At 66.9% G+C, this 328,690-nt stretch carries 340 protein-coding genes, 10 tRNA genes and 2 pseudogenes (1 of these 352 only partly in view); 161 read left to right on the plus strand and 191 right to left on the minus strand.

From position 1 onward, the window contains the following. The 6 genes from BLU18_RS08260 to BLU18_RS08285 all read right to left on the minus strand — a co-directional run. A protein-coding gene (locus BLU18_RS08260) for an ArnT family glycosyltransferase (protein ID WP_092633896.1) crosses the window boundary here: on the minus strand, window positions 1–1,333 show its 5' portion. Its footprint begins 743 nt before the window's first position; the window shows 1,333 of its 2,076 coding nt (coding positions 1–1,333); the start codon lies at window positions 1,331–1,333; its stop codon lies off the left edge, out of view. Then, a complete protein-coding gene (locus tag BLU18_RS08265; RefSeq protein ID WP_092633898.1) occupies window positions 1,330–2,460 on the minus strand; it encodes an ABC transporter ATP-binding protein in 1,131 nt (376 codons plus the stop codon). Before BLU18_RS08265 ends, BLU18_RS08260 begins: the two co-directional genes overlap by 4 nt. Further along, on the minus strand, window positions 2,453–4,087 hold the full coding sequence (locus BLU18_RS08270; protein ID WP_092633900.1) for an ABC transporter permease: 1,635 nt from the start codon (window positions 4,085–4,087) through the stop codon (window positions 2,453–2,455). The genes BLU18_RS08265 and BLU18_RS08270 overlap by 8 nt, the downstream gene beginning before the upstream one ends. A 5-nt stretch (window positions 4,088–4,092) precedes the next feature. Continuing rightward, entirely contained in the window at window positions 4,093–5,256 is a 1,164-nt protein-coding gene (locus BLU18_RS08275; protein ID WP_092633902.1) for an extracellular solute-binding protein, read from the minus strand. Window positions 5,257–5,409: 153 nt separating this feature from the next. Further along, on the minus strand, window positions 5,410–6,561 hold the full coding sequence (locus tag BLU18_RS08280) for an alpha-1 4-glucan-protein synthase (protein ID WP_092633904.1): 1,152 nt from the start codon (window positions 6,559–6,561) through the stop codon (window positions 5,410–5,412). 58 nt (window positions 6,562–6,619) lie between these two features. Next, window positions 6,620–8,923, minus strand: a complete 2,304-nt coding sequence (locus BLU18_RS08285) for a DEAD/DEAH box helicase (protein ID WP_092633906.1) — start codon at window positions 8,921–8,923, stop codon at window positions 6,620–6,622. A 77-nt stretch (window positions 8,924–9,000) separates the two neighbouring features. Here BLU18_RS08285 and BLU18_RS08290 point away from each other — a divergent pair, with 77 nt between their 5' ends. Then, on the plus strand, window positions 9,001–9,426 hold the full coding sequence (locus BLU18_RS08290) for a GIY-YIG nuclease family protein (RefSeq protein ID WP_092633908.1): 426 nt from the start codon (window positions 9,001–9,003) through the stop codon (window positions 9,424–9,426). Window positions 9,427–9,650: 224 nt separating this feature from the next. Further along, window positions 9,651–10,409: a helix-turn-helix transcriptional regulator gene (locus BLU18_RS08295; RefSeq protein WP_092633910.1), complete on the plus strand. Its 759-nt coding sequence runs from the start codon at window positions 9,651–9,653 to the stop codon at window positions 10,407–10,409. Here BLU18_RS08295 and BLU18_RS08300 read toward each other — a convergent pair. Further along, the gene (locus BLU18_RS08300; RefSeq protein WP_092633912.1) at window positions 10,406–13,420 is read right to left on the minus strand and encodes an FAD-binding and (Fe-S)-binding domain-containing protein; all 3,015 of its coding nucleotides are present in this window, start codon (window positions 13,418–13,420) and stop codon (window positions 10,406–10,408) included. The genes BLU18_RS08295 and BLU18_RS08300 overlap by 4 nt on opposite strands. A gap of 53 nt (window positions 13,421–13,473) precedes the next feature. Beyond that, window positions 13,474–15,183 carry an L-lactate permease gene (locus tag BLU18_RS08305; RefSeq protein WP_092633914.1) on the minus strand — a complete coding sequence of 570 codons (1,710 nt, stop codon included), beginning with the start codon at window positions 15,181–15,183 and terminating at the stop codon, window positions 13,474–13,476. 321 nt (window positions 15,184–15,504) lie between these two features. Between BLU18_RS08305 and BLU18_RS08310 the strand changes: the two genes are divergently transcribed. From BLU18_RS08310 to BLU18_RS08325, 4 genes are all read left to right on the plus strand, one after another. Further along, window positions 15,505–16,068, plus strand: a complete 564-nt coding sequence (locus tag BLU18_RS08310; RefSeq protein WP_092633916.1) for a helix-turn-helix transcriptional regulator — start codon at window positions 15,505–15,507, stop codon at window positions 16,066–16,068. Between the two features lie 98 nt (window positions 16,069–16,166). Continuing rightward, complete coding sequence (locus BLU18_RS08315; protein WP_176791211.1) at window positions 16,167–17,897, plus strand: Nramp family divalent metal transporter; 1,731 nt, start codon at window positions 16,167–16,169, stop codon at window positions 17,895–17,897. Between the two features lie 116 nt (window positions 17,898–18,013). Next, window positions 18,014–18,526, plus strand: coding sequence for an LUD domain-containing protein (locus BLU18_RS08320; protein WP_092633919.1), 513 nt, complete (start codon window positions 18,014–18,016; stop codon window positions 18,524–18,526). After that, on the plus strand, window positions 18,519–20,711 hold the full coding sequence (locus tag BLU18_RS08325; RefSeq protein WP_245697930.1) for an LUD domain-containing protein: 2,193 nt from the start codon (window positions 18,519–18,521) through the stop codon (window positions 20,709–20,711). Before BLU18_RS08320 ends, BLU18_RS08325 begins: the two co-directional genes overlap by 8 nt. 159 nt (window positions 20,712–20,870) lie before the next feature. Here the strand turns inward: BLU18_RS08325 and BLU18_RS08330 are convergent, their stop codons facing one another. Next, window positions 20,871–21,656, minus strand: coding sequence for a helix-turn-helix transcriptional regulator (locus BLU18_RS08330; protein WP_092633921.1), 786 nt, complete (start codon window positions 21,654–21,656; stop codon window positions 20,871–20,873). 110 nt (window positions 21,657–21,766) lie between these two features. Between BLU18_RS08330 and BLU18_RS08335 the strand changes: the two genes are divergently transcribed. Beyond that, on the plus strand, window positions 21,767–22,057 hold the full coding sequence (locus tag BLU18_RS08335; RefSeq protein ID WP_092633923.1) for a PRC-barrel domain-containing protein: 291 nt from the start codon (window positions 21,767–21,769) through the stop codon (window positions 22,055–22,057). Here BLU18_RS08335 and BLU18_RS08340 read toward each other — a convergent pair. Then, window positions 22,054–23,514, minus strand: coding sequence for a DHH family phosphoesterase (locus BLU18_RS08340; RefSeq protein ID WP_092633925.1), 1,461 nt, complete (start codon window positions 23,512–23,514; stop codon window positions 22,054–22,056). The two genes, BLU18_RS08335 and BLU18_RS08340, sit on opposite strands and share 4 nt — an antisense overlap. 100 nt (window positions 23,515–23,614) lie before the next feature. Between BLU18_RS08340 and BLU18_RS08345 the strand changes: the two genes are divergently transcribed. Next, window positions 23,615–23,688 (plus strand) — tRNA-Lys (locus BLU18_RS08345). Window positions 23,689–23,894: 206 nt separating this feature from the next. Beyond that, a complete protein-coding gene (locus BLU18_RS08350; protein WP_092633927.1) occupies window positions 23,895–24,677 on the plus strand; it encodes a DUF7537 family lipoprotein in 783 nt (260 codons plus the stop codon). A gap of 3 nt (window positions 24,678–24,680) precedes the next feature. On the opposite strand, the gene BLU18_RS08355 is transcribed toward BLU18_RS08350, so the two are convergent. Then, complete coding sequence (locus BLU18_RS08355) at window positions 24,681–25,697, minus strand: zinc-dependent alcohol dehydrogenase family protein (protein ID WP_092633929.1); 1,017 nt, start codon at window positions 25,695–25,697, stop codon at window positions 24,681–24,683. Window positions 25,698–25,915: 218 nt separating this feature from the next. On the opposite strand from BLU18_RS08355, the gene BLU18_RS08360 reads away from it, so the two are divergent. From BLU18_RS08360 to BLU18_RS14855, 4 genes are read left to right on the plus strand one after another with little or no spacing between them, the layout of a single operon-like run. Continuing rightward, a complete protein-coding gene (locus tag BLU18_RS08360; RefSeq protein ID WP_092633931.1) occupies window positions 25,916–26,488 on the plus strand; it encodes a hypothetical protein in 573 nt (190 codons plus the stop codon). 3 nt (window positions 26,489–26,491) lie between these two features. After that, window positions 26,492–27,139, plus strand: a complete 648-nt coding sequence (locus tag BLU18_RS08365; protein WP_092633933.1) for a QcrA and Rieske domain-containing protein — start codon at window positions 26,492–26,494, stop codon at window positions 27,137–27,139. Between the two features lies 1 nt (window position 27,140). After that, entirely contained in the window at window positions 27,141–28,514 is a 1,374-nt protein-coding gene (locus BLU18_RS08370; RefSeq protein WP_092633935.1) for a cytochrome b, read from the plus strand. Window positions 28,515–28,521: 7 nt separating this feature from the next. Next, window positions 28,522–28,692: a DUF8120 family protein gene (locus tag BLU18_RS14855; protein ID WP_176791212.1), complete on the plus strand. Its 171-nt coding sequence runs from the start codon at window positions 28,522–28,524 to the stop codon at window positions 28,690–28,692. Here BLU18_RS14855 and BLU18_RS08375 read toward each other — a convergent pair. Next, window positions 28,689–28,931 (minus strand): hypothetical protein, encoded by a 243-nt coding sequence (locus BLU18_RS08375; RefSeq protein WP_092633938.1) that lies wholly within the window; start codon window positions 28,929–28,931, stop codon window positions 28,689–28,691. The two genes, BLU18_RS14855 and BLU18_RS08375, sit on opposite strands and share 4 nt — an antisense overlap. 104 nt (window positions 28,932–29,035) lie before the next feature. Here BLU18_RS08375 and BLU18_RS08380 point away from each other — a divergent pair, with 104 nt between their 5' ends. The 5 genes from BLU18_RS08380 to BLU18_RS08400 all read left to right on the plus strand — a co-directional run bounded on the left by BLU18_RS08380 (window position 29,036) and on the right by BLU18_RS08400 (window position 33,069). Beyond that, the gene (locus tag BLU18_RS08380; RefSeq protein ID WP_092633940.1) at window positions 29,036–29,326 is read left to right on the plus strand and encodes a glutaredoxin family protein; all 291 of its coding nucleotides are present in this window, start codon (window positions 29,036–29,038) and stop codon (window positions 29,324–29,326) included. Between the two features lie 59 nt (window positions 29,327–29,385). Continuing rightward, a complete protein-coding gene (locus BLU18_RS08385) occupies window positions 29,386–30,078 on the plus strand; it encodes a plastocyanin/azurin family copper-binding protein (protein ID WP_092633942.1) in 693 nt (230 codons plus the stop codon). A 133-nt stretch (window positions 30,079–30,211) separates the two neighbouring features. Next, window positions 30,212–30,937, plus strand: a complete 726-nt coding sequence (locus BLU18_RS08390; RefSeq protein WP_092633944.1) for a response regulator — start codon at window positions 30,212–30,214, stop codon at window positions 30,935–30,937. 57 nt (window positions 30,938–30,994) lie between these two features. After that, window positions 30,995–32,746 (plus strand): sensor histidine kinase, encoded by a 1,752-nt coding sequence (locus BLU18_RS08395; RefSeq protein ID WP_092633947.1) that lies wholly within the window; start codon window positions 30,995–30,997, stop codon window positions 32,744–32,746. Between the two features lie 128 nt (window positions 32,747–32,874). Next, on the plus strand, window positions 32,875–33,069 hold the full coding sequence (locus BLU18_RS08400) for a hypothetical protein (RefSeq protein WP_092633949.1): 195 nt from the start codon (window positions 32,875–32,877) through the stop codon (window positions 33,067–33,069). On the opposite strand, the gene thrS is transcribed toward BLU18_RS08400, so the two are convergent. Continuing rightward, on the minus strand, window positions 33,066–34,988 hold the full coding sequence (thrS, locus tag BLU18_RS08405; protein WP_092633951.1) for a threonine--tRNA ligase: 1,923 nt from the start codon (window positions 34,986–34,988) through the stop codon (window positions 33,066–33,068). The two genes, BLU18_RS08400 and thrS, sit on opposite strands and share 4 nt — an antisense overlap. 108 nt (window positions 34,989–35,096) lie before the next feature. Here thrS and BLU18_RS08410 point away from each other — a divergent pair, with 108 nt between their 5' ends. Together BLU18_RS08410 and BLU18_RS08415 are read left to right on the plus strand one after the other, a co-directional pair. Further along, on the plus strand, window positions 35,097–36,521 hold the full coding sequence (locus BLU18_RS08410) for an APC family permease (protein ID WP_176791213.1): 1,425 nt from the start codon (window positions 35,097–35,099) through the stop codon (window positions 36,519–36,521). A 38-nt stretch (window positions 36,522–36,559) separates the two neighbouring features. Next, window positions 36,560–37,471 carry a DNA-3-methyladenine glycosylase family protein gene (locus BLU18_RS08415; protein ID WP_092633956.1) on the plus strand — a complete coding sequence of 304 codons (912 nt, stop codon included), beginning with the start codon at window positions 36,560–36,562 and terminating at the stop codon, window positions 37,469–37,471. Window positions 37,472–37,474: 3 nt separating this feature from the next. Here BLU18_RS08415 and BLU18_RS08420 read toward each other — a convergent pair whose 3' ends face one another. Genes BLU18_RS08420 through BLU18_RS08430 form a run of 3 tightly spaced genes read right to left on the minus strand, consistent with a single transcriptional unit; the run spans window position 37,475 to window position 39,421 of the window. Further along, window positions 37,475–37,891, minus strand: a complete 417-nt coding sequence (locus tag BLU18_RS08420; protein WP_092633959.1) for an arsenate-mycothiol transferase ArsC — start codon at window positions 37,889–37,891, stop codon at window positions 37,475–37,477. A 2-nt stretch (window positions 37,892–37,893) separates the two neighbouring features. Further along, a complete protein-coding gene (gene arsB / locus BLU18_RS08425; protein ID WP_092633962.1) occupies window positions 37,894–39,033 on the minus strand; it encodes an ACR3 family arsenite efflux transporter in 1,140 nt (379 codons plus the stop codon). Beyond that, on the minus strand, window positions 39,026–39,421 hold the full coding sequence (locus BLU18_RS08430) for an ArsR/SmtB family transcription factor (RefSeq protein WP_092633964.1): 396 nt from the start codon (window positions 39,419–39,421) through the stop codon (window positions 39,026–39,028). The genes arsB and BLU18_RS08430 overlap by 8 nt, the downstream gene beginning before the upstream one ends. A 184-nt stretch (window positions 39,422–39,605) precedes the next feature. Between BLU18_RS08430 and BLU18_RS08435 the strand changes: the two genes are divergently transcribed. Continuing rightward, window positions 39,606–40,055 (plus strand): DUF555 domain-containing protein, encoded by a 450-nt coding sequence (locus BLU18_RS08435; RefSeq protein ID WP_092633966.1) that lies wholly within the window; start codon window positions 39,606–39,608, stop codon window positions 40,053–40,055. 57 nt (window positions 40,056–40,112) lie between these two features. Here BLU18_RS08435 and BLU18_RS08440 read toward each other — a convergent pair whose 3' ends face one another. Beyond that, the gene (locus tag BLU18_RS08440) at window positions 40,113–40,346 is read right to left on the minus strand and encodes a UPF0058 family protein (protein WP_092634553.1); all 234 of its coding nucleotides are present in this window, start codon (window positions 40,344–40,346) and stop codon (window positions 40,113–40,115) included. Between the two features lie 193 nt (window positions 40,347–40,539). Here BLU18_RS08440 and BLU18_RS08445 point away from each other — a divergent pair, with 193 nt between their 5' ends. Beyond that, window positions 40,540–40,947 (plus strand): translation initiation factor IF-2 subunit beta, encoded by a 408-nt coding sequence (locus BLU18_RS08445; protein ID WP_092633969.1) that lies wholly within the window; start codon window positions 40,540–40,542, stop codon window positions 40,945–40,947. Here BLU18_RS08445 and BLU18_RS08450 read toward each other — a convergent pair whose 3' ends face one another. After that, window positions 40,948–41,130, minus strand: a complete 183-nt coding sequence (locus BLU18_RS08450) for a DUF7836 family putative zinc-binding protein (RefSeq protein ID WP_092633971.1) — start codon at window positions 41,128–41,130, stop codon at window positions 40,948–40,950. Window positions 41,131–41,215: 85 nt separating this feature from the next. Here BLU18_RS08450 and BLU18_RS08455 point away from each other — a divergent pair, with 85 nt between their 5' ends. Both BLU18_RS08455 and BLU18_RS08460 read left to right on the plus strand, forming a co-directional pair. Further along, a complete protein-coding gene (locus BLU18_RS08455) occupies window positions 41,216–43,084 on the plus strand; it encodes an ABC transporter ATP-binding protein (protein WP_245697931.1) in 1,869 nt (622 codons plus the stop codon). Window positions 43,085–43,129: 45 nt separating this feature from the next. After that, a tRNA-Met gene (locus BLU18_RS08460) sits at window positions 43,130–43,204 on the plus strand. 176 nt (window positions 43,205–43,380) lie between these two features. Here the strand turns inward: BLU18_RS08460 and BLU18_RS15180 are convergent. The 4 genes and pseudogenes from BLU18_RS15180 to BLU18_RS15255 all read right to left on the minus strand — a co-directional run. After that, window positions 43,381–43,512, minus strand: coding sequence for a hypothetical protein (locus BLU18_RS15180; protein WP_281241035.1), 132 nt, complete (start codon window positions 43,510–43,512; stop codon window positions 43,381–43,383). A 46-nt stretch (window positions 43,513–43,558) separates the two neighbouring features. Next, entirely contained in the window at window positions 43,559–44,311 is a 753-nt protein-coding gene (locus BLU18_RS08465) for a hypothetical protein (protein ID WP_092633975.1), read from the minus strand. A 212-nt stretch (window positions 44,312–44,523) separates the two neighbouring features. Beyond that, a complete protein-coding gene (locus tag BLU18_RS15025; RefSeq protein ID WP_245697932.1) occupies window positions 44,524–44,838 on the minus strand; it encodes an amino acid kinase family protein in 315 nt (104 codons plus the stop codon). A gap of 106 nt (window positions 44,839–44,944) precedes the next feature. Next, window positions 44,945–45,451 (minus strand): annotated as a pseudogene (locus BLU18_RS15255) (carbamate kinase); the annotation flags it as partial. A gap of 87 nt (window positions 45,452–45,538) precedes the next feature. Here BLU18_RS15255 and BLU18_RS08475 point away from each other — a divergent pair. Continuing rightward, a complete protein-coding gene (locus BLU18_RS08475) occupies window positions 45,539–46,876 on the plus strand; it encodes a cyclic 2,3-diphosphoglycerate synthase (RefSeq protein ID WP_245697934.1) in 1,338 nt (445 codons plus the stop codon). A 4-nt stretch (window positions 46,877–46,880) separates the two neighbouring features. Here BLU18_RS08475 and BLU18_RS14860 read toward each other — a convergent pair whose 3' ends face one another. From BLU18_RS14860 to BLU18_RS08485, 3 genes are all read right to left on the minus strand, one after another. Next, window positions 46,881–47,057 carry a hypothetical protein gene (locus tag BLU18_RS14860; RefSeq protein WP_176791214.1) on the minus strand — a complete coding sequence of 59 codons (177 nt, stop codon included), beginning with the start codon at window positions 47,055–47,057 and terminating at the stop codon, window positions 46,881–46,883. Window positions 47,058–47,208: 151 nt separating this feature from the next. Further along, window positions 47,209–47,282 (minus strand) — tRNA-Ile (locus tag BLU18_RS08480). 82 nt (window positions 47,283–47,364) lie between these two features. Beyond that, window positions 47,365–47,850 (minus strand): FxsA family protein, encoded by a 486-nt coding sequence (locus BLU18_RS08485; RefSeq protein ID WP_092633977.1) that lies wholly within the window; start codon window positions 47,848–47,850, stop codon window positions 47,365–47,367. 81 nt (window positions 47,851–47,931) lie between these two features. Here BLU18_RS08485 and BLU18_RS08490 point away from each other — a divergent pair, with 81 nt between their 5' ends. Together BLU18_RS08490 and BLU18_RS08495 are read left to right on the plus strand one after the other, a co-directional pair. Continuing rightward, complete coding sequence (locus BLU18_RS08490) at window positions 47,932–49,518, plus strand: DUF255 domain-containing protein (protein ID WP_092633979.1); 1,587 nt, start codon at window positions 47,932–47,934, stop codon at window positions 49,516–49,518. A gap of 41 nt (window positions 49,519–49,559) precedes the next feature. Then, complete coding sequence (locus BLU18_RS08495) at window positions 49,560–50,378, plus strand: TrmB family transcriptional regulator (RefSeq protein WP_092633981.1); 819 nt, start codon at window positions 49,560–49,562, stop codon at window positions 50,376–50,378. On the opposite strand, the gene mptA is transcribed toward BLU18_RS08495, so the two are convergent. The 4 genes from mptA to BLU18_RS08515 form a co-directional block, all read right to left on the minus strand. Next, complete coding sequence (mptA, locus tag BLU18_RS08500) at window positions 50,379–51,305, minus strand: GTP cyclohydrolase MptA (protein ID WP_092633983.1); 927 nt, start codon at window positions 51,303–51,305, stop codon at window positions 50,379–50,381. 42 nt (window positions 51,306–51,347) lie between these two features. Next, window positions 51,348–51,758: a DUF7124 domain-containing protein gene (locus BLU18_RS08505; RefSeq protein WP_092633985.1), complete on the minus strand. Its 411-nt coding sequence runs from the start codon at window positions 51,756–51,758 to the stop codon at window positions 51,348–51,350. 42 nt (window positions 51,759–51,800) lie between these two features. Further along, entirely contained in the window at window positions 51,801–52,013 is a 213-nt protein-coding gene (locus BLU18_RS08510; RefSeq protein ID WP_092633987.1) for a DUF7979 domain-containing protein, read from the minus strand. An 86-nt stretch (window positions 52,014–52,099) separates the two neighbouring features. Beyond that, entirely contained in the window at window positions 52,100–53,338 is a 1,239-nt protein-coding gene (locus BLU18_RS08515; protein ID WP_092633989.1) for an NAD(P)/FAD-dependent oxidoreductase, read from the minus strand. 152 nt (window positions 53,339–53,490) lie between these two features. Here BLU18_RS08515 and BLU18_RS08520 point away from each other — a divergent pair, with 152 nt between their 5' ends. Next, window positions 53,491–54,066, plus strand: coding sequence for a DUF6149 family protein (locus tag BLU18_RS08520; protein WP_092633991.1), 576 nt, complete (start codon window positions 53,491–53,493; stop codon window positions 54,064–54,066). Here the strand turns inward: BLU18_RS08520 and BLU18_RS08525 are convergent. Both BLU18_RS08525 and gatD read right to left on the minus strand, forming a co-directional pair. Next, window positions 54,063–55,370 (minus strand): NAD(P)/FAD-dependent oxidoreductase, encoded by a 1,308-nt coding sequence (locus BLU18_RS08525; RefSeq protein ID WP_092633993.1) that lies wholly within the window; start codon window positions 55,368–55,370, stop codon window positions 54,063–54,065. The two genes, BLU18_RS08520 and BLU18_RS08525, sit on opposite strands and share 4 nt — an antisense overlap. A gap of 46 nt (window positions 55,371–55,416) precedes the next feature. Next, window positions 55,417–56,664 (minus strand): Glu-tRNA(Gln) amidotransferase subunit GatD, encoded by a 1,248-nt coding sequence (gene gatD, locus BLU18_RS08530; protein WP_092633995.1) that lies wholly within the window; start codon window positions 56,662–56,664, stop codon window positions 55,417–55,419. A gap of 82 nt (window positions 56,665–56,746) precedes the next feature. Here gatD and BLU18_RS08535 point away from each other — a divergent pair, with 82 nt between their 5' ends. Continuing rightward, window positions 56,747–57,175, plus strand: coding sequence for a hypothetical protein (locus BLU18_RS08535; RefSeq protein ID WP_092633997.1), 429 nt, complete (start codon window positions 56,747–56,749; stop codon window positions 57,173–57,175). Here the strand turns inward: BLU18_RS08535 and BLU18_RS08540 are convergent, their stop codons facing one another. Beyond that, window positions 57,176–57,829, minus strand: coding sequence for an ArsR/SmtB family transcription factor (locus BLU18_RS08540; protein ID WP_092633999.1), 654 nt, complete (start codon window positions 57,827–57,829; stop codon window positions 57,176–57,178). It lies immediately after the preceding gene. 105 nt (window positions 57,830–57,934) lie between these two features. Between BLU18_RS08540 and BLU18_RS08545 the strand changes: the two genes are divergently transcribed. Both BLU18_RS08545 and BLU18_RS08550 read left to right on the plus strand, forming a co-directional pair. After that, on the plus strand, window positions 57,935–58,351 hold the full coding sequence (locus BLU18_RS08545) for a universal stress protein (RefSeq protein ID WP_092634001.1): 417 nt from the start codon (window positions 57,935–57,937) through the stop codon (window positions 58,349–58,351). A 74-nt stretch (window positions 58,352–58,425) separates the two neighbouring features. After that, a complete protein-coding gene (locus tag BLU18_RS08550; protein WP_092634003.1) occupies window positions 58,426–59,067 on the plus strand; it encodes a nitroreductase family protein in 642 nt (213 codons plus the stop codon). Here the strand turns inward: BLU18_RS08550 and BLU18_RS08555 are convergent. Next, the gene (locus tag BLU18_RS08555) at window positions 59,064–60,239 is read right to left on the minus strand and encodes a KaiC domain-containing protein (RefSeq protein WP_092634005.1); all 1,176 of its coding nucleotides are present in this window, start codon (window positions 60,237–60,239) and stop codon (window positions 59,064–59,066) included. The two genes, BLU18_RS08550 and BLU18_RS08555, sit on opposite strands and share 4 nt — an antisense overlap. Window positions 60,240–60,366: 127 nt before the next feature. Here BLU18_RS08555 and BLU18_RS08560 point away from each other — a divergent pair, with 127 nt between their 5' ends. After that, the gene (locus tag BLU18_RS08560) at window positions 60,367–61,188 is read left to right on the plus strand and encodes an NAD(+)/NADH kinase (RefSeq protein ID WP_092634007.1); all 822 of its coding nucleotides are present in this window, start codon (window positions 60,367–60,369) and stop codon (window positions 61,186–61,188) included. A 24-nt stretch (window positions 61,189–61,212) separates the two neighbouring features. Here the strand turns inward: BLU18_RS08560 and carB are convergent, their stop codons facing one another. The 12 genes from carB to BLU18_RS08620 form a co-directional block, all read right to left on the minus strand. Beyond that, complete coding sequence (carB, locus tag BLU18_RS08565; RefSeq protein WP_092634009.1) at window positions 61,213–64,449, minus strand: carbamoyl-phosphate synthase large subunit; 3,237 nt, start codon at window positions 64,447–64,449, stop codon at window positions 61,213–61,215. A 122-nt stretch (window positions 64,450–64,571) separates the two neighbouring features. Next, window positions 64,572–64,784, minus strand: coding sequence for a hypothetical protein (locus BLU18_RS08570; protein ID WP_092634011.1), 213 nt, complete (start codon window positions 64,782–64,784; stop codon window positions 64,572–64,574). A 123-nt stretch (window positions 64,785–64,907) separates the two neighbouring features. Continuing rightward, window positions 64,908–65,444, minus strand: a complete 537-nt coding sequence (locus tag BLU18_RS08575; RefSeq protein ID WP_092634013.1) for a DUF5815 family protein — start codon at window positions 65,442–65,444, stop codon at window positions 64,908–64,910. Between the two features lie 43 nt (window positions 65,445–65,487). Beyond that, complete coding sequence (locus BLU18_RS08580) at window positions 65,488–65,739, minus strand: DUF8006 family protein (protein WP_092634015.1); 252 nt, start codon at window positions 65,737–65,739, stop codon at window positions 65,488–65,490. 57 nt (window positions 65,740–65,796) lie between these two features. After that, on the minus strand, window positions 65,797–66,015 hold the full coding sequence (locus BLU18_RS08585; RefSeq protein WP_092634017.1) for a DUF7996 family protein: 219 nt from the start codon (window positions 66,013–66,015) through the stop codon (window positions 65,797–65,799). 62 nt (window positions 66,016–66,077) lie between these two features. Further along, window positions 66,078–66,539: a type IV pilin domain-containing protein gene (locus BLU18_RS08590; RefSeq protein ID WP_092634019.1), complete on the minus strand. Its 462-nt coding sequence runs from the start codon at window positions 66,537–66,539 to the stop codon at window positions 66,078–66,080. 186 nt (window positions 66,540–66,725) lie between these two features. After that, window positions 66,726–67,187 (minus strand): type IV pilin domain-containing protein, encoded by a 462-nt coding sequence (locus tag BLU18_RS08595; protein ID WP_092634021.1) that lies wholly within the window; start codon window positions 67,185–67,187, stop codon window positions 66,726–66,728. Window positions 67,188–67,377: 190 nt separating this feature from the next. After that, the gene (locus BLU18_RS08600; RefSeq protein ID WP_092634024.1) at window positions 67,378–69,201 is read right to left on the minus strand and encodes an FAD-binding protein; all 1,824 of its coding nucleotides are present in this window, start codon (window positions 69,199–69,201) and stop codon (window positions 67,378–67,380) included. Window positions 69,202–69,203: 2 nt separating this feature from the next. After that, the gene (locus BLU18_RS08605) at window positions 69,204–70,073 is read right to left on the minus strand and encodes a succinate dehydrogenase/fumarate reductase iron-sulfur subunit (protein ID WP_092634026.1); all 870 of its coding nucleotides are present in this window, start codon (window positions 70,071–70,073) and stop codon (window positions 69,204–69,206) included. Continuing rightward, the gene (locus tag BLU18_RS08610; protein ID WP_092634028.1) at window positions 70,070–70,450 is read right to left on the minus strand and encodes a succinate dehydrogenase/fumarate reductase transmembrane subunit; all 381 of its coding nucleotides are present in this window, start codon (window positions 70,448–70,450) and stop codon (window positions 70,070–70,072) included. Before BLU18_RS08610 ends, BLU18_RS08605 begins: the two co-directional genes overlap by 4 nt. Beyond that, entirely contained in the window at window positions 70,450–70,878 is a 429-nt protein-coding gene (sdhC, locus tag BLU18_RS08615; RefSeq protein WP_092634030.1) for a succinate dehydrogenase, cytochrome b556 subunit, read from the minus strand. Before sdhC ends, BLU18_RS08610 begins: the two co-directional genes overlap by 1 nt. Before the next feature lie 58 nt (window positions 70,879–70,936). Further along, window positions 70,937–71,938 (minus strand): succinylglutamate desuccinylase/aspartoacylase family protein, encoded by a 1,002-nt coding sequence (locus tag BLU18_RS08620; protein ID WP_092634033.1) that lies wholly within the window; start codon window positions 71,936–71,938, stop codon window positions 70,937–70,939. Between the two features lie 85 nt (window positions 71,939–72,023). On the opposite strand from BLU18_RS08620, the gene BLU18_RS08625 reads away from it, so the two are divergent. Together BLU18_RS08625 and BLU18_RS08630 are read left to right on the plus strand one after the other, a co-directional pair. After that, entirely contained in the window at window positions 72,024–72,689 is a 666-nt protein-coding gene (locus BLU18_RS08625; RefSeq protein ID WP_092634035.1) for a DUF1405 domain-containing protein, read from the plus strand. Further along, complete coding sequence (locus BLU18_RS08630) at window positions 72,686–73,267, plus strand: DNA-3-methyladenine glycosylase family protein (protein ID WP_092634038.1); 582 nt, start codon at window positions 72,686–72,688, stop codon at window positions 73,265–73,267. The genes BLU18_RS08625 and BLU18_RS08630 overlap by 4 nt, the downstream gene beginning before the upstream one ends. 2 nt (window positions 73,268–73,269) lie before the next feature. Here BLU18_RS08630 and BLU18_RS08635 read toward each other — a convergent pair whose 3' ends face one another. Together BLU18_RS08635 and BLU18_RS08640 are read right to left on the minus strand one after the other, a co-directional pair. Then, on the minus strand, window positions 73,270–74,334 hold the full coding sequence (locus BLU18_RS08635; RefSeq protein WP_092634040.1) for a CNNM domain-containing protein: 1,065 nt from the start codon (window positions 74,332–74,334) through the stop codon (window positions 73,270–73,272). A gap of 42 nt (window positions 74,335–74,376) precedes the next feature. Next, complete coding sequence (locus BLU18_RS08640; RefSeq protein ID WP_176791215.1) at window positions 74,377–75,729, minus strand: putative ATP-dependent zinc protease; 1,353 nt, start codon at window positions 75,727–75,729, stop codon at window positions 74,377–74,379. A gap of 96 nt (window positions 75,730–75,825) precedes the next feature. Here BLU18_RS08640 and gpmI point away from each other — a divergent pair, with 96 nt between their 5' ends. Continuing rightward, window positions 75,826–77,382, plus strand: a complete 1,557-nt coding sequence (gene gpmI, locus BLU18_RS08645) for a 2,3-bisphosphoglycerate-independent phosphoglycerate mutase (protein ID WP_092634043.1) — start codon at window positions 75,826–75,828, stop codon at window positions 77,380–77,382. Window positions 77,383–77,384: 2 nt separating this feature from the next. Here the strand turns inward: gpmI and BLU18_RS08650 are convergent, their stop codons facing one another. Continuing rightward, on the minus strand, window positions 77,385–78,014 hold the full coding sequence (locus BLU18_RS08650) for a VTT domain-containing protein (RefSeq protein WP_092634045.1): 630 nt from the start codon (window positions 78,012–78,014) through the stop codon (window positions 77,385–77,387). Window positions 78,015–78,100: 86 nt separating this feature from the next. Here BLU18_RS08650 and BLU18_RS08655 point away from each other — a divergent pair, with 86 nt between their 5' ends. After that, window positions 78,101–78,457, plus strand: a complete 357-nt coding sequence (locus BLU18_RS08655) for a DUF5830 family protein (protein ID WP_092634047.1) — start codon at window positions 78,101–78,103, stop codon at window positions 78,455–78,457. On the opposite strand, the gene BLU18_RS08660 is transcribed toward BLU18_RS08655, so the two are convergent. Beyond that, window positions 78,454–79,404 carry a DUF7115 domain-containing protein gene (locus tag BLU18_RS08660; protein WP_092634049.1) on the minus strand — a complete coding sequence of 317 codons (951 nt, stop codon included), beginning with the start codon at window positions 79,402–79,404 and terminating at the stop codon, window positions 78,454–78,456. The genes BLU18_RS08655 and BLU18_RS08660 overlap by 4 nt on opposite strands. Before the next feature lie 89 nt (window positions 79,405–79,493). Here BLU18_RS08660 and BLU18_RS08665 point away from each other — a divergent pair. Both BLU18_RS08665 and BLU18_RS08670 read left to right on the plus strand, forming a co-directional pair. Beyond that, window positions 79,494–79,652 (plus strand) — tRNA-Met (locus BLU18_RS08665). 89 nt (window positions 79,653–79,741) lie between these two features. Continuing rightward, window positions 79,742–80,887 (plus strand): cobalamin-independent methionine synthase II family protein, encoded by a 1,146-nt coding sequence (locus BLU18_RS08670; RefSeq protein ID WP_092634051.1) that lies wholly within the window; start codon window positions 79,742–79,744, stop codon window positions 80,885–80,887. Window positions 80,888–80,899: 12 nt separating this feature from the next. On the opposite strand, the gene BLU18_RS08675 is transcribed toward BLU18_RS08670, so the two are convergent. Next, window positions 80,900–81,775 carry a DUF4352 domain-containing protein gene (locus tag BLU18_RS08675; RefSeq protein ID WP_092634053.1) on the minus strand — a complete coding sequence of 292 codons (876 nt, stop codon included), beginning with the start codon at window positions 81,773–81,775 and terminating at the stop codon, window positions 80,900–80,902. Window positions 81,776–81,875: 100 nt separating this feature from the next. Between BLU18_RS08675 and BLU18_RS08680 the strand changes: the two genes are divergently transcribed. Both BLU18_RS08680 and BLU18_RS08685 read left to right on the plus strand, forming a co-directional pair. After that, a complete protein-coding gene (locus BLU18_RS08680) occupies window positions 81,876–83,333 on the plus strand; it encodes a replication factor C large subunit (protein WP_092634055.1) in 1,458 nt (485 codons plus the stop codon). 31 nt (window positions 83,334–83,364) lie between these two features. Further along, window positions 83,365–84,426 carry a zinc-dependent alcohol dehydrogenase family protein gene (locus tag BLU18_RS08685; RefSeq protein WP_092634057.1) on the plus strand — a complete coding sequence of 354 codons (1,062 nt, stop codon included), beginning with the start codon at window positions 83,365–83,367 and terminating at the stop codon, window positions 84,424–84,426. On the opposite strand, the gene BLU18_RS08690 is transcribed toward BLU18_RS08685, so the two are convergent. Beyond that, window positions 84,413–85,264 carry a COX15/CtaA family protein gene (locus tag BLU18_RS08690; protein WP_092634059.1) on the minus strand — a complete coding sequence of 284 codons (852 nt, stop codon included), beginning with the start codon at window positions 85,262–85,264 and terminating at the stop codon, window positions 84,413–84,415. The genes BLU18_RS08685 and BLU18_RS08690 overlap by 14 nt on opposite strands. 181 nt (window positions 85,265–85,445) lie before the next feature. On the opposite strand from BLU18_RS08690, the gene BLU18_RS08695 reads away from it, so the two are divergent. Continuing rightward, window positions 85,446–87,704: an NADP-dependent malic enzyme gene (locus BLU18_RS08695; protein ID WP_092634061.1), complete on the plus strand. Its 2,259-nt coding sequence runs from the start codon at window positions 85,446–85,448 to the stop codon at window positions 87,702–87,704. Here BLU18_RS08695 and BLU18_RS08700 read toward each other — a convergent pair. Next, window positions 87,701–88,354, minus strand: coding sequence for a ribonuclease H family protein (locus BLU18_RS08700; RefSeq protein WP_092634063.1), 654 nt, complete (start codon window positions 88,352–88,354; stop codon window positions 87,701–87,703). The two genes, BLU18_RS08695 and BLU18_RS08700, sit on opposite strands and share 4 nt — an antisense overlap. 82 nt (window positions 88,355–88,436) lie before the next feature. Here BLU18_RS08700 and BLU18_RS08705 point away from each other — a divergent pair, with 82 nt between their 5' ends. Together BLU18_RS08705 and BLU18_RS08710 are read left to right on the plus strand one after the other, a co-directional pair. Further along, window positions 88,437–88,985 (plus strand): CBS domain-containing protein, encoded by a 549-nt coding sequence (locus tag BLU18_RS08705; RefSeq protein ID WP_092634065.1) that lies wholly within the window; start codon window positions 88,437–88,439, stop codon window positions 88,983–88,985. Window positions 88,986–89,010: 25 nt separating this feature from the next. Then, window positions 89,011–89,940: a DMT family transporter gene (locus tag BLU18_RS08710; protein WP_092634067.1), complete on the plus strand. Its 930-nt coding sequence runs from the start codon at window positions 89,011–89,013 to the stop codon at window positions 89,938–89,940. A 4-nt stretch (window positions 89,941–89,944) separates the two neighbouring features. On the opposite strand, the gene cmk is transcribed toward BLU18_RS08710, so the two are convergent. Beyond that, on the minus strand, window positions 89,945–90,631 hold the full coding sequence (gene cmk, locus BLU18_RS08715; protein WP_092634069.1) for a (d)CMP kinase: 687 nt from the start codon (window positions 90,629–90,631) through the stop codon (window positions 89,945–89,947). Between the two features lie 266 nt (window positions 90,632–90,897). Here cmk and BLU18_RS08720 point away from each other — a divergent pair, with 266 nt between their 5' ends. Next, window positions 90,898–91,158, plus strand: a complete 261-nt coding sequence (locus BLU18_RS08720; RefSeq protein ID WP_092634559.1) for a DUF8028 family protein — start codon at window positions 90,898–90,900, stop codon at window positions 91,156–91,158. A 62-nt stretch (window positions 91,159–91,220) separates the two neighbouring features. Then, window positions 91,221–91,406 (plus strand): DUF8178 family membrane protein, encoded by a 186-nt coding sequence (locus tag BLU18_RS08725; protein ID WP_092634071.1) that lies wholly within the window; start codon window positions 91,221–91,223, stop codon window positions 91,404–91,406. Window positions 91,407–91,416: 10 nt separating this feature from the next. Here the strand turns inward: BLU18_RS08725 and BLU18_RS08730 are convergent, their stop codons facing one another. From BLU18_RS08730 to BLU18_RS08740, 3 genes are read right to left on the minus strand one after another with little or no spacing between them, the layout of a single operon-like run. Continuing rightward, window positions 91,417–92,829 carry a DASH family cryptochrome gene (locus BLU18_RS08730; RefSeq protein ID WP_092634073.1) on the minus strand — a complete coding sequence of 471 codons (1,413 nt, stop codon included), beginning with the start codon at window positions 92,827–92,829 and terminating at the stop codon, window positions 91,417–91,419. 38 nt (window positions 92,830–92,867) lie between these two features. After that, the gene (locus BLU18_RS08735; protein WP_092634075.1) at window positions 92,868–93,485 is read right to left on the minus strand and encodes a metal-dependent hydrolase; all 618 of its coding nucleotides are present in this window, start codon (window positions 93,483–93,485) and stop codon (window positions 92,868–92,870) included. Window positions 93,486–93,501: 16 nt separating this feature from the next. Next, window positions 93,502–94,311 carry a 2-keto-4-pentenoate hydratase gene (locus tag BLU18_RS08740; RefSeq protein WP_218124082.1) on the minus strand — a complete coding sequence of 270 codons (810 nt, stop codon included), beginning with the start codon at window positions 94,309–94,311 and terminating at the stop codon, window positions 93,502–93,504. A 119-nt stretch (window positions 94,312–94,430) separates the two neighbouring features. Here BLU18_RS08740 and BLU18_RS08745 point away from each other — a divergent pair, with 119 nt between their 5' ends. After that, window positions 94,431–95,138, plus strand: coding sequence for a helix-turn-helix domain-containing protein (locus tag BLU18_RS08745; protein ID WP_092634077.1), 708 nt, complete (start codon window positions 94,431–94,433; stop codon window positions 95,136–95,138). On the opposite strand, the gene hmgB is transcribed toward BLU18_RS08745, so the two are convergent. From hmgB to BLU18_RS08780, 7 genes are all read right to left on the minus strand, one after another. Next, complete coding sequence (hmgB, locus tag BLU18_RS08750) at window positions 95,135–96,472, minus strand: hydroxymethylglutaryl-CoA synthase (protein ID WP_092634079.1); 1,338 nt, start codon at window positions 96,470–96,472, stop codon at window positions 95,135–95,137. The two genes, BLU18_RS08745 and hmgB, sit on opposite strands and share 4 nt — an antisense overlap. A gap of 288 nt (window positions 96,473–96,760) precedes the next feature. Beyond that, window positions 96,761–97,030: a hypothetical protein gene (locus BLU18_RS08755; RefSeq protein WP_092634081.1), complete on the minus strand. Its 270-nt coding sequence runs from the start codon at window positions 97,028–97,030 to the stop codon at window positions 96,761–96,763. 40 nt (window positions 97,031–97,070) lie between these two features. After that, the gene (locus BLU18_RS08760) at window positions 97,071–97,514 is read right to left on the minus strand and encodes a type IV pilin N-terminal domain-containing protein (RefSeq protein ID WP_092634084.1); all 444 of its coding nucleotides are present in this window, start codon (window positions 97,512–97,514) and stop codon (window positions 97,071–97,073) included. Continuing rightward, window positions 97,486–99,357 carry a hypothetical protein gene (locus BLU18_RS08765; protein ID WP_092634086.1) on the minus strand — a complete coding sequence of 624 codons (1,872 nt, stop codon included), beginning with the start codon at window positions 99,355–99,357 and terminating at the stop codon, window positions 97,486–97,488. The genes BLU18_RS08760 and BLU18_RS08765 overlap by 29 nt, the downstream gene beginning before the upstream one ends. A gap of 45 nt (window positions 99,358–99,402) precedes the next feature. Beyond that, window positions 99,403–99,984 carry a DUF2150 family protein gene (locus BLU18_RS08770; RefSeq protein WP_092634088.1) on the minus strand — a complete coding sequence of 194 codons (582 nt, stop codon included), beginning with the start codon at window positions 99,982–99,984 and terminating at the stop codon, window positions 99,403–99,405. A gap of 60 nt (window positions 99,985–100,044) precedes the next feature. Then, window positions 100,045–100,899, minus strand: coding sequence for a TatD family hydrolase (locus BLU18_RS08775; RefSeq protein WP_092634090.1), 855 nt, complete (start codon window positions 100,897–100,899; stop codon window positions 100,045–100,047). Between the two features lie 36 nt (window positions 100,900–100,935). After that, a complete protein-coding gene (locus BLU18_RS08780; RefSeq protein WP_092634092.1) occupies window positions 100,936–101,391 on the minus strand; it encodes an NYN domain-containing protein in 456 nt (151 codons plus the stop codon). A 127-nt stretch (window positions 101,392–101,518) separates the two neighbouring features. Between BLU18_RS08780 and BLU18_RS08785 the strand changes: the two genes are divergently transcribed. Both BLU18_RS08785 and BLU18_RS08790 read left to right on the plus strand, forming a co-directional pair. After that, window positions 101,519–102,493: a hypothetical protein gene (locus BLU18_RS08785; protein ID WP_092634094.1), complete on the plus strand. Its 975-nt coding sequence runs from the start codon at window positions 101,519–101,521 to the stop codon at window positions 102,491–102,493. Further along, the gene (locus BLU18_RS08790) at window positions 102,481–103,281 is read left to right on the plus strand and encodes a mechanosensitive ion channel family protein (protein ID WP_092634096.1); all 801 of its coding nucleotides are present in this window, start codon (window positions 102,481–102,483) and stop codon (window positions 103,279–103,281) included. Before BLU18_RS08785 ends, BLU18_RS08790 begins: the two co-directional genes overlap by 13 nt. 3 nt (window positions 103,282–103,284) lie before the next feature. Here the strand turns inward: BLU18_RS08790 and BLU18_RS08795 are convergent, their stop codons facing one another. Then, the gene (locus BLU18_RS08795) at window positions 103,285–104,079 is read right to left on the minus strand and encodes a VOC family protein (protein ID WP_092634098.1); all 795 of its coding nucleotides are present in this window, start codon (window positions 104,077–104,079) and stop codon (window positions 103,285–103,287) included. A 192-nt stretch (window positions 104,080–104,271) separates the two neighbouring features. Between BLU18_RS08795 and BLU18_RS08800 the strand changes: the two genes are divergently transcribed. The 3 genes from BLU18_RS08800 (at window position 104,272) to gcvH (ending at window position 106,094) form a co-directional block, all read left to right on the plus strand. Continuing rightward, window positions 104,272–104,466: a hypothetical protein gene (locus BLU18_RS08800; RefSeq protein ID WP_092634100.1), complete on the plus strand. Its 195-nt coding sequence runs from the start codon at window positions 104,272–104,274 to the stop codon at window positions 104,464–104,466. 159 nt (window positions 104,467–104,625) lie between these two features. Next, on the plus strand, window positions 104,626–105,717 hold the full coding sequence (gcvT, locus tag BLU18_RS08805) for a glycine cleavage system aminomethyltransferase GcvT (RefSeq protein WP_092634102.1): 1,092 nt from the start codon (window positions 104,626–104,628) through the stop codon (window positions 105,715–105,717). Continuing rightward, window positions 105,714–106,094, plus strand: a complete 381-nt coding sequence (gcvH, locus tag BLU18_RS08810; RefSeq protein ID WP_092634104.1) for a glycine cleavage system protein GcvH — start codon at window positions 105,714–105,716, stop codon at window positions 106,092–106,094. Before gcvT ends, gcvH begins: the two co-directional genes overlap by 4 nt. Window positions 106,095–106,098: 4 nt before the next feature. Here gcvH and BLU18_RS14865 read toward each other — a convergent pair whose 3' ends face one another. Continuing rightward, window positions 106,099–106,269 (minus strand): DUF7838 family putative zinc beta-ribbon protein, encoded by a 171-nt coding sequence (locus BLU18_RS14865; protein ID WP_176791216.1) that lies wholly within the window; start codon window positions 106,267–106,269, stop codon window positions 106,099–106,101. A gap of 176 nt (window positions 106,270–106,445) precedes the next feature. Here BLU18_RS14865 and BLU18_RS08815 point away from each other — a divergent pair, with 176 nt between their 5' ends. From BLU18_RS08815 to BLU18_RS08835, 5 genes are all read left to right on the plus strand, one after another. Further along, window positions 106,446–106,685, plus strand: a complete 240-nt coding sequence (locus BLU18_RS08815; protein WP_092634106.1) for a glutaredoxin family protein — start codon at window positions 106,446–106,448, stop codon at window positions 106,683–106,685. Further along, on the plus strand, window positions 106,682–107,215 hold the full coding sequence (locus tag BLU18_RS08820; protein WP_092634108.1) for a cob(I)yrinic acid a,c-diamide adenosyltransferase: 534 nt from the start codon (window positions 106,682–106,684) through the stop codon (window positions 107,213–107,215). Before BLU18_RS08815 ends, BLU18_RS08820 begins: the two co-directional genes overlap by 4 nt. A 5-nt stretch (window positions 107,216–107,220) precedes the next feature. Next, entirely contained in the window at window positions 107,221–108,096 is an 876-nt protein-coding gene (locus tag BLU18_RS08825; RefSeq protein ID WP_092634110.1) for a DUF7282 domain-containing protein, read from the plus strand. A 40-nt stretch (window positions 108,097–108,136) separates the two neighbouring features. Further along, window positions 108,137–108,403, plus strand: coding sequence for a DUF7553 family protein (locus tag BLU18_RS08830; protein WP_092634112.1), 267 nt, complete (start codon window positions 108,137–108,139; stop codon window positions 108,401–108,403). Between the two features lie 41 nt (window positions 108,404–108,444). After that, window positions 108,445–108,519 (plus strand) — tRNA-Val (locus BLU18_RS08835). Between the two features lie 254 nt (window positions 108,520–108,773). On the opposite strand, the gene BLU18_RS08840 is transcribed toward BLU18_RS08835, so the two are convergent. Both BLU18_RS08840 and BLU18_RS08845 read right to left on the minus strand, forming a co-directional pair. Next, entirely contained in the window at window positions 108,774–111,737 is a 2,964-nt protein-coding gene (locus tag BLU18_RS08840; RefSeq protein WP_092634114.1) for a type I restriction endonuclease subunit R, read from the minus strand. 11 nt (window positions 111,738–111,748) lie between these two features. Further along, entirely contained in the window at window positions 111,749–114,460 is a 2,712-nt protein-coding gene (locus BLU18_RS08845) for an N-6 DNA methylase (RefSeq protein WP_092634116.1), read from the minus strand. Between the two features lie 384 nt (window positions 114,461–114,844). Between BLU18_RS08845 and BLU18_RS08850 the strand changes: the two genes are divergently transcribed. The 5 genes from BLU18_RS08850 (at window position 114,845) to BLU18_RS08870 (ending at window position 117,801) form a co-directional block, all read left to right on the plus strand. Beyond that, window positions 114,845–115,387, plus strand: coding sequence for a TATA-box-binding protein (locus BLU18_RS08850; RefSeq protein ID WP_092634118.1), 543 nt, complete (start codon window positions 114,845–114,847; stop codon window positions 115,385–115,387). A gap of 250 nt (window positions 115,388–115,637) precedes the next feature. Continuing rightward, window positions 115,638–116,654, plus strand: a complete 1,017-nt coding sequence (locus tag BLU18_RS08855) for a DUF7961 domain-containing protein (protein ID WP_092634120.1) — start codon at window positions 115,638–115,640, stop codon at window positions 116,652–116,654. A gap of 92 nt (window positions 116,655–116,746) precedes the next feature. Further along, on the plus strand, window positions 116,747–117,040 hold the full coding sequence (locus BLU18_RS08860; protein ID WP_092634122.1) for a hypothetical protein: 294 nt from the start codon (window positions 116,747–116,749) through the stop codon (window positions 117,038–117,040). 39 nt (window positions 117,041–117,079) lie between these two features. Further along, window positions 117,080–117,445 carry a hypothetical protein gene (locus BLU18_RS08865; RefSeq protein ID WP_092634124.1) on the plus strand — a complete coding sequence of 122 codons (366 nt, stop codon included), beginning with the start codon at window positions 117,080–117,082 and terminating at the stop codon, window positions 117,443–117,445. Window positions 117,446–117,495: 50 nt separating this feature from the next. Then, window positions 117,496–117,801, plus strand: coding sequence for a putative quinol monooxygenase (locus BLU18_RS08870; RefSeq protein WP_092634126.1), 306 nt, complete (start codon window positions 117,496–117,498; stop codon window positions 117,799–117,801). A gap of 16 nt (window positions 117,802–117,817) precedes the next feature. Here the strand turns inward: BLU18_RS08870 and BLU18_RS08875 are convergent, their stop codons facing one another. From BLU18_RS08875 to BLU18_RS08890, 4 genes are all read right to left on the minus strand, one after another. After that, window positions 117,818–118,975, minus strand: coding sequence for a GAF domain-containing sensor histidine kinase (locus BLU18_RS08875; protein WP_092634128.1), 1,158 nt, complete (start codon window positions 118,973–118,975; stop codon window positions 117,818–117,820). A 100-nt stretch (window positions 118,976–119,075) separates the two neighbouring features. After that, entirely contained in the window at window positions 119,076–119,351 is a 276-nt protein-coding gene (locus BLU18_RS08880; protein ID WP_092634130.1) for a MoaD-like domain-containing protein, read from the minus strand. Between the two features lie 164 nt (window positions 119,352–119,515). Then, entirely contained in the window at window positions 119,516–120,157 is a 642-nt protein-coding gene (locus BLU18_RS08885; RefSeq protein WP_092634132.1) for a hypothetical protein, read from the minus strand. Beyond that, window positions 120,154–121,392 carry an outer membrane protein assembly factor BamB family protein gene (locus BLU18_RS08890; protein ID WP_092634134.1) on the minus strand — a complete coding sequence of 413 codons (1,239 nt, stop codon included), beginning with the start codon at window positions 121,390–121,392 and terminating at the stop codon, window positions 120,154–120,156. Before BLU18_RS08890 ends, BLU18_RS08885 begins: the two co-directional genes overlap by 4 nt. Window positions 121,393–121,484: 92 nt before the next feature. Here BLU18_RS08890 and BLU18_RS08895 point away from each other — a divergent pair, with 92 nt between their 5' ends. From BLU18_RS08895 to BLU18_RS08905, 3 genes are read left to right on the plus strand one after another with little or no spacing between them, the layout of a single operon-like run. Beyond that, window positions 121,485–121,886, plus strand: a complete 402-nt coding sequence (locus BLU18_RS08895; RefSeq protein WP_092634137.1) for a CBS domain-containing protein — start codon at window positions 121,485–121,487, stop codon at window positions 121,884–121,886. A 40-nt stretch (window positions 121,887–121,926) separates the two neighbouring features. Further along, window positions 121,927–122,733 carry a DUF4013 domain-containing protein gene (locus BLU18_RS08900; protein WP_092634139.1) on the plus strand — a complete coding sequence of 269 codons (807 nt, stop codon included), beginning with the start codon at window positions 121,927–121,929 and terminating at the stop codon, window positions 122,731–122,733. 49 nt (window positions 122,734–122,782) lie between these two features. Next, on the plus strand, window positions 122,783–123,910 hold the full coding sequence (locus tag BLU18_RS08905; RefSeq protein WP_092634140.1) for a DUF63 family protein: 1,128 nt from the start codon (window positions 122,783–122,785) through the stop codon (window positions 123,908–123,910). Here the strand turns inward: BLU18_RS08905 and BLU18_RS08910 are convergent. Continuing rightward, on the minus strand, window positions 123,907–125,592 hold the full coding sequence (locus tag BLU18_RS08910; RefSeq protein ID WP_092634142.1) for a YcaO-like family protein: 1,686 nt from the start codon (window positions 125,590–125,592) through the stop codon (window positions 123,907–123,909). The two genes, BLU18_RS08905 and BLU18_RS08910, sit on opposite strands and share 4 nt — an antisense overlap. A gap of 124 nt (window positions 125,593–125,716) precedes the next feature. Beyond that, entirely contained in the window at window positions 125,717–126,532 is an 816-nt protein-coding gene (gene tbsP, locus BLU18_RS08915; RefSeq protein WP_092634144.1) for a transcriptional regulator TbsP, read from the minus strand. Between the two features lie 145 nt (window positions 126,533–126,677). Here tbsP and glyA point away from each other — a divergent pair, with 145 nt between their 5' ends. Continuing rightward, window positions 126,678–127,925 carry a serine hydroxymethyltransferase gene (gene glyA / locus BLU18_RS08920; protein WP_092634146.1) on the plus strand — a complete coding sequence of 416 codons (1,248 nt, stop codon included), beginning with the start codon at window positions 126,678–126,680 and terminating at the stop codon, window positions 127,923–127,925. Between the two features lie 80 nt (window positions 127,926–128,005). Here glyA and BLU18_RS08925 read toward each other — a convergent pair whose 3' ends face one another. After that, complete coding sequence (locus BLU18_RS08925; protein WP_092634148.1) at window positions 128,006–128,452, minus strand: universal stress protein; 447 nt, start codon at window positions 128,450–128,452, stop codon at window positions 128,006–128,008. A gap of 91 nt (window positions 128,453–128,543) precedes the next feature. On the opposite strand from BLU18_RS08925, the gene BLU18_RS08930 reads away from it, so the two are divergent. After that, window positions 128,544–129,431 (plus strand): tetrahydrofolate dehydrogenase/cyclohydrolase catalytic domain-containing protein, encoded by an 888-nt coding sequence (locus BLU18_RS08930; RefSeq protein WP_092634150.1) that lies wholly within the window; start codon window positions 128,544–128,546, stop codon window positions 129,429–129,431. Here BLU18_RS08930 and BLU18_RS08935 read toward each other — a convergent pair. From BLU18_RS08935 to BLU18_RS08950, 4 genes are all read right to left on the minus strand, one after another. After that, window positions 129,423–130,133, minus strand: a complete 711-nt coding sequence (locus BLU18_RS08935; RefSeq protein WP_092634152.1) for a DUF7117 family protein — start codon at window positions 130,131–130,133, stop codon at window positions 129,423–129,425. The two genes, BLU18_RS08930 and BLU18_RS08935, sit on opposite strands and share 9 nt — an antisense overlap. Before the next feature lie 258 nt (window positions 130,134–130,391). After that, window positions 130,392–131,522 carry an AI-2E family transporter gene (locus tag BLU18_RS08940; RefSeq protein ID WP_092634154.1) on the minus strand — a complete coding sequence of 377 codons (1,131 nt, stop codon included), beginning with the start codon at window positions 131,520–131,522 and terminating at the stop codon, window positions 130,392–130,394. 42 nt (window positions 131,523–131,564) lie between these two features. Then, on the minus strand, window positions 131,565–132,545 hold the full coding sequence (fen, locus tag BLU18_RS08945; protein ID WP_092634156.1) for a flap endonuclease-1: 981 nt from the start codon (window positions 132,543–132,545) through the stop codon (window positions 131,565–131,567). Window positions 132,546–132,572: 27 nt separating this feature from the next. Continuing rightward, window positions 132,573–133,142 carry a GNAT family N-acetyltransferase gene (locus tag BLU18_RS08950; RefSeq protein WP_092634158.1) on the minus strand — a complete coding sequence of 190 codons (570 nt, stop codon included), beginning with the start codon at window positions 133,140–133,142 and terminating at the stop codon, window positions 132,573–132,575. A gap of 99 nt (window positions 133,143–133,241) precedes the next feature. Here BLU18_RS08950 and BLU18_RS08955 point away from each other — a divergent pair, with 99 nt between their 5' ends. Beyond that, a complete protein-coding gene (locus BLU18_RS08955; RefSeq protein WP_092634160.1) occupies window positions 133,242–133,661 on the plus strand; it encodes a DUF3054 domain-containing protein in 420 nt (139 codons plus the stop codon). On the opposite strand, the gene BLU18_RS08960 is transcribed toward BLU18_RS08955, so the two are convergent. Next, complete coding sequence (locus BLU18_RS08960) at window positions 133,658–134,977, minus strand: MFS transporter (RefSeq protein WP_092634162.1); 1,320 nt, start codon at window positions 134,975–134,977, stop codon at window positions 133,658–133,660. The two genes, BLU18_RS08955 and BLU18_RS08960, sit on opposite strands and share 4 nt — an antisense overlap. Window positions 134,978–135,163: 186 nt before the next feature. On the opposite strand from BLU18_RS08960, the gene BLU18_RS08965 reads away from it, so the two are divergent. Then, the gene (locus tag BLU18_RS08965) at window positions 135,164–135,619 is read left to right on the plus strand and encodes a hypothetical protein (protein WP_245697936.1); all 456 of its coding nucleotides are present in this window, start codon (window positions 135,164–135,166) and stop codon (window positions 135,617–135,619) included. Window positions 135,620–135,660: 41 nt separating this feature from the next. Then, entirely contained in the window at window positions 135,661–136,662 is a 1,002-nt protein-coding gene (locus tag BLU18_RS08970; RefSeq protein ID WP_092634164.1) for an ornithine cyclodeaminase family protein, read from the plus strand. Here BLU18_RS08970 and BLU18_RS14870 read toward each other — a convergent pair whose 3' ends face one another. From BLU18_RS14870 to rqcH, 3 genes are read right to left on the minus strand one after another with little or no spacing between them, the layout of a single operon-like run. Continuing rightward, window positions 136,663–136,833, minus strand: coding sequence for a hypothetical protein (locus BLU18_RS14870; RefSeq protein WP_176791217.1), 171 nt, complete (start codon window positions 136,831–136,833; stop codon window positions 136,663–136,665). A gap of 1 nt (window position 136,834) precedes the next feature. After that, the gene (locus BLU18_RS08975; RefSeq protein WP_092634166.1) at window positions 136,835–137,902 is read right to left on the minus strand and encodes an mRNA surveillance protein pelota; all 1,068 of its coding nucleotides are present in this window, start codon (window positions 137,900–137,902) and stop codon (window positions 136,835–136,837) included. 58 nt (window positions 137,903–137,960) lie between these two features. Beyond that, entirely contained in the window at window positions 137,961–140,060 is a 2,100-nt protein-coding gene (rqcH, locus tag BLU18_RS08980; RefSeq protein WP_092634168.1) for a ribosome rescue protein RqcH, read from the minus strand. Window positions 140,061–140,145: 85 nt separating this feature from the next. Here rqcH and BLU18_RS08985 point away from each other — a divergent pair, with 85 nt between their 5' ends. From BLU18_RS08985 to BLU18_RS08995, 3 genes are read left to right on the plus strand one after another with little or no spacing between them, the layout of a single operon-like run. Then, entirely contained in the window at window positions 140,146–141,861 is a 1,716-nt protein-coding gene (locus tag BLU18_RS08985) for a P-loop NTPase family protein (RefSeq protein ID WP_092634170.1), read from the plus strand. Between the two features lie 45 nt (window positions 141,862–141,906). Further along, window positions 141,907–143,256 (plus strand): CRTAC1 family protein, encoded by a 1,350-nt coding sequence (locus BLU18_RS08990; protein WP_092634172.1) that lies wholly within the window; start codon window positions 141,907–141,909, stop codon window positions 143,254–143,256. 60 nt (window positions 143,257–143,316) lie between these two features. Then, the gene (locus BLU18_RS08995; RefSeq protein ID WP_092634174.1) at window positions 143,317–143,514 is read left to right on the plus strand and encodes a DUF7576 family protein; all 198 of its coding nucleotides are present in this window, start codon (window positions 143,317–143,319) and stop codon (window positions 143,512–143,514) included. A gap of 15 nt (window positions 143,515–143,529) precedes the next feature. On the opposite strand, the gene BLU18_RS09000 is transcribed toward BLU18_RS08995, so the two are convergent. The 3 genes from BLU18_RS09000 to BLU18_RS09010 form a co-directional block, all read right to left on the minus strand. Beyond that, window positions 143,530–145,863, minus strand: coding sequence for an ATP-dependent DNA helicase (locus tag BLU18_RS09000; protein WP_092634176.1), 2,334 nt, complete (start codon window positions 145,861–145,863; stop codon window positions 143,530–143,532). Between the two features lie 43 nt (window positions 145,864–145,906). Continuing rightward, window positions 145,907–146,287: a DUF5658 family protein gene (locus BLU18_RS09005; RefSeq protein WP_092634178.1), complete on the minus strand. Its 381-nt coding sequence runs from the start codon at window positions 146,285–146,287 to the stop codon at window positions 145,907–145,909. Between the two features lie 125 nt (window positions 146,288–146,412). Continuing rightward, entirely contained in the window at window positions 146,413–146,772 is a 360-nt protein-coding gene (locus BLU18_RS09010) for an ArsR/SmtB family transcription factor (protein WP_092634180.1), read from the minus strand. A 129-nt stretch (window positions 146,773–146,901) separates the two neighbouring features. Between BLU18_RS09010 and BLU18_RS09015 the strand changes: the two genes are divergently transcribed. After that, complete coding sequence (locus tag BLU18_RS09015; RefSeq protein WP_092634182.1) at window positions 146,902–148,335, plus strand: NAD(P)H-hydrate dehydratase; 1,434 nt, start codon at window positions 146,902–146,904, stop codon at window positions 148,333–148,335. After that, entirely contained in the window at window positions 148,328–148,813 is a 486-nt protein-coding gene (gene moaC / locus BLU18_RS09020; RefSeq protein ID WP_218124083.1) for a cyclic pyranopterin monophosphate synthase MoaC, read from the plus strand. The genes BLU18_RS09015 and moaC overlap by 8 nt, the downstream gene beginning before the upstream one ends. Before the next feature lie 62 nt (window positions 148,814–148,875). On the opposite strand, the gene hflX is transcribed toward moaC, so the two are convergent. Beyond that, window positions 148,876–150,171 carry a GTPase HflX gene (gene hflX / locus BLU18_RS09025; protein WP_092634186.1) on the minus strand — a complete coding sequence of 432 codons (1,296 nt, stop codon included), beginning with the start codon at window positions 150,169–150,171 and terminating at the stop codon, window positions 148,876–148,878. A gap of 141 nt (window positions 150,172–150,312) precedes the next feature. Between hflX and BLU18_RS09030 the strand changes: the two genes are divergently transcribed. Then, window positions 150,313–150,651, plus strand: coding sequence for an FUN14 domain-containing protein (locus BLU18_RS09030; RefSeq protein WP_092634188.1), 339 nt, complete (start codon window positions 150,313–150,315; stop codon window positions 150,649–150,651). Here BLU18_RS09030 and BLU18_RS09035 read toward each other — a convergent pair whose 3' ends face one another. The 3 genes from BLU18_RS09035 to BLU18_RS09045 form a co-directional block, all read right to left on the minus strand. Beyond that, window positions 150,652–151,377 carry a ribosome assembly factor SBDS gene (locus BLU18_RS09035; protein WP_092634190.1) on the minus strand — a complete coding sequence of 242 codons (726 nt, stop codon included), beginning with the start codon at window positions 151,375–151,377 and terminating at the stop codon, window positions 150,652–150,654. A 101-nt stretch (window positions 151,378–151,478) separates the two neighbouring features. Beyond that, a complete protein-coding gene (gene trxA / locus BLU18_RS09040; RefSeq protein WP_092634192.1) occupies window positions 151,479–151,817 on the minus strand; it encodes a thioredoxin in 339 nt (112 codons plus the stop codon). A 64-nt stretch (window positions 151,818–151,881) separates the two neighbouring features. Continuing rightward, entirely contained in the window at window positions 151,882–152,544 is a 663-nt protein-coding gene (locus BLU18_RS09045) for a 2,5-diamino-6-(ribosylamino)-4(3H)-pyrimidinone 5'-phosphate reductase (RefSeq protein WP_092634194.1), read from the minus strand. Between the two features lie 111 nt (window positions 152,545–152,655). Between BLU18_RS09045 and BLU18_RS09050 the strand changes: the two genes are divergently transcribed. Genes BLU18_RS09050 through BLU18_RS09060 form a run of 3 tightly spaced genes read left to right on the plus strand, consistent with a single transcriptional unit; the run spans window position 152,656 to window position 156,340 of the window. Continuing rightward, window positions 152,656–153,930, plus strand: a complete 1,275-nt coding sequence (locus BLU18_RS09050; protein ID WP_092634196.1) for a Single-stranded DNA binding protein — start codon at window positions 152,656–152,658, stop codon at window positions 153,928–153,930. Further along, window positions 153,927–155,567, plus strand: coding sequence for an RPA family protein (locus BLU18_RS09055; RefSeq protein WP_092634198.1), 1,641 nt, complete (start codon window positions 153,927–153,929; stop codon window positions 155,565–155,567). The genes BLU18_RS09050 and BLU18_RS09055 overlap by 4 nt, the downstream gene beginning before the upstream one ends. Continuing rightward, window positions 155,564–156,340 (plus strand): metallophosphoesterase, encoded by a 777-nt coding sequence (locus BLU18_RS09060; protein WP_092634563.1) that lies wholly within the window; start codon window positions 155,564–155,566, stop codon window positions 156,338–156,340. Before BLU18_RS09055 ends, BLU18_RS09060 begins: the two co-directional genes overlap by 4 nt. Window positions 156,341–156,343: 3 nt before the next feature. Here the strand turns inward: BLU18_RS09060 and BLU18_RS09065 are convergent, their stop codons facing one another. Continuing rightward, a complete protein-coding gene (locus tag BLU18_RS09065; RefSeq protein ID WP_092634200.1) occupies window positions 156,344–156,697 on the minus strand; it encodes a hypothetical protein in 354 nt (117 codons plus the stop codon). Between the two features lie 92 nt (window positions 156,698–156,789). Between BLU18_RS09065 and BLU18_RS09070 the strand changes: the two genes are divergently transcribed. Next, entirely contained in the window at window positions 156,790–159,627 is a 2,838-nt protein-coding gene (locus BLU18_RS09070) for a DEAD/DEAH box helicase (RefSeq protein WP_092634202.1), read from the plus strand. Here the strand turns inward: BLU18_RS09070 and BLU18_RS09075 are convergent. The 10 genes from BLU18_RS09075 to BLU18_RS09120 all read right to left on the minus strand — a co-directional run bounded on the left by BLU18_RS09075 (window position 159,624) and on the right by BLU18_RS09120 (window position 168,855). Beyond that, a complete protein-coding gene (locus BLU18_RS09075; RefSeq protein WP_218124084.1) occupies window positions 159,624–159,818 on the minus strand; it encodes a DUF7835 family putative zinc beta-ribbon protein in 195 nt (64 codons plus the stop codon). The genes BLU18_RS09070 and BLU18_RS09075 overlap by 4 nt on opposite strands. A gap of 157 nt (window positions 159,819–159,975) precedes the next feature. After that, the gene (locus BLU18_RS09080; protein WP_092634206.1) at window positions 159,976–160,671 is read right to left on the minus strand and encodes a YqjF family protein; all 696 of its coding nucleotides are present in this window, start codon (window positions 160,669–160,671) and stop codon (window positions 159,976–159,978) included. Between the two features lie 38 nt (window positions 160,672–160,709). Then, complete coding sequence (locus BLU18_RS09085) at window positions 160,710–162,875, minus strand: AAA family ATPase (RefSeq protein ID WP_092634208.1); 2,166 nt, start codon at window positions 162,873–162,875, stop codon at window positions 160,710–160,712. Between the two features lie 364 nt (window positions 162,876–163,239). Continuing rightward, window positions 163,240–164,061 carry a fumarylacetoacetate hydrolase family protein gene (locus BLU18_RS09090; RefSeq protein ID WP_092634210.1) on the minus strand — a complete coding sequence of 274 codons (822 nt, stop codon included), beginning with the start codon at window positions 164,059–164,061 and terminating at the stop codon, window positions 163,240–163,242. 87 nt (window positions 164,062–164,148) lie between these two features. Beyond that, window positions 164,149–164,556 carry a DUF8036 family membrane protein gene (locus tag BLU18_RS09095; protein ID WP_245697937.1) on the minus strand — a complete coding sequence of 136 codons (408 nt, stop codon included), beginning with the start codon at window positions 164,554–164,556 and terminating at the stop codon, window positions 164,149–164,151. Continuing rightward, window positions 164,546–164,839, minus strand: coding sequence for an ArsR/SmtB family transcription factor (locus BLU18_RS09100; protein ID WP_092634212.1), 294 nt, complete (start codon window positions 164,837–164,839; stop codon window positions 164,546–164,548). Before BLU18_RS09100 ends, BLU18_RS09095 begins: the two co-directional genes overlap by 11 nt. 106 nt (window positions 164,840–164,945) lie before the next feature. After that, window positions 164,946–166,058, minus strand: a complete 1,113-nt coding sequence (locus BLU18_RS09105; protein WP_092634568.1) for an ABC transporter permease — start codon at window positions 166,056–166,058, stop codon at window positions 164,946–164,948. Between the two features lie 29 nt (window positions 166,059–166,087). Next, entirely contained in the window at window positions 166,088–166,753 is a 666-nt protein-coding gene (locus BLU18_RS09110; RefSeq protein WP_092634214.1) for an ABC transporter ATP-binding protein, read from the minus strand. Then, window positions 166,750–168,261 (minus strand): COG1361 family protein, encoded by a 1,512-nt coding sequence (locus BLU18_RS15110; RefSeq protein WP_245697938.1) that lies wholly within the window; start codon window positions 168,259–168,261, stop codon window positions 166,750–166,752. Before BLU18_RS15110 ends, BLU18_RS09110 begins: the two co-directional genes overlap by 4 nt. 192 nt (window positions 168,262–168,453) lie before the next feature. After that, window positions 168,454–168,855 carry a DoxX family membrane protein gene (locus BLU18_RS09120; RefSeq protein WP_092634216.1) on the minus strand — a complete coding sequence of 134 codons (402 nt, stop codon included), beginning with the start codon at window positions 168,853–168,855 and terminating at the stop codon, window positions 168,454–168,456. A gap of 188 nt (window positions 168,856–169,043) precedes the next feature. On the opposite strand from BLU18_RS09120, the gene BLU18_RS09125 reads away from it, so the two are divergent. Then, complete coding sequence (locus tag BLU18_RS09125) at window positions 169,044–169,727, plus strand: metallophosphoesterase family protein (RefSeq protein ID WP_092634218.1); 684 nt, start codon at window positions 169,044–169,046, stop codon at window positions 169,725–169,727. 45 nt (window positions 169,728–169,772) lie between these two features. Here BLU18_RS09125 and ppk1 read toward each other — a convergent pair whose 3' ends face one another. Together ppk1 and epsC are read right to left on the minus strand one after the other, a co-directional pair. Continuing rightward, window positions 169,773–172,115, minus strand: a complete 2,343-nt coding sequence (gene ppk1 / locus BLU18_RS09130; RefSeq protein WP_092634221.1) for a polyphosphate kinase 1 — start codon at window positions 172,113–172,115, stop codon at window positions 169,773–169,775. Between the two features lie 224 nt (window positions 172,116–172,339). Continuing rightward, a complete protein-coding gene (epsC, locus tag BLU18_RS09135) occupies window positions 172,340–173,212 on the minus strand; it encodes a serine O-acetyltransferase EpsC (RefSeq protein WP_092634223.1) in 873 nt (290 codons plus the stop codon). Between the two features lie 169 nt (window positions 173,213–173,381). Between epsC and BLU18_RS09140 the strand changes: the two genes are divergently transcribed. Then, window positions 173,382–173,693: a hypothetical protein gene (locus BLU18_RS09140; RefSeq protein WP_092634225.1), complete on the plus strand. Its 312-nt coding sequence runs from the start codon at window positions 173,382–173,384 to the stop codon at window positions 173,691–173,693. Window positions 173,694–174,033: 340 nt separating this feature from the next. On the opposite strand, the gene BLU18_RS09145 is transcribed toward BLU18_RS09140, so the two are convergent. After that, window positions 174,034–174,684, minus strand: coding sequence for a hypothetical protein (locus BLU18_RS09145; RefSeq protein ID WP_092634227.1), 651 nt, complete (start codon window positions 174,682–174,684; stop codon window positions 174,034–174,036). Next, window positions 174,681–175,106: a DUF6884 domain-containing protein gene (locus BLU18_RS09150; RefSeq protein WP_092634229.1), complete on the minus strand. Its 426-nt coding sequence runs from the start codon at window positions 175,104–175,106 to the stop codon at window positions 174,681–174,683. The genes BLU18_RS09145 and BLU18_RS09150 overlap by 4 nt, the downstream gene beginning before the upstream one ends. 237 nt (window positions 175,107–175,343) lie before the next feature. Between BLU18_RS09150 and BLU18_RS09155 the strand changes: the two genes are divergently transcribed. Next, the gene (locus BLU18_RS09155; protein ID WP_092634231.1) at window positions 175,344–175,898 is read left to right on the plus strand and encodes a hypothetical protein; all 555 of its coding nucleotides are present in this window, start codon (window positions 175,344–175,346) and stop codon (window positions 175,896–175,898) included. 281 nt (window positions 175,899–176,179) lie between these two features. On the opposite strand, the gene BLU18_RS09160 is transcribed toward BLU18_RS09155, so the two are convergent. Beyond that, window positions 176,180–176,254: transfer RNA gene (locus BLU18_RS09160), tRNA-Glu, on the minus strand. Window positions 176,255–176,407: 153 nt separating this feature from the next. On the opposite strand from BLU18_RS09160, the gene BLU18_RS09165 reads away from it, so the two are divergent. Further along, window positions 176,408–177,139 (plus strand): SDR family oxidoreductase, encoded by a 732-nt coding sequence (locus BLU18_RS09165; protein WP_092634233.1) that lies wholly within the window; start codon window positions 176,408–176,410, stop codon window positions 177,137–177,139. A gap of 1 nt (window position 177,140) precedes the next feature. Here BLU18_RS09165 and BLU18_RS14875 read toward each other — a convergent pair whose 3' ends face one another. Together BLU18_RS14875 and BLU18_RS14880 are read right to left on the minus strand one after the other, a co-directional pair. Continuing rightward, window positions 177,141–177,332, minus strand: a complete 192-nt coding sequence (locus BLU18_RS14875; protein WP_176791218.1) for a YegP family protein — start codon at window positions 177,330–177,332, stop codon at window positions 177,141–177,143. 2 nt (window positions 177,333–177,334) lie between these two features. Next, complete coding sequence (locus BLU18_RS14880) at window positions 177,335–177,598, minus strand: hypothetical protein (protein ID WP_176791219.1); 264 nt, start codon at window positions 177,596–177,598, stop codon at window positions 177,335–177,337. A gap of 85 nt (window positions 177,599–177,683) precedes the next feature. Between BLU18_RS14880 and BLU18_RS09175 the strand changes: the two genes are divergently transcribed. Continuing rightward, window positions 177,684–178,343, plus strand: coding sequence for a hypothetical protein (locus BLU18_RS09175; protein ID WP_092634237.1), 660 nt, complete (start codon window positions 177,684–177,686; stop codon window positions 178,341–178,343). Beyond that, window positions 178,343–178,996 carry a DUF2238 domain-containing protein gene (locus tag BLU18_RS09180; protein ID WP_092634239.1) on the plus strand — a complete coding sequence of 218 codons (654 nt, stop codon included), beginning with the start codon at window positions 178,343–178,345 and terminating at the stop codon, window positions 178,994–178,996. The genes BLU18_RS09175 and BLU18_RS09180 overlap by 1 nt, the downstream gene beginning before the upstream one ends. On the opposite strand, the gene BLU18_RS09185 is transcribed toward BLU18_RS09180, so the two are convergent. Beyond that, the gene (locus BLU18_RS09185; protein ID WP_092634241.1) at window positions 178,997–179,527 is read right to left on the minus strand and encodes a DUF7344 domain-containing protein; all 531 of its coding nucleotides are present in this window, start codon (window positions 179,525–179,527) and stop codon (window positions 178,997–178,999) included. 253 nt (window positions 179,528–179,780) lie between these two features. On the opposite strand from BLU18_RS09185, the gene BLU18_RS09190 reads away from it, so the two are divergent. Beyond that, window positions 179,781–179,981, plus strand: coding sequence for a dodecin (locus BLU18_RS09190; RefSeq protein ID WP_092634243.1), 201 nt, complete (start codon window positions 179,781–179,783; stop codon window positions 179,979–179,981). 56 nt (window positions 179,982–180,037) lie between these two features. Beyond that, window positions 180,038–180,445 carry a universal stress protein gene (locus BLU18_RS09195; RefSeq protein ID WP_092634245.1) on the plus strand — a complete coding sequence of 136 codons (408 nt, stop codon included), beginning with the start codon at window positions 180,038–180,040 and terminating at the stop codon, window positions 180,443–180,445. Window positions 180,446–180,460: 15 nt separating this feature from the next. Here BLU18_RS09195 and BLU18_RS09200 read toward each other — a convergent pair whose 3' ends face one another. After that, window positions 180,461–181,483: a mechanosensitive ion channel family protein gene (locus BLU18_RS09200; RefSeq protein WP_092634247.1), complete on the minus strand. Its 1,023-nt coding sequence runs from the start codon at window positions 181,481–181,483 to the stop codon at window positions 180,461–180,463. A gap of 96 nt (window positions 181,484–181,579) precedes the next feature. On the opposite strand from BLU18_RS09200, the gene priS reads away from it, so the two are divergent. The 3 genes from priS to BLU18_RS09215 are packed head-to-tail and all read left to right on the plus strand — an operon-like array spanning window position 181,580 to window position 185,274. Further along, entirely contained in the window at window positions 181,580–182,740 is a 1,161-nt protein-coding gene (gene priS, locus BLU18_RS09205; protein WP_092634249.1) for a DNA primase small subunit PriS, read from the plus strand. Next, window positions 182,737–183,675: a hypothetical protein gene (locus BLU18_RS09210; RefSeq protein ID WP_092634251.1), complete on the plus strand. Its 939-nt coding sequence runs from the start codon at window positions 182,737–182,739 to the stop codon at window positions 183,673–183,675. Before priS ends, BLU18_RS09210 begins: the two co-directional genes overlap by 4 nt. 39 nt (window positions 183,676–183,714) lie before the next feature. Then, window positions 183,715–185,274 (plus strand): M61 metallopeptidase family protein, encoded by a 1,560-nt coding sequence (locus BLU18_RS09215; protein ID WP_092634253.1) that lies wholly within the window; start codon window positions 183,715–183,717, stop codon window positions 185,272–185,274. A 4-nt stretch (window positions 185,275–185,278) separates the two neighbouring features. Here BLU18_RS09215 and BLU18_RS09220 read toward each other — a convergent pair whose 3' ends face one another. Genes BLU18_RS09220 through BLU18_RS09230 form a run of 3 tightly spaced genes read right to left on the minus strand, consistent with a single transcriptional unit; the run spans window position 185,279 to window position 187,373 of the window. Further along, on the minus strand, window positions 185,279–186,697 hold the full coding sequence (locus BLU18_RS09220) for a class II fumarate hydratase (protein ID WP_092634255.1): 1,419 nt from the start codon (window positions 186,695–186,697) through the stop codon (window positions 185,279–185,281). A 38-nt stretch (window positions 186,698–186,735) separates the two neighbouring features. Next, complete coding sequence (locus tag BLU18_RS09225) at window positions 186,736–187,005, minus strand: BolA family protein (protein ID WP_092634257.1); 270 nt, start codon at window positions 187,003–187,005, stop codon at window positions 186,736–186,738. A 44-nt stretch (window positions 187,006–187,049) separates the two neighbouring features. Continuing rightward, window positions 187,050–187,373 carry a ribbon-helix-helix protein gene (locus BLU18_RS09230; protein WP_092634259.1) on the minus strand — a complete coding sequence of 108 codons (324 nt, stop codon included), beginning with the start codon at window positions 187,371–187,373 and terminating at the stop codon, window positions 187,050–187,052. An 89-nt stretch (window positions 187,374–187,462) separates the two neighbouring features. On the opposite strand from BLU18_RS09230, the gene BLU18_RS09235 reads away from it, so the two are divergent. Further along, on the plus strand, window positions 187,463–188,380 hold the full coding sequence (locus BLU18_RS09235; protein ID WP_092634261.1) for an HhH-GPD family protein: 918 nt from the start codon (window positions 187,463–187,465) through the stop codon (window positions 188,378–188,380). A gap of 1 nt (window position 188,381) precedes the next feature. Here BLU18_RS09235 and cobT read toward each other — a convergent pair whose 3' ends face one another. The 5 genes from cobT to BLU18_RS09260 are packed head-to-tail and all read right to left on the minus strand — an operon-like array spanning window position 188,382 to window position 191,751. Continuing rightward, entirely contained in the window at window positions 188,382–189,419 is a 1,038-nt protein-coding gene (gene cobT / locus BLU18_RS09240) for a nicotinate mononucleotide-dependent phosphoribosyltransferase CobT (RefSeq protein WP_092634263.1), read from the minus strand. Between the two features lie 2 nt (window positions 189,420–189,421). Beyond that, window positions 189,422–190,123, minus strand: a complete 702-nt coding sequence (locus BLU18_RS09245; RefSeq protein ID WP_092634265.1) for an energy-coupling factor ABC transporter ATP-binding protein — start codon at window positions 190,121–190,123, stop codon at window positions 189,422–189,424. After that, the gene (cbiQ, locus tag BLU18_RS09250) at window positions 190,120–190,845 is read right to left on the minus strand and encodes a cobalt ECF transporter T component CbiQ (protein WP_092634267.1); all 726 of its coding nucleotides are present in this window, start codon (window positions 190,843–190,845) and stop codon (window positions 190,120–190,122) included. Before cbiQ ends, BLU18_RS09245 begins: the two co-directional genes overlap by 4 nt. Continuing rightward, window positions 190,829–191,092 (minus strand): energy-coupling factor ABC transporter substrate-binding protein, encoded by a 264-nt coding sequence (locus BLU18_RS09255; protein ID WP_092634269.1) that lies wholly within the window; start codon window positions 191,090–191,092, stop codon window positions 190,829–190,831. Before BLU18_RS09255 ends, cbiQ begins: the two co-directional genes overlap by 17 nt. Further along, a complete protein-coding gene (locus BLU18_RS09260; RefSeq protein WP_092634271.1) occupies window positions 191,089–191,751 on the minus strand; it encodes an energy-coupling factor ABC transporter permease in 663 nt (220 codons plus the stop codon). The genes BLU18_RS09255 and BLU18_RS09260 overlap by 4 nt, the downstream gene beginning before the upstream one ends. A 150-nt stretch (window positions 191,752–191,901) precedes the next feature. Here BLU18_RS09260 and cobA point away from each other — a divergent pair, with 150 nt between their 5' ends. The 12 genes from cobA to BLU18_RS09320 all read left to right on the plus strand — a co-directional run bounded on the left by cobA (window position 191,902) and on the right by BLU18_RS09320 (window position 201,501). Continuing rightward, a complete protein-coding gene (gene cobA, locus BLU18_RS09265; protein WP_092634273.1) occupies window positions 191,902–192,816 on the plus strand; it encodes a uroporphyrinogen-III C-methyltransferase in 915 nt (304 codons plus the stop codon). Window positions 192,817–192,927: 111 nt separating this feature from the next. Beyond that, complete coding sequence (gene cbiT, locus BLU18_RS09270; protein WP_092634275.1) at window positions 192,928–193,476, plus strand: precorrin-6Y C5,15-methyltransferase (decarboxylating) subunit CbiT; 549 nt, start codon at window positions 192,928–192,930, stop codon at window positions 193,474–193,476. Continuing rightward, a complete protein-coding gene (locus BLU18_RS09275) occupies window positions 193,473–194,177 on the plus strand; it encodes a cobalt-factor II C(20)-methyltransferase (protein WP_092634277.1) in 705 nt (234 codons plus the stop codon). Before cbiT ends, BLU18_RS09275 begins: the two co-directional genes overlap by 4 nt. Then, a complete protein-coding gene (locus BLU18_RS09280) occupies window positions 194,174–194,986 on the plus strand; it encodes a cobalt-precorrin-4/precorrin-4 C(11)-methyltransferase (protein WP_092634279.1) in 813 nt (270 codons plus the stop codon). Before BLU18_RS09275 ends, BLU18_RS09280 begins: the two co-directional genes overlap by 4 nt. After that, window positions 194,979–195,935: a cobalt-precorrin 5A hydrolase gene (gene cbiG / locus BLU18_RS09285; protein WP_092634281.1), complete on the plus strand. Its 957-nt coding sequence runs from the start codon at window positions 194,979–194,981 to the stop codon at window positions 195,933–195,935. The genes BLU18_RS09280 and cbiG overlap by 8 nt, the downstream gene beginning before the upstream one ends. Continuing rightward, window positions 195,932–196,747, plus strand: a complete 816-nt coding sequence (locus BLU18_RS09290; protein ID WP_092634283.1) for a precorrin-3B C(17)-methyltransferase — start codon at window positions 195,932–195,934, stop codon at window positions 196,745–196,747. The genes cbiG and BLU18_RS09290 overlap by 4 nt, the downstream gene beginning before the upstream one ends. A gap of 2 nt (window positions 196,748–196,749) precedes the next feature. After that, window positions 196,750–197,766 (plus strand): precorrin-3B C(17)-methyltransferase, encoded by a 1,017-nt coding sequence (gene cobJ, locus BLU18_RS09295; protein ID WP_092634285.1) that lies wholly within the window; start codon window positions 196,750–196,752, stop codon window positions 197,764–197,766. After that, window positions 197,756–198,013, plus strand: coding sequence for a ferredoxin (locus tag BLU18_RS09300; RefSeq protein WP_092634287.1), 258 nt, complete (start codon window positions 197,756–197,758; stop codon window positions 198,011–198,013). The genes cobJ and BLU18_RS09300 overlap by 11 nt, the downstream gene beginning before the upstream one ends. After that, window positions 198,010–198,672, plus strand: a complete 663-nt coding sequence (locus tag BLU18_RS09305) for an LAGLIDADG family homing endonuclease (RefSeq protein WP_092634289.1) — start codon at window positions 198,010–198,012, stop codon at window positions 198,670–198,672. The genes BLU18_RS09300 and BLU18_RS09305 overlap by 4 nt, the downstream gene beginning before the upstream one ends. Then, window positions 198,669–199,880, plus strand: a complete 1,212-nt coding sequence (locus tag BLU18_RS09310; protein WP_092634291.1) for a CbiX/SirB N-terminal domain-containing protein — start codon at window positions 198,669–198,671, stop codon at window positions 199,878–199,880. The genes BLU18_RS09305 and BLU18_RS09310 overlap by 4 nt, the downstream gene beginning before the upstream one ends. A 2-nt stretch (window positions 199,881–199,882) precedes the next feature. Beyond that, complete coding sequence (locus BLU18_RS09315) at window positions 199,883–200,260, plus strand: DUF3209 family protein (RefSeq protein ID WP_092634293.1); 378 nt, start codon at window positions 199,883–199,885, stop codon at window positions 200,258–200,260. After that, window positions 200,260–201,501: a PQQ-binding-like beta-propeller repeat protein gene (locus BLU18_RS09320; RefSeq protein ID WP_092634295.1), complete on the plus strand. Its 1,242-nt coding sequence runs from the start codon at window positions 200,260–200,262 to the stop codon at window positions 201,499–201,501. Before BLU18_RS09315 ends, BLU18_RS09320 begins: the two co-directional genes overlap by 1 nt. 16 nt (window positions 201,502–201,517) lie before the next feature. On the opposite strand, the gene BLU18_RS09325 is transcribed toward BLU18_RS09320, so the two are convergent. Further along, entirely contained in the window at window positions 201,518–203,641 is a 2,124-nt protein-coding gene (locus BLU18_RS09325; RefSeq protein WP_092634297.1) for an ATP-binding protein, read from the minus strand. A 4-nt stretch (window positions 203,642–203,645) separates the two neighbouring features. On the opposite strand from BLU18_RS09325, the gene cobN reads away from it, so the two are divergent. The 15 genes from cobN to BLU18_RS09395 all read left to right on the plus strand — a co-directional run bounded on the left by cobN (window position 203,646) and on the right by BLU18_RS09395 (window position 222,795). Beyond that, window positions 203,646–207,497, plus strand: coding sequence for a cobaltochelatase subunit CobN (gene cobN, locus BLU18_RS09330; protein ID WP_092634572.1), 3,852 nt, complete (start codon window positions 203,646–203,648; stop codon window positions 207,495–207,497). Next, window positions 207,490–208,155: a precorrin-8X methylmutase gene (locus BLU18_RS09335; protein WP_092634299.1), complete on the plus strand. Its 666-nt coding sequence runs from the start codon at window positions 207,490–207,492 to the stop codon at window positions 208,153–208,155. The genes cobN and BLU18_RS09335 overlap by 8 nt, the downstream gene beginning before the upstream one ends. Continuing rightward, window positions 208,152–208,919 (plus strand): cobalt-precorrin-7 (C(5))-methyltransferase, encoded by a 768-nt coding sequence (locus tag BLU18_RS09340; protein WP_092634301.1) that lies wholly within the window; start codon window positions 208,152–208,154, stop codon window positions 208,917–208,919. Before BLU18_RS09335 ends, BLU18_RS09340 begins: the two co-directional genes overlap by 4 nt. Further along, complete coding sequence (locus BLU18_RS09345) at window positions 208,916–210,223, plus strand: cobyrinic acid a,c-diamide synthase (protein WP_092634303.1); 1,308 nt, start codon at window positions 208,916–208,918, stop codon at window positions 210,221–210,223. Before BLU18_RS09340 ends, BLU18_RS09345 begins: the two co-directional genes overlap by 4 nt. An 18-nt stretch (window positions 210,224–210,241) precedes the next feature. Continuing rightward, on the plus strand, window positions 210,242–210,928 hold the full coding sequence (locus tag BLU18_RS09350; protein ID WP_092634305.1) for a cob(I)yrinic acid a,c-diamide adenosyltransferase: 687 nt from the start codon (window positions 210,242–210,244) through the stop codon (window positions 210,926–210,928). After that, window positions 210,928–212,415: a cobyric acid synthase gene (locus BLU18_RS09355; protein ID WP_092634307.1), complete on the plus strand. Its 1,488-nt coding sequence runs from the start codon at window positions 210,928–210,930 to the stop codon at window positions 212,413–212,415. The genes BLU18_RS09350 and BLU18_RS09355 overlap by 1 nt, the downstream gene beginning before the upstream one ends. Window positions 212,416–212,475: 60 nt before the next feature. Further along, window positions 212,476–213,261, plus strand: a complete 786-nt coding sequence (gene fabG, locus BLU18_RS09360) for a 3-oxoacyl-[acyl-carrier-protein] reductase (RefSeq protein ID WP_092634308.1) — start codon at window positions 212,476–212,478, stop codon at window positions 213,259–213,261. 25 nt (window positions 213,262–213,286) lie between these two features. Then, window positions 213,287–213,823, plus strand: coding sequence for an NADPH-dependent FMN reductase (locus tag BLU18_RS09365; protein WP_092634310.1), 537 nt, complete (start codon window positions 213,287–213,289; stop codon window positions 213,821–213,823). 40 nt (window positions 213,824–213,863) lie between these two features. Next, window positions 213,864–214,457, plus strand: coding sequence for a YIP1 family protein (locus BLU18_RS09370; RefSeq protein WP_092634312.1), 594 nt, complete (start codon window positions 213,864–213,866; stop codon window positions 214,455–214,457). 73 nt (window positions 214,458–214,530) lie between these two features. Continuing rightward, window positions 214,531–216,618, plus strand: coding sequence for a DHH family phosphoesterase (locus BLU18_RS09375; protein ID WP_092634314.1), 2,088 nt, complete (start codon window positions 214,531–214,533; stop codon window positions 216,616–216,618). Window positions 216,619–216,689: 71 nt separating this feature from the next. Continuing rightward, window positions 216,690–218,348 carry a tRNA uridine(34) 5-carboxymethylaminomethyl modification radical SAM/GNAT enzyme Elp3 gene (locus BLU18_RS09380; protein ID WP_092634316.1) on the plus strand — a complete coding sequence of 553 codons (1,659 nt, stop codon included), beginning with the start codon at window positions 216,690–216,692 and terminating at the stop codon, window positions 218,346–218,348. Further along, a complete protein-coding gene (locus tag BLU18_RS14885; RefSeq protein WP_176791220.1) occupies window positions 218,348–218,512 on the plus strand; it encodes a hypothetical protein in 165 nt (54 codons plus the stop codon). Before BLU18_RS09380 ends, BLU18_RS14885 begins: the two co-directional genes overlap by 1 nt. A gap of 68 nt (window positions 218,513–218,580) precedes the next feature. After that, window positions 218,581–219,174 carry a choice-of-anchor X domain-containing protein gene (locus BLU18_RS09385; RefSeq protein ID WP_092634318.1) on the plus strand — a complete coding sequence of 198 codons (594 nt, stop codon included), beginning with the start codon at window positions 218,581–218,583 and terminating at the stop codon, window positions 219,172–219,174. Continuing rightward, the gene (locus BLU18_RS09390; protein WP_143025255.1) at window positions 219,093–222,251 is read left to right on the plus strand and encodes a PGF-CTERM sorting domain-containing protein; all 3,159 of its coding nucleotides are present in this window, start codon (window positions 219,093–219,095) and stop codon (window positions 222,249–222,251) included. The genes BLU18_RS09385 and BLU18_RS09390 overlap by 82 nt, the downstream gene beginning before the upstream one ends. Before the next feature lie 22 nt (window positions 222,252–222,273). Continuing rightward, complete coding sequence (locus BLU18_RS09395; protein WP_092634574.1) at window positions 222,274–222,795, plus strand: acyltransferase; 522 nt, start codon at window positions 222,274–222,276, stop codon at window positions 222,793–222,795. Window positions 222,796–222,866: 71 nt separating this feature from the next. Here the strand turns inward: BLU18_RS09395 and BLU18_RS09400 are convergent, their stop codons facing one another. The 4 genes from BLU18_RS09400 to aglJ form a co-directional block, all read right to left on the minus strand. After that, a complete protein-coding gene (locus BLU18_RS09400) occupies window positions 222,867–223,649 on the minus strand; it encodes a mechanosensitive ion channel family protein (RefSeq protein ID WP_092634322.1) in 783 nt (260 codons plus the stop codon). 1 nt (window position 223,650) lies between these two features. Next, window positions 223,651–224,466 carry a diadenylate cyclase DacZ gene (gene dacZ, locus BLU18_RS09405; protein WP_092634324.1) on the minus strand — a complete coding sequence of 272 codons (816 nt, stop codon included), beginning with the start codon at window positions 224,464–224,466 and terminating at the stop codon, window positions 223,651–223,653. 79 nt (window positions 224,467–224,545) lie between these two features. Then, window positions 224,546–225,850 carry a phosphoribosylamine--glycine ligase gene (gene purD / locus BLU18_RS09410; RefSeq protein ID WP_092634326.1) on the minus strand — a complete coding sequence of 435 codons (1,305 nt, stop codon included), beginning with the start codon at window positions 225,848–225,850 and terminating at the stop codon, window positions 224,546–224,548. Window positions 225,851–225,973: 123 nt separating this feature from the next. Further along, window positions 225,974–226,879, minus strand: a complete 906-nt coding sequence (aglJ, locus tag BLU18_RS09415; RefSeq protein WP_092634328.1) for an S-layer glycoprotein N-glycosyltransferase AglJ — start codon at window positions 226,877–226,879, stop codon at window positions 225,974–225,976. Window positions 226,880–227,105: 226 nt separating this feature from the next. On the opposite strand from aglJ, the gene BLU18_RS09420 reads away from it, so the two are divergent. Continuing rightward, window positions 227,106–230,300 carry an oligosaccharyl transferase, archaeosortase A system-associated gene (locus BLU18_RS09420; protein WP_092634330.1) on the plus strand — a complete coding sequence of 1,065 codons (3,195 nt, stop codon included), beginning with the start codon at window positions 227,106–227,108 and terminating at the stop codon, window positions 230,298–230,300. Continuing rightward, complete coding sequence (locus tag BLU18_RS09425) at window positions 230,300–231,244, plus strand: DUF368 domain-containing protein (RefSeq protein ID WP_245697942.1); 945 nt, start codon at window positions 230,300–230,302, stop codon at window positions 231,242–231,244. Before BLU18_RS09420 ends, BLU18_RS09425 begins: the two co-directional genes overlap by 1 nt. A 5-nt stretch (window positions 231,245–231,249) precedes the next feature. Here BLU18_RS09425 and BLU18_RS09430 read toward each other — a convergent pair whose 3' ends face one another. Continuing rightward, a complete protein-coding gene (locus BLU18_RS09430) occupies window positions 231,250–231,807 on the minus strand; it encodes a class I SAM-dependent methyltransferase (RefSeq protein WP_092634334.1) in 558 nt (185 codons plus the stop codon). A gap of 79 nt (window positions 231,808–231,886) precedes the next feature. Between BLU18_RS09430 and BLU18_RS09435 the strand changes: the two genes are divergently transcribed. Both BLU18_RS09435 and cutA read left to right on the plus strand, forming a co-directional pair. Beyond that, the gene (locus BLU18_RS09435) at window positions 231,887–232,093 is read left to right on the plus strand and encodes an HEWD family protein (protein WP_092634336.1); all 207 of its coding nucleotides are present in this window, start codon (window positions 231,887–231,889) and stop codon (window positions 232,091–232,093) included. 2 nt (window positions 232,094–232,095) lie between these two features. Next, window positions 232,096–232,413 carry a divalent-cation tolerance protein CutA gene (gene cutA / locus BLU18_RS09440; RefSeq protein WP_092634338.1) on the plus strand — a complete coding sequence of 106 codons (318 nt, stop codon included), beginning with the start codon at window positions 232,096–232,098 and terminating at the stop codon, window positions 232,411–232,413. Here cutA and BLU18_RS09445 read toward each other — a convergent pair whose 3' ends face one another. Then, complete coding sequence (locus BLU18_RS09445; protein ID WP_176791221.1) at window positions 232,414–232,932, minus strand: HPP family protein; 519 nt, start codon at window positions 232,930–232,932, stop codon at window positions 232,414–232,416. Continuing rightward, a complete protein-coding gene (locus tag BLU18_RS09450) occupies window positions 232,929–233,594 on the minus strand; it encodes an HAD-IIB family hydrolase (protein WP_092634340.1) in 666 nt (221 codons plus the stop codon). Before BLU18_RS09450 ends, BLU18_RS09445 begins: the two co-directional genes overlap by 4 nt. 86 nt (window positions 233,595–233,680) lie before the next feature. Between BLU18_RS09450 and BLU18_RS09455 the strand changes: the two genes are divergently transcribed. Both BLU18_RS09455 and aglM read left to right on the plus strand, forming a co-directional pair. Continuing rightward, the gene (locus BLU18_RS09455) at window positions 233,681–234,874 is read left to right on the plus strand and encodes an FAD-dependent oxidoreductase (RefSeq protein ID WP_092634342.1); all 1,194 of its coding nucleotides are present in this window, start codon (window positions 233,681–233,683) and stop codon (window positions 234,872–234,874) included. A 70-nt stretch (window positions 234,875–234,944) separates the two neighbouring features. Then, a complete protein-coding gene (aglM, locus tag BLU18_RS09460; RefSeq protein ID WP_092634344.1) occupies window positions 234,945–236,246 on the plus strand; it encodes a UDP-glucose 6-dehydrogenase AglM in 1,302 nt (433 codons plus the stop codon). Window positions 236,247–236,339: 93 nt separating this feature from the next. Here the strand turns inward: aglM and ileS are convergent, their stop codons facing one another. Continuing rightward, entirely contained in the window at window positions 236,340–239,501 is a 3,162-nt protein-coding gene (ileS, locus tag BLU18_RS09465) for an isoleucine--tRNA ligase (protein WP_092634346.1), read from the minus strand. A 378-nt stretch (window positions 239,502–239,879) separates the two neighbouring features. Next, a complete protein-coding gene (locus tag BLU18_RS09470) occupies window positions 239,880–240,638 on the minus strand; it encodes an SDR family NAD(P)-dependent oxidoreductase (RefSeq protein ID WP_092634349.1) in 759 nt (252 codons plus the stop codon). 107 nt (window positions 240,639–240,745) lie between these two features. On the opposite strand from BLU18_RS09470, the gene BLU18_RS09475 reads away from it, so the two are divergent. After that, entirely contained in the window at window positions 240,746–241,204 is a 459-nt protein-coding gene (locus BLU18_RS09475) for a DUF7992 family protein (RefSeq protein WP_092634351.1), read from the plus strand. 103 nt (window positions 241,205–241,307) lie between these two features. On the opposite strand, the gene BLU18_RS09480 is transcribed toward BLU18_RS09475, so the two are convergent. Then, window positions 241,308–242,792, minus strand: coding sequence for a PAS domain-containing protein (locus BLU18_RS09480; protein ID WP_092634353.1), 1,485 nt, complete (start codon window positions 242,790–242,792; stop codon window positions 241,308–241,310). Window positions 242,793–242,922: 130 nt separating this feature from the next. Here BLU18_RS09480 and BLU18_RS09485 point away from each other — a divergent pair, with 130 nt between their 5' ends. Further along, complete coding sequence (locus BLU18_RS09485) at window positions 242,923–244,380, plus strand: ATPase domain-containing protein (RefSeq protein WP_092634355.1); 1,458 nt, start codon at window positions 242,923–242,925, stop codon at window positions 244,378–244,380. Window positions 244,381–244,383: 3 nt separating this feature from the next. Here the strand turns inward: BLU18_RS09485 and BLU18_RS09490 are convergent, their stop codons facing one another. The 3 genes from BLU18_RS09490 to BLU18_RS09500 all read right to left on the minus strand — a co-directional run bounded on the left by BLU18_RS09490 (window position 244,384) and on the right by BLU18_RS09500 (window position 246,144). Beyond that, window positions 244,384–244,881 (minus strand): acyl-CoA thioesterase, encoded by a 498-nt coding sequence (locus tag BLU18_RS09490; protein ID WP_092634357.1) that lies wholly within the window; start codon window positions 244,879–244,881, stop codon window positions 244,384–244,386. A gap of 42 nt (window positions 244,882–244,923) precedes the next feature. After that, window positions 244,924–245,388 carry a bifunctional nuclease family protein gene (locus BLU18_RS09495; RefSeq protein ID WP_092634359.1) on the minus strand — a complete coding sequence of 155 codons (465 nt, stop codon included), beginning with the start codon at window positions 245,386–245,388 and terminating at the stop codon, window positions 244,924–244,926. A 129-nt stretch (window positions 245,389–245,517) separates the two neighbouring features. Then, a complete protein-coding gene (locus tag BLU18_RS09500; protein WP_092634361.1) occupies window positions 245,518–246,144 on the minus strand; it encodes an ArsR/SmtB family transcription factor in 627 nt (208 codons plus the stop codon). Window positions 246,145–246,316: 172 nt separating this feature from the next. Here BLU18_RS09500 and dpsA point away from each other — a divergent pair, with 172 nt between their 5' ends. Next, complete coding sequence (gene dpsA, locus BLU18_RS09505; RefSeq protein ID WP_092634363.1) at window positions 246,317–246,865, plus strand: DNA starvation/stationary phase protection protein DpsA; 549 nt, start codon at window positions 246,317–246,319, stop codon at window positions 246,863–246,865. 61 nt (window positions 246,866–246,926) lie between these two features. Here the strand turns inward: dpsA and BLU18_RS09510 are convergent, their stop codons facing one another. Beyond that, window positions 246,927–248,240, minus strand: coding sequence for a glycerate kinase type-2 family protein (locus BLU18_RS09510; protein ID WP_394327337.1), 1,314 nt, complete (start codon window positions 248,238–248,240; stop codon window positions 246,927–246,929). Window positions 248,241–248,301: 61 nt separating this feature from the next. Here BLU18_RS09510 and BLU18_RS09515 point away from each other — a divergent pair, with 61 nt between their 5' ends. Both BLU18_RS09515 and BLU18_RS09520 read left to right on the plus strand, forming a co-directional pair. Continuing rightward, window positions 248,302–249,990: a TraB/GumN family protein gene (locus BLU18_RS09515; protein WP_092634367.1), complete on the plus strand. Its 1,689-nt coding sequence runs from the start codon at window positions 248,302–248,304 to the stop codon at window positions 249,988–249,990. Next, window positions 249,987–250,616, plus strand: coding sequence for a zinc metalloprotease (locus BLU18_RS09520; protein ID WP_092634369.1), 630 nt, complete (start codon window positions 249,987–249,989; stop codon window positions 250,614–250,616). Before BLU18_RS09515 ends, BLU18_RS09520 begins: the two co-directional genes overlap by 4 nt. A gap of 24 nt (window positions 250,617–250,640) precedes the next feature. Here the strand turns inward: BLU18_RS09520 and BLU18_RS09525 are convergent, their stop codons facing one another. After that, window positions 250,641–251,807: an MFS transporter gene (locus BLU18_RS09525; RefSeq protein WP_092634371.1), complete on the minus strand. Its 1,167-nt coding sequence runs from the start codon at window positions 251,805–251,807 to the stop codon at window positions 250,641–250,643. Between the two features lie 176 nt (window positions 251,808–251,983). On the opposite strand from BLU18_RS09525, the gene BLU18_RS09530 reads away from it, so the two are divergent. The 3 genes from BLU18_RS09530 to BLU18_RS09540 are packed head-to-tail and all read left to right on the plus strand — an operon-like array spanning window position 251,984 to window position 254,760. Then, on the plus strand, window positions 251,984–252,571 hold the full coding sequence (locus BLU18_RS09530) for a TetR/AcrR family transcriptional regulator (protein WP_092634373.1): 588 nt from the start codon (window positions 251,984–251,986) through the stop codon (window positions 252,569–252,571). Beyond that, window positions 252,568–253,977, plus strand: a complete 1,410-nt coding sequence (locus tag BLU18_RS09535; protein ID WP_092634375.1) for an MATE family efflux transporter — start codon at window positions 252,568–252,570, stop codon at window positions 253,975–253,977. Before BLU18_RS09530 ends, BLU18_RS09535 begins: the two co-directional genes overlap by 4 nt. Window positions 253,978–254,019: 42 nt before the next feature. Next, window positions 254,020–254,760, plus strand: a complete 741-nt coding sequence (locus BLU18_RS09540; protein ID WP_092634378.1) for a proteasome assembly chaperone family protein — start codon at window positions 254,020–254,022, stop codon at window positions 254,758–254,760. 1 nt (window position 254,761) lies between these two features. Here BLU18_RS09540 and corA read toward each other — a convergent pair whose 3' ends face one another. Both corA and BLU18_RS14890 read right to left on the minus strand, forming a co-directional pair. Continuing rightward, window positions 254,762–255,757 carry a magnesium/cobalt transporter CorA gene (corA, locus tag BLU18_RS09545; RefSeq protein WP_394327335.1) on the minus strand — a complete coding sequence of 332 codons (996 nt, stop codon included), beginning with the start codon at window positions 255,755–255,757 and terminating at the stop codon, window positions 254,762–254,764. Beyond that, on the minus strand, window positions 255,754–255,918 hold the full coding sequence (locus BLU18_RS14890; RefSeq protein WP_176791222.1) for a hypothetical protein: 165 nt from the start codon (window positions 255,916–255,918) through the stop codon (window positions 255,754–255,756). Before BLU18_RS14890 ends, corA begins: the two co-directional genes overlap by 4 nt. A 95-nt stretch (window positions 255,919–256,013) precedes the next feature. Here BLU18_RS14890 and purM point away from each other — a divergent pair, with 95 nt between their 5' ends. Further along, window positions 256,014–256,997: a phosphoribosylformylglycinamidine cyclo-ligase gene (gene purM, locus BLU18_RS09550; RefSeq protein ID WP_092634381.1), complete on the plus strand. Its 984-nt coding sequence runs from the start codon at window positions 256,014–256,016 to the stop codon at window positions 256,995–256,997. Between the two features lie 111 nt (window positions 256,998–257,108). On the opposite strand, the gene BLU18_RS09555 is transcribed toward purM, so the two are convergent. Then, window positions 257,109–257,648 carry a CBS domain-containing protein gene (locus tag BLU18_RS09555; RefSeq protein WP_092634383.1) on the minus strand — a complete coding sequence of 180 codons (540 nt, stop codon included), beginning with the start codon at window positions 257,646–257,648 and terminating at the stop codon, window positions 257,109–257,111. A gap of 92 nt (window positions 257,649–257,740) precedes the next feature. On the opposite strand from BLU18_RS09555, the gene BLU18_RS15325 reads away from it, so the two are divergent. Continuing rightward, window positions 257,741–257,899, plus strand: coding sequence for a DUF7563 family protein (locus tag BLU18_RS15325; protein WP_449272128.1), 159 nt, complete (start codon window positions 257,741–257,743; stop codon window positions 257,897–257,899). A 17-nt stretch (window positions 257,900–257,916) separates the two neighbouring features. On the opposite strand, the gene BLU18_RS09560 is transcribed toward BLU18_RS15325, so the two are convergent. Further along, window positions 257,917–258,024: transfer RNA gene (locus tag BLU18_RS09560), tRNA-OTHER, on the minus strand. A 178-nt stretch (window positions 258,025–258,202) separates the two neighbouring features. Then, window positions 258,203–260,434 (minus strand): CDC48 family AAA ATPase, encoded by a 2,232-nt coding sequence (locus tag BLU18_RS09565; RefSeq protein ID WP_092634385.1) that lies wholly within the window; start codon window positions 260,432–260,434, stop codon window positions 258,203–258,205. Between the two features lie 185 nt (window positions 260,435–260,619). Between BLU18_RS09565 and larC the strand changes: the two genes are divergently transcribed. Next, window positions 260,620–261,945: a nickel pincer cofactor biosynthesis protein LarC gene (larC, locus tag BLU18_RS09570; RefSeq protein ID WP_092634387.1), complete on the plus strand. Its 1,326-nt coding sequence runs from the start codon at window positions 260,620–260,622 to the stop codon at window positions 261,943–261,945. Here larC and BLU18_RS09575 read toward each other — a convergent pair. Continuing rightward, complete coding sequence (locus tag BLU18_RS09575) at window positions 261,942–262,670, minus strand: hypothetical protein (protein WP_092634389.1); 729 nt, start codon at window positions 262,668–262,670, stop codon at window positions 261,942–261,944. The two genes, larC and BLU18_RS09575, sit on opposite strands and share 4 nt — an antisense overlap. Before the next feature lie 86 nt (window positions 262,671–262,756). Here BLU18_RS09575 and radB point away from each other — a divergent pair, with 86 nt between their 5' ends. Beyond that, entirely contained in the window at window positions 262,757–263,449 is a 693-nt protein-coding gene (gene radB / locus BLU18_RS09580) for a DNA repair and recombination protein RadB (RefSeq protein WP_092634392.1), read from the plus strand. Here radB and BLU18_RS09585 read toward each other — a convergent pair. Next, window positions 263,444–264,586, minus strand: a complete 1,143-nt coding sequence (locus tag BLU18_RS09585; RefSeq protein ID WP_092634394.1) for a CBS domain-containing protein — start codon at window positions 264,584–264,586, stop codon at window positions 263,444–263,446. The genes radB and BLU18_RS09585 overlap by 6 nt on opposite strands. 129 nt (window positions 264,587–264,715) lie before the next feature. Between BLU18_RS09585 and BLU18_RS09590 the strand changes: the two genes are divergently transcribed. From BLU18_RS09590 to BLU18_RS09600, 3 genes are all read left to right on the plus strand, one after another. After that, on the plus strand, window positions 264,716–265,465 hold the full coding sequence (locus BLU18_RS09590) for a potassium channel family protein (RefSeq protein ID WP_092634396.1): 750 nt from the start codon (window positions 264,716–264,718) through the stop codon (window positions 265,463–265,465). 186 nt (window positions 265,466–265,651) lie between these two features. Continuing rightward, window positions 265,652–267,799: a PAS domain S-box protein gene (locus BLU18_RS09595; RefSeq protein ID WP_092634398.1), complete on the plus strand. Its 2,148-nt coding sequence runs from the start codon at window positions 265,652–265,654 to the stop codon at window positions 267,797–267,799. Between the two features lie 81 nt (window positions 267,800–267,880). Next, on the plus strand, window positions 267,881–268,243 hold the full coding sequence (locus tag BLU18_RS09600) for a DUF7522 family protein (RefSeq protein WP_092634400.1): 363 nt from the start codon (window positions 267,881–267,883) through the stop codon (window positions 268,241–268,243). Window positions 268,244–268,290: 47 nt separating this feature from the next. On the opposite strand, the gene BLU18_RS09605 is transcribed toward BLU18_RS09600, so the two are convergent. Further along, a tRNA-Val gene (locus tag BLU18_RS09605) sits at window positions 268,291–268,365 on the minus strand. 212 nt (window positions 268,366–268,577) lie between these two features. Here BLU18_RS09605 and trpD point away from each other — a divergent pair. From trpD to trpG, 4 genes are read left to right on the plus strand one after another with little or no spacing between them, the layout of a single operon-like run. Then, entirely contained in the window at window positions 268,578–269,573 is a 996-nt protein-coding gene (gene trpD / locus BLU18_RS09610) for an anthranilate phosphoribosyltransferase (protein ID WP_092634402.1), read from the plus strand. Further along, window positions 269,573–270,214: a phosphoribosylanthranilate isomerase gene (locus tag BLU18_RS09615; protein ID WP_092634404.1), complete on the plus strand. Its 642-nt coding sequence runs from the start codon at window positions 269,573–269,575 to the stop codon at window positions 270,212–270,214. The genes trpD and BLU18_RS09615 overlap by 1 nt, the downstream gene beginning before the upstream one ends. Next, window positions 270,211–271,842: an anthranilate synthase component I gene (gene trpE / locus BLU18_RS09620; RefSeq protein WP_092634406.1), complete on the plus strand. Its 1,632-nt coding sequence runs from the start codon at window positions 270,211–270,213 to the stop codon at window positions 271,840–271,842. Before BLU18_RS09615 ends, trpE begins: the two co-directional genes overlap by 4 nt. Further along, window positions 271,839–272,471: an anthranilate synthase component II gene (gene trpG, locus BLU18_RS09625; protein ID WP_092634408.1), complete on the plus strand. Its 633-nt coding sequence runs from the start codon at window positions 271,839–271,841 to the stop codon at window positions 272,469–272,471. Before trpE ends, trpG begins: the two co-directional genes overlap by 4 nt. A gap of 1 nt (window position 272,472) precedes the next feature. On the opposite strand, the gene BLU18_RS09630 is transcribed toward trpG, so the two are convergent. Further along, window positions 272,473–272,670, minus strand: coding sequence for a DUF8029 family protein (locus BLU18_RS09630; RefSeq protein ID WP_092634410.1), 198 nt, complete (start codon window positions 272,668–272,670; stop codon window positions 272,473–272,475). A 446-nt stretch (window positions 272,671–273,116) separates the two neighbouring features. On the opposite strand from BLU18_RS09630, the gene BLU18_RS09635 reads away from it, so the two are divergent. The 3 genes from BLU18_RS09635 (at window position 273,117) to BLU18_RS09640 (ending at window position 277,566) form a co-directional block, all read left to right on the plus strand. Then, a complete protein-coding gene (locus BLU18_RS09635; RefSeq protein ID WP_092634412.1) occupies window positions 273,117–276,209 on the plus strand; it encodes an adenosylcobalamin-dependent ribonucleoside-diphosphate reductase in 3,093 nt (1,030 codons plus the stop codon). Between the two features lie 171 nt (window positions 276,210–276,380). Beyond that, a complete protein-coding gene (locus tag BLU18_RS15225; protein ID WP_342702047.1) occupies window positions 276,381–276,500 on the plus strand; it encodes an HVO_2523 family zinc finger protein in 120 nt (39 codons plus the stop codon). 73 nt (window positions 276,501–276,573) lie between these two features. Beyond that, window positions 276,574–277,566, plus strand: coding sequence for a phytoene/squalene synthase family protein (locus BLU18_RS09640; RefSeq protein ID WP_394327336.1), 993 nt, complete (start codon window positions 276,574–276,576; stop codon window positions 277,564–277,566). Here the strand turns inward: BLU18_RS09640 and cruF are convergent. From cruF to BLU18_RS15185, 6 genes are read right to left on the minus strand one after another with little or no spacing between them, the layout of a single operon-like run. Then, entirely contained in the window at window positions 277,559–278,371 is an 813-nt protein-coding gene (gene cruF / locus BLU18_RS09645; RefSeq protein WP_092634416.1) for a bisanhydrobacterioruberin hydratase, read from the minus strand. The genes BLU18_RS09640 and cruF overlap by 8 nt on opposite strands. Continuing rightward, entirely contained in the window at window positions 278,364–279,194 is an 831-nt protein-coding gene (locus BLU18_RS09650) for a prenyltransferase (protein ID WP_092634418.1), read from the minus strand. Before BLU18_RS09650 ends, cruF begins: the two co-directional genes overlap by 8 nt. Continuing rightward, window positions 279,191–280,696 (minus strand): phytoene desaturase family protein, encoded by a 1,506-nt coding sequence (locus BLU18_RS09655; protein WP_092634421.1) that lies wholly within the window; start codon window positions 280,694–280,696, stop codon window positions 279,191–279,193. Before BLU18_RS09655 ends, BLU18_RS09650 begins: the two co-directional genes overlap by 4 nt. 48 nt (window positions 280,697–280,744) lie before the next feature. After that, window positions 280,745–282,160: an FAD-dependent oxidoreductase gene (locus tag BLU18_RS09660; protein ID WP_092634424.1), complete on the minus strand. Its 1,416-nt coding sequence runs from the start codon at window positions 282,158–282,160 to the stop codon at window positions 280,745–280,747. 40 nt (window positions 282,161–282,200) lie between these two features. Then, window positions 282,201–282,650 (minus strand): hypothetical protein, encoded by a 450-nt coding sequence (locus BLU18_RS09665; protein WP_092634426.1) that lies wholly within the window; start codon window positions 282,648–282,650, stop codon window positions 282,201–282,203. Window positions 282,651–282,699: 49 nt separating this feature from the next. Then, window positions 282,700–282,831: a hypothetical protein gene (locus BLU18_RS15185; RefSeq protein ID WP_281241036.1), complete on the minus strand. Its 132-nt coding sequence runs from the start codon at window positions 282,829–282,831 to the stop codon at window positions 282,700–282,702. A gap of 154 nt (window positions 282,832–282,985) precedes the next feature. Between BLU18_RS15185 and BLU18_RS09670 the strand changes: the two genes are divergently transcribed. Then, window positions 282,986–283,807, plus strand: coding sequence for a ZIP family metal transporter (locus tag BLU18_RS09670; protein ID WP_092634428.1), 822 nt, complete (start codon window positions 282,986–282,988; stop codon window positions 283,805–283,807). Here the strand turns inward: BLU18_RS09670 and BLU18_RS09675 are convergent. The 5 genes from BLU18_RS09675 to BLU18_RS09695 form a co-directional block, all read right to left on the minus strand. After that, a complete protein-coding gene (locus BLU18_RS09675; RefSeq protein ID WP_092634430.1) occupies window positions 283,804–284,088 on the minus strand; it encodes a DUF8060 family membrane protein in 285 nt (94 codons plus the stop codon). The genes BLU18_RS09670 and BLU18_RS09675 overlap by 4 nt on opposite strands. Next, complete coding sequence (locus BLU18_RS09680) at window positions 284,081–285,091, minus strand: DUF7490 domain-containing protein (RefSeq protein ID WP_092634432.1); 1,011 nt, start codon at window positions 285,089–285,091, stop codon at window positions 284,081–284,083. The genes BLU18_RS09675 and BLU18_RS09680 overlap by 8 nt, the downstream gene beginning before the upstream one ends. A 73-nt stretch (window positions 285,092–285,164) precedes the next feature. Continuing rightward, entirely contained in the window at window positions 285,165–286,094 is a 930-nt protein-coding gene (locus tag BLU18_RS09685; RefSeq protein WP_092634434.1) for an alpha/beta hydrolase, read from the minus strand. Window positions 286,095–286,101: 7 nt separating this feature from the next. Beyond that, window positions 286,102–286,443 carry a DUF8159 domain-containing protein gene (locus tag BLU18_RS09690; RefSeq protein WP_092634436.1) on the minus strand — a complete coding sequence of 114 codons (342 nt, stop codon included), beginning with the start codon at window positions 286,441–286,443 and terminating at the stop codon, window positions 286,102–286,104. Between the two features lie 87 nt (window positions 286,444–286,530). Further along, entirely contained in the window at window positions 286,531–286,734 is a 204-nt protein-coding gene (locus tag BLU18_RS09695; protein ID WP_092634438.1) for a hypothetical protein, read from the minus strand. 252 nt (window positions 286,735–286,986) lie between these two features. On the opposite strand from BLU18_RS09695, the gene BLU18_RS09700 reads away from it, so the two are divergent. Then, window positions 286,987–288,885, plus strand: a complete 1,899-nt coding sequence (locus tag BLU18_RS09700; protein ID WP_394327338.1) for an SLC13 family permease — start codon at window positions 286,987–286,989, stop codon at window positions 288,883–288,885. Here BLU18_RS09700 and BLU18_RS09705 read toward each other — a convergent pair whose 3' ends face one another. The 28 genes from BLU18_RS09705 to BLU18_RS09840 form a co-directional block, all read right to left on the minus strand. Then, window positions 288,886–289,698 (minus strand): BtpA family protein, encoded by an 813-nt coding sequence (locus BLU18_RS09705; protein ID WP_092634440.1) that lies wholly within the window; start codon window positions 289,696–289,698, stop codon window positions 288,886–288,888. Between the two features lie 29 nt (window positions 289,699–289,727). Next, window positions 289,728–290,462, minus strand: a complete 735-nt coding sequence (locus tag BLU18_RS09710; RefSeq protein ID WP_092634442.1) for an N-acyl homoserine lactonase family protein — start codon at window positions 290,460–290,462, stop codon at window positions 289,728–289,730. 61 nt (window positions 290,463–290,523) lie between these two features. Continuing rightward, complete coding sequence (locus BLU18_RS09715) at window positions 290,524–291,342, minus strand: hypothetical protein (protein ID WP_092634444.1); 819 nt, start codon at window positions 291,340–291,342, stop codon at window positions 290,524–290,526. Window positions 291,343–291,477: 135 nt separating this feature from the next. Further along, complete coding sequence (gene secY, locus BLU18_RS09720) at window positions 291,478–292,947, minus strand: preprotein translocase subunit SecY (protein ID WP_092634446.1); 1,470 nt, start codon at window positions 292,945–292,947, stop codon at window positions 291,478–291,480. A gap of 4 nt (window positions 292,948–292,951) precedes the next feature. Continuing rightward, window positions 292,952–293,440, minus strand: coding sequence for an uL15m family ribosomal protein (locus BLU18_RS09725; protein ID WP_092634448.1), 489 nt, complete (start codon window positions 293,438–293,440; stop codon window positions 292,952–292,954). Further along, window positions 293,437–293,901 carry a 50S ribosomal protein L30 gene (rpmD, locus tag BLU18_RS09730; protein WP_092634450.1) on the minus strand — a complete coding sequence of 155 codons (465 nt, stop codon included), beginning with the start codon at window positions 293,899–293,901 and terminating at the stop codon, window positions 293,437–293,439. Before rpmD ends, BLU18_RS09725 begins: the two co-directional genes overlap by 4 nt. Beyond that, the gene (locus tag BLU18_RS09735; RefSeq protein WP_092634452.1) at window positions 293,901–294,557 is read right to left on the minus strand and encodes a 30S ribosomal protein S5; all 657 of its coding nucleotides are present in this window, start codon (window positions 294,555–294,557) and stop codon (window positions 293,901–293,903) included. Before BLU18_RS09735 ends, rpmD begins: the two co-directional genes overlap by 1 nt. Then, window positions 294,547–295,107 (minus strand): 50S ribosomal protein L18, encoded by a 561-nt coding sequence (locus tag BLU18_RS09740; RefSeq protein WP_092634454.1) that lies wholly within the window; start codon window positions 295,105–295,107, stop codon window positions 294,547–294,549. Before BLU18_RS09740 ends, BLU18_RS09735 begins: the two co-directional genes overlap by 11 nt. Continuing rightward, a complete protein-coding gene (locus BLU18_RS09745; protein WP_092634456.1) occupies window positions 295,107–295,565 on the minus strand; it encodes a 50S ribosomal protein L19e in 459 nt (152 codons plus the stop codon). Before BLU18_RS09745 ends, BLU18_RS09740 begins: the two co-directional genes overlap by 1 nt. Next, the gene (locus BLU18_RS09750) at window positions 295,562–296,272 is read right to left on the minus strand and encodes a 50S ribosomal protein L32e (protein WP_092634458.1); all 711 of its coding nucleotides are present in this window, start codon (window positions 296,270–296,272) and stop codon (window positions 295,562–295,564) included. The genes BLU18_RS09745 and BLU18_RS09750 overlap by 4 nt, the downstream gene beginning before the upstream one ends. After that, window positions 296,273–296,809 (minus strand): 50S ribosomal protein L6, encoded by a 537-nt coding sequence (locus tag BLU18_RS09755; RefSeq protein WP_092634460.1) that lies wholly within the window; start codon window positions 296,807–296,809, stop codon window positions 296,273–296,275. A 2-nt stretch (window positions 296,810–296,811) separates the two neighbouring features. Beyond that, window positions 296,812–297,204, minus strand: coding sequence for a 30S ribosomal protein S8 (locus BLU18_RS09760; protein ID WP_092634462.1), 393 nt, complete (start codon window positions 297,202–297,204; stop codon window positions 296,812–296,814). A gap of 2 nt (window positions 297,205–297,206) precedes the next feature. Next, on the minus strand, window positions 297,207–297,398 hold the full coding sequence (locus BLU18_RS09765) for a 30S ribosomal protein S14 (RefSeq protein WP_092634464.1): 192 nt from the start codon (window positions 297,396–297,398) through the stop codon (window positions 297,207–297,209). Further along, window positions 297,395–297,916 (minus strand): 50S ribosomal protein L5, encoded by a 522-nt coding sequence (locus BLU18_RS09770; protein ID WP_092634466.1) that lies wholly within the window; start codon window positions 297,914–297,916, stop codon window positions 297,395–297,397. Before BLU18_RS09770 ends, BLU18_RS09765 begins: the two co-directional genes overlap by 4 nt. Then, window positions 297,913–298,620 (minus strand): 30S ribosomal protein S4e, encoded by a 708-nt coding sequence (locus tag BLU18_RS09775; RefSeq protein ID WP_092634468.1) that lies wholly within the window; start codon window positions 298,618–298,620, stop codon window positions 297,913–297,915. The genes BLU18_RS09770 and BLU18_RS09775 overlap by 4 nt, the downstream gene beginning before the upstream one ends. Beyond that, complete coding sequence (rplX, locus tag BLU18_RS09780) at window positions 298,617–298,973, minus strand: 50S ribosomal protein L24 (protein WP_092634470.1); 357 nt, start codon at window positions 298,971–298,973, stop codon at window positions 298,617–298,619. The genes BLU18_RS09775 and rplX overlap by 4 nt, the downstream gene beginning before the upstream one ends. After that, window positions 298,970–299,368, minus strand: a complete 399-nt coding sequence (locus BLU18_RS09785; RefSeq protein ID WP_092634472.1) for a 50S ribosomal protein L14 — start codon at window positions 299,366–299,368, stop codon at window positions 298,970–298,972. Before BLU18_RS09785 ends, rplX begins: the two co-directional genes overlap by 4 nt. Beyond that, window positions 299,368–299,694 (minus strand): 30S ribosomal protein S17, encoded by a 327-nt coding sequence (locus BLU18_RS09790; RefSeq protein WP_092634474.1) that lies wholly within the window; start codon window positions 299,692–299,694, stop codon window positions 299,368–299,370. The genes BLU18_RS09785 and BLU18_RS09790 overlap by 1 nt, the downstream gene beginning before the upstream one ends. Beyond that, window positions 299,685–300,071 (minus strand): ribonuclease P protein component 1, encoded by a 387-nt coding sequence (locus BLU18_RS09795; protein WP_092634476.1) that lies wholly within the window; start codon window positions 300,069–300,071, stop codon window positions 299,685–299,687. Before BLU18_RS09795 ends, BLU18_RS09790 begins: the two co-directional genes overlap by 10 nt. Beyond that, window positions 300,071–300,274 carry a 50S ribosomal protein L29 gene (gene rpmC, locus BLU18_RS09800; RefSeq protein ID WP_092634478.1) on the minus strand — a complete coding sequence of 68 codons (204 nt, stop codon included), beginning with the start codon at window positions 300,272–300,274 and terminating at the stop codon, window positions 300,071–300,073. Before rpmC ends, BLU18_RS09795 begins: the two co-directional genes overlap by 1 nt. Continuing rightward, window positions 300,275–301,228: a 30S ribosomal protein S3 gene (locus BLU18_RS09805; protein WP_092634480.1), complete on the minus strand. Its 954-nt coding sequence runs from the start codon at window positions 301,226–301,228 to the stop codon at window positions 300,275–300,277. It abuts the gene before it with no gap. Beyond that, window positions 301,228–301,689, minus strand: coding sequence for a 50S ribosomal protein L22 (locus BLU18_RS09810; protein WP_092634483.1), 462 nt, complete (start codon window positions 301,687–301,689; stop codon window positions 301,228–301,230). The genes BLU18_RS09805 and BLU18_RS09810 overlap by 1 nt, the downstream gene beginning before the upstream one ends. 3 nt (window positions 301,690–301,692) lie before the next feature. Continuing rightward, window positions 301,693–302,115: a 30S ribosomal protein S19 gene (locus tag BLU18_RS09815; protein ID WP_092634485.1), complete on the minus strand. Its 423-nt coding sequence runs from the start codon at window positions 302,113–302,115 to the stop codon at window positions 301,693–301,695. Beyond that, complete coding sequence (locus BLU18_RS09820; protein ID WP_092634487.1) at window positions 302,115–302,837, minus strand: 50S ribosomal protein L2; 723 nt, start codon at window positions 302,835–302,837, stop codon at window positions 302,115–302,117. The genes BLU18_RS09815 and BLU18_RS09820 overlap by 1 nt, the downstream gene beginning before the upstream one ends. 1 nt (window position 302,838) lies before the next feature. Beyond that, window positions 302,839–303,093, minus strand: a complete 255-nt coding sequence (locus BLU18_RS09825; RefSeq protein ID WP_092634489.1) for a 50S ribosomal protein L23 — start codon at window positions 303,091–303,093, stop codon at window positions 302,839–302,841. Continuing rightward, window positions 303,090–303,836: a 50S ribosomal protein L4 gene (gene rpl4p, locus BLU18_RS09830; RefSeq protein WP_092634491.1), complete on the minus strand. Its 747-nt coding sequence runs from the start codon at window positions 303,834–303,836 to the stop codon at window positions 303,090–303,092. The genes BLU18_RS09825 and rpl4p overlap by 4 nt, the downstream gene beginning before the upstream one ends. 3 nt (window positions 303,837–303,839) lie before the next feature. Further along, window positions 303,840–304,856 (minus strand): 50S ribosomal protein L3, encoded by a 1,017-nt coding sequence (locus tag BLU18_RS09835; RefSeq protein ID WP_092634493.1) that lies wholly within the window; start codon window positions 304,854–304,856, stop codon window positions 303,840–303,842. Between the two features lie 4 nt (window positions 304,857–304,860). Next, window positions 304,861–305,706 (minus strand): putative RNA uridine N3 methyltransferase, encoded by an 846-nt coding sequence (locus BLU18_RS09840; protein WP_092634496.1) that lies wholly within the window; start codon window positions 305,704–305,706, stop codon window positions 304,861–304,863. A gap of 219 nt (window positions 305,707–305,925) precedes the next feature. Here BLU18_RS09840 and BLU18_RS09845 point away from each other — a divergent pair. The 5 genes from BLU18_RS09845 (at window position 305,926) to BLU18_RS09865 (ending at window position 309,284) form a co-directional block, all read left to right on the plus strand. Then, a tRNA-Gly gene (locus BLU18_RS09845) sits at window positions 305,926–305,996 on the plus strand. 220 nt (window positions 305,997–306,216) lie between these two features. After that, a complete protein-coding gene (locus BLU18_RS14895; protein ID WP_092634499.1) occupies window positions 306,217–306,756 on the plus strand; it encodes a hypothetical protein in 540 nt (179 codons plus the stop codon). 66 nt (window positions 306,757–306,822) lie between these two features. Continuing rightward, on the plus strand, window positions 306,823–308,346 hold the full coding sequence (locus BLU18_RS09855) for a GAF domain-containing sensor histidine kinase (protein WP_092634501.1): 1,524 nt from the start codon (window positions 306,823–306,825) through the stop codon (window positions 308,344–308,346). A gap of 70 nt (window positions 308,347–308,416) precedes the next feature. Beyond that, window positions 308,417–308,491, plus strand: a tRNA-Glu gene (locus BLU18_RS09860). A gap of 232 nt (window positions 308,492–308,723) precedes the next feature. Next, on the plus strand, window positions 308,724–309,284 hold the full coding sequence (locus tag BLU18_RS09865; protein WP_092634503.1) for a DUF7344 domain-containing protein: 561 nt from the start codon (window positions 308,724–308,726) through the stop codon (window positions 309,282–309,284). 3 nt (window positions 309,285–309,287) lie between these two features. Here the strand turns inward: BLU18_RS09865 and BLU18_RS09870 are convergent, their stop codons facing one another. The 4 genes from BLU18_RS09870 to BLU18_RS09885 are packed head-to-tail and all read right to left on the minus strand — an operon-like array spanning window position 309,288 to window position 316,913. Continuing rightward, complete coding sequence (locus BLU18_RS09870) at window positions 309,288–311,294, minus strand: SpoVR family protein (RefSeq protein WP_092634505.1); 2,007 nt, start codon at window positions 311,292–311,294, stop codon at window positions 309,288–309,290. Further along, window positions 311,291–312,604: a YeaH/YhbH family protein gene (locus BLU18_RS09875; RefSeq protein WP_092634507.1), complete on the minus strand. Its 1,314-nt coding sequence runs from the start codon at window positions 312,602–312,604 to the stop codon at window positions 311,291–311,293. The genes BLU18_RS09870 and BLU18_RS09875 overlap by 4 nt, the downstream gene beginning before the upstream one ends. Next, the gene (locus tag BLU18_RS09880; RefSeq protein WP_092634509.1) at window positions 312,595–314,850 is read right to left on the minus strand and encodes a PrkA family serine protein kinase; all 2,256 of its coding nucleotides are present in this window, start codon (window positions 314,848–314,850) and stop codon (window positions 312,595–312,597) included. Before BLU18_RS09880 ends, BLU18_RS09875 begins: the two co-directional genes overlap by 10 nt. After that, window positions 314,847–316,913 carry a PrkA family serine protein kinase gene (locus BLU18_RS09885; protein WP_092634511.1) on the minus strand — a complete coding sequence of 689 codons (2,067 nt, stop codon included), beginning with the start codon at window positions 316,911–316,913 and terminating at the stop codon, window positions 314,847–314,849. Before BLU18_RS09885 ends, BLU18_RS09880 begins: the two co-directional genes overlap by 4 nt. A gap of 365 nt (window positions 316,914–317,278) precedes the next feature. On the opposite strand from BLU18_RS09885, the gene BLU18_RS09890 reads away from it, so the two are divergent. Together BLU18_RS09890 and BLU18_RS09895 are read left to right on the plus strand one after the other, a co-directional pair. Then, window positions 317,279–317,659 carry a DUF5820 family protein gene (locus tag BLU18_RS09890; RefSeq protein WP_092634513.1) on the plus strand — a complete coding sequence of 127 codons (381 nt, stop codon included), beginning with the start codon at window positions 317,279–317,281 and terminating at the stop codon, window positions 317,657–317,659. Between the two features lie 25 nt (window positions 317,660–317,684). Continuing rightward, complete coding sequence (locus tag BLU18_RS09895; RefSeq protein ID WP_092634515.1) at window positions 317,685–318,134, plus strand: UPF0179 family protein; 450 nt, start codon at window positions 317,685–317,687, stop codon at window positions 318,132–318,134. Here the strand turns inward: BLU18_RS09895 and BLU18_RS09900 are convergent. Both BLU18_RS09900 and BLU18_RS09905 read right to left on the minus strand, forming a co-directional pair. Further along, a complete protein-coding gene (locus BLU18_RS09900) occupies window positions 318,077–318,934 on the minus strand; it encodes a M14 family metallopeptidase (RefSeq protein ID WP_092634517.1) in 858 nt (285 codons plus the stop codon). The genes BLU18_RS09895 and BLU18_RS09900 overlap by 58 nt on opposite strands. After that, a complete protein-coding gene (locus tag BLU18_RS09905) occupies window positions 318,931–319,389 on the minus strand; it encodes a hypothetical protein (protein WP_092634519.1) in 459 nt (152 codons plus the stop codon). Before BLU18_RS09905 ends, BLU18_RS09900 begins: the two co-directional genes overlap by 4 nt. Window positions 319,390–319,484: 95 nt before the next feature. Between BLU18_RS09905 and BLU18_RS09910 the strand changes: the two genes are divergently transcribed. Beyond that, a complete protein-coding gene (locus BLU18_RS09910) occupies window positions 319,485–319,979 on the plus strand; it encodes a DUF309 domain-containing protein (protein ID WP_092634521.1) in 495 nt (164 codons plus the stop codon). 193 nt (window positions 319,980–320,172) lie between these two features. Here BLU18_RS09910 and BLU18_RS09920 read toward each other — a convergent pair whose 3' ends face one another. Beyond that, window positions 320,173–320,370: a heavy-metal-associated domain-containing protein gene (locus BLU18_RS09920; RefSeq protein ID WP_092634523.1), complete on the minus strand. Its 198-nt coding sequence runs from the start codon at window positions 320,368–320,370 to the stop codon at window positions 320,173–320,175. 129 nt (window positions 320,371–320,499) lie between these two features. Here BLU18_RS09920 and BLU18_RS09925 point away from each other — a divergent pair, with 129 nt between their 5' ends. From BLU18_RS09925 to BLU18_RS09935, 3 genes are all read left to right on the plus strand, one after another. Beyond that, window positions 320,500–321,078, plus strand: coding sequence for an AsnC family transcriptional regulator (locus BLU18_RS09925; RefSeq protein ID WP_092634525.1), 579 nt, complete (start codon window positions 320,500–320,502; stop codon window positions 321,076–321,078). A gap of 88 nt (window positions 321,079–321,166) precedes the next feature. Continuing rightward, window positions 321,167–323,761 carry a heavy metal translocating P-type ATPase gene (locus tag BLU18_RS09930; RefSeq protein ID WP_092634527.1) on the plus strand — a complete coding sequence of 865 codons (2,595 nt, stop codon included), beginning with the start codon at window positions 321,167–321,169 and terminating at the stop codon, window positions 323,759–323,761. A gap of 41 nt (window positions 323,762–323,802) precedes the next feature. Beyond that, a complete protein-coding gene (locus BLU18_RS09935) occupies window positions 323,803–324,315 on the plus strand; it encodes a gamma carbonic anhydrase family protein (RefSeq protein WP_092634529.1) in 513 nt (170 codons plus the stop codon). On the opposite strand, the gene BLU18_RS09940 is transcribed toward BLU18_RS09935, so the two are convergent. From BLU18_RS09940 to BLU18_RS15190, 3 genes are all read right to left on the minus strand, one after another. Then, window positions 324,312–325,922 (minus strand): long-chain-fatty-acid--CoA ligase, encoded by a 1,611-nt coding sequence (locus BLU18_RS09940; RefSeq protein WP_092634531.1) that lies wholly within the window; start codon window positions 325,920–325,922, stop codon window positions 324,312–324,314. The genes BLU18_RS09935 and BLU18_RS09940 overlap by 4 nt on opposite strands. Window positions 325,923–326,058: 136 nt before the next feature. Continuing rightward, on the minus strand, window positions 326,059–326,376 hold the full coding sequence (locus tag BLU18_RS09945; RefSeq protein ID WP_092634533.1) for a cupin domain-containing protein: 318 nt from the start codon (window positions 326,374–326,376) through the stop codon (window positions 326,059–326,061). 120 nt (window positions 326,377–326,496) lie between these two features. After that, window positions 326,497–326,619: a hypothetical protein gene (locus BLU18_RS15190; protein WP_281241037.1), complete on the minus strand. Its 123-nt coding sequence runs from the start codon at window positions 326,617–326,619 to the stop codon at window positions 326,497–326,499. Window positions 326,620–326,771: 152 nt separating this feature from the next. Between BLU18_RS15190 and BLU18_RS09950 the strand changes: the two genes are divergently transcribed. Then, on the plus strand, window positions 326,772–327,560 hold the full coding sequence (locus BLU18_RS09950; RefSeq protein WP_176791223.1) for an SIMPL domain-containing protein: 789 nt from the start codon (window positions 326,772–326,774) through the stop codon (window positions 327,558–327,560). Between the two features lie 300 nt (window positions 327,561–327,860). Further along, window positions 327,861–328,690, plus strand: a pseudogene (locus BLU18_RS09955) (hypothetical protein); the annotation flags it as partial.

Consider the following 328,690-nt stretch of genomic DNA (forward strand, 5'->3'; position numbering starts at 1 on the left):
TGCCGGTCACGTCGGCGTTGCGCTGGACGGGGTCCGTGAGGACGACGCCCGCCGGCGCGGCGACGACGAGGACGCCCACCACCGCGAGGGCGACGCCGACCCGCCGCCGTCGCTCGGTGTCTGGCACTCGCGTCGCCAGCCCTCGGCGCACTCGCTCGCTCACGAGGACGACGCCGTGCGCCGCGAACGCCGCCGTCGGGACGAGCAGGTCGAAGTGGTAGTACGGGCCGAGAAACGCCACCAGGCCGTCGCCCGCCTCGCCCAGTTCGCCGAGGACGTTCAGGTTCCCCCAGAAGTAGACGTTGCCGACGGCGACGGTGACGAACAGGCCGGCGAGCGCGAGTTGGCGCCAGTCGCCGGTTCGCTCTCGATACGCGCGCCGACACACGGCGCCGACGCCGACGGCGGCCAAGAGCGTCCCGACGGGGCCGGCGACGACCCACTCCCCGAACAGGAGCGCGAGGACGTGCGCGTTCGCCCGCACCGCCAGTTCGGGCGTGTACTGCTCCTCGTGGGCGAGAATCTGCCGGTGGCCGAAGCCGAGGCCGTCCTGCGGCGCGAACGCCTCGTAGGGGAAGACGACCGGCGACCCGGTCACGACGGCGTTGTAGCCGAGTGCGACGCCGACGCCGGCGAGGCCGAGTGCCGCGGTGGTCGCCTGACAGCCCACCGTCTCGCGGTCCAGTCCGCGAAGCGTCCAGAGGGCGTGTGCGACAAAGGGCGCCGCGAACAGGACGGCCGTGTAGGGCCGCGAGAAGAAGGCGAGGCCGACGGCGGCGCCCGCGACGGCCGCCAGTCGCACGCTTCCCGTCTGCCGACTCTTCACGTACGCCACGGCGAACGTGAGGTTCAGGAGCGTCGTCGGGGCGTAGGGGAGAAACGCCGCCGAGTTGATGAGAAAGAGCGGGGACGCCGACAGCAACACGGCCGCGAGGATGCCGCGTCGTCGGTCGAACACCTCGGCGACGAGTGTGTACGTGAGCGCGACGTTGCCAGCGGCGATGCCGGCGAGGGCGAGTCGCGGGACGCCGAGGAGCTCTCCCACGGCGAACATCGCCGCCGCCACGGGGGCGTATTTCGGGTAGAGCGCGCCGCCGGCCGTCTCGACGAAAAACCACGGCCGGAACGCCTCGGGGACCGGCGGGTGCACGAACAGTTGTCCCTCGAGGAGCATCGCCGCTTGCTGGAGGTAGACGCCCTCGTCGTGGTTGAGGCTGTGGTGCGGAAAGAGGCGGGTGGCGACGAGGAAGACGGCGACGCCGGCGCCGAGTGCGAGAGCGAGGGCGGCCAGTCGGTACGCGCGTTCGGTGTGTCGACCGGGCCGACCGCTCATTCCGCCGGATACCACGCGAGCTTGTGGTCGGCGACCAGGTCGACGGTCACCCGCTCCCCGAGTTCGTGATTCGTCGCGTGGTTGTGTTCGCAGTGGACGACTTCGCCGCTGTCGAGTTCGACGCCGTAGACGAAGGAGGGGCCGGTGTACTGGCGTCCGACCAGCGTGCCGTTGCCGGTCTGCATCTCCTCGTCACACGGCGTCGCCCGCAGGTCGTCGGGGCGGACGAGGACGTCGAGTCGAGCCCCGTCGTACTCGTCCGACAGTCCCTGAAGCATATCGGCGGAGAGCGTCCCGATGCCCGTCTCGATTTTGTTGCGTGCCAGCCGGCCGCCGAGGAAACTCGCTTGGCCGAGGAAGTCGGCGACGAAGCGAGATTTCGGGTGTTCGAAGACGGTTTCGGGACGACCCACCTGTTCGATGTGCCCGTTGCTCATGACCGCGACGCGGTCGGAGATGGAGAGCGCTTCCTCTTGGTCGTGGGTGACGGAGACGGCGGTCACGTCCGTCTCCTTGATGATGCGGCGGACCTCCTCGCGCATCCGCTCCCGGAGGCGGACGTCGAGGTTGGCGAACGGTTCGTCGAGGAGGAGGACGTCGGGTTCGGGCGCCAGCGAGCGCGCGAGGGCGACGCGCTGGCGCTGGCCGCCGGAGAGATTGTCGGGAGAGCGGTCCGCGAAGTCGCCGAGGCCGACGAGTTCAAGCAGGTCGGTCACTCGCTGTTCGCGTTCGTCGGCGTCCCAGTCGTCGATGCCGAAACCGACGTTCTCGGCGACGGTCAGGTGGGGGAAGAGCGCGAACTCCTGAAACACCATGCCCACGTCTCGTTCCTCGGGGGCGACGCCGTCGCCGTCGGCGGCGACCACGTCGTCGTCGACGCTAACGCGGCCGTTGGTGGGCATCTCCAGCCCCGCAATCATGCGGAGGGTCGTGGTCTTGCCGCATCCGGACGGCCCCAAGAGCGTGAGGAATTCGCCGTCACGCACCGTCAGGTCGATGTCTTCAACCGCCGTCTCTGGGCCGTAGCGTTTCGTCACGCCGTCGAGTTGCAGCATCGTCGCCGTGTCAGATGCTGGTTCTTCCACCTCGTACTCGCGGCGAACTGCGGCTACTGAGTCGTTATGCATTGGTTCCCTCCTGTCGCAAGAGCAGAATCATCGAGAGCGCAGAGACGACGACTAAGACGAGCGCGGGGAGTGCAGCGCGTCCGTAGTACCCTGCTTCTTGCACACGCCAGATGTACGTCACGAGAGTTGTAAAGCCCGTCGGATGCAGGATGAGCGTCGCCGGCAGTTCTTTCATCGTCGTCAGGAAGACGAGCGCGGCCCCGGCGACGAGGCCTGGCGCGATGAGCGGCAGCGTCACGCGCCGGAACGCGCCGCTCGGAGACTCGCCGAGCGTCCGGGCAGCGCCGAGCAAGTCGGCGTCCACCTGCAACACCGACGACCGTGTCGCGCCCACCGCCTGCGGCAGGAAGCGGACGACGTACGCGAACACCAAGAGCGGGAGCGTCTGGTAGAGCCAGGGGAGGTAGTTGGCGCCGAGAAACACCAGCGAGAGCGCGAGGACGATACCCGGCACCGCGTAGCCGACGTACGTCGAACGCTCCAGCAGGCGGGCGACTCGCGACCCGGAGCGAGCGGAGACGTAGGCGATGGGAAGTGCGGCCAGCCCCGTCACCACCGCGGCGATGGCGGCGACGTAGACGGAGTTCATCGCGAAGGCCCACTCGAACGCGAACCCGCCGCCGACGTAGCCCGGGCCGCTCCGCAGGAGCCACATGCCGAAGATGGCGACGGGTACCACGAGCGTCAGCGTCGCGACGAGCGCACAGAACGCCAGCGCCGGCACCGTCAGCCACCCGAGCGACGCGACGGGCGTATCGGAGCCAGCCACGCCGCCGCCGTAGCCTGCGCCGTCGCCGCCGAGTCGCGATTCGAGGAGCAACACCAGCGCCGTCACGCCGAGCAGTTGAATCGAGAGCAGCGACGCCGTCCCGCGTCCGAAGTTGTTGTACTGGACGTAGATGACACGCGTGAAGGTGTCGAAGTGCATGATGGCCGGCGTCCCGAAGTCCGAAAGGGCGTAGAAGGCGACGAGCAGCGCCCCCGCAGTCATCCCCGGCGCAATCTGGGGGAGGACGACCCGCCGGAACGCCGACCGGAAGCCGTGGTTGAGCGTCTGCGCCGCTTCGAGCTGTCGGGCGTCGAACGACACCAGCGACGCCCGGGTCGTCAGGAAGACGTAGGGGTAGACGAAAAGCGCGAGGACGAGCGTCGCCCCCTCGAACCCGTAGATGGTCGGAATCGTGATGCCGAGCGGCGACAGCAGCTCCGCGAGCGTCCCGTGTGGACCGAACGCCGAGACGAACGCGAACGCGCCGAGATAGCTCGGCACCACGAGCGGAAGCGACAGCACGATGGTCCAGAACCGCCGAAAGGGCAGGTCTGTCAACACGGTCAACACGGCGAGTGGCACCCCGAGGACGACGGAGACGAGCGTCACCGACGCCACGAGCGCGAGGCTGTTCACGAACACCTCTATCGTCGACGGCGCGACGAGAATCGACCACGCCTCGGCTAGCCCAACGTCGGCGGCGCGGAGGAAAATCCACAGCAGTGGCGAGACGACGGCGACTGCGACGAGCACCGCTGCGGCCACGACGACCGGATGGGAGTCGTCGCCGGTCGGTGAATCGAGCGCCTCCCGCAGGCCGTCGATCAGCCGCCACACGCCGGAATCGCCACGTTCCATGCCGATTAGAGGACGCCCACGTCCCGCATGAGGTCAAGCGTCGGCTGGACGTTCGACAGCTCCTGCAGGTCGAGCGACGGCGGGTTCAGTTCGTCGATGCTCGGAAGCCCGCCGACCGGCGGTACGCCCGGAATCATCGGGTAGGCGAACGTCCGGGTGGCGAAGAACTCCTGGGCTTCGACCGTGAGCAGGTGGTGGATGAAGTTCTCGGCGAGTTCCTGCTGGTCGGTCCCCTGCACCACTGCCGCGCCGGCGACGTTGATCAGGGCGCCCGCGTCGCCGCTGGTGAAGGCCAGGTCAAGCGGGGCGTTCGAACGGGCCGAACGCACGCGGAGCGCGTAGTAGTGATTCGCGAAGCCGGCGCTGATTTCGCCGTTGGCGACGGCGTTGGAGGTGAGGAACTCGTCGGGGTATTCGCTCACGCCCGAATCGAGCATGCCCTGCAACCACTCACGGGTCGCGGACTCGCCCTCGATGAGTCGCATCGCCGTGACGAACGACTGGAAGGCGCCGTAGGTCGGCCCCCAACCCATCGCGCCTTCGAGCGCGGGCGTGTCCGGGAAGTCCATGACCGTATCCGGAATCTGGTCGGCGCTCAGCGCGTTCGTGTTGTACGGAACGCTGCGCGCTCGGCCCGCGGTGCCGACCCACTGGTCCGTGGGGTGGAACTCGTCGGGGACGTCCTCGACGACGGAGGAGGAGAGCGTCGCGGCCATGTCGGCCTCGGCGACGGAGCCGAGCGACCCGGCGTCGACGGCCCAGAACACGTCGGCCGGGCTGTTGTCGCCCTCCTCGACGATGGTGTTCGCCAACTGTGCTGTGCCGCCCTCGCGCGGACGAACGTCGAAGTCGGGGTAGATGTCCGAGAACAGCGTCAGCAGGTCGCGGTACAGCCCGCCTTCCCCACCGCCGAGGTACACCGTCAGCGACCCCGAGAGGTCGGGCAGGTCCGAGATGCTCGTCCCGCTCAGCGACGGCCGGCCCTCGACGAGCGGTCCGGAACCGCGGAAGGAACTCATCGTCACGGCGCTGGACCCCTCGCCGCTCTCGCCGCCGCCACCGCTCCCGCCGGGAAGCCCGTTACAGCCCGCGAAACCGCCGAGCGCTGCGGCGGCACCAGTCGCGAGAAACCGTCGCCGTCGAAGAAGTGACGAACTATCGTCGTCCATAGGTTGTTTAGGCACGCCTAAATCACTTATACTTGCCGATTCGATGTCTCGTGGACGTTCGTGAGGAACTGCGAGTGCTGGTGAAAACAGTTGTCGCGATTGCGTATCAGCGTGGTGCCGAACGGCGCGGCGACACGCCGGTCTTCCGGCGATTCAGTCGTCGGCGGGAACGGCTCGCTCGACCGACTGGAGTTCGTCGAGGCAGTCCAGCCAGTCGTGCATGTGTTCGCCGACGTAGGCGAGGAACTCGCCGTTGCGGTAGTCGGCGTCGGCCGCACAGAGCGCGTCGGCCATCGCCGCGAACACGTCCGCGTAGGTATCGGCGTCCTCGCCCGCGTCGTCGACGATAGTCCAGAGGTGTTCGTTGAGTTCTAGCCCCGCAACCTCGTTGTGCAGGTCGTCGAACGTCGAGCGCGGCGCCTTGTCGTGACGACAGAGGGGGTCGCCGGTCACGACGTCCTTGCCGAGGACGTCCGCCGCACGCTTGAGGAACACGCCGCTCCAGATGTCGTCGAACCGGCCGACCGACCACTCGTTGTCGTCCATCGGGCACTGGTAGAAGGCGGGCACGACCTCTCGGCGGAAGCCGAGGTTCATGGAACAGACGGTGAGATACTGGCCGGGTTCCGCGACGAAGTCGGGGCCGAAGTCGTCGGCGGTCAGCCGCGTCTCGGCCTGTCCCTGCAGGTCGCCGTCCATCAGAATCCGGACCGCGTCGAGGTCCGGGACGTTCGTCCACAGGCCCTGAGACGCCACCACGTCGTCGACCTGTCGCTCGTCCGTCTCCACCGTCTCGTCCATCGCCGAATACGGGTAGCCGCGGGGGTAGAGGCCGTGTTCCTCTGCCTCGTGGTAGAGCACGTTCACCCAGTTCTCGTCGGAGCGGACGGACTCGACCGTCTGCGTCTCCGTCAGGTTCCGCAGGTGCGTCCCGAAGAAGTCCACGTCCTCGTGGGGGCGGGTGTCGTCGTCGATGAAGACGGCGTACGGGTGGTCGTGGGCCCACAGATAGAGCAGACCGAAGCTCGTCTGGGCGTGGCTCCGCGCCGGAATCAGGTGGTTGTACTCCCCGACGCCGTGGTCGGCCATCCACGACTCGCGTCGCTCGCCGTCGAACACTTCGCCGGCGACGCCCAGTTCGTCGAGCATCGCTTCCATGTCGTCGGTCGGACAGTGGTCTTCGGTGACCAGTACGAACTCCAGTCGGTCGGTGTCGAACCCGTGGCGCTCCGCGTTCGCGACGTACGAGCGTACGCACTCGTACTCTCTGATCGTCGGCACGATGACGCAGACATCCGTCTTCATGCCAGCCCCTCTTTAGGCGTACCTAAAGTACCTGTCGCTCTTCGTCGGCGAGAGCGTGTCAGTCGCCCGTCAGCGACTCCAAGAGGTGGACTGCGGGGTCGGGGTCGAGGGGGTCGTTCGCATTCCCGCAGTGGGGCGACTGGACGCAGGCCGGACAGCCCTCGGCGCAGTCACAGGCGGCTATCATCCGCCCCGTCCGCGCCAGCAGGGGTTCGATGCGCTCGTAGCCGCCGCGGGCGAGGCCGACGCCACCCGGGTAGCCGTCGTAGACGAAGACGGTGCTCGCGCCGGTGTGTTCGTGGTACGGCGTCGACAGGCCGCCAACGTCCGCCCGGTCACAGAGGAGTTCGAGCGGGAACAGCGAGATGAGGCCGTGTTCGGCCGCGTGGATACCGCCGTCGAAGTCGCCGATGCCGCGCATCTCTTGCTCTACCTCCACCGGGACGGTGAAATACAGCCCCGTCGTCGTCAGCGACGTTTCGGGGAGACTCACCGCCTCCTCTCCCAGCACCTCCCCCCGCGTCGCGTCGCGACGCTCGAACCCCGTCACCCGTTCCGTGACGGTCAGGTCCGCGAGGCGAACTTCGGTGTCGGGCCGCGCCGAGAGCGGCGTCGCATCCCGGTCGCGCTTGACCGTTATCGACTTCTCGGTCAGGACGCGCGTGTAGTAGTCCGCCCACGTCGACTGGAGCGTGGCCACGTCCCGGTCCAAATCGAGGTCGGTCACCTCGTAGGACTGGCCCTGGTGGTGGTAGATGGCACCGGGATGAGCGTCTCGGAGGGCGTCGCCAAATTCCAGCGTCGCGATGACCTCGCCGTCGGCCAAGAGGTCGACCGCTCGGTCGTCGGCGGTTCGAAGACTTGTCTCCTGTTGGGGGCTGCGTTCGCCCGCGTACGTCCACCGTGGCCCGTCGTCGGTGTCGCGGCGTTCGAGTCGCCCCTCGGACTCCAGTCGCGTGACGATGTCCGCGAAGCCGTCGCCGAAGTGGGCGTCGTCGTCGGGCGACAGCCAGTTCTCCCGCGCCGCCGCCGCGACGTGTGCCGGGCGCAGGTGGTCGTTCTCCGGGTCGACGGTCGCTCGCTCCGGGTCGCCCTCGAACAGGTCGTCGGGAGCGCTCATGAGATACTGGTCGAGCTGGTCCTCGCCGGCGACGAGGGCGACGAGCGCGGGGTCGGTGCCCCGGCCCGCCCGGCCCGCCCGCTGGAACGTCGACATCCGGGTGCCGGGGTAGCCGTCGAGCAAGACGGCATCGAGGCCGCCCACGTCGACGCCGAGTTCGAGCGCGCTCGTGCTCCAGACGCCCCGCACGTCGCCGTCGTGGAGTCCGGCTTCGATTTCGCGCCGTCGGTCGTCGCGTAGCGAGGCCTGATACGCCTCTATCTGACTCGCCATCCCTCGCTCGCCTCGGTCCCGGAGTCCGTCGGCGCTCTGGGTCGCGTACCGCTCCGCAGTCTGGCGAGCGCGGGTGAACACCAGCGTCTGATACCCTTGCGTCACGAGGTCGGTGAACAGCTGCTTCGTCTCGACGTGACTCGACCGCCGGCGCCCCGACCCCTCGTTCCCGTCGTGTTCCGGTGGATTCCACAGGAACCAGTGGCGCGGCCCGCGACCGCTGGCGTCCGCATCGACGAGCGTAAACCCCGATTCGGGGCGCCCGGTCAGGCGGGCGGCGTGTTCGACCGGGTTGCCGATGGTGGCCGAACAGCAGACGAACTGCGGGTCGCTCCCGAACCGCTCACAGAGGCGGGCGAGTCGCCGCAACACCAGCGCGACGTGACTGCCGAAGACGCCCCGGTAGTCGTGTACCTCGTCGACGACGACCAACTCCAGCGACGAGAACAGCCACTCCCACAGGCGGTGGCCGTGGGGCAGGAGGCCGTAGTGGAGCATGTCGGGATTCGACAGCAGGACCGTCGGCCGCCGGTCGCGCACCTCGCGTTTCTCCGTCTGCGAGCGCCGGCCGGTGTAGGTGTCGACCGAGACGCGACTGCCGAAGCCGAGGTCACGCGCGAGCGACGACAGGCTCTCGGCCTGGTCAGCGATGAGGGCGTTCTGCGGGCCGAGATACAGCGTCCGACCGCCGTGGTCCATCGCTCGCTCGAACGCGGGGACGGTGTACGCCAGACTCTTTCCGCTCGCCGTCGGCGTCGCGAGCACCACGTCGTCGCCGTCGCGGACGGCCTCGATGGCCGTCGCTTGGTGGTCGTAGAGGCGGTTGACCCCTCGCTCCGCGAGCGCACCCTCTAGCCGCGATTCGAGGTCCACGTCGGCGTAGGTCGGGTCGCGGCCGGGCACGAGTCGGTAGTCGGCGAGGCGTCCGTCCTCCCCCTTCGCCCGGAGTCTGTCGACGGCGTCGTCCACGCCCTCGCTCCGCCCGCCGCCGACAAACCGATTGCGGTCGCGACACCGTTTTGCGCTCCGGCCCCCGACGCCGACGCATGGCCGATTCGACCGGCGGGACGTACACGCTCGTCCTCGCGCTGGACCGTCCGGTGACCATCGAGGTGGGCGCGCTCGGCGACCGTGCGTTTCCGGCGGGCGCGTACGCCTACACCGGCAGCGCACTCGGACAGGGTGGCTTCGCGCGCGTCGACCGCCACCGCCGAGTGGCGGCGGGCGAACACGACGTGCGTCACTGGCACGTCGATTACCTGACCGGCCATCCGGCCGTGGAACTGGTCGACGTAGTCAGAGCGCCCGGGGCCGACGTCGAGTGCGCCGTCGCGGCGCGCCTCCCCCAAGGGCCCGTCGCGGGCTTTGGCGCGTCGGACTGCGACTGTCGCTCGCATCTCGCGGCCGACGAGGACGTCGACCGACTCCGCGAGCGCGTCACGTCGGCACACCGGGCGGTCACGGAGGACTGATGGTCTCGAAAACCGGGGTCGTTCGCGGGCGCGAATCCGGGCAAATCCACGCCGTCGAACACCGGATCGGGCGGCAGGCCGGGCACCCCGCCGCGACCCCGTTTTGTCAGAGGCACCCCGGCGCAAAAATAGACAGCCCCCGATACCTTCATGTTTCCCGCTGCTGGATTGCTCACAGTATGAGAACTACAATATATGTATTGGGGTAACGGTGGAAAAGGGGGATGACTGGCGAGCGACCGACAGCCGTCGTCGAGCGCCGCGGCGACACGCTCCGAGCGCTCGCGTCGGGGCCGGCTTCGACGACTGACGTCGCGACGCGCATCGACGCCTCTCGGTCGACGGCGGACCGCGCGCTCCGCGAACTCTCGACGGCTGGCTTCGTGACGCGCTCCGACGAGGGGTATCGACTGACGACGGCGGGACAGGCCGCACTCGACGCCCACCACCGACAGGCTCGGCGAATCGACGGAGCCGCCGAGGCCGCCGCCCTGTTCGACGGGGTGGACCTCGGCTTCGACGTCGACCCGGCCGTATTCGAGGGTGCACGCGTGGTCCAAGCCCGGCCACACGCCCCGAACCGGCCGGTCGAGTGTGTCAACGCCCTCGTCGCCGACGCCACGCACGTCTCGGTGTACACGGGGCGCGTCCTCTCTCGGTACACGCGCATCTACCACGACCGGCTTCGTGACGGGATGTCGGGCACGTTCGTCGCCCCCGAACGCGTCTTCGAACGACAGAGCGCCCTCCGGGCCGACGATTGGGACCCGTCGGCCGTCCGTGGCCGCATCGCCCGGCGCTACACCGACCGCGACGCGCCCGTGACGCTGGTGCTCGCGGAGACGCCCGACGGCCCGGCGATGGGTCTGGTCGTCTTTCGCGACGAGGCTCCGCGGGGTTTTCTCGGCACCGACGCCCCGGCGGCGACGCGGTGGGCGCGCGCCCTCCACGAACGCGTGTGGGCCGACGCGGACCCGGACTAATCCAGCGCGGCCGCGAGTGCTTCGACCGGCGTCGGCGGCTTCTCGTCGTACTCGTCGCCGAGCTGGGTGCGACAGGAGGCGCCCGGGGCGACGACCCGGTCGCCGTCGCTCTCCTCGACTTGGTCGAAGAGCACGTCGCCGATGGCCTGACTCATCGAGTAGTGTTCGGCCTCGTAGCCGAAGGAGCCGGCCATGCCACAGCAGCCGGAATCGAGGGGGTCGACCGCGTAGCCGGCGCGGCGCAACACGCCGACGGCGTGGTGGTCTTTCCGCGTCGACTTCTGGTGGCAGTGGCCGTGGTAGGTCAGCGTCTCGGCCGGCGTCTCGGTTGAGAGGGCTTCGTCAAGCTGGAAGGAGTCGAGATACTCCATGACGCCGTAGGTGTTGGCGGCCACCGCGTCCACGTCGTCGCCGGTGAGCAGGTCCCGGTAATCGGATTGCAGCATAACCGCGTCGGACGGTTCGACGACGACAACGTCCCAGCCGTCGCGGACGCGGGGCGCGAGGGCGTCGACGTTCGTCCGCGCTTGGTCGCGCGCCTGGTCGAGAAAGCCCTTCGAGAACGGGGGGCGACCGCTGCCGGTCACGTCGTCCGGAATCTGGACGTGGACGTTCGCGGCTTCGAGGACGCGGACCGCGGCCTTCCCCGCGTCCGGCGCGTTGTACGTCGTGTACGTGTCGGGGAAGAGGAGGACGCGACGGTCCGCCGTTGCGGCGCTCACCTGCGCACCGCCTCGACTCTCGAACCAGTCGACGAGCGACTCGCGGTGGAACTCGGGGAGCGACCGGTCGCTCGCGATACCGACTGTCTTCTCCATGAGCGTGCGGGCGCCGGGCACCTTCGCCAGCCAGTTCGAGAGGGGAGCGAGCGCGGAGCCCACGGCGTTCAGCGCGTCGATGTTCGCGAACAGGCGGTCACGGAGGCTGGAGCCGTGGCGCTGGTGGTGTTCGTGGGTCACTTCGGCTTTCAGTTTCGCGAGGTCGACTTCGCTCGGGCAGTCCTTCGAACAACCCTTGCAGCCGATACAGAGGTCGAGCACCTCGTGCATGAACTCCACGTCCGTCGCTTCGTGGTCGAGGTCGCCGCTCATCGCCTGCCGGAGCAGGTTCGCTCGACCGCGGGTGGCGGTAATCTCCTCCTGACTCGCGCGGTAGGTCGGGCACATGACGCCGCCGGTGGTCTCCTGCGGGCCGCGACAGCCCCCACAGCCGTGACAGAGTTCGACCATGCCCTGCATGCCGTTCTCGTTGTCCCAGTCGAGTTCGGACTCGAAGCCGGCGTCGAAGTCGTAGTCGGCATCGAACCGCAGGTTCTCGGTCATGTCCACGTCGCCACAGATGTTGCCCGGATTCAGGAGCCAGTCGGGGTCGACCGCGCTCTTCAGGTCGCGGAACGACTGCCAGAGGCGCTCGCCGTACAGTTTCCGGTTCCACTGGGTGCGCGCCCGACCGTCGCCGTGTTCGCCCGAGACGGAGCCGTTGTATTTCACCACGAGGTCCGTTGCGGCGTCGGCGATGGACTCCATCTGCTCGATGCCCTCCACCGTCTTGGTGTTGACCAGCGGGCGGATGTGGAGGACGCCCGGCCCGGCGTGGGCGTAGTAACTCGCGAAGGTGTCGTGGTCGTCGAGAATCGCCTGGAAGTCGGCGACGTAGTCGGGGAGGTTCTCCGGCGGGATGGCGGTGTCCTCGATGAACGCGATGTGTTTCGCGTCGCTCGTGCGGCCGAGCAGGATGGGGAGGCCCGCCTTCCGCATCTTCCAGAACTTCTCCCTCGTCTCGGCGTCGTGGGCCTCCATCGCCGCCCGGGCGCGCGGCGGGGCATCGGTCACGTCGGCGGCGCCCTCGCTCGGGTCGGCCGCGGCAGTACCGTCCGGCACTCGGTCGGCGATGAGGTCAGCGACCTTCTGGCGGCCGTCCTCGTCGCTCTCGGCGTAGAACTCCACGAGGAGGACCGAATCCGTGTTCTCGGGGAGCATCCCCACTACGTCCGCGAACTCTGCCGTGTCCCGCGCTAGGTCGAGCAACACGTCGTCCATCACCTCGACTGCGGCGGGGTCGTGTTCGAGGATGGGCGCTACGTCCGCCATCGCGTCGAGTAGGTCGTCGTAGGTCAGGAGGCCGATGGCCTTCGTCTCGGGGACGGGTTCGAGCGAGACGGTCGCCTCGGTGATGACCGCGAGCGTTCCCTCGCTCCCCGCGAGGAGGCGCGCGAGGTTGACCGACCCCGTCTCCGCCTCGTCGACGAGGCGGTCCAGATTGTACCCCGAGACGTTGCGCTTCAGGTCGGGATACTGCTCGCGAACCTCGTCGGCGTCTTCCTCGACGATGCGGTTCACTTCGGCGTAGAAGCGTTCTTCCAGGTCGCCGTCCGGGTCGGCCTCGGCGCGGAGTTCGTCGAGACTCACCTCGCCGAACGTCGTCACCGTCCCGTCCGCGAGGACGACTTCGACCTCTTCGACGTAGGCGTCGGTCTTGCCGTACTTCAGGGAGTGTGACCCGGTCGAGTTGTTGCCGATGGCACCGCCGAGGACGCTCTTGTCGCCCCACGCGGGGTCGGGTGCGAATTTCAGCCCGTGCGGGGCGAGTTCGGCGTTGAGGTCCTCGAGTTTCACGCCGGGTTGGGCGCGGGCGCGCCGAGACTCGGGGTCGGTCTCCACCACGTCGGTCATCTCCTTCGAGAAGTCGAGGACGACCGCCTCGTTGACGGTCTGGCCGGCGAGACTCGTCCCGCCGCCGCGTGGGAGGACGGGTATCTCGCGCTCGGCGCAGTACTCGACGACGGCGGCCACGTCGGCCGTCGACGCGGGGATGACGACGCCGATGGGCGTCATCTCGTAGGCACTCGCGTCGGTCGCGTACAGTTGGCGAGAATAGTCGTCGAACCGCACGTCACCGTCGATCAGGCGGTCGAGGTCGTCGACCATTCCGGGTCGGTCGACGTCGTCACTTCGGTAGTCGTAATCGCCCGCCTGCGACGGATCGTCCGCGGGGTCGCCTCTCGTTGCCATTGGCGGCCACTTAGCGCATGGCCGCATAAAATGCGTGGACTAGACCCGCAGGTCTAGAACACGCCGGGGAAGAGGACGTACCCGAACAGGAGCGTCAGGATACCCGTCATCGTCGCGTAGTACGCGAGCGGGATGAGTTCGTAGCGGATAACCCGACCCTCCTCGCCGACGAGACCGACGACGGCGAGCGCTGCGACGACGTTGTGAACGGCGATGAGGTTCCCGATGGCACCACCGACGGCCTGCGCGCCGAGCAGGATGGTGTGCGGGAAGCCAATCGTGTCAGCAACGCCGTACTGGAACGTCCCGAACAGGATGTCGGAGACGGTGTTCGACCCGGCGAGGAACGCCCCGAGCGCGCCGACGAGCGACGCGAAGAAGGGGTAGGCCCCGCCAGCGAGGTTCGCCATGGCGTCCGAGAGGATGATGAGCATCCCGTCGGTGTTCGTGGCGGTCCCCGACTGAAGCATAATCTGGACCGTCGCGACTGCGAACAGCAGGGCGATGACGGCGGGCGTCACCTTCTCGATGGTTTCGGTCCACGAGCCCTTGATTTCCTCAGTGGACATCCCGTGGAGCGGGATGGTGAGGAGGTGGACGGCGACGAACACCGCACCGGGCAGGTACAGCACCGCGAGCGACCCGGACAGCGACGTGCCGAGGATGGACTGCCACTGCAGGACGAGCGTCGACTGCAGGAACGAGGTCACCGGACCGACGACGCGAGTAACGACCAGGAGAATCGCCACGAGGGCGTAGGGCGCCCACGCTCGCGGCAGGGACATCGTCTGGACCGTCCCGCCGTCGGCGGCGACCTGCGTGTCTCGGTCCGAGGATTCACCGGGTTCGATGTCGCCGACCCAGTGTTCGGGCCACTGCGACTGCGGGCCGAAGTCCCACTCGTCGTCCGGGTGGAAGAAGCCGGCCTTGAGTGCACTGACCGTGATGAACAGCCCGACCATGGCGCCGATGAGCCCCGGGAACTCCGGCCCGAGGAAGTACGCCGTCGCCCAGTAGGGCGCGGCGAAGGACGCCCACGCGAACAGGCACAGCGGCAGCACTTCGAGGGCGGGCTTGATGGAGCGCTCCTCACCGAAGAAGCGCGTCATCATCGCCACGCCGATGAACGGGAGGATGGCACCGACGACGACGTGGAAGGAGGCGGCCCACACCGCGATTTCGCCGACCCACGCTTCCACGGTCAGTCCCTGGGCCGCGACGGCCGAGGAGATGACTTCGACGTCCTCGAAGATGTCGATCATCCCGATAATGAGCGGTGTCCCGACGGCGCCGAACGTAATCGCCATCAGGTTACCGGTAAGCGCGACCACGACGGCGGCCAGCGGCGGGAAGCCGAGGCCGACGAGCAGCGGACCGACGATGGCTGCCGGCGTCCCGAACCCGGCGGCCCCCTCGATGAACGACCCCATCAGGAAGACGAGCAGGACGACCTGCACGCGTCGGTCGTCGCTGATCGACGCGAAGCCCTGACTGATGGCGTCGAACGCGCCAGTGCGCTTGAGCGTATAGAGCAACAGGATCGCCCCGAAGACGATCCACAGGATGCTCGCAGCCGTGATGAAGCCGTTAATAGTTGCTGCAGCAATCCATTGGAAGGACATTCCCCAGCCGACATAGCCGGCCGCGATGGCGACGACCCACGCGATGGGCATCGCTCGCGTCGCGGGCCAGAACCGCCCGACCATCAGATACGCGATGGCCACGAGCGGCAACACCGCGACGAGGATGTCTATAGCTGCCATACTGCCCTCCGGCGCGACTCGGCGGTCGCGCCCATTCCACGATCATTCTTGATTCGATCGAACATCGGTCCATGCCACCAACTCCCTTGGTTTATATTTAACGTTCCTCGCTTTTCGTTATAGTTCTCGGTCGATAATCATCGACTCGTGGAGAAATTCTAACACGTATAGAAGACACATCTCCGGTTTCAGCGGCTTTGAATGGGTTTTCTGACGGTTTCGGTTCACGGGAACATACGTCTGTAGAGGCGAGTGCAGTCGTATGAATGGCCATTCTCTCGTGTGCAAAGGCTTATACTGTCGTGTGTAATGGCGCATGGTATGGGTGAACAGGGCGAACGACCGCGGAATACCGACGGACAGTACGCCGACCGCATCCCACCCGAGGCCGTACTCGACGTGTTCGACGACCGAGAGGACATGGCTCGCCCACTCACCGCGGGCGACGTGATGGACGCGCTGGACTGTTCGCGGCGGACCGCCCACAACAAACTCTCGACGCTGGTCGACCGCGGGACGTTGGAGACCCGGAAGGTCGGCGCGCGGAGTCGCGTCTGGTGGGTCCCGATGCCGCGCGGCCCGGAGTCTCGGACCGACGAGCGTCCGCTTCCGGTCACGAACGCCATTCAGGATGCGAGCCTCCCGGGGAGTGGACCAACGCTCGAGGCGCGGCGTGAGGCGCTATCGGCCGCCTACGACTACCTCGCGGCTAACCCCGAGGCGAAGAAGGCCGATTTCCTGCGCGACGTCTATCACGACCATCCGGCGGGGTACGAGTCCCCCGAAGCGTGGTGGAACGCGCTGCATCCGGCGCTGAAGGACCTCCCCGGCGTCGACCCGCCAGCCGAGCGCGGCCACCTCTGGCACTTCCTCGGGGGTGATTGATCGGGTGGTTTTTTCAGCTGTACTCCGAGTAGTTTGCCAGCACATGTCCGTGCGGTCGAGACAGCGCGACTACCGACCTCTCCCCGACGGTTCCAACCGTGGCTGAGGACGCGACCGACGCCCCGCCCGACGACGGCGACGACGGCCCCGTGTACGCGTCCGAAGTCGAGGGGCGCCAGTACCGCGGGACGTGGTACTGCCCGCTCCCGTACGACGACCTCGACCGCGCGCCAGAGACCGACGACTACCCCGACCGAGGCTCTGGTGGTGCCTTCCGGCTGGCAGAACTCCCCCGCGTCCCCCGCCTCAGGGACGTTGTCGGCCCGAGCGCCATCATGCTCGGTGCCTCGCTCGGGAGCGGCGAGACGCTGTTCTGGCCCGGACTCATCGCGCGTCACGGCTGGGGCCTCTACTGGGCGTTCGTCGTCGGCATCCTCACCCAGTTCGTCGTCAACACCGAACTCCAGCGGTGGACGCTCGCCACCGGCGAGAGCGTCTTCCGCTCCTACGTTCGAGTTCATCGCGCGTGGCCGTGGGCGTTCCTCCTCGCCGGCCTCCTGAGTCTCGGGTGGCCCGGCTGGGCCGCCGGCGCCGCACAGGTCGTCGCCACCGCGGCCGGCCTCGCGGGGTCGACGCTCCTCGGTCTTCCCGCGTGGAAGCCCCTCGCTGTCGGCCTCCTCCTCGTCGTCTGGCTCTCGTACCAGGTATCGTCAGTCGCGTACAACGCGGTTGAGGCGGTGCAGGTCGGCCTCCTCCTCGTTGCCCTCGTGACTGCCCTCTCCCTCGCCGTCGTCAGCGGTGCTATCCTCGAACTCGACTCCATCCCAACGGCCGTCGCCGGTATCGGGACGCTCCCGGCGCAGATGGACGTAGCCGTCTTCCTTGGCGGCCTCGCGTTCGCTGGCGCCGGTGGGTATCTGAATCTTTCGCAGAGTCTCTGGGTGCGCGAGAAGGGGTACGGCATGGGCAACTATCAGGGCCGCGTCCGCAACCCGCTGAGCGGGGACGACCCCGAACCCATCCGCCCTGATGGCTTCACCTTCCGCCCGACGCGACTGAACCTGAAACGGTGGCGTGGCTGGTGGCGCGTCACCCGGGCCGAGCACTTCCTCACCTTCGTCGTCGGCCTCCTCGGCGTCGCGACGGTGCTCATGGCCGTCGCCCACCGCCACGCACCGGGCACGTCGACGAACGCCCTCGAAATGTGGCTCGGTGAAATCGCTCCTGCGCTCGGCGGCTTGGGTGGCGTCCTCGTGTTCGTCCTCCTCTTCGTCGCGCTGTTCACCACCGAGTATGCCATCGTCGAGTCTTTCGTCCGGAACTCCGCCGACGCCATCTACGAGACGTTCGCCCGCGACGCCGGCTGGGACCTCTCCCGACTGTTCTGGTGGCTGCTCACCGCCTTCACGCTCTGGGGCGTCGTCATCATCGTCCTGTTCACCACGCCACTCGGCACCCAAGGCCCCTTCTTCTTGCTCGTCGTCGGTGCCGCCCTCTCCGGGATGATGATGTGGCCCTACACCATCCTGACGCTCTTGGTCAACACCGAACGCCTGCCCGAACACCTCCAGCCAAGTTGGGGTCGCGTCGTCGCCATGTGGTGGGCAGCGGGTTTCTACGGGTTCTTCAGCGTCCTCTTACTCGGCGAGACAGCCACGATGGTCGGTCTCGATGCCCTCGACACGGCGGTCACCGTCGCCGGGAGCGCGCCCGGGGGGTACGTCATCTGGATCGGCTACGCGCTCGTCCAAGGCTACGCCGTCGTCCGCTCCGTCCGCGCCAAGCGGACCGCATCGGGCACCGTCGACGCCCTGAGTGCGCTCGATTAACAGATTGGGTGTTTTACCCTTTGTCGGTGGTCAGGACCGGGGCCACGTCGTGCGATGCCTGACACGTGCGAGCGCGGACCGAAGCTACAAAGCCGCCTCAACACGTCGATTAGGGTATGGCAACGACGACCACGAACCCGACGCTCTCGGCGTTCGAGGAGTCCCTCGCGGCCCTCGATGTCGAACTCACCCGGACGACGGTCGACGATTTCGCCGCGACGCTCGACGATATCGTCCGCGACCCCGCCGTCGGCGTCCCCCTCCCCTTCGACGTCGACTACCCCGACAGCGTGACCGTGGACCCAACGCCCGCGGCCGTCGAACGGGCGACGACGGGTGTGACGCCCGCCTCCTACGGCATCGCCAACTACGGCAGCGTCGTCCTGCCCTCTACTGACTCGGGCGCCGAACTCGTCAGCCTCTATCCCGAACTCCACGTCCCCGTCGTCCACGCGGACGATATCCTGCCCGACCTGCCGTCCGCGCTCGACCGATTCGGGGACGCCGCTCGCGACGACGACCTGAGCGCCATCGTCGCCACCGGGCCGAGCGCCACCGCCGACATGGGTGACCTCGTCCTCGGAGCGCACGGCCCGAAGGCGGTCCACGTGGTGATGCTCGATGAGTAAGGGTGACCGCGCCGCCGAGATTCGGCGACTCATGGCGACCGAAGGCCCCGCCATCGAGGAGAACACCAAGGGGTTCAACCGGAAGCGACAGGAGGCCGTCGCCGACCTGGAGAACTACGAGGAACTTCGCACGCGCGCCCGCGAGATCAAAGAGGACGCCATCGACCGCCTCCCCGAACTCGTCGACGAGTTGCGCGAGAGCGTCGAGGACAACGGCGGCACTCTCTACATCGCCGACGACGCCGAGGATGCGAACCGCTACATCCGCGACCTGGCGGCCGACAAAGACGCCGACAGCGTCGTCAAGAGCAAGTCGATGACCACCGAGGAACTGGAGGTCAACGACGCCCTCGAAGCCGACGGCGTCGACGTGGTCGAGACCGACCTCGGCGAGTGGGTCGTCCAGCTCGCCGACGAATCCCCGTCACATCTCATCGCACCCGCCATCCACCGGTCCCGCGAGAGCATCGCCGAACTGTTCCAAGAGGTGTTCGACCCCGAGGACCCGCCGAAGACGGCGAGCGAACTCACCATGTTCGCCCGCGAGAAACTGGGCGCGCGCATCCGCGACGCCGACATCGGCATGACCGGCGCCAACTTCATCACCGCCGACAGCGGGACGATGGCACTCGTCACCAGCGAGGGCAACGCCCGGAAGTGTGCGGTCACGCCCGACACCCACGTCGCAGTCGCCGGCGTCGAGAAGATTATCCCCTCGACCGACGACCTCTCGCCGTTCCTCGAACTCCTCGCACGCTCTGGGACGGGGCAGGACCTCACCGCCTACGTCTCCATGCTCACCCCGCCCGTCGACTCTCCCTCCATCGACTTCGACGACGACGAGACGCCCCTCTCGGAGCTCGACTCGGACCGCGAGTTCCACCTTGTCCTCGTCGACAACGGTCGGATGGCGATGCGCGAGGACGACCAACTCCGCGAGACGCTCTACTGCATCCGGTGTGGTCAGTGTTCGAACTCCTGTGCCAACTTCCAGCACATCGGCGGCCACGGCTTCGGCGGCGAGACCTACTCTGGCGGCATCGGCACCGGATGGGAAGCGGGCATCGAGGGCCTCGACACCGCCGCCGAGTTCAACGACTTCTGTACCGGCTGTTCGCGCTGTGTGAACGGCTGCCCGACCAAAATCGACATCCCGTGGATAAACACGGTCGTCCGCGACCGAATCAACCGCGGCGAGGAACCCGACGGCGTCGACCACCTCGTCGAGGGACTGACGCCCGACGAGGAACCCGGTGGTCTCGACCTCGGCAAGCGCCTGTTCGGTAACTTCGAGACGCTCGCGAAACTCGGGAGTGCGACCGCGCCGGTCTCCAACTGGCTCGCCGACGCCGCACCCGCCCGGTGGGCGCTCGAACGCGTCGCGGGCGTCGACGCGCGCCGCGACCTCCCCGAGTTCCAGCGCGAGACGCTCGTCGAGTGGTTCGAGAACCGCGTCGCCACCGTCTCCGACCCGACCCGAGAGGTCGTGCTCTACCCCGACGTGTACACCAACCACGTGCAGGTCGAACGCGGGAAAGCCGCCGTCCGGGTGCTCGAAGCTCTCGGCGTCTCGGTCCGGATTCCGTCGGTCCGGTCGAGCGGTCGCGCGCCCCTCTCACAGGGGATGATCGCCACTGCCGAAGACCACGCCCACGACGTCTACGGCAGCCTCGCCGAACACCTCGACGCCGGGCGCGACGTGGTCGTCATCGAACCCTCCGACATCGCCATGTTCGAGAACGAGTACGAGCGGTTCCTCTCCGAGAGGTCCGCCGAGCGCCTGCGCGACAATTCCTACGAGATCATGGAGTACGTCTACGGCCTGTTGGAGAACGGCGCCGACGCCGGCGCGCTCCGCGGTGGCTCGGGCGAGGAAGTCGCGTACCACGCCCATTGCCAGCAGCGCACGCTCGGCCTCGAAGCCCACACCGTCGCGGTGCTCGAAGACCTCGACTACGACGTCATCACCTCCGACGTGGAGTGCTGTGGCATGGCCGGGTCGTTCGGTTACAAGGACACCTACTACGAACTGAGCATGGACGTGGGCGACGACCTCGCCGAGCAGTTCTCGACGCCGGAAGCCCGTGACCGGACGGTCGTCGCCAGCGGTACCTCCTGTCTGGAGCAACTCGACGCCCTGCTCTCGCGGCCCACGACGCACCCGGTGGAACTCGTCGCGCCGTAAGCGGTCGCATCCGTCGTGCCGTCAGACTCCGATTTCCCCCTGCGTGCGGCAACCTCGCCTCCCCCACGACGAGTCTCGCCGCACGCCACGATTCGGCCGAGGGTACAAATTGTCAGTCCGTAACGCGACGACAACCCCTGTCGTCTCCGCTCGGTCGCTTCAGACCGTCGTCTTGTGCGTCGACTCGTCGCGATACCGCTCGAATATCGACTCGGCGGCCGTCCGTAGCTCCGGGTCCGTCGACACCGCGAGCGCGTGCGGTTGGCCGTCCTTCGAGGCGCCGAACGCCGCGGTGTCGTCCATGACGCCCACGAAAAACGAGATTGGCTTCGGATGGACGTAGATATCGACCGAATCCGACTCGATGGTGGTCTCGTGGCCCTCGCGGTAGTCGATCCGTTCACTCGCCCGTTCGCTCGCTCGTTCGGAGATGACCGTCTCCACGTCGAACTCCTCACCGCGCCGAATCCGAGAGGCCAGTTGGTCGATGCTCTCCTGTTGGACCGCCGGGGCCACCTCCCGGATGTACGTCGACTCCGCCCGGAGCGAGAGCACGCGGTCGAGGATGCTGAATGGGTCCGCACTCGATGCGACGAGGAGCTCGGCGCCAGACAGCGCGTCGATGGGCAGGTCACGGAAGACGGGCGGGCCGTTCCGAAGGAGCGTCTCGAACTCGACTGCCGCCGCCGTCCGGTCGAGCGCGTCATCGAACCGCGTCGCGATACCTGCGCCGAAGGGCGTGAGTCGGAGTTCGCGGTCGGCCTGTCGGAGGTAGCCCCGCTCTTCGAGGGAGTTGACGACGCGGACGACCGTCCGGTGTGACGCGTCGAGTCGTGACTCCAGCGCCGAGCGGTCGACGGGTTCGTCGTCTGCGACGATACCGAGCGCCTCGGCTCGGTTGTCGGACTGTGTGAGATATCGGAGTTCCGCGACGGCGTCTTCCATACGCGCTACTCGTCCGTCGCTAACTTAAACAGATACGAACGGCCGGGCCGGGTGTGTCGCGTCGCCCCCTTCCGCGAACTATTAAGACCCGCGGCGAACAGGTGGTTCGTATGGACGGTACGCCACAGGAGATTACGACGCTCGTCGGGCGCGAGGTGTATTCGAACAACGGGGTCTTCGTCGGCGAAGTCGAGGACGTTCGTCTCGACCTGAGTCAGCAGACGGTCACCGGGCTCGCGCTCGGCGAACTGAGTCAGGAACTGTTCGCCGGGCGCATCGAGTCCGGCAAGGGCGTGATGATTCCGTACCGGTGGGTTCGTGCCGTCGGCGACGTGATTCTCATCAACGACGTGGTCGAACGACTCGAAGACGACGGCGAGGACGAGGAAGTCATCGCTTAACTGCCGTTTCCGGACTCTGACGCGCTCTCGACACCCATCGCGTCGAACAGTTTCTTCCGCACCGCTTCCTCGGCCAGCGAGAGGAGCGTATCGCGGTTGTCCTCGCTCGCCTCGATGCCCGTGAAGAGACCGAGCGGAATCTCGACGCTCCCCTGCGTCGAGTGCCCACCCGTCTCCCCGATACCGCCGTAGGCGTCTTCGAGGACGTTCCCGATATTGATGCGGATGTCCTTCGAACGCGCCGCGAGGTAGATGGTGTCGTCGGCGATGCCGAACACGGCGGTGGTCGTGATGCCCTCTAGGTTGAGGAGGTGTTGGGCGGCCTGGGCGAGGGCGTCCCGGTCACGGATGAAGCCCGCGTTCGAGACGAGGTGACTCCCCTGCACCTGCCGGTTCTGGATGGCCTCGGCGAGGACGTCGAGCGTCTCCGGCGACATCGACGGCGACTCCACCTGCTCCAGCGTGTCGTGGTTGGCGAAGGGGTAGAGATACGCCGCGGCCGTCAGGTCCGCGGGCGTCGTGTCGCGCTTGAAATCCAGTGTCTCGGCGCGAATGCCGTACAGGAGCGCCGTCGCGACGGCTTCGTCCGGCGAGAGGTTGAACTCCTGGATGTACTTCGTGAGAATCGTCGACGTCGAGGAGACGTTGGGGCGGACGTCCATGAAGTCGGCGTCGTAGTCCGACTCCGGTTCGTAGTGGTCGATGAAGACGTCGACGCCGGTTTCGAGGCCGATGTCCCCCGACTTCATGTGGTCGACGAGGGCGACGAGTCCGTAGTCGTCGAGCGACGCCACCTCCGTCAGCGGTAGGAGTTCGATGCCGAGAAGGTTCACGAACGCGCGGTTCTCCTGATGGCCGATATCGCCGTGATAGAGGATGTCCGCGTCGACGTCGTGGGCCTCGGCGATGGCCTGTAGCGCCACCGCGCTGGCGATGGAGTCGGGGTCCGGGTTGTCGTGTGTGAGGATGGCGAGTCCGCCCTCGCCGCCGGTGCGGAGTAGGTCGGCGAGTTGCTGGGCCTTGTATTCGAGTTCGCCCGTCTCCAGGGCTCGAAGCGCCGACTCCGCGATGACCTGCGACGGGTTGATGACGACGTCCGCGCCCGCTTCGGTGAGTTCGTCCTCCGAGACGGGGTCGGACGCACGTACGATGATGAACTGGTCGCCGCCACGCTCTCGAATCGTCGATACCGCCGCCTTGTTCGCCTCCACGTCGGACGCGAGGATGAGAAGCACCTCGCGGTCGGCGACCAGGTCCGCCACCTCGTCGTCGCGGATGTCGGTCTGGCGCGCGTTGAGGTCCTGATCGCGCAGCGCCTCGACCCGGCTCTCGTCTCGGTCGAGGATGAGCACGTTCTTGCCCTCGTCCGCGAGCTCCTCGGCGACAGCGTGCCCGACGCTCCCGCACCCGAGAATCGCGTACGACGACATTGTCGAGACCGTAGCCGCCTTACTCATATGTCCTGAATATTCCTGCCGTCACACTTAACGGCGTCCCTTCGACCCCTCCGCCCCGAAGGGAAACGCCTTTTAGTAGCCCTCCGGTAGCGAAAGGCGAGGGCCGGTAGCTCAGTCAGGTAGAGCGACGGACTCTTAATCCGTCGGTCGGGGGTTCAACTCCCTCCCGGCCCGTAAGAAATCCGCGAGCGACAGCGAGCGGTTTCGAACGACCCGTGGTGGGCGTTGAACGAGAGAACGCCGAGTGGTAACGAGGCGTTCGCGTGGTTCAACTCCCTCCCGGCCCGCTTCTGCGAGGAACGACGGTGACGAGCGGAGCGACGACTCCTTCGACCCAAAACCCACGACGCTGATATGGGATACCCTCGTTAGCGACATACATGGACCGCGGACACCTGACGACTGGACTCGTGTTGCTACTCGTCGTCTTGGCGGGCTGTTCCGGCCCCGGCGGGAACGGTGGCGAGACGGCCACGGCGGCACCCACCGCGACGCCGGCGTCGACACCCGCCTCGACACCGACCGCCACGCAGTCGGCCGAGTCGTACCCCGACGGGTGGTCGGCGTCGGGCGTCGAGGACGCGCAGGCGGCCCGCGACTCGCATTATCGGGCGGTGCTCGCGGGTCCGTCGACGACCGTTGAGTACCAGTCGCGGGTCCTCGAATCGGCGAACGACACGGGCCACGACACCACGCTGGAGATGGCACTCGACACGCAGAACCGGCGGCTCTACGCCGACATCGAGGGCGCCGACGCCCATCGACAGGTGTTTTTCGCCGACGGTCGGCTCTCGCGGTGGGATGTCGCCAACGAGACGGTCGTCTCCGAGTCTGAGACGCAGTTCCACCTCGTCGCGCAGTCGGTCGACCGAGGCGTCCTCGTCTCGCATCTCCTGCTCTACGAACTCGAAGAGAACGGGACGGTTCGTCGAAGCGGCGTCACGGCCCGTCGCTACGAGGTGACCGGCGTCCATCGGAACACGCTCTCGAACGCTTACGGGTCGGCCACGGCCGCCGACGGCCACCTCGTCGTCGGACCGAGCGGCCGACTCATCGAACTCGAGACGACGGTGACGTTCTCCCGGGCGCGGGTCCGCTACCACTACCAGCACTCGAACTTCGGCCAGACGACGGTGCAGACCCCCGACTGGCGGGCGGCGTAAGCGTCAGTCGATGCTGACGACGACTTTTCCTTGGTGCTCGCCGGCGTCGACGTAGCGGTAGGCCTCGCGGGCGTCCTCGAAGTCGAAGACGCGGTCGATGACCGGTTCCAGCTCTGCGACGGCCATCGCGTCGAGCATCCGGTCGAACATCGCGCGACTGCCGACGCCGATGACGCCCTCCACGTCGAGGCCCTTGTGGAGAATCGCGCTGGGGTCGACCTGTCCCGCCTGCCCGGCGAGGACGCCGATGAGGTGGACGTGGCCGCCGAAGCCCGCCGCCGTCAGCGAGCGTTCGAGCGTCCCCGGACCGCCGACTTCGACGACGTGGTCGACGCCGCCCGTTCGCTCCAAGACTGCGTCGCCCCAGTCGGGTGTCTCCTCGTAGTTGAGTGTCTGTGCGGCGCCGAGCTCGCGCGCCCGATCGAGTTTCTCGTCGCTGGAGGAGGTCACGATAGTCTCCGCGCCGTGGAGGGTGGCGAACTGGAGCGCGAAGGTGGAGACGCCGCCGGTGCCGAGTGCGAGCACCGTCTCGCCGGCCCCGAGGTCGCCGTCTTCCGCGAGGGCGCGCCACGCCGTGAGGCCCGCACACGACAGCGTCGCCCCGGCCTCGTAGGAGAGGTAGTCGGGGAGGACGGGCAGACTCTCGGCGGGGAAGGTGGCGTACTCCGCGAGCGCACCGTCGACGTTGCCGCCGGTCGTGCGCTGGATTTTCTCGGTCGTCGCGGGGCCGTCGATCCAGTCGGGGGCGAAGGGGGTCGCGACGCGGTCGCCCGCAGCGAGGCGGTCTACGTCCGCACCGACCTCGACGACTTCGCCGGCACCGTCCGAGAGCGGGACGACGGGGAGCGACATGCCGGGGTAGGCCAGGTCAGCGTTCGCGATGGCGAGGTCGCGGTAGTTGAGCGACGCGGCTCGAAGCCGAATCAGCGCCTCGTCGTCGGCCGGCGTCGGCCGGTCACGCTCGACTTCGACGACGCCCTCGTAGTCACTGTCGGTCTCCTGAACTTCGTAGGCTCGCATTGGCCCATCACGGTGACGGTCGCATTTGAGTGCTGGGGAGGGGTCGGTTCGTGCCGGTTCGCGGACGCGTTCGACGGAGTATTTGCGTGTGTCGTGGTCACGCTTGCCAATTCCGCGCGAATAGAAACTTGCTTTTGCATGGGTTTCTGACGCCAACATACACACACAGATGAGCTATCCGTCTACTCTCCCCGAATGGGTTCCGAGGTGATCAGTGCGTGCGAATCGAACGCGAAGCGGTCCTGATCGTCGTCCTCATCGGCCTCGTCCTCACCCCGATGTGGTATTTCGCGATAGCGAGTGGCGAGCCGACGCCCGGCGTTCAGTTGCAGAGCGACAGCGACACGGAAATCGTGCCCACCGAGACGTTCCTTCCGACGCCGAACGAAGTCAACACCAACGTCTCCGGTGTGGTGACGTGGCTCGCCCTGTTCGTCCTCGTGGCGATGATCGTCTACACGAGGCGATTCACCGAGCGGGTCGGGCGGGCGACCGACGCCCTCAGGCTTGACGGCACCGTCCTGCCGTCGTGGCTGACCTCCGAGCACCGGTCGGTGCTCGCCTACTGGCCGGCCCGCACGCCCTCGGCAGGGTTGGTAACGCTCGCCCTTCTCACGTGGGCCGTCGTCTCCTTCGCCGGCCTGCTCGCGTGGGAGGGTCTCAACTACGCCCGCACGCAGTTCATCGGCGTCTACATGGGATTGATGCTGCTCACGATGGGCGTCTGGATGGCTGTCTACATGACGTGGTTCATGCCGAGTATCACGGTCGCAGAACAACGAGAGCACTAACCAATGACTGACGACGACATTCCAGACGACGCGGTATCGCTCGACGAAACTGACCACGAGATATCGGTGACGACGCGCCGTAACGTCGCCAAGGTCCTCGGCGTGATGGGCGGAGCCGCCGCCATCGGGGCCTTCTCCGTCAACTTCATCACCGGACTGGCCGACGCCGGCCTCGCGAGCGGTGAGGCCGACCTCACCTACGAGAACATCTACGTCGAGGGCACGCACCTCGTCGACCAAGACGGTGAGCGCATCTCCGCCGACCAGATAGAACAGGGCAGCGGCGACACCATCACCGCTCTCCCGGAGAAAGAGGGCGGTGGCGCTCTCGAAAACAAGAAGGCGACGACGCTACTCGCACGCTTCGGCCCCGACGACTTCGAGGAGCCGACCGAACTCGATTGGACGGCCGACGGCTACGTCGCCTACTCCATGGTCTGCACCCACGAGGAGTGTCTGGTGTCGGGCCGCGACGGAGACGACCTCTTCTGCCCGTGTCACGGCACCTCGTACGACCCGCTGCGCGGCGCCGAGGTAGTCGGTGGTCCCGCCCCCGACCCGCTCCCGCAGCTTCCCATCGGCGTCAGTGACGAGGGCAATCTCCTGCTCGCGACCGGTCCCTTCGAGGGCCCAATCGGAGCCTCGCACTAACATGACCGACGAACTCTCTGACGACACGACGGACGTCGAGACGCGCCCCGACGGCGGCGTCGAGCGATACGAGCACAGTCGGCTCTATCGCTGGCTTGACGACCGACTCGACCTCGACGACGACTCGTTCGGGAAGGCGTTCCCCGACGACCGATACGGCTCGTTCCTGCTCGGCGAGGTGGCGCTGTTCTCCTTCGTCATCCTCGCGGCCACGGGGACGTTCCTCGGACTGATGTACACGCCCCACGCCTCCGAAGTCGTCTATCAGGGGCAGGTTGCCCAGTACGCCGGCGAGTCGGTCCCCGGCGCGTTCGCGAGCGTCCTGCGCATTTCCTACGACGTTCGCTTCGGGATGTTCATTCGGATGGCCCACCACTGGGCGGCGTACCTCTTCCTCGCCGCCATCGGCCTGCACATGTTCCGCGTCTTCTTCACCGGCTCGTACCGCAACCCGCGCGAGCCGAACTGGGTCGTCGGAAGCGTCCTCCTCTTGCTGGCGCTCGGCGAGGGGTACTTCGGCTACGCGCTCCCCTACGACGACTTCAGTGAGACGGCAACGACCATCGGATTCCAGATGACGTCTTCGATTCCGGTCGTCGGGACGACGCTGAAGAACCTCATCTTCGGCGGGAACTTCCCCGCGGACGCGACGTACATCCTGCCGAGATTCTTCTTCTATCACGTCTTCCTGCTCCCGGCGATCATGGCGGGCCTCATCGGCCTGCACATGTTCATCCTGCTCCGCCAGAAGCACACGGAGCACGCGGAGAGTTCGCGTGACGCGGACTCGCCCGTCGGCCCCGACCCCGACGACGAGAGCGTCGTCGTCGGCGTGCCGATGTGGCCGAATCAGGCGGCGATGTCCGTCGTCATCTTCCTCTTCACCGCCTCCATCGTGTCGTTCCTCGCGGCACTCTTCCCGGTGCAACGGGTCGCCATCATCGGCCCCGCGTCGCCGCTCACCCAACCGTCGGGCGTCCGCCCCGACTGGTTCTTCATGTGGGTGTTCGGCGCGCTGAACATGACGCCGAATATCTTCGCCGGCTACGGGCGATTCATCGGCGGCGTGCTCTTCCCCGGCATCGTCACCGGCGTGATGGCGATGTGGGCGTTCATCGACCGCCACGACGAGCCGGTTCACTTCACCGCGAACCCGCTCGACCGGCCGATGCCCACCGCCGTCGGCGTCGCTGCCATCTCGATGATTATCGTCCTCTCCATCGCCGGCATGAACACGTTCATCGCCGAGACGCTGGGGGTGAGCGGAGGCGCCATCTACCCCTACCTGCTCGCGATGACGATTCTCGTCCCGCCGTTGCAGGGACTCATCGTCTACGTCGCGCTCAAGCGACGGCAGTCGCGCTTGGAGGACTGAGACCCAGATGCAGCTCTCCCCCCGAGTGTATTTCGCGGTCGACCGACTGACGAAACTCGTGGGTCTGCTCGCGCTGGCTGGCGGTATCGGCGGCGCGTTCGGCTCACTCTCCCCCGTCGTCGCCATCGCCGGCGCTATCGTCGGCGTTGCGACGGTGTTCGTCGAGTCGTCGGGCTAGCCGAGCATCTGTTTCGCTCGCACGCCGAGCAACCAGAGCCCACAGAGGCCGAGGACGACCATCCCGCCGAGGCCGGTGAGTCCCGAGAGGAAAAAGAGGGTTCCACTCGTCGTCGGCGCGGTCCCGCGGAGGCCCAACCCGACTGCGGCCACGAGGAAGGAGCCAGCCCACAGGGCCGCGCCGGCCGTCGCCACGCGGGCGAGACGCGGATGGACGAAGCGGTCGAAAAACGACGCCATACCCGTCTATTCTCGCCACCTCTCAACACCGTTGCGATTCGGGTCGACAGGATTTACCGACGGACAGCGACAGTATTAGGAATCAGCGACAGCTACCTCGGCCTGTGTCTTCCGACGAGTCGTCCCCGGAATCGACTGCCGACGCGACGCCCGTGACCGTCACCGTCTACACGCGCGAGGAGTGTCACCTCTGTCACGAGGCCATCGAGACCATCGAGCGCGTCGCCGACTCGGTGGCGCGCCCGGTGTCGATAGAGACGGTCGACGTCGACACCGACCCCGACCTCCAAGACGAGTACGGCGAGCGCGTACCGTACGTCCTCGTCGCCGACCGCCCCGCGTTCAAGTACCGCGTCGACGCCGACGAGTTTCGCGCGACGCTCGCCGAGCGATAGGACTGCGCTGATGTCGATTCCGAAATGGATTCAAAGGTACTACACGGAGATACGGGTACATGGTTCAGAACGGCACGAAGCGGTCGACCGGCGCACGCAGTCGTCGGGGCTTTCTGCGGACTGTCGGCGGCGTGACTGTGGGTGCCCTCGCCGCCACGCCCGCCACGGCCCAGAGCGGCGGCGGGACGACGCATACGATTTCGATGCTGACCGAGGGTGGCTCTTACTACTTCGACCCTATCGGCCTGCACGTCGAACCCGGCGACACCGTCGAGTGGGTCAACGAGAGCGGCCAGCACTCGGCCACGTCCTACACGTCGGACAACCCCCGCTACGACGGTGACCGTCGCATCCCGTCCGGAGCGGAATCGTGGAATAGCGGCGTCTTCGAGGAGTCGGGGGCGACCTTCTCCTACACGTTCGAGGAGACGGGCACGTACGACTACTACTGCATTCCCCACCGGACGCTCGGCATGGTCGGCCGCATCGTCTGTGGCTCTCCCGGCGGGCCTGCCGCGGAGAACGAGTTCCCCGAATCGGACTCGCCGCAAGGCACTATGCCGTCCTCGGAGACCATCGTCGAGGAGGGCAGCCTCGAGTGGCCGTACGTTCCGACGACCGACCACGGCGGCCCGCCGCTCCTGTTCTGGGGTGGCGTCGGCGCCCTCGGCGCCACGAGCGCCTACCTGTTCACGGTGTACGACCGCGCGTCCGGTCGCTACTCCACGCCCGACCTGCCCGGCAACGAGTAATCCTGTCGGCTACGTCGATACGGACAGTCGGCATCTCGAACGCCGACCTGCTCGACTCGGCCACACCGACAGCACGAGCCGCTGACACACCCGAACTCGGTACGTTCTTGTAACTGTATGCACAATTGTGGTCGTGGCTTCCGACGCTCCGCTGTCGATACTGCACGTCGACGACGACGGCTCTTTCGGTGAGTTGGTACAGATATATCTCGAACGGGCGACCGAATTCGACTGTACGGTTCGGTCGGTCACTTCGCCGGACGACGCCCTTGACGTGATTCGGAGCGACGGCGACGACATCGACTGTGTCGTCAGCGACTACCGCATGCCCGGCACCAACGGCATCGAACTCCTGCGTGCCGTCCGTGAGACACACCCCGAACTCCCCTTCCTGCTCTTTTCGGGCGAGGAGACGGACGACGTAGCTGCCGAAATCGTCCGCGCGGGCGTGACAGACTACCTCCAGAAGGGATACGGGACCGACCAGTACACGACCCTCGTGCGACGTGTAGAACACGCCGTCGGGTCGGAAGGCTGCTTCGACGCGGACGGGTCGCTAGAACTCGACGCCGTGGGTATCGTCGGCCCGGACGACCGGTTCGACCACGTCGACGCCGGCTACGCCAGCCTCTACGATTACGACGCCGAGGAGGTAGAGGGCAAACACTGGTCTGCCCTCCACCCCGACGACGAGGTGGCGCACATCCGCACGCACGTGTTGCCCGTGGTGCGGACGGGCGGCAAGTGGACCGGACAGAGCACGGGTCTGCGCGCCGACGGGAGCACCTTCACCGAGTCGAAACTGGTGACGACCCTCGACGACGACCGCCTCCTCATCGCGGTGTCGGCGATATCCTAACTCTGAAAGCGACCCACCCCGATTATTTATAATTCTGCGCCCGAACCCCGAGACGACGTGACTCGCGTACTGCTCGCTCACCCGTCGCCCGAGACGGCGACACGCCTCGCGACCGCACTCGGTGACGCCAACCCGACTACGTCGGTCGTCGTCGCGACGGCCGTCGACGAGGCGGTCGACCAGTCGTCGGACGCCGACTGCGTCGTCGTCGCGTTCGACCCCGTCGACCAGTCCGGCGTCGACCTGCTTCGGGCGCTCCGCACGACCGCCCCCGACGTACCACAGGTCCTCGCCCCCGGCGCCGACGCCGCCGACGCCGACTCACTCGCCGACCGCATCGCGGCGTCGACGGCCGTTCCGGCGAGTGACCTCCTCGACGGCGTGCCGGGCATCGGCTGTGTCGTCACGCCAGACGGTGACCCCGTTCGAGCGAACGCCCGGTGTCGCGAGGTGCTGGGCGACCCGCCCCACGACGTGACCGACCTCGTTCCGGCCGTGGAGCGCGACCATCTACTCGCCGCGGTGGACGGCGCGGTCGAGGAGGGACAGGTCACGGCACAGATGCCGGCCGCGGCCGACGAGCGACCGCCACACGAGTGGACGCTGACTCGTCTCGACCAAGTCGTCAGCGTCGTCGGCCTCGACGTGTCCGCGCGCGAGGACTTCGCCGCCGAACTCCGGGACACCGAAGCGGCGCTCGCGGCGCTCTACGATACGCTTTCGAACCGCGACCTCTCCTTCGAGGCGCGCTTGGAGCGGATTCTCGAACTCGGCTGTGAGCGCCTCGGCGTCGATTACGGCTTCCTCACGCGAATCAACGGCGACACGCAGCGAATCGTCGCCTCGCGGGGCACGCACCCACTGCTGCAACCGGGCGAAGAGTGCCCGCTCTCGGAAGCCTACTGCCGCAAGGCGATACAGAGCGACGGCCTCCTCGGCATTCACGACGCCATCGCCGCGGGGTGGGAGTCCGACCCCGCGTACAACACCTTCGGCCTCGGCTGTTATCTCGGCGGCAAAATCGTCGCCGACGACCACCTCTACGGCACGCTCTGTTTCGCGGACGACGACCCGCGCGGCATGACGTTCACCGACTCCGAGCGGACGTTCGTCGAACTGCTGACGCGGTGGGTGAGCTACGAACTCGAAGAGCGGATGGCCCGGGAGGACTTGGAGCGCCAGAACGACCGCCTCGCGGAGTTCGCGAGCATCGTTTCCCACGACATCCGCAATCCGCTGAACGTCGCGAAAGGGAAGTTACAGGTCGCCCAAGAGACGGACGACCCGACGCATCTCGACGAGGTGGCGGACGCCCTCGACCGGATGGAGCAGCTGGTCACCGGGTTGCTCGACCTCGCCAAACAGGGGTCGGTCATCGAATCCGTCGAGGAGGTACGGTTGAGCGACGTGGTTGAGGACGCGTGGGCGAACGTGGCGACTGACGGCGCGACCCTGACCGTCGACGACGACGGCCTCGTCGAGGCTGACCCCGGGCGATTCCTGCAGTTGCTGGAGAATCTCATTCGTAATAGTATCGAACACTGCGCCACGCCCGACACCCTTACCGTCCACGTCGGCGTCCTTACCAACGGCTTCTACGTCGCCGACACCGGTCCCGGCATCGACCCGGAGGAACGCGAAGCCATCTTCGAACGCGGCCACACCACCGGCGGTGGCTCCGGCCTCGGGTTGACTATCGTCCGCGCCGTCGCCGACGCGCACGGCTGGACCATCGACGTGACCAACGCCGCCGACGGCGGCGCCCGCTTCGAGTTCTCTGGCGTCGAACGCCCTGCCGACCCCGAGTAGAACAGGAACGTTTATGATAGATGGGCCGTTCGTATCTGGTAATGCGCTCTCACGTCGTACCTGTACGCGACTAATCCTTCTCCACTGACAGGTATCGACGTTCAACCGATTTCGCCGCCATCTCGCGCATGAGTACGCCTCACCCGACACACACCCAGACCGACCGCACCGCTACCGAACCGACGCTCACCGACGGCCGCTGGCGCGCCGACCCGCCAGCTGCTCCCGACTCTGCCGTCCACGACGCGCCGCGACAGTTCTCACTCTCGACGCAACGCCTCTACAACCTCATCGACGACGAAAATCGCGCGATGCTCGACTAGTCCAGGAAGTCCGGTTCGATTCGCTTCTCGTCGCGTTCCGCCTGGACGTGGGCGACGAACGACTCCATGTCGACGTCTTTCTGCTCGCGTTCTTTCCGGTCACGCACCGAGACGGTGCCGCTCTCCTCCTCGTCGTCGCCGACGATGAGCATGTACGGCACGCGGTCGCTGTGTGCCTGCTGAATCTTTCGCCCGACGGTCCACGAGCGGTCTTCGACTTCGACGCGGAAGCCGTCGAGTTCGTTCTTGAGGCGGTGGGCGTAGCCCAAGTTGTCGTCGCTGACGGGGAGGATGCGCACCTGTTCGGGTGCCAGCCAGAGCGGGAACTTCCCGTTGAAGTGCTCGATGAGCACCATCAGGAATCGCTCGTAGCTTCCGTAGAGCGCGCGGTGGAGCATGACTGGGCGGTGGTCCTCGTTGTCCTCGCCGGTGTAGGTGAGGTCGAACCGCTCGGGCATGTTGAAGTCGAGTTGGACGGTCGGGCCGTCCCACTTTCGCCCGAGGGCGTCCTCGAACGCGAAGTCGATTTTCGGGCCGTAGAAGGCGCCGTCACCCGACTCAACGTCGTAGTCGATGCTCTGGGAGTCGAGGACCGAACGCAGCTGCGATTCGGCGCGCTCCCAGATTTCGTCGCTCCCGACCGATTTCTCCGGCCGAGTCGCGAGCGCGACTTCCGCGTCGAGGTCGAACGTCTCGAAGACGCGGAAGATGTTGTCGATGACGAGGGTCACCTCCGACTCGATTTGGTCCGGGCGGACGAACACGTGGCCGTCGTCGATGGTGAACGACCAGACCCGGGAGAGCCCCGAGAGTTCGCCACGCTGTTCCTTGCGGTACACCTTGCCGTCTTCGAAGTAACGGACGGGAAGGTCGCGGTAACTCCACGAGGACTGGTCGAAGATGGTCGCGTGGCCCGGGCAGTTCATCGGCTTCAGGCCGTACTCCTCGTCGTTGACGTCGAGGAGGAACATGTCGTCGACGTAGTTCTCGTAGTGGCCCGACTTCTTCCACAGTTCCGTCCGGAAGAGGTGTGGCGTCTCGACGGGGTCGTAGCCCGCGTCGAGGTTCATCTGCCGCGCGAAGTCCGAGAGTTCGTCGAGGACGCGCTTCCCGTTGGGGTGATAGAGCGGCAGGCCCGGGCCAGTCGTCTCGTCGATGGAGAACAGGTCGAGCTCCCGGCCGAGCTTTCGGTGGTCGCGCTCTTGGGCCTCGCGGCGGCGTTCGAGATAGTCCTCCATGTCCGACTCGTCGGCGAAGGCCGTGCCGTAGACTCGCGTCAGCGTGTCGTTGTCCTCGTCGCCCCGCCAGTACGCCGACGAGATGTTGAGGAGGGTGAAGGCGCCGATTTCGCCCGTGGAGTCGACGTGCGGTCCCTGACAGAGGTCCTCGAAGTCGCCCTGCTGGTAGAGGGAGACGGGGTCTTCGCCCGCCGCCTCCGTCTCGAGGATGTCCCGTTTGTACGGGTTGTCGTCGTACTGCGCTTTCACCTCGTCGCGCGAGCGTTCGACGCGTTCGATGTCGAGGTCGGACGCGATGATGTCCTCGGCCTCGGCCTCGATATCCTCGAGGTCCTCGCTGTCGAGGTCGACGTTCGCCACGTCGTAGTAGAAGCCGTCGTCGGTCGGCGGGCCGATGGCGAGGTTGGCGTCGGGGTACAGTCGCTGGAGCGCCTGTGCGAAGACGTGGGCCGCCGAGTGGCGCAACACGCGCAGGTACTCGTCGCTGTCTTCGGTGACGATGACGAGTTCCACGTCGTCGTGAAGCGGCGTGACCTTGGCCACGAGGTCGCCGTCGACGACGCCCGCCACCGTGTCGCGACCGAGACCGGGACCGATCTCGAAGGCGACGTCCTCGACCGTCGACCCCTCCTCGACGGTGAGTTCAGAGCCGTCAGGAAGCGTCACTACGATTTCGCTCATATCGGTCGAAGTCGGACGAACGGAATAATACTGTCGAACAGGAGGCGTGTGTCGGGTTCGTACCGCCCCCTGCGTAAGGTATGTCTCCCTCCCGCCCCCACGGACGCCGTGTCGCGCGCTCGCCCCCTCGGCCGTCGCCACGTCGTCGCCGTCGCTCTCGGTCTACCGCTGGGAGCGGGCGTGTTCGCCCTGCCACGCGGCGTCGAGAACCTCGGCGGCCCGGCCACACCTATCGCCTACCTCGTCGGGACGCTCGCCCTCTCGGCCGTCGCGACGGCCTACGCCGTCTACCTCTCCTCGCCGCTCGCGACCCGTGACGGACTCCTCTATCTCGCCGTCTCTCGGACGTGGGGGTCGCGACGCCTCGGCTTCCTCGTCGCGTGGCCGGCCGTGGGCGCGTACGCCGCTATCCTCGCCGCCCTCGTCGCGGCGCTCGGGCGGTCGTTCGCCGGCGTGTCGCCGCTCTCGCCGACCGTCGCCGCCCTCACCGTCCTCGTCGCTGTCGTCGTCGTTCACGCCCTCGGCCCCGCCGTCGCGGCGCGCTGTCAGCTCTTGGTGACCGGCCCGCTCCTCCTCGCACTCCTCGTGATGGCCGCCGTCGGACTGACCGCCGTCGCCCCCGACAACTTCGCCCCACTGTTCCCGACGCCGACGCTCCGCACGAACCCGCTCGGCGCCATCCGAACGACCACCGTCGCGACCCTCTTCGGCTTCGTTGGCTTCGAGGCCGGGGCCGCGCTCTCGCCGGCCGTCCGCGACCCGCGGCGGACCACACCCCGCGCCCTCCTCGTCGGCGCGGTGGTCGCCGGCCTCGTCGCCGCCGTCGCCGCCACCGTCGCCCTCGGCGTCATCCCGTGGACGCGATTGGTGTTCGCGACGGCGCCGTTCGCCGACGCGGCCGCGAGTGGACTCGGCGTCCAGACGGCGACGCTCCTCGGCCCGGGCACCCTCGTCGCCACCTTCGGGGCCGCGCTGGCGACGGCGTGGCTCCCGACGCGGACGCTCCGTGGCCTCGCCGAGACGGTTCCGGGGCTCGACCGCGAGACGCCGCCGGGCGTTCCCGACCCCGCGCTCGCCGTGACGGGCGCCCTCGCGGGCGCCGTCGTCGCTCTCGACGCCGTTGGACCGGCGCTCTATCTCGCGCTTCCGGGCGTCTTCATCGGGTACGCGGCGCTCTCCCTGTCGGTCGCCGTCCTCCCCTCTCTCCGCCCGGCGCTGTCCAGTCGATGTCGACTCTCCCTTCCGCCCGCGGCCCTCGCGGGCGTCGGCCTCCTCGGTGCGCTCGTCGCCGGCAGCGTCCTCGCGGCGACGCTCACCCGCGACCCGGCCACGTCGCTCGGATACACGCGTTTCGCTCCCGCGCTGGCCGTCGTCGACGGCGCGGTCCTCGTGCGTGACCCCCTGTCGTCGGTGGTGCCCGCCCTCCTCCTGTGGGAACTCGCCGGTGTCGTCGTCCTCGCCGTTGCCGCCGACTACCGCGCCGACCGCGGGGTCGAACGCCCGCCCCTCGATACGGCTTACGAGGACGAGTAAAGCGAAACCGGGAAGCCCCGCGCCGCCAACGCCGTGGCATGGAACGCGGCGCCATCCCCCTCGCCGATATCGGCCCGTTCGACCTGCAGGCGACCGTCGAGAGCGGGCAGAGCTACCTCTGGGACCGGGCGGACGGAGGGATGTACGACCAGACCGACGCCCACGGCGGCGACGCGTGGTACGAGACGGTCGTGCCACCCATCGAGGGCGTGGGCAACGACCGCGCCGTCGTCCGCGTGCGCCAGACCGACGACCGACTGGAGTGGGAGTCGACCACCGACGCCGTTCCGCTCTTGACCCACCTCCTGCGCTTGGATGACGACTTGGACGCCATCCTCGCGGCGACGCCCGACGACCCGCTCTTGGACCGCGCGTACGACGCCTACCGCGGCATGCGACTGGTCCGGGACCCACCTTTCCCCTGTCTCGTCTCCTTCATCTGCTCGGCTCAGATGCGCGTCTCGCGCATCCACCGGATGCAACGTGCACTCGCGCGGACGTACGGCGACGAACTCGTCGTCGACGGGGAGACGTACCACGCCTTCCCGACGCCGAGCCAACTCGCGGCGCCCAGCGAGGGCGCCCTCCGCGACCTGAAACTCGGGTATCGCGCGCCCTACGTCCAGCGCACGGCGTCGATGGTCGCCGGGGGCGAGGCCACGCCGGAGGACGCTCGCGGCCGCGACTACGAGGACGCGCGGACGTATCTCACGCAGTTCGTGGGCGTGGGGGAGAAGGTGGCCGACTGCGTCCTCTTGTTCTCGCTCGACTATCTCGAAGCGGTGCCGCTCGATACGTGGATTCGCTCGGCTATCGCCGACCACTACCCCGACTGCGACCGGGGGTCGTACGCCGACACCTCGCGAGCGATTCGCGAACGCCTCGGCGGCGCGTACGCCGGCTACGCCCAGACGTATCTGTTCTACTACCTCCGCGCTGGCGGGGAGTGACGCTTACGCCGATTCGATGTCGTCGAAGAGGGCGACGACGCGTCGCTCCACCTCGTCTCGAATCTCGCGGACGCGCTCCGGGTCCGAGCCGTCCGGGTCGTCGAGCGCCCAGTCGCGGACGACGGTATCGACATCGCCGAGGTCGAGGGTGGAACACCCCATCGTGGCGACGTGGTCACAGGACCGGAGTTCGTCGTCGGTGATTTCGCGCGGCGTCCGCCCCGAGATGTCGACCCCTATCTCGCGCATCGCGTCGACGACCACGTCGTGGACGTGGTCGGCGGGGTGGGTGCCGCCGGTCAGGATTTCGACGTCGAGGCCGCGACGCTCGCGTTCGCGTTCGGCGAAGGCAGTCGCCATCTGCGAGCGGCCGGCGTTCTGTACGCAGACGAATCCGAGTCGGGTGGGTGACTCTGTCATGGTCAGTCGGAGGTGGTGGTCGGTTGGTCGTCGGTTCGGCCACGCCAGTCGAATCGGCGCTGGAAGTAGAGCGCGACGTTGACCAGCGCGAGTAGGACGGGCACCTCGATAAGCGGGCCGACGACGGTGGTGAACGCGACGCCGGAGCCGACGCCGAACACCGCGACGGCGACGGCGATGGCGAGCTCGAAGTTGTTCGAGGCGGCCGTGAAGCCGATGGCGGTGGTCGTCGAGTAGTCCGCGCCGATGCTTCGCCCCATGCCGAAGCTCACGAGGAACATCACGACGAAGTAAATCGTGAGCGGAACGGCGATGAGGAGCACGTCACCGGGTGACGCGACGATGGCGCCACCCTGCGTCGCGAACATGACGATGACGGTAAAGAGGAGGGCGACGAGCGTCAGCGGGTCGATTCGGGGGACGAACTCCTCGTCGTACCACGTCTCCCCCTTCACTCGCGTGCCGACGTAGCGCGTGAGAATCCCGGCCGCGAAGGGGATTCCGAGGAAGATGGCGATGGCGCGGAACACCTGCATCGGCGTCACGTCGAAGGTGGTGACGCCGGCGACCAGTGATTCGAGACCGAGTAGCGGCGGGATGACGAGGCCGAACAGCCAGACGTAGACGCCGTAGGTGACGATTTGAAAGATGCTGTTGAACGCCACCAGCCCGGTGACGTACTCCGTCGACCCCTCGGCGAGTTCGTTCCAGACGAGCACCATCGCGATACACCGGGCCATGCCGATGAACACGAGGCCGAGGAAGTATTCGGGCCGCGCGGGCAGGCCGGGGACGACGCCGCCGAAGAAGACGACGGCGAGGCCGAACATGAGCGTCGGGCCGATGAGCCAATTCTGGACGAGGCTCAGGCTGAGGACGCGCCAGTTCCGAAAGACCGTCCACAGTCGCGAGTAATCTGCCTTCGCCAGCGGCGGGTACATCATCACGATGAGGCCGAGTTCGACGAGATGGAGGTTCCCGATTGGCTCCGTCACCGACGGCACGGCGTACCCCACGCCGACGCCGACGGCCATCGCGCCGAGAATCCAGACGGTGAGGTACTTGTCCAGGACGTCCATCCCCCGCGGGTCGCCACAGCTCGCACAGTCGCAGTTCGGGCCGTGCTCGTGGGCGTTACTCATCGACGCTTCCCTCCAGCACCGTCACGAGCGCGACGGCGCGGTTCGTCGCGCGGTACTTCTTCCAGCGGCCGTCCTTCCGGCTCTCGACCAGTCCCGCCTCGACGAGCGTCGAGAGCGCGTGACTCAGGCCGCTCTCGCTCACGTCGACTACGGCGTGTAACTCACAGACACAGAGCTCCTCGCCGGCGGCGACGAGCGCTCGCGCGAGCGTGTAGCGCGTTTCGCTCGCGAGCGCCGAGAGCACGTCGAGTTCGGCCCGCGCCTGTGCCGTCCCCAGCGTCGCTTCGAGCGTACCGAGTTCGTCGAGTCGCTGCTCGACGTCTTCGGCCCGACACTCGCCGAGTTCGTCGTCGAGATACCGCCGGAGTCGTTCCGTCCCTTGACTCATGGAAATCAGTTCAGTATCTGTTCAAGTAAGTATTCCGATTAGGTGCCGAAAATCGGCTATAGTACGGTATATAGCGATATATCGAAAATCAGTTGTTCGGACGTTCAAGTGTGGTACTCCGAGGGTTTCCCACAGCCTGTCGGGGCGAAATTTCATGACGGTGGATATACAAGTGTAGTGTGGTATGGACTGTCGAGTCGTCGTCGAGGCCGCAGTTCCGGTGTACGACGTAGCGACCCCCGACGAGGCGATCCGGATTGCCATCGCCAAGACCGGCGAGATGTTGAACCCGGACCTCAACTACGTCGAAATCGAGATGGGGTCTCGGACGTCGCCGTCGGGCGAAGAGCTGCCGCCCGCGTTCATCGCCGCCGACGAGGCACTCGTCGCACTCGAACTCGAGATGAAGGTGTTCAACGTCGAGCAAGAGGAACACGCCTCGCGCATCGCGCGCAAGGAAATCGGGCAGCGACTCGACAACGTGCCGCTCTCCGTGCTCGACGTGGATACTATCGAGTCAGACGACGACGAGGCGGAGTCCGACGCAGCGGAGGAGACAGAGTCCGACGCGGCCGAAGAAACCGACGACGAGGACGACCTGATTCCGGAGTTCGAAGAACTCGTCGACGAGTGACGGCGTCGTGACTCAGTGGGGGTGGTGTCGGGTAGGCACTACACTGTGCCGTCGAACTCAGTCTGCGTGAGGAGCGACGCGCTCCTCGGTCGTATCCAAGGAAGAAGTGATGCCTTTTGCCAGTTTGAAAACAGCCGCCTTGTGGTCCGTCTTCGATTTGTGAATCGATGTGGGTCGTACCCCCATCTCCTCATAGGCGGTCAGGTCAATTTCGTCGTCATGCCACGCTGCGCACTGTTTCTCTACCTCCGCGAGGAGGCCGTGCAGGTGAATGAGCTCCTGCTTCTTCATAACAACCATCCATAGCAAGTCGAAGGTTATATTATTATCTTGAGTGGAGTTACCATGCGTCTATCGAGACAGTGTGTCATTCGACGGGTCGTGACACACCCCACAATACCCCAATCGGTCGGTTCACGGGAAGATTCGTCCAACCCCGACCGCTTCTGAAACGTTTTAGTCGCGCCCGCTGTCACGTCTATCCATGGATTACGAAGATAGTCTCGAACGCGCGCTCACCGAGACGCCCGAAGTCGGCGACGCGGCCGACCGATTTCAGGTCCCCGACCCCGACGTTCGACCCGAGGGCAACGTAACCATCTACGAGAACTTTCAGGCCACCTACGACCGACTGAACCGAGACGAGGAGCACCTCCTCAAGTTCTTCCAGTCGGAACTCGGCACCAGCGCAAGCATCGACGACCGAGGGCGAGCGCGCTTCACCGGCGACTTCAAGCAGTCGCGCGTGGCGGACGCTCTCGACGAGTACGTCGAATCGTTCGTGACGTGTTCCGAGTGTGAGTCGCCCGACACGCGGCTGGTCGAAGAGCAGGGCGCCACGGTACTGAAATGCGACGCCTGCGGGGCGCTGTCCGCAATCCCCGACCTCTAACTACTCCTCGAACTGCTTGACGAGTTCCAGGTCCCGTTCGGTCCGCATGAACTCCGCGAGCCGTCGGGTCGCGTGGCAGTCTGGGCAACTGAAGTTCTTCCGGTGACTGGGCAGGTCTGTCGGCGCCTCCTCCCAGTCCTTGTCACATTCGGGACACACCAGTCTGACAAACGCTTCGACCATACCCCGTCTGCACCCGCGAGTTCCTTCAAAGGTTCGCCGAATCGCAGTACGTGGTGTTTTGGTCGCCCGTCCCGTTCGTGTGGTCGTGTCCGGGGACGCCGTACCGGCGGGCGACCACGACGCACCGCTCAGTCGCGTGCTGACGACGCACGGCCGCGCCCATCTCCCCGAATTCGTCCTCGGCGGCGTCGCCAGCGTGTTCTCCATCGCGCTCGAACTCGTCCCCTCCTACCTGCTCGGCGTGGCCATCGACGTGTTCTTCACGAACGAGCGTCCCTTCTCGCTCCCGCTGATTCCGGACGCGTGGCTCCCCACCGCCACGCGCGAGCAGTTCGTCTTGCTCGTCGGCCTCGCGTTCGGTCTGTATCTCACCGCCGCGGCGCTCGCGTGGGTCAACAGTCTGGCGTGGAACCACTTCGCCCAACACCTCCAACACGAGGTGCGGACCGCGGCCTATCGGTCGGTCCAGGGGTTCGAACTCGCCTTCTTCGAGGGGACCCAGACCGGCGAGGTGATGAGCGTCCTCAACAACGACATCAACCAACTCGAGGAGTTCCTGACGACGGGGCTCCACAACGCGATGCGTATCGTCACGCGCGTCGTCGTCATCGCGGCCATCATGTTCTGGCTGAACTGGCAGCTCGCGTTCGTTGCCCTGCTGATGGTCCCGCTTCTCGTCGCCGTCTCCGTGGGGTTCGTGCGCCGCATCCAGCCCAAATACGGCGCCGTCCGCGAGCGAGTGGGGACGCTCAACGCCCGCTTGGAGAACAACCTCGGCGGCATCGAGACGGTGAAAGCCTACACGAACGAGGACTTCGAGAGCGGACGCGTCACCGACGCGTCGCGCGCGTATCTCGACGACCAGTGGGACGCCATCCGCGTCCGCGTCGCCTTCTTCCCCGTCCTTCGGGTGCTCACCGCCACCGGCTACGCGCTCACCTTCCTGCTCGGCGGGTGGTGGGTGCTCTTTGGCCCGCCGCTGGTCTTCACCGAACCCCTCTCGCCGGGCGTCCTCGTCACCTTCCTCCTCTACAGCCGCCGGTTTCGCTACCCGATGCGACGCGTCGGCGAGGTGCTCGACGACTACCAGTACGCCCGCGCCGCCGCCGCGCGCATCCTCGGCATCGACGAGCGCCGCCCCCGACTCCCCGAGTCCGACGACGCCGTCAACCTCGTCGACCCAGACGGCCGCGTCGCCTACGAGGGCGTCACCTTCCGCTACCCCGGCACCGAGGAAGTCGTCCTCGATGACGTGACGTTCACCGTCGACCCCGGCCAGTTCGTCGGCGTCGTCGGCCCCACGGGCGCGGGCAAGACGACGCTCCTGAAGCTCCTCCTCCGATTCTACGACGCAGACTCCGGGTCGGTTCGCATCGACGGCCACGACGTGCGCGACCTGACGCGCGCCAGTCTCCGCGAGGCCGTCGGCTACGTGAGTCAGGAGCCGTACCTGTTCCACGGCACCGTCGCGGAGAACGTCCGGTACGGGCGGGCCGACGCCGACCGTGCGGCGGTAATCGAGGCGTCGAAACGCGCCGGCGCCCACGAGTTCGTCGCCGAGTTGCCCGACGGCTACGACACCACCGTGGGTGAACGCGGCGTGAAGCTCTCGGGCGGCCAGCGCCAACGCCTCGCTATCGCGCGGGCGCTCCTGACCGACCCCGACCTGTTCGTCCTCGACGAGGCGACGAGCCACGTCGACAACGAGACGGAGTCGGTGATTCGCCGCCAACTCGCCGACCTGACCGCCGACCGGACCACCTTCGCCATCGCGCACCGCCTCTCGACGGTGCGCGACGCGGACCAGATTCTCGTCCTCGACGACGGCCGACTGGTCGAGCAGGGCACCCACGAGGAACTCCTCGCGCGCGACGGTCTGTACGCCGACCTCTGGGCCGTCCAGGTGGGCTCGGTCGAGGAGTTGCCCGAGCGCTTCGCCGACGGTGCGGGCTAGCTGGATTTCAAAACCCTTAACGCCGTCTCGCGAATAGAACCCAGTAGCGGGATGGGATAGCCAGGAGATTCCGCCGGGCTCATAACCCGGAGATCGGTAGTTCAAATCTACCTCCCGCTATTTTCGAGCGGACATCGTGAACGAGGAGCGGAGCGACGAGTGAACCGTCCGCTCGAAACGGCCCAGTAGATTTGAAGCAGGGAGTGACGTGAGCGAAGCGAGCGGAACGACCGTGGTTCAAATCTACCTCCCGCTACGTTCTGGCAGATGAGAAGTCGAACGACGACAGCGACGGTCTACTCTTCCTGTTTCGTCCGCCCGAGATAGGCATAGCAGTTCGGACACTGAATCGGGCGGGCGCCGTGTCGGTCCGGGTCACCGACGAAGCGCGTGTGTGAGTACCCTCGGCCACACTCTTCGCAGGTCACGATAACGACCACACTGGCCGAAGTCGCTCCGCGCACTTGGCGGTGTCTATCCCTCGGTCGATGCCTCGTCCTCGCCGCTCGGTCGGACGAGATTGGCGAGGGTCACGAGAACGCCGAGCGCCCACCCGACCGGTACCGCGATGCCGCCCCACAGCCCCACGTGCGCGAATCCCACGAGTTCGAACCGCTGTCGGAGGAGGGTGTTCAGGCCGCGGTAGGCAAAGAGCGAGTCGAGCAGCCACACTGCGAGCGTCTCGCTCCGGGGGAAGACGGCGCTCGCGAGCGTCGGCGAGTAGAGCGCGGCGACCACCGGCGGGAGGAAGACGGCGACGACGGCGAAAGGATAGGCGACGAGGACGGTGGTCACGCGCCCGCCCACGCGCCGGAACAGGAGGGCGAGTATCGTCGCGACGACGGCGACGCTCCCCGCGGCGGCGACGGCGAGAAAGCCGGTCGTCGAGAAGCGCAGACGGGCGAGCGCGGTCAGCGCGCCCCAGACGAGGGCAGCCAGGAGGACGGTCCCGACGGCGCCCAATCGCGTCGCCGTGCGGTCGAATCGGCGGACGTGAAACCGGGCCAGCAGGCCGACCACGGCGAACGGATACCCCACGACCAGGCCGACGACGCCGAGGAGCGACCAAGCGGTGTAGCACGCTCGTTCGCCCGTCGTCGTCGGTTCCCACCCAGTCACGACCGGATGTGTCTCTCGCAGCTGTGGAAAGGCGATTCGCATCCAGAGGCCGTGGAGGCGCCGAAGGTCGTAGGACACGTCGGCGACTAGGCTCAGTACGACACCCATCGACCGTCGATTCGGTCAGACTGGGTGTTAACGGTTCGGGTGCGCGAAAACGGACGGGGACGAAAGGCGGCTAGTCACGAGGCTCGTGCGGCATGTCACGGGTGGTGAGTTCTCTCGATAGACTGTCCGATCACCTCTCTAAACTATGGTATGGCACGTCATACCAAGAAACTTGTGGCCGATCAGTCGCTATGGATGCTTCGTCTCGCCGATTACGGAACCACGCGCGTCCCCGTCTCGTCGGCCAGCGCGGCGGGTAGGTTCTCCGGCGTGGTGATGACCGCTCGCTCCCCCCCCCCGGCCTCGACGAATCGGAGGCATGCCTCGACTTTCGGGCGCATCGTCCCCGCGGCGAACTCGTCGGCGTCGAGGTGCGCGCGGAGGTCCGACGCGGCGATTTCGCCCAGTGCCCGTTGCTCCGGGTCGCCGTAGTTCACGTACGCGTGTTCGATGTCGGTCAACACGACGAGCGTGTCGGCACCGAGCGCCGTCGCCAGCGACGCGCTCGTTAGGTCCTTGTCGACCACGGCCTCGACGCCACGGAGGCCGTCGTCGCGGACGACTGGGACGCCACCCCCCACCCCCGCATATCACCGGCCCGCCGCGTTCGAGAAGGCGGGCGATTTCCTCCGCCTCGACGACTTCGACCGGGTCCGGGGAGGGGACGACGCGACGGTACGGGCGCTTCCCGTCGGAGACGCGGGCCGTCTCGAACGGCTTCGTCTCGGCCTCCGTCTCGGTGTAGAACGGGCCGACGGGTTTCGTCGGGTCGTCGAAGGCAGGGTCGTCGGCGTCGACTACCACCTGCGTCACGAGCGTCATCGCCATCGCTCCTCCCTGGCTGTCGAGCGCCTGCTGCAGCAGATAGCCGATTTGGGCCTGCGTCTCCGCGACCAACACGTCGAGCGGGTGTTGTGGCGTCTCGCTCGCCGCCGCCTGCTGGACGAGCAGGTTCCCCACCTGCGGGCCGTTGCCGTGCGTGAGCACGAGTCCGTCCGTCGCTACCGCGTCGGTGAGTGTCGCCACCGACGCTTCGACCGCCTCGCGCTGTTCGGCCGCCGTCCACGGCCCGTGCTCGCCGAGTAGCGTGTTTCCGCCGAGTGCGACGACCACTGGTGCGTTCGTGCCCGGAGTCGCCATACCCGCCCGACACGCGCCGGCCAGTTAGTGGTGCGCCCTCACCTGTGTGGCCGGGGAACTATCCGGCCGCGCGAGACGAGAGTCGGTATGCCGACCCGAATCGTCATCATGGGCGCCGCGGGGCGTGATTTCCACGACTTCAACACCGTCTTTCGCGGCGACCCCTCCTACGAGGTGGTCGCGTTCACCCGAACCGACGCGCAGAACCTCGGCGAACTCGACGAGCCACCGAGCCGTCGCTACCCCCCGGAACTCGCCAGCGACGGCTACCCCGAGGGCATCCCGATTCGCCCCGAATCGGACCTCGAAACGGTCGTCGCGGAGGAAGACGTCGACACCGTCGTCTTCTCCTACTCCGACGTGTCCCACGAGTACGTGATGCACCAAGCGTCGCGGGCCCTCGCCGCGGGCGCGGACTTCCGTCTTCTCGGCCCCGACCGGATGACCCTCGACGCCGACGTGCCCGTCGTCGCCGTCGACGCGGTCCGAACCGGGTGTGGTAAGTCCCAGACCGCCCGGAAGTTCGCCAGTCTGCTCGACGACCGCGGCGCGACGGTCGTCGTCGTCAGAGAGCCGATGCCCTACGGCGACCTCGCCGCCCAACGCGTCCAGCGATTCGCCAGCCTCGACGACCTGGACGCCCACGACGCCACCATCGAGGAACGCGAGGAGTACGAGAGTCACATCGAACGCGGCCACGTCGTCTACGCGGGCGTCGACTACGCCGCCATCCTCGACCGTGCACAGGCCGAGGCGGATGTCATCGTCTGGGACGGCGGCAACAACGAACTCCCCTTCTACGCCCCCGACGTGCACGTCGTCCTCGCCGACCCACACCGCGCCGGCGACGAACGGCGCTACCACCCCGGCGAGGCGAACCTCCGACTCGCGGACTACGTCCTAATCAACAAGGAAAACACCGCCGACGCCGCAGACATTCGGACCGTCGAGGAGAACGTCCGCGAGGCCAATCCCGACGCCGAGATTCTCCACGCCGACTCCGTCGTCACCGCCGACGAATCCGCCATCAGGGGCAAGCGCGCCCTCGTCGTCGAAGACGGGCCGACGCTCACCCACGGCGGCGCGTCCCACGGCGCCGGCTTGCTCGCGGCCCGGAAGTACGGCGCGAGCGATATCGTCGACCCCGAACCCGCCGCCGTCGGGTCGCTCGAACGGGTCTTCGAGCAGTACGACCACCTCGACACCGTCCTCCCCGCGATGGGCTACTCGGAGGGGCAGGTCGACGATTTGGAGGCGACGATTCGCAACGCCGACCCCGACGTGGTGGTGTCGGGGACGCCCCACGACCTCGCCCGACTGATCGACGTCGACGTGCCCGTCGTCCGCGTCCGCTACGAACTCGCCGAGAAGACGCGCACGCTGGACGAGATTCTGGACCGGCATGCCGAGACGCTGGGGCTCTGAAGCGTCACTCGCGTAGCCAGTCGCTCCGATACAGAGCGACGGTGATGGCGGTGGTGCCGAGCATCGTCGCGACGAACGCCACGACGCCCGTCGGGTCGGGGACGAACAGGATACCGAGTGGGACGCCGGCGAAGAGGCCGACGACGAGACAGAGAGCGAGGCGGGTGGAGGGCGACGCCATGGGCGGGCGTTCGACCGGAAGCCAATAAAGAGTGTTCTCGGTGGCGCGTTCGGGACTGTCTCTTAGAGACACCGCTCGCGATGAAGTGAAACCGAAATGAGTTGGCTGGGGAGTTGCGGCCCCAGTCCCGGGGAAACCCCGGAAAGTTGGATGGGCCAACGCGGATTTGAACCGCGGACCTCCCGGTTATCAGCCGAGCGCTCAACCTAACTGAGCTATTGGCCCAAGTGAGCGCATCAATTGCTTGCGCCGTCGTTTGTTTAAGAGTTTCTTTTCGTTTCCCGTCGGTCGACCAACAGGCGGGGAGTCACTCGTCGTTGACCCGGTACGAACTCCCGTCCACGTCGTACACGTCGTCGTCGCCGCTCTCGTTCGGGAAGCCGCCGATGTAGACGTTGCCGCTGACGAATCCGCCGCTCTTCTTGTCGAGGTAGGGGCGGACCACGAGGCGTTCGAGGCCGGCCCGAATCGGCGCGCGAGTGAGGGGCACGCCGATGAGGAAGCCGATGGCGTCCGTGACGAGGCCGGGCGTGAGCAGGAAGGCCCCGGCGGCGATGAGGAGGCCACCGTCCATGAGCTCCTTCGTGGGAACCTCGCCCGTCGCGAGTCGTTGCTGGAGGCGCTGAACCGTGTGTCGGCCCTCGGCCCGGACCAGCAGCATACCGATGAGGCCGGTGAGGACGACCAGCGCGACGGTCATCGGCGCGCCGATGGCGTCGGCGACGACGACGAGAAACAGGGCGTCGGCCAGTGGGATGAGCAACAGCAGCGCGATCACCCAGCGCAGGCGCATACCCCCACTATCGGCCCCCCGCCCATAGCCCTTTTGACGCCGGGACGAAGCCCTTAGGCCCGCCCGTCACTCAGGGGTCGTATGACCGACGGGACGCGTGTCGAGTGGCGCGAGTGGGGGACGGCGGCGTTCGACGAGGCACGTCGGCGCGGCGCGCCCGTCCTCCTCGTGCTGACGGCGACGTGGTGTGGCGAGTGTCACGAGATGGACGCCCGAACCTACGGCGAGCCACGAATCGCGGCCAACCTGAACGACGGGTTCGTCCCCGTCCGCGTTGACGTCGACCGACACCCGCGGGTACGCGAACGCTACAACGTCGGCGGCTTCCCCTCCACCGTCTTCTGTACCCCCGATGGGAAACGCATCGCTGGCGCCGGCTTCCTCGGCCCGGACGGCATGCGACAGGTGATCGACCGCGTGCGCGAGCGATGGGACGCCAGCGGCATGGACGCCGGCCGCGTTCCCCGGTCGCTCGGGGGCGACCCGCCGCCCGCGGGCGAGGTGACCGACCGCATCGAGGCACACCTCGCTGGCCAGCTCGACGCCCAGTTCGACGCAGAGTTCGGCGGGTGGGGCGACTCTCCGAAGTTCCCGCTCCCGAACACTATCGAGTTCGCCCTCAAGCGCGACCGGGCGAAGGCCCGCCAGACCCTCGACGCCGTCACCCGCGGCCTGTTCGACGAGTCTGAGGGCGGCTTCTACCGCTACGCGCGGACCCGCGACTGGGGCGACCCCGACCGGGCGAAACTGCTCGCCGACAACGCGGCGCTGGTCCGCGCGTTCGCCCACGCCTACTGTTACACCGGCGAGGAGGCCTATCGCCGCCCCGCCGACCGGACCGTCGAGTTCCTGACCGACGACCTCTGGAACGGGTCGGCCTTCGGCGGGAGCCAAGGCCCCGAGACGGAATCGGGCACCCGAACCGACCTGACCGCCTTCGCCGATTCGAACGCCCTCGCCGTCGACGCCCTCCTCACGCTCACCGCCTACACCGACGCCGACGAGCCACGGACCTACGCCCGGCGGGCGCTCTCGACGCTCCAGTCCGAGTTCGTCGACGACGACGGCACTGTCCGCCACTGGGCCGACGACGCGGCACCGACCTGCTGTCTCGACGACCAGGCGCACACGGTCGCTGCCGGCGTCCGCGCCGCACAGGTACTCGGCGACGACGACGCCCTCGAGATGGCGCGCCGCGTCGCCGACCGGACCATCGACGCACTCTTCGACGGCGACGCGTTCCGCGACGGTCCCGCGACGGGGCCGGGGCTGTTGGACCGACCGCTCTATCCCCTCGACGGCGCCGTCACCCTCGCCGACGCGTTCCTCGACCTCGCCGTCCTGACCGGTGACGACCGCTATCGGACCGTCGCCCGCGACGCCGTCGGTGCGTTCGCGGGGGCGTGGGACCGCTTTGGCGTACAGGTCGCCGGCTACGGCGCTGTCTGTGCGCGACTCTGTGGCGACTCGCTGGTCGTCTCGGTGGGCGAAGGCGCCGGCTCGGACCTCCACCGCGCCGCGCTCCGAATCGCAGACCACGAGAAGGTCGTCGTCCCGGACGCCTCGGAGCCAGAGTCGGGTACGGCCGTCGTCGCCGTCGGCGATCGCTCGCGGACCGTCTCGTCGCCGTCCGACCTCGCGGACGCCGTCGCGTCGCTCGCCGAGTAAACAGCCGATTCGTTTTTGAGTCCGGGTCTCTTCCCGCTCGTATGGCATCACTTCGCGACCTCGGGCTGTCGGAATACGAATCCCGGACGTATCAAGCACTTCTCGACGAGGCTCCGGCAACCGCCAAGGAGTTGTCGACGTCGAGCGAGGTGCCGATGGGCCGTATCTACGACGTGCTCAACGGACTGGAGGGCAACGGCCTCGTGCGGAGTCAGGCCGCGAGTCGCCCCAAGAAGTACATCGCGGTCGAACCCGATACGGCACTCGACCGCCTCGTAGAGGCACGAAAGCGGGAGCTCGACCAGCAGGCCGAGCGCTACGAGGCGGTCGCCGCGGACCTGGTCGACGACCTCGACGCCGCCAACCCCGTCGACGGCCAGTTCTGGACCGCGGCGGTCGGGCCGGAGGAGACGATCGACCTGTTGCTGGAACGCCTCTCGGCCGCCGACGAGGAGATTCATCACGCCGCCGGCATCCCCTCGCCACAGGTCGATCTCAGCGACGTTGGCCTGCGCGTCCTCGAAGCCTTCGAGGCGGCGCTGGACCGCGGCGTGACCGTGTCGGCGCTTGTCGACGACGAACTCGTTGACACCGTCTCCGACGACCTGCGGATGGCCTACGCCACGCGACTCGGTGACCACGAGAACTACGCGAGTCGACGCTCCGCTGCCATCGACGGGACGTTCATCCTCATCGACGGGGAAGAGGTGTGTATCGAGGTACCGAATCCGCTCGACTCCGGCGAGGCCTTCGCGATGATCGACTTCAAGGACGCCGCGTTCGCCGACGACGTGCACACCGTCTTCGAGGAACAGTGGGAAGACTCGGAGCCGCTGGATTTCCGGGCCGCGCCCCGGTAGTTACTGGCCGACTTCTTCGCGGAGAGCGTCGAGCGTGAGTTCGCGTTCGGCGTGGGCGTTGTGCTGGTGGATGGACTCGTCGTTCGACTGCTTCATGTGAATCACCGCGTCTCCGGGCAGGTGGTCGAACTCCTCCACGGCGGACTCGGCGAGCGAGCGCACGCAGTCCTCGACGAACTTGGCGTTCGCGTGGGCGTGGTAGGTCATGTGGTCCTCGTCGGGCCGCTTCGCGAGGTTGTAGATGCGGGCACTCATCGCGTCGCGAGCGACGTCGATAATGTCCCGGAGGTCAACGTCGGGCGACCCATCGCTCGTGATGGTGAGGGTGGCGTGGCCGCGCTGAGAGTGGCCGGGTTGGGGCACTTCGTCTAGGAACGCCTCGGTCGTCTCCTCGTCGACGCCGAGACTGCTGAGCGTTTCGCGGGCGCGCGCCTCGGACATGCCCTGCGAACAGGGGCAGACGGTCATGCCGGTGACCTGGGCACCGATTTCCTCGCGAGTGCCGTCCTCGGTGGCGACGGCGCCGGCGATGATGGTCGCCGTGTTCTGCGTGTCGAGGTCGGATGCGGGCGTCTTCTCGCGAGTGACGTAGTCGGCTTCCATCCGAACCTCCGCGGTGGAGGTGTAGTCGTGTTTCTCGAGGAGGCGCTCGGCAACGTCGCCGCACACCTCCTCCACCCGGTAGGACGGTTCGGAGACGGCGCGTTCGAGCGTCTCGTCGATAACCTGCATGTTGCGACTCATGTCGATGCCCTTCCGACCGCTCGGCAGGTCGACGAACACTTCGAACTCCGCCATCAGAACGATTGGGCGTTTCCCGTTTCGGTCGATTTTGACGAGTTTCTCGACGCCGGTCACCCCGACTTGGCTGAGTCCGACCGTCACGTCGGGCTGGCTTGCCTGCACGTCGGGCAGCTGGTGGCTCATCGACTATCGGCAAGGACCCGTCGCGATTAGGACTTTCGGTCGCTACGGCCAGTCGTCGCGCGTCTCTGCCTCGAAGGGGTCTTCGGCGTCCTCCGTTTCGCCGAGGTCCCACTCCGCGAACTCCGCGGCCTCCTCGATGGAGAGGTACTCCCAGTCGTGTGCCTCCGCAGTCGCCCGGTCTTCCTCCGTCGTCCCGATGAAGACGTGGCGGTCCGTTTCGAACTGCTCGGCGACGCCGTCGAGGCTCTCCTCGACGCCCCGCGGGCCGGAGAAGAAGTCCTGTCGCAGGCGTCGCTTCCGGGTGAAGTTCGTGACGACGTAGGTCGGCTCGTCGCTCAAGACGCCCACGTACTCCGTCCACTTCCGGGCGTCGTCGAACACCGCGTTCGGGTCGGCGAGTTCCTTCAGCGCCTCGAACTCGAACGCGAGGGTCATCGTCCCGCTGCTGTCCATAGCGGGTCTATCGCGAGGCCAGACAAAACGGCTTCGGTCCGCCTACTCGATGCGGTAGTACTCCGTGAATACGACGACATCGCCCTCCGACAACCCCGGAAGCGTCGTCGGGTCACGCGGCGATGCACCCTCCGTGACGTTGACGAGGTACTCCTGCGTGCGCTCGTCGAGTTCGTCGAAGTGCCGTACTCGACCGCTCCTCGGCACGACTACGGACTGGTTCACGTCGAAGTCGGTGTCGACGGCTCGGGCCATGTCATAAACATTGTGATTAATCGTGATAAATATTTTGCCGGGGTGCGAACTATCGGCGAATCGTCGAAAAACGGAGACGACGGGCGTTACTGCTCTTGGGACTGCGCGAGGTCGTCGAGGTCGACGGACTGCTGAAGGAGCGCTTCCTTCTGGTCGGCGACGACGCGCCCTTCGCGCATCAACTGCTTGTACGCGCTCTGGGGCGAGAGGTCGCCGATGAGCACGCCGCCGACGATTTTGCCGTCCTTGAACGCCAGTCGGCGCCACTCGGTGTCGGAGTACTTGCGTTCGCACTCGTCGTCGCCGATGGTCGGGTGGCCGAAGGAGAGGAAGGGGAAGTCGAAGTGAGTGATGGAGTACGAGGAGACGAAGCGGAACTCCTCGGATTCGGGTTCGAGCATGTTCTTCGCGGCGATAGTGCCCTGCGCCTTGGCGCTGTCCCACGAACCGTTCTGGGCGCGTTCGCCGAGGATGGTGTCGTGATACCGGGTGATGTCGCCCGCGGCGAAGATGTCGTCGGCGCTCGTCCGCATGTACTCGTCGACGAAGATACCGCCGTCGCGTTCGATGCCCGTCCCCTGCAGAATCTCCGTGTTGAAGTTGAGGCCGATGGCGATGCCGACGAAGTCGCCGTCGTAGCGGTCGCCGTTGGGGTCGATGGCCGCCGTGACGTGGCCGTCGTCGTCCGTCTCGAAGTGGTCGACGCCGCTCTGGAAGACGGGTTCGACGCCGCGTTCGCGCATCGCGTCGTGGAGAATCTCCGCGCCCTCCGTCGAGAGCGCGTAGCGCCACCAGGAATCACCGCGCATCAGGTAGTGAGCCTCTACGTCCTGCGCACCGCAGATGGCCGCGAGGTCGATACCCAGCAGGCCCGCACCGACGATGATGCCCGTGTCCGCGTCCTCGGCGTGATTTCGGATGGAGCGGGCGTCCTGGAACGTCCAGAAGTGGTGGATGCCCTCGGCGTCGCTGTTCTCGACCGGCAGCTGCGTGGGCGTCCCGCCCGTCGCGACGAGGAGCTTGTCGTACTCGATGATTTCGTCCTCGTGGGTCTTGATTCGGTGCCCGTCAGGGTCGATGTTCGTGACCAGCGTGTTGAGCTGCAGGTCGATGTCGCGCTCCTCGTACCACTCCGGCTCGTGGATGGAGATGGGCATCTCCGGGAGCTTGCCCTTCGCGAACTCCTTGATGAGAATGCGGTTGTAGAGTGCCTCGCCTTCGTCCGTGATGACTGTGATGTCGGCGTCCGGCGCCTCCTCGCGGAGCGTCTCTGCGGCGGAACTCCCCGCGATGCCGTCGCCGATGATAACATACGACTGAGTCATATATGCCGAAGTTTCGGGGGACAGGTTAATGTCGATTGTTATCTGCGAAATTCGCCGCAATCGTCGATACCGGGGTTCGACTACCGTTGATTCCGTGGGAGAGTGTGTGATGGAACGGTGGCTTGAAGGCCGAACGAGTCGAACAACCGACAATGAAACTTCGTCAGAACGTTCGCCACTTCGCCGCCAAACAGGCGCTCACGATGCCAGTCGTCGGCGAGATGGTCCGTGACCGCCTCGTCGACCTGCACGTCGACGTCTTCGGGTCGAAAGCCGCCGAGGGCCACCGCGAGGAACGCGAACCCCGACTGGAGGCCTTCTTCGACCGGACGTTCGACACCTACGTCGACGCCCTCGACGCCGGCTTCACCGAGGCCAAAGCCCGCGAAATCACGCACATCCAGGCGAATTTCGATTTCTACAACCACGGCTGGACCGAGATGATGGAGTTCCCTGCCGACGAACTCGACGCCCACTACGACCGCTACCGCGAGTTCTTCGAGCGCCACGGCATCACCATCGCCGACCCCCTCGGCGAGTACGGCGGTGACGTCCCCGACGCCCCCTCGACGCCCGAACGACTCGACGACCCGGTCCACCCCCACGCCGAGGGCGGCTTCGCCGACGACGTCTACGTCGAAGACGACGACGGGAACCTCGTCGTCGGCGGGACGGACGAACCCGACGACGTGGACGTGACGGCCGCACCCGGCGTCGACGAGGACTAGTCCGCGAGCAGGTCCGCACACTCGAAGCCCGCGACGACGCCGCCGTTGAGGCTCCGTTCCGGGTACTGCGCCCGACTCGCCATCCCCGCGTAGTAGACGCCCTCACCGACTTCTTCGCGCAGGTCGTACGGAATCACCATGTCGAGATAGCCGCGTTCGTACACCGGTGCCGCCCGCGGGTTGCGCGCCACGCGGAACTCCCGGACGCTCGCCCGGTCGAACGACGGGAACATCTCCTCGATGTGCCCAAGCCACGTCGTCTCCAACTCCGCGTCGTCCATCTGCCACACCGCCTCCGACTCGTCTTGGACGTAGCTCGCGATGTAGAGCAGGTGGTCGCCGCCGTAGCGGGCGGGCGAGACGAAGTTCGTGTGTTCGATGAGCGCCCCGAAGGGGGCGTCGTGGGCCACGTTGAGCCAGTACGTCTCCGTCAGGGGTTCGTCCATCGTCACCGTGGCACAGACCGCGCCTTGGAAGTCGATGTCGCAGGTGTACCCCGTCAGCGATTCGAGGACGTTCGGCATCGTCGCGACGACGACACCCTCGGTCGGGTGGGTTTCCGTCCCCGCTTCGGTCTGGACAGTGAGCGAGTCGACGCCGTCCGGCCCGACCGTCAGGTCCGTCGCGCGCGCACCGGTCACGATGTTCTCCCGGCCCACCGCGTCCACGAGGGCGTCGATGAGGACGGCAAAGCCGCCCTCGAAGTAGCCCAGAATTTCGCCGCGGCGGAGGTCACGCTCCCCGCGGAACTTGATTCGTCCGAGGAGCCACGCGGCGCTCACGTCGTCCTTTCGGTCCCCGAACTTCGCGTCGAGCAGGGGTTCGAAGAAGTTCTCGTAGACGCCGCGGGTGGTGTGTTCGAGGAGGAACTGCTTGATGGGAACGTCCTCGAAATCGGTCAGGTCGTCGTAGGTGTCGAACTTCGGCCACCCGCCGCGCACGTCGATTTCGAGGGTCAACAGCCCCAGTCGGAACGTGTCGTAGAGGCTCAGACCCGGGTAGGCGGCTATCTGTGGCAGGGTGTCGAGGGGGTGGACCACGCCGTCGACGTAGTAGGCGTTCTTGCCGACCAGCCACTCGACGCGGTCACCGAGTCCGAGGTCCTCGGCCAACTCGACGATGGTCTCCTCGGATTTCGAGAGGTGGTGGTAGAACTTCTCGATGTCGTCGCCGGCAGTCTCGTACGTCGCGGCTAAGCCGCCGAGGTCGTCGCTCGCCTCCACCACCGTCACCTCGTGGCCGTGTGATTGGAGGCGGTACGCGGCCGCCAGTCCGGCGATGCCGCCGCCGACGACGTGAATCATACTCTCTCTCGTCCCAGCGGGGGTAAGTGGATTGTGGATTGCGGACTCAGAGCCACGGGGTCGACCGCGTCTGCAACTCGCCGGCGACCGACTCCTCCATCGCCGCCGCGGGGTCGTCGCGGTTCGCCAGCACCCACATCAGCTTCGCCGTCGCCGTCTCGGGCAGGGTGTCGCCCGCCTCGACGACGCCGGCGTCCAGCAGGTCCCGGCCCGTGTCGTACACGCGGTCACAGACGCGGCCTTCGAGACACTGACTCGTCATGGCGACGACGGTGCCCGCGTCGGTCAGCGACTCGATGCGGTCGATCCAGTCCGTCGCGACGTGGCCCAGTCCCGTCCCCTCGATGACGACGCCCGCCGCGTCGTCGAGGTGGTCCAGAGCTGCGGGGTTCATCCCCGGCGTGAACTTCACGAGTTCGACGCTCGTCTCCAGGTCCGGCGCGAGCGACAGGTCGGTGTCGCCGCGCTCGGGGCCGTCGCGTCGGAACGACACCGTCTCGGAGTCGTAGTCGACGCGACCGATTGGCTCCGCGCCGACCGTCTCGAAGGCGTCGCGACGCGAGGTGTGGTTCTTCCGGACGCGGGTGCCGCGGTGGAGCGCGCAGGCGTCGTCGCTCGGCGACTCGTGCATGCACACCAGCACCTCGGCGCGGTCGCTCTTCGCCGCCTCGACGGCACAGACCGCGTTCATCACGTTGTCGCTGGAGGGGCGGTCCGCCGACCGCTGACTCCCCGTGAAGACGATGGGCACCGGCGTATCGAGCATGAACGCGAGCGCCGACGCCGTGTACTGCATCGTGTCCGTCCCGTGCATGACGACGACGCCGTCCGCGCCGGCCTCGATTTCCTCGTGGACCGCCTTGGCGAGGTCCTGCCACACGTCGGGCGTCATGTTCTCGGAGAGGATATTGGCGACGACGCGCCCGCGGTAGTTGGCCCGGCCCGCGAGGTCCGGCACCGCGCGGAGGACGTCCTCCGCGTCGAACTGCGCGGTCACCGCGCCGGTCCGGTAGTCGACCGTCGAGGCGATGGTGCCGCCGGTCGAGATGAGCGAGATAGTCGGCAGGTCGTCATCGAATTCGATGGTCGACTCGTCGCCGTCGCCGGCCCCCGCGCTCTCGACGTCGTACACGTCGCGTTCGAGCACTTCGACCGCGGCGTCGTCGCGGGCGATGCCCACGTTGTAGCCACCGGGCAACTTCACGACGAGGTTGTCCGCTGTCGTCGACGGCATGAGGACGCCCTCGTTCTCGACGTCCCCGCGTTCGACGCGGACGCGATCCCCTGGGTTCATACGCCGAGGTATCGTCCGGGCGGACTTGAATCCACTCGTTGCGCGCCGCAAGCCACTTCTCGCTCCGTCCCCGAGGCGAGGTATGCGCCTTGCAGGCGACGACGACGCCGACGGTGCCTCGACCAGTCGATTCGCACTCGGCCCTCGCCTGCGACGGCTCTTTTCCCCTCGCGTGTTCTTCCTCGCCCTCTGTCTCTCGGTCGTCGGCGTCGTCGCCGGCGGCGCCATTCCGATTGTGGGCATCCTCGGACGCTTCCTCGGCATCGCCCTCGCGGGCTTCGTCCTCGCCTTCCTCGCTTCGGGTCGGCGGTACGCCGAAGCGGCCGCTGGCGGCGCCGTCGCTGCCGGGTTCGGGTTCGTCCTCGGGTCGCTCGGCGCGGTGACGCTCCCCGTCGTCGCCGACTACGGGGTCCAGATTGCGGGGGTCGGCATCACGACCGGCCTCGTCGCGGCGCTCGTCGGGCATTACCTCGGCCGTGACTTGCGGGACGGCCTGACGCGCGACCTCTGATCAGGCGAGCTGCCACTCGTCGCCGCGCTGGCCGACCAGTCCGCGGTCGGCGAGGGTGTTGAGCGCGCCCCGAACCGCGTCCGTGGGCGCGTCGACGGCCTCCACGATATCCGCCGTCGTCTTCGACCCCGTGGCCACCGCCGCCAACACCTCCGCGTGGAAGCGACTGTCCGCGTCGACGCCCAGATGGTCGTTCAACCGGTCGAGCACCTCGGTAACCCGACCGTACACCCACCGCTGGGCGAGCGAGAGTTCGTCTTCGAGCGCCTGTAACTGGTCGAACGCCTGCGCGAGTTCTTCCACGTCGTCGTCCGCCTCGCCCGGCGCGTCGAGCGAGACGTGCCGACACTGGCCGTTCATATCGAGCGTCGAACTCGCGGGATACGCGCTCTTGGCGCCGAAACCGTACGGCGAGACGCTCACTTCGAGTCGGAGATTGCGCGAGATGTGGAAGTACTTCCGGCGCTGGTCGTCCGTGTGACTCTCGACGAGTCCCGCCTCTTCGAGTTTCCGGAGGTGGTCGATAACCGCCTTCGGACTCACGCCGAGATACTCGCTAATCTCGGTGACGTAACAGGGTTTGCGCGCTAAGAGCCGCAGAATCCGCCGGCGGTTCTCGTTGCCGAGTAAATCGAGTAGTACCGCCGAGTCCATGACGTAAGGTAAGCGTCGCGAAGTGATAAGGGCTACGCGTGCGGCCGGGTGACACGTGGCGGGTTCGGTCCTACGTTTTTGTGCTCGTCCCGTGTACGGTGTGGTATGACATCACACGTCCTCGTTCCGTTCGACGGCAGCACGCAGTCCGAGGCCGCCCTGCAGTTCGCCGTCGACGAGTGGCCGGGCGCCGACCACACGCTGTTGTACGTCGTCGACCCGATTACCGCCGGGTTCGGCGAGCGAACACTCCCCGGGAGCTCCGAAGCGTGGTTCGAACGCGCCCGCGAGACGGCCCAGGCGCAGTTCGACGAGGCGACGGAACTCACCGGGCGGCCCTTCGACACCCGAATCGAGGTCGGGAGCCCCGCCCGCGTCATCGTCGACGTCGCCGCCGAGGACCCATTCGACCACGTCGCCCTCGGGAGTCACGGGCGCGAGGGCGTGTCGCGCGTCCTCCTCGGGAGCGTCGCCGAAACCGTCGTCCGGCGGTCGCCCGTCCCCGTCACCGTCGTTCGGTAATCGGTACCGGGTGCCACCCGGCGAGTTCGGCCGACTTCCGCCGATTCTTGTCCGTGCAGACCCTTGTACCGATAATGGAGTTCGACGACGTCATTCAGACCCGGCGCTCCGTCCACCAGTATTCGGACGCCGACATCGACGACGAAACGCTGTACGACATCTTCGAGGACGTCCGCCAGACGCCCTCCTCGTTCAACCTGCAACCGTGGGAGTTCCTCGTCGTCCGCGGGGACGACCTCGCCGACCTCCAGTCGGTCGCCTACGGACAGGAACACGTCACCGACGCCGCGGCGGCGGTGGTCGTCCTCGGCACCCTCGACCCGAGCGACCACGCCGACCGCGTCACCTCGGACCTCCTCGAGAAGGGCTACCTCCCCTCGGAGGACGCCGCCGACGCCCGCCTCGACACCGTCGACGGCCTCGCGGACGCCGACAGTGAGACGCGGCGCCTCTGGACCTCCCAGAGCAGCAGTCTCGCCGCCATGACACTCATGCACGCCGCGTGGGACCGCGGCATCGCCTCCTGTCCCATGGGTGGCTTCGATGCCGATGCCCTCCACGAGACGTTCGACATCGGCGACGACTACGAAGCGGTGATGCTCGTCACCCTCGGCTACCCCGAGGACGAGGCCGCCGACATCGAACGCCCCCGGAAGTTCCGGCGGTCCACCGACGAAATCGTCCACCTCGACGAGTTCGACCCGGCCGCTCGCTAGAAGATGTTCGCCTGCCGGTAGACGCTCAGCCCCGTGTCCGTGATTTCGTAGGGCTTCGTCTCCCGGGAGTGGTTCGCGTCCCGAATTTTCTGGATTTCCACGGCCAGTCGCGTCTCCTGAAAGTCGGAGGCGCGCACGTACTGCAGGATGAACACCGCGTCGGCCAGATACTCGATGATGCCGTACCGGGAGTTGTACGGGTTGTCGCTGTCGGCCTCGCTGGTGACGAGTGTCGTCACGCCCGCGTCCTTGAGCGCCTTCGAGAACTCGTACACCTCACTCCGGCGGTCCGACGAGCGGTCATACATCATTTCCAAGAGCGACACCGAGTCGAGGACGAGGCGGTCGGCGTCGAACTCCTCGATGAGGTCCGGGAGTTCGCTCCGGATGCTCGAGAGGCTATTCGCCATCTCGATGGGGTCGAGGTGGACGACGGCGAGGCGGCCCTCGTCGGCGTACTCCCTGAACGGCCAGCCCTTCTCGGCCGCCGTGTCGTAGATGCGCTCCGTCGTCTCTTCGAGCGTGAGGTAGATGCCGCGGTTCCCGTTCGACAGCGCCTCGTTCAGGAACTGGAGGCCGAACGTGGTCTTCCCCGTCCCCGCCGACCCGATGATGGAGATGAGCGACCGCGCCGGCACGCCGCCGAGAATCATGTTGTCGAGGCCCTCGATGCCGAGATCGAGGCGGTCTATCGCGGAGTCGAAATCGGCGTCGTCGTCCGCGAACGGTTCGTTACTGCCGATGTCGGGCGGCCCCCCACCGGGCGGTCCGCCACCCGGCGGTCCCGCCTGCCCGCCGCCGCCGAAGGGGTTCCCACCCGTCTCCCCCCCGATGTCGGGGGCGTTCTCGAACGCGCTGGCGAAGTCTTGGTCGAACGGGGAGTCGTCACCGGCGTCACCCGGCGACGGCCCGCCCGAGTCGGACCCGAGGTCGGCGAACCCACCGAGGTCCTCGACGTCCGGCGCGTCCGGTTCTTCCACCGCTTCGTCGTCTCCGGGCTCGATGTCTTCCGTCTCGCTTTCCGCCGTTTCGTCGCTCTCAGTTTCGCCATCCTCGCTCTCCATCTCGTCGTCTCCCGACTCGGACACGTCTGGTTCCGTCGTCTCCGCCGTCTCCTCGTCGTCGCTCTCGCGGAGCGCTCGTTCGAACCAGTCCTCGTCGTCTTCACTCATCCTATCTCTCCGTCTCGCGACGGACGTGCGCCGACACGCCCTCGCGATGCCATTTGGCACTCACGCGCGAGTGGCATGAATGTTGTCCGTCCGGTGGGCTTTTTTTCTCCCGCGGCGAGGCCGGAGTATGCACGTCGGTCTCGTCGCGCAGCGAGGGAACAGTCGGGCCACGTTTCTCGCGTCCGAGTTGCGACGACGGCTCCGAGCCGAAGACGTCTCCGTCTCCATCGATACCACCACCGCCGAGGCGCTTGGCCTGGAAGGCACGCCCGTCGAATCCTTCGACGCCTGCGACCTCATCGTCAGCATCGGCGGCGACGGCACCTTCCTGTACGCCGCCCGCGACGCCGCCGGCACGCCCATCCTCGGCGTCAACCTCGGCGAAGTCGGCTTCCTCAACGCCGTCGGCCCCGAGAAGGCGGTCGACGTCGTCCTGCAAGAGGTAGACGCCTTTCGCGCCGACGAGATGCCCGTCCGCGAGACGCCACGCTTGGCCGCCTCGGGTGACGGCTGGACCGCGCCACCGACCACCAACGAAGTCGTCGTGCAGGGGCCGATTCGAGGGCCGAGCGGCGGTGTCGACATCGAGGTCCGCGTCGACGACTCGACGTACTCGGCCAGTCGCGCCGACGGTGTCCTCGTTGCCACCCCGACCGGCAGCACAGCCTACAACCTCAGCGAATCGGGGCCGCTCGTCCACCCGGGCGTCGACGCCCTCGTCATCAACGAGATGTGCGCCGACGGCGGGATGCCGCCCCTCGTCGTCGGCCCGGACAGCGACATCACGGTCCATCTCTCCGGCACCGACCAGGCCATCGTCGTCGGCGACGGTCGGGTCCTCCGCGAACTCGACCCGCCGACGGCGGTGCAGGTCGGCCGCGCCGACTCGCCGATGCGGGTCGCTGGCCCCACGTCCGACTTCTTCGAAGCGCTCGGAAAACTAGAGTAGCGGCGTGAACGCCGCCTCAGTCGCTTACTCGCCGCCCCACTGCTTCTGAATCTTCGGCCGGTCCGAAGTTGCCTGCACGTCGATGGGGTCGTCGTAGTGACGCAGGCCCTCGAGCACCGCTTGGGCCGACGCCTCCGTCGAGAAGTACGTCACGTCTTCCTCGACGGCGACTTCCAGCGCGTCGCGGTTCCGCGAGACGATGATGTCGACTTCCCCTGCGCGAATCGCGGCGGCCAGGTCGTCGAACTCGCGCACGTCGAAGAACTCGCCGAAGTCGTCGACGAGTGCCTGTCCCGCCTCGCTGTCGGGGTCGGGGAACTCCGCCGCCGAGAGGTCGACGACGGCCGTCCCCTCGTTCGGGATGGCCTTACCCGTCGCGGACTGGGCCTTCTCGTAGGCCTTGCCGAAGTGTTCGGCGGTGCCCATCACTTCGCCCGTCGACTTCATCTCCGGGCCGAGGCGCGGGTCGCTACCGGGCAGGCGGTCGAAGGGCAGGACGACTTCCTTGACGCTCACCTTCTCCGGAATCTGCTCCTGCGCATCGAGTTCGTCGAGCGAGTGCCCCGCCATCACCTTCGCCGCGAGTTTGGCGATGGGGACGCCCGTCGCCTTCGAGACGAAGGGAACCGTCCGCGAGGAGCGTGGGTTGGCTTCGAGGACGTACACCGTGCCGTCCTGAACCGCCAACTGGACGTTCATGAGGCCCACAGTGTCGAGTTCGCGCGCGATTTCCAGCGTCACTTCGCGCACGCGGTCCATCACGTCGAGCACTTCGTCGGCCTGCGGCGGAATCATACACGCCGAGTCGCCGGAGTGGACGCCGGCGCTCTCGACGTGTTCCATCACGCCGCCGATGAGGACGTCCTCGCCGTCGGCGACGGCGTCCACGTCGAGTTCCACCGCGTCCTCAAGGAAGTCGTCGATGAGGATGGGCTTGTCCGGCGAGACGCGAACCGCCTCCTCGATGTACTCTTTCAGCTCCGCGTCGTCGTAGACCACGTCCATCGCGCGGCCACCGAGGACGTACGAGGGACGGACGAGGACGGGGTAGCCGATGTCGTTGGCGAGTTCGAGCGCCTCGGACTCGCTCGTCGCCGACCCGCCTTCCGGCTGAGCGATGCCGCGGTCGTCCATCAGGCGGTTGAAGCGGTCGCGGTCCTCCGCGAGGTCCATCGCGTCGACGCTCGTGCCGAGAATCTCACAGTCGAGGCCGCGACGCTCCAGTTCCGCCTCCAGCGGGTGACCGATGTTGACCGAGGTCTGGCCACCGAACTGTACCATCACGCCGTCGGCGTCGGACGCTTCGACCACGTCCGCCACCTCCTCGGCGGTGATGGGTTCGAAGAACAGGCCGTCGGAGGTGTCGTAGTCCGTCGACACCGTCTCGGGGTTGTTGTTGACGACGTGCGCGTCGATGCCCTCCTCGCGGAGCGCCTGAATCGCGTGGACCGAGCAGTAGTCGAACTCGACGCCCTGCCCGATGCGGATGGGCCCGCCGCCGACGACGACGACGCTCTCCACGTCGCGGTCGACGCGGAGTTCGCCCGCCGCCGCTTCGCCCTCGAACGGGCCGGTGACGTACTCGGGCTTGCGCGAGGAGTAGTAATACGGCGTCTGGGCCGCGAACTCGCCCGCGCAGGTGTCGACCTGCTTGTACGTGCGGCCGGGGACTGCCGACTCGACGGTTCCCACGTCGGCACCGGCCGTCGACGCGATTTCCGTATTGGTGACGCCCTTGACCGCGGCTTCGGTGAAGTCGCCGTTCGCGGCGTCGGCAACCGCCTCGGAGACACGCGAGAAGCGTTCGACATACCACTCCTTGATGCCGGTCAGGTCGACCACGTCGTCGACGGTGTAGCCGCGGTCGAACGCCTCGAAGATTGCGTAGGGACGGTCAGGTGTCGGCCGTGCCAGATACTCTGCTTCGAGCGTCTCGTCGTCGACGGTCGACATGTCGACTGCGGGGTCGTACTCCGTCGAGCGGAGCGCCTTCAACAGCGACTCCTCGAAGGTGCGGCCGATGGACATCGCCTCGCCCGTCGATTTCATCGCCGTCCCGAGCGTGAAGTCCACGTCACCGAACTTGTCTATCGGCCACCGCGGAATCTTCGTGACGACGTAGTCGATTGCCGGCTCGAACGCCGCCGTCGTCTCGCCCGTGATTTCGTTCTCGATTTCGTGGAGGCGCTTGCCGAGCGCCACCTTCGCCGTGACGCGGGCGATGGGGTAGCCCGTCGCCTTCGACGCCAGCGCCGAGGAACGGGAGACGCGGGGGTTCACCTCGACGACGCGGTACTCGCCGCCGGGGGTGCCGTCGTCGTGCCACGCGAACTGGATGTTACAGCCACCCTGAATGCCGAGTTCGCGAATCACTTCGAGCGCGGCGTCGCGCATCTCCTGGTGGCCGTCGTCGGGAATCACCTGCGACGGCGTGACGACCATCGACTCGCCCGTGTGGATGCCCATCGGGTCGAGGTTCTCCATGTTGCAGATGATGATGGTCGAGTCGTCGGCGTCGCGCATCACTTCGTACTCCAGTTCGACCCAGCCGGCGATGGACTCGGTGATGAGCACCTCGCTGTTGCGCGAGAGACGGAGGCCCTTCCGGACGCGTTCGATGAGCTCGTCCATCTCGTCGACGACGCCCGACCCGGAGCCACCGAGCGTGTACGTCGTCCGGGCGATGACGGGCAGGCCGCCGACTTCGTCGACGGCGGCTTCGACGCGTTCGCGAAGCGCCGCCTCGTCGAGTTCGCTCACCTCTTCGCCCTCGTCAAGCGAGATAGTGACCGAACCGGGGACTGGCTGACCGATCTTCTCCATGCGCTGACGGAAGAGGTCGCGGTCCTCCGTCGCGTAGATAGTGTCCAGCGGCGTCCCCATGATTTCCACGTCGTGTTCCTCAAGGACGCCTTCTTCGGCGAGTTCGGCGGTGACGTTCAGTCCCGTCTGACCGCCGAGTCCGGCGATGACGCCGTCTGGCTGTTCCTGCCGGATGATCTCCGCAATGGCCTCGGTCGTGATGGGTTCGATGTACACCCGGTCGGCCATGTCCGGGTCGGTCATGATGGTCGCGGGGTTCGAGTTGACGAGGACGACTCGCGCCCCCTCCTCCTGCAGGGCTCGGCAGGCCTGCGCGCCGGAGTAGTCGAACTCGGCGGCCTGCCCGATCTGAATCGGGCCGCTCCCGATCAACAGTATCGTCCGATCCTCGGAGTCGGTGGCGGAACCTCCGTCCGCCACGGTGGCCTCGTCAGTCATCGTCGAATCGGAGTTCGCACATCGTAATAAGCCCCACGAAAGGGTACGAGATGCGAAGCGAAATTACGGATTTCGAAGCGACAATCGGTGCCACGGGGCCCTGTCACACGGTGTAGGCAGCATCAGTTGTTCAGTCGATAGCGGTAGGGACTGCCCTGTAACACTTCCACGTCACCCTCGTCGGCCCAGCGGCCGAGAATCGTCGCGACCCGGTGGGCGCTCTCGAACTCCGCGCGCTCTTCGACGAGCGTCAGAATCTCCTTCGCTGTCAACGGCTCATCGGCCTCGGAGAGCACGCCCCGGAGTTGCTCGTATTCCCTCGATTGGGGGCGCATACGTCACACAACGGCCGGGAACGCCTTAGTGTTCAGTGAGACGACCGTCCGACGACTGTCAGACGGTTGGCGGCGTTCGACGACGACCTTTCATACAATCGCACGACGCCGCCCGAACAGCCGTTACGCGTTGCCGTACACGTCGTCGGCCTCGAGGTCTCGCTCCGCGCGGTACTGGTCGACGAACGACGAGACGTCGAACTCGACCATCTGCTGTTCGAACTCCTGAATCGTCGCGTCGTCCTCTGCGTGGCTGACGGCGTGTTCCATCAGTTCGATGACGAGCTCGACGACGACTTCGTGGAGGCGGCGCGAATCGAACGTCGTCACCCACAGGAGCGCGTAGCCAACGTCGCCCTCGTCGCTCAGGTCTTCGACGGCAACGTGCTCCGGGAACTCCTCCAAGACGACGCCCAGCAAGTGTGGCGTGTCGAACTCCGGCATCTCTTCGCTGCTCGTCTCGACGGTCTCTCGCAGGAGGTCGACCAGAAATTCGGGGAGGAACCGCTCCGGCGGGTGGACGTCCATCACGACGGCGTGGGCGTCGCCACAGGTACACTCGAACTCCCGCATCCCCAAGTCGAGGTCGGTGGCACGGACGGTCTCTCCGCAGGGGAGGTCGACCGTCACCGTCTCGCCGGGGACGTCCGGTTTCGTCATATCGCTGGTTGTACCCTCGGTCGGTTAAACGTCGCGCTCCGCGTCAGCGTCCGGCCGTCACCCACAGCACCGGCCCCACGACCAGGAAGACGATGCCGAGGAACAGGTAGTGTATCGGCGCGAGCGACTGCGGCGTCATGATGAACACCAGTCCGAACAGCGTCACGTTGGCGGCGATGATCCGCCGAGATTTCAACGGGAGCGCCCCGACCGTCGCGAGGACGAACACCAGCAACAGCGCCTGCCCGACGTTGTAGTTGAGCAGGAAACTGTCGATAACCTGTAGCGGGAGCATTCCTAGACACAAGTCGCCCGGAATCGGGCATTAAAGTTCCGCTTACCGACCGCCCCCTCAGCGCCCACTCGGCCCGGTGATGTCGAGCGGTCGAATCCAGCCGTACCACAGCAGTATCACCATCGTCCCGTACCCCACGACGAAGATTGCCGACCCGAGGGCACCGTATCCGCGTTCGGCGAGCAGTCCGCGGGCCAGTCCCGACCCGCCGATACCCACGACGAGGAGCAACAGGATGAGGGCCGTATCCCGGGTCAGAAACGCATCGGCGTCCATACCCGGCCTACGGACTCACCGCTACTCAATGGCTCGGTTCGCGAAAAACCTCGACAGCGCGGTTACTGCGGCGCCGTCGAGCGAGCGATGGTGTTGGTGCTGCCGCCGCTGGGGTTCGTCCAGATGACGCGGATGGTCTCGCCGGAGTTGACGCCTGCCCACTCCGAGGAGCCACCAGATTGGATGGTATCTGACGGCCAGTTCCCGTTCGCGACGCCGTTTGTCGTTCCGACACTACCGCTCGTGTTACTGCCCTCGACATCGATAGTGCTCGCTTCGAGCGTTTCACCGCCTTCGTGGGTCACGGTGACGTTGTCGCCAGACTCACCGTTGAACGTACTCCCGTTCGCGGAGAAATCGAAACTGAAGCTCGCCTGCGGTGCGTTCTCGCTCACTTGGTCGCCCAGTCCGAGGACGAAGGTGCCGATTACAGCGGCGAGAATGACGGTGATAGCCACCATCAGAATCACGCCGATGACCGGGCTTACTGCGCGGTCTTCTGTCAGTAGTTCTTTGAAATTCATGGTGTCTTGAGACGACGGAGCCAGGCGAGGAACTCCCGCTCGGACACGCGTCGACTTACTAATCCGATAGAGACGGGTGTCACTAATAAATTCGGCTAGCTACGTATCACGAGCGATAGACAGGCTCGCATGGCAGTCGCTCGCGGGTTTAGCGTTCGAAAAAATATCCGAAAGTCGCCGGCGCGATTACTGCGGTGCGGTCGCGCGGGCGATGGTGTTGGTGCTGCCGCCAGCTGGGTTCGTCCAGATGACGCGGATGGTCTCGCCGGCGTTGACGCCTTCGTAGTCAGTCGAGTCACCGGAGGAGATGGTGGTAGGCCACGAGCCACCTTGCAGGCCGCTATCGCCACCGACACCTACCGATGAATTACTGCCTTCGACGTTGATAGTGCTGGATTCGAGCGTCTCACCGCCCTCGTGAGTCACGGTGACGTTGTCACCGGCCTCACCGTTGAATCCGTTACCTCCTGATGATGAGAAGTCGAAGCTAAAGCTCGCCTGCGGTGCACTTTCGCTCACCTGATCGCCCAGACCGAGGACGAAGGTGCCGATCACGGCCGCGAGAATGACGGTGATAGCCACCATCAGAATCACGCCGATGACCGGGCTTACTGCGCGGTCTTCTGTGAGTAGTTCTTTGAAATCCATGGTTGTATGGACACGCCGTGTCGGAGCCGGGGGGAACGATGCTCCCGCGCGGACACGCGTCGGCGTGCTTGCATATTGAAATGAGGCACTGACTGATAAATCAACTGGATAAATATCAAGTAGGAGAATCTGCCTGCCGGAGCGAGCGGCACTCACCGCCGACGCGGTGAGACCGGCCGCGCTCGCCCCGTCAGTAACTCCGCTCTTTCGGCTCGTACGTCTTCTTCTCGCCTTCGAGCACCACGGGTTTGTACCACAGGTCGGGCGACCCGTCGTTCCACGACACCATCGTGTGTTTGAGCCACTCGTCGTCCTTGCGCTCTTGGTGTTCCTTCCGCCAGTGGGCGCCGCGGAACTCCTCGCGTGCGAGCGCGCCGAGAGTAATCATCTCCGCGATGTCGAGCAGGTTCCGCGTCTCGATGGTCTGGATCAGGTCCGTGTTGTACGTGCTCGACGGGTCCTCGACGGCCACCTCGCGGTAGCGCTCGCGAGCGGCGCTGATGTCGGCTAATGCGTCCTGCAGCGCCGATTCCTCGCGGAAGACGTTGACGTTCTCGGTCATCGTGTGCTGGACGGCCGACCGAATCTCCGAGTGGTGGAGCCCATCGTCGCGTTCGAGCAGGCGGTCGACGCGTTCGCGTTCGCGTTCGAGCGTTCGCTCCACGACGGCCGTCGCCGTCGTCGCGCCGCCGTCCGCGACGGCCTCGTCGGTCCACGGTTCGCCCAGTTCGACCGGCGAATCCACATCGCCCGGCTCCGCGTCGTCCGTCCGACCCACCGAAATTTCAGGCTCGTCGGTGTCGCCGCCGGCGGCGCGCGTGCCAGTTCGCTTCCCGAACACCGTGAGCTCGGGGAGAGCGTTGCCCCCGAGGCGGTTCGCACCGTGGACGCTCGCACACGCACACTCGCCGACGGCGTAGAGGCCGTCGACGCAGGTCTGGCCGTACTCGTCGGTTTCGATGCCGCCCATCGCGTAGTGTTGGCCGGGCTTGACCGGCATCGGCTCTTCGAGGCCGTCGACGCCCTCGAAGTCCTCGGCGAGGTGGAGGATGTTCTCCAACCGGTCGACGATGCGCTCCTCGCCCAGATGCCGCATATCGAGGTGGACGTACTCGTCCTCGATGCCACGGCCCGCGTTGATTTCGGTCAATTCGGCGCGCGAGACCACGTCACGCGAGGCGAGTTCGCCCGCGTTGTTCGCGTACCCGCGTTCGAACATGAAGCGCTCACCCTCGTCGTTGTAGAGGATGCCACCCTCGCCGCGGACCCCCTCGGAGATGAGGACGCCCGTCGACGGGAGTGTGGTCGGGTGGAACTGAATCATCTCCATGTCCTCGACGGGGACGCCCGCGCGGTAGGCCATCGCGATGCCGTCGCCCGTGTTCGCGACGGCGTTGGTCGTGTGGTCGTACACCTGCCCCAACCCGCCCGTGGCGAGGATGACCCCGTCGCGCGCGGTGAACGCTTCTATGTTCCCCGTCGCCGTCTCGTAGGCGACGACGCCGTGGCAGGTCCGGTCCGACGGGTCGTCCTCGTCCGAGACGGCGAGGTTCAGCACGTACCACTCGTCGAACACCTCGATGCCTCGTTTGACGACCTGTTCGTAGAGCGTGTGCAGGAGGTGATGGCCTGTCTCCGCGCCCGCGAACGTCGTCCGCGGGAAGGAGAGGCCACCGAAGGGTCGCTGTGAGACGCGGCCGTCGTCCTCGCGGGAGAACGCCATCCCCCAGTGTTCGAGTTGGATGGCCTCTTCCGGGCTCTCCTGACACAGCGCTTCCGCGGCGGGGGCGTCCGCGAGGTAGTCCGACCCCTTCATCGTGTCGTAGGCGTGGAGTTCCCAGTCGTCGCCCTCGCGGAGGGCAGCGTTGATGCCGCCTTCCGCGGCGCCCGTGTGGCTCCTGACGGGATGGAGCTTCGTGACCATCGCCACGTCTGCCCCCGCTTCCTGTGCCGCGATGGCCGCGCGCAGGCCCGCCCCGCCCGCGCCGACCACGATGACGTCGTATTCGTGCATAGTTACCAAAATTTCAGGTTGCTCTTGACTGCCTCACGCTTCAGCTCCTGGATGTGCTCGGTCAACGGGATGTCCTTCGGACACACCTCGGTACAGGAGAACTGCGTCTGACACCGCCAGACGCCGTGTTCCTGTTCGATGATTTCGAGGCGCTGCTGTTTCATGTCCTCGCCCTCGCGTTCGTCCATCGCGAACCGGTAGGCCTTGTTGATGGCCGCCGGGCCGAGATACTCGTTGTCGCCTGCCGCGATGTTGCACGAGGACATGCACGCGCCACACCAGATACACCGCGTCGATTTCTTGATTTTCTCGCGGTTCTCGCGGCTCTGTCGTTGCTCCTCTAACTCGCCCTCCGGTCGCTCCGACGTCTGGAAGTACGGCTCGACAGCTTCCATCTGGTCGTAGAAGTGCTCCATGTCGACGACGAGGTCCTTCACCACGTCGGCGTGGGGGAGTGGTTCGACCCGAACCGGTTGGTCGAGGTCCGAGAGTTGGGTCTGACACCCGAGCCGCTGTGACCCGTTGATGAAGAGGGCGTCCGAGCCACAGATGGCCTGCCGACACGAGTGTCGGAAGGTGAGGCTGGCGTCGAACTCGTCGCGCGCGTAGATGAGTGCGTCGAGGACGGTCATCCCCGTCTCGTAGGGAACGTGGAAGCTGTCGAAGCGTGGCTCCTGTTTGCCCTCGACTTCGGGGTCGTAGCGGAACACCTTCAGGTGGTAACGCTCCGCCTCGGCGGCGGCCCGTTCCTCGGCTTCGACGCGCTTTCGCTCTCGCCGCTCGGCGCTCTGGCGCGCCTCGTCGCGTTGCTCCTCCGACGTGGTTTCCGCGCTCTCCGTCTCGGTCTCTGGCTGTTGGCGTTGCGTGCTCATAGGATGGGAAGGAGGTCGATGCCGGCCCACGCGTTCGCGGTGCGGAACCCTTGCACGAGCAAGAGGAGGCTGGCGACGATGAGGGCGCCCTTGACGATTCGGCGCTTCGTCCCGGTCAGCCCGACGTTGATGAGCGCGTTGTAGACGCCGTTGACGCCGTGGAACGTCGCGGTCACCAGAAAGAGAATCATCAGCGAGTAGTAACTCCACGTCTCCATCCGCCCGGCGCTCATGGCGAAGGTCACTTCGTCGGCGTGGTGGACGAAGTGGAGGAGGAAGAAGTGGAAGGCGAGGACGACGACGAGGAAGGCGGCGGTGATGCGCTGCCAGAGCCACAGCCGACCGCCCGCCTCGAACGAGGAGTAGCGCTCCGCCATCAGAGCGACACCCCCGCGAGGAAGGTGGGGATGCTCGCGACGACGATGGCACCCGTCAGAATCAGGGAGGCGTAGAAGCTCTTGTCCTGCGCTTCGAGGCCGATTCCGAGGTCGACCAAGAGGAGTCGCGTCCCGTTCAGCATGTGGAAGACTGCCACCGCCAGCAGTCCGACTTCGAGGATTCGGACCACGAACAGACCCTCCAGCGTCCGGATGGTCTGCGTGTAGAGGTCCTGATTCGCCGCGACCGTCGCGGGGTCGGCGCTGGCCGACGTGAGCGCCGTACTCAGGACGGCGATGTGGGTGAAGAGATACCCGATCAGCACCCAGCCGGTGAACTTGTGGAAGATCCAGGCCCACATTCCGGCCGAGAACTCCCGCCATCGACCGAAGTCCTCGATGAGGCCCCGATCATAGGACTGACTCATGCTCGTCCGGGAGTCCGGACGCTGATAGTATAGAAGTTACGTACGTTTCGACCGACGATCATCGACCTGCCTGTCGGCGTGCGACGATGGCTGCCGTCTCGGCGTCGAGCTCCGCCACGTGACAGATGGGGTTGCCCGGATAGACCACGGGGTTTTCGAGGACGCCGATGAGGACGCCGGTAAAGGGCGCGTGGACCGGCGTCCCCTCCGCCTTGAACGGGTCGGTGATGGTGCAGACACGGTCGCCCTCGCGGACGAGGGCACCGCGGTCGTAATGCATGTCGACCATCCCGCCGGCATCGGCCCGGAGCCACGTCTTCTCTGTCACGACCGTCCGCCACCCCGGCCAGCGGACGCGGTCAGCGTCGCGCAGGCCGTACTCCGCGAACACGCTCTCGACGCCGTCGAGGGCGTCGTCGATGAGTCCGCGTTCGAACCGGTGGGCCTGCCCCATCTCGACGGTCACCGTCGGCACGCCCGCCCGCGTCGCCTCGCCGCGGAGCGTCCCGTCGCTCCCCGCGCCGTCGATGACGACGCTCGCGCCGAAGGCGTGGGCCAGCCGAGAGACTGCGTTGTCGTCCGTGTCCGCCCGGACGTGGAGCATGTTCGTCCGCCCGCGCGTCGACGTGTGGAAGTCGAGGCCGAAGTCGCAGGGCTCGATGAAGTTCCTGAAGATGGCGTCGGCCATCCGCTTCGCACTCGTCGAGTCGGGGTCCCCCGGAAACGACCGGTTGAGGTCGCGGTCGTAGATGGGGAGGTAGCGCTGCTGGGTGAGAAAGCCCGGCACGTTCAACACCGGCAGGCAGACGATGGTCCCCGCGAGGTCGTCGAGGTCCCACTCGAAGGCCACCTCGCGGACCACTTCGATGCCGTTGAGTTCGTCGCCGTGGGCCGCCGCCGACAGGAACACCGTCGGCCCCGGTCGCTCGCCGTTGACGATAGTCACCGGAATCCGCACCGGGTCGCCGAGATACGTCTCGCTGACCGCGTAGCGCAGGTTCTGTCGCTCGCCGGGGGCGACCTTCCCGCCGTTGTATGTGAAGGCCGCGTCCGCGTCCATGCCCACCCATCCGCGAGGCTGGGACTTAAATGACCGACCCGCCGACGCGACAGGTTTTACCCCCGACCGACCCAGTGAGTGACCGATGAGTTCGTTCGACGGCGGTCGCTACCTGGAGTACTACCTCGGTCACGCCCCGAGTCTCTCGACGCTCCTCGTCGCCAACGGCCTCGCCTTCCTCGTCGGCGTGAGCTTCTACGTCCACGCCGACCCCTCGCTCGCCGACCTACCCTCCCTCCTCTATCCGCTCTTCGGCGACTCGCCGACGGCGCTCGCACTCGTCACGCTCTCGCTCGCGACGTTGCTGCCGACGCTCGGGACGCCCGTCAGCGACGCCCCCGCGAACGTCCCGCTGGCCTATCTCCACACGTTCGCGTTCGTCTGGCTAATCAAATACGGTCTCTGGACCGTCGTCGCACTCAACCTCCATCCCGAACTGTACGTGGGATTCAGCGGCGCCGCGCTCTGGGACTACTGGGGCATCATGCTCACGCACGCGCTCTTCGTCGTCGAGGCGTTCGCCATCCCCTACTACGGCCGGACGACCGGCCGCGCACTCGTCGTCGCCCTCGCGGCGCTTCTCGTCAACGACGCCTTCGACTACGGCCTCGGCTACTACCCGCCGCTCCGCTACGAACCGGGACTGCCGCTACTCCTCGCGACGGTCCTGCTCTCGGTCGGTGCCGTCGTCCTCGCGCACCGCCACTTCGACCGACTGGGTGGCGACGCTTCACGGGGGGCCGAGCGATGACCGACGCCGACCCGCACGATATCCTCCGCACCGACCCCGTGATGGCCGGACTCGTCGACACGCACGGCCCGCTGACGGTCCAGCCCGCCGACGACGAGTTCCGCCGCCTCGTCGTCAGCATCGTCAACCAGCAACTATCGACGGCGAGCGCGTCGGCCATCCGCGAGCGACTCTTCGACCACCTCGGCGACGTGACGCCCGCCGCGATACTGGACGCCGACACCGAGGCGCTCCGTGAGACGGGGCTCTCCGGCACCAAAGTCGAGTACCTCCGCAACGCCGCCCGCGCCTTCGAGGAGCGTGACCTCACCCGCGCGGGCCTCGCCGACCACCCCGACGACGCCGTCGTCGACGAACTCACTCGGATTCGCGGCGTCGGGGAATGGACCGCCGAGATGTACCTCCTGTTCGTCCTCGGGCGCGAGGACGTCCTCCCACTCGGTGACCTCGCGATTCGCCGAGGGCTGGAGGACCTGTACGGCTGTGACTCCCGCGAGGAGATGCGCGAGGTGGCGGCGGCGTGGCGCCCCTACCGCTCCTACGGCACGCGCTACGTGTGGGCGCACTACGAGAGCTGATTTCAGCTGCTGTCGCCGTACGCTCGGTCGAGCGGGTCTTCGAGCTCGCCCATCACCGCCTCCAGCGCGTCCGTCGCCGTCAGGAGACCGACCACCTCGCCGTCTTCGAGCACCAACGCGAGTTCCTGCTCTTGGGTCTGGAACTGGTCGAACGCGTCGCTGACGTTCGTCGTCGCGGCGAGCGTCATCGGTGGCGCGGCGATATCCTCGAACGTCCGTTCGCCCCGCTCTAGCGCCTCCAGATGCGTCAGCACCGAGGGCGTGTAGACCACGCCCCGGAAGTCCGCGAGCGTCTCCCCGACCAGCGGGAACCGGACGTGCGGCGTCGCCCGCATCGTCGCGAGGTTCTCCTCGACCGACGCCGTCGTCGACACCGCCACGATGTCCTCGGGGGGCGTCACGATGTCCGAGACGGGCGTTTCGTCGACGGCGAGGGCGTTGAGCACCTCCTCTCGGCGCTCGTCGGCGAGGTCACCCTCGTCGAGGAGCGAGCCGAGTCGGTTGCGGAGGTCCGCCCGCGACTCGATGACCTGCTCTTCGGTTTCGAGCCATGCGCCCGTCATCTCGATTCCGAACAGCTTGAGCGTCCCCTTCGCCACGCTGTCGCCGACTCGCATGATGGGCGAGATGAGTTTCGCGAACCAGTAGAGCGGGCGCGCCCCGTAGCGACAGACGAACTTCGAGCGCTCGACGCCGAGATACGTCGGCGTCTGCTCCCCGTGGGTGAGGTGGACGAGGTTGATAATCGCGAACGCGACGATTGCGCCCGCGCCCACCGACGCCAGCGCCGTCCCGGCGACGTAGGGTTCGACCAGCGCCGCGAGCGCCGGTTCGGCGACGATACCGACCGCGATGCTGGAGGCGGTGATGCCCACCTGACAGCTCGTCAGGTAGATTTCGAGGTCCTGTGTCATCTCCCACGCGCGTTCGAGCGCGGGCGTGTCGAACTCCGATTCGGGGTACTGGCGGACCCGCGTGAGCGCGAACTCGATGGCGACGAAGAAGCCGTTGGTGAGTATCAGGAGGAGACCGGCGATTAACCGAAGGCCGACCTCGAGCGGTGTCATGTCGTCAGCCTTCCGTCAGGAGACGGAAAAGCCTCGGGGCCGTTACTCCTCGAGTATCTCGCCCGCGTCTCGCTCGTCGTCGTCCGCCCGTCGCCGCACGTCGACGCGGTAGTGCTCGAGCACGTCCCGCCCGAGGAGGAGCGGGTAGTCCATGTGACTCCGGTCCTCGACGCTCGCGGTGACGGTGTGTTGCATCCCGCCGATGCCGATGACGAGGTCGACCACAGGCCGGGCCTTCCCGGACTTGACGCTCCCCGATTTCACGCGCGTCATGCTCTTGATGGGGCCGGCGCCGATGTCGGCGGCGAGGCCGGTGTCGATGCTCGTCCGCGTCGCCCCCGTGTCGGATTTCGCTTTCACCTGTGTCGACCCGCTGGTGCCGCTGACGACGACTTCCTCGATGTAGCCGATGATGGGGAGGTCCTCCTGTTGGGGCGGGGTAGTGCGGGGTTTGCAGGCGGGCGTCGAGTCGTCGAGCGTCGCCGCGAGGTTCTCGACGCGTTCCTCGTCGACCGACCCGCCGGCGCGTTCGATGGCGAGTTTCGCCACGTAGGGGGCGGGGCTGGTCCCCGTCGCCTCGTACAGCCCCTTGAACCCCGCCGTCGGGTTGATTTCGAGGACGAACCAGCCGTCGTCGCCCTCGATGAGGTCGACGCCAGCGTAGTCCAGTCCCATCACTTCGGTCGTGTAGAGCGCCGTCTCCGCTGCCGCTTCGGGGAGGTCCGAGGCCGCGTCGGCCACGGCGCCGCCGAGGGCGACGTTGGTGCGCCACTCCCCCTCCGGCGCGTAGCGATACATCGCGCCCACGATGTCGCCGTCGACGACGTACACCCGGAGGTCGCGGTGTTCGTTCTCGTCGCGTTCGACGAGGTCCTGCAGGAACGCCTGTCGGTTGCCGACTCGCGGGTTGACCGGTTCGGTGAGGTCGACCTTCCACGTCCCGCCGCCGTGAGTGCCGATGGCCGTCTTGTAGACTCCCACGTCGCCGAAGCGTTCGCGGCCGCTGTTGAGGCGGTCGTTCGACAGGGCGAGGAAGGCGTCGGGGACGCGGACGTTCCAGTCCGCGAGCGTCGCCGCCGTCGCGAACTTGTGAATCGCGGTCAGCACCGCGTCGGGTTCGTTCAGCATGGGGCGGATGCGGTTGAACGTCGTTGCCAACCCCAGCAGCTCCGCCGGTTCGTTCGTCGTCGACAGCAGGAGGCGGTTGGCCACCACGTCCACGTCCGGGTCGACCGTCACCTCGCTGTCCTCGATGCTGACGGTCGTGTTCTCGCGGCGCAGCCACACCGGGTCGTGGCCGAGGTCCTCGACCGCGTTCAGAATGGCCTTCGTCTCCTTGCTGTTGTGGAGGGACAACACCCCGACGCTGACCGAGCCCTGTTCGTCGGCTGTCATGCTTCTCCGTCGAACGCCGCCGGTGAAAGGCGTGCCGGTGGTTTCGGGTCGCGCGGATGCAACAGCTAGTTAACGGCCCGTGGCGTCGCTTCGAGCATGGACGCCGCGTTGGTCATCCTCGATGGCTGGGGGCTCGACGGCTCGGAGCGAAACGCCGTCTCGACCGCCGACACACCGACGTTCGACCGGCTCTTCGACACCGGAGCCGCGGGCGTACTCGACGTCTCCGGCCGCCGGGTCGGTCTCCCCGACGGACAGATGGGCAACAGCGAAGTGGGCCACCTCAACATCGGCGCCGGGCGCGTCGTTACCCAACCCCTCGCGCGCATCGACGACGCCATCGACCGCGGCGGCACCGACGCCGACACTGCAGATGACGCCGTCGACGACGGCTCCTTCTTCGAGAACGACGCCCTCTGTGGCGCCGTCGACCACGTCGCCGAGACGGGCGGCCGCCTCCACGTCATGGGCCTCGTCAGCACCGGCGGCGTTCACTCCCACCAGCGCCACCTCCACGCACTCATCGAACTCGCCGCCCGCAACGACGTGGCGGCGGTCACGCACGCCTTCACCGACGGCCGCGACACGGCGCCGACCGACGGCGTCGACTTCCTCGACGAACTCACTGCCGTCGCCGACGAACACGGCACCGGCGACGTGGCCACCGTCACTGGCCGGTACTACGCGATGGACCGCGACAGCAACTGGGACCGGACGAAACGCGCCTACGACGCCATCGTGAACCGCGAGGCCGACCACGTCGAATCGACGGCCGTCGACGCAATCGAGGCCGCCTACGACCGCGACGAAACCGACGAGTTCGTCGAACCGACGCTCATCGAGGGCGGGGCGGAGATACGGGACGGCGACGCCATCGTCTTCGCCAACTTCCGCGCCGACCGAGCCAGACAGCTCGTCCGCCTCCTCGCCGGCGTCGACCCCGAGTGGTCGTTCTCGCTCGACCAACCCGACACGCATCTCGTGACGATGACCGCCTACGACGAGCGGTTCGACTTCCCCGTTGCCTTCCCGCCGGTCGAACTGACCGACACGCTCGGCGAGGTGCTCTCGAAGGCGGGCAAGACGCAACTCCGCATCGCCGAGTCCGAGAAATACGCCCACGTCACCTACTTCCTCAACGGCGGGCGCGAGGTGGAGTTCGAGGGCGAACACCGCCACATCGTCGAGAGCCCGGACGTGCCGACCTACGACCACAAGCCGGAGATGAGCGCCGCCGCCGTCACCGACGCGGCCATCGAACACATCGAGGCCGAGAATCCGGACGTGCTGGTGTTGAACTACGCCAATCCCGACATGGTGGGCCACACGGGCGACTTCGACGCCGCCATCGAAGCCGTCGAAGCCGTCGACGCCACCCTCGCGCGACTGGTCGACGCCGTCCACGATGCCGACGGTCACGCCCTCGTCACCGCCGACCACGGCAACGCCGAGTCGATGGGTGAGTCCGACGACCCCCACACCGCGCACACGCGAAACGAAGTCCCGTTCATCTACGCCGCCCCGGGCGCCGACCCCTCCGGCGGGCGTCGCGTCCGCGACGGTGGCTCGCTGTGTGACGTGGCGCCGACTCTCCTCGAACTCGTCGGCGTTGAGAAACCGGCGGCGATGACCGGCGAGTCGCTACTGGAGTGAGGTCACGCCCGTTCGTACGTTCGGTAGACCGGCCCCGCCAGCGCTAGGAGTGCGAGGAGCGACGCCCCGACGACGACACGCGGGTCGAGGACGGCGCTCAGCGACACCGCGTCGAGGGTGGCGAAGGAGTCGCCGGCGACGACGCCCGCCGCGACCCACGGCACCTCGCCGAGCGCCGTCCCGAGTGCGAACGCGCGCACCGGGACGCCCGCGACGCCCGCGCCGGCCGACACCACGTCCGACGGCAGGGGGAGGAGCCGACTCCCGGCGACGCCCCGAAGCGCGCCCGCTTCCGCGACGAGTCGCTCCCCCGCGGCGGCGACGCTCCCCGTGCCGGCGCCGCGGGCGGCCACCCAGTACGGCGGGAGACTCGTCACGACGACGAGCGCCAGCGCGACCGGAAAGCCGCGGAGGCCGAACCCGTAGCCCGCGACGACGGCGATGAGCGTCGTCGGCCACGCGAACAGGGGGCGGACCAGCGCGACCAACGTGAGCGCGACCAGCAGTCGAAGCGGGTCCGCCACCACCCACGCCAGTCGGGCGAGCACCACCGCCGGCGAGACGAGGACGCCGAGGACGACAACTGCGGCGACCAGCGCGACGCCCGCGAGGAGGCGACTGCGACGGTGCATAGTCGGGTCTCGACGCCCGCCTCCAAACGGATTGCGCTTCGACGGCGAGACGGGACGTTGATGGGCGCTCGCACCGACCCTCCGCTGTGACCGAGGACCGAGTCGAACTCGCGCTCGACTTGCTCGCCACTCTCGACGACGAGTCGCTCCCGCTGTCGGCCGTCGTCGACCGTATCGAGACGGTGACGACCGACCCGACGCTCGTTCGGACGGTCCTCGACGAGGCGGAGGTGCGCGGCATCATCGAACGCGACGACGGCCACGTCCGGATGCAGCGAGACGGCTTCGTCCGCTTCGAGCGCGACGTGGTGACCCGAGAGGGCGACTACGACTGCCGGCGCTGCGGGGCGTCGATATCGACCGGCCACTTCGTCAGGCTCGATACCGGCGAACTCGGGCCGTTCGGCTCCTCCTGTGTGCGAAAAGTGCTGGGTCGGGACTAGCGTCCCTGCCGGAGTTCCTCGATCAGCTGCTGGATGGTCTCTTCCTGCCGGTCGAGGCGTTCGTTCTGCGCTTCGATTACCGACCGGAGTTCCGCGAGTTCCTGCGCCACGTCGTCGTCGACGCTCGCCGACTCGAAGTCCGAGTCGCCGAACTCGCCGTCACTGGCTGCGGACGCCTCTCGGCGCTCGCTCGTCTCCGCTTGGTCGCGCTCCTCCTCGATGTCGCCGTCGACGCCGCTCGTATCCAGCGGGTCGGGGCCGTCACCGAACGAGACGCGGTCGCTCGGCTCGGCGGAGTCGTCGTCGTCGGCCGCCGCCGTCCGGCGGAGTGCGTCCACGTCTTCGACGCCGTGGTACTCACACACCGCGTCGACGAGCGTCTCGCGTAGCGCCCGCGCTTGCTCGTTGGGTGCTTTGAACCGCTCCTGCCCGCCGTCGACGGTGATGACCACCGAGGTGGCGACGCTCCCCTCCTCGAAATCGAGGTCGGTCACGCCGTCGAAGTGGTACGCCTCGTAGTCTTCGTCCCAGACGGCGGCGCCGATGTGGCGGACGACGCGAGCGCTCGTGACGACGATGGTCAACTCACTGAACCGGAAGGTCTGTTTGACCGTCTCGCCCGAGTCGGTGATGCCGCGGGCGTTCAGGATGCCGGCGAGGACCGGGTGGAGCACTTGGTCGAGTCGCGACGTGGGCACCGAGAACGACTCCTCGCCGTCGAGTCCGTAATCGAGCGTGATTTCGGCCTTTCGGCGCCCCTCGGAGACACCGACGCGTTCGGCGTCGTGTGGGTACTCCGCGACCGTCTCGTCGGAGAGCAACCCCTCCGCCCGGTAGACGAGCGTCCGCGTCGGGGTCACGAGCAGCAGGTCGTCGCCACCCAACCCCACCCGCGCCGCCACCGACTCGTCGTCGAGGGCAGACTGGACGATTTCCGGCAGACTCATGCGCGGACTGTCCCCGCCGCGCGTGATAAATCCGGGGGGTGGATTGATATGAGAAGTTTCAAGGGCGGCATCGGCATACGGACTACTGCGCCCGGGTGGCTTAGCTGGACATAGCGCCGCACTCATAGGGTATTCGAGCTTCGGTGCGGATACACCTCGGCCTTGGAAGCCTCCGCCTCCCTCGAGGCCCGCCGAGCCTCGTAACCTGGGACATGCGGAGATCGTGGGTTCGGAGCCCACCCCGGGCATTTCTCCTCACTCTCACCCTCGACAGCGACACCCCGACGCGTAATCGTGGCTCATATTGTGGTCCGCGACGAGATTGAAGACGACTCTCATGACGAGCGACGACCGCATCCAGACGACACACATCGGAAGCCTTCCCCGCCCGCCGAAACTGCTCGACCTCCTCGAAAAGCGCCAGAACGGCGAGGACGTCGACGAGGAAACGTGGACCGACACCGTCGCCGACGCCACTCGCGACGTGGTCGAGCGCCAGACTGAGGTCGGACTCGACTCCATCAACAACGGCGAACAGTCGCGCGTCTCGTTCAACTGGTACGTCGCGGACCGACTCAGCGGCATCGAGGGCGAGGAGGAACAGGAGCTCTGGGCGGACCTCCAGGAGTTCCCCGGCTACGCCGAGCGCACGTTCAAGACCGACGTCATCGACCTCTCGATGCATCCGGTCGTCACTGGCCCCATCGAGTACACGGGTCGTGAACAGGCCGAGGACGAACTCGCGACGTTCCAAGACGCGCTGTCGGCGGTCGAGGACACGGAGACGTTCATGACCGCGGCGTCGCCGAGCGTCGTCACGGCCACGCACGTCAACGACTACTACGACTCCTACGAGGAGTACCTCTTCGCCACTGCGGACGCGATGGCCGAGGAGTACGAACTCATCGCCGACGCGGGCATGACCCTCCAAATCGACGCGCCGGAACTCCTCACCGTCGGTCACACGGCGGCCTACGCGGACGCGCCCCTCTCGGAAATCAAGGAGGCCACCCGGCTCCACATCGAAGCGCTCAATGACGCGCTGTCGGGCATCCCGGCCGAACAGGTCCGCCTGCACACCTGTTGGGGGAGTTACGAGGGTCCCCATCACTTCGACACGGACCTGGCCGAGATGCTGCCCGAAATCTACGAGGCAGACATCTCGGGACTCAGCATCGAGCAAGCGAACCCGCGCCACCAGCACGAGTACCGCGCGTTCGCCGAACATCCGCTCCCCGACGGCTGGACGCTCATGCCCGGCGTCGTGGACGTGAAGACGAACATCATCGACCACCCCGAGACCATCGCCGACCGCATCGAGCGAGTCGTCGACGCCGTCGACGATTCGACGCCGGTCGTCGCCGCGCCGGACTGTGGGTTCGGTACGCAGGCCGGTCTCGGCATGGTCGACCCGGAAATCGCGTGGGCGAAGCTCGAGGCTCTCGCAGACGGTGCGGAAATCGCGACCGAGCGCGTCTACTGACTGCGCTCGCCGCTATCTCGTCCAGATAGATTTCACGTCGCCCTTCGAGAGCGATTGCGACCAGACGACTTCGATGTCGTCGACCGTCGTCCCCTCGGGGACGGCGTACACCAATTCGCCGCGAATGACCGTCCGCCCTTCGAGCTCGCCGCTCTCGTAGGGGTTGTCGGACACCTCTTGGTGCTGCGGTTGCGATTCGCCGTCGATAGTGAGTTCGAACGAGTCGGCGGGCGGGGTGGTGAGTGGCTCCTGTAACCGGTTTCGCACGTCGGCGCTGATGACCGCCCACGTCTTTCCGTCCGGTGCCGACGTGGGTGTCGTAGTGGGTGTTGCAGTGGCGGTGGTGGTCGATGTCGCCGTCGTGTTCCCGGAGTCGTCGCTCGTCGGGTACGACGATTCGAACGACCCGCCGAGGAGGTTGATGTACAGGCCGTTGGGGGCTGCGTAGTAGTTCCCGAAGTCGAGTTCGCGGGGCGTAATCTCGATGGACCACGTCTCGTCGAAGTCGGCAAGGCGGAAGTACAGGGTCGTCAGGTACTGCGCCGTGAATTCGGGGCTGTGCCATTCGGCCGTCTCGCCGGCCGGAACGTCCATTTCGATTTCGCCAGCGGTTCCCCACTCGCCGTCGCCGACTTTCGTCTCCAGTTCGGACGTGAACGTCCCGTCGCCAGTCCCGGTGTTCTGGATGGCGATGACGAACGTCGTCGCGACGTTGAGCGTCTGCGTGCTGGGGAAGCGAGTCCCCCGAATCTCGAAGTTCGGTTCGCCACTCTCCGTCGACGTCGCCGTCGAGGTGGGCGTCGCCGTCCCGTCGGTTGAACTATCACCAGTCGAACAGCCGGCGAGGGCGGCGATACCGGTCGAAGCGAGGAACGCGCGGCGTCGCATGCCCGAAACTCCGCGCGGCTGATATAAATGGCGTCCGGTTCGATATCGGTCGACGCGCCGCTCCGCAACCACTAAACGCGCGTCCCGCCTGCACCCGATAATGGTAGACTGGACGGAGAAGTACCGCCCGTCGACGCTGTCGGCCGTCCGCGGGAACGACAAGGCCCGCGACGCCCTGGCGGAGTGGGCGAAGACGTGGGACGACCACCGCGAGGCCGTCGTCGTCCACGGCAGCCCCGGCGTCGGCAAGACGTCGGCGGCCCACGCCCTCGCCGCCGACATGGGGTGGGAGACGGTCGAACTCAACGCCTCCGACCAGCGCACGTCCGACGTCATCGAGCGATTCGCCGGTCGCGCGTCGAAAAACGCCACGCTCGCCGGCTCGACCGGCGGCGACGACACCGGCGGCCGACAACTCATCGTCCTCGACGAGGCGGACAACATCCACGGCAACTACGACCGCGGCGGCGCGAGCGCGCTCACCCGCGTCGTGAAAGATGCCGACCAGCCCATCGTCCTCCTCGCCAACGACTACTACGACATGAGCCGCGGCCTGCGCAACGCCTGTCGGGAAATCGAGTTCCGCGACGTGTCCGCGCGCTCCATCGTCCCCGTCCTCCGGGACATCTGCCGTCGCGAGGACATCGAGTTCGAGGCCGACGCCCTCGACCGCATCGCCGAGGTGAACGACGGCGACCTCCGCTCGGCCGTCAACGACCTGCAGGCGGCCGCCGAGAGCGACCGGCGTCTCACCGTCGACGACGTGGCGACGGGTGACCGCGACCGCAGTCTCGACATCTTCCCCTTCCTCGACGCCGTGCTGAAAGAGGAGTCCGCCGAGGAGGCGATTCAGTCCGCGTATCGCGTCGACGAGACGCCCGACGACCTCACGAAGTGGCTCGCCGAGAACGTCACGAAGGTGTACGAGGGCGAGGAGCTCGCGCGGGCGTACGACCACTTGGCCGACGCCGACCGATGGCTGGGTCGCGTCCGTGCCACACAGGAGTACGGCTACTGGCGCTACGCGACCGACGCCCTCGCCGGCGGCGTGGCCGCCGCCCGCGACGGGCAGAAGGGCGGATGGACGCGGTTCAACCGCCCGCAGTTCTGGCCCTCCTCGGATTCGACCGCCGACGAAGTCGTCCGGAAAGTCGCCGATAGCGGCGGTTTCAGCATGGCGACGACCCGCCGCGAAGTGCTGCCCTTCCTCGCGGCCATGACCCACCACTGTAAGCCGCGCGACCTGACCGTGGCGATGGCTGCGTACTACGACCTCGACGAAGCGGCCGTCTCCTTCGTCACCGGGAGCGGCGAGACGACGAACAAGGTCGAATCCATCGTCGCCGACGCCCAAGAGCTCCGCGAGGAAGCGATGGAGGACCACTCGGACGCGTTCGGTGGCGAGTATACGACTGCCGACGCGGCGGCCGACGACGACTCGAATGGCGACGACTCGGTGCCCGAGACGGAGGCGAGCGACGACGATGCGGAGGCGACTGCGGACGACGCCGATGCGGACGCCGACGACGGCCAGTCCGGCCTCTCCGATTTCATGTGACCTTTTTGTCCTGCCTCGCCGTGGGGCGGGTATGCGTGCCGCAGTCCTCCGTGAACACGGCGAACCGCTCGAGATAACCGACGTGGAGCGCCCCGACCTCGCGCCCCACGGCGTCGTCGTCGCCGTCGAGGCCTGTGGCGTCTGTCGGAGCGACTGGCACGCGTGGCAGGGCCACGGCGAGTGGGTCGGCGACCGGGTGCGCGACGGCCAGATTCTCGGCCACGAACCCGCGGGTCGGATCGTCGCCGTCGGGGCGCGAGTCGAACGCGTCGCCGTCGGTGACCGCGTCGCCGTCCCGTTCAACCTCGGCGACGGCACCTGTCCCCAGTGCCTGCGCGGTCACGGGAACGTCTGCGAGGACGGCCTCGCCCTCGGCTTCCAGCAGGAGGCACAGGGCGCCTTCGCCGAACAGGTCCACGTCCCCCACGCCGACTACAACGCGATGCACCTCCCCGACGGCGTCTCGGCGCGGGACATGGCGGCGCTGGGCTGTCGGTTCATGACCGCGTTTCACGCGCTCACCGCGCGGGGCGACGTTGGTGCTGGCGACTGGGTCGCGGTCCACGGCTGTGGCGGCGTCGGCCTCTCGACGGTCCACATCGCCGACGCCCTCGGCGCGCGCGTCGTCGCCGTCGACATCCGCGACGCGGCGCTCGATATGGCGACCGACCTCGGCGCGGACGCGGTCCTGAACGCCGACGACACCGGTGAAGTCCCGGAACGCATCCGCGAGGTGACCGACGGCGGTGCCCACGTCTCCGTCGACGCTCTCGGCGTGGCCGAGACGTGTCGCAACTCCGTGCACTCGCTCCGGCGCCGCGGGACGCACGTCCAGGTCGGTCTGACGACTGACGAGGAACGCGGCGAGGTGTCGCTGCCGGTCGAACGCATGGCGATGTTAGAAGCCGATTTCCACGGGGCGCGCGGGATGCCGCCGACGCGGTACGACGAACTCCTTCGCCTGCTGGAGTCGGGCGCCATCGACCCCGGGCGTCTCGTCCGTCGCGAGGTGACGCTAGAGGACGTACCGACTCGACTGGCGGCGATGACCGACTACGAGACGACGGGCGTCGAAGTCGTCACCGAGTTCTGACCGACGCGGACCCGGACCGACCGGTGCGCGTCCGGCGGGCGAGCGCGAGGACGGCGACGACGCCGACACCCGCCAGCAGGAACGCGGCGGCGTTGAGAATTCTGACCGTCGGCGTGTAGTACACGAGGTCGCGGCCGAGCAACATCCCGACGAATAGGAGCGCCAGCGCGCCCGCGGTGACGGGGCGAAGCTGCGGCACCGCGGAAGTTGCGAGCCACCGAGTCGCGGCGATGAGGGCAGCGACGGCGACGAGCGACGCGCCGTAGAAGATTGCCTGCCCGCCGGGCCCGTACGGCGTCGGCTTGAACACGCGACTGGCGAGGATACTCACGATTAGCGCGCCGAGTGCGACGTGGAGCGCGCGCTCTATCTGTCCGAGCGACGGCGTGTCGGTCTCTCGGGCCGAGAGGGCGGTCCACACGAGCAGCGAGAAGATGGTGAGCGCGACGACGAGGTGGGCGCCCTGCGTCGGCGGCGAGTAGCCGTCGGGGAAGAGGCCGCTCAGGGTGACGGTCACGGCGCCGATGCTAATCTGGAGGGGGAGCAGGGCGACGGCGAGGGTCGCGGTGAGGCGTTCGCCGGCGTCGCGGCGCCACGCCCAGACGGCGGTGCCGAGGATGAACCACCCGGTAATCATGGCGACGAGGCGGTGGAACCACTCGATGAAGCTCGGAATCGTCTGGGGGAGCAGGCCGTTGTCACAGAGCGGCCACTGGGCCGAACAGGCCAGCCCGGACCCCGTCGCGGCGGTGTAGACGCCGAGCATGACGAGCGTGAGCGTCAGCCCCGTCGTGAACGCGGCGAAGCGAGGGAACGTGACCCGGTCGCGAAGGCGCATACGCGCGGTTCAGCACCCGGCGCACTTAGACCTGTCCGAACCCACCTGCCCGTGGGAACCGCCCCGAACGTTGATATACGACCTGTCGCACCGATACCCCGGCGAATCGGCCGACAACTGGCGGATATGGGGTATGACGTGCCACGGAAGGTTTTTTGGCTATCCCTCTGTGGTCGCGGTTATGGGACTTGACGACGACGCCAGGGAGTACCACCGACAGGACCCTCCCGGTAAAATCGAGATTTCGACGACGAAACCGACGAACACACAACGGGACCTGAGTCTCGCGTACTCCCCCGGCGTGGCTGCCCCCTGTGAGGACATCCACGAGGACACCAACCGAGCCTACGAGTACACGTCGAAGGGCAACCTCGTGGGCGTCATCTCCAACGGCTCGGCGGTGCTCGGCCTCGGCGACATCGGCGCGCAGGCGTCGAAACCCGTGATGGAGGGCAAGGGCGTCCTCTTCAAGCGCTTCGCCGACATCGACGTCTTCGACATCGAACTCGACTTCGACGACCCCTCGGACATCGTCACCGCGACGAAGGCGATGGAGCCCACCTTCGGCGGCATCAACCTCGAAGACATCAAGGCGCCCGACTGCTTCGAAATCGAGGAACGGCTTCGCGAGGAGATGGACATCCCCGTCTTCCACGACGACCAGCACGGCACCGCCATCATCACCGGTGCTGGCCTCGTCAACGCCGCCGACATTCTCGATAAAGACCTCAGCGACCTGACGGTCACCATCTCCGGCGCGGGCGCGAGCGCCATCGCCACCGCCGACTTCTACGTCTCGCTCGGCGTCAAGCGCGAGAACATCACGATGTGTGATTCCTCGGGCATCATCACGACCGACCGAGTCGAGGACGGCGACCTCAACAAGTACAAAGCCCAGTTCGCACAGGACCGCTCGGCCGGCGACCTCGCCGATGCGATGGCGGGCGCCGATGTCTTCGTTGGCCTGTCGGTCGGCGGCATCGTCAGCCCGGAGATGGTGCAGTCGATGGCCGATAACCCCATCATCTTCCCGATGGCAAACCCCGAGCCCGAAATCGGGTATCACGAGGCCAAAAGCGCGCGCGACGACACCGTCATCGTCGGCACCGGGCGCTCGGACTACCCGAATCAGGTGAACAACGTCCTCGGTTTCCCCTTCATCTTCCGGGGCGCACTCGACGTGCGCGCGACGGAAATCAACGAGGCGATGAAGGTGGCCGCCGCCCGCGCGCTCGCGGACTTGGCGCGCAAGGACGTCCCCGACGCGGTGGTGAAGGCCTACGGCGACCAGCCGCTTCAGTTCGGCCCGGAGTATATCCTCCCCAAACCCGTCGACCCGCGCGTGATGTTCGAAATCGCGCCCGCCGTCGCCGAGGCGGCGATGGAGAGTGGCGCCGCGCGCGAATCCATCGACCTTGACGTCTACCGCGAGGAGCTCGAAGCCCGCCTCGGGAAGTCCCGCGAGATGATGCGGGTCGTCCTCAACAAGGCCAAGACCGACCCCAAGCGCGTCGTCCTCGCGGAGGGCGACGACGAGAAGATGATTCGCGCCGCCTACCAGATTACGGACCAAGGCATCGCGACGCCGGTCCTCATCGGCGATCGCGACGCCATCTGGACGACGATGGACGACCTGGGTCTCGACTTCGACCCCGAAATCGTCGACCCCGTCGCCGACGAACTCGACGCCTACGCCGACCGCCTGTACGAACTCCGGAAGCGCAAGGGCGTCACGCGCCGCGAGGCGAGCGAACTCGTCCGCGACGGCAACTACCTCGGGAGCGTGATGGTCGAGATGGGTGACGCCGACGCGATGCTCACCGGCCTGATGCACCACTACCCCTCGGCGCTCCGTCCCCCACTCCAGGTCATCGGGACGGCCGACGACGCGGATTACGCGGCGGGCGTGTACATGCTCACCTTCCGCAATCAGGTGGTCTTCGTCGCCGACGCGACGGTGAACCAAGACCCCGGCGCCGCCGAACTCGCCGAAATCGGTCGGCACACGGGCAAGTTGGCTCGCCGGTTCAACGTCGACCCGCGCGCCGCGTTCCTGTCCTATTCGAACTTCGGGAGCGTGGACAACGAGGGAACCCGGAAGCCTCGGCAGGCAGCGCAGACCCTCCGCGAGGACCCCGCGGTTGACTTCCCCGTCGACGGCGAGATGCAGGCCGACACCGCCGTCGTCGAGGACATCCTCAACGGCACCTACGACTTCGCGGAACTCGACGACCCCGCGAACGTGCTCATCTTCCCGAACCTCGAAGCGGGCAACATCGGCTACAAGCTCCTCCAGCGACTCGGCGGCGCCGACGCCATCGGCCCGATGCTGGTCGGGATGGACAAGCCGGTCCACGTCCTCCAGCGCGGTGACGAAGTGAAAGACATCGTCAACCTCGCGGGCGTGGCCGTCGTCGACGCCCAAGAGCGCGACGACTAATCGCTGGCGCGGCGTTCGGCCCGCGACGGCGGCGGGATTTCCGCCCCGTCGTCGCTCGCCCGACTGCGACGCCGTCGGTCGGCCCGGTTAGTTTCGGGGATGACGCAGTGTTCTTCGCGGTGGTTGACGTGTGCGTACTGCTTCGGCGCGTTCGCCAGCGGATGCGCCGGATTCACGCGGCTATCGATGCGCGCGGCTCGAATCTCGTCGAAGGTGGCGATGCGGGCGCGGATGCCGCGCCAGTGGTACTCGCTCCGGGTTGGCACGTCGATGGGCCGCGTCGGTTGCCAGTCCGGGTGGTCCGCGGCGAGGACGGCGTGATTGACGTTCGCGGCGAGGTCGTCGTGGTCGACGAGGACCCCGACGCGCGACCCCGGCGGTGCCCGGGCGTCGAGGACGTCGAGGCCGAGGTGGAGCGCCCGATACTCCGCGACGTTGTTGTCGGGCGGGGTGTCCTCGAGTGCGACTCGGGCGACTCGCGTCCCGTCTCGGGCTTCGATGACGGCCCCCAGACCGCCACCGTCGGCCCGATAGGAGCCGTCAGTGGCGACGTAGAAGTGTCGGTGGTGGGTGCGCGGCGGATGCGCAATATGGGGCGTCGGCGAGTCGTCGAACAAGTTTCTGAGCGTCGACCGGCCGTGAACGGCCATACTCCCCCTTTGCGATGGCTTTACTTAAACGTACGGCGAGACGCACCCAAACACCTACCCCGTCGTCGGTCGTTCGCCCGATGTGACCCTGACAGCCCGCGATCTGATGGAGACGGACGTGGAGACGGTCGCCCCCGACGACGAAGTGAGCGAGGTGCTCGGCCGACTGGCCCGCGTCGACTTCAACGGCTTCCCCGTCGTCGACGACGACGGTCGCGTGGTCGGCATCGTCACCCAACACGACCTGGTCCACCTGTTCCAGACCGAGGACCGCGTGCTCTGGATTCCCATCGGCCTTCCGCCCTTCACCGAGACGCTCACCTACGCCGTCGACGTCTCGTGGGACGACCTTGACCTCGGCGTCGACCTGGCGAGACACGCCGGCCGCCCCATCAGCGACGTGATGACCGCGGACGTGGTGACCGTCGCTCCCGAGACTGACCTCGACACCATCCTCGACCTCTTGGCGGACGACGAGCGAGACATCAACCGGTTGCCCGTTATTGACAGCGAGGACCGACGGTCCTCGGGCAGTCGGTCGCAGACCGACGATGACGGAACCCTCGTCGGCATCGTCGCCCGACAGGACGTGCTTCGGGCCGTCCGCGACGAGCGAAAAGCGAAACGTTGAGTGGCGGGTCGGGCCGAACGCCACCGTGACCCGCTACCGAAATCTCGGCCTCTTTCTCGCCCTCGCAGCCATCTGGGGGTCGTCGTTCATGGCCATCAAGGCCGGCCTCGCGTCCTTTCCGCCTGTCCTCTTCGCGGCGATTCGTTACGACATCGCCGGCGTGGTAATGCTCGGCTACGCGGCGTGGGTCGTCGACGACCCAATTCCGCGCGGCCGGGGCGAGTGGAGTCTCGTCGCCGTCGGCGCGACGCTACTCATCGCCAGCTACCACGTCCTGTTGTTCGTCGGCGAATCCGACCCGGCGGTCACCAGCGCGGCCGCCGCCGTCATCGTCAGCCTCAGCCCCGTGCTGACGACTGGCTTCGCCCGTGCCTTTCTCCCCGACGAGCGCCTGACCGTCGCGGGCGTCGTCGGTCTCTGTCTCGGCCTCGTGGGCGTGGCCGTCCTCGCACGGCCCGACCCCGACGCCCTCCTCACCGGCGGCGTCGTGGCGAAACTCCTCGTGTTCGGCGCGGCGACGGCCTTCGCGCTCGGCTCCGTCCTGACCCGGCGCATCGATGCCGAGTTGCCAATCGAGACGATGGAGGCGTGGTCGATGGTCGGCGGCGCGCTCCTGATGCACGGCGTCTCGCTCGCGCTGGACGAATCGGTCGCCGACGTGACGCTTTCCGTCGGGGGACTGCTCGCACTCGCCTATCTCTCCCTCGCCGCGAGCGCGCTGGGCTTTCTCATCTACTTCGACCTGCTGGACCGACTCGGTGCGGTCGAAATCAACCTCGTCTCCTACGTCGCCCCGCTGTTCGCGGCGCTCACGGGGTGGCTAGTCCTCGAAGAACGGCTCTCGACGGCGACGGCACTGGGGTTCGCGCTGATATTCGCCGGCTTCCTCTTGGTCAAACGCGCCGCGATTCGGGAAGAGATACCCCGAATCCGGCGTGCGCTGGGCGTCGACTGAGCGGCTAAATCGACACGTCGCGGGTCGTGAACGCCCCCTCGTCGCTCTCGGGGTCGTACTCTTCGACTGCCGTCAGCACCATGTTGAGGACGGTGTCGGCGTCCCACCGCGCGGTGTTGATGGAGAGGTCGTAGAACGACTGGTCGTCGACGTCGATGCCGTAGTAACTCTGGTAGCGGCCGGCTTCGCTCACTTCGCGGACGCGCAACAGGGCGCCGAAGCCCTCGTCGCTGTCGACTTCATCGACGTCCACGTCCTGAGTTCGCTCGTCCGGGCGCTCGATTTCGTAGCTCACCTCGTAGTCGCTGAGGCGGTCGATGCGGACCTCCTCGGGCGCGTCGAGCCAGATGCGCAGGTCGGCGCGGTTGCCCGCGAGCCACCCCGCGAGGCGCGACTCGAGGATGAACGGCTTGTTCGCCGCGCCCCACTGCTCGGCGATGCGGCGGAGTCGCTGGTCGAGCGCACGGTCGATTTCGTCGTCCTCCTCGGCCTTGGCGATGAGTTGCTGGAGCGAGAGACCGCGTTCGTCGGCGAGGTCACGGAAGATGTCGCCGCCGATGACGTAGCCGCAGTTCAGCGCGTCCGCGAGTCCCTCGGTGAGTGTCGTCGCACCACAGCCCGGCGGTCCGGAGACGGTGATGAACAGGTTGCTGTCGACTTGCCGCTCCGTCGTGGCGCTCGAATTCGACATGAACGTTCGTCACCACCTACGCGTCACCGGCGTTAAGAGAACACCGGTTCGTCGTCGGGACTGGCGCTGTTTTCGACTGCCGATTCATTCTACCCTCAATTCTTGAATAAAAAAGTTAGAGACTCGGATAAAACGTTATACGTGATATGGGTCTGTCTTGGAGCGAGTTGTCTGCGTTGCGCGCGCGATGAAATGCCCCGAAACGACGGGAACGCTCGGCGGGGTATATGGGGTCGGCCCTGTATGGCGTAGATGAGGTGTCCCCGATGTCGAACTCGTCCCCCACCGTCCCCATCGACCGCTTGCCCCGCCCCGACGACCTCCTCGACTCGCGGTTCGTCCGCCTGAGTCGCGCCGTCGTCGTCGCACCGCTCCGGTTCCTCGCCTTCTGGACCGCCGTCGCTCTCCCCTTCCTCTACCTGCCCCTCCTCCTCGGCGGCCTCGACGGCCAACGGATTCCGGTGTTTCTGGGCCTCCTCACCCTGAACGCCGTCACCCTCGTCGTCGGCCACGAGTACGGCCAGTGACCGACGCCGCTCGCCGCCGGGAAAGCTAATCAATTATGTAACTGGGAATCGAGGGGTGTCGTATGCTCGGTCTCAAGCAGCGTGGCATGATCGGTATCGTGCTGATGATCGTGGGAACGGTCGCGTTCCTCCCGACTGTGGCCCCCAGCACGACGCGAACAATCGACGTGCTCGCCCTCGCCGCGGCGGCGCTACTCACTCTCGGTACGTATCTCGTCGGTACCGACATCGACGGCCGACCCGTCTGAACTGACGCTCTTACTCGTCCCGTAGCGTCTCGGGAGCCACGACTGGTTCGGGGTACGCGAACGCCGCCCGTTCGGATTCGGGGAGCGTCCACGGTTCGTGTGCCGCCTCCGGCGGTAGCCCGTCGAGTTCCGGGAGCCAGCGGGTCACGTATTCGGCGTCCGGGTCGTAGCGGTGGGCCTGCCACAGCACGTCAAACGAGCGGTCACGGGAGTCGTTGCCCACGCCCGCGACGTACGCCCAGTTGCCGTAGTTCGAGGCTGGGTCGTAATCTACCAACTCCGTCTCGAAGTGCGCTGCGCCCAGTCGCCAGTCGATTCGGAGGTCGTTCGCGAGGAAGGACGCCACGTTCTGTCGACCCCGATTCGACAGGTAGCCCGTCGCCGCGAGCTCTCGCATGTTGGCGTCGACGAACGGAACCCCCGTCTCGCCGCGCCGCCATCGCTCGAACGCCTCGCCGCCCTCCTGCCAGTCGATGTCGCGCCGGCGGATGCCCCCGGGCGTGAAGAACGTCCCGCCGTGCTTGGCGAACTGAAACTGGAAGAAGTCACGCCACCGGAGTTCGAACCGGAGCCAGTAGGTCGACTCGTTCTCGACGCGGCGCGTCTCGTACGCGTCGATTTCGGCACTCACTCGCCGCGGCGAGAGACAGCCCTCGTTCAGCCACGGCGAGAGCTTCGAGGAGTAGTCTCGGCCGAGTAACCCGTTTCGAGTCTCCTTGTACTCGCGGAGTGCGTCTGTCTCCCAGAGATAGTCGTCGAGTCGGTCGAGTGCCGCCGTCTCACCGCCCTCGAAGTCGAGGACGCCCCGGTCGTCGATAGGTGTCGCCTCGACGCCGAGCGATGCCGGCGTGGGTAGTTCGCCCGGGTCGACCGCCGGACGGGGCGGGAGCGTCGGCACCGCCGCCGGCGCTCGCACCGTCGACTCGGATTCGACCGCCTTCCGAAAGGGGGTGTAGGTGTCGTCGAGCTCCGACACCGCGCACGGCAGGTCGTCGGGGTGGTGCAGGGTGTGGCCCCAGTGGCGGACGAGCGACGCGTCGACAGCTGCCTCCACGCGTCGCTCGACGGCCTTCTCCTCGGGCGTCGGACGCGTGTGGACGTGAACCGCGTCGGCGTCGACCTCTCTGGCGAGGTCGGCGAGGGTTTCGGTGGGGTCGCCGACGCGAACGACGAGGTCACGTCCGCGGTCACGGAGGCGCGAGCGGAGGTCGGCGACCGCTTCGGTCCGAAACGCTGTCCGTCGCCCGCCCGTCTTCTCGTACTCGAAGGAGTCGCGCCCGCCGAACGCGCTGGTGCCGTAGCGTGCGGGGTCGAACACGTAGACTGGGAGCAGTCGGTCGGCCTCCGCGGCGGCGACGAGCGCCGGGTTGTCGTGGAGGCGGAGGTCACGGCGAAGCCACAGGACTGCGGTGTCGTCGGCCATCGAGGGCCGTAGTGACCGGAGCGACGTGAAAGCGAGGCTCAGCGCTCTTCCAGAAATCGCGCCCCGAGCGTGAACGCGCCGAGCGCGACCACCAGTAACTGAAACCCCGAGCGAACGACGGGGAAGATGCGCTCGACGTTTTCCGGTTCCGCCCCGCGCGTCGGGTCGACGCCCGTCCAGTAGTGGGTGTTCTCGGTCGTCTGCTCCGGCGCCGTCGAGAGGTCGACGAACGTCTGGACGACGCCGCGCTGATTCGACAGCAGGAGTTCGCCGTTGAACGTGAAAAACCGGTCGTAGAGCGGGTAGAAGGCGTTGACGCCGTTGGTCATCAGGTCGGGGAGGATACCGCCGAAAATCAGGGCCGCGAGGGCGACCCACGCGACTCGCGTCCCGCGTGCGCCCCACCGCGCTCGCAGACGCGAGACGCCTCGCAATCGCGTGTCGTGCGCGAGGGCGACGCCCGCGACGGCGGGCAGGACGAACGTGTGCAACAGCGCCCGGTGTGTGCCCTGCAGGTAGAGTCCGGCGAAGGTGTCGAGGTCGGGCAGGGCCGTCGCCGCGAGGACGACGGCGACGGCGCGGCGGTCGAACTCCTCGCCCAGAAGCGCCGCGGCGATGACGCCGCCGATGGCGAGGTGGACGACGGTAGACGGCACAGGTGTCGTTCGACCGTCAGTGGCTTGAATCGTTCGCCGGGGGGCGCGCGACGGTGACGCCCCCCAGCGACGCGAACCGCGCCGAAATCGTATCGCCCGGTTCGAAGGCGACGAGTTCGGTGAGCGACCCGGTCGACACGAGGTCGCCCGCCCCCAGTCGCCGCCCGTGGTCCGCGAGCGTCTCCGCCAGCCACGCCACCACCCGCGTGGGCGACCCCAACACGTCCGCGCCGACGCCCGTGGCCACGCGCTCGCCGTTTCGCCTGACTTCGACGCCTTCGAGCGCGAGGTCCAAATCCGTGGGGTCGGCGATTCGGTCGCCGTGGACGACTCGCGCCGCGAGGGCGTTGTCCGCGACGGCGCTTCCGGCGGTCATCTGCCAGTCGCGCACCCGCGAGTCGACGATTTCGATGACCGGCACGACCGCTCCGACCGCGTCGAGGGCGTCGATTGGCGTCACCGGCGGGTCGAGCGGTGCTTCGAGTCGGACGGCGAGTTCGGGTTCGACCTTCGGGTCGACGAGTCCCGACGCGTCGACCCGGCCCTCCGACTGGACGGTGTCGGCGAGGACGCGCCCGTAGGCGGGAGCGTCGACACCGAGTTCAGACTGGATGGCCCGCGAGGTGAAGCCGACCTTGTAGCCGACGGTCGGGCCCGCTTCGTCCTCGCGGCGGTCGAGGGCAGCCCGCTGGACCGCGTAGCCGTCCGCGACGGTGAGTTCGTTCGCCGAGAGGTCGGACGGGTCGAGCGGGTTGCCTCGGCGGTACGCTGCCGCGAGTCGCTCCCCGAGGCGGTCGGCCTGCGCGTCGTCGATGGTTCGGCTCACGCCCCCACTCTGAACGCGGGGGGCTAAAGCGATTCCCCGACCCCCCGAGTCGGTAGTCTTTTGCGCTCACCGCCCCCCTCATCCTGTATGCTGTGGTCCCAGGGTCGGTGGGGTGGCCGATGAGCGACGAACCCCGCGACGACCTCGCCCGACGCATCGCCGGTGAAATCACCCTCAGTTCGAATCCGGGCGCGACGCTCCGGAAGTGGCGCACGGACTTCGACATCTCACAGACCGAACTCGCCGAGCGACTCGACGTTTCCTCCTCGGTCATCTCCGACTACGAGAGCGGGCGTCGCGAGAGTCCCGGCATTGGCGTCGTCAGCCGCATCGTCCGGGCGCTTCTCGACATCGACGAGTCGCGCGGCGGCGGGCGCATCCGCCAGTACGCCCGCGTCATCTCCGCTGGCTTCGAGAGCGACATCGTCCACGACCTCAGAGAGTATCCGACCTCGATTCCGTTGGAGCGGTTCTACGAGATAATGGAGGCGACGGAGGTCGTCCCCGGTGAGCGCGACCACGTCAGCGGCCACACCGTCATCAACAGCATCGAGGCCATCACGCGCCTCCCGAGCGAGGAGTTCTACCGCCTCTACGGGCAGAGCACGAACCGCGCGCTGGTCTTCACCGACGTGACGCGTGGCGAATCGCCGCTGGTCGCGCTCCGCGTCGTGAATCCGACGCCGAACGCCGTCATCCTGCACGGACTGGAGGAAGAGGACCTCTGGGAACACGCGACGGCGCTCGCGAAAATCGACGGCTTCGCGCTCGCGGTGTCGACCTGTGACTTGGACGCGGCGCTCGCGAAACTCCGCGACCTACCCTAGTCGACGTACTCGTACTTTCGCTCGTTCATCCGGCCCCAGCCGGTGAAGACGAACTCGCCGCTCGGCACCGTGAACTCCTCTAGCTCCCGCTCTTTCTCGTGATTGTGGGCGTCGTGGACGCGCCCGTACTCCTCGAAGGAGAGGTCGTAGCGCCGCGCGAGCTGTTCGTCGATGTTGAGCGCGTCGACCTCCTCGCGCCAGCCGTCGGCGACGGTTTCGGAGTGAATCTCGGCCTGTGCGCCGGAGCCGTACGAACCGACGAGAAGTCGATCGCCGGCGAGCGCTCGCCCCGTCTCGGCCGCGGTCTTGAGCGCGCTCATTCGGGCGACGTGCACGGAACCGGTGTACCAGTTACCCACCCGTCGCGAGAGGCTGAGCGTCGGGTCGATGGCCTGCCCGTACCACTCGTCGTACGTCTCGGTCTCTTTCAGCGCGTCCATGTAGTCGCGGATGGCGTCCTCGTAGGCGTCCCAGTCCTCGTACTCGTCCTCGCGGGGCTGGCGGCCGATTTCGTCGGCAAGGCCGTCCTCGATTTCCGTCCCACGGGTCATGTGGCGGAACCCGAGCAGTGCGGCCTTTCGGACCATCCCCGGGAACGGCGTGTGGAAGGGGATATACTCGAAGTCGTCGGGGTGGGTGCGTCCGGCGACGGACTCGTAATCTTCGAGCGCCTCGCGCATCCGCGCGAGATACACCTGCACCGAGCGCTTGCCATCGACGCTCGGGAACTGCTGGTTGGGCTTGAGGAAGTCCGTCTCGTCGGCGCTACCGTACCCCTGATCGGTCGAGAGTTCGACCAGACTCGGGTTCTCGGTCACGAGCATCGCGACGGCACCAGCGCCTTGTGTCGCCTCGCCGGGGTCACCGCGGGCGTAGAGCGCCGTGTCGGTGGCGATGACGAGCGCTGCGCGGCCGCGGTTCCGCCCCGCCTTGATCCAGTTGTACGCGTCGTCGATGCTCTGGGTGCCGGCGACGCAGGCGAACTTGCGTTCGCCCTTGTTCGCGTGGTGGAAGTCGCCGTCGTAGACGTCTTCCAGACAGCCGGCGATGTACGTCGAGACCGGCTTGGAGTTGTCGAAGGCGCTCTCGGTTGCGACGTCGATGCGGCCGATGTCGTCGGGCGAGAGGCCCTTGCGGTCCATCAGCCGCTTCGCCGCGTTCGCTCCCATTGTGACGATGTCTTCGTACGTGTCCGGGAACGACGAGGCTTCGAGCCCCAACCCCTTCGTGTACTTCTCCGGGGCGTCGTCCTTGGCCGGGGCGAACGTCTCGGCCAAATCGAGCTTGAGCTTCCCCGTCCAGATTTCGAGTGCGTCGATGCCGACGGCGGTCATACCCTCGGGTTGCGGGAGACGCTATATGGGTTTGTCGATGATAGGTACGTCGAACGTCGAATTAGTGTTCGTCGGAAGCGAGGGCGAGGGGGCGAAGCGACCGAGCCCTCGGCGGAGCGGCGAACGGAGTGAGCCGCGGAGCACGAGACCGTCTCCCCTGCTCCGCGGTTCGCTTCGCTCACCGCTCCGCCACGAGACCGTCTCACTGCGTCTCCCCTGCTCCGCGGTTCACTTCGCTCACCGCTCCGCCACGAGACCATCGTCACTCCGTTCCGATGGTCTCGCTGCTCACAACCCACCCTGCCCACCCCGAAACCCCACTGAGAGATCGACGTCGCTCGGCAGGAGCGTCCCCGCGGCGCGCTTGCGAAACACCGCGCCCGTCAGCCCCGCGCCGATGGCCGCTCCGAAAGCGACGAGCGCGGCCATGACGCGAGTGGCGGTCGGGCCGACCCAGATCAGCCAGCCCACCAGCGCGACACCCCACAGCGTCGCCACCGCACTCGCGATCAGGAGCGCGCTGCCGACCCAGCCGAGGGCGCGACTGCCGAGGGTCATGATCGACGCGACGGCCCCGAGGAACCTGTAAATTGCGGCGTCATCGGCGGTCGCTCGGCGACGCCGTCCGGTCGAGGAGGAGCGTCCCCGTCTCCGTGTCGGCGAGAGTGACCCGTACCGTCGCGTCGCTGGCAACGGTCCGGTTGTAGACCCATCGCTCGCCGGGGTCGAATCGAGCATCGCCGTCGCCGTCGACGGTGCCGCTCGCCCACGTGATACCTTCCTGTGTCCCGTTGATGTACACCACGAGGTCGATATCGGTGGTCGCCACGCTCTCGCCACCGAGATGGGTGAGTGCGACGCGCTCCTCGTCCACGTCGAGGCGTATCTCGGCGAGTGTCTCCTCGTCCGGCGAGGCGGCGTCGCTGAGGAGGTACGCGCCTGCGGTGGTCACGACGATGACGACCATCGCGACGGCGAGGATTTCGCCGACGACTTCGGACTGACCGCGGTCGTCAGGGTGGGCTGTCACTTCCCTGTCCATCGGCGGTGTCTCGCCACTCGAATATGTCGACCACGACGCCCTCCGAGTCGTAGACGAGGATGACGGTTCGGTACTCGGTGTCGGCGCCGTTCATATTGCCCTGGTCCGGCACGAATGCGTTTGGTTCGTCCGCGCTGGCGATGTCTCTGGTCTCGGTCGCTCCGTTTTGGTTGAGGTTGAGAACCCCGAGTGTCACCTTCTGGAAGTTGTTGTTCGTGGTGACGGTGTAGTCGAAACGGTAGCTAACCTTGTTGCTTTGCGCGTTCGTCTGGTCACTGATCTCGCTCCCCGTATCGAGCACCGGGCTATCGCTCTCGCTCAGGTCGTCGTTTCGCGACGGGTTCTGTGCGTCGGCCGTGTCGATGAGCGTCCGTGCGTCTCTGACGTACTCACCTTGGCCGTCACTGTAGTACAGTCTGGCTGTGATGCTGTAGTCGTCGTTTCGGCCATATCCCGGTTCGAATACGAAGCTGCCGCGCTGATTCTGGCTCTGTCGAACTTGGTCTTGGGTACCGTCGGTCCGCTGGAAATCTATCTCGATTCGCTCGAATGAGCTGTTGACGTTTTGTGTGTCGTACGACACGACGAACTTCGGCTTATTTCCTTGTAGCTCGGTCAGGTCGTCCACTCTGAGCCGAATCTGTGACGTTGTCCCCGTGCCGCCATCACCGCCGTCACTACCCTCCGCTGATCGCTCGGTCACGTTGAACGACACCTCGGATTCCGGCCCGCTCAGTCGCTCGACTTTGAGCGTCACTTGCCCCTCACCACCGGTGTAGGTGACCTGTGCGCGGCCGTCCTCGCCGACGGTCGTTCGGTCTTGCGCGACCAAATCCCGCCCCTCGGTGACGTTCACGGTCACGTCGTCGGGGTACGTCGTCGGGTCGACGGGGTTGTTGTAGGGGTCACGCACCTCGGCCACGAGTGGCGTCCCCCGCGCCAGCGACGTGTTCCGTTCGGTGACGTTCGTAATGTAGGCTGGCTGTGGCGGTTCGCCGCCCCTGCCGACACCGACGAGCGCCGTCCGCAGGCGGTAGGTCCGGTTGGCTTCGAGTTGGATGCGCACCGCGTCGCCCGTCCGGGTGACGCTCGTCACGTACCGGTCGTTGTTCGGGTCCGCGGCGGGGTCGAGTTCGTCGTCCAGCAGCGACCGCCACGCGTCCTCGGAGAGGGTGGTCGGCACCGTCACGTTGAGTCCGTCGCCGGTGCTGCGAACCGTCGTCGACGTGCGACTCGTGCTGAGCGAGCGCGGTTCCACGTCGAGCACTTGCACCTGCGACTGCGAGAGGTTGCCCTCGACGGCGACGAGGGTGATTTCGTTCCCGCGCACGAGCGGTTGCTCGCTCAGGGCGACGCTTCGCCCGCGCTCGAAGTCGTTGACGACGACGCCGCTCTGGACCGCCGTCCGCGGCGCGTTCTGATAGACGCTGTACGAGGCCCTGTAGCTGACGTGTTTGGTCGTGTAGTTCTGGGCGCCGTACAGGTAGTCTCGCGTCTCCGCGTTCGTCGCGTTCACGTTCTCGAGTCCCACCTGCCCGGCGTCGCTGGTCTGTATCGTCCCCGACGGGGGCGGGGGATTCACGAACAGGGCGCGCTCGGGATACTGGGTCCCCATCTGAATGGAGACAGTCCTGAATCCGGGTCGCTCGGCCGTCTCGAGAATCGCCCCGCGGAGGTTGAGCACGTCCTCTTGGACCGCTTGGCTGTGTTGGAATTCGACGCGCTCGTTTTGCTGTGGGACGACAGTCGTCTGATACGTCGCCAGCAAGAGCACGAGAATGCCGAGCAGCAACACCGCTCCGACCTGGACGGTGACACCTCGGCGGTCGCCCCGGAAACTCATCGCACGATTTTCAGGAGGCGCATGCAAAAGGCTGCCGCCCGAATCTCAGTCTTCGTCTTCTTCGACGACTTCGGGATCGCTCATCGCGCTCTGGAGGCTGTCGAGCCCGTTGACCCACTCCGAGACGAGGCCGTACTCCAGGTCCTCGACGAGCGCGATGTCGAGCTCGTCGCCGTCGATGATGCGCGTCCCGGCCTGCACGAGGTAGCCGAGTGCGGCGTCTAAGTCTTCGTTGGCTTCGGCGTCGGCCGCGGCGTGGACGTACTCCTCGATGGTGCCGTCGTCGGTCGGGCCGGCCGCGATGTACTCCTCGGCGGCGTAGAAGACACAGACGAGACTGGTCTGGACGCCGTCGACGAGCATTCGCTTCTCCTCGTTTTCCAGGTCCACGTCGTCGAGGACGATGTCGCGTACGCCGGCGAGTTCGTCGACGGCCTCGTCCTCGCTCAAGCGGTCGTCCTCGTAGGCGCTGATGATTTTGGCGACCGCGATGGCGGCGTCGTCTTGCAGGTTGAGCAAGAGTCGAGCCGAATCCTCGTTCTCGGGGTCGAGCTCCTCCTCCGCCACCCGCTCGATCCAGTTCTGCCAGCGGTCTTTCGTGTAGAACGTGTCCTCCGCGTCGGTCATACCTCGTTCGAACGTTCGTGGACTCAAAGACCTTTCCTATGCGCCCGCGAACGCACCGATTCAGGCCGTGAGCGTCGCTTCGGTGTCGATTCCGTACACGCGTGCGGGCGTTTCCACGTGCGCACGCCGGACGGCGTCGTCGTACCCCTCCTCCAGCAGCCAGCGGACGCGCCGCGGCACCGTCTTCGGCCCCATCACCGCCCCCGGCCGGTCCGGGTCGTCCACGAAATCCGTCTCCATCAGGAACGGCTCGTCCCCCTCGGCGACCGACTCCAGCCACTCCTTGCGACACATCACGCTCGGCGTCGGCCCCGCGAGCGTCGGCCCCGCGTAGTGTTTCACGACGCGGTGAGCCGGCAGGCCGCGCTCCGCGGCCCAGTCGGCAATTTCGGTGAGGTCCTCGCTCTCCTCGGTGTGGAGTTGGACCGCGCAGTCGGCCTCTGCACCCAGCGACAGCCCGTGGCGCAACACGGCGTTCGAGGCGTCCCACACGGCGTCGGTGACTTCGTAGTGGGGACGCCCCGTCTTGAGTGCGAGTGCGCGCCCGTCGCGGACGTACTCGGCCGCGACGCCGAGGCCCGCCTGCATCAGGTCGCGCGCGTCGGTCGGCACCATCTCCCGTTCGTCGACCAGACGCGAAATCAGTCCGGGGTGGACGCCGAGGACGGGCCACGCCCGCCCGGGCAACAGGTCGTCCGCCTCGGCGACGACTTCGAGCGTACGGTCGAAGACGCGCCGGAAGTCGTCGGCCTCGTCGACCTCGACGCCGAGATGCCACGAGGGTTTGTTGACGACGAGGAGATGCGTCCCGCCGAGACGGCGGAAGTCGCGGACAGCGTCGAGGCCGCGCCCCGCGTCTGGGTCCAGGTGGAGGTGGTCGTCGAGGACTGGCGTGTCGAGGTCCGGTTCGCTCATGGTGGGTCGTCGGGACGCCCGCCGCAAAAAATGGCGTTACTCGTCCAGCGTGACGCTCTCAGCGGCGGCGTTGCGGAGGGCGTCTGAGCGGCCGTGAGAGCCGGGTGCGATGGCGAGCGTGCGAACCCCGCAGGCGTTGGCCGTCTCGATGGCGGGCTTGAAGTCCGTGTCTCGCGAGGCGACGGCGATGATATCCGCCTGCCCCTCGACGGCGAACCGCGTCAGGTCCACCGCGAGCTTCACGTCCACGTCGCCGCTGGTGACGACCACCTCGAAGCCCCGTGCCTCGGCGGCGCGAATCAGTTCCGGGGTCGCGTGCTCGTCGACGTACAGTCGCGTCGTCGCCGGATGTCCGGCCGCCGACGCCGCCTCGCGAACGTCGTCCAGGTCGACGTCGAACTCCTCGCGGAGGAGGTTCGGGCCGTCGACGAAGAGCGCGACTCGCGGCGGAGCGTCCTCGTCCTCGTCCGCGAGTCGTCCGAACAGGTCCATACTCCCCTCTACCCCGTTCGCGGGGATATACGTCCCGATTCTCGGCACCGCTGGTGCGGCACTCGCCGGTCGTCGCTGCTCCCCTGCCGGCATCACCTTCATGCCTGTGCGCGCCGCAGGGTAGACGATGGCGTCGTCGCCGATTCCGTCTCTGGATTCCGAGCAAGGAGCCGACAGTCTGGACGAGGCGTTGGCAGTCCCCGACGCGACGGTCGCAATCGTCGGCCCACCCTTCGCCGGTCGGGAGGCAACTCTCGACAGAGCCGCGGACACGCTCGACGGGGCGACCAGAATCCGCGCCGGTCCCGACGCACCCGTTGGGCCGTCGCCGCTCGACGGCCCCACGATTCTCGACGACTGTCACCACGGCTACGCCCACCACGTCGGGGGGTTCGACCCGCTGGACGACTTCCTCGACCGACTCGCGTCCGCGTCGGGTCGCACCGTCACCTCGTGGAATCGGTACAGTTGGAACTACCTCGACGCGGTCCGTAACGTCGGCAACGCCTTCGGACACGTCTTCTCGCTCGCGTCGCTCTCGGCCGACGGCGTCGCCGAGGTGCTCCGGTCGACGACCGACGCGTGGCCGGCGTTCGAGTACGCCACCGACGGCGACGCATCGCCGTTCACGTCCGTCGAATACCGACCGCCGATTCCCAATCGGGAGGTGACGCTCCAGCTGCCGACCGTCGACGTGGACTACGTGACCAGCTGGCTCCGCGGGGGTGAGTCACCGAGTCCCGAGACGCTCGTCTTTCAGCGACTCGCTCGCCTCACCGGCGGGAATCCGGGCGTCGTCGCCGCCGCGTGGGAGGCGAGCGTCGCCGGCCGCGAGTCGATCACGCCCGACGACATCGCGCTCCCGGTCGACCGGGGATTCGATGTCGACGACGACGCGGCGCGCGTCCTCGGCATCCTCGTCTCGAAGGAGTCAGTCTCGCGCACCGAGTTGGCCGCCGCGACGACGGGCGTCTCGCTCGACCGGACGCTCGGTTGGCTCGCCAGCCATGGGTTCGTCGTCGACGCCGACCCGGTTCGACTCCACCCCGGAAGTCTGCCGAGCGCACTCTCATCGCTCGAACGGAGGCGATGGCTGTGGTGAGTGCGCCGCTTCTCGCCGGCCTCCGTATCGACGCGACGACTCTCGTCGGTGCCGTCGCCATCCTCGTCGGCGCCGTGTTGGTGGCGCGGGCGGCACGCTTGGTGCTCGTCGCCCTCGCTGACCGGTTCGTCGAGCAGGGCGCCGCCATCCAGCTGGCGATTCCACTGACGAAGTTCCTGATTTACGGCGTCGCCGCCTACTCGGTGCTCGGACCGCTCTTCCAGCTCTCGCAGACGCAGGCGCTCGCGTTCTCGGGCGTCCTCGGGGCGGCGCTCGGCCTGGGACTGAAAGACCTCCTCGGGAACGTCGTCGGCGGATTGGTGGTCGTCTTCGAGACGCCGTATCAGGTGGGCGACCGAATCGAACTCGGCGACTACTACGGCGAAGTCGTCGACGTCGGCGTCCGCGCCACCCGCTTGCAGACGCCCGACGACAACCTGGTGGCCGTGCCGAACTACCTCGCTCTCACCGAATCCGTCGCGAACGCCAACGCCGGGTCGCCGGAGATGCTCGTCGTGACCGAACTGTTCGTCGCCAACGACGCCGACGCGGAGCGTGCACGTACCATCGTCGAGGACGCGGTGTACACCTCCCGCCACCTCGCACCCGAGCGACCGGTGACCGTCTTCGTCGAGGCCAACCCCCGCTACCGCACGATTCGTGCAAAGGCCTACGTCAACGACCTCGACGCGCAGTTCGCGTTCGAGTCCGACGTGACGCGGCGCGCCCTCCGGCAGTTCGACGCCGAGGGGATTCGGACGCCGCCCGCGACACTGATCGGCGACTGACCGCTACGCGCGGCGTATCTGAACTGTGATGCCATCAGGGTCGACGGCGTCGAAGCCGTCGTCGCGTTCGGTGAGTCGCGACGGGTCGAGGCGACGGCGCACGTCAGCAGGGTCGTCCACGCGGAGTTGTATCCGTGCGAGTCCGCGCCCCGCGGCCGGCCGGGAGCGTTCGTTCCACGTGTTGAGGCCGACGTGGTGGTGATAGCCGTCGAACGCGAGAAAGAGCGCGCCGTCCATCGACTGCCTGATATCGAGTCCGAGACCGTCGCCGTAGAACGCCACGCTGTCGTCGAGCGACGAGACTTCGAGATGGACGTGGCCGACGGCCGTCCCCGACGGACACCGCGCTTCGCCGCTGGCGCCGTCACGGAGCGGAGCGAGCGCGAGCCGTCGCGTGAACATGTCGACTCGTCCGTCGGCGTCCGGCCAGTCCTCGCGCGGTCGGTCGCGATACACCTCGACTCCGTTGTCCTCGGGGTCCTGCAGGTAGAGCGCCTCGCTCACGCCGTGGTCGGAGGCGCCGGTGAGTTGCCACTGAGATTCGATTCGGGCGAGGGCGTCGCCGAGCGCCGCCCGCGACGGAACTCGGAACGCGGTGTGAAAGAGTCCCGCCTCCGCCGGGCCGCGAGCGGAGCGGTCGGGCGTCTCGCGGAGGATGAGTAGCGCGTCGTCGACGCCGAGGACGGCTCTCCCCTCGGTTCGGTCGAGGGTCCGGAGTCCGACTACGTCCTCGTAGAAGGTGGCCATCCGGTCCAACTCGGTCACGTCGAGCGTAACCGGGCCGACACGTTCGGTCATTCGAGTGGCTACGCCCGCTCCGCACTTCGCTCTGGCGGCATCGTTGCCACGTGGTGTACGAACTGCATCCTCAGAGTAACTTCTAAAGGTTTCATTCTTTCTATAAAATTTTATTAGGTAATCTATTATAGTCACATCACCTCGTATGCCACGACCACTCACTATCGCCCGTCAAGCCATCTCCGCCCGCTCATGAGTGAAGAATCGCGGATGCTGGCGCGGACGTGGACCATCGCCGCGACGACTTGCGAGCCCTCCGACTACGACATCCCCGAGGCTCCTGTCTTTCCGTCGACGCGCTGTGAGTCAGGGGCGCTCATGTTCCACAACCCCGTTACCGGCGCCGTCGCGATGGTTGCCGGCGACCCGGTGCGCGTTCGGCACTGAATCGGAGCCAGGTCGCCGACCACTCTTCGGTAGACGCCGTCGAAGACTTGCCCAGATTCGGACACCGCTGGATTTCATATCGCGACATGCGATTTATCGTATAATTACCTGGCCAGCGACGGGCCAAACAATTAGGTCACGAGGCACGCAGTCACGGGCATGGGCCTACGGAAGCCACCGTTGCGCGACGTTCACGCCGAGCATGGCGCGTCGTTTACCGAGTTCGGAGGATGGGAGATGCCCGTCGAATTCGACTCGATTCGGACCGAACACACCGCCGTCCGCGAATCGGCGGGTATCTTCGACGTCTCGCACATGAGCGAGATTCGAGTGTCCGGCCCCGACGCGACGGTGTTGATGAATCGCTTAGTCACGAACGACGTACAGGAACTCGACGTCGGCGACACGCAGTACGCCTGCATCACCGATTCGGACGGGGTCATCCTCGACGACACGATGGTGTTCCGACTCCCCGACGACGAGGACGGACCGCAGTACCTCTTCGTCCCCAACGCCGGGCACGACGTGGAGATGTACACCCGGTGGACCGAGTACCGCGACGAGCAGGGATTCGACGCGACGGTCCACGACGCCACCGAGGAGTGGGGAATGCTGGCGCTTCAGGGCCCCGACGCACCCCAACTCGCCGACGACGCGACCGAGGGACGAGCGACGGACATCGACCGATTCGAGGCCGAATTCCTCGACGTCGCCGGCGTTCGGTGTTACGTGGCGCGAACGGGCTACACCGGCGAGGACGGGTTCGAGTTCCTGGTTCCGTGGGCCGACGTGGAGACGGTGTGGTCGGCGTTCGACTGCCAGCCCTGCGGGCTGGGCGCTCGCGACACGCTCCGTCTGGAGATGGGCTTTCTGCTCTCCGGGCAGGACTTCGACCCCGAAACCGAGCCCCGAACGCCCTACGAGGCGGGCGTCGCGTGGACGGTCGACCTCGGGACGGAGTTCGTGGGTCGGGACGCCCTCGAACGCGCCGACCGCGAGGGGGTCGAGGAGCGATTCCGCGGCGTCAAACTCCAGCAACGCGGCGTACCACGCGAGGGATACGAGGTCGTCGACAGCGATGGCGACCACCTCGGCCACCTCACCAGCGGCACGATGAGTCCGACGCTGGGCGAGCCAATCGGACTCGGCTATCTCTCCGAAGCGGCGCCCTCGGGCACTCGCGTGCGGGTCGTCGTCCGGGGCGAACCGAAACAGGCGACCGTAGTGACACCACCCTTTATCGACACATGAGCTTCGACGTACCCGACGACCGACGGTATCTGGAATCGCACGAGTGGACGACCACCGACGCCGACAGCGTCAGAATCGGCATCACCGACTTCGCACAGGACGAACTGGGCGATGTCGTGTTCGTCGAACTCCCCGCCGAGGGCGACGAACTCGAACGGGGCGAGGAGTTCGGCGTCGTCGAGAGCATCAAGGCCGTCTCCGACCTCGTTTCGCCCGTCTCGGGCACCGTCACGGCCGTCAACGAGGACGTGTTCGACACGCCGGAACTGCTCAATCAGGACCCCTACGGCGACGGCTGGCTACTCGAACTCGAACCGAGTGACCCCGACTTCGACGCGTTGCTCTCGCCCGAGGACTACCGAGCGCAGATCGAATAGGGCCTCAGAAACCGGTGTGTTTCGAGCTGTCGATACCGTCGATTTGAATCATGCCGTAGTCGCACTCGGTACACGCCCACTTCTTCTTCTCACCGAGGTGGAGTGACGTACTCGCCGTCCGCCAGAAGGTGTCGTTCGAGCACTCCGGACAGTCGTGTTCCATCTCTAGGCTCATACTGCATCCTCGGGAGTCGGTCACATTGAAGATACTGGTTCCCGAAACAAGCGATAAACCGAATATCGCGATACGAATTCTGGTCTCCTCTCTGAGCGCGTCTCGGCGGCAAGGACGCGACTGGTACGCTCGCTCGGCGGGCCAAGTTACTTGCCCGCTGCACCCGAACACGGGGTATGGCGCTCACACTCTATGCCCTCGACGGCTGTCCGTACTGCGAGAAGGCCCACGACGCGCTCCAAGACCACGGCGTCGACTACGAGACGGTGTGGGTTGAGGGGCTACACTCGACGCGAAACGAGGTGAAACGCGTCAGCGGCCAGCGAGGTGTCCCGGTCGTCGTCGACGATGAGCGCGGCGTCACGATGGCCGAGAGCGCGAACATCTTGGAGTACGTCGACCGGACGCTCGCATGAAGATTTACACTGGCCGCGGCGACGAGGGGATGACCGACCTTCGGGACATGTCCCGCGTCTCGAAGACCAGCCCCCGCATCGAAGCCTACGGCACCGTCGACGAGGCGAACGCCATCATCGGGACCGTTCGACCCACGGGCTACGACGACATCGACGCACGTCTCGAACGGATTCAGAACCACCTCCACGTCGTGCAGGCCGACTTCGCCAACCCCGACCCCGACGAGGACGACCCGGTCGTCACCGAGGCCCACACCGAGGAACTCGAAGACTGGATCGACGACGCGGACGACGAACTCGAACCACTCCAGTCGTTCGTCCTGCCCGGCGGGAGCGATGCCGGGTCCGCGCTTCATCACGCCCGGACCGTCGTCCGGCGGGCCGAACGCCGAGCGGTCGACCTCGCCGGCACCGACCCCGTCAACGCCGAGGCGATAGCCTACCTCAATCGCCTCTCTGACGCCCTCTTTACCTTCGCTCGCCTCGTCAACCAGCGCGACGGCGTCCCCGAGGACCGGCCCTCGTACTGAGTCGTATGTCTCGACATCTCGGATTCGCATTCCTCCTCGTCGCGTGCCTCGCACTCTCGCTCGGCGTCGCTTCGGCGTCGCCCGCGGCCGTCGACAGTGGCCCGTCCGACCCGGTTCGGGACGTCAGTATTGTCGACGTGGTGCCCGAGAACCGCTCGGAACTCACCGGCGTCCACACCGTCGAAGCAGGGTCGACGCTGCTCGTCCGCGGGGCAACCAACCGCCGCGACGACCGGACCGCCATCGACGTGACCGTGACCGACGGGCCCGACGCGGACCGCATCGGCTTCGCCACGGTCGACTCGTGGGGCTTCGACGGCGTCTGGACGGCCCGCCTGCCCATCCCGGCGGACGTGACACCCGGCACGTACACGCTCCGCGTCCAGACCGACAGTGAGACCGACTACCAAGAGTTCGAGGTCGTCGCCGAGAAACGCGCGACGCTGACCGTCCGGTCGGCCGCCGCGGACGCCGTCGTCGTCGACGCGACGCTCCCCGACGGCGGCTACGTCGAACTCCACGACGGCGACACCGTCGTCGGCACCTCGTCGTATCTCGCGCCGGGGGCGCACGAGCGTATCACGGTCCCGGTCGACGGCGCGCCGACCACGCTCACCGCCGTCGCTGTCGTCGGGACGCCCGACCGTCGCCTCGACCCCTACACCGTCGACGGGGTCACCGTCTCCGCGCCGGTTCGGGTCACTACCCCGACTGCGACGGCGACGGTGACACCCACGGCGTCGCCGACGCCCACGTCCACGCCGACTGCCACACCGTCGCCGTCACCCTCCTCGACCGCTGCATCCGGGCCCGGATTCGCACCGCTCGCGGCCCTCGTGGCGCTTCTTATCGCCGGATTCCGTCTCTGTCGACGGCGATAGCGCCACAAAGGCTATATCTGTCCTCTGCGTTTGGTCATATATGAACAAGCACTTCGAAGACGCACGCTACTACCTCAGCCGAGCCGGTGAACACGCGAAGGAAGGCGCACTGGAGGAACTCGAACCGCTGGAGGAGCGCTTTCGCGACATTACCGGTCGCGAGGAGGAACCGGAGCCGTCACGGCTGGACAAACTTCAGTCGGACCTGAAGGAACTCGAAGAGCGTGCGGAGGGCGAGGCCCAGACGGCCATCGCCAACGCCCGGGAGCGGATTCGCCGCTACCGCGGCGACGACGCGGCAGAGTAAGACAACCCTTAAGTTCACCTCGCCAGTACCGACATACTGGCGGGTTGGTGGTCTAGTCCGGTTATGACGGCTCCTTCACACGGAGCAGGTCGGCAGTTCGAATCTGCCCCAACCCATTTCTGTCGACACCGCAACTGCGAGCGGAGCGAGCAGTCTGTATCGGCGACACGGCGACGTGGATTCGACGCAGGGAACGGAGTGACTGAGGCTCGAATCTGCCCAACCCACTCGTAATCCGTACGACGTAACTATCGGCTTTTCTCGCGGTTCATAACCTGCTAGGTCGGAATGGGGCGTTCAACAGTATTTGAGCATCCGCTGAAGGTTCAACTCCTCGGGGAGTGTGTGTCTCTCAGATAATATCTCCCGGCTATCCTTCGACCGATTGGCTCTCTTCGTATACCTGCTGTCGAAGGTGCTTCGTGATCGCCTCTTGAACCTCTTCGTTATCCATAAACTGTGCAAACAGTTCTTGATTCTGGTCCATTCGGTCGATGAACATGCTGGTCAAGGCATCGTCGAACTCGAGTGCGAAATTTTCGCGGCTATTCGCCTGTGCGGATCGTCGAAGATGTTCGTCTTCGAGCGCGTCTTCTTTCAGTTGCTCCAAGAACAGCTGATCGGCCTCGGTAAAATCGGTCCCTAGTTTCTCGTTGATTTTCTCGACGATCGTGGAGAGTTCGATCTCTTCGTCGTCCCCTGCTCCACCGGTGCCGGTCTCGGTCGGCCCTTCGACTTCTCCATCATTCGCCGTCAGTCCGATAGAGCCCTCCTCGGATTTTTCCAGTCGGTAGTATTGTAATGCGAGTTCATCGTCGAACTCGACAGAGGGTCCAGCGGACCCTTTCGGTAATTCCTTGTAGAGGAATCGACCGAACGTATAGAGCTTCTCTAGGTGCGTGTCGGCATAGCTGACGATCTGTGACTGGAATTTATACAGCCGGAGGAACGAGCGGAGCGTCGATTTGAACTCCTCTCGGATGTCCTCGTCTTTTGCTACGAACTTGTCACGAGCAGGCTGTACGAGGCTGCTAAGCTTTGCGTGTGAGCCTTCTGTTCCGGTGTTCTCTGGATCGAAGAAGACCTCTGCGAACCGGTCGACTTCATTCTGATCGTAGATTCGGAATGCGTCAAGTTCGGATGCCAGTTGCTGCAGATGCTGTGGATCCGCGCCCTCTGAAACGGTTGTCTTGCCGTAAAACGGCTCAAAGGCTTCCTGAATTTCCTCTTGCTCGTTCTCGAAGTCGAGGACGAACGTATCCTCTTTCCCGGGATACGTCCGGTTCAGACGGGAAAGCGTCTGAACGGCCTGTATCCCGGAGAGTTTTTTGTCCACATACATCGTGTGGAGAAGCGGTTGGTCGAAGCCGGTCTGGTACTTGTCGGCGACGACGAGCACCTGGTACTCCGGCGTATCGAATACGTTCGGGAGTTCGGATTCCTTGATGCCGCCGTTCATTCCCTCCTCAGTGTAGCTCGTTCCGTCGTCATCGACCGTGCCGGAGAAGGCGACGAGTGCACTCAGGTCGTATCCGTTCTCCTCGATATGTTCGTCTATCGCCTTCTTGTATCGGACTGCATGCTGCCGTGAGGACGTGACGATCATCGCTTTCGCCTTCCCGCCGATCTTGTGCTGTGTGTGGCTTCGGAAGTGCTCGACGATGATTTCCACCTTCTGTGAGACGTTGTGTGGGTGGAGTTTCAGAAACCGAGAGATGGCCTTCACCGCCTGTTGTTCGGGGACCTGTGGGTCCTCTTCGACGACCTTTGCGACATTGTAGAACGTCTCGTAGGTCGTGTAGTTCTGTAGCACGTCGAGGATGAATCCCTCGTCGATGGCCTGTTGCATCGAGTAGAGGTGGAACGGCTCGTGGCCACCCTCGCCATCCGGTTCGCCGAACGTCTGGAGTGTCTTGGCTTTCGGCGTCGCGGTGAACGCGAAGAAGCTGAGATTGGGCTGTTTGCTCCGTGCTTCGGCGTTCGCAGCGATGGCGTCCTCGGCGTCTTCGATGTCCTCGGCGTCGACACCCGAGAGAATGCCCTTCATCTCGGCGGACATCTCGCCGCTCTGGCTGCTGTGGGCTTCGTCGACGACGACGGCGTAGTCTCGCTCCGGGAGGGAACGGGTGTGCTCGATGACGTAGGGGAACGTCTGGAGCGTCGTGATGATGACAGGCTTGCCCGCCTCCAGCGCCTCAGCGAGCTCCTCTGACTTCGACCGCCCTTCTCCCTTGATAGGGTGGACGACGCCGGTCTTGTGGTCGAGTTCGTAGATGGTGTTGCGTAGCTGTTCGTCGAGGATGGTCCGATCTGTGACGACAACGACGCCGTCGAACACTGCGTCGTCGTTCTCGTCGTGTAGGGAGACCAGTCGGTGAACCAGCCACGCGATGGATTTACTCTTCCCGCTCCCAGTCGAGTGCTGAACGAGGTAGTCCTCACCCGGCCCCTCTTTGCGGGCGCTGTCAACCAACTGCCGGACGCACTCCAGCTGGTGATAGCGCGGGAAAATCATCGTCTCCTCTTCCTCGACGGTGATGCCGTCCTTCTTGATCTCCTCCGTGTCGATGTGGATGAATCGCTGGAGGATATCCATCCAACTGTCCTTCTCCCAGACCTCCTTCCAGAGGTACGCAGTGCGATGGTCGCCCTCCCGCGGTGGGTTCCCGCCACCTTTCTCGTGGCCCTTGTTGAACGGGAGGAAGTTGGTGTCTTCGCCCTCAAGTTCCGTGGTGTAGTGAACTTCGTTCTGGTCGATGGCGAAATGCACCAGTGCGCCACGCTTGAAGCGCAAAATAGGCTCGCTCGGGTCGCGGTCGTGACGATACTGCTCGCGGGCGTCGCGGGCGGCCTGATCCGTGAAGGTGTTCTTGAGCTCGCCTGTTGCGACCGGGATTCCGTTCACGCTCAACGCAAGGTCGATGCTCAGGTTCGGGTTCGTCGTGGAGTAGTACAGCTGCTGAGTGACCCCGAGGGTGTTGGCCTCGTACTTCGCCTGTAATGCGGGGTTGATGCCGGTGTTCGGCTGGAACGTCGCGAGATCGATCTTCGTTCCGGTCGTGCGGAAGCCGTGACGGAGTATCTCAAGCGTTCCTTGGCGTTCGAGCGCGCTCGTCAGTTCTTGGAGGAAGCGGTCGCGGGCGTTGCCCTGATACGCGGTGACGAGTTTGTCCCAGGCTTCGGGCTGGGTTTCCTTGACGAACGAAACCACCTCGTCGGGGAAGATTCCGCGTTCGGCGTCGAATCGCTCACTCGGGACGCGTGTGTAACCGCGTTCGAGCAAGGCGGCGGCAATCTCGTCCTCGAAGGCCGCCTCGTCGTAGGGTTTGCTCATGTGCGGAAGTCTTAATGTTCACCTTGCACCTCTGCCACATCAATCTGGCCCGTGACCGCGGCGGTGATGAGGGCTTGGCGTTTCTCTTCGAGGAGGTCGATGGTCTCCTCAACACGGTCGATGAGTTCCCAGAGGCGCTCGGTTTCGGCTTCGATGTGGTCGACGATCTCGCGCTGTTCGTCAAGCGGTGGGAGGGGAGTTTTGAACGACTTGATGTCCGGCATGTAGATGGTCTTGTGTGTGGAGCCCTGCATCAGTCGGTCGAACTCTTGGTCCATCGAGCGGAAGACGTACAGAAGGTACTCAGGGAGGATTTCATCCCCACAGACCCAGTTGGCGAAGTCCTGTGAAGTTGCCATCGGCTTGCCCATGATACCGGAGAATCCGACCGACGCGGTACGCGAGAGGAATACCGTCCCCTCCGGGAGGAGGTGCGCCCCGGAGTTCTCCATCCCGAGTTCACTAATCTGGTTCTCCGTCTCGTGGAGGTAGCGCTTGCGCCCCTCGCGGAACGGCTTGATGTCGGAGGTCGTGACCCACGGAATGTCGGTTTCTTTCCAGTACTCGTCTTCATCACGACTGGGAGTATGTCCCGAGTGGAGTTCCGCGACGAAGCGGGTCCGGACAACATCCCAGTGTTCGGGGACCTCTCCAATCCAACCGACACCGGAATCTACTGTCTTCTCTTGTTCTCCAACTCCACTGGTAACAGACTCTCTAATGAGCGACTTCTCGTTATTAATATCATTAAGGAGAGATACCATCTGTTCTCCTGTTTCGGATAGCTGTCCCTCGATATCGCTGAGCCCGCGTGAATTCTTATATTCATAAAAGAATCTGTCAAAATTAATCTCGTACCCCACAACTCCAAGTTCCCCGTCCTTATCGTCGTGATACTTCTTGCTCTCGTTGATCCACGCGTTTTTCAGATACGGTGCTACCTCCTCCTCAAAGTACTCCCGTGGGTCCGTGCCAAGGGGTACGCGCTCTCGTTCCCGCAAATCGCCGTCGTGCTCGGGATTTCCGTTCCCATCCGTCACGATCTCGGCGTCGTCGTTCTGCTCGCCCAAAGCACGCTCTATCGCGTTGTGAACACTATTTCGCACGTCGACGCCGTGCATGTTGAACGCCAACTCTACTTCGTCCATGAACGCATCCCGATCCATCCACTGCGTCTCGGAGTCCAACGTGTACAGCGCCTCCTTCACCGCCTCCTGCACCTCTTCGTCCCGATTCGTGAACGCCCGTTCGTCGTCCAGACTCTCGATGCGCTCTTCCGTCGCGCGGAAACTCATCCGTAGCGGGCGGTCGATGACGATGCGGCGGTAGCCGAACTCCTCAGTGGGAACGACCTTGGAGCGGCCGTTCGCCTCCAAGTCGCCGAAGATGCGGGTAATCTCGTCGATGTGTTCTTGGGTGAGTTCGTGGCGCTTCTCGCCGAGGCTCTCGTCCATCTCGGCGTATAGGTCCTGTGCGTCGATGAGCTGGACGGTGTCCGTTCGCTCCTCGGGCTTGTCGTTCGAGAGCACCCAGATGTACGTGCGAATGCCCGTGTTGTAGAAGAGGTTCTCCGGCAGGCCGACGATGGCCTCCAGCCAGTCGTTTTCGAGAATCCAGCGCCGAATGGCCGACTCACCGCTATTGGGCCCACCGTTGAACAGCGGCGAGCCGTTGAACACGATGGCGATGCGAGAGCCGCCCGCTTCGGGGGGCTTCATCTTGCTAATCATGTGCTGGAGGAAGAGGAAGGCCCCGTCGTTGGTCCGAGGCGTGCCGGCACCGAAGCGCCCGGCGTACCCCTGCTCCTCGTGTTCGCGCTCGATATCCTCCTTGACCTTCTTCCAGGAGACGCCAAACGGCGGATTGGAGAGCATGTAGTCGAATCGCTGACCTTTGAATCCGTCCTTCGTGAAGGAGTTGCCGTAGACGATGTTGTCCGGGTTCTGGCCTTTGATGAGCATGTCCGAGTTACAGACTGCGTAGGACTCGGGGTTGAGCTCTTGACCGAAGACGTGGAGGTTCGCGTCGGTGTTGAGCTGTCGCACGTACTCCTGAGCGACGCTCAGCATCCCGCCGGTTCCGCAGGCCGGGTCGTACACCGTGCGGATGGCGTCCTGTTCGGTCAGCGCCCCGTCGTCCTCTTGGAACACGAGGTTGACCATCAGCTCGATGACCTCCCGCGGTGTGAAGTGCTCGCCAGCGGTCTCGTTGCTGAGTTCGTTGAACTTCCGAATCAGCTCCTCGTAGATGTACCCCATCTCCTCGTTCGGCACTTCGTCAGGGTGGAGATCAATCTCGGCGAACTGCCGGACGATCTGATACAGAATCTCGGCGTCGTCGAGGCGCTGTATCTGATGGTCGAAGTCGAACTTATCGAAGATCTCCGTCGTCTCGTCGTCGTACTGATTGATGTAGTACTGGAGATTCTCTGCGATGTCATCGGGGTCGTTGCACAACGATTCGAAGGTGAACTCGCTGGTGTTGTACACCTCGGCGTCGGCAGCCTTCTTCAGCGCCGGTGCGACGTTCTCGATGCCCTGTTTCTGAAGTTGCTCGTAGCGTTCGAGGACTTCGTCCTTGTTGCGCTCCGTGACGCAGTCGAGCCGACGCAGAACGGTCAGTGGGAGAATGACTTTCTGATACTCCGACTGCTTGTAATCCCCTCGGAGAAGGTCTGCAATAGACCAGATGAAATCAGCCTTCTCGTTGAAATTGTCGACCATCTACAGCGGGAGTCGTGACTGGGATTAAAAAATGATGTGGAGGTTGCTGCAGGAGGAGATAATATCCTAGTCTGGCCCCCAATGTGATGTTGACCGGCCGGCCTGTGCTTTTTCAGCCGAACAGTGACCATTGAGGGGCCGTCCCCATCTATGAGTTCTCCAAGATGGTCGTCCAACTCGGATACGAGAGTCTCTAAACCAATTTATTGTCCGAGTGAACTACTACCCATTGTACTCACAATTTCCATTCTGTGCCCCGAGTCGTTGCTAACGCATCGCCTTTGTTGGCGAATATGACTTCTTGTTCCCTTCTGATAACCTGCAGAAGTCAGTACAAGGTTTAACTCAGGGTATTAACACCCTGTGTGACGGAGAGACGATAAGATGGTAGAGGTCGTGAATATCGTTGCTTCTGGATCACTTGGTGTAGAACTTGATCTTGAAGCAATTGCTAGCGACTTAGACAGTATTGTGGACTATGATCCTGAAAAATACCCTGGCGCGTATTTTCGATTTGGAGACTCTGATCCACTAATCACACTCTATCGTACTGGCAAATACATTATTACTGGCGCGAGCTCAGGGGAAGAGGTTCACACCATCCGCGAGGAGTTTCTGAGTATCCTTAGCGATCATGAGATTTTGTCTTCATCTGAGGATAAGTGGTTCCAGTCACAGAATTATGTGTGTCTGGCCGAGGTTGGTGAGAATCTCAACTTATCTGCTCTCGCAATCGGGCTTGGTTTAGAGGTTACAGAGTACGAGCCAGAGCAATTCCCAGGGTTAGTATATCGGCCGACTGCACACGACTGTGTATTGCTTGTATTCGGTTCCGGGAAGGTCATTATGACAGGCGCTACGTCTATAGAAACTGCAAAAGACGCATTTGTTGACTTACAGAAACGTATTGGAGAATTGCAAATTTAGAAGAATGGATTCCATCTTAGATCTGATGAAGTACTTTTAAGGGAAAATTTTGAACGAGTTCAGCTCTAACCCATTCACAAGGTGAAGGCATCCTGAATCCTGGTGTCAAGAGATAGTCCAGCCGATCGTGGGCGTTTCTTTCCCACTGGGCATAGGATTCCTATTGAGAATATCTCTGTAAAACTGGGTCTGCAGTTGACAATCCCAAGCCGCCGACACATTCATTTTGTCACTTTTAGATATCGATACAGTGTACCTCTACACCCCTGCTGACGTCGACCGCAAACGTGCCCACCACCAAGCCGTGAAACAGGACGCTGACGACGTCCCCACCAAACGCCGCGGCAACCTCGGCGAACTCGCCTTCGAACAGTTCTGCCGCGAGTACCTGCCCGTCGAGATGTGGGAGTGGGAGAACGAAGCAGCCATCCGCAAGTGCAACCCGGAGAGCTTCTCCGCCTACGATTTCGAGGTGTTCGGCTACGAAATCGACGTGAAAACCTCGCGAGACGTCTCCGCCTTCCAGCCGTCGAAACTCCTTGACCAAGACCCCGACGACGACATCATCGTCATGGTGTGGCACCGCGACAATGAGGACGGACTCATCCTCCTCGGTTGGGAGCGCGTCGAGACACTCAAATCGAAAGTGTCGACTCAGGGCGCCTATTCGGGCGCCGAACCGACAAAACTGGACCATCTCGCCACTCGCCCGATGAACGAGCTGATGGACCTCGGCCCGAACACGGCCCACATGAACCAGAAGCCACAGAATCCGTTTGCGCCGGGTGATCGAGTCATCAAGTCCGGCGACGAAGATGCGTCTGTGGCAGTCGTCATCGAAGTGCTCCCGCCGGAGAAGGACGTGGGTGTGTACGGGCAGTCGATGGACGGCGAGGCCGTCTGTGTCGCGTTCCCGAGTAGTCTGGACCAGGGGCCGAGCAACTGGCGCGACATCGACCCAGCCCTCCTCTCGTCGTACTGTGACGATCAGGATATCAAACTGTACACGTACAAGCACACGAACCTAGAGTTCGCCACGAATCCGTTCACGCCGGGTGACCGCGTCGTCAACGCGACTCACGACGACCCCGACAAAGCCATCGTCGTCGCCCGTGCTGATGACTCCGCTGCTGAGCCGGTATCGGTGGTCTATACCGGCCAGCTTGACGACCCAGAGATGGCTCCGGGCGCACTCGACTCACACTGCGAGGACATGGGGATTAAGCAGTATTCGTACGCCCCGGATGACTTGGAGTGGGCCGACTAGACGCACGGCTGCGACAGACGCGCTTCTCGAACGCCGACGGACACCCACCCCGGCAACAACGATTATGTATCTCTCGTCGCTCATCCGGAGCCATGTTCGACGCCGACGACCCGGGAACGATACTCAACGAGTTCCTCATCGCCCTGTTCGGGCCGGGCATCGTCCTCTTTGTCAGTCTCTGGCTCTCGTTCCGGTTCGTGTTCGACGGACTGCTTCGCTCGCTCGGGCTCCCGGAAATCGTCCCTGCTGACGGTGCGGGCGTGCTCGCGGCCGGATACGGGCGATTCCTGCTCTTGATGGTGGGGACGGCAGTGTTGCTGTTGCCCGTCCTCGCCGTCTACCACCGGTTCGTCCGCGCGACGCTTCGGAGTCGGGGGATCGTCTGATGCCGGTCGCTTCGATTCGATACCCACCGTTTTCCACCCATGCTCAGTGAATCGATGGCCGAGGGACTCGTCACCTACGGGTTTCCGCTGTTCTGGATCGGTGTCGGGGTCGTGCAGTGGCTGTGGCCGTCCGCACTCTTCGTCGCATTCTCCGACGAGGACGTGACGCCGGGGGCCCGCGGCTTCGCCGTCCTCTGGGTCGTGGTCGGGTCCGTGCTCGCGTTGCTGTTCGTCCCGTGGACGGCCGCGTTCGGTGGCTGGTTCGTCCCGGGGACGGTCTTCGTGGTCGTCGGCGGTCTCCAGCTCGTTCACCCCGTCTGGTCTCTCGGCGAGCGCTCGGGGGCCGCAGTCGGCGTGCTCCTCTTGTCCACTGGCACGGCGGCGCTGGTGGTCGGGCTGTTGTGACCGCTACCCGGCCGAGCGTATATATGGCTGCGTACCTCTCGTAGGGTGTAATGCTCGTCGTTCACGCGACAATCCCGGTCGACCCGGCCCACCGTGACCGAGCGGTCGAACTGATGCGAACGCTCGCTGTGGAGTCCCGAGCGGAGGAGGGCGTCATCGACTATCGCGTCACCACCGACATCGAGGACGAGAACGTGTTCAGAATCGTCGAACGCTACGAAGACGAGGCGGCCTTCGGCGCCCACGTCGAGACCGAGCACTTCGGCGAGTTCGAGGCGGCACTCCCCGAGTTACTCGACGGCGAGCCGACGATCACCCGATTCGACGTCGAGAACGCCACCGACGTGGAACTGTAGTACCGCGCGCCGACGCTCATTTTCGCAGTCTGATCTCGACACAGGCACCAGCGACTGCCTCGTCGACCCGAATCGTGCCGTCGAGGCTCTGGACGATCCAGTGAACGAGCCACAGGCCGAGACCGCTGCCGTGTTCGAGTGGCGTCTCCTCGCCCGTCAGTAACACCTGTCGCTCCTGTTGGGGAATCCCGGGGCCGTCGTCTTCGACCCGTATCGTCACCGCCTCCTCTGTCTCCGTCACCCCCAACTCGACGGTTCGCGGGGATGGCTGGTGGATGACGGCGTTCTCGACGAGCTCTCGCAACGCCGTCTCCAGCCGCGCGTCGCTCCGGGCGTATGCGGCCTCGGGCGTTCGCACGTGAACCGATACGGCGGGATACTCGTTGTCGAGTTCGCGCGCGACTCGAACGACGTACGGCACCACGTCCTCCTCCTGCGGTTCGGCTGGTGCGTTCAGGGTGGCTTCGAGGGTCTGTGCCGTCTCGGCGAGGTCCAAGAGCTCGGTACTGCTCCGGACGATGCGGTCGGCGAAGTCGGCCTCACGGCCGTCGAGTCGCTTTTGCAGCTCCATCGCGAAGCCCACGATAACGCTCATCTCGTTTCGGAGATTGTGCCTGAGCACCCGGTTCAGCACGCCGATGAGTTGGTTTCGCTTTCGGAGTTGCGCCCGGCTCTCCTCCAGTTCGTGCTCGCGGGTGTGGCGTTCGATGGCCTGCCCGATGAGTTCGGCGAACAGCTCCACGAAGTACGTCTCCGCCTCCGTGAACGCCGATCCTCGCTGCTCCGTATCGGCGAAACACACCGTCCCGTAGGGCTCGTCGCCGACCGTGATTTTGGCGCCGATATACGTCCCGAGGTCGAACGCCTCCACGGCCTTCTCGGAGATTTCGTCGGACACGTGGGAGTCCTGGATGGCGAGCGCGCTGTCTATCTGAAACGTCCGCCGGCAGTACGCCTCGTCGAGCGGGCACGTCTCGCCGGGTTGGATGAGCGGGTGCTCGCCGGTAGCGTAGACGATTTCTTGGGTATCGTTGTGTATCTGCGTGACGAAGCCGATCGGAAGTTGGAGATAGTCTGCACCGAGGCCGAGCGCCGACCGGATTTTCGCGTCCGGGTCGGCTTCCGGGTTTGCGAAGACGTCGTAGAGCCGTTCGCGGTAGCTAGCCGAGTCCATCGATGACACTGACGTATCCTCGATTGCTGTCGGGACGGTGAAAAGTGTGTGGTGGGCCCACGGCACACACTACTCGGCGAGAGGCTATCTGGCGTCGCGTTTATCCGCCAGCGCGCATCGCCTTCCGCGCGAAGCGTTCGATGAGTGAATCGAGTGCCGCGGGGTCGCCCTCGAAGACGACGTCCACCTGTGTCAGCGTCGTCGACGGGCCAATACTGACGGTCTGTGTCGACAGGTCGGCGGCCCAGTCGTCGGCTTCGACACGGCCGTCGTCAACCTGTGTGGCGCCCAGATTCTCGAGATACTTGATTGCCAGCCGCTTCGATATCCCTCGGAACGAGCGCTCTCGCTGTACCTCGTGCTCGTTCGCGCTCATCTGTCCCTGCCTCGGAACGACCGCTGTGAATGATGTACCATACCCTTCGTACCCGCTCTGAAAGCAAAAGAGAGAGGGCGACGTGCGTCCGCCTCGCACGACCGATCTGAAGTGGTGCAATCGGGGCCGTGCCGCGAGCGGTGGACGACAGCCCGCGCGAGGGTTCACCCGCGCGACGGTCGCTCCCAGAGGTCGACACCGACGACGAGCGCGGCGACCGAGAGTGGAAGGAGGACGACCAGTCCGCCGAGTGGTTCGAACGAGACGCCGGCGGCCATATCGACGGCGACGAACACCCCCGAGACGAGGGGGCCGCCGACGAGTGCGGCGCCGAGACGGCGGTGGTCGTCGCGCAGGTAGCCGACGCCCCACGCCATCAGCGACGGAAACAGGAGCACGACGCCGAGCAGCCCGAGTGCCACGCCAATCAGGACGTTCATCGCCGAGGTGATGTCGTCCGTGGCGACCCCTTGCGTCGACATGACGAGCATCGTGCCCAGCGCGACGATGGCGGCGCCGACGACGCCGATAGCGGCGAACCAGCGCTGCCAGCGGGCCAGCGACTCTCGGTCGCGCCAGAGTAGCGAGAGGAGACCGACCAACAGGAGTAGCGTCGCCGCCACGGCGACGACGGGAATCACGGTGCGCTCGACCCACAGCGAACTGAAAAGCGGCGGGTCGAACACGTAGGAGTCGGTCGGTTGCGGGCCAAACCAGCGCGAGGGGACGCCGACGAGTGCGACGAAGAGGCCGCCGAGGACGGTCATGCCGCCACCGACGCGGAGGGAGGGCGTCCACACGGTCACGCACCCCCGAATCCGACGACGGTGCCGCGATGCGTCGCGAGTACACCGCCGCCGTTGAGCACCGCCGGCGACAGGACCCGGTCACCGGTCGAGAACCCCCACGTCACTTCGCCGAAGCGCGCGGTGAAGGTGAGCAACTCGACGGCCCGTCCGACGCCCTCGTCGTTTGGCTGTAGGGTAAACACGTGTTCGCCGGCCGCGGCCGCGACGGCGCCTTCGGTCGTGCGCGAACACCACCGCGGCTCCGGCGGGTCCGTCGACCGGTCGAACGCGAACGTCGCGTCGGCCGCCTCGCCCGGGCGTTCGACCACGTATATCGTGTCGTCGGTGACGACCGGCGCGGAGAAGTTCCGACCGCCGCCGCGGTCGACCTGCCACAGCTCCTCCCCACCGTCGAGCGAGAGCGCCGTCAGTCCGCCGTAGGACCCGAGATACACCGTGCCGTCGGTGGCGACGGGGTACGTTTCGCCCGTCCGCGACGCCGACCACCGGCGGTCGCCGGTCGCCGCGTCGAGTGCGACCGTCTCCTCGTCGCCGACTGCGACGACCGTCCCGTCGGCCACCGCGGGAGCGGCGGCGGACACCTCGGCCGTCCACTCCTCCGTGCCGTCCGCCGAGAGTCGGACGACGCGGTCGTCCGCGGGGACGACGACGCCGTCGTCGAGCGCCGTCGGGACCCCCGCGGTCGTCGACGGCCCGTATCGCCACGCCGTCTGCCCGTCGTCTGCGTCGAGCGCGACGAGGCCGTTCTCCGTGGCCAGGTGGACGCGCCCGCCGGCGACGACTGGGGGCACGATATCGTCTTCGTCCTCCGTCGCCGTCCCCGTCGCCACCGGCCCGATGGAGTCGCTGCGCCAGCGCACGGACCCGTCGCGGAGGGCGAGCGCGACGACCTGATCCCCGGTGGCGAGATAGACGGTGCCGTTCGCGACGGTCGGCGAACTCACCGCGTTCACGTCGGTCTCCGGTGTCGAGACGGTCGTTTCCCAGTGTGCCGTCGGCGATTCCGGGAGCCGACGCGATGGCGCGTAGCCGGTGTTGCCGGCGTCGAACTGTGGCGCCGGCCACGAGCCACCGGGGACCGTGTCGAAGCCGTCGCCGGCGTCGTCGGGCCCGAACACCGCCGACGGCGTCGGGTCGTCGTCGTCTGGACACGACGAGGAACAGCCGGCGACGCTGGCGCCGGCACTCGCCGCGAGCGTTCCGAGGAACGTCCTGCGAGTCGTGGAGGGCATCGACTCTGTGTTGTGAAACCGCCGTGATATTTCCCCCGGTCGTGTTTCATAGCAGCCGTCCCTTTATCACTGTTCGAGTGGTACGGTGACGTATGACACGAGTCCGCGACGTGATGACGACGCCGATGCTCACGCTGGACGCCGAGACGCCCGTCAGCGAGGCGGCCCGCGGGATGCTGGAGGCCGGCATCAAATCGGTCGTCGTCGTCGGCGAGGCCTGCCGACCCGAGGGCATCTTGACCTCGACGGACGCCGTCCGGGTCGCCGCCGACGAGGCGTCGGCCGCGGAGGCGACCGTCGGCGACTACATGGCGACGGACGTGGTGACGGTCGGCCCGGACGACTCCCTCGACGCCGCCGCACGTCGGATGCTCGACGCCGACGTGAGTCACCTACCCGTGACCGACGCCGACGGCGACGGGATGGGCATCCTGACGACGACTGACTTAGCCGAGGCGCTGTCCGACGCCGACCCCGTCACACAGTCTGGATAAGCGAGCAAGACCTTTCACATCACCCCGTGAACAGGTCGGTATGGCTCTCGACATCGAACGAGTCGTCACGTATCCGACGGAGTCGGACGAGTGGATCAAGACCGTCATCATCGGCGGTCTGCTGACGCTCCTGTCGATTCTCGTCGTTCCCGCGTTCTTCGTGTACGGCTACGTCGTTCGCGCGCTGCGGGCGGGCATCCACGACGAGGAACCGCCGGTCTTCGACGAGTGGGGGGCGATGTTCAAAGAGGGTCTCGTCGCCTTCGTCGTCATCATCGTCTATCAACTGATTCCGCTCGTCCTCATGGCGGTGACTGTCGGCGGGTCAGTCATGGCCCTCGCCTCCGGGAGTGAAGCCGGGGCGGGAATCGGCCTCGTCGGCCTGTTGGGTGGGTTCGCAATCTCGCTCCTCTTGGCTCTCGTGTTCGGCTATGTCGGTCTGGTCGGCCTCGCCAACTACGCCCACACCGGGCGGGTCGGCGCCGCGTTCGACCTTGACGTGATTCGCAAGGCGTCGCTCGACTCCGCCTACGCCGTCCCGTGGCTCTACGGCGTCGCCGTCATGTTCGGTGCGGCAGCCGCCGCGAGCATCCTCGGCATCGTCCCCATCATCGGCGCCATCGCGGGCGTGTTCGTCACGTTCTACGGGCAGATTGCCGCCGCGTGGGTTTGGGGCCGGGGATTCGGCGACGCGATGGGGATTGCTCCCGACGGTCCGTCCGGTGAGACGGGCGGTGGCGGGGATTCGTTCGAGACGACGGCGTCCGAGGGTGTCGGCGAGGAGGCTGATACCCCCGACGATGCATCGCCGGAGACGGCAACTGACGACGACTCGCAGACGCCCTGACCGAGCGACAACCACAACGCTGAAACGCGCCGCGGTTGGCCGTAGACGTATGCCAACGGTCGCCGAGCGTCTCGATGTCGACCCGGCCCGGCTCTGGGCCGGGGCGGTCCTCGCTCTCCTCGCCGCTCTCATCGGCGGCTCGATTCTCTTCCCACGCATCGTCTACGACGGCTTCGTCTGGCACTTCTTCTGGGGGCCAGTGCAGGCCGACGCCAACGCCGCCACCTGCGCCATCCGCGAAGGCGGCACCACGCAGTATCTGTACGCCGACTCGGCGTGTCGCGCGGCCGCCGAACCCGTTGCCTACCCCGGCTACACGCTCGTCTCCGAGGTGGGTTACGTCGTCACGCTCCTCATCGCGCTCTCGGGCGTCGGCTTCCTCCTCCAGCGCCTCGACATCGGCTCCGAGCGCGACATGTTCTTCGCCCTCCTGCCGTTCGTCTTCTTCGGCGGCGCGCTCCGCGTCGTCGAGGACGTCACCGACGCCGCCGCGGGCGCGGTCATCGGCTACCCGCTCAACACGCTCATCATCAGTCCGATCATCTACTTCACCGTCTTCGCCGTGACACTCGTCGCCCTCCTCGCGAGCGTCGCCCTCGTCCGCCAGGGCGTAGCCGAGCACTACACCCGCCCGCTGTTCGGCATCGGATCGGTCGTCCTCGTCGTGACCCTTCTCTTCTTGCTCTGGAGCGCCATCACCGGCCCCGGAACGCTCCACCCGCAGGTCCTCGTCGTCACCCTCGCGGGCGCGACGCTCTCGGCGTGGGGGACGTGGTGGCTGGTCGAACGGTTCGCGCCCGTCGTCAACGCCGGGACGGGCCGACTCGGGTTCGTCGTCATCTGGGGACACGCCGTCGACGGCGTCGCCAACGTCGTCGGCTTGGACTGGATGGTCGCGCTCGGTGCAGGGCCGAACCTCATCCCGAAACACCCCGTCAACAGCGCCATCGTCGACATCACGGCCTCGGCGCTCCCGCCCGCCGTCCTCGCAGTGACCGGCGACACGTGGCCTTTCCTCGTCGTGAAACTCGTCGCCGCGACGGCCGTCGTCTGGCTGTTCGACGAGCAGATATTCGAGGACAGCCCGCGGTACGCCATCGTCCTCATGGTCGCCATCCTCGCGGTGGGGCTGGGCCCCGGGACGCGGGACATGCTCCGCGCGACGATTGGCGTCTAAGGGAAGGGGTGGAACGCCCGGTTCGGTCGCGGTTCGTAGCCCAGTTCCTGTGGCACCGTCTCTATCCGCTCGCCGAAGTACGGTTCGTCGACGAACAGCGGTTGGGCCTCGGGACTGAGGACGCGCACCGCCTCGAAGCCCAGGTCCGCCACGTCCGGCGTCGTCACACGGGCGGCGTACACCGAGAGCGCGTCGCTGGCGCGTTCGACGAGGGCGTCCAGTTCCGCGGCGCCCGACACGTCGGCACCGACGCTCGACGCCGGCACGTCGCCGTCGCTGTCGACGAACGCCTGCGCGTCGGGCGGGAAGGTGCCGTAGTGGCCGATTGCGCCCTCCTCTTCCCGTGCTTGCTCGGGCCCCATCGCCCGCAGCTCCATCCAGTTCTGGAGCGCCTCCGCGAGCGCTCCCCGCGCCGCCGCGACGGCGTCTAAGTCCGCGCCCGTGCCGACGGCGAACTGCGGCCACTCCCCCTCGCGGTGGACGGCGACGGCGACGACTGGAACGTCAACGTCTGCGGTGAGCAAGAGCGGCGTCACGGTCAAGTCCTCGGCCCGCGCCCGGTCGACCAGCGCCTCGAACCCCTCGTCCGCCACCGACAGGCCCAGTGGCTCGTACGTCGAGTACCACGAGAGCATCGCCGCATCGCGTTCGATGACTTCGTATAGCCCCGAACGGAGCGCCTCGGACCCCGAATTGCCGAGTCCCAACCCGGTAGTGATGGCGGGGCGTGGCCGCTCCGCCGGCGGCGGGTAGTGGACGAGCGACGCCGGGAGCGCCACCTCCGCGTCCGTTGCCAGGTCCTCACCCGGCACCCACGGAATGTCGTCGTCGCTCGTGTCGCCCTCTGGTTGGACGAACGCCGCGGGCGACACTGTCCGCCGGCCGTCGACCGTCTCCGCCGACGGCGGGGCGGTGGTGAACGCGTCGGTGTGGTAGACGCCGGCGCAGTACCGCTCCAGCCCCTCGCCGAGGGCTTTCATGAACGCCCGGTCCCAGTCGTGGTCGACGCCGGCGGTGAAGGGGGCGGCCCGCGCGTCGCTGAAGGCCGTCGTGTCCGTCGTCGTCGCCAGATAGTACGGCACTGGGAACGACTCGCGTTCGCCGACCTGTGTCACGAGGCCGACTCGGTCGTCGACGGCCTGCTCGCCGCGTGCGAGTGCGTCGTCCAGCGAGGCGTCCCGGTGGTCGCGCCGGAGCGTCCGGTCGCGTTCGGCGGGTCGCGGGACGCGATGCACGCGCCGTTCGGCGCCGGGCACCTCGACGACGGTCCCGGCCACGTCGTCGCCGCTGAGTAGCGAGACGGCGCGGTGGCCGGCGACGGCGCCCGCGAGGCGGACGGCGCTTCGACTTCCCGTCGCGTCGCCGGTGGTCTCCTCCTCGGCCGCCGCCGCGACGCGCATCTGGAGGTCACGGTAGCCGACGCCGTCGGCGAAGACGGAGACGGCGGCGTCGAGGTCCGGAATCACGCGCCCGCCGAGGCCACCGATTTCGACCGCGACCCAGCGCCGCGCGGCGTCGTCCGCACGCTCGAAGGCCGGGGCGCCCGCGGGTGCGATGACGACGCCGAGAGGGTACGACCCGAACTCGTCGGGCGTCGCCGTCGTCGGCGTCGCGTCGATGTCGTCCAGCGCGGCCCGCACCGACTCGGCGGCCGGTCCGGTCCCCGCGATACCAACGTCCATGCGACGGTCGACGCTCGCCGTCGGGAAAAGTGAACTGACCGCGCTCGGGCGGTTTGTGAGTCAGTACCGCAGGTTCGCCGAGACGGGGCGGCGAACCACCGGAAAACAGTCACAACAATCCGCCTCAGGCGGTTCGGTTGAGCGTCACCGCGGCGAGTTCCGCCGGCGTCACCTCGTCGAAGCGGTCCTCGTTGAGCTTGAGTCGCAGTCGCGGCCGACCCACGTCGATGGGGACTTTCTCCGTCCTGATGAGCCCCTCCTCCTCCAGCGTCGTCTTGGTGCGGGAGAAGGTCGCCTTGCTCGCGATGCCCACGTCCTCGCCCCACTTGCTGATGTCGTACAACAGGACGTCGTTGCGGGCCGCGACGAGGATGGTGAGCGTCACCTCGTCGAACTCCCCGCCGGCCTCGCGGGCGTCCTCCAGCGCCGACAGCGTCGCGTCGAAGTCGGCACGCGTATCCTGACCAATCTCTTCGCCGAGCGTCTCCCGAATCCGAGACAGCGGCGGCGTTCGCAGGTCGAACTCGTCTGCGTTCTCCCAGCGCGTCTCGTAGGTGTTGCGGGCCGCCTCAACGAACTCGTCGTCATCGTCGCCGAGTGCCGCCACCTGGTCACCTGCCTCGACGAGCGTCCACACCGTGGTGTCGGTGATGAGCAGCGTGTTCGACGCGCCCCGGCCCGTCCTGATGCTGAGCGTCTCCGAGGCGACGTGGTCCGCGGCGTTGCTCGCCACCACGAAGTCGTCCATCACCTCTTTCAACAGCGCCGCGTCGGCCAACAGCCGAATCGTCGGCGGGTCCGCCGCGGCAGTCGTGACAGCGGTGAGCGCTTCGACAGTCTCTGCGCTCGGGTCGACCACCAACAGCGACGACGACGACTCGAATACCTGCTCCAGTATCTCCTCTAAGCTCTCCCCGTGCAGATTCGCCCCGGCGACCATGGGAGCAATATCCACACATCCGTATTTAATTTTAACGCAGGTTCAGGGGCGTAACAGAGTATTTTCAGGCGTAGATTCTACTGAATTTTGTCGGTTGGCGACTCGCGAGAGATACCTTTATGCCGCGCTTGGCACGCGGATACGCATGGACTACAGTCACCTCCGCGCGACGGATTCGGCCGTCGCCACCGCCATCGACGACGAGGAAGCGCGCCAGCGGACCACCCTCTCGATGATTGCCTCCGAGAACCACGCGAGTCAGGCCGTCATCGAGGCACAGGGGAGCGTCTTCACCAACAAGTACGCCGAGGGCTACCCCGGCGAGCGCTACTACGCCGGCTGCCAGTTCGCGGACGTCGTCGAGGAACTCGCCATCGAGCGCGCGACGGAGCTGTGGGGCGCCGAGCACGTCAACGTCCAGCCCCACAGCGGGTCGCAGGCGAACATGGCCGTCTACTTCGCCATGCTGAATCCGGGCGACAAGATTCTCTCGCTCGAACTCGAACACGGCGGCCACCTCAGCCACGGCCACCCCGCGAACTTCGCCGGCCAGCTGTACGAGGTGGAACACTACCGCGTCGACCCCGAGACGGGGTATCTCGACTACGAGCAACTCGCAGAAACGGCCGACGAGTTCGACCCCGACGCCATCGTCTCCGGCTTCTCTGCCTACCCCCGACAGGTCGACTGGGAGCGCATCGACGCCGTCGCCGACGCCGTCAACGCCCTGCACATCGCCGACATCGCACACATCACGGGTCTCGTCGCCGCGGGCGTCCACCCCTCGCCCGTCGGCATCGCCGACTTCGTCACCGGGAGCACGCACAAGACCATCCGCGCCGGCCGCGGCGGTATCATCATGTGCGGCGATGAACACGCCGACGCCATCAACAACGCCGTCTTCCCCGGCGTGCAGGGCGGGCCGCTGATGCACAACATCGCCGGGAAGGCGGTGGGCTTCCGCGAGGCACTCGACGACTCCTTCACCGACTACGCCGAACAGGTGATCGAGAACGCCCGCGCCCTCGGCGACCAGCTCGCCGACCACGGCCTCTCGCTGGTCTCCGGCGGCACCGATACGCACCTGGTGTTGGTCGACCTGCGCGACTCGCATCCGGACCTCTCCGGCGGCGACGCGGAGGCGGCCCTGGAGGAGACGGGAGTCGTCCTCAACGCCAACACCGTCCCCGGCGAGACGCGGTCACCGTTCGACCCGAGCGGAATCCGCGCCGGCACCGCGGGGCTCACGACTCGCGGCTTCGACGCCGCCGACATGCGCGAGGTGGGTGACCTCATCGCGCGTGTCCTCGACGCCCCCGAAGACGAGTCGGTCCTCGCCGACGTGAGCGACCGGGTCGACGACCTCTGTGGCGCGAACCCGCTGTACGACTAATCGGGCGTCTCGGAACTCGAACGCGGTTCTCGTCGGCCCGTCCCGACGAGAATCGCTCGGCGATTCCAAGACCGCGATGCTTACTCGACCTCGGTCTTGACGACCGTCACGGCCTGGTCGGCCAGTCGCACCACGCGGTCGGTGACGCTGCCCAGCAGACTCCGGTACTCCGTGGGGTGGCGACGAGTGCCGAGGACGATGAGGTCGATACCGTTCTCGTCGGCGTAGTCGACGATTTCCTCGTGGGGACGGCCGTGCTGGAGTGTCTCCACGACTTCGACGCCGTGGTCGGCGGCCCGCTCCCGGACCGCCGCGAGGGTGTCCTCGCCGACCTCCTCCAGACCGTGCTCCGGTCCCTCGCGTTCGTCGACGTACTCGTCGCCGCTGTACGCGGAGTAGACGTCGCTGTCGACGACGAAGAGGACGTGGAGCATGGCGTCGTGGAGCGCCGCCAGGCGGATGGCGTGGGCCGTCGCGTTCTCCGAGCCGCGTTCGCCGTCCGTCGCGAGCAGTATGTCGTCGTACATACACGTCCCTTCGACCCCGACCGACAAAACCGTGGGTGTCGATACTGCACCAACCAACGCGTTGAAGGCGGTTCATCGCGCCTGTCGGGACATGACTCAGATCATCGACGGCAACGCCGTCGCCAGCGACGTGCGTGACGGACTCGCGACAGCTATCGACCAGTTGGCCGACGCCGACGTGACGCCGACGCTCGCGACAGTGCTCATGAGCGACGACCCGGCGAGTGAGACGTATGTCTCCATGAAACAGCAGGACTGCGAAGAGGTAGGCATCGAAGCACTGGACGTGGAACTCGACCCCGAGGCGCCCGCCGAGGAACTGTTCGACACCGTCGAGGACCTGAACGCCGACCCCGATGTCAACGGCATCCTCGTCCAGATGCCCGTCCCGGACCACATCGACGACCAGTCGGTCATCCGCGCTATCGACCCCGCGAAAGACGTCGACGGCTTCCACCCCGAGAACGTGGGCCGTCTCGTCGCCGGTGACCCCGTGTTCAAGCCGTGTACGCCCCACGGCGTCCTGAAACTCCTCGACGCCGCGGACGTGGAGACGGAGGGCGCGGACGTGACCATCGTCGGCCGGTCGAACATCGTCGGCAAACCGCTCGCGAACCTCCTCGTCCAGAAGGCCGACTACGGCAACGCGACGGTGACCGTCTGTCACTCCCGGACCGACAATCTGGCCGAGAAGACCCAGCGCGCGGATGTCGTCGTCGCCGCCGTCGGCGTCCCCGAACTCGTCGACGGGTCGATGATTTCCGACGGCACCGTCGTCATCGACGTGGGCGTCAACCGCGTCGAACGCGACGGCGAATCGACGCTCGTCGGCGACGTTGACTTCGAGAGCGCCAAAGACGCCGCCAGCGCCATCACGCCTGTCCCCGGCGGCGTCGGCCCGATGACGCGCGCGATGCTGCTCTACAACACGGTCAAGGCGGCGAGCCGGCAGGAAGACGTGCCGGTCGACCTAGACTAAGGCCTCGAGTCGGTCCCGTGCCGACGCGAGCGCGGACATCTCGCCCTCGATCAGATACCGCCCCACGTCCCGCGTCGCCGCCACGAGCGACTCCGCTTCGTCCAGCGACACGTCGCCCTCGAGTGCCTGCACGCGCTTGACGTGTTCGTGAATCGTCCCGAGCGTCTGCCGTGCTTCCTCGTCGGGGTGTTCGTCCAGCCAGTCGGCCACGTCGTGGCGGTAGTCCGCGATGGCGTTCGCGTAGCCCAGCCCTCGCGCCGACGCCCACGCGTCCGAGACGGTATCGACCGGCGGGCGGCCCCCCTCGTCGGCGTCCCGGAGGAGCGCGTGGAGGTAGCGCTCGTCGGCGTCGGTTGGCTTTCGGGTCCGGTCGAACAGGTCGACCACCTGCAGGAGTTCGTTGGCGGCGAGGAGGGTGTCGTCGAGGGGTAGGAGGTCGCCTCCGTCGATGAAGCCACGCTGGCGGCGGTACTCGCGCAGGTCGCGTTTGCAGTCCTCGACGCAGTCGGCCAGGCGGTCCTCCGCCCACGCGGTCCGGTAGGGCGTCAGGTCGAGCGTTACGGGGGCGTCGGTGTGGAGCGTTCGCTCGTCGACGCCGACGCTTCGCAGACTCTCACACGAGGGACAGGCGACACTCCCCGTTTCGTAGTACGACCACCGGTGGCCACACGACTGACACTCCCGCTGGCCGCGAACCTTCATACCCGGCGTTGGCCGGGCGGCGACAAAAGACCGACGCTCCGGTGTGGTGGGGGCCTGTTGCGGCCTTTTCGACTCTCGTGTCATTCGAACAATCGCTCTGACAGCGAGGCGGTATCTTTATGTTTGGGTACTCATCAGTAACTGGTGACGCTTCGTCTGGAGGGCCGAAGCGTCAGCGGGGACCAATTCAGGGCGGCAAGCATCCACGCGATTTTCGCGTGGCTTGCTTCCTTTTCGTAACACCGGTGAGAAACGTCGCTACTCTTCGTCCGACTCGACCGTCACGAGCGACCCGGGGTCGACCGTGTACGGCTGGAGCGGTTCGCCGTCCATGAGCTCCGGGAGCACCAGTCGGGCGAAGTGAATGACCAACACCAGCAGCATCGGCGCGAGGAAGATACCGTACCAGCCGAAGAGGAGCGGCCCGAAGGTGTACGCAATCATCAGGCTGCCGACGTGGAGGCTCCGCCCGGAGACGTACGGCCGGAGCACCAAGTCCGGAATCGTGTCGACGATGACGAACGCGACGCCGGCGAACAGCGCGACGAACCAGAGTCCCGACGGGTCGGTCAGGACGCCCATCGCCGCGAGATAGAGCGCGACAGGGATGTAGACGAGTTTCATGCCGACGATTGGAATCAGGCTCGCAACGCCCGCGAGCAGTCCGACGAGGGGGGCCGCGGGAATCGCCAGTCCCGGCGGCGCGTAGACGTTCAGAATCGAGAACGCGAGCACGCCGATGCTCCCCGTCAACACGGCGTTGAGGATGTTGCCGAAGAAGATGGCCTTGAAGTCACGGTCGACGGCGCGGGCGTACGCTTCGAGGACGCCCCGGTCGTCGCCGAACTTTCTGACCGTCCACCGGCCGAGGCGGTGGCCGTCGCGGAGCAGATAGAACGCGAGTGCGAGCATCACGAACAGGTGGACGGCGCCGACGCCGACGAACGCCACCGTGTCGACGGCGGACCCGAGCGAGGAGACGAGCGAGCGGATGCCCTGACTGGTCAGGTACTGGTTCGGGTCGAGTTCGAGGAGGGTCGCGGGGTCGGCGATGCTCCCGAGGAGGTCCTGATCGACGAGCGGCCACCGCGTCGGGTCGAACGCCCCCTCGTTGACGTACTTCAGGAGTTCGTCGAGTGCGATGCTCAGGGCGTAGACGATGAGCGCGAGTGCCGGGAGAGCGAGCGCGACCAGCGAGACGGCCGCGGCGAGACTCGGCGGCCTGATGCGGCGCTTCAACCGCCGGTAGATGGGCCGGGTGGCGTAGTAGATGAACACCCCGAAGACGAACGTGCCGATGAAGGTGTGGACGACGTAGACGAGCGCTGCCCCGAGGACGAGGCCGAAACTCCACCAGCCGAGGCGGAAGCGAGAGACCTGGAGGGACATGATGCTCACAGACGAGTGGGGTGGAGAAAAAACCTGCCGCGGCTACGTCCAGCGGTCCAGCCCCGTCTGGACCAGCGCGTCTTCGATGCGGTCGAAGCCGCGCGCCACCTCGTCGGCGTCGACCTCCCACTCCTCGACGACGAACTCCCGGGCGGCGGCCACGTCGGGGTCGAGGTCGAGGTCGAGGTCGTAGTCGTCGGTCACGGGCGGGTCGCGGAACAGGGTACGCACTCGGTCGGCGTTTGCCACCTGCCAGCCCTCGGCCTCAATGGCGCTCCAGAGGTCGCCGTGTTCGGTGATCGCCTTGAGCGCCGTCTTCGGCCCGACGCCGTCGACGCCGGGGTTGAAGTCCGTGCCACAGAGGACCGCCACGTCGACGAGCTGTTCGAGCGTGATGCCGTGACGGTCGAGCGTCGCGTCGAGGTCCATCAGCTCCGGTTCGCCTTTGCTCGTCAGTTGACGGAGCGTGTGGGGCGCACCGAACAACAGCGTGTCGTAGTCCTCGCTCCCTGCGTAGTCGGCGTCGCCCCGGCGGGCCATGTACGCCGCCTGCGCCTCTCCCTCGGCGGGTGCGTCGACGACGGGCACGTCCAGCAGACTCAGGAGGTCGCGCGTCGTCTCGAGAATCGTGTCGGTCAGGCGCTGCGTGCGGGCTTCGAGGCGCGCGGCTTCGACGGCGTCGCCGCGTTCCTCGGCTTCGGCCAGTCGCTCCTCGGCGCGTTCGCGTTTCGCGCGTCGCTCGCTCACCTCCGCGTCTTTCAGTTCCGTAACGCCCCCGTCGAAGACGAACACGGGCGTGATATCGTGGTCGAAAAATTTCGGGAGGCCCTGCACGACGCCGACGAGGTTCGCCACCTCCTCGCCCTCGGCGGTGGTGTACACCGCGTCGTTCGTCCACTTGACCGTCGTCGTGAGGTAGCGATACAGCCAGTTGTGCGCGTCGACGGCGACGACGCTTCCGGCCACCTCGTCCCACGACACGTCCGAGAGAGCGGCGAGTTGGCGGAGGTCTGCATTACCCATTGCCGCTCCGTACGGCGCCGTCCGATTTCAACTCCCGGGTTCGGCGTCGATAGGGGCGGGCGGGCCGGCCGCCGCCTTCGCGTCGAGTCGGTCCCGGGCCGCCGAATCGAGGTCGCGCTCTCGATAGCGGTCGAGGCCGTCGCGGTAGGCGTCGGCGTCGCGTGTCGCCGGTGCGTCGGCGGGTCGCTCGCAGACGAGTTCGGCCAGCCCCGTCTCGCGGCCGGTGAACGCGAACCCGGCGCGATAGGCAGCGACGAACGCCGCGGGGTTGTTGACGGCGATGCGGACCTGCTCGTAGCCGTGGTCGGCGGCGCGGGCGGCGACGAACGCCAGCAAGCGCGACCCGAGACCCTCGCCTTGCCGGTCGTCGCGGACGGTCACGTATCGCACCACGAGACAGTCGGCGTCGGTGCGGTCGGGGCTGAACGACGCGGCCGCGAGGACGTGGTCGGCGTACTTCCCCGCCGACTCGGCGCCGTCGCGGACGACGGCCTTCCCCGTCGACCCGACGACGAACTTGCCGGCGTACGCGAAGCGCCGGTAATCGAGTCGGAGCGTCGGGCCGTCTTCCGGCCAGCCGAGCACGGCGAACTCCATGGGCGGGCTACGCCACCGACCGGAAAACCGTTGGCGTTCGCGGTATCGGTCGTCGGGAAAAAACGAGAGAGCCATTAGGCCCCGGGCGAATGGCCGGATATGGCCAACGCAGTCGCGGACTTCTTCGAGCGTCGTCTGGACGGGCGCACGACCCCGATAGCGGTCGGTGACCTGCTTCTCATCGCCGTCCTGTTCAGCGGGGGGACGATTCGCCACCACGGCGTCGCCTTCGTCACGTCGAATCCGGGGTATCTCGCGGTGACCATCGCGCCCTTCCTCGTGGGCTGGATACTCGCCGCGCCGCTTCTCGGGGCCTACTCGCCCGGTGCCGCGGAGTCGTCGAAGGCGGCCGTCCCCCTCGCGCTCCGGTCGTGGCTCCTCGCGGACGCCATCGCACTCGGCATCCGGGCGACGCCGCTCGTCCACGGTGGGGTACAGTTGACGTTCGTCGCCGTCTCGCTCGGCGTCGGCCTCGTCGGCCTCGCAGTCTGGCGAACGGTCTACTTCAAACTCCGCTAAGCGGCGGTTTCGTCGGTTTCTTCGCTCTGTTTTCGGCGCAGGAGGACCGTCGCGAGCACCGCGGCGACGACGGCGACGCCAGCGAGCGTCGCGAAGAGCGCACTCGCGTTCGCGTAGGTGAGGATGGCACCGGCGAGCGCACCACCGAGGGCGCCGACGCCGAAGGTGCCGAGGTAGACGTAGCCGTACGAGAGGCCACGGGTGCCGGCGGGCGAGTAGTCGGCGACGGCGGCCTGATAGAGCGGCTGTGCCGCGAAGAGCGTCGCGCCGAAGAGCGCGCCGAAGACCAGCAGGGGCGCGATGCCCAGCGACGCCACGGGGAGGAAGGCAAGCGCGAGGACGGCGAGCGTGCCGAACACCGCTGCGATGCCCTTCTCCGGCGAGATGTGGTCGGTCAGTTTGCCGCCCACGTACTGGCCGGCGACGCCGACGAGTAGCAGGCCGGCGTAGAAGTATCGCTCGGGGTTGAGGGTCCGGTCACTGCTGGCCTCCAGTCCGGGGACGAGCGACGAGAGCGCGACGGGTTCGAAACCCGGCATTCCCGACAGCAGGTCGGGGAGGAAGGTCAACACGCCGCGGTAGTAGAGGCCGTTGGCGACGACGATGGCGAAGACGACGGCGAAGGCGCCGAAGAACAGCTGCTTCGAGGTAACGGCGAACTCGCCGAGCGAGTCGACGCCGCTCTGTCCGCGGGCCGTCCCGCTCCCATCGGTGGCGACGGCGTCGACGGCGGCCGTCTCGTCGAATTCCGCGCGCAGGGCGTACAACCCGGCGACGGCGGCGGGAACGGCGAGAATCATCGCCACCGTCGACCAGTCGAACAGCAGGAGGAGGATGGCGGTGACGAGCGGACCCAGACCGATGCCGAGGTTGCCCGCGATGCCGTGGTAGGCGAAGCCGGTTCCGCGCTCGTCGACACCCTTGCTGATGAGCGTCAGTCCCGCAGGGTGGTAGACGCTGGCCGCCGCGCCCCACAGCAAGAGTGCGAGCGTCACGACGACGAGCGTCGACGCGGTGCCGAGCAGGAAGAAGGCGCCGGCCATCCCGAACAGACAGACGGCGATGAGGCGCCGAGAGCCGAGGCGGTCGACGATGACGCCACCGGGGAGCGCACCGATACCGAACAGCGCGTACCCGGCGGTAACTATCAGCCCGAGCGTCGCTTGCGTGACGCCGAACTCCATCCCGCCGAGCTGGAGCACGTCGAACTCCAGCAGCCAGATAGAGACGAAAATCGGGATGGACAACTCGTAGGTATGGACCATCGCGTGGGCCAGCGACGCCAGCCCAACGATAGATCGGTCGTTCCCGTTCATACACGTAGTAACGGGTCCGAGGCATTTAATTGCTTCTGAGATGAACTTGAAATATAATTATTGTTAATGGCATCAGAACGAGTGGTGACGTGTGTCACTGCCCCGGCAGTCGCCATTACTGACACCGCCAGCCTCTCCGACGCGTCTGACAAAGGTATATTATCCTTCAGATGCTCGGTGTGGCATATGGTCAAGAGCACCGTCCGGTTTCCCGAGTCTGTTGTCGGCGAAATCGAAGCGCTGGTCGAGGACGGCCGTTTCGAGAGCAAATCCGAGTTCTATCGCTTCTCGACGGACTACGTCCTGAATCAGGTGCTCGACGATTACGACCCGGAGACCATCGACTACCGCGAAATCAAGTCGGAAGTGATGCCGGACCCCGAACAGACCCTCGGGGCCGACACCGACCGGGAGGAACCGCCTTTCTTCGAGTCGGTATCGTTCGTCCGCAAACTCGCGCTCCGCGGGAAGTTCAACGACGCCGAGGACTTCATCGACCACCAGTACGCGGCTGGTGACCGCCACGCCATCCTCCTCGAGGAGATGCTTCGGCTGTACCGCGCCGACCGGCGGAAACGGGCCGCCCCCGAACCGGTTCCCGACTCCGAGCGAGAACGCTCCGACCACGTCGAGCGCCCCTGACCGCGCCGTAGCTATAACTGTCGTCCGCTCGGACTCCGGATATGACCGAGACGCTGTTCCTGTCCAGCGACGACGTTGCCGGCCTCGCGACGCCCGCCGAGTACGTCGACGCCGTCCGCGACGGCTACCGCCAGCGCGGCGAGGGCGCGCCCGCCGACCCCCGGACCGCGCTCTACAACGACGACCCTGCCGGCCTGTTCACCTCCTACACCGCCGTCCTCCCCGACACGGGCGTGATGGGCGGCTACATGTACAGCGCCGGCTTCGGCGAGGGCGACGCGTGGTTCGTCACGCCGCTGTTCGACGCCGACTCCGGCGAACCGCTCGCGCTCCTCGACGGCGCGAGCATGAACCCGTTCAAGACGGGGGCGACGGGCGCCGTCGGCGTCGACGCCCTCGCCCGCCCCGACGCCACCGCCGTCGGTGTCTTCGGCTCCGGCGCGCAGGCCCGCGGCCAACTCCGCGCCATCGACACCGTCCGCGATATCGAAACCGTCTGGGTCTACTCCCCCACCAAGTCGAGTCGCGAGTCCTTCGCGGGCGAGATGGACCGCCGCCTCGACGCCAGCGTCGCCGCCGTCTCCTCCAGCGCCGCTGCCGTAGAGGGCGCCGACATCGTCGTCACCGCCACCAACTCGCCAGAACCGGTCTTCGACGGTGACTTACTCGACCCCGGGACGCACGTCACCGCGATGGGGCAGTACCACCCCGAGAAACGCGAACTCGACGAGCGGACCGTCGAGCGTGCGACGTACGTGGTCGACCTCCGCGACCGACTCACGCAGGACGCGGGGTCGTACATGCACGCCGTCGACTCCGGCGCTGTCGACGCCGACCACTGCCACGCCGAACTCGGTGAGGTGGTCGCGGGCGTCGCCGAGGGCCGGACCGACGAGGACGAAATCACCGTCTTCGACAGCGGTGGGACGGGCATCGAGACGGCCGCCGGCGCGGCCCTCGTGTACGAGAAGGCCCAGGACGCGGGACTGGGCAGCACCATCGACTTCGCCCCCGCGAGCGACGCGCTGACGGGGCGAGAGTAGTTACTCCGGCATCGCCAGCGCGCCGCCGAGGCCGAGACAGCCGAGCGCAACGACGCCGATGGGGACTACCGCGCCGGCGCCGAGTAGTCCGGCGACGAGCGCCACCGCGCCGCCGACGAAGAGGGCGCAGGCGACGCCGATGAGCGCCTGCCCGAGTTGGTGTCGCTGCATCTCACTCCAGTCGATAACGTAGCAATCCTGCGATGCCGCCGAGGTTCTTCAGGCGCTGTCCGGGGTCGAACTCCCCGGAGAAGACGACCACGTCCCCGCCTTGGCGCTCGACGGACGTGATTATCTCGTCGGCGTCCACGTCCCAATCGCCGCGTCCCTGTCGCTCCTCCCGGAGTCGGTCGTCGAGGACGAGGAGCGTCTCGATGGCGCCGTACTCCGCTGCTTCGGCGACTGCCTCGGGGCCGTACGTCGCCTTCTCGCCCGTCGCCATCCGCTCGGTCAAGTCGTCGATGAGTTCCGCCTCGCGGGCGATGCGCGTCTCTGTCTGCACGTCTTCGAGGGCGCCGCGCTTGAGCACTTCGTGGACGCCGCGGTCACCGACGCCCGAGGTGTCGACGGTGGTCGTCTTCTCGGACACGTCCGGGAACTCCTCATCGAAGTGGTCGAGGGCGTCCTGTTTCGTGAAGCCGGGGCCGGCGAGGATGACTGCGTCGGGGTCGAGGTGGGCCAGCGCCTCACCCAACTCCGCGAACAGTTCCTCGCGCGGGCGGGCGTACTCCCCCTTTCCAGTCGGGCGGGTGAACGACGCGTATTCCTCGGTGCCGTACTGGGCGACGGTGTGGACGTGCGCTTCGCCCTCCTCCACCGTCGCGATAGCCACGTCCGGGTTCTCGGACGCGGATTCGGCCTCCTCGATGCGCTCCATCTGGTCCGGCTTGAAGTGTTTGACAATCGTTAGCTCGTCGTGTTCCTCGACGTTAATCGTGTGGTGGTGGCCGAGCTGGTCCTCCCGGGAACAGCCGACGATAGTGCCGCCGACGCGCAGGCGGTTGGCGAAGCGGGCGAACTCCACGTCCTCGACTTCGAGGGTGACGTGGATGTGTTCGCGTTCGCCACCGGTGTCGCGCATCTGGTCGTCGGCGCGCTGGATGCGTCGACTCGTGTCGCCCTCGACGTCGTCGCCGGGTTCGAGGACGTAGGAGAGATGCCAGAGGTCGTCGACGTTCTCGGGGACGACCGTCAGTCGCGTGCGCCCCTCTTCGCCGCGACCACGGCTCTGAATTCGCATATCGGTGGGTCGCGGGCCAACGACTCATGCCTTGTCATTCGATTCGGCGGCCGCGTCCTCACTCGTCGACGATGTCGCTCCCGCCGGGGGGCAGGAACTCCTGAATGCGGTCGGGGCTGGCCACCTTCCGGACGAACGACTCGTCGGCGAACTGCTCTTTGAACCGTCGGTAACACAGCTTCGCGGCGTCGTTCTGGGCGTATTTTCCGGGCTCCAGCCGCAGGGTCGTCGCCGCCTTCGGCTCGATTGCCGCCGGCGGGCCGCCGACGACGCGCGTCTCGGGTTCACACTGGATGCCGACGGTGACGCTCGCGGACACGTCTCGGAAGTAGGTGCGGTCGCCGCGGATGACGAACCCGCCTTTCTCGATGTATTCTCCGCTCTCCGGCGTCTTCGACACCTGGTCGGGGTCGACCATGTACGCGTCACCTGCGAAGCGGCCGTCTTTCCAGACCGAGGAGTAGGCGACGGCGAACTGCGCCGCCTCTCGGAGACTGGAGTCGGGGAAATCGACGTCGCGAGCCTTCTCGCTCGGCCCCGTCGCCTTCAGAATCGTCACCGGGCCGCCGTGGGCCTGCGTGTGGAAGAAGCGGTCGTTGCTCTCCATGTACTTCTTGACGAGAGCCTCGTTCTCGTCGGCGTTCCGCCCGCCGACGACGAGGAAGTCGTCGCTCGTGTGGAACCACCGGAAATCCTCGTACCAGTGTTCGGGCTGTTTGATGGGGACGGAAGACCGCGAGAGCCAGTCTACGTCCTCCGGTTCCTCGTCGTCGTCCGCTTCGTCCTCGTCGTCGTCGGCCTCCCATGCTTCGCGGCGCTGTTTGACCGCCTCCAACTCTTCGCGCGTGTTCTCGATGGCCGCCTGTGCACCCTCCTTTTTCTCCTCGACTCGCTTCGCCTCCTTGTACAGCTCGTCGGCGTTTTTCTCGACGCCCATGGCGGCGTCGACCGGCACACGCGTGCCGTCTAAGTCGACCGTCACCGTCCCCTCCTTCGAGTCGATGTCGACCACCGCCTCCGCGGCGGGGATGCCGCGTTCCGCTCCCTCTTCCAGCGTCGCTTCGATGTCGTCCCACCCCTCGCCCGCCTCGCGGGCGTCACGCACCGTCGAGATGATGTCGTCGACGAGGTCGTAGTTGGCGTACAGCGCCTCGGCGCGTTCGCGTTCCGCCTCCGCCTGCTCTTCGAACCCCTCGATGGCACCCTCTTGTTGCTCGATGATGCGCTCCTGTTTGGCGATTTCCGCCTCGAAGTCGGGGCGTTCCGTCCCCGTCGACGTCTCCTCCTCGGGTTCGCGCTGGAGTCGGTTGAAGTACTCGTCGACCGCGGTGTTGAACGAGTCGTAGGCCTCCTGTGCCAGCCCTTCACGCTCCTCTAGCGGGAACGGCGTCACGTCGACCACGTGGTCGTCTTCGAGGTACACGCGCGGTTCCACGTCGCCCTCGCGCAGGCGGTCACCCAGTCGACCGATGGCGTCGTAGAGTGCCTCGTACACCTCTTCGTCGGCCTCGGTGATGTCGAGGGTCTTCTCGACGTTGGCGCGCGAACAGAGTTCCTCGCCGTAGAGGCCGCCGAAGTTGAGTTGGGTGGCGAGCGTCCGCACCACGTCGGTGTCGGACTCTTCCATCCGCCGGACGAAGGCGTCGTAACTCATCTCCAGCGGGTGCAGGCGCGACTCGGGGAAGCCGTACTGCGACCCCGGCGCGACGGTGCGTGACTTGAGTCGCACCGTTTCGAGGCTCTGGACGACTTCGCCCGCTTCGTCGAGGACGGCGACGTTCCCCTGCCCGAACAGTTCCGCGACGATGCGCGTGTTCTCGTCGTCGCGTTCGAACGTGAACTCGAGGATGCGGTCGAACTCGTACTGCTCGACGCCGGCGAAGTCGGCGCCGCTGAGCCGATTGCGAAGCATCATCGCGAAGTTCGGCGGGCGTCCCGGTGCGTCCGCGACGTGGTCCGGGTCGGCGACGTGGGCGCGTTTCACCTCGCCCACTTCGATCATCAGTTCCACGCGTCCGCGGTCGAAATCCCGCATCCGAAATCGGAGAAGGTCGTCGTCGTAGAGGTAGGCCTTGTCGACTTTCGCGCCCTCGTACCGGTTGAGTTCGGCGACGAGAGCGGCGAGGTCGACGCTCGTCAGTTCCCGCTTCGCGTCCATACCACGCCTACTCGGGCCGGCGGAAAAGGCGTGTCGTTGTCGGAGCGCGGGAAACCACTATACGCGCGGCCCGACTGCCACCGGTATGCGACTGCAGGAGTTCTGGGGTGTGGGACCGAAGACGAGCGACCGCCTCCGCGAGACGCTGGGGGCCGAGGCGGCCGTCGACGCCATCGAATCCGCGGACGTGCGCGCGCTCACCGACGCCGGGGTCACGCGCGGCCGAGCGACGCGCATCCTCCGTCGCGCCAACGACGAGGCGGGGATGGACGCCCTCGCAACGCGCGACGCACGCGAGGTGTACGACGACCTCCTCGCACTCGCGAGCGAGTACGCCCTGACGCGCCACGCCGCGGACCGAATCCGCGTGCTGACGCCGCTCTCGGACCCCGACGCCGTCACGGCCCGCCTCGATGCCGTCGAGGCCGCTCGCGAGGCGTGGGAGAGCCTCGACGACGCGAGCCGCGACGCCGTCGTCGCGGCGTTCGATGCCTACGACGACGCGGACGGGACCGAACGCGCCGCCGTCGACGCCGCCCTCGCGCTCCGGGACGCAGGCCTCGACGGCGACACGTTCGACGCCCTCGGCGACATCGACCCCGACGCCGTCCGCGAGGCCGCCGACGCCTTGCAGTACGTCACGCCCGACGGCGTCGCCGCGGGCGCCGACGACCGACTCGACGACGTGCGCGCCCGCCTCGACGACGCCCGCGAGCTGGAGAACTCGTCGTTCGACGTGCTCGAACGGGTGCGCGAGACGGGCGTCAGGGACCTCGAGGACTTCCGGCGCGCCTTCGCGGACTACGTCGACCGCGAGACTCGCCTTTCACGGGCGGCCGTCGAGGAGGTGGCGCCGGACGACGCCCGCGACGCCGCCGACTTCGTGAGCACGTCGCTCCGAGCGCTGGTGGACGACCTGGAGCGACGCGAGACGGAGCGCGAACGCGAAGTGGAGGACGACCTTCGCGCCGCCATCGCGGACGCCCGCGAGGACATCGACCGGGCCGTTGCCGCCGTCGACGACGTGGCGGTCGACCTCTCCCTTGCCCGCTTCGCGGCGGCGCACGACCTCACCCGGCCCATACTCGGCGGCGACGGCCTCGCCGTCGAGGGGGCGCGCAACCTCTTTCTCGACGACCCGGAGCCGGTCGATTACGCCGTCGGCGACCACGGCCTGTCGCCGCCGAGCGGTGACCGCGTGGCCGTCCTCACCGGCGCGAACAGCGGCGGGAAGACGACGCTGCTCGAAACCTGCTGTTCGGTCGCACTACTCGCTGCGATGGGGTTGCCGGTGCCCGCCGACCGCGCCGAAGTCGGACGGTTCGACGCTATCGTCTTCCACCGCCGTCACGCGAGTTTCAACGCGGGCGTGCTGGAGTCGACGCTGAAGTCCATCGTCCCGCCGCTCACCGACGACGGGCGGACGCTGATGCTCGTCGACGAGTTCGAGGCCATCACCGAACCCGGGCGGGCCGCGGACCTCCTGAACGGCTTGGTCGACCTCACCGTCGAGCGCGGCGCCCTCGGCGTCTACGTCACGCACCTCGCCGACGACCTGAGTCCGCTCCCCGACGCCGCTCGCATCGACGGCATCTTCGCGGAGGGGCTGACCTCCGACCTCGACCTCCGGGTGGACTACCAGCCGCGCTTCGGCACCGTCGGCAAGTCGACGCCGGAGTTCATCGTCTCCCGCCTCGTCGCCAACGCGGGCGACCGCCGCGAGCGTCGCGGATTCGAACACCTCGCCGCCGCGGTGGGCGAGGAGGCAGTCCAGCAAACCCTCGCCGACGTCCGGGAGTAGACGCCGGAGCGTGCGACTCTTAACCCCGCGACTGCTGGGGGAAGTATGTTCGAGGACCGCTCGGGGCTGCTCGCCGACAACCCTCCGTTTCGGGGGTACGGCGCGGCCGTCACTGCCGGGCCGGACGGGGCACGCGTCTTCGTCGCTGGCTTCGGCGCCGCCAATCGCGTCCTCCGGTGGGACGACGGCCGCGTCGTCGACACGGCGTGTGGCGTCCTCGCCGACGAGGGGCGACACGCCATCGGCGTCGCCGCCGCCGACCTCGACGCCGACGGCCGCGAGGAGGTGTACGTCCACAACGTCGCCTCCTTCGGCGGCACCTCCAACGAGGCGGACCTGTTGCTCGACCCGACCGGCGAGGGGACGTGGCGTGACCTCTTCGCCGACCCGCTCAACCGCGGCCGCGAGAACTACCGCGTGGGCCGGTCGGTCGCCGCCATCGACCGCCTCGGAACCGGGCGCTACGGGATGTACGTCACCGGCTACGGTTCTCCCGGACGGTTCTACGAGGTGGGTGACGACGGCGGTATCACGGACCTCGCCGACGCCGTCGGTCTCGACATAGTGACCGGCGGGCGCTCGGTTGTCGTCGGCCCCATTCTCTCCGACCGGACCGACCTCTTTCTCGGCACGGAGCGCGGGCCGAACCTCCTGCTTCGGAACGCCGGCGGGACGTTCGTCGACGTGGCGCGGGAGTACGGCGTCGACGACCCGGAGGAGAACGCCCGCGGGGCCGCGCTCGTCACCCCGGACGGCGCGTCGACGCCCGACATCGTCTGTGGCAACTGGAACGGCGAGAACCGTCTGTTCACACTCGCCGACGATGCCTTCACCGACACCGCACCGCCCGACCTCGCCCGGCCGGCGCGCGTCCGGACCGTCATCGCCGCCGACTTCGACAACGACGGCCGACAGGAACTGTTCATGAACTGCCTCGGCGCCCCGAACCGCCTCCTCGTCGACGATGGCGGGTGGACCCAGACGGGCGTCGGCGATGCCCTCGAATCCGAGGGGCTGGGGACGGGCGCCGCCGTCACCGACATCGACGGCGACGGGACGCTCGAACTCCTCGTGGTCCATGGCGAGGGGGAGGCCCAACCCCTCTCGCTGTTCGCGGCCCCGAACGACGGCGATTGGCTTCGGGTGCGACCCCTGACGGCCAACGGTGCGCCGGCCCGGGGCGCGCGCGTCGACCTCCAGACGGACGCCGGCCACCAGTCCCGCGTCATCGACGCCGGGAGCGGCTACCTGTGCCAGATGGAACCCGTCGCCCACTTCGGCCTCGGGTCGGCGACGCCCGAATCGCTCACCGTCCGCTGGCCCGACGGCCGCGAACGCACCTACACCGACCTCGACGCACGCACCACGATGACCTGCCCCCATCCGGGGAGCTGATCGTCGTGGCGGCGCGAGATAGCGGGTTTTAAGACTGGCTTCCCGTTACTGACTGGAAAGATGATCGACCCCACGTCAGACATTGGGGAGGACGTCGACGAGAGCACCGCACCGACGTGTCACACGTGCGGAAAGAAGATTATGCAGGAGCCGGACCACCGGGTCGTCTCGTGGGTCAAGGACGGCGACATCTCGCATCTCCACTTCTGCGACGACGAGTGCCGAGAGGCCTGGAGCGGCCGCCGTCCGACGCCCTAGCGTCGTTGTGACCGCTCACTCTGTCCGCTCGAACCGGTCTAACCCCAGCGACAGCATCTCCGGACTGACCGGCTGGAACTCCTCTCGCTCCCACTCCGGGAAGTAGTCGCGGACGCCGTTCCACCGGTCGCGGGCGTAGCGGGCGTCGACGAGGGCGCGAACGCCTCGCTCCTCGGGGCCGCGAATCACCCGCCCGATTGCCTGTCTCGCCTTCCGAACCGCGGGCACGGTCAGCGCCGTCTCGAATCCGCTCCGGCCGCCGCGGCCGTCGGACCCGAACGCCCGGTCGTACGCCGTCACGACGGCGCGTGTCCGCGGACTGGTCGTATCGACCAGCGGCACGCCGCAGACGACGGCGGCGTGCAACCGGTCGCCGCGGTAGTCGACGCCCTCCGTCAGCGTCCCGCGGATGCTGGTGACGAGTGTCTTGTCTCCGCCCGCGAAGAAGTCGTGTTTCAACGCTTGTGTCGTCCCGTCGTCGCTCGATTCGTCGAGCAAGACCGGCGTGTCGAGGCGGGCCTCCAACTCGCCGGCCATCCACTTCGCCTCCGCGTAGTTCGGCATCCCGACGAGGACGTTCCCCTCGCGACCGGCGACTTCGGCGACGGCGTCGACGTACACGTCTCGCGTCTCGCTCGCGTCGCCCGCGCGGTTCTCGTGGGTGAACGCCGGGGCATCGACGGCGAAACTCGCGCGGTTCTCGGCGGGGAATCCGAGTCCGTACGTTCGCTCGACGACCGGGCGCCCGTCGTCCGCGAGTTCGTCCAGTCCCGTCACCGTCCGGAACACGTCGAGGGGTTCGAGCGTCGCCGACATCAGGACGCCGCCGCCGAAGTCGTCGAGGCGGTCGGCGATGGCGTCGCCCGGCACGCAGTTGTGGAGCGAGAGTCGCGCGTTGTAGGCGCGCCGCCACGAGTCGGCGGGTTCCATTTCGTTCCACGTCCGCGAGAGGTCGATTTCCCGGAAGTGTCGCCCGTGGTCTGCGCGGTACCACGAGCCGAGGACGCGGCCGACCGTCGTAATCGCTCGCTCGCGGTCCTCCTCTTCGAGGGAGTTCAGGGCGCGCGCGACGGCGGCGCCGACGGATTCGGCGCGCACCCACACGTCGTCGCCGTAGTTCTCGCTCGCCCACTCGGTGATGGCGTCCGGTTCCGGCGTCTCCGGGTCCCGGAGCGGGATTTCGTCGTCTGAGAGGTCGTCGAGCGACGCCCGCCACGACGGGTGTTCGGCGTCGAGATGCGCTTGCACCTGACGGTCGAGTTCCTCGCGCAGGTCCCGGACGAACGACCGCGTCGTCTTCAGTTCCGCGAGGCTCACGTCCACCTCCTCCAGCTCCCCGCGGACGACGGCCGCCTCCTGCGTCTCCGGGTCGAGTTCCACGGGCTGAATCGCCCGCGTCAGCTCCGATTCGGCGTCGCGGAGCGTCGCGTCCGCCACGCCGTCGCTCACGAGGTCACGCACCCGCGGTTCGAGCATGTGCGCCTCGTCACAGACCAGAAACGTCGAGTCGTCGAGGAGGGCGCCGGTGAAGGAGTCGACCGTCCGCGGGTCGAACGCGTGATAGTAGTTGCCGATGGCGACTTCGACGTGGGGCAAGAGTGCGCCTAGCATCGAGTGCGGACAGGTGCCGTGACTCGCCGAGAGGCCCACGAGGTCCTCGGTATCGAGGAGGCCGGCGTCCTCGAAGTCGAAGGGGACGGCCTCGATGGGGTCGCCCTCCTCCGGCAGGTCCTCCAGATACTGCGCGTAGAAGGGGCAGTATTCGGTCCCTTCGTAGTCCGCGGTTTCGGGGAGATACGGCGTCAGTTCGCCTGCCGTCTCCAGATAGTCGGGGCCGGCCGACGGGTCTTGCCCGGAGTCGAGCAACCCCGTCTGAGCCTGCCGAGCGTCGCTCGCCAGCGCCGCGGCCGTCGTCGGCCCCTCCGAACCAGTCAGGTTGCGCGTTCGCTCGCGAAGCCCCTCGCAGCGGTCGTAGACGGTCGTGTCGTCGATGTCGGCCACGTTTTCACGGCTGTACGGACACACGTCGGCCTTGCCGACGAGCGTCAGCGCCGAGACTGGCTGCCAGTCGTCGGGCAGGTTCTCGTTGATGGTGCGAACGTCCGCCTCGAACTGGCGGAGTTGCTGTTTGACGCTCGTGAGCACGACGACTCGCTCGAACGGCGAGTCGGGGTCGCGCACCCGGTCGATGCCCGCCGTCAGCGCGAGCATGGTCTTGCCCGTGCCGCAGGCGCCCTCGATGACCGCGAAGCCGCCCCGGTCGGCGGTGTCGATGGCCGTCTCGATGCCGTCAGCCTGTTCGGGGTACGGCTCGTCGTGGCCGAACACCGTCCGCCACGTCTCGCCCATTACCTACCCGCTGGCGTCGTCTTCGGATAAATACCTCGTTCCGTCACAGCAGGCTCTCGCCCAGCACGATGACGGAGAGGTTGTTGGCGAAGACGCCGAGGCCGACGGCGACGAGGACGCCCAGCCACACCTCGATGAGGAGCGCGAAGTAGTAACTCGCCGGTTCGGGTGTCCGACGCAGGCGGTCGAGCAGGTGGCGGAAACAGAGGGCGACGAGGACGACCACCGCGAGGTGGGCCCCGACCACGACGGCGACGTCTCGGCCAAGCAGCCACCGCATCAGCGGGTTGCGCTCGGCGGCGACGCCGAGCAGTCGCGCCGCCGCGAGCGTCGTCAGCAGGTCGACTGCGAGCAAGAGAAAGAGCGCGACGGCAATCCAGTCCCAGTACTCCTCGATGCGGCGGTCGAGGCCAGCCGTCGTCACGACGACTCACCCGACGGCCTGTCGGCTCGGCGGACGCTCGGCGGACAGTCGACCGCCCGGACGGCGTCGGATTCACCGAACACAGTTCTCAATGGGCCCACGGCACTATCCCGGTTTCGGCGCCCTCAGTCACTCGCGATGTCGTCGCTGGCGACGACGACCAGCGAGTCCTGCGTGGGTGCGTACACCGTCATCTCGCGTCCCTTCACGGAGTACCGGGTGCCCGCCTCAGCCACCAAGCCGGCGGCCTCCAAGTTGCCGATGTGGTGGCGGACGTTCTGGAGCGACGTCGACACCGACTCTGCGAGTTCGGAGACGGTCGCCGGACGCTCTTCGAGGGCTGTCAGAATCGCTCGCGCCGTATCAGAGGAGACGGAGTCGAGCAGCTGTTCGGCGTCGTCGTCCGTGAGCGACAGGACGCGGAGGTCCCCTTCTCCCTCGGGCGTTACGTCTCGCTCGAGACGGGTGGGCAAGAGCCCCGACATTACGTCGTCGGTTCCGCATCGACCCCCAAAACCCTTCGCCAGAATCTCATTCGGTAACTCGAATGATACGTATGGCGGGCGACGACGCCGTGGCGAATACTATAACGGCCGTCGGAGCAACGTCCACCCATGATAACGGCAGAGCGGATGGCGGCGGTGGACGAGAACGCCGCCGCCCTCGGCGTCCCGCGCAAGCAGTTGATGGAGTCGAGCGGTAACGCCGTCGCGAGGGCGGTCAGGCGCGTGGCCGCGCCCGGCGACTCGGTGGCGCTGGTCTGTGGCCGCGGCAACAACGGCGGCGACGCCTTCGTCGCCGCGCGCTTTCTCGACGACCACGACCCGACCGTCCACCTCCTCGGGCGGCCCGAGACAATCGCGACCGACATCGCCCGCGAGAACTGGGTGGCGCTGGAACGGGCCGAATACGATACCCGCGTCGTCCGCGACGCGCAGGAACTGGCGCTCGACGACCCCGACGTGGTCGTCGACGCGATGCTCGGCACGGGCGTGACGGGCGCGCTCCGCGAACCGGAGCACACGGCCGCAGCGGCCATCAACGACACCGACGCCACCGTCGTCGCCGTCGACGTGCCCTCGGGCGTCGACGCCGACACGGGCGAGGCGGCCGGCGTCGCCGTCGACGCCGACCACGTCGTCACCTTCCACGACGCCAAACCCGGCCTCGACGACCACGAAGTGACCGTCGCCGACATCGGCATCCCCGAAACGGCCGAACTGTTCGCGGGGCCGGGCGACCGCACCGTCCTCTCGCGCCCGGCGGACGCCCACAAGGGCGCGTTCGGCGAAGTCCTCGTCGTCGGCGGCGGCCCCTACACCGGCGCCCCCGCCCTCGCCGCGCAGGCGGCGATGCGCGCCGGGGCCGACCTCGTTCGCGTCGTCTGTCCCGAATCCGTCGCCCGCGAGGTGCAGAGTTTCGAGGAGGGCCTCATCGTCCGGCCGTTCGAGGGCGACCGACTCACGACCGACCACCTCGACCGGATTCGTGCCCTCGCCGCCGACCACGACGCCGTCGTCTTCGGCCCCGGCTTGGGCGACGACCCCGCGACGCTCGACGCCGTCCGCGCGTTCCTCGCCGACTACGACGGGCGCGCAGTCGTCGACGCCGACGCCCTGCAGGTCGTCCCGGATGTCGACACCGACGCCACCCTCCTCTGTACGCCCCATCAGGGCGAACTCCGCGCGATGGGCGGGCCGAGCGCCGACGACTGGCGGGAGCGACTCGACGCCGTCGCCGACTTCGCCGCCGACATCGGTCACACGCTGCTGGTGAAAGGCGCCTACGACGTGATTGCCGACGGGAGCGACGCCCGCGTGAACCGCACGGGCAACCCGGGCATGACCGTCGGCGGCACCGGCGACGTACTCGCGGGGACAGCGGGCGCCCTCCTCGCGACGCAAGCGCCCCTCAACGCGGGAACGCTCGCCGCCTACGCGAACGGCCTCGCAGGCGACCACGTCGTCGAGGACCGTGGCTATGGCTTGCTGGCGAGCGACCTCCTCCCTGCACTGCCGCGGGCCCTGTGGGGTGATGCCGATGAGTGACGAGTCCGACGACCTGACTCACACCGACGAGTCGGGGAACGTCCAGATGGTCGACGTGGGCGACAAGCCCGACACGGCGCGTCGCGCCGTCGCGCGCGGCGAGATTCACCTCCAGCCGTCGACGATTGCGGCCATCACCGACGACCAGATCGGCAAGGGCGACGTGCTCGCCACCGCCCGCGTCGGCGCCGTGCAAGCCGTCAAGCACACGTGGGAGACGATTCCGATGTGTCACCAGATTCCGATTACGAACGTCGAGACGGAGTTCGACGTGGGCGAGGACCGCGTGACGCTGACCGTCGCTGTCGAGACGACGGGCAAAACCGGCTGTGAGATGGAGGCGCTCGAAGGCACGACCACCGGCCTGAACGTCGTCTGGGACATGGTGAAGGCGGCGGAGAAAGACGAGGACGGCGAGTATCCCGACACCGGGATTCGAGACGTGCGGGTCGTTGAGAAGACGAAACGGACCCTGTAGCCGCGGCCGAACGTCGTCCCAGCCGACCGCGGTGCGGTCGACCGTGACGGGTTCACCCGGGACTAGACTGATTCGACAGTGGCGAGGTCACTCGCCTTCGCCCGGGCGCGTTCGATAATGGCGGGACGGGCCTCGAACTCCAGCGTCACCTGTTCGCCCTCGTAGTCCTCGCGTTCGACGTTCGCGTGGTCGTGGACCCACGAGACGAGACTCATCGTGTCGTCGCCGAGGGGGAGGACGAGTCGCTCGAACTGCCAGTCGGGGAGTTCGTCCTCGATGCGGTCACGGAGCGCGTCGACGCGTTCGCCGGTCAACCCCGAGACGGCGACGGGGTTGGGCGCCAGCGCCGCCAGCGCCTCGCGTTTCTCCGCGAGTTCCTCGTCGTCGACGCGGTCGATTTTGTTCAACACGGTGACGATGGGCGCCTCGTTGCGTTCGTACAGCGTGTCGTGACAGGTGACGAGTTTCTCCCGCATCTCCTCGACGTCCTCGCTCGCGTCGACGACGAGGAGGACGAGGTCGGCGTGATAGACGGAGTCCAGCGTGGACTCGAACGACTCGACCAGCCAGTGGGGCAGGTCCGAGACGAATCCGACCGTGTCGGTGAGGAGGACATCGCGTTGCCCGGTGTCGGCGCGGCGGGTGGTCGTCCCGAGCGTCGTGAACAGGCGGTCCTCGCTCTCGGCGGTGGTTTCGAGGTCCGGGTGTCGGTCCTCGTTCTCGTCCACGTCGAGTTCGGCGGCGAGTCGCCGCATCAGCGTCGACTTGCCGGCGTTCGTGTAGCCCGCGAGCGCCACGAGGTCGAACCCCGACTCGCGCCGTTGCTCGCGCCGTGTCTCCGCCTTGTCCGCGATGGCGTCGAGTTCGCGTTTGATTTCCGCGATTTGGTTTTTGATGTCGCGCTCGCGGCTCTGGTCGTACTCCCCGAGGCCCATAAAGCCGGGGCGCTCGTCGCGCGTGGCGAGACTCGTCTTGGCCTCCGCCCGCGGGAGTTCGTAGCGCAGTTCCGCGAGTTCGACCTGCAGTTGCGCCTTGCGGGTCTGGGCGCGCTGGCCGAAGATGTCGAGAATGAGGGTGAAGCGGTCGACGACCTCGACGCCCTCCGGCAGTTTCCCGCCGATGTTGTACGTCTGGTATGGTCCGAGTCGGTTGTCGACGATGACAGTATCGGCGCCGGATTCGGCCGTCAGCGCGGCGAGTTCGTCGGCTTTCCCCTCGCCAAACGCGTAGGCGGCGTCCTCCTCGCGGGTCTGAGTGAGTTCGCCGACGACCTCGTAGCCCGCCGCTTGGGCGAGGTCTTTGATTTCGGTCAGGTCGGCGGTTCCGCGCTCGACGCGCTTGGCGACGACCGCCTTCATCGGCTCACCTTCGGACCGTTTGGTGCCGCGTCGGTTTCCTGCACGAGTTAGTTCCGATGTTGGCGCTCGAACCACTTAAACTCCGCTCGCCGGGCGTGTCACCGCCACAACTGACTTAACTGCGACTGGCCCACAACCGGTATGGACGGACTGCTCGTCGCGTTACAACTGGGGATCGACCCGCAGCAACTCGGCCTCGAGTTCGGTGGCGGGGCCGCAATCGGGGGCATCATCGGTTTCGCGGCCAAGAAACTCGCCAAGATCATCGCCATCATCGTCGGCCTCGAACTCGCACTGTTCAAATTCTTGGAGTCGCGTGAGATTCTCAGCGTCGACTGGTCGGCGCTCTCGGCGGGGATGCTGAAGACGGGGTCGAACGCGGCGAGCGGTCCGCCGGGCTGGGTGTCGACCATCCTCTCGACGCTCTCGGTGTCGGCCGGCTTCACCGGCGGCTTCCTGCTCGGCTTCCGGCGCGGATAGTTAGCGCACGTTCAGGTCGTCTTCGTCCTTGACGATGCGCGTCTCTGCTTCGCCGCTCGTCAGCTCGTTCACCAGGTCGTAGAACTCGTTTTGCATCCCTGCCGGGAAGGTGAGCACGCCGACCCACGAGCCGTCGGCCTGCCACTCCTCGCGCTCTAACTCGCCGAACTGCCGAATCTTCGCCTGCGCGCTCCCGGCGTACTCGGCGGGGACTTGGACCGCCACCGTCACCTCCGCGAAGCGGATGGGGATGACGGGGCGGAGTGCGTCGAGGGCCTCGTCCACCTGCGTCTCGATGCGTTCCATGGGGTCGACGCGGAAGCCGGCCTCTTCGAGTGCGCGCTCGATGCGCTCGGGCGGGTGGGGCGCGTCGTCCATCTGCGGATTGACCGCGTTGCGCGCGATTCGGTTGATCAACTGCTTGCGCTTCTGTTCCTGCATCTGCTCGCGCTGTTCGGCAGTAATCTGGATTTCGCCTTCCCTGACCACCTCCGGAATTATCTCCAGCGGGTCGGTCGTCCCGAACACCTCTTCGAGGTCCGCTTCGGCGGGTCGGTCGCCGCGCGAGGCGTTCTCGAAGACGTCCTCGGCGGCGATGACGTCCTCTAGGTCGCCGTCGAACTCGCCGCGCTTGATGGCGAGTGCGGCGTCGGGGTCGATCAGTACCTCGAACCGCTCGCCGTGGGATTCGAGGCGCGCCGTGACGGCCTCGTCGAGCGAAATCATGTGCCGGGATACAGCCCCCGGAAGTATATACTCTCGGCTCGGTGACGGCGCCGTCGCTCACCGGTGTCGTCGAACGGGGTGCCCTCGCGGGCGGTACTCGATTAGGAGAGGTCCTCGATGGTCGAGAGGAGCGTGTCCTTGTCCTGCACGCCGATGAGACGCTCGGCCTGCTCGCCGTTGGCGTAGAACTCCAGCGTCGGGACGCTCTGGATGCCGCGGTCCTGTGCCAGTTCCTGGAGTGCGTCGATGTCGACTTTCAGCACGACGGCATCGGTCTCGGCGGCGATTTCCTCGACGGTCGGCTCCAGCATCTTGCAGGGACCACACCAGTCCGCGTAGTAGTCCACGAGGACGACGGCGTTGTCCTCCACGAGTTCGGACAGGTGCTCGGCGCTTTCGACGTGAATCGGTTCCGACGGGTCGGCAGTCGACGTGCTCATACAGCAACCTAACGAGCCTATCCCCTTAACGGTTGAGCCGTGTTGGCGCGCCCGCGCACGACCGCTAGTCGACCCGGTATTCGAGGACGACGCCGTCGTCTACGCGCTCGACGGCGGCCAGTTCGAGCGACGGGAACTCCTCGACGAAGCCCTCGCCGTCCGCCAGTGTGGGCGCGTCTCGTCCCCCGATGACCAGCGACCCGACGAACACGCTGAGTTCGTCGACCAAGCCCGCCTCGAACAGCGAGTAGATGAGTTCGCCGCCCCCCTCCGCCAGCAGTCGAGCCACACCCTCGGCTTCGAGGTCGGCCAGCGCCGCCGCGAGGTCGACCCGCTCGGCCCCGGCCTCGATGACCGTCGCCCCCGCCTCGCGCAGTCGTTCGACGCGGTCCTCGGGCGCCGCCGCCGAGACGAGCAGATACGTCTCGGCATCGTCGTTCAGACACGTCGCGTCGGGTGGGGTGCGGGCCCGGGAGTCGGCGACGACGCGGGCCGGATTCGCCGGTCGGCCGTTGCGAAGGCGTTCGACCCGCCGCTGTTCGGCCTTCACGCCGAGATGGGGGTCGTCCGCGAGAACGGTCCCGACACCCACGAGGACGGCGTCGGCGGCGGCGCGGAGGCGGTCGACGCGGTCGAAATCCGCCTCGCCCGAGATGCGGACCTGCCGACGCTCTCGGGTCGACAGCTTGCCGTCGACGCTGGTCGCCGCGTTGACGACGACTTCCATGCGAACTCGTTCGGGCGCGGGCGCAAACCGCTTTCGGTGGGCGCGACGCTCGCAGCGCGGGTCGACGCTCGCGGGCGAGGTTTTTAAGACCGCGCGACCAACTCCACACCGATGCAACTCGACGACCATGCCGAGGAGCTCGCCTCCGACCTCGGCGTAGACAAAGCGGAGGTCAAAGCGGACCTGGAGAGCCTACTCGAATACAACGTGCCGGTCGAGGAAGCCAAAGCGAGCATCCGCCGGAACCACGGCGGCGATAGCGGGTCGTCGTCGTCCGCGCCGACGGCCAAATCGCTCGCCGACGTTTCCCCCGACGACGGCTCCGTCACCGCCACCGTCCGCGTGTTGACCAAGGGGACTCGCTCGATTCGCTATCAGGGCGAGGACCAGGTCATCCGCGAGGGCGAGTTCGCCGACGAGACGGGGATTATATCCTACACCGCGTGGGAGGAGTTCGACTTCGAACCCGGTGACTCGGTCACCGTCGGCAACGCGAACGTCCGCGAGTGGGAGGGACGGCCCGAACTCAACCTCGGGACGAACACCACCGTCGCGGCGGCCACCGAGACGGTCGAGACGCCGTACGAGGTGGGCGGTGACCGCGACCTGATCGACCTCGAACCCGGCGACCGAGGCCGGGCGGTCGAGGTCCGCGTCCAGGAACTCGACGACCGGACCATCGACGGCCGCGACGGCGAGACGGAGATTCTCTCCGGCGTCGTCGCCGACGAGACGGCCCGCCTCCCCCTCACGGATTGGGACCCCCATCCCGAACTCGAAGCGGGGGCGTCCGTCCGCCTCGAAGACGTCTACGTCCGCGAGTACCGCGGCGTGCCACAGGTGAACGTCACGGAGTTCTCGACGGTCCGACCCCTCGACCGCGAGGTGAGCGACCCCGAGACGGCGCCGCGGATGCGCGTCGGCGAGGCCGTCGACACCGGCGGCCTGTTCGACGTGGAACTCGTCGGCAACGTCATCGAGGTGCGTGACGGCTCCGGCCTCATCGAGCGCTGTCCCGACTGCGGGCGCGTCGTCCAGAACGGGCAGTGCCGTGCCCACGGCGACGTGGACGGCGAGGACGACCTGCGCGTGAAGGCCATCCTCGACGACGGCACGGGCACCGTCACGACCGTCCTCGACACCGACCTCACCAGCGAGGTGTACGGTGGCGACATCGAGGACGCGAAGGAGGAAGCCCGCGACGCGATGGACAAAGAAGTCGTCGCCGACGCCATCCGTGAGCGAATCGTCGGGCGCGAGTTCCGCGTCCGCGGGTCGCTCTCGGTCGACGAGTACGGCGCCAACCTCGACGCCGAGACGTTCGAGGAGTCCGGGGACGACCCGGCCGACCGCGCGAGCGAACTCCTCGCGGGGGTGGCGCGATGAGCGCCACCGACGACGGGCCGGGCCGGCGCGAGGTGGCCCACCGCCTCTTCGCCGCCGAGTTCGACGACGCCACCGTCTCCTACGCCGAGAGCGACGAGGAGCGAGCGCCGAAATACGTCGTCACGCCGACGGGCGCGCGGGTGAACCGCCTGTTCGCCGTCGGCGTCCTGACCGAAGTCGAATCGGTCAACGAGGACGTGCTCCGGACGCGCGTGGTCGACCCCACGGGCGCGTTCGTCTCCTACGCCGGCCAGTACCAACCCGACGCCGCCGCCTTCTTCGAGCGCGCCGACCCGCCGGCGTTCGTCGCGCTCACGGGCAAGGCTCGAACCTTCGAACCCGACGACGGCGACCGGGTGTACACGTCGGTCCGCCCCGAGAGCGTCTCGACGGTCGACGCCGAGACGCGCGACCGGTGGACCGTCTCCGCCGCCGAGGCGACGCTTCGCCGTGTCGCCGCGATGGCAGACGCCCACGCGATGGACCTCCGTGGCGACGAACTCGAAGCCGCGCTCCGCGAGGCGGGCTACGACGAGTCGCTCGCGGCGGGCATCCCCATCGCCCTCGAACGCTACGGGACGAGCATCGCCTACCTCGACGCCGTTCGCGAGCTGGCACTCGACGCGCTGGAAGTCGTCGCCGGTGACCGCGACGAGGTGCGCGCCCTCGACGTGGCGCCCGACGACGCGGGCACCACCTCGCTCGGCCCGCTTCCCGAGGCGGTGCAGCGCGATACCGAGTCGGTCGAGCGAGCGACCCCGAAGAGCGCCGTCGACTCCGACGAGACGGCGACGACCGACGCCGATACGGAACCTGACGCGACCGACGACCCGGCGACGCCCGAAGCCGATACGGAACCTGACGCGACTGACGACCCGGCGACGCCGGACGAGTCGGCAACGCCGGACGAATCGACGGCAACGGCCGACGTAGACACCGTATCGGAGACTGCGGCGTCGCCCGACGACGCCGCGGAATCGACGGCGACCGACGAGACGGAGAGCGAACCGACGCCCGCCGAGACGGAACCCGACGACGTTGCCGCCGAGACGAGCGAACCGTCGACAAGCACGGAGCAGTCCACCGAAGCTGCGAGCGACGCCGACGACCCCGCCAGTCCCGATGAATCCGCCGACGCCGACGACATCGGCGAACCAGCCGACACTAGCGGCCTCGACGAATCCGCCGACACCGGCGACCTCGGCGAATTCGACGACGACGACGACCTCTACGAGCTCGACGAGGAGGAACGCGCCGAGGTGGAAGCCGAGTTCGACGTCGGCTTCGAGAGCGGCGCGGAGGTCGGCGACCCGGGCGAGGCCGATATCGATGTCCCCGGCCCCGAGGACTTGGAGGAAGGCGTCGGCGAGGTGGCCGAAGAGACACAGGACGAGGCCGACGACACCGTCGACGACGCGGACGCAGAGGCGGCCGACGAAGACGTCGACCTCGAAACCGCGGCAGTCGACGTCATGGCCGACCTCGACGAGGGCAACGGCGTCCCCCACGACGACGTGGTGGCGGCGGTGGTCGACGAACACGGTGCCGACCCCGGCGCCGTCGCCGACGCCATCGACGACGCGCTCATGAGCGGGAAGTGCTACGAGCCGAGCGAGGACCGCCTGAAGGCGATCTGAGCGTGGCACGCGTCGAACCGGTGCCGGGCGAACCGGCCGCCGTCGCCGACTGCGGGGGTGAACAGGCCCTCGTCGTCGCCGACTACCACGCGGGCATTGAGACTGGCCTCCGCTACGAGCGCGGGGTGGAACTCCGGAGCAACGCCGAGGCGCGCCGCCAGCGACTCTGCGCACTCTGTGACCGCACCGACCCGGACCGTGTGGTCGTCCTCGGCGACCTGATTCACCGCATCGGCGACCCCGAACGCGGCGAGGACGACGAAATCGAGGCGTTGCTCGACGCCCTTGACGCGCGGTCGACGCCCCTGACGCTCGTCCCCGGCAACCACGACGGCGGCGTCGCGGACGCCTACGGCGACCGACTGGACGTGACTGACCCCGGCGGCGTTAGACTGGGCGACGTGGGCTTCGTCCACGGCCACACGTGGCCCGACCGCTCCGTCCTCGGCGCCGCGACGGTCTGTATGGGTCACGAACACCCGCAGGTCCGCTTGGAGGACGAGGTGGGCGGTGGCCGCGCCGAGAAGGCGTGGCTCCGGGGGCGACTCCGCATCGACCCGTTCGCGGACCACTTCGGCGTGGCCACCGAATCCTTGGCGTGGGGCGACCCCGAACTCGTCGTCTTCCCGGCGTTCAACGACCGCTCGGGCGGGACGTGGGTCAACGTCGAGGGGCAGTCGTTCCTCTCGCCGTTCCTCCCCGACGCCCTCGCTGACGACGCCGAGGCGTACCTCCTCGACGGGACGCGTCTCGGCGCCTATCGGCGGGTCTGACGGTTACACGCCCGGCACGCCGAAGGCGCCGGTCCCGACGCCGAGGACCGAGTTCAGGACGAAGAGGATGCCGAGCGCCGCGACCCACGCGATGAGGCCCATCGTCGCGACGGTCAGCCAGCCGCCGGGGTAGCGCCACTTCAGCACGCCGACCCACACGACCAGCGCGACCACGGAGCCGACGACCGGGAGCCACGAGACGATGGCCCAGCCGACGGCGCCGAGGAGCGCGGTGACGACGGCGCGGCTGTAGTCGTCGATGCCCGCGACGACGCGGGCACCGACGTAGATGGCGAGGCCGCCGACCAGCAGGGTGACGAGAAACGTCACGAGCGCACCGGAGACTGGGAGTGCCATACACCCCTGGCTCACGCCACGCACTAAGCCCTGCGGGCCGTCGCACCCGGCGAGCGGTGACCTTAATCGGCTCGCCCGACTAGCGCGACCGAATGGCAGACGGAACGCTCGACGGGATGGACGCCTTCACCCACCTCGGCGAGCGAGTGCGGGCCGCGCTCTCGGAACGGGGATTCACCACCCCGACGGAGCCACAGCGACGGGCCATCCCCCCGCTCGCGGCGGGCGAGAACGCACTCGTCCTCGCGCCGACGGGCACGGGCAAGACGGAGACGGCGATGCTCCCCGTCTTCGACGCAATCTATCGCGCCGAGGACCGCTTCGGCATCTCCGCGCTCTACATCACGCCCCTCCGCGCGCTCAACCGCGACATGCGCGACCGACTGGACTGGTGGGGCGAGTATCTCGACGTCGAGGTGGACGTACGCCACGGCGACACCACGCAGTACCAACGCGGCAAGCAGGCCGACGACCCGCCGGACGTGCTGGTGACGACGCCCGAGACGCTACAGGCGATGCTGACCGGCGAGAAGTTGCGGACGGCGCTCGAAGACATCGAACACGTCGTCGTCGACGAGGTGCACGAACTCGCGTCGTCGAAGCGAGGCGCGCAGTTGACGGTGGGACTCGAACGCCTCCGCACGCTCGCGGGGTCGTTCCAGCGTATCGGCCTGTCGGCGACGGTCGGGTCGCCCGAGGAGGTAGGTCGCTTCCTGACCGGCGACCGAGGCTGTTCGCTCGTGGAAGTCGACGCCGGCACCAACGTCGACTTCCGGGTGCGGAACCCCGACCCGACCGACGAGGACGAACGGCTGGCGGGCGAACTCGCGACCGACGTCGACATCGCGAGTCACGTCCGCGCGATTCGCGACATCGTCGCCGAGCACGAGTCGACGCTGGTGTTCGTCAACACGCGCCAAACCGCGGAGGCGCTCGGCTCGCGGTTCAAGCGTCTCGACGCCCCCATCGGCGTCCACCACGGGTCGCTCTCGAAGGAAGCACGCATCGACATCGAGAAAGCGTTCAAGAGCGGCGAGGTCGACGGCCTCGTCTGTACGTCGTCGATGGAGCTCGGCATCGACGTGGGGCGGGTGGACCACGTCGTCCAGTACGGCAGTCCGCGCGAGGTGGCTCGCCTCCTCCAGCGAGTGGGGCGGGCGGGCCACCGCCGCGACGCCGTCTCCGAGGGGACGATTCTCGTCGACCACCCCGACGACACGCTGGAGGCCCTCGCCATCGCCCGCCGCGCCGTCGCGGGCGAGGTGGAGTCGGCCTCGATTCATCACGGCAGTCTCGACGTAGTGGCAAATCAGATAGTCGGCCTCGTGATGGACCACGGCGAGATTCACGCCCGCGAGGCGTACGAGACGCTGACGGCGGCGTACCCCTTCCGTGACCTCTCGGAGGCGCAGTTCCAAGAGGTGGTGCGGGAGTGTTCGGACAACCGACTCCTGTGGTTGGACGAGGACGCCGACCGCTTGGAGAAGTCGGGTGGGACGTGGCGGTACTTCTACGCCAACCTCTCGATGATTCCCGACGAGGAGACCTACGAGGTGTACGACCTCTCCTCGCGGGAGACCATCGGCACCCTGGACGAGAAGTTCGTCCTCAACTTCGCCACGCCGGGCGAAGTGTTCATCCAGCGCGGCGAGATGTGGCGCATCACCGAAGTCGACGAGGAGGAGACACAGGTCGAGGTGACGCCCATCGAGGACCCGGCGGGCGAGGTGCCGTCGTGGACGGGCAAGGAGATTCCGGTCCCTGCCGCTGTCGCGGGCGAAGTGGGGGAGATGCGCGGTGTCGCCACCGACCAGTTCGGCCGGGGCGCCGACCGAACCGCCGTCGCCCGCGAGTTCCTCCCGCGCTATCCCGGCGACGAGCGCACCGTGAGCGAGGGCCTCGAACCCGTCGAGCGACAGGTCGACGCCGAGGCGCCGACGCCGACGAACGACCGCATCGTCGTCGAGGGACAGGGCCGGACCGTCGTCGTCAACGCCGCCTTCGGCCACGAGGTGAACGAGACGCTCGGCCGACTGTGCTCGGCGCTCGTCGGTCAGCGCACCGGATCGTCGGTGGGGATGGAGGTCGACCCCTACCGCATCGAACTCGAAGTCCCCGGCCGAAGTGGGCCGAACGAGGTGGTCGACGTGTTGGAGTCGACCGACCCCGCTCACGTCGAGGGCCTCCTCGAACTCGCCCTGAAGAACTCGGGGACGCTGAAGTTCACGCTCGCGCAGGTGGCGGCGAAGTTCGGCGCGCTCAAGCGATACCAAGGGCAGGGTCGGTTCGGCGCCGACCGCTTGCTCGCCGCCCTCGAGGACACGCCCATCTACGACGAGGCAGTCCGCGAAGTGTTCCATACGGAACTCGCCGTCGAGGAGACGGCGCGGGTACTCGAACGGATTCAGTCGGGCGAGATAGAACTGGTGACCGCACGCGAGTTGACGCCGCTCGGCACCGGCGGGCGGTCGAGCGGGCGCGAACTCCTCGTCCCCGAGAACGCCGACGCGAGCGTCGTCGAGACGCTGAAAGAGCGGATTCAGAACGACCGCGTCATCCTCGCCTGCCTCCACTGCACGGACTGGACGCGCAAGACGAAGGTGAAACGCGTCCCAGACCAGCCCCGGTGTCCCGAGTGCGAGTCGACGCGAATCGCGTCGCTCAACCCGTGGGCCGAGGAGGTGGTGAAGGCGGTTCGCGCGAACGAGAAAGACGACGAACAGGAGCGAATGACCGAACGCGCCTACCGCTCGGCCAACTTGGTCCAGAGCCACGGCAAGCAGGCCGTCGTCGCCATGGCCGCCCGCGGCGTCGGCCCGCACAACGCCGCCCGCATCATCGCCAAACTCCGCGAGGACGAGGCCGACTTCTATCGCGACATCCTCGAACAGGAGCGCCAGTACGCCCGCACGCAGTCGTTCTGGGACTAAGCGTCGTTCATCCGCGTTTTCGTCGTCGTGCCGCAGACGCGACACTCGACGATTCGATAGGGCTCTCGCGAGAACGCCGCGTTCTCCCCTGCCGGGTTCTCGGTGAGAATCTCCACCGAGATATCGAGCGATTGCTCTGCCCCACACGCGCTACAGTGCTCGGCGGTCGAGTCGGGCGTGTCACTTATCATCGGAATCGCCTTGTATCGAGGTCAGGACTCTCCCCACTTCCCGGACCAACCTAATTGATTGGCCCCCGGCCGCCTCATACGGAGTATTGTCCCCGTTTTCCGGTGGTTCGCCGAGACGGGCGGACGAACCACCGGTACTGGCGTCCAATACCCCGTCTCACGCGGTGTCGACCCGGCGTATTCGCCCCGCGGTCACGTCGCTGCCCGGACTGTAGTGGACGATGGGGTTGCCCGCGGGTCGGTCGAAGCCGTTCGCCGCGAACAGCGTGTTCTCGCGCACGTCGAGGGTCGCCGCGCTCACTTTCCACGGGTCGTGTTCGATGTCGCCGCGGTAGAGGCGCCCGCCCTCGCTCGCCGTGTAGAAGCGATAGCGCTCGGTGAGGAAGGCTTCGAGCGAGTCCGAATCGACGACTGTCGGCTCCTCCGTCGGGCCGTAGGTGGCGTCGAACCGCGCCGGGGGCGCGCCCCGGTGTGTGCGTCGACTCCGGAAGTCGATTCGACCCATTCCCCGGTCCCGGACCGACATCTCGGCCCGGTAGTAGGGGAGTTTGAACAGGCCGCGCGCAATCGCCACGCCGAGTGGGTCGTCGGCGTCGAGGTTGTAGAAGTAGACGCCCGTCCCACCGTCTGCTCGTACGTACGTCCGCAGGTTCAGTTCGGGGAAGGAGAGGCCGACGGGGGCGCCACGGGGCCGAATCGACGCCATGCGGAAGCCGACGATGCCGAGGTAGGCGTCGCCGTCGCGCGTGTCGACGGTCAGGCCCTCGGGGAGCGTCGGTTCGACGACGCCGGGCGCGACTGGCCAGTGGGCGAAGCATAGGTCGTCCCACCGCATCGAGAGCAGCGAGCGCATGGGAGACGAACGGCCGCGACCCAGTTTTGGCTGTCGGCTCACGCGCTGTCGACGAGCGATGGCGAAACGGCGTCCAGCGCCGCCTCGAAGTGCGCGGCGGTCAGCGACACCTCGTCCGCGTGTTCGTTGGCCTCGGTCCCCTCGTAGGCGTCTGCGACGGTCCGGACCGCGAGCATGGCCGCTTCCCGACAGACAGCGGCGAGGTCGGCTCCCGAGTAGCCGGCGGTGCGCGCCGCGACGGCGTCGAGGTCCACGTCGCCGGCGAGGGGTTTCTCGCGGGTGTGGACCTCCAGAATCGCTCGCCGGGCGGGTTCGTCGGGCGCGGGCACCTCGACGTGAGACTCCAGTCGCCCCGCGCGGAGGAGCGCAGGGTCGAGGGCATCCCGGCGGTTCGTCGCCGCGAGGACGACGAGGTGGGGGTTGTCCGCGACGGCGTCGAACTCCGTCAGGAGCTGGGAGACGACGCGCTCGGTCACCTCGCTGTCGGCGCGGTCACGGGCCGTCGCGACGGCGTCGATTTCGTCGAAGAAGACGATAGCGGGCGCGGTCTGTCGGGCGCGGTCGAACACCTCCCGGACCGCCTTCTCGCTCTCGCCGACGTAGCGGTCGAGGAGTTCCGGGCCCTGCACCCGGACGAAGTTCACCTCGCTCTCGGCGGCGACGGCGCGGGCCAGCAGGGTCTTGCCCGTCCCCGGCGGGCCGTAGAGGAGGACGCCGGAGGGCGGGTCGGCGTCCGCGGCGTCGAACAGCGGCCCGTAGGTGAGCGGCCACGTCACCGCACGCGAGAGCGTCGCCTTCGCCTCCTCGAGGCCGCCGACAGACTCGAACCCTTCGGTGGGCGTCTCGGAGACGTACTCCCGCATGGCGCTGGGGTCGACGGCGGCCATCGCCGTCTCGAAGTCCGCGCGCCCGACGGTGATGTCGCCCGTGGCCGTCCCCTCGCGGCGGGCGCGTCTGAGCGCCGACATGGCGGCCTCGGTCACCAGCGATTCGAGGTCGGCGCCGACGAACCCGTGAGTGCGACTGGCCAGTCGGTCGAGGTCCACGTCCTCGGTCATCGGGACGCGGCGCGTGTGGACGTCGAGAATCTCGCGCCGGCCGGCGACGCCGGGGACGCCGATTTCGATTTCGCGGTCGAAGCGCCCGCCCCGCCGGAGCGCGGGGTCTAAGTCGTCGACGCGGTTGGTCGCCCCGATGACGATGACCTCGCCCCGCGCTTCGAGGCCGTCCATCAGCGAGAGGAGTTGGCCGACGATTCGGTCTTCCATCCCGCTGCCGTCCTCGCGTTTCGGGGCGATGGAGTCGATTTCGTCGAAGAAGACGATGGTCGGCGCCTCCTCGCGAGCGCGGTCGAACACCGCGCGCAGACGCTCCTCGCTGTCGCCCTTGTACTTCGAGACGATTTCCGGCCCCGAGACGGAGATGAAGGTGGCGTCGACTTCGTTGGCGACGGCCTTGGCGATGAGCGTCTTGCCAGTCCCCGGCGGGCCGTGGAGGAGGACGCCCTTCGGCGGGTCGACGCCGAGTCGGGTGAACAGTTCCGGCTCTGCGAGGGGGAGCTCTATCATCTCGCGCACGAGGTCGAGTTCGTCGTCAAGGCCGCCGATGTCCTCGTAGGCGACGCCCGTCGCGGGGCGCGAACGCTCACCCGTCGCCGCCGCAGTCGCGTCGTCGGTCGCGTCGATGTCGCTCGGTTCGGTCTGCTCGTCGCCGCCGACCACTCGAATATCGGTCGCGTCGGTCGCTCGGACGGCGCCGGCGGGCCGCGTCTCCGTGACGACGAACGGGTCGGCGTCGAGGCTCTCGACGCGCACCCGGTCGCCCTCGCGGAGGGGGCGGCTCTCGATGGTCCGTTCGAGTTCGCGCCGCACCGAGTCTCGGTCGGCGTCGACCGTCGGCGGCGCCCGCAGCGTCATCCTGTCGGCGTCGGCGACGCTCGCCCGTCGGACGCGGACGGTGTCGCCGACGGCGACGCCGGCGTCCGCCCGCGTCTCCGCGTCGACGAGGATGGCGTCCCCGGGGACGCCGGGCCGCGCCGGCCAGAGCTTCGCCACCGTTTCCCGGCTTCCCTCGATGGCGACGGCGTCGCCGCTCAACACGCCGAGTCGCTTGCGGGCCGCCTCGGGGAGTCGGGCGATGCCCCGGCCCGCGTCGCGTTTCTCGGCGCTCCGCACCGTGAGTTCGATACCGTCGCCCGCGCTCATGCTGGAGTGCTAGGGCTGGCCGACCCTTTACGCTTCGCTCTACCGTACTCGTACTGGTCTGATTAGAGTGATTTCGTTAGGGACTCCTCGAAAGCCCCGCCGCGCTGGAGTCGGGGGCCTCGCTGCGCGCGCTCCCGCTGGTCGCGTGCTTGCGTCGGCCGCCTTCCTCCAGCGCGACGCCCCTTTCAGTCCCACCCGCAGCAGCTGGCCAATCAAGCGGCGCGGGTGGGACTGAAAGGGGCCGGCGGTTCGGCGAACCCGGACGACGCAAGCACCGCAACGGAGTGAGGAGCGCAGCGAGTCCCGGGAGCCGAACCGCCGGGGGCTTTCGAGGTGGTTACAGGTTCACCGACTCATCTGAACTCTATTGTCGCACCACGTCGGCGGCAACAGTCCCGATTCGGTCAACCTCGGCGCGCACGTGGTCACCGGGCGTGATGTGGTGGGCGCCGGGCGTCCCCGTCGAGATGACGTCGCCGGGTTCGAGCGTCATCACCGACGAGTGACGCGCGACGAGTTCGCGCGGCGAGAAGTGCATGTTGGCGACGGTGTTTCGCGCCCGCACCTCGCCGTCGACGACGGTCCGCACCTCCACGTCGTCGAGCGACGCGTCGCGTTCGGGGACGGCGACGTGAGGGCCGAGGACGAGGAAGGTGTCGTAACTCTTCGCGCGGGTGAGATAGCGCGGGTTTCGCTGGAGGACGTCCTCCGCGGTCATATCGATGACGGGCGTGTAGCCGGCAATTACGTCGTCGGCGTCGTCGACGCTCACGTCTCGGCAGGTGCGGCCGATGACGACGGCCAACTCTGCCTCGGCGGTGACGCGTTCCGACTCCTCGGTCGGCGGGAGGCGGATGGGCCCGCCGGGTCCCGTCGCCGCCGTCGCAGGCTTGAAGAAACTCGCCGGTTCGTCCGGTGGGTCCTCCGAGAGGTCGGCGGCGTGGTCGGCGTAGTTGAGGCCGATGCCGAACAGTTTGCCCGGGCGGGACAGACACGGGCCGAACCTGAACGCGTCGCGAGCGACGGGGTCGGCCGTCGCGGCGCCGAGTTCGTCGAGGCCGGTCGTCGCTCGCGGGAGTGCGTCTCGGACGCTCGACGCGTCGGGATAGGCCGATTGGAGTGGGACGAACCCCGTGTCGTCGCCGACGAGGGGGCGACCGTCGGCGGTGCGAGCGAGATAGCGCATCAGCGCCCTCCGCGGTGTCGGCAGTCGTCTGTGAACATGGTCTGGCTCGCGGCGGCGACGACCATGAAGGGTCGGGAAATCGACCCGTCAGGTCTGGCTCTGATAGAACAGGACGACGATGGCGACGCCGACGAAGACGTGTGGGATGACGATGAACGGACTGCCACCCAGTGGGGGGAAGCCGAAGAGGACGTGGATGACTGGGTTCGCCGTCAGCGCGTAGAGCACCAGCGCGATGCTGAGGAGGATGAGACTCCGCGTGTATCGGTTCGGCAGGTCCCGGTAGAGGGAGGCGTACGTCCACAGGAGCGCCACCAGCAAGACGAAGTTGAACGTCGTGACGAACACCTGCACGCGAGTGAGGAAGACGAACACCTCGGGGATGTGTCCCGGTGCGCCCGGATAGTCGACTGCGAGCATGGCGACGTATCCGAGGAGCAGTCCAACGCCGGTCACGAGCGCCGTTCTGAGGCGCGGATTGATGTCAGTCTCCATTGGTCTCTAGGTCCGCTTGCTCGGCAATTTCCTCGAGGATGTCCAGATTCGCCGTCATCTGTTCGGTCAGAAAGAACATCTTCCCGTAGTCATCCCCCTGTGTCGTCACGATGTTGTTCTCCTCGAGCACTTCGAGGTGGTGCTGGACGGTCTTGTAGTTCAAATCGAGCGTCTCGGACAGTTGGTTCGTGTTCATCGGCCGGTCGTGGAGGGTGCGGACGATTCGGAGACGGTTCGCACCGCCTCGCGACCCGCCGATGAGCCACCACAGCAACTGCCGCATTATCGTATCCGGTGGCGAACGCTCGGAAATAGTTTCTGGTGTGACTGGTCCCCCGCCAGCGACCACGTGGCGACGCCGTCCGCGACCAGTGGCGAATCACGACCACTCACCCTCGTAGCGCTTCGACCGGGCGGTCGTTCGCGGCCTTCCACGCCGGATAGATACCACTCAGCACGCTCGTGACGACGGCGAAGGCGAACCCGTAGAGGAGATACTGCGCGCTCGCCCAGCCGAGGACGCCCGTCGCGTCGCCGGTGAGGACGCTGAACAGGACGGCGCCCACGGCGAGCGACGCCACCGCCCCGACGAACCCACCGACGACGCCGAGAAACGCCGCCTCGGTCAGAATCATCCGCAGGACTTCCCCGCGGCGGATGCCGACGGCGCGGAGGACGCCGATTTCGCCCCGTCGCTCGATGGTGCTCATCAGCATGACGTTGAGGATGGCGACGCTCGCGACGATGAGTGAGATGGAGCCAATCCCGAGCAAGGCGAGTTGGAGCGTGTTCATGAAGGAGTCGACGTTCTCCTGGACACCTGCGTAGGTCATGATTTGCAGCTCCTCCTCGCTCTCTCGGCCGTCGCTGTTGAAGTGACTCACCAGCTGGTCGGAGATGGCCGTCGCGGCGTCTCCGTCCTCGGCGATGATGGTCACGCTGTCGTAGTACTGCTGGTCGCGGAGGCCGGACATCGGGATGACGAGCTCGCCGCGGCCGCCGCCTCCGAAGCCACTCTCCGAGGCGATGAAGCCGCGAACCCGGTAGATTTGGCCGTCGTACTGTACGGGGTCGCCGAGTTCCAACCCGAGCTCTTGGGCCGTGCTGTTGCTGATGAGCGCGCCGGTCTCGAGCCGTGCGGGCGCCTCCCCGCTGGAGACGTCGTAGAGCGCGTCCGCGTTGGTCACGGCCGTCACGCTCACGTACGCGCGCCCGCTCCGCGTCTCTATCTCGGTGTCGTTCGTCTTCTGCGGAACGACCTGCGCGTCAGTCACCAGGTTCTCCATCTCCTCGACTTGGTCTTCGGTCACGCCGTCTTCGACGCTGTCCTGGCCCGCGGAGACGGACACCTGGTTGGTGAGGCTACCGAGGTCCGAGGTGGCCTGTTGCTGGATGGCGACGCCGGCCATGCCCAGCGACGCGATGGCGACGACGCCGATGACGATGCCGAGCGCGGCCAACCCGGTCCGCATCCGATTCCGACCGAGGTTCCGCCACGCCATCAGGACGCTCGGGAACCGTCGCAGTACCGTCACGACTGAATCACCCCGTCGACGAGGCGGACGATTCGGTCCGCGTACGCCTCCATCTGCTCGTCGTGTGTCACCGCGACGATGGCGATGTTCTCCTCCTCTTTGAGCCGCGTCATCTCCTCGAGAATCGTCCGTCCGGTCTCCTGGTCGAGATTGCCGGTCGGCTCGTCCGCGAGGAGGATGTCCGGCTCGTTGATGAGGGCGCGAGCGATGGCGACACGCTGTTGCTGGCCGCCGGACAGTTGGGCGGGCGTGTGGTCGAGTCGGTCGCCGAGGCCAACTGTCCGGAGCAGGGTGATAGCGCGGTCGGTGCGCTGGACGCTTCGGTCCCACATCGACGGGAGTTCGACGTTCTCGACGGCGGTGAGCATCGGGAGCAAGTGGAAATCCTGGAAGACGAATCCGAGCGACGAGCGCCGTTCCTCGGTGAGTTCGTCCTCGTCGAAGTCCGTCACCTCCCGGTCGTCGAGGCGGACAGTGCCTTCCGTCGGCGTGTCGAGCAAGCCAATCATGTTGAGCATGGTGCTCTTCCCCGACCCGGAGGGACCGGTGACGAGCACCATCTCGCCGCGGTCGGCGTGGAAGTCGATGCCTTTCAGCGCCACGACGGTCTCCTCGCCGCTCTGGTAGCGCTTGACCACGTCCGTGAGTTCGATGACGCTCATGGGTTGCGCCAGCGGTACACGCCGAAGCCCACGCCGACGACGACGAGCAGGGCGACGACGGCGCCAATCGCCGTCATCGGGAGGCCGCCCGAGCCGCCACCCGGTTCGTCCGGGCGACTCGCGGCGTTCTGCTCGCCGCTCGAAGCGGCCGCGCTCGCGCCCATCGACGCCGAGTCCACGTCGATTTGCTGGGTCGTCGTCACGCGGTCACCGTCGACGACGTACGTGATTTCGACGGGGACCGAGGAGACGTTCGACTGTCTCGACGCGGTGAGTTCGAACGTGCCGAACTCGCTGCCCTCAACTTCGCCGACGTAGTACTGGCCGGACGGGGACGTCGGACTCACGGCCTCGGTGTCCGGGACGCTCACGAGGACGGATTCGGCGGTGGTGCTGCCGAGGTTCGCGGCGTCGCCCTGGATGGTGACGCCGCTTCCGGCCGCTGACGACTGGACGCTCACGAGGCGAATCTCGCCCGAGACGGCGGCCTGGTCGCGCAGGGTCGTCGTGTGGGTGGTTCCGGCCGCGGTGTACGTCGCCGTGTACGTGACCGTCCCGTCGACGGAACTCGGGATGTCGAAGGTCACCGATTCGTTCGAATCGGGGTCGATATCGCCCATCAGGTTCCGGGCGACGACCTGGTCGTCGGCCGTCGCCGTCACTTCGATGTCGGAGAAGCCCGTGTTCCCGAAGTTCGTCAGTTCCACCTCGGTGTCGCCGTCGCTCGTCGTCTGTGCCGAGAGGTCGCCCCTGACAGCCGGTTCTTCGACGGTCATCTCGACGGACTTCGTGGCCGTCCGCGTGACGCCCTCCGCGGTCGTATACGTGACCTCGCCCCTGAGCGTCTGTGTCCCGACTTCGTCGAACGTCACGTCGTACGCGAAGACGTGCTGTGACCCGCCGTCGATGGAGCCTCTGATTCGGTCGGGGTTGTCGACGGTGCTGCCGTTGAGTTCGAGCTGCACGCCGGTAATCTGTTCGCTGTCTCCGTTCGCAACCGTGACGTTGACCGGTGTCTCGGCGCCGGCGGCAGCGTCGTCGTCGTAGACCGTCGAGAAAGCCATCGAGACGCCGCTGGACCGTTCGACGTCGATGTACACGGGGCGCTCGATGACGAAGACGCCGCCGCTGGGCGAGGTCCCGCGGAGGACGATGTTCAGTCGCTTCTCACCCTCGCTCTCGAACGACGTCGAGAGCGGGACTTCGATGGCGTCACCCGGACCGAGGTCGCCGAGGTCGTTGGTGGTACTCCGCCGGGCTTGCCCCGGACCCTGAAGCGCCACTTCGGAAATCTCTGCGGCCCCGCTACTGCTCTCGGAGTTCTGTAGTTCGGCCGTGACCGTTATCTGCTCGCCCGGTTCGGGCGTCTGCGGTGACACCGAGACGTTGCCGATGGTGACGTAGGCGCTGTCCGACTGTGCCGACCCGATGGTCGCCATCGGAACGGCGAGACTGCTCGCCACCAGGGCAACGGCGAACGCGACTTTCGCCGGTCGGCCCCACGTCATCGCCGCACTCCGGGGCGCGTCCCGCGTTCGGTCACGATACCGTCTCGCGACGTGTGTCGCCTCCCGTGTCGTACTTCGTCGTCCGTCATGGATTCACCCTCGCCATCGGGCGTTAAATCACCTGTCCGAGATTACACACGAAAGAGGCACAAATTCGACCAGAATCGAGGGACGGCCACTCGATTCGGGTCGTTACTCGTTCGCCCGAGCGAGGAAGGCGAGCGCTGCGCCGAGCAGCGCGACGTTCTGCAGGAAGGAGGTGAGCTCCTCGCCGCGCGATTCCTCATCGACGGCCCAGAAGTCGTGCATGACGGGCGTGACGCCGACGAAGAAGGCGGCGACGCTCGCCGCCGAGAGCCGCGGGAGTTTCCAGAGGCTGATGCCCAGGCTGCCGCCGAGGAGCAGTCCGCTCCCCACCGGCACGAGCGTCTCGGCCTTCGGGACGCCTTTCGCGTCGGCGTAGCCGATGCGACCCTCGAGGTTCGTGAAGTTCCGGACGGCGAGCGCCGCGAGCCCGCTCCCGAAGAGCAGGCGGGCGAGTCGCGATGGCGGTTCGGCGCTGGGCTCCGTGGCGTCGTTGTCGGTGTCTGTCATCGTCCGCACAGACGGTCGGCCGAGAAATAAACGCTCGGAACTGTCGTCGAGCCGTGCCGCGGTCTGCCGGCCTCAGAGACGTTTCGGTGCGACTCCCGCGGCGCGCTCCGTGCGAGTATATATCGCTCTGGACACCAATTAGTAACCGCTTACTTGGGTCGCCGCCCAGTTTCGCGTACCCAACCCGTATGACTTCCCCACAGTTCAGCGCCGCCGTCGACCCCCATCACCAGCGGTTCGACGTCGACGCCTACACCGACATCTACGTCGTCGGCGACGTCCACGGCAGCCGCGCGGCCCTCGAAGCGCTGCTCGAGGAACTCGACCTCGCTGACGACGACCTCGTCGTCTTCGTCGGTGACCTCGTCCGCAAGGGCCCGGATAGTCCCGGCGTCGTCGACATCGTCCGTGACGACGACCGACTGGTCTCCGTCCGCGGCAACAACGAGCAGAAGGTCGTTCGCGGCGACAAACACCCCGACTGGCTCCGTGAAGGCGACCGCGCGTACTTCGAGTCGCTGCCGATCGCCATCTCCTTCGGCGACGCACTCGTCGTCCACGGCGGCGTCGACCCCGCTCGACCGCTCGCCGACCACACGCTCGACGAGTTGCTGACGATGCGCGCTCCGCAGGGCGACGGCTACGACGGCCCGTTCTGGTACGAGACCTACGACGGCCCGCATCGCGTCTTCTTCGGGCACACCGTCCACGAACGGCCCGTCGAGCGCCGCTATGCCGTCGGCCTCGACACTGGTTGTGTCTACGGCGGGGCGCTCACCGCCTACGACTACCGGCGTGACCGCTTCGTCACCGTCGACCCGACCACGACACACGAGTCCCGCAGCGAGTCGAAAATCGTCAATCCCGTCTGAGGCTGTCGTCCTCGGTCACCGCGTCGCTGTCGTGGACGTTCGCCGTCACTCGTACTCCGCCTGCAGGCGGTCCTGCGCTCCTTCTCGCGTCTTGAAGTACCGACGCTGTCCGTCCGCGGTTCGGACCGCCCACTCGTAGGTCTCGCTCTCCGGGTGGTACCAGCGGTCGGCGTGGGTTTCGAACACCGAGGCGTCGCTCTCGACACCGCCGTCGCTCGTTGCCGGTTTCGCGGCCGTCTCGGGCACCGGTTCGACGAGCAGTTCCTCGTCGACGAGGTCGGAGTCCACGACCAGTCCCGGGCCGTATCCGCGCTCGCTCGCCTCGCGTGCGGACTGCATCAGTACCTCCTGCACGTCGCGGACGGGGTCGCCCTCTTCCGGCGTCACCTGTTCGTAGGACCCGTCGCTCTGCATCACCCACCGTCGGCGGTTGTCCCGGAGCGACGCTTCGAGAATGAATCGAAGTTGGCGGCGCAGCGACGGCGCTTCGACGGGCGTGACGGCTTCGACCCGGTGGTCAAGGTTTCGCGTCATCCAGTCCGCCGACCCGATGTACCACTCGGGGTCCCCGGCGTTCTCGAAGTAGAAGATGCGTGCGTGCTCCAGGAATCGGCCGACGATGGAGTGAACGGTGACGTTCTCGCTCACGCCTTCCAGTCCGGGGCGCAACCGACAGATGTCGCGGACGACGAGGTCGATGTCGACCCCCGCCATCGAGGCGCGGTAGAGCTCCGCGACCATCTCCGGGTCTTCGAGGCCGTTCACCTTCACGACGATACGCGCCCGCTTTCCCTCGCGGGCGTTGGCTTTCTCTCGACGAATCTTCTCGACGAACCGCTCGCGCATCGTCACGGGTGCGATCAGGAGCTTGCGGAAACTGTCGTCGAGCGTCGGGCCCGTGAAGAAGTTGAACACCTTCGTGAGGTCCTGACCGATGTCCCGGTCGGCAGTCAGGAGCCCGAGGTCGGAGTACCCCTTCGCCGTCTCGGAGTGGTAGTTCCCCGTGCCGACGTGGGAGTAGAGTTGCACGCCGTCGGACTCTTGGCGGACGACGAGCGCCGTCTTGGTGTGGGTCTTCAGGCCGACCGTTCCGTAGGCGACGTGGATGCCCTCCTCCTCCAGGCGGTGGACCCATTCGAGGTTGTTCTTCTCGTCGAACCGGGCCTTGAGTTCGACCATCACCGCCACCTGCTTGCCGTTGTCCGCGGCGTCGATGAGCGTCTGAATCACCTTCGAATCGCTCGCAGTCCGGTAGATGGCGGCTTTCACCGCGAGCACGTTCGGGTCGTTCGCGGCCGCGTCGAGGAACTGTTGGACGGTGCCCTCGAAGGAGTGGTACGGGTGGTGAGCGAGGATGTCGCCGTTCCGTATCTCCGCGAAGAGGTTCGACCCGCCGTCGGACTCTCTCCCCTTCGGGCGGAGTCGGGGGTGTGGTTCCGGCGTCCACGAATCGAGTTTGAGGTCGGGCCGGTCGACGTCTATCAGCTCGAAGAAGTCCTGGAAATCTATCGGCCCCTCGCGGTAGAAGACTTCGCGGTCACCGAGGCCGAGGTTCTCGCGGAGGATGTCGACGGCGCGTTCCGGCATGTCGGCGTCGACCTCCAATCGGACGACTGTGGCGAAGCGACGCTGTTCGAGGACCTCCTCGATTTGGTCGATGAGGTCCTCCGCCACCTCCTCGTTGCGCCGCACCTCGGCGTTGCGCGTCACGCGGAACTTCGATACGTCGACGATGTCGAGGTCGGGCAACAGGAGGTCGAGGTTGGCCTCGACGAGGTCCTCGAGGAGGACGTACTGCCCGGTCGTGTTCGGCACGTCGACGAACCGGGGCTGGTTCGGCGGAATCTTGATGCGGGTGAACGTCTCCTCGCCGCTCCCGTCGTCCGAGAGGACGCCCAGCGAGAGCGAGAGGTTCGAGATGAAGGGGAACGGATGCGCGGGGTCGAAGGCAAGCGGCGTCAGCGTCGGCAGAATCGACGCTTCGAAGTGTGCGCGCAGGTCGTCGCGCTGGGCCGCCGTCAGGTCGTCGTAGTCGCTGATTTCGATGCCGGCATCGGCGAGTTCCGGCTTGAGTTCGGTCTGCCAGTAGTCGGTCTGTTGGCGGAACAGGGGGCGCGCGGCGTCGAGAATCTCGCGCCACTGCTCTTCCGGCGTCCGGCCGTCGGGCGTCGTCTCGGTGACGCCCGCCTTCATTTGCTGTTCGAGTCCGCCCACGCGCTTCATGAAGAACTCGTCAGTGTTCTTCGTGAAGAAGGCGAGAAAGCGGAGTCGTTCGAGCGGCGGATTTCGCTCGTCCATCCCCTCGCTGAGGACGCGCGATTGAAACGCCAGTTCCGAGAGCTCCCTGTTGAGGTAGTATTCGGGCGCTGTTAGATCGGGCTCGCTCATCTACGCTCTCGTTTCAGCCGCTCTACCGCCGATATATAAATCCCCAGAATGTATTAATAAATGGGCCGACATAGGCATACATAGTGTATATATCTGCCGAGCAGCCTGCGCTTGTTAGTCGATTCACCGTCGACCACACGATATATCGACTATTCTAGGTTCGACGCCGTCGTGCTCGCGTTCTAGCCGTCGCGTGGCGGTAGAAGTCGTCGAAGTCGGCCCAGCTACCGGTTCGATTTCCGTTCCTGTTCGGGATGCTCGGAGATGAAGACGCTCGTGTCGTCCGGCACGTCGTCGGTGACCCACGAGTTCGCGCCGATACTCACGTGGTCGCCGATGTCGACTGGGCCGAGGATGTTGCTCCCGGCGCCGATGACGACGTGGTCGCCGATATCGGGGTGTCGCTTGTAGCCTTTCGCCAGCATGTGCTCCTCGCCTTCCTTCTCCTCGAAGTGGAGGGCGCCGAGCGTGACGTTCTGGTAGATTCGCGCCCAGTCACCGACCGTGGCCGTCTCGCCGACGACGACCCCCGTCCCGTGGTCGATGAAGAAGTAGTCGCCAATCTCCGCGCCGGGGTGGATGTCGATGCCCGTCTCGCTCTTCGCGTATTCGGCGAGTTCGCGGGCGTACGCGAAGTGCTCGGACTGATACAGGACGTGCGCCACGCGGTGGGTCAGGATGGCGTGAAAGCCGGGATACGACCGAATGATTTCACAGTAGCTTCGTGCTGCCGGGTCGCCCTTGTAGGCGGCCTCGACGTCCTTCTTGAGCGTGCGTCGAATCGCCGGCAGTCGGTCGAGCGTCCGGTCAACGAGGTCGGTGAGTTCGGCCGCGTCGCGGTCCGAATAGGCCGTGATACCGCGGTGGATACACGACCCGAGCTGGGTCAGGCGGCGACGCGTCTCCTCGGGGGCATCGACCAACTCCGTCGCGCTCCAACACCGGGGAAAGAGGAGCTGTTTGAGCAGATGCGGTTCGTCACGGAGGAAGTCACGCCGCGGATAGTCTCGGTCGTCCTCCGTCGGAAAGGGCGCTTCGTCCGCTTGATACGCGTCGATGAGGTCGTGATGCGCATCACCAGTGTACTCGTAGCCCATTTGTATCCGGTAACGGGATGGAGTACCGTAGTTCTTCCACCTTGCTCTCGGGCGCCCTCTCTTAGAAGATGGCAGCTTCGTCGACAACATCCGGACGCTCCGGTCGCAACCCCTCCGTCGAAGATGTTCGTGAACATCTCTTTTCGTGACGAAGACGACCGTTTACCACATGTCCGACCGGGAGGCCGAATTACGTCAACTGGTCGCCGAGCTCCGAGAACACGAGGCTATCGACGACGCGTTTCTCGCGAAGAGTTTCACCGACCGCCTCGTAATCGTCGACGTCGGTGACGGCGACGAGATGCCAGCGACCGTGGTGGACCGCCTCGCCGACCACGACGTTCGCGAACGCGACGAGACGGACGGCGTCGGGGGGTCGTTCCCCAGTGACGTGGGCGACGCGACGCGACACCACTTCGTCGACGTTCAGACTCGCGGCGCGCACCAATCCTACGTCGTGGACGGATACGGGTCGTTGTGAGGTGACGTACTCGGAAAGTGAGGAGTGCTCCGACAGGGATTCGAACCCGAGTGCGAGACTCGCTGACGCTCGTCTCGCGTGATTCGAATCCCTCTCTCCGCAGTTCCTCACTACGTTCGGAAAATGCTCCGACAGGGATTCGAACCCTGGTCATTGCCGTGAGAGGGCAGGATTGTTTGCGGAGCAAACCAATCACCTCCTTGGCCGTATCGCGGTTTTCGGCGGTCTATATCGGTTGTGCGTTAGACTCAACGGATGCTTTGTTTATAAAATCCTGGTGGCTTGTCCTGTGGACAATTTCGACCCACCGGACACTCGTGCGATGAGGTGGCCTGTGATTTCAGGCACCCTCACTATTCAGGAGTAGGTCAGGATACAGGTCAGAGGCTACCCCGATTATCTGGTATTCGAGTTGTTCAAGCGGAACTTCAAAATCGTGAAAGAGGCCGATGTCATCCTGTTTCCACGCTTTCGTCCAAAAGTACGTAGGTTGGCGGAGTTGTCTCCCTCCTGAGAATAGGCGGTCGGCCCACTTCCGATACTTCTGCTTCTGGTTCTTGTCGTGGTCGAAGATGATAGCACTGAGATTCCCGATGTGATAGTAGTGGCCATCACCCCATCGAGCGAACTTTCCCGTACTGCTTCCTCGAAGGCCGCGCAGGTTTGCGCTCAAGCCCTCTCCGTCTCTCCCGTACTTGCCTGCCTTCCCGACATAGAGAGGAATCACCTCACCATCCTCCAACCAGTACATCAGGTAAATCAGGCCGTCGTATGTGTCATCAGCGGTGTGCCAGTCGTTGATGACTTTGCGCCCTTCTCCTCGAACGAGAGCCTCCATCTCCTCACTGCGTTTCAAGATTCGACGGTCATCATTCCCGTAATATTTGAACTCTGAATTGAGGTTCTCATCAGTCTCAAAAAGGGGAATCGGATTCTCTGTATCGATATATCGGCCAATCCACTCCTGCCAGATTTCTTCTTTCGTCGTCATAGTCGTTCTTTGTACCAAGCCTGTGTATCTCCAATCCCCAACCCCTCGGTCGGAATCTCAATGGACACTCCGCTGTCTTTGATGAGCGGGAGAAGTTCCTCGTAGTAGTCTTGGCCAGCGTGGAGAATGAGCGTCACATCTCCCGAGAGTAGCCCTCTCTCATCTAACTGCTTAGCCACCTCCTCGGCCCACTCTCGTTTTCGAGCAACCCTTGCGCCCGAGAGCGTCTCATTGTAGGGTTCGATAAGCGCTCCGTCAGGATGAAGGAGGCCGTGTTTGGCCGAAATAATCCACCACTCGTCGTGATTCTGCTCGGCATAGTCTCGCATCTTTTCGAAGTACGAGGAGGTGTAGAGATTTCTCGGAGTGGCAGGCTCATCGCGCTTCGTCTTCACGCAACTGACAAGGCCAATTTCAGTCATCGGCGACTCCGTTGAATTGGCGATATTCTGTAAGGAATATCTGATACGGTGACTGACATACTACCACTCCTTGCGTGAAGACGGATAAGCCCATACCAGAATCTGTAGTGCGATGAGTGCGAGATGTTCAGAATACTTCGAGATAGTCCCCTACAATTTAGTGCTTCTTTCTCAAGCCGAATCCTCTGCTCGCTTGCGGCATATCGTTATGTGAGTCGGCAATAAAATACCGGAGTAATGTCAGAAAATTCGCCCCAAATTGATGAGGGTGAGCGAGACGCTCTCGGAGCGATTGCTGATGATGCACTCAAGGTGTTCAGAGCAGGGCTATTTATGATAGTCATCTATATCTCAATATTATCGCTCACGCTGAGGACTGGTGGTGTGGACTACATCGAAAACATAGTAAATTCGTTCTACACTCTCAACGGAATTATGTTTTGGGCAGGGTCTATCACCAGTAGTGTTCTCGCTCACAGAATGGCCCGCCGTGTCACACTTCAACAGAACTATTCTCAGTTAGGGCACGTAAATGACAAATTCGATGTTCTGAATTTCTCCACCGCCAGTACTATCGGACTACTCATTTCCGTATTCTCACTCATATTCGGGCTTCTTGAGGGGTGGGCAAATACGGTAAATCCTTCAGCGGGTGGGGTGGGTATCCAGCAACCGATTCTCATTATTGGCTTTTCATTCGTGTTTGTGCTTGGTATCTACGTTATCCTTTCTGCTCTTGATATGATTAGGGATAGATGGGGACCTATCAGAGAGGTTCTGAGATTGTCTTAGTTCACTTTGGGTAGAGCAGTACTGACTTTCTCGTTTCTCGTCGCGAAACACGGCTCAGACTATTAGAAACACTCGTACTGGTTTGAGGAGAACAGCACTCGGTTGGTCTTTTCCGAGGATGATATTCTTCGAGGGGCCATTTTTGTATTTGTCCTAACACGTTTCGTAATCGAAGGATAGCGTCGGGGTGCGAGAAATACCCTACTTTCTTGCCGTAACGCGATTGCCTTCACAACGGCAATTTGACTACCGAAAATCGCTGTACGGGAGTAAGTTAAGAATGCTCCGACAGGGATTCGAACCCTGGTCATTGCCGTGAGAGGGCAATATGATTGGCCGGACTACACTATCGGAGCGCGGTCGGCGTCTCGCACGCCGATCACATCAAAACCGAGGAGGTGGCGATATTTAAACGCAACTATCTCGGACTACGGGTGGCATTCGGTCACGACCGTCGGTCGCGCGGCACGAAGGCTAAAAGGGTCTCGGGGGCGTCGACTCGGACGACCATGAGTCTCGAAGACAGCGCGGCCATCGTCACGGGCGCGAGTTCCGGCATCGGTGAGGCGACCGCTCACGAGCTGGCGAGTCGGGGTGCGCGAGTCGCCCTCGCGTCGCGGAGCGAGGAGCGACTGGCGGGCATCGCCGCCGACCTCGAAACGAAATACGGTGTCGAGACGCTCGTCGTCCCGACGGACGTCCGCGACGAGGCGGCTGTCGACGACCTGATAGAAACGGTCGTCGACGCCTTCGGCGGTCTGGACGTACTGGTCAACAACGCGGGCCTCGGCCGCGGCGACGGCGTGGCCGACCTCTCGACGGACGACTACCGGGCGATGATGGACACGAACGTCGACGGCGTCTTCTTCGCGACGCGCGCGGCGCTCCCGCATCTGCGCGAGTCGGACGGCAACCTCGTCTTCGTCGGCAGTTTCGCGGGGCAGTACCCCCGGCCGGGCAATCCGGTGTACGCCGCGACGAAGTGGTGGGTCCGCGGCTTCGCACACAGCGTCGAGGGACGGGCGGGGCCGGACGGCGTCGGCGTCACCGTCGTCAACCCCTCGGAGGTGCGGACCGAGTTCGGCGGCGACGACGGCGAGTCCTTCGCCGAGCGGTTCGAACCGGGCGAGGTGAGCGAACCCGAAGAAATCGCCGACGCTATCGGCTTCGCCGCCGCGCAGGACCACTCGACCGTCCACGAAATCGACGTCTATCGCCGCGACAAGTTCGAGGGCTGGTAGGTCACGTACCGCTGGTCGTCGACTCGACGCCAGCGGTCGCCGCGACGTGTTTGAGTCGCTGGACGGCGCGCATCGCGTCGTGTTCGGTATCGTACGCGCTGTCGCTCACTGCGAGCACCGCCCCGTCGCCGTCCCGGAGTCGCCAGCGGACGCCCGCGTCGTCGTCGAACACCTGAAACGTGGCGTCGGGCATCCTCAGGAGAGCTGCCGGGACCACCAGCGGAGCCAGTCCGCGAGCGGACCGCGAGTCCCCTCCACGTGGACGCTGACGGTCCCGTCGAGATGCCAGCGCGCGAACTCGTCGCCGGTATCCATCCGTAGCGGCACGTCTACGGTCACCTCTTCGAACGTGCATTCGAGCTCTTCATCGCGGTCGATGGCCGTGTCAAGGACCTCGTCGACGAGGTCAAGCCACGTCTGTTCCCCGTCGGTCACCCGGCCGGACGGATCGGTCGACATCGATTACTACCAGTGTCGACTCCGGCTTGTATCTTCGCCCCGTACCGCCGAAGCGCTTTCACCGCCCCGCGTCGAACGCCACCGCATGCCAATCACCGACCCCGAATCCGGGCTTCGACAGGTGCTCGAGCGTCGCCGGCTCAACGCGGCGCTCGCGTGGGTCTTCGTCGCCGTCCTCGTTCTCGTCGGCGGCGCCGCGGTCTGGAACGGGCGCGCGCTCTGGGCTGGCTTCACGCTCGCGCTCGTCGCCCTCGCACTTCTCCCCCCGCTTGCCTTCCGCCGCGCCGACGCGATGGTGCCGTGGGAGGTGCTGGCCCTCGCCTCCGTCCCAGCGCTGGGACGACTGCTCGTCGTCGGCCAGACCGTCGGCGGCGTGACGCTCACCGGCCGGGTCACCACGTACGTCGCCGTCGCCGCCGCGGCGCTCATTCTCGCGGTCGAACTCGACGTGTTCACGCCAGTCAGGATGAACCACTCCTTCGCGGTCCTGTTCGTCGTCATCGCCACCGTCGCCGCCGCCGGCGTGTGGGCCGAGGCGCGGTGGCTCTCCGACGTCTTCGCCGGGACACAGTTCCTGCTCGACGGTCGGCCGGAACACGACATCGAGACAGCGCTCATGTGGGACTTCGTCGCTGCGACTGTCGCGGGCGTCGTCGCCGGCGTCCTCTTCGAGTGGTACTTCCGGCGCTACGCAGACGTGGACGCGCGCGCTCCGGTGACGCCTGCACAGGGAGGTGAGCCCTGATGCGGATTCGCGACCGTCTCGGCTTCTCCACCCAGCAGCAGCGACAGGTCACCCGCGTGATGCAGGTGGCCCTCATCGGTCTCGTGGGCTTGGGCCTCGAACGCGGCAACGTCGGCATCGTCGTCAACGCGTCGGTCGGTCTCGTGGTGACGCAACTCCCGGCCGTGCTCGAACGCGACTACCAGATACCGATGGACCCAGCGCTGACGCTGTGGATAACCATCGCCGTCTTCTTCCACGCGCTCGGGACCGCCGGCCTTCCGGGGTCCAGCACCAACTTCTACCGGAGCATCTGGTGGTGGGACCACCTCACGCACACGCTGTCGTCCTCCATCGTCGCCGCCGCAGGCTACGCCACCGCCCGCGCCGTCGAACTTCACTCCGACGCCGTCTCGCTCCCCGGGCGATTCATGTTCGTGTTCATCCTCCTTCTCGTCCTCGCGTTCGGCGTCTTCTGGGAGGTCATCGAGTTCGCGGTGGCGGGGATTGCCTCGGCCACTGGGTCACAGAGCGTCCTCACGCAGTACGGACTCGGGGACACGATGCTCGACTTGCTGTTCGACACGCTCGGCGGCGTCGTCGTCGCGGTGTGGGGAACCGCTCACCTGACGGACCTCACGGGCGCGATAGCGGACCGGTTCGACCGGCAGTGATTACGCCCGCCGCTCGCTGACGGCGTGGGCGACGGAGACGAGCGCGAACACCGCCCACGCGACGACGGCGCACTCGACGCCCGATAGCGACGCGAACGGCGGGGCGCCGAGGGCGGCCAGTCCGAGCAGTACCACGAGGGCCGCGCCCGCGACGAGATACCACCGCCACCAGCGACGGGGCGCCCCCGACACGTCCACGTCGAGATACGGGAGGCAGGCCGCGGCGCCCGGACCGAGCTCTATTTCCCCGGCGCGACGGTCGTACGACACCACCTCTTGGTCGGCGAGTTTCGGCAGATGCATCTGGTAGAGCGCGGTCTGGACGCGCTTGCGCTGCTCGTAGGTCACTGCCGCCGGGTCGCAGTCGTTCTCGACGGCGGCGATGTACTCGCTCAGGTCGCGCAGGTCGGCCGGAGCGTCGTGGTCGCGAAGATACCGAATGACTTCGCGCCGTCGCTCGTTTCGAAGCAACGCGAACAGGTCGTTGCGGGCGAGCTCCGCCGACTCGTCGGGACTGCGTTCGGCCACCATCTCACCTCCGTCGTCGCGTGGCGGTGTCGGCGTGACGCTCCCCGGCCGCACCGCTCGGGCCGGTGTCGTGTCTCGTCACGTCGGCCCCCCGAACTGACCCGTCGACCGTTCCCCCCGAAGTCGCGAACACGATGCCAGGTCCATTGTGGATGGTTCTGTCAATAGCGGGTTATATGTTGGGGCTGTGGCTATCGATGCCCTCCGATTTAGGGCCGGGATTTTAATCTTCGCCCACTCGATAGGATGGTACGCCATGGTGTTCAAGAAAATCACACTGGTCGGGACGAGTCCGGACAGTTTCGATGCCGCCGTCGACGACGCCATCGACCGCGCGGACGAGACGCTTGACAACGTGAAGTGGGTCGAGGTGGACGAACTCGGCGTCGAGGTCGCGAGCGTGCCGTCGCGGGAGTACCAGGCCGAAGTCGAAGTCGCGTTCGAACTCGAAGGCTGACGCTCCCGGCGCCCGAATCGCATAGATTGAAACCGCCCGGTGCCGTCTCCGAAGGCATGACGCTGGTGGTCGTCCCCGTCCGCTATCCGCTCAGTCGGCACTCCCGGGCGACACTCGCCGAGGCGCTTCGCATCGCCGAGGACCGGGACGCCGACCTCACCATCCTCCACGTCGACCTCTATCAGGAGGGACGGGAAGTGACGCGGACGGAGCTCAAGCAGGCCGTCGAACACGAGTTCGGGGCGCTCGCCTGCGCCCGCTACGTCGTCCGCCGCGGCTTTCTCGTCGAGGAGACCATCCTCGACGAGGTGGCGGCGGAGGACGCCGACGTGGTCGTCATCGGCTCGAAGCAGGTCAGTCGATGGCGGCGTACCTTCAGTCGCCTCCTCGACGACCCCGACATCGACCGCTTCCTGCGCCAGAAACTCGACTGCGAAGTCATCACCGTCGACGCCGGCCGGTAGGGGACGGCGACCGAGTCACTCGCCGTCGCCGGCGTCCGACTCCAAGTCATCGCTCTCCATCGGCGTCGCTTCGGGGGCGTCGCTCGCCGTCTCGGCCTCCGGCGGCGGCAGGTCCGAGCCATCCTCCACGGCGACCCGCGCTCGACCGCTGTTCTCGTCGAACACGAGGTGCTGGTGCGGGTAGGCAATCTCCACGTCGGCCTCTTCCAGCCCCGCCCAGATGCGCTCGCGGACGACCGATTCGATTCGCGGAATCTTGTAGGGTGTCCGCACCCAGAACCGGAGCGAGAGGCGGACGCCGTTGTCGGCGTAGGCGTCGATGAGACAGGTGGGCTTTGCGGGGTAGCGCGCGCTCCCGATGCGGATGTCCGGGCCGCCCTCTATCACGCCCTCGACGTTGCGCGCGGCGCGTTCCATGAGTCGCCGCGCGTCGTCCAGACTCCCCTCGTAGGTGACGAGTAGCGGGATGGAGACGCGCGTGCGTTCGTCCTCCGCGGAGAAGTTGGTCACGTCTCGCTCGCGCATCGAGGAGTTCGGGACGACGAGAAAGGTGTTTTCGAGCGTGAATATCTTCGTGTAGCGAAGGGTGATGTCGTCGACGAAGCCGCGGCGGCCGTCCTCCAACTCTATCATGTCGCCTATCTCGTAGGGGTTGTCCGCGAGGACGAACACGCCGTTGATGATGCTCCCGACGATGGGCGCGAGGACGATACCGAGGACGGCAGAGAAGACGGTCACCGAGAGGACGATGTCGCCGATGCCGAGGCCGACGATGCTCCCGGCGGCGAGCGTCGCGACGACGACGGTCGACCCGCGGAGCAGTCCGAGGACGGTCTGGGCGACGCTCTGTCGGTGGAAGCGGCGCGCGACGGGCCGCCCGAGCAGGCGGACGAGGAACTTCGAGAGGACGACGCCCAGCGCAACGACCGCCAGCGCGGCGACGATTCGGACCGCGGTGAGCGTCCATAGCCACTCCAGCAACGGGCCGAGTTCTGCCGGTGCTCCCGTCCCCGTCTGTGCGACCGCCCCGCTGTTCATGCAGGTCACACTCCGGCACCGAAAAAAAGGGTTTCCACGCCGCGGTCGGCGGCGTTCGGAAGCTACTAAATCGTCCACGACGCAGGGCGTAGACGAATGGACCGACGGACACGCGAGTATCTCGCCGGCCGGTTCGGTGACTACTACCGGAGCGCCGACCCGACGCTCCCGCCCGACCCCGGCACCCGCGAGTGGGGCCACATCCCGTGGACGAGCGGCGAGTCCACGACGATGGTCCGCCACCAGTCTATCTACGACCTCGGCGACGTGAGCGACTTCCTCGCGCGCGAGGCGCCCCGCCACGTCTACTTCTCCGCCGCGCGATACGACGACCCCGGCGCCAAGACCATGGACGAGAAGGGGTGGCGCGGGGCCGACCTCGTGTTCGACCTCGACGCCGACCACCTCCCGAGTGTCGACCCCGAGGCCGCCACCTACGCCGAGATGCTCGCGGCGTGTCAGGACGCCCTCCTGCGACTGCTCGACATCCTCGAAACCGACTTCGACTTCGACGACCTGACCGTCGTCTTCTCCGGCGGCCGCGGCTATCACGTCCACGTCCGCGACGACGAGTTGGCGCCCCTCGACTCGGAGGCGCGCCGCGAAATCGTCGACTACGTCCGCGCGGTCGACCTCGATATGGAGGGGCTGATTCGCACGCGGGCCGTCGGCGGGACGACCCGGCGCGAACTCCGCACCCGCGGCGGGTGGGGCAAGCGCACCCACGAACGCCTGCTGGATTTCGTCGCGGAGCTCCGCGAGCTGGACGAGGACGACGCGACGGCGCGGCTCATGGAGTTCGGCGGCATCGGCGAGGGATACGCGGGCACGCTGCTCGACGCCTTCATCGACAATCCGAACGCCGTCGAACGCGGCAACGTCGAAGCCGGTGGGCCGGGCGCACGAATACTGGTCGAGGCGCTCGCCGAGGAGACGGTGGCCGAGGAGACGGCGCCCATCGACGAACCGGTGACGACCGACACCCATCGACTTATCCGGCTCCCGGGGACGCTCCACGGCGGAAGCGGGCTGGTCGTCCGCCGTCTCGACCGGGACGAGGTCGCCGATTTCGACCCGCTCGTCGACGCCGTCCCCGAGCGATTCACCGACCACACTGTCCGGGTTGAGGTGACGGAACCAGGCACCGTCGAACTCGCTGGCGACAGCTTTACACTGGACGCTGGTGAGTGTTCGATACCGGAGTGCGTCGGCGTGTTCCTGATGACGCGCAACCGAGCCCGGAAGGTCCAAGAATGAACGTGGAGGAACTGCGCACCGTCCAGCGCACCGAACGGCAGAAAGACAGCCTCCAGCACCTGCGGGACTCGTTCTATCGCGACGTTGCGGAGTACATCGCCGAACGCAAGGACGAACGCGAACGCATCGCCGAACAGGCGGACGACCCCTTCTCCTCGCCGGAAGTGAGCCGCCTCTCGGACGAAATCGAGACGGCCGAGGAAGTCGTCGAGAGCATCTACGAGCGCCGCATCGGCAAAATCGTCAAGCGCGCCACCTTCGCCGCGGCGGGCATGGCCACAGAGGATGAGGGGCTCACCCACGAGGAGCGCGACCTGTTCGAGGACTTGGTCGCGCGCATCAAGGACAACCGCGAGACGGTGCTCGACGCCCTCGACGGCGGCGCGGCGAACATGGGCGCGGACGACTCGGACGAGGTGGCCACGGAGCCGACCCCCGACCCCGAACCGGCGGCCACGCCTGACGACCCCACCGGGCCAGCGCCCGACCCCGACGACATCTTGGCGGAGGCGATGGGCGGCGGGGACGGCGGGGAGTCGGACGCCCAGACGGCAGACGCTCAGTCGGCGGACGCCACGTCCACCACCGCGACCGACACCACGCCGGCCAGCGAAACTGACGCGCCGTCGTCGGACACCACGTCGACCACCCCGACCGACGCTCCCGTTCCCGAGGCGTCGGCGGCGCCGGCCGAGTCGCCGGACGCCCCGACCCCCGACGGCCCGACGCCCGACGGCGGGAGCGCCGTCGCCTCGCCCTCGCCGTCGGACGACACCGAGCGCACGACGCTGCGCATCACGCGCGACGTGGGCGAGATATTCGGCGTCGACGAACGGGAGTACGACCTCGCCAACGAGGACGTGGTGACGCTCCCGACGCCGAACGCCGAACCACTCTTGGAACGCGACGCCGCCGAGCGACTCGACGCCGAGTGAGGGCCACAGATACTTTGTGCACCGCTCCCAAGGCGGGCTATGACTTCCCGTCGGAGTCGCGCGCTGGGGGCGTTGGTCGTCGGATTACTGCTCGTCGCCAGCGTCGCGCCCGCCGTCGCGACGGCCGAGACTGACGCGACCGACCCGTGGACCACCGTCGCCAACCACGGCGGCGAGGCGACGCCGACACCGAGCGAGCAGGCCGTCCTCCACCAGCGCGGCATCGTCTCGCGCAACGACGAACCCGGGAGCGTGACGCTCACCTTCGAGTACGACGTTCCGTCGTCGGTCTCGGGGCTTCGCGTCGCCGTCCCGGTGCTCTCGCTCGACGGCATCACCGTCGAGGGGATGGAGGGCTTCGAGCGGACCGAGCGCGGCCGCTTCCTCTGGGACACCGAGACGGAGTCGCCGACCATTTCGATTCGGATGGCGGTCGGTGACTCGATGGCCAGCGGCGTCCGCGGGATGGAGCGCGACGACTGGGCCTTCGTCTCCGAACCGAACACGCGGGTGCAGGTGCGGACCGACGCCCGCCCGCTCCAGACGTCGTCGCTCACGGTCGCCGAGGGCGAGGAGGGCTTCGCCCGGAGTCACCTCGCCTACGTCGGCCCGCACGAGCGACGGAACGTCACCGTCGCCGACGAGCGAGCGACGTTCATTCTCGGTGACCAGGACGCCGACCCGCAGCGAGCCATCGAGTTCCTGCGGACCGCGAACGAGCACTTCGACCTCGGGGTGCAACGCGACTCCATCACCGTGTTCGTCCTCCCGTTGAGCGGGTTGGAGGAGGCGCCCGTTCAGGCCGCCACCGTCGACACCGCGTTCTGGGTCGGGAGCGCGGGCGTCCGCCTCGATTCGACGGGCTCGGTGTTCGCACACGAGTACGTCCACACGCGACTGAGCACCGCCGGTCGCTCCGACGCGGCGTGGCTGACCGAGGCCGTCGCGGAGTATTACGGCCGCGTGTTCGCCTTCAACGACGGCGTCGGTGACTACGACTCGTTCCTTGAGGGCCTCCGCGCACAGCAGTACGCCCCCGACCGGCGCTCGGTCGTGCTCACCGACGGCGAGACGTGGCAGGGGACGACCGCTCACTACGAGAAGGGCGCGCACGTCCTCGCCGCGCTCGACGCCGAAATCCAGCGGCGCACCGACGGCGAGAAGTCGCTGCGCGACGTGTTCGCGGGACGGTCGGAGCCGTTCCAGGACTACCAGACCTTCCGCGCGGCGGTCATCGAAGTCACCGGCGAGGAGTCGATAGGCACGTGGCTGGACCGGTACGCGACGACCGACGCCCTGCCGCCGTTGCCGACCGACCCTCAGTATTACGTCGCCGAACCGTCGCTCGACCCCGACGGCGACGGGATGGCGAGCGGCGCCGAACTCGACGCCGGACGACACCCGTTCGTCGAGGGGGCCGCAGAGGAGCGACTCGCCGCGGAGCGAACGACGGCGGCCGACGGAACTGACACGCCCGAATCGACTGAGATGGCTACTGAGACGCCGGAAACGGGAACCAGCGGGTCGGCGCCCGGATTCGGTGCCGTCGCCCTCCTCGCGGCACTCGCGGCGCTCTGGGTCGGGGTGGGGCGGCGATAGCGTCTCAGTCGTCGTCCGCGCTCAGAATCCCGCGGTGGGTCATCCGCTCTGGGTCGAGGACGTCGTCGGCCTCGGATTCGGTCAGGTACCCCTTCTCGACGGCCACCTCGCGGACGGTCTTGCCGGTCTTCAGCGCCGCCTTGGCGACTTCGGAGGCCTTGTCGTAGCCGATGGCGGGGTTGAGCGCTGTCGCGAGCGCCATCGAGCGCTCGACGGCGTCGGCACAGTGTGCCTCGTTGGCCTCCAACTTCGCCACGAACTTCTCGGCGAACGTCTCCGAGGCGTTGGCGAGGAGGTCGGCCGACTGGAGGAAGTTGTGGGCGACGACGGGCTTGTAGAGATTGAGGTCGAGTTGCCCGCCTGCGGCGCCCGCGGAGACGGCAGCGTCGTTGCCGACGACCTGCGTGTGGACCTGATTCACCGCCTCGGCGACGACGGGGTTGATTTTCCCGGGCATAATCGACGACCCCGGCTGGTTCTCGGGTTGCTCGATTTCGCCCAACCCGTTTCGCGGTCCCGAGGCGAGCAAGCGGAGGTCGTTCGCAATCTTGTTCAGCGACCCCGCGACGGTCCGGAGGGCGCCGTGGGCCTCGCTCATGGCGTCGTGGGCCGCCTGTGCCTCGAAGTGGTCGTCGGCCTCGCGGAACGGGAGGCCAGTCTCGTCGGCGATGTACTCCGCGGCGCGTTCGGGGAACTCGGGGTGGGTGTTCAGTCCCGTCCCTGTCGCCGTCCCTCCGAGGGCGAGTTCGGCGAGGCGGGGGGCGACCGACTCACAGCGCTCGATGCCCTTCTCTACCTGCGTGCGGTAGCCGCCGAACTCCTGATCGAGACGGACGGGCGTGGCGTCTTGGAGGTGGGTGCGCCCCGTCTTGACGACGCCGTCGAACGCCGCCGCCTTCGCGTCGAGTTCGTCGGCGAGGGTTTCGAGGGCGGGCACGAGGTCGTACTCCACCGCCTCCAGCGACGCGACGTGCATCGCCGTGGGGATGACGTCGTTCGAGGACTGCCCGAAGTTGACGTGGTCGTTGGGATGGACCACCCGGTCGCCCACCTCGCTACCCATCAGTTCCGCCGCGCGGTTGGCGATGACCTCGTTGGCGTTCATGTTCGAGGAGGTGCCCGACCCCGTCTGGAAGATGTCGACTGGGAACTGGTCGTCGTGGTCGCCCGCGATGACCTCGTCCGCCGCGTCGACGATGGCGTCCGCCACGTCCTCGTCGACGAGGTCGAGGTCGCGGTTGGCGCGCGCCGCCGACTTCTTGACGATGCCGAGGGCGCGGACGAACCGCCGTCCGAACGTCGCGTCGCTAATCGGGAAGTTCTCGACTGCGCGCTGGGTCTGGGCGCCCCAGTAGGCGTCGGCGGGCACCGCTATCTCACCGAGACTGTCTCGCTCGACGCGGAAGTCGGAGTCGTCGCTCATGCGCGAGCGAACGACAGCCGCGTCGTAAAAACTACCGCTTACGCGTCCGGGCCGTGCTTCTCGTACGCCTCCGGCGTGTAGGTCTGCATCTCCATCGCGTGGATGTCAGTCGTCATGTGACCCTCCAGCGCGTCGTAGACGAGTTCGTGTTGGTCGACCAGCGAGAGTCCCTCGAACGCCGGCGAGACGACGACGGCGGCGAAGTGGGCGTCCTCGTGGTCCTCGTCCGGGACGCGCGGCTTGGTGACCGTCGCCTCGGCGTCTTCGATTCCGTCTTCGATCAGTCGCTCGACTTCCGCGGTGTCCATACCCAATCCGGGCGGGCACGGCACAAAAACCGTCCGCTACCCTGCTACATCTGGTAGCGGCGTTCGTCGTCGCGCTGGGGGTACTGGTCCGCCCCCGTCATCTCCTCGTAGGTCATCCCCGAGAGATACTCGTCGTAGGTCACGTCGTACCCCTGCCGGAGGTGGAAATCCAGGTCGCCGGTGTCGACGGTTGACCGGTAGAGGGCGTGGACCGCCCGCCGGACGAGTTCCGACTCGTCGTCCGTGTCGAACGCCGCCGACAGCATCGCGAGTTCGTTTCGCGTCTCGCGGTCCAGGTCCACGAGCAACTCGTCGCCCAGGGCGCTGTACGCATCTTTCACGTCCGCATTCAGGTCGTCGAGACTCATGGCCGGGCAAACGCTCGGCCGCCGAAAACCCCTTTCGACTCCGCGGTCGAACCCCACGCCTTAATCCGTCTCGACCGTACCGATGGTCGATGACCGAGATTGAGGGCGCCCTCGACGGCGACACCGACGCCGTCCGCGCGGCGCTCGTCGAGTGGTACGAGGACGACCACCGCGACTACCCGTGGCGCCGGACCGACGACGCCTACGAGATTCTCGTCTCGGAGGTGATGAGCCAGCAGACGCAACTTGACCGCGTTGTCGAGGCGTGGGACGCCTTCCTCGACCGCTGGCCAACCGTCGACGCCCTCGCCGACGCCGACCGGAGCGAGGTGGTCGCCTTCTGGTCCGACCAGCGACTCGGCTACAACAACCGCGCGCGCTACCTCCACGAGGCCGCCGGACAGGTCGTCGACGACTTCGGCGGCGAGTTCCCGCAGACGCCCGCCGAACTCTCGGAGCTGATGGGCGTCGGTCCCTACACCGCCAACGCCGTCGCGAGCTTCGCCTTCAACAACGGCGACGCCGTCGTCGACACCAACGTCAAGCGCGTCCTCCACCGCGCCTTCGACGTGCCCGACGACGACGCCGCCTTCGAACGCGTCGCGAGCGACCTCATGCCACCCGGCGAGTCCCGCGTCTGGAACAACGCCATCATGGAACTCGGCGGCGTCGCCTGTCAGAAGAACCCGCGCTGTGACGAGGCCGGGTGTCCGTGGCGCGAGTGGTGCGACGCCTACCAGACCGGCGATTTCACCGCGCCCGACGTGCCGACACAGCCGAGCTTCGAGGGGAGTCGCCGGCAGTTTCGGGGGCGTATTATCCGCCTCCTCGGCGAACACGAGGAGATGGAACTGGATGCGCTCGGCCACCGCATCCGCGTCGACTACGCACCCGACGGCGACTACGGCCGTGAGTGGCTTTGTGGCCTCCTCGATGACTTGGAGGCGGACGGACTGGTCGCCACCGACGACCGAGACGGAGAGCCAGTCGCGCGCCTCGAACGGTAGGTCAGTCGACGCGCTCGCCGTCCACCGCCGGATGCGTCTCCGGAGCGTTCGCCAGCAACCGGTCGTAGACGTCGCGGACGCGGTCACGCAGGGCGGCCACGTCCGCCGCCGTCTCGCTGCCCGCGACGAGTGCCAGCGCCCCGCCCATCCCCACGCCCTCCTTCGCTTCGCCGCGGACGTAGGCGTTCGTCGCGGGATGGTCGACGCCCTCGAATCCGGGCGCTGTCACACGGAGGTCCACGTCCAGCGCGTCCGCGAGGCTACGAACGTCGGCGGCGTCGTCGGCGGCGATGAACGACGTCGTCGCCTGCGTCAGGGAGTCGGTCAGGCCGAAGTGACGAACGAGCGCCGCGACGGCGCTCATCTGAGTACCGCCCCCGAGCGTGACCGCCGTACCGGACTCCAGTGCGCCGACGGCCAGTCCGGACACCGCCGCGAGGACGGGGTCGCCGACGGCGCGCACGGCGTCGAGCGGAGCGCCCGCGGCCGCGCCGGGCGAGAGGTCGCTGGCTTCGAGGGCCTCGCCCACGACGCGGCGCTTGAGCGTCGTGGGGTTCTCCGGGAGCGACGACGAGACACCAGTTTCCTCGCCGAGCGCCGTCAGGACGCCCTTTGCCGTCGTCGTCCCGCCGGGAATTGTCTCGGCGAGGACGAGTTCGTCGTCGGGGAGCGAGGCGCCGAACGCGCGGGCAGCGTCGAACGTCGCCTCGGCGTCGGGCACCGCCTCCGGCGTTCGGATGTCGGCGCCCGGGGCGCCGGGGAGCGTGACCGTCGGCGCCGTCGTGTCGCTCGCCGTCCCGGCGTCGACGACGACGCTCTCGAACCCGAGGAGTTCGCGCGCGGCGCGGGTCACGACTGCCGGCGTCGGGCATCCGGAAGGACTCACGGGGACGACCGGCGCGTTGGTCGGCCGGCCGTAGGCGAGGATTTCGGCGTCGGCGCTGGGTGTGTGCGCCATCAGTTCGGGCGTCGCGCCCGCGGCGCTGATGCCGTCGATGCGTGCCGTTTCGGTGGTGCCGATGGTGAGAACGAATTTCATAGTTAGACGCCGAACCGCCGGAGTCCGTATCGCTCCGCGTCGATGCCCTCCAGCGTCGCTCCGCGATACGCGATTTCGCCGTCGTCGAGGACGGTGAACGCGTCGCCGACGGCCGAGGCGAAGCCCGGGTAATGCGTCGAGACGACGAACGTGATGCCCTCGTCGGTCAGGCCGCGAATCAGGTCGACGAGCGCGCGCGTCCCCTCGCCGTCGAGGCCGGCCGTCGGTTCGTCGAGGACGACGTAATCGGGGTTCATCGCGAGGACGCCCGCGAGCGCGACCCGTTTTCGCTCGCCGTTGCTCAGGCGGCTACAGAGCCTGTCCTCGTACCCCGCCAGTCCGACCCGTTCGAGGGTTCGACTCACCGATTCTGCCTCGCCGCCCTCCATGTTGTGCGGGCCGAAGGCAACGTCCTGTTCGACGGTCGGCGCGACGAGTTGGTCCTCCGGTTGCTGGAAGACGAACCCGACACGACGGCGGACGGCTTTCAGCGAGTCGCTGTCGTATTCGAGGCGCTCACCGCCGATTTCGACGTGGCCGCGGTCGGGTTCCAGCAGGCCATTGAACTGCTTGAGCAGGCTCGACTTCCCGGCGCCGTTGCGGCCGAGGAGCACGGTCACCGCCGCCGACTGCGCGGTGAAGTCCACGCCGCGGAGCACGGACTGGTCGCCGTAGCCGAAGTGGAGGTCGACGGTCTCTATCACACCACCCACCTCGCGGCGACCAGCACGGAAAGGGCGACGCCGGCGACGGCGTAGCCGCCGCTCTCGTAGTCGGGGACGGGCATCCGGCCCGCGTAGTTTCGGGCGTTCATCGCCGTCTCGAAGGCCTCCGCCCTGTCGACCGAACTCACGAGCAGCGAGGCAGCGACGAGTTTCGTCGTCCGAAAGAGGTTACGCCGGGAGTCGAAGCCACCGCGCAGTCGCGCCGCGGTGTGGCGGCGAGTCGCTTGCCCGACGAGCACTTGGATGCCGCGATAGACCAAGAGGAGGAGTTCCACAACGGGGTCCGGGAGGTGAAGGTCGTCGAGGGCGGCGACGAGCTGCGGGACCGTCGTCGTCAGCGCCAGAAAGGACAGTACGGAGAGCGAGGCCATCGCTCGCAGTCCCGTCGTCGCCGCGAGGTCGAGGCCGCGGTCGGAGAGAGCGAGAATCCAGAGTTCGACCACCGGGTCGCCGGGCGTGACGAGGGCGACGAGGAGGAGACTCGGGACCAGAAAGGAGAGCGGGTAGCCGAGGAAGGCGACGTACGCGCGCCCGACGGCGTGTACCGACAGGAGGGCGAAGGTCGCGAAGGCGGCGACGTACACCGCCGTCCGGGTCGTCGTCGCGGTGAGCACCAGGGCGGCGAGGACGACGTAGACCCGGAGGGGCCCCTCGACGGCGGGCGTCGCGTCCACCTGCACGTCCTCAAGCGTCCGATGCATCGCTCGTTCGGAGGCGGTCGAGATAGTAGCTGAGCGCCGTCGCCCCGACACCCCCTTGCAGGGCGAACAGGGCGCTTTCGCCGGTCGTCCCCGGCGACCACACCGGCGACACCCACTGCTCGTAGCCCGGTGCTTGCTCGGTGGCGAGGGCGACGGCTTGCTGGTCCGTTCCGGTCCCGCCGCCGACGGTCGTCACGACGAGGATGCCGAGGGCGACGACGACGCCGACGAGCAGAAATCGCTTCACGACGGGACCCCCAGTCGGCGGTCGCTGATGGTGTCGATGCGGAGGAGGTAGCCCACCATCGCCGCGGCGAGGAAGCCTTCGAGAATCCCAATTGGGAGCTGCGTGAGCGCGAAGACGGCGGCGAAATCGAGCGTCGAAGCGAGGGCGCCGCTCACGCCCTCGCCCGCGGGGAAGGCCGCGCCGAGTTGGACGGATGTCGTCAGATACGTCGCCCAGTCGGTGACGACGGCGGCGACGAACGTCGACTGCTGGAGCGTGAGCCGTGACCGAACGAGTCGGTACGCCATCCACCCGACGAACGGGCCGACGACCCCCATCGATGTGACGTTCGCGCCGAGGGTCGTCAGCCCCCCGTGCGCGAGGAGGACGGACTGATACAGGAGGACGATGGTGGAGACGAAGGCGGTAATCGCCGGGCCAAAGAGGACGACCAGGACGCCGGTGCCGGTCGGGTGCGACGAGCTCCCGGCGACGGAGGGGAGTTTGAGCGCCGAGAGGACGAAGACGAACGCCGCGGCGACGGCGACGAGCGCCTTCGTCCGGGTGTCCGTCCGAATCGTCGACAGCGTCCGGCGCGCGCCGTACGCGACGAACGGGAGGGCGACGACCGTCCAGAGAATCGCCCAGACTGGCGGCAGGAACCCTTCCATGATGTGCAAGTCGAAATCACTCCGTGTGAGAGCCGATTACCTCGCCCATCAAAACAATACCGCTTGCGATAATGCAAGCGCACTTTGACTCTCGGCGCGCTGACACCCCTGTCCGAACACAAGTGGATTGAAGTTACTGCAAATAACGCTTACGTAGCGATGGACGACGACACCGCTCGCGAGTCGGCGCAGTCGGGAGACTCGTCGCCGGCAGCCGATTCGGGCGGGGAACGCGAGGAGCAGTCCGGTGCCGACTCGCTCCCGCCGTTCGACGAACAGACGACGGTCCCCGAGTCGTCCCGGGCCGCGGGCGGGACGGTGTATCTCGTCGGCGCGGGCCCCGGCGACCCGTCGCTGTTGACCGTGCGGGCGCGGCGACTCGTCGAGACGGCCGACGTGGTGTTGCACGACGCCCTCACGCGCGACACGCTCATCGACCGGATTCCCACCTCGGCCGAGGTGTTCGATGTCGGCAAGCGCGTCGAGTACAAGACGCCACAGTCCGAAATCAACGACCTGCTGGTCAGCCACGCCGAGGACGGCGATTCCGTCGTCCGGTTGAAGGGCGGCGACCCCTTCGTCTTCGGGCGCGGCGGCGAGGAGGCCCAACACCTCGCCGAGCAGGGCGTCCCCTTCGAAATCGTGCCGGGCGTCTCCAGCGTCATCGCGGCCCCCGGACTGGCAGGGATTCCGCTCACCCACCGCGACCTCTCCTCGCGATTCACGGTCATCACGGGCCACGAGACGCCGGACAAAGCCGAGAGTTCGCTCGACTGGGCCGCCATCGCCAGCGAGATAGCGAACGGGTCGACGCTCGTGGTCCTCATGGGCGTGCGAACGCTCGAACGCAACGTCTCCGCGCTCCGGACCCACGGCGTCGACGGCGACGTGCCGGTCGCACTCGTCGAGAAGGCGGCGTGGGAGGACCAGACTGTCGTTGAGGGCACCCTCGACACCATCGTCGACGTGGTGGAGCAGTCCTCGATTTCCGCGCCGGCGACCACCATCGTCGGCGACGTGGTGTCGGTCCGGGACGACGTTGCCGACGAGCTTCAGGACTTCGACCCTGTCTAATCCCGCGAATCGCCACGCGCCGAGCGGCGGCGCCGCACGCCCCCGAATGAAAGCCTGCTTTTAGTAGGGCAAGCACAATTGTTTTTACCGGGGGCTGAAATGGTGGAGGTGATGCCCCAGGTAGCGCTTCCGCACGACGCGAAGGCCGGCCCGACGAAGTCGGAGATTCGGGCGGTCACGCTCGGGAAGTTAGACGTACGACCGTCGGACCACTTCGTCGATGTCGGCTCCTGTACCGGTGCGATAACCATCGAGGCGGCGCAACGCGCCGGTCGCGTGACGGCCGTCGAGCGGAAACCAGAGCGACTGGAGGTGACGCGAAAGAACCTCGACGCCAACGAGTACGACGCCGAGGTGACGCTTCGCGAAGCGGAGGCGCCGGCGGGGCTTCCCGACGACGCCGACGCCATGTTCATCGGCGGCAGTCGGAACTTCGAAGCCGTCCTCGACCACGCCGCGGAGACGGGCGTCGACCGCATCGGGATGAACGTCTCTCGGGTCGAAGTCGCGGGCGACGCCATCGAGGCCTTCCGGGACCGCAACCTGCTCTCGGAGGTGCTTCAGATGCAGGTGAGTCACGGCTACGAACTCGCGGGCGCGACGAGTTTCAAATCCGACAACCCCGTCTACGTCATCGTCGGGCGAGGTGACGAGGCGTGACCGTCTACGGCGTCGGCCTCGGCCCCGGTCAGGCCGACCTGATTACCGTCCGCGGCAAGCGCGTCCTCGAAACCGTCGACACCGTCTACTCGCCCGGCCGACTCTCGCGGTCGGTCGTCCGGGAGTACGTCCCCGAGTCGAAGCTCGGCGACCTCGATTTCCCGATGACGCGCGACCCGGACAAGCTCCGGGCGGCGTGGCGGGAGGCGGGGCGCGCCGTCGCCGACGGCGCGGCCGAGGACGACGTTGCTTTCGTCACCCTCGGCGACCCGAACGTCTACTCGACGTTCGGCCACCTCCGGCGGACGCTCGACACCTTCCACCCCGCCGTCGACGTGGAAGTCGTCCCCGGCGTGAGCGCCGTGACGGCCTTCGCGACGGCGCTCGGCGTCGAAATCGAGGCCGGGACCGGCCTCTCGCTCCGCGAGGCGGCCGACGGCGCGGCCCCGACCGGCCCGGAGCGGATGATTCTGTTCAAGGTGACCGACGCCGTCGCCACCGACGAGAAACTCACCGCCGCGGGCTACGACGTTCGCTACGGGCGTCGACTCTTCATGGAACAGGGCGAGACAGTCGTCACGTCGGACCCGACCGAGGTGGCCGAACGCGACTACTACACGCTCGCGTACGCCGAGAAACACGGCCTCGACCGTGACCTCGCGACGGCCGACTTCGACGCGGAGACGGAGCGGTCGGCGTGAGCGACGACTACACCGCCGGCGACGTGCGCGAGGGCATCCCCTTCATCGGCGCCGGCCCCGGCGACCCCGGACTCCTCACCGTCACCGGCCGGGAGCTGGTGGAGGCGGCCGACCTCGTCGTCCACGCGGGGTCGCTGGTGAACAGCGAACTGCTCGACGCGTTCTGTGCGGACGCCGAACAGGTCAACAGCGTCGGCAAGGACCTCGAAGAACTCGTGCCGCTGATGACGGAGGCCTACGAGGACGACCGGACGGTCGTGCGCCTGCACAGCGGCGACCCGGCCATCTACGGGGCGGCGCTGGAGCAGATGGACGCCCTCGAAGCCAACGGCGTCCCGACGTACTTCGTCCCCGGCGTCACCTCCGCGTTCGCCGCGAGTGCGACGCTCGGCACGCAGTTGACGCTCAACGAGGTGGCCAACCACGTGGCCTTCACCCGGCCGCAGGGCAAGACCCTCTCCGAGAAGGAAGACCACATCAGCGACTTCGTCGGTTTCGGCGACGTGACGACGTGCATCTACCTGGGAACCCACGCCGTCAGCGACACGATGGACCGCCTCCTCGACGACGGTCACGACCCCGAGACGCCCGTGGCGGTCGTCTATCACGCCTCGTGGCCCGACGAGGACGTGATTCGCGGCACCATCGACACCATCGGCGAGAAGGTCGAGGAGGCGGGCTATCGCGCGTCGGCGATGGTCGTCATCGGCGAGGCGGCGACCGGCGCGGGCTACGAGCGCTCGTACCTCTACGGCGACTGGGCGAACAGCGACGACGACCAATCAGACGAGACGGATACAGATGAGTAACAACTCCGACAACGACTGTAGCGCACCGGACAGCGACGGCGAGGTGGCCGACGAGATTGCGATAATCAGCTTCGAGCGCAAACTCGACACGGCCGAGGAGATTCGCGATGACCTCGCTGACGACTACGACCGCATCGACATCCTCGAATACCACGGCGAGGTGTTCGCCGACCACTGGGGCGAGTACGACTGCTTCGTCGGCCTCATGGCCAGCGGCATCGCCATGCGGAAGACGGCGCCCCTCCTCGACGACAAGTGGGACGACCCCGCCGTGGTCGTCGTCGACGAGGAGCTCACGTGGGCGATTCCGCTCACCGGCGGCCACCACGGCGCGAATCAGGTCGCCTACGACCTCTCGAAACTGGGCGCCGTGCCCGCGATGACGACGGCGTCGGAGGCGGCAGGCAAGCAGGGCGTCGAGAGTCGTGCCAAGGCCCTCGACACCCACGTCGTCAACGGGGATTCGACCGTCGAGACCAACCTCGCCGTCCTCAACGAGGAACTCGGCCCCGTCGCCCGCCTCGACGGGCCGAAGGCGGTCCTCGCCGACGACGACGTGACCGTCCTCAAGCGGAACGCGGACGACGGCGTCGTCATCGGCACCGGCAGCGTCTCCGGGGCCGACAAGGAGCAGTTCCTGACGGCGTGGACCGAAGCCCTCGAGGACGTGAACAAGTCGCCCGACGACGTGGAGTTCGTCGCGACAGCGACGCGGAAGGAAGACGAACCCGGCCTCACGGCCGCGGCCCAAGAGTTCGGCGTCGGCGTGGCGTATCTCGACAAGGAGACGCTGGAAGAGTTCGAGGGACCCACTCCCTCGAAGTCGAAGGAACTCATCGGCTGGCCCGGCATCTCCGAGGCGAGTGCCATCGCCGCCGGCCGTGACCACGAACTCCTCTTGGAGAAGCGACGACACGACGACGCCGTGACCGTGGCGGTGGGACGATGAGCGACGACTACGGCACGCTCTACGTCGTCGGCATCGGCCCCGGTCTGCCCGCGGATATGACTCAGCGTGCCCGCGAGGTCATCACGGACGCCGACTGTGTCATCGCCTCGAACCTCTATCAGGAGTTCCTCCGCGAGGACGGCACCCTGCCGCCGGAGGGCGAGGCCGGAGACGACGACCCCGAAATCGTTCGCTCGTCGATGGGCCAGCAGGTCGAACTCACCCGCGAGGCGTTCGAACGCGTCCGGAACGGCGAGGACGTGGCGAACGTCTCCGGCGGCGACCCCAACGTGTACGGCAAGTCTGACCTCGTGTTCACGATGGCCGAGGAGGACGACGTCACGGACGTGCCCATCGAAATCGTCCCCGGCGTGACGGCGGCGCTGGGCGGCGCGGCGATGATGGGCGCGCCCCTCTCGAACGACTTCTGTACGGTGTCGCTGTCCGACAAGTGGCGCGGGTGGGACGAAATCGAGGAGAAGCTCCGCGCCGCCGCGGTCAGCGACTTCGTCATCGTCCTCTACAACTGCTGGCGCAACTACGGCCGCGCCATCGACATCATCCGCGAGGAACGGGCCGACGACGTGCCGGTCGGCATCTTCAACGACGCCGGCCGCGCCGACGCCGGCCGGAACGTCGACGGCGAGACGTACACCGTCACCACCCTCGGCGACGCGGACGCCCACGAGGAGGAGGTGGGCGGTATGGGCACGTCCATCCTCGTCGGCACCCACGAGACGGAGACGTGGAGCAACGACCACCGAACGCACCTCGTCACCCCGCGCGGCGGGCGTGACGTCGACGACTTCTAACTATGAGCCAAGAGACAGACACCGATTCGACGTGTGGCGCGACGACCGAGACGAACAGTTCGAGCTGTGGCGGTTCCACGGCGAGCGAGTCGTCCGAGTCGAAATGCGGCGGGTCGACCACCAGCGATACCTCCGAGTCGAAGTGCGGCGGGTCCTCCCCGGACTCCTCCGAGTCGTCCTGTGGCGGGTCGAAATCCGACGCCACCGACGAGAACGTCTCCGCGACGGCTGACGACTTCGACGTCGACCCCGGCCGCCTCGTGGCCGTTGGCCTCGGCCCCGGCAAGCCGGCCGAGATGACCACCCGCGCGAAGGAGTCGCTCCGCGGCGTCGACCACATCGTCGGCTACACGACGTACGTCGACCTCCTGCCGGACGACATCGTCGAGGGCGCCGAGGACATCTACTCGACGCCCATGTGCGGCGAGGTGTCCCGGACCGAGGAGGCAATCGACCGGACGCTCGCGGGCAACGACGTGGCCATCATCGGCAGCGGCGACCCGAACGTCTACGCGCTCGGCGGCCTCGCGCTCGAAATCCTCGAATCCAAGGGCGGGTCGGCGAGCGCCGTCGACTTCGAGGTGGTGCCGGGCGTCCCCGCCGCGCAGTCGTGTGCCGCCCGCTTGGGCGCACCCCTCGTGAACGACACCGTCAGCATCAGCCTCTCCGACCACCTGACGCCGATGCCGACCATCGAGTCCCGACTTCACGCCACCGCGAAGGAGGGGTTCACCATCGCCATCTACAACCCGTGGAGTCGCAAGCGCCGCGATAACTACCAGAAGTGCTGTGAGATTCTCCTCGAACACCGCGACCCCGAGACGCCGGTCGGCATCGTCCACGCCGCGGGGCGCGAGGACGAGGAGACGGAAATCGTCGAACTGCGCGACCTCCCCGACCTCGGCGAGAGCGACATCATCGACATGACGACGACGCTCCTGGTCGGCAACGACGAGACGTACGTCTGGGACGGTCGAATGGTCACCCCCCGCGGCTACGAGCGAAAGTATGAGTACTGAAACCTACCGCGTCGAACTCGACCGCGAGGCCTGCGACGGCATCTTCGCCTGTCTCGTGCGCGACGAGCGATTCGTCGAGGACGACACCGGACTCGCGACGGTCGACCCGACGGCCGACGGCGTCGTGGACGTGGACCAGACGGAGAGCCGCGTCGTCGCGACGTTCGACGGCGACATCGAGGACGCGGAGTTGGCGGCGCGAGCCTGCCCGCCCAACGCCATCACCGTCCGGGAGGGGTCGGAATGAGCGCCGACGCGCCCGGGGACCTCCTCGAGAGCCACCCGGAGACGGCCTACTTCTGGGGCCACGTCGCGGGCGACGGCGACGTGCGGGCGGACGAACTCACGGTTCGCGCGCCGGACGAGGAGTGCGCGGACCGCCTCGTCGCCATCGCCGGCGGCGGCGCGGTCGACCACCAGCAGACCGAACGGCCCTACGCCCACGACACGTCCATCACCCGCACCGAAGACGAGTATCACGTCACCGTCAGCGGCGACGTGGCCGGGCGCGCCAGCGCCGCCTTCGGCCTCCCGACCGGCGACGACCCCGGCGGCTATCGGTTCGATGCCCTCGCCGACGCGAGCCGCGAGCTTCTCCGCGGCCTTCTGGAGAGCTGCGGGACGGTCTGTTTCAAGTCCTCGTCGGGCACCGTGGGCATCTCCTTCGTCCACGACGACCGGGCGTTGCTCGAAACCGTCCAGCGACTGCTGGCGGACTGCCCGGTCGACGCGCCGACCGACGAGATACAGGAAACCTCGTCCGGCGGTTACTGGTTCGGCATCGACGACGACGCGGCCGACGACTTCGGGCAGTGGGTGTACGACGGGAGCGAGGACTCCGGTCTGTTCGCGCCGACGCGGCGCCGAAAACTCCTGCGGAGCCTGGAGCAGGCGGCAGAGGCATGACCGAGGAGCGACCGCTCGCCGACGACGCCGTCCTCCTCGTCGGCCACGGGTCGCGCCGCGAGAAGTCGAACGAGCAGGTGCGAACGCTCGCCGCGGACCTCGAAACCGAACTCGGCGTGCCGGTCGACGCGGCCTTCCTCGAACTCGCGGAGCCGACGATTTCGGCGGGCATCGACACGCTCGCGCCCGCCTGCCAGACGCTGACGGTCGTCCCGCTGTCCCTGTTCGGCGCGACCCACGTCAAAAACGACGTACCGCTGGCCGTCCAGACGGCCCGCGCCGAGCACCCGGACCTGACCATCCACTACGGCTCACATCTCGGCGTCCACCCGTCGCTCGTCGAGTTGCTCGACGACCGGGTGCGCGCCGTCGAGTCCGACCTCGGCGTCGACCGCACCACTGACGACGTGAGCGTCGTCATCTGCGCTCGCGGGTCGAGCGACCCCGACTCCAACGCCGACGTGCACAAACTGGCGCGCCTCCTCTACGAGGGCCGGGAGTTCCACCGCGTCGACGCCTCCTTCATCGGCGTGACCGACCCGCTCCTCGACGAGACGCTCCACACCGTCACCAAGGACCGCCCCGACGCGGTGGTCGTCGTGCCGTACATGCTGGGCGACGGCACGCTGACACAGCGAATCCGCGACCGGACGGCCGACTTCGACGACGAGTACCCCTACGTCGCCGCAGGCGCGGGCGACCCACTCGGGGTCGACGACCGGGTCGTCGACGTGTTGGCCGACCGCTGGCAGGAGGCCCGCTCCGACAGCGTGGAGATGTCCTGTGACACCTGCAAGTACAAGGTCGAACTCACGGGCTACGAGGACGACCAAGGTGGCGCGCGGGCCATGCTGCGCTCGCTCGTCCATCAGGCCGAGCACGCAGACCGGGAGTCGGTCGACGACGACCCGCACGTCCACGACGCGCCGGAGAAGCACGTCGCCGTCTGCACGAACCAGACCTGCGCCGAGAGCGGGGCCGCGGCGGTCATCGAGGAGCTGCGACAGGGCGTCCGCAACACCGACGACTGCGACGCCCGCGTCACTCGAACCTCCTGTCTCGGGCAGTGTGGCGACGGCCCGATGGTCGCCGTCTACCCCGATGGCGTCTGGTACGGCGGCGTCACCGCCGACGACACCGACCGCATCGTCTCGTCCCACCTCGACCGGGACCGAATCGTTTCTGACCTCGTACACCAAACCCTGTAATCATGGCTTGCGCTGAACTCGAAGCACTCCGACTCGCACTGATGAACCTGACCGGCTCCGTCGACGAGAGCGTCCGACAGCACGCCGAAGCCGAAATCGGCGACGAACTCGAGGAGGACGGCCCGATTGCGGCGCTGGCGAACGCCTCGACGCTGGACGAAATCCAGCGCCACCTCGACGCCGCACTCGTCGACCTCGAAGAGGAGGCGATGCAGGCGGACACCGACGACCCCGACGGCGCGTACCTCCGGGGTCGCGTCGTCGCCGTCCGTGACGCCGAGCGCACGGTCCGTCGCCTCCGCACCCAGACCGACGCCTTGCTCGACGACCTCGGCGAGGCACACCACACGCTCCACGAGACGTTCCCGACCGAGGAGTGATGGACGGACTCGTCGACTGGCGCCGGCACGCTCTCGGCGACCTCACCCCCGCCGGGAGCCGTCACAACTGGGCGCGCTCTGCGGCGGCCGTCGACGACGGCACGGTCTTCGCCGGCGGCGCGGACGGCGCTGTGACTGCCGTCCGACCGACCGCGACCCCGTCCGAGGTGTGGGACGCCGACGGCGAAGCGGCGGCCGACACCGAGCGCTACGCCGTCTCGATGGCCGCGCGGGGGGACACCCTCGCCGTCGGCGAACGCGGACCGGCTGGCCGCGTCGCGTCGCTCTCGGCCGCGACGGGCGACCGACGGTGGACATACGAGACGGTCGACGACGTGGGGGAAGCGACCGACCCGTCGCTCCTGTTCCAACCCTACGTCGTCGACGTGGCCGTGGTCGGGGAGACGACCGTCGCCGCCGCGCGACGCTACGACCGCGACGGCGAGGAGCGGTCGTGGTCGAGCGTCGTCCTCGGATTCGACCCGGACGGCGACGTTCGCTGGCGCTACCACGCCCGCGCCTCCCCCATCGCACTCGACGCCGACGCCGGCCGCGTCGCCGTCGCGTACAACCGCTGTACCGAGGCGCACGTCCACGGCTTGGTCGTCCTCGATGCCGACACCGGCGAGCCCACGATGTTCTGGGACCCCGGGACGGCGGGCGACCGCCGCGTCGGTGACGTAGCGCTCGCTCCCGACGGCATCGCCGTCGCCAGCCACGGCGACAAACACGGCTATCGCCTCGACGCCGACGGCGGCGAGCAGTGGCGGGTCGATTTGGCGAGCGAGCAGGTCGTCGACGGCGAGACGGTCTACGCCTACCCGAATCACGTCTGTGACGCCGACGGCGTCACCGTCTTCGTCACGGGCAACACCTACGCCGAGTCGACGCGCGACCCCGACGCGCGCCACCCGCGAGAACACACGGTCGTCGCCGTCGCGGAGGGCGAAGTGGCGTGGACCCACGAAGTCGGCGGCTTCGCCCGCGGCGTGTCGACGGCCGGGTCGCTCGTCGCCGTCCCCGCGGCCCAGCACTTCCGCGACCGGGACGCCGAGACGCACGCGGTCCACCTCTTCGACGCCCGCGAGGGGCATCGCTGCTCGCGGTCGATTCCGGGTATCGCGTCGGCGGTGGCGCTCGGTGACGACACCCTCGCCGTCGTCGAAGAACCGGTGGAGTACCACGACGAGGGCGTCACGCGCGGCGCCCACCGCTTGCATACGTGGCAGGTCGACGGCTGACCGTCGCTTCGACACCTTACTCCTCTCGCGCCGCGCTCGCAGCGTCGGCCACGCGCTCGGCTGTCAGGTCGGCGAGCGGGATTCGCTGGCCGCCGGTTTCGTTCTGAATAATTCCCGTCAGTCCCGCGCCGTCGTCGCCGGCGTCGACGACGACCACCGAGGCGTCGCTGGCTCCCAGTCGGCGCGCCGCCGCGCGCGTCGCACCCGTCGGACTGCCGTCGGCGACGTTCGCCCGCCCGTCGGTCACCACGCAGACGAGGGTGGCGTCCGCGTCGGCATTCGTCACGAGTCGGTGGGCGGCGGTCAACCCGTCCGGGAGCGGCGTCCGGTCGCCCGTCGGGAGGTCCTTCAGGTGGCGGGCGGCCAGCGTGACGCTGTTGGTCGGCGGCAGGAGCACCTCGGCCTCGTCGCCGGCGACGGCGACGAAGGCCACCCCGTCGCGCTGTTCGTAGGCGTCACGGAGGAGCGACATCACCGTCCCCTTGGCCTCGCGCATCGCCGGGCGCATCGACGCGCTGGCGTCGACGACGAACACGACGAGCGTTCCGCCGCTCCCGCGCCGGACCGATGCCCGCAGGTCGCGTTCCTCGACGCGCGCCCGCCCCTCCGTCGCGGCGGCCCGGACCGACGCCGCGGCGTCGATGGCGTCGTCCGGTGTCGCGCGCTCGCTTCGCACGCGCGACCCGCGTCCCGATTTCGTGGCGTCGACCTGCGCCCGCGACCCGTCGCCGGGCGTGGCCGAATCGGTCGATACGTCGTCGACCGGCGGGCGCTCGGTGTCGCCCACGTCGGCGCGTTGCTGGCCCGGAACGAGCGGCGTCGCTTCGTCGGCGTCAGCGTCGTCGTCTTCGCCCTCCTCCGGCGTGTCGGCGTCTTCGCCCTCCGAATCGCCCCCCGCGGGCGACGGTGTCGGGCCGTCCGACTCGTCGCCATCGGACTCCTCGGTGTCGTTGCCGCCGTCGTTCGGGCCGTCGTCGCCCTCGCCGTGTTCCGCGTTGGGGTCGGTGCCTTCGTCGTCCCCGTCGCCGCCCTCGCTCTCGTCGCCTTCGTCGTCGCTGGTTCCCTCCTCACCGCCGTCGTCCGCTCCCTCGTCGGTACCCTCTCCTTCACCGTCCTCGCTCTCCCCGTCGCCGTCCTCGTCGAAGTGGTCGTCGAGTACGTCGTCGGGGTCCGGCGCGTCCTCGAAGGGTTGGCTCTGCAACCGGTGGGGGAGCGTGAACTCGGCCGCTTCCCGGAGGTCGGACTGAATCACCTTCGTCCGGCCGTCGAGGGCCGCGAGCGTCACCGCGGTGCGGGCGGTGGCGATGTCCGCTCGGTGGCCGTCGACGCCCGCGTCCCGGCAGAGTTCGGCGATGTCGGCCTTGAACTCGTCCGGGAGCGCAACGTCGTCGAGGAGTCGGCGCGCCGTCTGGAGTCGCTCCCGGAGCGCATCGGTGTCGGACTCGTAGTCCGCCGCGAACGCCTCGGGGTCGTCGCGCCTGTCGAGTGCGCGGTCGATGACCGCCACGCGCTCGTCGATGTCCTCGCGGCCCGTGACCGTCGCTTGGAGGGCGAATCGGTCCCGGAGCTGCGGGCGGAGGTCACCCTCCTCGGGGTTCATCGTCCCGACGAGGGTGAACTCGGCGGGGTGGGAGACGCTCACGCCGTCGCGCTCGACTCGGTTGATGCCGCTCGCCGCCGCGTCGAGGAGTACGTCCACGAGGTGGTCGTCGAGCAGGTTCACCTCGTCGACGTAGAGGATGCCGCGGTTCGCGCGGGCGAGCAGTCCGGGGTCGAACTCGGCGTCGCCGTCGAGGGCGTCGGCCACCGACAGCGTGCCGACCACCCGCTCTCGGGTCGCGCCGAGGGGGAGGGTCACGAGCGGTACCGGGCGCGTCTCCCACTCGGCGTCGTCGCGCGCGCGACACGACTCGCACTGTCGCTCCGGGTCGTCCGGCGGACAGCCGTACGGACAGTCAGCGACGACGCGTTGCTCGGGCAGCAGGTCGGTCAGCGACCGGACGGCCGTCGACTTGGCCGTCCCCTTCTCGCCGCGAACGAGCAGACCGTCGAGCGCGTCGTTGGTCGCGACGGCCAGCAACGCCCGCTTCAGCTCCTCTTGCCCGACAATTGCCGGGAACGGTGTGGGGCGACGCTCCATGTGGATGCGAAAGTTTACTTGTAGTACCCCAATAACGCTTTATCAAACTATGCCGACTATCGGGCTCTACACGGCGACGGAAAACGAGTTGGGCGCGGTACAGCAGGCCGCGGGCCGACTCGACGGCATCGACCTCGTGGTTCGGTCGGAGAGCGACTTAGACGACGAGACCGACGTGGACGCCTTCGTCGACGAGGTCGAATCCGCGACGGCCGTGGTGTTCTGGCTTCACGGCGCGGAGGACAGCATGCCCGGCTACGACCACGCTGTCGACCGTCTGGCCGAGGCGGGCGTCCCCCTCGTCGTCAAGTCGACGGGCGACGCCTTCGCCTTCGAGGACACGAGCGTCGCGGACGCCGACCGCGACCGGGTGTACGACTACCTCGATTCCGGCGGCGTCGTCAACATCGCCAACTGCTGTCGCTACCTCGCGAGCGAGTACGGCGCCCTCAACGTCGAATACGACGACCCCGTCGACCTGCCGACCGAGGGCGTCTATCACCCCGACCACCCGAGCGTCGGCTACGAGGAGTTGCTGGCGACCCACGACCCCGACAAGCCCACCATCGGCGTCTGGTTCTACGAATCCCACTGGACCCACGCCAACACGCGGTACGTGGACGCACTCGTCCGCCGATTGGAGGCGGAGGGCGCGAACGTCCTCCCCGCGTTCTGTAACCCCGCAACCGACGAGGAGGGACAGGAGAACGCCGAGTGGGTGGCGCGCAACTGGTTCAGCGACGAGGACGGCCCCATCGTCGACGCCGTCGTGAGTTCGTTCATGTTCTCGCTGTCGATGAGCGAACGCGGCCGGTCGGCGAGCGACGAGGGCGACGACGCCGAGGAGGTGTTCCTCACGGAACTCGGCGTGCCCGTCCTGCAAGCCATCACGACGATGCGCTCGGAGTCGCGCTACGAGCGAAGCGACACGGGCGTGATGGGCTTCGAACTCGCCCTCTCGGTCGCGCTCCCGGAGTTCGACGGCAACGTCATCACCCATCCCATCAGCGGGAAAGAGCGCATGGACGACGAGGCGGGCATCGGGAGCGCGCCGAAACAGCACTTCCCCATCGACGACCGAATCGACCACGTCGCCCGCCTCGCGGTCAACTGGGCCCGACTCCGTCACCTGCCCAACGAGGAGAAAGACATCGCCGTCGTCCTGCACAACTACCCGCCGAGCGACGACGGCATCGGGACGGCGTTCGGCCTCGACAGCCCCGAGAGCACCGTCAACCTGCTGGACGAACTCGACGCGCGGGGCTACGCCGTCGACGACCCACCTGCGGACGGCGAAGCGCTCATCGACACGCTCACCTCGCAGTTGACTCTCGACTCGCGCTGGGTCGCCCCCGAGGACGTGACGGACTTGAGCGTCGACGTGGTGTCACCGGAGCAGTACAGCGAGTGGTTCGCTGACGCCGACGAGCGATTCCGAGAGCACGTCGTCGAGGAGTGGGGCGACCCGCCGGACCGGCCCTTCGCCATCCCCGGCGTCGAGTGTGGGAACGTCCTCGTCACGGTCCAACCCCCGCGCGGGTTCGGGATGGACCCCTCGAAGGTCTACCACGACTCGGACCTCCAGCCACCCCACGACTACTACGCCTTCTACGCGTGGCTTCGCGAGGACTTCGACGCCGACGCCGTCGTCCACCTTGGCACCCACGGGAGTCTGGAGTGGCTTCCGGGCAAGACGGTCGGCCTGAACGGCGAGAGCGCCCCCGACCAACTCATCGACGACCTGCCGAACGTCTACCCCTACATCATCAACAACCCCGGCGAAGGAACGCAGGCCAAGCGTCGCTCCTACGCCGCCGTCGTCGACTACCTGACGCCGGTCATGCGCTCGGCCGGCACCTACGACGACCTCTCGAACCTCGAAGAACTCGTGCGCGAGTACCGCGAGGCCGGGATGGAGGACGCCCGCAGCGACAGCGGCGAGCAACTCAGAGCGCGCATCGAGGAAGTGGTCGCCGACCTCGACCTCGCGACCGACCTCGGCCTCGACGACGCGGACGACGTGGCCTTCGAGACGCTCGTCGAGCGGATTCACGAATACCTCACGGACGTGAAGACCACCCAGATTCGGATGGGCCTGCACACGATGGGCGAACCGCCGGCTGACGACCGCCTCGTCGAGTATCTGGTCGCGCTCACGCGCCTCGAAAACCCCGGCGCACCGAGTCTCCGCGAGAGCGTCGCGGGCGTCCTCGGCGTCGATTACGACCGCATGCTCGACGACCCGGGCGCGTACGACGAGGACCTCGGGATGTACCTCTCCGAGGCGGCCGACCACGTCTACGAGCAGTCACTCGAACTCGTCGAGACGCTCGCTCGCCACGACTTCGACATGCCGGAGTCGGAGGCCGACGCCGGGCCGGACGACGAGGTGAACATGAACCTCCTCGTCGTCGACATCGACCCCCTCGGCGACGCCCGCGCCAAGCGCGGCGCACACGACGCGCTCCGCGAGGCACTCGCCTTCATCTGTGAGGAAGCAGCTCCACGGGTCGAAGGTGCCGAGGCGGAGATTCCGCAGACGGCGGACGCCCTGAACGGCGAGTACGTCCCGCCGGGCGGGAGCGGTGCGCCGACCCGCGGCGGGGTCGACCTCCTGCCGACGGGGCGCAACTTCTACACGCTCGACCCGCGGAAGGTCCCCGCCAAGACGGCGTGGGACGTGGGCCGGGAGGTGGCCGAGGGCGTCGCCGCCCGCCACCACGACGAAGAGGGGTCCTACCCCGAGGAAATCGGCGTCGTCGCGTGGGGGACGCCGACGGTCCGGACCCGCGGCGAGACCATCGCACAGGTGCTCGCGCTCATGGGCGTCGAACCCGTCTGGACCGATGCGGGCCGGGTCGACGACGTGGAGCCGATTCCGCTGGACGAACTCGACCGCCCGCGCATCGACGTGACGACGCGCGTTTCGGGCCTGTTCCGCGACGCCTTCCCGCAGGCCGCGAGCGTCGTTCACGACGCCGTCGACGCCGTCGTCGCCCTCGACGAACCCCACGAGATGAACTACGTGAAAAAGCACGTCGAGGAAGAGGCAGACGAACTCGAAGCCGAGGGTGTCGACCCGGACGAGGCCGACACGATGGCCCGTCACCGCGTCTTCACGACGAAACCCGGCGGCTACGGCGCGGGGACGAACAAGGCTGTCGACGAGGGCAACTGGGACGACCGGAGCGACCTCGCCGACGTGTACGTCCAGTGGGGCGGCTACGCCCTCGGGTCCCGGGGCCGGGTCTCGGAGGCCCACGACAGCTTCGAGCGCCGACTCGGCTCCGTCGACGCGACGGTGAAAATCGAGGACACGGCCGAACAGGACGAGTTCGACTCCTCGGACTGGTACGCCTTCCACGGCGGGTTCATCTCCGCCGTCGGCGAGATTGCCGGCTCGGACCCGGCCTCCTACGTCGGCGACTCCAGCGACCCCGACAACGTGGACATCTACACCAACGAGGAGAAGGTGCGAAAGACGATGCGAGCGCGGGTGCTCAACCCGGATTGGCTGGACAGCATGGAGGAACACGGCTACAAGGGCGCGGGCGACCTCTCGACCACCGTCGACGTGGCCCTCGGCTGGGACGCCACCACGGGCGTCGTGAGCGACACGCTTTGGTCTGACCTCGCCGAGGCCTACGCCTTCGACGAGGAGCGCCAGGAGTGGCTTCGGGACGTGAACCCGTGGGCCCTCGAAAGTATCACGGCGACCTTCCTCGAAGCCATCGACCGCGGGCTATGGGACGCCGATTCCGACGTGGAGGACCGAATACGAGACATCAACCTCTCGGTCGAGGGCGACCTCGAAGCGCAGACGGCCGAATCCAGCGAGGCAATTTCCAATGACTGACGACGACTACGCCGACCTCGGTGCAACGACACAGGACGCGATGGACATCGCGGAGACGAGCATGGACATCGTCCGCTCGTTCGTCCCAGACGAGACGCTCGAAGACCGCATCCGACAGAAGGCGGTCCACGCGACCGGCTCCCCCGACTTCCAGCACCTGATGCGATTCCACAACGACCCCGTTCGGGCGGGTGCGCGGGCCGTCCTCGACGAACAGCCCATCGTGACGGACATCACGATGGCCAAGGCCGGTATCACGAGTCGCGGGCACGACTGCCCCGTTCGGAAGGCCATCGGGAACGGCGCGGAACTCGCCGCCGAGACGGGGATGACACGGACCGCCTCCTCCGTCCTCGAACTCGACCGCGAGGGCGCGTACGACGGCGCCATCGCCGTCGTCGGCAACGCCCCGACCGGCGCGATGGCGCTGTCCGACTGCATCGAAGACGGCACCCGGCCGGCCGTTGTCGTCGCGACGCCCGTCGGCTTCGTCAAGGCGGCGGACAGCCGAAAGCGGGTCCGCGAGGTGGCCGAGGAGTACGGCGTCCCCGCCATCACGAACGTCGGGACGCGCGGCGGGAGCGGCCTCGGGGCGGCGCTGGCGAACGAACTCATCCACGTCGCCAGCGACGTGCGCGAGGGCGACGTCGAGCTATGAGCGACGACTACGACCTCGACAGCGGCCCGGACCCGGCGACCGTCGCGGCCGCCGACCCCGAACCGTCTCGCGAAGACGGCACCGACTCGGTCGCCGCCGTCGGCATCGGCCCCGGGAATCCGGCGTACCTCACTCGGCGCGGTGCGCGCGCCATCCGCGAGGCGGACGTGGTCGTCGGCTTCGAGACTGTCGTCGACTTCGTCGCCGACGAGACGGACGCCGACTTGCTCACCTGTGGCTACGCCGACGAGGCGGCGACGCTCGATACCTTCGCGGAGCGCGTCCGTGACGGCGACCGAGGGACGGCCGTCTTGATGGGCGACCCGAACCACTCGGGCTACCAGTTCGTCGGCAAGGTCGAACGCGCCGTCGACGCGCCCGTGACCGTCATCCCCGGCATCTCCTCGTTGCAGGTGGCGGCGAGTCGGGCGCGGACGCCGATGGAGGACAGCGAGTTCGTCACGCTCCACAAGAGCGGCGCGCTCGACTCGGATTTGGACCGACTCGTCGGCGCGGTGGGCGACCGGCATCTGCTCGTCCTCCCGCGTCCCTTCGACTGGATGCCCGGCGACATCGCCGACCTCCTCCTTGACGCCGGCGCCGACCCCGGCCTCGAATCGCTCGTCCTCGAACGACTGACGCACGCGGACGAGCGCGTGACGCGAACGACCCTCGGCGACCTACGCGAGTCGGCTGGCGGGTCGGACCGCGAATCGACCCCGTACTCAGACCTCTCCGTCCTCGTCGTGCGGGCAGACTCATGAAGGGAGTCGTCGTCGGCGGCACCCGGTCGAGCGTCGGGAAGACGGTGGCGACCCTCGCCATCCTTCGCGCGCTTCGGGAGCAGGGCCACGACGTCCAGCCAGCGAAGGCGGGCCCGGACTTCATCGACCCGAGCCACCACGAGGCGGTGACGGGGACGCCCTCCCGAACGCTCGACCTGTGGCTCGAAGGCGAGGCGGGCCTGCGCCGCAACTACCACCGCGGCGAGGGCGATATCTGCATCGTCGAGGGCGTGATGGGCCTGTACGACGGCGACTGTTCCAGCACCGCGATGGTCGCGGAAGCGCTCGACCTCCCGGTGGTGCTGGTCGTCGACGCGAAAGCCGGGATGGAGAGCGTCGCCGCGACGGCCCACGGCTTCCGCGAGTACGCGGCGCAGGCCGGCCGCGACGTGACCGTCGCCGGCGTCGTCGCGCAACGCGCCCACGGCGGCCGTCACGAACAGGGGATTCGCGACGCCCTCCCCGACGGCCTCGACTACTTCGGGCGGGTTCCGCCGCGCTCGTCGCTGGAGATTCCGGACCGCCACCTCGGCCTCCAGATGGGCGAGGAAGCGGCGCTCGACGAGGCGGCACTCGACGAGGCGGCCGAGTCGATTCGCGCAGGCCGCATCTTCGACGCCGCGGCGACGCCACCGCGCCCCGACCCGACGACGGTCGGTGAGCGAACGGACGCGAAAATCGCCGTCGCCCGCGACGCCGCCTTCTGTTTCACCTATCCCGCGACGCTCGAACGCTTGCGGGAGCGTGCCGACGTGAGCACGTTCTCGCCGCTCGCCGGCGACGCCCTCCCCGACTGCGACGGCGTCTACCTCCCCGGCGGCTACCCCGAACTCCACGCCGAGACGCTCGCGGACAGCCCGACGCTGGACGCCATCGCATCGCGGGCCGCCGACGGGGCGGCCGTCCTCGGCGAGTGCGGGGGACTGATGGCGCTCACCGAGTCGCTGACGACGACGGCGGGCGACACCCACGCGATGGCCGGCGTCCTGCCCGCCGACGTGCGGATGCACGACCGGTATCAGGCGCTCGACCACGTCGAACTGCGGGCGACGGGGGAGACGCTGACCGCCGGGGCCGACGAGCGACGGCGCGGCCACGAGTTCCACTACTCAAGCGCCGACGTGGGCGACGACGCTCGGTTCGCGTTCGACGTGGTCCGCGGCGACGGCATCGACGACGGCCGCGACGGCCTGCAGGAGTACCGCACGCTCGGCACCTACTGCCACCTCCACCCCGAGAGCGGCGCCTTCGACGCCTTCGTGGAGCGAGCGAACGGGAGCTGACTCCTCACGAAACCACCCATGACCGACGACACCGACGACGAACGACAGACACGACCCCCCGGCAAGGGCGAGACGCCAGAAGCACGCCGAATCACGCCCTCGGCGCCCGACGAGTTCGGCCTCGCGCAGGTCTGGTGGGGCGACGGCAAGGGCAAGACCACCGCAGCCATGGGCATGGGCTTTCGCGCCGCTGGCCACGGCTACCGCGTCCACATGCTCCAGTTCATGAAAGGCGGGGCGTCGAGCGTCGAGGACGTCCGCGGCGAGTACAACGCCATCGCACAGACCCCGGGCTTCACCTACGAGAACACCGGCCACTACGGCTGGCACGGCCTCCTCGACGAGTCGGCGGAGGACGAACACGTCGCGAAGGCCCGGGGCGGCCTGCGGCGCGCCCGCGAACTCGTCGACGCGGCCGACGACGCTGACCTCGGCTCGCCGTTCCCACTCGACGCCCCCGCCGACGACGGCGTCCACATGCTGATCCTCGACGAACTCCTCTACGCCGCGAACCGGGGCCTCGTCGACGCCGCCGACGTGGTCGACCTGATAGAGACGGCCCCCGACGGCCTCGAACTCGTGCTCACGGGCGGCCACGAGCGGTCGGACGAAATCTGTGACCACGCCGACCTCGTCACGAACGTCCGCAAGGAGCGCCACCCCATCGACGCGGGGCAGCGAGCGCGGAAGGGCACCGAATTCTGATGGCGCACACCGTGCTCGTCGCGGGGACGGCCAGCCACGTCGGCAAGAGCACGGTGGCCGCCGGCCTCTGTCGCTACCTCGCGGACCGCGGCGTCGACGTGACCCCGTTCAAGGGGCAGAACATGAGCAACAACGCGCGGGCCGTCCTCGCCGCCGGCGATACCGACGCCGACTGGGGCGAAATCGGCGTCTCGCAGTACGTCCAAGCGCAGGCGGCGCGGACGACGCCGACGACGGACGCGAACCCCGTCTTGCTCAAGCCCCGCGGCGACGGCGAGAGCCAAGTGGTGATTCGGGGCGAGGCGGTGGGGCACGTCCCCGCCGCGGAGTACTACGACACCTACTGGGAGCGCGCCCGCGACGCCGCCGAGGCGTCCTACCGACGGCTCGCGGCCGACCACGACGTCGTCGTCGCGGAGGGCGCGGGGAGCATCGCGGAGCCGAACCTCCGCCACCGCGACTTGGCGAACGTCGAGACGGCGCGGTTCGCGGACGCGGAGGTCCTCCTCGTCGCCGACATCGAACGCGGCGGCGCGTTCGCCAGCATCGTCGGGACGCTCGAACTCGCGCCGGACGACATCGCGGAGCGAGTCGCGGGCGTCGTCATCACGAAGTTCCGCGGCGACCGGTCGATTCTCGACCCCGCCATCGAGGAAGTCGAGGAACGGACGGGCGTGCCCGTCGTCGGCGTCGTCCCCCACGACGACCCGGGACTCCCGGCGGAGGACAGCGTCTCGCTCCCGGACGACGGCGGCGTCCGCGGCGAGGACGACGTGCCCCCGGAGCAGACGGTCACTGTCGGCGTGCCGCGCTTGCCTCGGCTGTCGAACTTCACGGACCTCGAACCGCTGGCGCGCGTGCCCGGCGTCAGCGTGGCGTACCTCCCGCTCTCGGCGTCGCTCGCGGACGCCGACGCCGTCGTCGTCCCCGGCACGAAGAACACGGTCGACGACTTGCTCGCCCTCCGCGAAGCCGGCTTCGACGCGGAACTCGCGGCCTTCGACGGCCCCGTCGTCGGCGTCTGCGGCGGCTACCAGTTGCTCGGTGAGCGCATCCGCGGCGCCCACGTGGAGGGGACCGGGGACCGGCAGGTGGTCGAGGGCGTCGGTCGCTTGCCCGTGGAGACGACGTTCTCGACGGACAAGCGCGTCGAGGCGGTGACGTGGGACGTGTCCGGTGCCGGACCGCTGGCCGGCGTCGACGGGTCGGTGTCCGGCTACGAGATTCACATGGGTGACACCCGTGCGCTGACACCGGTCGACCGACCGCTCGGCCCCGACAGCGCCGCCGTCGAAACTGTCGCCGGGACGTACCTCCATGGCCTCTTCGAGAACCCCGGCGTCCGCGAGGCGTTCGTCGACGCCGCCTACGATTCGGCCGGCCGGGAACGCCCCGACTTCGACCCGGACGCGCGGACGCCCTTCGACGCGGCCGCCGCTCTCGTCCGGGACTACGTCGACGTGGACGCAGTTTTGCCGAACCTGTAGGTCGACCCCACCCACCTCAGGGTGGGAATAATTAACACCCGGCGGGCGTACGTAGCACGTATGTCGTCGGACTCGACCGTCAGGCTGGACCCACTCGACTCGCGCCCACTCGACGACCGAATCTGTCTCGTCACCGGCGCCTCCCGGGGCATCGGCCGGGCTATCGCCCTCGAATTCGCGCGCTGCGGAGCGGCGGTGGTCGTGAACTACCGGAGCTCCGACGAGGAGGCCGAGGCGGTGCGCGAGATAATCGAATCCAACGGCGAGACGGCGCTGTGCGCGCAGGCCGACGTCTCGGACCCCGACGAGGTGGCGGCGATGGCCGACCGGATTCACGACGAACTCGGCACCGTCGACGTACTGGTCAACAACGCCGGCATCACCATCGACCGCAAGTTCGAGAAGATGACTCACGACGAGTGGCAGACGGTCATCGACGTCAACCTCGGCGGGACGTTCAACTGCACCAAGGCCTTCTTCGACGACATTCGGGACGCCGACCACGGCCGCCTCATCAACATCTCCAGCGTCGTGGGCCAACAGGGCAACTACGGACAGGCCAACTACGCCACCTCGAAGGGGGGGATGTTCGCGTTCACGCGGACGCTCGCGCTCGAACTCGCTTCGCACGGGTCGACGGCCAACTGCGTCGCGCCCGGGTTCGTCCGCACCGACATGCTGGAGAAGGTGCCAGAGCGCGTCCAAGACAAGATTCGCGCCAAAATTCCGCTGGACCGCTTCGCCGACCCGGAGGACATCGTCGGCATCATCCGCTTTCTCGCCAGCGACCACGCCAGCTACATGACCGGCCAAGTGCTCGGCGTCAACGGTGGGCTAGAATGGTGACGCCGACTGCCGCGTGGCCCGACGAATGACCACCGTCGTCGCCGTCGCGGGGAGCCTGCGCGAACGGAGTCACACGCGAATCGCCCTTCGACACGCACTCGACGCCGCGGCCGAGGCGGGCGCCGACACCGACTTCCTCGACCTTCGAGACTTCGACCTGCCGCCCCTGAATCCGGACGTGGAGGAGCAAGGCGACGGCGCGGCCTTCACCCGGCGGGTCCGCCGCGCCGACGCGATACTGCTCGGCACCCCCGTCTATCACGGCTCGTATTCCGGGGTGCTGAAGAACGCGCTTGACTACTGCGGGCGCGACGAGTTTGACGGGGCGACAGTCGGCCTCCTCGCCGTCTCGGGCGGCGGGTTCCCCGTCTCGGCGCTCGACCACCTGCGAGTCGTGTGTCGGACGCTCGACGCGTGGGTGGTCCCCCACCACGCGGGCATCCCCCAAGCGTCGTCGGCCTTCGACGACGACGGCTTCGCCGACGAGCAACTCGCCGCCCGCGTCGAGACGCTGGGGCGTCGAGTCGTCGAATTCGCCCACATCGAGTCCCGAAGCGAGTGAATCACAACGCCCATTATCGACGGCCGAGACACGTCCACCCGTGACGACTTGGGTCGAGGACTCCCGCGGTGGTCGAGAGCGCGGCCCGCGCGGCATCGCTCGCGCGTGGGTCGAGGTGCTCGTTCGCCCTCGCCGCTTCTTCGAGAACGCCGTCGCTCCCGGCGACCAAGCGCCGGGACTGGTCTTCGCCGTCGTGATGGCCGTCGCGTACGCGCTCTGTCTGGCGCTTCTCGCGCCGGCGCAGTTCCCGGCGTCGAGCGCCCTCCGGGCGGCGGTGGTCGTGTTGCTGGTCGCACTCCTAATCGCGCCGGCCGCCCTCCACCTCCTCGCCGCGCTCCAGACGCTCTGTCTGCTCGCTGTCGTCCGCGACCGGGCGGGGGTCAGCGAGACGGTGCAGGTGCTCGCGTACGCGACGGCGCCCTGTCCGCTCGCGGCGGTGCCAGTCCCGAAAATCCGCGTTGCGGCCTGCCTGTACGGGGCCGCGCTACTCGTCGTCGGTCTGGCGACGGTGCACCGGACGACGACGGGGCGGGCCACCCTCGCCGGGGCCCTCCCCGCGGCGCTGCTCTTCGGGTACGGGTTCCGCGGCTTCGACGCCCTCGCCACGCTACTCCGGGCGTGGTACATCATCTGAGCGTGCGCCGAGACGCTGTGAGCGTCGCGTCGTTTCGACAATCGTTTTAGGATGGGCCTGTTCGATTCGCTCAATGGATTGGATCACCCACGAAGAAGACGTTTGGTTTGATTTCCGCGGCTCCAGCCCAGACCAACTGGTCTCGGGCCGATACTACAAGGGAACGGTCGATGGCTTCGCCGACTTCGGCGTGTTCGTCGACCTCTCTCCCGGCGTAACGGGACTGCTCCACCGGAGCGAACTCGACCGCCGACTGGAGAGCCTCGACTGGGAGTCCGGTGACACGGTGTTCGTTCAGGTCAAGAACGTCCGCGACAACGGCAACGTCGACCTCTCGTGGTCGATTCGACAGTCCGATAGCGAGTTCCGCGGCGCCCGGATTCACGACCCCGAGGGCGACGCCGACGGCGACCCCATCGAGACAGACGAGAGCGACGACGACGAGAGCGGCCCCGTCCGAACGACGCCGACGCCCGCCCCGAGCGAGAACGGCGAGGCAGAAGACGTCTCCGAGGAATCTACGTCCGAGTCTGCATCTGAATCGGAATCTACGCCCGACGCTGACACCGAATCTGACTCTGCGTCGACCGACGACGAGACTGCCGAGACCGAAGCGGAAGCGGAGACAGAGCCGCAATCAGGACCCGAAGCCACCGGCGACACCGACCGTGTCGACGTCGACGCTCTTGACGACCACGTCGGCGACACCGTGCGACTGGAGGGCGAAATCGTCAGCGTCCGCCAGACCAGCGGCCCGACCGTCTTCGAACTCCGCGACGCGTCCGGCGTCGTCGACTGCGCCGCCTTCGTCGAGGCCGGCGTGCGAGCCTACCCCGACGTGGAAGTCGGGAGCATCGTCCGCCTCGACGGCGAAGTCGAACTCCGCTACGACGAACTGCAGGTCGAAACCGAGGCGCTCTCGATTCTCTCCGATGACGAGGCGGCGACGGTCGAGCGCCGACTCGCCGACGCCCTGACCGACGAGGCCCGCCCCGACGCCGTGACGCCGCTTGTCGACCACGACGCCATCGACGCGGTGGCCGACGACCTGATCGACGCCGCGGAGACGGTCCGACGGGCCGTCCTCGAATCCCGACCCGTGGTCGTCCGCCACGCCGCGACGGCGGACGGCTACGTCGCCGGTGCGGCCATCGAGCGCGCCGTCCTGCCCCTGATTCGCGAGGAGTACGCGACGGCCGACGCCGAGTATCACTACTTCACTCGGCGCCCGCTCGAGGGCTCCGTCTACGACATGGACGACGCGACCAACGACGTGACGCGGATGCTCCAGGACCGCGACCGACACGACGAGAAACTGCCGCTGGTCCTGCTGGTCGGCACGGGCAGCACCGTCGAATCCAGTGACGGCCTCGGTCTGCTCGGCATCTACGGCGCCCGACGCGTCGTCGTCGACGCCGAAGTCGCCGACGCCGCCGCCGCCGACGACTGTGACGCCATCGTCAACCCCGGCCTCGCCGGGGCCGACGCCAGCGACCTCTCGACGGGGACGCTCGCCGCCACGCTCGCGGCGACGGTCAACGAGGACGTGGAGGGCGACCTCTCCCACCTCCCCGCCGTCTCCTACTGGGGCGACGCGCCCGAGGCGTACGTCGACCTCGCCAGCGAGGCGGGCTACGACGCCGACCGGACGCGCGAACTCCGCGAGGCCATCGCGCTGGAGGCGTACTACCAGTCCTACGAGGACAAGCGCGAACTCATCACGGACCTCCTGTTCGAGGACGCGGGCGGCCTCGCCGGCCACATCAGCGAGCAGTTCCGGCAGAAACTCGACGCGGAAGTCGACACCGCGACGGCCAACGTCGACACCCGCGAGGAGGGCGGTCTGACGGTGGAAGTGCTCGACACTGACGCCTACACCCACCGCTTCGACTTCCCGCCGACGGGGCTGCTCCTCGACGAACTCCACCGCCGTCGCGCCGACGGTGCGCACCTCATCGTCGGCGTCGGCACCGACGAACTCTACCTGCGGACCGACGCCGACCTCGACGTGCGTGGCGTGGCCGCCGACGCCGCGGAACTCGTTGACGACGCGGGTATCACCGCCGCGAGCATCCGCGACGGCCGCATCGAATTCCTCTCCGGGCGACGCGACGACGCCGTCGACGCCGTCGTCGACGCCGCGGTCGACCGCCTCGCCTGAATCGGCCCGTCCGACACCCTTAACCCCGCGACCCGCCGACACGAGGACGAGACGATGATTGGGACCGAACGATGAGCACGGACGCCCCTGCCGAGGAGTCCGACGCCTTCCAGCGAACCTGCGAGGACCTCGTCCAGCGGATTCTCGACGGCGAAATTGACCGCGACGACCTCGAATCCGCGAAACTCGACGCCTGTTCGACACACTCCTCGCCGAAGGTCCCGAAGAACGCCGAGATTCTGCAGTACGCGCCCGACGAGCGACGCGACGAGGTGGAGGACGTCGTCCGGCGCAAACCCGTCCGGACCGCGTCGGGCGTCTCGCCCGTCGCCATCATGACCTCGCCGCACATGTGCCCGCACGGGAAGTGCCTCTACTGTCCCGGCGGGCCAGCCTCCGAGTTCGGGAGCGCCCAGAGTTACACGGGCCACGAACCCGCGGCGGCCCGCGGCGAACAGAACGACTACGACCCCTACGGACAGGTCACGCTCCGCCTCGAACAACTCCGCCACATCGGCCACCCGGTCGACAAGGTGGAACTCATCCTGATGGGCGGGACGATGACTGCGCGGAGCCACGACTACCAGGAGTGGTTCGTCAAGCGAGCGTTGGAGGCGCTCAACGACTACGACCCCGACTCGACGCCCAACCCCGCCGAGGGGCGAAGCTTCGCGGAGGACGACCCCGACTTTCGCTACTTGGAGGACGTCATCGCCGAGAACGAGACGACGGACGTCCGCAACATCGGCACCACGTTCGAGACCAAGCCCGACTGGTGTGACCCGGAGCAGATAGACCGAATGTTGCGTCTCGGCGGCACCAAGGTCGAGGTGGGGGTCCAGACCACCTACGAGCGAATCAATCGGGAGATGCACCGCGGGCACGGCGTGCAGGCCTCCATCGACGCCAACCGTCGCCTCCGCGACGCGGCGTTCAAGGTGGGCTTTCACATGATGCCCGGTCAGCCGGGCATGACCTACGAGATGTGTCTGGAGGACTTCGAGCAACTGTTCTCCGACCCGCGCTGGCGCCCCGACTACCTGAAAATCTACCCGACCCTCGTCGTCCGCGGCACCCGGACCTACGACATGTGGCGCCGCGACGACTTCGACCCCCTCGACAACGAGGAGGCCGCCGAACTCGTCGCGGAGGTGATGGACCGGATTCCGAAGTACACCCGACTTCAGCGCGTCCAACGCGACATCCCCGCCGACCACATCGACGCCGGGGTCTGGAAGTCGAACCTGCGCCAACTCGCGGAACAGCGTGCGGAGGAGAAGGGCATCACGCCGCGTGACATCCGCGCTCGCGAGGTGGGGCATAACGACGCCGACCCGGACCCCGAGCGAATCGAACTCGACGTGATGACCTACGAAGCCGGCGGCGGGACGGAACACTTCATCAGCTTCGAGGACCCCGTGGCCGACCTGCTCATCGGCTTCTGTCGGCTTCGCTTCCCGAACGACCCCGTGCGACGCGAACTCGAAGACGCCGCCCTCGTCCGCGAACTCCACGTCTACGGGAGCGAAGCAGGCTTCCACGACACTGGTGACGCCGACTGGCAACACCGCGGTTACGGGAAACGGCTCCTCGAACGCGCCGAGCAGCTGGCGGCCGAAGCCGGCTACGGCAAGGTGAGCGTCATCAGCGGCATCGGCGCCCGCGAGTACTACCGGCAGAAACTCGGCTACCACCAAGACGGCCCGTACGTCTCGAAACGGCTGGACTGATGGTCTCGACCGAGCGATTCGTCGTGGCGTCTGCGCTCGCGGCCGTCCCCACCGCCATCGCTATCCTACTGAGCCCCGCGGACGTCTACGCGTGGTTCATCGTCGGCCTCGCCGTGTTCCTCGCGACGTTTCCCGCGGGGTATCTGCTCGCTGGGATTCAGTGACCTAAGCGATTAGGTTCCAAACTTTTAGGGCGGTTCCTGTCTGGAGAGGAAACTAGTGATTCCAGTCGATGTCGACGACACGAACTGATTTCATTGCCCTCCTCGTAGCAACGCTCGTCGTTCTCGGTACTCTCGGGTCGCCACTCGTTGGAACGTCAGCGGCCGTTCAAGACCAAGTCGCCATCTACGATTCGGTCGGTGGCTCGCAGGTCAGTACGGTGACCGACGGCGAGACGGTCTACATCCGCGCGGACGACTCTGGCACGACCAACGGGACGACGGTCGATGTCACCGTCGACAACGATAACGGCGGGTCGATTACCGTGACCCTGTACGACGACGGTACCGCTCCCGACCCGACCGGTGGCGACGGCGAATACTGGGGGTCGTTCACCGTCTCGGCCACCACGACCGACGACGCTAACGACACGTTGCAGGTGGCGAAGGGGAACGCCGCGAACGTGACCGTCGACCTCGACGGTCAAGGCGACGGCGACTCGGCGTCCGTGACAGCCGATTACGGCCCAGTCCCGACCGGAGCAACCCCCACGACAACACCACCGACGGCACCGTCGACAACGTGTCCGTCTCCTTCGACGAACCGGTCAACGATTCGGTGTCGTACGCGACGGGTAACTTCACGGTCAGCAACGCGAACGTAGCGGCCATCGCCGACAACGACGGCGACGACACGCTCCGCCTCGAACTCGACTCGGTGACGCCCAACGACACGAGTCTCACGCCGGACGTGACCGTCGCACAGAACGCGGTGCAGGATACGAATGGGAACGCGGGCCCGGCGGGGAGTTCGACGACGGTCACCGCGAGCGACGGCGCGGCGCCGGTGGCGCTGAACGCCACCTACCGAGACACGACCGACGACGGCCGGGTCGACCGAGTCGACGTGGTCTACTCCGAGGACGTGTCCGGGTCGTCGTACTCCGACGGTGACTGGTCCATCACGTCGTCGGGGACCGTCGATATCGCGAAAGACGGCGACGGCACCGTCTCAGGGAGCGAGGTTCGACTTAACGTGACCGGGGCGGCCAACACCACGGGCGGGTCGACTGCGCCCACCCTCGACTACTCGGGATCGAGCGTCACCGACGGACCGAACGACGCGCCCGCCCAGACGCTGACGATGCAGGACGGCGCGGCGCCGACGTTCGCGGGCCTGACGACGGTCGACGCCGATTCTAACGGCACCGTGGACACCCTGAACGTGACGTTCACGGAGAGTGTCGCGTCGGGGTCGGTCGAGGCGGCTGACTTCTCCATCGACTCGGCGAACGGTCTGTCTGGCACCGTCTCGGGTGTCGCGGACGACGACGGCGACGCGGCGGTGAACCTGACGCTGAACGAAGGGTCCTCGGCCGACACGGGCGCGACGCCGACGCTCGCCTACACGCAGTCCGGAGGGTCGAGTGCTGCAGTTCAGGACGCCGCCGGGAACCAGATGATCGATACCACGTCTGACGCCGCGACTGACAGTGCCGCTCCCGTCGTCCTGTCGAGTGCGTCGCTCGACCGCAACGGCGACGGCACCGTCGATTCCGTCGGCGTTCAGTACTCCGAGAACGTCTCCGCGAGTTCTCCCGAAATTGGGGACTACTCGCTCGGTGGTTCCGACAGCGGAGCCATCATGTTCGATTCGTCTCTCGTGTCCGACGATACGGTCTACCTCTCCACTATCGCCCCCCAGAACGACACGGGACTCGACCTGGCGCTCTCGTACGACGCGTCCGCGGGCACGCAGGGGAGCATCACCGACGGATCGAACCCGGCGGCCTCGTTCTCGGGAGAGACGGTCCTCGACAGGGCCGACCCGCGGATGGTATCGGTGACGACGAACGACACGAATCGCAACGGCACTGTCGATGCGCTGACGGTGACGTTCACCGAACCCGTCAACGACAGTTCGGTGGACGCTGGTGACTTCTCGTCGCCTGCCGGCTCGGTCGACGGAGTGACGACCGGAACGGCGGACGACAATCGGACGACGCTCTCCGTCTCCGGGCTCTCGGCTGGCACGGCCGTCACACCAGACGTGACGCTCGCTGGTGATTCGCTTCTCGACCTGTCGGGGAACGACAACCCGTCGCAGACGCTGACGGCGACGGACACCGCATCACCGGCCGTCACGGCAGCATCGACGGCAGACACGAACGGTGACGGGAGCGTCGACCGCATCGACCTGACGCTCTCGGAGGCCATCGACGACGATGCCTCGACGCTCGCCGCCTCGGCGTTCTCGCTCTCCGATGGCGCTGTCGACAGCGTGAGTACGGGCACGGCGAACGACGACGCCGTCAGCCTGTCGGTGTCCGGTCTCTCGGGGAGTGACGCGACGCCCGACGTGACCTACGCGGGCGGGACGTTCCTCGACTCGCTCGGCAACGCCCTCTCGGGGTCGGCGACGTTCACGAACACGACAAGCGGCGCGGCGCCCACCGTCGAGTCGGCGACGGTCCTTGACCGTGACGGCGACGGGAACGTCGACGCCGCGAACGTCACCTTCACCGGCGCTATCGACGACGCGACCGTCTCGCCCGGCGATTGGACGATTGGCGGGACGACTGTCGACTCGGTCGACACGCTGGGGACGACCGACGACGACCGACTCCAGCTCCGCATCACGACGGACGCCGCCGAAGTGAACGGGACTGGGACTGCCGACGTGACGTACACGCCCGGGTCGACCGCCGATCTCGCCGGCAACGAAATTGCGGCCGTCGATGCCGGCGACGTGGACGAAGTCGACGGCTCGACGCCGGTGGTCACGGACGTCTCGGCGACCGGCGACGAACGTGTCCAGGTCGAAGTGACGGCCACGGAGTCACTCGACAGCGTCGAGGTCGACCTGAGCGGTCCGGAATCGACGACGCTCTCCAGTTTCGCCGTCTCCGGCGACGGGCCGTACGTCCACACGCTGACGTACGCGCCGGACACCGAGGGCGAGTACACGGCGACGCTCCAGACGGCCGCTGACGCCGCCGGCAACGACGGCGCGGGCGGCGAGCAGGATTCGGTCTCCATCTCGTTCCCGGATAGCGGCGGGAGTTCCGCCCCGTCGGCCCCCGGGTCGTTCTCCAGTCGCGTCGCTTCCTCGACGGTGACCGTCTTCGGCGGCACCGGCTCCGTCACCTTCGACCTGGGGTCGGGTCCCGTCGACAGCGTCGAGGTCAGCAGCGACGCCTCGGGGAACGGCTTCGCCCGCGCGACGACGCTCTCGTCGCTTCCCGACGGCGTCTCGTCGCCCGACGACCCGACCGTCGGCGTCGTCTCGATTCAGATGCCCGACGACTGGGCAACGACGCCAGCCACGCTCCGCATGCGCGTCGACACGTCGGCGACGGACGTCGACCCCGAGCGACTGCGGGTCGCACACTACGACGAATCGACCGACTCGTGGGACACCTTCGAGACCGACGTCGAGAGTCAGCAGGGGTCGACCGCGGTGTTGACCGCTGAGACGCCCGGATTTTCGACGTTCGCCGTGGTCCAGAGTGACCCGGCGGCGACGGAGACTGTCGAGGTGACGACGGCGACGGCCACCCCGACGCCCGATTCGTCCGACGGGAGTTCGGCGGGGACGACCGCCGCTGCCGACGGTCCCGAGTCGACCACGGAGACGGGGACCGCTAGCTCGACGACCAGCGGTTCCGGTCCCGGATTCGGCGTGGTCGCTGTCGTGCTCGCGCTCGTTGCGGTGGTGGCGGTCGTGCGCCGCCGTCGGTGAGTTACGGTTTCAAGTCGCCGGCGTGCGAACGCCGACCGTGAGCCGACACGACCGTCTCGACCGACACCCCACCGCTGGCCCGCGAAACTCGCTGTGGCACTGGCCGACCGCGAAGCATCCGCTCCGGGTCGTCGTGAACTATCTCGCCGTCTGGCTGATTCGTCTCTCGCCGAGTCTGCGCCTGAAAAACTGGCTTCTCCGACGACTCGGGGCGACGGTCGGCCCCGGCGTCGCGTTCGGCCTAGAGGCGACGCCGGACGTGTTCTGGCCCGAGCATCTGACGATTCGAGCGGACGCCATCGTCGGCTACGACGCGACGCTGCTCTGTCACGAGTTCCTGACCGAGGAGTACCGAACGGGGGAGGTTATCGTCGGGGAACGCGCGCTCATAGGCGCGAGCGCCGTCGTCCTGCCGGGCGTCGAAATCGGCGCCGACGCGAAGGTGGCGGCCAACTCGCTGGTCACCGAGGACGTACCGCCGGGGACGACGGTGGCCGGCGTCCCGGCCCGTCCCGTCGAGGGCGGCGTCGGACGCGACGAGTGATACGGGTTATTGTGATTTCCGGTGGGTCACCGGGACGGACCGGCAAATAGTTACGAGAAACCGTATGGGCGTCAGCCGCGGATTCGGACGAAGCCCTCGGCGAACACCTTGCTGTTCGGGAAGACGTACTCCTCGCCGTCGATTTCGACGTGGGTGACGAACAGGTCCATCTCTTGGACGATACCCTGCACGTCGCCGACGCGAATCTCGTCGCCGATAGTGTAGGGTTGATTGAGGAGGAGGTAGGTGCCGACTGCACCGGCCGAGAGCAGGTGGCGGAAGGCGAGGCCGCCGAGGAAGACGAGTGCGAAGACGTACGCGCCGAGGAGGACGATGAGCGCCGCGGTGGCGACGCCCACCTGGCCGAGTGCGATGAGCGCGGCCAGATAGAAGATGCTGTACTTCGCTATCAGCGGCAGGACGTCTATCTGCGGAATCTTCACGCCGCGGAAGCGCTCCGAGACGAGCAGTTCCACCTTGTCGCCGAGGAGGATGCCGGCGATGAGGACGACGATGGCGACGAACAGCTGCGGGAGGAAGCCGGCGACGGCGTTCCAGAACTGCGCCACATACTCGATTTCCGCGACGGCGACGGCGGCGAACACTGCGATGCCGAAGACGAAGTAGCCCGCGATGGCCGCGAGGATGTCGACGGTCGACGTGCCGACACTCCGGGCGGTGCGCTCGAAGGCCGTCCCCTCAACGGCGGCTGGAATGCCGATTCGCTGGAGGAATCGCCGCGCAGTCACGCGCGTCACCCAGCCGAACAGCAGGCCGAGAAAGAGCGTCCCGAAGGCGAACCAGAGGCGGAGCGGCACCGCCTCGACGATTTCGGCGAGCATCCCGCCCTGCATCTCAGTACTCCTCCGGGTCTATCTCCAGAATCAGGTCGCCACCCTTGAACGCCCGCACCATCCCGTCGGATTCCGAGAGGACGATGGCGATGGCGTTCGTATCGCGCGTGATGGCGCCACCGGCCATGTGACGCGCCCCGAGGCCTTTCGGGATGTCGACGCCCTCCGCCGAGGGTTCGAGATAGCGGTAGGCGGAGACGATTTTGCCCGCGTCGGAGACGATGAAGGCGCCGTCAAGTCGCGAGAACTCCTTGAGCATCACGTTCACGATGGGGTCGCCGACGTGGACGTGGCTCTTCTCGAAGGGGTTGTAGCTCAGCGGGCGGGACTTGTTCATCACCTTGCCCGCGTCGCCGACGACGAAGAGCGCGCCGACGGGTTTCCCTTTCTGTCCTTTCTTCCCGAGGTCGATGGCCACCTCGAACACGTCGCGAATGACGCCGGGTTCGGCCCGCGAGTCGGTGAACAGGTCGTAGATGCCGGAGCGAATCGACTCGTCAACGCGCACCCGAACCACCGAGTCCGCGTCCACGTCGTCGCCGAACATCGAAACGGTGCAGGCGACGGAGTCACCCTCCGTCACGAACTCGTGTTCCATCGCGCCCTCGATGCCGAACCGGATTCGGTCACGGACGTTGTCGAAGTCGAGCGGGAGTTCGACGAAGGCGTCGGCGTCCACGCTGTTCTCGGCGGCGATGACCACTCGGTCCACGTCCGCGTCCGCGAACTGGTCGTAGTACGCCGCCGACGGTGTGAACAGAAACAGTCCGTCGATGTCGTCGACCAGGCCACCGAGGGAGTCCCGTAGCGTCGCCATTAACGGAGAGACGCGTCGTGGCGAAATAAAGGTTCGTGACCCGTCACACGCCCGTCCGACGCAGTTCTGTCGGTGCCGATTACTCGCGCAGGTCGCGCATGTGGTCGACGCGGCGCTGGACCAGCGACGCCGTGCCGATGTCGTGGCGGACGCGCAGGCCGTCGCCCGCCGCCGAGAGCGCGTCCTCCGCGATGCACTCGGCGTCGGCGATGGTGTCGTCGATGCCCACGACGGCGAAGGCCCGCGAGGTAGTGGTGTAGAGGCCGTCCTCACGCGCGTCGACACTCGCGTAGAAGAGGAGTGCGTCGCCCGACTCCGTCTCCGCGGCGGCGACGCTCTCCTCGTCCACCGCGATGCGCGCGCCCGATTCGGGGTCGGTCGGGTAGCCCGCCGGGACGGCGTACTTACACACCGTCGCGCGGTCGTCGAACGCGAGGGTGGGGAGGTCGTCGCCGTCTCGTGCGGCCGTCAGCACGTCGAGGAACGGCGTCTCGAGGACCGGCAGCGTGTTCATCGCTTCGGGGTCGCCGAAGCGGGCGTTGAACTCCACGACGCGAACCCCCTCTGCGGTGAGCATGAACTGCCCGTAGAGGACGCCCTTGTAGTCGGGGAGGGCGTCGACCGTCGCTTCAAGCACGTCGACGGCCGCCGCGTAGTCGCTCTCGTCCATGAACGGTAGCGTGGGGGCGGCGTCGCTGTAGCTCCCCATGCCGCCCGTGTTCGGCCCCTCGTCACCCTCGTAGGCGCGCTTGTGGTCTTGGACCGCGGGCGTCGGTCGCACGTCGCCGTTCGCGACGAACGCCTGCACGGTGAACTCCTCGCCGACGAGTCGCTCTTCGAGGACGACACGGTCGTAGTCGGCGTCGCGGAGGTACGCCTTCGCTTCGTCTTTGGTCACTTGGTCACCCGTGACGCGGACGCCCTTGCCGCCGGTGAGGCCGGCGGGCTTGACCGCCAAGTCGCCGTCGTAGCTGTCGATGTACTCGCAGGCGGCCGCCATGTCGTCGAACGTCTCGAAGTCGGGACAGCCGGGAATCCCCTCCTCCTGCATGAACCGCCGTTGGTAGGCCTTGTCCGTCTCGATGCGGGCGGCGTCGGCCGACGGGCCGAAGGTGTAGACACCGGCGTCGTCGAGGGCGTCGGCGACGCCCGCGGCGAGCGCCGACTCCGGGCCGATGATGGCTAGCGTGGCGTCCACGTCGTCCGCGAAGGCGACGATGGCGTCGGCATCGCGTTCCTCGATGGTCCGAGTGTCCTCGGCCAGCGCCGCGATTCCGGGGTTTCGATTGCTCGCGCAGGCGTAGAGGTCCGCGTCCGGGGCGATGGCTCGGGCGATAGCGTGTTCCCGGCCACCCCCACCGACGAGGAGTACCGTCTCTGACATGGTGGTACGACCCCGCGGAATCGGCCTAAACGTTGCCTTTTGAGACGGGTTATTCTACGTCGCCACGGGTGGTTCGCCGGCCCGTCTCGGCGAACCGTCGGAAAACAGTTACAATACTGCGTCTCACTTCCGGTCGTGTCGGTCCTCGCGGTGCAGGGTGAGAATCAGGTCGGCGAGCAACCCGAACATGAGCAGTTGGACGCCGACCAGAATGGCGAAGGCGGCGACGATGGCCAGCACTTCGTGTGACACTTGGCGCGTAATCCACTCGACGGCGACGTAGGCGGCGACGAGGACGCCCGCGGCCGTCGACACCGTCCCGATACTCCCGAAGTAAAACAGGGGGTTGTTGGTCTTCGCTCGGCGGTAGAGTTCGAGGAAGATGATGCCACCATCCCGAACGGGATGGAGGTTGGTGTTCGACCCCTCGGGGCGCGGGAAGTAGGTCACCGGCACCACCGTCGTCGGAATCGAGCGCTTGGCACATTCGACGGCCATCTCCGTCTCGATGCCGAACCCGTCCGAAGTCAGGTGCATCTGCTCGAACGACTCGTGCGTGAACGCCCGGTATCCGGAAAGGATGTCACGGAACGACTCGCCGTGGATGAAACCGAACGCTCGGTTGATGAGGCGGTTGCCGATTCGGTTGAGTGGCGTCATCGCGCCGGCGCGCATGTCCGCGAAGCGGTCGCCGATGACGTGGTCGGCGTCGCCGGTCATTAGTGGCTCAAGCATCGTCTCGGCGTCGTCGGCGCTGTAGGTGCCGTCGCCGTCGAGCATCAGAACGTACGGGGCGTCGACGTGTTCGGTCACGGCCTCGCGGACCGCCTGCCCCTTGCCCGTCCCCGTCTGTTCGACGACGCGCGCGCCGGCCGAACGCGCCACGGACTGCGTGTCGTCTCTCGACCCGCCGTCGACGACGAGGACGTTCTCGTACCCCGCGTCCCGGAAATCACGAACCACGTCGCCGATGGTCGCGGCCTCGTCGAGTGTGGGGACGAGGACACAGACGGCGTCGGAGTCGGCCATGACTGCGGATTCGTCGGGGCGACTCCAAAAGCGTGTTTCTTTCTCGATGCCGAACCGCCAATCTCGGCCGCTCTCGACGGCTCCGTTCTTGGCTCGTCCGGGAGTGGTGTTAGCGGCGTGTGAGTCGCTCTTCGGCCGGTAGACGGCCCGTGAGTACACTGCCAATCCACCGCGCAGGCCTCCTATATGACAAGGTTTATGCCGATTATCCCAGTCCGTTCGGCCAATGAGTGACGATCAGAGTCAGGGGTCTACATCGGTCGCAGACCTCTTTTTCGACTGGTATCACGTCCCCGCACTCGTCCTCGTTATCGCGGGGATGCTCGCCATCCGTCTCCAGGCGTACGACGCCTTCGTCCAGAACGGAACGGTGTACTTCTCCGGGAACGACGCCTGGTATCACCTCCGCCAGGTCGAGTACACGGTCGCGCACTGGCCGTTCACGATGCCGTTCGACCCGTGGACGAACTTCCCGTACGGGACGAACGAGGGGCAGTTCGGTACCCTCTACGACCAGATAATCGCCACGGTAGCGCTGCTCGTCGGCCTCGGGAATCCCTCCGAGACGCTCGTCTCCAAGGTCCTCCTCGTCGCGCCGGCGGTGTTCGGTGCCCTCATCGCCCTCCCGGTGTACGGCGTCGGCAAGCGTCTCTCCGGACGCCTCGCCGGCCTGTTCGGCGCCGTCGTCTTGCTTCTCCTCCCTGGACAGTTCCTCCAGCGCGGCGTGGTCGGCTTCGCGGACCACAACATCGTCGAACCGCTCTTCCAGACGCTCGCGGTCCTCGCGCTGATGGTGGCCATCGCCGTCGCCACCCGAGAGAAACCCGTCTGGGAGCTCGTCCTCGACCGCGACATCGACGCGCTCCGTGAGCCGATTCTCTGGAGCGCCCTCGCCGGCGCCGCCATCGCCGCCTACATGTGGGTGTGGCCGCCCGGCGTCTTGCTCATCGGCGTCTTCGGCGTCTATCTCACCTACCAGCTCACCTCCGACTACGTCGCCGGCGACTCGCCCGAACCGATTGCGTTCGTCGCTGTCGTCTCCATGGTCGTCAGCGCAGTCCTGATGCTCCTCCGATTCCAAGAGGCTTCGTTCTCAGCGACGGAGTTCGGGCTGCTTCAACCCGTCCTCGCCCTCGGGGTCGCCGCCGGCGCAGCGTTCCTCGCCGGTTTGGCTCGCCTGTTCGACGACCGCGGGGTCGACCAGCAGTACTACCCGGTCGCCGTGGTCGGGCTCCTCGTCGTCGGCGCTGGCGTCGTCGCCGTCGCGCTCCCCTCGCTGTTCGGGACGCTCCAGACGAATGCGCTTCGCTTCATCGGCTTCAGCGCCGGTGCTGCCACCCGGACTATCTCGGAGGCCCAGCCCTACCTCTCCCCGAACGTCCTGCAGCAGAACTACATGACCGCGACGGGGCGAATCCTCTCCGATTACGGGTTCACCCTCTTCACGGGTGTGGCCGCCGTCATCTGGCTGCTCGCGAAACCGCTCGTGCGCGATGGCGAAACCGAACGCGTCGGCTACGTCGGTGGCAGCCTCGCCATCATTGCCCTCCTCTTCCTCGTCCCCGGCCCGTTCCGGGCCATCGGCGACGCCCTCGGTATCGTCTCGGAACTCGTCGGCGTCGGGTTGGTCGCGGCCATCCTCTTCGGTGCCGTCCTCCAGCACAACTACGACGGCGAGAAACTCCTCTTCGTCGTGTGGGCCGCCTTCATCACCTCGGCGGCGTTCACGCAGGTTCGATTCAACTACTACCTCGCCCCCATCGTCGCCATCGCAAACGCCTACCTCCTCGGACAGGTGCTCGGCTACCTCGACCTCGATACCGCGTCGCTCGACACCGTCCGCAACATCCAGGGGTATCAGGTGTTCGCCGTGTTCGCGGCCGCGATGCTCATCGTGACGCCCGTGTTGCTCGTTCCGATGAGCGTCCGCGACACGGGCAACCCGTCGTTCGACCAGAGTAACACGGCGTGGGAATCCGTCCAGTCGTCCAACCCCGACGCAATCACCGAGTGGCAGGGGTCGCTCGACTGGATGCAGTCGAACACGCCCGAACCCGGCACGTTCGGCGGTGCCTCCAACGAGATGGAATACTACGGTACCTACGAGCGGACACAAGACTTCGACTATCCGGCGGGCGCCTACGGCGTCCAGTCGTGGTGGGACTACGGGCACTGGATAACCGTCCGCGGCGAACGCATCCCCAACGCCAACCCGTTCCAGCAGGGGGCAACTGACGCGGCGAACTTCCTGCTCGCGTCCAACGAGACGGCCGCTCAGGAGACCCTCGGTGAGCGTGACCAAGAGGCCGCGGGCACGCGCTACGTCATGGTCGACTGGCAGATGGTCCACCCGCAGTCGAAGTTCAGCGCCCCGGTCGTCTTCTACGACGAGTCGAACGTCTCGTCGTCGGACTTCTACAACCCGGTGTACACCAACAACTTCCGGGGGCAGTTCATGCTCCGCGACCAGCGGTACTACGAGAGCCTGATGGTGCGGCTCTACGAGTACCACGGGAGTTCGATGTCGCCACAGCCGATCGTCGTCGACTGGGAAGAGCGACGCGCCCAAACCCAGAGTGGTGAGACGGTCACCGTCCGCGCGACGGCACAGAACGGGACGCCGCTCCAGCAGTTCGACAATATGTCCGCCGCACAGAACTACGTCGAGAACGATAGCACATCACAGGTCGGTGGTATCGGGCCGTTCCCATCCGAAAAGGTGCCTGCGCTCGAACACTACCGCCTCGTGAAGGTGAGTAACTCGTCGGCGACGTCCTCGGCGCAGTATCAGTCGCTATCCCGCCGGACCTTCTCGTCGACCGGCGTGCCGCCGTCGAGTCAGCGACTCTACGAGCCGTCGTGGGTCAAGACCTTCGAGAAGGTGCCCGGTGCGACGGTCACCGCCGACGACTTGCCGCCGAACACGTCCGTCCGCGCCAGCGTCGAGATGCGGGTCCCCACGACCAACGAGACGTTCACCTACACGCAGGAGACGATGACGACCGAGGACGGCGAGCTGGAGATGACGCTCCCGTACGCCACGACCGGCTACGACGAGTACGGCCCGTCCAACGGCTACACGAACGTGAGCGTCCGCGCCACGGGCCCGTACACGCTCGAATCGGCACTCGCCACGCAGAACCAGTCGCTCGTGCAGTACCGCGGACAGGTCCAGATTCAGGAGGGTCGTGTCAACGGCGACATCGAGGGCGCTCGACAGGTGTCACTGAACCAGACGAATCCGCTCCAGAACCTGAGCCTCGGCGGCGGCAACGAGTCCGAATCTGCCGAGTCGCTCCAGCCGGTGGAGACGGAGTCGCCCGCGGACGCGGACGACACGGGCGAGCCGGCCCCCGACTCCACGTCGACCGCCGCTGACCGCGCTGAGATCACGCGAATCGCGGCCCCCACTCGGGACTGATGCGTCCGCTTCGCTCCCTGCTGGTCGTCTACTGTAAGGGCGCCTGCATGGGAGCGGCCGACGCCGTCCCCGGCGTCTCGGGCGGCACCATCGCGCTCATCGTCGGCATCTACGAGCGCCTCATCGGCGCGCTCACGGACGTCACACCCGGTCGCGTGCTCGACGTTCTCGCCGCCCCCATCCCGGGACGGCGCGCCGACGCCCGCGCGGCCTTTCTCGCTATCGACGGTCCGTTCCTCCTCGCACTCGGATGTGGCGTCCTCACCGCCGTCGTCGTCGCGACGCGCGGCCTCCACCGCGCGCTCGAAGCCGCGCCCGTCCCGACGTTCGGGTTCTTCTTCGGCCTCATCGCTGTATCGGCGCTCGTCCTCGCCGAACAGGTGTCGCTCGACACGCCCGGACGGGTCGGCGCCGGCCTCGTCGGCTTCCTCCTCGCCTTCCTCTCGGCCGGGCAGGCGGGTGCCGCACTCCCCTCCTCGCCGCTGGTGATATTCTTCGTCGGCGCCGTGGCCATCAGCGCGATGGTCCTGCCCGGCGTTTCCGGGTCGCTCATCCTCGTCATCCTCGGGCAGTACGCCTTCCTCGTCGAACGGCTGACAGCATTTATCGACGCCCTCATCGGCCTCCTGTTCGGCGGCTCTATCGAGGCCGTCCTCGACCCTGCCTCGACCGTCGGCGCCTTCGTCGTCGGTGCCGTCATCGGCCTGTTCACCGTGGCCCACGCCGTCCGGTGGGCGTTCGTCCACTACCGCTACGCGACGCTCACCTTCCTCGTCAGCCTCGTCTTCGGCGGGTTGCGCGCACCCCTCGTGGAGGCCGCCAAGGCCACGCCCGCGGGGTGGACCACCGACGCCATCGCGGCGTTCGGTCTCGCCGCCCTCGTCGGCGCCGTCCTCGTCGGCGTCCTCGAATACTACACGGACAGCGTCGAAATCTCGGCATAACCGTCTTACAGCCGACTCGCCGTCACGAACGTCTCCGGGCGCTGGTCGGCGCGTTCGACGGTGAAGCCCGCCTCGGTCTGGAGCGAGACGGCGTCCGCGAGGCTGTACGTCTCGTCCCGGGGCGGGCCGGCCTCGCCGTCGCCCGCCCGGTCCCAGTCGACGGTGAGTAGGCGCCCGCCGGGACGGAGCACCCGAGCGACTTCGTCGAGTGCGTCGGCGTCTGCGAACTCGTGAAACGTCATCGTCGAGACGGCGGCGTCGAGTTCGTCCGCGGCGAACGGCAGGTCTGCGGCGTCGGCTTCGACCAACTCGACGTTCGACGGGACGCCCTTCTCGCGGTAGTGGTCGTGCATCGCGGTCTGGACGTCGACGGCGTACACCGTCTCGACGTGGGGCGCCAGCGCGTCGGTGAAAAAGCCCGTCCCGCTCCCCAGGTCGGCGAGGCGCATGTCCGTGTGCGGCGCGACGAGGGCGTGGAGTTCCTCGCGCGAGCAGTAGCGATACCGCTCGGCGGCGTCTTCGAGGGCGGCCGCCCGGTCGCTGTCGAACGTGTGAAAGCCCATACGGGTGGCTGTCGCCGAATCCTGATAAGCGTCGTGCGCTTGAGATAGCATTAAATCCCCGCCCGGCACTATTCGACCCATGAGCGTCACCATCAGGAAACCGACTGCCCGGGAGTGTGAGGACTGCGGCCGGCGGGAGGTCTGGAACGACGCGACCAGTACGTGGCGAGTCGCGCGCGACGACGACGGCGAGCGAATCACCGGGCGAGTGTACTGCATCCACGAGTGGGACATCAACGGCACGTTCGTCCCCATCGAATCGACCACCGACGCCGCCGACGCGTAGGCATGGCAGACGACGCGCCGGTGACGGCGTACGTCACCGCACCCCGCGACGCCGCCACCGACCTGGCGCGTCGCCTCGTCGACGAACGACTGGCCGCCTGCGTCAACGTCGTCGACTGCACCTCCACGTACCGCTGGGACGACGTGGTTCGCGAGGACGAGGAAGCCGTCCTACTGGCGAAGACGACTCCCGACCGCTACCCCGAGCTGGCCGACCGACTCGTCGAGTGGCACCCCCACGACGTTCCCTGCGTCGAACGCATAGATGCCGACGACGCCCACGACGAGTTCACCGCGTGGTGTGCCGACGCCGTCGAGTGATCACTCGTACCGTGGGTGCGTGTCGCCGACGAGGCGTTCGAACCCCGCAACGACGACGGCGTGAACGACGACGAGAACGACGACACTCACGACGATTATCGCCACTTGCTCGGGCGTCGACAGCAGGCCGAGCGAGACGATGAGCGTCGTCGCACACGCCGGGGCGTGTGTCGTATCCGTCGCGATGAGTCCCCAACTCGTGAGGACGATAGAACAGATACCGCTCGCGACGAGGTGCAGTCCCGCCGCCGAGTGCGGCGGTGGCGTCGCCGTGAGCGCCGCGCCCGCCCCGAACAGCGTGTACGCGACGAGGCCGGCGACGCCCCCGATGCTGTGGCTGGCGACGATGCGCGCCAGTCGCCCGCGGTCACCCGTCCGCTCGAACGCGAGGAGGAACGCCGAGGGGCCGAGACTCGGGAACACGAACGGCTGGCCGCTGAGCCACGCGACGGCGCCGAGGACGGTGAAGAGAACGCCCGCGTAGAGACTCGTCCCGAGGCGATACCGGTCCACCGTCATCGCAGGGCTGCGAGGACTTCGAGCGTGCCGTCCATGTGCGCTCCCTCGGTGACGTGGTCGGCGGCGGCCCGCGCTCGCTCGTCGGCGTTCGCCACCGCGAACGATTCGCCCACTGCCTCGAACGTCGACACGTCGTTTTCGCTGTCGCCGACGGCGACGAACTCTGCGGGGTCGACCCCCAGCACCGACGCCACCGACCGCAGGCCGTCGCCTTTCTCGACGCCCGGCGTCTTGAGGTGGTAGGCGTAGCCGGTGTCGACGAGGTCGAGGTCGAACTCCGCGGCCACGTCGCGCAGGAGTCGTTCGTCGGCGTCGAGGTTGATAGCCACCTCCGTCTCCCGCCATCGGTTGACCGTGTCCGCCCCGCCCCAGCCGAGGTCACCGCCTCGCTCGACGAACGCGCGCGCTGCCGCCTTCGGGCGCTCGGAGTCGACGGTCACGCGGACTTCGTCGTCGGCGTAGACGACCCCGCCGTGTTCGGCCACGACGAGTTCGGGTATCGCGAGGAAGTGACAGAGCGCGACGGGGTAGGGGAAGGCCTTGCCCGTCGCGAGGACGATGGGGGCGTCCCACGCGGGCAGCGCCTCGAACGCCCGCGGGTCCAGTCCCCCCGCTGGCTTCGTGAGCGTCCCGTCGATATCGAGTACGAGCGGCGGCGCCATACCTGACCCTGCACCGCGGCCGTGATAAACGACGCGTCACGGCGCGAGGCGACGCCGTGAAGTGGCCCGCTCGCGCAGACCACCCCATGCACACGACTGTCCTCGTCGTCGGCGGGGGCGCGACGGGCGTCGGCGTCGCCCGTGACCTCGCTCTGCGCGGCGTCGACACGACGCTCGTTGAGCGCGGCGCCCTCGCCGCGGGCACGACCGGTCGCTCGCACGGCGTCCTCCACAGCGGCGCTCGGTACGCCGAGGCCGACCCCGACGACGCGGCGGCCTGTCTCGCCGAAAACCGCGTCCTCCGCGACATCGCGCCCGACTGTATCGACGAGACAGGCGGGTACTTCCTCCAGCTCGACGGCGACGACCCGTCCTACTTCGAGCGAAAGCGCGAGGCGTGTGACTCGCTCGGCATGGCCGTCGAGACGCTGTCTGGCGACGCCCTGCGGGACCGCGTGCCGGAAGCGAATCCCCGTGTCGAACGTGCGCTCGCGGTGCCGGACGGCGTCGTCTCGCCCGCGAGCCTCGTCCTCGCAACCGCGGCCGCCGCTCGCGAGGCCGGCGCCGAACTTTACACCCACTCGCCCGTCGAAGACGTACACGTCGCAGATGGAGTAGTCACCGGCGCCACCGTCGGCGGGCGCTTGGACGCCCGAATCGAGGCCGACGTGGTGGTCAACGCCACCGGCCCGTGGGCCGAGCGGTGTGCGGCGCTCGCCGGCGTCGACGTGCCGATGGCGCCCACGCGCGGCGTGATGGTCGCCGTCGACAACCCCGGTGTCGACGCCGTGTTGAACCGGTGTCGCCCGCCGGACGACGGCGACATCGTCGTCCCCCGCGACGGAACGGCCGTCCTCGGGACGACGAGCGTCGCCGTCGACGACCCCGACGACTTCGAGCGGACGGAACACGAAATCGAGCGGACGGTCGCCGAATGCGCCGCGATGTGTCCGGGAGTCGACGCCGAGGTGCGGGACACGTACTGGGGCGTCCGCCCCCTCTACGCGCCGGACGAGGCGGCGCGCGACGACGCCCGCAAGATTTCGCGCGGGTTCGCCCTCCTCGACCACGCCGCCGACGGCGCCGCGGGACTGGTCACCGTCGTCGGTGGCAAACTCACCACCTACCGCCGGATGGCCGAGGCGACGGCCGACCGAGTGTGCGAGCGACTGGGCGTGGACGCCGAGTGTCGCACCGCCAAACGGGCCCTCCCCGCGAGCGACGACCCCGCCGTTGCCGACCTCCGGGCGACGCTCGGCGTCGATGCCCCGGCGAACTGAGCGGTCGGGAGTCCGCAGCGACGAGGACGCATCCGAATCCTCTTTGCCTCGGCTTCACCACCCACACACGATGCAGATCGGTATCGTCGGTAGCGGCTACGTGGGAACGACCGTCGCGGCCTGTCTCGCTGACTTCGGCCACGACGTGATGAACGTCGACATCGACGAGTCCATCGTCAGAGCGCTGAACGACGGCGAGGCACCCGTCTCCGAACCGGGCCTCGACGCCTTGCTCGAACGGTACGCTGGCGAGTCGCTCTTCGCGACGAGCGACTACGAGGACCTCGTCGACTTCGCTCCCGACGTGGTCTTCCTCGCGCTGCCGACGCCGACGAATGACGACGGCAGCATCGACACCAGCATCGTCGAGGCCGGCGCGGAAGCCCTCGGGACCGTCCTCGCCGATATCGAGGGCCACCCGATAGTCGTCGTCAAGAGCACCGTCGTCCCCGGCACGACACAGGACGTGGTCGGCCCGGCGCTCGAACGCGAATCCGGCAAGCGGGTCGGCGTCGACTTCGGCCTCGCGGTCAACCCCGAGTTCCTGAAGGAGGGAAGCGCCGTCGAGGACTTCAACGACCCCGACAAACTCGTCTTCGGGACCGACGACGACCGGGCGCTCGAGGCCCTGGAAGCCGTCTACGCCCCCCTCATCGAGGAGGGGACACCCGTCGTCGACACCGACCTCCGCGCCGCCGAGATGATTAAATACGCCAACAACGCCTTCCTCGCCGCGAAGGTGAGTCTCATCAACGACATCGGGAACATCTGCAAGGAGTTCGGCATCGACGCCTACGAGGTGGCCGACGCCATCGGCCTCGACGACCGAATCGGCGAGCAGTTCCTCCGTAGCGGCGCTGGCTGGGGCGGCAGTTGCTTCCCGAAGGACACGAAAGCCATCGTCGCCGCCGCCCGCGAGCAGGGGTACGACCCCCAGCTCCTGCAGGCAGCCATCGACGTGAACGACCGCCAACCTCAGCGGATGCTTGACCTCCTCGACAGCCACGTCGACGTCGAGGGTGAACGCGTCGCCGTCCTCGGCCTCGCGTTCAAGCCCGGTACCGACGACGTGCGCAACTCGCGTGCCATCCCCATCATCGAGGGGTTGCAGGAACGGGGCGCCGAGGTCATCGCCTACGACCCCAACGTCGGCGCGCGCGACAACATGGCCGAACGCTTCCCGGACGTGGAGTTTCTCGCCTCCGCGTCGCCGACGCTCTCGGGGGCGGCGGCGGCGCTCGTCGTCACCGACTGGCCGGAGTTCGCTGACCTCGACCGGGAGTTCGACCTCATGTCCGGCAACGTCGTCGTCGACGGCCGCCGAATCGTCGAGCGCCGCGACGGACTGGTCTACGAAGGCCTGACGTGGTGAGCGGCGCCGTCGCTCGTCGGCCTCTGTCTCGCGCGGTCGAAGAAACGTAACCCGGACACGACGCGTACGGGCAAGCCCGCACCGCGTGCCGACCTATTCTACTCGTTCCAGACCGATGGTGACCGTCACGTCCTCGACCGACCACTCCTCGGTCAGGTCGTCGGCCTCGGCGTCGAACGCCTCCGTTCGCGTCTCCTCCGCGATGAGGTCACGGTGTTCGTCGACGAAGCCGGCGACTCGGTCGTCGTCGACGTCGATGCGCGTTCGGATGGGTGCGTCCACGTCGAGTTCGAGGCGCTTGCGCATCTCCTGAATCCGGCGCACCACGTCGCGGGCGTACCCCTCGGACTCGATGTCCTCCGTCAGCGACGTGTCGACGTAGACAGTGCCACCGATGCCGTCCTCGACGTCGAAGTCCGTCCCCGTGACGTTCTCGGGGGGTTCCGCTCGGAACGACAGCATCTCCTCGGTGAGTTCGTAGCGCTCGCCGTCGACGGAGACGGCGTAGCCGTCTTCAGTCTCTAAGTCGGCGCGACGGCTTCCCTCAACGGCGTTCATCACGCGTTGGGCGTCGCCGCCGAAGGCCGGGCCGATGGCCCCCATCTCTGGGTCGGCGTACTCGACCAGTTCGTCGAAGGTGTCGACCACCTCGATTCGCCGGGCGTTCACTCGCTCGGCGAGGAGGTCCGAGAGGGACTCGACCGCGTCGGCGACGGCGTCGTCTTCGGTTTCGACGATGACGCGCGGGACGGGCCAGCGGAGTTTGCGGCCGCCCTGCTGGCGGGCGTTCGCGGCCGCCTCCTCGACTGCTCGGAGCACGGCCACGTCCGTCTCGAGGTCGGGGTCGTGCCACTCGTCGTCGACGGTGGGGTAGGCGAGTTCGTGGACCGTCGTCGCCTCCCCGTCGAGGGTCTGGTACATCTCCTCGGCGAGGTAGGGCATGACGGGAGCGAGCAGGCGAATCACCTCGTCGAGCACCGTCGCGAGCGTCGCGTAGGCGCCACGTTTCGACGCGGAGTCGGCGTCCTCCCACATCCGCTCGCGGGTCGCCTTCACGTAGAACCGCGACACGTCCTCCGTGACGAACTCGAGGACGGTGTTGAGTGCGTCGTGGACGGCGTAGTCGTCCCACGCCTCGCTCGCCTCCTGTTTGACCGACTGGAGACGCGACAGCACCCACTCGTCGACGACGGTCAACTCGCCGTCGGACAGGTCGGCCCCGGCGGGGTCGTAGTCGTCGAGACGCATGTACTGCAGCGGGAAGCGGAAGACGTTCCAGAAGATGTTGAGCGTCGACTGAATCTCGCCGAGGCCGTCCCACTCGAAGGAGAGGTCGGCGCCGTGTTGGTCGTGGCTCATCAGGTAGGCTCGGAGCGGGTCGCGCCCGAAGCGGTCGATGGCTTCCTCGGGCGTGACGATGTTGCCGAGCGACTTGGACATCTTCCGGCCGTCGCTGTCGTTGGCGAAGCCGTGCATCACGACTTCGTCGTACGGAACCTCGCCGAGGGCGGCGGTGCCCATCCCAAGCTGCGACCAGAACCAGCCGCGGGTCTGGTCGTGCGCCTCGACGATGAGGTCCGCGGGCCAGAGGTCGTCGAACCGGGAGTCGTCGCTGGGGTAGTCGAGCGTTCCCCACGTCGCCACCGAGGAGTCGATCCACACGTCGAAGACGTCCGGAATCCGCTCGTAGGTGGTGCCGTCCTCCGTGATGGTGAGGGGGTCGACGCTCGGGCGGTGCAGGTCGACGTCGTCGGGGTCGACCTCTTGGTCCGCACGCTTTGCGAGTTCCTCGCGCGTGCCGACGACGAGGATGTCCTCCGCGCTCGGGTCGGGGTCGTCCTCCGGCACCCAGACGGGAAGCGGGATGCCCCAGTAGCGCTGTCGGGAGACGTTCCAGTCCGGGGCGTCCTCGACGAAGTTGCGGAACCGGTTGTCACGCGCCCACTGCGGGTGCCACTCGCTGTCGTCGATGTTGTCGAGTAGGTCCTGCTTGACGTCGGTGACGGTGATGAACCACTGGTCGGTCGCGAGATAGATAATGTCGGTGTCACACCGCCAGCACTGCCCGTAGCGGTGGGAGTGGGTACCCGACACGAGCAGTCGGCCGTTCGCCTCCAAGTCGGCGATGATGTCGTCGTTGGCGTCGCGGACGAACTCGCCCTCGTACTTGCCGGCCTCGGCGGTGAACGTGCCGTCGCCGGCGACGGGCGAGAAGATGGGCAGGCCAAGTTCCTGACCGCGGGCGAAGTCCTCCTGCCCGTGTCCGGGCGCGGAGTGGACGAGGCCCGTGCGGTCGGCCTCGACGTACTCGGCGCTGTACACCTCGCCGACGCCCTCGCCGTCGGCGTGGTCCGGCACTTCCTCGGCGAGGGGGTGGTCGTACGCCCAGCCCACCAGTTCCTCGCCGGTGAGTTCCTCGCGCACCTCGTAGTCGTCGTAGCGACCCTTCTTCAGGACGTCCTCGACGCAGGGTTCGGCGACGTAGAGCACCTCGCTCTCGCCGTCGTTCGTCGCTTCGACGGCCTGATAGGTCATGTCGGCGTCGACGGCGACGAACTCGTTGGCGGGGATGGTCCACGGCGTCGTCGTCCAGATGACGAGCGACCCCTCGCGGTCCTGCAGGGGGAACTTCACGTAGATGGAGGGGGATTCGATTTCGTGGTACTCCACCTCGTTGTCGGCGATGGCCGTCTCACACCGCGGGCACTGGTTGATGGCGCGCTTGCCGCGTTCGACGAGGCCGTTCTCGTGGACCTGCTTGAACGCCCACCACGTCGCCTCCATGTACTCCGGTGAGATGGTGCGGTACGGGTTGTCCCAGTCCATCCACGCGCCGATGGACTGGAAGTCCTCGTCCATCTTCGCGCGGTTCTCCTCCGCGAAGGACTTGCACTCCTCGATGAAGGCCTCCATCCCGTACTCCTCGATGTCCTTCTTAGAGTTGAAGCCGAGTTCCTCCTCGACTTTCACCTCGATGGGGAGGCCGTGCATGTCGTAGCCGGGCCGGTCGGTCACGTCGTAGCCCGACATCCGTTTATAGCGGATAATGGCGTCTTTGAGCGTCTTGTTCCACGCCGTGCCGAGGTGCATCTGGCCGCTCGTGTACGGCGGGCCGTCGACGAAGAAGAAGGGCGGGTCGTCTGCGTGGGCTTCCTTCGCCGCCTCGTAGGCGTCGTGTTCGTCCCAGTACGCGTTCACCGAGGATTCGACATCCTCGGGGGTGTACTGGTCGCTGACGTCGTCGGCGTCGTCCATATCCGACCCAATTCACCCGCGTATATCAAAACGGTGGTCGCGAGATGTAGTGGTCAGATATGTCGATGAGACTGTGACCATCTCGAAAGCCCCCGGTGGTTCGGCTCCCGGGACTCGCTGTGCTCCTCACTGCGTTGCGGTGCTTGCATCGTCCGGGTTCGCCGAACCACCGGCCCCTTTCAGTCCCACCCGCATCGGCTGACCGGCTGGCCACCGCTGGGTGGAACTGAAAGGGGCGCCGCGCTGGAGGAAGGTGGGAGACGTAAGCACCGCAGGCCGACGGCCAAGGAGCGCAACGAGCCCCCGACTCCAGCGCGGCGGGGCTTTCGAGGTGTCTCTAATGAAATCGCGATAAGCTGAACAGTACCGCGCGACGGCTTACATCTCCTGCTGGGTCGGTCGAATCAGCATCTCGTTGATGCTGACGTGCTGGGGCTGGCTGACGGCGAAGCGAATCGAGCGCGCGATGTCCTCGCCCGTCAGCGGTTCGATGGAGTCGACCCACTCCTCGGTTTCGGCCTGAATGTCCTCGTCGGGGATGTGGTCCGCGAGCTCCGTGTCGACCAGTCCGGGCTCGATAATCGTCGTTCGAATCCCGTCGTCGGTCACTTCCTTTCGGAACGCCTCGGTGAAGCCGTTGACGCCGAACTTGGTCGCGTTGTACCCGCTCCCCGTCGCCATCGACATCCGGCCCGCGATGGAGGAGACGTTCACGACGTGGCCGCCGCCGTTCTCTTTCATCACCGGCAGCGCCGTCTTCGTCGCGCTCATCAGGCCGAGGAGGTTGACCTCGACCATCTGCCGCCAGTTGTCGGTGTCGGCGTCCGCGACGGCTTCGAGGAGCATCACGCCCGCGTTGTTGACGAGGATGTCGAGGCCGCCCAGTTCCGAGGCGGTCGTGTCTATCATCGATTCGACCTGCGATTCCTCGGTCACGTCTGTCGGCACCACGAGCGCCTCGCCGCCGGCCGATTCGATGTCGTCGGCGACCGCCTGCAGTTCGGATTCGCGTCGGGCCGCGAGGCCGACGCTCGCGCCAGCGTCGGCGAGTGCTTTGGCCGTCGCTTCACCGATACCGGAGGACGCGCCAGTCACGAGTGCAACCTGTCCGTCGAGTGGATTCGCGTCGAGAACCATCGATTTGGAGAAGGGTGTCGACGCCGAAAAGACTGTTCGAACCGGAACCTCCGTCGTACGGTCACACGCACCGAACGCCTTTAGCGCCTCGTCGCCCACGCACGGGTATGACTCTCGACGTCGAGGTGCCGCCGCCGCCCGAACTGAATCAGGTCGACCCGAACGAGTACGAGGACGCCGAAGTGGTGGGGGAGACGGACTATCGCCGCGACGAACTGGAGGCGTTCCTCCGCGACGGCGCGTGGGAAACGGCATTCACTGACTGGGCCGACGAGACGGACCTCGACGAGCGAGAGTTCGATATCGTCACCGACCTCGAGATGCTCCGCCAGTTCGACTTCTTCTGGGACGCGTTCGCGGAACGCGTCGGCTACCACGCGCCCGGCATCCCCGAGGACTGGAAAGAGCGTGACTACCATCCGGACCTCGATTCGTGGGGCACCGTCTCGGGTATCAACGCGTCGTTGACCGAACTCGGCCAGCAGGTCTGTGACGTACTCCTCGACGAGTACATCGACTGGGAGGGCGACTACGAGGCGCCCGACGACCTGCCCGACTTCGAGTGACTACGGTCTATTGTAAGTCAGCCTCGGTGGTTCGCCGGCTCGTCTTGGCGAACCACCGAAAAACAGTTACAATACTCCGTATGAGCCCGGCGACGCCCGCCGATTACGACCCGACTTCACGGCCCGGGACGGAGATTTCGACGACGCTCCCCGACGACTCGTCGGTCGAGATAGAGAAGCGCCCCCCCGCCTTGGTGATGACCCAGTAAATCATCCAGAGGCCGAGCCGTTCGGCGTGTTCGAGGGGCGTCTCCCCGCCTTTCAGCACCGTGATTTCGTGTTCGGGGATGCCCGGACCGTTGTCCTCGATTTCGATGTCTATCCACCCGTCGTCGCGTTTCTCCATCCAGACGCTCACCCGCGGAGTCGGCGCATCGTTGTGCTTGATGCCGTTCTCGATGGCCTCTTCGAGTGCGGCCACGATGCCCGGCGCCTGCACCAGACACGCCTCGTCGGGTAGCGTCGTCGTGATTTCCGCGTCGGGATAGTGGTCGCCGAGCATGTCGACGATGCGGAGGATGTCCTCGGTCAGGTCGATGCCCGTCGGCGACGACCCGTCGAGCGAGATGATGCGCTCGATTTCCTGAACCGACTCCGCCAGCCCCATCAGGTTGATAGCCGCCTCCGTGACGATGTCGAGTGACTCCGGTTCGTCGCCGTCGGCGAACTCGTCGCGGAGTAATTCCACATGGCCCTCGATGACGTTCATCTTGTTTTTCAGGTTGTGACTGAGGACGCGATTCAACACGTCCAGTCGTCGTTCCTTGAGTTTCCGGTCGGTAATCTCCGTCTGGAAGCCGACGAAATTCGTCACGTCGCCGCCCTCGTCGTGGACCGGAGAAACGTCGATGTTCTGCCAGATTCGCTCGCCGGTCTTGCGGTAGTTCACGATGTCGACGGACACTGGCTCTGCGGCGTCGATGTGCTCTCTGAGGACCCGCCGCGTCTCGGGGTCGGTGTCTTCGCCCTGCAGGAAGCGACAGTTGCGGCCGAACGCCTCCGTGCGGTCGTAGCCGGTGATATCTTCGAAGCGTTCGTTCGCGTAGACGATGGGGTTGTCATCCTGACTGGGGTCCGTGATGACGATGCCTATCGTCGCTTCCTCCATCGCTCGCTCTTTCAAGCGGAGGTCCGCCACGACGCGTTCGAGTTCGCGTGACTGCGCGGCGAGTTCGGCGGCCGTCTGTCGGCGCTCGATCTGATTGTCGAGTCGCGACCTGAGCGCCGCTTTCGCCGTCGGGATTTCGATGACGTCGTCGACGTACTCCCACACGGACGTGCCGATGGTGTGGGCGTCGTTCGACGGGACCAAGAGGACGAACGGCAGGAAATGCTCCGCGCTCTCGCGCTCCGATTCGATGGTGGTCGAAACCCGCGAAAATTCGGTGTGGCCGACCAGACAGCAGTCGAAGTCGGTCTCGAGGTCGGCGACGTCCGTCGTCGTCTCGACGCGGTACTCGTCCGCCAGCGTCTCGCTCAACAGATCGCGGTTCCGCCCCGACTGCATGAACAGGAGGACGCGGGGCTCCGCGTCGCCCGGCGTGTCGCTGTCGCCAGCACTCGCCGTCTCGTCGGAGTGATGTGACATCTGTGGGGGGAAGTGACGGCTTCGTTTCTACCTCCAAGTGGTCCGCATACCTAACTGTTATTACCAAAATAGTAACACGAGTGCGAACGCGGACTGCCCTTTATTATCACGGGCGGCCTACGACGAGCTCATGCCCGCATCGTCGACCGAACGCCTCGCGACTGGTATTGATGGGTTAGATGACATTCTCCACGGCGGCTACCTCTCCGGCCGGAACTACATGCTCCGTGGGCCGCCGGGGTCCGGAAAGACGATGCTCGGCCTCCACTTCTTGCAGGCGGGACTCGATGCGGGCGAGACGGGTCTGTTCATCAACTTCGAGGAGCACCTGTCTGACCTGATAGCCAACGTCGACTCGCTGGGCTTCGACACCGACCGCATCGACTTCCTCGACCTGAGTCCGACGGCGGACGTCTTCGTCGAGGGTGGGGCCTACGACGTCTTCGAGGCCTCGGAGGTGGAACAGGAACCGTTCCGCGAGGCAATCGTCGAAGCGGTGACGGATGTCGAACCCGACCGGGTGGTCGTCGACCCGCTGACCCAACTCCGATACCTCTCGTCCGACGACTACCAGTTTCGCAAACAGGTGGTCGGCTTCATGCGCTATCTCCGCTCGGCGGGCGCGACCGTCCTCTTCACCGTCCAAGACGCCCAAGCGGACCCGACGCGTGACCTCGAATTCATCGCCGACGGGACGATTCGCCTGTCGACGGACGGCAACGCCCGCTCCGTCGCCGTCCCCAAGTTCCGCGGGTCGGGTACGCGAAGCGGCGACCACGCGTACCGCATCGACGACGACGGCGTCCACGTCTATCCCGAACTCGCGCCGGGCGACCACAGTCGGTCGTTTACGCCGAAGCAGGTGTCTTCCGGCGTCGACGAAATCGACTCGCTGCTCAACGGAGGCATCGAACAGGGAACCGTCACCGTCATCAGCGGTCCGACTGGCGCGGGCAAGACGACGCTCGGCACGCAGTTCATGAACGAGGGGGCCGAACGCGGCGAGCGCTCCGTCGTCTACCTGTTCGAGGAGGGTCGCGGGACGTATCTCCGCCGCGCCGAAGCCATCGGCATCCCGGTCCGACAGATGCTCGACCGCGGCACGCTGGAAGTCCGAGAGGTCGACGCCCTCGAACGCTCGCCACAGGAGTTCGCGCAGATGGTGCGGACCGACATCGAGGACAACGACACGCAAATCGTCATGCTCGACGGCATCGCGGGCTACCGACTGACGCTACAGGGCGACTCGGAGACGGTGCTCACCCGCCTCCACGCCCTCGGCCGCTATCTCAAGAACGTCGGCGTGACCACCATCTTCATCGACGAGACGAAGAACATCACCGGCGAGTTCAACGCGACTCAGGAGAACATCAGCTACCTCGCCGACAACATCGTCTTCCTGCGCCATCTCGAACTCCACGGCGAGCTACAGAAGGCAATCGGCGTCCTGAAGAAGCGAACCAGCGACTTCGAGCGTACGCTCCGACGGTTCGAAATCACCGACGAGGGCATCGTCGTCGGCGACCCCCTCAGGGGGATGCACGGCATCCTCCGCGGGACGCCGGAACTGATAGACGACGGGGACTGACCGTCAGCGGTCGCGGTAGGACTCCATCTCCTCCACGAGGCGTTCGAGCTGGGCGGCCCGGTCGTCGAGGGCCGCCTCGCGCAGGCGACGCTCTCCCTCGGTCGGGCATTCGAGGTCCGGAACCGGCGTCGGCGTGCCCTCGTCGTCGACGGCGACGAAGGTGAAAAACGAGGTGGTGGCGGTGTGTTCGGTGTCGGTCCGCGGGTTCTCGGCGCGCACCTCGACGGCGATATCGAGGCTCGTTCGCCCCACGTCGTAGACGTAGGCTTCGACGACGACGACTTCCCCGAGGTCGATGGGGCGCTTGAAGTCGACGTGTTCCATCGACGCCGTGACGACGCCCTCGTTGGCGAAGCGCATCGCCGAAATCGCGCCGCAGACATCCATCCAGTGGAGGACGACGCCACCGAGCGCTCGCCCGTGCGTGTTCGTGTCGTTGGGGAGGACCATCTCCGTCATCTCGGTGTGTGACTCCGCGAGGGTCGCGGTTTCGTCTGTCATGGCCGACCGGTCGCTCTCGGGGGGCAAAAGTTCCGCCGATAGCTACCGCGGGTCGTCGTCGAAGTCCTCGACGCGGTCGGGTTCGAACTCGTCTTCCGGGCGCCCGGCGTGGTCGAGCACTTCGTCGGAGACGGTGATTGGGCAGTCGACGCGGACCGCGAGGGCGATGGCGTCGCTCGGCCGGGCGTCGAAGACGAACTTCTGGGGTTCGCCCCGGTCGTATCGCTCGATGTCCACCTTGGCGTAGAACGTCCCGTCCGCGAGGTCATCGATGCGGACCCCGTCGACGGCGCCGCCGAACTCCGTGAGCATCTCGACCAACAGGTCGTGTGTGAGTGGCCGGTCGAACGGCTCGTCGGACCGAGCGAGTTCGATGGCTCGCGCCTGGTCGGCGGTGATGACGATGGGAAGATATTCGGACCGAGCGGTCAGTAGAACGGCAGGGACGTTCGCCCCGTCCTCGCTCGTGCCCACCCCGATGCCGGTCACCTCGGCGGTGTGCTCCATGCGCCTCCGGTTGGCGCGGGAAGTATGAATAACACGGGGGTGGGAGCCATGTCGGTTCCGGTAGCCGTCGCCTACCGCTCGTTCCGGTAGCCGTCGCCTACCGCTCGTTCCGGTAGCCGTCGCCTACCGCTACCGTCGCACGTACCACACGGCGCCCACGACGGCGAGAGCGAGGAGGCCGCCGAGGAAGAAGAGCAGTCCCGGCGGCAGGCCAGAGGCGGCGCTGGCCGTGGTCTGTGCCGTTTCCGTTCTCATGGTCGAGACGCCGCCACCGCTCCCGCCCGCGTCGGCGCCGCCGGTCTGTCCGACGAACGGGGGCCCCTCGGCGTACCACTGGACGAGGAGGCTCCCGATACCGAGGAGTCCGAGTGCGCCGAGGAGGTTCGTGAGCGCGCTCTGGAGGCCCTCACTCTCCTCTTCGGAGCCGGCGAAGACGACGAGCGGACGGTCGGCCGGCGCGTAGCGTTTCATCTCGCGGCCTTTCTCGGAGTAGACGGTGTCGGCCACCTCTATCAGCCCAGCGTCCTCGAGGTTGCCGAGGTGGTACTGGGCGTTCTGGAGGGAGGTGTCGACACTGTCGGCCACGTTCGCGGGCGTGTCCGGTTCGTCGTGGAGGGTCGCGAGCACCTCGCGGGCGGTGTCGGAGGAGAGCGCCGACAACAGGTCGTCGGCGTCCTCGCTGTCGAGGCCGATGACGCGGGGGTCGGCCTCCTCCGCCGCGGCGGCGTCGGGACGCGAGGGCAGCAAGTCTGCCATGAGGCCGGCTACGCTCTCCCCGGGTACAAATCTTCCTCTCTCATCTCGGACACAACCGGCGTGAGAGACGGCCGGTAGCGACCCCAAATGTGCCGAATATCGGCGTTTCAAAGCGTGTTAACTGGTCACAGCGAAAAGTGGTAAGTGGGTGGAGACCCAACAATAGATTGCAATGAGTACGCAAGAGTCCGTCCGACAGCAGGCCGGTACCGTCGAAGCCAGCGAAGCCCTTCGACTCGACCAGGAGAAGACCGAACAGCTCGTCGAGGCGCTCAACACCGACCTCGCCGCGACGTACGTCCTCTACCACCAGCTGAAAAAGCACCACTGGAACGTCGAGGGTGCGGAGTTCCGTGACCTCCACCTCTTCCTCGGCGACGCCGCCGGAGACGCCGAGGAGGCAGCGGACGAACTCGCAGAGCGTGCACAGGCGCTCGGCGGCGTCCCCCTCGCCGGCGGCAAAAACCTCGAAGAGAACGCGCCCGTCTCCCCCGAGGGCGACGATGTCTACGACATCCGGACCTCGCTCCGCAACGACATGGAGATGTACGGCGACATCATCGAGACGGTCCGCGACCACGTCGACCTCGCCGAGGGGCTGGGCGACCACGCCACCGCGGAGATGCTCCGTGAACAGCTCGTCGAACTCGAAGCGCACGCCCACCACCTCGAGCACTACCTCGAAGACGACACGCTGGTCACCGACGCGTCGACGCAGTAACCTCTCGACGGCTTGCTGACGGGGCGCTCTTTGCCCTCGCTTTTCGATTTCCGCCCAGTCCCTACTCCACGACCAGCACCCGCAGGTCGTTGACGTTCGTCCCCGTCGCACCCGTGCTGATGATGCTGTGACCGTCGAGGTAGCCGTAGGCGTCGCTCGAGTCGAGTGCCGCCCGCGCCGCCTTCGCGTCCTCGACGGTGTCGCTGTCGACGACGGCGCCCGCGAAGTCGCTACTCCCGTCGCGGCCGTCCGTGTCGACGCAGGCCAGCGTCGCGTCTTCGGGGAGTTCGATGGCGGCGGCCAGTGCGAATTCGGCGTTCGGACCGCCCTCGCCGTCGCCGCGCACCGTCACCGTGGCTTCGCCGCCGGAGAGGACGACTGCGGGCCCCGATATCGGGTTCCCCGTCGCGCCGACTTCCTCCGCCACGGCGACGTGGGTGAGGGCGGCCTCGCGGGCCTCGCCCCGGACCGACGAGGAGAGGACGCAGGTGTCGTAGCCGCGGTCGGCGGCCACCTCCCGCGCCGCCTCGATGGCCGTGAAGCCGTCGGCGAGGACGTGGTTCGTCACGCGGTCGAAGACGGGGTCGTCTGGACCGGGCGTCTCCGGCAGGTCGCCCGCCGCGCCGGCCTCAAGTCGCTCTCGGACCGCCGCCGGCGGGTCCACGCCGTAGCGCTCCAGTACCTCCAGCGCCTCGGCGTAGGTCGACTCGTCGGGCGCGGTCGGCCCGCTCGCGATGACGCTCAGGTCGTTGCCGACCACGTCGCTGAAGGCGAGGCTGACGACCGTCGCCGGGGAAGCGAGATCGGCCAGTCCGCCACCTTTCAGCGTCGAGAGGTGCTTGCGGACGGCGTTGAGCGCGCCGATTTCCGCGCCGGCGTCGAGGAGTGCGTCGGTCGTCGTCTGCAGGTCGTCGAGCGAGATACCGTCGGCCGGCGCGGGGAGCAACGCGCTCCCCCCACCGGTGATGATGGCGATGACGAGCGTTCGCTCGTCGGCGTCGGCGACGAGGTCATGAATCCGCTCGGTGCCGTCGACGCCCGCCTGACTGGGGACGGGATGGTCGCCCTGCAGGCGTTCGATGCGTTTGCCCTCGCTCGGTTCGGGCGTGACGACGGCGCCGGCGCTGAGACGGTCGCCGAGGACGGTCTCTAGCGCGTCCGCGACGCCGTCGGCCGCCTTCCCGCCGCCGACGGCGACGATTCGGTCGACGCCCGTCAGGTCGTACGTTGCGTCCGCGACGTGGAGTCGGTCGCCGTCGAGGCGGACCGACTCGGTGACGACGTGTCCCGGCCGCGCGGCGTCGATGCCCGCGCGAACGCAGGCCAGCGCCGTCTCCCGGCCGCGGGTCGATGCCAGCGTGTCTTCGTTCTCGATGGAGACCATACCCCGCCTCTCTCCGACAAGGGTAAAAAGCGTGCCCCAGTAGCGAGCGCCAATGAGCGACCCCGCTACGTCGACCGGTCGCGAGGGAAGTGTCAGGGTCGTTGGCACGGCCCACGTCTCCGCGGACAGCGTCCGAGAGGTCGAAGAGGTCATCGACGCCGAACGACCGGACGTGGTCGCCGTCGAACTCGACGAGGGTCGCTACCGGCAGATGCAGGGCGAGACGCCCGACGACATCGAACCCGGCGATCTGCTCCGGGGCAACACCGTCTTTCAGTTTCTCGCCTACTGGATGCTCTCGTACGTCCAATCGCGGCTGGGCGACCGGTTCGACATCGAACCCGGCGCCGACATGCTCGCGGCCGTCGAGACGGCCGAGGAGTTGGGCATCGACGTCGCACTCGTCGACCGCGACATCCAGACGACAATCCAGCGGTTCTGGTCGCGGATGGGGCTACTGGAGAAACTCAAACTCGTCGGCGGCCTCGCGTTCGGCCTCACCGACGCCCGCGGCATCGGCATCGCACTCGGCGTCTTCGTCGGCATCATCGCCGGCCCGCTCTTGGGCCTGTTCGGCTCCTCCGTGGGCCTCTCGACGTTCGTCCTGACGCGTGTCACCGGCGGTGTCGCCGTCGCCTTCGGCGTCGGCCTCTTCGTCCACACCGTCGCTGACGCCTTCGGCGTTCGCGACCCGGACCGACGCATCGTCGTCGCGGTGGGCGCCGCCCTCGCCGCCGGACTCGTCGGCGGCGTCGGCCTCGGCCTCGCCGACGGCTTCGTCGCATCGCTCGGGACGTTCGTCGTGCGCGTCGTCGGCAGTCTCACCCTCGGCATCGTCGGCGGCGTGACCGTCGGCCTCCTCGCCGGCACCGTCGCCGCCGCACTCGGCTACGGCACCGCCAGCGAGGACGAGTTCGAAGAACTGGACGTCGACGAACTCACCGACGCCGACGTGGTGAGCGTCATGATGGAGGAGTTCCGCGCCTTCAGCCCGGAGGGCGCCCGCGCGCTCATCGACGAACGCGACGCCTACATCGCCCACGAACTCGTCCGCCTCCGCTCGTCGGGTGCGGACGTAGTCGCCATCGTCGGCGCCGGTCACCGCGAGGGCATCGAAGCCTACCTCGAAGCCCCCGAGACACTCCCGCCGTGGGAGTCGCTCGTCGGCACCGACTCCGGCGGCGGCGGGATTCCGTGGCTGAAACTCGTCGGCGTCCTCCTTTCCGTCGGCTTCGTCGTCTTCTTCGTCCTTCTCGCGATGGCCGGCGTTCGGGATACGTTCCTCCTCCGTCTCTTCGCGGCGTGGTTCGTCGTCAACGGCGTCTTCGCCGCCGGCCTCGCCCGCCTCGCCGGCGCCCGCTGGGACTCGACGCTCGTCGGCGGCCTCGTCGCGTGGATGACGTCGGTCAACCCCCTGCTCGCGCCCGGGTGGTTCACCGGCTACGTCGAACTCCGCCACACCGCCGTCAACGTCGCGGATATCGGCCGGCTGAACGAACTGCTGAGCGACGAGGAGACGCCGATTCGAACTCTCGTCGGGCAGATGTTCGACGTGCCGCTCTTCCGACTCATCATGATCGTCGCGCTGACGAACGTCGGGAGCATGATTGCCAGCCTGCTCTTCGCGGCGTACATCCTCCCCCAGTTCGCGACGGAAGTCGGCGGCATCGACGGGGTCTCTCGACTCATGATAGAGGGGGCGCGCAACAGCGCCGAACTCCTCTGGAGGACGCTCGCGTGAACCTCACCTTCAGCTCCCGGGAACTCCGGGACCTCGCCGTGGCGTGGGTCGTCCTCGGCGTCGCCTTCGCCATCTTCTTCGCCGGCGGCGGGAGTCGCGCGCTCTCGATGCTCGCCAGCGAGGGACTGGTTCGGCCGCTCCTCGTATCCCTGCTCACCGCCGGCCTCGGCTTCCTCCTGCACGAACTCGCGCACAAGGTGGTCGCGGTGCGCTTCGACCAGGTCGCCGAGTTCCGCGCCGACTACAACATGCTCTTTCTCGCGGTCATGAGCGCGCTCATCGGCTTCCTCTTTGCCGCGCCCGGCGCCGTCCACCACCGGGGGCGACTCACCAAACGCCAACACGGCCTCATCGCACTCGCCGGTCCCGTCACGAACGGCCTGCTCGCGCTGGTGTTCGCGCCGATATTCGTCGCGGGGCTTCTCGTCGGCTCTCCCCTGCTGTCGCTCGTCGGCTCTCGCGGGGTGGCTATCAACCTCTTTCTCGCGGCGTTCAACCTCGTCCCCATCGGCTCGCTCGACGGGCGGACGGTGCTGGACTGGAGCAAGGGCGTCTTCGCGCTCACGTTCCTCCCCGCCGCCGCACTCGCGATATACGTGGTGTTCGTGCTCGGCGTCGGGTTCTGACGGCGCGTTGCGGCGACGCGCTCGTCAGTGGTGCGCTTCCGACTGCGCGAAGCCGAACTCGCTGAACCGACCGAGGAGGACGAAGAGGCCGACGAGGACGGTGGCCGTTGCGAGGGCGTAGGGCACCGTCGCGCCGTAGTGCTGGCCGATGTAGCCGGCGGTGATGGGCGCGAACGCGCCGCCGACGAACCGGAAGCTGTTGAACGCGCCGGAGGCCATCGAGCGACTGTGGCCGGAGACGCCCATCGCGAGCGTCGTCAGGTTCGCGTTCAGGAGGCCACAGACGAGGCCGGCGACGACGACGAGAGCGACGAGGAGATTGGTAGCACCACCGGAGAGCCACATCACGCACAGAATCAGGGCGAAGGTGGTGAGGCCGCCGGCGGTGGTCTTGCGCGTCCCGAACACTTGGTTCAGGCGCGGTGAGAGGATAGCAGAGCCGACGATGACGAGCGTCCCCCAGCCGAAGAACACGAGGCCGAGTTGGAACGAGCCGAGGCCCAGAACGAGTGGCGTGTACGCGAGGAGCGTGAAGAAACCGAACGTGTACAGCAGGCCGACGACGGCGTTCGTCCGGATGCCGCTGTGACGGAACGCGCCGAGCACGTCGCGGACGGTCTGTCGGCGCTCGGATTCGGGTTCGCTGATGGTCAGGGCGACGAACACGAACGCGACGACCATCAGGATGCTCGTACCGGCGAACGGGAATCGCCAGCTCTGCTCGCCGAGGACCCCGCCGATGAGCGGGCCACAGGCGATGCCGAAGCCGAGCGACGCCTCGTACAGCGAGATGGCGGCTTCACTGTTCCCGGCGGAGACGCCGACGATGATGGCGAGTGCCGTCGTGGTGAACAGCGCGTTGCCCATCCCCCAGATCCCGCGGAGAATCGCGAGGGTTTCGACCGACGAGGCGAGCGCGCACGCCCCCGCGAACACGGCGACGATGCCGAGGCCGAGGAGGAGCGTCTTCTTGCTCCCGATGCGGGTGGCGAGTGCCCCGGCGAACAGCATCGCCCCGCCCATCACGAGGAGATAGCTCGTAAACAGGAGTTCGACCATGAAATGACTCGCACCCATCGTCTGGGCGATGCTCGGGAGAATCGGGTCGACGATGCCGATGCCGAGAAAGCAGACGAACGTCGCGAGCGCCGTCGCGAGAACCGCTGGATGATATTTCGAACGGAGACCCATACCTCCTCTCGATTCCTCGGCGTTCAATACCCTGTCGCTCGCCGATGTGTCTCCGTCACACGGTCGCATAGCCGTCTCTCTCGCGTGTCTCCGGTCTCTCGGTCGCACGCGCGGATGGCGGCGTCGCCTCGTTCGCTTCCGAATCGCTTTTTGCTGACTGACCGGTCAGTTACACCGTGACCGGCGACGACACCCCTACCGACGACATCATGTGCGCGACGTATCGCGCGCTCTGTCGGCACGGGTACGCCAACCTGACGATGCAGGACATCGCGGACGAGTGGTCGAAGAGCAAGGCCGCCCTCCACTACCACTACGACACCAAGCGCGGCCTCCTTCTCGCCTTCCTCGACCACCTCTTCGACGCTTACACGGACCGGGTCGCCGACGACGGCGACGGGCCACCCCGAGAGCGACTGCAGACGCTCCTCGCCGACGCACTCGACCCGCCGCGGACGGACGCCTCCCAAGAGCTTCGCACCGCGCTGTTCGAGGTCAAGGCCCAGGCCCCCCACGACGACGGCTTCCGCGAGCGTCTGGCGCGATTCGACCGCTACCTCCACGACGAGGTTCGCGGCATCGTCACCGAGGGCGTCGAGACGGGCGCCTTCCGCGCCGATATCGACCCCGAGACGACGGCGACGCTCCTCGTGACACTCGTCAACGGCGCCCGCTCCCGACGCGTCGCCCTCGACGACGAGGCGGGCGTCCCCGACGCGGTTCGCGCGTTCGTCGACGACCACCTCGTGGAGGCCGACGAATGAACGTCCCCGACCTGTTCAAATCCCGCGACGAGTTCGACCTGACCAGCGGCGACGTTGGCAAGCCACTCTTCTATCTCTCCTTACCCATCGTCGTCACGAACCTGTTGCAGACGGCGTACAACCTCGCGGACACCTTCTGGATCGGCCAGTACAGTACGGACGCCCTCGCAGCCATCAGTTTCGCCTTCCCGATGGTCTTTCTCATCATCTCGCTGGGGATGGGGCTGGCGGTGGCGGGGAGCATTCTCGTCGCGCAGTACACGGGGGCGGACGACCCCTCGGCGGCGGAGTACGCCGCCTCCCAGACCGTCGGCTTCGCCGCCGTCGCGTCCGTCCTCCTCGGCGCCCTTGCCTACACGTTCGTCGGCGACGTCCTCGACCTCTTGGGCGCCGCCCCCGACGTGTTGCCCCTCGCGACGGCGTACATGGAGATCATCTCGCTGGGCATCTTCTTCATGTTCGGCTTCTTCGTGTTCATCTCGCTCATGCGGGGGTACGGCGACACCATCACGCCGATGCTCGTCATGCTCGGCTCCGTCGCCCTCAACGTCGCGCTCGACCCGTTTCTCATCTTCGGCTGGTGGATATTCCCCCAGTGGGGAATCGAGGGCGCGGCCATCGCCACCGTCTTCTCCCGGGGACTGGCGCTCGTCGTCGGCCTCTGGATCATGGTCTCGGGGCGACGCGGCGTGCGGATTCGCCCCAGTGACGTGATTCCCGACCTCGGATACGGGTGGCGACTCGTTCGCATCGGCGTGCCCGCCTCTATCGAGGGCACCGGCCAAGCCATCGCCATCAACCTACTCATGTTCATCGTCGGCACCTTCTCGACGCCCGTCGTGGCCGCCTTCGGCATCGGCGTGCGGGTGTTCTCGGTTATCTTCCTCCCCGCCATCGCCGTGTCTCGGGGCGTCGAAACCATGTCCGGGCAGAACATCGGCGCCGGCAAACCCGACCGGGCGGCCCTCGCCGCGGGCGTCGCCGCCCGCACCACGTTCGTCGTCCTCGCCGCTGCGGGCGTGGTTACGTTCGTCTTCGCCGACCCCATCGTCGGCCTGTTCACGACCGACCAGTCCGTCGTCGACGTGGGCGCGAACTTCCTCCGCTACGTCGCGCCCTCCTTCGGCTTCATCGGCATCATGCGCTCGTACAACGGCGGCTTCCGGGGCGCGGGCAAGACGCTGACCGCCGCGGCCATCGCCGTCTCGATGCTCGGCCTCGTCCGCCTCCCGATTGCGTGGGTCGCGTCGCGGTTCATGGGCCCGCCCGGCATCTGGGTCTCCTTTTTCATCTCCAATATCGTCGGCGCCGTCCTCGCCTACGCCTGGTTCCAGCGCGGCACGTGGCGCTCCGCCACTCCGGAAACGCCGACCACCGCCACCGCAGACGACGTGGCCGACGACTGATCGCCGGCAACGCCTAAGTCGGTTCCCGCCCTCTCTTGACCCATGCCAACGACTCCCCCGAACGCCGGGTTTCGAATCTCCAACGACACCGAGCCATCGACGACTGTCGTCGCCGGCTTCTCCGCGTTCGGGCTAGCCGGTCTCACCGCCGCCGACTACCTCGTCGACCACCTCGACCTGACCGAGACGGGTCACGTCTCCACCGACTCGCTCCCCCCGATTACGCCGTTCGAGGAAGGGCGTCCGCGCCACCACTCGCGACTGTTCTCACGGCCCGACCTCGACCTGACCGTCCTCGTCAACGAACTGTTCGTCCCCGGGCAGGCGGCGGACGACTTCGCCGACGCCCTCCTCTCGTGGACCCGCGACAACGGTGTCTCCGAAATCGTCGTCCTCTCCGGCGTCCCGTACGCGCACGGCCCGGACGACCACGCGACGTTCTACGTCGCCTCCGACGACTACCGGACGCACCGCCTCGCCGACACCGACGTATCCCCGATGGCGAAGGGCTTTCTCGACGGCGTCGACGGTGCCCTGATGCAGCGCGGTATCGAGTCACCGCTTCGGACGGCCGTGTTCATCACTCCCGTCCACGAACAGGTGCCCGACGTCACCGCCGCGATTCGACTCATCGAGACGTTCGACCGGGTGTACGACCTCGGTATCGACGCCGGACCGCTCGAGGCCTTCGCCCAGAGCGTCGAGCAGTACTATCAGGACCTCGCCGAGCGTCTCGAAGCGGTCGACGACCAACAGGTGCCCGAAGACCGGATGTACATGTGACTCACAGCCAGTCTTCCGACCGGAAATACCAGAGCATGATGGACGCGGTGAGCGCCATCCCCACGAGGACGGCTGGGTAGCCGAACTGCCATCCGAGTTCGGGCATGTTGTACGGCCCGCCGTCGAAGTTCATGCCGTAGACGCCGACGACGAACGTGAGTGGCAGGATGATGGTCGCCACGACGGTCAGGCGCTTCATCACTTCGTTGGTCGACTGCGAGAGCGTGTTGAGGTAGATGTCGCGTGCGCCACTCGCCAGGTCACGATACGTCTCCACGAGGTCCACGTGTTGGACGAGGTGGTCGTACACGTCGCGGTAGTACTTCTCGGTCGACTCCTGGACGTGTTCGGCGTCGCCGCGAGCGAGGACGCTCAGCGCGTCCCGTGTCGGCCACACGATTCGCCGTATCGAAAGGAGTTCCCGCCGCAGGCTATTGAGAATCTCCAGTGTCTCCGTGTCCGGGTCGTCGATGATGCGGTCTTCGACGGCCTCGATGTCGCGACCGATTTCGTCGAGGACGGCGAAGTACTCGTCGACGACGGCGTCGAGGACGCGATACGCGGTGAAGTCAGCGTCGTGATGGAGCAATCGTGGCTCTTCCCGACGCACCCGCTCCCACACCGTCTCGACGGCGCCCGTCTCCTCGATTGCGATGGTGACGATCCAGTCGTGGCCGAAGAACAGCCCCACCGGCTGGTCGCGAATCTCCTCCTCGAAGGTCGTCTCGCCACCGCGGAGACTGGCCGTCTTGACGAGGACGAACGTGTGCTCCGGGAACAGTTCGACCTTCGGGCTGACGTTGCTCTGGACGTCCTCTATCTCCAGTGCGTGCAGGTCGAAAGCGGCGCTCAGTCGCGCGAGTTCGTCCTCGGTCACGTCGGAGGCGCGAATCCACGTGGTGCCGGCCTCGACGCGGGCCGCGCGGAGCGACTCGGCGTCCGTTCCTGTTTTCGTCTCGACGGTGTCGCCGTCGTAGACGAGCGTCCGAATCGTCACGCGCCGACCCTCCGGTGGTCACCGATGGCCGCGAGCGTGATGCCGACCATGACTGCCGTTATCGAGAACCCGCGTCCCGGATAGGCGACGACGAGGCCGCCGACGTAGCCGCCGACGCCGAGTGCGGTCAGGCCGGCGCCGAGGATGAACGTCCGGTCCATGCACCAGCCACGCACGGCGCTCACCAAAGAGTACCGGCTGTCGAGCCATCTCGGCAAACGGTGTGCTTTTGCGTCCGGCCGATGGGATGTAGCGCATGGACGACGCGGGCGAGGACACTGACGACGAACTGACCTACGCGGCGACCGGCGTCGACATCGAAGAGAGCGAGGCGGCGACGGCGGCACTCGTCGGCGCCGTCGGCGAGAGCGCCGGCGACTACGCGGGCCTACTCGACATCGGCGACCGCTATCTCGGCTTGGCGACCGACGGCGTGGGGACGAAACTCCTCGTCGCCGAGGCGCTCGGCGACTACTCCACGGTCGGCATCGACTGCATCGCCATGAACGCCAACGACCTGGTGGCGGCGGGCGTCCGCCCCATCGCCTTCGTCGACTACCTCGCCGTCGACGAACCGGACGAGACGTTCGCCGAGCAGATCGGCGAGGGACTGGCCGAGGGCGCCGAGCGCGCCGATATCGACCTCGTCGGCGGCGAGACGGCGGTGATGCCCGAGGTGGTCAAGGGACTGGACCTCGCCGGCACCTGCGCGGGACTCGCGGCGAAAGACGGCATCTTCCCCGGGAGCGCCGAGACGGGCGACGCCCTCGTCGGCGTGCCGTCATCGGGTATCCACTCCAACGGGCTGACGCTGGCGCGGACGGCCGTCACGCGACAGGGCGCGTACACCGACCCCTGTCCGTTCGGCGACTACGACACGCTCGGCGAGGCGTTGCTCGAACCGACGCGCATCTACACGGACCTGCTCGACCCGATGCGCGCGCACGGCGTTCACGCCGCGGCCCACGTCACCGGCGGCGGGTGGACCAACCTCGAACGCCTCGGCGACTTCCGGTACGTGGTCGACGACCCCTTCGACCCCCAGCCGGTGTTCGATTTCGTCCAAGAGACCGGCAACGTCTCCGACGAAGAGATGCACCGCACGTTCAACATGGGCACGGGCTTCGTCGCGGCGCTCGACCCCGACGACGCCGAGTCGTTGGCCGACGCCGTCGACGGGCGCGTGATTGGCCGGGTCGAAGACGGCGAGGGCGTCGCCATCCGCGGACTCGACCTGTAGCGAACAGGTGTCCGCTCGGGAGACGGAACGGGCTGGACACACACGCGCGAACCCGTAGCCGCGTCACTCGTTAGCGCACGTTCCGGGTGGCCGCGCTCTCGGACAAAAACGTCAGGAGAGTTCGGCGGCGATGTCAGCCTCGGTGATGATGCCGACCGCTTCGCCGCTGTCGGTCACGATGACGGCCTTGTAGTAGTCGAGGAGGTTGCTTATCTTGTCGACGGAGTCCTCGCGGGAGACGGTCGGGAACTGCTCGCTCATGATTTCAGCGACGGCCTTCTGGCCGACGTTCTCGCCCGCTCGGCGGATGTCGCTGTAACTGATGGACCCGACGGGGAGGCCGCTCTGTAACACCGGCAACTGCGAGAAGGCGGCCTCCTCCATCCGGCGTTCGGCATCGGCCACGGAGTCGTCCGGTGCGACACTGACCAGCGTCTCGTTCATCAGGTCCTCGGCGCGCACGACGCTACCTTCGGCCTCGTCGAGGGCATCGACGATTCGCCGCAGCGTCGACAGTCGCGGGTCGACGTCACCGCCTTCGATTCGGGCGATTAGTGGCTGTGACACACCCGCCATCTCGGCGAGCGCGCTCTGTGTCAGGTCCAGCGAGTTCCGTCGCTCCCGTAGGTCCTGCGACGTTGGTAGCTCCATACCGGGTGATAACTAATGGTTATTAAAATTACTTTCGGCTATCGTCGTCGGTGGCCCAAATACTTATGATGTATCTGACGTGAATTCGACTCATGCCAGAGTGTCAGAACTGTAACTCGTTCGTCACTCCCGCGTACGCTAGGGTGTTCACGCCGAACGGCGTCGACGAACCCCGAGTCTGCCCTCGTTGTGAGGACGTGGTTCGGGACGGGACGGAGGTTCGTGACGCTCGCTCCCCACGTAATCCTTGAGAACAGCGGTCCGCGAGTGGAAGGGGCGGGATTCGAACCACGCGAAGCCATTTACCGGCCGCAGAGCGGCCGTTTCCCGCCGACTCGGGGCCGGCGGAGACGCTCTACCACTGAGCCACCCTTCCACCTAAAAGTAGGCCGACGAGTCACTAATACGCGTTGGTGGGGTCGTCGTGACCGCGTGAAGCTCCACCTCATCATCCGTTGCGGTGGAATCCCGCGGCTCAGACCGAGACGCTACCGTGTTCGAGTGGTGGTGTGTCGAAGCACGCAAACGCCCCGCGAGAAAGGGACTTCAGCGGGTTACTGGAAGCCGATGCGGCCGCCGCTGCCGCGACCGGCGAGACCCTCGCCGCCGCCACCGCCCTTGAACTGCTCTTGGACCTGGTCGTAGTAGTCCATGATGTCCTCGGTGATGGTGGGCCGGACGTTCTCCATCGCCTGCCGGAAGTGACGCATCTCGATGGACTCGGCGTCGTCGTCCTCGCGGAGGGCGACCATCCCCGCCTCGCGGGCGATGCTCTCGAGGTCGGAGCCGACGTAGCCGTCGGTTATCTCCGCGATTTCGCGCAGGCTCACGTCGGGGGAGAGCGGCGAGTCCTCCGTGTGAATCTTCAGAATCTGCTCGCGACCCTCCTGTTCGGGTTCGCCGATGAACACGAGGCGGTCGAACCGACCCGAGCGCAGGAGCGCGGGGTCGATCATGTCCGGGCGGTTGGTCGCGCCGATGACCATCACCTCGCCCATCTCCTCTAGCCCGTCGAGCTCCGTGAGGAGTTGGTTGACGACTCGTTCGGAGACGTTGTTACCGGCCTCGTTGCCGCGGGACGGCGCGAGCGAGTCGAGTTCGTCGAAGAAGATGACTGTCGGGGCCACCTGTCGGGCCTTTCGGAACGTCTGCCGAATGGCCTTCTCGCTCTCGCCGACCCACTTCGACAGCAACTGCGGGCCGCGCACGCTGATGAAGTTGGCGTTGGTCTCGTTGGCCACCGCCTTCGCCATCAGCGTCTTCCCCGTCCCCGGCGGGCCGTACAGCAACACGCCCTTCGGGGGTTCGATGCCCATGCGGTCGAACTTCTGTGGCGAGGAGAGCGGCCACTCGACGGCCTCCTTGACGTTCTGTTTGGGTTCTTCCAACCCGCCCACGTCGTCCCACGTAATCTTCGGGAGTTCGACCAACACCTCCCGCATGGCGGAGGGTTCGACCTCGTTGAGCGCACCCCCGAAGTCGTTGTCTTTGACGATCATGCGGTCGATGAGACTCGGCGGAATGTCCTCCTCGTCAAGGTCGATTTCGGGGAGGTAGCGCCGGAGCGCTTTCATCGCCGCTTCCTTCGTCAGGCTCTCGATGTCGGCGCCGACGAAGCCGTGGGTTTCGTCCGCGAGGTGGTCGAGACTCACGTCGTCCGAGAGCGGCATGCCCCGGGTGTGAATCTGGAGAATCTCCTTGCGGCCCTCCTCGTCGGGGACGCCGATTTCGATTTCGCGGTCGAACCGGCCGGGACGACGGAGCGCGGGGTCGACGGAGTCGACGCGGTTGGTCGCCGCGATGACGATGACCTGTCCTCGCGTTTCGAGGCCGTCCATCATCGTCAGCAGTTGGGCGACGACTCGGCGTTCGACTTCGCCGGTCACGTCCTCGCGCTTGGGCGCAATGGAGTCGAGTTCGTCGATGAAGATGATAGAGGGCGACTCGTCTTTGGCGTCCTCGAAGATTTCGCGCAGCTGCTGTTCGGACTCGCCGTAGTACTTCGAGATAATCTCCGGGCCGGCGATAGAGAAGAAACTCGCGGAGGTTTCGTTGGCGACGGCCTTGGCAAGCAGGGTTTTCCCCGTCCCCGGCGGGCCGTGGAGGAGAACACCCTGCGGGGGCTCGATGCCCAGCTTCTTGAATATCTGCGGGTGCTTCATCGGGAGTTCGACCATCTCCCGGACGCGCTGAATCTCGCTTTGCAGGCCGCCGATGTCTTCGTACGTGATGCCGCCGCCGGTCTTCTCGAAGCCCGAAATCGGCTCCTCACGGAGTTCGACGTCGGTGTCCTCGGTGACCAGACAGACGCCCTCTGGCTCTGTCTCGACGGCGATGAGCGGGATGGCCTGCCCCGGCGAGCGCATGAACGGGTGGTTCGTGCTCGACATGACGGGCACGATGTCGCGCTCGACGACCGGTCGCTTGAGAATCTGGCGTTTCACCATCCCAGCGGCGTCGGAACCGAACTGGACGCTCGCCTCCTCCGGCGGCGCGAGGACGAGTTTGTCGGCTTTCGTCGCTTCCGCCTTCCGGATGGTGACACGTTCGCCGATGCCCACGTCCGCGTTCTGGCGCGTGAACCCGTCGATTCGGACCGTGTCGGTGTTCCAGTCCTGCCGGTCGGCACGCCACACCTTCGCAGCAGTCGTGTCGGCCCCCTCGATTTCGATGATGTCACCTGGCGACAGCTTCAGGTGAAGCAGCGTATCGGGGTCGAGCCGGGCGATACCACGTCCCGAGTCGTTCGGGTACGCCTTCGCCACTTCGAGTTGCACTTCGTTCATGATGATTCCGCGAGGATGGTGGGGTTTCCGCCGTGATGCGGGATAAGTTTGTTGCTACCCCCGACCGAGTTCCGGGACGGCACCGCTACCTGTGTCATACAATAACATACGAACGGGGCGTACAAACCCCTACCGATTCCGGAACCGGTCGCAAGCCGTTTGGCCGTCGGGTGCGACGAGCGCGTATGAAGACGCTCGCGTTCGACGGCCGCATGGGAGCGAGCGGCGACATGCTCTGTGGGGCGCTTATCGCCGCCGGTGCCGACCCGTCCGTCCTCGACGACGCCGCCGACGCCCTCGACGTGCGCTACGCCGTCGGGTCCACGACGAAAGCGGGAATCGAAGCCACCACCGTCGACGTGATTTTGGACGGTGAGGCGGGCGACGACGACTCGCACGACCATTCTCATTCACACGACCACAGCCACGACGACTCCCACGACCACTCTCATTCACACGACCACAGCCACGACGACTCCCACGACCACTCTCATTCACACGACCACACTCACGCCGAGGGTCACGGCCCCAACCGCACCTACGCCGAAGTCGTCGCCATCGTGGAATCGCTCGACCTCCCCGCCGCCGTCGAAGCCGACGCTCTCGGTGCCTTCCGGCGACTCGGCGAGGCGGAGGCGACGGTCCACGGCACCGACCTCGACGACACTCACTTCCACGAAGTCGGTGCCGACGACGCCATCGCCGACGTGGTGGGTGCCTGTCTCCTCCTCGCCGACCTCGACGTCGAGCGAGTGGTGACGACACCCGTCGCGGCCGGCGGCGGCACCGTCGAGATGAGCCACGGCACCTACCCGGTCCCGGCACCCGCCGTCGCCGAAATCGCCGCCGGCGCCGACTGGTCGCTCCGTGGCGGCCCGGTCGACCGGGAACTCCTCACGCCGACGGGGGCGGCCCTGCTCGCCGAACTCGCAGACGGCGTCGAGCGCGTACCGACGCTCGATATCGACGCCGCCGGGTACGGCGCCGGCGACGCCGACGTGCCGAACCGGCCGAACGTGCTCCGTGGCCTCGTCGGCGACGGCGAGGGCGGCCTGCGCCGCGAGGAAATCAGCGTGCTGGAGACGGCCGTTGACGACGTGACGCCGGAGGTACTCGGCGGGCTTCAGGAGACACTCGCCGAGGTGGGGGCACGCGACGTGTCCGTCGTCCCGACGACGATGAAGAAATCCCGGCCCGGCCACCTCGTGAAGGTGGTCGTCCACCCCGCAGACGCCGAACGCGTGGCGCGCCGCCTCGCCGAGGAGACGGGGACGCTCGGCGTGCGCGAGGGCGGCGCCGGCCACCGCTGGGTCGCGGACCGAACCGTCGAGACGGTGACGCTCGACATCGACGGCGTGACTCACGAGGTAGATGTGAAAGTCGCTACCGACGCCGACGGCGTCGTCTACGACGTGAGCGGGGAGTACGACGACGCCCTCGCGGTGGCGGGCGAGACTGACCTGTCCGTGCGCGACGTGTTGCGGCGGGCCGAAGCGGCCGCCGAGACCTAGCGCTCGCGGTGTTCGGTCAGCGCCTCTTCGATTGACAGGTCGCCGGTGGCGACGCGGCGGGCGAGGGCGTCGTCGATGGTCCGGTCGTCGGCCGACACCTGGCGGGAGCGGTCCTTGATTCGCTGGAGTTCGCCGGCGGTGGGGTCGACCTCTCGCGAGGTCACGCGCTCGCCCGACAGTCGGGCGATGTTGACCGCGGCGAGGACGTCGTCCATCCCCCGCGCGCCGCTCCCGAGGTAGGGCGTCGTCCCCGTCTCGTCGACGAGTTCGACCGTCACGTCTTCGAGATCGTTGACGAGGCGGGCGCTCTGAATCCGTGCCCCGTCGCCGATGCGAACGAGTGGGTCGGGCGCGTCGGCCACCTCGTCTCGAATCGTCTCGACGGCGTCGCCGAGTGGCACCTGGAACGCGGCGACGACCGTCTCGCCGGAGAGGACGGCGATGCCCGGCCGCGGACCGGGGTCGACGCCGACGACCGTCCGTCCATCGCCCCCGCGCAGGTGAGCGAGTGCTTCGTCGACGGCGCGGCGTGCCTCGTCTGCCGTCGCGGTCACGTGGTCGACCTCGCCCGTCGGAACTGGGTCATCGGGGGCGGTGACGACGACCGACGCGCCGTCGGGGAGGTCGTCGCCGGGTTCGACGGTGGTGAACGTCACGCCGCGCTCTCGGAGGCGGTCGACGACCTCGTGGTACAGTTCGAAATCCGCGGTGGCGACGACGATCACGCCACTGCTTCGGTCCCGTCGCTGTAAAGCGTGTCGTGCCGGCCGCGGTGTCGAGGGTTTATGACCCACAGCGACCCAGTGCGTGTGTGTCCGAGCCAGTCCCCATCGGCTGTCCACCGCTCGACGACCTGCTCGGCGGCGGGTTCGAGCGCGGCACCGTCACGCAGGTGTACGGCCCGCCGGCCGCCGGCAAGACGAATCTCGTGCTCTCGGCGGCAGTCCAGGTCGCCGCCGCCGACGGGACGGCCGTCTTCATCGACACCGAGGGACTCTCTATCGACCGCTTCCGCCAACTCGCCGAGGCGACCGCCGACGGCGACGACGTGGAGGAACTCACCTCCCGCATCGTCGTCTCGGAGGCTCACGACTTCGAGGAACAGGAGGAGGCGGTCCGGGACGCCGCGGACCTCGCCCCGCGTGCCGACCTGATCGTCCTCGACAGCGCGACGGGCTTCTACCGACTCGAACGCCACGACGACGACGCGGGCGAGACGCTCCGGCGCGTGGGCCGGCAGGTGACGCATCTGCTCTCGCTCGCTCGCAAACACGACCTCGCGGCGGTCGTCACGAATCAGGTGTTCACCGACCCTGACGGCGAGCGGTCGAAGGGCCTCGGCGGCCACACGCTCGACCACTGGACGGGGACGGTGCTCAGACTCGACCGGTTCCGCGGCGGCAACCGTCGAGCGACGCTAGAGAAACATCGGTCCAAACCCGCCGGCGAGTCGGCGGCGTTCCGCATCACCGGCGAGGGACTGGCCGCGAGCGACGACCTATAGTTCGCCGAGCTTCCGGAGCAGCTGGCCGCGGTACTCCTCGTCGGCGATGAGGCCCTTCACTTCGAGGACGTTGCGTTCGAGCGTGTCGGCGGCGACGTGGAAGGCGTGGTCGGCGCCGTACCCCTCGCCCGTGCCGGCGACCTGGCCGCGGTTGGTCCGCAGGCGAATCTGACACTGGATGAGCGGCGTCCCGCGGAGTTTCTCCTTGTGTTCGTGGAAGCGAACGTGGGCGTGCTGGACCTGCATCTCCTGGTATTTGTCCGCCACCCCGGTAATCTCCTCGACGATTTCCTCGCGGCTGATGGTGTCGAGCAGCGCCACGTTGGTGATCTGGACGTCCATCTGCCCCTCCTCGGTGAAGGTGAGCGCGCGGAGCACGTCCGTCTTGGTGAGGACGCCGGCGACGCTGTCGCCGCCCTCCTCGTCGGTGACGACGAGCCCGGAGATGTCGTTGTCGAGCATCCGTCGGACGGCGTCTTCGACGGTTTCGTCGCCCGTGGCGGTCAGCACGGGGCTGCTCATGAGGTCGTACACCGGGATGTCGAGCATCCGGTCGAGGTCGCCGCGGCGGTCACCGCGTCCCTGCCGGTCGGCGTCGCGGACGACGAAGTCGACGATGTCGTGCGTGGTGAGCACGCCGGTGAGGTAGCCGTCCTCGTCGACGACGGGCAGCCGCGAGATGCCGTGCTTGCGAAGGCGGTTGATGGCCTGTCCGACGTGGGACTGCTCGTTGACGGTGACGACGTCCGCGGTCCGAATCTGCTCGACGGTCAGCGCGTCGAGGCTGTCGAGCACCGCTTCGAGGATAGCGTCGGCGGTGACGATGCCCCACAGATTCTCGCCCTCGTAGACGGGCGCAATCTTGGTGTTGCCCTCGACGAGCACGCGCGCCACTTCGCGGACGTCCTCGGTCCGGTCGACCCGCGGCGCAGACTTCATCAGCACGCTCGCTTTCGTGTCGTTCTCGATGCGCGAGCGAACGAGGTCACGCTCGCCGATGACGCCCGCGTATTCGCCGTCGCGCGTGACGATGAGTCCCTTCGGATTTTCGCGCTCGAAAATCGAACGGACCTTCCCCAGGCGCTCGCCAACGTCGACTTCGGTGTAGTCGGAGATGGCAATCTCGGAAATATCCATGGGTGTACGTGCAGCGCACGATGGCTTGAAAGTTGTTCCTTCGACCTAACTGGTGAGAATCACCCCGCCGACGCGGTAATCTTTGCGCGGAGGTCTACGCTTTAGGCCCACAGCGGCGTTGCGGCCACGGTGGCCCGTTCGAACGTGCCCATCGTCGCGAACCGGTGGCTACTGCGCCGCGTCGCCCGCCCCGTGGTGGCGCTCGTCGGCGTCGTCGTCGCCGGTGTCGCCGGGTTCGTCTACGTCGGCGGCGTTGGTCTCGTCGACGCGGCGTTCTGGCTGCTCGACCCGTCGAGTATCGCGCTGTACTACCAGACCCGGTCGGGACCCGTCGAGCGCGTCAAGACGTTCGCCATCGTCGTGCGTGTGGCGCTCGTCGCGGCGCTCCTCTGGACCGGCGAGACGGCGTTGACGGCGGCGTTCGGCGGACAGATTCGGGAGGAACTCAAACGCGTGAAAAACCAACGAGAGCGAGCGTCGGTCGACGACCACGTCGTTATCTGTGGCTACGGCATGTTCGGACAGACCGTCGCCGAGCGAGCGCGGGCGCGTGACCGCGATGTCGTCGTCGTCGAGAGCGACCCGGCCCAGTACGAACGCGTCCTCGATGACGGCTTCCTCGGCGTCGAGGGCGACGCCAGACACGAGGGCGTGCTGGCGGACGCGGGCGTCGAGCGTGCGTCGTCGCTCGTCGCCGCCATCGACGACTCGAACGCGAACATCCAAATCGCCCTCCTCGCGACCCAGCTCGCACCGGACCTGACCGTCGTCGTCCGCGTCGGCGACGAGACGTACGAATCCGTCGCCCGCCACGCCGGCGCCGACGAGGTCATCATCCCCGAAGTCGCCGGCGGCGAGCAGGTGGTCGACCGATGGTGACACGCATCGCGTATCACGAGCTATATTTGCTGGCCAACAGATGACCCGGTAACTCACACGCTTCACCTATGCAGACACCGCACACGTCCCGTCGCCCGAACGCCCCGACAGACCGTCGCGAGCAGCACGATAGTCGAATCGGCTGGCCCGTCGCGTCTGTAGCACGCTATCTGGAGACGTAATCGAATGGCAACGACGGACACGCTCGAACGCCTCGACGAAATCGTCCTCCTCCACGTCGACGACGACGCCTCGTTCGCCCAACTCGCGTCGACGTTTCTCGAACGACAGGACGACCGCTTCCGCGTCGAGACGGCGACCAGCGTCGACGAGGGCCTCGCCCGCCTCGACGACTGCGACGTCGACTGTATCGTCTCCGACTACGACATGCCGGGACAGACCGGCATCGACTTCCTCGAAACCGTCCGTGACCGGGACGCCGACCTCCCCTTTATTCTCTACACCGGCAAGGGGAGCGAGACAGTCGCGAGTGACGCGTTCTCGGCCGGTGCGACCGACTACCTCCAGAAAGCGAGCGGCACCGAGCAGTACACGCTCCTCGCGAACAAGGTGACAAACTACGTCGAAAAGTACCGCGCCGAGCGCGAGGTTCACCGCCGGTCGCGGGCGATGCAGACGGCGACGGAGGGCATCGCGATTCTCGACGCGGCGGGCCGATACGTCTCGCTCAACGAGGCCTACGCGGACATCTGTGGTATCGCCCCCGATGACTTGGTCGGCGAGTGTTGGGACCGCACGCTCACGGACGCCGAAGCCGAGCGACTTCGGGCCGAGGCGTTCCCGAAACTGGCGGCGCAGTCGCCGTGGAGCGGGGAGGCGACCGGGCGCCGCCCCGACGGGAGCACGTACCTGAAGCAGCTCTCGCTCGCACCCCTCGAAGACGGCGGTCACGTCTGTATCGTCCGCGACATCACCGAGCAGCGAAAGCGAGAACGGGAGCGTCGTCGCTACGAGCACATGCTGAACGCGATGACCGAGTGTGTCGGCATCTACGACCACGAGGGGCGGTTCGTGGCGGCCAACGAGTCTCTCGCGTCCTTCTACGACTTGGACCCCCAGACGCTCGAGGGTCGGCACAGCGCGCTCATCCAGCGGCTTCGTGATTCCGCCGAAGACGACCCGTATCGAGAGTTGCTCGCCGGCGAGCGTGACGAACTCTGCGGCGAGTTCGAGGACGACTTCCCGAACCACGGACACGCGCTGGTCGAATATCGGTTCACGCCCTTGACCATCGACGGCGACATCGAAGGGGCCGTCGGCGTCGCCCGCACCGTTACCGACCGCGAACGACGCGAGTGGCAGTTCCGCCGCTACGAGCGCATCGTCGAGGTGTCAGGCGACCCGGTCTACACGCTCGACACCGACGGCAACTTCACCTTCGTCAACGACCGGTTCGTCGAGCTGACCGGCTACGACCGGGACGCGATTCTCGGCGAACACGTCTCGCTCCTGATGGACGACGAGGACATCGAGACGGGGCGACGGCTGATTACGTCTCTCCTCACCGGCGACGACGACCGGGACACCTTCGAGATGGACGTCACCACCGCGTCGGGGAGCGTCTGTACCTGTGAAGCCAACGTCGCACTCGTCGTCACCGACGGAGAGTTTCGGGGCACCGTGGGCGTCCTGCGCGACATCACCGAGCGCAAACGGCGCGCGGCGGAGCTCCGACGGAAGAACGACCGCTTGGAGCGGTTCACCGACATCGTCAGCCACGACCTTCGCAACCCACTCAACGTCGCGCAGGGCCGTCTCGAACTGGCGCGCGAGACGGTCGACGACCCCGACCACCTCGACACCGCCGCCGCGTCGCTCGACCGCTGTCAGCGACTCATCGACGACCTCCTCTCACTCGCCCGAGACGGGAAGTACATCGACGACACCGAACCGGTCTCGCTCGCCGCCGCCGCCCGAGAGAGCTGGCGACACGTCGAAACCGGCGACGCGACACTCGCCGTCGACACCGAGGCGACGGTCCGCGCTGACCGAAGCCGCCTCCACCAACTCCTCGAGAATCTCGTTCGCAACGCCGTCGACCACGGCCCGACGGGAGGTGACCGAGCGGCGACTCTCACCATCACCGTCGGCGACTGCCCCGACGGGTTCTACGTCGCCGACGACGGCCCGGGCATTCCCCCGGACGAACGCGCTCACGTGTTCGATTCGGGCTACTCCACCAGCGCAGACGGGACGGGGTTCGGCCTCAGCATCGTCCGCGCCATCGCGGAGGCCCACGAGTGGTCCGTCGCCGCCACCGAGAGCGACGACGGCGGCGCCCGCATCGAGGTGACGGGTGTCGAGTCCGCGTAGAGCGGGCTGGATGAGTTGTCGGCGAAGGGACTAGTCCACACAGACCAGTTTACTTTTCAACATAGTGTACGAGTTCGTAGCATGTCCAAAATCGCCGACGCGATACAGAGTTTCGAGGGGCATACCCCTCGCGCTATCGCGGACCTCAGAAGCACGACCTGGGAGCTCGAGTTCGTCCGTGACGACGTGAAGGGGCGCTACTCGGACGATGACCTCGACGAGGCGTACCGACTGGTCATGGCGAACCACATCACGGGCGACGATTTCAAGTCGCTCATCGGCGAATCCCAGTTCAACGCCCAGACGCTCTTTTTCGACGACATCATCGCCTTCTTCTTCCCCTCGAAACGGTACGAAGGCGTCTTTGTCTCCTTCGATTACGAGGACGGCTTCCCGGCGGACGAGTTCGTGACACACGTTTCGAAGGTGTGGGACGAGGAGTGAGCGGGTGTCGAAGCCGCGACGCTCGGTAGTTAAAGTGTAGAAAGTAGTGGGTTGGGGCAGATTTGAACTGCCGGCCTCCTCCATGTCAAGGAGGTGTCATAACCAGACTAGACCACCAACCCGGTCGTGACGTGCTTTCGAACGCATTCCTACGTACCGCCGGCCAGTAATTGAACCTTTCGGAACCGCGACCCGCGCGGCGATTTCGGGGGATATATGAGCCACGAACCAGCGCGCCTTGCGCCCCCGTTCGTCCGCCCGAACGCGACGACAGGTTTAAGCAAGTGTATAGATTTGTTCATCACAAACCGAACTCATACACTGGTGTTCATTAATGCAGGACTATATCGAGCGCGTGACCGAGGGCGAGGATCTGACACTGGACGAGGCGCGGGACGCGGCCCGGGCCGTCTTCGAGGAAGCGACCGAGGCACAGATTGGGGCGTTGCTGGCAGCGCTTCGGTCGAAGGGTGAGACGGAGACGGAGATTGCTGGCTTCGCACAGGGGATGCGCGATGCGGCGCGGACCATCGACCCCGACCGTGCGCCGCTGGTCGACACCTGCGGGACCGGCGGCGACGACTACGACACCATCAACGTCTCCACGACGAGCGCCATCGTCGCCGCGGGGGCGGACGTCGCCGTCGCCAAGCACGGCAACTACTCCGTCTCCTCCTCGTCGGGGAGCGCGGACGTTCTCGACGTCGCGGGCGTGAACGTCGAAGCGGAACCGCCGGCCGTCGAGTCGGCCATCGAACGCGATGGCATCGGGTTCATGCTCGCGCCGGTGTTCCACCCGGCGATGAAGGCGGTCATCGGCCCGCGGAAGGAACTCGGGATGCGGACGGTGTTCAACATCTTGGGGCCGCTGACCAACCCCGCCGGTGCGGACGCACAGGTCGTCGGCGTCTACGACCCCGACCTCGTCCCCGTCCTCGCTCGCGCGCTCGCGAAGATGAACGTCGAACGGGCGCTGGTCGTCCACGGGTCCGGCATGGACGAAATCGCGCTCCACGACGCGACCACCGTCGCGGAAGTTGACGGCGACACCGTGACGGAGTACACGCTGACGCCGGCGGACATGGGACTGGAGCAGGCACCCATCGAGGCCGTCGCCGGCGGCGACCCCGAGGAAAACGCCGCGGACCTGGAGGGCATCGTCACCGGGTCGGTCACGGGGCCGAAACGTGACATCATCCTCGCGAATGCGGGCGCGGCAATCTACATCGCGGGCGCTGCGGAGGACCTATCCGCGGGCGTCGAGGCGGCACGCGAAGCCATCGACTCGGGCGCCGCCGCCGCCACGCTGGACGACCTGCGAGGTGTCTGATGGTCCGCTCGAAAATCTGTGGCGTGACGACGGAGGCGGACCTGCAGGCGGTGGCCGACGCCGGCGCCGACGCCGTCGGTATCCTCACCGAGGTGTCCGTCGACACGCCGCGCGAAGTCGCTCCCGAACGCGCCGCGGACCTCGTGGCCGCCGCGCCGCCCTTTCTCTCGACAGTCCTCGTCGCGATGCCCGAGACGGCGTCCCGCGCCGTCGAACTCGCGGGCGCCGTCACCCCCGACGCCATCCAGCTGCACGGCGACTTCGACGAGACCGACATCCGGTACATCCGGCGCGAGGCGCGCGCGGACGTTATCACCGCCGTCGACGCCGATGACCCGGACCAGGCGCGCCGATACGACGATGTCGCCGACGCCATCCTCCTCGACTCGACGACGGAGTCCGGTGCCGGCGGGACGGGCGAGACACACGACTGGCAGGCGGCCCGTGACCTCGTCGCGGACCTCTCGTCGCCGGTCGTCCTCGCGGGCGGCCTGACGCCGGCGAACGTCGCCGACGCCGTGCGGACGGTCGACCCCTACGCCGTCGACGTGTCCAGCGGCGTCGAGCAGACCGGCGGCGAGAAAGACCACGACGCAGTCCGCTCGTTCCTCCGGAACGCGGACGTGGAGGTACCGGCGTGACGCCCGACCGCGACCGAGAGGCGTTCGTCGACTGCCTCGCCGACCGCACGGACCCGGCCGTCGCCCGTCTCGCCGTCACGCTCGATGCTGACACGTCGCCGCTGTCGGCGTACGCCGCCCTCGACGACCGGAGCGACTACGGCTTCCTGCTCGAGAGCGCGGAGAAGACGCCGTCGAGCGACCCCGAGGGCGCGTTCACCGCCGACGACGAGGGTGCGGACCGCCACGCGCGCTACTCGTTCGTCGGCTACGACCCGGACGCCGTCGTCTCGGTGACTGGGACGGACGTGACCGTCGACGCGTTGGGCGGCCCGACCGGTGACCTCGTCGCTGAATCGGCGGGTCTCGACGACGCCGACGACGCGGACGTCCTCGACGCTCTCCGGACGACCCTGCCCGACTTCGAACGCGTCGGCTTCCCCGACGCGGACCGCCAGCAACTCGACGGCGGTTTGGTCGGCTTCCTCGCCTACGACGCGGTGTACGACCTCTGGTTGGACGAGGTGGGCGTCGACCGCCCCGACCCGGTCGTCCCCGACGCGGAGTTCGTCCTCACGACGCGGACGCTCACGTTCGACCACGCCGAGGACGCCATCCAACTCGTGTTCACGCCCGTCGTCGGACCGGACGCCGACCCCGGAGACGTGTACGACGACTTGGTCGCCGAGGCCCGCGACATCGAGCGAACGCTGGCCGACGCCGCCCCGCCCGAGACGGGTGGCTTCGTCCGGACGGGCGAGGAGGCCGGCCCGCGCGAGGCCTACGAGGACGCCGTGCGGACGGCGAAAGAGCACGTTCTTGACGGCGACATCTACCAGGGCGTCATCTCGCGCACGCGCGAGCTCGCCGGCGACATCGACTCGCTCGGCCTCTACGAGTCGCTGCGCTCGGTCAACCCCTCGCCGTACATGTACCACCTCCGGCACGGCGACCGCTCCATCGTGGGCGCCAGCCCCGAGACGCTGGTGTCGGTGCAGGGGACCCGCGTCGTCTCGAACCCCATCGCGGGCACCTGCCCGCGCGGGACGAGTCCCGTCGAGGACCGCCGCCTCGCGGGCGAGATGCTCGCGGACGGCAAGGAACGCGCCGAGCACACGATGCTAGTCGACCTGGCGCGCAACGACGTGCGCCGCGTCTCCGACCCCGGGTCGGTCCGGGTCGAGGAGTTCATGAACGTGCTCAAATACTCCCACGTCCAGCACATCGAATCGACGGTGACGGGGCGTCTCGCGACGGGGTCGGACCCCACCGCGGGCGGCGAGCGCACGCCGCCGTTCGACGCCTTCGACGCCACGCGCGCGACGTTCCCCGCGGGGACGCTCACCGGTGCGCCGAAGGTGCGAGCGATGGAGATAATCGACCGACTGGAGCGAGCGCCCCGCGGCGTCTACGGCGGCGGCGTCGGCTACTACTCGTGGTCCGGGGACGCAGAGTTCGCCATCGTCATCCGGACGGCAACCGTCGACCACGGCGACCCCGACCGAATCACGGTGCAGGCGGGCGCGGGCATCGTCGCCGACAGCGACCCCGCGAGCGAGTACGAGGAGACCGAACAGAAGATGGGCGGCGTCCTTGACGCCCTCGAACGCATCGAGACGACGGCGACGGAACCGGAGGCGACGCGATGAAGGTCCTCGTCGTCGACAACTTCGATTCGTTCACGTACAACCTCGTCGAGTACATTTCGGACCACCCCGACCCGCGGACGGGCGAGCAAATCAAGGTCGAGGTGCTGAAAAACACCGCGACGCTCGACGAGGTTCGGGCCGTCGACCCCGACGCCATCGTCATCAGTCCCGGGCCGGGGCACCCGAAGAACGACCGGGACGTGGGCGTGACCACTGCCGTCCTCCGAGAGGTGAGCCAGACGGTACCGACCCTCGGCGTCTGTCTCGGCCTCGAAGCCGCCGTCTACGCCTACGGCGGGCGCGTGGGCCACGCGCCGGAACCCATCCACGGCAAGGCCTACCCCGTCGACCACGACGGCGAGGGCGTGTTCGCGGGCCTCGACCAGGGATTCCGCGCCGGGCGCTACCACTCCCTCGTAGCGACGAGCGTCCCCGACTGTTTCGAGGTGACGGCGACGACGACACACGTCACCGACGACGACGAGGTGGACCTGGTGATGGGGGTCCGCCACCGGGAGCACCCCATCGAATGCGTGCAGTTCCACCCCGAGAGCGTCCTGACCGCCGCCGGTCACGACGTCATCGACAACTTCCTGCACCGCGTCCGGACGCCGGACGCGAGGGCCTAGGTCACCCGAGGAACATGGACGCTAGCAGGAGGACGCCGACGACGAGGGCGGCAATCGTCACCAGTCGCCATGCGACTTTCAGGACGACGCGCCCGACGAGGACGACGACGCCGATGGCGACGATGGCGACGAGCAGTTGGCCGAACGGTCCACCGAGGAGGCCACCCAGCTGGAGCACCACTTGCGGCGAGAGCGACATGTCCGATTACGACTCACAGCGGGCGCATAAGTCTGTGGGCAGTACATCGCCGTTCGCTCCCGTTACCGTTATATCATAATCTGGAGAGGTAATCGAGGGGAGCCTTCGAGCCGTTGAACAGCGTGTGTCACATTATGTCACTTGACTATCGGTAACTCGGCTGTTCTCGTGGTTATTCCACAACCTCCGTTTCTACTGGATAATAGGGCGCTATCGGGCGATTTCGACACTCGAATTTCACTTTCACTCCGGTCTACATACCGTTATATGTGTCGCGCCGGGATGATTGTGCGTACCCAGGGCATCGCGCCACAGCCCGTCACACGAAGTGGACAGGAATCGGATACTTCGGCGACGAGAACAAACGCCTTTACGCTCTGATTCCGTGTATCCACGAGCGGATTGAGCCAATTGCCGGGCCGGGACCCGCAACCTTCACACCAGACATGAGTACGCACGACATCGACACCGACGAAGTGGACTTACCGATCAAACGCACAGACGGCGAGACGCTCGAAGACCGACTCACCGCCAACGCGTATCACAACATCCTGCCCGCGCGCTACCTTCGAAAGGACGCGGACGGCGACCTCATCGAGGAACCGGAGGACCTCTTCCCGCGCGTCGCGAAGAACATCGCGCTCGCGGAGGCCGTGTTTGAGGCACGCAAGCAGGACGTCGAGATTACCGTCACCCCCGACCAGTTGAAGCCCGACCACCCCCGCCGTGACGAGCTCGCGGCCGAGGTGTTCGGTGCGGGGACCACCGTTGACGACGACGCCGAGACGACCCTCTCGGAGCACAACGTCAACAAGTTCTCCTACGAGACGGTCGTTCCGGAGCTGCCCGAGGACGTACGCGCAGTCGTCGAGGACACCCGCGAGGAGTTCGAGACGCTGATGGGCGACCTCTCCTTTATGCCCAACTCGCCCACCCTGATGAACGCGGGCGACGAACTGCAGCAGCTCTCGGCGTGTTTCGTCGACTCCCCCGAGGACGACATCGACGACATCCACCAGACCGCCAAGGAGGCCGCACAGGTCTTCCAGTCCGGTGGCGGCATGGGCTATGCCTTCTGGCGACTCCGACCCTACGGCGACCCCGTCGGCTCCACCGGCGGCATCGCCTCCGGGCCCATCACGTTCATGCGCACCTTCGACCAGATGTGCGAGACCATCGCGCAGGGCGGCGCGCGCCGCGGTGCCCAGATGGGCGTCATGCGCGTCTCCCACCCCGACGTCATCCAGTTCATCCACGCCAAGAACAAGGACGTCTCGCTGGCGCACACGCTCCGCCTCAACGACCCCGACGACTACACGCACAACAGTTTCACCGAGGCGCTCGAGGAGGCCCGCGAACTCATCGACGACGAGGGGAAGGTGCCGAAACACCTCCGCAACGCCGTCGAGGGTCACCTCTCGAATTTCAACATCTCCGTCGGCATCACCGACGACTTCATGGACGCGCTGCAGGAGGGTGAGGAGTTCACCTTCACCAACCCCCGGACGGGCGAGCCACACATCGCCACGCCGGAGACGAAGGAGCTCTACGACATGTTCGACCTCGGCGAGTACGTCGAAGTCGGCGAGGAGCTCTCCCTGCCGGCAGAGGTGATGTGGGAGGACATCGTCGAGGGCGCCCACGAGAACGGCGAACCGGGCGTCATCTACCTCGAACGCGTCAACAAGCAGCACTCCTTCGACGTGGAGGAACACCCCGACCATCGCATCCTCGCGACCAACCCCTGTGGCGAACAGCCACTCGAGGAGTACGAGGCCTGTAACCTCGGCCACATCAACCTCTCGACGCTCGCGGACCTCGACGCCCCGGACTGGCGCGTCTGGGCCGACGAGCACGCCGACGAGTACGACACCGAGGCCGAGGCAGTCGACGCCTTCCTCGAAGACGCCATCGACTGGGACGCGTTCGACCATCGCATCGAGTACGGGACGCGCTTCCTCGAGAACGTCGTCACCATGTCGGACTTCCCGGTCGACGAAATCGAGCAGAAGGTCCGCGAGATGCGGAAAATCGGCCTTGGCGTCATGGGACTGGCACAGCTGTACGTCCAGCTCGGCATCCGCTACGGGAGCGACACCGGGAACGAAGTCGCCGAGCAGCTGATGACCCACATCAACCACGAGTCGAAGTGGGCCTCCCACGAACTCGCTGGGGACCGCGGGACGTTCTCGGACTGGGACGACTCGAAGTACGCCGACCCCACCGAGTACCGCGAGTGGTTCGAGCACCACACCGGCCTTGATGCCGACGAGTGGGCAGACGGCTTCCCGGTCCGCAACCACAACACGACGACCATCGCCCCCACGGGCACCACGTCGATGGTCGGCAACACCACGGGTGGCTGTGAGCCGATTTACAACGTCGCCTACTACAAGAACGTCTCCGACGACGTGCAGGGCGACGAGATGCTCGTTGAGTTCGACGACTACTTCCTGCGGACGCTGGAGGCCAACGACCTCGACATCGACGCGGTCAAGAAGGAAGCCCAAGAGCAGATGGCGAACAACGAGTTCGACGGCGTCGAGGGGCTGGAGACGGTTCCGGACCCCATCGGCGAACTGTTCGTCGTCACCGGCGACCTCTCCGGGAAGCAACACGCCGCGGTCCAGTGTGCTTGTCAGGAGGGCGTCGACTCCGCCATCTCGAAGACCTGTAACTTCCCCAACTCCGCCTCGATGGAGGACATGGACGAGGTGTACCGCTACATCTACAACAACGGCGGGAAGGGCGTCACCGTCTACCGCGACGGCACGCGCTCGAAGCAGGTGCTGACGACCCGCGCCCAGAACGCCGAGTTCTCCGACGAGAGCGAGGCCGCCGAGATGCTGGTCGAACAGATGAACGAGGTGTTCGGCGGGCTGCAGGGCTTCCTCGACAACGAGGACGTCCAGGCCGCCCTCGACACCCAACTCGACGACCTGCTCGCGGCCGCGGACGGCGAGCGCGAACTCGGGACGAAGCGCCCGCGTCCGGACGTGCTCCACGGCGTCACCCAGCGCATCGACACCGGCTACGGGAAGCTCTACGTCAATATCAACGAGGACGACGCGGGACAGCCGTTCGAGCTCTTCGCCAACATCGGCAACTCCGGTGGCTTCACCGCCTCCTTCACCGAGGCGCTGGCCAAGACCATCTCGACGGCGCTTCGCTCGGGCGTCGACCCGCGCGAAATTGCCTCCGAACTGCAGGGCATCCGCTCGCCGAAGGTCGCTTGGGACAAGGGCGAACAGATCAACTCCATTCCCGACGCCATCGGGACGGCGATGCGGCGCTACCTCGACGGCGAAATCGACCAGCCCTACCCCAAACAGCAGAACCTCTCCGAACTCGAACAGGCTGAGCGAGAGGCCGCGGCAGCGGCGCCGTCCGATGACGGCACTGCGACGGCCGTCGACGACGACACCGAGGACCTCCTCGCCGCCGGCGAGAGTCCCGAGTGTCCGGAGTGTGGCTCCATGAGCCTCTACTACTCCGAAGGCTGCAAGACCTGCGAGTCTTGTGGCTGGTCCGAGTGCTGAATCGTTAACGACGCGACGTTTTCTTTTTTCGCCGGCATCGCCCGTCACATCTGTCGATAGCGTCGAGTAACCTGCCCGGACTGGTCAACGTCTGCCGCCGAAGGTTCCGATTCGGACACTTCCGGTGCGACCGGCGGAACAATGATGTCGCTGTGTATGATATATAAGGCCATGTCCGCTCAGAGTGGTCGACCCTGTCCTCACTGTGCGGCGGCGATGCACCGCCGTCACTGCAAGTACGTCTGTCCGAACCACGGGGTCGTCTACGACTGCAGCGACACGTTCTGGTGAGTATGACGGGGCGTGATGTACTCCCGGATGGCGTCCCGGGCACGACGGTCGGACGGATGGAGGGTCACCCGTGGTGAGCGACGACGGCGTCGCCCGCGGGAAATCGATTCAGCGTCGCACGGGCAAGACGTTCCACCTCGCGACGCGACTCCTCCCCGAACGGGTTCGTCAGTCCACCTACGTCCTCTACGCGTTCTTCCGCGTCGCCGACGAGGTGGTCGACGACGCCGAGGGGGTTCCGCCCGCCGAACAGCGCGCGGAACTCGAACGGTTGCGAGCGGCGGCACTGGGTCAAGAGCCGACAGACGACCCGGTGCTCGAAGCCTTCGCCGACCTCCGCGAGACTCACGACATCCCCGACGACGACGTGAACACGTTCGTGGACGCGATGCTGACCGACGTGAGCAAGAGTCGGTACGCGACGTTCGCGGAGTTGCGGGCGTACATGGACGGCTCGGCGGCCGCCGTCGGCCGGATGATGACGTCGGTGATGGACCCCGATGACCACGACCGGGCGCGCCCGCACGCGACGGCGCTTGGCGAGGCCTTCCAGCTCTCGAATTTCCTCCGCGACGTGCGCGAGGACGTCGTCGAACGCGACCGTATCTACCTGCCGTTGGAGACGCTGTCGGCGTACGACGTCTCCGAGGCCCAGATACGGAACTTCGAGACCAGCGAGGGCTTCAAGCAGGCGATGGAGCGCGAACTCCGGCGGGCGGAGGCGCTCTATCACGAGGGCGTCGCCGGCATCGAGGCGCTCCCGGAGGACTGTCAGTTCCCGGTGTTGGTCGCCGCCGTCCTCTACGCGGACCACCATCGCCTCATCCGGGCGCGAGACTACGACGTGCTCTCGGAGACGCCACAGATTAGCACGGCTCGAAAGCTCGCGCTGGTCGCACTCACGCGCTGGCACTGGGCGTGGAATCGCGACCCAGAGACGGTCTTCCGGCGCGTGAGCGCGATTCCCGACCATCCGGACGCCACCACGCCGAATCGCGAGCGGACGCCGGGTCTCGCTCGCCGCCTCCTGCGTGGCGCGGTCGACAGCCTCCGCCGACTTACCTGAGCGGCACGTCGAAGCGCGCCGTCCGGAGGAGTCCGAGTCCGAACAGGCCGCCGACGGCGGCCGCGCCCCAGTTGCCGAAGTAGACGTTGACGCCGCTCCAGAGCAGGACGAAACTCACCAAGTCGTCGAGCGCAAATTCACAGGAATCGAGTCTGTCGAGCAGCGCCGTTCGGTCGAGGACCCTGTCGAGGACGAGGACGGTCACCGTCGCCGACAGCACCCAGCCCGCGAAGTTCGAGAGGGGGACGCCGTACACCGGGCCACCGCTGGGGTAGGTCCAGAAGCCGAGTGCGACGGCGCCGGGGTCGAGGACGAGGTCCATGGCGACGACGGTTGCAATAACGGCGGGGAGTCGAACGGCCGCGGACCGCGCCCGGTCGCCGAGCAACAGGAGGCAGAGCAGGTAGCCGTTGCAGACGAGTGGCAGGAAGAAGACGGGGAGGCCGACGGGGACGCCCGCGATGGTGGGCCCGAGGTCGATGGCGTAGTGGAACTCGCCGTAGGGCCATCCGGTCCGCAGGCCGACGTACTCGATGAGATAGGCGTAGCCCGCGAGCGCACCGACGCCGAGAGCGGCCCGGCGGTCTATCAGGGGCCCCATCCCGACGAGGAGCGGCGAGCGCATCACGAGCGTCCCCAGCAGGATGAGAAACGGGTCGAACGCCAGCGGTGGCGGTACGACCCCCTCCGCGCTGGCGACGAGGAGGACGGCGCCGACGAGGGGGAAGACGACGGCGATGGTGACGCGGTTGTCGCGGACGAGTTCGTCGAGGCGGGCTTGCACCTCGTCGCGAGTGCTAGCCATGGACGAGCCTCCAGAGACCGCCCATCGTCAGGAGCGCGCCGACCACGGTGTTGACGGCGGGGAACCACCAGTAGGCACGCGCGGTATCGACGCCCGCCCACCGAACGAGCGCGACGCCGACGGGGTAGACGGCGAGCAGTGCGCCCAGCCGCGGGTCGAGCAGGCCGAACGCGAGCGCGGCGACGGTCCAGCAGGCGGCGCAGTAGGCGTAGGCACCGCGTGCGCCGAGGCGGGTCGCCGTCGTCTCGATGCCCGCCCGTCGGTCGGGGTCGATGTCGGGAATCGCGGAGAAGGTGTGCATCGCCATCGACCACGCCCAGCCGGCGGCGACGGCGAGGAGTGGGGGCTGTGCGCCCGCGACGGCGGCGTAGGCGGCGGCGCCGGGGAGGACGTACAGCCCGTTCGAGAGCGAGTCGAGCGGTGGGCGGGTCTTCAGTCGGAGTGGTGGTGCGCTGTACGCGACGCCCAAGACGAGGAAGCCGGCGAGCCACGGCCACGCCAGTCGCGGCGTCAGCGCGGCGGGGCCGAGGAGGAGGGCCGCGCTCGCGACGACGGCGAGTGGCACGACTCGCTGGCCGCGATACCGAACCTCTCGGTCCTCCTTCTTGGGGTTCTCGGCGTCGGCGTCGGCGTCGAACACGTCGTTGACGCCGTACAGGAGCACGTTCGCGGGGAGGAGGAAGTACGCGAAGAGTGCGAGCGTCGTCGGCGTGAACAGGTCGGCCGTCGAGTCGGCCGCGTAGACGACGCCCACCGCGACGGGCCCGGCGAGGTAGAGCCAGAAGCGGGGACGCGAGAGTTTCAGGAGATAGCGGAGCGTCATCGGCGTTCGCGTGCCATCGTCTCGGCCGTCAGCCGTCCGCTGATGAGACACATGGGGACGCCGATGCCCGGCGTGGTGTACGACCCCGTGAAGTAGAGGCCGTCCACCTCGTCGGAGACGTGGGGTGGGCGGAGGAGCGAGGTCTGTCGCAGGGTGTGCGCGAGGCCGAGTGCGGTCCCCTTGGTGCTGTTGTAGCGCTCGGCGAAGTCGGAGACACAGAAGGACTTCTCGAAGACTATGCGGTCGCGCAGGTCGACGCCGGTGTGGTCGGCGATGTCGTCGAGCAACAGGTCGCGGAACTGCTGGCGTCGTTCGGGGCCGTCGTCCAGTCCCGGCGCGATGGGGACGAGGGCGAACAGGTTGCTGTGGCCCTCGGGAGCGACGCTGTCGTCCGTCTTCGAGGGAACGCAGAGGTAGTATGCGGGGTCCTCGGGCCACGAGGGGTCGTCGCTGAAGATGGTGTCGAAGTGGTCGTCCCAGTCGGTCGGGAGGACGAGCGTGTGGTGTTCGAGGTCTGCGACGTCGCCCTCGACGCCGAGATACAGGAGGAACGCGGAAGGGGCGTAGGTGCGGGAGTCCCAGTAGTCGGCGTCGTACTGGCGGTCCTCGGGGACGAGCAACTCCTGTTCGGTGTGGGCGTAGTCGGCGTTCGACACCACCTCGTCGGGGAAGAACTCGCGTCCGTCTTCGGTGCGGACGGCGAAGCCACCCTCTCGGCCCCTAATCTCCGAAACGGGGTGGCCGGTTCGGAAGTCGACGCCGAGTTCCTCGGCCATGGCGACCACGCCGTCGACGACGCCGCCGAGTCCGTTCTCGGGGTAGTAGACGCCGAGGTTGAAATCGACGTGGCTCATCAGGTTGTAGAGCGCGGGCGTGTTGTTCGGCGCGCCGCCGAGGAAGACCAGCGAGTACTGGACGATTTGCTGGAGTTTGGGATGGTCGAAGTAGTCCTCGACGTGGCCCTGCATCGTCCCAAGCAGGGAGAGGCCGCGCGCGTATCGGAGCACGTCGGAGTCGACGTAATCGCGGAGGCGGGAGCGGTCTTCGTAGACGAAATGTTCCATGCCCACGTCGTAGGTGTAGGCCGCTTGGTCGAGGTAGTCGTCGAGAGCCTCGCCCGCGCCGGGTTCGTAGGACTCGAAGAGCTGGCGGTTCTGGTCGATGTCGGGGACGAGGTCGACTTGGTCGCCGTCTTTGAAGAAGATGCGATAGTGGGGGTCGAGTCGTTCGAGTTCGTAGTACTGACTCGGTGTCCGCCCGAAGTCGCCGAAGAAGTCCTCGAACACGTCGGGCATGAGATACCACGAGGGGCCCATGTCGAAGCGGAAGCCGTCGGCGTGTAATCGGCTCGCGCGCCCGCCGAGCTGTTCGTTTTTCTCCAACACAGTCACGTCGGCACCGGCGTCGGCGAGATAGCAGGCCGTCGAGAGGCCGCCGAAGCCACTGCCGACGACGACGACCGACCGACCATCGGCCGACCCTATCGCCGGGCTACCGTCCATGCCACGGCGTAGGGACGTGACCCGTATATACTGCCCGCCCGAATCGGGCTACAGCTTCCCGGTCACGACTTTCGCGGCGACGAGGACGGGGTCCCAGACGGGGCTGAACGGCGGGGCGTAGGCCAAATCGAGGCGTTCGAGTTCCGCGACGGTCAGATCCGCCTCGATGGCCGTCGCGAGCGTGTCGACGCGAATTGCGGCGCGGTCCCGGCCGGCGATGGCGCCGCCGAGGACGCGCCCGGTCGTGCGGTCGGCGACGAGGGTTACCGTCGTTTCGTCGCCACCGGGGTAGTACCCGGACCGCGACCCCGCGGTAATCGTCTCACTTACGGGGTCGAACCCCGCGTCGGCGGCCGCCGCCTCGTCGACGATACCGACCCGTCCACACTCCATCTCGAAGGCCTTCACCACCGCCGTCCCCGCCACGTCGCCGACGGGCGTGGGGTCGCCGGCAACAGTGGCGCCGACCGCTCGCCCCGCGCGGTTGGCCGTCAGTCCGAGCGGAATCCACGTCTCCGTCCCGGTTACTGCGTGTCGCGCCGTCGCCACGTCACCCGCCGCGTGGACGGCGGGCAGACTCGTCCGCCCGTAGGCGTCGGTCCGTATCGCGCCGTTCGGGCCGCGGGCGACGCCCGTCCCGTCGAGGACGGCGGTGTTCGGGCGGACGCCGACGCCGAGAACCGCGAGTTCGACGGGGAAACGCTCGCCGTCGGCGACGATTGCTTCGATTCGCTCGTCGCCGACGAGGCGGTCGACCGTCGCGTCGGTGTGGACGGTCACACCCCGTTCGGTGAGGTGTGGTTCCACTCGCTCGGCGACGGCCGCGCCGAACGGTTGGAGGACGTGCCCCGAGCGCTGGAAGAGGTGGACCGCCACGCCGCGGGCGGTCAGCGCCTCGGCCATCTCGACACCGACGTAGCCGCCGCCGACGATGGCCGCTCGCGTCGGCGGGTCGAGCGCCGCGTTGTGAGTCACGCGGGCCTCGTCGACGGGGCCGTCGCCGAGGCGGGCGGGGTCGTAGGCGTCGGGGGCGGTGAGATACGCGTCGAGTGCGGCGGCGCTGTCGAGGCCGTGAATCGTGAAGACGCCGTCGAGCGACGCGTCGAAGTCGCCGGTCGTCGCCCGCGCGCCCGTCGCCACCAGCAACTCGCTGTAGGGCTGGTCGAATCGCTCGTCGCCGGCGTCGACGGTGACGGTCCGGGCCGCGGGGTCGACGGCCACCACCTCGTGTCCGCGGCGCAGGTCGATGCCTCGCTCGGCGATGTCGCTCGGCGAGAGCGAGAGGAGGTCGGTCAGTCGGTCGACCGACCCCTCGACGAAGTAGGGGAGGCCACAGTGGGCGTAGGACACCCACTGGCCGCGTTCGAAGACGACGACGTCGCGGTTGGTCTCGCGTCGGAACTTGCTCGCCGCACTCAGGCCGGCGGCGTCGCCACCGACGACGACGAACGGGTCACGCTCCATGCGGGCGCTTCGCGGACGAGCAACAAAAGCGTGTGTCGCGTCACGCCTCTCGATACAGGAGATAGCCGAGGAGGGCGGCGAGTGCCGTCTCGGAGACCAGCGAGAGCGTCTCGGCCGGTCCGGCGACGACGTGGGCGCCCAGATACGCGAGCGTCGAGCCGTGGTGGTGGGTGCCCGCCCCAACGACGAACAGCGGGCGGTGGCCGCTCGCGTGCCACGCGAAGTAGCCGACGACGTACACGACCATCAGCGTGATGCCGCCGAGATAGAGCGGCCGGCGGTCGGCGCCCGCGATGGCGGCGACGAGGCCGACGACGATGGCCAGCCCCGAGACGACGAAGAGCGGCCAGCGCAGGTCCGGGGGTAGGAGGATACCCGCGCTCAGATACGTCAGCCAGTTACTGACGCCGAGGGCGAGATGGATTACGGCCACGAGGACCGCCAGATGTGCCGCGACGACGTGGACCGGGTCGAACGAGCGGAGGTTCATCCCCCGAGAGACGGAGCGGCACGCGCAAAATAGCCTCGGTTCGCTTCGCTCAGAAGCGCCCGCGACGGCGGAACAGGCGGGTGAGGAACTGTTCGATGGGCCCGGCCGTCGTCGGTGCCGAGACGCCGGGGAGGTAGTAGTCGTGGTCGGACGAACCGTCGTTCGCAGACGAGTTGCTCATGTACTCACACCTCAGTGCCAGACCAGATTAAAAATTGCGAAGTAAAGTTCGCGAACACCTAACTGAACACAGAGATAGACAAACGTTCACACGGTTCGTGGCCGGGAGTCCAGAAATCGAACGTATTATTAATTGCTGGCAGTTAGTTGTTAATATGAGACGAATATCGGTCGTCGGTGGTGCCGCCGTCGGTGCCTTGGTCGCCCTCTCCGCACTCGCGGCGTCCGCCGGCACGTGGAAGCTTCTCGGTATCTCGTGGGTCGCCTTTCTCGCTATGGCTCTTGGCATCCCTCTCGGGCGTCGGTCGTGGGGCGGGCGCTCGTGGGCGCTCGTGTGGGGGTACGGACTCGCCGCCGGTGCGATGGTGACGAGTGCTGCCGTCTTTCTCGTCCCGCAGGCCATCGGCCATCACACTACCTTCGGCGGGTTCGGCATCGCCCTCGGATTGCTGATCGGTTTCGCCGGCCACACCATCGGCCACCGACTGGCACACTATGACTTCCCACTCGACCGGACTGCTGCGGCGCTCACGGCCCACTCGCTCTCTGCGGGCGTCATCATCGGTATCGTCTACGGAAACATGCCCGAACTCGGGCCGGTCCTCGGCCTCGCTATCGTCTCGCACAAGGGCCCGGCGGGGTACGCGGCGGCCCGCCGACTCGCCGCCAACGACCGCGACCCGACGCTCTTGCTCCTGCCAGCCGCTGGCGTCGGCATCGCGGCCATCGTCTCCAGTCTGATTCAACTCCCCGCCGTCCCCGCGCTTCGCGGCGTCGTCTTCGGCTTCGCGGCCGGGCTATTCCTCCACGTCGCCATGGACTTCCTCCCCCGGTGTGAAATCGGGAGCGACGTGCACGAACTCCTCACCGTCTCGGGTGACGCGCACGAACTGCTGGACCAACTTCGGGTCCACGCTGTCCTCAGTACGGGACTGGGCGGCGTCGCCGTCTTCCTCGCTTGGCTTCTCGTCAGCTAGCCGTACAGCCGTCGGAGCTGGTACGAGATGCCGACGCCGGCCGCCAGCACCACGATGAGGTTGAACGCGGCTTGGAACAGCGACCGGTACTCGTTGGTGATCCACGTCGTGATGACGTTCGAGACGCTGAAATACAGGCGAATCACGGCGACGAACGCGAGCAAGCCGAGAACCAACAGGATGGCGTAGTTGGCGTAGCGCCGGACGTCGTTACTGGTGCTCGTCTCTGCCGTCGGTTCGGTCTGCTCGGACTCGCTCTCTTGGGTACTGGATTCACTCATTGGTCTGCCTCCGGACGAGTAGGGCGGCGGCCAGAAGCGCCACGACGGCGACGACGACGCCGAAGCCGGGGCCGCCGCCGGAAGTCGCCATCTCCGTCTCTTCGGGTCGCGGTCGGTCCGCCCCGCTCCCGCCGCTGAAGTCACTCACGCGCAGTTCCACGTCGCGTTGGGTCTCGTTGACGCTGATGGTCTCCGTGGGGTCGAGGTTCGCCGCGCCCCGAGCGCTGTCGATGACGACGCCGTCCTTCCAGAGGACCACGTCGATGTAGTAGTTGTAGCCGTCGGGCACGGTCAGTTGCGTCGAGACGGTTTCCGTGCGTCCCGGCCGTATCGACCCCACCGCCACGTCCGCGCGGTTGGCGACGATGTTCGAGTCGGCCTGTCGCAGCGTCGCCGTCACGCGTAGGTTCTCCGGTTGGTCGTCGCCCGTGTTCGTCAGCGCCATCTGCAGGTCGAGCGTCGTCCGATTCCCGTCCGTCTCGGCGATGGAGAACGCCACCGGCGGGAGCGCGTCGGCGCTGGCGAACTGCACGTCGCTCTGGGCGTAGGGTGGCTGGAGCGCCTCCAACCCTTGGAGTTCGCGCTGTCCGCTGTCGACTCGCTGTCCGTCGCGGTAGACGACCGCCTGAATTCGGTAGCCGCCTTCGCGTTCGACGGTCAGGTTCGTCGGCACCGCCGTCTCGCGCTCCTCGGTCAGGTCGCCGACGTCGACGGTCCGGGTGGTCGCGACCAGCCCCGACTCCGTGTCGATGGCCTGCACGCGGAGACTCACGTTCCGCGTCGGCGGCCCACGGTGTGACAACTGGGTGTCGACGCGGAGCGTGACCGTATCACCGGTCACCTCGCCCGACGAGATGTCCATCCCCGCGATGTCGACCGGTCCGGGTCGGACCGGGCGGTCCTCACTGGGATTGGCGAGGGCCCCGGGCGCGACGACGGCGCCGACGACGGCGAGAAGGGCCACGACCGCCGCACCCGCGGCAAGCGTTGTTTCACGGCGCATACCCGTGGCAAGTCGTGGCCCCGGCAAAGCCTTTGGGGAGGGTCAAACGGGGGTTTGTGCCATCGCGCTCGGCCTAGTCGCCGAGGGCGTCGTCGAGGAAGGCGAGTTGGTGGGCGACCGACGCCTCGAACGCCCGGCCGAGGGGGTCGACGTGCCCGACCGGCAGGCGGACGTACGTCGAGCGGTCGATTCGGTCTGCCGCCGCGGTGACGGCGTCGGGCGGTGCGATGTCATCCGCGTCGGCGGCTAGCAGGAGCGTCGGACTGCTCACGTCGGCGGCGTCGGCGAGCGGTCGGTAGCGGAGCAAGGCGAGAAGCGACCGCGCCGGCGTCCGATTCCGCCAGTCGCTCGTCCGCGGCACGCAGTCGAGATACGCGTCGCCGGTCGGGCGCGGCAGGAGGCCGAACTCGTCGCGTCCGCCGACGACGGGAACGGTGTTCGACCGCCCGACGGCGTCCGCGAGGCGGTCACGCACGCCGGCGCAAGTCGCTCGCGCCAGATAGCGGGGCGAGCGAGCGCGGGCGAACGCCCGTCCGTCGACGAACGGCGCGACGGCGACGACGGTGTCGACGCGGCGGTTCGCCGCGACGCGAATCGCGTGTCCGCCGCCCAGTCCGTAGCCCCAGAGCGCGACGCGGCGTCGCTCGCCGTCGAGTCGGGCGACGCGGTCGATTGCCGCCTGCAAGTCAGCCACCTGTGCCGCGGGGTCGACGAGGTGGTGCGTTTCGCCGCCGAACCATCCCGCGGGGTCGGCGTCGTCGCTCTCGCCGAAGCCGCGGTAATCGAAGACGAAGGCGGCGTAGCCCGCCTGTGCGAATCGCTCGGCGTACGCCGGGTAGCCGAACGTCTGCTCGGCGGCGATGTCGGGAGCGCAGACGACGACCGGCGGTGTCGCCGGTCGGTCCGGGAGATAGAGTCGACCGCGACACTGCGTCCCCTCGCTCTCGAAACTGAGCGTCCGCGTCGCGACGTCGAAGCGACGGCGTGAGTGTGTCGCGGTCACCGACCTGTCACTCCAGGTCTTCCTCGAGAGTTTCGAGGACGCGCGTGGAGAACTCGGTTTCGGAGATTCGGTACTCGCGAAGCCCCTCGAACCACTCGGCTTTCGCGTGCCACGTGTTCAGCACCTCGTCCTCGAACCGAAGCACGGTCGCCTCGACCCGCGTCGCTTCCCAATCGTCGTCTTCCTCCATGTCGAGGAAGGCGTTCAGCACTTTGCCCATCTCCATGTGGTTGACTTCGTCGCCCGGATAGGCCGTAATGTACGACAGTTCGACGGGGTCGACTTCGTCGACGTCGTGAACGTCGACGCCGAAGTTCCGGAGTTCCTCTTCGAGTTCGGATTCGTCCATAGACGTAGTTGGACCTCGGCAGGCAAAACCCTTGCCGGATAGGCGTCGCGCGCGCCGCTACGGGCGGCAAAAATGGTGGGGTGACCGTCAGTTCGTCGTCGGCTTCGGCCCGAGGCCGCCTCCGTCGATCATCGGGACCGCCGCCGTCGATTCGGGTTCCGCGTTCGGTTCCGGCTTGTCGCGCCGGCCGTCGGTCGTCGGCCCGTTTCCGGAACGCGGCTGCAGCGGGATGACCGGGTCGATGGTTATCGTCGAACGGTTCTTCGGTGTCGTGCGTCGGGACGTGCTCATTGGGGTGTGTCGTATGCTGCGTCGGTGGTCGAACGGCGTTGCGTCATCGAACCACGGTCAGCATACGAGTACGACGCGTTGCATCGTATATTCTCCATAGCGCCCATCCATAATAAACCTTCATGATTGTTGGTGCGGGTGATGGCACGCCGCACAGTCCCTCCGGTATCTTGAACACGCTCCCCGCTCTCCATCCATCGAAGCGTGCTCTCGTCTGGTTCGTCACTTTCGACGGTCGCTCTCGTTGCCGACGTGGCGTCGCTCTCGGTGACCGCGGACGCCCTCTTCGTCTTCGGCGTCGTCGCGCTCGCGCTCGTCCTGTTCGTGACGGAATTCCTGCCCATCGACGTGACTGCCATCTTCCTGATGGTGCTGTTGATGGTGTTCGGGAGCGACGGCGTCGTGAATCTCTCTCAAATTTCGGCGACTGAAGGCGTCTCCGGGTTCTCGAACCCCGCGACCATCACCGTCCTCGCGATGCTCATCCTGAGTTCGGGCATCAGTCGCACCGGCCTCGTGCAGATACTTGGCCGCAAGATGACCGCCTTCGCCGGGACGAATCGCGACCGACAGTTGCTCGCCACCATCGGCGTCGCCGGCCCCGTCTCCGGGTTCATCAACAACACGCCCGTCGTCGCCATCCTCGTCCCCGTCATCACCGACCTCGCGCACGCGGGCAAGACCTCTCCCTCGAAGCTCCTCCTCCCGCTCTCGTACGCCTCCATGTTCGGCGGGATGCTCACTCTCATCGGCACCTCGACGAACATCCTCGCCAGCGACGTGTCGGCGCGACTGCTCGGCCACCCCTTCTCCATGTTCGAGTTCACGTCGCTCGGTGTCATCGTCCTCATCGCCGGGAGCCTCTATCTCATGACTATCGGCCACCGCCTCATCCCCGAGCGCGTCCCCGTCGACGAAGACTACGTCACGGAGTACGCAATCGAGGAGTATCTGACCGAAGTGGTCGTCGAACCCGACTCGCCGCTCGTCGGTCAGACGGTCGGCACCGCCATCGACAGCGTCGAATTCGACGCCGACATCCTCCAAATCGTCCGCGACGGCGAGGAGTACATCGAACCGCTCGCGCAGATGACCGTCCACGAGGGCGACCTACTTCGCCTCCGTGCCGACCGCGACACTGTCAGCCAACTAGCTGACCGCGATACGCTCACGCTCACCGGCAGTCCGCCACAGACCGAGGCGGAACTCGAACCCGAGACGGAGTCCGCCCAGACGCTGGTCGAAGTCGTCATCCCGCGTGGCTCCTTCCTCGCCGGCAAGTCCCTCGCGAGTTCCACGTTCCGCCAGCGTTACGACGCGAACGTCCTCGCCTTCCGGAGTCGGGGCGAGACCGTCCGCGACCACATGGACCGCCGCACGATTCGCGCGGGCGACACGCTCCTCATTCAGGCGCCGCCCGACAGCATCGACCGCCTCTCCGACAACGAGGACTTCATCGTCGCCCACGAACCCGACGAACCCCACTACCGTTCCGAGAAGATTCCCCACGCCATCGCCATCATGGCCGGCGTCATCGGCGTCGCCGCCGCGCCGTGGGCCACCCTCGGCTCCGCGCTCGCGGGCGTCACCGGCGTCGCCGCCTTCCAGTCGCTCGCGGCACTCTCGCTTCCCATCCTCGTCACCGCCCTCGCGGGCGTCGTCGCCATGGTCGCCACGGGCGTCCTCGACCCGACCGAAATCTACGACGCCGTCGAGTGGGATGTCATCTTCCTCCTCGCTGGCGTCATTCCGCTCGGCATGGCACTCGAACAGACCGGCGGCGCCGATATCCTCGGAACCCTCGTCGCCATGACGGGGCTCGTCCTCCCGCCCATCGGCGTCCTCTGGGTGTTCTACCTTGCGACGGGAATCATCACCGGCGTCATCTCGAACAACGCGAGCGTCGTGTTGATGCTCCCCGTCGCCGTCGAAGCGGCGACCCAGATAGGGGCGGACCCGTTCTCGTTCGTCCTCGCCGTCACCTTCGCGGCGTCGACAGCCTTCATTACGCCGGTCGGCTACCAGACCAACCTCTTCGTCTACGGCCCCGGCGGCTACAAGTTCTCGGACTACCTCCGCGTCGGCGGCCCCCTCCAACTCTTCCTGTCGTTCGTCACCGTCGCCGGCATCGTCGTGATTTGGGGCGTGTGACTACCGCCCCGCCTCCGCGGCGTCGACGAATCGCTCGACGCGGTCGACCGACACCGGATTGCCGGCTTCGCCGCCCTCCTCGAACGCGCTGCCGACGATGACGCCGTCGGCAATCGAGAGCGTCTCTGCGACTGTCTCGGCGGTCACGCCGCTCCCGACGAACACCGGCACGTCGAGGCCGAGTGCGTCGCGTTCGTCCACCGCCGCCCGGACGGCCTCGCGTTCGGTCGACTGTCCCGTTCCCGAGCCACTCACCACGATTCCGTCGGCGAGGCCGCGTTCGACGGCGTCGCCGAGCATCGACGTCTCCGCCCCCAGCGGGACCGAATGCTTCACGTCCACGTCGGCGAGCACTCGCACGTCCGCATCGAGGCGGTCACGCGTCCGCATCGTCTCGTGGGCGCGCCCCTCCAACACACCTTGGTCGGCGACGCGCGCGCCGACGTGGACGTTGCTCCGGACGAACGACGCACCGGTCGCGGCGGCGACGGCCATCGCCGCCGGGCCGTCGTTGCGGAGGACGTTCACCCCGACCGGCAGGTCGGTCGTCGCCCGCACGGTGTCGACCAGCGCAGTCAGGTCGGCGACGACGCTCTGCGGCACCGATTCGGGGTAGAAGGGTGCGTCACCGAAGTTCTCGACCAGAACGGCGTCGACGCCGCCGGATTCGAGACGTTCCGCGTCGCGACGGGCCGCCTCGTGGAGTGCAGCGCGCCCCGCGTCCGCGTCGAACTGCGGCGATTCGGGCAGTGGCGGGAGATGCACCATCCCCACGACGGGGGTGGCGACGCCGAAGACGTGTTCCGTGTCCATACACGCTCCGCGCACGGCAGCCAGTTAAATCAGTCCGCCAACCCCACCGGCTCGGCGTCGAGAACCCCCCACTCGTGTCCCGGGAGGAGGCGGTCCGCCCGGTCGAGTACCTCCGTCGCGCTCTCCCACCACGCCACGTCGTCCATCGGTTGCCCCGGAATCGGGTCGTCCTCCGGCGCGTTCTCGAACGTCTGGACCGCGTCGGCGGCGACGAGCGTTGTTTCCCCTTCTTCTTCGACGGCCACCGACTGATGACCCACCGTGTGCCCCGGCGTCGGGAACGCTGTCACGCCCGGGCAGAGCTCCGTTTCTCCCGACAGGGGCGTGAGGTCGATGGGTAGCCACGGCGGCTCTCGGTCCAGCGACGTGGCGTCGTATCGGTCCGCGTGTATCGGATAGGGGGTGACGGCGTACGCTAGTTCCTCGCGCTGAACGTAGACCGTCGCCTCCGGGAACGCGTCGAGGCCGTAGCAGTGGTCCCAGTCGAGATGGCTGAGGACGACGGCGTCCACGTCGCTCGGCGCGAGGCCCTCGCTGTCGAGAATCGAGTGCAGGTCCTGTCCCGGCTCACGGTGACAGCGGTAGCTCGGGTGGTACTCGGCCATCAACTCGACCGGTCCGAAGCCCGTATCGACGAGAATCGTCTGTTCGCCCTCGATGAGGTAGACGATGGAGGGCGCTTCGACGGTGCCGCGTTCGCCCTGCACGAGGACGCTCGCGTCGAGGCGCATGGAGCCACAACACCGGGGCGTGACGGTCGGCATGGGTCGCTCGTCGGCTGGGAGTGGGATAAGCCTGTTCGACGCCGTGGCTCGGCGAGTACTCTCACTCCTCCGTCGCCGACGAACTCACCGTCCGTTCGATGCTTCTGAGCCCCTCGTCCGCCGGATACTCCACGGTGAGTGTCTCGCCGCCGTGGTTCTCGAAATACAGTAACACGTCGCCCGGTCGCCCCGTGTACGTCTCCGACTCGCCCGCTGGAACGGGGAACTCCACAATGCTCCCGCCGCTGTACCCGTCGAAGGAGGCGCGAGCCGCGAAGTGGCCGTCGCGCTCCCCTTCGTTGGCGACCGTCAACTCCAAGACGCGTTCGCCGTCGCGGTGCGGGACCCGGAACGCCGTCACGGAGAATATCGGCTCGACGGCGAGTGACCCGAGCACCGCTCGAGGGAGCGTCCAGTATACGTCCGTCTCGTCGGTCGCCCACTGAATCGCGCCCCGGTCGTGACGGGTCGCTGGGAGCGCGAACGCGTAGCCACCCGCGTCCGTCGTCGGGAGCGGGTCGCTTCCGTCTCTCGTCTCGCCGTCGACGGCCGACCGGAACTCGCGGTCGAAGGGCTGGTCCGGCGTTGCGCCATCGACTGCGATATCCACGACGACGAACTGCCCCGCGTTCGCCACGACGCGCGTGTGCGCCATCCCCGGCGTGACGACGGCCTTTCTCACGCGTGGATTCTCGACGGTCACGCTGGTGCCACTGACCGTGACCGTCGTCCCCATCGACACCTGGCGGCTCTCGGTCGAGGACGTGGCCGGCGAGGTTGCTGTGGCGCCGTCGGACCGTCTCGACGGCGTGGAGACACAGCCGGCCGAGCCGAGCGCAACACCGAGCGCTGCCACGAGTTCCCGGCGAGTTGCTGGCATGCGCTGGGAAGCGTGGGACGGTTCTGATAAGTGCCTTTCGTACGTTCAACCGCGGATTTGAGCGACACGCGACAGAAGCGAACCGAGCAGTCGCTCGGGGCCGCTAGCGACGCGAAAGAAAAGGGGAGATGTCCGTTATTCGCCGCCGAACATGTTCCGCATCATCGGGTGCATCTCCATCAACTGCTCTTCCGCAATCTCCTCGTAGAGCTTGTAGGTGATGGAGACAGTTAGCAGGAGTCCGGTTCCGGACACCTGTCCGATGGTGCCGAGCATGTTGGCGCCGACGGCGAGGAGGCCGACGAGCGCACCGCCGATGACCGTCACCTGCGGGATGTAGCGCTCCATGACCTTCTCGATGACCTGCGGGTTGCGCCGGAATCCGGGAATCTGCATCCCGGAGTTCTGAATCTGCTGGGCGGTCGCTTCCGGGCCCATCCCGGTCGTTTCCACCCAGAAGATGGCGAAGATGGCGCCACCGATGACCATGATGGTGAGGTCGAGCCCCACTCGAATCATGATCTGCCAGGGTTCCGCCGAGGTGCCGGCCAGCCACCACATCCAGTCGGCTCGCGTCTGGATGGGGGCCAGATAGTAGAACAGCCCGGAGATGGGCTGTCCGTTACTGTACTGGCCGAGCCACGCCGGCATCTGATTCCACGTGCTGTTGAGGATACGCCCCGCGAACTGGATGTTCGCCTGCAGGGCGCGCACGAGAATCATGGGCAGGACGCTGGCGTAGATGAGCTTCACCGGGAATCGTCCGCGGGCGCCCTTGACGCGGGCGTGCGAGAGCGGAATCTCGATGCGGACGCTCTCGGCGTAGACGACGATGGAGAAGATGAGCACCGTCGTCACCAGCGCGAGCAACTGCCCTTGGCCGAGTAGGAGCGCCTGCAGCCCCTGTGCGGTGAGCGGCGAGGCGATCTCCTGTGCGCCGGTCAGGATAGCGGCCCACGTCGGGAAGAAGCCCGCCGTCCCGCCGAGGCCCTCCCAGGCGAACAGCCCACCGACGAGCTGCTGGCTCACGCCGGCGATGATGAACAGCCCAACACCGGAGCCGACGCCCCACTTGCTGACGATCTCGTCCATGAACAGGATGAGGATCCCGCCGACAGCGATCTGGAGGAAGAGCAGGCCCTGTACACCGGTCAGTCCGATGCCCAGCGCTTGCCCGACCGCCGGATCGGCCGGAAGGAAGTTCCCAGCGAACACCATCGGCAGCCCCGTCAGACAGATCATCGCGACCACCAGCAACTTCTGGAGGCCTTGATACAGGATCTGGTCGCGGGGGTCGTCGGTGTCCAAGCCGAGCAGGTCAGCCCCGCCCAGCAGCTGCAGGACGATGCTCGCGGTGACGATGGGGCCGATCCCGAGCTGCAGGACCGAGCCACTCGACCCGGCGAGAATCGATCGGAAGCGACCGAACAGGTCGCTCTGCGTGCCGGCATCCAGCCCGAACAGCTGGATGTTCGTCAGGAAGAAATACAACACGAGGACGCCTGCGGTCCAGCCGAGCTTGCGCCGGAAGGGGACGTGCCCCTCCGGACGCGCGACTGACGGCATCCGCGTCAGCACCGGTTCGGCGGTCTCCTTCCATCCCATCGGTTTACTCCTCGTCTGTCTCCTCGGCGTCGTCCGCCTCGTCGGCCGTCTCGGCTCGCTCCGAGAGGTCGGCACTACCGCCGGCGGACTCGATCTTTTCGACGGCGCTCGCGGTGAACGCGTCCGCGACGACCGACAGTTCGTTGCGAACCTGGCCGTCACCGAGCACTTTCACCACGTCCGCGGCGTAGCCGTCGTCGGCCACGTCGCGGGCGTCGATCTGGTAGCCGTCACCGCTCTCCTCGGCGAGACCCTCCGCCACGTACAGGGCGGCGTTCTCGTCGAGTTCCTGAACGGTCACCTCGCGCACGTCGTCCTGGACGGAGTCGGGGCGCGTGAAGCCGTGTTTGCCGAGCGGTTCGTAGTTGTGGAACTCGTGTTTGTCACGGCCTGCGCGACCACGACCGCCACGGTGACCGGCGCCGCGCCGGTTCTTGTGTGTCCCGCCGCCGTGGGTGCGCGAGCCGCGCTGGCGATTTTTCTTGCTCGTCATCGCATGGCCTCCAGCAGTTCGTCTATCTGCTCGGTCGAGTGCTGGCCCAGCTGGCCGCTCTCGATGGTCGGGTGCTTGACGCCGTCGTGGCCGCTACGCGGCGGGTGCAGCCGAATCGACGGGGCGAGCCCCGCGTCGCGGAGCGTCGCCTCGTCGTCGACCAGCGCCGCCGCCAGCGCGTCGATGTCGGCGTAGTCGGTGTTCTCGGCCACCCACTCGTCGTCGATATCGGCCGCGCCCTCGAGGGGTTCGGCGCGTCGACGGATGAGCGTCGCGACGACGTCGGCCGACGGTTCGCCGTGGGCGACGTAGTCGTTGACCTTCGTGATCATGCCGCGGTAGGCGTCCGTCTCGGGCACCAGCGTACACTGGTTGACGGCGTGCAGGTTGAGCATTTCGAGCGTGTCCTGCACCTCGCCGGAGATGTTCACCTCACCGCGAATCTGGACGAGTGCTTCCATTACTCGTTCACCTCAGTTTCGCGCTGCTTGCGGCGCGCCCGACGGGGCGTCCGCGACTGCGAAGCGTTCTGGAGCGCGTTGTACGTCGCTTTCGCGAGGTTGACCGTCGTCCGGGTGTTCCCGGTCGACTTCGTCCACGCGTCCTGGACGCCGGCGAGTTCGAGGATGTTACGGACGGTCGGTGCCGCGGCCAGTCCCAGCCCCTGCGGGGCGGGGATGACCTCGACGGTCACCGAACCGGCCTTGCCCGTCGCCTTCCGCGTCAGGGAGTTCACGCCGCCTGCGCGGTCCTCCCAGGACCCGGAGCCACGGTCGACCTCGATGATGTTCAGCTTGGCCACGTCGATGGCCTTCTGGATAGCCGAGCCGACTTGGTCGTCGCGGCCCTCGGCGTAGCCGAGGTAGCCGTCGCGGTTACCCACTGCGACGACACACCGGAACTTCACCCGGCGACCGGAGTCGGTCATCCGCTGGACCATGTTGATGTCCAGCACTTCGTCGTCCAGCCCCGGGAGGAGCTGATCGACGAGTTCGGCCTCTTTCAGGGGGAGCCCGGATTCGAGCGCCGCCTTCATCGACGTGATGTCGCCGTCCTGTACCTTGCGGCCGAGCCGCGTGCGCGGTTCCCAGCCGTCGCCGTAATCGTTACTGCTCATTGTCCTCCATCAGTCGTTCGCGCACTTCGTCGAAGTGCTCGGGGAGGTCCGTCGCGTCGAGGTCGCCGCTGTACAGCGGTTCGTCCAGCTGTTCAGCGTACTCGGCGATATGCTCGCCGCGATTGCGCGACCAGTCCGCGAGGACGTTATCGCTGTGCGGAATTTCGAGTCCCGCGTCGATTGCGCCTTCCTGTACTGCGAACACCTTGTTGCCCGGTGTCGCGGTGTTGAGACCGATGTCGAGGACGGCCTCAGAGAGGCCTGCCTCGATCGCCCGCATCCCCGCGAGATACCCCGTGAGATACGCGCTGGGGAGGTTGCCCGTGGGGGCGTCCCAGCCGTACTCATCGAGGTCCTCGGAGGAGGCGGCCACGTGCGTCTCGTCACCGTCGGGACCGGGTGTGATCAGCTGCGCCCTGACGTGTCGGTTGCTCACGCGAGCAACCAGACGCGGCTTGCCGGATTTCAGCAGGCGCAACCTCTGGTGGTAGTCGGTTCGGTCCTCGCGGCGACGCCGCATCGGGACCTTGTATCGTGGGCCTGTAGCCATTAGTCGCTCACCTCAACGTCGTAGTTGTTCTCGATGTACGCTTCGAGTCGCGCCACGCTGTCGAACTCCCCACCGCCAGCCTTGTTGTAGAGCTCGCGGTACTGGGTGCGGTCGAGCGGGCCGTCGTCGCGCAACTCACGCAGACGGCGGCGCTGGGCGCGGATGCGACTCGTCCAATCTTCCTTGCTGTTCTTCCGGGCGCCGGCGGTCCCGCGGCGGGAGCCGGCACCGGTCTGGTGACCGTAGGCTCGCTTGTCGGCCCGTTCGCGGGCGCGACCACGCGAGTTGCCCGAGGCGTCTTTCTGCTGAATCGTGCCCTGATCGACCAGGTCACGGATGTCTTCGCGGGTGATCGCGTCCGCGATTTCACCTTGTTCCTCCGGATCGAACCACACGCGGTCTTCGCCCACGTCGAGGACGTCGGCAGCGAGCCGCTTCTGTGCGCTCAGATCAGTCATTCAGCTTCCTCCTCGACTTCGACCTCGATGTACGTCGGGTTGAGGACGCGAATCTCGCGGTCCTCGCAGACGTCTTCGATGCGTTCGCGCTTGCGCGCGCCCACGCCGCTCGCGATGCGGACGGCCTCGGTGTCGGGGTCGACCCCCTCGAGGTCGTCCGTGTTGTGGACGCGAACCTCTTCGAAGCCGCTCGGGTGCAGGCCGCGGGCCGCCTTCGGCGAGCGGTAGCCCGCCTCGACGACTGCGCCCTTGCCCTTGATACCGCGTCGCTGCTTCGAGAGCGTCCCTCGCGGCTTGCGCCACGACGGGTCGACGCGCTTTTTCTTGTGGTGGTCCTGCCGGTTGAACTTCGGCTTGCCCTGACGGCGCTTCTGGACCAGTGCGCGTGCGGCCTCGTCGTCGAGGTCCGGCGTCTTGTCGGCGTGGCCGCGGGGACGGAGCTCCGTCTCCGCTTCCTCGCTTTCGTCTTCGGCTTCTTCGGTTTCCTCTTCGACTTCGGCCTCGGTCTCTTCGCTGACCTCGAGGCCACCGACGTCGGCTTTGATTCGCGCTGCGAGCGCGTTGCCGACGCCGTCGATGTCTGCCAGTTCCGACTGGCTCGCGGCCTTGAGGTCCTCGATGGACTCGTAGCCGGCTGCGCGGATCGCTTCCGCTTTCGAGGGACCGACGCCACCGATGTCTTCGATGTCCTGAATCTCGTCGCTCATCTACGCCCCACCTGCCTGCGGTTTCTTCGTGATGTAGACGCCGTCCTGGAAGACACGAGTGTCTTTGTCCGGGACGCGCGTCAACTGTTCGATGTCGGCGGCGGTCTGCCCGACGGCTTCCTTGTCGGGACCGGAGAGGGTGATCTCCTCGCCGTCGACCTGTACCTCCGTGTCGCCGCGAATCTGCACCGTTCGCGGCGCGCGCTCGCCGAGGAAGTTCTCGATGACGACTTCGTCGCCCTCGACGGTGACCTGCATCGGGAAGTGGGCGTAGAAGATTTCCATCTGATACTCCCAGCCCTCGGTCACGCCGTGGAACATGTTCCTGACGTGGCTCTCGAAGGTGCCGAGCGTCGCGTGCGTGTTGGCGTCGTCGGCTTCGCTCTCGATTACCACGTGGTCGTCCTCGACGCGCACCGACACGTCGGGGAACCAGAGGCGTCGCGTGACGCTCCCGTTCGGTCCCTCGACGGTCAGATCCAGGTGGTCCATTTCGGCGGACACGTCGTCCGGAATCTGGAGTTCTGTTCGGTTCATTGTTAGTAGACGTACGCGATCACTTGGCCACCGATGCCCTGTTCGCGGGCCTCGTAGTGACTCATGACGCCGTGGCTGGTCGTGACGACGAGTGCCCCGTAGTCACGGGCGGGGAGGTATCGCTTCTCCCACTTTTCGTACTCGTCGGCGCCCGCGGAGTAGCGGGGCTTGACGACGCCACAGCGGTTGATCGCACCTTTCAGTTCGACGTCGAAGCGACCGGACTTACCATCATCGACGAACTCGAAGCCGTCGATGTACCCGCGGTCGTAGAAGACCTCGAGTACCGATCCGATCACGTTCGACGCGGGCTGTACCGTATGGGACAGATGTCCCACGCTTTCGGCGTTGTCGAGTCCCGAAAGCGCGTTCGAGAGGGGATCGTTCCCTGCCATTGTTATCGATACTTCTTGAAGCCCATGTCGCGCGCGACCTCTCGGAAGCACTGCCGACACAGGAAGATGTCGTACTTCCCGACGAGTCCCTGTTCGCGGTCGCACCGACGACACTGGTGGCGGTCGTCGGTCCGCGGCGAGGCGTGCTCACCGGTCACGTCGCGTTCGTCCTGGGTTGATTCACTTTCGCTCATTGCGTAACCTCCACGTCAAAGGTGGATTCGACGAAGGCGACGGCGTCGTCTGCGTCGAGTCGGTGGGAGGACGGAATCTGTCGCGACTCCTTGTTCCGCTTCGTGACGCGGTAGCCCGGACGAACCAGGTTGACGGTCACGTCGAGTCCGTAGATTCCGATGTTCGGGTCGTACTCCTGGCTCGGGAACTCCGTGTGTTCCTCGACGCCGAAGCTGAAGTTACCCGTGTCGTCGAACTGCTGGGGCGAGATGTCGGCCACGGCGAGCGCCGTTTCGAGGAACTCGATCGCGTCCTCGCCACGGAGCGTCACCTTGGCACCGATGGGGTCGCCCTCACGGATGTTGAACGCCTGGACCGTCCGCTTGGCCTGCGTCCGCACGCTCTGCTGACCAGTGACGCTCTCCAGGATGTCCTCGGCGTCCGCGAGTTCGCGGCCACCTTCGCCGACGCCCATGTGGACGACGACCTTCTCGATTTGCGGCTCGCGCATCTCGTGGAACTCTGCGCTTTCACTCATTCGTCGTCATCCTCCGTGAAGTTCTCGTCAATCACGACGACGTAGTCTTCGATGGTCTCGAAGCCGTCGCCGTCGTCCTGGGTGACGGTGACGACGTTGTCGCCGCTCCCGGGCGTCACGGTAATCGTGTCGATTTCGCCGATTTCGCCGGCGTGGCTGCCGGCGACGGCGGTCACGAGTGCACCCTCTTCGTAGACGAAGTGGGCCACGATATCCTTGGTCTCGTTGTCGATGACGAGCGAGTCGCCGGTGTCGTACTCGGTGCCCGCGTCGACGCGAACGTTCGCGCCGTCGTGGAGCGTGAGCTGGATGTCGCCGCCGGAGACCTGCGTCTTGCGGACGATTTTGCCGAGGCGGCTCCCTGCCGCGTCGGCGTCGATGGGCGTCAGCGAGAGCCGACCGCCCTCGTCCGGGAACACGCGGTACTGCTCTTCGCGCTCGACAAAGGAGAGGATGTCGAACATCCCGATGGGGCGCTCGACGTCCGAGGGTGCGTCCCCGTTGACGAGCACGCCGTTCTCGTTGAGCGCGTAGTTGGCTTCTTTCCGCGAGTCGACGTAGCCGAGCACGTCCCGCAGGACGATGAGCAGGGGAACCCCCGCCTCGCCGTGCGGACCGGCACCGGCCTTGACCGTCCACGTCGCGGTCTTCCGTTCGACCGGCCAGGACTTCGGTACTGAGAGTCGCTTCTGGTGTCGCGTCATTCGCTACCTCCTTCGAGACGCGCCTGCCGGCGGTCGTCCTCCAGGTCGAGTTCGGTCACGCGAAGGTTGCTCGCGTCGAGCGGCCGGGGCACCTCTTCGCCGTCGGCCTTCTCGACGGTCACGTCTTCGACGTGAACGACCTCGTCCGTGAGGTCCACCGCGACCACTTCGGCTTCTTCGCCGGCGTGGTCGCCGCGGAGCACCTCGACGGTGTCGCCCGCGTTGACGCGGACCGAACGCTGGTCGTACTCCTCGCGGAGGTCGTCGGCCAGCGTGGCTCGGACCTGGTCGTGTCGCTCGTGCAGGGGCGCGTTTCGCTTCTGTGTGCGCTGTTTGTGTGGCTGTCGAGTCATACGATCATCGTTGCCGTGGATGCGATGCTCCCGAAGCGTTCGGCGACTTCGCGCGCAACAGGACCCTTGATTTCGGTCCCGCGAGGCTCTTCCATGTCGTCGATGACGACGGCGGCGTTGTCCTCGAACTTGACGCGCGTGCCGCTCGGGCGGCGAATGGGCTTGCGCTGGCGGACGACGACCGCCTCCAGCACCTGCCGGCGCATTTCCGGCGTGCCCTTGGTGACCGAGACGGTCACCTTGTCGCCGATGCCCGCTTTGGGGTGTCGGTTCTTCGTACCGGAGTAGCCCGCGACGCTGATAACCTTCAGTTCGCGAGCGCCGGTGTTGTCGGCGCAGTTGATCAGCGACCCTTTAGCGAGGCCACGGGTGACGTCGGCCTTCAGCGCCTCCATCACTCGTCACCTCCCAGTCGCTCGACGACCACGTGTGATTTGGTCTTCGAGAGGGGTCGCGTCTCCGCGATGCGGACCGTGTCGCCTTCCTCGAGACCCAGGCACGGAGGTGCGTGGGCCGGAATGCGACTCCGGCGTTTCATGTATCGGTCGTACTTCGGAACGCGAACGTCGTATTCGCGCTCGACGACGACCGTCTTTTCCATTGCTGTGGAGGCGACCGTACCTTCCAGCGTCTGGCCGCGCACGGAAAGCGATCCGTGGAACGGACAGTGCTGGTCGGTACAGGCGTCCTCCGGTTCTGTTACGTTCAGTCCTATCGCCATGTGGATACACCTGCCTTCTCGGTTCGCAAGGCGGGTCGTGAGAGCAGTCGTGTGCCATCCACCGTAACGTAGGCCGCGTCCTCGCAACCGTCAGACTGACCAGTTCGGCTGGCAGTTTCCGGCGGAAGTTTGGGCGCGGTCCCCGACACCTTCGCGGCGTCGGCGGCTTCATCTGTGCACGGAATCGTGAATTCGAAGGTCGTCCCCGACTTGGGGAGGCGTCGCACCCGAGACCCGGCCGACAGACTGAGCGTCCGCATCGTCTCGCTGACGACGCGGCCGCTAATCCCGACAGCGTCGGGATTCGTCGACTCGACGACCCGCGCGTGCAGGCCGTTGAGTTCGTGTCGGACCAGGGTTTCGGGTGTGAGTGCCATCAGATATCGCCTTCTTCGCGCTGAATCGTCTTGATTCGCGCGATTGTCTTCTTCAGTTCGCCGACTCGCGACGGGTTCTCGGGCATCCCACCAGCGGCCTGGACGGCCTTGGCGTTCAGCAGTTCCGTCTCGAGCTCTTCGAGTTCCGCCTCGCGTTCGGCGGGCGTCATGTCGCGAATCTCTGCGGTGTGGAGAATCGCCATTTACGTGTCCTCCTCGTCGTCGGCGGGTTCGTCTTCAGCAGACTCTTCCATCTCCTCGACGAGGTCCGCGGCCTCCTCGGCCACGTCCTCGTCGAGCTCCTCTTCGTCCTCGGAGGACTCGTCGACCGTCTCCTCGGGGGAGTCGTCGGTCTCCGAGTCGTCGTCGGTCTGGGTCTCTTCGACGACTTCCTCGACGATTTCCTCGTCGATCTCCTCGTCGATGACGTCCTCGGGGCCCTCGGTGGGCACCTCGACATCGTCGCCTTCGCCAACGTCCGGAACGTCGCCCGGCTCCTCTTCGAGGAGCTCCTCGACGCCTTCGCCCGTCTCCGCGGCCTGCTCGACCGGTTCGATGTCGGCGTCTTCGGCGATTTCGAAGTCGTCGGGGAGTTCGGCTCCCGGCGGGATGATCTTCACCGTCACGCCGATGGTACCGAGCTTCATCACGGCGACGCCCTGCCCCTCATCCACGATGGACTCGGCGGGTTCGCCGTTGTGCTTGATGTAGCCGCGGTTGAACTTCTCGACGCGCGAGCGAGCGCCCGTGACCTTCCCGGAGAGGACGATTTCGGCGCCGAGGGCGCCGGCTTCCATGATCCGGTCGATGGTCGTGTGGCCCGCTTTGCGGAAGTACCAGCCACGCTCGAGGGCGTTGGCCAGTCGGTCCGCGACGATGCGTGCGTTGAGGTCGGGTTCGTCGACCTCCTGCACGTCGATCTGGGGGTCGTCGAGGTTGAACCGCTCTTCGAGTTCCGTGGTCACCTTGCGGATGTTCTTCCCACCCTTGCCGATGACCATTCCGGGCTTCTCGGCCTTGAGGACGATCTGGGTCCCCATCGGGGTCTTGGCGACATCCATGCCGCCGTAGCCCGCGCGGCCGAGTTCGTCCGCGAAGAACTCGTCAATCTGGGAGCGCTGAAGTCCGTTCTCGATGAACTGGTGTTCGTCAGCCATTATTCCTCGTCCTCCTCGATGATGAGTTCGACGTCACAGAGCGTGGTGTTCCATGGGTCCGCGCGACCGAACGCACGGGGCTTGCGACCCTGTCGTTCGCCGACCTTGTGGGCGGCGACGTGGTTGATCGTCATGGACTCGCCGTCGAAGCCCTGTTCGTCCGCGTTGTTGCGGGCGTTCTCGATGAGCTTCAGGAAGTCCTTGCTGGCCTTCTCGGGGTAGCGACCGGCGTCCCAGCCGTCGATGTCGCTCCGGTGACCGACACCGGAGTTGTGCTGTTTGAACGGGACCGACTGCTTCTCGTCGATCACGTCCTGCAGGTACGCCTCGGCGTCGGCGACGGTCATGCCCTTGATCGCGCGGGCGATGGCCTTGCTGTGCTTGATGCTGATGGGCCGCTCTCGGAGCATCGCCTTGGCGGTCGTCTCCGGGTCGGCCTCGACGCTGTAGTTGATTCCCATATGTTACTTGAGTGGCACGAACTTCGAGGACCGGGTCGCGCCGATGCCGGCCTGACCGTGCTCGACCGAGGTTCGGGTGAGCTGGAACTCGCCGAGGTAGTGCCCGATCATCTCGGGTTCGACCTCGACACGCTGGAACTCCTGGCCGTTGTAGACCGAGAAGGTCAGCCCGACGAACTCGGGCAGGATCGGCATGTCTCGGAGGTGCGTACGAAGCGGGTCGTTCGCCGTCTCCTCCTCGCCCGCGCCGCGCGCCTTCTCGAGCAACTTCTCCTGTTCGACCGAGAATCCTCGAGTGATGGTTCGCCGCTGTCGAGCGGGGAGCAGTTCCGCGACCTCGTCGAGCGACATGGACTGCAACTCGTCGAGCGTGTGGCCGCGGTAGGTGAACTCACCTTCACGGCCGGTTCGGTATTCCGAGCTCATTAGTTGTTACCTCCGCGTCCGGTCCGTTTCGATGCGATGTCGCCGACCTTCCGTCCCGGCGGGGCGTCCCGCGAGACGGACTTGGGCTGACCGGGGTGCTGTCGGCCACCGCCACCGAACGGGTGGTCGACGGCGTTCATCGCGACACCACGGACGCGCGGCCACTTCGTGCCACGCGATTTCATCTTGTGGTGCTTGTTGCCGGCCTTGACGAACGGCTTCTCCGTTCGACCGCCGCCCGCGACCACGCCGACCGTGGCGCGACACTGCGGGTTGAGGCGCTTGACCTGCCCACTCGGCAGTTTGACGACCGTCACGCGCTTGTCGTGGGTCATGAGCTGTGCGCTCGTCCCAGACGCGCGTGCGAACTTCCCACCGTCACCGGGGCTGCTCTCGACGTTACAGACCGGGACCCCTTCCGGAATCTCGGCCAGCGGGAGCGTGTTCCCGGGCTTGATTTCGGCGGAGACGCCGACCTGAATCGTCTCACCGACGGTCACGCCCTCGGGGGCGAGGATGAGGCGCTGGTCGCCGTCCTCGAACTCGACCGACGCGATGGGCGCCGAGCGAGCCGGGTCGTGTTCGATGTCGACGATTTCGCCGCTGATCGTATCGCGCTCTTCGTCTTTCTTGTGTTCGAGGTCGGCCTTGTAGCGATGGCTGGGGGCACGGAACGTCGGCCCACCGCGACCACGTCGCTGGCCTTGAATTCGTCGTCCCATCTTAGAACACCCCGATTCGCGAGGCGATTTCCTGTGCGTCGTCGTCCTCGGAGAGCCGGACGACTGCCTTCTTCTCGCCCTGCGCAGTAATCTGCGTGTTCACCTTCGTGATCGTCACGTCGTAGCGCGACTCGATCGACTCGGTGATCTCGGCTTTGTTCGCGTCGATGTCGACGATGAACTGGAGCTTGTTACCGAAGTCCATCTCGTCCATCGCCTTCTCGGTCACGAGCGGATGCTCGATGATCGTACTCATCGGTCGCTCACCTCCGCGAGCGCGCTCTCGGTCCAGAGGGTCAGGCGACCGGCGTGCGTGCCGGGCGCGAGGTCCTCTGCGTTGACCTGTGTGGCCGTCGTTACGTCCGCACCAGCGAGGTTGCGCGCCGCCTTCGACGGCTCCTCACTCGTCACGAACAGCACCGACTTGGGCTCGCGGTACTTCCGACCGCGGGCCTTGCCCTGACCGGCCTTGATGCTCCGGCCGTCGTCTGCGCGTTCGATGTCCGCGTGGACGTCGAGCGCTTCGAGCAGATCGACGACTTCGCGGGTCTTGACCAGATCCTCGAAGTCGTCGCTGACGACGAGGGGCAGTTCGAGGTCCGAATCGAACTCGTGACCGCGCTCGGCCACCAGTTCGGCGTCCGCCGTCGCAGCGATGGCGGAGCGGACCGCGAGTTTGCGCTCCTTGTCGTTGATTCCCTTGCCCTGGTCCTTCTCGGCTTTCGGCGGGTGCGCCTTGCGTCCACCCACCGTCTGGGGCACGCGGGCACCCTGCCCGTTCGAACGGGGCACGTGGGCCATACCGCGGCCACTACCGAAGGACTCTGCCGGGGTTCGAAGCCCGGCGTAGGGGTCGGCACCGTACGCCTGTTTTCGGTTCGCCTGTGCGGCCAGGACGGCACGCTTGATGAGGTCCGGCCGGTAGGCCGTCTCGAAGACCTCGGGGAGGTCCACCGTGCCCGCATCCTCGCCGCTCAGATCGCGTACTGTTGCTTGCATTGGTTATCCCTGGTTGGATGCGGTTGAAACGTAGCGCACCTCGGGGTCGAGGCGCGGTTGGTCGGTCGGACGGACGGCGGGTCGGAAGCGCAGGAGGCGCTGGTCCGGACCCGGCAGCGAGCCCTTGACGAGCGCGTACGGCCCGTCGACCTCGCCGTAGTTGACGAAGCCACCGTCGACGGTGGCCTCGTCGCCGTCGCCCATGTCGATAAGGCGCTTGTTGAGCTCCGTCCGCTGGTGGTAGCCCGTCTGACCCTGCTGGGGGACGGTCGAACGCACACGGGACGGGTTCCACGGCCCGAGGTTCCCGATGCGTCGCCGCCAGCCCTGGCGGGCGTGCTTGCCTTTCCGCTTCTGGACGCCCCAGCGCTTGACGGGGCCTTGGGTACCCTTGCCTTTCGTGATACCGCTCGCGTCCATGTACTCGCCGGCACGGAACACGTCGGACATCGCGTGCTCGCCTCCGTCTTCGAGGAGGTCGAGTGCGAAGTCGACGCGCTCGTCGAGCGAGCCACCGCCGACGCGCGTTTCCATCACGTCGGGCTTTTTCTTCGGGACGTTCGCGAGTTCGCTCGGCACCGTGTGGGTGATCACGCGAAGGTCGTCGACCGAACCGTCGGCGACGGCCTCGCGGAGCGCGTCCGCGTCGTCCTCGAAGCTATCTTCCGCCGGCAGGTCGAGCGTGCGGTCGAGTTCCGAATGGAACTCGTCGGTCCACACTTCGGTTGTCGGCTTCAGTCCGTACGACGTCTGTTCGTAGGCTCGCAGGGCGACGGCACGCATCGGTGGCGTCTCGACGACGGTCACCGGCACCGACTCCTCCATCCCTTCGCGGGGGGAGTTGGCTTCGTCGTTGACCATGACGACGTGGGTCATGCCGGCCTTGTAGCCAGCGAAGCCCTGCAGCGCGGGTGCGCCGTCGTCGTCGGGCCACGAGCGAATGCGCGGGACTTCGTCAGTCGCGCGCTTGCGCGGGCCAAAGCCCATCGAGCCTTTTCGTGGTCTGCTTGGTTGTGGCATGGATTTACTCCGTGAGATTCAGGGGCGCGAGCGACGCGAACATCGCTTCTTCCGTTCGCACCGTCTCGCTTCCCTGTCGCGGAATCGTATTCAGCCAGAGGTCGAACCCCGGATCGGGTTCGACTGTTCCGTCGCCGTCGGCGACAGCCTCGACGGCCAAGTCGAGGATAGCCGGGAGCCCTCGCCCGGGTGCACCGAACGCAACGGTCAGATCACCGTCGTCGATTCGCCCGACGAGTTCCGTCAGGCGACCGACCGACAGCGTCGTCCCGTGGCGGGACGCGGCGATCCGAACCCCTGCATCGGGGCGGGCCAGCACTTCCGGCAGGTCCGCGCGTTGGACCTCGAACCCCGGTAGGGGGTCGTCGACGATCCGTGCGCGGACGGGTTCTCTCGAAGAGATCCTGATGGCGACGCGCTCTCCGGCCGACACCTCCATCCCGTCTGGGAGGAGGAGGGAGATTGGGTGTTGCAGTCCGCAATTGACCCGGACGCGGCCGTCAGGTCCGACCTCGGTCACGATTCCCTCTTGTAACGACCCCGGGCTCTCAGACCCGGGGCCGGTCCGTGACGAGACACGAAGGGGCGGCAGAACGCCGACGTACTCCAGTTCGTCGCGTGTGCCCCACACCTCCTTCCGGAGATAGGGGGGCGTCGCAGCGTACCGAAGGACCGTCTCGACGAAGCCGCCGCCCCAGCGCCGTTCGCCCTCCCCGTCGGGGAAGACGACCAGGCGGTCCGCCCGAAACACCGTCGCCGCGCGGGCGACGTAACCGAGTTTGCGAGTTGCCTCGCGTTTGTCCTCGGCTTCTCGGACGACAGACGACGGCACGAGTACGGTGAACGTCATGCCGATCCGTTTCGCGTCACGTCACTAGACTGTGATGGTTCTACCGCATCCTCCGGTAAAAGGGTAGCGAAACTCACGGGCGGCTGTGAGGCGCTCACACGCCTCAGAACGCCGATTCGTGGGCTTCGGTCACACGGCATCTGTCCCCACGCCGGCCGCTATTTCTCGGCGATTTCGGAACGCTTAATTATCTATCCCGGTTTGGTGTGAATGCGAAGGGCGCTGGTAGTGTAGTGGTATCACGTGACCTTGCCATGGTCACAACCTGGGTTCAAATCCCAGCCAGCGCACTTTTCCCGAACTCAACGAACGAGGAGCGGAGCGACGAGTGAGCTGTGAGGGAAAATCGCTCCTGATTTGAACCCTACCAGTCGCGCACAGCGACCGGAGGGAGCGAGCACGTCTGGTTTCGGTTCAAATCCCAGCCAGCGCACTTTCCCGAATTCAACGACCGAGGAGCGATTCGTTCCGTGACGAACCCTTTTCACCCTGACTCCCTCACCGCAAGCCATGCATCGACGCGCGTTGCTCGCCGCGACGGGAACCTGTCTCGCGGGACTCGCTGGCTGTGGTGCCGACGGCTCCACCGAGACGTCGACCTCCACCCCGACCTCCACCTCCACGCAGACGACGACCACGCCGCCACCGACGTCCACGCCCCCCGAACAGCGCTACCGGCCGCAGTTGCTCGACGTGGGACTCGTCTCGACGTGGGCGGAGGCTGGTGACCTCTCGGAGAATCGGGTCGAACAGATTCGACGGGGCCGGCCCGCCGTCATCGCCTTCCGCTATCGAATGCGTATCCCCCAGGGGACGGTCAACCTGAAGGAGGGCATCGACATCATCGCCGACGACGAACTGGTGATGCGACGGAACAACGAAGTCGACCGAACCGTCGACACCGCTGGTCTCCACACGTGGGAGACTGGCATCACCATCGAGACGGCGGACTGGCCGACCGGGCAGGTGACCGCGTCCGTCGCCATCGGCGAACTGCAGTTACACCGCACCTCAGACCCGATGGCGACGACGTTCGAAGTCACCGAGTAGCGGGCCGATGGCCTTTTCCTCGCTGCGCGCCAACGTATACCAATATGGTCGATTCGTTGGTGCGTCGTGACGGGTGAGCTACCGGCCAGCGCCGACGGCCACCCCACGCCGCCGCGCCTTGACGGAGTGCTCGACCGGGTAACCGACGGGGTGTTCGGTTTCGACGCCGAGTGGCACGTTACGTTCGTGAACGACTGCGCTCACGCCCTCGTCTGTGACGCCACGGGCGAGACGGTCACCGCCGAGGACCTCGTCGGCCGGTCCATCTGGGACGTGCTCCCGGAGCTCCGTGACACCACCTTCGAGACGGAGTGTCGTGCGGCGATGCGGACCCGAGAGTCGGTGACGTTCGAGACGCACTACGACCCGCTGGATGCGTGGTTCGACGTGCGACTCTATCCCTCGGAGTCGGGCCTGACCGTCTGGATGCACGAGAGTGCGGAGGACGGCCACGACTCCCGCGAGCGCCGCGAGGCGGTCCTCCGGGAGATGTACGACGTCATCGCCGACCGCGACGCCACCTTCGAGGAACAGGTGGACGACCTGCTTCGAATCGGGCAGCGGATTCTCGGAACGGCGTACGGAACGCTCTCTCGCGTGCGCGGTGACAAGTACACTTTCGAGGTCGTCCGCTCGCCGGGCGATATCGAAGCCGGTGACACCGTCGACCTCTCGGCGACGAACTGCGAGCGTGTCGTGCTCGACGAGGAGACACTCGTTCTCGCGGACCTCGCGGCTGAGGCACCAGAACTCACGGAGCGGGCGGGCTTCGCCGAGTGGGGAATCAGCTGTTATCTCGGGACACCCGTCATCGTCGACGACGAGGTGTACGGCACGTTCTGTTTCTACGATACCGACCCGCGGACGGAGACGTTCTCGGACTGGGAGGTCACGCTCGTCGACCTGATGGGCCGGTGGGTGAGCGTCGCGCTCGAACGCGAACTCGTCGAGGAGCAACTCCGCCAGCAGAACGCCCGCCTCGAAGAGTTCGCGACGATGGTCTCTCACGACCTTCGCAACCCGCTCAACGTCGCGGATGGATGGCTCGACCAAGCTCGCGAAACGGGCGACGCCGAGTCACTCGACAGAGTCGAATCCTCACACGAGCGGATGCGGGAGATAATCGACGACGTGTTGGCGCTCGCGCGGGCGGGACGCGCCGTCGACGACCCCGTCTCGCTCGACCTGGGACGCGTCGCCGCCGACGCGTGGGAACAGGTCGACACCGACGGTGCGACGCTCACCATGGACCTCGAATCAGATGCTACTGGCGACCCCAAACGCCTCCAGCAACTGTTCGAGAACCTGTTTCGCAACGCTGTCGACCACGGTTCGGGCGAGGACGGAGCGGCCGGGTTGACGGTGCGAGTCGGCTCGCTCGTGGGCGGATTCTACGTCGAGGACGACGGCGTCGGCATCCCGGTCGCCGACCGCGAGCGCATCCTCGAATCCGGCTACACGACGGCGGATGACGGCACCGGACTCGGCTTGGGCCTCGTCGACGACATCGCCACCGCCCACGGGTGGTCGGTCGACGTTACGGAGAGCGAGTCGGGTGGCGCGCGCATCGAGTTTACGAACGTCGACTGATAGCGACGGTCGATGGGTCGACCGAAAGAGACGGATTTATCAATAGCCCTCCCTTGCTCCAATATGCAGCGCTCGGTTGGTGTAGTCCGGCCAATCATGTTGGCCTTTCGAGCCGACGACCAGGGTTCAAATCCCTGACCGAGCATGATTCTGACCGAACGGAGTGAGTGACGGAGCGCGCACAGGAGAGGGATTTGAATCAGAGAGCGGCTTCGCCGCGACCGTGGTTCAAATCCCTGACCGAGCATGATTCTCTGTGGCTCATTGCTCGATAGCACTCGCTCCACGAAAACGGGTGAATTTATCATTCGACCCGATATGTAACCGCACACACGACGGTCGTCTCACTCGGAGACTGGACCGCGACTCATCCACCGATGTCGTCTCACTCGTCCCCCGATACAGAGACCGAGCACCTGTCGAAAGATACCGTCTTCTCCCTCCTGAGCAATCAGCGCCGGCGCTACACACTCCAATATCTGGGGCACCACTCGAACGCGGTGTCGCTCCGTGACCTCGCCGCACAGGTCGCCGCGTGGGAAAACGACGTCGCACTCGACGACTTGGAGTACAAGCAGCGCAAGCGTGTCTCCACCGCGCTCCACCAGACCCACCTCCCGAAACTTCACGAAGCAGGCGTCGTCGACTACGACCGCGACGCGGGAACGGTGACGCTCGCCGACCGCGCTGCCGACCTCGACGCCTATCTCGAACTCGTCGGCGAACACGACGTGCCGTGGTGTGCGCTCTATCTTGGACTGTCGACGGTCGCCGCCGTCTGTATCGCCGCGGCGTCCGCTGGCCTGACGCCGTTCGCGTCGCTCCCCAGCCTGTCGCTCGCGGGGGGCCTGATCGCCGCGTTCCTCGTGGCGGCGGGCGTCAACGCTCGGCTGGCACGCCGCCACCACCTCGGACGCGGTGACGACGGCCCGGCCTGAGCGTCAGGCCAACCAGTCGTCCGGCTTCGTGTCGTAATCCACGTCGTCGGCGACGATTCGGGCTTCGAGGTCGGGGTCGAGGGCGTGTGTCTCGAAGTCGTCGCCGTCGTATCGGATGCGCTTGCCGACCTCCGTTGGCGTCGGTTCGCGGTTCCGGCGCTGTGCGATTTCCAGTTCGTGTTCGTCGTACTCGGAGACGACGGTCATCAGGTTGACCGGCCGCCCCCAGAGGTCGTAGGTGCGTTCGAGGACGCGCTTTGCCTGCTCGATGTCGAGGCCGATGCCGTTGTACTGGTGGCCGAGTAGCAGTTCGTTCCGGTTGTCGAAGTTGCCGTCGTACACCGCGACGGTCGGCTTGCCGAAGTTGGTGAACTGCAAGAGCAGTTTCTTCTTCACGTCTTCGGGGTCCGTCGACGCGGCGCGGAAGTCACCCGTCGCCTCCGAGTACTCGTAGGTGAAGTAGTCGTTCGCGTCGACGAACTCCTCGGAGAGGAACGCGTCGATGAAGGTCACGTCGTTGTGGCTCTCGCGGAGTTCGCGCATCCGCCGCCACCCCGCCTCGTACGCCACATCGGCGAGCGCTTCGCTCACCGACCCGTACTTCTCGTCGTCGAACATGTACCGCGCCAGTCGTTCGAGTTCCGACCGGCGGATGCGCCGAAGGAACTCACGGTTCTGGGGCTTGCACAGCGAGAAGTGTCGCTCGGCTAGCCCCGCCCTCGTGAGCACCTTCCACGGGTAGCGCTCGATATCGATATCGCCGGCCCGCGCTCGGTCGAGTGCCTCGGCGTCGACCCGCGGGTCCGCGGGGTCCAACTCCGCGAGCGTCTCGGGCGTAATCGAGGCGATGGCCGGGTCGGGGTCCAGCGCGGCCTGCACGGCCTCGAAGTCGACCACGTCGTGGAAGTTCCGCCAGGTGACGCCCTCGACGCGGAGGAGTTTGTCGACCACCTCGCGCCGGTTGGTCACGTTCTCGACGTACTCCCAGAGCTCCATCCCGAGTTTGTAGGGGTTGAGCCCCGGCGACCCGAGGACACGCGCCATGTGGTCGGCGTAGGTGACGAACTCGTCGTCGCCGGCGAAGCCCTCGTCGCTCATCATCGTCGATTCCCAGAACGCCGCCCACCCCTCGTTGAGCACCTTCGTCATTTTCTGGCCAGCGAAGTAGTACGCCTCCGTCCGCAGGAGTTCGAGAACGTCTTTCTGCCACGGTTCGAACTCGACGGCCTTCCCGGACTCCTCGTCGTACTGCCGGCCGTGTTCGAGGAGGTAGGCGAGGACGTCCGTGTGCGGGTCGTCGAGACGGGCGTCGGCGCGCTCCGATTCGGCGAGGTCGTCTAGCCACTCCTCGTCGAAGGCCTGGCGGCGGACCTCCTCGGACACGTCGAGTTCGTCGAGTCGCTCCCGGAGGTCGGGCGGCGCGTCGCGCTCTCGGCGCTCGTCGGCGCGGGCGAACGCGCGGTGCTGGTCGATGGTGTCCTCCAGACAGAGGACGGCGTCGATGAAACGCTCCACGTCGTCGCGGTCGATGTCCGGGTCCTCGGCGTACTCCCTGACCGTCTCGGCGTGGCGTTCGAGCATGGCGGCGGCGTCGGGGCCCGAACGGTCGTCGCCTGGTCCGTCACCGAAGAGGCCGAACCACTCGTTGTTGGCGAAGAAGTCGGCGTGGGCCTCGACGTGCGTGATGACCGCCTTCTGGTCGGCGAGGGAGTTCGACTCCTGCAGGAAGGCGTGGGCGGGGTTGTCGTTGTTGACGATTTCGAACGCCTTCCCCATGCCGAACTGGTCCTGTTTCTGCTGGCGGTCGTAGGCCATCCCCCACCGCCAGTGGGGATAGCGTCGCTGGAACCCGCCGTAGGCGATGAGTTCGTTCATCTCGTCGTGGTCGACGATCCAGTAGTTGACGGGATACGGGTCGAGCCCCAGTTTCCGCGCCAGGTTCGCTGCCTCGGTGACCGGTTCGTTGAGGCGGGCCGCTTCCCTCCGTGCGTCGATGCGGTCGTCTCTCATTGGTCGTCCTCCGTACTCAGGACCTCATAGATGGCGTCGGTCACGTCCGCCGGGTCCGCGACGGACGTGACGACGACTCGCTCGCTGTCTTCAAACGCGCGTTCGACCTCTTCGGCGTGGGTCGCGTTGATGGCCGGGCCGCCCGGTTGCGTCTCCACGTACGCGTGGCGGTTCGCCGGAATCGACTCCATCAGCGGCACGACGTTCTCGCGGGTGTCGTTGCTGGAGTTCTCGGAGTCGCCCGCCGCGAAGACGTAGCGGTTCCACTCGCTCCAGGGGTAGCGCTCTTCGAGCACCTCGGCGGCGAGTTCGTACGCCGAGGAGATGCGGGTCCCGCCGCCCGACCGGATGCCGAAGAAGTCCTCGCGGTCGACTTCCCACGCCTCCGCGTCGTGGGCGATGTAGACGAACTCCGCGCGGTCGTATTTCCCGGTGAGATACCAGTCCAGCGGCGTGAACGTCCGCTCGACGAGTTCGCGTTTCTCCTGTCGCATGCTGCCCGACACGTCGCGGATGTTCACCACGACCACGTTCTGCTCCGTCTCCTCGGTCACCTCGGGGTGGCGGTAGCGCTCGTCCTCGCGGCGGAAGGGCACGTCGCGCAGGCCGTCGCGATGGATGCGTTCGAGCGTCGTCGTCCGCTCGACGGCCGCCACCATCTCCTCGAAACTCGCCCAGCGCCCGCGCTCGTCGTCCGGAATCGTCTCCCACTCGGTTTCGACCCACGCCCGCGAGACGAGGACGTTCTCCTCGCGACACCAGCGAAACACGTCGTCCGGCGTCGCGTCCGCGACGCGCATCGCCTCGCGGACGAACTCCTCGTCGAAGTCCGTCGCCAGCTTTCGCTTCAACCCCTGCTTGAACAGGCGCTCGAAGTCGAGCGTGCTGTTCGGTCCAGCGCGAGTGAGCTCCGTGTAGTCGCCCTCGACTTCCTCGACGACTTCCTTCCCCTTCGGTTCCAAGTCGAGGCCGAGCTCCTCGTCGAGTTCTTGGGCGAACTCCTCGGGATCCATCTCGTAGTACTCGTGGTCGCCGGCCTCGTCACCGGGGTCGCCGTCCTCGCCCTCGTCGGCTGGGTGGGGCTGGCCGACTGGTTGGCCCGCTTCCGGCGTGCCGTCCTGGCCCTGTCCGACGCCGCCGCGGTCACGGGGGTCGTACTCGAACTCGGGCAGGTCGACGACCTTGATTGGGATTTCGATGCTGTCGGGGTCGCTCCCGCCGAGCGACCCGTGGCGGATGAACTCCGTCAGGTCCTCGCGGCGACGCTCGCCCACCTCGCGGAACCGGTCGAGGTCCTCCCTCAGTCCCATCGGTAGCTCACCTCCCGCATCACCTTGCGGCTGGTCAGCTCCGCCGACGCGGGGGAGTAGCCCTGCGATTCGAGGGCGGCAAGGGTTCGCTCCTTGCAGCGCTCGGTCTCGGTCCCCGACGGCGGGTCGGCCCACTGCGTCGGGTCGAACTCCTCGAACAGCCGTTTCACGTCGGTCCAGTCGTGTGTGTCGAGGACGGCGCGAATGATCGGAATCTCGCTCACGTCCACGTCCTCGATGGCGAAGTCCTCGTCGCGGTTCTCCCACGCGTAGCGGTTGATGGCCGTGATGACCTTCTCCCGACGGAAGCGCTCGACGCGCTCTGTGGGCTCCGGGCCGCGGTACGCGTCGTCGTCGAACCGACCCAGATGCTCCGTCTCGAACACCTTCATCAAGAGCGGGTCGGGGTCGACCGGCCCGCGGTCGGTCGCGACCTGTTCGTCGTTCGCCCACGCGAAGACGTGTTCGACGTACTCCGCGACCGTCGCCTCGTCGACGCCTTTCTCCGCCAGCAGGGCGTCCAACACGTCCGTCTCCTGTCGGTCGTAGACGTAGCTCTTGACGACGGCGAGGCGGTTCTCGTACTCCGCCGCCTCGGCCCGGGAGAACACCGGCGCGTCCGATAGCCCGTCGGCCATCGCGTCGAGCACGTCGTCGGCGGTGACGACGCGTTCGACCGGGAGGTCCGGATGCTGGCGGTCGGCGTCGGTCTGGAGCAAGTCGGCGACGATGTCTCGCGTGTACGTGACGGGAATCCCGTGACTGCCGTCGTCGCCGTCGAACTCGAAGGCGTCGGCCTCGATTCGCTCGTCGCCCTCTTGGAGGTAGCCCTGGTCGAACAGGAGCGCCTTCTCGACGAGGCCGCGGTCGCCGGGCGTGTCCTCGCCGTCGAGACGGGTGACGACGCTGTACAGCGCCGCCGCCTCGACGGCGTGCGGGGCGAGTTCGCGTTCGACCACGCGGCCCCGGCCGTCGCGCATCGGCAACGTCACCCCCGCTCGGACCCGGGCGTCGAGGTCGGCGTACCCCTCGGCTTCCCACACCCCCGTCTCGTTCGTCAGTTCGCGTCGAATCAGTTCGGCTTCGAGCGAGAGGGTAGTCAGGTAGCCGAACTCGTGTTTGTCGAGGCGGCGCTTGAGCGCCTTCAGGGGGTCGCGCCCGTTGCGGTCGGCGTACTTGTCGAGTTCCACATCGAGGTCCGGGTTCGAGATGATGAGCAGCTGCGTATCGATATCCATCCCGATGCCCTTGTCCAACTTCACGCGCCCCTCATCGGGCACGTTCAGGAGTTTGCGGAGCAGGTCCGCGTGCTGGGAGGCGTCCTCCACCACCGTCAACAGGCCGTTGCCCTGCGAGAGGACGCCGTCGTAGGAGAACGCTTGCGGATTCTTCCGCCCGCGCGAATCGAGTTCGCGGAGCATCCCCGGCATCCACGACCCGACCAGACGCTCCTTCGGGGAACCGTCGTCCTCCGAGTGGAGAATCCCGATGCCGCGCCCCACGTCGACGACGTAGTTTTTGACGCGGAGATGGCGCGGGTCGGTGATGGCCGAGAACAGGTTCGTCTCGCCCGCCCGGCGGTACCGCTCTTCGAGGAGGTCGTACGCCTCCCGACAGAACGGGTCGAGGTCCGCTGTCACCCGCGTGGGGACGTGCGCCTCCTCGTTCAGGTCGGCCAGCAACCGCTCTCGCACGTCCGCGGGAAACACCGAGAGCGGGTGTGACTGGACGGGGCTCTCGTACCAGTCGTCCTCGTCGTCCAGTTCGCCGCCGTAGCTCAGCCCGCGTGACTGCTCGGCGCTGTCGACGTTCCACTCGACCGTGTAGCGTCGCCCCGCCTCCGTCTTCGAGTACGCCCGCAACCCGTTGACCAGACAGCGTTTGAGCTCCGATTTCCCGGTGGCGGTCGGGCCGTCGAACCAAATTATCTTCTCGCCTTTCCCCCGGTCCGTGGCGATGGTCCGGAGGTCGTCGACGAAGCCGTTGAGCACGTCGGTGTTGCCGAGGACCGCGTGTTCGCCGTCGTTTTCGGGGTCGTCGAAGAAGCGGTAGCGCTCGCGTTCCTCCCCTTCCTCGACGACCGTTCGAGTGCCCATCGACTCGATGGCTTCGAGGAGGTACTTCGGGGCGTGTGCGGCGATGGAGGGGCGTTCGAAGGCGGTGTCGACGTACTCGTCGAGGCTCATCGGCTCCTCGTAGGCTCCGGCGAGTGCCTCGTCGCTCGCGCGGATGTAGTTCTCCGTCATCCTTCCAGTTCGCTCTTTGCGACCTCCGCGCCGGCGAACTCGAGGACCTCCTGAGCCCCCTCGCGGGAGTAGCCCTGTTCTATCAGCGCGTCCACCCACGCGCTCCGCTCGTCGTCGTCGAGTTCGTTCGCGGACACCAGCGCCGAGAAGTTGATGTTGTGTTTCTTGTCCTCCCAGAGCTTGCGCTCCAGCGCGCGGCGCAGGCGGTCGTTGTCCTGCGGGTCGAACCCCTCGCCCTCGCGGGCGCGGCGACTCACCCAGTTGGAAACTTCCTGTCGGAAGTCGTCCTTGCGGTCGCTTGGAATCTCCAACTTCTCCTCGACGGAGCGCAGGAACGTCTCGTCCGGTTCCTGTTCGCGTCCCGTGAGCTCGTCGGTCACGGTGGCGTCGTCGATGTACGCCATCACGTGGTCCATGTACTTCTCGCCCTGGCGCTGGATTTCGTCCACGTCGTACGCGAGGGCGTGGCGCACGTCTTCGATGGCGCGCTCTTTGTACTCCTCGCGCACGAGTTCGAGATAGCGGTGGTAGCGGTCGACGTTCGCCTCGGGGATGGAGCCGTGGTTTTCGAGGTTGCGCTCGAAGTGGGTGAATATCGAGAGCGGCGAGAGGTACGACCGGTCGCGGTGGGTGGCGTCCATGATGGCCTCGGCGATTTCGTCGCCGATGAACCGGGCCGAGACGCCGTCCATCCCCTCCGCGATGTCGGCGTTCGCCTCCCCCTCCTCGCGCAGCTTCTTGACGTCGATGTCGTCGGTCTCGTCGATTTCGCCGTTGTACGCCTTGGCCTTCTGGACGAGCGTCACCGTCTCGCCGTCGGGGTCGGTGATGCGCGTGAGGACGCCGAACAGCCCCGCCATCTCCATCGCGTGGGGTTCGATGTGCATGTCCGGCACGTCGGCGTTACGCAGCATCTTGCGGTAGATTTCGGCCTCCTCGCTGTACTCGAGGACGTACGGGAAGTCGATGCGCTTGGTGCGGTCGTTGAACGCCTCCATCTTCTCGTCGCCCTTCTTGTCCCGGTACTCGGGCATGTTCGTCCGCCCGACGATGACTTGGTCGATGTCGATGCGAGGGTTGTTCTTCGGCTTGATCGTCTGCTCCTGCGAGGCGTGCAGGAAGTCGTAGAGGAACTCGCGCTGGAGTTTCAGGAGTTCCTCGCCCGAGAACAGGCCCCGATTGGCGTTACAGAAGGCGCCGGAGTAGTCGAACGCGCGCGGGTCAGACTCGCCGTAGACGGCGATTTTGGAGTAGTTGACGTCGCCGGTCAGTTCCGTCTCGTCCTGATTTTTCTTGTCTTTGGGCTCGAACGTCTCGACGCACTGGCGCTTGTTCTCCGAGGCGACGAGCCGAACGATTTCGACGTGGTTGTCGAGGACGGCCTTCAGGTCGTCGTCGTAGTGGGCCAGCAGGCGGTCCATGTAGAACTCGCTCGCGGGGTCAAGCGACTGCTCGTTGCGGACCGTGTAGGGCGCGTCGAGCGACTCGTTCAGGCGTTCGAGCACTCGGTCCCGCTGTTCCTGTGGCAACAGGACGAGTGGGTCCTGATTCATCGGCGAGACGACGGTGTCGTCCGCTGGGTCCTGGTCGCGGACGATGTCACAGAGGTTCACCCACCGGAAGGTGTACATCCGCCCCGCGTCCTGTGCGGTGTAGTCCTCGAAGTAGCGCCGCACCAGCCAGTCGAAATGTGACTTCCCGGACCCGACCGGGCCGAGGAGGAGTTTGATGCGTTTCTCCGGGCCGAGTCCCCGAGCGCCGCTTTTGACCTTGTTGACGAACTCGTGCATCGACTCGTGGACTTCCCGGCCGTAAAACGTGTTCTGCCCGTCGTGTAACGGGTCCTCCGAAGCCATGCGGTACTCCACGACGCCGGCGTCCTCGTCGTACTCCGTCCCGTAGTGATCGAACATGTCGGCGACGCGTTGGTGGGCGTTGCGGGCGACTCGCGGGTCGTCGTACACCTCGTCCAAGTACCAGTCGAAGTGCCTTGCTTCGCGGAGGTCCGACGGGACTGATTCCTTGTACTCCTGGCTGAGGTCTTCGAGGGTTTCCTTCGTCATTGTTCGGAGACTCGGTCCCGAGACAGCCGCGTGAGATATTATCCCACGAGGCATGTGAACTCACACCACACCACGACCGCGACCGCGGGGTGGTCGTCGGTAGTGTCGGGAGTGGTGCGGGTGAGCCACCGGTGGCGTCTCGGTTCGCGTAACCGAGGCTATAACACTCATCAGATTCACATATTGATAAGCCTTCCCCTGATACAGTACTTTGACACGTCTGTCATATCGGACGGAAATCCCCTGACAGCCGTCGATACGGCCGCTATCGACGACAGTCGAACGAGAGGTAAGTCGGGAGACGAACGATTCGACCCGCTCGCTCGTCACGCGGCGCTTATGTGTGCGCCGGGGCGAGAGAGGACATGAGCTTCGAGACGCTCCCCGACGGGTGGACGGTCTGGCACCAAGAGCCAGACGGGCGCGCGATTCTCGCCTACCGACCGGACGTGTTCGACACGGAGGCGTTCCCCGCGGCCTGTCTCCCGACTGTCTACCTCTCGCCGGGGAGTCCGCGCCGCCGCCCCGGCGCCACCCAGCGCGACGGCTGGACGGTCACGCTGTATCTCGAACCCGAAATCGACGTGCGAACCGAAACGGCCGACTCCCGAGCGGCGGGTATCGAGACGGCGATAGACTTCGCCCGCGCGTTCGCGGCCGGCGATATCGACTACCGGGGCGCGTATCAGGTCCCGCGCGACGACTACTTCGACCGACTGGACGAACTCGTCGGTCGCGAGGCTTAACCACTCGGACCGAGAACCCCCGTCTATGTCCGAGGTCACGCTTATCGGCACGCGTCTCGCCGAGGTCGGCCGCGAGTTCGTCTTCCGCGGCGAATCCAGCGCGTGCGAGGGCTGTCCGTATCGCAGTCAGTGTCTCGACCTCGATACTGGCACGCGATACAAGATTACCGACGTCCGCGAGAACGCACAGACGCTCGACTGTGCCGTCCACGCCGACGGCGTTCGCGCCGTCGAGGTCGAACCCACGACCATCCCCGCCAACGTCCCCTCGAAGGCCGCCTACGCCGGCAGTAAAGCGTCGCTCTCGGGGCCGTGTCCACACACCGACTGTCCCAGTCACGCCTACTGTGTCCCCGACGGCGCCGACTTCGATTCCGAATATCGCATCGACGAGGTGCTCGGGGACCCGCCCCACGACTACTGTATGCTCGACCGCGACCTCACGCTGGTCGAACTCGCGCCGCCCGACTCCTGACGCTCCTCGCGTTCGAACTCGCTCAGTTCGCCGATGCGCTCGCCCGCGTACCCGAAGACGTCCTCGTACCCTTCGGCCGACATCAAAATTGGGTAGAACGCTTCCTGTGCGACGTGTTCCGTGTCGTCCGCCGAGGCGAAGGGGACGCCCGGTTCGACGCGCTCGAAGTTCTCGACGAACACCTCGTGTCTCGACGCCGGCGCCTTCGACACCTTGCCAGTGAGTCGGAAGACCGGCACGTCGTGGCGCTCGTAGCCCGCATCTTCGGGCAGAACGCCCGTCGCCGCCAAGAACGCGGTCACGAGCTCGCGAGCGTTCGCCGCCGCCTCCTCCGACCACTGGAGCCCACACTCCACCTCGACGGTGCCGGGGTAGGAGATAAGTCGCCCCTCGGCGTAGTCAGCCGTCTCGACGACGGCATCGACCGGGAGGCGGGCACAGCGCCCCGCCGTCTCGTGGTCGACGGTGTCGACCAGCGCGAACGGGTGGGCGTACGACTGCGTGGAGTGTAGCGCGAGCGTCGCACAGCCGTCGAGTTCCGCGAGGAGGCGATGGGCCAAGCGTCGCTCGTGGCTCTCGGCGTCCGGGTCACCGGGGAACGCGCGATTGAGGTCCTCGTCGACGTACCGCACGTCGCGTTCGAGGGCGCGTTCGTTGGCGACGACGAACTTCACCGGGCGCTGGAAGTCGGGTGGGTCATCGAGCAACGCCTCGACTGCGTCCGGGCCACAGGGTTCGTCCCCGTGGATGCCAGCGACGACCGCCACCTCCGGGTCGTCGCCGAACTCTCGAACTCTCATTGTCTGTCTCTAGCCGTCGGCGTTGAAGTGCGTTCCGTGTCTAGCGCCTCGGAAACCCGCGTGAAATACGCCTCCGTGGTCGGCACGGCAATTTCGAGTGTCGCGTACGGCGCGTCGACCGACCGCGTCGCCCCATGTGTCTCCCCGAACTTGAGGCGGAGCGTGGCCTCGCCCCGCGTCAGTTCGTACGCGTCGTGGCCGTCCGGCAGCGTCGAGAACACGGTCCCCGGTAGTCGTCGCTTGAGCGTCGCGAGGTCGGCGTCGACGTAGCACGTCGCTGTCTGGAGATGGTCGATACCACGGGTGAGGTCGGCGTACGTGTCCTCCGCGAGTTCGAGCGTGAGCGACGCTTCGTACCGGCCGCAGATGCGGTCCAGCGTCTCGAACGCGTCGTCGACGGGGCTGCTGGCGAGAATAGCACCGATGGCCGCCGGGTCGGGCACATCGTCGGGCACGCGAGAACCGTACGCACGCCCCCGACTTGGGCGTTGTGAGGGCACGACGGCAGTCGCATCACAGACGTTACACTCGTGGGTCGCCTACCACGGATATGGACGAGCACACCCGGGATTACTCCGTCGGGCCGCCGACGTCGGGTGACCCGACCGGGTGGCGAGCGGACCGCGGCGCGTCGAACGGCTGGGAGCACGGCACGCTCCGGCGCGCCGTCGTCCACGGCGTCCGCCTCTACAACGCGGGCGCGTTCCACGAGGCACACGACTGTTTCGAGGACGAGTGGTTCAACTACGGCAGCGGCACCACCGAGAGCGCCTTCTGCCACGGGATGGTGCAGGTCGCTGCCGGCGCGTACAAGCACTTCGACTTCGAGAACGACGACGGGATGCGCTCGCTGTTCGAGACGGCGTTACAGTACCTCCACGGCATCCCCGACGACTACTACGGTGTCGACGTGCGCGACGTGAAGGCCACACTCGACGCCGCCCTCGACGACCCGAGCGCGATAGAGGGCTGGCGCATCGAACTCGACGGAGAGTACCCCGACGCTGGCGACGCCGATTTCGCGTACGCCGACGCGTTGGAGTGAGCCCTCAGCCGAGCAGGTACTTCAGCCACGGGGTCGACTCGACGACACTCTGCCGTTCGAGGTAGGCGTCGACACCCAGAATCCGCCCGGCGCCGAACGCGACGGTCTGACCGAACATCTCCGTTTCGAGGGTGGCCCGTGGTAACACGCCTCGCGACGCGCGCCACCACTATGGCCGTTTCGGCGACAGGAACTACGCCGACGCCTCGTAGCCCGCGTCCTCGACGGCGGCGACGAGGCTGTCGACGTCGGCCTCGCCGTCGACCGTCACCGATCCGGACTCGTGGTCGGCAGTCGCGCCGGTAACGCCCGCGACGTCTTCGAGTGCCTCTTCGACCGTCTGCTCGCAGTGCGAACAGGACATTCCGTCGACGGTGAGCGTCCGTGACATGCGCGTCGACCTACGGGAGGGGACACTTTCTGCGTTGTCCTTTCGAGAGCGGCGTATTTTCGAGATTCTACTTTGGAATCGAACGTACGGGGCGAACGAATCTTGTGTCTCCAGTCCGTCCGTCCACCTATGCGAGACTTCGACGAGACGGACATCGAGATTCTGTCCTTGCTCGCGAAAGACGCGCGGCGGCCGTTCAGCGCCATCGGCGAGGAAGTCGGCCTCTCCGGGCCGGCCGTTTCCGACCGCGTGACGCGACTCGAAGAGGCCGGAATCATCGAGGGCTTTACCGTCGACGTGGACCGGTCGGTGCTTCGCGCGGGCGTGCCGGTGTTCGTGCGACTGTCGAGTCCCGACGACGTGGACGAACTCCGGGCGCGACTCGCCGACGCTGACGGCGTCGAACACGTGTTCGTCACCGCCGAGGGCGGCGTCTGGTTCTACGGGCGCGCGGAGAGCCACAACGTCCGCCAGTGGGTCGAATCCCTCGTCGGCATCGCCGACTACTCGGTGACGCTCGTCGACGACGCCGAGTGGACGCCGTCGCTCGACGGCACCTCGTTCGCCGTCACCTGCGTCGAGTGCGGCAACACCGTCGACAGCGAGGGCGAGTCCGCGCGCATCGACGGCGACGTCTATCACTTCTGTTGCCCCTCCTGTCGCACTCGGTTCGAGGACCAGTACGAACGGCTCTCCGAGGGCGCGTAGGCGCTTTCGATTCGAAAGTGTGCGGGGCGTTCGGTTCGGCTTCTCGAAGGCGCAAACGAACTAAACGAGGGTCCCGTAGGAGTAGGTAATGAGCACCCGAACTGTCCACCTCGACGTGACGGGGATGTCCTGTGCCAACTGTTCGGCGACGGTTGGCGACGCCCTCGAATCGCTCGACGGCGTCGAGGACGCGGCCGTCAACTTCGCCACCGACGAGGCGAGCGTGGAGTACGACCCCGACGCGGTATCGCTTCGCGCCGTCGTCGACGCCGTCGAGGATGCGGGCTACGGCGTCGTCACCGAGTCGGTGACCATCACCGTCTCGGACATGTCGTGTGCAAACTGCGCCGACGCCAACGAGACGGCACTGGAGGCGACACCCGGCGTCGTCGAGGCGACGGTGAACTACGCCACCGACGAGGCGAGCGTCACCTACGTGCCCGCCGCCACCACCGTCGACGCTCTCTACGACGCCATCGAGGACGCGGGCTACTCGCCCGTCCGCGAACGCGACGATGACGAGGGCGGGGACGCCCGCGACGCCGCCCGCGATGCGGAGATTCGGCGGCAGCGACGCTTGACGCTGTTCGGGGCCGTCCTCGCCGCGCCTCTCCTCTTCTTCCTCGCCGAGAAGTTCCTCCTCGGCGGCGGTGTCATCCCGGATAGCCTCTTCGGCGTCGACTTCGGTTGGGCCGAGTTCGCCCTCGCGACGCCGGTGCAACTCGTCCTCGGCTGGTCGTTCTACAAGAACTCCTACACGGCGCTGGTGAAGAACCGCCGCGCCAACATGGACGTCCTCATCGCGCTGGGGTCGTCGACGGCGTACGTCTACTCCGTGGCCGTCCTCCTCGATCTGATCGCCGGCAGTCTCTACTTCGACACCGCGGCGCTCATCCTCGTGTTCATCACGCTTGGCAACTACCTCGAAGCCCGGTCGAAGGGGCAGGCCGGCGAGGCACTCCGGAAACTACTGGAGATGGAAGCCGAGACGGCGACGCTCGTCGACGATGATGGGAACGAAACGGAGGTGCCACTCGAAGACGTCGCCGTCGGCGACCGGATGAAGGTCCGCCCCGGCGAGAAGATTCCGACCGACGGCGTCGTCGTCTCCGGGCAGTCGGCCGTCGACGAGTCGATGGTCACCGGCGAGTCCATCCCCGTCGAGAAGGAGGCGGGCGACGAGGTAGTCGGGTCGACCATCAACGAGAACGGCGTCCTCGTCGTCGAGGCGACGAAAGTCGGCGAGGACACGGCGCTCAAACAGATAGTCCGGACCGTCAAGGAGGCCCAGTCCCGCCAGCCAGACATCCAGAATCTCGCGGACCGCATCTCCGCGTACTTCGTCCCCGCGGTCATCGGCAACGCCCTGTTCTGGGGCGTCGTCTGGTATCTCTTCCCCGAGGTACTCGCGGGCGCCGTCGGATGGCTCCCGCTCTGGGGCCTCGTGGCCGGCGGCCCCGCCGTCGCCGGCGGCACCGTCTCCGTCTTCGAGTTCGCCGTCGTCGTCTTCGCCTCCGCCGTCCTCATCGCCTGCCCCTGCGCGCTGGGCTTGGCGACCCCCGCCGCGACGATGGTCGGGACGACAATCGGCGCCCAACACGGCGTCCTGTTCAAGGGCGGGGACGTACTCGAACGCGCGAAAGACGTCGATACGGTGGTCTTCGACAAGACGGGCACCCTCACCAGAGGCGAGATGGAGCTGACGGACGTGGTGGCTATCCGCGACGGCGCGGCGGCAACCGACGGCGGCCAACTCGAACCGACCGACGCCGACCCGGACGAGTCCGAGGTGCTCCGCCTCGCCGCGACGGCCGAACGCGGCAGCGAACACCCCCTCGCTCGCGCCATCGTCGACGGCGCCGAGGCGCGCAGCATCGAGGTCGGTGACCCCGACGACTTCGAGAACGTCCCCGGCCACGGCGTGCGGGCCACCGTCGACGGCGCGACGGTGCTGGTCGGCAACCGCAAACTCCTCCGCGACAACGGTATCGACCCCGAACCCGCCGCCGAGACGATGACGCGACTGGAACGCGAGGGGAAGACGGCGATGCTGGTCGGTCGCGTCCCCGCCGACGGCGCGGGCGAACTCCTCGGCGTCGTCGCCGACGCGGACACGGTGAAACCGAGCGCACGGGACGCCGTGACCGCCCTCCGAGAGCGCGGCATCGACGTGATGGTGCTCACGGGCGACAACGAGCGGACGGCCCGCGCCGTGGCCGAACAGGTGGGTATCGACCCCGAGAACGTCCGCGCCGAGGTGCTCCCAGAGGACAAGTCCGAGGCCGTCGAGGCGATTCAGGACGAGGGCCGGCGGGCGATGATGGTCGGCGACGGCGTCAACGACGCCCCCGCCCTCGCGGTGGCCTACGTCGGGTGTGCCATCGGAAGCGGGACTGACGTGGCCATCGAGGCGGCGGACGTGACGCTGATGCGCGACGACCCGCTTGACGTGGTGAAGGCCATCCGCATCTCGGCGGCGACGCTCTCGAAGATAAAGCAGAACCTCGTCTGGGCGCTCGGCTACAACACCGCGATGATTCCGCTGGCGTCGCTCGGCCTCCTCCAACCCGTCCTCGCCGCGGTGGCGATGGCGATTTCCAGCGTCTCCGTGCTGACAAACAGCCTCCTCTTCCGTCGGTACACGCCGGACCACGACTACCGACTGCTGGGCTGGCTCCGCTGAACCCCGCAGTCCCTTTATCCTCCTGTCGCGAAGGCGCGCGCATGGTACTCAGAGCCGTCGACGGCATGGAACCCGATGTCCACCCGGACGCCTACGTCGACCCTGCGGCGGTGGTCATCGGCGACGTCACCGTCGAACGCGACGCCTCGATATGGCCGAACGTCACGCTCCGCGGCGACCACTATCCAATCGTCGTCGGCGAGGAGGCGAACGTCCAGGACAACGCCGTCTGCCACGAGGACGCGGTCCTCCGGCGGCGCGCGACGGTCGGCCACTCGGCTATCGTCCACGCCGCCACCGTCGAGGAGGAAGCCTTGGTCGGGATGGGCGCCGTCGTCCTCGACGACGCGACGGTGGGCGAACGCGCCGTCGTCGCCGCCGGGAGTGTGGTGACCGAAGGGACGGACGTGCCGCCCGAAACGCTCGTGGCGGGGACGCCCGCCGAGGTGGTCAAGGAACTGGACGACCCCGAACTCGGCGCCAGCGCCGCCGACGAGTACGTCATGCGCGGCGCCCAGTACGCCGACACGTCGCGAGTCGTCGAGCGCGACTAACCCTCGCCGACCATCCGCTCTTCGTCCTCCCACTCTTGCGACCGGAGTTCGTACTTCTGGACTTTCCCCGTCGCGGTGGTGGGGAGCGATTCGACGAACGTCACTTGCTTGAGCGCCTTGAACCCCGCCAGTCGCTCGCGCGTGAACGAAATCAGCTCCTCGGGGGTGACGCCCGGATTCGCTACGTCGCCGTTGGTGGGGACGACGAACGCCTTGGGTTCCTCGCCCCACTCGTCGCTCGGGGCGGGGATAACTGCCGCGTCGCCGACCGCCGGATGCTCGAACAGGGTGTCTTCGAGTTCGATGCTGGAGACGTTCTCGCCGCCCGTGACGATGATGTCTTTCTTCCGGTCCTGAATCGAGATGAGGCCGTTCTCGTTGACGGTGGCCAAGTCGCCGGTGTGGTAGTAGCCCTCGATTCGCTCGGAGAAGGCCCGCTCCGTCGCCTCCGGTTGGTTCCAGTAGCCCTCCATCACCTGATTGCCGCGCACGACCACCTCGCCGATGGTCTCGTCGTCGCGGGGGACCTCCTCGCCGCCCTCGTCGACGACCCGGACCTCGGTGCCGAGATAGCCCAGTCCCTGTCGCTTCTTGACGGCGAAGCGGTCCGGGTCGTCGTCGTCGAACAGGCGGCGGGCGTCAGAGGTGGTGACGAGTGGTCCCGTCTCCGTCGCACCGTAGACGTGACTGAGATACCAGCCGAACTCGTCTTCGACGGTGCGGATGGTCGCCTCCGGCGGCGCCGACCCGGCGGTGGCGATGCGCACGTCGTTGTCGCCCGCCGTCTGGGGGTCGCCGTCGCGGTAGTGGTCGATGAGGCGGTTCAACACCGTCGGCGCGCCACAGAGGTAGGAGACGTCCTCGGCGACGACGGTGTCGAAAATCGACGCGGCGTCGACGCCGCGGGTACAGACGTGTTTCGCGCCCATGCCCGTGACCGCGAAGATGTGTCCCCAGCCGTTGACGTGGAACATAGGGAGCGTCCAGAGGTAGACGTCGTCGTCCGCGATGTCTTGATGAATCGTCACGATGTAGGCGTGGAGCGTCTCGGTCCGGTGGGTTCGCATCACGCCCTTCGGGTCGCCGGTGGTCCCCGACGTGTAGTTGATGGTGATGACCTCGTCCTCGCTCATCTCGGGCCGGTCGTAGTCGCCGGCGCCGTCGAGGCAGGCGTCGAACCCCTCCCAGTCGCCGTCGACGGCGGCGGGGTCGTTCGTCACGAACGTCTCGGTGGGCACCTCGTCGCGGACCGCCTCGATTTTCTCCGCGTACTCGTAATCCGCGTAGACGGCGTCGACGCCGGCGTCCGAGAGGATGTACGCGAAGTCCTCGGTCGTGAGGCGGTAGTTGAGTGGGGTGTGGACCGCGCCACACTGCATGGCCCCGTACGCCGCTTCGAGGTGGTAGTGGGTGTTGGGGTCGAGCACCGCCACCCGGTCGCCCTTCTCGATACCCCGGTCTTGGAGGGCCGCCGCGAACCCGTCCGCTCGCTCACCGAGTTCGGCGTACGTGTACCGGTCCCCCGTCGTCGCCACGACGGCCTCGTGGTCACCGTAGTGCTCGCGCGCCCTGTCGAGGAAATCCGTCACCAAGAGCGGCTTCTGCATACCCGATGGTGTTCACGAGAATCCATAATTGTTTTTGTGGGCAAATAAATGGTATCACACGACAATATATCGCGAATCGGCCCTTCGGCTGGCGGTGATGCGGTCGGCGACAAAAAACGACGAGCGACGACCCGGCCTAGGGTGCGCCCGCGATGACGAACAGCGACGATTCTTCGGTGTCTATCTGTCGAGTCGTCTCGGGGTCGACGCGGAGGGCGTCGCCGGCCGACAGCTCGACGGCCTCGTCACCGACGGTGACTGTCGCCGCGCCCTCGACGAGGACGTACACCTCCTCCTCGCCCTCGTCGGCGTGGTCGTGTGGCTTGCCGCTCCAGCCGGCGTCGACGTCGAGCACCGAGACGCCGAGGTTCGAGCAGTCGAGCGCGTCACGGAGGAAATGCAGGCCGCCCCCGACGGCGTCCACGTCACGATAGTTCACGAGCGAGTGTGACATGACTCGACGCTGGGCCGGCGCGAGCAAAAAGGCTCGGCTCTCGGCGGTCACTCGGCCTCGACCAGCGCCGCGAGTTCCGCCTGCTCTTCGCGCGTCCCGACGGCGACGAGGAGTGCGGTCTCAGCTATCGGTCCGTGATGTCGGGTTCGGCCGCGCGTCGCGCCCGAAGGCCCGTCGTCCGGTCGTCGCCGCCTTGTCGGTCTCGTCGACGCCCGACGCCACCGGCCGTCTCGGTCGCTGCATGCTCGATGCAGAGCCAGCCCACCCGTATCAATTCTGCGTCACCGGTCACCTTCGGTGGCGGGCTTTCGGGGAAGTGTGGTCCGCACTATCTCTCAAAGATCCGTTTGTGCCTCCCTGACGCATTTATCCACGCCGCTCGACAGGCATCTGTGATGCAGCGACAAACCGCAATCGCAGTCGGCGTCGCGCTCCTGCTCGTGCTCGCTGGCTGTTCCACGAGCACGTACCAGTCTTCGTCGGCCGACGAGTCGACAGCCAACGACGCGAGCACCATCCGCGTCTCTGGAAGCGGGAGTGCGGACGCCGAGCCGAATCAAGCAATCGTTCGAGTGGCCGTCGTCGCCACCGCGCCCGACGCCGCGACCGCCCGACGGCAACTCGCCGAGAACACGTCGCGGATGCGTTCCGCGCTGGAAGACATCGGTATCGAGGACGACGAAATCACCACCGTCCGGTACGATATCTATCAGGACCGCGTCCCGCCCCGTGAAGAGGACGACGAGCCACGGATTCAGTACCGCGCCTCCCATGACTTCCAAATCACCGTTTCGGACCCCGACCGAACCGGAGAGATAATCGACACCGCGGTCCAGAACGGTGCGACCGAGATCAACGACGTCTCCTTCACTCTCTCGACCGACCGGCAGCGTGAACTCGAATCTCGGGCTCGACAGGCCGCCATGGCCGACGCTCGCTCGAAGGCGCGAGCGCTCGCCGGCGCCGCGAATCTCACCGTGACCGGCGTGAAGGTGATTCGAACGGCCGAGAGCGGTTCGCCCCGACCTGCCGACGAGCGATACGCCACCGCGACGGCGGCGCCAGCTCCGACGGAGGTTGCCGGTTCGGACCTCGACTCCGGCCCGGTCACCGTTACCACCACGGTACAGGTGGTGTACCGCGCCGGACCAGCGAATCGAAGCGCCACTGGGACGCCGACCTAGGGTCGGCATTTATCTCTCTGATCTCGTTTCGTCGTCTCTCGCCAATTGTTCAGCGTTTTCGCCCGTTCAAACCGATGAAACGCCCGATATCTAGTCTTTCGAGATAGATGGTCCTAATCGATTAGACACAAAGTACTTACCCTGGTTACACATTGTACCCATTACCCCTACCAGTGGCTGGATCGTCCAGACCACAAATCGGCACGAAAGAGGAACGACCTCTGGACTGTCACTGCGAAAAATGATTCAAAAATGACAGACTATAACGACAAAGCCCGCGCAGTAATCCTGGCGGCGCTCATGGTTTTCAGCGTCTTCGCTGGAACCGTGGCGCTCTCGGGCACTGCTGCGGCAACGGCTGAGAACATTCAGGCGCCGAACCTGACTAACGATCAGCCAACGGAAGGCGATACAGTTACACACGAACTGACGTACAACGTTGACAACGTCAGTAAGGACGGGAACGACGACGTGTTCTACGTCGAACTTCCCGACGAGTACAATGCAACCGATGGGACGCTGGCGGCGAACACCGAGAGCGCAGAGAACCGCAGCAGCGGTTCCAGCATCTCGGACAGCTCCAGCCTGAGCATCGTTGACGGCCCCGACGGAGACGGTAACGACGACACTCTTGAAGTCGCATACAGTCCCACCGGCAGTGGCACGGTCGATATGGCCCTCACGGTCAACTTCGACCTGACCCACCCGCAGGTCAGCAGTGACACCGGGAAGGACGTCACCATCTACGTCAACGACTCTGACACCGCTTCCAGTATCGACGTTCAGACCACCGCGTCGAACGTCTTCACCGTTCAGGACATCTCGAGCTCAAGCTCGAAGCGCGCAGGTCCGGGCGGTAGTGGTTCCTTCGACGTCTACGACGGTGAAGGTACCGTCTACGACGGCGCGAACGTCTACCAGGGCGAGTCCGACATCGAACTTGGCGGTTCGATCTCGGGCGGCGTCGTGAAGACGGCCGGTAACGACGAGGGTGTCACCCTCGAAGTGCCGGACATCCCGCAGGACCAGGCGACTGGTCGCTACACGACCAACGGGAGCAACAACGCCCCCGGTGTGACCGTGCAGCGTCCGCGTGTCACCACGCTCGACGTCAACAACCAGTACGGTGA

This window comes from Haloplanus vescus (genome assembly GCF_900107665.1).
Lineage (GTDB): Archaea > Halobacteriota > Halobacteria > Halobacteriales > Haloferacaceae > Haloplanus > Haloplanus vescus.

Coding starts and splice junctions, on each gene's coding strand:
- BLU18_RS09335 (WP_092634299.1), top strand. CDS start 207,490: ATGACTGACGACGACTACGCCGACCTCGGTGCAACGACACAGGACGCG.
- BLU18_RS08375 (WP_092633938.1), bottom strand. CDS start 28,931: ATGGCGTCGTTTTTCGACCGCTTCGTCCATCCGCGTCTCGCCCGCGTG.
- BLU18_RS09665 (WP_092634426.1), bottom strand. CDS start 282,650: ATGAACCTCCGCTCGTTCGACCCGGTCCACGTCGTCGCGGCACATCTG.
- BLU18_RS08625 (WP_092634035.1), top strand. CDS start 72,024: ATGAGTTCGTTCGACGGCGGTCGCTACCTGGAGTACTACCTCGGTCAC.
- gatD (WP_092633995.1), bottom strand. CDS start 56,664: ATGAACCCAGGGGATCGCGTCCGCGTCGAACGCGGGGACGTCGAGAAC.
- BLU18_RS08325 (WP_245697930.1), top strand. CDS start 18,519: ATGAGTAAGGGTGACCGCGCCGCCGAGATTCGGCGACTCATGGCGACC.
- cbiT (WP_092634275.1), top strand. CDS start 192,928: ATGCCCCAGGTAGCGCTTCCGCACGACGCGAAGGCCGGCCCGACGAAG.
- BLU18_RS08335 (WP_092633923.1), top strand. CDS start 21,767: ATGGACGGTACGCCACAGGAGATTACGACGCTCGTCGGGCGCGAGGTG.
- tbsP (WP_092634144.1), bottom strand. CDS start 126,532: ATGGTCGCCGGGGCGAATCTGCACGGGGAGAGCTTAGAGGAGATACTG.
- BLU18_RS09320 (WP_092634295.1), top strand. CDS start 200,260: ATGGACGGACTCGTCGACTGGCGCCGGCACGCTCTCGGCGACCTCACC.
- BLU18_RS08690 (WP_092634059.1), bottom strand. CDS start 85,264: ATGCGCCTTCGCGACCGGGTCACGTTCCCTCGCTTCGCCGCGTTCACG.
- BLU18_RS15110 (WP_245697938.1), bottom strand. CDS start 168,261: ATGACGTGGGGCCGACCGGCGAAAGTCGCGTTCGCCGTTGCCCTGGTG.
- BLU18_RS09940 (WP_092634531.1), bottom strand. CDS start 325,922: ATGCAGAAGCCGCTCTTGGTGACGGATTTCCTCGACAGGGCGCGCGAG.
- BLU18_RS14860 (WP_176791214.1), bottom strand. CDS start 47,057: ATGGCGTCGCCCTCCACCCGCCTCGCTCTCTGTCTCGTCGTCGGCCTC.
- BLU18_RS08365 (WP_092633933.1), top strand. CDS start 26,492: ATGACTGACGACGACATTCCAGACGACGCGGTATCGCTCGACGAAACT.
- BLU18_RS09010 (WP_092634180.1), bottom strand. CDS start 146,772: ATGTCGGGGCTCTTGCCCACCCGTCTCGAGCGAGACGTAACGCCCGAG.
- BLU18_RS09820 (WP_092634487.1), bottom strand. CDS start 302,837: ATGGGACGACGAATTCAAGGCCAGCGACGTGGTCGCGGTGGGCCGACG.
- BLU18_RS09030 (WP_092634188.1), top strand. CDS start 150,313: ATGGACGGACTGCTCGTCGCGTTACAACTGGGGATCGACCCGCAGCAA.
- BLU18_RS09420 (WP_092634330.1), top strand. CDS start 227,106: ATGAGTGACGATCAGAGTCAGGGGTCTACATCGGTCGCAGACCTCTTT.
- BLU18_RS09355 (WP_092634307.1), top strand. CDS start 210,928: ATGGCGCACACCGTGCTCGTCGCGGGGACGGCCAGCCACGTCGGCAAG.
- BLU18_RS08950 (WP_092634158.1), bottom strand. CDS start 133,142: ATGGAGTTCGCCGTGCTCGGCTGGCCGGAAGACGGCCCGACGCTCCGA.
- BLU18_RS09810 (WP_092634483.1), bottom strand. CDS start 301,689: ATGGGAATCAACTACAGCGTCGAGGCCGACCCGGAGACGACCGCCAAG.
- BLU18_RS08985 (WP_092634170.1), top strand. CDS start 140,146: ATGCGACTGCAGGAGTTCTGGGGTGTGGGACCGAAGACGAGCGACCGC.
- BLU18_RS08795 (WP_092634098.1), bottom strand. CDS start 104,079: ATGACCGAACGTGTCGGCCCGGTTACGCTCGACGTGACCGAGTTGGAC.
- BLU18_RS09950 (WP_176791223.1), top strand. CDS start 326,772: ATGCAGCGACAAACCGCAATCGCAGTCGGCGTCGCGCTCCTGCTCGTG.
- BLU18_RS09865 (WP_092634503.1), top strand. CDS start 308,724: ATGTCGTCTCACTCGTCCCCCGATACAGAGACCGAGCACCTGTCGAAA.
- epsC (WP_092634223.1), bottom strand. CDS start 173,212: ATGGGCTACGAGTACACTGGTGATGCGCATCACGACCTCATCGACGCG.
- BLU18_RS09080 (WP_092634206.1), bottom strand. CDS start 160,671: ATGCGCTCGCTGCTCTCGATGCGGTGGGACGACCTATGCTTCGCCCAC.
- BLU18_RS08850 (WP_092634118.1), top strand. CDS start 114,845: ATGGTAGAGGTCGTGAATATCGTTGCTTCTGGATCACTTGGTGTAGAA.
- BLU18_RS08970 (WP_092634164.1), top strand. CDS start 135,661: ATGACCGAGACGCTGTTCCTGTCCAGCGACGACGTTGCCGGCCTCGCG.
- trpG (WP_092634408.1), top strand. CDS start 271,839: ATGAAGGTCCTCGTCGTCGACAACTTCGATTCGTTCACGTACAACCTC.
- BLU18_RS08895 (WP_092634137.1), top strand. CDS start 121,485: ATGACACGAGTCCGCGACGTGATGACGACGCCGATGCTCACGCTGGAC.
- BLU18_RS08535 (WP_092633997.1), top strand. CDS start 56,747: ATGCGCCTTGCAGGCGACGACGACGCCGACGGTGCCTCGACCAGTCGA.
- BLU18_RS09935 (WP_092634529.1), top strand. CDS start 323,803: ATGGTACTCAGAGCCGTCGACGGCATGGAACCCGATGTCCACCCGGAC.
- carB (WP_092634009.1), bottom strand. CDS start 64,449: ATGACTGACGAGGCCACCGTGGCGGACGGAGGTTCCGCCACCGACTCC.
- BLU18_RS08270 (WP_092633900.1), bottom strand. CDS start 4,087: ATGGAACGTGGCGATTCCGGCGTGTGGCGGCTGATCGACGGCCTGCGG.
- BLU18_RS08605 (WP_092634026.1), bottom strand. CDS start 70,073: ATGAGCACGCAACGCCAACAGCCAGAGACCGAGACGGAGAGCGCGGAA.
- BLU18_RS08990 (WP_092634172.1), top strand. CDS start 141,907: ATGTTCGAGGACCGCTCGGGGCTGCTCGCCGACAACCCTCCGTTTCGG.
- BLU18_RS09035 (WP_092634190.1), bottom strand. CDS start 151,377: ATGATTTCGCTCGACGAGGCCGTCACGGCGCGCCTCGAATCCCACGGC.
- BLU18_RS09470 (WP_092634349.1), bottom strand. CDS start 240,638: ATGGTTCTCGACGCGAATCCACTCGACGGACAGGTTGCACTCGTGACT.
- BLU18_RS08590 (WP_092634019.1), bottom strand. CDS start 66,539: ATGAATTTCAAAGAACTACTGACAGAAGACCGCGCAGTAAGCCCGGTC.
- BLU18_RS14880 (WP_176791219.1), bottom strand. CDS start 177,598: ATGTCGACCGATCCGTCCGGCCGGGTGACCGACGGGGAACAGACGTGG.
- BLU18_RS09045 (WP_092634194.1), bottom strand. CDS start 152,544: ATGGAAGTCGTCGTCAACGCGGCGACCAGCGTCGACGGCAAGCTGTCG.
- BLU18_RS08415 (WP_092633956.1), top strand. CDS start 36,560: ATGGAACGCGGCGCCATCCCCCTCGCCGATATCGGCCCGTTCGACCTG.
- cutA (WP_092634338.1), top strand. CDS start 232,096: ATGGCAGACGACGCGCCGGTGACGGCGTACGTCACCGCACCCCGCGAC.
- purD (WP_092634326.1), bottom strand. CDS start 225,850: ATGTCAGAGACGGTACTCCTCGTCGGTGGGGGTGGCCGGGAACACGCT.
- BLU18_RS09765 (WP_092634464.1), bottom strand. CDS start 297,398: ATGAGCGAAAGTGAATCAACCCAGGACGAACGCGACGTGACCGGTGAG.
- gpmI (WP_092634043.1), top strand. CDS start 75,826: ATGGACGCCGCGTTGGTCATCCTCGATGGCTGGGGGCTCGACGGCTCG.
- BLU18_RS09375 (WP_092634314.1), top strand. CDS start 214,531: ATGGATTGGATCACCCACGAAGAAGACGTTTGGTTTGATTTCCGCGGC.
- BLU18_RS08570 (WP_092634011.1), bottom strand. CDS start 64,784: ATGCGCCCCCAATCGAGGGAATACGAGCAACTCCGGGGCGTGCTCTCC.
- BLU18_RS15225 (WP_342702047.1), top strand. CDS start 276,381: ATGTCCGCTCAGAGTGGTCGACCCTGTCCTCACTGTGCGGCGGCGATG.
- BLU18_RS09305 (WP_092634289.1), top strand. CDS start 198,010: ATGAGCGCCGACGCGCCCGGGGACCTCCTCGAGAGCCACCCGGAGACG.
- BLU18_RS09760 (WP_092634462.1), bottom strand. CDS start 297,204: ATGGCAGGGAACGATCCCCTCTCGAACGCGCTTTCGGGACTCGACAAC.
- BLU18_RS08780 (WP_092634092.1), bottom strand. CDS start 101,391: ATGGACCTGTTCGGACGACTCGCGGACGAGGACGAGGACGCTCCGCCG.
- BLU18_RS09195 (WP_092634245.1), top strand. CDS start 180,038: ATGACGCTGGTGGTCGTCCCCGTCCGCTATCCGCTCAGTCGGCACTCC.
- BLU18_RS14875 (WP_176791218.1), bottom strand. CDS start 177,332: ATGCCCGACGCCACGTTTCAGGTGTTCGACGACGACGCGGGCGTCCGC.
- BLU18_RS09450 (WP_092634340.1), bottom strand. CDS start 233,594: ATGGCGCCGCCGCTCGTACTCGATATCGACGGGACGCTCACGAAGCCA.
- BLU18_RS09100 (WP_092634212.1), bottom strand. CDS start 164,839: ATGCGGCAGTTGCTGTGGTGGCTCATCGGCGGGTCGCGAGGCGGTGCG.
- rqcH (WP_092634168.1), bottom strand. CDS start 140,060: ATGGACGCGAAGCGGGAACTGACGAGCGTCGACCTCGCCGCTCTCGTC.
- BLU18_RS08610 (WP_092634028.1), bottom strand. CDS start 70,450: ATGGCGGAGCGCTACTCCTCGTTCGAGGCGGGCGGTCGGCTGTGGCTC.
- BLU18_RS08300 (WP_092633912.1), bottom strand. CDS start 13,420: ATGGCAACGAGAGGCGACCCCGCGGACGATCCGTCGCAGGCGGGCGAT.
- BLU18_RS09350 (WP_092634305.1), top strand. CDS start 210,242: ATGACCGACGACACCGACGACGAACGACAGACACGACCCCCCGGCAAG.
- BLU18_RS08940 (WP_092634154.1), bottom strand. CDS start 131,522: ATGTCCCTCCAGGTCTCTCGCTTCCGCCTCGGCTGGTGGAGTTTCGGC.
- BLU18_RS08660 (WP_092634049.1), bottom strand. CDS start 79,404: ATGAGTCTGCCGGAAATCGTCCAGTCTGCCCTCGACGACGAGTCGGTG.
- BLU18_RS08800 (WP_092634100.1), top strand. CDS start 104,272: ATGAGTGAAGAATCGCGGATGCTGGCGCGGACGTGGACCATCGCCGCG.
- glyA (WP_092634146.1), top strand. CDS start 126,678: ATGGACTACAGTCACCTCCGCGCGACGGATTCGGCCGTCGCCACCGCC.
- BLU18_RS08430 (WP_092633964.1), bottom strand. CDS start 39,421: ATGAGTCAAGGGACGGAACGACTCCGGCGGTATCTCGACGACGAACTC.
- BLU18_RS09290 (WP_092634283.1), top strand. CDS start 195,932: ATGAGCGACGACTACGGCACGCTCTACGTCGTCGGCATCGGCCCCGGT.
- BLU18_RS09670 (WP_092634428.1), top strand. CDS start 282,986: ATGAGACGAATATCGGTCGTCGGTGGTGCCGCCGTCGGTGCCTTGGTC.
- BLU18_RS08465 (WP_092633975.1), bottom strand. CDS start 44,311: ATGGGTGTCGTACTGAGCCTAGTCGCCGACGTGTCCTACGACCTTCGG.
- BLU18_RS14865 (WP_176791216.1), bottom strand. CDS start 106,269: ATGAGCCTAGAGATGGAACACGACTGTCCGGAGTGCTCGAACGACACC.
- BLU18_RS09770 (WP_092634466.1), bottom strand. CDS start 297,916: ATGAGTGAAAGCGCAGAGTTCCACGAGATGCGCGAGCCGCAAATCGAG.
- BLU18_RS08265 (WP_092633898.1), bottom strand. CDS start 2,460: ATGCATAACGACTCAGTAGCCGCAGTTCGCCGCGAGTACGAGGTGGAA.
- BLU18_RS09095 (WP_245697937.1), bottom strand. CDS start 164,556: ATGGAGACTGACATCAATCCGCGCCTCAGAACGGCGCTCGTGACCGGC.
- BLU18_RS09485 (WP_092634355.1), top strand. CDS start 242,923: ATGCCCGCATCGTCGACCGAACGCCTCGCGACTGGTATTGATGGGTTA.
- BLU18_RS08510 (WP_092633987.1), bottom strand. CDS start 52,013: ATGGCCCGAGCCGTCGACACCGACTTCGACGTGAACCAGTCCGTAGTC.
- gcvH (WP_092634104.1), top strand. CDS start 105,714: ATGAGCTTCGACGTACCCGACGACCGACGGTATCTGGAATCGCACGAG.
- BLU18_RS08630 (WP_092634038.1), top strand. CDS start 72,686: ATGACCGACGCCGACCCGCACGATATCCTCCGCACCGACCCCGTGATG.
- BLU18_RS09535 (WP_092634375.1), top strand. CDS start 252,568: ATGAACGTCCCCGACCTGTTCAAATCCCGCGACGAGTTCGACCTGACC.
- BLU18_RS09400 (WP_092634322.1), bottom strand. CDS start 223,649: ATGCAGGGCGGGATGCTCGCCGAAATCGTCGAGGCGGTGCCGCTCCGC.
- purM (WP_092634381.1), top strand. CDS start 256,014: ATGGACGACGCGGGCGAGGACACTGACGACGAACTGACCTACGCGGCG.
- cobT (WP_092634263.1), bottom strand. CDS start 189,419: ATGAAATTCGTTCTCACCATCGGCACCACCGAAACGGCACGCATCGAC.
- moaC (WP_218124083.1), top strand. CDS start 148,328: ATGAGTGACGAGTCCGACGACCTGACTCACACCGACGAGTCGGGGAAC.
- BLU18_RS14885 (WP_176791220.1), top strand. CDS start 218,348: ATGGTCTCGACCGAGCGATTCGTCGTGGCGTCTGCGCTCGCGGCCGTC.
- BLU18_RS08450 (WP_092633971.1), bottom strand. CDS start 41,130: ATGGTCGAAGCGTTTGTCAGACTGGTGTGTCCCGAATGTGACAAGGAC.
- BLU18_RS09325 (WP_092634297.1), bottom strand. CDS start 203,641: ATGGAGCGTCGCCCCACACCGTTCCCGGCAATTGTCGGGCAAGAGGAG.
- BLU18_RS08875 (WP_092634128.1), bottom strand. CDS start 118,975: ATGGACTCGGCTAGCTACCGCGAACGGCTCTACGACGTCTTCGCAAAC.
- BLU18_RS09455 (WP_092634342.1), top strand. CDS start 233,681: ATGCACACGACTGTCCTCGTCGTCGGCGGGGGCGCGACGGGCGTCGGC.
- BLU18_RS08275 (WP_092633902.1), bottom strand. CDS start 5,256: ATGGACGACGATAGTTCGTCACTTCTTCGACGGCGACGGTTTCTCGCG.
- BLU18_RS09220 (WP_092634255.1), bottom strand. CDS start 186,697: ATGAGCGACGACTCCGACTTCCGCGTCGAGCGAGACAGTCTCGGTGAG.
- priS (WP_092634249.1), top strand. CDS start 181,580: ATGGACCGACGGACACGCGAGTATCTCGCCGGCCGGTTCGGTGACTAC.
- BLU18_RS08695 (WP_092634061.1), top strand. CDS start 85,446: ATGGGACTTGACGACGACGCCAGGGAGTACCACCGACAGGACCCTCCC.
- BLU18_RS08930 (WP_092634150.1), top strand. CDS start 128,544: ATGACTCAGATCATCGACGGCAACGCCGTCGCCAGCGACGTGCGTGAC.
- BLU18_RS08560 (WP_092634007.1), top strand. CDS start 60,367: ATGCACGTCGGTCTCGTCGCGCAGCGAGGGAACAGTCGGGCCACGTTT.
- BLU18_RS09885 (WP_092634511.1), bottom strand. CDS start 316,913: ATGACGAAGGAAACCCTCGAAGACCTCAGCCAGGAGTACAAGGAATCA.
- BLU18_RS09310 (WP_092634291.1), top strand. CDS start 198,669: ATGACCGAGGAGCGACCGCTCGCCGACGACGCCGTCCTCCTCGTCGGC.
- BLU18_RS09805 (WP_092634480.1), bottom strand. CDS start 301,228: ATGGCTGACGAACACCAGTTCATCGAGAACGGACTTCAGCGCTCCCAG.
- BLU18_RS09785 (WP_092634472.1), bottom strand. CDS start 299,368: ATGGAGGCGCTGAAGGCCGACGTCACCCGTGGCCTCGCTAAAGGGTCG.
- BLU18_RS09725 (WP_092634448.1), bottom strand. CDS start 293,440: ATGACGAGCAAGAAAAATCGCCAGCGCGGCTCGCGCACCCACGGCGGC.
- BLU18_RS08755 (WP_092634081.1), bottom strand. CDS start 97,030: ATGACCCTCGGCAGTCGCGCCCTCGGCTGGGTCGGCAGCGCGCTCCTG.
- BLU18_RS08790 (WP_092634096.1), top strand. CDS start 102,481: ATGGCTGTGGTGAGTGCGCCGCTTCTCGCCGGCCTCCGTATCGACGCG.
- secY (WP_092634446.1), bottom strand. CDS start 292,947: ATGGGATGGAAGGAGACCGCCGAACCGGTGCTGACGCGGATGCCGTCA.
- BLU18_RS09150 (WP_092634229.1), bottom strand. CDS start 175,106: ATGACTGAAATTGGCCTTGTCAGTTGCGTGAAGACGAAGCGCGATGAG.
- BLU18_RS08515 (WP_092633989.1), bottom strand. CDS start 53,338: ATGACTCAGTCGTATGTTATCATCGGCGACGGCATCGCGGGGAGTTCC.
- BLU18_RS09225 (WP_092634257.1), bottom strand. CDS start 187,005: ATGGACACCGCGGAAGTCGAGCGACTGATCGAAGACGGAATCGAAGAC.
- BLU18_RS09175 (WP_092634237.1), top strand. CDS start 177,684: ATGCCAATCACCGACCCCGAATCCGGGCTTCGACAGGTGCTCGAGCGT.
- BLU18_RS09890 (WP_092634513.1), top strand. CDS start 317,279: ATGAGCTTCGAGACGCTCCCCGACGGGTGGACGGTCTGGCACCAAGAG.
- dacZ (WP_092634324.1), bottom strand. CDS start 224,466: ATGGCGACGCTACGGGACTCCCTCGGTGGCCTGGTCGACGACATCGAC.
- BLU18_RS08910 (WP_092634142.1), bottom strand. CDS start 125,592: ATGGACGTTGGTATCGCGGGGACCGGACCGGCCGCCGAGTCGGTGCGG.
- BLU18_RS15325 (WP_449272128.1), top strand. CDS start 257,741: ATGCCAGAGTGTCAGAACTGTAACTCGTTCGTCACTCCCGCGTACGCT.
- BLU18_RS08595 (WP_092634021.1), bottom strand. CDS start 67,187: ATGGATTTCAAAGAACTACTCACAGAAGACCGCGCAGTAAGCCCGGTC.
- BLU18_RS09300 (WP_092634287.1), top strand. CDS start 197,756: ATGAGTACTGAAACCTACCGCGTCGAACTCGACCGCGAGGCCTGCGAC.
- mptA (WP_092633983.1), bottom strand. CDS start 51,305: ATGAGCCACCAGCTGCCCGACGTGCAGGCAAGCCAGCCCGACGTGACG.
- BLU18_RS09500 (WP_092634361.1), bottom strand. CDS start 246,144: ATGGCAGACTTGCTGCCCTCGCGTCCCGACGCCGCCGCGGCGGAGGAG.
- BLU18_RS08890 (WP_092634134.1), bottom strand. CDS start 121,392: ATGCCCTCCACGACTCGCAGGACGTTCCTCGGAACGCTCGCGGCGAGT.
- BLU18_RS09380 (WP_092634316.1), top strand. CDS start 216,690: ATGAGCACGGACGCCCCTGCCGAGGAGTCCGACGCCTTCCAGCGAACC.
- BLU18_RS09125 (WP_092634218.1), top strand. CDS start 169,044: ATGACTTCCCCACAGTTCAGCGCCGCCGTCGACCCCCATCACCAGCGG.
- BLU18_RS08865 (WP_092634124.1), top strand. CDS start 117,080: ATGCTCAGTGAATCGATGGCCGAGGGACTCGTCACCTACGGGTTTCCG.
- BLU18_RS09900 (WP_092634517.1), bottom strand. CDS start 318,934: ATGAGAGTTCGAGAGTTCGGCGACGACCCGGAGGTGGCGGTCGTCGCT.
- BLU18_RS09070 (WP_092634202.1), top strand. CDS start 156,790: ATGGCAGACGGAACGCTCGACGGGATGGACGCCTTCACCCACCTCGGC.
- BLU18_RS08765 (WP_092634086.1), bottom strand. CDS start 99,357: ATGAGTTTCCGGGGCGACCGCCGAGGTGTCACCGTCCAGGTCGGAGCG.
- cobJ (WP_092634285.1), top strand. CDS start 196,750: ATGAGCCAAGAGACAGACACCGATTCGACGTGTGGCGCGACGACCGAG.
- BLU18_RS08845 (WP_092634116.1), bottom strand. CDS start 114,460: ATGGTCGACAATTTCAACGAGAAGGCTGATTTCATCTGGTCTATTGCA.
- BLU18_RS09000 (WP_092634176.1), bottom strand. CDS start 145,863: ATGGGCGAGACGTGGCGGACGGTGTTCGGCCACGACGAGCCGTACCCC.
- larC (WP_092634387.1), top strand. CDS start 260,620: ATGAAGACGCTCGCGTTCGACGGCCGCATGGGAGCGAGCGGCGACATG.
- BLU18_RS09815 (WP_092634485.1), bottom strand. CDS start 302,115: ATGAGCTCGGAATACCGAACCGGCCGTGAAGGTGAGTTCACCTACCGC.
- BLU18_RS09540 (WP_092634378.1), top strand. CDS start 254,020: ATGCCAACGACTCCCCCGAACGCCGGGTTTCGAATCTCCAACGACACC.
- BLU18_RS09050 (WP_092634196.1), top strand. CDS start 152,656: ATGCAACTCGACGACCATGCCGAGGAGCTCGCCTCCGACCTCGGCGTA.
- BLU18_RS08820 (WP_092634108.1), top strand. CDS start 106,682: ATGAAGATTTACACTGGCCGCGGCGACGAGGGGATGACCGACCTTCGG.
- rpmC (WP_092634478.1), bottom strand. CDS start 300,274: ATGGCGATTCTCCACACCGCAGAGATTCGCGACATGACGCCCGCCGAA.
- BLU18_RS09210 (WP_092634251.1), top strand. CDS start 182,737: ATGAACGTGGAGGAACTGCGCACCGTCCAGCGCACCGAACGGCAGAAA.
- BLU18_RS09650 (WP_092634418.1), bottom strand. CDS start 279,194: ATGACGCTCCGCTATCTCCTGAAACTCTCGCGTCCCCGCTTCTGGCTC.
- BLU18_RS09565 (WP_092634385.1), bottom strand. CDS start 260,434: ATGAACGAAGTGCAACTCGAAGTGGCGAAGGCGTACCCGAACGACTCG.
- BLU18_RS08290 (WP_092633908.1), top strand. CDS start 9,001: ATGGCCGATTCGACCGGCGGGACGTACACGCTCGTCCTCGCGCTGGAC.
- ppk1 (WP_092634221.1), bottom strand. CDS start 172,115: ATGAGCGAGCCCGATCTAACAGCGCCCGAATACTACCTCAACAGGGAG.
- BLU18_RS08575 (WP_092634013.1), bottom strand. CDS start 65,444: ATGACGAAACCGGACGTCCCCGGCGAGACGGTGACGGTCGACCTCCCC.
- BLU18_RS09705 (WP_092634440.1), bottom strand. CDS start 289,698: ATGGACACGGAACACGTCTTCGGCGTCGCCACCCCCGTCGTGGGGATG.
- BLU18_RS08935 (WP_092634152.1), bottom strand. CDS start 130,133: ATGAAGGTTCGCGGCCAGCGGGAGTGTCAGTCGTGTGGCCACCGGTGG.
- BLU18_RS09835 (WP_092634493.1), bottom strand. CDS start 304,856: ATGCCACAACCAAGCAGACCACGAAAAGGCTCGATGGGCTTTGGCCCG.
- BLU18_RS09185 (WP_092634241.1), bottom strand. CDS start 179,527: ATGGTGGCCGAACGCAGTCCCGACGAGTCGGCGGAGCTCGCCCGCAAC.
- gcvT (WP_092634102.1), top strand. CDS start 104,626: ATGGGCCTACGGAAGCCACCGTTGCGCGACGTTCACGCCGAGCATGGC.
- BLU18_RS09710 (WP_092634442.1), bottom strand. CDS start 290,462: ATGCCGACCGTCACGCCCCGGTGTTGTGGCTCCATGCGCCTCGACGCG.
- BLU18_RS09110 (WP_092634214.1), bottom strand. CDS start 166,753: ATGAGCGTCATCGAACTCACGGACGTGGTCAAGCGCTACCAGAGCGGC.
- BLU18_RS08675 (WP_092634053.1), bottom strand. CDS start 81,775: ATGCGACGCCGCGCGTTCCTCGCTTCGACCGGTATCGCCGCCCTCGCC.
- BLU18_RS09430 (WP_092634334.1), bottom strand. CDS start 231,807: ATGGGCTTTCACACGTTCGACAGCGACCGGGCGGCCGCCCTCGAAGAC.
- aglM (WP_092634344.1), top strand. CDS start 234,945: ATGCAGATCGGTATCGTCGGTAGCGGCTACGTGGGAACGACCGTCGCG.
- fen (WP_092634156.1), bottom strand. CDS start 132,545: ATGGGTAATGCAGACCTCCGCCAACTCGCCGCTCTCTCGGACGTGTCG.
- BLU18_RS08295 (WP_092633910.1), top strand. CDS start 9,651: ATGACTGGCGAGCGACCGACAGCCGTCGTCGAGCGCCGCGGCGACACG.
- BLU18_RS08870 (WP_092634126.1), top strand. CDS start 117,496: ATGCTCGTCGTTCACGCGACAATCCCGGTCGACCCGGCCCACCGTGAC.
- BLU18_RS08555 (WP_092634005.1), bottom strand. CDS start 60,239: ATGAGTGAAGACGACGAGGACTGGTTCGAACGAGCGCTCCGCGAGAGC.
- BLU18_RS08445 (WP_092633969.1), top strand. CDS start 40,540: ATGGATTACGAAGATAGTCTCGAACGCGCGCTCACCGAGACGCCCGAA.
- BLU18_RS09365 (WP_092634310.1), top strand. CDS start 213,287: ATGACCACCGTCGTCGCCGTCGCGGGGAGCCTGCGCGAACGGAGTCAC.
- BLU18_RS08475 (WP_245697934.1), top strand. CDS start 45,539: ATGCCGACCCGAATCGTCATCATGGGCGCCGCGGGGCGTGATTTCCAC.
- cobA (WP_092634273.1), top strand. CDS start 191,902: ATGGACGACGACACCGCTCGCGAGTCGGCGCAGTCGGGAGACTCGTCG.
- trxA (WP_092634192.1), bottom strand. CDS start 151,817: ATGAGCACGTCGACTGCCGACCCGTCGGAACCGATTCACGTCGAAAGC.
- BLU18_RS08440 (WP_092634553.1), bottom strand. CDS start 40,346: ATGAAGAAGCAGGAGCTCATTCACCTGCACGGCCTCCTCGCGGAGGTA.
- BLU18_RS08330 (WP_092633921.1), bottom strand. CDS start 21,656: ATGGAAGACGCCGTCGCGGAACTCCGATATCTCACACAGTCCGACAAC.
- BLU18_RS09910 (WP_092634521.1), top strand. CDS start 319,485: ATGGACGAGCACACCCGGGATTACTCCGTCGGGCCGCCGACGTCGGGT.
- BLU18_RS09630 (WP_092634410.1), bottom strand. CDS start 272,670: ATGTCGCTCTCGCCGCAAGTGGTGCTCCAGCTGGGTGGCCTCCTCGGT.
- BLU18_RS09680 (WP_092634432.1), bottom strand. CDS start 285,091: ATGCGCCGTGAAACAACGCTTGCCGCGGGTGCGGCGGTCGTGGCCCTT.
- BLU18_RS08725 (WP_092634071.1), top strand. CDS start 91,221: ATGCTCGGTCTCAAGCAGCGTGGCATGATCGGTATCGTGCTGATGATC.
- BLU18_RS08965 (WP_245697936.1), top strand. CDS start 135,164: ATGGTCAAGAGCACCGTCCGGTTTCCCGAGTCTGTTGTCGGCGAAATC.
- BLU18_RS09345 (WP_092634303.1), top strand. CDS start 208,916: ATGAAGGGAGTCGTCGTCGGCGGCACCCGGTCGAGCGTCGGGAAGACG.
- trpD (WP_092634402.1), top strand. CDS start 268,578: ATGCAGGACTATATCGAGCGCGTGACCGAGGGCGAGGATCTGACACTG.
- BLU18_RS09120 (WP_092634216.1), bottom strand. CDS start 168,855: ATGACAGACACCGACAACGACGCCACGGAGCCCAGCGCCGAACCGCCA.
- BLU18_RS08320 (WP_092633919.1), top strand. CDS start 18,014: ATGGCAACGACGACCACGAACCCGACGCTCTCGGCGTTCGAGGAGTCC.
- BLU18_RS09490 (WP_092634357.1), bottom strand. CDS start 244,881: ATGACAGACGAAACCGCGACCCTCGCGGAGTCACACACCGAGATGACG.
- BLU18_RS09340 (WP_092634301.1), top strand. CDS start 208,152: ATGAGCGACGACTACGACCTCGACAGCGGCCCGGACCCGGCGACCGTC.
- BLU18_RS09145 (WP_092634227.1), bottom strand. CDS start 174,684: ATGACGACGAAAGAAGAAATCTGGCAGGAGTGGATTGGCCGATATATC.
- cobN (WP_092634572.1), top strand. CDS start 203,646: ATGCGAAAGTTTACTTGTAGTACCCCAATAACGCTTTATCAAACTATG.
- BLU18_RS09585 (WP_092634394.1), bottom strand. CDS start 264,586: ATGGATATTTCCGAGATTGCCATCTCCGACTACACCGAAGTCGACGTT.
- BLU18_RS08685 (WP_092634057.1), top strand. CDS start 83,365: ATGCGTGCCGCAGTCCTCCGTGAACACGGCGAACCGCTCGAGATAACC.
- BLU18_RS08350 (WP_092633927.1), top strand. CDS start 23,895: ATGGACCGCGGACACCTGACGACTGGACTCGTGTTGCTACTCGTCGTC.
- BLU18_RS08400 (WP_092633949.1), top strand. CDS start 32,875: ATGAGTACGCCTCACCCGACACACACCCAGACCGACCGCACCGCTACC.
- BLU18_RS09775 (WP_092634468.1), bottom strand. CDS start 298,620: ATGACGCGACACCAGAAGCGACTCTCAGTACCGAAGTCCTGGCCGGTC.
- BLU18_RS08995 (WP_092634174.1), top strand. CDS start 143,317: ATGATCGACCCCACGTCAGACATTGGGGAGGACGTCGACGAGAGCACC.
- rplX (WP_092634470.1), bottom strand. CDS start 298,973: ATGACTCGACAGCCACACAAACAGCGCACACAGAAGCGAAACGCGCCC.
- BLU18_RS08310 (WP_092633916.1), top strand. CDS start 15,505: ATGGGTGAACAGGGCGAACGACCGCGGAATACCGACGGACAGTACGCC.
- BLU18_RS09315 (WP_092634293.1), top strand. CDS start 199,883: ATGGCTTGCGCTGAACTCGAAGCACTCCGACTCGCACTGATGAACCTG.
- BLU18_RS09745 (WP_092634456.1), bottom strand. CDS start 295,565: ATGACTGATCTGAGCGCACAGAAGCGGCTCGCTGCCGACGTCCTCGAC.
- BLU18_RS09155 (WP_092634231.1), top strand. CDS start 175,344: ATGTCAGAAAATTCGCCCCAAATTGATGAGGGTGAGCGAGACGCTCTC.
- BLU18_RS09515 (WP_092634367.1), top strand. CDS start 248,302: ATGAGCGACCCCGCTACGTCGACCGGTCGCGAGGGAAGTGTCAGGGTC.
- BLU18_RS09475 (WP_092634351.1), top strand. CDS start 240,746: ATGACTCTCGACGTCGAGGTGCCGCCGCCGCCCGAACTGAATCAGGTC.
- BLU18_RS14895 (WP_092634499.1), top strand. CDS start 306,217: ATGCATCGACGCGCGTTGCTCGCCGCGACGGGAACCTGTCTCGCGGGA.
- BLU18_RS08880 (WP_092634130.1), bottom strand. CDS start 119,351: ATGAGCGCGAACGAGCACGAGGTACAGCGAGAGCGCTCGTTCCGAGGG.
- BLU18_RS09495 (WP_092634359.1), bottom strand. CDS start 245,388: ATGGAGCACACCGCCGAGGTGACCGGCATCGGGGTGGGCACGAGCGAG.
- aglJ (WP_092634328.1), bottom strand. CDS start 226,879: ATGGCCGACTCCGACGCCGTCTGTGTCCTCGTCCCCACACTCGACGAG.
- BLU18_RS08580 (WP_092634015.1), bottom strand. CDS start 65,739: ATGCTCCCGCTACAGGTTATCGACAGTTTCCTGCTCAACTACAACGTC.
- ileS (WP_092634346.1), bottom strand. CDS start 239,501: ATGGACGACGCCGACGACGTCAGCGACCAGTACACCCCCGAGGATGTC.
- BLU18_RS09740 (WP_092634454.1), bottom strand. CDS start 295,107: ATGGCTACAGGCCCACGATACAAGGTCCCGATGCGGCGTCGCCGCGAG.
- BLU18_RS08385 (WP_092633942.1), top strand. CDS start 29,386: ATGGTTCAGAACGGCACGAAGCGGTCGACCGGCGCACGCAGTCGTCGG.
- BLU18_RS08815 (WP_092634106.1), top strand. CDS start 106,446: ATGGCGCTCACACTCTATGCCCTCGACGGCTGTCCGTACTGCGAGAAG.
- BLU18_RS09090 (WP_092634210.1), bottom strand. CDS start 164,061: ATGCGCTATCTCGCTCGCACCGCCGACGGTCGCCCCCTCGTCGGCGAC.
- BLU18_RS15185 (WP_281241036.1), bottom strand. CDS start 282,831: ATGAGCAACTCGTCTGCGAACGACGGTTCGTCCGACCACGACTACTAC.
- cbiG (WP_092634281.1), top strand. CDS start 194,979: ATGAGTAACAACTCCGACAACGACTGTAGCGCACCGGACAGCGACGGC.
- BLU18_RS09165 (WP_092634233.1), top strand. CDS start 176,408: ATGAGTCTCGAAGACAGCGCGGCCATCGTCACGGGCGCGAGTTCCGGC.
- BLU18_RS08925 (WP_092634148.1), bottom strand. CDS start 128,452: ATGTACGACGACATACTGCTCGCGACGGACGGCGAACGCGGCTCGGAG.
- BLU18_RS09425 (WP_245697942.1), top strand. CDS start 230,300: ATGCGTCCGCTTCGCTCCCTGCTGGTCGTCTACTGTAAGGGCGCCTGC.
- BLU18_RS08785 (WP_092634094.1), top strand. CDS start 101,519: ATGGCGTCGTCGCCGATTCCGTCTCTGGATTCCGAGCAAGGAGCCGAC.
- BLU18_RS08670 (WP_092634051.1), top strand. CDS start 79,742: ATGACGAGCGACGACCGCATCCAGACGACACACATCGGAAGCCTTCCC.
- BLU18_RS08280 (WP_092633904.1), bottom strand. CDS start 6,561: ATGAAGACGGATGTCTGCGTCATCGTGCCGACGATCAGAGAGTACGAG.
- BLU18_RS08905 (WP_092634140.1), top strand. CDS start 122,783: ATGCCAACGGTCGCCGAGCGTCTCGATGTCGACCCGGCCCGGCTCTGG.
- BLU18_RS09735 (WP_092634452.1), bottom strand. CDS start 294,557: ATGAGCAGTAACGATTACGGCGACGGCTGGGAACCGCGCACGCGGCTC.
- BLU18_RS08650 (WP_092634045.1), bottom strand. CDS start 78,014: ATGCACCGTCGCAGTCGCCTCCTCGCGGGCGTCGCGCTGGTCGCCGCA.
- BLU18_RS09695 (WP_092634438.1), bottom strand. CDS start 286,734: ATGAGCACGTCCCGACGCACGACACCGAAGAACCGTTCGACGATAACC.
- rpl4p (WP_092634491.1), bottom strand. CDS start 303,836: ATGCAAGCAACAGTACGCGATCTGAGCGGCGAGGATGCGGGCACGGTG.
- BLU18_RS09140 (WP_092634225.1), top strand. CDS start 173,382: ATGTCCGACCGGGAGGCCGAATTACGTCAACTGGTCGCCGAGCTCCGA.
- BLU18_RS08340 (WP_092633925.1), bottom strand. CDS start 23,514: ATGAGTAAGGCGGCTACGGTCTCGACAATGTCGTCGTACGCGATTCTC.
- BLU18_RS09870 (WP_092634505.1), bottom strand. CDS start 311,294: ATGAGAGACGACCGCATCGACGCACGGAGGGAAGCGGCCCGCCTCAAC.
- BLU18_RS08680 (WP_092634055.1), top strand. CDS start 81,876: ATGGTAGACTGGACGGAGAAGTACCGCCCGTCGACGCTGTCGGCCGTC.
- BLU18_RS09755 (WP_092634460.1), bottom strand. CDS start 296,809: ATGAACCGAACAGAACTCCAGATTCCGGACGACGTGTCCGCCGAAATG.
- BLU18_RS09385 (WP_092634318.1), top strand. CDS start 218,581: ATGTCGACGACACGAACTGATTTCATTGCCCTCCTCGTAGCAACGCTC.
- BLU18_RS09065 (WP_092634200.1), bottom strand. CDS start 156,697: ATGGCACTCCCAGTCTCCGGTGCGCTCGTGACGTTTCTCGTCACCCTG.
- BLU18_RS08370 (WP_092633935.1), top strand. CDS start 27,141: ATGACCGACGAACTCTCTGACGACACGACGGACGTCGAGACGCGCCCC.
- BLU18_RS14890 (WP_176791222.1), bottom strand. CDS start 255,918: ATGGACCGGACGTTCATCCTCGGCGCCGGCCTGACCGCACTCGGCGTC.
- dpsA (WP_092634363.1), top strand. CDS start 246,317: ATGAGTACGCAAGAGTCCGTCCGACAGCAGGCCGGTACCGTCGAAGCC.
- BLU18_RS08485 (WP_092633977.1), bottom strand. CDS start 47,850: ATGCGCCTGCGCTGGGTGATCGCGCTGCTGTTGCTCATCCCACTGGCC.
- BLU18_RS08770 (WP_092634088.1), bottom strand. CDS start 99,984: ATGACCGACGCGGAGGACACGTTCTACACGAAAGACCGCTGGCAGAAC.
- BLU18_RS08545 (WP_092634001.1), top strand. CDS start 57,935: ATGACATCACACGTCCTCGTTCCGTTCGACGGCAGCACGCAGTCCGAG.
- BLU18_RS09215 (WP_092634253.1), top strand. CDS start 183,715: ATGACTTCCCGTCGGAGTCGCGCGCTGGGGGCGTTGGTCGTCGGATTA.
- BLU18_RS09690 (WP_092634436.1), bottom strand. CDS start 286,443: ATGGACGAATCCGAACTCGAAGAGGAACTCCGGAACTTCGGCGTCGAC.
- BLU18_RS09675 (WP_092634430.1), bottom strand. CDS start 284,088: ATGAGTGAATCCAGTACCCAAGAGAGCGAGTCCGAGCAGACCGAACCG.
- BLU18_RS08975 (WP_092634166.1), bottom strand. CDS start 137,902: ATGCGAATTCAGAGCCGTGGTCGCGGCGAAGAGGGGCGCACGCGACTG.
- BLU18_RS08435 (WP_092633966.1), top strand. CDS start 39,606: ATGGACTGTCGAGTCGTCGTCGAGGCCGCAGTTCCGGTGTACGACGTA.
- hmgB (WP_092634079.1), bottom strand. CDS start 96,472: ATGACCGCCGTCGGCATCGACGCACTCGAAATCTGGACGGGGAAGCTC.
- BLU18_RS09660 (WP_092634424.1), bottom strand. CDS start 282,160: ATGGAGCGTGACCCGTTCGTCGTCGTCGGTGGCGACGCCGCCGGCCTG.
- BLU18_RS15190 (WP_281241037.1), bottom strand. CDS start 326,619: ATGCAGCGACCGAGACGGCCGGTGGCGTCGGGCGTCGACGAGACCGAC.
- BLU18_RS14855 (WP_176791212.1), top strand. CDS start 28,522: ATGCAGCTCTCCCCCCGAGTGTATTTCGCGGTCGACCGACTGACGAAA.
- BLU18_RS08540 (WP_092633999.1), bottom strand. CDS start 57,829: ATGGACTCGGCGGTACTACTCGATTTACTCGGCAACGAGAACCGCCGG.
- BLU18_RS08355 (WP_092633929.1), bottom strand. CDS start 25,697: ATGCGAGCCTACGAAGTTCAGGAGACCGACAGTGACTACGAGGGCGTC.
- BLU18_RS09055 (WP_092634198.1), top strand. CDS start 153,927: ATGAGCGCCACCGACGACGGGCCGGGCCGGCGCGAGGTGGCCCACCGC.
- BLU18_RS09930 (WP_092634527.1), top strand. CDS start 321,167: ATGAGCACCCGAACTGTCCACCTCGACGTGACGGGGATGTCCTGTGCC.
- cruF (WP_092634416.1), bottom strand. CDS start 278,371: ATGGCTAGCACTCGCGACGAGGTGCAAGCCCGCCTCGACGAACTCGTC.
- BLU18_RS08600 (WP_092634024.1), bottom strand. CDS start 69,201: ATGCACGAATACGACGTCATCGTGGTCGGCGCGGGCGGGGCGGGCCTG.
- BLU18_RS09190 (WP_092634243.1), top strand. CDS start 179,781: ATGGTGTTCAAGAAAATCACACTGGTCGGGACGAGTCCGGACAGTTTC.
- fabG (WP_092634308.1), top strand. CDS start 212,476: ATGTCGTCGGACTCGACCGTCAGGCTGGACCCACTCGACTCGCGCCCA.
- BLU18_RS08420 (WP_092633959.1), bottom strand. CDS start 37,891: ATGACAGAGTCACCCACCCGACTCGGATTCGTCTGCGTACAGAACGCC.
- BLU18_RS09085 (WP_092634208.1), bottom strand. CDS start 162,875: ATGAGCGCGGGCGACGGTATCGAACTCACGGTGCGGAGCGCCGAGAAA.
- BLU18_RS09435 (WP_092634336.1), top strand. CDS start 231,887: ATGAGCGTCACCATCAGGAAACCGACTGCCCGGGAGTGTGAGGACTGC.
- BLU18_RS08525 (WP_092633993.1), bottom strand. CDS start 55,370: ATGATTCACGTCGTCGGCGGCGGCATCGCCGGACTGGCGGCCGCGTAC.
- BLU18_RS09795 (WP_092634476.1), bottom strand. CDS start 300,071: ATGGCACTCACACCCGAAACCCTGGTCCGACACGAACTCAACGGCCTG.
- BLU18_RS08900 (WP_092634139.1), top strand. CDS start 121,927: ATGGCTCTCGACATCGAACGAGTCGTCACGTATCCGACGGAGTCGGAC.
- BLU18_RS09945 (WP_092634533.1), bottom strand. CDS start 326,376: ATGTCACACTCGCTCGTGAACTATCGTGACGTGGACGCCGTCGGGGGC.
- BLU18_RS09655 (WP_092634421.1), bottom strand. CDS start 280,696: ATGGACGGTAGCCCGGCGATAGGGTCGGCCGATGGTCGGTCGGTCGTC.
- BLU18_RS08505 (WP_092633985.1), bottom strand. CDS start 51,758: ATGGACAGCAGCGGGACGATGACCCTCGCGTTCGAGTTCGAGGCGCTG.
- BLU18_RS08490 (WP_092633979.1), top strand. CDS start 47,932: ATGACCGACGGGACGCGTGTCGAGTGGCGCGAGTGGGGGACGGCGGCG.
- BLU18_RS08745 (WP_092634077.1), top strand. CDS start 94,431: ATGAGCGACGAACCCCGCGACGACCTCGCCCGACGCATCGCCGGTGAA.
- BLU18_RS09480 (WP_092634353.1), bottom strand. CDS start 242,792: ATGTCACATCACTCCGACGAGACGGCGAGTGCTGGCGACAGCGACACG.
- BLU18_RS09235 (WP_092634261.1), top strand. CDS start 187,463: ATGACCGAGATTGAGGGCGCCCTCGACGGCGACACCGACGCCGTCCGC.
- BLU18_RS09875 (WP_092634507.1), bottom strand. CDS start 312,604: ATGGGACTGAGGGAGGACCTCGACCGGTTCCGCGAGGTGGGCGAGCGT.
- BLU18_RS09200 (WP_092634247.1), bottom strand. CDS start 181,483: ATGAACAGCGGGGCGGTCGCACAGACGGGGACGGGAGCACCGGCAGAA.
- BLU18_RS08520 (WP_092633991.1), top strand. CDS start 53,491: ATGAAACTTCGTCAGAACGTTCGCCACTTCGCCGCCAAACAGGCGCTC.
- BLU18_RS08720 (WP_092634559.1), top strand. CDS start 90,898: ATGTCGAACTCGTCCCCCACCGTCCCCATCGACCGCTTGCCCCGCCCC.
- BLU18_RS08730 (WP_092634073.1), bottom strand. CDS start 92,829: ATGGCCGACGACACCGCAGTCCTGTGGCTTCGCCGTGACCTCCGCCTC.
- BLU18_RS08700 (WP_092634063.1), bottom strand. CDS start 88,354: ATGGCCGTTCACGGCCGGTCGACGCTCAGAAACTTGTTCGACGACTCG.
- BLU18_RS08620 (WP_092634033.1), bottom strand. CDS start 71,938: ATGGACGCGGACGCGGCCTTCACATACAACGGCGGGAAGGTCGCCCCC.
- BLU18_RS08825 (WP_092634110.1), top strand. CDS start 107,221: ATGTCTCGACATCTCGGATTCGCATTCCTCCTCGTCGCGTGCCTCGCA.
- BLU18_RS09840 (WP_092634496.1), bottom strand. CDS start 305,706: ATGACGTTCACCGTACTCGTGCCGTCGTCTGTCGTCCGAGAAGCCGAG.
- BLU18_RS08550 (WP_092634003.1), top strand. CDS start 58,426: ATGGAGTTCGACGACGTCATTCAGACCCGGCGCTCCGTCCACCAGTAT.
- BLU18_RS09635 (WP_092634412.1), top strand. CDS start 273,117: ATGAGTACGCACGACATCGACACCGACGAAGTGGACTTACCGATCAAA.
- BLU18_RS08585 (WP_092634017.1), bottom strand. CDS start 66,015: ATGGACGCCGATGCGTTTCTGACCCGGGATACGGCCCTCATCCTGTTG.
- BLU18_RS09230 (WP_092634259.1), bottom strand. CDS start 187,373: ATGAGTCTCGACGACCTGAATGCGGACGTGAAAGATGCGTACAGCGCC.
- BLU18_RS09920 (WP_092634523.1), bottom strand. CDS start 320,370: ATGTCACGGACGCTCACCGTCGACGGAATGTCCTGTTCGCACTGCGAG.
- BLU18_RS08640 (WP_176791215.1), bottom strand. CDS start 75,729: ATGACAGCCGACGAACAGGGCTCGGTCAGCGTCGGGGTGTTGTCCCTC.
- thrS (WP_092633951.1), bottom strand. CDS start 34,988: ATGAGCGAAATCGTAGTGACGCTTCCTGACGGCTCTGAACTCACCGTC.
- BLU18_RS09105 (WP_092634568.1), bottom strand. CDS start 166,058: ATGGCGTGGCGGAACCTCGGTCGGAATCGGATGCGGACCGGGTTGGCC.
- BLU18_RS14870 (WP_176791217.1), bottom strand. CDS start 136,833: ATGCAGCGACACCAACTCGGGCAGGCGCTCATCGGCGTCGCCTGCGCC.
- BLU18_RS09925 (WP_092634525.1), top strand. CDS start 320,500: ATGCGAGACTTCGACGAGACGGACATCGAGATTCTGTCCTTGCTCGCG.
- BLU18_RS09525 (WP_092634371.1), bottom strand. CDS start 251,807: ATGGGTCTCCGTTCGAAATATCATCCAGCGGTTCTCGCGACGGCGCTC.
- BLU18_RS08495 (WP_092633981.1), top strand. CDS start 49,560: ATGGCATCACTTCGCGACCTCGGGCTGTCGGAATACGAATCCCGGACG.
- BLU18_RS09790 (WP_092634474.1), bottom strand. CDS start 299,694: ATGGCGATAGGACTGAACGTAACAGAACCGGAGGACGCCTGTACCGAC.
- BLU18_RS09595 (WP_092634398.1), top strand. CDS start 265,652: ATGGCAACGACGGACACGCTCGAACGCCTCGACGAAATCGTCCTCCTC.
- BLU18_RS09075 (WP_218124084.1), bottom strand. CDS start 159,818: ATGATAAGTGACACGCCCGACTCGACCGCCGAGCACTGTAGCGCGTGT.
- BLU18_RS09750 (WP_092634458.1), bottom strand. CDS start 296,272: ATGAGCGACGAGATTCAGGACATCGAAGACATCGGTGGCGTCGGTCCC.
- BLU18_RS09825 (WP_092634489.1), bottom strand. CDS start 303,093: ATGAGTACGATCATCGAGCATCCGCTCGTGACCGAGAAGGCGATGGAC.
- BLU18_RS09715 (WP_092634444.1), bottom strand. CDS start 291,342: ATGCCAGCAACTCGCCGGGAACTCGTGGCAGCGCTCGGTGTTGCGCTC.
- arsB (WP_092633962.1), bottom strand. CDS start 39,033: ATGAGTAACGCCCACGAGCACGGCCCGAACTGCGACTGTGCGAGCTGT.
- BLU18_RS09880 (WP_092634509.1), bottom strand. CDS start 314,850: ATGACGGAGAACTACATCCGCGCGAGCGACGAGGCACTCGCCGGAGCC.
- cmk (WP_092634069.1), bottom strand. CDS start 90,631: ATGTCGAATTCGAGCGCCACGACGGAGCGGCAAGTCGACAGCAACCTG.
- BLU18_RS09180 (WP_092634239.1), top strand. CDS start 178,343: ATGCGGATTCGCGACCGTCTCGGCTTCTCCACCCAGCAGCAGCGACAG.
- BLU18_RS08305 (WP_092633914.1), bottom strand. CDS start 15,183: ATGGCAGCTATAGACATCCTCGTCGCGGTGTTGCCGCTCGTGGCCATC.
- sdhC (WP_092634030.1), bottom strand. CDS start 70,878: ATGAGTCAGTCCTATGATCGGGGCCTCATCGAGGACTTCGGTCGATGG.
- BLU18_RS08860 (WP_092634122.1), top strand. CDS start 116,747: ATGTTCGACGCCGACGACCCGGGAACGATACTCAACGAGTTCCTCATC.
- hflX (WP_092634186.1), bottom strand. CDS start 150,171: ATGAAGGCGGTCGTCGCCAAGCGCGTCGAGCGCGGAACCGCCGACCTG.
- BLU18_RS08775 (WP_092634090.1), bottom strand. CDS start 100,899: ATGAGCGAACCGGACCTCGACACGCCAGTCCTCGACGACCACCTCCAC.
- BLU18_RS08830 (WP_092634112.1), top strand. CDS start 108,137: ATGAACAAGCACTTCGAAGACGCACGCTACTACCTCAGCCGAGCCGGT.
- rpmD (WP_092634450.1), bottom strand. CDS start 293,901: ATGGAAGCACTCGTCCAGATTCGCGGTGAGGTGAACATCTCCGGCGAG.
- cbiQ (WP_092634267.1), bottom strand. CDS start 190,845: ATGCATCGGACGCTTGAGGACGTGCAGGTGGACGCGACGCCCGCCGTC.
- BLU18_RS08635 (WP_092634040.1), bottom strand. CDS start 74,334: ATGACACCGCTCGAGGTCGGCCTTCGGTTAATCGCCGGTCTCCTCCTG.
- BLU18_RS08760 (WP_092634084.1), bottom strand. CDS start 97,514: ATGGACAGGGAAGTGACAGCCCACCCTGACGACCGCGGTCAGTCCGAA.
- BLU18_RS09615 (WP_092634404.1), top strand. CDS start 269,573: ATGGTCCGCTCGAAAATCTGTGGCGTGACGACGGAGGCGGACCTGCAG.
- BLU18_RS08960 (WP_092634162.1), bottom strand. CDS start 134,977: ATGAACGGGAACGACCGATCTATCGTTGGGCTGGCGTCGCTGGCCCAC.
- BLU18_RS09445 (WP_176791221.1), bottom strand. CDS start 232,932: ATGACGGTGGACCGGTATCGCCTCGGGACGAGTCTCTACGCGGGCGTT.
- BLU18_RS08955 (WP_092634160.1), top strand. CDS start 133,242: ATGGCCAACGCAGTCGCGGACTTCTTCGAGCGTCGTCTGGACGGGCGC.
- BLU18_RS08840 (WP_092634114.1), bottom strand. CDS start 111,737: ATGAGCAAACCCTACGACGAGGCGGCCTTCGAGGACGAGATTGCCGCC.
- BLU18_RS09555 (WP_092634383.1), bottom strand. CDS start 257,648: ATGGAGCTACCAACGTCGCAGGACCTACGGGAGCGACGGAACTCGCTG.
- BLU18_RS09600 (WP_092634400.1), top strand. CDS start 267,881: ATGTCCAAAATCGCCGACGCGATACAGAGTTTCGAGGGGCATACCCCT.
- BLU18_RS09895 (WP_092634515.1), top strand. CDS start 317,685: ATGTCCGAGGTCACGCTTATCGGCACGCGTCTCGCCGAGGTCGGCCGC.
- BLU18_RS09015 (WP_092634182.1), top strand. CDS start 146,902: ATGATAACGGCAGAGCGGATGGCGGCGGTGGACGAGAACGCCGCCGCC.